Raw genomic sequence first — 451,060 nt, forward strand, 5'->3', positions numbered from 1 at the left:
CCCCCCCCCCCCCCCCCCCCCCCCCCCCCCCCCCCCCCCCCCCCCCCCCCCCCCCCCCCCCCCCCCCCCCCCCCCCCCCCCCCCCCCCCCCCCCGCACCAGACACCCCGCACGGAGGTCCGGGCCGCCGGGTGGCCGGCTAGCCGATCACCCGGCCGTTGACGACGACCCGGCGCGGTGCGGCGAGCACCCGGACGTCCGCGCGCGGGTCCTCGCCGTACACCACGAGGTCGGCGGGGGCGCCCTCGGCGAGGGCCGGGCGGCCGAGCCAGGAGCGGGCGCGCCAGGTGGTGGCGGACAGCGCGTCGAGCGCCGGGATGCCCGCCTTCGTCAGCTCCTCGACCTCGGCGGCGACCAGGCCGTGCGCGAGCGAGCCGCCCGCGTCGGTGCCGACGAAGACCGGCACGCCCGCGTCCCAGGCCGCGCGCACGGTGTCGTAGCGGCGCTCGTGCAGCCGCCGCATGTGCGCCGACCAGCGCGGGAACTTCTCCTGGCCGCCGTCCGCGAGGTGCGGGAAGGTGGCGATGTTGACGAGGGTGGGGACGATCGCGACCCCGCGCTCGGCGAACAGCGGGATGGTGTCCTCGGTGAGCCCGGTGGCGTGCTCGATGCAGTCGATGCCCGCCTCGACCAGGTCGCGCAGCGAGTCCTCGGCGAAGCAGTGCGCGGTGACCCGGGCGCCCAGCCGGTGTGCCTCGGCGATGGCCGCCTCGACCTCGGCGCGCGGCCAGGACGGCGCCAGGTCGCCGAGGTCGCGGTCGATCCAGTCGCCGACCAGCTTGACCCAGCCGTCGCCGCGCCCGGCCTCCCGGCCGACGTAGGAGACGAGTTCGGCGGGCTCGATCTCATGGGCGTAGTTGCGGATGTAGCGGCGGGTGCGGGCGATGTGCCGCCCCGCGCGGATGATCTTCGGCAGGTCCTCGCGCGCGTCGATCCAGCGCGTGTCGGACGGCGAGCCCGCGTCCCGGATCAGCAGCGTCCCGGCGTCCCGGTCGGTCAGCGCCTGCTTCTCGGCGGTGGCCTCGTCGACCGGACCGTGCCGGTCGAGCCCGACGTGGCAGTGCGCGTCGACCAGACCGGGCAGCACCCAGCCCTCGACCGTACGGGTCTCCCCCGCGGCGGCGGGCGGCCGCTCGAAGGTGATCCGCCCGTCGACGCACCAGAGTTCGTCCCGTACGTCCTCCGGTCCGACGAGCACCCGCCCCTTCACATGCAGCACCACGTGATCGCTCATACCGGCACTCTACGAGCCGCCGAACGGCCGGGGTACGGCGCGGCGCGGGGCCGGTGTCCGGACGGTACGGGGATCATCGGCGCACGCGCGGCGGCGGTACGGGGCCGACGGCGCGCTCCGGTGGCGAGGAGGTCCGGCATGACGGGGTCCGGTACGGACGGCGAGCGGCATGGCGAGCGGTCCGGCGGGCGGTACGGCGAGGCGGTGTTCCCGCCGGAGCGGGCGGGCGAGGGCGAGCGGATCGACTTCGGCGCGCTCGCCTACGACGCCTTCACCCTGGCGCGGCTGCGGGCGCTCGGGGCCGGGCCCGGCTGGCACTGTCTGGACGTCGGGGCCGGGACGGGCACGGTGGCGCGGGCGCTGCTCGACGAGGCCGGGGTGAGTTCGGTGCTCGCCGTCGACCGTGACGTACGGTTCCTGGCCGAGCGGCCCGTGCCGGGACTTGAGGCACGGCGGGCGGACGTCACGGCGCCGGACTTCGCGCCCGGCCGGTTCCGTCTGGTGCACGCCCGGTTCGTGCTGATGCATCTGCCGGAGCGGGAACGGCTGATCGCCCGGCTCGCCGAACTGGTCGAGCCGGGCGGGGTGCTGGTGCTGAGCGACGCGGTCGACCTGACGAGCGCGGCGGCCCGGCCCGGCACGCCGTACACCCGGGCGATGCGGGCGATGTGGCAGGGGCTGCGGGACACCATCGGCACCGATGTGTCCTGGGTGCCGTCGTATCCGCGGCTGCTGCGGGCGGCCGGGCTGGGCGAGGTCGGGGCGGAGCTGCATGTGCCGCCGCTGCTTCCGGGCAGTCCGATCAGCCGGTTCTGGGCGGACACCTGGGAGCGCGGCCGGGCCGCGATGTGCGCGACCGGCCTGGTGGACGAGGCGGCCGTGGACGAGGCCGTGCGCTATCTGGACGGGCCGGGGTGCGCGGACCTGTCGGCCGGGATGCTGACGGCATGGGGACGGCGGCCCGGTGTGGAGGCGGCCGGGCCGTCGTCCTGAACTGCCACCGGATCAGGGGCGCCAGTCGGCCTGCTGGTCGTGGCTCGGGGTCTTGGTGAGCTGCTTGGGCGCGGTGCCGTCGCCGCGCACCAGCCAGAGGTGTTCGGGGTCGGCGTCGTCGGAGCCGCCCCGGGTGAAGACGACCCGGGAGCCGTCCGGCGACCAGGCGGGGTACTTGTCGTTCGCGCGGGCGGCGGTGATCCGCTTGAGGCCGGAGCCGTCGGGGCGGATCACGAAGAGGTGGGCGAAGCCGCCCGCCGTCTCGACCCGGCTGAAGACGATCCATCCGGTGCGCGACCAGTCAGGCGTGGCGTCGTGAGTGACGGGCCCGGTGAACGGGGTCTGGGCGTGGGTGGCGACATTGATCCGCAGCAGCCTGCTGTAGCCGGTGGTGGCGTCGGAGCGGCTGTACGCGAGGTTCTTGCCGTCCGGCGACCAGGAGGGCCTGCCCTCGTCGGCGGCGGTGTGGGTGAGCCGGGTGGTGGGCGTGCCGTCGAGGTCGGCGACGTACAGCTCGCGCTGGGTGCCGACCGGTTTCACGTACGCGATCCGGGTGCCGTCCGGCGACCAGGCGGGCTCGGACCCGCCCTTGGCGCCGGGCAGCGGCGCCAGTCCGCCGCCGCCCGCCTTCATGGTCCAGATGCCGTCGATGGCGCCGCCGGAGCCGTACCGGACGAACGCGAGCCGCTTGCCGTCCGGCGACCAGCTGGGCATCACGTCGCTGACGGTGGGCGTGTCGGTCACCTTGACGGCGGTGCCGCCGGCCGGGGCGATCGCGTACAGGTCCTCGATGGAGGCGGTGGCGCTGTAGCGCGAGAAGACGATGGTGCGCGCGGTGGGCGGCGACACGGCGAGGACCGTCGCGGGGCCGACGGCGACGGTCGTACGGGGCGCGAGGGCGTACGAGGTGGCGCCCTGGCCCGTCGCTCCCGCGGCGGCCGCCCCGCCGAGGGCGAGCGGCGCGGTGAGCGCGAGCGCGGCGGCGCCGATGACGAGGGCGCGCCGTCCCCGCGAACGGCCTGCGGTGCTCGTGGACCTCGCGATACCCGTGGTGCCTGTGGTGCTCGTGGTGCCAGTGATTCTGCTGATGCCTGTGGTGCCGTCGTGTCTGCCGGAACCGTCCGTCATGGTGCCCACCCCGTCCTCCCGCCCCGCGGCCGGTGATTCCCGGCCACTCCGGCTCGTAACATCCCACCGGCCGGGTCCCGGGGGAAGCGCCTCGGGCCCCCGGCGCGCGGTCTGTGACATGTTCCGTACAGGGCTGTCACACGCGCCCCCGCCGTACCCCCTCGGTAGTCTTGGCCCGCATCGCCACCGACGAAGAAGGCACCGCCGTGACCGTGACACACCCGCTCCTTGACCTGGCCCCGCTGACCGCCGCCCAGTTCGCGTCGATCGAGCGCCGGGTCGCCGCGCTGCTCTCCACCGAGCAGGACGTGGTGATCACCCAGGGCGAGGCGCTGCTGCCCCTGGAGGGCTGCATCCGCAGCGGCGCCCGGCGCGGGTCGACCGCCCTGAACGTGGTCACCGGGCCGTACGGGCAGACCTTCGGCAACTGGCTGCGCGACTGCGGCGCCACCGTGATCGACCTGGCGGTGCCGTTCCACACGGCGGTCACCGCCGAGCAGGTGGCCCGGGCGTTCGAGGAGCACCCGGAGATCGACTTCGTGTCGCTGGTCCACGCGGAGGCCGCCACCGGGAACACCAACCCGGTCGCGGAGATCGGCGAGGTCGTGCGGGCGCACGGCGCGCTGTTCTACCTGGACGCGGTGGCCTCGATCGGCGCCGAGCCGGTGCTGCCGGACGCCTGGGGCGTCGACATGTGCATCATCGGCGCGCAGAAGGCGATGGGCGGCCCGGCCGGGGTGTCGGCGGTGTCGGTGAGCGCGCGGGCCTGGGAGCGGTTCGCCGCGAACCCGGACGCGCCGCGCCGCTCGTACCTCTCGCTGCTCGACTGGAAGGAGCGGTGGATCGACGGCGGGCGCCGGACGCTGCTGCACGCCCCGGCGCAGCTGGAGATGCTGGCCCTGGAGGCGTGCGTGGACCGGATCGAGGCGGAGGGCCTGGACGCCCTGATGGCGCGGCACGCGTCGGCCGCGGCGGCCACCCGGGCGGGCGCGCTCGCGCTCGGCGGCGGTCTGGAGCCGTACGTCCACGAGGCGCGGGACGCGGCCCCGGTCGCCACCACGCTGCGTTCCCCGGCCGGCGTGGACGCCGCCGGGCTGGTCGCGAAGGCGCTGGCCGCCGATCCGTCGCTGCCGCTGATCGCGGGCGGCGGGGCGCTCGCCAAGGAGATGATCCGGGTCAACCACTACGGCGTCGACGCCACCCCGGGCGCCGTCCAGTCCTCGCTGGCGGCGCTCGGCGCGGCCCTCGCGGAGACGGGCCGGACCGTGGACCTGGAGGGCGCGCGCCGCGCGGTCACGGAGGCGTGGGGCGCCTGAGCCCGCCGGGGCACCGGGGCCCGGGGGTCCCGGTGCCCCGGTCCGCGCCGCCTCAGCCCGCGATGATCTTCAGGGCGTGGTCGACGTCGGCGGTCGTGTTGTAGAGGTGGAACGAGGCCCGCAGATTGCCCGCGCGGGCCGAGAGCAGCACGCCCGCCTCGCGCAGGGCGTCCGCGCGGTCGCCGAGCCCGGGCACGCCGACGACCGTGGAGTCGTCCGCGACCGCCGGGTGGCCGAGCCCGGCGACCCCGGCCCGGAAGCGGGCGGCGAGGGCCTTGTCGTGGGCCTCGATCCGCTCGATCCCGATCTCCTCCAGGAGCGCGAGGGAACGGGCGGCGCCGTGGTACGAGAGGAACGCCGGGGGCTCGTCGAACCGGCTGGCCGACCGGGCCAGTTCGCGCACCGGTCCGTAGCTGTTGACCCACAGCTCCTCGCCGGTGACCCAGCCCGCGTGGATCGGCAGCAGCGCGTCCTGCGCCTCGGCGGTGACGGTGAGGAACGACGCGCCACGCGGGCAGAGCAGGTACTTGTAGCCGCCGGAGACGGTGAAGTCCCACTCCCCCGCGTGCAGCGGGAGCCAGCCCGCCGACTGGGTGGCGTCGAGCAGGGTGCGGGCGCCGTGGGCGGTGGCGGCGGCGCGGATCGCGGTGAGATCGGCGGTGCGGCCGTCGGCGGACTGCACGGCGGAGAAGGCGACGAGCGCGGTGTCCGGGCGCACCTCGTCGGCGAGCCGCTCCAGCGGCGCGTAGCGGATCCGCAGGTCGCCGCGGACGGTGAAGGGCGTGATGACGGAGGAGAAGTCGCCCTCGGGGAAGAGGATCTCGGCCCCGGCGGGCATGGACTGCGCCACCATGCCGACGTGGACGGAGACGGAGCTGCCGACGGCGACGCGGTCGGGGGTGACGTGGGCGAGCCGGGCGAACGCGGCCCTGGCCTCGTCGACGACGTCGAAGCTGCCCGCGCCCTCGGCGCGGCCGGCCGCGGTCTCCTCGGCGAGCCGGGTCACCGCCTCGATGGTGCGGCGCGGCAGCAGGCCGCAGGCCGAGGTGTTCAGATAGGTCCGCTGCGGGGCGAACTCGGGCCCGCCGAGGGGCGTCGAAGGGTCTGCCGGCTGATCCACAGATGTCATGGCACCAGCCTGGATTCCCCACGATCTCACGTCAATTGGCGAAGATCATGGGGAAAGCCCAAGGCATCCTTATGAGCCAGTGCGGCGGTCGGTCCGACGGAGGGGCGGCATCGGGCCGGAATCGCCGTCGGGCAGCCGCCGGTCGGCAGTCGGTCAGCCGCCGGTCGGCCCGTCCGTCAGCCGCCGGTCGGCCCGTCCGTCAGCAGTTGCCGCCGTCGATGTCGCAGGCGTCGGCGGTCCCGGCGGTGGCGGCGCCGCCGACCGGCTGGAGGGCGCGGCCCTGCCACGCCTGCTCCAGGGCCTGCGTGAAGAGCTCGGCGGGCTGGCCGCCGGACACCCCGTACTTGCGGTCGAGGACGAAGAACGGCACACCGTTGGCGCCGAGTTCGGCCGCCTCGCGCTCGTCGGCGCGCACCGCGTCCGCGTACGCCTCGGGGTCGGCGAGCACCGCGCGGACCTCGGTCTCGTCGAGTCCCGCCTCGACGGCGAGGGCGACGAGCGTGTCGTCGTCGAAGACGGACCGCTCCTCGGCGAAGTTGGCGCGGTAGGCGAGGTCGAGCAGCGCGTTCTGCACGCCGCGGTCCTTGGCCAGGTGCAGCAGGCGGTGGATGTCGAAGGTGTTGCCGTGGTCACGGCCCTCGGTGCGGTACTCCAGGCCCTCGGAGTGCGCGTTGGTGGCCACGTGCGCCTCCATGGCGCGGGCCTCGTCGAGCGTCCGCCCGTACTTGCTGGCGAGCATCTCCAGGACCGGTCCGGTCTCGCTCTTGGCGCGGTGCGGGTCGAGCTCGAAGGAGCGGTGCACGACCTCGATCTCGTCGCGGTGGGCGAAGGCCGCGAGCCCCTTCTCGAAGCGGGCCTTGCCGATGTAGCACCAGGGGCAGGCGTGGACGAACGGAGCCATACCACGCTTGACCTGCGGAAACGTGCTCGCTGGAATCTCTCCGTCCCTACGGGGCGGGCAGGAACTTCCCGCTCTCTACAGAGAGTGAGAGGAACTTGCTGGCCTCCACAGGACAGTGACGGGAACTTCTTGCTCCCCATGAGGGACTGGAGGAACTCTCCACTCCCTACAGGGCATCGGGAATTCCTTGCCCCTTACAACACCGTGAGGGCACCCACAGAGGCATCCGGGAACTCCTTGGTCCCCACAAGGGAACAGACCCCCCGGAACTCTCGGGGAGGCAGGAACCCTTCGGTCCCTACAGCGGGGGACCCGGATGACGGGGACACCTTTGGTCCCTACTACGGGTAGAGCCACACGACGCCGCAGTCTCAGGAGGTGGTCACCTTCGGCGAACGGATGACCATGGAACGCGAAGATCTTCCCACGCTGCGCGCGCTCGGGTTCGAAGACGACGAGCTTCGAGAGCTGGGGTTGTGGGAGCCCGCCACGGGCGAGCCGATCGACCTCGTAGAAATGTACTTGCGGCGGAGCAAGGAGAAAGACACCCTTGCCGCGCTCCGGCAGCAAGTCCGAGAAATGTGCCACCACACCCGAAGCGAAAACAAGCAAGTTCGGCATTTGTGGTTTGAGCAGCGGAGCGCCAGCAAAGCCAGCGTCCGGCGAGAAGAGTTCGAGAAAGCAACGGCAGCAGTAATAGCGGGCCTCTCGAAAACACTGACCGTCTACAAGACAAGCCGCCTTTCGCGACGCGGAATGGGACAGGTTGGCCTACTTCTTGACGAGTTCGACGCCAGAAAGGCCCGCATCTATGTCGTGGCTGAGCGAATCGACTCGTCCAAGTCTCGAATGATCTTAGCCATTCTTTCGGAGCAAGCGCGAGAGCAAGCAGCGGACATTTCACAATTTTCAAAGCTGAGCGTGCTCGCGAACAAGATGGAAGGAAAATGGAACGGAGGAGTAGCCCCGTACGGTCTCTACTCCCCCAAGGGATCCGGAAAACTATTCCACCTGCCGAAGGAATATCCGACCGCTCGCCGCATTGCTGTCTATCTACTCAACCGCTTGACTCCCGCCTGGATCGCGAACAAGCTCAACAGCGAGGGATTGAGGACACGACACGGCCGCAAGTGGACCGATTCGGGAATCATCAGCCTTGCCCATTCAGTCGCATGGGCCGGTTTGGTACCCAGTCGGGAAAAGATGCGCGACGAGCACGGCAACGAGTTGGACAAGTACCACCGTGGCGGAACTCCGCTACTGGACAAGGATGGCCACCCAATCTCCTGCGGACAGGGAGTCGTCACCTTTGCGGAACACGTCAAGATTAATCAGATCTTGGCTGAACGAGCCCAGCCCGGAACTTCCATCGGCGACCGGTCCCGCGGAAAGCGCGAAATCGTCGCTATCCTTACGGACCTGTTGCGCTGCGGGCACTGCAATGGCCCCATGGAAAACGGAGGAGTCAACTATCGCTGCCAAGCACGACAGCGACAGGGCGCGTCCTCATGCAAGGGACTATCCACGGGGCGTACGAGGATCGATAAAACGATCTCCGGGCTGTGGGAGACGCACATACTTAGCCTCTCCCCGGAGTCCGACGTTATCCACGCGATCGCCCGCAAGTGGCTCGACTACAAAGACCCTGCAAAGGAAAAACGGAAGCAGGAGGTCTCGGCAGCCCTGGACAGCGCGGCATCGCGCGAGCTCAAGCTCCAAAAAGAATACTTTATCGGCGGCGGGATGGATGAGTCACGCTATGAATCACTGCGAGCGGAACTCTCCACGCAGATCGATGGAATGAAAGCCGAACTAAGGGAACTTGAGAAGGAAGCTGACCTGAGCCCTCTCATGGATCCGAGGGCTCTTACACAGCTATGGGAGAACGCTGGCCCGAGTGGACAGCGCGCCCTCCTTCGAGCAGCCATAGGGAGAATCACTCTCAATCCGCCGAAGGGACGTGGCGACCGCACCCCGATTGATAAACGCATCTCCATCTCATGGGTTGACACTGCGACGGACGAGAGTCCACTAGACGCCTCGCTTGCGCACGTCGCTCGGTCTAGGGCTGCCCGGAAGGCTGCCGCCTAATCGACCAACCACCGAAGCCCCGGCGGAAGATTTCACATCGCCGGGGCTTCTCGCTGCCCAGCGAGAAGAAACGACTACGAAACCCCCATGACCTATTACAGCTTCTGGTTTTCTCTTTAAAAACTAAGAGAAAAATAGAAACCATGGCCTCACCATCCTCTTAAGTAACAAGTTTCGGATAGGAGTTCCGTGGGCTACTACGCCTGGGACAACCAGCTTTCCGACTGCGGAAACTGCGGACACAGGTTGACGGGTAGGCAGGAACGCTACTGTTCCCCATCATGCCGACAAGTCGCCTACCGCGCGAGCAAAAAGCCGACACGACAACCATTGAAGCGTTGCCCTCTGTGCGGTGAACACTTCGAAGCCACAAGCGCACGAAAGAAGTACTGCGACTACGACGACGAAGCGGAAGACGACTGCCGCACAGCACAGGACGAATTGGAGGACGCCGAGTGCGTAGCCCAGTGGCAGCGTGAGAATGCCACGTGTGGGGTGTGCGGTGAGCCCGCCAATTGGAGAGGTCGCGGGCGCCCTCGCCGCTTCTGCTCGAATCGCTGCAAGCAATTCGCCTACCGCAGACGCCGCGCGGCCTCCATACCCGCCGCGAACAATAACTAACTAAGGAGTCCTAATGAACGAAAATCTCCGACGCGCCGAATTCCTCAACGGACGCCGCGACAAGGAGCGTAGTCGCGCCGAATCCTGGAAGTGGAACGCACACATGGAGGAGTTGGCTGCTATGAAGTGTTCCCACCCAGAGATGTTTGACCGGATGGGCCCCACAGCCCTGATGAGCCTCGGTTACTACGAGCACGACAAGAAGCTGGCCGCCGAGCACGGGCGCGATGTGAACAACGGGGGCAAGTGAGTCATGGCTACAGAGATCGAGAAGGCTGCCGAGCGGGTGGCGAAGCTGCGTGCGCAGGCAGAGAAGCTGTCCGGACCGCTCGCTGATGCACAGGCACAGTTGGACGCCGCACAGGAAGCGGAATCGGTGCGCCGCGCTGAACGGGAAGAGGCGTACAACCGCAACGTCGTCGCCACGTGGCGAGACCATGCGGATGAAGCCGCGAACTCCGGCGACGATGCGCACGCGCGGTTCTTGGCGGCTCTTTCCGCTGAACCGTGGTTCGCGGCGTATGTCGAGTACCGGTCCGCCCGCTACAAGCGAGGGCACGTTCTCACGGAGGCACAGCGTGCACAGACGGCGCTGCGCGAGGCAGTGACAGTACCTGAGCAGCGTTGGTACGACGCCGCGATCCTGGACGAGATCCAGCGGACCGTAGAGAAGCAGGCGGCAGCACTCGGAGCCAAGTTCTCGGAGGATCTGGACGCGCAGCGCGAAGCCTTTGTTGCGGAACGGGGCTGACGATGGCGGTTGACGCGCTGGACCCCGGCCCGGACGGGGACTATCCGTACTTCCCTCGTGATACGCACGGACGGCCGCTCTGGTCAGACATGGGCCTGGCGCCGGAAGGGGAAACGGTGATGCCCCGCAGCGTCCAGCCAATGCGTACTCCGGCAGACCCCGGTGGCGTCCTGACCGTGGATGTCACACCACGCCTACCGGACGGCTCGCCCATCGATCCGCCTACCCTCCCGTCGAAGGGAACGACCCCCGCGTAGTGCGGGGGTCGTGTGGCAGAGCGCGGGGACTGCACCGCCCACGAGTAACCGGCCCGTCCGCGGGTCGCCGAACGGGGGTCGCAAGCGCGTGCGGTCCCCACTGTGTCCGGGTCGGTACTGCCGGCCAGGACGCACACGCCCGTCTAACCCAATCGGTAGAGGTGCGCGGTACCGGTCCGGCTCGTCTGGGACATCGGCCGCAGAGTTCCCGGTTCGACTCCGGGGGCGGGCACGTAGACAACGACGACCAGGCCGACGACGAGCGACCACAAGCCCATTGCAACCGGGCCCACGGGTAGCGGCATGATGCCCATGCGGTCGCTCACAACATCGAGGGGGCGCCATGCGCTGTATCGACTGCACAGGACCGGCGACCCATCGGGGCCGCTGCGAGACCCACCACGGGGTGTATGAGGGCCGTCCGGCGGTTCGCAGCCGACGTACACGGAGCCGACGACGAGCGGCCCGCCACGACGCTGCTGCGCGTCTGCGTGGAGTGATCGACCGTCGGGGGACCGCGTGGTGTGACTGGTGCCTTGACGACTTTTTCGCGGCGGATGTGGACGTGGACCACGTGCGGCCCCTCTCGATGGGAGGGACCGACACGGACGGCAACGTGCAAGTCTTGTGCCGGGGTTGTCACGGGCTCAAGACAGCGACGGAGTTCGGGGCCGCTCGTGCCGCGTAGAGCCTGCTGGTGCCCGTGACATGGCACCGCCCCGGTGCGGGCCTGCCGTGGCGGCTCGTACCGGGGCGGAGTGTGGTGGCTCACTCAATCTCGAAGATCACGGACTTGAACTTCACATCGGCGCCGAGCTCAGCGCCGAAGTTAATCTCCGTGGCCACGCCCTGGCAGTCCTCTTCGCTGTAGATCATGCCCAGGGTGTCGCCTACGTCGTTCTTCGCCGAGAACGCGCTGCCGGGCTTGCCCTCGACCTCGGGGATATTGATGCACACGCGCGTGCTCGGCTGTTCCAGCTGCCCGCTACTTGGGTTGGCCGAGTCGCCGTACTGGTACAGGAAGGCGCCGTCGGTGGCGTGGGCCGAGGTGGGGATGGTCGCGATGAGGGCGAGGGCGCCGAAGGCGGCGCCGACCGCATGACGAAGACGCACGGGGGGAGGTTCCTCTCTTCAGTGGCAGCCGACCAGTTGCCAGCCATCCGGAATGAGCATCTCCGGCAAACCGTCTCCATGACTCCCGGTTCGAAAGCGCTCAGACGTGATCAAGGGGCGCACCGAAGCAACGTCGCTGCTCACTGTGGGCGCTTGCGCGCTCCGCTATTTGGGCTACCCAAATAGGAGGGTGGGCCAGCCCTGAATCTGCCACGAGGTGCCACATGCCCCGTAAGCCCCGTACCCCCTGCACAATCCCCGGGTGCCCCGAGCTGACGAGCGGGGGACGCTGCCCGACGCACGAGCGCGAGGCGCAACAGCAGCGAGGCACGACGGCCGAGCGGGGCTATGACACCCGCTGGCAGCGCGTCCGGCGCCGCTACTTGTATGCGCATCCGTGGTGCGTGCTGTGCTCGCGTATCGCGACGGTGGCGGATCACTTCCCGGAGTCGCGTCGCTCGCTGGCGGCTCGGGGCGTCAGCGATCCGGATGCGTGGTCGCGTCTGCGTCCGCTGTGCACGTCGTGTCACAACCGCGAGACCGCGAGGCATCAACCGGGTGGTTGGGCTGCTGAGCGTGTCCGTCCTCGCCGGTTCTGAGTCGGCGACCAGGGGGTGACCCCCGCGCCTCGCCGAGATTGATCGGCAGGGAGGCAAAAAACTCGCATGGCTCATCAGAGCGTTTCGGTGGAGGTGAACCCCATGGCAGTACCCGGGCAAAAGCCCAAACCGCATATTCAGGCAGTCAGGGAGGGGACTTACCGCCCGGACCGCAATAGCGAGGGTGCGCGCATCGCTGTTGCCGAGCCGACCGAACCGGACTGGGACGAGCTGCTGCCGCCCGCATGACAGGCGTACGCAACGGCTGACACTACAGCCACCCAAGCCCCCGTGGTCGGCCCGTTCTGGGGTGGCCCGGGGGCTGTCGTCGTTCCGCCCGGCTTGACTGATCAGCGTTGCCGGGATAGCGCGCGGGCATACGCTTGTCGTGAGGTGAGCGCTGATGTCCACAGGGTTGGCAGACAACATCCGGAAGTACCGGCGCACGGCCGGACTGAGCCAGGAAGGGTTGGCCGAAGCGGCTGACCTTTCGCTGAGTACCGTTCGCAAGGTCGAACAAGGTGGGGACGTACAGGTTGAGACCCTGCACGCCCTCGCCCGCGCGTTGGGGATCAGCACCTCCGCGCTGTTCGCCACCGAGGCCCCGCGATCCGTGGTCGGCCCCCAAGACGACGCCAACCGGCGTCACCTCATTGAATTGCGGCGCGCGCTCATGCCACCCATCGGGCTCGCCGCCCCTCTCGCCGTCGATCCAGTGGAACCCGGGGGGCTGGACGCAACTCGTCAGAAGGTTCGGGACGCTCGCGCCCTGTACGACCAGGACCGCTATTCGTCCGTGGCCAAGTTGCTTCCCCCGCTCTTGCGTGGCTCTGAGGCCGCCGTGAACGTCCTGGACGGTGAGGAGCAGCAACACGCGGTGATCGCCCGCGCTCAAGTGCTGCTGATGACAGGCCAGTTCCTCACGCAGGTGCGGCAGTACGACATGGCTTACTACGCACTGGCGGAGGCAATCCGCCTTGCCAGGGAGAACGGGCAGACACTCACGGCGGCAACCGGTGTCGTCGGCATGTGCTGGTTGCTGCTGCGGCAGGACCGCTTTGACGAGTGTGAGCAGCTTGCAGCGCAGACGGCCGCAGCGATTGAACCCCGGCTGTCTTCAGCGTCCACCACTCACCTGGCCGTATGGGGCGAGCTGTGGCTCAGGGTGGCCGCGTCCAGCATGCGCAACAACCGTCCGGACGTAGCTACCGAGGCCCGGCGGATGGCAGCGACGGCAGCAAGCGCCATGGGGCGTGAGGACATGGGCTTTCCCGACCACTGGGGCGGGTTCGGTCCGGCAACGGTGGAAATGAAGGCGATCGAAGACCTGTCGTTGATCGGGGATGCGCGCGGGGTGCTGCGGCGCGCCGATGAGGGCCCCGTGAGCGCGGGCGGTCTGCGCACTCTCGGCGGAGTCACCCCGAACAACTGGAACCGTCACCGCCTGGACGTGGCCAAGGCGCATGTCGCATCCGGTGAACACCAGGACGCCATGGGCGAGCTGATGCAGATCAAGCAGCGCGCCGAGGGCTGGATCACTCACCAACCCATGGCGCGTTACGTCATGACCGACATTCTCAAGACCCGTAAGCGGACCCTGACCGGAGAGATGCGGAGTATGGCGGCACACCTTGGGGTCACCGGCTGAGCCACTGCGAAGCGCAGTACTTCGGCGCGCTGGTCGCCCGAACTACCTCTCACCACACGTGGATTGGCCCTTTTGTCGCTCGTACGGTCCCTATAACCACCGAGCGGACCGAGGGAGCGACGTGACGAACAGAACCGAGGGTGACCGGAAGCGACGGCAGGAACTTGCCGACGCGGCGGCGGGTTTACCGCCCCGGTTGCTCCCATGGGCCAGGGACGGCAAGACGTGCTACCTGAGCACGGACGGCGGACCGAACAGCGTCCTGTCCCGCCTCGCCGACGAGATGGAAGCCGTTCAGCTCGGGATCGGCGCGAACGTCCTGGAGTCGGCACACAAGGTCCTGTCCGACCCCAAGTCGCCCCACTCCGAGGTGAGGTACACGGCCCTGCGCCTGTCCGAGTGCCTGCAAGACGCGCTCAGGGTCGCGGAGAGCCGAGGGGACCGCATCCCGGAGCCGGACGATGAAGAGCCCGAGGACGGTCCCACGCTGCGTGCAGAGGCGTTCGGGTGATCACCAAGGGCGATGTCGGGTTGAAGGTGCAGGACAGCGCCGGACGGGTCGGCATCCTGCGCGACGTAGACCCTGAATGGGAGGACCCGGCGAAGCTCCCCAGCGAGCGCCGGAAGAGCCCCATGGCATTCGTGTGGCCCGAGGGCGGGGGCCCTGAGTGGCTGGTCCCGCCCGACGCCGTGACGCCCGTCTGAAACTCCCGACCCTCGGTGAGGCCCTGTCATCAGTGGTCCCGTCCGGCCGGGGGCCGGGCATGGTCCCCGCTTCTTCGATACTGCCGCCGATGCAGTGCCGAAAGAGCGGGGCGCACGACGGCGCGGGGACCGCTTCCCCGCCAGTCCTCCGAAGAGGAGTCATCCCATGTCCGCTGCGCTGCCCGAGTTCGAGTTCGTCAAGACGGCCGCTTGCCGCGACCCGAAGGTGAACAACTGCCCCGAGGTCGCGACCAACGTCCCCGGCATGGTCGCCTTGCGCGACAGCAACCGGCCGGACATCGTCGTCACGTACACGGCCGCCGAGTGGGCCGATCTGACGGCCGCCATCAAGGGCGGAGAGTTCGACCTGAGCGCCTGAAAGTAGGTCCCGTGAGCCAGTGCCCGCGTTGTGCCGACGAGTGCCCCACGGACCCTCAGAACGGGTTGCCATGGTGCGCGCGCTGCGGAGCGTTCTTCGGGCTCTCGCTGCCCGCCTGTCGGGGGCTGTGGTCGTGGCGGAGCGCTGCCACCCGTCAGCCGGGCCGACCCCGCGAGCACTGAGCGGGACTGTTCCTCAACCGCCCCGTCCGTGTGCCCCGTGGCGCATGGGCGGGGCTTTCGTGCGTTCATCCGCGCAGGTCAACGCCCCCGCGATAACATGTGGTTCCGTTGGTTCATGCGCAGGCGATGTCGCTCCAGATCTCGACGCGCATGGGTGGCTCTCTCCTGGACGTGAGGCGGCGGACCCGGGTGGGTCCTGGCGGATGCCTTGGCGGATGTCTTGCCTGACGGGAACGCCCCGGCGCGTCGCATTCATTCCGCCGCGGGGGCGAGTGTGAGCTGGAGCACGAGATGATCACCGGCGCGCGGGGCGACCGGGTCGGGGACCCAGCCGCGGGCCGCGTAGAAGGACTGGGCGCGGACGTTGTGCTCGTACACCTCCAGGCGGGCGCCGGTGGCCCCGGCGGCGCGCCAGGCGGTGACGCAGGCGGTGTGCAGGGCGGTGCCGACGCCGCCGCGCCAGCGGGCGGGGCGGACGTGGAGCTGGCTGAGCGTGACGACGCCGCCGGACTTCTCGTGGCCCCCGTACGCGGCGATGCCGGTGAGCGCGCCGTCCGCGTCCCAGGCGCAGAGCACCCGCCCGGCGGGGATCGCCGTGGCCCAGCCCGCCCGGGAGCGGGCCAGTTCCTCGGGGCCCTCGAACGCCTCGTCCGGGAGATGGCCGCGGTAGTAGGTGGCGCGGGCCTCGGCGTGGAGGGCGGTGACGGCGTCGAGGTCGGCGGCCGTCGCGTACTGGATACGAGGAGTGGATCCGATCATGCTCCTTCACGACGCCCGGCCGGGCCGCTCGGTTCCTCCGTGCCGTTACCGGGCGCCGCCGGCCGCCGCGCGGTAGCGGCCTGGCGCCGTGCCGTACGCGCGCTTGAACGCCTTGGCGAAGGCGAACTCCGAGGAGTAGCCGGAGCGCTGGGCGACGGTCCGCAGCGGCAGGTCGTCGGTGCGGAGCAGCGCGCCCGCGGTGGTCATCCGCCACCAGGTCAGGTACGCGAGCGGGGCGCGGCCGACGAGGGCGGTGAAGCGGCGGGCGAACGCGGCCCGGGACAGGCCGCCGAGCGCGCCGAGTTCCGCCACGGTCCAGGGGTGGGCCGGGTCGCCGTGCAGGGCTTTGAGGGCGGTGGCGACGGCGGGGTCGGCGAGGGCGGCGGACCAGCCGGTGCCGCGCTCACCCCGTTCGCCCCGCTCGCCGCGCTCGGTCAGCCACCAGGTGCGCAGCAGCAGCACGAGCAGGGTGTCGAGCAGCGCGGGCAGTATCGCGTCGGAGCCCGGCTGCGGTTCGGCGAGTTCGGCGCCGAGCAGGTCGATGGCGGCGCGCAGCCGGGGGTGGGCGCCGATCCGGGCGGGGATGTGGACGTACGGCGGGAGCTCGGTGAGCAGCGGATGGGCGCGGGCCCGGTGCAGCTGGTAGGAGCCGCACAGGAGCAGGGTGTCGGCCGCGCCGACCGGGCCCCGGTCCGGCAGGGTGGGCCAGCTGCCGTCCGGTGCGGGCACGGCGTCCACGAGCGGGGTGTCGGGCCGGTCGGCGATGCCGTGCTCGGTGCCGTGCGGGAGCAGTACGACGTCCCCCGGCGCGAGCCGCAGCGGCGGCGGCGCCGCGCCGTCGGGTCCCGGCGCGGGCAGCAGCCAGGCGGACCCTTGCAGCACCACGTGGAAGCCCGCGCCCTCGCTCGCCGGGAAGCGGATGCCCCAGGGCGCGAAGCGGACGGTGCGGGAGGAGTGCGGGCGGCCGGCCCGCATGGCGGCGACGGCGTCGCTCAGTACGTCCATGCCCCGCACCGTACCCCCGGGTCCGGTTCCGGCGGACCGGCCACGAGACGACGGGACATGTACGGGAGCGAGAAGGACATGGATCGTCTCACCGACCCCCGCCTACGGTCGTCCCCATGGCAGACGACATGCGAAGTGACATACGACGTGACATGCGAAGTGACATGACCACCAAGGCTGTTCTGTTCCACGAGATCGGCGGTCCCGAGGTCCTCACCGTCGAGGAGATCGCGCTCCCGGCGCCCGCGCCGGGCGAGGTGCGGGTGCGGGTCGAGGCGGTCGGCGTCAACCGCGCCGAGGCGCTGTTCCGGTCCGGCGGCTACTACTACGCGCCGACACTGCCGGGTTCGCGGCTCGGTTACGAGGCGGCGGGCGTCGTCGAGGAGGTCGGCGCGGGCGTCGAGGGGTACGCGCCGGGCGATCCGGTGCTGGCGGCGGCCAACTTCGACTTCGGGGTGCACGGGGTGTACGCGGAGCGGGTGGTGCTGCCGCAGGAGTATCTGGTGCGGCGGCCCACGGGGGTGGACGCGGTGGCCGGTGCGGCGGCCTGGCTGGCGTACTCGACGGCGTACGGCGGCATGGTGGAGGCAGGCGGTCTCGGCCCCGGCGACCACGTGGTGATCACCGGCGCGTCCAGCGGCGTCGGCACGGCCGCGATCCAGACCGCGCTGCGGGTGGGCGCGATCCCGATCGCCGCCACCCGCGGCCCGGACAAGCGCGCGGCACTGCTCGCCCTCGGCGCCCCGCACGTGATCGCCACGGACGAGACGGACCTGGTGGAGGAGACCCGCCGGATCACCGGCGGCCGGGGCGCCGACCTCGTCTTCGACCCGGTCGGCGGCCCCGGCTTCGCCCGCCTCGGCGGCGCGCTGCGCCCGGAGGGCACGGCGGTCCTCTACGGCTGGCTGGACCCACGGCCCGCCGAACTGCCCATGCAGTGGCCGCTGACCGTACGCGGCTACGCCAACGGAGCCCTGGTCAGGACACCCGAGGGCCGGGCCAGGGTGGCCGCCTTCCTCGGCGCGGGCCTGCGCGACGGCTCGCTGGCCCCGGTGATCGGCGCGGTCTTCGACGGCCTGGCGTCGCTGCCCGAGGCGCACCGGCTGATGGAGTCCAACAGCCACACGGGCAAGATCGTGGTGCGGGTGTGAAACCTCGCGGGTGCGCTGAGCGTCCGGTCGGTCCGGGGTCGTGTCGTGCCGAGGTGCGGCCCGGGGGCGGCGGCAGCAGCAAACCGTGTCGCCCCTTGCACCATCGAGAAATTCCGGTTTGCAAGCGAGCCCTGCTCTTGCATCAAGGACGGCATGAACAGGGATTTTCAGCCAACACCACGTCTTCTTAGGAGAGTTGACAGAGTAACTGCAAAGCATTAGCCCCTACGATCAGCCGCTTGAAAGCCTCCTGTCGTCACAGACAACGAAAGAAGGAGTGCGTTGTGCGTATCTCGGCGTCGAAGGTCGCGGTCACGGCCGCCATCAGCCTCGTTCCCCTCCTCGGTGGCGCCTCCATGGCCACTGCGGGGAGTACCGGCGCACAGGTCACAGACTGCCCCAGCGACGGTTACATCACGAGAGGCGATCGCTGCACCACACTGAGCAACGGCTACCTCTCGATCCACCTGTTCAACACCGGTGGTGGCGTAAGCGTGGTGTACCGGAAGAACGGCGGCAGCACGGTCACGGCGAAGCTGGGGTACCTCCGCAGCGGGAACACCAACTACAAGGCGCCGCAGAGCATGCCCGCCGGCCAGGAGTTCAACGCCCTGTGGTCGGGGCTCGCCAACCCGTGCTACCCGACCAACGGGCTGCTCTACTCGGGCGGCACGACCTACCAGACCCCGGCCGCCATACCGTCGCGCTGCTGATCATCTGCCTCCCGGCGCCTTGTGCGCCGCGAGGTGCCGCCTTCGTCGCCGGATCGTCAAGAGAGACCGTGAATTGCTGTACGCAGTCTTCCGCGGGCACGAACTGTTCGTCGTCCTCGCGATCGTCCTCGTCCTGGCGGTGGGCGCGTTCCGCTACCGGGCGGTACGGGTCGCCCGCGCCCCGCGTCCCGTCCTCCATGCTCTGCTGGCCGCCGCCGTCACCGGCGTCGTGGCCCTGACGCTGTGGACCACCGGCTCTCCCACCGAGCAGTCACGCGTCTGCGTCGTGAACGCCGATCTGCTCGAACCGCTCGGGACCACCCAAGGACTCCTGAACGCCGGGATGTTCGTGCCCATCGGGCTGCTCGGCGTGCTGGCCACCCGCAACATCGCCGCCACCGTGCTCGGCGGGCTGCTGCTCACCGCCGCGATCGAAACCGCCCAGGGCGCGCTGACGTTCCTCGGACGGGGCTGCGACACCAGCGACCTGCAGATGAACGCTCTTGGTGTCCTCGCCGGTGCGGCGCTCGGCTGGGGGGTCGCGGTGCTGGACGCTCGGGGTCCGGGCGGGTCGCGGACGGATGGGGCATGGCATCGTGCGACCCGGCGTTCGATCGGCTGGTCGCTGTCCTCCGCCGTGTTCCTGGGTGCGGTCTGGGTCGTCTTCATCCACCCCGAGAAGGTGGAGTACACCGTCGCCGTCACCACGGCTGACGAGTCCCAGCAGGACGCGGCACGCGCGGCGGTCACCGCCGCGTTCGGCGACCACTACGAGATCAAGCGCTTCGAGTTCGCGCGCGGCCCGCACGGCACCGGCACGGTCATCGCCACCCTCGACGAGGGCTTCGTCGAACTGTCCTGGCCCGACCGGCGGACCGTCCAGGCGAGCCTCGACATGGCGGACAGCGGCAGGCCGAGCGGCTACCCGGTGAGCGGGACGACCACCCCGACGGCCGATGCGGCCGCCGCCCGCGCGCTCGCCACCCGCTACGCCGAGGAACACGCGCCCTGGGGCCTGACGGGAGGCGCCAAGCCCGTCACCGTCCCGGTCGGCGAGCGGGCGGAACTGGGCTGGATGACGAGCTGGCGGCGGCAGAACGCCGCCGGGGTGCTCCAGCCGATGCGGCTCGACATCCAGATCGACCGCTCCGGCACGGTGACCCAGCTGATCATGCGCGACATCGCCGACCCGCGACTGCCACGGCCGCGCGTGTCCCGAACCGACGCGGTGGACGCGTTCCAGCGCGCCGCGAGCCAGGACGGTGCGGGCCGCGACGGTGCGAAGCCCGAGCGGATCGCGGCCCAGCTGGTGGCGCAGTCGGTCGAGGGCACCTGGCGGATCTGCTGGCTCGTCCACGGAGAGGTGGCCGGGACCACCTCTCCCGCCGCAACGTCCGGAGGAATAACGTCCGGAGGAATCGGGACAGCCACGATCGACGCCCTGTCCGGGGAGGTCGTCCAGTACGACGTCCAGCCGCCCGGCGCCGACCCGACCGGGGACCTCGCCCCCTGACCGGTCCGCACCCGCAGGACGCGCGGGACCCGCAGGCCCCGCCCCCCGGAACTCAACGCTGCGGTACGCCCAGCGGGTTGGCGTCGCGCAGTTCCGGCGGCAGCAGGGGCTGGGGGGTGGACTGGTAGCTGATCGGGCGGAGCCAGCGTTCGATCGCGGTGCCGCCGACCGAGGTGAAGGGGGAGGTGGTGGCGGGGTAGGGGCCGCCGTGGTGCTGGGCGTCGGCGACCGCGACGCCGGTCGGCCAGGCGTCGACGAGGATCCGGCCGGCGAGCGGGGTGAGTTCGGCGAGCAGGGAGGGCGCGTCGGGGTCGTCCGCGTCGGCGGTCTGGAGGGTGGCGGTGAGGTTGCCGGGGACCAGCGCGAGGACCGCGCTGACCTGGTCCCGCTTCGCGTAGCGGGCGACCACGGTGACCGGGCCGAAGGTCTCCTGGAGCAGGCCGTGCGGGTCGCCGTCGAGCAGGGTGTCGGCGGCGATGGTGAGGAAGCCGGGGGTGACGGTGAGCGGTTCGGCGCCCGCCGGGCGTACGGGTGCGTCGACGCCGTCCGTACGGGTGCCCTCGGCGGTCGCCGTGAGGAAGTGCTCGCGCATCCGGGGCGCCAGCATGACGCCCGGTTCGACGCCCTTGAGGGCGTCGGCGAGCGCGGCCACGAAGCGGTCGCCGCCCGGGCCCTCGGGGGCGAGCACGAAGCCGGGCTTGGTGCAGAACTGGCCCTGGCCCATGGTCATCGACGCGGCGAGCCCGGCGCCGATCTCCTCGGGCCTGGCCGCGGCGGCGGCCTCGGTGATCACCACCGGGTTGAGCGAGCCGAGTTCGCCGTGGAACGGGATGGGTACGGGCCGGGCCGCGGCGGCGTCGAACAGCGCCCGGCCGCCCCGCACCGAGCCGGTGAACCCGGCGGCGGCGACCAGCGGGTGGCGGACCAGGTCGACGCCCGCCCGGAAGCCGTGCAGCAGCACGACGACGTCCTCGGGCAGTCCGGCCTCGGCTGCCGCCCGCCGCAGCAGTCCGGCGACCAGTTCGGAGGTGGCCGGATGGCAGGGGTGGGCCTTGACGACGACCGGGCAGCCCGCGGCGAGCGCGCTCGCGGTGTCGCCGCCGGGCACCGAGAAGGCGAGCGGGAAGTTGCTGGCCGCGTAGACGGCGACGACCCCGAGCGGGATCTTCATCCGGCGCAGGTCGGGGGTGGGCGGCGTGGTGCTGGGGTCCGGTCGGGAGATCCGTACGTCGAGGAAGGCGGCCTCGTCGACGATGTCCGCGAAGTAGCGCAACTGGGCGGTGGTACGGGCGAGTTCGCCGGTCAGCCGGGCCTCGCCGAGCGCGGTCTCGGCGTCGGCGGCGGCCACGACCTCCGTCCGGGCGCCGTCGAGCAGCCCGGCGGCGGTGCGCAGCAGCCGGGCCCGGGCGGTGCGGTCGGCGAGCGCGCCGACGGTGGCGTGCGCGGCCCGGACCGCCCGGTCGACGTCGTCGGCACCGGCCTCCACGGCGACCTGCTCACGGCGCTTCCCCGTGCGGGGGTCCACGCTCCACACTGGTGCTGCTGCCTCCGCTGTCCCCACCACTGCGGTCCCGGCTGTCCCGGCTGTCCCGGCTGTCCCGGCTGTCTCGGCTGCTGCTGATTCGGCTGCCACGGCACGCCCCCTCGACCGCGTCGTTCGCTATTCTGAACGCGGTCCCTGTAGGTGAATCCGACACCGGGACTCTAGGGACGGGCGAGCCGTCTCCACAAGGGGCGCCGTCCGCCATGCGCGCACGGGGACCCCATGGAGGCTTCCGGGAGAGGGGCGAGGTCGATGACGGCCAACGACGCGGGTGGCGCACAGGTCAAGTCCGCCGTACGGACGGTGGAGTTGCTGGAGTACTTCGCCGGACGGCCCGGCATGCATTCACTGGCCGCCGTCCAGGAGGCCGTCGGCTACCCCAAGTCCAGTCTGTACATGCTGCTGCGCACCCTGGTCGAGCTGGGCTGGGTGGAGACGGACGCGACCGGCACCCGGTACGGCATCGGGGTGCGGGCGCTGCTCGTCGGCACCTCCTACATCGACGGCGACGAGGTGGTGGCCGCGGCCCGGCCGACCCTCGACCGGCTCTCCGACGACACCTCGGAGACCATCCACCTGGCCCGCCTCGACGGCACCAACGTGGTCTATCTGGCGACCCGCCAGTCCCAGCACTACCTGCGGCCGTTCACCCGGGTCGGGCGGCGGCTCCCCGCGCACTCCACCTCGCTCGGCAAGGCGCTGCTCGCCACCCACAGCGACGAGCAGGTCCGCAAGCTGCTGCCGGAGACGCTGCCCGCGCTCACCGAGCACACCATCACCGACCGCGAGCAGCTGATCGAGGAGCTGCGCGCGATCCGCGAGCAGGGCTACGCGGTGGACCGCGAGGAGAACACCCTGGGCCTGCGCTGCTTCGGCATCGCGATCCCGTACCGCACCCCGGCCCGGGACGCGATCAGCTGCTCGGTGCCGGTGGCCCGGCTGACCACGGGGCACGAACAGCTCATCAAGGACGCCCTGTTCGACGCCCGGGACCGGCTGACCCTGGCGACCCGCCGCCTGTAGCGGCCCTGGGGCCCTCCTCGGGACGGATGCGGTCTCCGCCGAGCGGCGGAGGCGGTTCGCCGTACGGCAGGAGGCGGGCCGGGCCGCCGGGGCGGCAGCGTGACGGCATGACCTCCACGCAGCGCCCCGCGGCGCCCCGCACACCGGCCCCGGTGCGGACCCCGAGAGCCCCTGCCGCCCTGCGGGCCCTCGCGATCGCCGCCTGCCTGCCGTACATCACGCTCAAGACCGTCTGGATCGCGGGCGGTCGGGCGGGCATCCCGGACGGCAGCGTGCTGCTCGACCACCCCACCCTGATGGTCGTGGCCAACGGCCTCTCGGTGGTCGCCGACGCCGCCGTGGTGGTGCTCGCGCTGCTGCTCACCCGGCCTTGGGGGCTGCGGGTACGGGCCTGGGTCCTGGTCCTGCCGCTGTGGGCGGCGACCGGGCTGCTCGCGCCGATCATGCTCGGCTATCCGGCGCAGGTGCTCGCCAAGCTGCTCCTCCCACCGCTCGCCCCATCCGGCACGTCCAGCACACCCGGCACACCCGAGGACGGCTTCCTCGACCCCTGGGTCTTCCCCGTCGTCTACGGCGGCTTCATCGTGCAGGGCCTCTGCCTCGGCGCCCTCGCCCTCCGGTACGCCAGGGACCGCTGGGCCCCGCTGTGGCGCGGGCGGCTCGGTGAGCTGCCGAGCGCCCTGACCGGGCCCGGCGTCCGGGCGGTGGCCGTGGCCGGTGGGCTGCTCGCCCTCGGGCCCGTCGCACTGCGGCTGCTGTGGGCCGCCGGCCTGACCCGGGGCCTGTCCCCCGGCCTGGTGGCGGTGTACGACTCCGATCACGCCGTGGTGGACGTGACGCGCGCGGTCCTGCTGGCCGTCGCCGCCGTGTCGACCCCGCTGCTCGTGCTCCGCCGCCCGGCCCGACTCCGGGTGCGCACCGCCGTCGCGCTGTCCTGGGTCGCGAGCGGCGGGGCGGGCTGCTGGGGCGCGTACCTGTCACTGGTGGCCCTGATGCCGCAGGACGATCCGGCGAACCGGCCGACGGCCCTGATGACCGCCGCCTACGCTGGCGAGATGATCACCGGATTCCTGCTGGCGGGCTGCCTCGCCGTGGTCCTGCGGCGCCGGAGCGGAGCCGTATGAGCAAGGTGAGCCGTACGACTGAGGTGGGGCGGATGAGGGGCGTGGGGCGGTGCGGGGCCGTGCTGTTCGGGGCGCGGGCCAGGCGGCGCTGGCTGCATCTGATCCTGGGCGGCGCCCTGTTCATGCCGTACTGGCTGGTGGGCACCCTGGTGATGAGTCCGTTCGACGGCGGCCGGTCCACCTTCTCCGGCAGCCTCGCCTTCCAACTTGGCGCGTACGGGGTCGGCTTGCCGCTGGTGGCGCTGACCGCGCTCTTCCCGCTGACCCGGCCGATGTCGGTGTCGGCGGCCCGGGCGCTGTGCGGGGTGGTGCCGGAGCGGCTGGCCGACGGTCCGGCGCGCGGGCCCGCGGCGAAGGCCCGTACGGCGGGCTGGTTCACCCTGCACCTCGGGGCGGGCGCGCTGCTCAGCGGGGCCACCCTGGCGCTGCCGCCGTTCGCGGGCGCGGTGCTCGCGCTGCCGTTCTCGGCGCGGTTGCGGGAGTCGGAGCTCGGCGCGTTCTGGCATCTGGACCAGCCGTGGCTCGCCTGGGCCGGACTCCCGCTGGGGCTCGCGATGCTGCTGGCGCTCGCGGCCGTCGCGGCGGCGGCCGGTGCGCTGCTCGCCCGGCAGGCGCCGGTGCTGCTCGGTCCTGGACCGGCCGACCGGCTCGCGGCGGCCGAGCGGCGCGCCGCCGAACTGGCCGTACGCAACCGGCTCGCCCGTGAGCTGCACGACTCGGTCGGGCACGCGCTCAGCGCGGTCACCCTGCAGGCGGGCGCGGCCCGCCGGGTCCTGGACGCGGCGGGATCGCAAGGGGGGCCGGCGGGCGGGGCGGGGTCCGATCTCGGGTTCGTACGGGAGGCGTTGGCCGCGATCGAGTCGACCACCCGCCGCACGGTCGGCGAACTCGACGCCGTGCTCGGCCTGTTGCGCACCGGCGAGGACGACGGCGAACTGGCGGCGCCCGGCCTCGACGCCCTGGAGGCGCTGGCGCGGGGCGCCGGGCCCGGGGTGACGCTGACCGTGCGCGGGGACCTCACGGGGCTTCCGGACGCGGTGTCCCGTGAGGCGTACCGGATCGTGCAGGAGGGGCTCACCAACGCCGTGCGGTACGCGCGGGGCGAGCGGGTGACGGTGCGGGTCGCCCTGTCGGAGGGCGGGGGCCGGGACGGGGGCGGGGACGGGGGCAGCGCGCTGGAGATCGTCCTGGAGAATCCGCTGTCCGCCACCGCGACGGCGCCGGTGGCCCGGCCCGACGGCGGGCGCGGGCTGCGCGGGGTGGCCGAGCGGGCCCGGCTGCTCGGCGGGACGACGGAGGCGGGCCCGGTGGACGGGCGCTGGCGGCTCGCGGCGCGGCTCCCGGTGGGAGCGGAGACATGACGTACGAGGCGTACGAGACGTACGAGACGTACGAGAACAGGGAGACGGACGTGGACACGAACACGTACAGGGACAGCAGGGACAGCAGCGACACGAGCGCGGACGGGGGCGCGGACAGGTACAGGCACGAGCACGGGGACGGGGACGGCGGATCGGCCCCGATCCGGATCGTGCTCGCCGACGACGAGCGGATGGTGCGGACGGCGCTGCGGGTGATCCTGGACGCAGAGCCGGATCTGACCGTGGTCGGCGAGGCGGCGACCGGCGCCGAGGCGGTGTCGGTGGTGCGCGCGGAGCGGCCCGACGTGGTCCTGATGGACGTCCGGATGCCGGAGATCGACGGCATCCAGGCCACCCGCCTGATCCTCGCCGATCCGGCGCCGCCGCGGGTCGTGGTGGTCACCACCTTCGAGAACGACGCCTATGTGTACGACGCCCTGCGGGTCGGTGCGGCGGGTTTCCTGCTGAAGCGGGCCGCGCCGGAGGAGCTGGTGGGCGCGGTGCGGCTGGTCGCCCGCAGCGACTCGCTGCTCTACCCGGCGGCCGTCCGGGGCCTCGCCGCCGAGCACGCCCGCCGCAACCCGGCGGCGCCGCCGCCGTGGGCGGCCCGGCTCACCGACCGGGAGGCGGAGGTGCTGCGCCGGATGGCGAAGGGGCTGACCAACGCGGAGATCGCGACGGAGCTGGGGGTGGGCCCGGCGACGGTGAAGACCCATGTGGCGGCCGTCCTCGCGAAGACGGGCGCCCGGGACCGTACCCAGGCGGTCATCGCGGCGTACGAGACGAGCTTCATCGTCCCGGCCTGAGCCCCCGACGCCCCCTCCGACGGCCCCGTCTCATGAAGGCCGGCACGAAGATCGGCACGAGGGCCAGCATGAGGGTTGGCTGAGAAACGGGACACATCCGGAACGCCAGGCACCGTTCCGCTCGTCCCGCATATGGGATGAACAAGACGATCAGGCGCGCCTCGGTCTTCTCGCTGCTCCTGGTGCTCGCCCTTCTCGGCCGGGCCACCTGGGTGCAGGCGTACGAAGGCAAGGCCCTCGCGGACAACAGCAAGAACCGGCGGAAGATCATCGCGCAGTACGCGCATCCGCTCGGGAACATCGTCGTGGCCGGGAACCCGGTCACCGGATCGAAGGAGACCAAGGGCGGCGATCTCGCGTACAAACGGTCCTACACCGACGGCGAGCTGTACGCGGCGGTGACCGGCTACAGCTCACAGGCGTACGGGGCCACCCAGCTGGAGGGGATCTACTCCGGCATCCTGGACGGCACGGACACCCGGCTGAAGAACCCGGTGGACGCGCTGACCGGCAAGCAGACCGACCCGGGCACCGTACTGACCACGATCGACCCGGCGGTGCAGAAGGCCGGGTACGAGGCGCTCGGCAACAAGAAGGGCGCGGCCGTCGCGATCGACCCGAAGACCGGGCGGATCCTCGGCATGGTGTCGACGCCGTCGTACGACCCGTCGAAGATCGCCGGGCTCACCGACGGCAAGGAGTGGCAGCGGCTCACCGAGGACGAGGACAAGCCGCTGGTGAACCGGGCACTGCGGCAGCCGCTGCCGCCGGGCTCGACGTTCAAGCTGGTGGTCGCGGCGGCGGCGCTCGAGGACGGTCTGTACGGCTCCGTCGACGAGGCGACCGACAGCCCCAACCCGTACACGCTGCCGGGCACCCGCACCGTCCTGAAGAACGAGAACGCCTCCGCGCCGTGCGAGAACGCCACGATCCGCACCGCACTGCGCTACTCGTGCAACAACGTCTTCGCGAAGATGGCCGTCGATCTCGGCCAGGACAAGATGAAGGCGATGGCGGAGAAGTTCGGCTTCAACGACAAGGAGCTGGACGTGCCGGTACGGGCGTACGCCAGCGTCTACCCGTCGAAGATGGACAAGGCGCAGACCGCGCTCACCGGCATCGGGCAGTTCGATGTGACGGCGACTCCGCTGCAGATGGCCATGGTGTCCGCGGCGATCTCCAACGACGGGCTGATGGCGAGCCCGCACATGGTGTCCCAGGTCGTGGACGCCGACGGCGACGCGCTGCAGACGTACCAGGACGGCGACACCAGGCGGATCGTTTCCTCGGACACCGCGAAGCAGCTGCGCAGCGCGATGCGGACGGTGGTCGACGAGGGCACCGGCACCAACGCGGCGATCTCCGGCAAGGAGGTCGGCGGCAAGACGGGCACCGCGCAACACGGCGAGAACAACAGCAAGACGCCGTACGCCTGGTTCACCTCGTACGCGAAGGACCCGGCCACCGGCAAGGAGGTCGCGGTGGCGGTGCTGATCGAGGACTCGGGCGCGGCCCGCTCCGAGGTCAGCGGCAACGGTCTGGCGGCGCCGGTGGCGCAGAAGATGATGAAGGCGGCGCTGAAGTAGCGGCCGGGGCGCTCCGGGACTCCGGGACTCCGGGACTCCGGGACTCCGGGGCCCGAAAGCGCGGGCGCAAGGCGCGCGGGGGCGCGGGGGCGCGGGAGCTCCGTCCGGACCGGAGCGTGAAGTGCCCTGAACCGGGGGCCGGTTGATCACCGGCCCCCGGCGCCCTGTATGCAGGTGTCCTGTTCCGCGGCGGCGCCTGCCGCTCGCTCACGCCCGCACTCCCGGAGGACCCCTCGTGCGTCTGCCCCGTTCCCTGTCCGGCTGGACCATGGCCGTCTTCGGCGTCCTCGCCGCCGCCCTCGGCGTGGTGGGGCTGGTCTCGCCCGCCGCGACGATCGGTCTGATGGGTCTGACGCCGCTGCCCGCCGGGAGCCGCGCGGAGGGCGATCACACGCTGCTGTTCCTGACGGCGTCGTCGATGGCGGCGCTGAACATGGGTGTGTACTACGTGCTCGCGGCGCTCGCCGACTGGCGGGCGTTCTTCCGCTGGACGGTGCCGTTCCGGTTCCTCACGTTCACGGTGTTCACGGTCAGTGTGCTCATCGACCGGGCGCCCGCCGGGTTCCTCGCCGTCGGCGCCTGGGAGGGTCTTGGTGCGCTCGCGACGGCGCTCGCGCTGCGCGCGGACGCCCGGCGAGCGGACCGTGAGCACGCGGCCGGTGCGCTGATATGAGGCCCGCGCGCGCCGCCACGGGGGTGGAGGCATAGGGAAGTCGGCCGATCCGGGCGGCGGGCCTTAGCCGCCAGGCTGCGGGCATGCGCGTACCCCTCTACCTCACCGCCGTCCTGGTCTCCGGCTTCGGCACCACCGCGATGTGGCTGGTGTCCGGCATCTGGGTCAAGTCGCTCACCGGCTCCGACAGTCTCGCCGCCCTGACCGCCGTCGCCCTGTGGGCGCCCGCCCTGGCCGGCCCCTGGTGCGGGCTGCTCGCCGACCGGGTGCGACGGCGCCCGCTGCTGATCGGGGTGAACCTGGCGATGGCCGCGGTGCTGCCCGTACTGCTCTGGGTGGACCGGGCGGACCGGGTCTGGCTGCTGTTCGTCGTCCTGGTCGTGTACGGGGCGCAGGGCGCCGTCCATGAGGCGGCGGAGGCGGCGCTCGCGGCGGGCGCGCTCGACCGGGAGCGGCTCGGTGACTTCAACGGGCTGCGGATGACGGCGGGCGAGGCCATGAAGCTGGTCGCCCCGCTGGTCGCGGCGGGCCTGTTCGCCCGGTACGGCGGCGGCCCGGTGGCACTGCTCGACGCGGCGACGTTCGCGGTGGCGGCGGGTGTCTTCGCGCTGCTCCGGGTCCGCGAGGAGCCCTCGGCGCGCGGCGCCCGCCCGCGCCTCGCGGACGGCGGCCGCCTTCTGTGGTCGTCGCCGGGCTTGCGTGCGCTGGTGCTCGCGGGCGGTTTCACGATGCTGCTCGCCGGGCTCAACGGGGCGGCGATCTACGCGGTGGTGGACCGTGGCCTGGGGCACGCCCCGGCGTTCGCGGGGGTGCTGTACGCGGTGCAGGGCGCGGGTTCGGTGGCGGCCGGGCTGCTGGCGGGGCCGCTGCTGCGCCGGATGCCCGAGTGGCTGCTCGCCGCGACCGGGCTGGCGTTGTTCGCGGTGGGGGCGGCGGCCCGGGCGGTGCCGTCCGACCCGGTCGCGCTCGGGGCGAGCGGGCTGATCGGGGTGGGCATGCCGTGGGTCCTGGTGGCCGTCATGACGGCGGTGCAGCGCCGGGTCCCGGCAGCCGCCGTGGGCCGTGCGGCGGGCACGGCCCACACCCTGCTCTTCGCCCCGAACGCCGTCGCGCTGGCCCTCGGCGCCGGGCTGCTCGCGTTCCTGGACGTCCGGGTACTGCTGCCGGTCCTTGGCCTCGCGGGGCTGGTGGGCGCGGGCGTGCTCGCCCTGACCCTGGGCCGTACGGGCGCACGGTCCGCCGGGGCCCCCGCCCAGGGCCCCGTCCAAGGCCCCGCCCAGGGCCCCGCCCAGGGCCCCGTCCAGGCTCCTTAGAGCGCGCTCAGTGCCTCCCCCACCGCCGTCAGGTCCGCGTCCGACGCCAGACCCGCGTGGTACAGGCGGAGTTCGGTCGCGCCGTCCTGGGCGGCCTGTTTCGCCGCGTCGGCGAGGGTGTGCGGGCTGCCGCCGAGGCCGGTGACGACCGGCAGGTTGGCGGCGAGGACGGTGTCCGCGCGCGCGTGCCGGGCGAAAGCGGCGAGGTGCGGGGCCGGGGTGACCACGCCGTCGGCGACGCCGAGGAGGTGGGCGGGGTCGGCGCCGACGTTGGCGCCGCCGCGGTACGGGACCGGGTCGGCGTGCAGCAGGACGCGGAAGCCGGGCGGGGCCGCCGCCCGTACCGCCGCCACGGCCGCCTCCTGGAAGCCGCTGGCGGTGGCGAGCCGCCAGTTCAGGGCGGCGTCCGCGAGCGGGCCGTGCCATGCGGCGGGGGCGCCGCCCCAGACCGGGGCGAGGGCGGCCCGTACCGCCGCCGCCAGCTCCTCGGGGTCCGCGCCGTGCGCCGCGTAGCCCGCCCGGCAGGCGGGGCAGAAGCACAGCGACATCAGGTACTGCGCGGTGTCGTCGAGCGGGACGCCGGCCGTCTTGTCGTGGGCGTGCAGATGGGCGAGGCCGTACCAGCCGCAGGACTCCAGCTCGGTGCCGGCCGCGCCGGGGCGGACCGCCGCCTCGGCCGCGAGTTCCACCAGGAAGTCGTGAACCTCGGGCTGGCCGATGCACGGCGCCCACGGGTAGCGGTCGCCGTACGCGTTGACCACGGAGGTGTCCGGACGCTCGGTGCCCAGGCGGGAGTTGTGCGCGAGGACGACCCAGCTGTGCACCTCGACACCGGCGGCGGTCAGGGCCTTCGCCGCCGCGCCGAAGGCGTCGCCGGGGGCCCAGTCACCGGCCGGGTACGGGGCGAGGGCCCGGTCCCGCCATCGTGCCGGGTCCCGCGGGTAGAGGACGGACGCCCATGCGGCGGTGACGATCCGGTGCCGGGGGTGGCGCGGGGTCAGCGCGCGGGTGGAGTGGTAGGCGGCGGCGAGGGTGACCCGGTCGAGGCCGAGCCCGGCGATCCGGGGCGCGGCGGCCGGGTCGCCGTTGACGTCCCAGGGGTAGAGGAACGCGCCCGCCCGCATCCGGTGCGGCCCGCTCATCCGGCGGCCTCCTCGGCGGTCCCGGCCGCGGACTCCACTGCGGACTCCTCGGCGGACTCCTCGGCGGACTCCTCGGCGAGCGCCGCCCGGCCGCGGGCGATCACCGCGGCCAGTTCCTTGAGGTGCTCGGGCTGCGGCTCGCTCAGCGGCGGCCGCACCTCTCCCACGTCCAGGCCGTTCATCCGGACCGCCGCCTTGACCAGGGACACCGCGTATCCCTTGCCCTGGGCGCGCAGTTCGACCAGCGGCCGGTAGAAGGCGTCGATCAGACGGTTGGCGGTGGTGTCGTCGCCGGTGGTGAGGGCGCGGTGGAAGGCGAGCGCGATGTCGGGGGCGAAGCAGAAGACGGCGGAGGAGTAGAGGGTGATGCCGATGCCCCGGTAGGCGAGCCCGGTGAGTTCGGCGGTCGGCAGGCCGTTGAAGTAGCGCAGGTCGAGTCCCGCGGTGCGGACGGCGCTGACGATCCGCTGCATCAGGTCGAGGTCGCCGATGCCGTCCTTGAGGCCGATCACACCGGGGGTACGGGCCAGCGCGACGGCGGTCTCCGGGGTGAGGACCGCGTTGTCGCGCTGGTAGACGATGACGTCGAGCGAGGTGGCGGCGGCGAGTTCGGTGTAGTGCCGGAGCAGCCCGGCCTGGTCGGCGACGACCAGGTACGGGGGCATGGCGAGCAGTCCGTCGGCGCCCGCGTCCTCGGCGAGCCGGGCGTAGCGGACGGCGAGCGCGGTGCCGTAGCCCGCTCCGGCGAGGACCGGCACCCGGCCGGCGGTCTCCTCGACGGCGGCGGCGACGCAGTCGCGGAACTCCTCCGGGGTGAGGGCGTGGAACTCGCCGGTGCCGCAGCAGGCGAAGACCGCGCCCGCGCCCGCGTCGAGTCCGGCGCGGACGTGGGCGCGGAAGGTGTCGAGGTCGAGGCCGCCGTCCGGGCCGAACGCGGTGACGGGGAAGAAGAGCAGGCCGTCGAGCCGGTCGGCGAGCGGGGCGGTGGGCTGTTCGGGGCTCACGGGCCCTCCCTGTCGGTCAAGATTCTGACTACTGTCCATATTCTTGAACGGACTCACGCTAAGGCAGCCCCGAAGCGGTGGTCAAGAAGCGAACTCCCTTCGGACCACGTGTTCTTGACGCTGCCCGGACGGATGCCTAGCGTGGCGCCCCGTCGCCGCATCAATCATGTATGCGAATTCGGTCTACGGACGGAGATAGTCACCGTGAACCCCGCACCCCGAACCGTCCTGCTCACCGGGGCCGCCGGTGGCGTCGGCACCCTGATGCTCGACCTGCTGCCCGCGTACGGGTACGAGCTCCGCGCGCTCGACGTGGTGCCGGTCCCCGGCGTGCCCGGGGCGGTCCGCGCCGATCTCGCCGACCGGGCGGCGCTGCGCGAGGCGGTGCGTGGCGTGGACGCCGTGATCCACCTCGCCGGGATCTCCCTGGAGGCCGGTTTCGACCAGATCGTGGCGGCCAACATCGTGGGCCTGCACCACCTCTACGAGGCCGTGCGCGAGGAGGGGGTGCCCCGGGTGGTGTTCGCGTCCTCCAACCACGCGGTCGGCTTCACGCCCCGGCCCCGGGACGGCGAGCCGCGGGTGCCGGTGGCCACCCCGCACCGGCCCGACACCTACTACGGCCTGTCCAAGGCGTTCGGCGAGGACCTGGCGCAGTTCTACTGGGACAAGCACGGCGTCGAGACGGTCTCGGTGCGCATCGGCTCCTGCTTCCCCGAGCCGCTGTCGGTGCGGATGCTGTCGATGTGGCTGAGCCCGGCCGACTGCGCCCGGCTGCTGCACGCCGCGCTGACCGCGCCCGAGGTCGGGCACACGGTGGTGTACGGCTCCTCGGCCAACACACGCGCCTTCTGGGACCTCTCCTCGGCGCGGGCGCTCGGCTACGAGCCGGTCGACGACTCCGAGGAGTACGCGGAGAAGGTCATCGCCGAGAAGGGGATCCCGGCGCCGGGCAGCGCCGACGACCTCTATCTGGGCGGGCACTTCTGTGTCGACCCGCCCCGCTGGCCGCACTGAACGCGCCCGCGCCCCCGCCGCCTTCAAGGGGCGCGCGGAATACACAGGCCCGGCCGGACTATGCGGGGGAGCCGGCCGGACCCGGGTCGACGCGTGCGTGACGCACGCGGACCTCTCGACCCTACGGGCCGACCAAGATCATCGCGAGCCGCGGAACGCGGCCGATGTCCGCAAAGCGCGACGCTTTGAACGCCCTTCAAACCCGGGACCGGACCCACCGGTTCCAGGAGCCTGACGCCGGACCCGCTCGACGCGCCCGGCCGCCCGCCGCGCCTCCCCGCCCCGACCCGACCCGACCCGCTCAGCCGCTCTCAGCCGCCGCGCAGCGTCCGTGACGGCGCCTCGCCGAACCGCGCCCGGTACTGCGCCGCGAACCGGCCCGGGTGGGTGAAGCCCCAGCGCCAGGCCACCTCGCCGACGCTCAGCCCGTCCTGGTCGCCCGCCCGCAGCTCCTCGCGCACCTTCTCCAGGCGGACCTCGCGCACGAACGCCATCGGTGACATCCCCACGTACTCCCGGAACGACTCCTGGAGCCTGCGCACGCTGACCCGGGCCAGCCCGGCCAGCTCCGTGCTGGTGAAGGGGTGCTCGGGGCGGGCCCGTACGGCGTCCATCACGCGCTTCACGGGCGCGGGCCTGACCGGGCCGCCCGGGTGGGCCAGTTCGTCCCGCCAGGGGTGGTCGGCGGCCAGCAGCAGGCCGTTCAGGAGCGCCTCCTGGAGCGGGCGGGCCACCAGCTCATGGGTGGCGAGGCCGTCCCCGGCGAGCGCGCCCGCCGCCACCTGGCGGGCGAAGGTCACCCAGCTCAGGCCCGGGCCGCTCGCGATGTCCAGGCGCGGCGCGAGGCTCAGGCGGCGGCGCGCCGGGCGGCCGAGCAGCGCCTCCAGACGGCCGTGCAGCGCGGCGGCGTCGATCTTCACCGAGAGGACCCGGCAGTCGCCGGTCCAGCGGTCGAGGAAGGTGTCCCCCGCCGGGTCGAGCAGCACCGCCTCGCCCGCCGTGGCGCGCAGCGTCCGCCCCGCCGGTCCCTGGCGCAGCTCCATGGTGCCGCCTTCAAGTGGCGCGTTCATATGGAAGGCGCCGAGTTCCCCGAAGCGCATCCGCACGTCCGCGCCGCAGCTGAGGTCGCCGATCATCAGCGGCCCCAGCCCGACCGTGTCGAAGCGCGCCGCGAAGGGACGTTCCTGCGCGTCGATCACATCCAGCCAATTGGCGTAATACCGCGCGTCGATCTCCTCGCGCGCCTCGTCCACGTCCCGCGTCCGGAAAGAGCTCCCACCCACGGGCCCAAAGAATATTCATATGACGGACGTGCCCGGCACCGGCAGGATGCCCGTCATGCCACAGCCACGGGGATTCGTCTACGCCGAGCGCGCGGACGGCACGGTCGTCATCACTCATCACGGCCGCGCCGCCGCCACGCTGCGCGGCCCACGCGCGCGCCAGTTCCTGGCCGAGGCCGAGGGGGGCGACCCGCAGCTGGTGATGGCCCGCTGGACCGGCTCGTACCGCTTCGGCAACGAGCGCACCGCGCGCGAGCACCCGCGCAACCGGGGCAACGGCTCAGGGCGCCGATAGCGCCGCCGGGCGCGGGTGGTCCCGCCGGGCCGCACCCCCGGCACCCCCCGGCGCCCCCCGGCTCCCGGCGGCGCCCCGGCCCGCCCGCCGGACCGCCCACCAGCCCGTCCACGGACCCGCTCGGGCGAACGGCCCTCACCGGGGTGGCCGAACCCGGCGCGGGTAAGGGAACGGCAAAGGGGACCCGTTCGTTACCCCGGTCATGACCGCTATGACCCCCGGCTCGAACATCCCTCTCACCGCCGCGCGCGTGGCGGTGGACGTGGCCGCCCCGGTGCGGCTCGACGTCTCGGGCCTGCTGCTCGGCGCCAACGGCAAGGTGCGCTCCGACGACGACTTCATCTTCTACAACCAGCCCGCGGGCCCCGGTGTCACCTACCGGTCCGGCGGCGGCAGCGCGCCCGACGCCATCGTGGTGGACACCGCCGCCGTCCCGGCCGGTGTCGAGAAGATCGTGGTGACCGCGAGCCCCGACGCCGCGGGCCAGACCTTCCAGGGCATCGAGCCCACCGCCACCCTGCGCGACGCCGACGGCGGCCAGGTCCTGGCCACCTTCACGCCGCCGCAGCTGGGCACCGAGACGGCCCTGGTGGTCATCGAGATCTATCTGCGCAACGGCCAGTGGAAGGCCCGCGCGGTCGGCCAGGGGTACGCGAACGGCCTCGCGGGCATCGCCACCGACTTCGGCGTCAGCGTCGACGAGGAGCCGGCCCCGGCGGCCGCCCCCGCGCCCGCCGCCCAGGCGCCCGCACCGGTCCCGCCCGCCCCCGCACCGGCCGCCGCTCCCCCGGCGCCCCCGATGCCGCCCGCGCCCCCGTCGGCTCCCCCGGCCGCGCCGCCGGTCGGCACCGGGAAGATCAACCTGGACAAGGGCCGGGTCAGCCTCCAGAAGAACCAGACGGTGTCCCTGGTCAAGGGCGGCCGCCCGCTGCTCTCGCAGGTCAAGATGGGCCTCGGCTGGGAGCCCGCGTACCGGGGCAAGGACATCGACCTCGACGCCTCCGTCATCGCCTACGGGCCGCAGCGCAACCACATCGACAGCTGCTACTTCGGCAAGCTGTCGATCGTCAACGGCGCCATCAAGCACTCCGGCGACAACCTCACCGGCGAGGGCGCGGGCGACGACGAGGTGATCGTGGTCGACCTGGGCCGGCTGCCCGCCGAGGTCAGCGGCCTGGTGTTCACCGTGAACTCGTTCTCCGGGCAGAAGTTCACCGAGGTCGCCAAGGCGTACTGCCGGCTGATCGACGCGGCCAGCGGCGAGGAGCTGGTGCGCTTCGACCTGACCACGGCGGAGCCGCAGACCGGCGTGATGATGGCGAAGCTGATCCGCCAGTTCTCCGGCGAGTGGGAGATGACGGCGATGGGCGAGTTCGTGAAGTCCCGCACGGTGCGGGGCATGGTGAAGCCCGCCGCCCAGGCCCTCTGAGGCCCCGGGCGGCCCGCCCGGGGCCCGGCGGGCCCGCCCGCTGTCAGAACAGCGAGCTGTAGGCGTTGAGGGCGGGCTGGCCGCCGAGGTGGGCGTAGAGCACGGTGGCGTCCGCGGCGATCTCGCCGCGGTCCACCAGGTCGACGAGCCCGGCCATCGACTTCCCCTCGTAGACCGGGTCGGTGACCATGCCCTCGGTCCTGGCGGCGAGCCGCATGGCGTCCAGGGTGGCCTCGTCGGGGACGCCGTACACGCCCGCGTGGTAGCGGGCGTCCAGCTCGACGTCGGCGGCGGTCAGCGGGCGTTCCAGGCCGATCAGGGCCGCCGTGCCGCGGGCGATCCGGGTGATCTGGTCATGGGTCTCGGCGGGCTTCGCCGAGGCGTCGATCCCGATCACCCGGCGGGCCCGGCCGCCCTCCTCGGCGAGCGCGGCGAAGCCCGCGACCATGCCCGCCTGGGTGGAGCCGGTCACCGAGCAGACCACCACGGTGTCGAAGAAGACGTCGAGCTCGCGCTCCTGCTCGGCCACCTCGTAGGCCCAGTTGGCGAAGCCGAGCCCGCCGAGCGGGTGGTCGGAGGCCCCGGCCGGGATGGCGTACGGGCGGCCGCCCGCCTCCTCGATCTCCCGCAGCGTCCGCTCCCAGCTCTCCTTGAAGCCGATCCCGAACCCGGCCTCGACCAGCCGCACCTCGGCGCCCGCGAGCCGGCTGAGCAGGATGTTGCCGACCTTGTCGTAGACCGGGTCCGGCCAGTCGACCCAGCTCTCCTGCACCAGCACGCAGCGCAGTCCGGCGTGCGCGGCGACGGCCGCGACCTGCCGGGTGTGGTTGGACTGCACGCCGCCGATCGAGACGAGGGTGTCGCAGCCCCGCGCGAGGGCGTCGGCGACCAGGTACTCCAGCTTGCGGGTCTTGTTCCCGCCGTACGCGATGCCGGAGTTGCAGTCCTCCCGCTTGGCCCACAGGGCGGCGCCGCCGAGGTGGGCGGAGAGCCGCAGCAGCGGGTGCGTCGGGGACGGCCCGAACAGCAGCGGGTAGCGGTCGTGGTCGACGATCGAGGGCATCCGGACTCCCGGGGTGGGTGGAGGGTGGGCCGCGGCGCGCGGGCGCGGGGCCGCGGCGGTACGGGCGGGGGGCTCGGTCGCGTACGGACGGGGGCCGAGGCGGTACGAGCGGGGGCCCGCGCGGTACGGGCGCGGGGCCGCCGGTCAGCGCGCGGAGACCGGCACGGGCACGGACGACGGCACCGGCACGGGCGGCGGGCCGGCCGCCGGGCGCGGGGCGGCGGGCCGGGGTCCGAGCGGGCCGGGCGGCGGCTGGTCCGTGGCCTCGTCCGCCAGCTCCTCCAGGGCGCGCCAGATCTCGGTGGTGACCAGGACCGCGGCCTCGGTGTCACCGGCCGCGCAGGCGTCGATCAGCCGGGCGTGCAGCTCGGCGGAGCGGCAGGTCCCGGGGTCGCCGAAGAGGTGCCGCTCGACCCGGCGGATCAGCGGGGTGTGGCGGGCGATGGTGGCGGCGAGGGCGTGGTTGCCGCTGGCGCCGACGAGCACGTCGTGGAGTTCGTCGTCGGCGCGCAGCGCGGCGTCGACGTCATGGGCGCGGACGGCCGCGTCGAAGCGGGCGTTGGCCTCGCGCATGGCCCGGACGCCTTCGGGGCCGAGCAGCGGCACGGCGGTGCGGGCGGCGAGTTCGTGCATCACCCGGACCACCGATGCGGCGTCCCTGACCACCCGGCTGACCAGCCGGGTGACCCGGGTGTAGCTCTGCGGTTTGGTCTCGACGAGACCTTCGTCGGCGAGCCGGGCCAGGGCCTCGCGCACGGGTGCGCGCGAGAGCCCGAGCCGGTCGGCGAGGTCACTGTCCTTGACCACGGAACCGGGCGGGAGGTCGCCGCGCACGATGGCGTCGCGCAGCGTCTCGTAGGCCCGGTCGCGCAGCAGGGTGCGGCCCACCGGCCGTAAGACGTCCATGGACTGACATGTTAGATGTCAGTGGGGCGGACGGACAGGGTCCGGCCGGGGGCCGGGAGTCCGGCGCCGGGTTCGGCGCCGGGTCGGCTCCGGGTTCGGCGCCGGTTCAGCGCTGGGGCTGGCGGCGCCACGGGCCGGTGACGGCGACCATGATGCCCGGGTCCTGGATGTTGGCGAAGAGGGTGTCGCCGTCGGGCGAGAAGACGACGCCGGTGAACTCGCTGTCGTTGAAGTCGTTGCGGGCGATCGGGTAGGTGCGGCCGGTCTCGGTGGCGCCGAACAGGTGCTGCACGCCCTCGCCGTCCTCGGCGATGACGAGGCCGCCGTAGGGGGACACGGTGATGTTGTCCGGGCCGTCGAAGGCGCCGTCCTCGTCGGGGGTGGCGTTGACGCCGAGCAGCACCTTCAGGGTGAGGGTGCGGCGCTTGGGGTCGTAGAACCAGACCTGGCCGTCGTGCGGGGCGCCGGGGCTCTCCTCACGGGCGTACGAGGAGACGATGTAGGTGCCGCCGTCGGCCCACCACATGCCCTCCAGCTTGCGGGCGCGGGTGACCTCGCCCTCCGCGAACTGCTTGCGGACCGAGGTGGTGCGGGCGTCGCGGTCCGGCACGTCGACCCAGTCCACGCCGTACACGGTGCCGATCCTCGTGGCGCGCGACAGGTCGTCGACGAACCGGCCGGCGGAGTCGTAGCACTTGGTGGCCTGGAGCACACCGGCGTCGGCGGCGAGCGTGGCGAGCTTGCGGCGGCCGTGCTCGAAGCCCTTCGGCGGCGTCCAGCGGTAGAGCAGCCCGTTCGGGCCGGAGGCGTCCTCGGTGAGGTAGGCGTGGCCGCGCTTGGGGTCGATGACGACGGCCTCGTGGGCGTAGCGGCCGAACGCCTTGATGGGCTTGGGCGCGCGGTTGGCGCGGCGGTCGTGCGGGTCGACCTCGAACACGTAGCCGTGGTCCAGGGTCATGCCGCCCTTGCCGGCCTTGTCCTCGGTCTCCTCGCAGGTGAGCCAGGTGCCCCAGGGGGTGCGCCCGCCCGCGCAGTTGGTGGAGGTGCCGGCGATGCCGACCCACTCGGCGACGGTGCCGTCGCGGTGCACCTCGACGACCGTGCAGCCGCCGGACGCGGCCGGGTCGTACACCAGGCCCTCGGTGAGCGGGACCGGGTGCGGCCAGTCCTTGCGGGGGCCCTTGAGCTCGTGGTTGTTGACCAGGAAGGTGGTGCCGCGGGGTCCGGCGAAGGTGGCGGTGCCGTCGTGGTTGGACGGCGTGAACTCGCCGGACTCCAGGCGGGTGACGCCGCTGTGCGTGATGACGCGGTAGGTGAAGCCCTCGGGCAGCGCGAGGATGCCGTCCGGGTCGGCGACGAGCGGGCCGTAGCCGAGCCGGTGGTGAGGGTGGTGGCCGTGCCCGTGGTGGTCGTGGCCGTGGTCGTGCCCGTGGCTGTTGCTCTCCACGTAGTCGTCCGCGGCGAGCGCCTGCGGGGCGGTGGCGAGCGCGGCGACCGTGCCGGTGAGGGCGAGTCCTGCGCCCGCGGCGGCGGACTGCTTGCTGAACTCTCTGCGGTTGAGGGTCATGACCCTTTTTCTCCCTGTCGTCACCCGGTGTCGGCGCACACGGTCGCGCCCGCGTATAAACGGGGGTTGAACGGAAAGGCGATCCTCCATGAACCTGCCCTCCCACGGCCGGAGTGTTCTCGTGAGCGGCGCGTCGCGCGGTCTCGGCCGCGCGGTGGCGCGCGCGTTCGCCGCGAACGGCGACCGGGTCGCGGTGCACTACGGCTCCCGCGCCGACGAGGCCGCGGCGACCCTGGCCGCGCTCGACGGTGACGGCCATGTCCTGGTCTCCGGCGACGTCTCCGATCCCGCGCGGGCGGCGCGGATCGTCGACGAGGCGGCGGCCGGGCTCGGCGGCCGGGTCGATGTGCTCGTCAACAACGCGGCGGTGAACCTGCCGCACCCGCCGGCCGACACGCCCTACGACGAATGGGTGACGCTGTGGCAGCGTCACGTCTCGGTGAACCTGCTCGGCACGGCGTACCTGAGTCATCTGGTGGCCGGGCGGATGATCACGGCGGGCACCCCGGGCCGGATCGTCAACATCGGTTCCCGGGGCGCCTTCAGGGGCGAGCCGGACCATCCGGCGTACGGGGCGACGAAGGCCGCCGTGCACGCGCTCGGCCAGTCCCTCGCGGTGGCGCTCGCCCCGCACGGGATCGCGGTGGCGTCGGTGGCGCCGGGCTTCTTCGCCACCGAGCGGGTGGCGCCCCGGCTCGACGGCCCCGAGGGGGCGGCGATCCGGGCGCAGAGCCCGTTCGGCCGGGTGGCCGCGCCGGAGGAGATCGCGGCGGCGGTGCTGTGGCTGGCCTCCCCCGAGGCCGAGTGGGCCTCGGGGACGGTGCTCGACCTGAACGGGGCCTCGCACCTGAGGACATGAGCGGTACGGGGTACGGGGCGGGTCCTGGCACACCGCGCCGGTACGGGCGTACGGAGCGGGGCCGGGCGTACGGGGCGGAGCCCTCAGGCGGCCCCGTACGCCGGGCCGGGCCGGTTCAGCCGCGCGAGCGGGCCTTGAACGCGGCCTTGCGGGCCTCCTTCGCGGACGGCTTGTCGCGGTGCAGGCGGCCCATCGCCTCCAGGACATCGGCGGTGGCGGGGTGCTCGACCCGCCAGACGTTGTCGAAGAAGCCGCCATGACGGCCCGTCAGACCCTCGATGAGGTCCTGGAGTTCCTCGATGTCGCCGTCCGCGTCGAGGTGCGCGGCGATGGTGTCGACGGCCAGCCAGAAGATCATCTGCTCCGGCGGCGCCGGGATGTCGGCGGCGCCGTGCTCGGCCAGCCAGACCCGGGCGAGGCCGCCGAGCTCCGGGTCGTCGAGGACCGCGCGGACGGCGGGCTCGGCCTCCGGGCCGAGCAGCGACAGGGCCTGCTGGGCGTGCAGCCGGCGCAGCGGGGCGCCGGGGTCGGCGCCCCGGGCGGCGGCGAGCAGTTCGAGCGCGGCGGCCGGGGCCGGGCGGCCCTCCAGCCAGCCGACGGTCTCGGCGCGGGCGGCGTCCTGCGGGTAGTGGGCGATGCCGTCGAGCAGCGCTTCGGCGCCCTGGTCGGCGAGTTCACCGACGGCGGGCACCACGAGTCCGGCCTCCAGCATCCGGGCCCGCACGCCGTAGAGGCCGAGCGGGGTCAGCCGGACCATGCCGTAGCGGCTGACGTCCTCCTCGTCGAACTCCTCGGTGGGCCGGGCGCCCTCGGCGCCCTCCTCGATCATCAGGGCCTCGTCGACCGGCTCGTACTCGACGAGTCCGATCGGCTCCAGGATCCGGAACTGCTCGTCGAGCCGCATCATCGCGTCGGAGACCTGCTCCAGGACGGCGTCGGTGGGCTCGCCCATGTCGTCGGGGACGACCATGGAGGCGGCGAGCGCGGGCAGCGGGACCGGCCCGCCGGACGGGCCGCCCTCGCTGACGGTCAGCAGGTAGAGGTTGCCGAGGACGCCTTCGAGGAACTCGGCCTCGCCCTCCGGGTCCCAGTCCAGGGCCTCGAAGTCGATGGTGCCGTCCTCGCCGACGAGGGCGTCCAGGTCGTCGACGTAGGGCGCGGTGGCGTCGGCGAAGACGGTCTCGAAACCGTCCAGCCAGAGGGCCAGAATGTCGGCGGGGGCGCCGCCGGTGACCAGGGCCAGGTTCTCGCCCGCGGTGACGGTGCCGGTCTCCGAGCCGGTCTCCGAACCGCCCTCGGCGCCCGCGGAGTCGCCGGAATCGTCGGGGTCGTCGGAGTCGCCGAGGTCGTCGGGGTCGTGGACGTCGACCAGACCGGTGTCGACGGCGACCCGCCATGCCTCGCTGGCGTACGCCTCGCCGTCCTCGTCGTCGGCGAGGCCGAGGACCTCGGCGGCGGCCGGGAGCTGCTCGTCGACGAGCTCGCCGCCCGCGCCGACCCGGGTCTCGGGTCCGGCCCAGCGGGCCAGCCGGACGGCGCGGACGAGGAGGGGTGCGGCCAGGGCTTCCCGTGCCAGTTCCGCGTCCGAGTGCAGTCGCACGGGGGGAAGGGTCGGGCGGTCCGATGCCATCTGGGGTGTTCTCCTCGGCGGGGGCGGGCGGTGGCTCGCGTCGTACGTCGAGCGGTCCTCAGCGTAGACGCTTCCGGGGGCCGGTCCGTCGGTTCATATGGGCGTCAGCCTTCGTACACCCGTCGAGCCTTGACAAGTCGACCGCCTCAGAAGGAGATTGACGCGCGTAGATCACTCGATCGTTCGTCCGAGACCTCCGGAGCCCTGTCATGCGTTCCTCCATACCGCGATCCGCGGCCGTCGCCGCCGTCGTCTCCGCCGCCCTCGCGGCCGGACTGATCAGCGGCACCACCGCGTCCGCCGACGAGCAGGCCGCCACGACCGCGACCGCCGCCGACGCGGTCCGGATCCACGACATCCAGGGCACCACCCGGGTGTCCCCGCTGGTCGGCAAGCAGGTCGCCGGGGTCACCGGCATCGTCACCGGCGTCCGCACCTACGGCTCGCGCGGCTTCTGGATGCAGGACCCGCAGGCGGACGCCGACCCGGCGACCAGCGAGGGCGTCTTCGTCTTCACCAGCTCGGTGCCGACCGTCGCGGTCGGCGACGCGGTGAGCGTCGACGGCACCGTGACGGAGTACGTGCCGGGCGGCCTGGCCTCCGGCAACCAGTCGCTGACCCAGCTGTCGAAGCCGGCCGTCAAGGTCCTGTCGCAGGGCAACAAGGTCCCGGCCCCGGTGACCATCTGGGCCGGTTCGGTCCCGTCCGCGTACACCCCCGAGGGCGACCCGGCGGCCGGCGGCTCCATCAACGGGCTGACCCTGCGCCCCCGCAAGTACGCCCTGGACTACTACGAGTCCCTGGAGGGCACCAACGTCCGGATCGGCTCCTCGCGCGTGGTCGGCGCCACCGACCCGTACTACGAGCTGTGGGTCACGGTGAAGCCGTTCGAGAACCTCAACCGGCGCGGCGGCACGGTCTACGGCTCGTACGACGCCCAGAACACCGGCCGGATCCAGGTGCAGCAGATGGCGCCGGTCGCGCAGCAGCCCTTCCCCAAGGCGAACGTCGGCGACTGGCTCGCGGGCGCCACGGCCGGCCCGCTGGACTTCAACCAGTTCGGCGGCTACACCCTGGTCGCCAACTCGCTGGGCAAGGTCGTCGACATGGGCCTGGACCGCGAGGTGACCCGCCGCCAGCACCGCGGCGAGCTGGCGGTCGCCACGTACAACGTGGAGAACCTGGACCCGAGCGACCCGCAGGAGAAGTTCGACGCGCTCGCCAAGGCGGTCGTCGAGAACCTGGCCTCGCCCGACGTGGTGGCCCTGGAGGAGATCCAGGACGACAACGGCGCCAAGAACGACGGCACCGTCTCGGCCGGTGCGACCCTGAAGAAGTTCACGGACGCGATCGTCGCGGCGGGCGGCCCGGCGTACCAGTGGCGTTCGATCGACCCGCAGAACAACAAGGACGGCGGCGAGCCCGGCGGCAACATCCGTCAGGTCTTCCTCTTCAACCCCGAGCGGGTCTCCTTCGTGGACCGCACGGGCGGCGACGCCACCACCGCCACCGCGGTGACCGGCACCAAGGGCGACGCGCACCTGACCCTGTCCCCCGGCCGGATCGACCCGGCGAACGCCGCCTGGGCCGACAGCCGCAAGCCGCTCGCGGGCGAGTTCGTCTTCCGCGGCCGCACGGTCTTCGTGATCGCCAACCACTTCGGCTCCAAGGGCGGCGACGAGTCGATCGTCTCGCACCACCAGCCGCCGGTCCGCTCCTCGGAGGCCAAGCGGCTGCTCCAGGCGCAGGCCGTGAACACCTTCGTCAAGAACGTGCTCGCGGTGGACAAGAAGGCGGACGTGCTGGTCGTCGGCGACATCAACGACTTCGAGTTCTCCGGCACCACGCGGGCGCTGACCGACGGCGGGGCGCTGTTCCCGGCGATGAAGTCGCTGCCGCGCAGCGAGCGCTACTCGTACGTCTACCAGGGCAACAGCCAGGTCCTCGACCAGATCCTGACCAGCCCCGGGGTGCGCCACTTCGACTACGACAGCGTCCACATCAACGCCGAGTTCGCGGACCAGAACAGCGACCACGACCCGCAGGTGCTGCGCTTCCGCCCGTAGCGCGTCCCCGCGGGGCGGGGCCAGGGGCACGGGTGTGCGAGACTGCGCGCCGTGATCCTGCGCCCCGCCACCCGTGCCGACCTGCCCGCCGTCCTCGCCCTGCTCGCCGACGAGGACGAGGTGGTGGATCCGGCCTCGGTGACCGTCACGCCCGCGTACGCGCGCGCGTTCACGGACATCGAGGCCGACCCGCGCAACGAGATCCTGGTGCTCGTCGACGGGGGGCCGGACGGGGAACTCGTCGTGGGCTGCCTCCAGGCCACGTACATCCCGGGCCTCGGCAAGGGCGGCGCCGAACGGGCCCTGCTCGAAGCGGTCCGGGTCCGGGCCGACCGGCGCGGTGGTGGTCTCGGCCGGGCCCTGCTCGACGGGGCGATCGCCAGGGCGCGCGCCCGCGGCTGCGGCCTGGTCCAGCTGACCAGCAACAAGGAACGGACCGAGGCGCACCGCTTCTACGCGTCGCTGGGGTTCGCGCGCAGCCATGACGGGTTCAAGCTGAGCCTGTAGCCCTCCGGGGACTCCTCGGGGCATAAGTCCGGCCTATGGGGTGATCGACGAGAACCGGGTAGTTGGGGACGCTCTGTCACGTCAGGGTGGAATCACCCCTGTTCACCCCGACGAAACGACGACTCCCCATGAAATCCAGGCGCATGGCCGTGCTCGCGGCCGTCTCGATCCTGACCCCGGCGACCCTGGCCGCCACCGCCACCCCCGCGCTCGCGCGCGACGCCCGCCCGTCGGCCGCCACGCCCGACACGGCCCCGGACACGACCCCCGACCCGGCGACGGCGGAGGCACGCGATCCGTCCGGGGCGTTGGTGACCGCCCGGGTGACCGGCCTCCCGCAGCGCTTCGTGGCGGGCGGCGACTGGCAGGAGTTCACGCTCACCCTGGACAACGCCGGGAGCGAGGAGATACGGGACCTGTCGGTGGGGCTGGTGTGGTACTTCGACGAGGACGACCCCGGCATCCGGACGGACCAGGTGGGGATCCAGATGCTCGTGGACGGCGCGTGGCAGGACCAGACGTTCTTTCCGGGGCAGGCGCCGCAGCTCCTCAATTCGAATCCGGTGCTCTACGGGCGCCCCTTCCCGCCCGGCACGAGCACGCTCCCGCTGCGCATGAAGTTCACCGAGGACACTCCCACGCAACTCTTCTCCTTCTCCGCGGGCGTGAACGTGGAGCACGGCGAGCAGGTGGCGTCCGACTGGGGCGACTCCGAGATCGTCCGCCCGGCCGCCCCGGACCCCGACCCGGAGCCGACGCCGGATCCGAAGCCGACGCCCGACCCGGAGTCCACGCCGGATCCGAAGCCGACCCCCGACCCCGGGTCGGACCCGGCCCCCGCCCCGGATCCGAGCCACGAGGCCGGTACGGGCGGGGGTGCCGGTGGCGGTGGCGGTGGCGGTGACACCGGACCGGCGACCGGCGGAAGCGGCGCGACGCCCGCCCCGGAAGGCGACGCGGACGGCGGCACCGGCGGGCAGTTGGCGGCGACCGGCGGCGGCATCGGCCCCTGGCCGCTCGTGGGCGGCACCGCGGTCACCCTCGGCACCGTCCTGACGCTGCTGGCCCGCGCCCGCCGCCGCGGGACCGGGGACACCCCCTAACCGAGCAGGTGCCCGCCGCCGTCCACCAGCAACACCTCACCGGTGATGTACGCGGCCCGCGCCAGGTCGTGGACGGCCTCGGCGATGTCCTCGGGGCGGCCCACCCGGCGCAGCGGCACCACCGAGGCCACATGGGCCTTGGCCGCGTCGGCGCCTTCGACGCCGTCGAACCAGGGGGTGTCGATGAAGCCGGGGGCGACCGCGTTGACCCGGACGTCCGGGCCGAGGGTCTTGGCGAGCAGCTTCGTCATGTGGTTGACGGCCGCCTTGGTGACCGCGTACGGGATGGAGCTGCCGCCGGGCCTGACCCCGGCCTGGGAGGAGATGTTCACGATGGCGCCGCGGCTCTCCCGCAGGTGCGGCACGGCGGCGGTGACGGTCTGCCAGACGCCGATGACGTTGACGTCGTACAGCTGGCGCCAGACGTCGGGCGAGGCGGCGGCGAGGTCGTCGTGCGGGATGAAGCGGGTGGTGCCCGCGCTGTTGACCAGCAGGTCGAGGCGGCCGAAGTGGCCGACGACGTCGGCGACGAGCCGCCCGGCCTGGGCCTCGTCGGAGACGTCGGCCTGGACGTAGTGGGCGCCGGGGAGCTCGGCGGCGAGCCGCTGCCCCGCCTCGACGGAGCGGGCGGAGTTGACGGCGACCCGGTACCCGGCGGCGGTGAGCCTGCGGGCGACGGCGGCTCCGATGCCGGAGGAGGAGCCGGTGACGAGGGCGACGCGCGGTGCGGTCATGTGCGGGGTCCTTCTGGTACGTGGATCTGGGGCGTCCTCCTGTCGCGCGCCACGATCATGCCACGGCCCGCCGCCCCCGGTGCGGGGCGGCGGGCCGTCGGACGGTGCCACGGACGTCAGTTGTGGCTGTGCAGGATCTCGTTCAGACCGCCCCAGGCCGCCTTGTACGGGCGGGCCTCGACGGCGCCGGAGACCGAGTTGCGGCGGAACAGGATGTTGTCGGCGCCGGACAGCTCCAGGGCCTTGACGATCTGGCCGTCGGGCAGGGTGACCCGGGTGCCGGCGGTGACGTACAGACCGGCCTCGACGACACACTCGTCGCCGAGCGCGATGCCGACGCCCGCCTCGGCGCCGACCAGGGTGCGCTGGCCGATCGAGATGATCTGCTTGCCGCCGCCCGACAGGGTGCCCATGGTGGAGGCGCCACCGCCGATGTCGGAGCCGTCGCCGACGACGACACCGGCGGAGATCCGGCCCTCGATCATCGAGGTGCCGAGGGTGCCGGCGTTGAAGTTGACGAAGCCCTCGTGCATGACGGTGGTGCCTGCGGCGAGGTGCGCGCCGAGCCGGACGCGGTCGGCGTCGGCGATGCGGACCCCGGCGGGCGCCACGTAGTCGGTCATCCGCGGGAACTTGTCGACCGAGGTGACCTGGAGGTGCAGGCCCTCCGCGCGGGCGTTGAGGCGCACCTTGTCGAGGTCGTCGACGGCGACGGGGCCGAGCGAGGTCCAGGCGACGTTGGCGAGCAGGCCGAAGATGCCGTCGAGGTTCTGGCCGTGCGGCTTCACCAGGCGGTGGCTGAGCAGGTGCAGCCGCAGGTAGGCGTCGTGGGCGTCGAGCGGCTTGTCGTCGAGCGAGGCGATGACGGTGCGCACGGCGACCACCTCGACACCGCGGCGGGCGTCCACGCCGAGGGCCTTGGCGGCGCCCTCGCCGAGGGCGTTGACGGCCTCGTCGGGGCCGAGGCGCCCGGTGCCGGCCGGGCCGGGGGCCTCGGTCAGCTCGGGGGCGGGGAACCAGGTGTCGAGAACGGTGCCGTCGCCGGCGATGGTGGCGAGGCCGGCGGCGACGGCGCCGGTGGTACGAGGAGCAGTGGTCATGACGGAAAACCTAACCGGCGGGCCCCCACCCGGGCCAACCGGTCTCAGGTGTCGGGCGTGGCCAGCACCCGGGCGAGCATCTCGCGCGCGTACCCCTCGTCGTACGCGCCGCCGGTGAGCAGCACCTGCAGGCAGACGCCGTCCATCAGGGCGATGACGGCGCGGGCGGTGGCGGGGTCGGTGCGGGCGGCGAGGACGCGGCCGACGTCGTCGGCCCATTCGGCGGCGACGGGGCGCAGGGCGGGGCGGCGCAGGGCGGCGAGGTAGAGCTCGTACTCCAGCTCGACGCCGCGGCGGTCGCCGCCGATCCAGTCGCCCATCAGCCGGGCGAGGACGGCGGCGAGGTCGCTCGCGGGGTCGGCGATGCCGGGGCTCTCGCGCAGCGCGCGGCCGAAGTTGTCGTTGGCCTTGCGCAGGGCGGCGACGAGGAGTTCGTCGAGGGAGGCGAAGTGGTACGTGGTGGAGCCGAGCGGCACATCGGCCTCGGCGGCCACGGTGCGGTGGCTCAGTCCGGCGATCCCGGCCCGGCCGACGACCCGGAGGGCGGCGTCGACGAGGCGTTCGCGGCGGTCGGGGTCGTGGCGGCGGGGGCGCGCGTGCGGGGCGGCCATCAGTGGGCGCCGCCGAGGTTGAGGACGGCGACCCCGGCGATGATGAGGACGAGTCCGGCGATCTTGGCGAGGTTCATGGACTCGCCGAGGAAGAGCGCTCCTATGGCGGCGACGGCGGCGGTGCCGACGCCGGACCAGATGGCGTAGGCGGTGCCGACCTCCAGGGTCTTGAGCGCCTTGGCGAGGAGGGCGAAGGCGACGAGGTAGCCGAGGCCGGTGACGAGCGAGGGGATCAGTTTGGAGAAGCCCTCGCTGTACTTCATCGAGGTGGTGGCGACGATCTCGGCCGCTATGGCTCCCGCGAGCAGTCCGTATCCCATGTGTACGAGTGTACGCATGCATGTGTACGCCCGTACATATCGCTGCCCGCTACCGTGTGCGCATGACATATCCCACGGGGCCGTACGGTTACGGATACGCTCCCCCGCCTCCGCCGCCCAAGCCGGGCGTCATACCGCTGGCCCCGCTGCGTTTCGGCGAGATCCTGACCGGGGCCTTCAGCACCTACGGGCGCTACTGGAAGCCGCTGATCGGCGTGGCGATCAGCGCCTACGCGGGCGCGGCGCTGCTGGTCGGCGCGCTGCTGCTCACCGGCTGGGCGCTGGTGGGCGACACGGTGCGGCGGCTCGAGGCCACCCCGTCCGGCATGGACGCGGACGCCGACGACATCACCGCCCTTGTGGTCGCCTTCGGCGTGGTCTGGCTGGCCGCCATGATCGTCATGCTGCTCAGCTCGGCCCTGGTGTACGCGGCCGTCCCGGCCGTGCTCCAGGAGGCGGTCCTCGGGCGCCCGATCGGCTTCGCCACCGCGTGGCGCCGGGCCTGGTCACGGCTCGGTTCGGTGCTCGGCACGATCCTGCTGACGGCACTGGTGACCGCGCTGCCGGTCGTGCCGTTCGTGCTCGGCTTCGTGTTCCTGTTCCTGGGCATGATCGAGAGCGCGTCGTCCTCTTCCTCGTCCGACGTGGGCGGCGGCATGGCCCTGACCGGCGGCCTGATGTTCCTCGTCATGCTCCTCGCGGTGCCGCTCGCCGCCTGGCTCTGGGTGAAGTTCAGCCTCGCCCCGACGGTCGCCGTCATCGAACAGCAGGGCCCCGTGGCGGCGATGCGCCGCTCCTCCGCCCTGGTCCGCGGCTCTTGGTGGCGGATCTTCGGCTGCACCCTGGCGGCGGCGGCGATGGCCTCCATGGTCGGCTTCTTCATCCAGCAGATCGTCTCCACGGTCGGCTCGTTCCCGCTGATGACCTACAACCCGCAGGACCAGGTGTCGGCGAGCGACCTCATCGGCATCTTCGGCGGCATGATGGCCGTCCTGCTGATCGGCCAGCTGATCACCCAGGCCGTCATCGCCCCCTTCCAGCCCCTGGTCTCCGGCCTCCTCTACGTCGACCAGCGCATCCGCCAGGAGAACCTGGCCCCGACCCTGGCCCAGACGGCGGCGACACCGTACTGACGGGGCCGCCCGGGACGCGCTCGGGCCCGGACACGCGCGGAGGGCCGCACCCACTCGGGTGCGGCCCTCCCACACGTACGGATGTCACCGGCGTACGCGACGCCCGGCGGCTCGGCTCAGACGTTGAAGCCCAGCGCCCGCAGCTGCTCGCGGCCGTCGTCGGTGATCTTGTCCGGGCCCCACGGGGGCATCCAGACCCAGTTGATCTTCAGCTCGTTGACGATGCCGTCGGTCGCGGCCTTCGCCTGGTCCTCGATCACGTCGGTCAGCGGACAGGCCGCCGACGTCAGGGTCATGTCCAGGGTCGCGATGTTCGCGTCGTCGATGTGGATCCCGTAGATCAGGCCCAGGTTGACGACGTCGATGCCCAGCTCGGGGTCGACGACGTCGTACAGGGCCTCGCGGACCTCTTCCTCGGAGGCCGGCTTCATCGTGGCCTCGATGTTCTCGGTCATGCCGACTTCCCTTCCGCCTCCGCGCCGAGCGCCTGCGCGGTCGCGTCCTTCCACGCCATCCAGCTGAGCAGCGCGCACTTCACCCGGGCCGGGTACTTCGAGACCCCGGCGAACGCGACCGCGTCCTCCAGGACCTCCTCCATCGCGTCGTCCGGCTCCAGCTGGCCCTTGGACTGCATCAGCTCCAGGAAGGTGCCCTGGATCTTCTGCGCCTCGGCCAGCTCCTTGCCGACGAGCAGCTCGTTGAGCACGGACGCCGAAGCCTGGCTGATGGAGCAGCCCTGGCCCTCGTACGACACGTCCTCGATCCGCGAGCCGTCGTACTTCACGCGGAGCGTGATCTCGTCGCCGCAGGTCGGGTTGACATGGTGCACCTCGGCGTCGCCGTCCCGAAGACCGCGCCCGTGCGGGTGCTTGTAGTGGTCCAGGATGACGTCCTGGTACATCGAATCCAGCTTCACGAGCCGTCCCCTAGCCGAAGAAGTTCCGTACGTGCTCCAGACCCGCGACGAGGGCGTCGACCTCGGCCGGGGTGGAGTACAGATAGAACGACGCTCGCGTGGTCGCGGGAATTCCGTACCGCAGGCAGACCGGACGCGCGCAGTGGTGCCCGACCCGGACCGCGATGCCCTCCTCGTCGAGGACCTGGCCCACGTCGTGCGGGTGGATGTCGCCCAGCGTGAAGGAGATCGCCGCGCCGCGGTCCTCGGCCGTGGTGGGGCCGATGATCCGCAGGTCGGGGACCTCCTGGAGGCGGCGGACGGCGTACTCGGTGATCGCGTGCTCGTGGCGCTGGATGTTCTCCATGCCGATCGCCGAGAGGTAGTCCACGGCCGCGCCGAGCCCGACCGCCTGCGCGATCGGCGGCGTGCCCGCCTCGAACTTGTGCGGCGCCGGGGCGTAGGTGGAGGAGTGCATCGAGACGGTCTCGATCATCTCGCCGCCACCGAGGAACGGCGGCAGGTCCTCCAGGAGCTCCTGGCGGCCCCACAGCACGCCGATGCCGGTCGGGCCGCACATCTTGTGGCCGGTGAAGGCCACGAAGTCGGCCTGCAGCGCCTGCACGTCGAGCACCATGTGCGGGGCGGCCTGGGAGGCGTCGATGCAGACCAGCGCACCGACCTCCTGGGCGCGCCGGATGATCGTCTCCACCGGGTTGAAGGTGCCGAGCAGGTTCGACACCAGGGTGAAGGAGACGATCTTCGTCTTCTCGGTGATGAGCTCCTCGATGTTGGACAGGTCGAGCCTGCCCTCGTCGGTGAGCCCGAACCACTTCAGCTTCGCGCCGGTGCGCTGCGCGAGCAGCTGCCACGGCACGATGTTGGAGTGGTGCTCCATCTCCGTGATGACGATCTCGGTCTCGTGGTCGACCCGGTAGGGCTCGTCGGCCCAGCCCAGCATGTTGGCCACGAGGTTGAGCGACTCGGAGGCGTTCTTGGTGAAGATCACCTCGTCGCGGCTCGGCGCGTTGATGAAGGCGGCGACCTTGTCGCGGGCGCCCTCGTACAGCGCGGTGGCCTCCTCGGCGACCGTGTAGACGCCGCGGTGGACGTTCGCGTTGTGCCGCTCGTAGTAAGCGTTGAGCGCGTCGAGGACCTGGCGCGGCTTCTGCGAGGTGGCCGCGGAGTCCAGGTACACGATCTTCTTGCCGTCGTGGACCACGCGATCCAGCAGCGGGAAGTCCTTGCGGATCGCCTCGGTGTCGAGGAGGCCGGTCAGCCCCTGATGGGCGGAAGTCACGCGGATGCGCCACCCTTCACGTACTTGTCGTAGCCCTCGTTCTCGAGCTGGTCGGCGAGCTCGGCGCCGCCGGACTCGACGATGCGGCCGTTCGCGAACACGTGCACGAAGTCGGGCTTGATGTAGCGCAGGATGCGCGTGTAGTGGGTGATCAGCAGGGTGCCGACCTCGCCGCTCTCACGGACCCGGTTGACGCCCTCGGAGACGATGCGCAGGGCGTCGACGTCGAGGCCGGAGTCGGTCTCGTCGAGGATCGCGATCTTCGGCTTGAGGAGCTCCAGCTGCAGGATCTCGTGGCGCTTCTTCTCACCGCCGGAGAAGCCCTCGTTGACGTTGCGCTCGGCGAAGGACGGGTCCATGGAGAGCTTCTCCATGGCCTCCTTGACCTCCTTGACCCAGGTGCGCAGCTTGGGGGCCTCGCCGCGGACGGCGGTGGCGGAGGTCCGCAGGAAGTTGGAGACCGAGACGCCGGGGACCTCGACCGGGTACTGCATGGCCAGGAAGACACCGGCGCGGGCGCGCTCGTCGACCGACATCTCCAGGACGTCCTCACCGTCGAGGGTGACGGTGCCGCCGGTGATCGTGTACTTCGGGTGGCCGGCCAGCGAGTACGCCAGGGTCGACTTGCCGGAGCCGTTCGGGCCCATGACGGCGTGGGTCTCGCCCTGCTTGATGGTCAGGTCGACACCCTTGAGGATCTCGCGCGAGCCGTTCTCGGCCTCGACGGAGACGTGCAGGTCGTGGATTTCAAGCGTTGCCATGGGTGACTCAGGACTCCTGGGTGACGGAGACGAGCACATCGTCCCCTTCGATCTTTACGGGGTATACGGGGACGGGGCGCGTCGCGGGAAGGCCGGAGGGCTTGCCGGTGCGGAGGTCGAAGCTGGAGCCGTGCAGCCAGCACTCGATCGCGCAGTCCTCGACCTCGCCCTCGGAGAGCGAGACGTTCGCGTGCGAGCAGATGTCGTTGATCGCGAACACCTCGCCCTCGGTGCGGACGAGGGACACCGGCGTGCCGTCGAGCTCCACCCGCTTGGGGGTGTCCTCGGCCAGCTCGCTCAGCGCACAGACGCGGACGAAGGCCATCAGACGGAAGCCTCCAGCTCCGCCTCGATCTTGGCGATGAGGCGCTCCTCGACGTCCGGCAGACCGATCTGCTGGACCAGCTCGGCGAAGAAGCCGCGGACGACGAGGCGGCGGGCCTCGGGGGCCGGGATGCCGCGGGCCATCAGGTAGAAGAGCTGCTCGTCGTCGAAGCGGCCGGTGGCGGAGGCGTGGCCCGCGCCGGTGATCTCGCCGGTCTCGATCTCCAGGTTCGGCACCGAGTCGACCCGGGCACCGTCGGTGAGGACCAGGTTCCGGTTGAGCTCGTAGGTGTCGGTGCCCTCGGCCGCGGCCTGGATGAGCACGTCACCGATCCACACCGCGTGCGCGTTCTGGCCCTGCAGCGCGCCCTTGTAGGCGACGTTGGAGGTGCAGTGCGGGGTGTTGTGGTCGACCAGGAGGCGGTGCTCGTGGTGCTGGCCGGCGTCGGTGAAGTAGAGGCCGAAGAGCTCGGCGGTGCCGCCGGTGGCGGTGTACTCCACGCGCGGGTGGAGGCGGACCAGGTCGCCGCCGAAGGTCACCACGACGGACTTGAAGGAGGCGTCGCGGCCGACCAGCGCGTTGTGCTGGGCGACGTGGACGGCCTTCTCGTCCCAGTCCTGGACGGAGACCACGGTGAGCTTGGCGCCGTCGCCGAGCACGTAGTCGACGTTGGCGGCGAGCACCGCGTCACCGCTGTGGTCGATCACCACGACGGCCTCGGCGAAGGCGCCGAGCTCGATCACCTGGTGGCCGAAGGCGACGCCGCCCTCGCCGTGCACGGCGATCCGGACCGGCTCGGTGAGCACGGTCTCCTTGGGGACGGTGACGACCGCGGCCTTCTCGAAGGCGGAGTACGCCTGGGCGGCGACCCGGTCGACCGGCTTGGCGCGGCCGAGGCGGGCGTCGTCGCGGCCGACGGTCTCCACGGTGACGCCCTCGGGGGCCTCGATCTCGACCCGGACACCCTCGCCGGTGGCGCTGGCGGTGCCGTCGTGCAGACCGGCCAGTCGCTCCAGCGGGGTGAAGCGCCACTCCTCCTCGCGCCCGTGCGGGACCGGGAAGTCTGCGACGTCGAAGGACGGCGGGGCGCTCATCCGGGTGGCGACGGTGGACTCGGCGGCCACCGCGATCGAGCCGGCGGTGGTGGAGCCCGCCGGGATGTTCTGAGCCTCAGCCATGGCTGTCGTCTTGCTCTCTTCCTGCGTCAAAGAATCAGTCGCTGCGGTACGGGTGGGGCGGCGGCGGATCAGCCGACCGAGCCCTCCATCTGCAGCTCGATCAGCCGGTTCAGCTCCAGGGCGTACTCCATCGGGAGCTCCTTGGCGATCGGCTCGACGAAGCCGCGCACGATCATCGCCATGGCCTCGAACTCGGTGAGGCCGCGGCTCATCAGGTAGAAGAGCTGGTCCTCGGAGACCTTGGAGACGGTCGCCTCGTGGCCCATGGAGACGTCGTCCTCGCGCACGTCCACGTAGGGGTACGTGTCGGAGCGGGAGATCGTGTCGACGAGCAGCGCGTCGCACAGCACGTTGGACTTGGAGCCCGGGGCGCCCTCGCCGATCTCGATGAGACCGCGGTAGGAGGTGCGGCCGCCGCCTCGCGCCACCGACTTGGAGACGATGTTGGAGGAGGTGTTCGGGGCCATGTGGACCATCTTGGCGCCGGCGTCCTGGTGCTGGCCCTCGCCCGCGAAGGCGATGGACAGGGTCTCGCCCTTGGCGTGCTCGCCCATCAGGTAGACGGCCGGGTACTTCATGGTGACCTTGGAGCCGATGTTGCCGTCGACCCACTCCATGGTGGCGCCCTCGTAGGCGACGGCGCGCTTGGTCACCAGGTTGTAGACGTTGTTCGACCAGTTCTGGATGGTCGTGTAGCGGCAGCGGCCGCCCTTCTTCACGATGATCTCGACGACCGCGGAGTGCAGCGAGTCGGACGAGTAGATCGGGGCGGTGCAGCCCTCGACGTAGTGGACGTAGGCGTCCTCGTCGACGATGATCAGCGTCCGCTCGAACTGGCCCATGTTCTCGGTGTTGATCCGGAAGTACGCCTGGAGCGGGATCTCGACCTGCACGCCCTTGGGCACGTAGATGAACGATCCGCCGGACCACACGGCCGTGTTCAGGGAGGCGAACTTGTTGTCGCCGACCGGGATGACGGTGCCGAAGTACTCCTTGAAGAGTTCCTCGTGCTCCTTCAGCGCGGTGTCGGTGTCGACGAAGATGACGCCCTGCTCCTCCAGGTCCTCGCGGATCTGGTGGTAGACGACCTCGGACTCGTACTGGGCGGCGACACCGGCGACGAGGCGCTGCTTCTCCGCCTCCGGGATGCCAAGCTTGTCGTACGTGTTCTTGATGTCCTCCGGCAGGTCCTCCCAGGACTCGGCCTGCTTCTCGGTGGACCGCACGAAGTACTTGATGTTGTCGAAGTCGATGCCGGAGAGGTCGGAGCCCCAGGTCGGCATGGGCTTCTTGCCGAACAGCTTGAGGCCCTTGAGCCGCAGCTTCAGCATCCACTCGGGCTCGTTCTTCTTCGAGGAGATGTCGCGGACGACAGCCTCGGAGAGACCTCGCGTGGCGGCGGCGCCCGCCGCGTCCGAGTCGGCCCAGCCGTACTCGTACCGACCCAGGCCCTCGAGCTCGGGGTGGCTGATCTCGGTGGTCATGCGGGGTTCCTCCCGGCGGTGCTTGCTGATGATGCGGTGGATGAAGTGGTCTGTGCGCCGCCGGGGGCGGCGTGCGGGATGAACGTCGTGCAGACGCCGTCACCATGCGCGATGGTGGCCAGTCGCTGGACGTGGGTCCCGAGGAGGCGGGAGAAGAATTCCGTCTCCGCCTCGCACAGCTGTGGATACCGCTCGGCGACATGGGCGACCGGGCAGTGGTGCTGGCAGAGCTGCTCGCCGACCGGCGCGTGGCGTGCGGTGGCAGCGTACCCGTCGGCGGTCAGCGCCTTGGCCAGGGCCTCGGTGCGCCGCTCGGGCGGGACGGACTCGACGGCCTCGCGGTAGGCGTCGCCCTGGGACTCGATGCGGTCCTTGGCGAACGCGGCGACGGCCGCCTCTCCGGCGGCCCCGCCACCGGCGCTGCGCTCGATCCAGCGCAGGGCGTCGACGGCGAGGGTGTCGTAGGACTGGTCGAAGGCGTCCCGGCCGCAGTCGGTGAGCGCGAAGATCTTCGCGGGGCGGCCCCGGGTGCGGGCGCCGTACACCCGCTTCTCGCGCGCCTCGACGACGTTGTCCCCGACGAGGGAGTCGAGATGGCGGCGGACGGCGGCCTGGGTGAGGCCGAGGCGGTCCGCCAGATCGGCGACGGTGGAGGGGCCGTGGTCCAGGATGGAGCGCGCGATCCGGTTGCGCGTGGAGCGCTCACCGGTCGCGAGTTCCTCCTGCGGAGCCTCACCGACGTTTTTCACAACGCCATTGTTGCGTAATTAATCGGGGACTGACAAGCGAGGTCCTCGGGCGCGGCGGTGCTGTGCGTCACGCAGGTAAGCCTTACCTGACCTGCGGAAACGATCATTCGTAGGACGAATCACCAGCGTTCTGACCAGCGGTTTCCGCCCGGTCGGGGCGGCCGGTGAACCAGTACGAGCAGGCCACCAGGAGCCCGCCGCCGATGATGTTGCCCGGCACCGTGAAGAGCAGATTGCGCCCCAGATCGCCGAATCCGGCCGATCCGTCGAGGATCGCGAGGGAGAAAAGGGCCATGTTCGCGACGCAGTGCTCGAAGCCCACCGCGACGAAGACCAGCACCGGCAGCCACAGCACGAACAGCTTCGCCGCGTCCCCCCGGGCCCGGTAGAACATCCAGATCGCCAGGCAGACGAGCATGTTGCAGAGCACCGCGCGCCAGAACAGCTGACCGCCCGCGAGCGCCTCCTTGCCCGCCACCAGCTCGTGCAGCATCGCCTTCGCGGACGGCGCGTTCAGCACGCCCGAGGCGTGCACCATCGCGCCGAAGAGGAACGCGCCGACGAAGTTTCCGGCCAGCGACAGCGACCAGCTGCCGACCAGATCGCGCCAGCCGGTCCTGCCGGACAGCCGGCCGATCAGCATCACCATCACATTGCTGGTGAACAGCTGCGCCCCGGCGAACATCACGATGGTCAGGGCGACCGGGAAGACCGCGCCCTCCAGGAGCTTGGCGGCGGCCGAGTGCTGGGCCACGAACGGCGAGACGGCGACGAGCAGCAGCACCTCCCCGACCCCGATGTAGGCCCCGGCGAGCATCGCCGAGACCGCGTACCGGCCGGGCCGGGCCAGGTCGTGCGCCTTGTGGGCGGCCTGTCCGACGGTTTCCTCGAGGTTCTCCGCCACACTGATCACTCTTTCGACGCTATGCCCGCGCCCGGGCGTGAGGGACGAGTAAAGGTCCCTTCTCCAGGGACCCGGGCCCCGAGCCGGGGGGACCTTCGCCCCCTCTCTAGACTTCCGGACATGCGAAACGAGTCCGTCGAGTCCGTGGTCCGGGTCCGGGGCCTGGTCAAGCGGTACGGGGCCAAGACCGCCGTCGACGGCCTCGACCTCGACGTCCGGGCGGGCACCGTGACCGCCGTCCTCGGCCCCAACGGGGCGGGCAAGACCACCACCATCGAGACCTGCGAGGGCTACCGGCGGCCGGACGCGGGCAGCGTCCGCGTCCTCGGCCTCGACCCGGTCGCCGACGCGGCGGCGCTGCGGCCCCGGATCGGCGTGATGCTCCAGTCCGGCGGCGTCTACTCCGGCGCCCGCGCCGGGGAGATGCTGCGGCACATGGCGAAGCTGCACGCCCACCCGCTGGACGTGCCCGCCCTGATCGAGCGGCTCGGCCTCGGCTCCTGCGGCCGTACGGCCTACCGGCGGCTGTCCGGCGGCCAGCAGCAGCGGCTGTCCCTCGCGATGGCCGTGGTCGGCCGCCCCGAGCTCGTCTTCCTCGACGAGCCGACCGCGGGCCTCGACCCGCAGGCCCGCCGGGCCACCTGGGAGCTGATCCGCGAGCTGCGCGCCGACGGCGTGAGCGTGGTGCTCACCACCCACCTCATGAACGAGGCGGAGGACCTGGCCGACGACGTCGCCATCGTGGACGCGGGCCGGGTCGTCGCCCAGGGCAGCCCCGAGGAGCTGTGCCGCGGCGGCGCCGAGAACACCCTGCGCTTCAGCGGCCGCGCGGGACTCGACCTCGGCTCGCTCCTGAAGGCACTGCCCGACGGCACCCAGGCCGCCGAACCCACCCCGGGCACCTACCGCCTCACCGGCACGGTCGACCCGCAGCTGCTCGCCACCGTCACCAGCTGGTGCGCGCAGCACGGGGTGATGCCGGACCGGATCTCGGTCGAACGGCACACCCTGGAAGACGTCTTTTTGGAGCTGACCGGCAAGGAGCTGCGCGGATGAGCACGGGTACGCACACGGGCTCGGGTACGGGCTCCGGCCCGGGCGGTACGTACGCGCCGCGGCCCGGGGCCGCGCCGGTCGGGCGGATGATCGCCGCGCAGGCCGCCCTGGAGACCCGGATGCTGCTGCGCAACGGCGAGCAGCTGCTGCTCACCGTGATCATCCCGGCGCTGCTGCTGGTGCTGTTCTCGACGGTCGACATCATCGACACCGGCGCGGACAAGGCCGTCGACTTCCTCGCGCCCGGTGTCCTCGCGCTCTCCGTGATGTCCACCGCCTTCACCGGGCAGGCCATCGCGACCGGCTTCGAGCGCCGCTACGGGGTGCTGAAGCGGCTCGGCGCCTCGCCGCTGCCGCGCTGGGCGCTGATGACCGCCAAGACGCTGTCGGTGCTGGTCACCGAGGTGCTCCAGGTGGCGCTCGTGACGGTGATCGCGCTGGCCCTCGGCTGGTCCCCGCACGGGAACCCGCTGTCGGTGTTCGTGCTCCTCGTGCTCGGCACGGCCGCGTTCTCCGGGCTCGGGCTGCTGATGGCCGGCACCCTCAAGGCCGAGGCGACGCTGGCCGCCGCCAATCTGGTGTTCCTGCTGCTCCTGGTGGGCGGCGGGGTGATCGTGCCGCTGGCGAAGTTCCCGGACGCGGTGCGCTCGGTGCTCGAACTGCTGCCGATCTCGGCGCTCTCCGACGGGCTGCGGGCGGTGCTCCAGGACGGCGCGGCGCTGCCGTGGGGCGACGCGCTGACCCTCGCGGTGTGGGCGGTCCTGGGGCTCGGCACGGCGGCCCGGTTCTTCCGCTGGGAGTAGCCGCCGGGAGCGGTCGGGGGCCGCTGCGCGGAGTAGCCGTACGGTGACGATTCGGGGCGACTCGCCCCGTAACCACCCCCTCGTGAAACCGTGCACAAGCCCCGTCCTACGATGGGGCCCGTGCAGACCCCCCTCGCCTTCATCGCCCAGCGCTGGACCCCGTCCCCCCGGATCCTGCGGCGCGCCGCGCTCTCCGCCGTCGTGATGAGCGTGGTCATCATCGTCACCGGTGGCGCGGTCCGGCTGACCGGCTCCGGTCTCGGCTGCGACACCTGGCCCAAGTGCACCGACGACAGCCTGATCGTCACGGCGGAGCAGGGCTTCCACGGCGCGATCGAGTTCGGCAACCGGATGCTGACCTACGTCCTGTCGGCCGCCGTCGGCTGGGCGATCATCGCCGCCCGCTCGACGAAGCCGCGCCGCCGCTCGCTGACCCGGCTCGGCTGGGCCCAGTTCTGGATCGTGATGAGCAACGCCGTGCTCGGCGGCATCACGGTGTGGATGGGCCTCAACCCGTGGACCGTGGCCGGTCACTTCCTGGCCGCGAACTCGCTGCTCACGGTGGCCGTGATCACCTGGCACCGGACCGGCGAGGGTGACGGCACCCCGAAGCCGCGGGTGCCGAAGCCGGTGCGCAAGCTGGGCTGGGCGATCACGCTCGTGTCGGCCGTGCTGATCGTGCTGGGCACCACGGTGACCGGTTCGGGCAAGCACGCGGGCGACAGCAGCGACGTGCCCCGGATGCCGTGGGACTGGACCGACGCGGCGCACGTCCACGCGGTGGCCGCCTGGGCGCTGTGCGCGCTGGCGCTCGCGATGTGGCTGGTGCTGCGGATGGTGGACGCCCCCGACGACACCCGGGACCGGGCCCGCGACCTGCTCGTGGTGCTCCTGCTCCAGGGCGCCATCGGCTACGTCCAGTACCTGACCAATGTGCCGGAGGCCCTGGTCGCCGTGCACATGCTGGGCTCCTCGCTGATGTGGATCGCGGTGCTGCGGCTCGCCCTGAGCCTGCGCGAGCGTCCGGCCGTCAGCGCCGGGATCCCGGCCCAGCCGGACGCCGAGCTGGCCACCGCCTGACCCCTTCCGCCGTACGCCGGGCCTACCCGAGGCGGTAGACCCGGCGCGCGTTGCCCGCCGCGATCAGGCCCGCGACCCGTTCCGCGTCGGTACGGGACCAGGCGCCGTCGGCGACCCACTCGCCGAGCACCCGGCCGAGCGCGCCGCGGAACACGCTCGCCGCCACCACGTGCAGCTCCGGCAGGCCGCTCGCGCCGCTGGAGAACAGCAGTTTGCCGAACGGCGCCAGCTCAAGGAACTCGGCGAGCACCGCCGCCGCCCTGGCCCCGGTGCGGGCCACCACCGGGCCGAGGTCGGCGTACACGTGCGGGAAGTGCGCGGCGAGCCGGGCCGCCTGCCGGTGGTGCGGGTACTCGTGCAGCAGCACCAGTTCGGCGCCGAGCCCGCCGGTGGCCTCCGCGAACCCGGCGAGGGTGCCCGGGTCCCGGTCCCCCACGTGCAGTTGCAGCGGCCGTCCCGCGCCGACCGCGACCCACAGCAGATGGCGCAGCAGCACCGGGTCGTCCAGCGCTCCCCCGGCCGCCCGCCGGGCCAGCCAGCGGCCGGCCGCGCCGCGCACCTCGCCGGGTGCCGGTGGCTCGGGCACCGCGGCGAGCCCGCCCCGTACCCCCGCGACCGAGGTGAAGGCGACGGCGCACTCGGCGGCCCCGAGGACGGCCTCGGTGAGGTTGCCGAGGAAGGCGTCGACGGTGCCGGAGGTGTCGGCGACGTGCTGGGCGAGGAGTTCGAGGCGGACGATCTCGTGCGCGGCGGCGCCGCCGGTGGCGGCCAGTTCGGCGGGCCCGGTCAGATCGCCGGGCAGTCCGGTGTCGACGAGGTAGGTGGCGATGCCGGAGGCGCGCAGCAGCCGCCGGCCGGTCTCCAGGACGCCGAGCTCGCGGCGCCTGGCCAGATAGCGGGCGGGCGGGCAGTGCGGTTCGAGGCCGAGCAGCGGCGGGCACCAGCGGCGGACCGCGAAGCCGGTCTGGGTGTCGAAGAAGGTGGTGCCCGCGGCGGGCAGCGCGGCGGCGGCGGCGGTCGGGGCGAGACGGGTCTCGAAGGTGCCGAGGCCGAGCTCCGTACGGAGCACCCCGTGGCAGTACTGGTCGACCAGGTTCTCGGTGGCGATCATTGCGGGGGCTCCCACGTGTGGACGGGCTTCCACCCCTCCTAACGGGTGAGCCCCGCACGAGGTTTTCGGCTCCCCGAAGCTCGTCGGCCCGGGCGTGGCGCGGGCCCGGGCGTCAGCTCGCCGCGTCAGCGCCGCCGTCAGCACCGAAGGCCCGCTGACACCCGTGTCGGCGGGCCGTGCCGGGCGCCGTACCGTCAGGCGTTCGAAGGGCCACCGATCTGGATGCCCGCCATCCGGGTCCACTCGTAGGGCCCGGTGACGACCTTCGCGGCGAACTCGCCGTCGAACTCGTCGTGCAGGGTCAGTCCGGCCTGCTCGGCGGCCCGCTGGGCGACGGCGTACGTGGGGGCCACCAGGTCGCCCCAGCCGCCGTCCGTGCCGACCAGGACGATCCGGGTGCCCGCCTGGCCGATGTGGGCGAGCTGGCCCTCGGCGCCGCCGTGCTGCCCCGCGAACGCCTTGATCTCCTTGGCGAGCTTGGCGGCCCTGCGCTCCGCCTGCCTGGCACCCCTGGTGCCGGCCGCGGTCTGCTCCGCGGTCTCCGCCGTGCCTGCGTCTGCCGTGTCTGCGTCTGCCATGGCAAGGATGCTACTCGCGGGTAGATCAACTGGCGACGGCCGGGGCACGTGGCGTGGGCCACGCACCCCGGCCGTCGCCGGGAAGACCGGGAGGACACCGGAGGACAGCGGGTGTCAGCGCAGGAACGGGTCCACCGCGACCGCCACGAACAGCAGCGACACATAGGTGATGGACCAGTGGAACAGCCGCATCTCCTTCAGCTTCGCGCCGGTGACCTCGGACTTGGCGCGGTTGAGCAGCGCGTGCGCCTCCCACAGCCACCAGCCGCCGGTGACCAGCGCCACCGAGGTGTAGAACCAGCCGGTGTAGTCCAGCGCGGTGAGCGACAGCGAGACCGCCACCATCACCCAGCTGTAGACCACGATCTGCTTGGCGACGACCTTGTTGGAGGCGAGCACCGGCAGCATCGGCACGCCCGCGCGGGCGTAGTCGTCCTTCACCTTCATCGACAGCGGCCAGTAGTGCGGCGGCGTCCAGAAGAAGATGACGAGGAAGAGGATGACCGCGGCCCAGGACATCGAGTCGGTGACCGCGGACCAGCCGATCAGCACCGGCATGCAGCCGGCGATGCCGCCCCAGACGATGTTCTGCGCGGTGCGCCGCTTGAGGATCATCGTGTAGACGACCACGTAGAACAGCAGCGCGCCGAGCGACAGCCAGGCCGACAGCCAGTTGACGAGCAGGCCGAACCAGAGGGTGGAGATCACCGCGAGGCTGAGGCCGAAGACCAGGCCCTCGCGCGGCGTCAGGACCCCGGTCACCAGCGGGCGCTGGGAGGTGCGGTCCATCAGGGCGTCGATGTCGCGGTCGATGTACATGTTCAGCGCGTTGGCGCCGCCCGCGGAGAGATAACCGCCGAAGCAGGTGGCGAGCACCAGCCACAGGTCGGGCACGCCCTGTTCGGCGAGGAACATCACCGGAACGGTCGTGATGAGCAGCAGCTCGATGATCCGCGGCTTGGTCAGCGCCACGAATGCCCTGACGCGGGCCCCGAACGGCCGATGGCCCCCCGGGCTGGGAGTCAGGACGACCCCTGCGGGTCGGGACTCGACGGCCGTCACGCACACCCCTGACAGAGAATTTCCCAGCAAGCCTCCTGGATGAGAAACAGGTGAAGGCTTGCGCGTACCACGCCACTGTAGACGTTGGCCATACGCCGGTCTTCGCGGGGGTGGGGTCGTGTTGGCGGGGGTCACCCGAGGGTGCGTCCCGAGGCGTGGACACCCGGCGTTCACCTGGCGCGCGGCCGCTCGGGAGGCGAACCGGCACGGGCGGCGGCAGTCTTGCTGTGTGCGCTCATTTGAGGGGCGTCGGCCCGAAAAGAGGCGCGTTTTTCGGGGGTAGGCTCGACAGCGCCGGGACACCCTCAGTCACCGGCTCAAGACATGTGGAGAGGAGCCCTGACTCAGGGTGAGCACTAAGCCGACCACCACAGACCTCGAGTGGACCGAACTGGACCAGCGGGCCGTGGACACCGCCCGCATCCTGGCCGCCGACGCCGTACAGAAGGTCGGCAACGGCCATCCCGGCACGGCGATGAGCCTGGCGCCCGCCGCGTACACCCTCTTCCAGAAGGTGATGCGGCACGACCCCGCCGACCCGGAGTGGGTGGGCCGCGACCGGTTCGTACTGTCCGCCGGACACTCCTCGCTGACCCTGTACACCCAGCTCTACCTGGGTGGCTTCGGTCTTGAGCTGGACGACCTGAAGGCGTTCCGCACCTGGGGCTCCAAGACCCCGGGTCACCCGGAGTACGGCCACACGGCGGGCGTGGAGACCACCACGGGCCCGCTCGGCCAGGGTGTCGCCAACGCGGTGGGCATGGCCATGGCCGCCCGCTACGAGCGCGGCCTGTTCGACCCGGAGGCGGCCCAGGGCACCTCCCCGTTCGACCACCACGTGTACGTGATCGCCGGTGACGGCTGCCTCCAGGAGGGCATCTCCGCCGAGGCGTCCTCGCTCGCGGGCCACCAGAAGCTCGGCAACCTGATCCTGCTGTGGGACGACAACCACATCTCGATCGAGGGCGACACCGAGACCGCCGTGTCCGAGGACACCGTGAAGCGGTACGAGGCGTACGGCTGGCACGTCCAGCGCGTCGAGCCCAAGGCCGACGGCGACCTGGACCCGGCCGCCCTCTACGCGGCGATCAAGGCCGCCGAGGCCGAGACCGAGCGTCCGTCGTTCATCGCGATGCGCTCGATCATCGCCTGGCCGGCCCCGAACGCGCAGAACACCGAGGCCGCGCACGGCTCGGCGCTCGGCGCCGACGAGGTCGCCGCCACCAAGCGCGTCCTCGGCTTCGACCCGGAGCAGAGCTTCGAGGTCTCCGACGAGGTCATCGGCCACACCCGCGCACTCGGCGACCGCGGCCGCGAGGCCCGCGCCGCGTGGGAGAAGTCGCTCGCCGAGTGGCGTACCGCCAACCCGGAGCGCGCCGCCACCTTCGACCGGATCCAGGCCAACGAGCTGCCGGCCGGCTGGGCCGACAAGCTGCCGGTCTTCGAGCCCGGCCAGGGTGTCGCCACCCGTGCCGCCTCCGGCAAGGTGCTGCAGGCGCTCGGCGCGGTGATCCCGGAGCTGTGGGGCGGCTCGGCCGACCTCGCGGGCTCCAACAACACCACGATCGACAAGACGTCCTCCTTCCTCCCGGAGGGCAACCCGCTGCCGGAGGCCGACCCGTACGGCCGGACCATCCACTTCGGCATCCGCGAGCACGCGATGGCCGCGGAGATGAACGGCATCGCGCTGCACGGCAACACCCGCATCTACGGCGGCACCTTCCTGGTGTTCTCCGACTACATGCGCAACGCCGTCCGGCTGTCCGCGCTGATGCACCTGCCGGTGACCTACGTGTGGACGCACGACTCGGTCGGCCTCGGCGAGGACGGCCCGACCCACCAGCCGGTGGAGCACCTGGCCGCGCTGCGCGCGATCCCGGGTCTGAACGTGGTCCGTCCGGCCGACGCCAACGAGACGGCGATCGCCTGGCGCGAGATCACCCAGCGGCACACCAAGGTGTACGGCAAGGGCGCCCCGCACGGTCTGGCGCTGACCCGCCAGGGCGTGCCGACCTACGCCCCGAACGAGGACACCGTCAAGGGCGGTTACGTGATGTTCGAGGCCGAGGGCGGCGACGCCCAGGTCCTGCTCGTCGCGACCGGCTCCGAGGTGCACCTGGCCGTCGAGGCCCGCGAGCAGCTGCAGGCCGCCGGGGTGCCCACCCGGGTGGTCTCGATGCCGTCGGTGGAGTGGTTCGAGGAGCAGGGGCAGGAGTACAAGGACTCCGTCCTGCCGCCGTCGGTCAAGGCCCGGGTGGCCGTCGAGGCCGGTATCGGTCTCACCTGGCACCGTTACGTCGGTGACGCGGGCCGTGTCGTGTCCCTTGAGCACTTCGGTGCCTCGGCGGACGCCAAGGTCCTGTTCCGCGAGTTCGGGTTCACGCCGGAGGCGATCGTCGCCGCCGCGCGGGAATCTCTCGCCGACGCCGCGCGCTGACCCGCTCACGTACGACTTTTTGGAGATGCAACTCCCATGACAGACGCTCTCAAGCGCCTCTCCGACGAAGGCGTCGCCATCTGGCTGGACGACCTCTCGCGCAAGCGGATCACGTCCGGCAACCTGGCCGAGCTCATCGACCAGAGCCATGTGGTGGGTGTGACCACCAACCCGTCCATCTTCCAGAAGGCGATCACCTCGGGTGACGGTTACGAGCAGCAGCTCGCCGACCTCGCCGCCCGCAAGGTGACCGTGGACGAGGCCATCCGCATGATCACGACGGCCGACGTGCGGGACGCCGCCGACATCCTGCGCCCGGTCTTCGACGCGACCGACGGCCAGGACGGCCGGGTGTCCATCGAGGTCGACCCGCGCCTGGCGCACCACACGGTGCCCACCATCGCCGAGGCCAAGCAGCTGGCCTGGCTGGTGGACCGCCCCAACACCCTCATCAAGATCCCGGCCACCAAGGCGGGTCTGCCGGCGATCACCGAGGTCATCGGCCTCGGCATCAGCGTCAACGTGACGCTGATCTTCTCGCTCGCGCGCTACCGCGAGGTCATGGACGCCTACCTGGCGGGCCTGGAGAAGGCCCGCGAGCGCGGCCTGGACCTCTCGAAGATCCACTCGGTGGCGTCCTTCTTCGTGTCCCGGGTGGACTCCGAGATCGACAAGCGCCTCGACGCGATCGGCACCGACGAGGCCAAGGGCCTCAAGGGCAAGGCCGCGCTGGCCAACGCCCGCCTCGCCTACCAGGCGTACGAGGAGGTCTTCGGCTCCGAGCGGTGGGCCGCCCTCGACAAGGCGCAGGCCAACAAGCAGCGTCCGCTGTGGGCCTCGACCGGCGTCAAGGACCCGGCCTACAAGGACACCCTGTACGTGGACGACCTGGTCGCCCCGGGCACGGTGAACACCATGCCGGAGGCCACCCTGGAGGCCACCGCCGACCACGGCCAGATCGTCGGCGACACCATCCACGGCACCTACGACGAGTCGCGTTCGCTGCTCGACGACGTGGCGGCGCTCGGCATCTCGTACGACGATGTCGTCCAGGTCCTGGAGGACGAGGGCGTCGAGAAGTTCGAGGCGTCCTGGAACGACCTGCTGAAGTCGACCGAGGCGGAGCTCGCCCGCCGTACACCCTCGGAGGCGTAGTCCCCTTGAGCGCAGTCACCGGAGCCAACCCGCTCCGTGACGCCGCAGACCGACGGCTCCCGCGCATCGCGGGGCCGTCGGGTCTGGTGATCTTCGGTGTCACGGGCGACCTGTCCCGCAAGAAGCTGATGCCCGCCGTCTACGACCTCGCGAACCGCGGTCTGCTGCCGCCGGGCTTCTCCCTGATCGGGTTCGCCCGCCGGGAGTGGCAGGACGAGGACTTCGCCCAGGAGGTCCACGACGCGGTCAAGCAGCACGCCCGCACCCCGTTCCGTGAGGAGGTGTGGCAGCAGCTGATCCAGGGGATGCGCTTCGTCCAGGGCGACTTCGACGACGACAACGCCTTCGAGCAGCTGAAGACCACCATCGCCGAGCTGGACAAGGCGCAGGGCACGGGCGGCAACTTCGCCTTCTACCTGTCCGTGCCGCCGAAGTTCTTCCCCCTGGTCGTCCAGCAGCTCAAGAAGCACGGTCTGGCCGAGCAGAAGAACGGCTCCTGGCGGCGTGCCGTCATCGAGAAGCCGTTCGGCCACGACCTGGTCTCCGCCAAGGAGCTCAACGAGGTCGTGCACGAGGTCTTCCCGCCCGAGGCGGTCTTCCGCATCGACCACTACCTCGGCAAGGAGACCGTCCAGAACATCCTGGCGCTCCGCTTCGCCAACACCCTCTTCGAGCCGATCTGGAACCGGTCGTACGTCGACCATGTCCAGATCACCATGGCCGAGGACATCGGCATCGGCGGCCGGGCCGGGTACTACGACGGCATCGGCGCGGCCCGTGACGTCATCCAGAACCACCTCCTGCAACTGCTCGCGCTGACCGCGATGGAGGAGCCCGCCTCCTTCGACGCCGACGCGCTGGCGGCGGAGAAGACCAAGGTGCTCGGCGCGGTGAAGCTGCCGAAGGACCTGGGCGCCTCCACGGTCCGCGGCCAGTACGCGGCCGGGTGGCAGGGCGGCGAGAAGGCCGTCGGCTACCTGGAGGAGGACGGTATCGACCCGCAGTCGAAGACCGACACCTTCGCCGCGATCAAGCTGGAGATCGACAACCGCCGCTGGGCGGGCGTCCCCTTCTACCTGCGCACCGGCAAGCGGCTCGGCCGCCGGGTCACCGAGATCGCGGTGGTCTTCCAGCGCGCCCCGCACTCCCCCTTCGACCAGACCGCGACCGAGGAGCTGGGGCAGAACGCCCTGGTCATCCGGGTGCAGCCGGACGAGGGCGTCACCGTGCGGTTCGGCTCCAAGGTGCCGGGCACGCAGATGGAGGTCCGGGACGTCTCGATGGACTTCGCGTACGGCGAGTCCTTCACCGAGTCCAGCCCCGAGGCGTACGAGCGGCTCATCCTCGACGTCCTGCTCGGCGACTCCAACCTCTTCCCGCGCGTCGAGGAGGTCGAGCTGTCCTGGCAGATCCTCGACCCGATCGAGCAGTTCTGGGACGAGCACGGCAAGCCCGCGCAGTACCAGTCCGGGACCTGGGGCCCGGTCGAGGCGGACGAGATGCTCGCACGAGACGGCAGGAGCTGGCGCCGGCCATGAAGACCGACCTGACGGACACCACGTCCTCCAAGATCAACAAGGCGCTGGTGCTCGGGCGGCGGGCCATCGGCACCCCGGCCGTCGGCATGGTGCTCACCCTCGTCATCGTCACCGACGAGGAGAACGCCTACGACGCGCTCAAGGCGGCCAACGAGGCGTCCCGCGAGCACCCCTCGCGGACCCTCGTCGTCATCAAGCGGGTCTCGCGCTCGCCGCGGGACCGCGCCAAGGCGCGGCTGGACGCCGAGGTCCGCCTCGGCGCCGACGCCAGCACCGGCGAGACGGTGGTGCTCCGGCTGTACGGCGAGGTCGTCGACCACGCCCAGTCGGTGGTGCTGCCGCTGCTGCTGCCGGACGCGCCGGTCGTCGTCTGGTGGCCGGTGAACGCGCCGACCGACCCGGCGAACGACCCGCTGGGCGCGCTCGCCCAGCGCCGGGTCACCGACACGTACGCCGCCGAGCAGCCCATCCAGGAGCTGACCGCGCGCGCGGACGCGTACACCCCGGGCGACACCGACCTGTCGTGGACCCGGATCACCCCGTGGCGTTCGATGCTGGCCGCCGCGCTCGACCAGGTCGTGTGCGAGGTCACCTCGGCGTCGGTCGAGGGCGAGGAGTTCAACCCGAGCGTCGAACTGCTCGCGATGTGGCTCGCGGACCAGCTGAAGGTGCCGGTCCGGCGGTCCGCGTCGGCGGGTCCCGGGCTCACCTCGGTGCGCATGGAGACCAGCTGCGGTCCGATCGTGCTCGACCGGCCGGACGGTTCGCTGGCGACGCTCTCCATCCACGGCCAGCCGGACCGTGCCGTGGCGCTCAAGCGCCGCGAGACGGCCGAGCTGATCGCGGAGGAGCTGCGCCGCCTCGACCCGGACGACACCTACGCCTCTGCGCTCCGCTTCGGTCTTGAGCGGCTCGACGAGGAGGCGGCCACGACGGCGCCCGAGGTCGTCGACGCGCCGGTCGAGGAGACCGTGGTGGTCGAGGAGGCCGTCGAGGTCACCGAGACCGCCGCGACCGCCGAGCGGCCCGCGAAGAAGGCTCCGGCCAAGCGGCCCGCGAAGAAGGCGACGGCGAAGTGAGCACCCCGCAGCTGGTCGTGCACCGCGACAAGGAGCTGATGGCCGAGGCCGCCGCGGCGCGCCTGATCACCCGGATCGTGGACGCCCAGGCGGCCCGCGGCTCGGCGTCGGTGGTGCTCACCGGCGGGCGCAACGGCAACGGGCTGCTCGCCGCGCTGCGGTCGGCACCCGCCCGGGACGCCGTCGACTGGGCCCGGCTCGACCTGTGGTGGGGCGACGAGCGCTTCCTGCCGGAGGGCGACCCGGAGCGCAATGTCACGCAGGCCCGCGAGGCCCTGCTCGACAGCGTCCCGGTGGACCCGGCCCGGGTGCACGCGATGCCCGCGTCGGACGGCCCGTGGGGCGCCGACGTGGACGCCGCGGCGGCGGCCTACGCGGCCGAGCTGGCCGCGGCGGCGGGTCCCGGCGACCACGGCGGGGTGCCCACCTTCGACGTGCTGATGCTGGGCGTCGGCCCGGACACCCATGTGGCGTCGCTGTTCCCCGAGCTCCCGGCGGTCCGCGAGACCGAGCGGACGGTGGTGGGCGTGCACGGCGCGCCGAAGCCGCCGCCGACCCGGGTCACCCTGACCCTCCCGGCGATCCGGGCGGCGAAGGAGGTCTGGCTGCTCGCGGCGGGCGCGGACAAGGCGAAGGCCGCGGCCATCGCCCTTTCCGGCACGGGCGAGATCCAGGCCCCGGCGGCCGGTGCCCAGGGGCGCGCGCGCACCCTGTGGCTGCTGGACGCGGCCGCGGCGGCCGAGCTGCCGCGCGCGCTGTACCCGCCCGCCTCGGCGTGAGCCCGCGCGGCTGACGGGCGGTCGTCGGAGCGGTTCCCCGCAGGCCCGGTTCACCTCTCGGTGGGCCGGGCCTTCGTCGTATCCGGCGTGTCCGGCGTGTCCGTCGTATGCGCCCCGTCCCCCGTATTCGCCCTGTCCCCCGCCGTGTCCCGCGCGGGCTCCAGGAAGGGCGCCAGGAGCCCCGGTACGGCCTCGGCGGCGAACGCGAGGCCCTGGCTCCGGCCGGTGTCGTACACGTCGTACGCGCCCTCTCCGGCGGCCGTGGTGGCGCTCAGGGTGAGCACCCCGGCCCGGCGCTGGAACCAGGACTGCTTGACCGTCCAGCCGATCACCCCGGACCGCTGGAGGGCGACCGTGGACCGGCGGACCGTACCCGAACGAGTGACCAGGTAGTCGCCGGTGATCCCGTGCCCGAGGTTGCGGTACGCGTCGAGGGCGAGCAGCACCGCGAGCGGGGTGACGACCACGGCGACGCCGCCCGCGAGGTAGAGCAGCACCGGGGTGAGCCAGGCGCCGAGCAGCGCGAGCACGGCGGCCGGGCCGAGCGCGGACCACAGCGCCCAGCGGACCCGGCGGGTGCGGGCGGCCCGCGGGTGCGGGGCCAGCGGGGCGCCGGTGGGCGGCTCCGGCTCGCGGAGCACCTGGGCGGCGACCCGGTCGGCGACCGCGCGCGGCACCGGCGGCAGCAGGTTCTTGAGGTCGGCGTGCTTGTCGTCGTCGTCCTGGGCGAGGCCGGTGGCGACGGCGTCGACCCGGGCGGCCCTGGCGAGCCGGACACCGAGCGGTTCGACCAGCTCGATGCCGCGCAGCCGGCGCTCCTCCAGGGAGACCGAGCGCGCGGTGAACAGGCCGCGGCGGACCCGCAGGGTGCCGCCGGGTTCGCGTTCCAGCCGGTAGTTCGCCCACATCTCGACCCACAGGCCGAGCGCGCCGAGCATCCCGACGAAGGTGGCGATCAGCGCCAGGTCGACGATCATCCAGGGCAGCGACACGTCCTCGAACCGGTCGCCTATCCAGTGGATCACCTTGGCCTGCGCCCCGAACCAGTCGCTGACCTGCATGACCGCCCCGGCCGCGGCGCCGCCGAGCAGCGGCGCGACGAAGGACACCGGGGCGTAGCGGATCCAGCGCGGGTCGAGGACGGCGAGGACGCCGTCGTGGGCGGGGTCCCCGGCGCCCTCGGCGGGCCGGGCGAGCAGGGTGTGCCGCAGGTGTTCGCCCTCGGCCCTGCTGACCAGGTCGAGTTCGAGGGTGGACTCGCCCTCGGTGTGCTCGCCGGTGCCGATCCTGACCTTGACCAGGCCGAGGAGGCGTTCCAGCGGGTTGGCGGTGAGGTCGACGCTGCGGATCCGGTCGCGGGCAAGCGAGCGCCGTTTCACCACGAGGAGCCCGGTGTGCAGGTCGACCCGGTCCGGTCCGATCCGGTAGCGGGTGCGGCGCAGCCGGACCCAGTCGGCGACGAACCCACCGCCGACCAGCAGGGTGGCTCCGGCGACGACCCAGGCGGCCGCCTGCCACCAGGGCCGGGAGCCGGCGGACAGGCTGAGGAAGGCGGGCAGCGCGGCGCCGCCGGCCACGCCGAGGAGCACGGCGACCCCGGCGAGCAGGGTGCGGGGCGCGAGCCGCCGCCACTCGGGCCCGGCGCCGCCGGTCGCGGTCACCCGGGTGCCGTCGGCCGCGGTCACCGGAGTGCCGTCGGGCACCGGACCGGTCATGTGGCGTCCCCGGGGGTCGCCCCGGTGATCGCGGTCAGCCGTTCGGCGAGTCCGGCGGCGAGCGTGTGGTCCAGGCCCTCGATGCGGATCGCGCCCTTGGAGGACGCGGTGGTCACGGTGACGGTGGCCAGCCTGAACGCCTGCTCCAGCGGGCCCCGTACGGTGTCGACGGTCTGGATCCGGGACATCGGGGCGATCCGCCACTCCTGCCAGAGGGCGCCGGTGCGCACGTACACGGCGTCCTCGGTGACCTCCCAGCGGTGCACCCGGAACCACCAGGCGGGGAGGAACGCGGTGCAGCCGAGCCCGATCACGGCGACCGCCCCGGCCGCCGCCAGGAGCCAGCTCCTGGCGGGTCCGATGAGCAGTCCGAGCCCGGCGAGGACCGCCACCGGCACGGCGGTGGCGATCAGGAGCTGCACCCGCCACCAGGGGACGGCCCGGCCGTCCACGGCGTGTCTCGGCGGGCGCAGCCGTACCGCGTTCTCCCCCTCCATGGCGTCTACCGTCCGCGCAGCGAGCGGTAGGCGGCGACGAGCGCGGCGGTGGAGCTGTCGAGGTCCTCGCCGCCGGTGCCCTCGACGAGGACCGGCTCGATCTTCTTGGCGAGGACCTTGCCGAGCTCGACGCCCCACTGGTCGAAGGAGTCGATGTTCCAGATGGCGCCCTGGACGAACACCTTGTGCTCGTAGAGGGCGACGAGCTGGCCGAGGACGGCCGGGGTGAGGCCGTCGGCGAGGATCGTGGTGGTGGGGTGGTTGCCGAGGAAGGTCTTGTGCGGGACCAGCTCCTCCGGCACGCCCTCGGCGCGCACCTCCTCGGGCGTCTTGCCGAAGGCGAGCGCCTGGGTCTGGGCGAAGAAGTTGGCCATCAGCAGGTCGTGCTGGGCGACGAGGCCAGGCGCCAGGTCGGGCACCGGGTTGCCGAAGCCGATGAAGTCGGCCGGGATGACCTTGGTGCCCTGGTGGATCAACTGGTAGTAGGCGTGCTGGCCGTTGGTGCCGGGGGTGCCCCAGACGACCGGGCCGGTCTGCCAGTCGACGGGCTGCCCGTCGCGGGTGACGGACTTGCCGTTGGACTCCATGTCGAGCTGCTGGAGGTAGGCGGTGAACTTCGACAGGTAGTGCGAGTACGGGAGTACGGCGTGCGACTGGGCGTCGAAGAAGCCGCCGTACCAGACGCCGAGGAGGCCGAGGAGCAGCGGCGCGTTCTCCTCCGGCGGGGCAGTGCGGAAGTGCTCGTCGACGAGGTGGAAGCCGTCGAGCATCTCGCGGAAGGCGGCCGGGCCGATGGCGATCATCAGGGAGAGGCCGATGGCGGAGTCGTACGAGTAGCGGCCGCCGACCCAGTCCCAGAACTCGAACATGTTGGCCGGGTCGATGCCGAAGCCGGTGACCTTCTCGGCGTTGGTGGAGAGCGCCACGAAGTGCTTGGCCACCGCGGTCTGGTCGGCGCCGAGTCCGGCGAGCAGCCAGTCGCGGGCGGAGGTGGCGTTGGTGATCGTCTCGATGGTGGTGAAGGTCTTCGAGGCGACGATGAACAGGGTCTCGGCGGGGTCGAGGTCGCGGACGGCCTCGTGCAGGTCGGCGCCGTCGACGTTGGAGACGAAACGGAACGTCAGATCGCGCTGCGTGTAGGAGCGCAGCACCTCGTAGGCCATGGCGGGGCCGAGGTCGGAGCCGCCGATGCCGATGTTGACGACGTTCTTGATGGGCTTGCCGGTGTGGCCGGTCCAGCTGCCCGCGCGGACCTGGTCGGCGAAGCCGGCCATCTTGTCGAGGACAGCGTGCACCTCGGGCACCACGTTCACGCCGTCGACCTCGATCACGGCGTCGCGCGGGGCGCGCAGCGCGGTGTGCAGGACGGCCCGGTCCTCGGTGTTGTTGATCTTCTCGCCGCGGAACATGGCGTCGCGCAGCTCGGCGACGCCGGTGGCGGCGGCGAGTTCGCGCAGCAGCCCCAGGGTCTCGTCGGTGATCAGGTGCTTGGCGTAGTCCAGGTGCAGGTCGCCGACCCGCAGGGTGTACGAGGTGCCCCGGCTCGGGTCGGCGGCGAACAGCTCGCGCAGGTGGGTGTCGCCCAGCTGCTCGCGGTGCTTGCCGAGGGCCGCCCACTCGGGCAGCTGGTTGAGCCTGGTGCGGCCTGCGTTCGTCATCTCGACATCGCCCATTTCTTCGTCTTGCTGGGTGTACGGCGTGTGTGTGCCCCGCTGTCCTCCAACCTAATTGATCCGCTGTACGAAAGCGTTCAAGCCCGATCGCGCTGGCCGGAGCAGGTCGCTGGGGCATCCCGCCGGGAACGCGGACGGGCCCCGGCCCGCGAAACGTGAGTTCGCGGGCCGGGGCCCGTCCGTGCTGTTCTGGCTGTTCTGCTGGTGCGTACCGTACGTGTACGAGTCGGACGTGTACGAGTCGGACGTGTACGAGTCGGACGTGTACGAGTCGGACGTGTACGAGTCAGATCTCGCCGCGGAGCTTGGCGAGCGCCTCGGCGAGGATCGCCTCGCCGTCCGCGTCGCTGCGCCGCTCCCGTACGTACGCGAGGTGCGTCTTGTAGGGCTCGGTGCGCGGCGGGTCCGGCGGGTTGTCCCGGTCCTGGCCGGCCGGGAAGCCACAGCGGGGGCAGTCCCAGGTGTCCGGGACCTGAGCGTCGCTGGCGAAGCTCGGCTGGGTCTCGTGCCCGTTCGAGCACCAGAAGGAGATGCGGAGCCGCGGTGCCGACTCGCCCCGCTCGGCCTCGCCCATCGGCCCCGCGCCGACCCGGCTTCCCCGGATCGCGTTGCCACTTGCCACGGTCGTAACTCCCTGCGTGATGGTGCCCGAAGATGCCCCAGTCTACGTAAGGCCCAACGCGCGTCCAGTGATTGGAGTTACCCGTCCAGCTTCATCAGCAGACCAAGTACGACAATGCAGGCGAACCACAGCAGACCGACGACCACGGTGATCCGGTCCAGGTTGCGCTCGGCGACCGAGGATCCACCGACGGAGGACTGCATGCCGCCACCGAACATGTCGGAGAGGCCGCCGCCCTTCCCCTTGTGCATCAGCACGAGCAGCATCATCAGCGCACTGAAGACGACCAGGGCGATCGAGAACCCCATAACCACGGCTGGACCAACTTCCTCGGACTTGTACGGACGGGGGCCGGGCAGTCAGACTGCCCGACCCCCGCAAGGGTACGACGGAACGTCGCTACCGCTCTACATCCTCACTGGTCACGGAAGCGGACGATCTTGACGAACTCGTCCGCGTCCAGCGAGGCACCGCCGACCAGGGCGCCGTCGATGTCCGGCTTGGCCATGATCTCGGCCACGTTGCCGCTCTTGACGGAGCCGCCGTACTGGATGCGCACCTTGTCGGCGAGCTCCTGTGAGTACAGCTCGGCGACCTTGCCGCGGATGGCCGCGCACACTTCCTGGGCGTCGTCGGCGCCGCAGACCTTGCCGGTGCCGATGGCCCAGACGGGCTCGTAGGCGATCACGACGGTCTCGGCCTGCTCGGCCGGGACGTCCTTGAGGCCGCCCTCGACCTGGGCGAGGGTGTGGGCGACGGCGTTGCCCGCCTCGCGCACGTCGAGCTCCTCGCCGACGCACAGGATCGGGGTCAGGCCGTGCCGGTAGGCGGCCTTCACCTTGGCGTTGCAGACCTCGTCGTTCTCGGCGTGGTACTGGCGGCGCTCGGAGTGGCCGACGGCGACGTAGGCGCACTTCAGCTTGGCGAGCATGGTGCCGGAGATCTCGCCGGTGTAGGCACCGGAGTCCTGCGCCGACAGGTCCTGGGCGCCGTACTTGATCTTCAGCTTGTCGCCGTCGACCAGGGTCTGCACGGAGCGCAGGTCGGTGAAGGGGACGAGGACGGCGACCTCGCAGGCGTCGTAGTCCTTGTCGGTCAGCGCGAAGGCGAGCTTCTGGACGTGGGCGATGGCCTCGAGGTGGTTGAGGTTCATCTTCCAGTTGCCCGCCATCAGCGGGGTACGGGTGTTGCTCATCAGGGGGTCAGTCCTCCAGTGCGGCGAGGCCGGGAAGCGTCTTGCCCTCAAGGTATTCGAGGGAGGCGCCGCCGCCGGTCGAGATGTGGCCGAACTTCGTCTCGTCGAAGCCCAGGTTGCGGACGGCCGCGGCGGAGTCGCCGCCGCCGACCACGGTGAAGCCCTTGCTGTCGAGCAGGGCCTGCGCGACGGCGGTGGTGCCGCCGGCGTAGTCGGGGTGCTCGGCGACGCCGACCGGGCCGTTCCAGAACACGGTCTCGGCGTCGGTGATCTTCGAGGCGAACAGCTCGCGGGACTTCGGGCCGATGTCCAGGCCCTCCTTGTCCGCGGGGATCTTGTCCGCGTCGACGGTCTCGAAGTCGGCCGGGGCCTTGGTCTTCAGGTCCGGGAAGTCCGCGGAGACCAGCACGTCGACCGGGAGGACCAGCTCGACGCCGGTGGCGGCGGCGCGCTCCATGTACTCCTTGACCTTCGGGATCTGGTCCTCCTGGAGGAGGGAGATGCCGACCTCGTGGCCCTGGGCCTTGAGGAAGGTGTACGCCATGCCGCCGCCGATCAGGAGGCGGTCGGCCTTGCCGAGCAGCTCGTCGATGACGGCGAGCTTGTCGGAGACCTTGGCGCCGCCGAGGACGACGGTGTAGGGGCGCTTGACGTCCTCGGTGAGCTTCTTGAGGACGCCGACCTCGGTGGCGATGAGGTAGCCCGCGGCGTGCGGGAGGCGCGCCGGGAGGTCGAAGACCGAGGCGTGCTTGCGGTGCACGGCGCCGAAGCCGTCGCCGACGTACAGGTCGGCGAGCTCGGCCAGCTGGTCCGCGAAGGCGCCGCGCTCGGCGTCGTCCTTGGCGGTCTCGCCGGGGTTGAAGCGGAGGTTCTCGATGACGGCGACCTGGCCGTCGGTGAGGCCCGCGACGGTGGCCTTGGCGGACTCGCCGACCGTGTCGGTCGCGAACGCCACGTCGGTGCCGAGCAGTTCGCCGAGCCGGGCGGCGGCCGGGGCGAGCGAGAACGCCGGGTCCGGGGCGCCCTTGGGGCGGCCGAGGTGGGAGGCGACCACGACCCGGGCGCCGGCCGCGGCGAGCGCCTTGACGGTCGGCAGCACGGCGCGGATGCGGCCGTCGTCGGTGATGGTGGTGCCGTCGAGGGGCACGTTCAGGTCGGCGCGGACGAACACCCGCTTGCCGGTGACGCCCTCGGCGAGCAGCTCGTCGATCGTCTTCATCTGTTTCTCTGACTCCCTTGGTACACGCGGTGGAGCACATGACGCAGGGCTCGTGCGGCGCTTCTTCGCGCTGCCCGAGCCCTGCTTCACATCGAAAGCCCGCCCTGGATCTTAGAGCTGACCGCCGACGAAGACGGTGAGGTCGACGAGACGGTTGGAGTAACCCCACTCGTTGTCGTACCAGCCGAGGACCTTGACCGAGTTGCCCTCCTGGACCATCGTCAGCGACGAGTCGAAGGTGCAGGAGGCCGGGTCGCTGACGATGTCCGAGGAGACGATCTCGTCCTCGGTGTAGTACAGGATGCCCTTGAGCTCGCCGTCCGCGGCCTTCTTGAACGCGGCGTTGACCTCGTCCTTGGTGACCTCGCGGGAGAGCTCGACGACCAGGTCGGTGACCGAACCGGTCGGGACCGGCACGCGGATGGCCATGCCGTCGAGCTTGCCCTTGAGCTGCGGGAGCACCAGCGCGGTCGCCTTGGCGGCACCCGTGGTGGTGGGGATGATGTTCTCCGCGGCGGCGCGGGCGCGGCGCAGGTCCTTGTGCGGGAAGTCCAGGATGCGCTGGTCGTTGGTGTACGCGTGGACCGTGGTCATGAGACCGCGGACGATGCCGAAGTTCTCGTCGAGGACCTTGGCCATCGGCGCCACACAGTTGGTGGTGCAGGACGCGTTGGAGATGACGTGGTGGTTCGCCGGGTCGTACTTGTCCTGGTTGACGCCCATGACCACGGTGATGTCCTCGTCCTTGGCCGGAGCCGAGATGAGGACCTTCTTGGCGCCACCGGCGAGGTGCTTGGCGGCGTCCTCGCGCTTGGTGAAGATGCCCGTGGACTCGATGACGATGTCGACACCCAGCTCACCCCAGGGGATGTCGGCCGGGTTGCGCTCGGAGAGCACCTTGATGGTGTGGCCGTCGACGGTGATGGTGTCGGCGGTGTGGGTCACCTCGGCCTTGAGGCGGCCCAGGATGGTGTCGTACTTCAGCAGGTGGGCCGTGGTCGCGGTGTCACCCAGGTCGTTTACGGCCACGACCTCGATGTCGGCACCCTGCTCAAGGAGCGCGCGGAAGTAGTTGCGACCGATACGGCCAAAGCCGTTGATGCCTACGCGGATCGTCACGAACCGATCTCCTCGTTAGGAACGCCGGGTTTCGACGCCCGGCGAGCTTCTCTTTTAGGGATGTCCCCGACCGCTTACGACCCTACCTCTCCGGATGGCTCCGCGTGACATCGAGTGCAGCCGTATGCGTCGCGAAACCGCCGGAAAAAGGCCGACAGCCCTTACCTACCAACGGGTAAGGGCTGCCGGGGGACCTTCGTCCTCACTACGCAGAGTGAGCGAATTCGGCGCTCTCCTGAGCGCCCGAATCAGCGTCGGAGCGAGTTCAGGGCCTTTCCGAGCACAACCGCCCGTTCCGCCGCATTCGGGACGTGCTCCAGACCGAAGCCCATGAGCACGGTGTCACGGGTGGTGACGGCCGCCTGCGAGTGGAAGAGCGCCTCCGACCGGGACCAGTCGCTCCCATTTCCAGGACTTCCGGCCGGCGGACCCGGTACGGACCATTCGCCCATTCCGGTTTCGAAGCCCTCCCGGTCGCTCGTCGCGCCCGCGTTCAGGCGCAGATCGTCGACGAACGCGCCCATCTCGCCGGTGCCCGGGTCGGAGACGTACGAAATGGACAGCTCGACGTTCTTGCCCGCGTACGGGCTGAGGTCGACGCTCGCCTGCCGCCAGCCGTTGGACGGGCCGGTGAAGGCGTGCCAGGCGCCGGTGGTGCCGGTGGCCGCGCAGTTGTCGCCCGCGAGGGTCAGGTAGTGCGCGAGGAAGGGGTGGTCCTGCAGGTAGTAGCCCTCGCCGCAGTCGGCGGGCGGCTCGCTGGAGGTGCCGCCGTTGGTGTCGGGCAGCGTGGTCCAGTCGTCCTGGCCGACCGTGTGGGCCTCCACGACCAGGTTGTCGTAGCCGGGCTCGGTGTCGTAGCTGACCTGGAAGGTCAGGTTCGGCCGGTCGGCGGCGGTGACGGCGCCGAGGTCCACGGTCCTGCTGAGCCGCCCCCAGGTGCCGTCGGTGTGGCGCAGCGCGGCGAACCGGCTGCCCTCGTACGGCTCGAAGGGCGTCCGGATGCCCGGGTAGTCGCCCGCGGCGGCGCTGCTCGCGAACTGCGGGTAGCGGTCGGCCTTGAGCGTGTCGGAGGTGATGGTGTACGCGCCCGCGTTGTCGAGCGGGTTGTCCGACGCGGCACCCAGTGCCACTCCGGTGGGGCCGAGCCGTCCCGCGCCGCTGAACGAGCTGGGTCCGGCGAGCCCGGCCCTGCGGTAGGCGCCGAGGTAGTACTGGGCGAAGTCGTTGGTCTGGGCGTTGCCGACCTCGACCAGACCGCCGGCCTTCTCACCGGCGTTGACCAGCTTGCCGCCCTCGTTGAGGAAGGCGCGCACGGCCAGCAGGGTGGCCCCTGAAGGCTGCTCGGCGCCGGTGTACCAGACGACGGTACGGAAGTGGCTCAGCACGCCGAGGGCGTCCGGGGCGCCCTGGGTGGCGACGTCCCAGACGGCCGCCTTCCGCTTGTTCGCGGCCAGCGCGCCGACATAGGCGGCGGTGTGCCGGGCGGCCGTCGTGCCGCCCTCGTCGGCGAGCACCAGCACGTCGGCGCGGGGGCGGGCGGCCACGGTGTACGTGAACGGGGCCGACGCGGTCGCCCGGCCGTTCTCGCGGGCCTTCGCGGTGTACCAGACCTCGACCTTGTCGCCGGTACGGGCGCCCTCGACCGCGGCGCGGTACTCGTCGAAGTAGAGGTTGTCGCCGCCGCCGTAGGTCTCGCCGCCGCGCCAGGCGGTCAGCGGCTCGTGGTGGGTGCGGCCGCCGTTGATCCGGTAGTTGAGGGTCTTGCCGCGCAGCGACTTGCGGGCGGTGACCGCCACTTCCTGGCGGCCGCCTCCGGCGTACGAGGTGGCGAAGGCCGCCGGGGTGAAGTCCGGGGCGTCGATGCCGACCGGGGAGACCGGCCGGTCCGGGTGGGTCGCGGACTCGGCGACGGCGAGCGCGAACGGGATGTTCTTGGCGAACTCGCCCTGGATCAGCTTCTCGTCGTCCGGGAAGTTGAAGGAGGAGGCGCAGTCGGCCGGGTTCCAGGCGTCGTTCGGGTCGACCCGGGCGGCGGTGGCGCAGGTCGACATCTCCGGGGTGAACATCTGCATCCCATTGACGTTGGCCGCGTGTCCGTCGGCCTCGCCGTTGGTGATGTAGAGCTCGGAGGAGACCTGCGAGCGGTAGCCGGGGACGGCGGGCTTCTGCGGGGTGCCCGCGAGCGCCTTGAGCGCGATGTCGTCGGGCGTGTCGGTGGCGACCTGCCAGCCCACGCCGTACAGCAGCAGCTGGGCCGCGGAGTGGTAGTTGATCGCGTACGAGAAGCCGATCCGCTTCTCGAAGGCGTCGAGCGCCCGGGTCTCCGGCTCCGACATGGCGCGCGGGCCGCGGAAGGTCTCGTCGGTCGGGTCGGGCGACGAACCCTCGTCGTCGTAGCCCCACTTGTAGCCGAAGTTGCGGTTGAGGTCGACGCCGTCGGCGGAGGTGATCCGGCCGTCGCCGTCGTTGTCCCGCAGGTTCTTGCGCCACTGGCGGTTGGCCGGGTCGGCGTGGGTGTAGTCGTAGCCGTCCGGGTTGGCGGAGAGCACGAACCACAGCTCGGTGGTGTCGACGAGCCGGGTGATCCGCGGGTCCTTGCCGTAGCCGTCGAGGTAGTGGTGCATCAGCCGCCGGGTCATCTCGGTGGTGATCCACTCACGGGCGTGCTGGTTGGACAGGTACAGGGTGGCGGGCCTGGTGCCGTCCTCGGCCTTGGCCGCGCCCTTGCTGATCTTGAGGGCGAGGATGTCCTGGCCCCGGACGGTCTTGCCGAGGGAGACGACCTTGGTGAGCCCCGGGTTGGCCCGGGCGGTCGCCTGGATCTCCTCCTTGAGGCCGCCCTTGCCGCCGTACGGGCGGAAGACGTGGTCCCCGGCCGCCTCGACCCGCCGCTCGGCCTGGGCGCTGAGGGTGTGCTCGGTCAGTGCGACACCCTGCTGCCTCAGTCGTCCGGCCTGTGTCCCGGTGAGATGGAGCTCGACCGTCACGGCCCCGCGCGCGGGCACCTGCTCGGTCAGCTCGTGGGCGTCGGTCCCGGCGTCGAGGAGCAGCGGCACCTGCTCCTTGGTGACCTGGGCCCGCCAGACGGAGACGTGCTCGGGCTCCCCGTCCTGGCCGGCGGTCCGCGCCCCGGCGGCGGGTGCCGTCGCCAGTCCCGCGACCACCAGTGATGCCGCGGCGAGGATCGCTCGCGCTCTGCGCCTCATCAGCCCCCCTTGCTCTCGTACGTCACGAATGGTGAACGGACGCCAGGCTGGTGGGGTCCCGTACCCCGCGTCAAGGGTGCCTGCGGCGGGCCGGAGAGGACCGGCCGGGGTCCGACGGGCCGTCAGGAGGGCGGCGGGGAACGGCGGATGAAACGGAACCGCCGGTACCTCGGGCGAGGCACCGGCGGTGCGCGGTACGGTCCCGGGCGCGGGGCCCGGGCGGGGTCCGTGAGGCCGTACGGGTCAGCCGACCAGGCTGTCGTCCAGCTCCTCCGTCAGGTTGGACTCGGTCCCGGGGATGCCCAGGTCCTGCGCCCGCTTGTCGGCCATGGCCAGCAGCCGCCGGATCCGTCCTGCCACCGCGTCCTTGGTGAGCGGCGGGTCGGCGAGCGCGCCCAGCTCCTCCAGGGACGCCTGCTTGTGCTCCATGCGCAGCCGGCCGGCCGCCGCGAGGTGCTCGGGCACCTCCTCGGCGAGGATCTCCAGGGCCCGCTGCACCCGGGCGCCCGCGGCGACCGCGGCGCGCGCCGAGCGGCGCAGGTTGGCGTCGTCGAAGTTGGCCAGCCGGTTGGCGGTGGCCCGCACCTCGCGGCGCATCCGGCGCTCCTCCCAGGCCAGCACCGACTCATGGGCGCCGAGCCGGGTGAGCAGCGCGCCGATCGCGTCGCCGTCGCGGACCACCACCCGGTCCACACCGCGGACCTCGCGGGCCTTGGCGGCGATGGAGAGCCGCCGGGCGGCGCCGACCAGGGCGAGCGCGGCCTCGGGTCCCGGGCAGGTGACCTCCAGGGAGGAGGACCTGCCGGGCTCGGTCAGCGAGCCGTGGGCCAGGAAGGCGCCACGCCAGGCCGCCTCCGCGTCACAGGTGGCACCGGACACCACCTGCGGGGGCAGCCCGCGGATGGGGCGGCCGCGGCCGTCCACCAGGCCGGTCTGCCGGGCCAGCTGGTCGCCGCCCGCCACCACCCGCACCACGAAGCGCGAGCCGCGGCGCAGCCCGCCAGGGGCCATCACGATCAGTTCCGAGCTGTGCCCGAAGATCTCCAGGATGTCCCGCTTCAACCGGCGGGCCGCCATCGCGGTGTCCAGCTCCGCCTCGATCACGATCCGCCCGCTCACCAGGTGCAGCCCGCCCGCGAACCGCAGGATCGACGAGACCTCTGCCTTCCTGCAGCAGGTCCGGGTGACGGGGAGCCGGGAGATCTCGTCCTTCACCGCTGCCGTCATCGCCATGGGCCGATCCTTCCATGCATCCGAAAAATACGGTCGTACGCGGCGGCCAACAGCTCCGGGTCATGCTTCGGAGCACCGTCGGGCCGGGCCACCGGCGCCAGCTCGACCGTCGCGCCGAACCGCTTGGCGGCTTCGGCGAGGGGTTCTCGCGCTGACGCGTCGGGCACGGCGACCTCGTCGGCCAGCACCACGTCCAGGGCGAGTTTAGGGGCGTGTCGGGCCAAAACCTCCAAATGACGCTGCGGGGAGAAGCCTTCGGTTTCTCCCGGTTGCGGCGCGAGGTTCAGCGAGAGCACCCGGCGGGCCTTGGTCTCGACCAGGGCGTCGAGCAGTTCGGGCACCAGCAGGTGCGGGATCACCGAGGAGAACCAGGAGCCGGGACCGAGCACCACCCAGTCCGCGTCGAGGACCGCGGCGACGGCCTCCGGCACGGCCGGCGGGTCGGGCGGCACCAGGTGCACGGACTGCACCTCGCCGGGGGTGAGCGCCACGGTGGCCTGGCCCCGTACCGTGTCGACGTCCTGCGGGCGGGCCGGGTCGTGGCCCCTGACCAGGGCCTGGAGCTCCAGCGGGACGGCGGACATGGGCAGCACCCGGCCCTGGGCGCCGAGCAGCCGGCCGACCAGGTCGAGGGCCTGCACCGGGTCGCCCAGCTGCTCCCAGAGGGCGACGATCAGCAGATTGCCGACCGCGTGGCCGTGCATCTCGCCCTCGGAGGTGAAGCGGTGCTGGATGACCCGGGCCCAGGTCTGGCCCCAGTCGTCGTCGCCGCAGAGCGCGGCGAGCGCCTTCCTGAGGTCGCCCGGGGGCAGCACGTCCAGCTCCTCCCGGAGCCGGCCGCTGGAGCCCCCGTCGTCGGCGACCGTGACCACGGCGGTCAGGTCGCCGGTGATGCGGCGCAGGGCGGCGAGGGAGGCCGAGAGGCCCATGCCGCCGCCGAGCGCGACGACCTTGGGCTGGGCACCGCGCCTGCGGAGCGTCCGTCGCACCGAGAGGGTGGACGCACGCCGGCGGTACGGCTTCACTCGCGCCCCATGTCCCGGTGGACGACGACGGTCTCGACGCCTTCGGCGGCGATGCGGGCGGCCAGCTTCTCGGCGGTGGCGACCGAACGGTGCTTGCCGCCGGTGCAGCCGACCGCGATGGTCACGTAGCGCTTGCCCTCGCGGCGGTAGCCGGCCGCGATGAGCTGGAGCAGCTCGGTGTAGCGGTCCAGGAACTCCTTGGCGCCGGGCTGGTTGTAGACGTAGTTCGCGACCTCCTCGTTGAGGCCGGTGAACGGGCGCAGCTCGGGGACCCAGTGCGGGTTCGGCAGGAAGCGCATGTCGACGACGAGGTCGGCGTCGACGGGCAGGCCGTACTTGAAGCCGAAGGACATCACGGTGGCCCGCAGCTCGGGCTCCTCCTCGCCCGCGAACTGGGCGTCCATCTTGGCGCGCAGCTCGTGCACGTTGAGGCTGGAGGTGTCGATCACCAGGTCGGCGTCGCCGCGCAGCTCGCGCAGCAGGTCGCGCTCGGCGGCGATGCCGTCGACGATCCGGCCGTCGCCCTGCAGCGGGTGCGGGCGGCGGACCGACTCGAAGCGGCGGACCAGGGCCTCGTCGGAGGACTCCAGGAAGACGATCCGGCGGGTGACCTGCTTGGCGTCGAGGTCGGCGAGGGAGTCCCTCAGGTTGTCGAAGAACTGGCGGCCGCGGACGTCGACGACGACCGCGATCCTGGCGACGTTGCCCTGGGAGCGGGCGCCGAGCTCCACCATGGTGGGGATCAGCGCGGGCGGCAGGTTGTCGACGACGAACCAGCCGAGGTCCTCCAGGCACTTGGCCGCGGTGGACCGGCCCGCGCCGGACATGCCGGAGATGATCACCAGCTCGGGGATGGCCGCTTCGGGGTTGGCCGCTTCGGCGAGGGAGTCGGCGCCGTCGTCGCCGACGGGCTCCGTCGTGCCCGTACTCATGTCTGGTGCTCCGTCTTCGTGCGGGTGCGCGTGGGTGCTCATGCGGTGGTGCCCCCGTCGTCTTCCATGATCTCTCCTGTTGCCGTGTTCACGGCGGGCGCGGCCGGGGCCGCCTGTGCGAGGGCCACCGCCACGGCCTCGGCCGTCTTGCGGCCCATGCCGGGGACCTCACAGATCTGCTCGATTGTCGCCTGCCGGAGCCGTTTGACCGAGCCGAAATGCTTGATGAGCGCTTGTTTCCGGGTGTCGCCGAGACCGGGCACGGCGTCCAACGGGCTACTGCGGATGCGCTTGTTCCGCTTGGACCGCTGGTAGCGGATGGCGAAGTCGTGAGCCGTGTCACGTACCCGCTGGAGGAGGTAGAGCCCCTCGCTGGTGCGGGGCAGCACCACCGGGTCGTCGTCGCCGGGCAGCCAGACCTCCTCCAGGCGCTTGGCGAGGCCGCAGACGGCGATGTCGTCGATGCCGAGCTCGTCGAGCGCCCGGCGGGCTGCGGCGACCTGCGGCTGTCCGCCGTCGACCACGACGAGCTGCGGCGGGTACGCGAAGCGCTTGGGGCGGCCGTCCTCGTCGCGGCCCTCTCCCCCGGGCTCGCCGGGCGCCGGGAGGTCCGGGCCTTCGCCGTCGACCCACTCGCCGGTCTTCTCCTTCTCGGCGAGGTAGCGCCTGAAGCGGCGGCTGATCACCTCGTGCATCGAGCGGACGTCGTCCTGGCCCTCGCCGTGCCAGACCTGCGTGTCTCCGACACGACCCTTGATCTGGAAGCGGCGGTACTCGCTCTTGCGGGGCAGGCCGTCCTCGAAGACCACCATGGAGGCCACCACGTCCTGGCCCTGGAGGTGGGAGATGTCGAAGCACTCGATGCGCAGCGGCGCCGAGTCCAGGTCGAGCGCCTCGGCGATCTCCTCCAGGGCCCGGGAGCGGGTGGTGAGGTCGCTGGCGCGCTTGGTCTTGTGCAGGACCAGGGACTGCTGCGCGTTGCGCGCGACGGTCTCCATGAGGTCCCGCTTGTCGCCGCGCTGCGGGACGCGCAGCGAGACCTGGGAGCCGCGCCGCTCGGCGAGCCACTGGGTGACGGCGGCCGCGTCCTCGGGGAGCGCGGGCACCAGGACCTCCTTGGGCACGGCGTCGCCGCGCTCCTCGCCGTACAGCTGCTGGAGGGCGTGCTCGACGAGCCCGGCGGTGTCGACGGCCTCGACCTTGTCGGTGACCCAGCCGCGCTGGCCGCGCACCCGGCCGCCGCGGACGTGGAAGATCTGCACGGCGGCCTCCAGCTCGTCCTCGGCGAGGGCGATGAGGTCGGCGTCGGTCGCGTCGGCGAGCACCACCGCGTTCTTCTCCATGGCCTTGCGCAGCACCTCTATGTCGTCGCGCAGCCGGGCGGCCTTCTCGTACTCCATGTCCTCGGCCGCCAGCATCATCTGCTTCTCAAGACGGCGGATGTACGTACCGGTACGGCCCGCCATGAAGTCGCAGAACTCCTCGGCGAGTTCGCGGTGCTCGGTGGCGTCGACACGGCCCACGCAGGGCGCCGAGCACTTGCCGATGTAGCCGAGCAGGCAGGGGCGGCCGGCCGAGGCCGCGTTGCGGAACACACCGGCCGAGCAGGTGCGGACCGGGAAGACCCGGAGCATCAGGTCGACGGTCTCGCGGATCGCCCACGCGTGCGCGTACGGGCCGAAGTAGCGCACGCCCTTCTTCTTGTGGCCGCGCATGACCTGGACCCGGGGGAACTCCTCGTTCAGGGTGACCGCCAGGTACGGGTAGCTCTTGTCGTCCCGGTACTTGACGTTGAACCGGGGGTCGAACTCCTTGATCCAGGAGTACTCCAGCTGCAGCGCCTCGACCTCGGTGGACACCACCGTCCACTCCACGGACGCGGCCGTGGTGACCATGGTCGCGGTGCGCGGGTGCAGGCTCGCCAGCGGCTGGAAGTAGTTCGCGAGCCGCTGCCGCAGGGACTTCGCCTTCCCGACGTAGATCACCCGGCGGTGCTCGTCGCGGAACTTGTAGACCCCCGGCGAGTCGGGGATCTGTCCCGCCTTGGGGCGGTAGCTGGAGGGGTCGGCCATGGCACCCACCCTACTGGCGGGGACCGACACTCAGGCCGTGTCCGCTCGTTGGCCGGACATGACGAACGAGGCGGGTGCGGGGCGGCTGGCGGACCGGGTGTGTGTGATCACCGGCGCGGCGAGCGGGATCGGCCGGGCGACGGCGGAGCGGTTCGTGGCGGAGGGCGCGCGGGTGGTCGCGGCGGACCTCGACGGGGCGCGGCTCGAGACCCTGGCGGCGGAGCTCGGCGGGGCCGTGCTGCCGGTGGTCGGCGACGTGTCGCGGGACGCCGACGCCCGGCGGATGATCACGACGGCGGTCGACCGGTTCGGCCGCCTCGACGTGCTGGTGGCGAACGCGGGGGTGATCCCGCTGCTCGACGTGACCGAGGCGAGCGCCGCCGATTTCGACACGGTGATGGCGGTCGACGGCCGGGGCATGTTCCTGACCTGCAAGTACGCGGTCGAGGCCATGCTCGGCGCGGGCGGCGGGGCGATCGTGTGCACCTCGTCGGTGTCGGGGGTCGCGGGGCAGGCCCGGCAGGCGGTGTACGGCCCGGCGAAGTTCGTGGCGACCGGGCTGACCAAGCACCTGGCGGTGGAGTGGGCGGCGCACGGGATCCGGGTGAACGCGGTGGCGCCCGGCACGATCGAGACCGAGCGGGTGGCCGCGGGCCGGACCGAGCCGGGCGGCCCGGAGTACCTGGCGAAGGTCGCCCTGGCGCATCCGATGGGCCGGTTCGGACGCCCCGAGGAGGTGGCCGCGGCGATCCTGTTCCTGGCGTCGGACGAGGCGTCGTTCGTGACCGGGGCGGTGCTCGCGGTGGACGGCGGCTATCTGGCCCAGTGAGGGTGGTCGGGTGGTCGGGCCGGGTCAGTGGTCGGTGAGGAGCGAGGCCGTCTCGGCGGCGTAGAGCGCGGCCGGGTCGAGGTCCATGCCGGTGAAGTGGCCCGCGAGTTCCAGCGAGAGCACCCCGTGCAGCCGGGTCCAGAAGGCGAGCGCGCGGCGCAGCGCGGCGGGCGGCGCGGGATGGTCCGCGGCCCAGGCCCGGTGCATGGCGAGGTGGGCGTCCAGGGGGTGCGCCGGTACGGCCGGCAGGCCGGGCGCGGCGGCGGCGTCGAGGATGACGGCCATGATCTCGGCGGCGACCGCGGTGGTGTCCTCGGGGGCGTGGTAGCCGGGCACGGGGGTGCCGTACACGAGGAAGTAGCGCTGCGGGTCGGCGAGCGCCCAGTCGCGCAGCGTCGTGGCGAGTCCGGCGAGGTCGGCGCCGTCGGCCGCGGCGGCGCGGAAGGCGTCGGCCAGGCCGCGGTAGGCGTCGCGGACGAGTTCGGTGATGAGTTCGTCGCGGCCCGCGAAGTAGCGGTAGAGCGCGGGGCCGCTCATGCCCATCCGCTTGGCGATGGCGTTCAGGGAGAGCGCGGACGCCCCGGCGTCGGCGATCTGCTCCCAGGCCCGTTCCTTGATCTCGGCGCGCACCTGGGTGCGGTAGCGCTCGCGGGGGGTCGTCTCGGTCGCTGCGGCGGCGGCTGCATCACTCATGAGTGAGACCCTATAACGAACACTTGACAGCGTCACCGCGACGGCGCATCCTGGTCAGCAGTTAGAGGTTCTAACTCCTGCGAATGAGTCTTTCGAGGTGTGAGATGGCATCCCTTCCCGCGTCCCCGTCCCAGGAACTCGTCGAGGTCGTCCTGCCCGGCGCGGTCGAGCCCGAGGGCCTCCAGCTGCGGCACGGCACCGTGCCCGCCGCCGGCCCCGGCCAGGTCGTCATCGCGATGGAGGCGACCGGCGTCTCCTTCGCCGAGCAGCAGATGCGCCGCGGCCGCTACTACGACCAGCCGCCGTTCCCCTTCGTGCCGGGCTACGACCTGGTCGGCACCGTCCAGGACACCGGCCCCGGCGCCGATCCCGCGCTGCGCGGCCGCCGGGTCGCCGTGCTCCTGAAGACCGGCGGCTGGGCCAGCCACGTGGCCGTCGACGCGGCCGACGTGGTGCCGGTGCCCGACGGACTCGGCGCGGCCGAGGCCGAGACCCTGGTGGTCAACGGCATCACCGCCTGGCAGATGCTGCACCGCAAGGCCCGCGTCCGGCGCGGCGGCACCGTCCTGGTGCACGGCGCCAACGGCGGCGTCGGCTCGGTCCTGGTCCAGCTCGCCCGCTCGGCGGGCGCCACCGTGATCGGCACCGCGTCGCCCCGCCACCACGACGCCCTGCGCGCGCTCGGCGTCACCCCGGTCGACTACCACGACGACGTCCCCGCGCGCGTGCGGGAACTCGCCCCCGGCGGCGTCGACGCCGTCTTCGACCACATCGGTGGCCCCGGCATCACCGGCTCCTGGCGGCTGCTCGCCCCCGGCGGCACCCTCGTCTCCTACGGCAGCGCGGCCACCCGCGACGACCAGGGCTCCAAGCAGCTGCCGGTGCTCAAGCTGCTCGGCCGGGTCTGGCTCTGGAACACCCTGCCCAACGGCCGCCACGCCTACTTCTTCAACATCTGGGCGGGCCGCGCGCTCGCCACCGGCCGGTTCCGCGCCCGGCTGCGCGCCGACCTCACCGAGGTCTTCGCCGCCGCCCGGCGCGGTGAGATCACCGGCCAGATCGCCGCCCGGCTCCCGCTCGCCCGCGCCGCCGAGGCCCTGCGCCTCGCCGAGTCCGGCACGGTCGCCGGAAAGGTCGTCCTCACCCCGTGAGGCCCCCGGAACGAACGACCCCGCCACCGGACCGCCGCCAGACTCCCGCCCGTACCCCGGAAGCCCGTACGCACAGAGACCGGTCCGGGGCCACGAGCCCCGGACCGGTTCCGGCACGGACCGGCCGCACCCGGCTCAGGCGGGGGAGGATGCGGCCGGTCCGCCGGTCAGGCCGTGGGCTCCGCCGTCCCCCGGCGACGGCGGCGCAGCGCCGCCGTGCCCATCAGCCCGAGCGCGAGCACCGCACCCGCGCCCGCCGCCGCCGAGGCGACGGTGACCTCGGGATCGGCGTGGGCCGCGGCCGACGGCGGCACGTCCGAGGCGCCGGAGGCCGGGGCGCCGGGCGCCGGTGCGGCTCCCCCGGCCTTCCCGCCGTCCCGCGCGCCGCTGTCGTAGCCGCCCGCCACGCCCTTGCGGGCGTACGCGGAGCCGGGCAGCTTGTCGCCGTACGCCTTGGCCACCCGGGTCCGGTACGCGGCGAGGGTGACGCCGTCGCGGCCGACGGCCCGTACCGCGTCCTCGTCCAGCGGCAGCACCTCGCCGCCCTTCTGCACGTACCAGGCGTCGATCTGCGGCTCCCGGAACACCGTCCCGCCGGGCCGCAGCCTGGCCCCCTGGGCGGCGAAGCGGATCTCGTCGTCGCCGGTGGCGATGTTCACCACCTGCCAGCCGCCGTCCGCGCCCCGCACCGTCCACAGCGAGGCCGTGCGGCCGTCCGCGGCCACCGCCTTGCTGGCGTGGAACTCGACCTCGGCCACCGGCGCCCCCGGCTTCCCGGCGACGAAGGCGGGCGAGAGGAGGCGCACCGGCACCGAGCCGCCCTCGATCCGCGGCACGCCCGCCGACCGGGCGAGCGCGGCGCTCTCGGCGCCCTTGCCGTCCCGGGCGAAGAACCGGGCGACCGTGTCGATGGTCTGCGGCGCGGCGGCCGCCCGCTCCGGGCTGGGCGCGCTCGGCAGCGGACCCATGCCACCGGGCCCCGCCGCGGCGGCCGGGAGCGCGCCGAGGGCGACCACCGCCGTGGCACCGAGCAGCGCGGCGAGGCCCGCGCCGCGGCCGGGTATCCGGCCGGTCCTGCCGTTCCCTGCGGTCATCGTCGTCACGCCCCGATCCGGTAGAGCGAGTGGGTCCAGGAGAACGAGCCGTTGTCGACGTACCAGGCGTGCGAGGCCCAGTTGTAGCGGTCGCTGGACGGCCAGGGATCGCCCCAGTACACCCAGCTGTTGGCGTCGTCGTACCCGTACAGGACGTGCATATGTCCGCCACCGCTCGACCACTGGATCCGGGTCTCGACCGGGCGGTCGGCGTTGATCTCGGTCTGCACGGTGGAGTAGCGCAGCCAACCGGTCACGTACGAACCCGGGTTGATGCCCGCCCAGCTCAGCCCGTCCTGGACATTGCCCAGGGTGGCCTGCGAGTTGGGGCAGTCATAGCCCTGCTGGCGGCCGAAAGCGGCGTTGCAGAACTGGTTCTGGCTGTAGGTGCGGCCGAACCAGGTGGCGATGGTGTTGCCGCCCGCGGCCCAGCACCAGTTGTTCTTCTGCTGCGCCTGCATGGTGATGTTCAGGCGCTTGTAGCCGAGGGCGGTGACGCCCTCGCGGCCGGTGTCCGGGCCGGGCGGCGCGGCGGACGCCGGGGCGACGGGGACCAGCAGCAGCGCGGCGGCGGTGCCGAGTGCCGCGAGGGACAGCCTTCTCTTGCGCATCGCGTTCCTCCCTGGTGGGGATCGTGGGGAGTTCGGAGGAGAGGGTGTGGGGGGTGATGGTGCGGGTGGGGGCGCCGAGACGGGGGGTGCCGTCGAGGCGGGGAGGGTGAGAGGGGAAGATGTGCGGAGCGCGTCCGGACGCTGCTGCGGAGCATCGAACGTTGTCCGGATCGGGTCAACACGCTTCAATGCGGGGTGACGGCGAGCTGTGAACGGTGTGACCCGGGTGTGAACGCGCGTCCCTGACCCACCTGCCCGCCCGACCGGCGGCCGTGTGCCGTGTCCTCCCTTGCCGTGAACGTTCACTGAGGAGTCCTCGTGGGCCACACCGAGGCCGATCTCGTGCAACTGCTGCACACCGGCCCGTTCCATCTGGCGCTGCGCACGGCGCTCGCGGTGCGCGGGCTGCCGCTCCAGCGGGTCCAGCACCATCTGGCGCACCGGGGCGTGAAGGTCGGCGTCACCTCGCTGAGTTACTGGCAGCAGGGGGCCCGGCGGCCGCAGCGCCCCGAGTCGATGAAGGCGGTGCGGGCGCTCGAGGAGGTGCTCCAGCTGCCCGGCAACTCCCTGATCAGGCTGCTCGACGAGGACAGCGCGGCGCGCGCCGAGGTCGACCGGCCCGCCACCCGCTCCTACCGCTCGCTGGTCGAGGCGTCGGGCGTGGTGGAGGAGCTGCTCGCCGAACTCGAATGCCCGGCGGACGGCGGTCTGCACACGGTCGGCCACCAGGAACGGGTCCGGGTCGGCCCGGGCCGCGAACTCCTCGGCCGTGACTCGCAGCAGGTGGTGCGCGCGCACCGGGACGGCGTCGACCGCTATGTCGCCATCCACCGCGGCGACCCGGGCTGCGACCCGTCCCGGGTGGAGGTCCGCGCCACCGAGAACTGCCGTACGGGCCGGGTCCGCCAGCACTCGGCGACCGGCGTCCTGGTCGCCGAGCTGCTCTTCGACACCCGGCTGCGGGCCGGGGACACCCATGTCTTCTCGTACGGGTTCGAGGACGGTACGGGTGGGGCGAGCCGGGAGTACGTGCGCGGGTTCAGCTTCGCGGGCGGGCAGTACATGCTCCAGGTCCGCTTCGACGAGGCGGCGCTGCCGGTGCGCTGCCGCCGCTTCGCGCAGGCGTCGACGGGCGCGCCGCGCGGCGGCAGGGCCGAGCTGACGCTGGGCGGCCGGCACCACGCGGTGCACACGGTGGAGCAGGGGGTGCGCCCGGGGATCCTGGGGATCGAGTGGGACTGGGCCTGACCGTCCCCCGCGCGGATCAGGCCTTCGGGCCCGCGATCAGCCGGCCGTTCTCCAGGCGGACCGGGACCTCGGGCAGCGGCACGGTCGCCGGGCCCTGGATCGCCTTGCCGGTGGTGACGTCGAAGCGGCTGCCGTGGCAGGGGCAGTTGCCCTCGTTCTTCTCGATCTTGTCGAGGACGCAGCCCGCGTGGGTGCACTGGGCGCTGAACGCCTTGTACTCGCCCTTGGCGGGGCAGTGCACCAGGAGCCGCTGCTCGCGGTAGAGCTTGGCGCCGCCGACGGGGATCTCGTCCGGGCTGCCGAGCGGGACCGGCGCGGTCGGCGTGGGCGTCTCGGCGTGACCGAGCTTGGAGTCGGTGGAGCAGGCGGCGACACCCAGCCCGGCGGCCCCGGCGAGGGCGGCACCCTTCAGTACGGTACGGCGGCTGGACTGGCCGGACATGTGCGCTCCACGGTGCTCGGATCGGGGACAGGGGCTCCCCGGTGGACCCGACCGACGATACCGGCGGGTGCGGGGCGGCCCGCGCCCGGGCCCCGGCCCGGGAGGTCGGCGCGGGCCGGGGTGCGGGCCGGGGCGCGGGCCGGGGTGCGGGGCCCCTGCCCCTGAAGGCGGGCGATGGGCTACGTTCCGGTACGTGATCGTCGTCGCCGGTGAGTCCCTGATCGACCTGGTCCCGGCCGGGACCCCCGACCCCCTCGCGCCGCTGCTGCCCCGGCCGGGCGGCGGCCCGTACAACACCGCGGTGGCCCTCGGGCGGCTCGGCGCGGACGTCGCCTTCTGCTCCCGGGTCTCGACCGACGCCTTCGGTGACGCGCTGATCGCGCGGCTGCGGGCGGCGGGGGTGGCGACCGGTCTGGTGCAGCGCGGGCCCGAGCCGACGACGCTGGCGGTCGCCTCGGTCGGTCCTGACGGCTCGGCGCGGTACGGCTTCTATGTGGAGGGCACCGCGGACCGGCTGTTCACGCTGCCGGAGCGGCTGCCCGACGGGGTACGGGCGGTGGCGTTCGGCACCTGCTCGCTGGCCCTGGAGCCGGGCGCGAGCGCGTACGAGGCGCTGCTGCGGCGCTCGGCGCGGGCGGGGCTGCTGACCCTGCTCGACCCGAACATCAGGCCCGGGCTACTGCCGGACCCGGACGGCTACCGGGCGCGGTTCGCGGGCTGGCTGCCGGCCGTGTCGCTCCTGAAGCTGTCGGAGGAGGACGCCCGGTGGCTGGGCGGCTCCCCCGCCGAGTGGCTGGCGCGCGGTCCGGCCGCGGTGGTGCTGACCCGGGGCGCGGCGGGTCTGACGGTGTTCACGCGCCGGGGCGAGGTGTCCGTCCCGGCGGTCCCGGTGGCGGTGGTGGACACCATCGGCGCGGGCGACACGGTGAACGCGGCGCTGCTGCACGGGCTGGGCGACCGGACCTCGGCGGAGCTCGGCGGGCTCGGGGCCGAGGAGTGGCGGGCGCTGCTGGGCCGGGCGGCCCGGGCGGCGGCGGTCACCTGCACCCGGGCGGGCGCGGAGCCGCCGTACCCGGCGGAGCTGGCGGGCTGAAGAGCGGGTGACACCGCGAAGGGGGCGCCCCGGCCGACGGGCGGCCGGCGGGGGCGCCCCCTTCGCGGTGACGCGGGCGGGCGGCGGGCGTCAGTCCTTGCGGGCCCGGGTGGTGGTCTTCTTCGCCGGTGCCTTCTTGGCGGTCACCGCCTTCTTGGCCGCCACGGCCTTCTTCGCGGGCGCGGCCTTCTTGGCCGGAGCCTTCTTCGCCGCGGCCTTCTTGGTGCCGCGCGCGGCCGGGACCGACGCGTCGCTGACCCGGTCGGCGCCCAGGATCTCGCGCAGGAACTTGCCGGTGTGGCTGGTGGGGACGGCGGCGACCTCCTCGGGCGTGCCCTCGGCGACGACCAGACCGCCGCCGCTGCCGCCCTCGGGACCCATGTCGACGACCCAGTCGGCGGTCTTGATGACATCCAGGTTGTGCTCGATGACGATCACCGAGTTGCCCTTGTCGACCAGGCCGGACAGGACCTTGATCAGCTTCGAGATGTCCTCGAAGTGGAGGCCGGTGGTCGGCTCGTCCAGGACGTAGACCGTACGGCCCGTGGAGCGCTTCTGGAGCTCGGAGGCGAGCTTGACGCGCTGGGCCTCGCCGCCGGACAGGGTCGGCGCGGACTGGCCGAGCCGGACGTACCCGAGACCGACCTCGGTCAGGGTGCGCAGGTGGCGGGAGATCGTCGGGACGGCCTCGAAGAAGTCCAGGGCCTCCTCGATCGGCATGTCCAGGACCTCGGCGATGGACTTGCCCTTGTAGTGGACCTCCAGGGTCTCCCGGTTGTACCGGGCGCCGTGGCAGACCTCGCACGGGACGTAGACGTCCGGGAGGAAGTTCATCTCGATCTTGATGGTGCCGTCGCCGGAGCAGTTCTCGCAGCGGCCGCCCTTGACGTTGAAGGAGAAGCGGCCGGGCAGATAGCCGCGGACCTTGGCCTCCATCGTCTCCGCGAACAGCTTGCGGACGTGGTCGAAGACGCCGGTGTAGGTCGCCGGGTTGGACCGCGGGGTGCGGCCGATCGGCGACTGGTCGACGTGCACGACCTTGTCGACGAGGTCGTCGCCGTCCACCCGGGTGTGCCGGCCGGGCACCGACTTGGCGCCGTTCAGCTCGCGCGCCAGGTGGGTGTAGAGGATGTCGTTGACCAGGGTCGACTTCCCGGATCCGGACACCCCGGTGACGGCGGTGAGCACGCCGAGCGGGAAGGACACGTCGATGTCCCGCAGGTTGTTCTCGCGGGCGCCGTGCACGGTCAGGGTGCGGCCCGGGTCGATGGGGCGGCGGATGTCCGGGGTGGGGATCGCCTTGCGGCCGGACAGGTACTGCCCGGTCATCGACTCCTGGTTGGCGAGCAGCTCCTTCAAGGGGCCGGAGTGGACCACCTTGCCGCCGTGCTCACCGGCGCCGGGGCCGATGTCGACGACCCAGTCGGCGACCTTGATGGTGTCCTCGTCGTGCTCGACGACGATCAGGGTGTTGCCCATGTCGCGGAGCCGGACGAGGGTCTCGATGAGCCGGTGGTTGTCCCGCTGGTGCAGGCCGATGGACGGCTCGTCGAGCACGTAGAGCACGCCGACCAGGCCGGAGCCGATCTGGGTGGCGAGCCGGATGCGCTGGGCCTCGCCGCCGGACAGGGTGCCCGCGGCGCGGTTGAGTGAGAGGTAGTCGAGGCCGACGTCGACCAGGAAGCGCAGCCGCTCGTTGACCTCCTTGAGGACCCGCTCGGCGATCTTCTTGTCGCGCGCGTTCAGCGTGAGGCGGCCGAGGAACTCGGCGCAGTCGCTGATCGACATCGCGGAGACCTCGGCGATGGACCGGTCCATCACGGTGACCGCGAGGACGATCGGCTTCAGCCGGGTGCCCTGGCAGGTGGGGCACGGCACCTCGCGCATGTAGCCCTCGAAGCGCTCGCGGCTGGAGTCGCTCTCGGCCTCGCTGTGCCGCCGCTTCACGAAGGAGACGGCGCCCTCGAAGGCGGGGGTGGTGTAGGAGCGCTCGCGACCGTACCGGTTGCGGTAGCGCACCTCGACCTGGGTCTTGTGGCCGTACATCAGGGCCTTCTTGGCGCGCTGCGGCAGTCCCGCGTACGGGATGTCGGTGCGGAAGCCGAGGGCCTGGGACAGCCCGCCGATCAGGCGGCCGAAGTACTCCTTGGTGTGACCGTGCGACCAGGGGTGGATGGCGCCCTCGTCGAGAGACTTCTCCTCGTCGGGGACGACCAGCTCGGGGTCGACCTCCATCCGGGTGCCGATGCCGGTGCAGTCGGGGCAGGCGCCGAACGGCGAGTTGAAGGAGAAGGAGCGCGGCTCCAGCTCCTCGAAGGAGAGGTCGTCGTACGGGCAGTAGAGGTGCTCCGAGTACATCCGCTCGCGCTCGGGGTCGTCCTCCGCGAGGTCGACGAAGTCGAGCACGACCATGCCGCCGGAGAGCCCGAGGGCGGTCTCGACGGAGTCGGTGAGGCGGCGCTTGGCGCTGTCCTTCACGGTGAGGCGGTCGACGACCACCTCGATGGTGTGCTTCTCCTGCTTCTTGAGCGTCGGCGGCTCGCTGAGCTGGATGGTCTGCCCGTCGACCCGGGCGCGGCTGTAGCCCTTGGTCTGGAGGTCGGCGAAGAGGTCGACGAACTCGCCCTTGCGCTCGCGCACCAGCGGCGAGAGCACCTGGAAGCGGCTGCCCTCGGGCAGCTCCAGGACCTTGTCGACGATGGCCTGCGGCGACTGCCGGGAGATGGGCCTGCGGCACTCGGGGCAGTGCGGCTTGCCGATGCGGGCGAACAGCAGCCGGAGGTAGTCGTAGACCTCGGTGATGGTGCCGACCGTGGAGCGCGGGTTGCGCGAGGTCGACTTCTGGTCGATGGAGACGGCCGGCGACAGGCCCTCGATGAAGTCGACGTCCGGCTTGTCCATCTGGCCGAGGAACTGGCGGGCGTACGAGGAGAGCGACTCGACGTACCGACGCTGCCCCTCGGCGAAGATCGTGTCGAACGCGAGGGAGGACTTGCCCGACCCGGACAGCCCGGTGAAGACGATGAGGGAGTCGCGGGGGAGATCGAGCGAGACGTTCTTCAGGTTGTGCTCGCGCGCGCCACGGACGATGAGACGGTCGGCCACTCCGGTCCGCACCTTTCTTGAGAGAGCGGATGTGCCTGAACACCCAACAACCAAGGATGCCGGATGCTTCCGCCGAGCTTATAGCACGTGCATTCGATTTCCGTCTTCAGGCGGCCCGCTTCACCCGAAGGAGTGGCGCGGATGCCTGTTCCGCGCCGCCCGCCGCGCTGGTCGGCGGCCCGGCCCCGGCCCCGGGGACCCGGGGTGCCTGGCCCCGGCCGCCCGGCACCCCCTAGGGTCGGCGCCATGATCGACCATGTGCGTGACCTCGCATCCGTGCGCGAGGCGACCGACCGGCTCGTCGAGACGGTCTCCTCCTGGGACAACGCGGCGCTGGCCGAGCCGTCACGGCTTCCGGGCTGGACCCGTGGCCACGTCCTGGCCCACCTCTCCCGCAACGCCGACGCCCTGGTGAACGTCCTCCAGGGCCTGCCGATGTACCGGGACGCCGAGACCCGCGACGCCGACATCGCGCGCGACGCCGCCCGCCCGCTCTCCGTCCACCTCGCCGACCTGCGCGAATCCGCCGCCCGCTTCCAGGCGCTCGGCGACGAGCCCGCCGACTGGGCCCGTACCGTCGAGCTCCGCAACGGCGTCACCGACACCGCCTCCCGGGTGCCGTTCCGGCGCTGGGTCGAGGTGGCCCTGCACCATGTCGACCTCGACGCGGGCTACGACCTCGAGGACCTCCCGGACGACTTCACGGAGCGGGAGATCGCCTTCCTCGCCGACCGCTGGTCCGGCCGCCCGGACGTCCCCCCGGTCGCCCTGTGCCTCGGTTTCGACGAGTCGAAGCCCGACTGGCACACCGGCGGCACCGAGGGCACCCCGGTGATCCTCGGCGGCACCGCGGCCGAGATCCTCGGCTGGCTCTCCGGCCGCGGTGACCAGGGCGCCCACCTCGCCGTCCTCGCCGGCCCCGGCCTGCCGGAGCTCCCGCCCCTGTAACCGCTGTTGGAGCCCTGGCCGCTCACCTCCGCGGGTGGCCAGGGCTAGGGTGAGGGCATGACGTACAGCGGAGCGGTGAAGGTCGGCGGGGCCGCCGACGTGCATGAGCTGACCGATCTGATGATCTCCAAGGTCGCGGTCGGCCCGATGGACAACAACGCGTATCTGCTGCGCTGCCGGGCCACCGGCGAGCAGCTGCTGATCGACGCGGCCAACGAGCCGCACACCCTGCTCACGCTGATCGGCGACGACGGCATCGCCGCCGTGGTGACCACCCACCGGCACGGGGACCACTGGCAGGCGCTCGCCGAGGTCGTCGAGGCGACCGGCGCCACCACGTACGCGGGCGCGTACGACGCGGAGGGCATCCCGGTCGCCACCGACGTGCGGGTGGAGGACGGCGACACGATCACCGTCGGCCGGGTCGAGCTGACCGCGCGCCGCCTGGTCGGGCACACCCCGGGCTCGATCGCGCTGGTCTACGACGACCCGCACGGCCACCCGCACGTGTTCACCGGCGACTGCCTGTTCCCCGGCGGCGTCGGCAACACGTGGAAGGACCCGGAGGCGTTCGCGAGCCTGATCGACGACGTGGAGGGCAAGCTCTTCGCCGTCCTCCCGGACGAGACCTGGGTCTACCCGGGCCACGGCAAGGACACCACCCTGGGTGACGAGCGCCCGCACCTCGCCGAGTGGCGCGAGCGCGGCTGGTGACCCGAAGGCGCCCCTGGTGACCCCGGGGGCGCCACCACGCGCCCCCGTAACCAGGGCCCCGGGCGGGTAGTTGGCGCGACATGCGCCACAGTCACGCTCAGTCGCCGCCCACGGCCGCGGCCGGGCCCCGTCCTTCGCCCTCCATGGGGCGGCTCGCCGCCGCGTCCCTGGTCGGCACCGCCATCGAGTTCTTCGACTTCTTCGTCTACGGGACGGCCGCCGCGCTCGTCCTCGGACCGCTGTTCTTCCCGACCTTCTCCCCGCTCGCGGGCACCCTCGCCGCCTTCGGCACGTTCGCGGTCGGCTTTCTCTCCCGGCCGCTCGGCTCGGTCTTCTTCGGCCACATCGGCGACCGGCACGGCCGCCGCCCGGTGCTCTTCGCCTCGCTGCTCCTGACCGGCTGCGCGACCGTCGCGGTCGGCTGCGTCCCGTCGTACGAGACGATCGGCATCGCCGCGCCCGTGCTGCTGCTCGTGCTGCGCTTCCTGCAGGGCTTCGGCCTCGGCGGCGAGTGGGGCGGCGCGGTGCTGCTGACCGCCGAGCACGCCCCTGAGGGCAAGCGGGCGCTGTGGGCGAGCTTCCCGCAGATCGGCCCGGCGGTGGGCTTCCTGCTCGCCAACGGCGTGATGCTGGCGCTGACCGCGGGCCTGAGCGACGCCGAGTTCCGCTCCTGGGGCTGGCGGGTGCCGTTCTGGGCGGCGGGTGTGCTCGCCGCGCTCGGCCTGGCGCTGCGTTCCTCGCTCGCCGAGAGCCCGCGCTTCGAGGAGCTGGCCGCCGAGGGCCGCCGGGCGAACGCGCCGCTGGCCGAGGTCTTCCGCGACCACTGGCGGCTGGTGCTGCTGACGGCGGGCGCGCTGGCCGTCGGCTACGCGGTCTTCTACACGGTCTCCACCTGGGCGCTCGCCTACGGCACCGAACGGCTCGGGGTGCCCAGCACGGTGATGCTGACCTGTGTCATGGCGGCGGTGGCGGTGAAGGGCGCGGTGACGCCGTTCGTGGCGATGCTGGGCGACCGCTACGGGCGCCGCCCGATGTGCCTGGCGGGCTGCGCGGCCTCGGCCCTGTGGATGTTCCCGATGGTGGCGCTGCTGCACACCGCGCGCCCCGCGCTGATGTTCCTCGGCTTCCTGGGCTCGCTGCTCGCGTTCATCGTGATGTTCTCGGTGGTCGCCGCGTATCTGCCGGAGCTGTACGAGCCGCGGGTGCGCTGCACCGGCGCGGCGGTCGGCTACAACCTGGCGGGGGTGCTCGGCGGGGCGCTGACGCCGATCGTGGCGACGGCCCTGTCGGAGGGCGGCTCGGGCCCGCCGTGGGGCGTGGCGGCCTATCTGACGGTGGTGGCGCTGATCAGCCTGGGCTGTTTCGCGCTGCTCCCGGAGACCCTGCCGGCCCGGGCGAAGGCCCCGGCCCCGGAGCACGCCCCCGCCTGAGCCACCGTCCCGCTCCCCCCGTCGCACACGCGGCCGCGCCCGCCGTCCGCCCCCGAGGGGGTGGACGGCGGGCGCGGTGCGTGGCGGTGCGGTGCGGTGCTGGTTCTCGGTGACGGGTTACGGCGCCTCGACGCTGTCCCGCTCGGCTGTGTCGGCGGCGGCCGCCTCGGCGGCCTCGCGCTCCGACTGCTTCTTGGAGGCGATGAGGCTGGTGATCGTGGTGATGATCAGGACACCGCAGATGACGGCCAGGGAGACCGGGATGGAGATCTCCGGGACGTGCACCCCGGACTCGTGCAGGGCGTGCAGGACGAGCTTCACGCCGATGAAGCCGAGGATCACCGACAGGCCGTAGCTGAGGTGGACCAGCTTCTTCAGCAGACCGCCGATGAGGAAGTACAGCTGGCGCAGACCCATCAGGGCGAACGCGTTGGCGGTGAAGACGATGTACGGGTCCTGGGTGAGGCCGAAGATCGCCGGGATGGAGTCGAGGGCGAACAGCACGTCGGTGGTGCCGATCGCCAGCATGACGACCATCAGCGGGGTCAGCACCCGCTTGCCGTTGTTCCGGATGAAGAGCTTGGTGCCGTGGTAGCGGTCGGCGACGCCGAACTTCTTCTCGACCGTCTTGAGGAGACGGTTCTCCTCGAAGTCGTCCTCCTCCTCGTCGGAGCGCGCCTCCTGGATGAGCTTCCAGGCGGTGTAGATGAGGAACGCGCCGAAGATGTAGAACACCCACGAGAAGCTGGCGATGATCGCGGCACCGGCGGCGATGAAGATCGCGCGCAGCACCAGGGCGATCAGCACACCCACGAGCAGCACGCGCTGCTGGAGGTGGGAGGGCACCGAGAACTTCGCCATGATCAGGACGAAGACGAAGAGGTTGTCGACGCTGAGCGACTTCTCGGTGATGAATCCGGCGAAGAACTCGCCGGACGCCTGGCTGTTGCCGAAGATCAGCAGGCCGATGCCGAACAGTGCGGCGAGCACGATCCAGACGACGGTCCAGATTCCGGCTTCCTTGATCGACACGTCGTGCGGCTTGCGCCCGATGAAGAAGTCGACCGCGATCAGGGCGCCCAGACCGAGAATGGTCAGCACCCACAGGGTCAAAGAAACGTCCACTGCGCCTCCGGCGTCGTACGGCTGTGATCAGCCTCGTCGTTGCCGGAGGTCTCTTCCACCCGGGACGTCCCGGGCCGGCGCCCCGGGATCAGATGTCCGACCTGTCCGTACTGACGGGTACGCCGCGCATGGGGAGTACTCCCCTCCGCACGAAAAAGACTACCCCAATGACCAAGGATTGGTAAAGAGATACCTAAAGTCATTCCAAAACCGCAGGTCAGTGGCCCCATTGCCGACGGGCGTCGGCGAGCTGGCCGAGCACCTGACGGAGCACTCCACTGCCCGCCGGGAAGACCGGCGGCTCGTACGTCCAGGCATGGCCGACCCAGGGGTCGGCCAGGTGGTCGTCGGGCACCGGGGTGAGCCGCATGAGGGAGCGCCACAGCGGATCGAGCACCGGACCGTACGCGGCGGCGTCGGCCCGGTCCGCGATCAGCAGCAGCTGGGTGCCGACCGCCGGGCCCTCGTCGGCGAGGTAGCGCAGCTGGGTGACCGCCCGGTCGTCGAAGCCGTGCGGGAAGTCATGGACGATCAGCAGTTCCTCGGCGGTGTCGAGGCCGGGCGGCAGATCCTCGTCGGCCCCGGCCCTGGCCGCCATCTGGAGCAGGTCGACCCGCTCGGTGAGCTGCTTCAGGACGGCCGAGACCCCGGCGGCCCCGGCGGCCGGCGGGCCCGCGAGGACGCCCGCCGCCACCAGCGGCGCGAAGGCCGCGGCGCCCGCGCCCGCCGCGTCGATCATCCGGACCCGGTAGGCGTCCGCCGGATACGCGGCGAGCAGCCGTACGACATGGGCGACGGCGGTGTCCAGGGCGAGGCGGCGCAGCTCGGCCTGGTCGAGCAGTCCGGCGGCCGGAGAGCCGCCGGGGCCGCTGTCGATCCACAGGCCGCGCGCGAGCGGCAGCCTGGCCAGGAACGGGACGCGCAGGCCGGAGCGCTCGGGCAGCTGCAGATCGCCGAGCCGGACGGCCATCGGGGGCTCCATCGGCACCCGGTAGCCCTGCCAGACCGGGCTGTCCCAGCGGGCGTAGGCGGCGGGCAGCGCGGGCTCGACCACCTCGGACTCGGCGACGAGCTGGGCCAGGTCCCGGTCCAGCGCCTCCTGGGCGCGGGCGGTGAGCTCGTCGTGCCGGGCCTTGGCGGCGGCCCTGGCGGCGTCGCCCGCACCCCCGACGCGATTGCGCGGGTCGGAAAGCAGCCGGTCAAGCTCCTGGTCGAGGCGGTTCTCGGCGAAGCGGCAGGCGCTGCGGTAGGCGGCGGTGGTCCTGGCGAGGTCCTCGAACATCCCCCAGACCTGGTTGTAGAGCCGCTCGTCCATGCTCCAGCCGGAGGCGTCCCCGGCGACGGGCACCGGGAAGCCGTCGGGCGCGGTGGCGGGTGCGGCGGCCTGGACGGGTGCGGACGCGGGCGCGGGGCGGCGGCGCGGGTGGCTGTAGTCGATCGGGCCGCCGGTGGTGCCGGGCCCGGTCGGCGGTGTGGCGGGCGGTGCCGGGTGGGCGGCCGCCGGTGTGCCGGTGGCCGGTGTGCCGGTGGCCGGTGTGGCGGCGGCCGGGTCGGCCGCCCGGGTGAGCGGTGCGGGGCGCGGGACCCGGTCGGTGTCCGGGGCGCGCGGCGGCGGTGCCGCGACCGCGCGGGCCAGGCTCTGGGCGACGGCGTCCAGGACGGCACCGGCGAGCGTGGCGGCGCCGTCGAGGCCCTGGTCGGCGAGGAGCGCGGCGAGCCCGCCCTCGTACCCCTGGCCGACGGCCCGGACCTTCCAGGCGCCCTGGCGGCGGTAGAGCTCCAGGGCGACGAGCGCGGACTCCCGGTCGAGTCCGGTGATGGTGTAGCTGGCGACCGGGACGGCGTCCCCGCCGGTGCCGGTCTCGGTGACGGTGACGACGGGTGCGGCCGAGGCGCCGAAGCGGCTCGGCCCGCCGCCCGTGGCCGGCAGGGCGAGCAGCACGGAGACCCGGTGCACCGAGTCCCGTACCGCCCCGAGGTCGAGCGCGAGCCGGTGCCGGGCGGCGGCCTGCCGGGGCACCTCGACACCGGGGACGTCGGCGGACCCCGGGTGGACCAGGGCGTCGGGTCCGGGGATCCGGCCGTGCTCGTCCCCGAGGGCGGCCGCGGCGAGGACCGGATGACCGGCCGAGACCCGGATCTCCAGGCGGGTGTGGGACAGGGGGTGGTTCTGTCCCCGGACCAGCTCGGCGGTCATCTTGCTCCGTCTGTTCGGTCGGAAGGTGTGCGGCGGCGGGCGCCGGGCTACAGCACCGGGAAGATCGACGGCATCAGCTCCTGGAAGGTGCGCCCGTTGGCCGGGTTGCCCAGGGCCGTCATCTGCCAGCCGGAGCCGCTGCGGTGGACCTTGGCCATGATCTGCGCGGTGAACGCGCCGCCGCCGTCGAGCGTGTAGCGGGCGAGCTCCTGGCCGTTGGTCTCGTCGACCAGGCGGCAGAAGGCGTTCTGCACCTCCTGGAAGGTCTGGCCGGTGAAGGAGTTCACCGTGAAGACGATCGAGTCGATGTGGACCGGGACCCGGGCGAGGTCCACCAGGATGGCCTCGTCGTCGCCGCCCTGGCCGACGCCGCCGACCAGGTTGTCACCGGTGTGCCGGACGGAGCCGTCGTCGCTCACCAGGTGGCGGAAGAAGACGACGTCGACCGGCTGCTTGTCGGCGAACAGGACGGCGGAGGCGTCCAGGTCGATCTCGCGGGTGCGCGAGCCGAACAGGCCGCGGCGGGGTGCCGCCTGCCAGCCGAGCCCCATCCGCACGGAGGTCAGGCTGCCTCCGCCCTGCTTCTCCAGGCTGATGGCCTGCCCCTTGGTCATGTTGACCGTCACGCGCTGCCCCTCTCATCGGTGTGAGCAGCACCCTACGCAGGGGCACTGACAACCTGCCCGGACCGGGCCGGTTTTGTGTCGTTGTTGCAACACACCGGCCCGCCCCGGGAACGGGACGGGCCGGTGGGGCGGCGGGGCCGGTCAGGCCATGCCCGCCTCCTTCATCTGGCGGAGCTCCTTCTTCAGTTCGGAGACCTCGTCCCGGATCCGGGCGGCGACCTCGAACTGCAGCTCGGCGGCGGCGGCCCGCATCCGCTCGGTCATCTCCTCGATGATCGAGGCGAGTTCGGTCGCGGGCCGGTCGCCGAGCTCGACGGTGGAGCCGGACTTGGCGCCCTTGCCCTTCGGCGTGTGCGCGGCGAGCGAGGGGACCGGGGCCTTGGCGCCCTTGCCCTCCTTCGCCTTGCGGTAGCCGGAGCCGAGCAGCTCCTCGGTGTCGATCTCCTCGCGCGCGATGGTCGCGACGATGTCGTTGATCTTCTTGCGCAGCGGCTGCGGGTCGATGCCGTGGGCCGTGTTGTACGCGATCTGCTTGTCGCGCCGCCGGTTGGTCTCGTCGATCGCCTGGGCCATCGCGGGCGTGATGGTGTCGGCGTACATGTGGACCTGGCCGGACACGTTGCGCGCGGCGCGGCCGATGGTCTGGATCAGCGAGGTGCCGGAGCGCAGGAAGCCCTGCTTGTCGGCGTCGAGGATGGCGACCAGGGAGACCTCGGGCAGGTCGAGGCCCTCGCGGAGCAGGTTGATGCCGACGAGCACGTCGTACTCACCGGCGCGCAGCTCGCGCAGCAGCTCGATGCGGCGCAGGGTGTCGACGTCGCTGTGCAGATAGCGGACCTGGATGCCGAGCTCCAGGAAGTAGTCCGTGAGGTCCTCGGCCATCTTCTTGGTGAGGGTGGTGACCAGGACCCGCTCGTCGCGCTCGGTGCGCAGCCGGATCTCGTGCACCAGGTCGTCGATCTGGCCCTCGGTGGGCTTGACGACGACCTCGGGGTCGACCAGGCCGGTCGGGCGGATGATCTGCTCGACGAAGCCGTCGCCTCGGGACAGCTCGTAGGTGCCGGGGGTGGCGGACAGATAGACGGTCTGGCCGATCCGCTCCTGGAACTCCTCCCACTTCAAGGGGCGGTTGTCGAGCGCGGAGGGCAGCCGGAAGCCGTGGTCGACGAGGGTCCGCTTGCGGGAGGCGTCGCCCTCGTACATGGCGCCGATCTGCGGGACGGTGACGTGCGACTCGTCGATGACCAGCAGGAAGTCCTCGGGGAAGTAGTCGAGGAGGGTGTTGGGGGGCGAGCCGGGCTCTCGGTCGTCGAAGTGCATCGAGTAGTTCTCGATGCCGGAGCAGGAGCCGATCTGGCGCATCATCTCGATGTCGTACGTGGTGCGCATCCGCAGCCGCTGGGCCTCCAGCAGCTTGCCCTGCTTCTCCAGCTCCTTCAGGCGCTGTTCCAGCTCGGCCTCGATGGCGTTGACGGCCCGCTCCATGCGCTCGGGGCCCGCGACGTAGTGGCTGGCGGGGAAGACGTACAGCTGCTCGTCGTCGCTGATGACCTCGCCGGTGAGCGGGTGCAGCGTGGACAGCGCCTCGATCTCGTCGCCGAACATCTCGATGCGGACCGCGAGCTCCTCGTACACCGGGAAGATCTCGATGGTGTCGCCGCGCACCCGGAAGGTGCCGCGGGTGAAGGCGAGGTCGTTGCGGGTGTACTGGATGTCGACGAAGCGGCGCAGCAGCCGGTCGCGGTCGATCTCGTCGCCCACCTTGAGGTCGACCATGCGGTCCACGTACTCCTGCGGGGTGCCGAGGCCGTAGATGCAGGAGACGGAGGCGACCACGATGACGTCGCGGCGGGTGAGCAGCGAGTTGGTCGCGGAGTGGCGCAGCCTCTCGACCTCCTCGTTGATGGAGGAGTCCTTCTCGATGTACGTGTCCGACTGGGGGACGTACGCCTCGGGCTGGTAGTAGTCGTAGTACGAGACGAAGTACTCCACCGCGTTGTTCGGCAGGAGCTCGCGGAACTCGTTCGCCAGCTGGGCGGCCAGGGTCTTGTTGGGCGCCATCACCAGGGTGGGGCGCTGGAGCTTCTCGATCATCCAGGCCGTCGTCGCCGACTTTCCGGTGCCGGTGGCGCCGAGCAGGACGATGTCCTTCTCTCCGGCGCGGACGCGCTTTTCGAGCTCGGCGATGGCCGCCGGCTGGTCGCCGCTCGGCTGGTAGGGACTGACGACCTCGAAGGGCGCCACCGTACGTTCGATCTTGGAAACGGGCCGCATGGAACCACCGTACGACCCGGCACTGACAACCGGGGGCCGATCGGCCGCCGGTGGGTGCTACCAGTCCTGCGAGCGGTAGGCGTGGCGCTGTGCGGAGCGGCGGCCGGAGCGGGCGGCGGGCCGGCCTGCGGACCAGTTGGCGGGCTCGCCGTGGGCGGCGGGGCCGCGGCGCGGGGCGGGCACGCCGGGGGCGCCGTGGCGGTAGCCGCCGCGCGCGCTGGGCGGCTGCCAGTCGGGCTCGCCCATGACGAGCAGCGGGTCGAACATGACCACGACGGCGGCGAGCAGCAGGAAGACGCCGGGGCCGATCAGCATGGGCAGCAGCAGCGAGGTGGCGGTGTCGCCGGCGCCGGTGCCGGGGGTGCCGTGCAGCCGGACGTCGACGCCCGCCATGGCGGTGTAGTGCATCCCGCTGACCGCGAGGCCCATGACGATGCTGGCGCCGAGGCTGGCGAGGAAGCCGTGGACGGAGACGGCGGCCCACAGGGCCGCGGTGGCGGCCACCACGGCGATGACGACGGAGAGCGCGACGGTGCGGCTGTCGTACCCGATCTGCCCGTGCAGGCGCATCCCGGCCATGCCCAGGTAGTGCATGGTGGCGACGCCGAGCCCGGTGATGGTGCCGCCGGTGACCAGGGTGAGCGTGGTGGCGCCCTTGTAGCCGACGATGAAGATGCCGATGCCGACCATGACGACGGCGACGGCGAGGCTGGCGAAGGTGATGGGCCGGTCGTAGGTGATCGGGGCCTGCCGGACGGAGAACCCCATCATCGCGATGAAGTGCATGGTCCAGATGCCGCTGCCGATCGCGGTGGCGCCGAGCGCGAGCCAGCCCGCCTTGAAGGTCTCCTGGTGCCGCAGCGACCGGGTGGTGCAGCGCAGTCCCAGGGCGCCGCCGAGGCAGGCCATGAGGAAGGCGGCCACCGGGGTGACCAGGCCGTAGCTGAATCCGTCGACCGTGCCCTGCATGAGCGTCCGTCCTCCACACCCCTGGCACCGCTGGTGCAACGTCGTCCGAAAACAGTCGGTACCGCTGAGTAGCGCTATCGGATTATGGCGTCCCTGTGGCCCGTCCGGCCACGGGGTCCGGGAATTGGCGGGACCGGTTGTCGGTGCCGGGCCGTACGGTGGCAGCCATGGGACAGGAGATGCCGGGGGCGGCCGTGGCGACGGGGCGGGTGGAGTGGGCCGTGGTGCCCAGCTCCATCGGCCCGCTGCTGCTGGCCGCGACGGACCGGGGGCTGGTGAGCGTGGTCTTCCACGCGGACGGACGGGTCCGTGAGCGGGCCCTGGAGCGGCTCGCGGCGGCGTTCGGCGGCGAGCTGGTGGAGCGCGCCGACGGCCGGCTCGCCGAGCCGATACGGCAGCTGGCGGCCTATTTCGACGGGGACCTGCGGAGCTTCGACGTCAAGCTCGACTGGACGCTGGTGACCGGATTCAACCGCCAGGTGCTGCGCGAGCTGGCCGGGTCCGTCCCGTTCGGCGCGGTCGTGGGCTACGGGGACCTGGCCCGCCGGGTGGGCCGGCCGTCGGCCGCGCAGGCGGTGGGGGCGGCGATGGGCGCCAATCCGCTGCCGGTGGTCGTGCCCTGCCACCGGGTGGTGGAGAGCGACGGCGGGATCGGCGGCTTCGGCGGCGGTCTGGAGACCAAGCGGCGGCTGCTCGCCCTGGAGGGAGTGCTGCCGGAGCCGCTGTTCTGAGCCCGGCGCACGGCCGGTGGTGCGATGCCGGTGCCCGCGCGGGCGGTACGGGCGGTGCGGCCGGTGCCGGGGTGCCCGGGCCGTGTTCCCACCTGGTGGGACGGCTGGCACTATGCGTCAGTGACCAGCACCCCTGACGCTCCTGACGCCCTGCTCTCCGGCGAGATATCCACCGGCCTCTCCGCCGCCCGGCTGCCCGCGCTGCGGCGCCGGATCCAGGCGGTGCTGATCGGCACCCAGATCCTCGGCGGGCTGGGCATCGCCACCGGTGTGGCGCTCGCCGCCGTGCTCGCCAAGGACGTCAGCGGTACGGAGGCGATGTCGGGTCTCGCGTCGACGGCCACGGTCGCCGGGCCCGCGCTGCTCGCGATGCCGCTGGCCTCGCTGATGGCCCGGCGCGGCCGGCGGGCCGGTCTGGTGCTCGCGTATCTGGTCGGCGCGGTCGGCGCCTGTGTCGCGGTGCTCGGCGCGGTGGCCGACAGCTTCCCGCTGCTGCTGCTCGGCCTGGTCGGGTTCGGCGCGGGCTCCTCGGCCAATCTCGCCGCCCGGTTCGCGGCGGCGGACCTCGCCGAGCCGGACCGGCGGGCCCGGGCCATCTCCACGGTGGTCTGGGCGACCACGGTCGGCGCGGTGCTCGGCCCGAACATCGCCGCCCCCGCCGGGGAGAGCGTCGCCGGGTTCGGCATCCCGGCCACGGCGGGACCGTTCGTCTGGGCGGCCGGGGTGTTCGTCGTCGCCGCCGTGATGGTGGCGGTGCTGCTGCGGCCCGACCCGCTGCTCACCGCCCGCGCGCTCGCCGGACCCGAGGAGGCCACGGGGGCCGCCGGGCGCTCGCTGCGGGCCGGTCTCACCGCGGTGCGGGAGTCCACCCGGGCCCGGATCGCCCTGGTGACGGTGGCGTGCTCGCACACCGCGATGGTGTCGATCATGTCGATGACCCCGGTGCACCTCACCCACCACGGCGCGGACATCCGGCTGATCGGTCTGGTGATCAGCGGCCACATCGCGGGCATGTACGCGTTCTCGCCGCTGATGGGCTGGCTCGCGGACCGGCTCGGCCGGCTGTCGGTGATCGGCCTCGCGGTGGCGCTGATCGCCACCGCGGCGCTGCTCGCCGGTACGGCGGGCCCGAGCCACGGGCAGACCGCGCTCGGCCTCTTCGTGCTCGGTCTCGGCTGGTCGGCGGGCCTGGTCTCGGGCTCCGCGCTGCTCACGGACTCCGTCCCGCAGGCGGCCCGGGCCGCCGTACAGGGCCTCTCCGACACCATCATGAACACGGCGGCCGGTCTCGGCGGCCTCGTCGCGGGACTGATCGTCTCGCAGGTGGGCTACGGCTGGCTGAACGTGGTGGGCGCCTGCCTGCTGGTGCCGATGACGCTGCTGGTGCTGCGCGGCGCGGTGCGCCGGGCCTGAACCCGGCGGCGCGGCGGCCGGGCGGAGGGCCGGGATCCGCCCTCCCGTACGCCCGTACGCCCGCCCCTCCCGTACCCCGGGGCCCCCGAGACCTCAGAGGCTGATGTGGTACGCCTTGCGCAGCGTCTCGTGGACCGTCCAGGTGGTGCGGTCGCCCTCGCGCAGCACGCACGCGTCACCGGGCCCGACCTCCAGGGTCTCGCCGCCCTCGACCTCGACGGTGGCCCGGCCGCTGACGACGACGAACAGCTCGTTCGCCTCGGTGTCGGTGACGACGCCGGGGGTGATCTGCCAGATGCCCCGGATCTGCTTGCCGTCGGCGGACTCCCACAGCACCTTGCCGGTCACCTCGGGGGTGCCGGAGACGATCTGGGCCGGGTCGAGCGGGTCGGGCTCGAGCTCGGCGTCGGGGATGTGGACGGCGAAGGAGGGCTGTGCGTAAGTCGTCATGGCCGGTGACTGTAGCGGGGTCCCGGCGCGTTCCCACCGCCGGGACGGTATGGACCCGCACCTTCCGTTTCCTGCTCCGACCAGCGGGTTCTTCGGACCGGCCGGCGCGACGGAATCCGCAGCGGGGGTTTGCCGCGCGGGCGCGCGCCGGGGTGCGCCCCGGGGCCCCCGGCGTACCGGACGCGGCACCGATTCCGTACCCGCTCCCCCACCGGGTGCGGACCGGCCGACTCCCGGCGCGCGTCGGCCGATGTACGGCGCCGAGGTTTGCGCCGCGGACGGCCGCGCCAGAGATCCAGCATGTCCACACAGGTGTCCGAAGAGGTCAGGGAAGCCCTCCACGAGGGGCGGCCCGTCGTCGCGCTCGAGTCGACGATCATCGCGCACGGCCTGCCGCGCCCCCGCAATCTGAAGGTCGCCCAGGAGCTGGAGGACCTGGTGCGGGAGGGCGGCGCGGTGCCCGCCACCATCGCGGTCCTCGACGGGGTGGCCCGGGTCGGGCTCGACCCGGCCGCACTGGCCCGGATCGCCGAGGACCCCTCGGTGCGCAAGCTGGGCCAGCGTGATCTGGCGCCCGCGCTCGCGGCCGGGGTGTCGGGCGCGACGACGGTCTCGGCGACGACGTGGCTGGCCGACGCCGTCGGCATCCGGATCTTCGCGACCGGCGGCCTCGGCGGGGTGCACCGGGAGTGGGCCGAGACCCAGGACGAGTCGGCGGACCTGCGGCTGCTCGCCCAGGTCGGCGTCACGGTGGTGTGCGCGGGCGTGAAGTCGATCCTGGACGTCCCGGCGACGTTGCAGCGCCTGGAGACGCTGGGCGTGACGGTCGTCGGCTACGGCACGGACATGTTCCCCGGTTTCTACCTGAGTTCGTCGGGCGAGGGCGTCGACTGGACGGTGCGGACCCCGGCGGGCGTGGCCGCGCTGATGCGCGCCCAGGACGAGCTGGGCGGGCCGTGCGCGGCGCTCGTGGTGGGCAACCCGGTGCCGCGCGAGCGCCAGCTGGACCCGGCGCTGCACGACCGGGTGCTGGCGGCGGGGCTGGCGGCGGCGCGCGAGAAGAGCATCACGGGGCAGGCGGTGACCCCGTTCCTGCTGGAATATCTGACGGTGCACACGGAAGGGGCGTCCCTGGAGGCGAACCTGGCGGCGGTACGGGGCAATGTGCTGCTCGCGGCACGGGTCGCCGCCGCCTACCACGGCGGCTGAGCCGTGGCCCCGGGATCGCCGGCCTCTGCGCGGGAGGCGCTGCTCGTGGTGGGTGACGTGGTCACGGACGTGGTGGCCCGGCACGCGGAGCCGCTGGCGCCCGCCACCGACACGGCGGCCCTGATCCGGACCCTGCCGGGCGGGGCGGGAGCCAATGTGGCGTGCTGGGCGGCGTGTTCGGGCGACGCGGAGGTACGGCTGCTCGCCCGGGTGGGCGTGGACGCGGCGGCCTGGCACGAGCGGGCGCTGCGGGCGGCCGGGGTGCGGCCCACCCTGGTGCCGGACCCCGAGGTGCCGACGGCGACGGTGATCGCGCTGGTCGGCGCGGACGCGGAGCGCACGTTCCTGACGGACAGCGGGGCGGCGCTGCGGCTCGCGCCGGGCGACTGGTCGCCGCGGCTGCTCGACGGGGTCGGCCGGGTGCATCTGTCCGGCTACCTGTTCTTCGCCGACCGCAGCCGCGCGACGGCCGCCGTGGTGCTGCGCGACGCGTGCGCGGCGGGCGTCCCGGTGAGCGTGGACCCGGCGTCGGCGGGTTTTCTGCGGGAGCTGGGCCCCGATCTGTTCCTGGCGGCGGCGCACGGCGCGGACTGTCTGCTGCCCAACGCCGACGAGGCGTGTCTGCTGACCGGGCTCGCCGATCCGGCGGACGCGGCCGTCGCCCTCAGCGACCGCTTCCCGCTGGTCGCGGTCACCCTGGGCCCGGCGGGCGCGGTGGTGGCATCGCGCGGCCGGCTGCTGGCGCGCGTCCCGGCCCCGGCCGCGCGCCCCGTCGACACCACCGGCGCGGGCGACGCGTTCACCGGTGCCTTCCTCACCACCCTGTTGTCCGGCGCCTCACCGGGCGCCGCGGCCCTGGCGGGCTGCCGGGCGGGCGCGGCGGCGGTGACCCGCACCGGCGGGCGGCCCTGAGCCCTGCCCGTACACCCCACGCCCACCCCGCCTAGGAGCGGAATCCCGTCCAGGCGGGCCGCCGGGGGTCGTCCGCGCGGACGGTGGTGTCGGCGGTGCCCGCCGGGTCGGTCTCCGTCGTGTACCGGGCGAAGGCCGGGAGGGTCCAGGGCTCGGCGGTGCGGCGGGCGAGCGCGGCCGGGGAGAGGTGGAGGTGGGCCGTGAGGTCGAAGGGGAACCAGTGGCCCAGCAGGAACGGGCCGTGCACGATCAGCACGCCGCCGGGCGGGAGCGGGACGGCCGGGCTGCGGGTGGCGCGGTCGGTGACCGGGTTCCAGAGGTCGGGCAGCACCCGGCCGGTGCCGTCGGGCGCGAGCGGCCCGAACACCTCGCGCCACAGCGCGCCGGTGTCGTACCAGCCGCTGTAGTACGCGTCCGGGTCCTGCTTGCCGTACTCGAAGCGCAGCGAGGCGGGCCGCAGGAAGCCGTCGGTCGCGACGGTCAGGACCGGCCGCCCGCGGCCGCGGAGGACGTCGGCGATCCGCTCGGCGAACTCCGCGCAGGGCGCGGCGGGCGCGCCGTCGACGCCGAGCTTGAGCCGGTCGCCGCCGTCCGCCGCCGCCGGGCCGGTCGCTTCGAGGCGGTCGGCCACGGCCTCGGCCAGCCGCTGCCAGCTGATCGGTTCGAATCGCATCGACGGGTCCCCTCGGTCGCTCCCCGCCCATCCTGCCGTACGGCGGTCACCGGCCCGGGTTCACCGTACGGCGGTCAGCGCTTCGCCCCGCCCGCCGCGCAGGCCGGGGCGGGCTCGTCCACCGAGAGCGGCGCGCCCTTGGGCAGCAGATAGGCCACGTGGAGCACAACCGGCTCCTGTCGTCCTTGGGCGGTTGGCGGCATCCGACGCCTGTTTCGGGCTCACTGCGCCATGGCCACCCGGCCCGTCTCGACGGCCTCGGTCAGGCCCAGTTCGCCGTCCGCGAGCGCCCGGCAGGTCGCCACGTCCGTGCGCAGCCGCACCTCGGCGTCGGCGGCCGGGCCTTCCGCGTAGCCGAACCGCCCGTCCGCCCCGGCCCGTACGTGGAACTCGCCCTCGTCCAGGGTCACCTGGACCACCTTCGCGCCGAGTCCGGCGAGCGCGTCGAGCAGCGGTACGGCGAACCAGTGGGCCCGTACGGCGTCCGTCGGCCGGGTCTCGCCGAGTTCGGGCGCGCCCCAGGCGGCGAGGGCCCGCAGCACCGGCAGCAGTTCGCGGCCGCGGTCGGTGAGCTCGTACACGTACGCCGGGACGGGTGGCGGCAGTTTGCGCCGGGTGACCAGGGCGGCGGCCTCCATGTCCTTGAGGCGGCCCGCGAGCATGTCGGTGCTGACGCCGGGCAGGTCGGCGTGCAGGTCGGTGTAGCGGCGCGGCCCGGCGAGGAGTTCGCGGACGATCAGCAGGGTCCACCGGTCGCCGACGGCGTCGAGGGCGCGGGCGGTCGCGCAGTACTGGTCGTAACTCCGGCGGCGGGCCGGACGCGGTGGGCGTGACTCACGGGGCATGCGACGCAGTCTAGACATGGTGTTGGACTTTCCAAGCTCACACTTGGTAAAACCAAGCATCAACACTTCTGGGGAGGTCGGGCACATGGAGTTCCGGCAGTCGAGCAAGCTGAACGATGTCTGCTACGAGATCCGCGGACCGGTCATCGAGCAGGCGAACGCCCTGGAGGAGGCGGGCCACAGCGTCCTGCGTCTGAACACCGGCAATCCCGCGCTGTTCGGCTTCGAGGCGCCCGAGGAGATCGTCCAGGACATGATCCGGATGCTCCCCAAGGCGCACGGCTACACCGACTCGCGCGGCATCCTGTCCGCCCGCCGCGCCGTCGCCCAGCGCTGCCAGTCGATGGGCCTGCCGGACGTCGACGTCGACGACATCTACCTCGGCAACGGCGTGTCCGAGCTGGTCTCGATGGCCGTCCAGGCCCTCCTGGAGAACGGCGACGAGGTCCTCGTACCGGCCCCGGACTACCCGCTGTGGACCGCCGTCACCACCCTCGCGGGCGGCAGGGCCGTGCACTACCTGTGCGACGAGTCCAACGGCTGGTACCCCGACCTCGACGACATGGCCGCGAAGATCACCGACCGCACCCGCGCGGTCCTGATCATCAACCCCAACAACCCGACCGGCGCGGTCTACCCGAAGGAGGTCCTGGAAGGCATCCTGGACCTCGCCCGCCGCCACGGCCTGCTGGTCTTCGCCGACGAGATCTACGACCAGATCGTCTACGACGACACCGTCCACCACCCGGTCGCCTCGCTCGCCCCCGACCTGGTCGTGCTCACCTTCGGCGGCCTCTCCAAGACCTACCGGGTGGCCGGCTTCCGCTCCGGCTGGCTGGTCGTCACCGGCCCCAAGGAGCACGCCCGGAGCTATCTGGAGGGCATGACCATGCTGGCCTCCATGCGGCTGTGCCCCAACGCGCCCGCGCAGTACGCCATCCAGGCCGCGCTCGGCGGACGGCAGTCGATCCATGAACTCACCGCCCCCGGCGGGCGGCTGCGCGAGCAGCGCGACCTCGCCTGGCAGAAGCTCAACGAGATCCCCGGTGTCAGCTGCGTCAAACCGCAGGGCGCGCTCTACGCCTTCCCGCGCCTCGACCCGGCGGTCTACCCGATCCACGACGACGAGCGTTTCGTGCTCGACCTGCTGCTCCGGGAGAAGATCCAGGTCGTCCAGGGCACCGGCTTCAACTGGCCGCGCCCGGACCACTTCCGGATCCTCACCCTGCCGTACGCGGACGACCTCGACGCCGCCATCAGCCGGATCGGGCGCTTCCTGAGCGGCTACCGGCAGTAGGCGACGGGCCGTCGGCGGTGGGCCGTCAGGGGCGGGCAGCGGTACGGGTGGCCCCTCGGCCGCCGATTCCCGTGCTGCTGCGATGATCTGACGGATCTTCCGGAGCCGCCGGAGGGCAGCGCCGAGGGGAGCGCACCGGCCATGGACGCCGCACTCATAGCCGTCATCGGAACCCTGCTGGGTGCGGTGGCCACCCACTGGTTCCAGGGCCGTGCCACCGAGCGCACGGCCTCGCTCGCCAGGACCGAGCAGCTGCGGCAGGAACGGATCGCGACCTACAGCGCCTTCGCGGGCGCCGTGGTCGACTACCGGCAGAGCCAGAACGACCGCTGGTTCCGGGCCCGGCTCGAACCGGGCTCCGAGGAGGCCGAGCAGTCCCGGCACGCCTCCTACCGGCAGCGCACCGCCGCCCGCCAGGCGCTGTTCCGGGTCCAGCTGATCTGCGACGAACCGGCCACCCGGCGGCTCGCCGAAGCCGCGTTCGAGTCGACCCACTGCATGCACGAGGCCGGGGACGACGAGGAGCGGACGCTGCGCTCGGAGGAGGCGAAGGCCGCCCTCGCCGAGTTCATCGAGGCGGCCGCGCCGAGCGTGCGCTGAGAGGCGGGCGGGTAGGAACCCGTCGTGGATCTCGTCGCCCCCGTCGTGGTCGAACCGCTCCGGCGGCGCCGCTGCTCGGAGTGCCGCCAGGGGCCGATGCAGCGGATGATCGTCGAGTTCAACGCACTGGTCTGCCTGGACTGCGCCGACCTCGGCCATCTCGTCTTCCTGCGCCGCGGTGACACCGCCCTCACCCGCCGGGCCCGGGAGGGCAGTTCGCTGTGGGCGGTGGTGGTACGGCACAACCGGCGGCGCACCCGGTACGAGCGCCAGGGCCTGCTCGTGGAGGAGGCGGCGCTCGTCCGGGCCGAGGCCGCCTGCCTGGCGGACGCCGAGGCGCGGGCCCGCCGCCGGGCCCGGGACGCGGCGCGCCGGGCCGAGCGGGACTCGGCGGTCACGGCCGCCCTGGAGGCGGAGATCCTGCGGCTGTTCCCCGGCTGCCCGGCCGAGCGCGCGACCGCGATCGCGGTGCACGCCTCGGCGAAGGGCAGCGGCCGGGTCGGCCGGACGGCGGCCGGCCGGGCCCTCGACACGGGTGCGGTCACGGCCGCGGTGCGGGCCGCCGTGCGCCATGTCGACACCGACTACGACACGCTCCTGATGACCGGGGTGCCCCGGCACCAGGCCAGGGCGCGGATCGCACCCGCCATGGAGGCGGTGCTGCGGTCCTGGCGGGCGGCCTGAGCGGCGGTCCGGTGACCTGGCGATCCCGGCGATCCCGGTGGGCGGCCAGGGCGGCGGGCGCGGTGGAGCCGGGGCGCCGTGGGCGGCGGAGGGGTCCGGTCGGATCCGGTCAGGTCGGATCCGGTCGGGTCAGCTCTGGCCGTCCGCCGAGGCGCGGCGGGCCCGCCGGTAGAGCAGCGCGCCGCCGAGGAGGAACGCGGCGCTGGCCGACGCGGCGTAGCCCATGGACTCCGCTCCGGTGCTGGCCAGGGCGACCGAGTCGGCCTGCGGCGCCGGGGCGGGCGGCAGCGTCCGGGTGCTCGGCTTGGGCGGCAGGTTGCGGACCGGGGTCGGCGGGTGCGGGGTCGGCGGCTGGGGGTGCTCGCACTCCTCCTCGGGCGTCGACTCGTTGACCGCGGTGTTGCCGATGGCGGGGTTGCCGACGCCGACGACGTTCACCGAGTTGCCGCTGACGTTGACCGGGAGGTCGATCGGCAGCTGGAGGCCGTTGCCGGAGAGCAGGCCGGGGGAACCGGCGGTCTGGCTCTGCGCGGTGGCGCCGCCGCCGTTGTGCCCGCCGCCGTGCCCACCACGGGTGCCGCCGTCGGAGGAACCGGCGCGCGGGGTGCCCGGCAGGTCCTTGTGGGACGGGCCGCCGTCGCGGACTCCGGAGTCGTGCCGGGACTCGGCGGAGCGGTTGGCACAGCTGTTGCCTGCTGCCGGGTTGAGCAGTCCGACCACGCTGACGGTGTTCCCGCAGAGGTTCGCGGGCACGTGCACCGGCAGCTGGATCGTGTTGCCCGAGCCCACGCCCGGCGAACCGGCCGCGACGCCCTGCGCGCCGGAGTCGGCGTGCGCGGCGCCCGCCGACAGCGCGAGCGCGCCACCGGTGACCAACAGTGTGGCCAGACCACTTCGGCGAATCTGCCTCATGGCTTCCTGCCTTCCGGATGTCTTCACGGGCCCTCGCCCGTACCCGAAATAACGCCATCCGGGATGCGGCCGGATCCGACGACCGTCGTCTTTCACTCCATCGAGGGAGTGTGGCGCGGCCGATCATGTCCCGACCTCGGGTGTTTCCGGCGCCTCGCCCGACCCCTCACGGGGTCCGGTGGACCCGGCGTCGACGCAGGTCACAGCGTCGAACTCCCTTTACACGGAAGAAAGTTGAGCATTCTCCCACAGGGTGGAGGGGTGATCGGGAACGGCCGGACCTCTGGGCCGTACGGGGGACGGCCGGGTGCGGCCCGGGGCGGGCCGGATGTTCGGTCAGATGTCCGACGGGGCGCCGGAGCCGGGGGCCGCCCTGGGGCCGTCGGTGCGGGTGTGGTGGATGTGACCCCGGTGGACGATGCCGACCTGGAGGGCGATGTCGAAGGACCCGTTCTCGATGGTGTTGTTGATGATGGTGGTCTGCGGCGCGGCGGACGCGCCCGGCTCGCCCGCCAGCTCGGCGAGGATGCCGCGCAACTCGGTGGCGGCCTCGGGGTCGGCGCGCAGCGTGCGGCGCATCCGGGAGCGCCATTCGGCCCTGGCCTCGTCCCGCGCCTCCGCGGTGGCGTCCTCGTCGCCGGTGCGCTCGGCCTGGAGCAGTTCCTCGCGTACGGCGTCGAGTTCGGCGCCGACGGCCGCCTCGTCACTCCCGGACCGGGCGGCGAAGAACGCGGCGACCCGGGTGCGGACCCGCTCCCAGCCGTCGCCGACCATCTGCTGGACGAGCGCGGTCGCCCCCGTCGTCGCCAGTGCCACCAACTCGGCTTCCACCGGGCCCCCTTCGCCGTGCGGACGTCTCCCCCAGCCTATCGGTCGGCTCCCCCGAGCAGGTCGGTGATCACGCCGACCGGGTCGGCGTCCGGGGTGCCGCGGGGCCACCAGTCCTCGCGGTCGGGGTCCGACTCGTAGCCGTACCAGAGGCCGTCGCGGCCGAAGCGGAGCTGTAGCGAGCGGGTGGAGAGCCGGTTGCGCCAGGGGCGGAAGGCGGGCAGGTCGGCGGCGAGCAGGGCGGGTCTGGCCCGGTCGAAGGGACCGGCGGGCGGGTCCCACGGTTCTTCGAGCACGGCGAGCCCGGTGGTGCCGCCCTGCCGCCAGGCGGCGACGGCGCGGGCCAGATCGGTGGAGGTGCGGTCCAGGGCGTGGGCGAGGTCGCGGTAGAGCGCGCGGGTGGCTGCGGTGAGCCCGGAGCCGGGGTGCGCGGCGGCCAGCCGGACGGCGTCCTGCCAGGGGGTGAGGGCGGCGACCGGGTCGTGTCCGGTGCTGAGGAAGGTGTGGGCGCGGGCGGCGGCCTCCCCGGCGAGCAGGTCGAGCGCGAGCGGGTCGGGCGCCTCGGGGTCGGCCGGGAAGACGGCGGGACGGCCCGGCCGGTCGGGGGCGGGGAACGGCGGTGGCAACGGCGGCAGGGTGTGCCCGGTGGTCGGGGCGAGCACGGTGCGGGCCGGGACGGTGGGGATCGCGGGGGCGGCGGTGGCGCCCTCGGCGGCGGAACGGGCGGCGTTGCGCCGGGTGAGCTCGGCGAGCAGCTCCTGCTCGCCGCGGCCGCGCATCAGGAAGAGGACGAACGGGTCCTCGTCGAGGAGCCGGGCCGACTGGTAGCAGAGCGCGGCGGCGTGCTTGCAGGGGAAGCCGTCGTCGGGGCAGGAGCAGTCGGGGACCAGGTCGCCGGGGGCGGGCAGCAGCCCGGTGACGGCCTCCAGGGCGTGCGGCACGTCCTTGTCGAGGAGGGCCGCGATGTGCTCGGGCCGGGCGGCGGCCTCGTCGAGGAACCGCTCCCAGTCGTCGTCGCCGAGGGTCCGCAGCCGGATCTCGGTGCGGTACGGCCGGGGGCGGCTGCCGTGCACATAGGCGGTGACCCGGCCGGGGGTGACGGTGATCGCGTCCACATGGCCGCGCTGGGCGTACGCCTTGCCGCGGGCGAGCCGGGCCGGGTCGAGGGCGGTGTCCTCCAGGGCGTCGACCCAGGCGTTGCCCCACCAGGTGGCGGCGAAGCGGCCGTCGGGGGCCTGGCGCGGGGCGAGCCGGGGGAAGCCGCGCCGCCGGTCGTCGTGCCGGGGCAGCGCGGTGGGGCGGGGGCGGGCGGGGAGGCGGCTCATCCGGGCCTCCTCAGGGACACCAGGTCGGCGAGCTCGCGGTCGGTGAGCTCGGTGAGGGCGGCCTCGCCGGAGCCGAGGACGGCGTCGGCGAGGGCCCGCTTGGCGCGCAGCATCTCGGCGATGCGGTCCTCGACGGTGCCTTCGGCGATCAGCCGGTGGACCTGGACCGGCTGGGTCTGGCCGATCCGGTAGGCGCGGTCGGTGGCCTGCTCCTCGACGGCCGGGTTCCACCAGCGGTCGTAGTGCACGACATGGCCGGCCCGGGTGAGGTTGAGGCCGGTGCCCGCGGCCTTCAGGGAGAGCAGGAAGACCGGCACCTCGCCGTCCTGGAAGCGGTCGACCATCCGCTCGCGCTCGGGCACCGGGGTGCCGCCGTGCAGGAGCTGGGTGGGGACGCCCCGGGCGGCCAGATGGGCCTCCAGGAGCCGGGCCATCGACACGTACTGGGTGAAGACCAGGACGGCGCCGTCCTCGGCGAGGATCGTGTCGAGGAGCTCGTCGAGGAGGGCGAGCTTCCCCGAGCGGCCGGCCAGCCGCACCCGGCCGGTCGCCGCGCGGGCGCCGGAGCCCGGGGCGCCTTCCTTCAGGTAGAGGGCGGGGTGGTCGCAGATCTGCTTGAGGGAGGTGAGCAGCTTCATGACGAGCCCGCGCCGGGCCATGCCCTCGGCGCCCTCGATCCGGGCCATCGTCTCGCGGACCACCGCCTCGTAGAGCGATGCCTGTTCGCGGGTGAGCGGCACGGGGTGGTCGGACTCGGTCTTGGGCGGCAGTTCGGGGACGATGCCGGGGTCGGACTTGCGGCGGCGCAGCAGGAACGGCCGGACGAGCCGGGCCAGTCGCTCGACGGCCTCCTCGTTGCCGATCTCCTCGTTGTTCTCCACGGCGCGGGCGTGCCGGGAGCGGAATGCCTTGAGCGGGCCGAGCAGGCCGGGGGTGGTCCAGTCGAGCAGCGCCCACAGCTCGGAGAGGTTGTTCTCGACGGGGGTGCCGGTGAGCGCGACGCGGGCGGGCGCGGGGACTTCGCGCAGTGCCTTGGCGGTGGCCGAGAAGGGGTTCTTCACGTGCTGGGCCTCGTCGGCGACGAGCAGGCCCCAGCGCTGGGCGGCGAGCACGGGCGTGCTGGTGCGCAGGGTGCCGTAGGTGGTGAGGACGAAGCCGCCGTCGAGTCCGGCGAGGGTGCGGTCGGGTCCGTGGAAGCGGCGGACGGGGACGCCGGGGGCGAAGCGCTGGATCTCCCGCTGCCAGTTGCCGAGCAGCGAGGCGGGGCAGACGACGAGGGTGGGGGCGGGGCGGGCGCGGCGCAGGTGGAGGGCGATGAGGGTGACGGTCTTGCCGAGTCCCATGTCGTCGGCGAGGCAGCCGCCGAGGCCGAGCGAGGTCATCAGGTCGAGCCAGGCCAGGCCGCGGAGCTGGTAGTCGCGCAGGGTGGCGTCGAGGCCGGGCGGGGGCGGCAGGTCCTCGGGTCCTGCGAGCAGCCGGTCCCGGAGGGTGGCGAGGGCGCCGACCGGGACGGCGGGGACGGTCTGTCCGTCGACCTCGGCGGTGCCGGTGAGGGCGGCGGCGAGGGCGTCGACGGGCTGGAGCAGGCCGAGTTCGCGCTTGCGGACCTTGCGGACGAGGTCGGGGTCGACGACCACCCATTGGTCGCGGAGCCGGACGACGGGGCGGTGGGCCTCGGCGAGGGCGTCCATCTCCCGGCTGGTGAGGGGGTCGCCGTCGAGCGCGACCTGCCAGTCGAAGCGGAGCAGTTCGTCGCTGTCGAAGAAGGTGGTGCCGTCGGTGGCGGAGCCGGGTGCGGGGCGGACGACGGCGGCCGCGGTGAGCGAGCGGACCAGGTCGCGGGGCCAGTGCACGGTGACCCCGGCGTCGGCGAGCCGGGTGGCGGCGGGGCCGAGGAGCTCGTACAGCTCGTCCTCGGTGACGGACAGGACGTCGGGCACGTCCCGTTCGAGCAGGCGGCCGAGGGGCGGCCAGACCCGGGCGGCGCGGCGCAGCGCGACGACGGCGTCGATGCGGGCGCGCGGTCCGAAGGGTTCGTCGCCGTCCCCGGACCAGAGGGCGGCGGCGTCGATGACGAGGGTGGGGTCGGCGAGGCTGTGCACCTGGAGCAGGGCGGCCGCGGCCTGCCGCTCCGTGCCGTCGAGGGCGTCGGACTCGGCGGCGGTGTCGAACAGCTCGAAGGCGGACAGGTCGAGCCGGAGCGAGACGCGGACCCCGGCGTCCATCCCGGCGGCGGCCTCGGCGGCCCAGGCGCGGGCGCGGGGCAGCCGGCTGGGCTCGCGGGCGGCGAACGGCGCCCCGGCCGCGTGGGGCGCGGCGGGGGTGCGGGGCAGGGTGTCGGCGACGGCGTCGAGGAAGGCGCGGACCAGTGCCTCGGGCTCGGGCAGCCGGAGCGGGCCGGTCCCGGCGACGGGCGTGGCGTGTGCCTCGGGCGGCATGGCGGCGGCGACGGCCCGCAGATGGGCGATGTCGTCGGCGTCGAGAGGTCCGGCCCGCCAGGCGTCCTGGTCGTCGGCGGTGAGGCCGGGAAGCAGCCGGCCGCGGGCGATCAGGTGCAGGGCGTGCAGGGCGGCGGCGCCCCAGCAGGCGGTCGCGGGGTGCGCGGCGGGGTGGTGGCGGGCGGCGACCAGGTGGGGCAGGGCGTCGACGACGGGCAGCAGCACGGCGGGCACGGTCCTGGCGCGGGCGCCGGTGCCGTGCCGCCGGGCGACGGTGAGCTCGCCGCGCTCGGCGGACCCCGGCAGTCCCGGGCCGCCGGGCTCGCCGGTGCGGTCGCCGGGCAGCGGCCCGCCGTCCGGTGACCAGAGCGCGACCCGGCCGTCGCGGGGCAGCTCGGCGGGCAGGAAGACCGCGGCGCAGCCGGGGAAGACACTGACCGCGGGGGTGGTCATGGCGGTGGTCACGGTGCCGCTCACGCTGTCTGTCACCTCCTGCTCCTGCTCCGGTCCCGGGACGGTCATGTCCCTGGATCTACGACCTTACGGGTGGGGTCTGACAACGGCCGGGTGCGGCGCCTCCCCCGGGCGGCCCAACAGAACATGACAGCCGGTCCGGGAGGCGGCAGGGTGGCGGGGAACCGGCTTCGGCCACCGTCGCCCGACAGACGAGGAATCCCGCCATGTCCCTTCACCGGCGTCTCGCCATCGCCACCGGGGCGAGCCTGCTCGCGCTGTCCGTCGCGGGCTGTTCCGGCCTCGGCCGCAGCGCGGTGGGCGTGCTCTCGTACGAGACCGGGCACGAGGTCGCGGTGGCGGTGACCAGTCCCTCGGTGAAGGGCTGCCACAAGCTGGCTCCGGCGGGCGCCACGAAGGTGGAGAACGGAACCCTTGTGGACGTCGTGCTGTACCGGACGCGGGACTGCCGGGGCGAGGAGCCGACGTACCTGCCGAGCAAGACGTCGAACCAGATCGCGCCGGAGGCGCTGCCCTGGCGCAGCTACACCGTCGTGCACTGACCGGCGGGGCCCGCGGTGGACACGGGCAGGGGCGTGGGTGAGGCCGCCGGGGCTTTCCGGAACCGGCGGTCCGGGTGGATCCTGGGAGGTGGACCCGAGGGGACCCGCCATCCGGGAGATGCGACGTCATGCGGACGGGCAGTGAACCGGCGACCGCGCGCAGTGCGCTGCGGCTGCGGTTCTGGCTGAGCCTGTGGGGGGTGCTGTGGGCCGTCTTCGGCACCACGGTGTTCGCCCTGCTGGGACGGCCGGGCTGGGCGACCGCCTGCGGGGTGCTGTTCCTGGTGGCGGCCGTCGACCTGACCCTGGTGAGCCGGCACATCCGGCAGGGCCCGCACTGGCAGCCGGGGCGGGACGTCCCGCCGTACGAACCGGACCACGGCGACGGGCGCGGCTGACGCCCGCCGGGCCTGGGGTCCCCGGGCGGGGCCGTCAGGGCGTCGGACGTCAGGCCGTTCCGGTGTCGAAGCGGGCCGCTTCCAGGTACTCCGGCTTCGGGTCGAGCGCGGCCGCGAGCCGGAAGTGGCGCACGGCCTGCTCGGGGCGGCCCGAGCGCTCGAAGGTCCGGGCGAGCGCGAAGTGCGCGAACGCGTTGTCCGGCTCCCGCTCCAGGACCAGACCGAACTCCAGCTCGGCGGAGCGGAGTTGGGCGGCGGCGAAGAAGGCGCGGGCGCGCAGCAGCCGGGCGGCGGTGTTCTCGGGGTGGGCGGCGATCACCGAGTCGAGGAGCTTGACCGCTCCGCGCGGGTCGCGGGCTGCCAGCAGGTGCTCGGCGGCCCGGTAGTCGATGACATGGGTCTCCGGGTTGCTCTCGGCCACGGTGACGTCCTTCCCTTCGCTCCGGCGGTTCAACAGCGGGCACGGTGACCGTATTCCACGGGCTCCGGGGACGGGGCCCTCGCGGAGGTCATCTCTACCCAGTCGGCGGCCCGTTGCGACGTGTGGCGCCCGACTCGTTTCAGCCGGTGGCCGACGCGCGCTCGCGCAGCCGCCGCCACACCTCACGCACCTGGGGCTCCAGCGCCTCCAGCGGACCGTCGTTGTCGATGATCAGGTCGGCGATGGCCCGCCGTCGGGCGCGGTCGGCCTGGGCGGCCATCCGGGCGCGGGCCTCGGTCTCGGTCATGCCGCGCAGCCGGACCAGCCGGTCGAGCTGGGTCTCGGGGGTGGCGTCGACGACCACGACCAGGTCGTAGAGCGGGGCGAGGGCGTTCTCGGTGAGCAGCGGGACGTCGTGGACGACCACGTCCCCGGCCCCGGCCTTGCCCTCGAGTTCGGCGGAGCGGGCGCCGACCAGGGGGTGGACGATCGCGTTGAGCGCGGCGAGCCTGGCGGGGTCGGCGAACACGATCGAGCCGAGCTTCGGCCGGTCGAGGGTGCCCTCGGGGGTGAGGATCTCCGGTCCGAACTCGGCGATGACGGCCACGAGTCCGGGGGTGCCGGGCTCGACGACCTCGCGGGCGATCCGGTCGGCGTCGATCAGGACCGCCCCGTACGAGACGAGCAGCCGGGACACTTCGCTCTTGCCGGCGCCGATACCGCCGGTCAGGCCCACCTTCAGCATGAGCGGCAGCTTAGATCCCGCCGCCCGGCCGCTATGCGTCGCCCTCCCGCTCGGCGAGGAAGCGCTCGAACTCGCGGCCCAGTTCGTCGGCCGACGGCAGGTCGACGGGCTCGGCCACCAGGTTGCCCCGGCTCTCGGCGCCCGCCATGGCGTCGTACTGGTGCTCAAGGCCCTGGACGAGCGCGGTCAGCTCCTCGTCGCCCTCGCCGATCTGGCGGTCGATCTCGGTCTGGGTGCGGCGGGCCTCGGTGCGCAGGGCGTGCGCGACGCCGGGGAGCACCAGGCCGGTGGCGGCGGTGACGGCTTCGAGGGCGGTGAGCGCGGCGTCCGGGTACGGGGAGCGGGCCACGTAGTGCGGGACGTGGGCGGCGACGCCGAGGGTGTCGTGGCCGGACTCGGTGAGCCGGTACTCGATGAGGGACTCGGCGCTGCCGGGCACCTGGGCCTCGTCGAAGGGGCTGCGGTGGCCGGGCATGAGGTCGGTGCGGCTGCCGTGCGGGGTGAGGCCGACGGGGCGGGTGTGCGGGACGCCCATGGGGATGCCGTGGAAGTTGACCGCGAGCCGGACGCCCAGGCGCTCGACGATCTGGCGGACGGCGGCGGCGAAGAGCTCCCACTCGACGTCCGGTTCGGGGCCGGACAGCAGCAGGAAGGGGGCGCCGGTGGCGTCCTGGACGATACGGACCTCGATGGCGGGGGTCTCGTAGGCGGCCCAGCGGTCGCGGCGGAAGGTCAGCAGCGGGCGGCGGGCGCGGTAGTCCACCAGGCGGTCGTGGTCGAAGCGGGCGACGACCTGGTGGGGCAGGGTGTCGAGCAGGCTCGTGACGATCTGCTCGCCGGTCTCACCGGCGTCGATGTAGCCGTCGAAGTGGTAGAGCATGACCAGCCCGGCCGACTCCTGGGCCAGGGCCATGTCGACGACGCCCAGACCCTTCTGGTCCCATTCGTACACATCCTGGGGATCACGCACGATTCCGCTCCTCCTCGTGTTCTCCCTGATCAACACCGGGGCGGGGACGGCCATTCCCGGCTCGGCGGATTTCCGCCGGGAGAAACGACCGAGGCCCGCCTCCCCGAAGGGAGGCGGGCCTCGACGCTAGCTACTGGAGCTCAGCGGTGAGCCGGTTTCAGCTCTGGCCGCCGGCCAGCTTCTCGCGCAGGGCGGCGAGGGCCTCGTCCGACGCCAGGGCGCCGGACGTGTCGTCCGACTCCGAGGAGTACGAACCGCCGGAGACACCGGCCGGGGCACCGGCCGGAGCGGCGGCGCCACCCTCGGCAGCGGCGGCCTCGTCGGCCTCGCGGGACTTGATGACCTGGGCCTGGTGCTGCTCGAAGCGCTGCTGCGCCTCGGCGTACTGGGTCTCCCACGCCTCGCGCTGGGTCTCGTAGCCCTCGAGCCAGTCGTTGGTCTCGGGGTCGAAGCCCTCGGGGTAGATGTAGTTGCCCTGGTCGTCGTAGGACGCGGCCATGCCGTACAGGGTCGGGTCGAACTCGACCGAGGCCGGGTCGGCACCGAAGGACTCGTTGGCCTGCTTCAGCGAGAGGCTGATGCGACGACGCTCGAGGTCGATGTCGATGACCTTGACGAAGATCTCGTCGTTGACCTGGACGACCTGCTCCGGGATCTCCACGTGGCGCTCGGCCAGCTCGGAGATGTGGACCAGACCCTCGATGCCCTCGTCCACGCGGACGAACGCACCGAACGGGACCAGCTTCGTGACCTTACCCGGAACGACCTGGCCGATCTGGTGGGTACGGGCGAACTGCTGCCACGGGTCCTCCTGGGTCGCCTTCAGCGACAGGGAGACGCGCTCGCGGTCCATGTCCACGTCGAGAACCTCGACGGTGACCTCCTGGCCGACCTCGACAACCTCGGACGGGTGGTCGATGTGCTTCCAGGAGAGCTCGGAGACGTGCACGAGGCCGTCGACGCCACCCAGGTCCACGAAGGCACCGAAGTTGACGATCGAGGACACGACGCCGGAGCGGACCTGACCCTTCTGGAGGGTCGTGAGGAAGGTCTGGCGGACCTCGGACTGGGTCTGCTCGAGCCAGGCACGGCGGGACAGGACCACGTTGTTGCGGTTCTTGTCCAGCTCGATGATCTTCGCCTCGAGCTCCTTGCCCACGTAGGGCTGGAGGTCGCGGACGCGGCGCATCTCGACCAGGGAGGCCGGGAGGAAGCCGCGGAGGCCGATGTCGAGGATGAGACCACCCTTGACGACCTCGATGACGGTACCGGTGACGATGCCGTCCTCTTCCTTGATCTTCTCGATGGTGCCCCAGGCGCGCTCGTACTGGGCACGCTTCTTCGAGAGGATCAGGCGGCCTTCCTTGTCCTCCTTCTGGAGAACCAGGGCCTCGATCTCGTCGCCGACCTTGACGACCTCGTTCGGGTCGACGTCGTGCTTGATCGAGAGCTCGCGGCTCGGGATGACACCTTCGGTCTTGTAACCGATGTCGAGCAGGACCTCGTCCCGGTCGACCTTCACGATGACGCCGTCGACGATGTCGCCGTCGTTGAAGTACTTGATCGTCTCGTCGATCGCGGCGAGGAAGGCTTCCTCGTTACCGATGTCGTTGACCGCAACCTGCGGGGTGGTGGCGGTGGTCTCGGTGCTGCTCGTCATGTGGGAAAGGGCTCCGGTACGGACATGAAGTCGTAGGTACTGCTACGCCGAGAGCCCGTATCGCAGCTGAAGAAGCCGGACAGCCAAGGAAGCGCCGCTCCCGGCGAACCGGGTGGCGCCTCGAGAACCGAGGGGACATACAACAGATGCGAGCGCGGCCTGCTCCGTCTGAGGCGCGCAGGCCCGCAGCGCAACCTTTAGCATACGGGGACGGCCGGACAGGGTCAATGCGCGAAGCGCGCACCCGGGGCGGATCACCGCATATCCGGCACAACTCATGTCCGCCCAGGCCATCCTGGCCGCGAAAGACCGCGTCACGCGATCGCGCGCGGCCCTGAGCGCAAACTACATCGGCGGGCGAGATGAACCAAGAGCACGGACACGAAGACGGATACGAAGACGGGCCCATGGCCGCCGAGGACGCCGAGGACGGTGCGGAGGCGACCCGGCGTGACGCGGGGGACGCGGAGAGCAGCCGGGCCAGCCGGGGCTGGTGGGACCGCAACGCCGACGAGTACCAGAACGACCACGGGGCGTTCCTCGGCGACGACCGGTTCGTCTGGGGTCCCGAGGGTCTGGACGAGGCGGAGGCCGGGCTGCTCGGCCCGGCCGGCTCGCTGAAGGGCCGCGACGTGCTGGAGATCGGCGCGGGCGCCGCCCAGTGCTCGCGCTGGCTGGCGGCCCAGGGCGCCCGGCCGGTGGCGCTCGACCTCTCGCACCGGCAGTTGCAGCACGCGCTGCGGATCGGCGGCGAGGTGCCGCTGGTCGAGGCGGACGCCGGGGCGCTGCCGTTCCGCGACGGCAGCTTCGACCTGGCCTGCTCGGCGTACGGGGCGGTGCCGTTCGTGGCCGATCCGGTACGGGTGTTCCGCGAGGTGCGGCGGGTGCTGCGGCCGGGCGGGCGGTGGGTGTTCTCGGTGACCCACCCGATCCGCTGGGCGTTCCCGGACGAGCCGGGGCCCGAGGGACTGTCGGTGGCCGCGTCCTACTTCGACCGGACCCCCTACGTCGAGCAGGACGAACGGGGCGAGGCGGTGTACGTCGAGCACCACCGCACGATCGGCGACCGGGTGCGGGACGTGGTGGCCGGCGGCTTCCGGCTGGTCGACCTGGTCGAGCCGGAGTGGCCGGCCTGGAACGGACAGGAGTGGGGCGGCTGGTCCCCGCTGCGGGGCAACCTGATCCCCGGCACGGCGATCTTCGTCTGCGAGCGCGCCGAGCACTGAGGACCGGGGGGTCCTGGCCCGCGGCGACCACCGCGGGCCACGTCGCGCCCGTATTAGTCGTATGAATCGGCGTGCCTGTGGACAACCGGAGGCACCGGGTCGGCCCGGCGTACGAGACTTGCCGCGTGATCCGAAACGACGCACTCGATCTGCTCCCCGTCCGCCATGCCGTCCCCGAGCTGCTGACCGCGCTCGCGGAGCGCGGCACGGCGGTGCTGCACGCCCCGCCCGGGACCGGCAAGACCACGCTGGTCCCGCTGGCCCTCGCGGGTCTTATAGGGGACGGGCCCGGGCGACGGGTGCTGGTGGCCGAGCCGCGCCGGATGGCGGTGCGGGCGGCGGCCCGCCGGATGGCCTGGCTGCTCGGTGAGGAGGTGGGCGGGTCCGTCGGCTTCTCCGTGCGCGGGGAGCGGCGGGCCGGGCCCGCGACCCGGGTCGAGGTGGTGACCACGGGCGTGCTGCTCCAGCGGCTGCAGCGCGACCCGGAGCTGCCGGGCACCGACGTGGTGCTGCTCGACGAGTGCCACGAGCGGCATCTGGACGCGGACACCGCGCTGGCGTTCCTGGCGGACGTGCGGGCCACGCTGCGGCCCGAGCTGGGGCTGATCGCCGCCTCGGCGACGAGCGACGCGACTGCCTGGGCCGAGTTGCTCACCGTCCTCGACGGCACCGGGCCCGCGCCGGTGGTACGGGCCGAGGGGACGGTCCACGGGGCGGCGGTCCACTTCGCCCCGCCGCCGGCCGGGGTGCGTCCCGCCCATGGCACCTGGGTCGATCCGGCGCTGCTGCGCCATGTCGCCGCGACCGTGCGCCATGCCCTGGCCCGGCACGAGGGCGATCTGCTGTGCTTCCTGCCCGGGGTCGGCGAGATCGCCAGGACGGCGGGGCTGCTCGCGGACGTGGCCGCCGAGGTGCTCCAGCTGCACGGCCGGGCCCCGGCGGCGGTGCAGGACGCGGTGCTGCGCGGGGCCGGGCCGGGCGGGCGGCGCCGGGTGGTGCTCACGACGTCGGTGGCGGAGTCCAGCCTGACCGTGCCCGGGGTGCGGATCGTGGTGGACTCCGGGCTGTCCCGCGAGCCGCGGATGGACCACGCGCGCGGTCTTGGCTCGCTGGCCACGGTGCCGGTGTCGGTCGCGGTGGCGACCCAGCGCACCGGCCGGGCCGGGCGTGAGGCGTTCGGCACGGTCTACCGCTGCTGGTCGGCGGTGGAGGACGCCCGGCTCGCCCGCTATCCGGCGCCCGAGATCAAGGTCGCCGACCTCACCGACTTCGCGCTGCGGGCGGCCTGTTGGGGCGATCCGACGGGCGCGGGGCTCGCGCTGCTCGACGCTCCCCCGGCGGGCGCGATGGCGGCGGCCAGGCAGGTCCTGACGGCCATCGGCGCGGTGGACGAGGCCGGCGGGGCCACCGGGCGCGGGGCGCGGATGGCACGGCTCGGGCTGCATCCGCGGCTGGGCAGGGCGCTGCTCGACGGGGCGCCCGAGGTGGGGGCTCGGCGGGCGGCGGAGGTGGTGGCGCTGCTGAGCGAGGAGCCGCCCAGGGAGTACGGGGACGATCTGGCGGCGGCCTGGCGGGAGGCGCGGCGGGGCGGGGACGGGTACGCGGCCCGGTGGAAGGCGGAGGTGCGACGGCTCGAGAGGTCGGTGGGCGAGGCGTCGGGCGAGGTGTCCGGCGACGCGCGGCCTTCGGGACCGGGATCGGCACCGGCCGGGGCGGGCGGTGGGGAGGACGGGGTGGCGGGTCTGGTGACCGCGCTCGCGTTCCCGGAGCGGGTGGCGCGGGTGCGTGAGGAGCAGGGCGGCTATCTGATGCTGTCGGGGACCGGGGCCCGGCTGGCCGACGGGTCCGGGCTGCGGTCGGCGCGCTGGCTCGCGGTGGCGGTCGCGGACCGGACCGCGCAGAGCGCGACGGCCCGGGTGCGGCTGGCGGCCGTGGTGGACGAGGAGGTGGCGAAGCGGGCCGCCGGGCATCTGTTGAGCGCGGGTGAGGAGGTGCGCTGGGAGGACGGTGACGTGGTGGCCCGGTCGGTGGAGCGGCTGGGGGCGGTGGAGCTCAGGGTCCGGCCGTTGCGGGACGACGCGGATCCGGCGCTGGTGCGGGCCGCGCTGCTCGACGGGCTGCGCCGGGAGGGCACCGGGCTGCTGCGGTGGCGGAAGGAGGCGGTGGAGCTGCGGGAGCGGCTGGCGTTCCTGCGCCGGGAGGTGGGCGGGGCCTGGCCCGATGTGGCGGAGGAGGCGCTGCTCGACCGGGCCGCCGAGTGGCTGGAGCCGGAGCTGTCGCGGGCGCGGCGGCGGGCGGATCTGGGGCGGATCGACGCGGGTGAGGGGCTGCGCAGGCTGCTGCCGTGGGCGGGCGGCGAGGCGGGGCGGCTCGACGAGCTGGCGCCGGAGCGGATCGAGGTGCCGAGCGGTTCGCGGATCCGGGTGGAGTACGGCGGGGAGCGGCCGGTGCTCGCGGTGAAGCTCCAGGAGATGTTCGGGCTTGCCGAGACGCCGCGGGTGGCCGGGGTGCCGGTGCTGGTGCACCTGCTGTCCCCGGCCGGGCGGCCGGCGGCGGTGACGTCCGATCTGGCGTCGTTCTGGCGGGAGGGCTACCGGGCGGTGCGGGCGGAGCTGCGCGGGCGGTATCCGAAGCATCCGTGGCCGGAGGATCCCTCGGTGGCGGAGCCGACCCGGCACACCAGCGCCCGGCTCAGACGGGAACGGTGACGGGCACCGGGCCGGGGTCGGGGCCCCGGTCGGGTCCGGTCGCGGTGACGGGCCGCCGGGAGCGGGCCTCCAGCCACAGGGAGAGGGCCAGGAGCACGAGGGCGAGGAGGGTGAAGGACCACGGGAGATAGGAGACGAGCATCAGGACCATGAGCCGGTTGGACTTGACCATGTCGACCACGTAGGCGATGTAGTCGTCGCGCATCTTCACATGGCCCTCGAACACGGTGAGGGTGTCCTGGCCCATCAGGGCGCGGGCGCCCCGGAGTTCCTCCTTGTGGATCTCCTCGCCGTTCACGGGGGCGCCGGTGACGGGGTCGACCCAGAACATCCGCTTGGTGGTGTACCAGCGGGTGAGGCCGGTCTTGGCGAGGACCTCGGGGGTGATGCCCTTGACCGGCATCGACTTGGGCATCGGGACCTTGGTCCAGGGGATGGTCTGCTCGAAGTAGTAGACGTCGAGGCCGTGGAAGGTGCGGGTGCCCTGGTAGTGGATGGGGGCGGAGGTGCGGGTCTGGGCGTCGAAGTACTGGTAGTCCCGCTTCTCGGTGAGGAAGGGCCACTTGAACTCGATGCCCTCGCGCCGGACCTGGTCGCCGTCGACGGATTCGCCGGTGGCGTGGACCGGGTCCTGGGTGTGGGCGTCGAAGATGTAGCGCTCGGGGACCTTGGAGACCATCTTGCCGTCGGGGCCGATGACGTAGGAGAGGGCGTCCCAGACGACGACGTCGCGGCCCGCGTCGCGTTCGATCCGCTTCGACGCCTCGACGTCGCCCTTGAGGGTCTGCACGATCGTGAGCTTCTCGACCTTCTCGGACTTGAAGGTCGTGTAGTTGAGCAGGGTCGCGGGCTTCGCCTCCAGGACGGTCTCCTGGTACTGGTTCGGCGGGATCTTCGCCAGGCGCGGGAAGGCGTACCAGCGCAGGGTGGGCGCCATGGCGAGGAAGAAGACGGCGAAGGCGAGCAGGACCAGGCTGGCTCGGCGGCGCATCGGTCGGCCCCTCACTTCTTGGGGCCGGGGTCGGCCGTGAGCAGGGGCTTGGGCGAGGTGGGTCCGTCCGGGGGCAGATCGACCACGGAGACGAGGAGGATGAACAGGAGGACGGGCACGAGCCCGATGACGGCGGCGGCAAGGGCACGCAAGGTCGGCCTCCCGGTGCTCGATCTGATAGGTCGTCAGGGCGGGGGCACCGTAGCAACGCGGCCGCGAGATGAGAACACGTTGCACTCAGAACGCGCACCGCCCCCGCGTCCGGGTGGACACGGGGGCGGTGCGCGCGAGGTCCCGGCTCGGCCGGGACCGGGGTCAGGAGCTCGGCGAGGCCGACGGTCCCGCGCCCTCGGACGGGGAGGGCGTCGGGGTGGGCTCGGGCTCCGGAGCGGTGACCGTGAAGGTGAGGGTCACGGTGCCACCGCCGACGGTGGTCAGCCGCAGCGTGAAGGTGCCGGCCTTGTCGCCCGCGAGGACGCCCGGCAGCGTGAAGGTGCCGTCGGCGCCGGTCTTCACCGTGAGGGTGCGGGCCTGGGTGCCTTCGGCGCCCTTGAACCAGGGCCCCTCGGTGGCGGGCTGGGTGCCGTCGGCCGAGCTGACGAAGGTGGCGGTGAGGGCCACTCCGGCGGCCACGGCGCCACCGTCGGTGGCCTTGACCGTCACGCCGTCGGCGAAGGCGGCGCCGGTGACGGCCGTCAGTTCCTTGCTGTCGACCCGGGTGAGGGTGTCGGCGGTGCGCTCCTTCACGGTGGCCGTGAAGTCGACGGCGGTCAGGGTGCGGCCCACGACGGTCGCGGTGACCGTGAAGGTGCCGGTGCGCTCGCCCGCCGTGAGCACCGGGGCGGCGGCCTTGCCGTCGGCTCCGGTGACGGCGGTGACCTCACGGGTGTCGCCGGTGCCGAAGCGGGCCTCGGTGTCGCCGGAGATCCGGAAGCGGACCTGGAGGCGGGCGACGGGCTTGCCCGCCTTGTCGACGGCGAGGACGCCCGGCCGGGTGGCGAAGCTGCCGCCCGCGGTGGCGGTGAGGGAGCCGGTGCCGTCCTTGGCGATCCGGGTCACCCGGGTCGCCGGGTCGGTGCTCGGCGTCGGGGTGGGCTTCGGCGTCGGCTTCGGCGTGGGGGTGGGCTTGGGCGTCGGGGTGGGCTTCGGCGTGGGCGTGGGCTTCGGCGTCGGCCTGGTCGTCGGGGTGGTGCCCGGCGTGGTGGTCCGGCCGTCGCTGCGGCCGCCCGGCAGGACGCCGGTGCCGTCGGGCACCTGGTGGGTGCCGCGCTGGTAGTACTCGAACCAGGAGAGGACCGTCCGCAGGTACTCGTTCGAGCGGTTGTAGCTGAGGACGGCCTTGTCGAGGTCGGCCTTCACCGCGAGGTTGCGGTCGTTGGCGCAGAGGTACATCCCGGCGGCCTGGGCCGCGTCGTAGATGTTGCTCGGGTCCTTCTTGCCGTCCCCGTTGGCGTCCTGGCCCCAGGTCTTCCAGGTGGACGGGATGAACTGCATCGGGCCTATCGCGCGGTCGTGCGTGGCGTCGCCGTCGTACAGACCCTGGTCGGTGTCGGAGATGTTGGCGAAGCCGACGCCGTTGAGGACCGGGCCGAGGATCAGCGAGGTGGTGGTGCCGTTGGCGTCGACGGCGCCGCCGCGGGCCTGTCCGGACTCCACCTTGCCGATGCCCGCGAGCAGTTGCCAGGGCAGGTTGCAGCCGGGGTCGGTCGAGCGTATCGACTCCTCGGCGCGCCGGTAGGCGGCGAGCACGGTCGCGGGGATGCCCGCCTCGGCGGGGCCGGTGGTGAGCAGCGGCGGGGCGACGGGCATGCCCGGCTTGTTGGGGCTGTTCAGCGGGGGCAGGTCGGTGTAGTACGGCGAGTCGCCGCTGGCCGAGCCGTCCGGGGGCGTGGCGGTGTCCCCGGCCCCGATCGGGACCTCACCGCTCGCGCCGTCGGCGGGCGGCGGTATCGGGGTGCCCGGCCCCTGCGAGGCGGCGAGCGCGGCTACCGCCGCGGCCACCACCGCTCCGCTGGTGGCTCCCCTGCGCAGCCGACGGCCCAAGTGCGGTGCCATACCCGTGGTCCCTCCCCATGTCCCGATTCCGCGCTCCCCGCGCGTTTCCGACCCGCCGACCCTATGCCACCTCGCGTCACCCCGACACCGCGCACTGACCGTGTTTCACTGTTTCGTCACCACTTGGCCGTCCAGGCTTTCTCCGCCGGACCGGAGCGAATACTGGGGTGACGACCGGACGAGGGGGACGCGTGCCATTCACACTCAGTCATGCCGCGGCGGTGCTGCCGGGCATCCGGCGCAACGGCACCGCGCGGGGCCCGCTGGTGGCGTCGGCGCTGGTGGCCGGTTCGTTCGCCCCCGACATGACGTACTTCGCGGCCTCGGTGGTGCCCGGCGCCATGCGGTTCGGGAACGTCACGCACTCCTTCCCCGGTGTCGCCACCGTCGACGTGCTCATCACCGCGACCCTGGTGGCGCTGTGGCTGCTGGTACGGGAGCCACTGGTGGCGCTGCTGCCCCGGCGCGCCCGCGGCCGGGTGTACGGGCTTGTCCGCGGGCGGCCCTGGCGGGAGCGCCACCCGGCGGGCCTGGCCTGCTGGTTCGTGGTGTCCGCGGTGATCGGTTCGCTGACCCATGTGGTGTGGGACGCGTTCACCCACCTCGACCGCTGGGGCACCCGGCTGGTGCCGGTCCTCGGCGAGGTGGTCGGCGACCTGCCGGTCTATCTGTATGTGCAGTACGGAAGTTCCGCGCTGGCGCTGCTGCTGCTCGGCTGGTGCGCGGTACGGGCGCTGCGGGCGGCGCCCGCCCGGGCGCCGCTGCCCGCCGGGTTCCGGACGCTCGACCGGCGCGGACCGCTGCTCGCGGGCTCGGTGATCGGCGCGGCCGTGGTGGCCGGGGCGGTGCAGCGGGTGCTGCGGTTCTCCGCGCTCGGCGGTCGGGTCGGCTCCCCCCTGGACATCATTCCGACGCTCTGTTTCGGCGCCGGTTCGGGGCTCTTCCTCGGCGTGCTGCTGTACGCGGCGGGGATGCGGCTGTGGCCGGCGCGTCCGGCACCCGGGCGGCCGGACGCGTCGCCGCCGGGCCGTACGGAAGCCGCGGCGGCGGACCGAACGGCCCGACGGGAACCGGAGCGCTCCCGTCCGGGATCTCGCTGATCTCGCGTTCCGGGGTGTAGCCGCGGGCCGCGGTGCCGCCGCCGAGGCGGCGGTGGACGGCGAGCGCGATGCCTTCCAGGGTGCGCACGCCGTACTTCATGGTCTCGTTGTCGTGGCTGAGCAGAGCGAGCCGGTAGTCCAGGCCGGTGCCCCGCACGATGCCGATGCTGTGCACCCGCCAGCCGTGGGTGGCGCGGGGCAGCCAGCCGTTCTTCAGGTGCACGGTCGCGCCGCGCGGTGCGCCCGCGCCGACGCCCCACGCCTGGCTGGGGATCACCTGGGCCATCAGGTCCAGGGCGGCCGGGCGGCGGGAGACGGCGGCCAGCATGGCGAGCTGGTCGCGGGCGGTGGTGCTGGTGAGGCCCCAGTACTGGTCGTGGCCGAGGACGGTGTCGGTGGCGCCGGACTCGCGCAGCACCCGGCGCAGCCGGGCCCGGGACAGGCCGTTCCACAGGTCGGTGGCGGCGGTGTTGTCGGAGCGGGTGATCATCGCCTTGAGCCGCTGGGCCTCCAGTCGGGTCGGAGCACGGCCCAGTTCGGCGGCCCGCCCGAGCACCGCTTCCATGATCAGCACTTTGGCGATGCTGGCGGAGTCGTAGGCGCGGGTGCTGGAGAGGCGGCAGCGCAGATCGCGTTTGGGGTCGTGGACGGCGACGGAGACGGTGCTGTCGCGGTCCTTGAGCGCGGCTTTGATGTCCGTGGACAGCCGGGCCGCGAGGGTGGGTTCACGGCTTGAGCTGCACAGTGCGGCGGCGTGCGCGGTGGGCGCGGGTCCGGCGGAGGCCGCGCCCGCGCCGATGAGGGCCCCGGCGAGGGCCCAGGCGCGCAGCCGGGGTCGACGACTCATGATCACGGGCATGCCCCCAGTCTCGGGACCCGCACCGGCCCGGCACCTCCCCACTGGTCCACCTGGCCCAAGCCCTTTTTTGTGGCTCGGTTCGCCTCCGGGGCGCTACAGCCGAGCTCACAGCACCGACCGTGCTCACCCCCTCGTACCTCGGGGGCTGCGCGCGCTCGGCACTGTTCCCTCGACGCGCCCCTTCGGCTCACTCGCCCGTAGGAGCGGACCCGCACCAGCAGGCACCCACAAACGGTGCGACTCGGCCCGGGGGGGGTGACTACTGGTGCGGCTGTGCCCGTACGGGCGAGTGAGCCGAAGGGCGCCGTGGGTGTCGAAAGGGAGAGCGCGCACAGGTCCCGAGGAACGAGGGACCGAGCACGGTCGACCGTCGACACCCACTCAGGCGCCCGGAGGCGAACCGAGCCACGAAAAAGGGCGAACCGAGCCACAAAAACAGCTCAGTGCGCCGCGCTGTCCCAGTTGGGGCCGACGCCGACGGAGACGTCGAGCGGGGCGCGGAGTTCGACGGCGCCCGCCATCTGTTCGCGGACGAGGGCTTCGACTTGTTCGCGTTCGCCGGGGGCGAGTTCGAGGACGATTTCGTCGTGGACCTGGAGGAGCATCCGGGAGTGGAGTCCTGCTTCGGTGAGTGCGCGGTCGACGCCGAGCATGGCGACCTTGACGATGTCGGCGGCGGTGCCCTGGATGGGGGCGTTGAGGGCCATGCGTTCGGCGGCTTCGCGGCGCTGGCGGTTGTCGCTGTTGAGGTCGGGGAGGTAGCGGCGGCGGCCGAGCATGGTTTCGGTGTAGCCGGTGGCGCGGGCTTCGTCGACGACGCGGCGGAGGTAGTCGCGGACGCCGCCGAAGCGTTCGAAGTAGGTGTCCATGAGACCGCGGGCTTCGGCGGGGTCGATGCCGAGCTGCTGGGAGAGGCCGAACGCGGACAGGCCGTAGGCCAGGCCGTACGACATGGCCTTGATCTTGCGGCGCATCTCGGCGTCGACGGCGGTCCGTTCGACGCCGAACACCTGGGAGGCGACGGTGGTGTGGAGGTCTTCGCCGGAGGCGAAGGCTTCGATGAGGCCGGTGTCCTCGGAGAGGTGGGCCATGACGCGGAGTTCGATCTGGCTGTAGTCGGCGGTCATGAGGGCTTCGAAGCCTTCGCCGACGACGAAGCCGTGGCGGATGGCGCGGCCTTCGTCGGTGCGCACCGGCACGTTCTGCAGGTTGGGGTCGGTGGAGGAGAGGCGGCCGGTGGCGGCGGTGGTCTGGCTGAAGGTGGTGTGGATGCGGCCGTCGGCGGCGACGGTCTTGATGAGGCCCTCGACGGTGGAGCGCAGCCGGGCCTGCTCGCGGTGCCGGAGCATGATCACCGGCAGTTCGTGCTCGGTCTGGCCGGCGAGCCAGGCGAGGGCGTCGGCGTCGGTGGTGTAGCCGGTCTTGGTCTTCTTGGTCTTGGGCAGGTTGAGCTCGCCGAAGAAGACTTCCTGGAGCTGCTTGGGCGAGCCGAGGTTGAACTCGTGGCCGACGGAGGCGTGGGCTTCCTTGACGGCCTGCTGGACGGCGCCCGCGAACTGCTGCTCCAGGGCTTCCAGGTGGTCGCGGTCGGCGGCGATGCCGTGGCGCTCCAGGCGGGCGAGGAGGATCGAGGTGGGCAGTTCGACGTCGTGGAGCAGTTCGCGCGCGCCGACTTCGGGGAGCCGTGCGTCGAAGGCGGTGCCGAGGTCGAGGATGGCGCGGGCCTGGCTCATCAGGGCTTCGGCCTCGGCGGTGTCGTCGGCGCCGAAGGCGAGCTGTCCGTCGGCGGCGGCGGCCGGGGCGAGTTCGCGGCCGAGGTATTCGACGGACAGGGCGTCGAGGGCGAAGGAGCGGCGGCCGGGCTTGACGAGGTAGGCGGCGAGCGCGGTGTCCATGGTGATGCCGGCGAGGGCCCAGCCCTGCTCGGGGAAGACGCGCAGCGCGTTCTTGGCGTTGTGCATGACCTTGGGGCGGGCGGGGTCGGCGAGCCACTGGGCGAACGCCTGCTCGTCGGCCGCGTCGAGCTGGGCCGGGTCGAACCAGGCGGCGGCGCCGCCGGCGGCGGCGAGGGCGATCTCGCTGACGCTGCCGGTGCCGAGCGCCCAGCTGTCGACGGTGGCGATGCCGAGCGGCCGGCCGCCGTGCTCGGTGAGCCAGCCGGTGAGCTCGCCGGGGCCGATCACGGTGAAGTCGAGGTCGACGCCGGGCGCGGGGGCGGGGGCTTCGGCCTCGGCGCTGCCGGGGTCGACGGCGAGGAGCCGCTCGCGCAGCGAGGGGTTGCGGATCTCCAGGGTGTCGAGGAAGAGGGTGAGGGCCTGCCGGTCGTAGGGCTCCCGGGCGAGGTCTTCGACGGTCCTGGGGAGTTCGACGTCGCGGACCATCTCGGTGAGGCGGCGGTTGAGCTTCACCGACTCCAGATGGTCACGGAGGTTCTGGCCTGCCTTGCCCTTGACTTCGTCGACGCGCTCGACGAGTTCGGCGAAGGAGCCGAACTGGTTGATCCACTTGGCGGCGGTCTTCTCGCCGACGCCGGGGATGCCGGGCAGGTTGTCGGACGGGTCGCCGCGCAGGGCGGCGAAGTCGGGGTACTGGTTGGGCGTGAGCCCGTACTTCTCCTGGACCTTCTCCGGGGTGAAGCGGGTCAGCTCGGAGACGCCCTTGGTCGGGTAGAGGACCGTGGTGTGGTCGCTGACGAGCTGGAAGGAGTCCCGGTCGCCGGTGACGATGAGGACGTCGAAGCCCGCGGCCTCGGCCTGGGTGACGAGGGTGGCGATGACGTCGTCGGCTTCGAAGCCGTCGACGGCGAAGCGCGGCGCGTGCATCGCGTCGAGCAGCTCGCCGATCAGCTCGACCTGGCCCTTGAACTCGTCGGGGGTCTTGGAGCGGGTCGCCTTGTACTCGGGGAACTCGTCGGAGCGCCAGGTCTTGCGGGACACGTCGAACGCGACGGCGAAGTGCGTGGGCGCCTCGTCGCGGAGCGTGTTCGCCAGCATGGACGCGAACCCGTAGATCGCGTTCGTCGGCTGCCCGGTCGCGGTGGTGAAGTTCTCCGCGGGCAGTGCGAAGAACGCCCGGTACGCCAGGGAGTGCCCGTCCATGAGGAGCAGGCGCGGGCGGTTCTCTTCGGTCATATCGGTCTTCTTCGCTGCTGTCTCGGCCACGGGACGATCCTGCCACGCGCCACCGACAATCCCGGCCACGTCGCCGCTGCCCGCCGGGAGTGACCGGTTCCGTCCGCCGGTGGTGACCGGCTGTGCCGCCGGGGGTGACCGACCGTGCGTGGTCCGTTGTCGGTGCCTCGTGACAGGATCGGAGCAGGAGGACACCCCTCGCTCCGCTCGTACGCTCAAGGGAGAGCGCGATGGTCAGCAAGCCGCCCGTCGGGGACCCGGTCCAGGACGCGCCGCGGGTCGCGGCGCCGCAGCACGCCGCGGCCGGTCTGCCCGCCGTCGCGCACACCCTGCGCATGGCGCAGGCGCAGATGGGCGTGGCGCGCACCGCGCGGACCCTGCTGAAGGTCAACCAGAAGGACGGCTTCGACTGCCCCGGCTGTGCCTGGCCGGAGGGCGACAAGCGGCATGTGGCGGAGTTCTGCGAGAACGGGGCGAAGGCGGTCGCCGAGGAGGCGACGCTGCGCCGGGTGACCCCGGAGTTCTTCGCCGCGCATCCGGTGGCCGATCTGGCGACCCGCTCGGGGTACTGGCTGGGCCAGCAGGGCCGGATCACCGAGCCGATGTATCTGCCGGAGGGTGCCGACCGCTACGAGGCGATCGGCTGGGACCGGGCGTTCGCGATCTTGGCGGAGGAGCTGACGGCGCTCGACTCCCCCGACGAGGCGCTCTTCTACACCTCGGGCCGTACCAGCAACGAGGCGGCGTTCCTGCTCCAGCTGTTCGCCCGCGAGTTCGGCACGAACAATCTGCCGGACTGCTCCAACATGTGTCACGAGTCGTCGGGTTCGGCGCTGAACGAGACGCTGGGCGTGGGCAAGGGCAGTGTGTCCCTGGAGGATCTCCACCAGGCCGATCTGATCATCGTGGCCGGGCAGAATCCGGGCACGAACCATCCGCGGATGCTGTCGGCGCTCGAGAAGGCGAAGGCGGCGGGGGCGCGGATCATCTCGGTGAACCCGCTGCCGGAGGCGGGCCTTGAGCGGTTCAAGAATCCGCAGACCCCGCAGGGGATGCTGCGCGGCGCGGCGCTGACGGATCTGTTCCTGCAGATCCGGATCGGCGGCGACCAGGCGCTGTTCCGGCTGCTGAACAAGCTGGTCCTGGAGACCCCGGGCGCGGTGGACGAGGAGTTCGTCGCGACCTACACGCACGGGTACGAGGAGTTCGCGGCGGCCGCGAAGGGCGCCGACTGGGACGAGACGCTCGCGGCGACGGGGCTCGGGCGCGCGGAGATCGAGCGGGCCCTGGAGATGGTGCTCGCTTCCGAGCGGACCATCGTGTGCTGGGCGATGGGGCTGACCCAGCACAAGCACGCGGTGCCGACGATCCGCGAGGTGGTGAATCTGCTGCTGCTGCGCGGGGCGGTGGGCAGGCCGGGTGCCGGGGTGTGCCCGGTGCGCGGGCACTCCAATGTGCAGGGCGACCGGACGATGGGGATCTTCGAGCGGCCCGCGGCGGCGTTCCTGGACGCACTGGACAAGGAGTTCGGGATCGTCTCGCCGCGTCATCACGGCTTCGACGTGGTGCGGTCGATCCAGGCGCTGCGGGACGGCACGGCGAAGGTGTTCTTCGCGATGGGCGGCAATTTCGTCGGGGCGACCCCGGACACCGAGGTGACCGAGGCGGCGATGCGCAACGCGCGCCTGACGGTGCACGTGTCGACGAAGCTGAACCGTTCGCACGCGGTGACCGGCACGCGCGCGCTGATCCTGCCGACGCTGGGCCGCACCGACAAGGACGTGCAGAAGAGCGGCAAGCAGTTCGTGACCGTCGAGGACTCGATGGGTCTGGTGCACGCCTCGCGCGGCAATCTGCCCCCGGCGGGGCCGCGGCTGCTGTCCGAGCCGGCGATCGTGGCGCGGCTCGCGCGGGCGGTGCTGGGCGCGGCCTCGGCGACGCCGTGGGAGGAGTTCGAGGCGGACTACGCGACGATCCGCGACCGCATCGCGCGGGTGATCCCGGGCTTCGCGGACTTCAACGCGCGGCTGGCGGCGAATCCGGGCGGTTTCGCGCTGCCGCACGCGCCGCGCGACGAGCGCCGGTTCCCGACGGCGACCGGCAAGGCGAACTTCACGGCGGCGCCGGTGGAGTATCCGAAGGTGCCGGAGGGGCGGCTGCTGCTGCAGACGCTGCGCTCGCACGATCAGTACAACACCACGATCTACGGTCTCGACGACCGTTACCGGGGCATCACCGGCGGGCGCCGGGTGGTCCTGGTGCATCCGGCGGACGCGGCGGCGCTCGGCTTCGCCGACGGGGTGTACGTGGACCTGGTCAGCGAGTGGACCGACGGCGTGGAGCGCCGGGCGCCCGGCTTCCGGGTGGTGCACTATCCGACCGCCCGGGGCTGCGCGGCGGCGTACTACCCGGAGACCAATGTCCTGGTGCCGCTGGAGTCGACCGCGGACATCAGCAACACCCCCGCCAGCAAGTCCGTGATCGTGCGTCTGGAACAATCCGAATCCGCCTAAGCGTTCGCTCAGGCGGACCCGAGAAGACGCCAGCCGCACGAGGACGAACGGAGCCCGGCCATGGGTGAGCAGCAGCAGGTGAAGTTCCCGCAGGAGGTCATCGACGAGTACGCCTCGCTCGGGGTCGATCTCCCGGCGCTGTTCTCGGCCGGGCATCTGGGCAACCGGATGGGCGTGCAGATCGTGGAGGCGTCGGCGGACCGGGTGGTCGGCACGATGCCGGTGGAGGGCAACACCCAGCCGTACGGGCTGCTGCACGGCGGCGCCTCGGCGGTGCTCGCGGAGACCCTGGGCTCGGTCGGCTCGATGCTGCACGGCGGGGTGTCCCGGATCGCGGTCGGCGTCGACCTGAACTGCACCCACCACCGGGGCGCGCGCAGCGGCCTGGTGACGGGGGTGGCGACGCCGGTGCACCGGGGCCGGTCCACCGCCACGTACGAGATCGTCATCACCGACGAGCAGGACCGGCGGGTCTGCACGGCGCGGCTCACCTGCATGCTGAAGGAGGTCGGCCCGCAGGACGCCGCCAAGCTCCCGGCGGCGGGCCGCCAGGACGGCACCACCGGCGCCTGACCCGCCCCCGCGCCCGCCCCGGGCGCACCCGAACCACCCGCGCGCCCCGAAGCACCCGCGCAACCGGCGCGCCCCGCGGCCCCGGACGGCACCTCCCGTCCGGGGCCGCCGCGCGTTCCGGGGCCGTCCCCAACTCCCGTACGGGCGCGCCCCCTTGCCCCGCTGCCCCGGCAGGCGTTTCATGGACGGTCCGCACCCCCGGGCACCCCGCACCCCGCCCCCCCGCCCGCCCGCGCGCCCGTCCCCGGGCACCCCGCACGCCCCCGTCGACCACCGGAGGGGCCGCCATGACCGCCGTACGACCGCGTCCCGCCCGCGGCGCACTCGCCCGCGGCACGCTCGCCCGCACCGCCCCCGCCCTCGCCGCGTTGGCCGCGCTCGTCGCGCTGACCTCCGGCTGTCAGACCGGCGGGGAGCGGGCAGCGCCGCCCGCCCCGCGCACCAGCTCGCCCGCCGACGTCTGCACCAGCCTGATCTCGTACTGGGTGCGGGAGGCCCTGGAGGGCAGCAGCTGGGCCGGGCTCGACTGGGAGCAGAAGGGGCTGTCCAACGAGCAGCTCGGCATCCATGACGAGGTGCTCGCGGCGGCGCGCGCCGAGGAGCGGCGCGCGGGGCGTCCGGCGGCCTTCGCGCTGGCCGACCGGGAGTCCCGGCGGAGGTGCGAGGCGGCGAACGGGGCGACGGGCAGTTCGGAGAACTGGCGCCCGCCCAGCGAACAGCGGGTCCCTACCAGCGGTTACCGGCCATCACCGAAGTGACTCTCCGTGATCATCACCGGAGCGGGCCCCGATGGCGGAGCGGAAGGTTCCAGTCAGCTCTATCGTCCGCTGGCGTCCTGGCGAGTGTCCGATATCCGGATACCCACCCGACCCGCACGTCAGTACCAAGATCTGCTCAAGCCCCTTAGCGGAACTGGGCGTTCTCAGCATATGAACACCGCGCTACCGACCGATGTGCCCGAGTTTGCCCACGGCCCGCACACCGCTTCCCCGTGTCGGCATAACAAGACAGTCACATCATGACCTCGGCGCTCCCGGACTTTCCCCAGCTGCGCTTAGAGTCACGGCCAGTCACCGCGCCGCCGGGCGCCTTCTCCGCAGGCCCGCTCGACCCGTACGGCCCGGCATCGAAAAACGGCACCTCTCAGCTCCACAGCTTCACGGCACCGCCTCAGCTCGAGGGGGCCGCGCCAGGGAAAGGAACCCTTTCGTGCGACAGCGTTCTCTGCTCATCCTCACGACCGTGCTCACCACGGGTGCGCTCACCCTGACCGCCTGTGGCTCGCGCGACGAGGGCGGTAAGGGCGGCGGCGACAACGCCGGCGGCACCACCGTCGTCATCGGTGTGGACGCCCCGCTGACCGGTTCGCTTTCCGCGCTCGGCCAGGGCATCAAGAACTCGGTGGACCTGGCGGTGCAGACCGCCAACAAGAACAAGGAAGTCCCCGGCGTCACCTTCAAGATCGAGGCCCTGGACGACCAGGCCACCCCGGCCACCGGCAAGGCGAACGCCACCAAGCTGGTCGGCATGAAGGACGTCCTCGGTGTCGTCGGCCCGCTGAACTCGGGTGTCTCGCAGTCCATGCAGGCGGACTTCGACAAGGCCAGCCTGACCCAGGTCTCCCCGGCCAACACCAACCCGTCGCTGTCCCAGGGCGACAACTGGGGCTCGGGCCAGAAGTCGCGTCCGTTCAAGACGTACTTCCGTACCGCCACCACCGACGTCATCCAGGGCAAGTTCGCCGCGAACTACCTGTTCAAGGACGCGGGCAAGAAGAAGGTCTTCGTCGTCAACGACAAGCAGACCTACGGTGCGGGCCTGGCGAAGATCTTCAGCGACGAGTTCAAGCGCCTCGGCGGCCAGGTCGTCGGCCAGGACTCGGTGACCGTGAAGGAGACCGACTTCTCCTCCACCGCCAACAAGATCAAGACCTCGGGCGCCGACTCGGTCTATTTCGGTGGCCAGTACCCGGAGGGCGGTCTGCTCTCCGACCAGGTCAAGAAGGCAGGCGCGAAGATCCCCACCATGGGTGGCGACGGCATCTACGACCCGGAGTTCATCAAGGCGTCCGGTGAGCCCAACGACGGCGACCTGGCCACCTCGGTCGGTTTCCCGATCGAGAAGCTCCCGACCTCGAAGAAGTTCATCGAGGACTACAAGGCGGGCGGCTACAAGGACCCGTACGCGGCCTACGGCGGCTACTCCTACGACGCCGCGTGGTCGATCATCCAGGCCGTGAAGGCCGTCGTCGCCGCGAACAGCGGCAAGCTGCCCGACGACGCCCGTGCCAAGGTCACCGAGGCCATGGCGAAGGTGTCCTTCGAGGGCGTGACCGGTTCGGTCGCCTTCGACGAGTTCGGTGACACCACCAACAAGCAGCTCACCGTCTACCAGGTCAAGAACGGCGCCTGGACCGACGTGAAGTCCGAGACCTTCAAGGACTGACGCTCCACCTCGCACCGCACCCGCACCACTTGAACCGAGCCGCGCGGGGGCGCCCAAAGCGCCCTCGCGCGGTGTCATATCCGACCCGCTCATCGGAGGCCCTGCGGTGAACGAACTGCCGCAACAGCTGGCCGACGGCCTTGCCCTCGGAGCCCTCTACGGGCTCATCGCCATCGGTTACACGATGGTCTACGGCATCGTCCAGCTCATCAACTTCGCCCATGGCGAGATCTTCATGATCGGAGGCTTCGGCGCGCTGACCGCGTACACGATCCTCCCCGACGGCACCGCGCTCGCCATCGCCATCCCGGTGATGCTGGTCGGCGGCGCGCTGGTCTCCGTGGCCGTCGCCACCGCCGCCGAGCGCTTCGCCTACCGTCCGCTGCGCAACGCGCCCAGACTCGCGCCGCTGATCACCGCGATCGGTCTGTCGATCGTGCTGCAGCAGCTGGTGTGGGGCTTCTACCCGGACGCCAAGAGCCCGGTGAAGTTCCCCGAGTTCAAGGGCGAGAGCTTCAAGATCTTCGAGGGTCTTTCGATCTCCCGCGCCGACACCTTCGTCCTGGTCGCCGCCCCGCTGTGCATGCTCGCACTGGGTCTGTTCGTGTCGAAGTCGCGCAGCGGCCGGGCCATGCAGGCCACCGCGCAGGACCCGGACACGGCGAAGCTCATGGGCATCAACACCGACCGCATCATCGTGATGGCGTTCGCCATCGGCGCCGCGTTCGCCGCGGTCGCGGCGGTCGCCGAGGGCCTCGACAAGGGTCAGATCCGCTTCGAGATGGGCTTCCTGCTCGGTCTCAAGGCGTTCACCGCGGCCGTCCTCGGCGGTATCGGCAACATCTACGGCGCCATGATCGGCGGTGTGGTCCTCGGCCTCGCCGAGACCCTGTCGATCGCCTACGTCGAGCACATCCCCGGGATGGCGCAGTTCGGCGGCGGCGCCTGGAAGGACATCTGGGTCTTCTCCCTCCTCATCCTCGTGCTGCTGTTCAGGCCACAGGGCCTGCTCGGCAAGCGCGCGACGGACAGGGCGTGATGGCGATGACCGACCTCTCCAAGAACGCCGAGAACCCCCAGAACCCCGAGAGCACCGAGAATGCGCCGGGCGCGGACGCGCCCGCCGCCAGGGGCCCGCTGCCCTGGGTGGTCCTGGCGGGCGGTGTGGGCTCCGTCGTCGCCCCGTTCCTCGCCTGGACGTGGACGAAGGACTTCCCCGGCAACCTCACGGTCGACGGCTACCCGGGCGGCCTTCAGCTGCTGACCCTGACCGGTGGTGTGCTGCTTGTCCTGTTCGCGCTGTCCGCGCTCGGGATCAAGGGCCTGGGCTGGCTCACCCCGGGCGGCTCCACCCAGGCGCTGCGTTTCCTGGCGCTCGGCACCTTCGCCACCACCTGGTACACCGTGATCGCGATCACGGTGGAGCTGGGCGGGGTGGTCAATCTGGAGCCCGGCGGGTTCATAGCCGCGGTCGTGACGCTGCTGCCGCTGGCGGCCTGGCTGGTGAAGGACGACAGCCGCAAGCCCGCGAAGGCGAAGGAGCTGCCGTCCTGGGCGGAGATCCTGGTCCTCGTCGTGGTCTTCGGCCTCGGCATGTACGCGGTGACGTTCGGCATCTCCACCGAGTACAGCGAGCTGTTCGTCGGCTATCTGCTGCTCGCCGGGTTCGTCGCGGCCGGTCTGAACAAGTCCGGTCTGATGAGCCGGGTGACGGCGATCGCGTCGAAGAACCGGCAGATCGCGGCGATCGCCGCGTTCGTGGCCGCCGCCGCGTTCCCGTTCACGCAGACCACCGACACCTTCGTCGTCATCGCGGTCAACATCCTGATCTTCGCGACGGTCGCGCTCGGCCTGAACGTGGTCGTCGGTCTGGCCGGTCTGCTCGACCTCGGTTACGTCGCCTTCCTCGGCGTCGGCGCCTACACCGCCGCCCTGGTGTCCGGCTCCACCGCCTCCGCGTTCGGCGTCCAGCTGCCGTTCCTGGCGGCGGTCGCCATCGGCGCGGCGGCCGCGCTGGTCTTCGGCGTCATCATCGGCGCCCCGACGCTGCGGCTGCACGGCGACTACCTCGCCATCGTGACGCTCGGCTTCGGTGAGATCTTCCGGATCACCGTCAACAACATGGACGGCGACAACGGCCCGCAGATCACCAACGGCCCGAACGGCATCCCGAACATCCCGGCGCTGAACCTCTTCGGCTACGACTTCGGCGAGACCCACACCATCCTGGGGGTGGAGGTCGGCACCTACGCCAACTACTACCTGCTGATGCTGCTCGTCATGGTCTTCGTCGTGCTGGTGTTCAGCCGCGCGCAGGACTCCCGCATCGGCCGGGCCTGGGTCGCGATCCGTGAGGACGAGACCGCGGCGACCGCGATGGGCATCAACGGCTTCCGCGTGAAGCTGATCGCGTTCGCGCTCGGCGCCACCCTCGCGGGCGTCGCCGGCACCGTCCAGGCCCACTTCCAGGGCACGGTCGTCCCCGAGATGTACGTGTTCGCAGGTCCCGTCGCGCCGAACTCGGCCTTCCTCCTCGCGGCCGTCATCCTCGGCGGCATGGGCACCATCCGCGGCCCGCTGGTCGGCGCGGCGCTGCTGTTCCTGATCCCCGAGAAGCTGGCCTTCCTCAAGGACTACCAGCTGCTCGCGTTCGGTCTCGCGCTCATCCTGCTCATGCGCTTCCGCCCCGAGGGCCTCATCCCGAACCGGCGCGCGAAGCTGGAGTACCACGAGCACGACGACGACGGCGCGGTCGTGGACGTACCCGAGCAGCGCACGCCTGCCACGAACACTGCGAAGGCGGGTGCGTGAACGCCATGACCACCACCACCGAAACCGCCACCGCCGCCACCGTGCTGGACGCCTCCGGTGTCACCATGCGCTTCGGCGGTCTGACCGCCGTGCGCGGGGTGGACCTGACCGTCCGCGAGGGCGAGATCGTCGGTCTGATCGGGCCCAACGGCGCGGGCAAGACCACCTTCTTCAACTGCCTGACCGGTCTGTACGTGCCCACCGAGGGCCAGGTCAGCTACAAGGGCACGGTCCTGCCGCCGAAGCCGCACCTGGTCACCCAGGCCGGCATCGCCCGTACCTTCCAGAACATCCGGCTGTTCTCCAACATGACGGTCCTGGAGAACGTCCTGGTCGGACGGCACACCCGGACCAAGGAGGGGCTGTGGTCCGCGCTGCTGCGCGGTCCCGGCTTCAAGAAGGCGGAGGCCGCCTCCCGCGCCCGCGCCATGGAGCTCCTGGAGTTCGTGGGGCTGGCGGCGAAGGCCGAGCACCTGGCCCGCAACCTCCCCTACGGCGAGCAGCGCAAGCTGGAGATCGCCCGCGCGCTGGCGAGCGACCCGGGTCTGCTGCTGCTCGACGAGCCGACGGCCGGCATGAACCAGAACGAGACCCGCACCACCGAGGAGCTGGTCTTCGCGATCCGTGACCTCGGGATCGCGGTCCTGGTCATCGAGCACGACATGAAGTTCATCTTCAACCTGTGCGACCGGGTCGCCGTCCTGGTCCAGGGCGAGAAGCTGGTCGAGGGCACGGCCGAGACCGTGCAGGGCGACGAGCGGGTCGTCGCGGCCTACCTCGGCACCCCGTACGAGGACGCGCCCGGCGCGGCGGAGGTCGCGGAGGTGGAGGCCGCCGAGGCCCACGCCGCCGAAGCCGACGCCGGTACGGCTCCGGACGCGGCCGGGGCCGCGGCGGACAGCACCACCGAAGGAGACTCCAAGTGACCGCACTCCTCGAGGTCAAGGACCTCAGGGTCGCCTACGGCAAGATCGAGGCCGTCAAGGGCATCTCCTTCTCCGTCGAGGCCGGCCAGGTCGTCAGCCTGATCGGCACCAACGGCGCGGGCAAGACCACGACCCTGCGGACCCTGTCCGGTCTGATCAAGCCGACCAGCGGCACCATCACCTTCGACGGCCAGGCGCTCGGCGGCGTCCCGGCCCACAAGGTGGTCGCGCTCGGCCTGGCCCACTCCCCCGAGGGCCGGCACATCTTCCCGAAGCTGACCATCGTCGAGAACCTGCGGCTCGGCGCCTTCCTCCGCAAGGACAAGGACGGCATCGAGAAGGACATCCAGCGCGCCTACGACCTCTTCCCGATCCTGGGCGAGCGTCGCAAGCAGGCCGCGGGCACCCTGTCCGGCGGTGAGCAGCAGATGCTCGCCATGGGCCGGGCGCTGATGTCGAAGCCGAAGCTCCTCATGCTCGACGAGCCGTCGATGGGCCTCTCCCCGATCATGATGCAGAAGATCATGGAGACCATCGCCACGCTCAAGGCCGAGGGCATGACCATCCTGCTGATCGAGCAGAACGCGCAGGCCGCGCTCTCGCTCGCCGACCAGGGCTACGTCCTGGAGGTCGGCACGATCAAACTGTCCGGCACCGGCCAGGACCTCCTCCACGACGACGAGGTCCGCAAGACCTACCTCGGCGAGGAGTAGGCACGTACGGCAGAAGGCCCGCCCCGCGGTCGCGTGGGGCGGGCCTTCTCCGTGTCCGCGTACGGGAGTCGTACGGGCGCGGTACGCGGTACGGGCGCGGGCGCTACGCCTGGCCCTTGGACTTCGCCGCCTTCTTCTCCTCGGCGTCCTCGATGACCGCCTCGGCGACCTGCTGCATCGACATCCGGCGGTCCATGGAGGTCTTCTGGATCCAGCGGAACGCGGCGGGCTCGGTCAGCCCGTACTGGGTCTGCAGGACCGACTTGGCGCGGTCGACCAGCTTGCGGGTCTCCAGGCGCTGGGAGAGGTCGGCGATCTCCTGTTCGAGGGCGCGCAGCTCGGCGAACCGGGAGACGGCCATCTCGATGGCGGGCACCACGTCGCTCTTGCTGAACGGCTTGACCAGGTACGCCATGGCGCCGGCGTCCCTGGCCCGCTCGACGAGCTCGCGCTGCGAGAAGGCGGTGAGCATGAGGACCGGGGCGATGGACTCGCCCGCGATCTTCTCGGCCGCCGAGATGCCGTCGAGGACCGGCATCTTCACGTCGAGGATCACCAGGTCGGGCCGGTGCTCTCGGGCCAGCTCGACGGCCGTGGCGCCGTCGCCCGCCTCGCCGACGACGGTGTAGCCCTCCTCCTCCAGCATCTCCTTGAGATCCAGGCGGATGAGGGCCTCGTCCTCGGCGATGACGACGCGGGTCGTCAGCGGCGGGACGTGGGCCGCTTCGGCGGCGTCGTCGGCGTCGGGCTGGGGCGACTCGGGGGCGGTCACGCGGGCTCCTCGTTCAGGGCCTCGTCCCTGGGGAACCGAGGCGAATACGGCTCCCCATGAGCGTACCCACCTCCTGTAAGGTAGGGGCACGGCGGGTGACCGCCGCCCTTCGTTTCGAAGGATGCCCCGGTAGCCCAGCGGTAGAGGCAATGGTCTCAAACACCATCTAGCGTGGGTTCGAATCCCACCCGGGGTACATTAACGCGATTTCCAAGGTCACGCTTCGGGTCACGCCCCGACCGGGTCGCCGATGTGATGCACCCGGACCATGTTGGTGGAGCCCGCCACACCGGGCGGTGAGCCCGCCGTGATGACCACGATGTCGCCCCGCTCGCAGCGCCCGATCCGCAGCAGTTCTTCGTCCACCTGGGCGACCATGGCGTCGGTGGAGTCCACGTGCGGGCCGAGGAAGGTCTCCACCCCCCAGGTCAGATTGAGCTGGGCGCGGGTGGCCGGGTCCGGGGTGAAGGCGAGCAGCGGGATCGGCGAGCGGTAGCGCGAGAGCCGCTTGACCGTGTCGCCGGACTGGGTGAAGGCGACCAGGAACTTGGCCCCGAGGAAGTCGCCGATCTCGGCGGCGGCCCGGGCCATCGCGCCGCCCTGGGTGCGGGGCTTGTTGCGCTCGGTCAGCGGCGGCAGGCCCTTGGCGAGGATGTCCTCCTCGGCGGCCTCGACGATCCGGCTCATGGTGCGCACGGTCTCGATCGGGTACTTGCCGACGCTGGTCTCGCCGGACAGCATCACGGCGTCGGTGCCGTCGATGACGGCGTTGGCGACGTCGGACGCCTCGGCGCGGGTGGGCCGGGAGTTCTCGATCATCGAGTCGAGCATCTGGGTGGCGACGATGACCGGCTTGGCGTTGCGCTTGGCGAGCTTGACGGCCCGCTTCTGCACGATCGGCACCTGCTCCAGGGGCATCTCGACGCCCAGGTCGCCGCGGGCGACCATGATCCCGTCGAAGGCGGCCACGATGCCGTCGATGTTCTCGACGGCCTGCGGCTTCTCGATCTTGGCGATGACCGGGACCCGGCGGCCCTCCTCGGCCATGATCCGGTGCACGTCCTCGACGTCACGGCCGGTGCGGACGAAGGACAGGGCGATCACGTCGGCCCCGGTGCGCAGGGCCCAGCGCAGGTCCTCGATGTCCTTCTCGGAGAGCGCGGGCACCGAGACGGCGACCCCGGGCAGGTTGAGCCCCTTGTTGTCGGAGATCATGCCGCCCTCGACGACCAGGGTGTTGACCCGGGGTCCTTCGACGGAGGTGACCTCCAGGGTCACCCGGCCGTCGTCGACGAGGATCCGCTCGCCGGTGGTGACGTCCGCCGCGAGGCCGGCGTAGGTGGTGCCGCAGCAGTGGCGGTCGCCCTCCATCGGCTCGACGGTGATGGTGAACTCGTCGCCCCGTTCAAGGAGTACCGGACCCTCGCGGAATCGGCCGAGACGGATCTTCGGGCCTTGAAGGTCGGCGAGGACGCCGACGCTGCGGCCGGCCTCCTCGGACGCCTTGCGCACGTGGTGGTAGCGCTCCTCGTGCTCGGCATAGCTGCCGTGACTGAGGTTGAATCGGGCCACGTCCATTCCGGCCTCGATCAACGCCTTGATCTGGTCGTATGTTTCGGTGGCGGGCCCAAGGGTACAAACGATTTTTGCTCGGCGCATAAGACGAGCCTAGGGCTTACCGACCGGTAGCGAAGGGGTCGGGCATGTCCACCCAACAACCTTTCCGTGAAAGGTTGTTGACAAGTCTTGAATTTGTGCGCCGGGGTGCTCCAATGAGCGGTTTACGCGCCCGGAAAGGCGTTGTCTCACAGCGTGGGCGGGCTCATCACAAAACGCGCGGCGACATCCGCCGCGACCTGCTGGAGCTGCGGTTCCAGGTCGAGCGGGGCGGGCGCGTCCGCGGCTTCCGCGGCGAAGGCCATCCGCATCCCGCCGCCCCGGGGCTGCCCGAACGGCATCGGGTCAAGACCCGTGTCGGACAGTTCGAGCAGCGCCACCAGCGAACCGCCGAGCGCCGCCGCGTACTCCCTGGCCCGGCGCACCGCCTCCCGTACGGCGAGCCGGCGCGCCTCGGCGTACGCCGGGGAGTCCGGGCGCAGCGCCCACCAGGGTCCGTCGACCTCGGTCCACTCCAGGTCGGCGAGCCGGGTGACCAGCTCGCCGAGGGCGGTGAAGTCGGTCAGCTCGGCCGACAGCCGCACCCAGCCCTGGTAGCCGCGCAGCCGTTCGCCGCGGCCGTGCTTCGCCTGCTCGGGGGTGATCGACAGGGCGCCGGTCTCCAGCTTCGAGACCGCGTCGCCGTACGACTTCACCAGGGCGACCGCCTCGGCGTTGCGGCCGGTCAGAGCGGCCAGCACGGCGTCCCGGCCGGTGCCCCTGGCCCGTACCGACACGCCGATCCGGGCCAGCTCGGGCTCGACCTCCAGGCGGCCCTCGCCGCGGACCGTCACCTGGGGGGCCTCGGGGGCGGGGAACTGCTGCTGCTGTGTCATGCGGCCACCCTCCCACCCCGCCCCCGGAAAGGCCCGGCGGTCGGAGCTGCCGGGTGAGCTCAGAGCTGTTGGATGAGCGGGGTCAGTTTGCGTTCCTGGGCCGGGATCACCGGCGCCTCGCGGGACTCCAGGCCGAAGGTGGTGAACGCGGTCCTGCGCGGCAGCGGGTACGGCTCCTTGCCGGTGACCGCGTTGAGGATCACGGCGCTGCGCCACGCGGCGAGCCCCAGGTCGGGGGCGCCGACGCCGTGGGTGTGCCGCTCGGCGTTCTGCACGTAGACCGAGCCGGTCACCGAGTCGTCGAGGACCAGCCGGTACTGGGCGTCGATCCGGGCCCGGCCGGCCGAGTCGTGGCGCAGATACGGGTCGAGCCCGGCGAGCATCCGGTCGACCGGGCGCTCCCGGTAGCCGGTGGCGAGCACGACGGCGTCGGTGGTGAGCCGGGAGCGGCTGCCCTGCTGGAGGTGTTCCAGGTGCAGTTCCACCTTGGTGGTGGCGACCCGGCCGGCGGTGCGGACCCGGACGCCGGGGGTGAGGACGGCGTCCGGCCAGCCGCCGTGCAGGGTGCGGCGGTAGAGCTCGTCGTGGATGGCGGCGACCGTCTCGGCGTCGATGCCCTTGTGCAACTGCCATTGCCGGGGCAGGAGTTCGCCGCGTACCGGTTCGGGCAGGGCGTGGAAGTAGCGGGTGTAGTCGGGGGTGAAGTGTTCGAGGCCGAGCTTGGAGTACTCCATCGGCGCGAACGCCTCGGTGCGGGACAGCCAGTGCAGCCGCTCGGCCCCGGCCGGGCGGGAGCGCAGCAGGTCGAGGAAGACCTCGGCGCCGGACTGGCCGGAGCCGATCACGGTGACGTGCCCGGCGGCGAGCAGCGCGTCGCGGTGGGTGAGGTAGTCGGCGGCGTGCAGCACCGGCACGCCGGGCGCGTCGGCGAGCGGGCGCAGCGGCTCGGGGACGTACGGCTCGGTGCCGACGCCGAGGACGACGTTGCGGGTGTACGAGCGGCCCAGCGCCTCGGCCTCGCCGTCGGCGTCGAGCTGGGTGAAGTCGACCTCGAACAGTTTGCGTTCGGGGTTCCAGCGGACGGAGTCGACCTGGTGTCCGAAGTGGAGTCCGGGGACCAGTCCGCTGACCCAGCGGCAGTAGGCGTCGTACTCGGCGCGCTGGATGTGGAACTTCTCGGCGAAGTAGAAGGGGAACAGCCGCTCGCGGCTCTTCAGGTAGTTGAGGAAGGTCCAGGGGCTGGCCGGGTCTGCGAGGGTGACCAGGTCGGCGAGGAACGGGACCTGGAGCGAGGCGCCCTCGATGAGCAGTCCGGGGTGCCAGTGGAAGGCGGGCCGCTGTTCGTAGAAGGCGGCGGCGAGGCCGCCGGGGACGCCGTCGGCGAGCGCGGCGAGCGACAGGTTGAACGGGCCGATGCCGACGCCCACCAGGTCGTGCGGGCGGTCGAGGGCGGCGGACGGGGACGCTTCGGCGGGGCTGCCGGGGGTGCCGGTCATCGGGCGGTGCTGCCTTCCACGAGGGTGATGATCTCTTCGAGGTCGCCGGGGGTGGCGTGGGGGTTGAGCAGGGTGGCCTTGAGCCAGCGCCGTCCGTCGGCCTCGGCCCGGCCGAGGACCGCGCGGCCCTGGTCGAGCAGGGTGCGGCGGATCGCGGCGACGGCCGTGTCGTCGGCGTCGTACGGCCGGAACAGGACGGTGGTGAGGGTGGGGCGGGCGTAGAGCTCCAGGCCCGGGGCCTTCTCGACCAGGTCGGCGAGGTGCTGGGCGAGTTCCATGCAGACGTCGACGAGCGCGCCGAGTCCGGTGCGGCCGAGCGCGCGCAGGGTGACGGCGGTCTTGAGGACGTCGGCGCGGCGGGTGGTGCGCAGCGAGCGGCCGAGCAGGTCGGGCAGTCCGGCCTCGGTGTCGTCGTCGGCGTTGAGGTAGGCGGCGGTGTGGCCGAGCGGGGCGAGGTCGGCGCCTTCGGGTACGGCGAGGAGTCCGGCGGCGGCCGGCTGCCAGCCCAGTTTGTGCAGGTCGACGGCGACGCTGCGGGCCCGGTCGAGGCCGTCGAGCAGGTGCCGGTGGGTGGCGCTGAACAGCAGCGGGCCGCCGTAGGCGGCGTCCACGTGGAGTTCGGCGCCGCGTGCCGCGCACAGGTCGGCGATCTGCGGCATCGGGTCGACGAGTCCGGCGTCGGTGGTGCCCGCGGTGGCCGCGAACAGCAGCGGGGGTCCGGCGAGTTCGGTGAGCGCCTGGTCGAGCGAGGCGAGGTCGACGGTGCCGTTGGGGGCGGGCACGACGACCGGTTCGGGCAGTCCGAGCAGCCAGGTGGCGCGGCGCAGCGAGTGGTGGGCGTTGGCGCCGACGACGGTCGTCACGCTGCCGTGCCGTTCCCTGGCGAGCAGCAGCGCGAGCTGGTTGGACTCGGTGCCGCCGGTGGTGACGAGCGCGTCGGGGGCGGTCGCGGCGGGGAACAGTTCGGCGGCGAGGGCGGCGGTGACCAGTGCTTCGAGCGCGGAGGCGGCGGGTGCCTGGTCCCAGGAGTCGAGGGACGGGTTGAGCACCGAGACGGCGAGGTCGGCGGCGGCGGCGTGGGCCAGCGGCGGGGTGTGCAGATGGGCCGCGCAGAGCGGGTCGGCGGGGTCGGCGGCGCCGGCCGTGAGGGCGTGGACGAGGGTACGCAGTGCCTCGTCCGGGCCCGTGCCGTGGTCCGGCAGCACCGCGCCGCCCAGCTCCTCGCGCAGCCGGTGCGCGACCGCGCCGGGCCCCCCGGCGGGCAGCGGCCCACCGCGCTCGGCGGCCCCGTCGCGCAGGGCGCCGAGCACGGTGTCGAGAAGCGGACGGAGGGCGTCGGGACCGGGGACGCCCCCGGCCAGGGGTGCGGCACGCATGGTCGACAGGGTGCCGGGGTTTCTTCCGGTGTGTCCGGAGACGGCGGGAGTGTGACCCGAACGGGGGACATGGGGCCCGGTCGGGCCCCGCGGGCGGGGCCAGGGGCGTAACGGGGGCCGGGGGCCGAGGCGTCGGGGACCCGGCCGGGGCCGTGGGCTCGCGTCACCGGCCCCGACCGACGGGCTGTCGGCTCAGACCACCTCCAGGTTGGCCATCATCCCCATGTCCTCGTGCTCCGCGTTGTGGCAGTGGAAGAGGTAGCGGCCGCGGTGGCCCTCGAAGCGGGTGAGGATCTCCACCGCCTCGCCGGGGCGCAGCGACACGGTGTCCTTGAGGCCCGCGTCGTGCGGCAGCGGGGCCTTGCCGCCGCGGCTCAGGACGCGGAAGCCGGTGAGGTGGAGATGGACCGGGTGGTGGACGTCGGCGACGAGGCGCCACAGTTCCAGGTCGCCGAGCCGGACGGTGACGTCGGTGCGGGCCGGGTCGAAGGGCAGGCCGCCGATCAGCCAGCCGTGGCCGCCGGAGTCCATCCGGCCCGCGCGGAAGGAGAAGTCGCGGACCTTGACGGCGTCCTCGCGGCGCCAGGCCGGGAGGTCGGTGGAGAGCACGGCGGGCACCCGGCTGGGATCGGCGGCCCCGCGGGCGATCCGGAAGGCCATCACCTCGCGGGTGCGGCCGGAGCCGAGCCGGTTGACGAGCCGGACCCGGCCGCCGACCGGCACCCGGGCGAAGTCCACGACCAGGTCGTAGCGTTCGGCCGGGGCGAGGGGCAGCCGCCGGTGGGTGACGGGGGCGGCGAGCAGGCCCTGGTCGGCGCCGATCTGGACCAGCGGCAGCTCGCGGCCCGCGTCGTCGACGAGGGCCAGCTCGTAGTGCCGGGCGTTGGAGGCGTTGAGGACCCGCAGCCGGTGGCGGGCGGCGTCGGCCTCGTACACCGGCCAGGGTGCGCCGTTGACCAGGATCACGTCGCCGAGCACCCCGGCGAGGTAGCGCTCGGGGACGCCGGGGCGTTCGCGCAGGGTGGGGTCGAGGGACGGGTAGGCGAGGCTGCCGTCGGCCTCGAAGGCGCGGTCGGTGATGACCAGGGGCAGTTCGCGCGGCCCTGCGGGCAGGCCGAGGGCCTCCTCGGCGGCGTCCCGCACGACGTGCAGCCCGGCCAGGCCGCGCCAGATCGCCGGGGCGGTGAAGTCCATCCGGTGGTCGTGGTACCAGAGCAGGGTGGGGCGCTGGTCGTTGGGGAAGGTGTAGTCGCGGGTCAGCTCGGTGCGCACGGCCCGCGGGTCGTGCATCGCGCTGTGGCCGCCCGCCGCTCCCCCGCCGCCCTCGCCGCCCTGGTGGCCGCCTCCGCCGTCGTGCCCGGTGTGGCCGCCGGCCGGGGCGGGATCGCGCCAGCCCCGGGGCGTGACCAGGTCGGTCGGGTAGCCGTCGGACGCGGCCGGGGTGCGGCCGCCGTGCAGATGGACGACGGTGGGCACCGGGAGTTCGTTGCGGTGGGTCACCACGACCCGGCGGCCGCGCCGGGACTCGATGGTCGGCCCGGGGAAGGTGCCGTCGTACGTCCAGAGCCGGGTGCGCACCCCGGGCAGCAGCTCAGCCGTGACCTCGCGCTGGGTGAGGGCGTAGCGGTCGGCGCCGCCGGAGGTGGCGACCGGGGCGAGCACCCGGGGCAGCGGCAGCGGCACCTGGAAGGGCGGCGGCAGCGGGACCGCGCTGGTGAGTTCGGCGCCGGTGGCCGCCGGGTGGCGGGCGAGCGCGGCGGCGGCGCCGAGGCCGCCGACGGCGAACACGCCGAGCGCGCCGCCGACCCCGAGCAGTTGACGGCGGGTCAGGTCAGACATCGGCGCGCTCCGTCCGGGGCGCACCGACCACGGGCGTGGCCGTCGGGGCGGCCGGGGTCGCGCCGCGCGGCGCCAGCGGCCGCAGCCACAGGGCCGCGAACAGCAGCGTCGCCGCCACCACGGTGAACACCCCGAGCGGGATGTGCAGCCAGAGCGCGCCCTCGGTCCCGGCGACGTACTGCGCGGACTCGGCCGCCATCAGCGCCAGCGAGGCCCAGAACGGCCAGGACCGGCGCAGCCTGGCCCAGACCACGCCCGCGACGACGAGTTGCAGCAGACACAGCGAGGTGACGAGATCGGCTCCGGTGCGGTGCATCCCGAGTCCGTCGAAGTCCCCGCTCAAGTAGACCCCGGCGAACACCGGTTGGGCGAACACCGCCACCGTGTGGACCGTTCCGACGGTCCTCAGCACCCATACGCTCGGCCGCACGGCCATCGGGCGCCCCCTCCCCTGGTTTCCAGATGCGTGAACGCCCCAGACGCTAGGGGCCGCCCGCTTATCGTGTCCAAGATCGATATTGCTATGGCGTCATGCCCCGGGAGTCATGATGGATCTCCACGCGCTCCGGCAGTTCACTGTCGTCGCCCGCCTTGAGCACCTCAGCCGGGCCGCCGACGAACTCCGCGTCGCCCAGCCCTCGTTGAGCCGGACGATCGCCCGGCTCGAAGGGGAGCTCGGGGCACCCCTGTTCGACCGGGCGGGGCGGCTGCGGCTCAATGACGCCGGGCGGGCGTTCCTGCGCCATGTGGAGCGCGCGCTCGGCGAGCTCGACGCGGGGCGGCGGGCGGTGACGGATCTCGCGGACCGGGGTTTCGGCACCGTACGGATCGCCTCGGAGACGTTCCTGACGCTGACCGGGCCGCTCGGGGCGTTCAAGCGGGCGCATCCCGCCGTGGAGGTGGCGCTGCACCAGATGGCCGCCGACGAGATGGGGCGGGCGCTGCGGGCCCAGGAGGTCGATCTGTGCGTGGCCTCGCAGCCGGTGGCCGTCGAGGGCCTGCTGGCGGACGCGCTGCTCGACGAGCCGGTGTGGCTGGTGGCGCCGCCGGAGCACCGGCTGGCCGGGCGGGACGCGGTGGCGGTGGCCGAGCTGGCCGACGAACCGTTCGTCACCACCCGCACCGGGCACTGGCAACGGCGGCTGCTCGACCGGCTGTTCGCGGCCGAGGGGCTGGCCCCGCCGCGGATCGTCTGCGAGGGCGACGAGCCGAGCGCGACCGCGATCCTGGTCGCCGCCGGGCTCGGCGTCGGCCTCATCCCGGACCTGGCGCGGCGCAGCGCGACCCGCGCGCCGGTCGCCTGGGTCCGGGTCGAGGGCCCGGCCTGCCGCCGGACCCTCACCCTGCTGCGGTACGCCGAGGCCCGCCCGGGCGGCGCCGCGCGGCTGATGCGCGCGGCGCTGACCGGGTGGGACTGGGCGGCGGGCCCGGTCTAGGGACCTGATCCCCGGGTCCCGCGGCCCGCCGCCGCGACTCAGCCGCGGACGCGCAGGGCGCGGGCCAGGTCGTCGAGCTGGTCGGCCAGCTGGCGGCGCATCGCGGGGATCATCTCGTCCTCGGCCAGGTGGCGTTCGCCGAGGGCCAGGGACTCCGCGTCGACCGCGTACGCCGGGAAGGCCGAGCGTCCGGCGACGGCGGCCATGGCGGGGCCGCGGCGGCCGGCCATGGCGATCGCGGCCGGGTAGAAGCGCGGCACGAAGTCCCGTACCAGTTCGGCCTGTTCGGGCTTCCAGAAGCCCTGGGCGGTGGCGGTGAACAGATAGTTCGACAGGTCGTCGGAGTCGAACATGGCCGCCCAGGCGGCCTCCTTGGCCGCCGCCGTGGGCAGCGCGGCGCGGCAGCGGGCGGCGCCCTCCTGGCCGGTGGCGCTGGGGTCGCGGGCCAGCTCGGTGTCGATGGCGGCCTCGTCGACGGCGCCGAGCACGGCGAGCCGGGCCAGGATCCGCCAGCGCAGCTCGGGGTCGAGCTCGGGGCCGCCGTGGACGGTGCCGTCGGACAGCCAGGTGGCGATCTTGTCCGGGGTGGTGGCGCTGTCCACGCAGGTGCGGACGGCCGTCAGACGCAGGCCCGGCGCGTCGCCGTCCTCGGTGCGGCGCAGCAGGTCGCGGGTGATCGAGCCGATGGCGGCGAGCGCGGCGGGGCGGTCGGCGGCGGCCGTGTACCGGTCGGCGATCTGGGTGCGGGCGAACGCCAGCACGCCCTGGACGACGGCGAGTTCGGTCTCCTCCGGGAGGTGGGCGACGGCCGTCTCCAGGTAGTCGGCGGGCGCCAGTTCACCGTCGCGGACCATGTCGCGCAGCGCGTTCCAGACGACCGCGCGGGTCAGCGCGTCGGGAATCCGGGACAGCGAGCGCAGCGCGGTCTCCGCGGACACCTCGTCGAAGCGCATCTTGGTGTAGGTGAGGTCGCCGTCGTTGAGCATGACGAGCGCCGGGCGGGGGCCTTCGAGCTCCAGCGGCGCGGCCTGCGGCACGTCCACCCAGACCCGCTCGCGCAGTTCGAGCCCACCGGCCGCGTCGCGGTCGAAGACGCCGACGGAGAGCCGGTGCGGGCGGTGCCCGGCGCGCTCGACGGTGAGCCGCCACCGGTTGCCCTCGCCGGCCAGGCTCGGGGTGAGGACGTCGACGCCGGTGGTGCGCAGCCACTCGTCGGCCCAGGCGTGCACGTCACGGTCGGTGGCGGCGGCCAGGTTGTCGATGAAGTCGGCGAGGCTGGCGTTGCCGAACTTGTGCCGCTTGAAGTGGATGTTGATGCCCGCGAGGAAGTCCTCCTCGCCCATCCAGGCGACGAGCTGGCGCAGTGCGGAGGCGCCCTTGGCGTACGAGATGCCGTCGAAGTTCAGCAGCGCGGACGCGGTGTCGGGGACGTCCTCGGGGGCGGGCGCGACGGGGTGGGTGGAGGGCCGCTGGTCGGCCTCGTAGCCCCAGGCCTTGCGGGTGACGCCGAAGTCGATCCAGGTGTCGGCGAAGCGGTCGCCGCACGCCTCGTTGACCGTCTGGTAGCCCATGTACTCGGCGAAGGACTCGTTCAGCCAGATGTCGTCCCACCAGCGCAGGGTGACCAGGTCGCCGAACCACATGTGGGCCATCTCGTGGGCGATGACCATGGCGCGGGTCATCCGCTCGGTGTCGGTGACGGCGGAGCGGTAGACGAACTCGTCGCGGAAGGTGACGAGTCCGGGGTTCTCCATGGCGCCCGCGTTGAACTCGGGGACGAACGCCTGGTCGTAGGAGTCGAACGGGTAGGGCTCGTCGAACTTCTCGTGGTAGCGGTCGTAGCAGGCTTTGGTGACGTCCAGGATCTCGTCGGCGTCGGCGTCCAGGTGGGGCGCGAGCGAGCGGCGGCAGTGGATGCCGAAGGGCAGTCCGGCGTGCTCGGTGCGCACCGAGTGCCAGGGGCCGGCCGCGACGCAGACCAGGTAGGTGGAGATCAGCGGGGTGGCGGCGGCGTACCAGCGGCCGTCGGCGCGCTGCTCGGTGATCGAGTTGGACAGCACGGTCCAGCCCTCGGGCGCGGCGGCGGAGACCTCGAAGACGGCCTTGAGGTCGGGCTGGTCGAAGGCGGCGAAGACGCGCTGGACGTCCTCCATGAACAGCTGGGTGTACGCGTAGGACTCGCCGTCGGTGGGGTCGGTGAAGCGGTGCATGCCCTCGCCGGTGCGCGAGTAGCGCATGGTGGCGGCGATCTCCAGGGTGTGCTCGCCCTCGGTGAGGGTGACCGGGAGGCGGTTGCCGTCCAGGGCGGCGGGGTCGAGCGGGGTGCCGTCGAGGACGGCGGAGTGCAGGACGTCCGGCTTGAGCTCGACGAAGGTGGTGGCGGCGGCGCGGGCGGTGAACCGGATGCGGCTGGTGGACTCGAAGGTCTCGGCGCCGGTGGTGAGGTCGAGGGCCACCGTGTAGTGGTGGACGTCGAGCAGCTGGGCACGGGTCTGCGCTTCGTCGCGCGTCAGTACGGACATGGGGGCCATGCTGCCCGATGGACTCCTCCCGGGGGAGGGGGGTTCACCGACAGCTCAGCCGGACGTGCCGCCGCGGCCCGGCCATCGGGGCCGGGTGGGCTCCTCGGGGCCGGGCGTCGGGTCAGGCCAGGCCCGCCCCGTCCAGGTGCGCGAAGGCGGCCGAGATCCGGGGCCGGTCGTAGCCGCTGGGGCCCATGGCGCCGCTGGAGAGCAGGGTGTGCAGCAGCAGCCTGGCCTTCTCGGGGGCCAGCGGTCCGGCCGGGATCAGGCCGCGGTGCAGCAGGTCGTGCTCGGAGCCGGGGCCCCGGTAGGTGTGCGAGAGGGTGGGGCCCGCGCCGGTCCGGGAGGCGAGCACCACCGGCATCCGTTCGGTGAGCGCGGCGAGCGGTTCGACCAGCCACGCGGGCACGTGTCCGGCGCCGAACGCGGCGACGACGAGGCCGTCGTACCGCTCGGCGATCGTCGGGAGCAGTTCGCCGCGGTCGCCGAGGGAGAGGGTGAGCAGGGCGACCTTCACGTCGGGGTCGAGGCGCAGCGGGCAGGCCCGGGCCGGGACGGCGGGGCGGAGCAGGATCCGCGGCTCGCCCTCGACGACCAGGCCGAGCGGGCCCGCGCCGGGCGAGCCGAAGGTGGTGACCGAGGTGGTGTGGGTCTTGTGGACGAAGCGGGCGGCGTGGATCTCGTCGCCGAGGACGACCACGACGCCGAGGCCGCGGGCGGCCGGGGCGGCGGCGACGGCGAGGGCGGCGGCCAGGTTGGCGGGGCCGTCGGCGCCGGGCAGGTCGGGGCGGCGCATGGCGCCGGTGACCACGATCGGCCGCTCGGTGGTGCACAGCAGGTCGAGCAGGAAGGCGGTCTCCTCCAGGGTGTCGGTGCCCTGGACGACGACCGCGCCGGAGCCGGCGGCGACGGCCGCGCGGATCTCCTCGGCGAGCGCGCCGAGGTCCTCGAAGGTCAGCGAGGAGCTGGGAAGGCGGCGGACGTCGCGCAGTTCGATCTCGGCGTCCGCGAGGGCCCCCACGGTCCCGGTGCCCGCCGGGCCCTCGCCGCCCGCCGTCCCGGTCACGCCGGGGAGCCCGGCGAGCACCTCGGCGCCGTTCATCCGGCCGACGTCACCGCCCCGCGCGGAGATGGTGCCGCCCAGGGTGAATACGGTGACGCGTGGCATCAGCGTGCTCCGTCCGCGATCGTCTCGTGGTGGCGGATGACCTCCGCGATGATGAAGTTCAGGAGCTTCTCCGCGAACGCCGGGTCCAGTCTCGCGCTCTCGGCGAGTTCCCGCAGCCGGGCGATCTGCCGGGCCTCGCGGGCCGGGTCGGCGGGCGGCAGCTGGTGGCGGGCCTTGAGGACGCCGACCTGCTGGGTGGCCTTGAAGCGCTCGGCGAGCATGTGGACCACGGCCGCGTCGATGTTGTCGATGCTCTCGCGCAGCCGGGTCAGCTCCGCCTGGACGGCCGGTTCGATGCCGCCGGTGGTACCGGCCCCGGCGGGCTCACGGGGTTCGTGGGGAGTGCTCATGATGATCGAGCCTAGCCGGATCCGGTACGCAGGGTCGGCGGGTGTTCGGGATCCGGAACGGTGTCGCTCCAGCCGCCGGGGACGGTACGGCTCTGCTGGGCGCGGAACCGGACCGGGGCGGTGCCGACCCGGCGGGTGAAGAGCCGGGAGAAGTAGGCGGGATCGTCGTAGCCGACCCGGCGGGCGACCGCGGCGACCGGCAGGTCGGTGGCGGCGAGGAGTTCCTTGGCGCGGCCGAGCCGCACGGTGAGCAGGTAGTCCTTGGGGCTGCACCCGGCGGCGCGGCGGACGGCGGCGCGCAGTTCGGCGGGGGTGAGGCCGTGCCGGGCGGCGTGTTCGGCGACCGAGAGCCGGCCGAAGGCGTCCCGGGCGAGCGCGGCGAGCAGCGGGTCGCCCGCGGTGTCCGTACCGGCCCTGGCGCGGCGCAGCGCGACCAGGAGTTCGTGGACGGCGGCGGCGGTCTCGACCTCCAGGAGCGGGTTGCCGGGGCGGGCGGCGCGGGCGATCCGGGCGACGACGGCGCGGGCGGGGGCCGCGTCGGCGAGCGGGACGACCGGCCGTTCGGGCTCGATGTAGCCGAGTTCGGTGTAGGTGGCGGTGGCGGGTCCGGTGAAATCGACGAAGGACTCGTCCCAGCCGGTGCCGGGGTCGGCGGAGTAGTGGTGCGGCACGCCGGGGGTGAGCCAGAGGACGGCGGGCGCGGTGACGGGGGTGCGGCGCCCGTCGGGGCCGCGGTACCAGCCGGAGCCCGAGCTGACGAGGACGGCGACGTGGTGGTCGAGGGTGCGCGGGCCGACGGCGGGCAGGGTGCCGTGCTGGAGTCCGACGCCGAGACAGACCAGACCGAGCCGGTGGTGGACCGGTCCTGGCGTGAGGTAGCGCATCCAGGTCTGGTACATCCCGCCCGCCTCCCCTGCTCCGAAGGTCCAAACTGCGACGATCTTTGTCCATGGACCGGTCCGCCGCCAGAGGGCGAAAGTGAGCCACATGAGCGAGTTCGTGGTGGGTGACGAGGACTTTCTCCTCGACGGGCGGCCGGTGCGGCTGCTCTCGGGGGCGCTGCACTACTTCCGGGTGCACGAGGAGCAGTGGGCGCACCGGCTCGGGATGCTGCGGGCGATGGGCCTCAACTGCGTCGAGACGTACGTGCCGTGGAACCTGTACGAGCCGGCGCCGGGCCGGTACGGGGACGTGGCGGCGCTCGGCCGGTTCCTGGACGCGGTGGCGGCGGCCGGGCTGTGGGCGGTCGTCCGGCCCGGCCCGTACATCTGCGCGGAATGGGAGAACGGCGGGCTGCCGCACTGGCTGACCGGGCCGCTGGGGCGGCGGGTGCGCACCGAGGACGCGGAGTACCTGGGGCACGTGGAGCGCTGGTTCCGGCGGCTGCTGCCGCAGGTGGTGGAGCGGCAGCTGGGGCGGGGCGGCCCGGTGCTGATGGTGCAGGTGGAGAACGAGTACGGCAGTTACGGCTCGGACGCCGGGTATCTGCGGAGGATGGCCGGGCTGCTGCGCGAGTGTGGCGTGGAGGTGCCGCTGTTCACGTCGGACGGTCCCGAGGACCACATGCTGACGGGTGGTTCGGTGCCGGGGGTGCTCGCGACGGCGAACTTCGGCTCGGGCGCCCGGGAGGCGTTCGCGACGCTGCGGCGGCACCAGCCGGCGGGGCCGCTGATGTGCATGGAGTTCTGGTGCGGCTGGTTCGACCACTGGGGCACGGAGCACGTGGGCCGGGACGCGGCGGACGCGGCGGCGACACTGCGGGAGATCCTGGAGTGCGGGGCCTCGGTCAACCTCTACATGGCGCACGGCGGCACGAGCTTCGCCGGGTGGGCGGGGGCGAACCGGGCGGGGCGGCTGCACGACGGGGTGCTGCGGCCGACGGTGACCTCGTACGACTATGACGCGCCGGTCGACGAGGCGGGGCTGCCGACGGAGAAGTTCTGGCGGTTCCGTGAGGTGCTCGCGGCGTACGCGGACGGGCCGCTGCCCGAGGTGCCGGAGCCGCCGGTGCGGATCGGGGCGCCGGTGGCGGGCGGCTTCGACGGTTCGGCGCCGCTGGACGCCGTCCTCGCGGAGCTGGGCGGCCCTGAGACGGTGACGCCGGTGCCGCCGACCTTCGAGGAACTGGACGTGGACCGGGGTCTGGTGCGCTACCGGGTGACGGTGCCGGGTCCTCGGCAGCCGTATCCGCTGTCGGTGACGGGGCTGCGGGACCGGGCGGTGGTGTACGTCGACGGGCGCCCGGCGGGTTGCCTGGACGGGGCGGAGGCGGAGCTGGCGGAGCCGGTGGCGGGCGGCGCGGTGGTCGACCTGTGGGTGGAGTCGCTGGGCCGGGTCAACTACGGGCCCCGGCTCGCCGAGCCGAAGGGGATCACCGGCGGGATCCGGCACGAGCGGCAGTATCTGCACGGGGTACGGGCCCGGGGCCTGCGCCTCGACGCGTTCACGGCGGAGGCGGTGGCGAAGCTCCCGCTGGAGGCGGTGCCGGGCGACGGGGTGCCGGGCGGTGCGGTGCCGGGCGGTGCGCGTCCGGGTCTTTCGGTGGCCCGGCTCCGGGTGGCGGCCCCCGGGGACGCCTGGCTGCGGCTGCCGGGCGGGGGGCGCGGCTTCGTCTGGGTCAACGGCTTCTGCCTGGGCCGCTACTGGAACGCGGGGCCGCAGGAGGCACTGTTCGTACCGGGCCCGGTCCTGGTGGCGGGCGAGAACGAGGTGTGGGTGCTTGAGCTGGATCCGGCGGGCGCGGCGGGCGGGGTGGAGCTGGCCTGAGGGTCCGTACGGAACGGGTGGCCGTACGGCGGGGGCCGGGCGGGCCCGGACCGGAACGGGCGGTGCCCGGGGCGGATGGGCCCCGGGCACCGCGTACCGCTTCGGTCGCCGTTACAGCGTGGCGGCCGCCGCCTTGATCTTGGCGGCGAAGGTGGACACCTCGGAGTAGACACCGGGGAAGCCGGGCCGGGCACAGCCCTCGCCCCAGCTCACGATGCCGACCTGGATCCAGGCGTTGTTGTTGTCCTTGCGGAACATCGGGCCGCCGGAGTCGCCCTGGCAGGTGTCGACGCCGCCCTGGCTGAACCCGGCACAGATCTCGTCACCGGGGACGAGGGAGCTGCCGTACGCGGTCTGGCAGTCGGCGTCCGAGACGAACGGGACGTTGGCCTTGAGCAGGTAGCGCTGCTGGCCGCCGCCCTCGCGGGCGGCGCCCCAGCCCGCCACGGTGAAGGTGCCGCTGTTGAACTGGGTGGTCTCGGCGATCTTCAGGTTCGGCACGCTGGTGACGGGCGAGGCCAGCTTGATGAGGGCCCAGTCCTTGCCCTGCCCGTTGTAGCCGGGGGCCTGGTAGACCTTGGTGGAGCGGACCTTGATGGCGCTGCTCGACTGGAGGTCCACCACGCCCATGGTGGCGGTGATGCTGGTGTTGTTGCCGGAGCCGCTGACGCAGTGGGCGGCGGTGAGGACGACCTGAGGGGTGATCAGGGAGCCGCCGCAGCCCATGGAGAGCCGGACCATCCAGGGGAACTCGCCCTGGGCGGCGCGGGTGCCGCCGACGACCGGGGCGGGCGCGGCGGAGGCGGTGGTGGGCTGGAGGCTGACCGCGGCGAGGACGACGGCGCCCGCGGCGGCGAGCTGCTGCAACGCGCGGACCAGCCTGTTCTTCTTCTGCATACGACTGCCTTCTTTCATGGGGGGTTGATCTTGATGGCATGTGCCCGTCAAGACGTGGTCCGGATTATGGACAGCGGGCGACGGGGGTCACAAGGCGGCCTTTTCGGCCAGCCGGGGCACGGCGGAAGGACGGCGCGAGGGCGGTCGTACCCTGGGTGGCGGGGGGTGGTCCGGGATGCCGCACAGCGATGAAGTCTCCCCCGTGGTCCACGGGTTCCCGCACCTCGACACGGTGCGGACGGCGATCACCGCGCTCTACCGGCGGCTCTCCCCCGACGGGGTGCACCGCTACGAGCTGAGCCTGCCCGCGTCCGACGTGCTGTTCGACGCCTCCGACGGGCTCCATCTCGGCGCCCAGCGGGTGGCCCGCGCCCTGGTCCGCCAGCTGCGGCTGCCGGAGGCCCGGATGGTGGTGAGCTTCCGGGCGATGGAGCACGCCGCCGCCGTGGAACTGGGCGCGGGCCCGGAGTACTTCGTGGAGCTGAACGAGCGGTTCGCCCGTCCGGAGCACCGGCGGGACATCGGCGCGGCGCTCGCCCACGAGATCACCCATGTGCTGCTCCACCGCCTCGGCCTCGCCCTGCCCACCACCGCCGAGAACGAGATCCTGACCGATGTGGTCACCAGCTATCTGGGTGCGGGCTGGCTGCTGCTCGACGCGTTCCGGCAGGACGGCATGTCGAGCCAGAAGCTCGGCTATCTGACGCCGGAGGAGTTCGGCTACGTCCTCGCCAAGCGGGCCGAGGTGTTCCACGAGGACCCGTCGCCGTGGTTCACCAGCGCGGTGGCGTACGAGGCGTGGGTACGGGGCCGGGAGCGGGCGGCCCTCGACCGGCGGCGGCCACCGCTGGCGGGCGCGGGCTGGGCGGCGCGGCGGCGGGCCAGGGCGGCGGGCGCGGACGTGTTCCCGTGCCCGGTGTGCGCGCAGCGGCTGCGGCTGCCGCGCGAGGCGTCCGGGCGGCCGGTGAGCGGGCGGGTCAGGCTGCGGTGCGGGGTGTGCGCGACGGTCCTGGAGTGCGCGCCGTAACCCGCCCTCCCACGCCCTTGCCGGGCGTCCTCCCGGGCAACGCGTTTGCGCCATTCGGGGGTTTCGGGTGAGGGTCGGGCGCATGAGCACGTTGTTCGAGGCGCTGTGGGACGGCGACGACGCCGTGGTCCGCGCGCTGCGGGAAGGGGCCGACCCGGAGGCCACCGACGAGGGCGAGACGGCGCTGTACCGGGCGGCCGTCGCCGACGAGCCGGGCGCGGTACGGCTGTTGCTCGCCGCCGGGGCCGACCCGGGCCGGGCGAGCGGCCCCGACCGGGGGGACCTGCCGCTGTGCGGGGCCGCCTGCGGCGGGCACACCGAGGTGGTGCGGGCGCTGCTCGCGGCGGGCGCGCGACCGGACCAGGAGGAGGGCTACGGGTTCACCGCGCTGGCCTGGGCGGTGCGGCTCGGGCACACCGCGACCGCCGAGGCGCTGCTCGCGGCGGGCGCGGTGCCCGGCAGACCGGGGCCCGACGGCCTCACCCCGCTGGCGGCGGCCGCCCGGCGCGGCTCGCCCTCGCTGGTCCGGGCGCTGCTCGGGCACGGCGCGGGCGAGGACCGGGACGCCGTCGCGGCGGCGCTCGCCGAGGCCCGGCGCTGGATCGGCGTCGACATGGCGGCGGTGCTGCGGCGCGGCCTGGTGGAGAGCGGGGGCGCCGGGGACACCTACGAGGCGGTGGTGCGGCGGGTGCCGGAGGACGGCGGGGTGACCGTGGTCGTCGAACTGCTGCGGGCGGACGGCGCGCCGACCCGCGGCGACGAACGGCAGACCGGGCACGCGGCCATCGCGACCCTCCTGGAGGGCGCGCTCGGGGAGGCCGTGACGGCCGAGGAGCTGGCCGAGCGGGCGCTGCGGCGCGGCGACCCGGCCCAGGACGACTGGACGACGGCGGTCGAGGCGCTGGCCGCCCGCGCCGACGAGGGTGTCTTCGTCACCGCCACCGGCTGGTGCGCGGGGCCCGATCCGCTGCGCCGGGCGCTCGGCGCGCAGGTCCTCGCCGCGCTGCCGGGTTTCACCGCGAGCGCGCTGCCGGTGCTGCGGCGGCTCGCGGCGGACGAGGCGCGGGCGATGGCGGGCGCCTCGCGGGAGCCCGCGGCCTCGGTCGCCGGGGCGCTGGGCGACTGCGGTGACGGCTCCGCCGTACCGGAACTGCTCGCGCTCGCCGGGCATCCGGACGACGAGGTGCGCCGCCAGGTGGCCGCCGCGCTCGCCGGGATCGTGCCGCCCGGTCATCCGGAGGCCGTCGAGGTGATCGCCGCGCTCAGCCGCGACCCGGACACCCGGGTCCGTGACTGGGCGACGCTGGCCCTCGCCGAACTCCCGGACGACACCCCCGCGGTACGGGAGGCGCTGGCCGCCCGGCTGATCGACGAGGACCCGGAGACCGCCGCCGAGGCCGCCCGCGGCCTCGCCCTGCGCCAGGACCCGCGAGCCGTCGAGCCGCTGGCCCGTGTCCTGGCGGACGCGGCCCCGGACAGCCCGGCGCGGGAGACGGCCCTGTCGGCCCTGGAGCATGTGACGGACCCGAGGATCAGGACCCGTCTGGAGTGGACGCAGCCGCGGGGGCGGTAGCGGTGTCCCTGGCCCGCCGGACCTACCCCGCAGCCCCGTACACCGGCTGGGCCGGTTCCGCCGCCGCCAGGAGCTTCAGGGTCGCCTCGCCCGCCTCCGCCGGGGTCCAGCGGGCGCCCTTGTCGACGGTGGGGCCGGGGCGCCAGCCCTCCATGACGGTGAGGCGGCCGCCCTCGGCCTCGAAGACGCGGCCGGTGACCCCGGCGGATGCGGCGGAGCCGAGCCAGACGACGAGCGGGGAGACGTCCTCCGGGAGGGCGGCGAGGGAGGCGAAGGTCTGTTCGGTCATGCGGGTGCGGGCGGCCGGGGCGATGGCGTTGGCCTGGACGCCGTAGCGTCCCATCTCGGCCGCCGCGACCAGGGTCAGGCCGACGATCGCCGCCTTCGCCGCCGCGTAGTTGCCCTGGCCGACGCTGCCGAGGAGCCCGGCGCCCGAGGTGGTGTTGACGACCCGCGCGGTCACCGGGCGGCCCGCCTTCGCCTCGGCCCGCCAGTGCGCGGCGGCGTGCCGCAGCGGCAGGAAGTGGCCCTTCACATGGACCCGCATGACCGCGTCGAAGTCGTCCTCGGCGAGGTTCACCAGCATCCGGTCGCGCAGGAAGCCCGCGTTGTTGACCAGGGTGTCCAGCCGCCCGAAGGTGTCGAGCGCGGTCCGCACCAGGGAGCCCGCGCCCTCCTCGGTGGCGATGTCGCCGCCGTGCGCGACCGCCTCGCCGCCCGCCGCGCGGATCTCCGCGACGACCGCGTCCGCCGGGGAGCCGTCGCCGCCGGGCGTCCCGTCGAGGCCGACGCCCAGGTCGTTGACGACGACCTTCGCGCCCTCCGCCGCGAACGCCAGGGCGTGGGCGCGGCCCAGGCCCCGCCCCGCGCCGGTCACGATCACCACTCGTGCGTCGCACAGACCCATCTCAGCTCTCCTTGTTGACGGTCGCGGCATCCAGGAAGGCGGGGCGCTCGCCGCCGCCGTGCACGAGCAGCGAGGCCCCGCTGACGTATCCGGCCCGGCCGGACGCGAGGAAGACGGCGGCCTCGCCGATCTCGTCGGGTTCGGCGAGCCGGCCGAGCGGCACGGTGCGGCCGACGGCCGCGACGCCGTCGGCGTCGCCGTAGTGCAGGTGGGACAGTTCGGTGCGGACCATGCCGAGGACGAGGGTGTTGACCCGTACCTCGGGGGCCCATTCGACGGCCATGCTGCGGGCCAGGTTCGCCAGGCCCGCCTTGGCCGCCCCGTAGGCGGCGGTGCCGGGCGACGGGCGGGTGCCGCTGACGCTGCCGATCATGACGACCGAGCCGTGCGCGGCCCGCAGCCGTGCGTGGGCGGCGAGCGAGACGGTCAGCGGCAGGGTCAGGTTGAGTTCGACGACCCGGGCGTGCCGCGCCGCGTCCCCCTCGCCGAGCAGCCGGTACGGCGAGCCGCCCGCGTTGTTCACCAGGACGTCGAGACGGCCGAAGCGGGCGTCGACCCGGGCCAGCAGGTCGTCGACCGCCGCCGGGTCGCGCAGGTCGGCGGGTTCGAAGACGGCGGTGCGGCCCGCCGCCGCGACCGGCTCGTCCGGGGGTCTGCGGGCGCAGACGACGACGTGCGCCCCGGCCCGCAGGAACGCCCGGGCGATGCCCGCGCCGACCCCGCGCGTTCCGCCGGTGACGACGGTGACCCTCCCGTCCAGCTCCATCGGCTGCTACCTTCCTCCCAGCGTCACCTAACAAACGTTTGGTGGAAAGGTAGCTGATCCTCCCATGGGTGTCTCCACCTCACGCCCGGACAAGGGCGTCGCCGTCGTCACCGTCGACTTCCCACCCGTCAACGCCCTGCCCGTGCGCGGCTGGTACGACCTGGCCGACGCGGTCAGGGCGGCCGGGCGCGACCCGGAGATCCGCTGCGTGGTGCTGGCCGCCGAGGGCCGGGGCTTCAACGCGGGCGTCGACATCAAGGAGCTCCAGCGCGACCCCGGGCACGGCTCGCTGGTCGCCGTGAACCGCGGCTGCGCCGAGGCGTTCGCGGCGGTCTACGACTGCGAGGTGCCGGTGGTCGCCGCCGTGCAGGGCTTCTGCCTGGGCGGCGGCATCGGTCTGGTCGGCAACGCGGACGCGATCGTCGCCGCCGACGACGCCGTCTTCGGGCTGCCCGAGCTGGACCGGGGCGCGCTCGGCGCCGCCACCCATCTGGCCCGGCTGGTCCCCCAGCACCTGATGCGCGCCCTCTACTACACCTCGCGCACCGCCACCGCGCAGGAGCTGCGCGCCCACGGCTCGGTCTGGAAGGTGGTGCCGCGCGCGGAACTCGCGGACGCCGCACGGGAGCTGGCCGCCGAGATCGCGACGAAGGACGGCACCCTGATCCGGCTCGCGAAGGCCGCCATCAACGGCATCGACCCGGTCGACGTGCGCCGCAGCTACCGCTTCGAGCAGGGCTTCACCTTCGAGGCGAATCTGGACGGGGTCGCCGACCGGGTCCGCGACACCTTCGGCACGGGAGGTACGGCATGACCGACAGGACCGGCTCGACCGGCACCGGCACCGGCACCGGCACCGGCAGCACAACCGGCGCGACCGGCGCGACCGGCACCGACAAGCGGATGAGCCCGGAGGACGTGGTCGCCCGGCTGCGCTCCGGGATGACCATCGGGATCGGCGGCTGGGGCGCGCGGCGCAAGCCGATGGCCCTGGTCAGAGCACTGCTCCGGTCCGAGATCACCGATCTCACGGTGATCTCGTACGGCGGCCCCGACGTCGGCCTGCTCGCCGCCGCCGGCCGGATCAAGCGCCTGGTCGCGCCCTTCGTGACCCTCGACTCCATCCCCCTCGAACCCCACTTCAGGGCCGCCCGCGAACGCGGCGCCTTCGCCCTCACCGAGCTCGACGAGGCCATGTTCATGTGGGGCCTGCACGCCGCCGCCAACCGGCTGCCGTTCCTGCCGGTACGGGCCGGGCTCGGCTCCGACGTGATGCGGGTCAACCCGGAGCTGCGCACGGTGACCTCCCCGTACTCCGACGGCGAGGAGTTCGTCGCGGTGCCCGCGCTGCGGATGGACGCCGCCCTGGTCCACCTCAACCGCGCCGACCGGCTCGGCAACGGGCAGTACCTGGGCCCCGACCCGTACTTCGACGACCTGTTCTGCGAGGCCGCCGACACCGCGTACCTCTCCTGCGAGCGGGTCGTCGACGGCTTCGGAGCGGACACCGTGCCGCAGACCCTGCTGGTGTCCCGGCACTCGGTCACCGGTGTCGTCGAGGTGCCGAACGGCTCCCACTTCACCTCCTGCGTGCCCGACCACGACCGCGACGAGCCGTTCCAGAAGCTCTACGCGACCACCCCCTGGCCCGAGTTCGCCGAACGCTTCCTGTCCGGCAAGAACGAGGACGACTACCAGGCCGCCGTACGCGCCTGGCACCACGAGCGGACGGAGCGGCAGCAGTGACCACCGAGACCACGGCCGGCGCCGAGGCCGCCTCCGCCGCCGGGCCCGCCACCCGGGCCGACCACTGTGTGATCGCCTGCGCCGAGGCGTGGCGCGACAACGGCGAGGTGCTGGCCAGCCCGATGGGCCTGATCCCCGCCTTCGGGGCCCGGCTCGCCAAGCGCACCTTCGCCCCCGACCTGCTGCTCACCGACGGCGAGGCGCTGCTCGTCGGCCTCGACGGGCGCCCCGAGGGCTGGCTGCCGTACCGCCGCCATCTCGCCATGGTCACCGGCGGACGGCGGCACGTGATGATGGGCGCCAGCCAGATCGACCGCTACGGCAACCAGAACATCTCCTGCATCGGCGACTGGGAGCGGCCCACCCGACAGCTCCTCGGGGTGCGTGGCGCGCCCGTCAACACCCTGAACAATCCGGTGAGTTACTGGATCCCCAAGCACTCGCCCCGGGTGTTCGTCGAGCGCGTCGACATGATCAGCGGGGTGGGGTACGACCATGCCGTCGGCCCGTACCACCGCCTGCCCCGGGTGGTCACCGACCTCGCCGTGCTCGACTTCGCGACCCCCGACCACGCCATGCGGCTCGCCTCGGTGCACCCGGGCGTCACCGTCGACGAGGTGCGGGCGGCCACCGGCTTCGCGCTCGTCGTCGACGGCGAGGTGCCCACCACCCGGGAGCCCAGCGCCGCCGAACTGCGGCTGATCCGCGAGGTCATCGACCCGAAGGGGCTGCGCCACCGCGAGGTCGCACCCCGATGAGGACCGCGCTCACCGAGCTCGTCGGCGTCGAGCACCCGATCGTGCAGACCGGCATGGGCTGGGTCGCCGGGCCCCGGCTCGTGTCCGCCACCGCCGACGCGGGCGCCCTCGGCATCCTGGCCTCCGCCACCATGACGACGGATCAGCTCCGGTCCGCCGTACGGGAGGTGAAGTCCCGCACCGACCGGCCGTTCGGGGTCAATCTGCGCGCCGACGCCGCCGACGCCCGCGACCGGGTCCGGATCATCGTCGACGAGGGCGTCCGGGTCGCCTCCTTCGCGCTCGCCCCGTCCCGCGAGCTGATCGCCGAGCTGAAGGACGCCGGGGTCGTCGTCATCCCCTCGATCGGCGCCCGGCGGCACGCCGAGAAGGTCGCCGCCTGGGGCGCGGACGCGGTCGTCGTGCAGGGCGGCGAGGGCGGCGGGCACACCGGCGAGGTGGCCACCACCGTGCTGCTCCCGCAGGTGGTGGACGCCGTGGACATCCCGGTGATCGCGGCAGGCGGCTTCCACGACGGGCGCGGCCTGATCGCCGCGCTCTCCTACGGGGCCGCCGGGATCGCCATGGGCACCCGCTTCCTGCTCACCAGCGACTCCACCGTGCCCGACCCGGTCAAGGCGAAGTACCTGGCCGCCACGGTCAAGGACGTCACCGTCACCACCGCCGTCGACGGCCTGCCGCACCGGATGCTGCGCACCGAGATGGTCGCCGCGCTCGAACGGGCCGGTTCGGTACGGGCGCTGGCGCAGGCGGTGCGGCGCGCCGCCGGGTTCCGCAGGCTCTCCGGGCTGTCCTGGACCGCGATGGTCCGCGACGGGCTCGCGATGCGCCACGGCAAGGACCTGTCCTGGAGCCAGGTCCTGCTCGCCGCCAACACCCCGATGCTCCTGCGGGCTTCCATGGTCGAGGGCCGCACCGACCTCGGCGTCATGGCCTCCGGACAGGTCGCGGGGGTGATCGAGGACGTGCCCAGCTGCGCGGAACTCGTCACCCGGATCATGTCCGAGGCCGCGCACGTGCTCCGTACCCTTCCATCCTCGTAAGGGAGTTCCCTCGATGTCTCTGTCGAGACGCGCACTGCTGGGCACCGCCGCCGCCACCGCGCTGCTCGCGGCCACCGGGCCGTCGGCCCTGGCCGCACCACGCGGCCCGCGCGCGGCCGCGGCCCCCCGCCAGATCCCGCTCCAGGGCGCGGTCAACGTCCGTGACCTGGGCGGCTACCTCACCTACGACGGGAAGCGGGTCCGCCAGGGCCTGGTCTTCCGGGGCGACCACCTGGGCAAGCTGACCGACGCCGACGTGGCGACGCTCGGCGGGCTCCGGCTGACCCGGGTGATCGACTTCCGGATCCCGCTCGAAGTGCAGTCCGACGGCGCCGACCGGCTCCCGGCCGGGGCCGCCGGGGTGGCGCGGCCGGTCACCGACAACGGGCTGTACGGGCAGCTGCTCGCGGCGATCGGCTCGCGCGACCCGGTGAAGCAGGAGGAGATGCTGGGCGGCGGCCGGGCCGCCGCCTTCATGACCGGGGTGTACCGCACCTTCGTCACCAGCGCCGCCAACCGGGAACGGATCGGCGCCACCCTGCGCGACCTGGCGGCGCCGGGCGCCGGACCGCTGCTCTACCACTGCACCTCGGGCAAGGACCGCACCGGCTGGGTCAGCTGGCTGGCGCTCAACCTGGTCGGGGTGCCGGAGCGGACGGCCACCGAGGACTACCTGGCCTCCAACACCTTCCGCGCCGCCTACGACGCCAGGGTCCGCGAGGGCCTGAAGCAGGGCGGTCTGATGCAGCACCCCGAGCTGATCATCCCGCTCCAGGAGGTCCGCCGGGAGTACCTGGACGCGGCCCTCGCCGAGCTGAACACCGGCTACGGCAGCCTCTACCGGTACGCGACGGACGGCCTGGGCCTGGACCTGCGGACGCTGGCGGCGCTGCGGGAGCGGCTGGTCGGCTGAGCGGTCGTACGGCACGCACACGGAGCGGGCCCCCGGCGCCGGGGGCCCGCTCCTCGTCCGCGCGCTTCCCGAACTCGTACCGAGAACTGCTCCGTTACAACCGCTCGATGATCGTCACGTTCGCCTGCCCGCCACCCTCGCACATCGTCTGGAGTCCGAACCGCCCGCCCGTGCGCTCCAGTTCGTGCAGCAGCGTCGTCATCAGCCGCACGCCGGTCGCGCCCAGCGGGTGGCCGAGCGCGATGGCGCCGCCGTTGACGTTGACCTTCTCCGGGTCGGCGCCGGTCTCCTTCAGCCAGGCGAGGACGACCGGGGCGAACGCCTCGTTGATCTCGACCAGGTCGATGTCGTCGAGGGTCATGCCGGCCTTCTTCAGGGCGTACGCCGTCGCCGGGATCGGCGCCGACAGCATCCGGATCGGGTCCTCGCCGCGCACCGACAGGTGGTGGATGCGGGCCCGCGGGGTGAGGCCGTGCTCGCGGACCGCGCGCTCGCCGGCGAGGAGCATCGCCGCGGCCCCGTCGGAGACCTGCGAGGAGCAGGCGGGGGTGATGGTGCCGCCCTCGACGACCGGCTGCAGACCGGCCATCTTCGCCAGGCTGGTGTCGCGGCGCGGGCCCTCGTCGACGGTGACGTCCCCGTACCCGACCGTCTCCCTCGTGAAGCGGCCCTCGTCGATCGCGCGCAGCGCCCGCTGGTGCGAGCGCAGCGCGAACTCCTCCTGGTCGCGGCGGGTGATGCCCCACTTGGCGGCGATGAGTTCGGCGCCGTGGAACTGGTTGACGGGAGCGTCGCCGTACCGGGCGCGCCAGCCCTCGGAACCGGCGTACGGGCCCTCGGTCAGGCCGAGGGGTTCGGCGGCCTGCCGGGAGGCGAAGGCGATCGGGATCATGGTCATGTTCTGGGTGCCGCCGGCGACGACCAGGTCCTGGGTGCCGGAGAGCACGCCCTGGGCGGCGAAGTGGACGGCCTGCTGCGAGGAGCCGCACTGCCGGTCGATCGTGACGCCGGGCACCTCCTCGGGCAGTCCGGCCGCCAGCCAGCTGGTGCGGGCGATGTCACCGGCCTGCGGTCCGACGGTGTCGAGGCAGCCGAAGACCACGTCCTCGACGGCCGCCGGGTCGACGCCGGAGCGCTCGACCAGCGCCTTCAGGACATGGGCGCCGAGGTCCGCCGGGTGCACGGCGCCGAGTCCGCCCTTGCGGCGGCCCACCGGGGTGCGGACCGCGTCGACGATGTATGCCTCGGCCATGACTGTTCCTCCTGTGGCTACGGGGTGCGCAGCGGGGTGCGCTAGGGGGTGCGTACGGCGATCCCGTCCAGGACCATCGACAGGTACTGGCGGGCGATCTCCTCGGGACTGTGCTGGCCGCCCGGGCGGTACCAGCTCGCGGCGACCCAGACGGTGTCGCGCACGAAGCGGTAGGTGAGGCGGATGTCGAGGTCGGCGCGGAAGGCGCCGGACCCGACGCCCCGTTCCAGGGTGCCGAGCCATGCCTTCTCGAACTTGACCTGCGAGTCGGTGAGGTAGTGGAAGCGGGGCTGGTCGGTGAGGTGACGGGCCTCCTTCTGGTAGATCGCGACGGCGGCGCGGTACCGGTCGATCTCCCGGAAGGACTCGGTGACCAGGGCCTCGATGGTCTCCCTGGGGCCGAGCCCGGCGGCGAGCACGGCGTCGTAGCCGTCCCAGAGCTCGGTCAGGAAGGTGGAGAGGATCTCGTCGAGCATCGATTCCTTGGAATCGAAGTGGTAGTAGAGGCTGCCGGCGAGCATGCCCGCCTCGTCGGCGATCTTGCGGACGGTGGTGGCGTTGTACCCCTGGGCGGCGAACACCTCGGCCGCCGTGTCGAGGAGTTCCCTGCGCCGCTCGGGCGAGGCGGTCACCTGCGTCTTCTTCTTGGTCGTTGGCACCCGTCCATTGTCGTCCCCGGCCGTCTCCGATCCCTACGGGTGCTGGCTGCTGACGGCGACCGTCTCGCCGGTCATGTACGAGGAGTAGCCGCTGGCCAGGAAGACGATCACGTTGGCGACCTCCCAGGGCTCCGCGTACCGGCCGAACGCCTCGCGCGCGGTGAGCTCGTCGAGCAGTTCGGCGGAGGTGACCTTGACCAGGTGGGGGTGCATGGCGAGGGAGGGGGCGACGGCGTTGACGCGGACGCCGAGCGGGGCGGCCTCGACGGCGGCGCAGCGGGTGAGGGCCATCACCCCGGCCTTGGCGGCGGCGTAGTGGGCCTGTCCGGCCTGGGCGCGCCAGCCGACGACGGAGGCGTTGTTGACGACGACGCCGGGGGACGGGGTGTCGCGGAAGTGGCGGAGGGCGGCGCGGACGCAGCGCATGGTGCCGGTGAGGGTGACGTCGAGGACCCGGTCCCACTGTTCGTCGGTCATGTCGGCGAGCGGCGCGGTGCCGCCGAGTCCGGCGTTGTTGACGAGGACGTCGAGGCGGCCGTGGAGGCGTACGGCGGTGGCGTAGAACGCCTGGACCTGGGCCTCGTCGGTGACGTCGCAGGGCTGGGCGGCGACGGCGTCGGCGCCGAACTCGGCGGCGAGCGCCTCCTCGGTCTCCTTGAGGCGGCGGGTGTGGGCGTCGCCGATGAGGACCCGGGCGCCCTCCTCCAGGAGGCGGCGGGCGGTGGCGCCGCCGATGCCCGCGCCCGCGGCGGCGGTGACGACGGCGGTCCGCCCGGCGAGCAGCCCGTGCCCGGGGACGTAGGCGGGCGCGGACCCGGGCGCGGGCGTGGCGCCGGGGCCGGGCGTGGTGCCGGGGGCGGGAGCGGGGCTCATGCGCGGGGCTCCTTCGGCAGGCCGAGCACCCGCTCGGCGATGATGGTGCGCTGGATCTCGCTGGACCCGGCGTAGATGGTGTCGGCGCGGGAGAACAGGAACAGCCGCTGCCAGTCGTCGAGTTCGTAGGCACCTTCGAGGTCGTACGAGCCGTCGGCGCGGGTCCCGGCCGCGGCGAGGGTGCCGGCGGCGCCCCGGATGTCCATGGCGAGTTCGCCGAGGTCGCGGTGCCAGTGCGACCAGCAGAGCTTGGCGAGCGAGGGGTCGACCCCGGCGAGCGCGTTGGCGCGCAGCGTGCGCAGTCCGGCCCAGGCGCTGACCAGGCGGGCGCGGACGAGCGGGTCGTCGACGGCGCCGTTGGCGCGGGCGAGGTCGACCAGGGCGGTGAGTTCGCGCCGGAAGCCGACCTGCTGGCCGAGGGTGGAGGCGCCGCGTTCGTAGCCGAGGGTGGCCATGGCGATCCGCCAGCCGTCGCCGGGGGCGCCGACGACGTACGAGGCGGGGGTGGTGGCGCCGTCGAAGAAGACCTCGTTGAACTCGCTGGTGCCGGTGAGCTGCACGATGGGCCGGATCTCGACGCCGGGCTGGTCGAGCGGGACGAGCAGGTAGGAGAGCCCGGCGTGCGGGCGGGCGCCGGGGGCGCGGGGTTCGGTGCGGGCGAGCACGAAGCACCACTGGGACTCGTGGGCGAGCGAGGTCCAGATCTTCTGGCCGTGCACCACCCAGTGGTCGCCGTCGAGGACCGCGCGGGTGCGGACGGCGGCGAGGTCGGAGCCCGCCTCGGGTTCGCTGTAGCCCTGGCACCAGAGTTCGTCGACGGCGCGGACGGCGGGCAGGAAGCGGGCCTTCTGCTCGTCGGTGCCGTGGTCGATGAGGGTGGGGCCGAGCAGCTGTTCGCCGATGTGGTTGACCCGGGCGGGGGCGTCGGCGAGCGCGTACTCCTCGTGGAAGGCGATCTGCTGCTCGATGCTCGCGCCGCGCCCGCCGTGCTCGACGGGCCACCCGACGCAGGTCCAGCCGTGGGCGGCGAGGTGCCGCTCCCAGGCGAGCCGTTCGGCGAACGCCTCGTGCTCCCGGCCGGGTCCGCCGAGGCCCTTCAACGCGGCGTACTCGCCGTCCAGTTGCTCCCGCAGCCAGTCGCGTATCTCGGTGCGGAACTCCTCGACGCTGCTCATGGTGCTGCTCATGCTCGTACGTTAACCTACCAAACACTTGTTAGGGAAGCGTGGAGAAGCGCACCGCGAGCGGCGCGGAACCCGGAGCGGGAAGGCGGCGGAGCCCGGATGGACCTGACCCACGACGAGGACACGGAGGCGTTCCGGGCGGAGGCCCGCGCCTGGCTTCGGGCCCATGTGCCCACGACGCCGCTGCCGTCCCTGGAGACCGCGGCGGGCTTCGCCGCGCACCGCGCCTGGGAGGCCGAACTCGCCGCCGCCCGCTGGTCGGTGGTCTCCTGGCCGGAGCGGTACGGCGGCCGGGGCGTCGACATCTTCCGCTGGCTGGTCTTCGAGGAGGAGTACTTCGCGGCGGGCGCGCCGGGCCGGGTCACGCAGAACGGCATCAACCTGCTCGCCCCCACTCTCTTCGACCACGCCACCGAGGAGCAGCGGGCCCGGGTGCTGCCGGCGATGGCGACCGGCGCGACGGTGTGGGCGCAGGCGTGGTCCGAGCCGGAGGCCGGGTCCGACCTCGCCTCGCTGACCTCGCGCGCGGTGCGCACCGCGGGCGGCTGGCTGCTGTCCGGGCAGAAGACCTGGTCCTCCCGGGCCGCGTTCGCCGACCGGGCCTTCGGGATCTTCCGCACCGACCCGGCGCCCGCCGCCGAGGGGCGGCCGCACCGGGGCCTGACCTATCTGATGTTCGACCTGCGGGCGCCGGGCGTGACGGTCCGGCCGATCGGCCGGCTCGACGGCAAGCCCGCGTTCGCCGAACTCTTCCTGGACGAGGTCTTCGTGCCGGACGAGGACGTGATCGGCGAGCCGGGGCAGGGCTGGCGGATCGCCATGTCCACCACCGGCAACGAGCGCGGGCTCACGCTCCGCTCCCCCGGCCGTTTCCTGGCCGCCGCCGACCGGCTGGTCCGGCTCTGGCGGGAGCGGGCGGAGCCCGGCGACTCGGCGCTGCGCGACCGGGTGGCGGACGCGGTGATCGGGGCCAGGGCCTATCAGCTGTTCACGGCGGCGGGCGCGTCCCGGTTCGCGGCGGGCGGCGAGATCGGCGCCGAGTCCAGCCTCAACAAGGTGTTCTGGTCGACCTACGACATCGCGCTGCACGAGACGGCGCTCGACCTGCTCGGCGCGGACGGCGAACTGTCCGACACCGAGTGGGCCGAGGGCCATGTCTTCTCGCTCGCCGGGCCGATCTACGCGGGCACCAACGAGATCCAGCGCGACATCATCGCCGAGCGGCTGCTCGGCCTCCCGAAGGGCCGCCGCTGATGCGCTTCCTGCCGACCGACGAGCAGCGCGACTTCGCCCGCTCGCTCGACGCGATGCTGACGGCCGCCGACACCCCGGCGGTGGTACGGGCCTGGGCGGCGGGCGACCGCGGACCGGGCCTGGCGGTGTGGGAACGGCTCGGCGCGGCCGGGGTGTTCGGGCTCGCGGCCTCGGAGGCGTACGAGGGGATGGGGCCGCTGCCGGTGGAACTGGCGCACGTCTTCGTGGAGCTGGGGCGACACGCGGTGCCGGGTCCGCTGGTGGAGACGGTCGCGGCGACCGTGCTGCTCGCGGAGCTCGCCGAGCGCGGCGAACCGGGCCCGGCGAAGCGGCTGCTGCCGTCCCTGGTGGAGGGCCGGACGGTGGCGACCCTCGTGCTCGACGAGGTCTCCCCGTACGCGCTCGATCCCGACGCCGCCGGGGCGGTCCTGGTGGTGACCGGCGAGGAGCTGCGGCTCGCGGCGGGCCACGGGGCCCTGCGGATCTCGGCCGATCCGGTACGGCGGCTCGGCCGCCCCGCGCCGGGCGGCGAACTGCTCGCCGCCGGGCCCGCGGTGGCCGCGGCGGCGGACCGGGCACGGGCCTGGGCTCTGCTGGCGACGGCGGGCCAGTCGCTCGGGGTGGGGCGGGCGCTGCTCGACCGTACGGTGGCGTACGCCCGGCAGCGCACCCAGTTCGGCACCCCGATCGGCGCTTTCCAGGCGGTGAAGCACCGACTGGCGGACACGTTGATCGCGCTGGAGTTCGCCGCGCCGCTGCTGTTCGGAGCGGCGGTCACCTTTGAGAGCGGTGATCTCGCGGCGGCGAAGGTGACGGCGGGCGAGGCGGCCCGTACGGCTGCCGCCACCGCGCTGCAACTGCACGGCGCCGTCGGCTACACCGAGGAGCTCGACCTCTCCCTCTGGCTGCGCAAGGCCCGCCCGCTGCGCGACGCCTGGGGCACCCCGGCCTGGTGCCGGGCCAGGGTGCTCGACGCGACGCGCGACGGGCTGGGCTGACCGTCCCCCGGCTGCGGCCCGGCCGCCCGGCCGGGTCTCAGCCGCCGGTCGCGTCGCGCTCGGCCTGGCTGCGCTCGACACAGAACTCGTTGCCCTCGGGGTCCTGGAGGACCACCCAGCCGGTGCCGTCCGGGCGGCGCTGGTCGTCGAAGAGCGTCGCGCCGAGGGCGATCACGCGCTCCACCTCGGCGTCGCGGGTGCGGTCCTGCGGCTGGACGTCGAGGTGGACGCGGTTCTTGACGGTCTTCTTGTCCGGGACCTGGATGAAGAGCAGACCACCGCCGGGGATCTCCACCAGCGCCTCCGGGTCGCCCGGGTTGTCGTCGTCGGAGAGCTGGGAGTCGAGGACCTGGGCCCAGAAACCGGCCAGGGCGTAGGCGTCGGAACAGTCGATCGTGATGTGGCGCACAAGAGAGCTCATGCGGCCACTATCGCGGGCGCCGGGACGCCAAGACAGTGATTTTCCCTGCGGGCCGAGGCGTGTCACGGCCGGGGCAGGTCAGGGCCGTTCGCGGCGCCGGGCGGCCAGCTCCTCGACGTCCGCGAGCATCGCGTCGGCGAGATCCCGCTCGGCGGCGTAGTGCCGCTCGGCCCAGGTGAGGGTGAGCGTCGGGTACGCCCATGCCTCGTCCGCGCGCGCCCGTTCGGCGTCGGCGGCGGCCCGCAGCCGCATGGTCTCGGCGTACTCCCGCTGGGCGGCCAGGATCTCCCGGATCCGCTCGGGCTCCAGGAGGTGGCCGAGCCACATCCGCAGCATCGGCCCGTGCTTGAGCACCGGCGGGTCGAGCGGGGCGGTGGCGGCCCAGTCGCGGACGGCGGCCAGACCCGCGTCGGTGATCCGGTAGACCCGCTTGTCACGGCTGCCGGTCTCCGGCGCGACCAGCCGCGAGCTGGCGTACCCGGCCGTCTCCAGGCGCTTGAGCTCGCCGTAGATCTGACTGAACGACGGGCTCCAGTAGAAGAACCCGAGCGACTGGTCGGACCACTTCTTCAGGTCGTAGCCGGACAGCTCCCGCCCGAAGGAGAGCAGGCCGAGCACCGCCCAGCTGGTCGCGGGCAGTCCGGGCCGCTCCCCGGCGCCGCCGCCCTTGGTGTCATCCGCCACGCCCGCAGTCTACGACCGGCCGTCCGCCCCCTTCCCGGGCTCCCCTATGCCTGCTAGAAGTATTTCTATTCGAAATAGCATCAGAGACAGCCCCGGAGCGAAGGAGCTCACGTGAAGTTCTCGATGATCTTCGAGGCCCAGCTGGCCGACCCCACCCCCGAACGCGAGCACCAGGTCATCCACGACTGCGTCGAACAGGCCGTCCTCGCCGAGGAGATGGGCTTCGACCGGATCTGGGCGGTCGAGCACCACTCCCTCACCCAGTACGCCCACATGAGCGCCTCCGAGATCTTCCTGACCTGGGTCGCCGCCCGCACCCGGACCATCCGGATCGGGCACGGCGTGGTGACCATGCCCTTCGGCTACCAGCACCCGGTGCGGGTGGCCGAACGGGTCGCGATGCTCGACGTGCTGTCCGGCGGACGGCTCGACGTGGGCGCCGGGCGCGGCGCGACCCGGCAGGAGATGCGGATGTTCGGGGTGGCGCCCGAGGACACCACGCCGCAGACCGAGGAGGCGCTGCGGATCCTCGCGGCGGCCTGGCGGAAGCCGGAGCTGGAGTGGCACGGCTCGCTCGACATCGGCCCCGGCGCGGTCCTGCCCCGCCCGGCGCAGACCCCGCACCCGCCGCTCTTCATGGCCTGCTCGAAGCACGAGACCCTGCGGACGGCCGCCGAACTCGGCATCGGCGCCCTGGTGATGGGCTTCGCGGGCGCCGACGACGTGCGCGCCATGCGGACGGTGTACGACGAGGCGATCGCCGCCCGGGACGGCTCCCGGTTCGTGTCCACCGAGGTCAACGACCACTTCTCGGCGCTGTGCCCGACGATCGTCCTGGACGACGCGGCCCGCGCGCTCCGGCTCGGCACCCGGGGCCAGCGCTTCTTCGCCGAGTCCATCGCCCACTGGTACGGCGGCGGCCCCGCGCCCACCGGCTACGCGGAGGACGAGGACCACGTCGGCGCGCTCGCCCGGGAGCGGGACGCGCTGGTCGCCCGGCTGCACGAGGCCGACATCCCGGCCCGCCCGGTCGACACCGGCACCTACAACGCCGACCACGCCTACGGCGACGCGGCCACCGCGATCGCGTATGTGGAGCGGCTGCGCCGGATCGGCGTCGACGAGGTGATGTGCCTGATCCAGATGGGCACGGTGCCGCAGGAGGTCTGCCTGGAGACCATCCGCCAGTGGGGCGAGACGGTCATCCCGCACTTCCGCGCCTCGGCGGACGCCACGTGACCGGCGGGCCGGCGGGCCTCGACGGCAAGGTGGTCATCGTGACGGGCGCGGCGCGCGGCCAGGGCGCGGCGGAGGCCCGGCTGCTCGCGGCGGCCGGGGCGCGGGTGGTGGTCACCGATGTGCGGGAGGCGGAGGGCCGGGCGGTCGCGGCCGGACTCGGGCCGGAGAGCGCTGTGTTCGTACGGCACGACGTGACCTCGGCGGACGACTGGGCGACGGTGACGGACACCGCGACGACCGCGTACGGGCGCCTGGACGGCCTGGTCAACAACGCGGCCCTGTGGCGCACCGCGCCGGTGGACCGGGAGACGTACGACAACTTCGAACTGCTGCTCCGGGTCAATCTGCTCGGACCGTTCCTGGGCATCCAGGCGGTGCTGCCCGCGCTGCGGGCGGCGGGCGGCGGCGCGGTGGTGAACGTGTCCTCGACGGCCGGACTCACCGGTCTGCCGGGCCACGCGGCCTACGGGGCGGGCAAGTTCGGGCTGCGCGGCCTCAGCCGTTCGGCGGCCCGCGACCTCGCCCCGTACGGCGTCCGGGTCAACACCGTGCACCCGGGCGCGATCGACACCCCGATGACGGCGGCGGTGGCGGCGAAGGACTGGTCGCATGTGCCGCTGGGCCGGATGGGGCGCCCGGGGGAGGCCGCCGAGCTGGTCGCGTTCCTGCTGTCGGACGCGGCGTCGTACGTGACGGGCGCGGAGTTCACCGTGGACGGAGGCCTCACCGCATGACCGACGACCCGCTCACTCCCACCGCGCGGGCGCTGTGCGACGCGATGACGGCGGTGTTCCCGGCGCCGGGCGCGAGCCCCGCCGAATTCCGGGCGGCGACCCGGTCCGCCGCACCGGATCCCGAACTCCTTCCCTTTTCACGGGACTTCGAGGTGGACGGGGTACCGGTCCGGAGCTACCCGGGCGACGGCGACCTGGTGATCGTGTTCGCGCACGGCGGCGGCTGGGTGCTGTGCGACCTGGACACCCATGACCGGCTGTGCCGCGCGCTGGCCGCCCGTACCGGCGCGACGGTCGTCTCCGTCGACTACCGGCGGGCCCCCGAACACCGCTTCCCGGCCGCCGAGGACGACGTCGACACCGTGGTCCGCTGGGCGGCGGCCCACCCCGGGCGCCGTCTGGTCCTCGCCGGGGACTCCGCGGGCGGCAACCTGGCGGCGGCGTGCGCGCTGCGCGCCCGCGACCGGGGCGGGCCCGCGCTCGCCGGACAGCTGCTCGTCTACCCGGTCCTCGACCACCGCCTGGCGGGCCCGTCGGCCACCGCGTACGCCGAGGGGTTCTTCCACACCACCGCCCACACCCGCTGGTACTGGCGGCAGTACCTGGGCCCGGACGGCGACCCGGCCGCCGCCTCCCCCGCCCTCGCCCCCGACCTCACCGCCCTGCCCCCCACCCTGATCCTGCTCGCCGACTGCGACCCGCTCCGCGACGAGGGCCTGGCCTACGCCCGGCGCCTGTCGGCATCCGGCGTCCCGGCCCAGGTCCAGCTGCACACCGGCATGTTCCACGGCTTCCTCGGCGGCCTCGGCCTGCTGCCGGAGGCGGAGCACGCGCTGGACGGCGCGGCGGCCTGGCTGAACCGGCTGAGGAGGTGATCCCGCAAGCGGGGAACGACGTCCCGGAGAGTCTGGAATCATGACGTCCTCGGGGGCCGTACAACGGAGTTGGGGGTGTGCGTGAGCACGCAGCGGGGAGCGACCCAGGACACCGCGCAGGTGACGACCGGTACCCGAAGGGCCCTGCTCATCGGAGTCCGGGACACCGCCGCGCTGGCCCGGAACCCGCGACTCGCCGCTCAGTACAAACCCTTGGTCTGCGTCGAGGGTGACGTCCGGCGCATCGAAGAGTCGCTCTCCGCCTCGGAGTACCAGGTGACCTCGCTCCATCCCGGTCACCCGGTGGAGGAACACCGCGACACCTCCCGGGACATGATCCGGCAGACCGTGGAGGACTTCTTCGCCACGTGTTCCCCCGGCGACACGGCTCTGCTCTATGTCTCGAGTCACGGCGTGGCGATCGACGGCCGCGAATACCTCGTCCCCTCGTCCGCCCGCCACCACCCCGACGGCAGCCTGAACCCCCGGTCACTGATCGAGACCACCGTCACCGACCTCCTGTACGGGATTCCCCCGGAGGTGACGGTCGTGGTCTGTCTGGACATCTGCCGGACCGACGTGCCCGGCGCGGCGCCCAAGCTGGACAAGCCTCTCGTCGGCGACGAGTACGAGAACGTCGTCTGGCTGCGCGCCGCCGGACAGGGGCAGGCGGCCTTCGCCGACCCGGAGAAGGGCAGCTACTTCGGACTCGCCCTGTCCGAGGCGCTGTCCGCCTCCCGGCCGCCGAAGACCCTGGGCAAGATCCACTCGTTCGTGCGGGACCGCATCGTACGGCTCACCGACCGGCTCGACGGACCGTCACCGGCGGTCGAGCTCCTCGCCCCCGAAGGGCGCGAGTCGTGGGCACGGGAACTCGTCCTCTGCGAAGGCTCGGAGGAGACCGTGCGCTGGGCGAAGATCGTCGGCGACTCCGCTCTGTGGCGCCACACCTCCGGCACCGAAGCCTGCCACGAGCAGGTGAAGCACGCGCTCGGTGAACTGGCGGCCGAGGTCGCCCGGAGCCGCATCGACACCGAGGCTCCGCTCAGCACCCCCTGGCATGATCCCGACTACCCCGAGCGGGTCGTCCGGATACTGGACCGGCTCGTGGCCGACGCACGGCTCGAACCGCACGAGCGGCTGTCCCCGGCCGAGACGGCCGCCCTGCTCGCGGCGCCGCTCCTGCACGAAGGAGTCGTCGCCATCGCTCTGAGCGAGCTGGCCCGACTGCGGCCCGACCGGCTCGACCACTGGGACACCGTTCGAGGTGCGGACCCGACGCGGGCCGAGGACCGGGAGGCGTGCGAGGGCGCCGCCGACATCTGCCGGGCACACTCCCGGGTGAGGCAGGCGGCCGAGACCTTGCGGCGGCGCAAGCTGACCGACGCCGCCACCGCCGCCGATCACTGGCTGCGCCACCGTTTCATCGCGGAGTGGGACCCGCTGTGGGAACGCGACGGCGACTACCCGGCCGTCGACGCCTTGGTGCGGATGGTGGTCAGGGCGGTCTCGGCCGGATCGGAGGGCGCCTGCCCCCGCCCCTCCGACGTCGACCAGGCCGTCCGGCGGGTACTGCCCCATATGACGGTCACCCCGGGCTCCACCCCGCGCATCGACGACTCCGACGACCCGGGCTGGAGCCGGGTGGAGCGCCCCGTACCCGGCAACAGCTGGCGCAACAAGGAGCTCGCCTACCTGCTGTGGCTGGCCGCGCTGCTCGCCGCCGACCCACGCCGGATGTCCAGCGTGCTCGTCGACCACCTGGGGGCGCACCACCCGCTCGCCCCCTCCGACGTGATCACCGCCGCGGCCGCTTCGGGCTGGGAGGAGACCACCCGCGGTGGCCTCACGGTCTACGCGCTCCGCCTCAGCTGCCCGCACCCCGCGCTGCACGCCGCTCTCGAGCAGCTGGCCGCGACGGCCGACGGTTCCGTGACCGGTCTCCACCGGAAGTGGCACGAGGCGGGCAGCGCGGCGCCCGATCTCCTGCGGGGCGTGCCTTACCAGGTGACCACGGAGTTCCTGAAGCCCGCCGACCGCCGGTACACCAAGCCGCTGGAGCGCGTCCGTCTCGCCGAGGACGAGATCCGCCCGCTGCTCATGGGCACCCAGCTGTACGGCGACCGGATGCTCGCGGTGCGCGAGCTGTACCAGAACGCGCTGGACGCCTGCCGCTACCGGCAGTTGCGCATGCTCTACGGGCAGAAGCGAGGGCGCTATCACGGCACGGGGACGATGCCGGAGATCCGGTTCGTCCAGGCGTACGACGAGGGCCGCCCGTACATCGAGTGTGGTGACGACGGTGCCGGGATGAGCAGGGAGAAGCTCACCTCGATGTTCGCCCGCGCCGGGAAGCGGTACGAACAGGACCCCGACTACGTCCAGGAACGGCGCAACTGGAGACGGGCCGGCCTGCTGCCCGCGGCGTTCAACAGCCGTTTCGGAATCGGCGTGTTCAGCTACTTCATGCTGGCCGAGGAGGTCACGGTCAGTACCACCGCGATCGACCAGCACGGCAACCCGGACCGAGCGGTCCCCCCGCTCCAGGCGACCATCCAGTCGGGCTCCGGACTGCTGCAGATCCGTGAGGGCGACGACGGTCCACAGCTCGGCGGCTCGACCATTCGGCTCTATCTGAGCGCGGAGGACGACGGGAAGGATCCGCCGTCGGTGGTGGAGACCCTGCGCCGGCTGCTCTGGGTCAGCGCCTTCCGGGTGTCGGCGATCGAGTACGGCCCGGACGGCGAGCGGATCCGATCCGAGATCTGGGAGCCGGAGCGGCTCCAGGCACCCGCGGCGCGCACCGCGGAGTGGCCCGAGAAGCCGGTGGACGCGGGAGACGGCAGCTGGATCGTCCAGGGGCAAGGTCAGCTGCTCCTGGACGGCATCGTCGTGGAGGACGCCCCGAAGGTCCACGGGTACGTGTTCAACCTGCGGGAGAGGCATCGGCCCGTGCCGAGCGTGAACCGCAACTCCCTGCTCGAGTACGACGAGACGGGGGTTCGGAGGGAGCTCCTCGCCTCCGTCCCACGGGCCAGTGAGACGCTCGATGCGATGTCGATGGACTGGCTGTGGTCGCTGGCAGGATCCGCGCCGCAGTTGCTGGTGAAGTTGTTCGACCACGCGCCGCAGGACGCGTGCGGGCTCATGGACCACCACAGCTCCGAGCTCACCCTCACCTCCGCTCGGGTGCCGCTGCGCAAGGCCGGCGTCCTCTCCCTCGACTCCGGCAATTCCGCCAACGGTGTGTCCTCGTCCGTCTGGCCGTACGGCGGGACGGCAGGACGCAGGCTGCTGGACAGATGGCGCGCGACGGTCCTCGGCTTCGCCTCCCCCGCCACACCCCCGTTCGCGCCGGAAGGCTATCCGGAACCCATCGGCCTGGACGCCCTGCTGTTCGCCCAGGGCGCCCTGCAGACACCGTGGACGGCTCCGCTGACCGCAGCGGCCCAGGTGGAGATCCCGCTGGCCGAGAGCCTCCGTGCGCTGCGCCGCTACGCGATCGTGGGCGTTCACGTCCCCAGCGTGCGAAGCATCACGGAGCTGCGCGAGTTCGGCACGCCGACCCGACGGCTCGCTGCTCTCTACGTGGCGTACGACAACGCGTTCAAGGGGAGCTCCGCGCCTGCCGCCCACGCCCCCTTGCTCTTCGTGGCGGCCCTTCACGACATGCCGGCCGCTGACCTCCTCGACGACGTGGACCGGCTCGTTCACCTCGGCATCGAGATCCCGGACCCGAGCATGCTGCGCTCGGCCGACCTGAGCATGAAGCTCCTGCCCTCCGAGATCCAGCTCCTCTGCGTGCAGTCCGCCGAGCTCGGGATCTGGCTCCACGGCACGGTGCAGCCTGCGGAACTGCTCGCGCGTGTGCCCGTGCCCGCCCAGCGTCGTGCGCTGGTGGAACGGCTCGGCCAGCTGGAACCGCTCGGCTTCGTCCTCTCCGATGCCGTCACCGAGGCGACGGCCGACCACCGCGGGCTGAGCTCGTACCAGCAGAAACTGGTCTCGCGTGACGCCGACGGGGTCGGACCGTGGCTCCCCGCCGGGGCGCTCACCATGTGGCAGCTCCTCGACCGGGCGTCCAGGACCGATCAGTCGCTGGAGAAGGTGGCGGCAGACATCAACGCGATCACCGCCGTCACCGGTGTCTCCGCTCCGGATGTCCCCGTGGCATGCCGTACCTGGGTGCCGCCGAGCTGGATCGAACGCCCGGAAACCGGCGCGTTCTCCCTTCCCCGGCTCAGTCCCCGCACGATCTTCCGCAGCGCCTGGCGGCTGATGTTCGGCGCCCACAGGGCTGAGGTTCGCCCGACACCGGACGAACTGCGCCGCACGCTGGCGCTGCTCGGCGAGTGCGTCACCCTGCCTGCCCCGGCCGAGCTGATCGTGGCCCAGTTCGAACGCACTCCTTCCGCCCTGGTGGCCCTGCTGGAGGAGGTCTTCCCCGGCTGGCCGAACGCCGAGGACCCCTGGGGTTTCGCAGCCGGGGACGTCGGTTTCCCCCTGCTCCTGAGGCTCGCCTCCCGGCGCAGGAGCTCTCTCGGTGTCGTCGCCGACGAACTGACCGACGCCGATCCGCAGCTCCCGCTGAGTCTGCCCGACCTCACCGACGAGGCACGTGGGCTCCGGCCCGAGTCGGCCGAGACCGACCACCTCGTCCACGAAGGACCCGACTCCAGGTACGAGTTCAAAAGCCGGCTCGCCATCAAGGACGTGCTGGCCCACTCGAAGGCCCGTTCGTGCACGCTGGCCGAGTCCGCCCGCGCACTCGACGCGTACCGGTGCGTCGGTGCTCCCGCCTTCCCCGGACCCGTCGACGGCCCCCTCGCCACCCTCCGGGCCACGGACTTCGATCTCGCCGCCTTCGACCACAGCCTGCTCGGTGAGGAATCCCTCGGCCCGCTCGAACTCGTCCTCGTCGCCGGGCGTTTCGGCTGGACACTCGGTGCCGCGTACGACCGGTACGCACCCTTCGCCTCGCTCGGTCTACGCGTCACCACGCCTGAACCCGAGGGAGCCGAGCGAGACATCGTTCCTGGCTGGGCCGATGTCATCGCGCTCACGGAGGAGTTGACCGGACGGCTGCCCCGGATCCAGGGAACCGTCACCACCGAGCACATCGTGCTCTGCGCCGAGGAGACCGAGCGGTCCGAGGGGGAGGCCCTCGATCTGCTGCGGCCCTACGCCCGCCTGTTCGAGCTCCAGCTTCCCGCAGCATCCGGAGGACCACACCCATGAGCTCTGCCGTCCCCTACGTGTCACAGGATCTGCCGAAGGACCCGCCCGTCACCACCTTCCTCTGGCAGGTCTCGTCGAACCCGACCCGTGTCCGGGCCACCGGCGAATGCCCCGCGTGCCGGTGCGTCACGACCCGGGTCTGGGAGGAGTACCAGCACGTGCCCAAGGGGCCCGCCGCGGACGGGTGGAAGGAATTCGCCACCGGAAAGCCCCGGTACGCGCGCTGCCGGTGCACCACCTGGCACACGGGCAGGCCCGCCGACGCCGACGACGGCTGCGGCGCCTCCTTCTATGTCGCGCTGCCGCCGCAGGGGCTGTCGCTGTGAGCGCTCATGAGTACACGGCGAAGCAGATGCGTGAGGCCGACGAGCGGATCCAGGCCATGGTGGAGCCGCCCGAGCAGTTGCGGGTGGCCCGGCAGCAGGCCGAGGGGTACCGGAACTACCTCGCCTCCATCACCGGACTGCTCACCGTGGTGTTCGTGCTCAAGGGCCAGGAGAACCTGAGCAAGATGACCACCGGGCCTCGGTGGTGGGTGGTCGGACTGCTCGCGGCGGGCTTCCTGCTGCTGCTCGTGGCGTCCTGGATCATGGTCTCGGCCGTGCACGAGCGACCCGGGCGAAGGTGGGTCTCCGACGCGGAGCTGCTCCTCAGGTACGAGGAGGCCCGGGCGGCGACCGTACGCCGGATGACGGGCTGGGCCCGCTGGATGGGCCTGGTCGGGGTCGCCGCGGTGTCCGCCGCGTCCCTGGTCACCTGGATCTTCCCCGGCAAGAGCTGACGAACGTCCCCGCCGGACCACCCCGCACGCGCCGCGGCGCCCACCCAGTCGTCCGATCCTCTGCACGCCGCTCTCGCACCGCTCGGCCGCGGACGGCCTCCCGGGCTTCGACCGGCTGCGCCGGACTCCGTCCGGCGATCCGGCTCACCGCCCCGGCCGATCCGGCCCCGGCTAGCTTGGGCGCATGACGAGCCTCGACCACCCGCGCCTGTCCGGCCTCGGACGCAACCCGGCGGCCCCGCAGGACGTGCTGGTGCGGCTGGCCGCGCACCCGGCCGGGCGGCACGGCATGGCGCAGCGTCACGGACAGCTGGCGGACGCCGTGGCCGAGGCGCTGCTGACGCACGGCGGCGGTGACTCCGCGGTGCGCCTGCACGGGGACCGGGTCTCCGCGCGGATGCGCCGGAGGATCGCCGGGCATCCCGATCCGGCGGTCCGTGACGCGTTCGCGGACTCCGTCCGCGGCATGGTGGAACTCGGTGTCCCGGTCGGGCTCGACCACCTGGAGGAGGTCCACGGCAGACCACGGGCGGAGCTCGTCCGGGACCCGGACCCGGAGCTGCGCGTCGCGGTCACGCTCGCCTGGACCGACCGGCCGCTCACCGTGCAGCGGGACCTGCTCGCCGACCCCGATCCACGGGTCCGCTCGGCCGCCACCCAGCGGGAGCGTCCGGGCATCCCGCCGGAGTGGCGGGAGCGCTGCCTCGCCGACCCCGCCACGCGCGCCCACGCGGCCGCCCATGTCCCGCTCACCGCCGAGCAGTTCGAGCGGCTGCTGTGCGGCGGTGACGAACGGGTCCTGCACGCCGTCGCCGGGAACCCGCACCTTTCCGCGGAGCTGACCGCCAGGCTGCTGGACGTCGAAGACCCGGAGGTGCGGCTCGCGGTGGCGCGGAGCCGACACGCCGACGCCGTGACCAGGGACCGGCTGTACGGACTCGTGGCGGCGGAGCGGGCGGCGGGGAGCGTCGCCGCCCAGGTGGCGCTGGACTGGTCCTTCGCCGAACCCACCTGGCTGCGCAAGGCGCCCCTCGCCGACCGGCTGGCCTTCCTGGACTGCCCGTACCCGGTGTTCCGACGGGTCCTCGCCGCCTGCCCCGACCTGCCCGAGGATGCCTGGCGCCGACTGGACGACGACCCCGATCCGAAGGTCCGCCGAACCGCCGCCCGCAGACCCGACGCACCGCCGCGGGTCCTGGAACGGCTGGCCCGCACCGACGACGACAGCTCCTCCCCCACCGAGCCGCCGCTCGTCGACCACCCGCGCTTTCCCCGGCACCTGCTGCGCACCTTCGCCGACGACCCGAACCCCCGGGTGCGCCACCTCGCGCTGCGGGACGCGGAACTGCCGGTGCTGGTGCTGCGGCGGCTCGCCGCCGACGACGACGCCTTCGTACGCCGCGGGGCCGCCCGGCACCCCCGCGTCACGGCCGAACTCCTCGAAGCGCTGCTCGCGGACCCGGACCCGGAGGTCGCGGACGAGGCGGCGGCCAACCCGGCGCTGCGGCGGGACGGGATGGAGCGGATCCTCACGGAAGCGGGTCTCTGACAGGGCACGGCCGACACCGGCCTACCCCCGCACGCGCCGCGGCGCCCACCCAGTCGTCCGGTCGGGGACATTCGGGGGGCGCCGCGCTCAGTTCCGCACGTCGTTGTGCGGGACGTCTTTGAGGGCCCGGGTCAGACCGTCAGGGAACGGTCCGTCGGGCGGATGGGGGCCGGGAGGGAGCTGGCGCCCGTCAGGTAGCGGTCCACGCCGCGGGCGGCCGAGCGGCCTTCCGCGATGGCCCACACGATCAGGGACTGACCACGTCCGGCGTCACCGGCGACGAAAACGCCATCGACATTGGTGGCGAACTCTCCGTCACGGGCGATGTTACCCCGCTCGTCGAGGTCGAGACCAAACTGCGCCACCAGACCGTTCGCCACGTCCGTGCCGGTGAAGCCCATCGCGAGGGTCACCAGCTGCGCGGGGATCCGGCGCTCGGTGCCCGGCTTCTGGGTCAGCTTGCCGTCGACGAACTCGACCTCGATGAGGTGCAGGAACTGGACGTTGCCGTCCTCGTCGCCCTCGAAGTGGGTGGTGGAGACGGAGTAGACCCGCTCACCGCCCTCCTCGTGCGCCGACGTCACCTTGTACAGCATCGGGAAGGTCGGCCACGGCTGGTTCGGCGCCCGGTCCTCGCCCGGCCTGGGCATGATCTCCAGCTGGGTGACCGAGGCCGCGCCCTGGCGGTGCGCCGTACCGACGCAGTCCGCGCCGGTGTCGCCGCCGCCGATGACCACGACGTGCTTGCCCTCGGCGGTGATCGGCGGGGCGACGAAGTCGCCCTCCTGCACCTTGTTGGCGAGCGGCAGGTACTCCATCGCCTGGTACACCCCGGCCAGCTCGCGGCCCGGCACCGGCAGGTCGCGCGCGGTGGTGGCACCGGCGGCGACCACGACCGCGTCGAAGCGCTTGCGCAGGTCGCCCGCGGTGATGTCCTGGCCGACCTCGATGCCGGTGCGGAACTTGGTGCCCTCCGCGCGCATCTGCTCGATGCGGCGGTTGATGTGCACCTTCTCCATCTTGAACTCGGGGATGCCGTAGCGCAGCAGACCGCCGATGCGGTCGGCCCGCTCGTACACCACCACGGTGTGCCCGGCCCGGGTCAGCTGCTGGGCGGCGGCGAGACCCGCCGGGCCCGAGCCGATCACGGCGACGGTCTTGCCGGACAGGCGCTCGGGGGCCTGCGGCGCGACGGAGCCGTTGTCCCACGCCTGGTCGATGATCGAGACCTCGACGTTCTTGATGGTGACGGCCGGCTGGTTGATGCCGAGCACGCACGCCGCCTCGCAGGGCGCGGGGCACAGCCGCCCGGTGAACTCCGGGAAGTTGTTGGTGGCGTGCAGCCGCTCCGACGCCGCCGTCCAGTCCTCGCGGTAGGCGTAGTCGTTCCACTCGGGGATCAGGTTCCCGAGCGGGCAGCCGTTGTGGCAGAACGGGATGCCGCAGTCCATGCAGCGGCCGGCCTGCTTGCTGATGATCGGCAGCAGCGAACCGGGGACGTAGACCTCGTTCCAGTCCTTGACGCGCTCGGCGGCGGGGCGGGTCTTCGCGACCTCGCGCCCGGTGGTGAGGAAGCCCTTAGGGTCAGCCATGGGTCGCCGCCTCCATCATCTTCTCGGTGGTCTCGGCCTCGGAGAGACCGGCGAGCTCAGCGGCGTCCTTGGCGGCGAGCACTGCCTTGTACGTGGTGGGGATGATCTTGCTGAAGCGGCCCGCCGCCTGCTCCCAGTCGGCCAGCAGCTTCTCGGCGACCGTGGAGCCGGTCTCCTCCTGGTGGCGGCGCACGACATCGTGCAGCCAGGCGGCGTCGGTGTCCGACAGCTCCTCGACGGCGCCGAGGTTGCCGGAGTTGACGTTGTCCCGGTCGAGGTCGATCACGTACGCGACACCGCCGGACATGCCCGCCGCGAAGTTGCGGCCGGTCTCGCCGAGGACGACCGCGCTGCCGCCGGTCATGTACTCGCAGCCGTGGTCGCCGACGCCCTCGGAGACCACCAGGGCCCCGGAGTTGCGGACGCAGAAGCGCTCGCCGGTGCGGCCGCGCAGGAAGAGTTCGCCGCCGGTGGCGCCGTACCCGATGGTGTTGCCCGCGATGGTGGAGTACTCGGCGAGGTGCTCGGCGCCGCGGTCGGGGCGGACCACGATCCGGCCGCCGGACAGGCCCTTGCCGACGTAGTCGTTGGCGTCGCCCTCCAGGCGGAGGGTGACACCGGCCGGCAGGAAGGCGCCGAAGGACTGGCCCGCGGAGCCGGTGAAGGTGATGTCGATGGTGTCGGCCGGGAGGCCGGCGCCGCCGAACTTCTTCGTCACCTGGTGGCCGAGCATGGTGCCGACCGTCCGGTTGATGTTGCGGATCGCGATCTGCGCGCGGACCGGCTGGGCGGTCGCGGCGGACTCGGCGTTCAGGGCCTCGGCGGCGAGCTGGATCAGCTCGTTGTCGAGGGCCTTCTCCAGGCCGTGGTCCTGCTCGACCAGGGCGTGGCGGACCGCGCCGGACGCCAGCTCGGGCACGTGGAACAGCGGGGCCAGGTCGAGGCCCTGGGCCTTCCAGTGCGAGACGGCGCGGCTGGTGTCGAGGAGCTCGGCGTGGCCGACGGCCTCCTCGATGGTGCGGAAGCCCAGCTCGGCGAGGATCTCGCGGACCTCCTCGGCGATGAACTCGAAGAAGTTGACGACGAACTCGGGCTTGCCGGAGAACCGGTCGCGCAGCACCGGGTTCTGGGTGGCGATGCCGACCGGGCAGGTGTCGAGGTGGCAGACGCGCATCATCACGCAGCCGGAGACGACCAGCGGGGCGGTGGCGAAGCCGAACTCCTCGGCGCCGAGCAGCGCGGCGATGACGACGTCACGGCCGGTCTTCAGCTGGCCGTCGGTCTGCACCACGATCCGGTCGCGCAGCCCGTTGAGCAGCAGGGTCTGCTGGGTCTCGGCGAGGCCGAGCTCCCAGGGGCCGCCCGCGTGCTTGAGCGAGGTGAGCGGCGAGGCGCCCGTACCGCCGTCGTGACCGGAGATGAGGACGACGTCCGCGTGCGCCTTGGAGACACCGGCGGCGACCGTGCCCACGCCGACCTCGGACACCAGCTTCACGTGGATGCGGGCGGCCGGGTTGGCGTTCTTGAGGTCGTGGATCAGCTGAGCCAGGTCCTCGATGGAGTAGATGTCGTGGTGCGGCGGCGGCGAGATGAGGCCGACGCCCGGGGTGGAGTGCCGGGTCTTGGCGACCCACGGGTAGACCTTGTGGCCGGGCAGCTGGCCGCCCTCGCCGGGCTTGGCGCCCTGCGCCATCTTGATCTGGATGTCGTCCGCGTTGACCAGGTACTCGCTGGTGACGCCGAAGCGGCCGGAGGCGACCTGCTTGATCGCGGAGCGGCGCGCCGGGTCGTACAGGCGGTCCGGGTCCTCGCCGCCCTCACCGGTGTTGGACTTGGCGCCCAGCTGGTTCATGGCGATGGCGAGGGTCTCGTGGGCCTCGCGGGAGATGGAGCCGTACGACATGGCGCCGGTGGAGAAGCGCTTGACGATCGCGGAGACCGGCTCGACCTCGTCGATCGGGATCGACGGGCGGTCGGAGGCGAAGCCGAACAGGCCACGCAGCGTCATCAGCCGCTCGGACTGCTCGTCGACGCGCGAGGTGTACTGCTTGAAGATGTCGTAGCGCTTGCCGCGGGTGGCGTGCTGGAGCCGGAAGACGGTCTCCGGGTCGAACAGGTGCGGCTCGCCCTCGCGGCGCCACTGGTACTCGCCGCCGATGTCCAGGGCGCGGTGCGCCGAGGGGATGCCGGTGACGGGGTACGCCTTGGCGTGCCGGGCGGCGACCTCCTGGGCGACGATGTCGAGCCCGGCGCCGCCGATCTTGGTGGCGGTGCCGTTGAAGTACTGCTCGACGAAGGCGGGGTCGAGGCCGACGGCCTCGAAGACCTGGGCGCCGCGGTAGGAGGCGACGGTGGAGATGCCCATCTTCGACATGACCTTGAGGACGCCCTTGCCGAGGGCGTAGATCAGGTTGCGGATGGCCTGCTCGGGCTCGATGCCGTCGATGAAGGTGCCGGCCCTGACCAGGTCCTCGACGGACTCCATGGCGAGGTACGGGTTGACCGCGGCGGCGCCGTAGCCGATGAGCAGGGCGACGTGGTGGACCTCGCGGACGTCACCGGCCTCGACGAGCAGACCCACCTTGGTGCGCTGCTTGGTGCGGATGAGGTGGTGGTGGACGGCGGCGGTGAGCAGCAGCGACGGGATCGGCGCGTGCTCGGCGTCGGAGTGCCGGTCGGAGAGCACGATGAGCCGGGCGCCGCCCTCGATGGCGGCGTCGGCCTCGGCGCGGATGTCCTCGATGCGGGCGGCGAGCGCCTCGCCGCCGCCGGAGACCCGGTAGAGGCCGGAGAGGGTGACGGCCTTCATGCCGGGCATGTCGCCGTCGGCGTTGATGTGGATGAGCTTGGCCAGCTCGTCGTTGTCGATCACCGGGAAGGGCAGGGTGACCGAGCGACAGGAGGCCGAGGTGGGGTCGAGCAGGTTGCTGCCGGGGCCGAGGGAGGAGCGCAGCGAGGTGACGAGCTCCTCGCGGATGGCGTCCAGCGGCGGGTTGGTGACCTGCGCGAAGAGCTGGGTGAAGTAGTCGAAGAGCAGCCGCGGCCGGGCGGACAGGGCCGCGATCGGCGAGTCGGTGCCCATGGAGCCGATCGGCTCGGCGGCGGTGCGGGCCATCGGGGCGAGGAGGACGCGGAGCTCCTCCTCGGTGTAGCCGAAGGTCTGCTGGCGCCGGGTGACCGAGGCGTGGGTGTGCACGATGTGCTCGCGCTCGGGGAGGTCGGAGAGCTCGATCTCGCCGGTCTCCAGCCATTCGGCGTACGGCTGCTCGGCGGCGAGGCCCGCCTTGATCTCGTCGTCCTCGATGATCCGGTGCTCGGCGGTGTCGACGAGGAACATCTTGCCGGGCTGGAGGCGGCCCTTGCGGACGACCTTGGCGGGGTCGATGTCGAGGACGCCGACCTCGGAGGAGAGCACGACGAGGCCGTCGTCGGTGACCCAGTAGCGGCCGGGGCGCAGACCGTTGCGGTCGAGGACCGCGCCGACCTGGACGCCGTCGGTGAAGGTGACGCAGGCCGGGCCGTCCCAGGGCTCCATCAGGGTGGAGTGGTACTGGTAGAAGGCGCGCCGGGCCGGGTCCATCGACTCGTGGTTCTCCCACGCCTCGGGGACCATCATCAGGACCGCGTGCGGCAGCGAGCGCCCGCCGAGGTGCAGCAGCTCCAGGACCTCGTCGAAGGAGGCGGAGTCGGAGGCGTCGGGGGTGCAGACCGGGAAGATCCGCTCGATGCCGCGGCCGTCCTGGCCCTGGCCGAAGACGTCCCCGGCGAGCTGGGCCTCGCGGGCGGTCATCCAGTTGCGGTTGCCCTTGACCGTGTTGATCTCGCCGTTGTGGGCGACGAAGCGGTACGGGTGGGCGAGCGGCCAGCTCGGGAAGGTGTTGGTGGAGAACCGGGAGTGGATCAGCGCGACGGTGGTGGCGAAGCGGCGGTCCGACAGGTCCGGGAAGAAGGGCTCCAGCTGGCCGGTGGTCAGCATGCCCTTGTAGACGATGGTGCGGGCGGAGAGCGACGGGAAGTAGGTCCCGGCCTCGCGCTCGGCGCGCTTGCGCAGGACGAAGGCCCGGCGGTCGAGCGCGATGCCGTGGTCTTCGCCGCCTCCGGCGACGAAGAGCTGGCGGAAGACCGGCATGGTGGCGCGGGCGGAGGCGCCGAGCAGCTCGGGGGCGACGGGGACCTCGCGCCAGCCGAGGACGGTCAGGCCCTCCTCGGCGGCGAGCGTCTCGATCTTCTCGACGGCCTGTGCGGGGCCGTCGGCAGGCAGGAAGGCGATGCCGACGGCATATGCACCGGCGGCGGGGAGCTCGAACCCGGCGACCTCGCGGAGGAACGCGTCCGGGACCTGGAGCAGGATGCCGGCGCCGTCTCCCGAGTCGGGCTCGGAGCCGGTGGCGCCGCGGTGCTCGAGATTGCGCAGTACGGTCAGCGCCTGCTCGACCAGCTCGTGGCTGGCAACACCGGTGAGGGTGGCCACGAACCCGACACCACAGGCGTCGTGTTCGTTACGGGGGTCGTACATCCCCTGCGGGGCGGGGCGACCGTCCATGGGCGACCAGGCGTCGGAACGCATCGGCTCTCCCGTCGTCGTCGTGGCATATGCAACAGCCGAGGGACGACGTTGGCCCTCCGCGAAATTTCGTGCAGGTTACATGATGGCTGGCTTCTCGCGAAGTGGATAGCTCATTCCAGCATGCGGACACCGCCGAGGTGGGGGCGGTGGCGTGTGGTTCAGCTGTGAGGCACGGAAACAACGCCGTTTCCGTGGGGACAGGCCGTGGAATTCCGGGGCTCTCCGGGATGGCTCCGGGGATCATCGGTGATCCTCGGGGGCCTTTCGGGGGTGAACCGGCGACCCGTCGCAGAGCGGGCCTCATTGCCCGCGGCGCTTACGCCTCATGCCCGCCGGACGAGGGTTCGAAACCGTCCGGTAACCGGGTAGTTATGTGGTGCCGCGCATAGCATCGCATCCACCGGGGGCATCCGCCCAGGGAGATTCGTCACAGAGACACGGGCCGCAGGTCACGGGTAAGGGCATGCCGAAAGGCCCCCGCGGGACGGCGGGGGCCTTGGCGTCGGTACGGGAAGCTTCGGTACGAGCGACTGCGGTACGAGGTGCTTTCGTACGAGGTGCTTTCGTACGGGCTACAGCGGTACGGCTACAGCGCGGCGCCGAACAGCATGCCGAGGCCGTACGTGACGGCCGCCGCCGCGCCGCCCAGGAGGAGCTGGCGGGCGCCGCTGAAGAACCAGCCGCGGGCGGTGACCCGGGCGACCAGCGCGCCGCAGCCGAAGAGGCCGACGAGCGCGGCGATCACGGCCGGCCAGAGCGCGGTGGCGCCGAGCAGGTAGGGCAGCAGGGGCAGCAGCGCGCCGAGCGCGAAGGACGCGAACGAGGACACCGCGGCGACCATCGGCGACGGCAGGTCGTCGGGGTCGATGCCGAGCTCCTCGCGGGCGTGGATCTCGAGCGCCTGCTCCGGGTCGCGGGACAGCTGCATGGCGACCTCGCGGGCGAGCGCGGGCTCGACGCCCCGGGAGACGTAGAGCGCGGCCAGCTCCTCCATCTCGTCGACCGGGTGCTTGCGCAACTGACGGCGCTCGACGTCCAGTTCCGCCTGGACCAGCTCACGCTGCGAGGCGACCGAGGTGTATTCGCCCGCGGCCATCGAGAAGGCACCGGCGGCGAGTCCGGCCAGGCCGGTGATGACGACGGTCTGCGAGGAGACCGCGCCACCGGCGACGCCGGTCATCAGGGCGAGGTTGGAGACCAGTCCGTCCATCGCGCCGAACACCGCCGGGCGCAGCCAGCCGCCGTTGACGTCGCGGTGGGTGTGGTTGTCGCGGTGCGCCTCGTGGAGCGGTGCGACGGCTTCGATGATGGACATGCTTCTCCCCTGTGTCTGTTGCGGGTTCGGCAGTCCCGCCCCCTTCCGACGCCTTCGAAAATACGCCCGATGTAAGGGGCGCGCCAGCAAGGTAGGCCGTACTTACTAAGGCTGACCTTGGAAAGGAAGCCCTTACCGAGCGGACACCGACTGGACATCGGAGGGCTTTCTGACATGGCGTCACCCGAGTGACAGAAACGTTTCGGTGAGGGTTCGGCGGGCTCGCGTGGCAGTGATGCGGAAGGGGGCGGGGGCATGGGAGCAGGGGCACGGGAGAAAGAGGCGCGGGATGATCGGGGCGACGACCGGGGAGCCGGTCACCTCTGGGCACGAGTCCGGGCACGAGATCCGCGAGCGGGCGCGGGGCGCGCTGCTCGGGCTCGCGGTGGGCGACGCGCTGGGCGCGCCCGCCGAGAATCTGCGGCCCTCGGAGATCCGGCGCCGCTGGGGCCGGATCGAGGGCTTCGTGACGGACCGCCCCGCGGGCACGGACGACACCGAGTACGCCATCTTCTCCGGGCTGTTGCTGGCCCGGCACGGTTCGGCACTGACCGTGGCGCACGTGGAGCGGGCCTGGCACCGCTGGATCGCCGATCTCGACGAAGGGCCCTTCCGGGGCGCGGGGTTCTCGGAGCGGGGCACCCTGGAGAACCTGCGGCGCGGGCTCGCGGCGCCGATCTCGGCGCAGCACCGGCACGCGTGGAGCGACGGCCTCGCGATGCGGGCGGCGCCGTTCGGGGTGTTCGCGGCGGGGCGGCCGGCGGAGGCGGCGCGGCTGGTCGCGATCGACGGCAGCGTCAGTCACGAGGGCGAGGGCATCTACGGCGGCCAGGCGGTGGCGGCGGGGGTCGCGGCGGCGATGGGCGGCGCGTCGGTCACCTCGGTGATCGCGGCCGCCCTCTCGGTGGTCCCGATGGACTCCTGGACCGCCCGCTCGATGCGCCGCGCGGTGGTGGCGGCCCGCCGGGTCGTCCCCGACCCGCTGGAACGCGAACGGGCGGTGCGCTCGGCCGTCGTCATCGGCGGCTATCCGTGGACCGACCTGGCACCGGAGGCGGTCGCGCTTGCCTTCGGCGCGTTCGCCGCGGCCCGCGGCGACTTCCGCGTCTCGGTCCTCACGGCGGTCAACATGGGCCGCGACGCGGACACCACGGCGGCGGTCGCCGGGGCCCTCGCGGGCGCCCTCGGCGGCCTGGCCGCCATCCCCGAGGAGTGGGCGCGGGTCATCCCGCCGGTCGCGGGCAGCTGCCTCCCCACCATGCGCGGCCATCACGTCCTGGACATCGCCGATCTGCTGACCCCCGATCCGGAGGAGGAGTCCCGATGAGCGCGGACCTGAGCGCGGACCTGAGCGCGGACCTGACGACGATCGCCCCGGAGCGGGGCGAGGACCCCGGCGGGGTCCCGCCGGGCGGGCGCCCGGCGGAGCCGGTGGCCGGGGTGCGGCGGCGGCCCGTGCTCGGCTCGCGGAACCGGACCCGGACCGGGGCCCGGGCCGCTGCCCGGCCAGGGGCGGCGGAGCGGATCGAGGGGCTGCTGCTCGGGCTGGCCGCCGGGGACGCCGCCGGGTGGCCCGCGGCGCGGCACCGGGCGGCCAGGATGCCGGAGTGGACGCGGCGGCTGACCCGGGAGCTGGACACCTTCGCCGAGGACAACGCGACGACCACGCTGCCCGTACCGATCGCGCTGAACCAGCCGCCGGAGCCGCTGCGGCTGGGGCCGTCGGACGACGCCGAGTGGGCGGTGTTCACCGCCGAGACGCTGCTGGCCGCGGCCGGGCCGCTGTTCCGGACGCTCGCCGACCCGGACCGGCGGCTGCGGGCGGCGGTGGACCTGGCGTGGCACTCGCTCGCCAGCCAGATCGGCGCCGCCGCCGACCGCGCCCCCGAGGTCGAATCCGCCGTCCTGCCGCTGCGCGCCCGGATCTCGGTACGGGCCGGGCTCGGCAATCTGGCCAACGGCCTGCGCCCGCCCGCCACCGGCCACGACAACCCGCACTACTTCGACGACGCCGCCTGCGTCCGGGCCGCCGTGCTGGCGCTCGCGCACCCCGGTGACCCGCTGGCGGCCGCCGCGCTCGCCGAGTTCGACGCCCGGTACACCCAGGACGGCGACGGTGTGCACGGCGCCCGGGCGACGGCCGCGGCGGTCGCCGTCGCGCTGGGCGGCGGGGACCCGGAGGCCGCGGTGGCGGCGGCCGTCGACCAGCTGCCGCCCGCCACCGAGATCGGCCGCAACGCCCGCCACGCGGTGAAGCTGGCCCGCACCGCGACGACCGCCTTCGAACTGGTCCCGCTCCTGGAGCACCAGATCGTGGACCACGTCTACAGCTACGGCATCGCCGCCGCCGAGACCGTGCCGGTCGCCCTCGCCCTGACCCTCGCCGCCCGGGGCGAGATGACGGCGGCGGTACCGGCCGCCGCCTGTCTCTCCCGGGTCGCCGACTCCGCCCCCGCGCTCGCCGGGGCACTCACCGGCGCGCTGGGCGGCGGGGGTTCGGTCCCGGCCACCTGGCGGGACGCCTGCCGGACCCTCGCGGGCTGCGCGCTGCCCCGGCTCGCGGGCACCGATCTGGTCGAACTCGCCGGACTCCTCGCGACCACTGCCACGGAACCGGCCACCCCGGGTGGACAATTCCGGCATGACCCCCCATCTGGATGACCGCGTCACCGGCGCCCTCGTCGGAGCGGCCGTGGGCGACGCCCTCGGCGGTCCCGTCGAGGGCTACACCCCCGAGCAGATCCTGGAACGTCACGGCGGCCGTGTCACCGGCGTCGTCGGGCCCTGGAACGGCGGCTCCTGGCGCACCGCCCGCCCCATCGCGCCGTACCACAAGGGCGACGGGCACGTCACCGACGACACCTTGATGACGCACGCCCTGGTCCGGGTGTACGAGCGGGTGCGCGGCCATCTCGACGCGTACGCGGTCGCCGACCACCTCGTCCCGGAGCTCATGGACCGCCCGGTCTGGATCCCCGAACTGGAGGCGGAGGCGCTGCCGCTGCAGCGGGTGTTCCTGGCCGAGAAGTGGATCGTCGCCCGGCTGCACTACGGTCACGCGGACCCGCGCGAGGCGGGCAACGGGAACATCGTCAACTGCGGTGCGGCCATGTACATGGCCCCGGTCGGCCTGGTCAACGCGGCGAACCCGGCCGCCGCCTACGCCGAGGCCGTCGACGTCGCGGGCGCCCACCAGTCCTCGTACGGGCGGGAGGCGGCCGGGGTGTTCGCGGCGGCCGTGGCGGCGGCCTGTGTGCCGGGCGCGACGGCCCGCTCGGTCGTCGACACGGCGCTCGGCCTCGCCAAGGACGGCACCCGGGCCGCCATCGCGGCGGTCGCCGAAGTCGCCGAGGCGCACCGGGACTTCGAGACGGCGCTCGCCCCGCTGCGGCGGGCGGTCGCCCCGTACGACTCGGTCGGCCCCGACTACCGCTCCCCCGGCCTGGACGCCCGCCGCCCGTCCCGGCTGCACGCCATCGAGGAGCTGCCGATCGCGCTCGGCATGCTGCTGGTCGGCGAGGGCGACTACCGCCGTTCGGTGCTCGGCGGGGTCAACTACGGCCGGGACTGCGACTCCATCGCGACGATGGCGGGCGCGATCGCGGGCGCGCTGCACGGCGAGGCCGCCGTACCGGCGGAGTGGGTGAAGCGGGTCGCCGAGGCCAGTCGGCTCGATCTGCACGCCCCGGCGACCGCCCTCGCCGCCGTGGTCCGCGAGGTGTTCGCCCGGGACGCGGCCGCCCACCGGGTGCACGCCGCCGCCTTCGCCGCCCTGACGGACCCGGTCCGGTGAGCGGCGCGCCCGTGGCGGGCCGGCCGGTCGGCGGCGGGCCCATGGGCGGTGGGCCGGTGAGCGACGCACCCGGGGGCAACGCGCCCGTGAGCGGCGGACCGGTCGGCGGTGGGCCGGTGCGGCTCACCTGGGTGCAGCCCGAGGACCTGGTGGGCCATGAGCTGCGGCAGGCCGCCGAGGACGGCCGGGACGCCGACCGCGTCCGCGCCCTCGCCGACCGCTGGCAGGCGGCCGGTGGGAGCCCCGCCCCGGCCGCCGCCGGTGCCTCGCCCGACCCGCGCCCCGCGCTGCGCCCGCTCGCCGAGCAGATCCTCGACGCCCTCGCCCTGCTCCCCGCCGCGCGGGCCGCCGACGAGCCGACGGACCTGGCCGCGATCGTCGCCGCCTGCCCCGACTGGCCCGCCCCACGCCCCCGGACCCCGGGCGGACCCGCGCTGCTCGACCGGCTGCACGCCGGATGGCTCGGCCGGGCCGCCGGCTGCCTGCTCGGCAAACCGGTCGAGAAACTGCCGCTGCCCGCGATCCGCGCCCTCGCCCGGGCCACCGGCAACTGGCCGCTCGCCGACTGGTTCACCGCCCGTGGCGTGCCGCCAGGACTCCTCGCCGCGCACCCCTGGAACCGCCGCTCCGCCAGCACCTCCCTCGCCGAGAACATCGACGGCATGCCCGAGGACGACGACCTCAACTTCCCGCTGCTCGGCCTGCTCCTGCTGCGCCGCCACGGCCGCGGCTTCACCACCGCCGACGTGGCCCGGCTGTGGCTGGACGAACTGCCCGCCGGACGGACCTTCACCGCCGAACGGATCGCCTACCGCAACCTCCTCGACGGCGTCGAACCCCCGCTGACCGCCGCCCGCCGCAACCCCTTCCGGGAGTGGATCGGCGCCCAGATCCGGGCCGACGCGCACGGCTGGACCCACCCCGGCGACCCCGACGGCGCCGCCCGCCAGGCCCACCGGGACGCGGTCCTCAGCCACACCGGCAACGGCGTGTACGGCGCCCTGTTCGTCGCCGCCGCGCTGGCCGAGGCCGCGTCCGGCACCGCCGACGTGCACCGGGCGCTCGCCGCCGGACTCGCCGTCGTCCCCCCGCGCTCCCGGCTCGCCGAAGCCGTCCGTCTCGGCATCGCCACCGCCCGCGCCCAGCCCGACTTCGACCGGGTCGCGGACCTGCTGCACGCCGAACTCGGCGGATACCACTGGGTGCACGCCGTGCCCAACGCCGCGCTGCTCGCCGCCGCCCTCACCCACGCCGACGGCGACTTCACCCGCTCCATCGGCGCCGCCGTCTCCGGCGGCTGGGACACCGACTCCAACGGCGCCACCGCGGGCTCGCTGGCCGGACTCCTCGCCGGGCACCCCGACCGCCTGCCCGAAGCCTGGACCTCCCCCCTCAAGAACCGGCTCGCGACCTCGGTGCCGTCCTTCGACGGCGTCGGCTTCGACACCCTGGCCGCCCTGACCCACACGGAGGCAGTACGCCCATGACCACCCCCAGCAGCATCGTGGTGCTCGGCAGCACCAACATGGACCTCGTCGCCTATGTGGCCAAGGCGCCCGCCCGCGGCGAGACCGTCACCGGCCGCGAGTTCCGCACCGTGCCCGGCGGCAAGGGCGCCAACCAGGCCGTCGCCGCCGCCCGGGCGGGCGCCGAGGTCTGGCTGATCGGCGCGGTCGGCGCCGACGACTTCGGCGTACGGATGCGGGCCGCGCTCGAACACAGCGGTGTCGACACCGATCTGCTGCGCACCGTCGAGGGACCCTCCGGCACCGCCCACATCGTCGTCGACGACGAGGGCGGCAACGCGATCGTCGTGGTCCCCGGCGCCAACGGCACCGTCACCTCCCTCAGCCACGGCGACGAGGCCCTGATCGGCACCGCCGACGCGCTGCTCCTCCAGCTCGAACTCCCCCTCCCCGTCGTCGTCGACGGCGCCCGCGCCGCCCGCGCGCGCGGCGTCCGCACCGTGCTCACCCCCTCCCCCGCGCAGGCGCTGCCGCCCGAACTGCTGGACGCCACCGACCTGCTGGTGCCCAACGAGCACGAGGCCGCCGCGCTCACCGGGCTCACCGACCCGCGGGCCGCCGCCCGCGCGCTGCTCGACCAGGTGCCCGAGGTGGTCATCACCCTCGGCGCCGCCGGCTGCCTGTACGCGGCCCGCGGCGCCGAACCGCTGGCCGTGCCCGCGCCCCGGGTGCGGGCCGTGGACACCACCGCGGCGGGCGACACCTTCGCGGGCGTCCTCGCCGTGGCGCTCACCGAGGGCAGGCCCGTGCCGGACGCCCTGGCCTGGGCGTCGGCGGCGGCCTCGCTCTCCGTGCAGCACGAGGGCGCGTCCACCTCCATGCCGTACCGCGCGGCCATCGAGGCGGCCCTCGCATGACCCCGAGCCACGCCCCGGCTCCGGCCCCGGCCCCCAGCCCGGCCGCCGACGCCGCCGCGCCGACGCCCGGCACCCCGCCCGGTGCCCCACCCCTCCGAGGACTGCGCGTCCTCGACCTCGCCACCCTCTTCGCCGGACCGCTCGCCGCCATGCTGCTCGGCGACTTCGGCGCCGACGTCGTCAAGATCGAGCACCCGCGCAAGCCCGACCCGTCCCGCGGCCACGGCCCCGCCAAGGACGGCACCGGCCTGTGGTGGAAGGTCCTCGGCCGCAACAAGCGGACCATGACGCTCGACCTGTCCACCCCCGGCGGCCGGGACACCCTGCTCCGGCTCGCCGCCGACGCCGACGTGATCGTGGAGAACTTCCGCCCCGGCACCCTGGAACGCTGGAGCCTCGGCTGGGAGGAACTCTCCACCGTCAACCCGCGCCTGGTGCTGGCCCGGGTCACCGGCTTCGGCCAGTTCGGCCCGTACGCCCACCGGCCCGGCTTCGGCACCCTCGCCGAGGCCATGAGCGGCTTCGCCGCCATCACCGGCGAACCCGACGGGCCGCCGACGCTGCCGCCCTTCGGCCTCGCCGACTCGATCGCCGCCCTCACCACCGCGTACGCCGTGATGACCGCGCTCCACACCCGCCACACCACCGGCCACGGCCAGGTCGTCGACCTCGCCATCATCGAACCGATGCTCTCCGTCATCGGACCCCACCTCCTCTGGTACGACCAGCTCGGCTACGTCCAGCCGCGCACCGGCAACCGGTCCCGCAACAACGCGCCGCGCAACACCTACCGGACCTCCGACGGCTCCTGGGTCGCCGTCTCCACCTCCGCCCAGTCGATCGCCGAACGCGTCCTGCGCCTGGTCGGCCGCCCGGAGCTGATCGACGAACCCTGGTTCGCCGACGGCACCGGCCGCGCCGCCCACGCCGACCTCCTCGACGAGGCGGTCGGCTCCTGGATCGCCCGGCACACCCGGGACGAGGCCATGGCCGCGTTCGAGAAGGCGGAGGCCGCCATCGCCCCCGTCTACGACGTCCGCGACGTGCTCGACGACCCCCAGTTCCAGGCGCTCGGCACCGTCACCGAGGTCCCGGACCCCGAACTCGGGCCGATCCGGATGCAGAACGTGCTCTTCCGGCTCTCCGGGACGCCCGGCGCGATCCGCTGGACCGGCCGCCCGCACGGCGCCGACACCACCGCCCTCCTCACCGAGCTCGGCCTCACCCGCGCCGAGATCGACCGCCTGCGCGCCGAAGGAGCCGTATGACCCTCACCCACCGCACCAACGGTCCCGCCGCACTCCGGCCGGCCCCGCTCACCTGGCTCTACGCCCCCGGCGACCGCCCCGACGTGGTCGGCAAGGCCCTCGGCTCCGGCGCCGACGTCGTCATCGTCGACCTGGAGGACGCGGTGGCCCCGGACCGGCGCGGCTACGCCCTCGCCGCCACCCGGGAACTGCTCGCCGACCCCCAGCCCGTACCGGTCCACGTACGCGTGCACGCACCCCGTGACATCCCATCCCTGGTCTCCCTCCCCGGACTCGTCGCTCTCCGTGTTCCCAAGGTGACACACCCCACTGACATCGCCCGGATCGTGGAGATCTCCGCGGGCCTCCCGCTGTTCCCGCTCCTGGAGAACGCGCTCGCCGTCGAGCACGCCTACGCCATCGCCACCGCCCACCCGTCGGTGCACGGCATCTCGCTCGGCGAGGCCGACCTCGCCGCCGACCTGGGGGTACGCGACGACCGCGGCCTCGACTGGCCGCGCAGCCGGGTCGTGGTCGCCGCCCGGGCCGCCGCCCTGCCGCCCCCGGTCCAGTCCGTGCACGCCGACGTCCGCGACCTCGACGCCCTCGCCGCGAGCTGCGCGCGGGGCCGGGCCATGGGCTTCCTCGGCCGGACCGCGATCCACCCCCGCCAGCTCCCGGTGATCGAACGGGCCTACCTCCCCACCCCCGACGAGATCGCGGCGGCGGAGGAGGTCGTCAAGGCCGCCGAGGCCGACGAGGGCGCCCTCGCGCTGCCCGACGGCCGGTTCGTCGACGCGGCCGTCGTCACCGGCGCCCGCCGGGTCCTGGCCCTCGCCGCACGCCGACGCTGAGCCCCGCCGGGAACGGCAAAGGGCGGAGGGCCGCCGGAACCTTCGTTCCGGCGGCCCTCCGCCACACTGCCCGCGCGTACGACCCTGAGGTCAGCGACCGCCCGCGCCCGCGCCGTTCCCGGCGCCGTCCTTGTCCTTGATGTCCTCGACGGCCTTGCGCTCGACGACCTCGTCCGCCGGGTCGGCCTTCGCGAGGTCGACGCTCTCGTCGGCGTCGGACTTCGCGGCGTCGGCCTTCTCCGCGTCGGCATCCGGCGTCGCGTCGACCGCGTCGGCCGCGTCGGCCTTCTTCGCCTCCACGATCTCCTCGCGGCCCGGGCGCACCTTCGCCGAGATCACGATGTACGTGACGGCGAGCACGAAGACGATGATCGCGGTCCACACGTTGAGCCGCAGGCCGAGGATGTGGTGGGCCTCGTCGACCCGCATGTACTCGATCCAGGCGCGGCCCGCGCAGTAGGCGGCGACGTACAGCGCGAAGGCACGGCCGTGGCCGAGCTTGAAGCGGCGGTCGGCCCAGATGACCAGGAGCGCGACGCCGACGCACCACAGCGACTCGTAGAGGAAGGTCGGGTGGTAGACGCCCTCGACGCGGTTGGCGCCCGCGCTGATCTTGAGGCCCCAGGGCAGGTCGGTCGGCTTGCCGTACAGCTCCTGGTTGAACCAGTTGCCCCAGCGGCCGATGGCCTGGGCGAGCGCGATGCCGGGGGCGATGGCGTCCGCGTACGCCGGGAGCGGGATGCCGCGGCGGCGGCAGCCGATCCAGGCGCCGACGGCACCGAGGGCGATGGCGCCCCAGATGCCGAGGCCGCCCTCCCAGATCTTGAAGGCGTCGACCCAGTCCTCACCGTCGCTGAAGTACAGCTGGTAGTCGGTGATCACGTGGTAGAGCCGGCCGCCGACGAGGCCGAAGGGCACCGCCCAGACGGCAATGTCGGCGACGGTGCCGGCGGTGCCGCCCCGGGCGATCCAGCGCTTGTTGCCGAGCCAGACGGCGACGAAGACACCGATGATGATGCAGAACGCGTAGCCGCGCAGCGGGATCGGTCCGAGATTGATCACGCCGGTCGACGGGCTGGGAATGTAGGCAAGGTCCATGGCAGGTCCGACGCTACCTTGCCGGGCGGGCCATCAGGCAGCCAGCCCGGCAACTTCTCCGTAACGCCGCTTCCACCGGACACGCCCTAAGGCTTGGCGGGGGAACCGGCGGCCGGGGAGGCGGTGCCCGCCTTCTTGCCCTTGTTGGCCTCGGCGACCCACTTCTTCAGGTTGTCCGGGGAGATCTGCTCGCTGCCCTTCTGCGGGAAGATCGATTCTCCGTTGAGCAGCACGGACGGGGTCCCGTTGAAGTCGCTCTTGCGGAAGGCGTCGTTCGACTTCTTCACCCAGCCGTCATGGGTGCCGTCCTCGACGCAGGCGCGGAAGGCGGGCGTGTCGAGCCCGGGGACCTTCGCGGCGAGTTCGAGCAGCTTGTCGTTCTTCCCGTAGGCGTCGTCCGTCTCGGGCGGCTGGTTGGTGTAGAGCACGTCGTGGTACGCGGTGAACTTCCCGGCGTCCTGGGCGCAGGCCGCCGCGTTCGCCGCGCGCAGCGAGCCGCTGCCGCCGAGGTTGCCGTCGATGAGGGTGGCGAGGTGGTACTCCGCCTTGACGGCGCCCGCCGCCTCCAGCTCATGGATGGTGGTCCGGAAGGCGCCCTCGAACTGGGCGCAGGCGGGGCACCTGAAGTCCTCCCAGACGGCGAGGGTGGACGGGGCGTCCGGGCGGCCCTGGGGGATGGCGGGCTTGTCGCCGGTGATCGCCCCGGTGGGGTCGACGACCGGGCCCGCCTTGTCCGAGCTGTCCTTGCCGCCCGCGTTGGCCGCGATCACGCCGACGACCGCGGCCAGGCCGAGGACGCCGACCACCGCCGCCGACACGATCAGGACGCGCCGCTGCTTCTCGCGGGCCTTGTCGCGCTCGCGCTGCTGTTGGAGGCGCTCCCGCGCGCTCCTACCGTCTTGGTTCTTCTCGCTCACGCCCACCAGAACGAACCGGGGAGGCACGCGCGTGCCTCCCCGGTCCCGAATCCACCCGTATGGGTTACTTCGTACGCTACTTCTTGCGACGCACACCCTCGGCGAGTTCGGCCGCCAGTTCCCGCACGGCGCGCAGCCCCGCGGCCTGGTCGCCGTCGGCGTCCAGGATCCGCTGGACGAAGGCGGAGCCGACGATGACGCCGTCGGCGAAGCCCGCGACCTCCTCGGCCTGGGTGGCGTTGGAGACGCCGAGGCCGACGCAGACCGGCAGGTCGGAGGTGGCGCGGGTGCGCCGGACCAGTTCCTCGGCCTGGGCGCCGACGGAGGCGCGGGTGCCGGTGACGCCCATCAGGGAGGCGGCGTAGACGAAGCCGGAGCCGGCCGCCGTGATGGTGGCGAGCCGCTCGTCCTTGCTGCTGGGCGCGACGACGAAGACGGTGGCGAGGCCGTGCCGGTGCGCGGCCTCGCGCCATTCGTCGGACTCCTGGACCGGCAGGTCGGGCAGGATGCAGCCCGCGCCGCCCGCTTCGGCGAGCTCGGCGGTGAAGCGCTCGACGCCGTACCGGTCGATGGGGTTCCAGTAGGTCATCACGAGGACCGGCTTCCCGGTGGCCTCGTACGCCTCCTTGACCGTCCGCATCACGTGGGCGATCTTGAGGCCGCCGCGCAGCGCGATGTCGTCGGCGGTCTGGATGACCGGGCCGTCGAGGACCGGGTCGCTGTGCGGCAGGCCGACCTCGACGACGTCGGCACCGCCGTCGAAGACGGCCTTGATCGCCTCGATGCCGCCGTCGACGGTCGGGAAGCCGGCCGGGAGGTACGCGATGAGCGCGGCCCGGTCCTCGGCCTTCGCCTTGGCGAGGGTGTCGCTGAGCAGCTGGATGTTGCCGGTCCCGGTCACTTGTCGTCCCCCTCGGTCCCGTTCGCGGACCCGTTCTCGGACCCGTTGCCGGATCCGTTCCCGGCGCCGTTGTCGTACAGCCCGAAGTAGCGGGCGGCGGTGTCCATGTCCTTGTCGCCGCGGCCGGACAGGTTGATCACGATCAGCCCGTCGGGGCCGAGCTCCTTGCCGACGTCGAGCGCCCCGGCGAGGGCGTGCGCCGACTCGATGGCCGGGATGATGCCCTCGGTGCGGGAGAGCAGCCGCAGCGCCTGCATGGCCGCGTCGTCGGTGACGGCCCGGTACTCGCCGCGGCCGCTGTCCTTGAGGAAGGAGTGCTCGGGGCCGATGCCGGGGTAGTCGAGTCCGGCCGAGATCGAGTACGGCTCGGTGATCTGGCCCTCCTCGTCCTGGAGGACGTAGCTGCGCGAGCCGTGCAGGATGCCGGGCTCGCCCGCGGTGAGGGTGGCGGCGTGCTCGCCGGTCTCGACGCCGTGACCGGCCGGTTCGCAGCCGATCAGGCGGACCGAGGCGTCCGGGATGAAGGCGTGGAACAGGCCGATGGCGTTGGATCCGCCGCCGACGCAGGCGACGGCCGCGTCGGGCAGCCGTCCGGCGCGCTCCAGGATCTGGCGGCGGGCCTCGACGCCGATCACCCGGTGGAAGTCGCGGACCATGGCGGGGAACGGGTGCGGGCCCGCGACGGTGCCGAACAGGTAGTGGGTGCGGTCGACGTTGGCGACCCAGTCGCGGAACGCCTCGTTGATGGCGTCCTTCAGGGTGCGGCTGCCGGACTTCACGGCGATGACCTCGGCGCCGAGCATCCGCATCCGGGCGACGTTGAGGGCCTGGCGCTGGGTGTCGATCTCGCCCATGTAGATGGTGCAGTCGAGGCCGAAGAGGGCGCAGGCGGTGGCCGTGGCGACGCCGTGCTGTCCGGCGCCGGTCTCGGCGATGACGCGGGTCTTGCCCATCCGCTTGGTGAGCAGGGCCTGCCCGAGCACGTTGTTGATCTTGTGCGAGCCGGTGTGGTTCAGGTCCTCCCGCTTCAGGAAGACCCGGGCGCCCCCGGCGTGCTCGGCGAACCGGGGCACCTCGGTGAGGGCGCTGGGGCGGCCGGTGTAGTTGACCATGAGGTCGTTGAGCTCACGGGCGAACTCGGGGTCGTGCTTGGCCTTGTCGTACTCGACGGCGACCTCGTCGACGGCGGCGACGAGCGCCTCCGGGATGAACTTGCCGCCGTAGGCGCCGAAGTAGCCCTCGGGCGTGGGGGTCAGACCCTCCGGGTCCGGGATGAAGAACTCGCTGGACATGCGGTTGCTCCTCGGCGGGGCGGTGCGCCCCGCGGGTACGTGGTGGACGGTGCCTGTCACGTGGCGCGCGCACGCCGAGGCGTCCGACGGCCACCGCGGCGCCGTACACGCCGTCACGCACGGCGGAGGATCACCGGACGGAGGCGGGGGCGGGGAGGCGGTGGGTCAGGGCCGGGTGCGCGCGGTGGCGGGGCGCCATCGCATGCCGTTGACCTGACCCGGCTCGTCGCCGATCACGTACCGGACCCGCCGTCCGTGCACCCGCCGCGCCGGTGCCCGGCAGCCGCGCGGCCGGCAGCCCCGCGCGAGCGGGGCGTGGCGCCGGTCGGCGGGGCAGGGGAGCGGGCGGCGGAGCGGCATCGGTGGGTCAGCTCCGCCCGTGGCGGAGGGCCGGGTGGGCGCCCGCGGCGACCAGGTCGGCCACGGCGGCCTTGGGGTCGCGGCCGGTGACCAGGGACTCGCCGACCAGGACCGCGTCGGCGCCGGCGTTGGCGTACGCGATCAGGTCGTGCGGGCCGCGGACGCCGGACTCGGCGATCTTGACGATGCCGGCCGGGATCTCCGGGGCGACCCGCTCGAAGGTGGAGCGGTCCACCTTGAGGGTCTTCAGGTCGCGGGCGTTGACGCCGATGATGCGGGCGCCCGCGTCGACGGCCCGCTCGACCTCGTCCTCGTCGTGCACCTCGACCAGCGGCGTGAGGCCGATGGACTCGGCGCGCTCGATCAGGGACACGAGGGCCTCCTGCTCGAGCGCCGCGACGATCAGCAGCGCGAGGTCGGCGCCGTAGGCGCGGGCCTCCCAGAGCTGGTACGCGGTGACGATGAAGTCCTTGCGCAGGACCGGGATGTCGACCCGGGAGCGGACCGCTTCCAGGTCGGCGAGCGAGCCGCCGAAGCGGCGCTGCTCGGTCAGTACGGAGATGACGGCGGCGCCGCCCGCCTCGTAGTCGGCGGCGAGACCCGCCGGGTCGGCGATGGCGGCGAGCGCGCCCTTGGACGGGCTGGAGCGCTTGACCTCGCAGATCACCGTGACGCCGTCGCCGCGCAGTGCGGCGACCCCGTCCTTGGCCTGCGGTGCCTTCGCGGCGCGCTCCTTCAGCTCGTCGAGGGAGACCCGCGCCTGCCGCTCTGCGAGGTCGGCGCGCACGCCGTCGATGATCTCGTCGAGCACACTCACGCGAGAGGCCCCCTTCCGGGATTCGGGATGCGATGAACGTCGATGAACACGGTTCAGCCAAGGTCGATGGTATCCGCAGGTGGGCCCCTGACCCGCATCGGTTCGACACGCGTCCCACCTGCTGGGACCTCAGGGCGCCAGCGCGGCGCCGAACGGCAGGTTCCGTACGAGGGTGAACAGGACCAGAACGGCGCCGATCCCCCACCACCAGACGGGGGCGATCGCGAGCCGCATGGACCGGCCGCGGGCGGCGCGAATCAGCCACAGGACCATGACGACGGCGAAGACGCCGTAGCCGACGACGGCCAGGGCGTTCGCGCCGAGCGCGGCGCCGAGGTCGCCGTGGACGACGGCGTGGGCGCTGCGCAGCCCGCCGCAGCCCGGGCAGTAGATCCCGGTGAAGCGGAGCAGCGGGCAGACCGGGTAGTGGCCGGGTTCGTTGGGGTCGACGGTGCCGACGTACGCGAAGGCCGCGGCGACCCCGGCGAGGGTGCCGAGCGGCGCGAGCAGCCGCCGGACGGGCGGTCTCGCGGCCGGCGGCGGGGGCGGCGGCCCCCAGGGGCCGGGGGCGGCGGGCTCGGTCACGGCTGCCGCCGTCGGGTCGGGATCCACCCGAGGATTGTCGCCCGTACGGCGCGAAGGCGCAGCCCCGTGCGTCGGGACTGCGCCTTCCGGGTGAGCGGATGCGGTCGTGGGCGGCCTTTCGGGGCCGTCAGGACCGTCGCGACCGTCGCGCCGGGATCGCCGCCGTGATCAGGCGGCGGTCCGCTCGAGGGCGCTGCGCGTGGCGGTCTCGCGGGCGGCGGCGACGGCCGCCGTCTCCTTCGGCATGCCCATGCCCGCGATCTTCATCGCGCCGCCGACGACACCGCCGAGGACGATGACGCCCATACCCGCCCAGAAACCGGGCACGTTGGCCGCCACCATGAAGACTCCGGCGATGCAGAAGCCGATGAAGGAGATGATGACACCGGTCCAGGCGGCCGGGGTGTGTCCGTGGGCGCTGCCCGCCATGAGTTGCTCCTCGTTGATGTTGCGCGGTGGTGACGCCTCATTCTTCCGCACATGACCGCGCGACGGTGACTCGGGGGGTCCCGGACGATCACGCGTCGCGCGCGGCCCCCCGATCGGGGGCCGTCGAGGGGCGGGGTCAGGCGCCGCGGGTGGGGTCCTCGCCGCGGTCCAGGGCCTTCCACAGGTCCTCGGGGCGGTCGGGGTCCACGGCCGCCTGGCGACGGGCCGCGCGGGGGGTGCCGGAGCGCTCGTAGCGGCCGCCCATGGCGGGCCAGGACTTCCCGAAGCGGAGCGCGAACAGTCCGGCGGCCAGGATGAGCGCCGCGCCGACGGCCGTCACGTACGGCCAGGCGGTGTGGCTGAGGCCGACGGCCGCGGCGGCGGTGTTCCCGCTCATCCGGGCGGCCTCGGCGTTCAGCGCCGAGGCGTCGGAGGCGCCGAGCACGGCGGCCAGCGCGGCGCCCGCGCCGCTCAGCGCGAGCAGCGCGGAGACCATGGTGCGGCCGGTCCTGCGCACCGCGAACACGGCGACGAGGGCGGCCAGGCCGACGATCGCGAGGGCGGTCGGGACACCGGTGACGGCGCCGCCGTCGGCCTCGACCGGCACGCTGCCGCCCGCCACCGACGCGGTGCCCTCGGCCCACTTCTGGCCCGCGGAGAGCAGTACGACGGTCGCGCCGAGGGCGCCGAGCAGCAGGGCCGCGCCCAGACTGCGGCGGGCGCCGGAGGAAGCGGCGCCGCCCGGTCGGGCGGCTCGGGGCTGGGGTACGGGTACGGCACTCACGTACCCCACTATCCCCTACCGGCTCGGGAACCGTTCATCCGGTCGAGTGATCCCTGTTCACGATTCGGCCTCATCCGCCCGGCCGGGGTGCCGCCCCGTGCCGTCGCGGCCGGGGAGGGGATCACGACCGGGGCGCGGTCATCCGGTTGGCGGTGTGTACGGCGCGGAGCACGGCCGCCGCCTTGTTGCGGCACTCGGCGTCCTCGGCCGCCGGGTCCGAGTCGGCCACGATCCCGGCGCCCGCCTGCACGTACGCCGTGCCGTCGCGCAGCAGCGCCGTACGGATCGCGATGGCCGTGTCGGAGTCGCCCGCGAAGTCGAGATAGCCGACGCAGCCGCCGTACAGACCCCGCCGGGACGGTTCGAGCTCCTCGATGATCTGCATCGCGCGCGGCTTCGGCGCGCCGGAGAGGGTGCCGGCGGGGAAGCAGGCGGTCAGCACGTCGAAGGCGGTACGGCCTTCGGCGACCCGGCCGGTGACCGTCGACACGATGTGCATGACGTGCGAGTACCGCTCGATCGACATGAAGTCGACGACCTCGACGGAGCCCGGCTCGCAGACCCGGCCCAGATCGTTGCGGCCGAGGTCGACCAGCATCAGGTGCTCGGCGCGCTCCTTCGGGTCGGCGAGCAGCTCCTCCGCGAGGTCGTGGTCCTCCTGCGGGGTGGCGCCCCGGTGCCGGGTCCCGGCGATCGGGTGCAGCATCGCGCGGCCGTCCTCGACCTTGACCAGCGCCTCCGGCGAGGAGCCGACCACGTCGAAGCCGTTCTCGAACCGGAACAGATACATGTACGGGGACGGGTTGGTGGCCCGCAGCACCCGGTACACGTCGAGCGCGGACGCGGTGCACGGGGTCTCGAACCGCTGCGAGGGCACCACCTGGAACGCCTCGCCCGCCCGGATCCGCTCCTTCACGTCCTCGACGGCGTCCTGGAAGGCGGGGCCGCCCCAGAGCGCGGTGTACTCGGGCAGCTCGGACTGCGGCAGGGCGGCCGGGGCGGCGGGGACCGCGCGGGCCAGATCGGCCTCCATGGCGTCGAGCCGGGCGACGGCGCCCGCGTACGCCTCGTCGACGCCGGTCTCCAGGTCGTTGTGGTTGATCGCGTTCGCGATCAGCAGCACCGTGCCGTCCCAGTGGTCGAGGACGGCGAGGTCGCTGGTGAGCAGCATGGTGAGCTCGGGCAGCTTCAGGTCGTCGCGGCCGTGCTCGCCGATCCGCTCCAGGCGGCGGACGATGTCGTAGCCGAGGTAGCCGACCATGCCGCCGGTGAACGGCGGCATCCCGCCCGCGAGGTCGCTGGGCGTGTTCGGCGTGTGCAGGGTCTCGACGGTCGCCTTCAGGGCGGCGAGCGGGTCGCCGTCCACCGGCACGCCGACCGGCGGGGTGCCCAGCCAGTGGGCCTGCCCGTCCTGGACGGTGAGGGTGCACTCGCTGCGCACCCCGATGAACGAGTACCGCGACCAGCTGCGGCCTCCCCCACCACCTACGGTGTGGGAGGTACCCCCACCGGCCGACTCGAGCAGGAAGGTGCCGGGGCGTTCGGCGGCGAGCTTCCGGTAGAGCCCGACCGGCGTGTCGCCGTCCGCGAGGAGCCGGCGGCTGACGGGGATGACGCGGCGGTCGGCCGCCAGCTTGCGGAAGGTCTCGAGATCCATGGCGCCAGACCCTACTCGGCCGCGAGCAGCACGTCGGCGTCGAAGCAGGTCCTGGCCCCGGTGTGGCAGGCGGCGCCCTCCTGGTCGACCCGGACCAGGAGGGTGTCCGCGTCGCAGTCGAGCGCGACGGACTTCACGTGCTGGACGTGCCCCGAGGTGTCGCCCTTGACCCAGTACTCCTGGCGGCTGCGCGACCAGTAGGTGCAGCGGCCGGTGGTGAGGGTGCGGTGCAGCGCCTCGTCGTCCATCCAGCCCATCATCAGCACCTCGCCGGTGTCGTACTGCTGGGCGATGGCGGGGACGAGACCGTCGGCGCTGCGCTTGAGGCGGGCGGCGATCGCGGGGTCGAGGGAGCTGGAGGTCCGGGGCATGCTGCTCATGGGGCCATTGTGCCGCGATCCGGGGTACCGGCCGGGCGGCCGTCCGCCTGATGGGCGGGCCCGCGCGGGACTCCGGACGTAGGCTTGCCGCCATGTCGACCCATGCGAAGCGCGAACGGCTGCTCCTGGCGGACCTGTTGGAGGCGGCAGGGCCCGAGGCGCCCACCCTGTGCGAGGGCTGGACCTGCCGCGACCTCGCCGCGCACGTGGTCGTGCGGGAGCGCCGCCCGGAGGCGGCGGGCGGGCTGCTGCTGGGCGTGCTCAAGTCCCGGCTCGACCAGGCCATGGCCGAGTACACCGCGAAGCCGTACGAGGAACTGATCCAGCTGATCAGGACCGGGCCGCCGCGCATGTCGCCGTACCGCCTGAAGCAGATCGACGAGGCGGCGAACGCGGTCGAGTTCTACGTCCACGCCGAGGACGTCCGCCGGGCACAGGAGGACTGGGCCCCGCGCCCCCTGGACCCGGTCTTCTCGGACGCCCTCTGGTCCCGCTTGGAGAAACTGGCCCGGCTGACCGGCCGCCGCTCCCCGGTGGGCCTGGTGCTGCGCCGCCCGAACGGCCAGACGGCGGTGGCGCACAAGGGCACGCCGGTGGTGACGGTCACGGGCGAGCCGGGTGAGCTGACGCTGTTCGTGTTCGGCCGCCAGGAGGCGGCGCAGGTGGAGCTGGACGGCGAGAAGTCGGCGCTGGAGCAGGTGACGACGGCGAAGCTGGGGATGTGAGCGGGGGCCGGCCGGGTCAGCGGGTTCCTCGCGCGGGCCGGTCGGGCGGTGCGGGCAGTTCGGCGCGCCGCAGCGCGGGCACCGCGAGCGTGTAGAGCCCGCACAGCGCGCAGACCGCCGCGCTCACCGCGTACACCGGCCCGAGGCCCCACACCCCGATCGCCGCTCCGGTGAGCGGGAAGGTGAGCGGCGCGACGCCGAGCGAGCAGAACGCGGCGACGGCGGAGACCCGGCCCAGGTAGGCGGGGTCGCACGCGGTCTGGACGAGCGCGTTGCAGAGCGCGCCGGAGAGTCCGGCGAGCAGGCCGATGGAGAGCGCGACGGCGGTGGCGACGGGCAGCCGGCCGGTGGTGGCGAGGGCGCCGATGGAGACGGCGCCGAGCAGCATGGTCACCCCGCAGACGGCGCCCGCGCGGGGGACGCGGCCGCGGACGGTGAGCAGCAGGGAGGCCGCGCCCGCGCCCGTACCGAATCCGGCGAGCACCCAGCCGATGCCGGCGGCGCCCCAGCCGCGCTGGTCGGCGAGGAGGGCGAGGCCGACGTTGAGGGGTCCGGCGAAGCCGAGGTCGCTGAGCAGGACGACGACCATGAGGTGGCCGACGATCCGGTTGCGGCGCAGGTGGCGGAGTCCGTCGACGAGCTCGGCGAACGCCCCGCCACCACCCTGGCCCGCGGTTTCCGCCTTGGGCGGCGGCGGTCCGAGCCGGAGCGCGCACAGCAGCGGTACGGAGAGGGCGAAGAGCAGTCCCGCGACGCCGAAGGCGGTGGCCGGGCCGCCGACGGCCACCGCGAGACCGCCGAGCGGGGCACCGAGGACGGCGCCGGAGCGCTGGGCGAGGCCGCGCAGGCCCTGGATCCTGGCGAGCTGGTCGGGGGCGGCGATGCGCGGCGGCAGCGCGCCGACGGCGGGCAGGAACAGGGCGTCGACGACGCCGAAGAGCAGGGCGACGGCGGCGAGCGCCCAGAGTCCCGGCGAGGCGAGGAACAGGGTCGCGGCCAGGCCGAGGACGAGCAGGGCGCGTACGGCGTCGGAGCCGATGACGACCCGGCGCGGGCCGAGCCGGTCGGCGAGCACTCCCCCGGCCAGCATGAACAGGGCCCGGGGCACGGCGCCGACGGCGAGGACGAGGCCGGCCTGGCCGGGGGTGCCGGAGCGGACGGCGGACCAGGAGAGGGCCAGGTAGTAGACGCTGTCGCCGAGGGTGGAGGCGGTGAACGCGCCGGTCCAGCGCAGCACGTTGGGGTCGCGATGGGCGGGGCGGGCGGCGAAGGCCGGCGCGGCGGCCCGGACATCGGTCGTCGTGGTCGTCGTGGTCATCCGGCTCAGCCCCGGTACGGGAATCCGTGCAGGTGGATCGCGACCTTCTCGCGGCCCTCGGTGTCGCCGGCCGCCTCGGCGGCCCGCGCGGCCCGGTCGTACCGGGTGAGCAGGGCGTCCAGCTCCACGCCGAGCGAGGCGAGTTCGGACGCCGTGAGCCGGGGCAGCCACTCGGAGCTGATGACCGCCGAGCGCCACTCGTCGGACCAGGTCAGCCGCTCGTCGAGGAAGCGGCGGTGGAGCGCGGCGCGCTGCTCGCCGATGACCCGGCCGAGGGCGTCGGACGCGGCGACGAGTTCGGGGGCGTCGCGGACGTCCTCGTCGTGGATGCTGAACCCGTACGAGCTGGGCCGCCACCAGCGTTCGCGGCCGTCCGTCGGCCTGCCGTCCGCCGTCGGGCCCCCGGCCTGCTCGATCAGGCCGTGCTCGGCGAGTTTGCGCAGGTGGTAGCTGACCAGCGAGACGGCCTCGTCGACCTGCTCGGCGAGCTGGGAGGCGGTCGCGGTGCGGGCCACGAACAGGGCGCGGTAGAGGCGGGTGCGCAGCGGGTGCGAGAGGGCCTTGAGGGTGCCGAGGTCGGTGATGCGGCGGTTCTCCTGCGAGGTCATGCCTCGACCCTAGATGCGAAAGAAATCTTGCGCAATGAAAGTTGCGCAAATATTGCTGTGCATACGGAGAAAGAGAACGGGCCCCCGAGGGGGCCCGTTCGCGAGGTTCGCGAGGTTCGCGAGGTTCGCGAACGGACTCAGCGGACCTGGTGACCCGCCTCCCGCAGCGTCTGCTTGACCTCGCCGATCCGCAGATCGCCGAAGTGGAACACGGACGCCGCGAGCACCGCGTCCGCGCCCGCCGCGATGGCGGGCGGGAAGTCGGCGAGCCGCCCCGCGCCGCCGGAGGCGATCACCGGCACCGTGACGTGCTCGCGCACCGCCGCGATCATCTCGGTGTCGTAGCCGTCCTTGGTGCCGTCGGCGTCCATCGAGTTGAGCAGGATCTCCCCCGCGCCCAGCTCGGCGGCCCGGTGCGCCCACTCGACGGCGTCGATGCCGGTGCCCTGGCGGCCGCCGTGCGTCGTCACCTCGAAGGAGCCGGAGGCCGTACGCCGTGCGTCGACCGACAGGACGAGCACCTGGCGCCCGAAGCGCTCGGCGATCTCCTGGATCAGCTCGGGGCGGGCGATGGCGGCGGTGTTGACGCCCACCTTGTCCGCACCGGCCCGCAGCAGCTTGTCGACGTCGTCGGCCGACCGCACCCCGCCGCCCACGGTGAGCGGGATGAACACCTGCTCGGCGGTGCGGCGCACCACGTCGTAGGTGGTCTCGCGGTTGCCGGAGGAGGCGGTGATGTCGAGGAAGGTGAGCTCGTCGGCGCCCTCGGCGTCGTACAGCTTGGCCATCTCGACGGGGTCGCCCGCGTCCCGCAGGTTCTGGAAGTTGACCCCCTTGACCACCCGGCCGTTGTCCACGTCCAGGCAGGGGATCACGCGTACGGCGAGGCTCATGCGTCGCCCCCGGCCGAGGTCTCCGGGCGGTACGCCTCGATCTCGACCTCGACGACCAGGCGCGGGTCCACGAACCCGGACACGATGATCATCGAGGCGGCCGGGCGGACGGCGTCGAACAGCTCCTTGTGGGCGCGACCGACCTCCTCCACGTCCCGGGCGTGGGTGAGGTACATCCGGGTGCGAACCACGTGCTCCGCGCCGAGGCCCAGCTGCGCCAGGGCGCCGAAGGCCACGTTGAACGCGTTGACCGCCTGCTCGTACGGGCCGCCGTCGGCGATCTGGCCGTCGACGACCGAGGTGCAGCCGGCCACCAGGACCAGGCCGTTGGGCAGCTCGACCGCGCGGGAGTAGCCGAACTGCTCCTCCCAGGGGGCGCCGGTCACCACCTTGCGCACGGAACCGGTCATACGGCGGCCACCGCCTCGATCGCCTCTTCCAGGGTGAACGCCTTCGCGTACAGCGCCTTGCCGACGATGGCGCCCTCGACGCCGGTGGGCACGAGCCCGGCCAGCGCCCGCAGGTCGTCGAGCGAGGAGACGCCGCCGGAGGCGACGACCGGCTTGTCGGTGGCGGCGCAGACGTTCTTCAGGAGCTCCAGGTTGGGGCCCGCGAGGGTGCCGTCCTTGGCGATGTCGGTGACGACGTAGCGGGCGCAGCCCTCGGCGTCGAGCCGGGCGAGCGTCTCGTACAGGTCGCCGCCGTCGCGGGTCCAGCCGCGGCCGCGCAGCGTGGTGCCGCGCACGTCGAGGCCGACGGCGATCTGGTCGCCGTGCTCGGCGATGACCTTGGCGACCCACTCGGGGGTCTCCAGGGCGGCGGTGCCGAGGTTGACCCGGGTGCAGCCGGTGGCGAGGGCCGCGGCGAGCGTGGCGTCGTCGCGGATGCCGCCGGACAGCTCGACCTTGATGTCCATGGCGCGGGTGACCTCGGCGACGAGGGCGCGGTTGTCGCCGGTGCCGAAGGCGGCGTCGAGGTCGACCAGGTGGAGCCATTCGGCGCCGGAGCGCTGCCAGGCGAGGGCGGCCTCCAGCGGGGAGCCGTAGGAGGTCTCGGTGCCGGACTCGCCGTGCACCAGGCGGACCGCCTGGCCGTCGCGGACGTCGACGGCCGGGAGGAGTTCGAGCGTGCGGGACATCTAGAGCGTTCCGATCCAGTTGGTGAGGAGCTGGGCGCCGGCGTCGCCGGACTTCTCGGGGTGGAACTGGGTGGCCCACAGGGCACCGTTCTCCACCGCGGCGACGAACGGCTCACCGTGCGTCGTCCAGCTGACCTTCGGGGCGCGGATGTTGGGGTTGCCGACCTCGAGGCTCCACTCGCGCACACCGTAGGAGTGCACGAAGTAGTAGCGGGTGTCGGCGTCGAGGCCCGCGAACAGTTCGGTGTCGGCGGGGGCGTCGACGGTGTTCCAGCCCATGTGCGGGACGACGGGCGCGTCGAGCGGCCCGACCGTGCCGGGCCACTCGTCGAGTCCTTCGGTCTCGACGCCGTGCTCGATGCCGTGGGCGAAGAGGATCTGCATGCCGACGCAGATGCCCATGACCGGGCGGCCGCCGGACAGCCTGCGGCCGACGATCCAGTCGCCGCGGGCCTCCTTGAGGCCGCGCATGCAGGCGGCGAAGGCGCCGACGCCGGGGACGAGGAGTCCGTCGGCGTTCATGGCCGTGTCGTAGTCGCGGGTGATCTCGACGTCGGCGCCGACCCGGGCGAGGGCCCGCTCGGCGGAACGCACGTTGCCGAAGCCGTAGTCGAAGACGACGACCTTCTTGCCGCCTCGGGTGCCGGGGCTGCTCATGACCAGACGTCCAGTCGCAGCACACCGGCGGACAGGCACATCACGGCGCCGATGGCGAGCAGCACGATCAGGCTCTTCGGCATCTTCTGCTTGGCGAAGGAGTAGATGCCGCCGAGCAGGAACAGGCCGACGACGATGAGGATGGTGGAGAGGCCGTTCACGGTCAGAGGGCGCCCTTCGTGGAGGGGAGGATGCCGGCCGCGCGCGGGTCGCGCTCGGCGGCGTAGCGCAGGGCGCGGGCGAGGGCCTTGAACTGGCACTCGACGATGTGGTGGGCGTTGCGCCCGTACGGCACGTGGACGTGCAGCGCGATCTGCGCCTGGGCCACGAACGACTCCAGTATGTGCCGGGTCATGGTGGTGTCGTACGCGCCGATCATCGGCGCCATGTTCTCGGGCTCGGTGTGCACGAGGTAGGGGCGGCCGGAGAGGTCGACGGTGACCTGGGCGATCGACTCGTCGAGCGGCACGGTGCAGTTGCCGAAGCGGTAGATGCCGACCTTGTCGCCGAGGGCCTGCTTGAAGGCGGCGCCGAGGGCGAGGGCGGTGTCCTCGATGGTGTGGTGCGAGTCGATGTGGAGGTCGCCGTCGGTCTTCACGGTGAGGTCGAACAGACCGTGCCGGCCGAGCTGGTCGAGCATGTGGTCGTAGAAGCCGACCCCGGTCGACACGTCGACCTTTCCGGTGCCGTCGAGGTCGATCTCGACGACGACGGACGTCTCCTTGGTGGTGCGTTCCACGCGGCCTACGCGGCTCATGCGCTCTGCTCCTTCTTCAACTCACGAACCGCGTCGAGGAACGCGTCGTTCTCTTCGGGGGTTCCGGCGGTGACCCGCAGCCAGCCGGGTACGCCGTTGTCCCGGACCAGGACGCCCCGGTCGAGGATCTTCCGCCAGGCCCGGTGGGAGCCCTCGGCTCCGTCGAAGTGCCCGAACTGGACGAAGTTGGCGTCGGACTCGGTGACCTCGTAGCCGAGCGCGCGCAGCTCGGTGACGAGCCGGTCCCGCTCGGTCTTGAGCTGTTCGACGTACCCGAGGAGGGTGTCGGTGTGCTCCAGGGCGGCGAGCGCGGTGGCCTGGGTGACGGCCGAGAGGTGGTACGGCAGTCTCACCAGCTGGACGGCGTCGACCACGGCCGGGTGCGCGGCGAGGTAGCCGAGGCGCAGTCCCGCGGCGCCGAACGCCTTGGACATGGTCCGGGAGACCACCAGGTTCGGGCGGCCCTCGATGAGCGGGAGCAGCGAGGGCCGGTGGCTGAACTCGACGTACGCCTCGTCCACCACGACCAGCGAGGGCTTGGCGGCCTGCGCGGCCTCGTACAGGGCGAGGACGGTGGCGGCCTCGACGGCCGTGCCGGTGGGGTTGTTGGGCGAGGTGATGAAGACGACGTCCGGCGCGTGCTCGGCGATGGCCTGCCGGGCCGCGTCGACGTCGATGGTGAAGTCGTCGTTGCGGGGTCCGGAGATCCAGCCGGTGCCGGTGCCGCGGGCGATCAGGGCGTGCATCGAGTACGAGGGCTCGAAGCCGATCGCGGTGCGGCCGGGTCCGCCGAAGGTCTGCAGGAGCTGCTGGAGCACCTCGTTGGAGCCGTTGGCGGCCCAGACGTTGGCGGTGGTGACCGGGTGGTGGGCGGTCCTGGTGAGGTACGCGGCGAGCTCGGTGCGCAGTTCGACGGCGTCCCGGTCGGGGTAGCGGTTGAGGCCGCGGGCGGCCTCGGCGACCCGCTCCGCGATCCGGGCCACCAGGGGCTCGGGCAGCGGGTAGGGGTTCTCGTTGGTGTTCAGCTGGACGGGCACGTCGAGCTGGGGCGCGCCGTAGGGGGACTTGCCCCTGAGCTCGTCGCGGACGGGGAGTTCGTCCCAGGGGGACCGGTCGGGGGTGCCGACGGAGTCGTTCGAGGTCACTTGCTCTCCGGAACCTTCCATCCGAACCGTGCCTTGATCGCGGCGCCGTGCGCGGGCAGGTCCTCCGCCTCGGCGAGGGTCACCACGTGGTGGGCGACCTCGGCGAGGGCGTCGCGGCTGTAGTCGACGATGTGGACGCCGCGGAGGAAGGACTGCACGGACAGGCCGGAGGAGTGGCAGGCGCAGCCACCGGTGGGCAGCACGTGGTTGGAGCCCGCGCAGTAGTCGCCGAGGGAGACCGGCGACCAGGGGCCGACGAAGATCGCGCCCGCGTTGCGGACCCGGTCGGCGACGGCGGCGGCGTCGGCGGTCTGGATCTCCAGGTGCTCGGCGCCGTAGGCGTCGACGACCTTGAGGCCCTCGTCGAGTCCTTCGACCAGGACGATCGCGGACTGACGGCCTTCGAGCGCGGGCACGATCCGGTCGTCGACGTGCTTGGAGGCGGCGACCTGGGTCTTCAGCTCGGCCTCGACGGCCTCGGCGAGCGCGGCCGACGCGGTGACGAGCACGGAGGCGGCCATCGGGTCGTGCTCGGCCTGGCTGATCAGGTCGGCGGCGACGTGCACCGGGTCGGCGGTGTCGTCGGCGAGGACGGCGATCTCGGTGGGGCCGGCCTCGGCGTCGATGCCGATGCGGCCCTTGAGGAGGCGCTTGGCGGCGGCGACGTAGATGTTGCCGGGCCCGGTGACCAGGTTGACCGGCGCGCAGCCGGGGACACCGTCGGTCCCGTCGGTGCCGTCCGTGCCTTCGGTGCCGTACGCGAACATGGCGATGGCCTGGGCGCCACCGGCGGCGTAGACCTCGTCGACGCCGAGCAGGGCGCAGGCGGCCAGGATGGTCGGGTGCGGCAGCCCGCCGAAGTCCTTCTGCGGCGGGGAGGCGACGGCGACGCCCTCGACCCCGGCCTCCTGGGCGGGGACGACGTTCATCACGACGGAGGACGGGTAGACCGAGCGGCCGCCCGGCACGTAGAGCCCGACGCGCTCGACCGGGATCCACTTCTCGGTGACGGTGCCGCCGGGGACGACCTGGGTGGTGTGGGTGGTGCGGCGCTGGGCGCGGTGCACGAGCCGGGCGCGCCGGATGGACTCCTCGAGGGCGGCCCGGACGGCCGGGTCGAGCTCGTCGAGGGCGCGGGCGATCGCGTCGGCCGGGACCCGCAGGCCGGAGACGCGGACGCCGTCGAATTTCTCCCCGTAGTCGATCACCGCTGCGGCGCCATGATGCCGTACGTCCTCGCAGATCGGCCGCACCTTCTCCAGGGCGGCTTCCACGTCGAACTCGGCACGGGGCAGCAGGTCGCGCAGGGCGGCACCCTCGGGGAGGGCCGCGCCGCGCAGATCGATTCGAGAGATCACGGGTCAATTCTCGCAGACGCCCCACAGCGCCGGACGCCCGTATCACTGGCTGATACAGGCCACTCTGGCGTCTTGTCGCCACCCCTGACCGTTAGCGTTCACCCCGTCACACAGCGGGAAGAACGGCTGTGCGAATCGGGGAAGCGGAAGTGCGGGAAGCGAGGGGGCGGCAGTGACCGAGCCGCGCGAGGACGGCGGGATGCCCGAAGGTCTGACCAGGCCGGAGCGGGCGATGTGGCGGGCGTTCCGGGTGGGCGGGACATGCGATCTGCGGGAGGGGGCACCGGAACGGGACGATCCGTTCGCGCTGCGCTCGGTGTGGGGCGCGGAGCGCAGCGTCCGGGCGGAGATCGTGGCGCTGCTGCTGCTCGACGGGCCGCCCGCGGTGTCCGGGCGCGTCGCGGCGCTGAAGCTGCGCGGGGCGCGGATCACCGGGGAGCTGAATCTGGCCGGCGGTTCGATAGGGCCGTACGTGGAGCTGAGCGGCTGCCGGTTCGACGGCGAGGTGATACTCCCGGAGGCCCGGTTCGGCACGCTGCGCATGGTGGAGTGCGCGCTGCCGCGCCTGGAGGCGGCGCGGCTGCACACCGAGGGCGATCTGCATCTGCCGCGCTGCCGGGTGGAGCGGGGCATCCGGCTGACGGACGCGCAGATCGGCACCGATCTGCTGATCAACCAGATCCGGGTGTGGCCGGACCGGCGCGGCCGGGCGATCACCGCCGACGGCATGGTGGTGGCGCAGGACCTGCAGGCCGAGCTGATCGAGACGTACGGGGAGCTGAGCCTGCGCGGCGCCAAGGTCGGGGTGTCCCTGAGTCTGCGCGGCAGCGTGCTGCGCGGCGCCCAGCAGCGCCGCGCGCTGAACGCGCCGCAGCTCACCGTGGAGCGCACGCTGTATCTGAACGCGGCCTGGGTGTACGAGAGTTCGGGCAACGCGACGGCGACCCCGCCGTACGGGGTGACGCCCGCGCAGGGCGCCCGGCGCAAACCGGTGGAGTGCCACGGCGGGGTGCGGCTCGACGACGGCAGGTTCGGCGACTCGGTGGACCTGCACCACGCCCGTTTCGTGCTCGACGGCTCGCGCCGCGAGGAGCTGTCGCTGCGCCGGATCGTCACCCCCGAGCTGCGTTTCAACGGGGAGCGCCCGGAGGAGGGCCGGGTGGTCCTGAACGGCGCGAAGGTGGTGACCCTGATCGACCTGTCCGGCAGCTGGCCGGGCCCGGGCGGACTCGCGATGAGCGGATTCGTGTACGAGACGCTGGTGCCGTACGGGCACTTCCCGCTGGCCCGGCGCCTGGAGTGGGTCGCGGCGGCCACCCCGGAGTACGCGCCGGAGCCGTACGAGCGGCTCGCGACCGTGCTGCGCAACAGCGGCGAGGACGCCGACGCGCGCGAGGTGCTGCTCGCCAAGCAGCGGCGGCGCCGGGAGGCGCTGCCGCTGGCCGGGAAGCTGTGGGGCTGGGTGCAGGACCTCACGGTGGCGTACGGCTACCGGCCCGGCCGGGCCGCGCTGTGGATGGTGGTGCTTTGGGCGGCGGGCGCGGTGCTGTTCTCGCGGCACCAGGCGGTGCCGCTGAAACCGGGCGAGGCGCCGACCTGGAACCCGACGCTGTACGCGCTCGATCTGCTGCTTCCGGTGATCGATCTCGGTCAGGTCGGGTTCTGGCGGCTCGAAGGCGTCTGGCTGTGGGCGTCGACCGCGCTGATCCTGCTCGGCTGGGTGCTGGCGACGACGGTGGCGGCCGGGGCCTCCCGGCTGCTGCGGCGCGGCTGACCGGACGGTCAGGACGGTCAGGACGGGCCCCCGGGAGCGGATCCGCGCGCGGATTGATCCCGGGGGCCGCGCCGCCCGTTGAGAGGGGTGGGGAGGTGTGGGGGGCGTGCGCGCCGGAGTCGGCGCGGGCACCCTTCCACCCCTTTCTTTACGCTGTCTTGACCCTCGTCGATACAACCTTCCCGCCGCCACCAAAGCTTCACAGTCCCCCACTGGCGCGGCCCTCACCTGCGGTTTTCAATGTTTCGCACCATGTCACTGCTCCGCGCCCTGATCGGCACCACCCGTCTGGTCCGGCACGCCCCGCGGCTGACCGCCGCCCTCGTGCCGGACGACGCCGTGCTGCTCGACGCGCCGGACGGACGGCTGGCACCGGCCCTGGTCGCCGCCGCGCTCGGCGACCCCGAACCGGCCGCCAAACTGCTCGCCGGCACCCGGGACGCCGCCGAGTGGGAGGACCGGGACCGCTATGTCACCCGGCTGAGCGCCTTCGCGTACGGCCGGGACGGCTGGCTCGGCCACTGGCTCGCGGGCAGCCCGCACGACCCGGACGCGCTGCTCGTCAAAGCGCAGCTGGAGGTGCGCAGGGCCTGGCACTCCCCGGCCAGGGCGGAACGGCTGCGTGAACTGGGGCCGCTGATCGAGAGCGCGGCCGCGGCCGCGCCGCGCGACCCGGTGCCCTGGCGGCTCGCCCTGGACCACGCGCGCGGCACCCACGCCCGGCACAGCGGCTTCGAGGCCCTGTGGGAGCAGGCGGTGCGCCGCGCCCCGCACCACTACGGCAGCCATGTGGCGGCCCTGAAGTACCTGTCGGCCCAGTGCTGCGAACGCCAGGACCAGGCCCCGCGCGACTCCGGCCGCTCCGGCGGCCCGCACCCCGAGTGCTTCGACTTCGCCGAACAGGCCGCCGAGGACGCCCTGCCCGGTTCGCTGGTGCAGGCCCTGCCGGTACGGGCCGCGTTCGCCCAGCTGCTCGCCGGGCCCGAGCCGGGACACGGGGTACGGGCCGAGCGGCTCGACGCGGCGGCCGACCGGGCGCTCGCCCTGTCGGCCGAGTACCCGGCGGGCGATCCCTGGCCCGCCGAGGTGCGCAATCTGCTGGTGCGGGTGCTTGTGGCGCGGGGCCGCTGGGCGGACGCCGTCGCCGAGTTCGGCCGGATCGGCCCGCAGGCGACCAGCTTCCCCTGGTCGGTGGGCGCCGAGGACCCGCTGGGCGGCTTCCTGCAGGCCCGCGCCCTCGCCGTACGGGAAGTCGCACGGCGCACCCCGCTGCGCGCCCGCCCCCAGGCCGGGCCCCCGGCTCCGGCCGGGCCGGGGCCCGTCGGGGGGCCGGACCACGGGTCCGCCGGGGGGTCCGGCGGGGCGCCGGGGACCGGCCCGGCGGGGGCCGCGGCGGGCGATGCGGGACGGGCCGCCCGGGGCGGTCCCGGCGGCCATTACGCTTGACCGCTGTGACCACCGCCCGTCTGCCTCTGTTCCCCCTGAACACGGTGCTGTTCCCGGGGCTCGTGCTGCCGCTGAACGTCTTCGAGGAGCGTTATCGCGCCATGATGCGCGAACTGCTCCGCACGGACGAGTCCGAGCCGCGGCGCTTCGCCGTCGTGGCCATCCGCGACGGCCGTGAGGTCGCGCCGACCGCACCCGGCCTGCCCGACCAGACGGCGCTGCCCGAGAAGGGCCCGTCGGCCGGTTTCGGCCCCGACCCGATCCAGGCGTTCCACCGGGTCGGCTGCGTGGCCGACGCGGCGTCGATCCGGCAGCGGGCGGACGGCGGCTACGAGGTGATGGTGACCGGCACCACCCGGGTGAAGCTGCTGTCGGTGGACGCGACCGGCCCCTATCTGACCGCCGAGACCGAGGAGATCCCGGAGGCGCCGGGCGAGGAGGAGGAAGCCCTCGCCGAGGGCGTGCTGCGGGCCTTCCGCTCGTACCAGAAGCGGCTCGCCGGCGCCCGCGAACGCTCCCTGACCACCACCGAGCTGCCCGACGACCCGTCGGTGGTGTCCTACCTGGTCGCCGCGGCCGCCGTCCTCGACACCCCGTCCAAGCAGCGCCTGCTGCAGGCCCCCGACACGGCGACCCGGCTGCGCGAGGAGCTGGCGCTGCTGCGCGCCGAGACGGCGGTCCTCCGGCACCTGCCGTCGCTGCCCGCGGTGGAGCTCACCCGCGCGCCGACCAGCCCGAACTGACCCTGCGACCCTGGAAGCCCGGCATGGCGAAGAAGCAGAAGAAGAACACGGGCGGCACCGGCGGCACCCCGGCGACGGTGGCCCTCGCAGCCGCCGGTACGGCGTACACCCTGCACGCCTACGAGCACGACCCGGCGACTCCGTCGTACGGCGAGGAAGCCGCGGAAGCCCTCGGGGTGTCCCCCGACCGGGTGTTCAAGACGCTGGTCGCCGACGTCGACGGAGAACTCACCGTCGCGGTGGTCCCGGTGGCGGGCCAGCTCGATCTGAAGGCACTCGCGGCGGCGGTCGGCGGCAAACGCGCGGCCATGGCGGACCCGGCGGCGGCCGAACGCACCACCGGCTACGTACGCGGCGGCATCTCCCCCCTGGGCCAGCGCAAGCGCCTGCGCACGGTCCTGGACGCGTCGGCGTCCGGCCACCCGACGATCTGCATCTCGGCGGGCCGCCGCGGCCTGGAGGTCGAACTGTCCCCGGACGACCTGGCCGACCTGACGAACGCCGTCCTCGCCCCCATCGGCCGGGGGTAGCCCCCCCTTTTTTTGGGAAGCTCGGTTCGCCTCCGGGCGCCTCAGCGTGTGTCGACGGTCGACCGTGCTCGGTCCCTCGTACCTCGGGACCTGTGCGCGCTCTCCCTTTCGACACCCACGGCGCCCTTCGGCTCACTCGCCCAACCAGCGGGCGCGCACCAGCAGGCACCCCCGGGGCCGAGTCGCACCGTTTGTGGGTGCCTGCGGGTGCGGGCCCGCCAGCCCCATCAGCTGGTCGTGTTGGGCGTCGGCGGCCACGGCCCCAGGTCGTCCGGTTCCGGGTCGCGCGGGCCGAAGAGGGCGGTCAGCGCCAGGTGGACGATCATCGCGGCGATCGGCCAGGCCAGCATGGCCGCGAGCCGCATCTTGAGTTCGAGGGGCGCGTCGAAGACGACTCCGGGGCCGACGGCCTTGGCGTGGGCGACCACGTCGCGGGCCGGGCCGAGCCAGACGCCGACGCCCCAGCCGAGGAGCGAGCCGAGGACGCCGCCGACCGCGAGGGCGATGACGAGGGCGACGCCGCCGTGGCGGTGGAAGAGGAAGACGAGGAGCGCGGCGACGGCGCCGAAGGCGAGCGCGAGCAGCACGAAGGTGCCGTCCATGCCGATCGCCGATTCGCCCTCGCTGTCCTTGAGGAAGACCGCTTTGCCGTCGGAGAACAGCGTCACTCGCGGTGCGAGCCACAGCCACAGCAGTCCGAGCACGGCCCCGGCGAGCACCGACGCGGCGACGACCACGGCGGACTGGCGCAGTTCGGTCGCGGTGCTGGGGGCGGCGGGCCCCGCGGGCGGTGCGTCGTCGGGTGCGGGCCAGGCGGAGTCGTGCGGCGGCTGGTGCGGCGGCGGAGTGAGAGGTGCGGTCACCACGCCATCGTGCCAGGTGCGGCTGTGCGCCGCCTCAGCGGATCAGCACTCGGTGCCCGGGCGGCTCCCGACGGCTCAGCGGACCGCGGCCTTCCGGTAGGCCCAGGTCGCCACGGCCAGCGAGACGACGCCGACCGCGCCGCAGATGCCGAGGTCGAGCGCGACCGCCGCCCAGTCGGGACGGTCGTCGAAGGTACGGGCCAGGGCCTCCACGCCGTACGTGGACGGGAGCAGGTCCCGGGCCAGGCCGATCGGGCCCGGCAGCCGCTCGGCGGGCAGCACGCCGAGCAGCAGCGCCGCCGACATGCCGAGCTGGCCGAGCAGGGTGGCGAGCTCGGGGCGGGGGGCGAGCAGGCCGAGCGCGGCGCCGAGCCCGGCGAGTGCCGCCCCGGACAGCGGCACGACGGCGACCAGGATCCACAGGTGGGTCACCGGGAGGCCGAACAGCACGCAGCCGGTGACGGCGGTGACGAGTGTCCCGGGCACGGTGAAGGAGGCGTACGCGCCGGCCGCGCCGAGCACGACGGCGGCGGGCGGCACGGGCAGGGTGGCGTAGTGGTCGAGGCCGCCGGAGGCGCGGAGCTGGCCGAAGTACTGGGCGAGCAGGTTGAGCGCGACGAAGGCGACGACGAGCACGGCGGAGCCGGCGACCACGGCTCTGGCCTCGCTGCCGCCGTCGACGACTCCGCGCATCAGGATCATGATCCCGACGGACTGGAAGGTGGCGACGAACAGCAGCGGGATCCGGGCCACCCGGGCCCGGGAGAGCTGGGCCCGGTAGACCGCGCCGAGCGCCGGGAGCAGCCTGGCGGCCGGGGCGAGCGGAGCGGGCGCGGTCCCGTCCCCGTAGCCGTCCGTGTGGACGTTCTCGTGGGCGTCGGCGGCATCGTCGGCGGTCGGAGCGGTGGCCCGGGCGGCCGTGTCCACGGTCCGGGGCTCGGCAGGAAGGGTGCTCAACTCGTCCAGCTCCTGACGGTCCGGGTCGGTGGGACAGTGGCTGCGGGGGCCACAGGGGCTGCGGGGGTCATGCCTTCACCAGTCCCTTGGCGGTCTCGCCGCCGAGCGCCAGGTACACGTCCTCCAGGCTCGGCGTGGCCAGGGTGAAGTCGTCCAGGGCGGCGAAGGCGGCGCCGCCGGTGACGGCGGCGACCGCCGCCCTGGCCTCGTCGGGGGCGAGCCGGAGCACCCAGCGGCGTCCGGACGCCTCGGCGGAGGCGCTCAGGGCGGCGACCTCGGGGACGTCGAGGGGGGCGCTTTCGCGCCAGACCAGTTCGACCCGTACCTCGCCCGCGACGCGTTCCTTGAGTCCGGCGGGGGTGTCGCAGGCGATGACCCGGCCGCGGTCGAGGACGGCGACCCGGTCGAGCACGGTCTCGGCCTCGATGACGTTGTGGGTGACGAGCAGCACGGTGGTGCCGTGTTCGGCGCGGCGGCGGTCGACGGCGGACCAGACGGCGCGCCGGGCGACCGGGTCCATGCCGGTGGTGGGTTCGTCGAGGACGAGCACGGGCCGCTCGCCGACGAGGGCGGCGGCGAAGCAGGCGAGGCGCCGCTGGCCGCCGGAGAGCTTCTTGAGCGGGCGGTCGGCGAGCGTTTCGAGGCCGAGCTCGCCGAGCACGGCGTCGCGCTCGGCGCGGGCCTCGCGGCGGCCGAGGCCGCGCAGCAGCCCGGTGGTCTCGGCGGCGAGCGCGACGGTCAGCTCGTCGAGCGCGGTGGATTCCTGGCCGAGGTGGGCGAGCAGCCGGGCGGCGCGTTCGGGGTGCCGGACCAGGTCGTGGCCGAGCAGCCGCACGCTGCCGGAGTCGGGGCGCATCAGGCCGGTGAGCTGGCGGACCAGGGTGGACTTCCCGGCGCCGTTGGGGCCGAGCAGTCCGAAGATCTCGCCGCCGCGGACATCGAGGCTGATCCCGTCGGTGGCCCGGACCTCGGGGGTCGCGGGCGCGCCTCGTCTGCCGCGTGCGGCGGGGTAGGTCTTGACCAGATCCCGCACCGCGCACACCGTACTCACGAGGGAGGAGCCTACGGGGTCCCGCGGCTCTCCTCGGGCGCGGGGGCGTGTTGCGCGGCGGCGTGGACGTCGATCTCGCGCCAGAATCCGGCCCTGATCGCATAGCGGTCGTGCTCGTCGATCTGGTCGTCCTTGTGGGCGAGCAGACCGAAGCGGGCCGCGTAGCGGAGGAGTTCGCCGTCGATGCGGTGCGGGATCCGCGGGTACATGGTGGCGAGTTTCGGTACGTGGACGGGTTCGGGCAGCCGGTCGAGCCAGCGGCGGGCGAAGACCTGGCCGACCTCGTAGGGGTCGCCGCCGACGGTGGTGATGTCCTCCTCGCGGTCGGCCCAGCGCTGCTCGGCGCTGGTGAGCTGGGCGAGGGTGGGCAGCGAGGCGGTCTCGGCGGGTTCGCCGAGCGGCGCGGGCGGCCGGTCGATCCAGCCCTTGTCGGAGGACCAGCGCAGGGTGGCGGCCGGGGCGGCGGGCGGTGGGGTGGGGCCGCGCAGGGCGGCCAGGTCCTTGGGGGTGGGGACGGTCCTGCCGCCGGCCGGTGCGGGGACGGCGGTGCCGTCGGCGCCGGTGTGGTCGCCGAGGGTGCGGTCGGCGAGGGTGGCGTCGCCGTGGCGGCCGTCGAGCAGGCCGGGGGCGCTCAGGCCGCCGTCGAGCAGGGTGCCGTCGGGGTGGGTCGCGGGGGCCGGGTCGCCGGGTGCGGGGTTCCGGTCGGGTCCGCCGCCGGCGCCGGGGCCTGCGGGGCCGTGGTGGCCCGGGTGGCCGGTGTGGTGGGCGCCGTTGTGGGGCGATCCGTTGTGCGCGCCGTGCACCCCGTGGCCGCCGTGGCCGCCGTTGTGGGCGGCGGCCCGTTCGGCGGAGGCGGCGAGGGCGGACTCGGGGAGCGGCGCGGCGAGGATGGCGGCGATCTCGGGGCGCGGCACGGGTGGCGTGGAGCAGAGGCCGCCGAGTTCCTTGGCGCGTACGGCCCGGGTGATCCAGGCCCGGTCGAGGACCCGTCGTTCGTCGGCCTCGGCGACCAGGTCCTCGGACTGGTTGTAGTCGCCGTCGGCGGCCTGGACGGCCCACAGGTGCATGGCGACGCCGTGTTCCTTGGCGGACATCAGTCCGGGCAGCAGGTCGCCGTCGCCGGTGACGAGCACGATGTCGGAGCAGGCGCGGTTGCGGGAGAGCTCGGTGAGCTCGGTGTGCATGGCCGCGTCGACGCCCTTCTGGGCCCAGCGGCCGTCGCTGCGGGTCAGGGCGCCGAGCCGGACGGTGACCCGGGGCATGACGCGCAGGCGGCGGTGCTCGGGCTGCGGGACGCGGTCGGGGGCGCCGTCGAACCAGTAGATCCGCAGCAGCGGCTGTGCGGTGTCGGCTTCCGCGCGCTCGCGCAGCTGCTGGATGAGCGCGGCGTGGTCGACGGTGATCCGGGAGCGGGCCGGTTCTCCGGCGAGGAGGCTGGCGGCGGCGCCCAGCAGATAGCCGGCGTCGACCAGGACGACGCATCGGTCCACGTGTTCCACCCTCTTTCGGAAAGCTCTTCGAGAAGCTTCGGGAAGCCGTGCGGGAACCTTGGGATCGGAAGGTGCTCCGGAGTTTCTCCGAGTCTGCCCGACCCGCGTGCGGTTGACGTCCGGAACTGGATCATCGGCGTGGCGGATCTCACGCAGGGGTGGCCGGAGGCCGCGTTTACCGTCCGTAATGATCCAAAATGCGGTGCTTCCTGGCGTGTGTGAGTCTGACAGCGGCCCTGGCCCCCAGACCCCCTTGAGGAGGCATCATCACCATGGCCAAGAACCGCAAGCAGGATCGCAGTCAGCAGCGCGGCTCCCAGGCAGAGCGTGGCCAGCAGCAGGCCCAGAGCTCGTCGATGGAGGCGCAGGCGGAGCAGCGGATGAGCCAGGTCACTCCCGGCGACATGGCCCGCAAGGGTCGGCAGAAGCGTTTCGGCCACAACTGACGGCCGGGAGCCGGGAGCCGGGGAACGGCGGCCGTGTGCCGACCGCCCGGCGGTACGGCAAAGGGGCGCGCCCGTGACGACGGGCGCGCCCCTTGCGCGTACGGTCCACCGCTGCCCTGGCCTCGGCTTCCCTGGCCTCGGTCGGCCGAGTCGGTTCAGCCGGCCAGGCAGGACGGGCCGAGCAGCACCTTCAGGTCGCCGAAGAGGGCGGGGTCGGCGGTGACCCGGTGCCGGTCGAGCCGGAGCACGGTGGTGGAGCGCGGGCCCTGGAGCTTGATGCGGACCTCGGTGTTGCCCTTGTGGTGCTGGAGGATCTCGCCGAGGCGGCTGATCATCGGCGGGGTGACCTTGACGGTGGGGATGGTGAGGATCACCGGCGCGTTGGTGCCCGCGTTGGAGAGGTCGGGGACCATCAGTTCCATGGCGACCAGGCGGGGCACGTCCTCGCGCTTGTCGAGGCGGCCCTTGACGAAGACGACGGCGTCCTCGACGAGCTGGGTGGAGACCAGCTGGTAGGTGGCCGGGAAGAACATGCACTCGATGGAACCGGCCAGGTCCTCGACGGTGGCGATGGCCCAGGCGTTGCCCTGCTTGGTCATCTTCCGCTGGAGGCCGGAGATGATGCCGCCGATGGTGACGACGGCGCCGTCGGCGTGCTCGCCGCCGGTGAGCTGGGAGATTCCGGCGTCGGTCTTGTCGGACAGGACGTGTTCGAGGCCGAAGAGCGGGTGGTCGGAGACGTACAGGCCGAGCATCTCGCGCTCCTGGGCCAGCAGGTACGCCTTCTCCCACTCGACGTCGCCGAACTCGACGTCGAGTCCGAAGCCCGGCTCGTCGGAGCCTTCGTCACCCATGCCGCCGAACAGGTCGAACTGTCCCTCGGCCTCCTTGCGCTTGACCGCCACGACGGTGTCGATCATCGGCTCGTGCTGGGCGACCAGGCCCTTGCGGGTGTGGCCCATGGTGTCGAAGGCGCCGGCCTTGATCAGCGACTCGACGGTGCGCTTGTTGCAGACCACGGCCTCGACCTTGTCGAGGAAGTCGGGGAAGGAGCTGTACTTCCCCTTGCTCTTGCGGGTCCTGATGACCGACTCGACGACGTTGGCGCCGACGTTGCGGACGGCGGTGAGGCCGAAGAGGATCACGTCGTCGCCCTGGGCGGCGAAGTTCGACTCGGACTCGTTGACGTTCGGCGGGAGCACCTTGATGCCCATCCGGCGGCACTCGTTCAGGTAGACGGCGGACTTGTCCTTGTCGTCCTTGACCGAGGTGAGCAGGCCCGCCATGTACTCGGCGGGGTAGTTCGCCTTGAGGTAGGCGGTCCAGTAGGAGACCAGGCCGTACGCGGCGGAGTGGGCCTTGTTGAAGGCGTAGCCGGCGAACGGGACCAGGACGTCCCAGAGGGCCTTGATGGCCTCGTCGCTGAAGCCCTTGCTCTTGGCTCCGGCCTCGAAGATGACGAAGTTCTTGGCCAGCTCCTCGGGCTTCTTCTTGCCCATCACGCGGCGGAGGATGTCGGCCTCGCCGAGCGAGTACCCGGCGATGATCTGGGCGGCCTTCTGCACCTGCTCCTGGTAGACGATCAGGCCGTAGGTGACCGCGAGCACCTCTTCGAGCGGCTTCTCCAGCTCGGGGTGGATCGGGGTGATCTCCTGCTGCTTGTTCTTGCGCAGGGCGTAGTTCGTGTGCGAGTTCATGCCCATCGGGCCCGGGCGGTAGAGCGCGGACACGGCGGAGATGTCTTCGAAGTTGTCCGGCTTCATCAGCCGGAGCAGGGAGCGCATGGGGCCGCCGTCGAACTGGAAGACGCCGAGGGTCTCGCCGCGCTGGAGGAGTTCGAAGGTCTTGGCGTCGTCGAGCGGCAGGGCCAGGAGGTCGAGCTCGATCCCCTTGTTGGCCTTCACCATCTTGACGGCGTCGTCCATGATCGTGAGGTTGCGCAGGCCGAGGAAGTCCATCTTCAGCAGGCCGAGCGACTCGCACTGCGGGTAGTCCCACTGCGTGATGGTGACGCCGTCGGTGTGCCGCACCCAGACGGGGGCGTGGTCGACGATGGGCTCGCTGGACATGATCACGCCGGCGGCGTGCACGCCCATCTGCCGGACCAGGCCCTCGACGCCCTTGGCGGTGTCGATGACCTTCTTGACGTCCGGCTCGTTCTCGTACATCGCCCGGATCTCGCCCGCCTCGCTGTAGCGCGGGTGGGAGGGGTTGGTGATGCCGTCGAGGTCGATGCCCTTGCCGAGGACGTCGGCGGGCATGGCCTTGGTGAGCCGGTCGCCCATGGCGTACGGGTAGCCGAGGACGCGGGCGGAGTCCTTGATCGCGTTCTTGGCCTTGATCTTGCCGTAGGTGCCGATCATGGCGACCTTGTCGGCGCCGTACTTCTCGGTCACGTACCGGATCACCTCGACGCGCCGGCGCTCGTCGAAGTCGATGTCGACATCGGGCATCGAGATGCGCTCGGGGTTGAGGAAGCGCTCGAAGATCAGCCCGTGCGGGATGGGGTCGAGGTCGGTGATGCCCATGGCGTACGCGACGATCGAACCGGCCGCGGAGCCTCGGCCGGGGCCGACCGCGATGCCCTGGCTCTTGGCCCACATGATGAAGTCGGCGACGACGAGGAAGTAGCCGGGGAAGCCCATCGAGATGATGGTGTCCATCTCGTACTCGACCTGCTTCATGCGGTCGTCGGGGATGCCGCCGGGGAAGCGCCGGTGCATGCCCTTCATGGTCTCCGCGCGGAACCAGGTGACCTCGGTGTAGCCGTCCGGGATGTCGAACTTCGGCATGAGGTTCTTCTCGACGAACATGCCGTCGGTGTCGATCTGCTCGGCCACCAGGAGGGTGTTGGCGCAGCCCTCCTGCCAGGCGTCCGAGGAGTCGATGGCGTACATCTCGTCGGTCGACTTCAGGTAGTAGCCGGTGCCGTCGAACTTGAAGCGGTCGGGGTCCGAGAGGTTCTTGCCGGTCTGGATGCACAGCAGGGCGTCGTGGGCGGCGGCCTCGTGCGCGTACGTGTAGTGCGAGTCGTTGGTGACCAGCGGCGGGATGCCGAGCTTCTTGCCGATCTCCAGGAGTCCGTCGCGGACCCGGCGCTCGATCTCGATGCCGTGGTCCATCAGCTCCAGGAAGTAGCGGTCCTTGCCGAAGATGTCCTGGTACTCGGAGGCGGCCTTCAGGGCCTCGTCGAACTGGCCGAGGCGCAGCCGGGTCTGCAGCTCGCCGGAGGGGCAGCCGGTGGAGGCGATCAGGCCCTCCGACCACTGGGAGATGGTCTCCTTGTCCATCCGGGGCCACTTCTGCAGCCAGCCCTCCTGGTAGGCGTCGGAGGACAGCTTGAAGAGGTTGTGCAGGCCGGTGGCGTTGGCCGCCCAGATGGTCTTGTGGGTGTAGCCGCCGGAGCCGGAGACGTCGTCGCGCTTCTGGTGGGGCTGGCCCCACTGGATCTTCCGCTTGGTGCGGCGGGACTCGGGGGCGACGTACGCCTCGATGCCGATGATGGGGGTGACCCCGGACTTCTTCGCGGTGTGGAAGAAGTCGTAGGCCCCGTGGAGGTTGCCGTGGTCGGACATGGCGATGTGGGTCATGCCCATGTCGTTGCACGCGTTGAACATGTCCTTCAGCCGCGCGGCACCGTCCAGCAGCGAGTACTGGGTGTGGACGTGGAGGTGCGTGAAGGGCGGCTTGGTCACGGGGGATGCCTCCGATGAATTCCTGGGGGGACAGCGTCGAAGTCTACGTCGGCCGACTGACAGCCGACGGGCACTCGCCGGTACGGTCACGCGTTGGGGCAGGGAGAAACCTTGTCCCATTTGTCGCGGACTCCGTCGTGAGCCGTCGTGCACCAGGAGGCACCTTCGATGTCGGTCCCCCAGCCCACCGCCACCGAGCGCGGTGAGCAGATACTCACCGTCTTCGACACCGCCTTCGGCGAGCTGCTCGCCGCCGATCCGGCCGCCTTCAGGGTCAAGTTCCGGAAGATGGCCGCGTCCGCCTTCGCGTTCTACCGGGGCACCGCCTGCCTCTTCTACCAGGACCTGGAGCGGGAGGCGCACGGCGGCCCGTACCTGGACGAGCGGACCGGCCGGGTGTGGATCCACGGCGATCTGCACGCGGAGAACTTCGGCACCTACATGGATGCCAACGGGCGGCTGATCTTCAACGTCAACGACTTCGACGAGGCGTACGTCGGCCCCTTCACCTGGGACCTGAAGCGGCTCGCCGCCTCGCTCGCGCTGCTCGGCTACACCAAGGCGCTCGGCGACGACCGGATCAGCAGTCTGGTGCGGGTCTACGCGTCCGCGTACCGGGAGCGGATCCACGCGCTCGCCACCGGGGCCAAGGGCGACGAGGTGCCGGGTTTCACCCTGGAGACCGCCGACGGGGCGCTGCTCGGGGCGCTGCGCGAGGCGCGGTCGATGACCCGGTTCGGGCTGCTCGACTCGATGACGGAGATACGGGACTTCGAGCGGCGTTTCGCGCCGGGCGGCGGGGCGATCGAGCTGGACGCGGCGACCCGCTACAAGGTGCTCGCGGCCTTCGACGGCTATCTGGAGACGCTCCCCGAGGCGTCCCTCGTCCGCCCGGACTCGTACCGGGTGAAGGACGTGGTGGGGCGGCGCGGGATCGGCATCGGCTCGGCCGGGCTGCCCTCGTACAACATCCTCCTGGAGGGCCACAGCGACGCCCTGGAGAACGATGTCGTCATCTATATGAAGCAGGCGCAGACCCCGGCGGTCTCCCGGCACGTGAAGGACGCGGCGGTACGGGAGTACTTCCGGCACGAGGGGCACCGCACGGTGATCTCGCAGCGGGCGCTGCAGGCGCACGCCGACCCGTGGCTCGGCTGGACCGAGCTGGACGGCGCGGGGCAGCTGGTGGCGGAGGTGTCGCCGTACGCGGTGGACCTGGACTGGTCGGACATCGACGACCCCGAGGACATCGAGGCGACCGTCGCGGACCTGGGCCGGGCGACGGCGACCATGCACGCGGCGGCGGACGACTCCAGCGACCAGTCGCTGGTGCCGTTCTCGACGGAGCGGGCGATCGACGCGGCCATCGCGGCGGACGAGGCGGGCTTCGCGGAGCTGCTCGTGGACTTCGCGCACGAGTACGGCGCACGCGCGCGGGCCGATCACCAGATCTTCGTGGACCTGTTCCGCAACGGCCGGATCCCGGGACTGTAGGAGACCGGCCGGGGCGGCCGGGGCCGGTGGGGCGTCTCACAGCGGGGGCTTAGGGGCGTCCTACACCCCGGCATGGGAGACTTCCACGGCGATGGACATGGCAGGAATCCAGCTGAGAGCCCTTCGGGCGGCGTTCTTCACGGCACTGGCCGTGACGCTGTCCGTGGCCTCGCACGTCCTGCTCTCCGGGGTGCCGCTGCCGCTCGGCACGGTCGTCCCGGTCGCCGTCGCCGTGTTCGCTCTCGCCTTCGCGCTCGCCGGGCGCGAGCGCGGTTTCGGCCCGATAGCCGGGCTCCTGGTCCCGCTCGAGCTGGCCGCCGACACCGTGTTCACCAGCGGTCAGGCGGCCTGTTACGGGGCCGCGGGCGGCCCGGTGGCCGGGTCGCTGCGCGCGGTCGGCTTCGATGTGGACGGGCTGTGCGGCGGCGCCGTCGGCGGTCCGCTGCCGGGCGTCGCCCGGCCGGGCACCGGGGCGGCCGCCGCCCTGCTCGACTCCCCCGGGCCCGCCGTGCCGTGGCTGCTGCTCGCGGCCCATGTGGCGGTCGGGCTGCTCGCGGCCGGCTGGCTGCACGGCGGTGAGCGGGCGCTCGCCCGGCTGCTGCGGGCGGCCGTCGCCTTCGCGTTCCGGCCGCTGCTCGTGGTGGCGGCCTTCCTGCGCGCCGCGGGACCGCGCCCGGCGCGCGCCGGGCTCCCGGTGGACCGGCCGCACCGGTCCCGTACCCGGCTCTTCGCGCATTCCGTGGGACGGCGGGGACCGCCGCGCGGTACGCGCCCGAGGCGTCCGGCCGCGACCGGCGCCCTCGTCACCGCCTCCGCCCTCGCCCTCGTCTGAGCGGCCGCGGGAGCCCTCATGGCTCCGCGCGGCTCCGAGCGGCACGGGCCGGCCCCCACCCTTCCTTTCTTCTTTCCGAGTCACGGAGATCGCATCACCATGAGCAAGCGCAACAGCCAGGCGAACAAGGCCGCCGCCCGCGACCGGCTGCGGATCGAGCGCGAGAAGCAGGCCAAGAAGGACAAGGTCCGCCGCCAGGTGATCGTCGGCGCCTCGGTGGTCGGCATCCTCGCCGTCGCCGGTGGCATCAGCTTCGCCGTCGTCCAGGCCAACAAGCCGTCCGCGTGGGAGGCCGCCGCGGACGCCAAGACCGTCACCGCCCCGAAGAACACCGAGGGCACCGACGGCACCACCGTCGTCGTCGGCAAGCCCGAGGCGAAGAAGACCCTGGAGATCTACGAGGACTCGCGCTGCCCGGTCTGCGCGACCTTCGAGCAGGGCGTCGGCGCCACCGTCGACAAGGACGTCACCGACGGCAAGTACAAGCTGAAGTACATCGGTGCCACCTTCATCGACAACTCCGACCAGGGCGAGGGCTCCAAGAACGCCCTGTCCGCGCTCGGCGCGGCCCTGGACGTCAGCCCCGAGGCGTTCCTGAAGTACAAGTCCGCGCTGTACTCGACGACGTTCCACCCGGACGAGCGGGACGACAAGTTCGCCAAGGACTCCTTCCTCCTGGAGGTGGCGGACTCGGTGCCCGCCCTGAAGGGCAACGCGCAGTTCAAGAAGAACGTGGAGGACGGCACCTTCGACGCCTGGGCGATGAAGATGTCGAAGACCTTCGACGAGAGCGGAGTGCGGGGCACCCCGACCCTGAAGATGGACGGCAAGACGCTGACCGCCGAGGGCAGCGAGAACCCGCCGCTGACGGTGGACCAGTTCAACGCGGCCCTGGCGAAGGTCATGAAGGGCTGACCCTTCCCCGATGTTCACCGCACGCCCCCGGAACGGCTTGTTCCGGGGGCGTCGGCGCGCGCGGTCCCGCCCGGGGAGAAACGGTTCACGAAGAGTGGGCGAACATTCGTGCACCCCTCTGTCCGACGGCCGTACCAGTCAGTAATCTGACGGCCCGTGACCCCACGTGACCTCACCTCCGCCCCCACCCGCCGCACCGTGGTGAAGGCCGCCGCCGTGACCGCGGTGGCCGCGCCCGCGCTGGCCGCCGCCGCCTCACCCGCGCTCGCGGACGCCGGGGCCGTCGCCCCCGCCTTCCTGCACGGCGTCGCCTCCGGCGACCCGCTGCCCGACGGCGTCCTGCTCTGGACGCGCGTCACCCCCACCCCCGACGCCCTGCCCGGCTCCGGCCTCGGCCCCGACCTCACGGTCGGCTGGGAGCTGGCCGAGGACCGCGGCTTCGCCCGTACGGTCGCCAGTGGCGCGACCCTCGCGACCGCCGAAGCCGACCACACCGTCAAGGTCGACGTCCGCGGCCTGCGCCCGGCCACCGCCTACTGGTTCCGCTTCACCGCGGACGGCGCCGTCTCCCCCGCCGGGCGCACCCGCACCGCGCCCGCCGTCGACGCGGCCGCCCCCGGCATCCGGTTCGGCGTGGTCTCCTGCGCCAACTGGGAGGCCGGGTACTTCTCCGCCTACCGCCACCTCGCCGGGCGCGCCGACCTGGACGCGGTGCTGCACCTGGGCGACTACATCTACGAGTACGGCGCCGGGGCCTACCCGGAGGCCAAGTACGGCGTGCGGCGGCACCAGCCCGCCCACGAGATCGTCTCGCTCGCCGACTACCGGCTGCGGCACGCCACCTACAAGTCGGACGCCGACCTCCAGGCGATGCACGCGGCGCACCCGATCGTGGCGATCTGGGACGACCACGAGTTCGCCAACGATGCCTGGTCGGGCGGTGCCGAGAACCACACCGAGGGCGCCGAGGGCCGCTGGGCGGACCGGGTCGCGGCGGCCAAGCGGGCCTACTTCGAGTGGATGCCGGTGCGCGCCTCCACCGAGGGCACGGTCTACCGGCGGCTGCGCTTCGGCAAGCTGGCCGATCTGCATCTGCTGGACCTGCGCTCGTTCCGCTCGCAGCAGGCGGGCGTGGGCAGCGGCAAGGTGGACGACCCGGCGCGCTCCATCACCGGGCGGGCGCAGCTGGACTGGCTGAAGTCGGGTCTGGTGGCCTCGGACGCGGCCTGGCAGCTGGTGGGCACCTCGGTGATGATCTCGCCGGTGGCCTTCGGGGCGCTCCCGGCCGAGCTGCTGAGCCCGCTGGCCGAGCTGCTCGGGCTGCCGAAGGAGGGGCTCGCGGTCAACGTCGACCAGTGGGACGGCTACACCGACGACCGCAAGGAGCTGCTCGGGCACCTGCGGGACCGGGGCATCCGCAACACCGTCTTCCTGACCGGTGACATCCACATGGCCTGGGCCAACGACGTGCCGGTGAAGGCGGCGACGTACCCGCTGTCGGCCTCGGCGGCGACGGAGTTCGTGGTGACGTCGGTGACCTCGGACAACCTGGACGACCTGCTGCACGTGGCGCCGGGCACCGTGTCGGTGCTGGCCGCGGGCGCGGTCAAGGCCGCCAACCGGCATGTGAAGTGGGTGGACATGGACCACCACGGGTACGGGGTGCTGGACGTGACGGCCGAGCGTTCGCAGATGGACTACTACACCGTCTCGGACCGCGCGGACCGGAACGCGACGGCGGCCTGGGCCCGTTCGTACCGCACGCTGAACGGAACGCAGCGGGTCGAGCGGGTGTACCAGCCGGTGCGCTGACGGCAACAGCCGGTCTCCGCACCGGCTGTTTCCAGCCATGATCCGGCCGTGTTGCGCCGTGTTAACGGAAGATCACATGGCTACGGCGGGTGGCGAGTTCGGGCGATCGAATCCGGACACACCACCCGCCTTCGCTGTTTCTTCTGTGACGTTCTCGTCTCAAACTTCGGGGGCCACAGAAGTTTTTCGCACCGATGACCCGAATTGCCCACTGAATGATTGGGCTTGATCAACCCTCAACCGCTTCTGGCATGGACGCGTAATCTCCGGGCCGTGGCGAGGAAGTACCTCTCCACACACCCCCACAAGGAGTCACCCGTGCGTGCTCTTGCCCGTATATCTCCGCGTATGTCACGTCGGCTGATCGGCACCGCCGCCATGGCCGGAACCCTGGCCCTGGCCCCGCTCTCCGCCCCGGCCGCCGCGCCGTCCACGACCACCCTGGCCTCGGCCGAGAAGTGCGCCGACGACGCCGGTGCCGTCTCCGCCGCCCGCAAGGCCAAGGGCGGGGCCACCAAGGCCGAGCCCAACGAGCTCTCCGCCGCCAAGGCCAAGGCGATGGACGCGGACCTGGCGAAGAGAGTCGCCGCCGACCAGAAGGCCGGCCGCGGCGCGGCCCCGGCCGCCGGCGCGGTGGCGACCACCATCCCGGTCTACTTCCACGTCATCCACAGCGGCACCACGGGCAAGCTCACCGCCACCGACATCAGCAAGCAGATCGCCGTCCTCAACGCCGCCTACGGCGGCCAGGGCACCGGCAACGTCAACACCGGCTTCCAGTTCTCGCTGGCCGGGACCGACTACACGGACAACGCCACCTGGTACAACCTGTCCGACGGCACCACCGCCGAGAAGAACATGAAGACGACGCTGCGCAAGGGCGGCAAGAACGCCCTCAACATCTACTCGGCCAACCTCGGCGGCGGTCTGCTCGGCTGGGCGACCTTCCCGTCCGACTACGCGTCCAGCCCGAAGATGGACGGCGTCGTCATCCTGGACGCCTCGCTCCCGGGCGGCTCCGCCGCCAACTACAACGAGGGCGACACCGGCACCCACGAGGTCGGCCACTGGATGGGGCTCTACCACACCTTCCAGGGCGGCTGCTCGGGCAGCGGCGACTCGGTCAGCGACACCCCGGCCGAGAAGAGCCCGGCGTACGAGTGCCCGACCGGCCGTGACACCTGCACCAACAAGGCCGGTGTGGACCCGATCCACAACTTCATGGACTACACGTACGACTCCTGCATGTACCAGTTCACCTCGGGCCAGGTGACCCGGATGACCAGCGCCTGGACCGCGTACCGCGGCTGACGGACGACGCCCGGCTTCCTCGGCGGTCCGGCCTCGCGCGCCCCGCGGGTCCTACAGGCTGTCGAGGAAGCCGAGCGCCACCGTCCAGGTGCGCTCCGCCGCCTCCGGGTCGTGGTCCGGCAGCGTCTCGTCGGTGTAGAGGTGCCCGGCGCCCCGGTAGCGGTAGACCTCCACGTCGGCACCGGCCTTGCGCATCTGCAGGTACCAGGCGGACAGCCAGTCGTCCGTCTCGAACGGGTCGGGCTCGGCCACGTGCAGCTGCACCGGCAGCTCGTCCACCGCGGCCGACTCGGCGATGTCCGAGGTGCCGTGGAACAGCAGCAGACCGCGGGCCTTGTCGTCGCCGAGCGCCAGGGTCTGCGCCACCGAGGCGCCGAAGGACAGGCCCATGTAGACCAGCCCGCGCTCGGAGTACGGGGCGGCCGCCAGGACCGCGCGCCGCAGCAGCTCGTCCTTGCCGATCTCGTCCCGCAGCTCGATGCCCTCCTCGACGGTGGCGACCGTCCGCCCGCCGAACAGGTCCGGGGTCCAGACCTGGTGGCCGGCGGCCCGCAGCCGTTCGGCGGCGGTCTCCACGGACGGGGTGAGCCCGTGGACCGAGTGGAAGAGCATGATGTCCATGCCCACCATCCTGCCACCGTCCCGGCCCGCCCCCGCCCGGCGCCTCGTCCCCGCCCGGGGCCGCCTCCCGGCTCGGCGCCGCGCCCCGGCTCAGCGCATCGAGCGCACGTCCAGCTGACGCAGCACCCGGTCGACCACCTCGGGGTCGGCGCCCGGCTCGCTGCGGGCCGACAGGACCGCGTGCCGGGCGGCCGACATCATCTCCTTCTGGATCCGCTGCACCGACTTCACCCGCTCGACCCGCTGGGTGAACGCGGCCCGCCGCTCGTCGTCGACCAGATCCGGGCTGATCCGGGCGCCGATGTCGAAGGCCCCGCGCTGGAGCCGCTCGGTCACCTCCTCGGGCAGCTCCTCCACCTCCTCGATCTCCTTCAGCCGGTGCTTGGCGGCCTTCGCCGCCCGGATCGCGAGGTCCCGCTCGAAGGCCCGCTCGGCGTCCGCGTCGGCCCGCACCCCGAGCCGCTTCACCAGCCAGGGCAGGGTGAGCCCCTGCACCACCAGGGTCGCGATGATCACGCAGAAGGCGATGAAGACCAGCTCGTCGCGGCCGGGGAACGGCGAGCCGTCGTCCGTCTCCAGCGGGATGGCGAGGGCCAGCGCCACCGACGCCACCCCGCGCATCCCGGACCACCACATGACGACCGTCTCCCGCCAGCTCACCGGGATCTCCTCGGCGACGTCCCGGCGGTCGTGCAGCCGTTTCGCCAGCCAGGTCGCCGGGAGCAGCCAGACCAGCCGGACCCCGACCACCACCCCGACGACGGCCGCGCCCCAGCCGAGCATCTCCGCACCGCGGCCCTCGGCGACGCCGAAGACATGCACCAGTTCGAGCCCGATCAGGCCGAAGGCGATGCCGGTGACCAGGGTGTCGACGATCTGCCAGAAGGTCTGCCCGGCGAGCCGCCCCATCACGTCGTCGGCGTCGCTGGCGTACTCGGCCAGGAACAGCGCCGTGACCAGCACCGCGAGCACGCCGGAACCCATCAGCTCCTCGGCCAGCACGTACGACACGAAGGGGACGAGCAGGGTGAGGCCGGTCTGCAGAGTGGCGTCGCCGAGGAAGCCCATCAGCTTGTTGGTGGCCCAGCCGAGGGCGAGCCCGACCGCCACCGCGACGACGGCGGAGAGCACGAGTTCGCCGAGCGCCTCGGGCCAGGAGAAGCTGCCGCTCACCACGGCGGCGATGGCCACGTGGTAGAGCACGATCGCGGTGACGTCGTTGAACAGGCCCTCGCCCTCCAGGATCGACACCAGCCGCCTGGGCAGCCCGAGCGAGCCCGCCACGGCGGTCGCCGCGACCGGGTCGGGCGGCGCCACCAGGGCGCCGAGCGCCAGCGCCGCGGCCAGCGGCAGGCCGGGGACCAGGGCGTTCGCCACCGCGCCGACGGCGGCCGTGGTGACGAACACGAGGGCGACCGCGAGCAGGAAGATCGGCCGCCGGTTGGCCGCGAACTGGCGCCAGGAGGTGCGCTGCACGGAGGCGTAGAGCAGCGGCGGCAGCACCAGCGGCAGGATGTACTCGGGCGGGATCTCGACGTTCGGCACGAACGGCAGGAACGCGAGCACGATCCCGACCAGGGTCATCAGGACCGGGGCGGGGAGCCCGAGCCGGTCCCCGAGGGGGACGGTGAGCAGCGCGCCGAGCAGCAGCAGGAAGAGCAGGGCCAATTGATCCACGGCCCTACCCTGTCACGTACGCCCTATTTGTCCGCGACTGCCCCTGTCTCAGAGCGCGCGGCGCATCGCCCGGTGCGGGATGCCCGCGTCGGGGAACTCGGGGCCGTACGCCTCGTACCCCAGCCGCTCGTAGAAGCCGAGCGCCTGCGTCTGGGCGTGCAGGTCGACGGCGGCGAGGCCGCGGGCGCGGGCCGCGTCCTCGACGGCCCGGACCAGCGCGGCGCCGACCCCGAGGCCGCGGGCGGCCTTGGCGACGGCGAGCCGGCCGAGCGAGCCGACCGTGGCGTCGGCGCCGGTCTTCCCGGTCGCGTCGGAGCCGTGCAGCAGCCGCCCGGTGCCGAGCGGCACGCCGTCGGCGCGGATGGCGAGGACGTGCACGGCGGTGGTGTCGTAGCTGTCGTACTCCAGCTCGGCCGGGACGCCCTGCTCGTCGACGAAGACCTCACGGCGGACCGCGAAGCAGGCGTCGCGGTCGGCCTCGCCCGCGATCTCGCGGACCTCGTACGCGGTGGTCACGCGTTCGGTGGTCACGCGTTCGGTGGTCACGCGGTCGGTGGTCACCGGCTCTCCGCCTCGATGCGCTCCAGCGCGATCCGCAGGTCGTCCGGGTAGGTGGAGGAGAACTCGACCCACTGCCCGTCGCCGGGGTGCTCGAAACCGAGCCGGACGGCGTGCAGCCACTGCCGGGTGAGCCCGAGCCGCTTGGCCATGGTCGGGTCGGCGCCGTAGGTGAGGTCGCCGACGCAGGGGTGGCGGTGGGCCGACATGTGCACCCGGATCTGGTGGGTGCGGCCGGTCTCCAGCTTGATGTCGAGCAGCGAGGCCGCGCGGTACGCCTCGATCAGGTCGTAGTGGGTCACCGACGGCTTGCCCTCGGCGGTCACGGCCCACTTGTAGTCGTGGTTCGGGTGCCGGCCGATGGGAGCGTCGATGGTGCCGCTCAGCGGGTCCGGGTGGCCCTGCACGAGGGCGTGGTAGCGCTTGTCGACCACGCGCTCCTTGAACTGGCGCTTCAGCGAGGTGTACGCGTACTCCGACTTCGCCACCACCATCAGGCCCGAGGTGCCGACGTCGAGCCGGTGCACGATGCCCTGGCGCTCGGCGGCGCCGGAGGTGGAGATCCGGTACCCGGCGGCGGCCAGGCCGCCGATCACGGTGGTGCCGGTCCAGCCGGGGCTGGGGTGGGCGGCCACGCCCACCGGCTTCATGATCACGACGATGTCGTCGTCGTCGTGGATGATCTCCATGCCCTCGACCGGCTCGGCGACGATCTGCACCGGGGCGGGCGCGCCGGGCATCTCGACCTCGAGCCACGCGCCACCGCTGACCCGCTCGGACTTGCCGACGACGGTGCCGTCGACCTGGACCTTGCCTGCGGCGGCCAGCTCGGCCGCCTTCGAACGGGAGAACCCGAACATACGGGCGATGGCGGCGTCGACGCGCTCGCCCTCCAGGCCATCGGGAACGGGCAGGGTGCGGATCTCGGGACTCGTGCTCACCGTTCGAGTATGCCTTGTCGGCGCGAGGTACCCGTCCTCGCGCCCTTCGTACCCGCCTCCCCGGCGCCGGTCAGTCCTTGTGGACGGTGCCGTCCGGGTCCAGGCCGCGGAAGGACAGCAGCACGATGAGGATGCCGCCGCAGACGATCGCGGAGTCCGCCAGGTTGAAGACGGCGAAGTGCGCGGGCGCGATGAAGTCGACCACGGCGCCCTCGAAGACGCCCGGCGAGCGGAAGATGCGGTCGGTGAGGTTGCCGAGCGCGCCGCCGAGCAGCAGGCCGAGCGCGATGGCCCAGGGCAGGCTGTAGAGCTTGCGGGCCAGCCGGATGATCACCACGATGACGGCGGCCGCGATCACCGTGAAGATGATCGTGAACGCCTCCCCCATGCCGAAGGCGGCACCGGGGTTGCGGATGGCCTCGAAGCGCAGCACGTCGCCGATCACCTTGATCGGCTCGTGGCCCTCCAGCTCGGCCACCACCAGCATCTTGCTGCCGAGGTCGAGGAGGTAGGCGAGGACCGCCACCACGAAGAGCGCGAGGATCCGGCGCTTGCCCCGCGGCGCCTGCCGCTCCTCGGCGTGCTCCTCGGGGTGCTCCTCGGGAGCGGCCGACTCCTCGGGCCCTGCTGAATCCGGCGTACCGATGACGCTCTCCGCCTCTGCCACGTGAGTCCCTCAACCTAGGTACCTGATCTGCACCGAGGGTACGGCACGAGGGTCCGCCGACGTCAGCCCCGCCGCTCCTGCTTCTGCTTGTCCTCGACGCACAGCGTGGCCCGTGGGAACGCCTGCATCCTGGCCTTCCCGATCGGCTTCCCGCACACCTCGCACAGGCCGTAGGTGCCCGCGTCGAGCCGCTCCAGGGCGTGCTCGGACTGCTCCAGCATCTCCCGGGCGTTCGCCGCCAGGGACAGCTCGTGCTCGCGGGTGATGTTCTTGGTGCCGGTGTCGGCCTGGTCGTCGCCCGCGCCGTCGCCGGAGTCGCGCATCAGACCGGTCAGCTCCTCCTGGGAGTGGACCAGCTCGCTGCGCAGCCGCAGCACCTCGGCCTGGAGCTCGCTGCGGGCCTCGGCGACCTCCTCCGGGGTCCACGGGTCCTCGCCGGGCCGTACGGCGAGCTCGCCGGTACGGGCCTGCGGCACGGCGGCCCCGCCCCCGCCGGTCGGGACGCCCACCGCGGTCTTCTTCGCTGCCACCGTGCCGGCTCCTGTCTTCTTGGCGGGCGCCGCCTTCTTCGCGGTCGCCTTCTTCGCGGTCGCCTTCTTGGCCGCCGCCTTCTTGGCGGGTGCCTTCTTCGCGGCGGGCGCCCCGGCCGCCTTTTCCGTCGCCTTCTTGGCCGCGGTCCTCTTCGCGGGCACCTTCTCGGCCGCCGCCTTCTTGGCGGACGCCTTTTTCGCGGGTGCCCCGGCGGTGGCCGGGGCCGCCTTCCTCGTGGCCGTCGTCTTCCTCGCGGCGGTCTTCTTCGCCACCATGTCGCGGCCCCTTCACATTTTGTGATCTTGCTCGCGAATCGTGCTGGGACGATAAATCGGCCCCGGACCCGCGGCAACGGGGCACGCCGCCCGTACGGCCCACCCCGTCGCCCGATGGGGCGAGCCTGCCTCCGTTGTGCCCAGCTCCCCGGCCGGTTATCCGTGCCACCCCTCCCCCACTTGGGCGCGCCCGAACGCCGCACCGGCCCGTGTGGCCATTCGGGTCACCGCGGGGCGCACGCCGGGGCGCCCGGCGGGGCCGGGAAATCTGGTCGGCCGACCCGGCCCCCGGCCCGTACACTGGGCGGAGCGAAAGGCTTGGATGGGGACGAGTAGCTTCGTACGCAGCCATGAGCGACCCGGGGACGGTGCGAGCCCGGGGGCGAGCGCGAGGTGAAGGATCACCCCGGAGCCGTCGGAAGAAAGCCGTGGTCCGCCACGGCGACTAGACCCGGCGTCGCGACCCCAATGAGGGGGCTCGGGGCAGCACGCCCAGGGCCAAGGAGGGTGGTACCGCGGGAGCGCTGCTCTCGTCCCTCCGGACGGAACGAGGCACATCCGCCGGAGGAAGATCGATGTCTTCGCAGTACCGCCAGGTACCCGCCCAGGTAGACCTGCCCGCGCTCGAGCACGCCGTGCTCGACTTCTGGCGCGACAACAAGGTCTTCGCCAAGACGCTTGAGCAGTCCGAGGGACGCCCCGAGTGGGTGTTCTACGAGGGCCCGCCGACCGCCAACGGCATGCCCGGCGCCCACCACATCGAGGCCCGCGTCTTCAAGGACGTGTTCCCCCGCTTCCGCACCATGCGCGGCTACCACGTGGCCCGCAAGGCGGGCTGGGACTGCCACGGCCTGCCGGTCGAGCTGGCCGTCGAGAAGGAGCTCGGCTTCTCCGGCAAGAAGGACATCGAGGCGTACGGCATCGCCGAGTTCAACGACAAGTGCCGCGAGTCCGTGACCCGGCACACCGACGCCTTCGCCGAGCTGACCACCCGGATGGGCTACTGGGTCGACCTGGACGACGCGTACCGGACCATGGACCCCGCGTACATCGAGTCGGTCTGGTGGTCGCTCAAGCAGATCTTCGACAAGGACCTCCTGGTCCAGGACCACCGGGTCGCGCCCTGGTGCCCGCGCTGCGGCACCGGCCTGTCCGACCACGAGCTGGCCCAGGGCTACGAGACGGTCGTCGACCCCTCGGTCTACGTCCGCTTCCCGCTGACCTCGGGCCCGCTGGCCGGCCGCGCCGCGCTGCTCGTCTGGACCACCACCCCGTGGACCCTGGTGTCCAACACGGCCGTCGCCGCCCACCCGGAGGTGACCTACGTGGTCGCCACCGACGGCGACGAGCAGCTCGTGGTGGCCGAGCCGCTGCTCGACAAGGCGCTCGGCGAGGGCTGGGTGACCACCGGCGAGACCTTCACCGGCAAGGACATGGAGCGCTGGACCTACGAGCGCCCGTTCGACCTCATCGAGTTCCCGGCGCCCGCCCACTACGTCGTCAACGCCGAGTACGTGACGACCGAGGACGGCACAGGTCTGGTCCACCAGTCCCCCGCCTTCGGTGAGGACGACCTCAAGGTCTGCCGCGCCTACGGCCTGCCGGTGGTCAACCCGGTCCGCCCCGACGGCACCTTCGAGGAGGACGTGCCGCTGGTCGGCGGCGTCTTCTTCAAGAAGGCCGACGAGGCGCTGACCGCCGACCTCGACGCCCGCGGCCGGCTCTTCAAGCACATCGCGTACGAGCACAGCTACCCGCACTGCTGGCGCTGCCACACCGCGCTGCTCTACTACGCGCAGCCGTCCTGGTACATCCGCACCACCGCCGTCAAGGACGCGATGCTGCGGGAGAACGAGAAGACCAACTGGTTCCCCGACTCGGTCAAGCAGGGCCGGTTCGGCGACTGGCTGAACAACAACGTCGACTGGGCGCTGTCCCGCAACCGCTACTGGGGCACCCCGCTGCCCATCTGGCGCTGCGAGGAGAACCACCTCACCTGCGTCGGCTCGCGCGCCGAGCTGTCCGAGCTGACCGGCACCGACCAGTCCGGCCTCGACCCGCACCGCCCGTACATCGACGCGGTCACCTTCGCCTGCCCGGCGGACGGCTGCGGCCGCACCGCGACCCGGGTGCCCGAGGTCATCGACGCCTGGTACGACTCCGGCTCGATGCCGTTCGCGCAGTACGGCTACCCGTACCAGAACAAGGAACTGTTCGAGTCCCGCTACCCGGCGCAGTTCATCTCCGAGGCCATCGACCAGACCCGCGGCTGGTTCTACACGATGATGGCCGTCGGCACCCTGGTCTTCGACAGGTCCTCGTACGAGAACGTGGTCTGCCTCGGCCACATCCTCGCCGAGGACGGCCGCAAGATGTCCAAGCACCTGGGCAACATCCTGCAGCCCATCCCGCTGATGGACCAGCACGGCGCCGACGCCGTGCGCTGGTTCATGGCTGCGGGCGGCTCGCCGTGGGCGGCCCGCCGGGTCGGCCACGGCACCATCCAGGAAGTGGTCCGCAAGACCCTCCTCACCTACTGGAACACGGTCGCCTTCCAGGCCCTCTACGCCCGCACCTCCGGCTGGGCCCCGTCCGCGGCCGACCCGGCCCCGGCGGACCGCCCGGTCCTCGACCGCTGGCTGCTGTCCGAGCTGAACACGCTGGTCGCCGAGGCGACCGAGGCGATGGAGGCGTACGACACCCAGCGCACCGGCAAGCTCCTGTCGGCGTTCGTCGACGACCTGTCGAACTGGTACGTGCGCCGCTCCCGCCGCCGCTTCTGGCAGGGCGACAAGGCCGCGCTGCGCACCCTGCACGAGGTCGTCGAGACCGTCACCCGGCTGATGGCCCCGCTCACCCCGTTCATCACCGAGCGGGTCTGGCAGGACCTGGTCGCGCCGGTCACCCCCGGCGCCCCGGAGTCGGTGCACCTGTCGACCTGGCCGGAGTCCGACGCGGCGCTGGTCGACCCGACGCTCTCGCAGCAGATGCTGCTCGTGCGCCGGCTCGTCGAGCTCGGCCGGGCCACCCGCGCCGAGTCCGGCGTGAAGACCCGTCAGCCGCTGTCCCGCGCGCTGATCGCGGTCGCGGGCTTCGCGGAGCTCTCCGACGACCTGCGGGCGCAGATCACCGAGGAGCTGAACGTGGCCTCGCTCGCCTCGCTCTCCGAGGTCGGCGGCTCGCTGGTCGACACCACGGCCAAGGCCAACTTCCGGGCCCTCGGCAAGCGGTTCGGCAAGGGCGTCCAGGACGTGGCGAAGGCGGTGGCCGCGGCCGACGCCGCCGCCCTGTCGCTGGCGCTGCGTTCCGGCGAGGCCCCCCTGGAGGTCGGCGGCGAGACCATCACCGTCACCCCGGAGGAGATCATCATCACCGAGACGCCCCGCGAGGGCTGGTCGGTGGCCTCCGACTCCGGCGCCACGGTCGCCCTCGACCTGGAGATCACCCCGGAGCTGCGGCGGGCCGGGCTCGCCCGGGACGCGATCCGGCTGATCCAGGAGGCCCGCAAGAACAGCGGCCTGGACGTCGCCGACCGGATCGCGCTGCGCTGGACCTCCACCGACCCGGAGACCACCGAGGCCCTGACCGCGCACGCGGCGCTCATCGCGGACGAGGTCCTGGCGACCGACCACGCGAGCGGCGCGGCCGACGACAGCTACGGCGCCCCGTTCGAGGACGAGGGCCTGGCCCTCACCTTCCGCCTCCGCAAGGCGTAAGCACGGCACAGCGCCTGAGCACGGCATACGGCGAAGGGCCCGCACCCCATGGGGTGCGGGCCCTTTCCCGTACCGCGCCCACGTGCCCGACGCCCGTGTCCGGGTACGCCAAAGGGCCGGGTCCTGGGAGATCCCAGGCCCGGCCCTTTTGGTCTGCCGCCGACGGCTACGCGCTCAGCGCGCGGTCCGGCCGCCTCAGTTGTCGTCCTCGTCGATCAGGAAGCCGCGCATCGGCGCCGGGGCCTGCTGCATCGGCTGCGGGGCCTGCGGGCGGACCGGAGCCATCGGCTGGGTCATCGCCGGGGACATCTGCTGCTGACCGCCGTAGGACGGGGCGCCGCCCATGGTGCCGTTGCCACCGTAGGACGGGGCGCCCGCACCGGCCGAGGCCATCGACGGGGACGGCGGCAGCGACGCGGCGGCCGGGGTCCGCGGCGGGGCCAGCGAGTCGTCCGCCTGGGTCTCCAGCTGACGCAGCTGCGACTCCAGGTAGGACTTCAGACGGGTCCGGTACTCACGCTCGAAGCCTCGCAGGTCCTCGACCTTGCGCTCGAGGGTGGCGCGGGCGGACTCCAGCGAGCCCATCGCCACGCGGTGCTTCTCCTGCGCGTCCCGCTCCAGGGCGTCGGCCTTGGCGCGGGCGTCCCGCTCCAGGCCCTCGGCGCGCGAGCGCGCCTCGCCGACGATCTTGTTGGCCTCGGAACGGGCCTCCGCGATCGCCTGGTCGGCGGTCTGCTGGGCCAGCGAGAGGACACGGGCGGCGCTGTCGCCACCGGGGGCCTGCGGGGCCGGCTGCATCTGCTGCTGCGGGTGACCCATCGGGCCGCCCTGCATCTGCTGCTGCGGGTGGCCCATGGGGCCGCCCTGCATCGGACCGCCCTGCATCGGGCCGGGACCCATCGGGCCGCCCTGCATGGGGCCCGCGGGAAGCTGCGGGGCACCGGACGGCAGCTGCGGCGGGCCCATCTGGGGGCCGCCCTGCTGGACCGGCGGACCGGATATGGCGGCGGGCACGGGGGCGCCGGGACCGACGGGACGATCCTGCGGCTCCGGCGGCTTGCGCATGCCCTGCTGCTGGTTCTGCGCGGCGGCCCGGGTCGCGGCGGCCAGCTTGGCGCGCAGGTCCTCGTTCTCGCGGAGCAGTCGGGTCAGTTCGGCTTCGACCTCGTCGAGGAAGGCATCGACCTCGTCCTCGTCATAACCTTCTCGAAGCCGGACGGTCGTGAACTGCTTGTTCCGCACGTCCTCGGGGGTCAGCGGCATCTCTTCTTCACCTCTACGTAGTCGTCGGCAGTCGGCAAGACCGTATCGTCCACAGTTCCCTCCACCCTCACCTCGCGAGGTTGCTCACGACGGAGATCAGGATGTAGACGACGATCATCAGAACGAAGAAGGACAGGTCGAGTGCCACGCCCCCGAGGCGCAGCGGCGGGATGAGCCGCCGCAGAAGCTTGAGCGGTGGATCGGTCACAGTGTAGGTGGCCTCCAGGACCACCACCATCGCCTTGCCGGGTTGCCATGACCGGGCGAACTGGAAGACGTAGTCCATGACCAGCCGGATGATCAGGAGGACGAGGAAGCACATCAGCGCGATGTAGACCACCTGCAATGCGATGCCCATTCCCGCGCTTCCCTCTCCCCTGGCTCTCTCGTGCTCTCACTTGTCCGGCCGCTCCCGCGGCCGGCCGTTCTCGGTCTCGTGTTCTCAGCTCTGGTTGAAGAATCCGCCCTCTGCGATGCGGGCCTTGTCCTCCGCCGTGACATCGACGTTAGCAGGAGACAGCAGGAAGACCTTCTGCGTCACGCGCTCAATGCTGCCATGGAGCCCGAACACGAGCCCGGCGGCAAAGTCGACAAGTCGCTTTGCGTCGGTGTCGTCCATCTCGGTGAGGTTCATGATCACCGGGGTGCCCTCGCGGAAGTGTTCCCCGATGGTACGGGCCTCGTTGTAGGTCCGCGGGTGCAGCGTGGTGATGCGGTACGGCTCCCGCTCGGACACGACCTTGGGCATGATCACCGGTGCGTTCTTCTCCAGGCTCGGACGTTCGGGTGTGATGGATGCCACGGGGGCAATTCGGGCCGGACGTCCGCTCTCGGCGGGTACCGGTACAGAATGGGACACCGGTTCACGGGGAGCGGGCGGCGCCACCACACGCACCGGTTCCTCCCGCTCGACCTGCCGCGGGGGTTGGTGGTGGTGCCGGTTGCGCTCGGGTTCCGGCTCCAGCTCGGGTTCGAAGTCGTCGTCGGGATCGAATCCCCGGCCGTCGTAGCCATCGTCCTCCACGAGGCCGAGGTAGACCGCCATCTTGCGCATCGCGCCGGCCATTCTCTGCATCCTCCGCTCTGTGGTGGATCGCCCTTACCGATTTCGCAGTGTCACCAAGTGCCCGCGATCCACGGGTCCGTCCGCCTTTCCGGCGGATTGACCATATTTTCTGCTGTGGTCCGACTTGCTTCGCGACGTTACCCGAGCTTCGGTCGGACGCCGAGCACCGCCGTACCGATGCGCACATGTGTCGCTCCGGCCGCCACGGCGTCCTCGAGGTCCGCACTCATCCCTGCTGACACCATGTTCGCAGTTGGACGAGTGACGCGCAGGTGAGTCGACAAATCCATCAGCCGCTCGAAGGCGGCCCGTTGCCGTCCCGCGTACGGACCGGCGAGCGGTGCCACGGTCATCAGGCCGGCCATCCGCAGGCCGGGCGCGGCGTCGAGCGCCGCGGCCAACTCCTCGATCCCGTCGGGCGCCACCCCGCCGCGGTCGCCGCGCTCGCCGGACCCGGCGTCGAGGGCGACCTGGACCAGGCAGTCGAGGGTCCGCTCCGTCTTCTCGGCGGTGGCGGAGAGAGCGGAGACGAGCCGCAGCCGGTCGACCGACTGCACCACATCGGCATAACCCACCACGGAACGGACCTTGTTGGTCTGCAACTGACCGACGAAGTGCCAGCTGAGGTCGAGATCCGCGCAGGCGGCGGCCTTGGGGGCGGCGTCCTGGTCCCGGTTCTCCGCGACGTGCCGCACCCCGAGCTCGTGCAGCAGTCGCACATCGCTCGCGGGATAGGTCTTGGTGACCACGATCAGGGTCACCTCGTCACGGGCCCGCCCGGCGGCGGCGCACGCGGCGGCGATGCGCTCCTCCACCTGGGCGAGGTTGGCGGCCAGTTCCGTCTTGCGGTCCGTCATATCTCTTCCCAACTCGACCAGATCTCAAGAAAGCCAGACATATCCCGCGAGTCGCCCCGTGGTGCGATCGCGGCGGTACGAGTAGTGGTCCGCGGACTCCAGGGTGCAGACCCCGGCGGCCGACACGTCGGTGACGCCGAGCCGGGCGAGCTGCGCGAGGACCCCGGCGGTGACGTCCACGGCGGGGGTGCCCCAGGAGGTCTCGGCGTACGCGTCCGGTTCGGCCGCGGCCACCTCGGCGCGCATCGCGGCGGGCACCTCGTAACAACGCCCGCAGACGGCGGGGCCGGTGCGGGCCGTGATCCGGGCCGGATCGGCGCCGCGCGCCACCATCGCCCGTACCGTCGCGGGGACCACCCCGGCCACCATGCCCGGGCGCCCGGCGTGGGCGGCGGCCGCCACCCCGGCGACCGGGTCGGCGAGCAGGACCGGGACGCAGTCCGCGGTGAGCACGGCGAGGGCGAGGCCGCGCCGGGTGGTGACGATCGCGTCGACGGACGGGATGCCGTCGCTCGCCCAGGGTCCTTCGACCTCGGCCACATCGGCGCCGTGCACCTGGTTCATCCAGACCACGGCCGCCGGGTCGAGCCCCAGCGCCCCGGCGGCCAGCGCCCGGTTGGCCAGGACGGCGGCCGGGTCGTCGCCGACCGCGCCGCCGAGATTGAGCCGGTCGTACGGAACGGCGCTCACCCCGCCCCACCGGTCGGTGAAGGCGAAGTGCGCGCCGCTCGTGTCGTAACGCTGCCCTATCACTTCAAGAAGTCCGGAACATCCAGCTCTTCGGCCTGGGTGTCCGGGTACGGGCGGGCCGGCGGGACCACCGGCGGGGCGACCGGCGGCAGCGAGGTCTCGACCGCCGACGGCGCGGGCTCGGCCGGGGCCTGCTCCTCGCGCGGGGTCACCGTGCCGAGTCCGCCGAGCGGACGGGCGGGCTCGGCGCGGGGCGCCGGAGCCGGCTCCTCGCGCTTGGCGCCGACCGAGCCGATGACGTTGTCCCGGCGGGCGGGCGGCTGGCCGCCGTCGAACCCGGCCGCGATGACCGTGACCCGGACCTCGTCGCCGAGGGCGTCGTCGATGACCGCGCCGAAGATGATGTTCGCCTCCGGGTGGGCGGCCTCGCTCACCAGCTGGGCGGCCTCGTTGATCTCGAAGAGACCGAGGTCGCTGCCGCCGGAGATGGAGAGCAGCACGCCGCGGGCGCCGTCGATGGAGGCCTCCAGGAGCGGCGAGGAGATCGCCATCTCCGCGGCGGCCACCGCGCGGTCGTCGCCGCGGGCGGAACCGATGCCCATCAGGGCGGAACCGGCCTCGGACATGACCGACTTGACGTCGGCGAAGTCGAGGTTGATCAGACCCGGGGTGGTGATGAGGTCCGTGATGCCCTGGACGCCGCTGAGCAGCACCTGGTCGGCCGACTTGAAGGCGTCGAGCACCGAGACCTGGCGGTCCGAGATCGAGAGCAGCCGGTCGTTCGGGATGACGATGAGGGTGTCGACCTCTTCGCGGAGCTCGGCGATGCCGTCCTCCGCCTGGTTGGCGCGACGGCGGCCCTCGAAGGTGAACGGCCGGGTGACCACACCGATCGTCAGGGCGCCGAGCGAGCGCGCGATGTTGGCGACGACGGGTGCGCCGCCGGTGCCGGTGCCGCCGCCCTCGCCGGCGGTCACGAAGACCATGTCGGCCCCCTTGAGGACCTCCTCGATCTCCTCGCGGTGGTCCTCTGCCGCCTTGCGGCCGACTGCCGGGTTCGCCCCGGCGCCGAGGCCGCGGGTGAGTTCACGGCCGACGTCGAGCTTGACGTCGGCGTCGCTCATCAACAGCGCCTGAGCGTCGGTGTTGATGGCGATGAACTCGACGCCCTTGAGACCGACCTCGATCATTCGGTTGATGGCATTGACACCACCGCCGCCGACACCGATGACCTTGATGACTGCGAGGTAGTTCTGCGGTGCTGCCACGTCGAAGGCCTCTCGCCTCGAGTTACGTGTCGCCGCTTCGCGTTGGTGGGCGCCGCGACGACGGATGCCGATTGGGACGGTCCATGACGCCGACCCAAACCCTAACGTTGAAGTTTAGGGTTACCAGTGTCTCTGTTCGCTGGACTCTTCCGAACAGGACACTAAGTCGACAAGTGGCGCACGTTCAACGAACACGCCGAACCTCCCGTTTTTCTTTTCACCCTATGTGATCACCCGTAGCGCTGGCCAACCAGGGGTCTGGCCAGCACGAATGAGCGTCAACTTCCTGATGACGCAGGCGCCGTGGGGGCACTTACATCGAAGTGCCCCGCTTTGGGAGTCGCCTTCATCAGGGCACCGAGAACCCGGGCCTTGACCGGCCCGTCCTCACCGCTGCCCCAGAAGACACTTCGCCCCTTGCCGAGTTCCAGAGTGATGGAGTCGAAGGACGTGATCCGGACGACACGGACGTCCTGGGCGATTTTCTCCGGGAGTTCGCCCGTCACGCCTACCGCGGTGCCGAGCAGCCGGTCCCGGTCGAAGCGGCGCAGGCTGGGCGAGGCGGCCACGTCGAGGACCAGCCGGGGAACACCGCGGGGCGGCGTGGCGACGGTCGCGAACCGCGCCGCCGTCGCGTCCACTTCGTCATATTTTCCGGCGTTCGCCACCACCAGGACCGGTCGCCGTTCGGTCACCTTCAGACCGATCCCGTGCGGCCAGGAACGCACCACGTCCACCGAGTCGATCCGCGGGAGTTCCGCCCGCAGCCGGTCCGCGATGGCGTCCGTGTCGACCGAGACGAGCGGCGCCCCGACGGGAACCGCCGCGACCCGCTCGACCTGCTCGGGGGTGAGCACCGCGGTGCCCGAGGTGCTCACCCGCTCGACCCTGAACCAACTGGAGCCGTACAGCGCCCAGACGCCGCCCGCCAGCAGGACGACGGCGCCGAACCCGATCAGCAGCCCCCGCGGCCCGGGCACCCGAAATCTCCGGCCGCCCGGCCGCGACGCACCCTCGCCCTTACCTGCGGACACGACCCACCTCTATTTCTGCCTCGCTCGGCGGGGCGCTTGAGCGGCCGCCGACGGTCGATCGTGCTCGGCCGCTCGGCGCCTAGCGGCGCGAGGCGATGGCCTCGCGCACCATGCCCACGAGCAGTTCGTCGGCGTCCCGGCGGCCGAACTCGGAGGCGGCACGGGACATCTCGTACAGCCGGTGCGGATCGGCCAGTACGGGCAGCACGTTGGTCTGCACCCACTGCGGCGACAGCTCCGCGTCGTCGACGAGGAGTCCACCGCCGGCCTTGACCACCGGCTGGGCGTTCAGCCGCTGTTCGCCGTTGCCGATGGGCAGCGGGACGTAGGCGGCCGGCAGTCCGACGGCGGAGAGCTCGGCGACGGTCATCGCGCCCGCGCGGCAGAGCATCATGTCGGCCGCGGCGTACGCGAGGTCCATCCGGTCCACGTACGGTACCGGCACGTACGGCGGCATCCCGGGCATGTTGTCGACACGCGGCAGTTCGTTCTTCGGGCCGACCGCGTGCAGGATCTGGATGCCGGAGCGCTGGAGCACCGGGGCGATCTGCTGGACGACCTCGTTGAGCCGCCGGGCGCCCTGGGAGCCGCCGGAGACCAGCAGGGTCGGCAGGTTCGGGTCGAGCCCGAACGCGGCGCGCGCCTCGGGGCGGACCCGGGCCCGGTCGAGGGTGGCGATGGAGTGCCGCAGCGGGATGCCGATGTAGCGGGAGTTGCGCAGCTTGGAGTCCGGGGTGGCGACGGCGACCGCCGCCGCGTACCGGGAGCCGATCTTGTTGGCCAGGCCGGGGCGGGCGTTCGCCTCGTGGATCACGATCGGCACGCCGAGCCGCTTGGCGGCCAGATAGCCGGGCAGCGCGACATAGCCGCCGAAGCCGACCACGCAGTCCGCCTTGGTGCGCTCCAGGACCTGCTCGGCGGCCTTGATGGTGCCGCGCAGCCGTCCGGGGACGGTGATCAGCTCAGGGGTGGGCTTGCGGGGCAGCGGGACGGCCGGGATGAGCGCCAGCTCGTACCCGCGCTCGGGGACCAGCCGGGTCTCCAGACCGCGCTCCGTGCCCAGGGCCGTGATCCCCACGCTGGGGTCCTGCCTGCGCAGGGCGTCCGCGAGGGCGAGCGCGGGCTCGATGTGGCCGGCGGTTCCCCCGCCGGCGAGGACGACATGCACCGAAATTCACCGCTCTCCGGACGGACGCTTCTTGACGCGCCGTCGCATCGACTTCCATCTCCCCCCGGCCCGCTTGCCCCAGCCGGGGCGACGCAGGTTCAGGGCCGCTCGCGCGGCGGGTTCCTGGCGCGCGAAGGCGATCAGGAGCCCGACGGCGAACATGGTCGGCAGCAGGGCCGATCCTCCGTAGGAGAACAGCGGGAGCGGGACTCCGGCGATCGGCAGCAGACCGAGCACCGCACCGATGTTGATCACGGCCTGCGCCGTGATCCAGGTGGTCACGCCTCCCGCGGCATACCTGACGAAGGGGTCCTCCGTACGTCCGGCCACGCGGATACCCGCATAGCCTAGAGCCGCGAACAGGGCCAGCACCGACAGCGTCCCCGCCAGACCCAGTTCCTCCCCGGTGACGGCGAAGATGAAGTCGGTGTGCGCTTCCGGGAGTTGGCCCCATTTTTCCACACTCGCACCGAGACCGGAACCGAACCATCCGCCGGACGCGAGCGCGTAGATCCCGTGCGCGGCCTGCCAGCACGGGTCTCCCGCGCCGCCCGGGTCGGTGGCGCCGAGGCAGCCGAAGCGTTCCAGCCGGTGCGGGCTGGTCTTGATGAGCACCGCGCCGATCACGCCCGCGACGGCCAGCACCCCGACGAACAGCCGGGTGGGCGCGCCCGCGGTCCACAGCAGGCCGAAGAGGATCGCGGTGAGGATGATCGCGGTGCCCATGTCACCGCCCAGCATGATCAGGCCGAGCAGCAGAAACGTTCCGGGTACCAGCGGGACCAGCATGTGCTTCCACTGCGTGAGCAGTTTCATGTCCTGTTTGCGGGCCAGCAGATCGGCCCCCCACAGGATCAGCGCCAGTTTGCCGAACTCGCTGGGCTGGAGCATGAAGGGCCCGCCCAGGGAGATCCAGTTCTGGTTGCCGCCGACCGCCACTCCTATCCCGGGCACCTGGACGAGCACCATCAGGAAGATGGCGCCGACCAGGATCGGGTAGGCGAGCGCCCGGTGCAGTTTCACCGGCATCCGGGAGGCGATGAGCAGCAGTCCGCCGCCGAGCAGTGCCGCGAAGAACTGCTTGCGGAAGAAGTACGAGGGCGCCAGGTCGTAGCGCAGCGCGGTGATCATCGACGCGGAGTAGACCATCACCAGGCCGAGCGCGGTGATCAGCAGCCCGGCGCCGACGATCACGTAGTACGCGGTGAGCGGCCGGTCCCAGGCCCTGCGGGCCTGTTCGTAGAGCCCGCGCACCCCGCCCGTACGGCGCTTGCGGGGCGGCGCGGGCGGGCGTCCGGCGCCGCGGGCTGCGGCGGGTCGGCGCGGCCCGGCGGTTCTGCTCGGCATGGTCGCTGTCCCCTCCAGTCGGATCCGGCCCGGCCGGACCTGTGCACCGGTCAGGTCAGGCGTCGCCGTCGGCGGCGGCGAGGGCGCGTACGGCGTCCGCGAACGCTTCGCCCCGCTTGTTGTAGTTGGCGAACATGTCCATCGACGCACAGGCCGGGGCCAGCAGGACGGTGTCCCCCGGCCGGGCGAGCGCGGTCGCCTCCCGGACCGCCGCGGACATCGCCCCAGTGTCGGTCCGGTCGAGGTCCACCACCGGGACCTCGGGGGCGTGTCGCGCCAGGGCTTCGCGGATCAGCGCCCGGTCCTGGCCGATCAGCACCACCCCGCGCAGCCGCTTCGCGGACGCCTGGACCAGCTCGTCGAAGGTGGCGCCCTTGGCGAGGCCGCCGGCGATCCAGACGATCGGGTCGTAGGCGGCCAACGACGCCTCGGCGGCGTGGGTGTTGGTGGCCTTGGAGTCGTCGACGTACCCGACGCCCTGGATCTCCTCGACCAGCTCGATCCGGTGCGGGTCGGGCCGGAAGGCCCGCAGCCCGTCCCGTACGGCCTGCGGCTCCACGCCGAAGGCGCGGGCCAGGGCCGCGGCGGCGAGCGCGTTGGCGATGTTGTGCGGGGCGGGCGGGTTCACGTCGGTGACCTCGGCCAGCTCCTGCGCGTTCTGCTGACGGTTGGGCACGAAGGCCCGGTCGACGAGGAGGCCCTCGACGACGCCGAGCTGCGAGGGTCCGGGGGCGCCGAGGGTGAAGCCGATGGCCCGGCAGCCCTCCTCGACGTCGGCCTCGCGGACCAGGTCCTCGGTGGCCCGGTCGGCCACGTTGTACACGCAGGCGACCTGGTTGCCCTCGTAGATCCGGCCCTTGTCGGCGGCGTACGCCGTCATCGAGCCGTGCCAGTCGAGGTGGTCGGGCGCCAGGTTGAGCACGGCGGCCGAGTGGGCGCGCAGCGAGGGCGCCCAGTGCAGCTGGTAGCTGGAGAGCTCGACGGCGAGCACGTCGTACGGCTCGTCGCCGAGGACGGCGTCGAGCAGCGAGACCCCGATGTTGCCGACGGCGGCGGTGCGCAGCCCGGCGGCGGTGAGGATCGAGGCGAGCATCCGTACGGTCGTGGTCTTGCCGTTGGTGCCGGTGACCGCGAGCCACGGGGCCGGCGGCCTGCCGTCCCGGGGCTCGCGCAGCCGCCAGGCCAGCTCGACGTCGCCCCAGATCTCCACGCCCGCCGCGGCGGCGGCCAGGAACAGGGGCTTGTCGGGCTGCCAGCCGGGCGCGGTGACGACGAGCTCGGTGCCGGCCGGCAGGGTCGCCCCGTCGCCGAGGCGGACGGTGATGCCGTCCGCCGTCAGCCCGGCGGCCTGCGCCCGGGAGCGCTCGTCGTCGCCGTCGTTGACGACCGTGACGACCGCGCCCCTGGCGTGCAGGGCGCGGGCGGCGGGGACGCCGCTCACGCCGAGCCCGGCGACGGTGACGCGCTTGCCCTGCCAGTCCAGCTGTTCGCTCACTTTTGGGATGCCCATCCGGCGTAGAAGAGGCCAAGGCCGACGATCACGTAGATGCCCTGGATGATCCAGAACCGGACGACGACAAGGACCTCGGACCACCCCTTGAGTTCGAAGTGGTGCTGGAGGGGTGCCATCCGGAAGACCCGCTTGCCGGTCATCTTGAACGAGCCGACCTGGATGACCACGGACATGGTGATCATCACGAAGAGGCCGCCGAGGACGGCGAGCAGCAGCTCCGTGCGGGAGCAGATGGCGAGACCGGCGAGGGCGCCGCCGAGCGCCAGCGAGCCGGTGTCGCCCATGAAGATCTTGGCGGGCGAGGTGTTCCACCACAGGAAGCCGAAGCAGGCGCCCATCAGGGCGGAGGCGACCACGGCGAGGTCGAGCGGGTCGCGCACCTCGAAGCAGGCGTTCGGGTTGGTCAGGGTCGTGGCGTTGGCGCACGACTCCTGGAACTGCCACAGCCCGATGAAGGTGTAGGCGCCGAAGACCATCACCGACGCGCCGGTGGCCAGGCCGTCCAGACCGTCCGTCAGGTTCACGCCGTTGGACATGGCCAGGATCATGAACAGCGCCCAGACCACGAACAGGACCGGGCCGATGGACCAGCCGAAGTCCGTGATGAAGGAGAGCTTGTCCGAGGCCGGGGTGTTCCCGCGCAGGTCCGCGAACTGCAGCGAGAGCACCGCGAAGGCGATGCCGACGATCAGCTGTCCGGCCATCTTCGCCTTGGCCCGCAGGCCCAGCGACCGCTGCTTGACGATCTTGATGTAGTCGTCGAGGAAGCCGACCAGGCCCATGCCGGCCATCAGGAACAGCACCAGGACGCCCGAGTAGGTGGGGTCCTCACCGGTGATGACCTTGGCGAGCGCGTACGCGATGATCGTGGCCAGGATGAAGGAGATGCCGCCCATGGTGGGCGTGCCCTTCTTCCCGGCGTGGCCGCGCGGGCCGTCGTCGCGGATGAACTGGCCGTATCCCTTGCGGGCGAGCAGCTTGATGAGCAGCGGGGTGCCGATCAGGGTCAGGAAGAGCCCGATGGCCCCCGCGAAGAGGATCTGCCTCATCGCCCGGCACCCTCACCCTCGGCGGTGTTCTCGAGCAGTGCCAGGGCGACCCGCTCCAGACCCACCGACCTGGAAGCCTTCACCAGGACGATGTCTCCCGGGCGCAGCTCACTGCGCAACAGGTCGACCGCCGCCTGCGCGTCGGACACGTGCACCGACTCCTCACCCCACGAACCCTCGTTATAGGCGCCCAGTTGCAGCCAGGACGCTTCCCTGTCCCCGACCGCGACGAGCTTGCTGACGTTGAGCCGGACGGCGAGCCGTCCGACCGCGTCGTGCTCGGCGAGCGACTCGTCGCCGAGCTCGGCCATCTTGCCGAGCACCGCCCACGTACGGGAGCCCCTGGACTGTGCAGACCTGCCCATGGCCGCGAGCGCGCGCAGCGCGGCTCGCATGGACTCGGGGTTCGCGTTGTAGGCGTCGTTGACGATCGTCACGCCGTCCGGACGCTCGGTGACCTCCATGCGCCAGCGCGACAGGGTGCCTGCCTCGGAGAGCGCGGTGGCGATCTCCTCGGCGGCCATGCCCAGCTCATGGGCGACGGCGGCCGCGGCGAGCGCGTTCGACACGTGGTGCTCACCGTACAGGCGCAAGGTCACGTCGCTGCACCCGGTGGGTGTGTGAAGCCGGAATGAGGGCTGTCCGCTCTCGGTGAGCCGGACGTTCTCGGCCCGTACGTCCGCTTCCTCCGTCTCGCCGAACAGCGTGACGCGGGCCTTGGTGCGGCTCGCCATCGCGCGGACCAGCGGGTCGTCGGCGTTGAGCACGGCGATGCCGCCCTCGGCCTCGGCCGGCAGCGCCTCGACGAGCTCGCCCTTGGCCTGGGCGATCTGCTCGCGGCCGCCGAACTCGCCGATGTGGGCGGTGCCGACGTTGAGGACGAGGCCGATCCGGGGCGGGGTGAGGCCGGTGAGGTAGCGGATGTGGCCGATTCCGCGCGCCCCCATCTCCAGGACGAGGTGGCGGGTGCCGGGTCCCGCGGTGAGCGCGGTGAGCGGCAGGCCGATCTCGTTGTTGAGCGAGCCCGGCGTCCACACGGTCGGCGCGTGCCGCTGCAGGACCTGGGCGATCAGGTCCTTGGTGGAGGTCTTCCCGGCCGAGCCGGTGAGCGCCACGACATCGGTGCCGAGGCGTCCGACGACCGCGCGGGCGAGGGTCCCGAGGGCCGTCTGGACGTCGTCGACGACGATCGCGGGCACGCCGACGGGGCGGGCGGCGAGGACCGCCACGGCGCCCGCCTCGACCGCGCGGACCGCGTAGTCGTGGCCGTCGACGTGCTCACCGGCGAAGGCCGCGAACAGGCCGCCGGGCTCGATCGCGCGGGAGTCGATGACGACCGGCGCGGTGACCAGGACGGCCGGATCCGGTATGTCGTGCGGCCGCCCGCCGACGATTTCGGCGATCTCGGCGAGGGAGAGGGCGATCACTGCTTCATCCCTGACTGTTCGGGTGAGGGTTGGCGTCCTGGCCGCTCCGGCGGCGGAGAATCGCCTCGCGCAGGACCTGACGGTCATCGAAGGGGCGGACCGCCCCGGCGGTCTCCTGGCCCTGCTCGTGGCCCTTTCCGGCGACGAGCACGGTGTCGCCGGGTGCGGCGCGGTCCACGGCGGCGGCGATGGCGGCGGCCCGGTCGGCGTCGACCAGGACGGTGCCGCGCTGCTCCCTGGGGACCTGGGCGGCGCCCGCGAGCATCGCGGTGAGGATCGCGAGCGGGTCCTCGGAGCGGGGGTTGTCGGAGGTGAGCACGGCGGTGTCGGCGAGCCGGGCGGCGGCGGCGCCCATCGGGCCGCGCTTGGTGGTGTCGCGGTCGCCGCCGCAGCCGATGACGATGTGCAGCCGGCCGCGGGTGACCTCGCGCAGGGAGCGCAGCACGGACTCGACGGCGTCGGTCTTGTGCGCGTAGTCGACGACGGCGAGGAAGTCCTGGCCCGCGTCGACCTTCTCCAGGCGGCCGGGGACGCCGGGCACGGCGGCGACGCCGTCGGCGGCGGTCCGCGGGTCGATCCCGGCGGTGGCCAGGGTGGCGATCGCGGCGAGCGTGTTGGCCACGTTGAACGGGCCCGGCAGCGGCGCGGTGGCCGGGATCCGGGTGCCGTCGGGGGCGACCGCGGTGAAGGTGGAGTCGGCGGCGCCGGAGACGACGTCCTCGGCGCGCCAGTCGGCGGCCGGGTCGCCGGTGGCGGAGAAGGTGACGACGGGGACGCCGGACTCGGCGGCGAGCCTGCGGCCGTAGGCGTCGTCGAGGTTGACCACGCCGCGCCTGCTGCGCTCGGGGGTGAAGAGCCTGGCCTTGGCCTGGAAGTAGTCCTCCATGTCGGAGTGGAACTCCATGTGCTCCGGGCTCAGGTTGTTGAAGACGGCGACGTCGAAGACGCAGCCGTCGACCCGGCCGAGCACCAGGGCGTGGCTGGAGACCTCCATGGCGACCGCGTCGACGCCGCGTTCGCGCATGACCGCGAACAGCGCCTGCAGGTCGGTGGCCTCGGGGGTGGTGCGCTCGGACTTGATGCGTTCGTCGCCGATCCGCATCTCGACGGTGCCGACGAGTCCGGTGTGCAGCTTGGCGCCGCGCAGGCCGCCCTCGACGAGGTAGGCCGTGGTGGTCTTGCCGGAGGTGCCGGTGATGCCGATCTGGAGCAGGTCGGTGCCGGGCCGGCCGTAGATCTCGGCGGCGAGCTCGCCCATCCGGCCGCGCGGGTCGTCGGTCACCAGGACCGGCAGGCCGGTCGCGGCGGCGCGGTCGGCGCCCGCCGGGTCGGTGAGGACGGCGGCGGCGCCGAGTCCGGCGGCCTGGGCGACGAAGTCGGCGCCGTGCGCGCGGGCGCCGGGCAGCGCCGCGTACACGTCCCCGGGCCGCACCGCCCGCGAGTCGTGGGTGATGCCCGAGACCGCGACGCCCTCGGCGCCGGGGAGCTCGGTGCCCAGCCGTGCGGCCAGCTCGCCCAGGGGTGTCGGGCGGAGCCGCTCCGGGCGGGGCGGGGTGGTTCGGGACTGATCAGCGTGTGGCACGGCGGTGAGCGTACCGGGCGCACCCTGCGCAGGGCTAAATCGGGCCACGGCGTCGCCGGAGTTCGATTTCCGGTTCCCGGACGGTGGGGTGATCGTTGTCACTGGTGCTCCCGGGGTGTCACGGCGTGGCGCGGGGCGTCACGGCGTGTCACGGCTTGAAGGTGACGGGCAGGCGGGCGGGCGGGCGTCCGGTGGGCGGGACGTGGAGGGTCTTGAGCGCGAACTCCATGACCTTCTTGTAGATGGGGCCGCAGATCTGGCCGCCGAAGTAGCTGCCCTTGGTGGGGTTCTGGATGGCGCAGTAGACGGCCACCCGGGGTTCGTCGGCGGGGGCGAACCCGGCGAAGGAGGCGGTGTAGCCCTTGTAGATGCCGAGTTCGGGGTCGACCCGGTTGGCGGTGCCGGTCTTGCCCGCGACCCGGTAGCCGGGGATCGCGGCCTTGTTGCCGGTGCCCTCCTCGTCGTCGACGACGGACTCCAGCATCTGGGCGAGGGTCTTGGCGGTCTTCTCGCTGACCACCCGGCTCTGCTCGGGCGTGGGCGCGGCGGTGAAGCGGCCGTCGGGGCCGCGGGTGCCGCGGACCAGGGTCGGCTCGATCCTGACCCCGCCGTTGGCGATGGTGGAGTAGACGGACGCGGCCTGCATGGCGCTGAGCGAGAGGCCCTGGCCGAACGGGATCGTGTACTGCTGCGAGGTCGACCAGTCCTGGGGTTTGGCGAGGATGCCGGGGGTCTCGCCGGGGTAGTCGAGGCCGGTGGGGCTGCCGACGCCGAACTTGCGCAGCTGGTCGTAGAGCGCCTTGTTGGCCTCGGCCTGGGTCTTGCCCAGCTGTCCGGTGGCGAGGATGGTGCCGATGTTGCTGGACTTGGCGAGGACGCCGTTGAGCGTCAGGTACCAGGTGGGGTGGTCGATGTCGTCCTTGAACAGCCGGTCGCCGCGGTGCAGCCGGTTGGGGACGGTGACCCGGGTGTCGGGGGCGGCCACGCCGTGTTCGAGCACGGCGGCCATCGACATGACCTTGCTGGTGGAGCCGGGCTCGTAGGCGTCCTGGAGGGCCGCGTTCCCCATGGCGGTGGCGTTGGCCTGGCTGAGGTCGTTGGGGTCGAAGCCGGGGGCGTTGGCCATGGCGAGCACCTCGCCGGTGCGGGTGTCCTGGACGACGACGTAGCCGCGGTCGGCCTTGGACTTGCGCACCTGGTCGGTGATGGCCTGCTGGGCGGCCCACTGGATGTCCCGGTCGATGGTCAGCTCGATGTCGGAGCCGGGCACGGCGGGGGTGCCCTGGGAGCCCGCGGTGGGCACCCGGCGGCCGCCGGACTGGGCGTAGCGGATCTTGCCGTCCTTGCCGGCGAGTTCCTTGTCGAGCATGGACTCCACGCCGCCGGCGCCGCGGCCCTCGGCGTTGACGTAGCCCAGTATCCCGGCGGCGAGTTCGTTGTTGGGGTACACGCGTTTGGTGCTGGGCTCGCTGAGCACGCCGCCGAGCAGGTTGACGCCGTTGCCGCCGTTGACGGGCTTGGCCTTCTGCTCGTAGACCTTCTTGAGGTCCTTGATCTGGTTCCAGACCTGCGGGGTCTGCTTGCGGGCGAGCAGGGTGTAGCGGGACTTGGGGGTGCGCAGCTTCTTGGCGAGTTCGGCGGGTTCCTTGCCGAGGATCGGCGCGAGGAGCGCGGCGGCCTGCTCGGGGGCGTCCTTGGTCCTGGCGTCCTCGGGCGTGAACAGCTTGGGGTCGGCGGTGATGTCGTACGCGTCGACGCTGGCGGCGAGCGCGACCCCGTTGCGGTCGGTGATCTCACCGCGGTCGGCGGAGAGCGTGTACTCCTGGTAGCGGTGCTTCTCGGCCTTGGCGGCGTACGCGCTGGCGTCGACGGCCTGCACCTGGAGCAGCCGCACCACGAAGGCCAGCATGACCAGGGTGAGGCCGAGCGAGACGAGCCGCAGCCGGGGCTTGGGGCTGCCGAGCCGGATGGTGCGGGCCCGGGCGGCGGGCCGGGCGGCCGGGCGGCGGGGCGGCGCGGGGCGCGGTGCGGGCCGTCCGCCGGACCCGGCGGCGGGCCGGGGCCGGGTGGGGCGGGCCGGGCCGGGGACGCGGCGGCGCGGGGGCTCCTTGGGGGGCACGGGTCACCTGCCGGAGGTCGTGGGGGCGGTCGCGGGGGCGCCGGTGCCGGTGGTGGCGGTGGCGGGTTTTCCGGTGGCGGGGGGCGGCACGGGCGGTTTCGCGGCTCCGGTGGCGCCCGCGGGCGGGACGACCGGCGGCGCGATGGTGCGCGGCGGCGCCGCGGGGGTGGTGCGGGGCGTGGGCTTGGGGGCGGCGGCCTCGGTGGGCGCGCCGCGGACCTTGCCGTCCGGGTCGAGGAAGGCGGGGGTGCCGCCGGGCACCATGCCGAGCTGGCGGGCCCGCCGCTCCAGGGCGTCGGGGGCGGCGCTGTCGTCGACGTCGCGCTGCAGCGCCTGCTCCTCGTCGGTGAGCTCGGTGGTGCGCTTCTTGAGCTCGCTGAGCTGGAAGGAGCCCTGGTTGAGGGCGGAGTTGAGGAGCAGCAGGGTGATCAGGCCGCCGCCGAGCAGCAGCACCACCAGGAGGACGAAGGGGGTACGGGCGGCGGTGCTCGGTCCTGACGGCATCAGCCTGCCGAGCCGTGCCGCCCGCCCCTTGAGGGGCCCCTGTGCCGTCATCGCCCGTCGCCTTTCTTCCGGTCCCGCCGGTCCCGCCGGTCCCGCCGCGCCGCCGCGCCGCCGCGCGCGCCCGGCTCACGCGGGCTCGTCCGCCCGGATCCGCTGTGCTCCGCGAAGACGCGCGGGGGCCGCCCTGCGGTTCTCGGCGACCTCCTCCTCGGTGGGCAGTTCGGCGCCTCGGGTGAGCAGCTTCAGACGGGGCTGGTAGCGCTCCGGGACGACGGGCAGGCCGGGCGGCGCGGTGTTCGCGGCGCCCGCCGCGAACACCTGCTTGACCAGCCGGTCCTCCAGGGAGTGGTACGAGAGGACGGCGATCCGGCCGTTCACGGCGAGCGCCTTCACGGCGGCGGGGATCGCGTTCTCCAGGACCGACAGTTCGCCGTTGACCTCGATGCGCAGGGCCTGGAAGGTGCGCTTGGCGGGGTTGCCGCCGGTGCGCTTGGCGGCCTGCGGCAGGGAGTCGCGGATCAGTTCGACGAGCCGTGCGCTGTGGTCGAACGGTTCCTTCTCGCGTTCGCGGACGATCGCCGAGACGATCCGCTTGGCCTGCTTCTCCTCGCCGTACGCGCGCAGGATGCGGACCAGGTCGCCGGCCGGGTAGGTGTTGAGGACCTCGGCGGCGCTGATCCCGGTGGTCTGGTCCATGCGCATGTCGAGCGGGGCGTCCTGGGCGTAGGCGAAGCCGCGGTCGGCCTCGTCCAGCTGCATCGAGGAGACGCCCAGGTCGAACAGGACGCCGTCGACGTACGGGACGCCGAGCCGGTCCAGGACCTCGGGCAGCTCGTCGTAGACCGCGTGCACCAGGGTGGCGCGCTCGCCGTAGGGGGCGAGCCGCTCGCCGGAGAGGCGCAGGGCCTCCTTGTCGCGGTCGAGGGCGATCAGCCGTGCCTCGGGGAAGCGCTGGAGCAGGGCCTCGCTGTGGCCGCCGAGGCCGAGGGTGCAGTCGACGACGACGGCGCCGGGGTGCTCCAGGGCGGGGGCCAACAGGTCGAGGCACCGCTGCAGCATCACCGGGACATGTCGGTCGTTGCTCAAAGCGCCCTCTCAGATCCGGCGGGAACAGGTACCGCCGGCGAGCGGAAGGGGCCGAGCCGTGGGTACCGCCGCGTGTTACGGGGGAGAATCGGCGGAAATCGCGCGATGTCTCCGTGAACTTCGCGCCACTTTAGTCCAACGGACCCCTCGGTCAACCAACCGGCTGGCGCGTCGCGCGACGGGGACGGGGCGGTCGGAGGATTCGCGCCGTTCACCCGGACGGCCCCGCTCGAGAACGGCTGTGGGTTCGCTCACAACAAGGTTCATTGACGCTCTTTGTCCGCTCTCACAGCAGGCTTGAGCACCCGTTGACCACTACCGTCGTCGGTATGTCGACCTCTGCGCACCCCTCCGCCGACGCGATAACCACCGCGAGCACCGAAAACGGTGCGGACAACGGCGAGAACACCGTCATCGACCGGCTCGTCCAGGCCAACACGCGGTACGCCGCCGACTTCGCCGACCCCGGGATGGACGCCCGGCCCGTGCGGCACGTCGCCGTGGTGGCCTGCATGGACGCCCGGCTCGACCTGCACGCCGCGCTCGGTCTCGAACTCGGCGACTGCCACACCATCCGCAACGCGGGCGGTGTGGTCACCGACGACGTGATCCGTTCGCTCACCATCAGCCAGCGCGCGCTCGGCACCCGCAGCGTGATGCTGGTGCACCACACCGGCTGCGGCCTGGAGTCGCTCACCGAGGACTTCCGGCACGAGATCGAGGACGAGGTCGGCCAGCGTCCGGCGTGGGCGGTGGAGGCGTTCCGCGATGTCGACCAGGACGTCCGGCAGTCCATGCAGCGGGTGCGCACCTCCCCGTTCCTGCTGCACAACGACGACGTGCGGGGCTTCGTCTTCGACGTGACGACGGGTCTGCTGCGCGAGATCGACCCGGCCTGACCGGATTCCCGGCCCGACTTTCCAGCCCGACGCAAGCCCGCAAACACGGGCAATTCACCCTGAGTTATCCACAGGCCGAGGGCAGCCAAGTGACACGAGCCCGCCACGGCAACAAGAATGCGTGGATGACACCCCCCGGCCACCGTGCCGGGGGCAGGTGTCGGTGCTGCGAAAGGGCCGAGGAGGGCCGGGGTGACCACCTATGACGACCGAGCGAGCCTCACAGATCTGACCACCACAGCGGAGCGCGTCCGCGGGTCGGTGGAGAGCGTGATCGAGGGCAAGCCCGAGGTCGTACGGCTCGCGCTGACCGTGCTGCTCGCCGAGGGACATCTCCTCATCGAGGACGTCCCGGGCGTGGGCAAGACGATGCTGGCCAAGACACTGGCGCGGTCCATCGACTGCTCGGTGCGGCGCATCCAGTTCACGCCCGACCTGCTGCCCTCGGACATCACGGGCGTGTCGATCTTCGACCAGCAGGCCCGCGAGTTCGAGTTCAAGCCGGGCGCGATCTTCGCCCAGATCGTGATCGGCGACGAGATCAACCGGGCCTCGCCCAAGACCCAGTCCGCCCTCCTGGAGTCCATGGAGGAGCGCCAGGTCACGGTCGACGGCCAGACCTACGAGCTGCCCAGCCCCTTCATGGTCGTCGCCACCCAGAACCCGGTGGAGATGGAGGGCACCTACCCGCTGCCCGAGGCGCAGCGCGACCGCTTCATGGCCCGGGTGTCCATGGGCTACCCGAGCCCCGAGGCCGAGCTGAAGATGCTCGACGCGCACGGCTCGGTCTCCCCGCTGGACGACCTCCAGCCGGTGGCCCACGCCCACGAGATCCTGAAGCTGGTCGAGGCGGTCCGCGCGGTGCACGTCGCCGAGGCCGTCCGGCGGTACGCGGTGGACCTCGTCGCCGCCACCCGCAGCCACCCCGACCTGCGGCTCGGCGCCTCCCCGCGGGCCACCCTGCACCTGCTGCGGGCCGCCAAGGCGTCCGCCGCCCTCAGCGGCCGGGAGTACGTGCTGCCCGACGACCTCCAGGCGCTCGCCGCCCCGGTCCTCGCGCACCGGCTGCTGCCCACCGCGCAGGCCCAGCTCAACCGGCGCACCGCCGAGCAGGTCGTCCACGACATCCTGCAGCGCACCCCCGTCCCGGCCGCCGCGCCCACGCCGCCCTCGCAGGCGCCCGGCCCCTACTACGGCCAGCAGCAGCCCGGCGCCCGGCGGGTGTGATGAGCAGCGCCGCCCCGCACCCGCGGGCCGCGGGGGCACCGGACGACGACGGCGACCGGGGCAGCCTGCGGGCCGCCCTGGCCGGCCTCACCACCCGCGGCCGGTCCTTCCTCGCCGCCGGGGTCGCCGCCGCCGTCTGCGCGTTCGTACTCGGCCAGACCGACCTGCTGCGGGTCGGTCTGCTGATCGCCGTGCTGCCGCTGGTCTGCGTCGTCGTGCTGCACCGCACCCGGCACCGGGTCGCCGCCGGACGGCGGCTCAGCCCGCAGCGGGTCGAGACCGCCACCGAGGCCCGGGTCCACCTCCGGATGGACAACGTGTCCCGGCTGCCCACCGGCCTGCTGATGCTCCAGGACCACGTGCCGTACATGCTGGGCCCCCGGCCCCGCTTCGTGCTCGACCGGGTCGAGCCCGGCGGCCGCCGCGAGGTGTCCTACCGGGTCCGCTCCGACCTGCGCGGCCGGTTCCCGCTCGGCCCGCTCCAGCTGCGGCTCACCGACCCGTTCGGGATGTGCGAACTGACCCGCTCCTTCAGCGCGTACGACACCCTCATCGTCGTCCCGCGCACCGAGCCGCTGCCCGCCGTCACCCTCACCGGCGGTTCCTCCGGGTACGGCGAGGGGCAGCAGCGGGCGCTCGCGCTCGCCGGTGACGACGACATCATCCCGCGCGCCTACCGGCACGGCGACGACCTGCGCCGGGTCCACTGGCGCTCCACCGCGCGCTACGGCGAGCTGATGGTGCGCCGCGAGGAGCAGCCGCAGCGGGCCCGCTGCACGGTGCTGCTCGACACCCGCGAGACCGGCTACGAGGGCGGCGGCCCCGACTCCGCCTGGGAGTGGGCCGTCTCCGGCGCCGCCTCCGTGCTCACCCACATGCTGGAGCGCGGCTACGCGGTCCGGCTGCTCACCGACACCGGCAGCACCGTGCCCGGCGAGGGCGCCGAGGGCTTCGCGGGCGGCGGCCACGACACCGCCGAGGCCGCCGGACTCCTGATGGACACCCTGGCCGTCGTCGACCACTCCGAGGGCGCCGGGCTCTCCCGCGCATCCGACGTGCTGCGCGGCGGCCACGAGGGGCTGCTCGTCGCCTTCCTCGGCGACCTCGACGAGGAGCAGGCGGCGCTGGTGGCCCGGATGCGCCACCGCGGCGGCGGCGCCGTCGCCTTCCTGCTCGACTCCGGCACCTGGCTGACCGGCGGCGCCGTCGCCGGTGCGGTCGACGACCGGCTGCGGGTGCTGCGCGAGGCGGGCTGGCAGGCGTTCGCGGTACGGCCGGGCGCCCGGCTCGGCGAACTCTGGCAGCACGCGGGCGGAGCGGGCGCGCAGCCCGCCGCCGACACCTACGGAGGTTGGTCATGAGCGGGCGCGCGCGGCTGACGCTCGCGGCCTGGGTGGCGACGCTGACCGCGTCGATCTCGCTGACCCAGCTGGTCAGGCCGTTCACCTGGATCCTCACCGCGGCGCTGCTGCTCGCCCTGCAGAGCGCCGTCGGCACGGCGACCCGGCGGGTGCCGCTGGCCCGGCCGCTGACCATCACCGCCCAGGCGGTGCTCACCCTGCTGCTCCTGACCGTGGTCTTCGTCCGCGACCAGGCGCTGCTCGGGGTGCTGCCGGGCCCGCAGGCGTTCACCGCGTTCGGTGAGCTGTTCCAGGCGGGCGTGCAGGACGTCGGCACCTACGCCCCGCCGGCGCCGAACACCCCCGGCATCCGGCTGCTCCTGGTCACCGGGGTCGCGGTGATCGGACTCCTGGTGGACGCGCTCGCGGTCACCTTCCGCAACGCGGCCCCGGCGGGCCTGCCGCTGCTCGCGCTCTACTCGGTCGCCGCCGGTCTGTCCGGCGGCGACGCCGGCATCGTCTGCTTCCTGCTCGCGGGCACCGGCTATCTGCTGCTGCTCCTCGCCGAGGGCCGGGACCGGCTGTCCGCCTGGGGCCGGGTGTTCGGCGGCGCGCGGCCCGGCCGCCCCGCCTCCCCGCTGGCCGACGACCGGGGCGTGTCCGCCCCGGCCCGCACCGGCGTGCGGATCGGCGCGGTCTCGCTCGCGGTCGCGCTGATCGTGCCCGTGCTGCCGCCAGGACTGACCGGCGGTCTGTTCGGCGACTCCGGCGAGGGCCCGGGCCAGGGCGGCAAGGGCGGCACGATCTCCGCCGTGAACCCGCTGGTGTCGCTGCAGAACGACCTGCGCCAGCCGGAGGACCGCGAGGTGCTCCGCTACCGCACCAACGTCACCGACGTCAGCAACCTCTATCTGCGGCTCGTCTCCCTCGACCAGTTCGACGGCACCGCCTGGAAGTCCTCGGTGCGCCCCATCGAGGACGTGCCCGAGCAACTGCCCTGGCCCGACGGCCTCGCGCAGGACGTCCGGGTCACCGAGATCACCACCAACCTGGTCGCCTCCGGCGCGTACGAGCAGAAGTGGCTGCCGATGCCGTACCCGGCGTCCCGGGTCTCCATCAGCGGCAGCTGGCGGTACGAGCCGGCCGGCCGGATGCTGGTCGGCGACAACGGGCAGACCACCCGCGGCTCGCGCTACTCGGTCACCAGCCTGGACGTGCGGCCCACCGCCGAGCAGCTGGCGAACGCCCCGGCCGCCCCCGACAAGCTGCGCCGGGAGTACACCCGGGTGCCGGCCTCGCTGCCGCCCGACGTGAAGTCGACGGCGCTGCGGGTCACCCAGGGCGCGGGCAACGACTACGAGCGGGCGGTACGGCTGCAGGACTGGTTCGCGCGGGACGGCGGCTTCCGCTACGACGTGAACGTGGAGTCGGGCACCGGCGTCGGCGCGATCTCCCGCTTCCTGAAGGACAAGGAGGGCTTCTGCGTCCACTTCTCCTTCTCGATGGCGGCGATGGCCCGTTCGCTCGGCATCCCGGCGCGGGTCGCGGTCGGCTTCATGCCGGGCACCCCGCAGCCCGACGGCGCCGTGTCGGTGGGCATCCGGGACGCCCACGCGTGGCCCGAGCTGTACTTCGAGGGGGCGGGCTGGGTCCGCTTCGAGCCGACGCCGTCGCGCGGCTCGGTCCCGTCGTACGCCCGCGCGCAGGCGGTGGGCGGCGGGGCGACCCCGTCGACGGTGCCCTCGGCCGGTGCCTCGGCGCAGCCCTCGGCGGTGCCCAGCGCCTCGGAGAGCTGCACCCCGCAGGAGCGCAGGCTCGGCGGCTGCGGGCGCGACCCCGAGGAGCAGCGGGCCGGGCAGGACGGCGCGGGCGGCATCCCGCTGTGGCCGTATCTGCCGATCGGGCTCGGCGTGCTGGTGCTCGCCGGGCTGCTCCTGGCGCCCTGGCTGTGGCGGACCCGGGTGCGGGCCAGAAGGCTCGGCCCGGCGCCCGACCCGGTGGCCCGGGTGCTCGCGGTCTGGCAGGAGATCAACGACACCGCCTGGGACCACGGGGTGCTCCCCGACGAGTCCCGCACCCCGCGCCGGACGGCGGCCCGGCTGGTCGCCCAAGGCGAGCTGCCGCAGGACGCGGCGGACGCGGTGCACCGGGTGGCCCGCGCGGTGGAGGAGGCGCTCTACGCGCCGAGCCCCCGCCCGGCCACCGGCCTGACCGACCAGGCCGGGCTGATCCGCGCGGCCTTCGCGGCCGGTGCGGGCCGCCGGGCCCGGCTGCGGGCCCTGCTGCTGCCCCGCTCGGCCGTACGGGTGAGGTGGGCCGCCGGGGAGCGCTGGACGGCACTGCGGTCGGCCTGGTCCGCCCGCACCCGGGCGACGCTGCGGACGCTGTCCCGGAAGCCCTCCTAGCCGACCCCCGGTCTCGTGGGCCTCGGACCTGCGGGTCCGGGGGCCCACGGGACCGGCCCGCAGCGCACGGCACGGCACCGCGCACGTCATGACATGACAGCGGGCCCGCACCTCATCGGTGCGGGCCCGCTGTCGTGTCACTGTCGGGGGTCGGCGGTCCTAGTGGTGGCCGCCCTGCTGCTCATCGCGGCGGCGCTGCCACCGCTCTTCGATGCGGGTCATCATCGAGCGCTTCTGACGCGCCTGATGGCCGCCTCCTGCGGCCCCCCGCACCTGCTGCTCACCCGGCTTGGGCGCCTTGCGCCATCCGGTGACCGCCATCACGGCGCAGCCCAGCATGACGAGGAATCCCGCCACGCTGATCCACCACTGCTGGGCCACCACTCCGGCCATGAGGAGCGCGATACCCACCAGGAAGCCGGCGACCGCTTGGTAGACCCGTCGCCGGGTGTACGTACGCAGTCCGCTTCCCTCGAGCGCTGTCGCGAACTTGGGATCTTCGGCGTACAGCGCTCGCTCCATCTGCTCGAGCATGCGCTGCTCGTGCTCCGAGAGCGGCACGGAGTCCTCCTCGTCGTCGGTCGCGGGGGCGACCGGTTTGCGGCCCTTTCAGGATAGGCAGGGAATCGCCCCCGTGAAACCCGCCCTCAATGCCAAATCGCCGATCCGGGCCGCCATGCGGATCGGATGCTGAGGCGTTGATTCCCCAGCACCTTGGCCGTCATGCCGGATGGTGTCCCTCGATCATACGGGGACATGGGTCGGTTCGGGCTGGCTGTGGCGTACTCCATCCGCGACTGCGTCGCTGCTCAGCGCCCACGGCGGCGGTCCGGGCCGCCGGGCGCCGGGCGCCGCCGTGCGGGTGGCGGACCCGGGGCCGGGCGCGCGGCGGGTCAGCCGTGCTTGCGGCCGAGCACGTGGAGCTGGGTGGCGATGGCGTGGAAGGACGCCAGCTCGGCCGCCGCCGCCTCCAGCTTGAGCAGCGCCTCGGCGGCGCCGGGCTCGGTGTCGACGAGGACCCCGGGCACCAGGTCGGCGAAGATCCGCACCCCGTGCACGGAGCCGACGTCGAGGCCCGCGTCGGCGGCGAGCCCGGTGAGCTGGTCGGCGGTGAACCGGCGGGGCACCGGGTCACCGGCGCCCCAGCGGCCGTCCGGGTCGCCGAGCGCGTGCCGGGCCTCGGTGAAGTGTCCGGCCAGCGCGCGGGCGAGGACCGCCCCGCCGAGCCCGGCGGCGAGCAGGCTGAGGCTGCCGCCGGGACGCAGCGCGGCGGCCGCGTTGCGGACGCCTTCGGCCGGGTCGTCCACGTACTCCAGGACGCCGTGGCACAGCACGCTGTCGAACGCCTCGCGGCCGACGACGTCGAACAGGCCGCGGATGTCACCCTGGACGCCCTGGACGCGGTCGGCGACGCCCGCCTCGGCGGCCCGCCGCTCCAGCGCGAACAGCGCGTTGGGGCTGGGGTCGACCACGGTCACCCGGTGGCCCAGCCGGGCCACCGGGACGGCGAAGTTGCCGGAGCCGCCGCCCGTGTCGAGGACGTCGAGGCTGTCCTTCCCCAGGTCCGCCGCCCGGCGGTCCAGGGCGTCCTTGAGGACGTCCCAGACGACGGCGGTGCGCAGGGAGGATCGCGACGGGCGCGAGGTCGCCTCTCGACCGGAGACACGGGAAGGGTCCGACACGGTTGCTGACTCCTCGGTGACGGGGACGAACGCTCCCCACCCTATGGCCTCGGGCTCCCTCCCCCGGTCATCCGGCGGCCTCCTCGGGCCCGGGCTGGCGGGGCAGCACCGGCTGGAGCACGAGCAGCCGCTCGATCAGGCGCAGGAACATGGCGGCGTCCCTGATCAGGTCGTCGGCGTCGCGGCGGCTCGCGGCACCGGCGATGCCCGCCTCGGCGCGGGCCCGCCGGTCGGCTCCGGCGGCGAACAGGGCGCTCCACTCGTCGAGTTCGGGGGCTATCTCGGGCAGCACCTCCCAGGTGCTGCGGATCCGGGCGCGCTTGCGGGGGTCCCGCTCGGGCCTGCCGCGGGCGGCGAGCACGGCGGCGGCGGTGCGCAGGGCGGCGAGATGGGCGGTCGCGTAGCGCTCGTTGGGCTCCTGGAGCGCGGCGGCCTCGTCGAGTCCGGCCCTGGCCTTGGCGAGCAGGTCGAGAGCGGCGGGCGGCGCGGAGGAGCGCCGCAGGACCGGGTGGATGTCGGACGCGGGTCCGAGCTGGGCGGGGGCGGCGGGGCGGCGCGCGGTGGAGCGCCGGTGTGCGGCTGCGGCGGAGTGGCCGGCCATGACGAGCCTCCTGTCGTCGGGTGACGGCGCTGTGGCCGTATGTGTTCATCGTGCCCGGCCCCACTGACAATCAGGCTGACCTGGGCTTTTGCCAGTTCGGCGACTCAGCGGTAACTTTTTGAACTGACCGGTCAGTTCAAAAGACGGCCGGGACTGCCGAAGAGACGTTCCAAATCGAGGGGGGATCGTGGACGCGAACCCGGACCAGCCGCACGGCGCCGCCGTCGTCGCGGACGGATTCGGCCTGAAGGGCCCGCGCGGCTGGGCGTTCCGCGACATCGGCTTCTCGGCCGCGGCCGGATCCCTGGTGGCGATCGAGGGCCCGTCCGGCACCGGCCGCACCTGTCTGCTGCTCGCCCTCACCGGGCGGATGAAGACCCACGAGGGCCACGCCAAGGTCGCCGGGCTCAAGCTGCCCCGGAAGATGGCCGCCGTACGCCGGATCAGCGCGCTCGGCCCGGTGCCGGGCGTCAGCGATCTCGACCCGGCGCTGACCGTCGCCGAGCACCTGCGCGAGCGGGCCCTGCTCCAGCGCCGCTACGACGGCGCCGTCAAGGCCCTGTTGCGGCCGCCGGGCGAGCGCCGGGCGGCCGCCCGGGCCCGGATCGACGAGGCCCTGGCGGGCGCCGGACTCGACGTCGGCACGCTGCCCAAGGGCGACCGGACCGCCGTGCGGGACCTGGAGCGCCTGGAGGCGCTGCGGCTCTCGCTCGCCCTCGCCCTGATCGGACGGCCCCGGCTGATCGCCCTGGACGACGCCGACTTGAAGCTGTCCGACGCGGACCGCGCCGAGGCGTGGGCCCTGCTCCGGTCGATCGCCGCCGCCGGGACCACCGTGCTCGCGGTGTGCAGCGAGGCACCGGCCGACGTCCAGCGGGTCTCCACGGCCCAGGCCCGCACCGGCCGCACGACCGCCGAGGACTCGGCGGCAGCCGCGACCGGCACGGACGGCACCGTCACGGACGGCACCACGGTCACGGACGGCACCACCGTCACGAACGACACGACCGAGAACACGACCGAGAAGGGGGAGGCCGATGCGTTCGCCGAGGCTGGCCGCGCTTGAGCTGAGGCGGTTCGGCAGGGGGAAGCTGCCGCGCGCCGCACTGGTCGCGATCCTGCTCCTGCCGCTGCTCTACGGCGCGCTGTACCTGTGGTCGTTCTGGGACCCGTACAGCAGGCTCGACAAGATCCCCGTCGCCCTGGTGAACGAGGACAAGGGCGCCACCGCCGAGGGCAAGAAGATCACCGCGGGCGCCGACATCACCGAGAACCTGCGCGAGAGCGCGGTGTTCGACTGGCACGAGGTCAGTGACGAGCAGGCCCGCGCGGGCGTCGAGGACGGCACGTACTACCTGTCCCTGACCATGCCCACCGACTTCAGCGAGCGGATCGCCTCCAGCTCCGGCGCCTCCCCCGAGACCGGCGCCCTGAAGGTCCGCACGAACGACGCCAACAACTACATCGTCGGCCAGATCTCCCGCACGGTGTTCTCCGAGGTGCGCACCGCCGCCTCCACCAAGTCCTCCCGCACCTTCCTCGACAAGATCTTCATCTCCTTCTCCGGGCTGCACGACGCCACCGCCGAGGCGGCCAAGGGCGCGGGCGACCTGAAGGACGGCGTCGACAAGGCCAAGTCGGGCTCCAAGAGCCTGGCCGACGGCCTGAAGGACGCCAAGCAGGGCAGCGGCGAGCTGGCCTCGGGCATCAAGAAGCTCGACAAGGGCGCCAAGGACCTGGAGGCGGGCTCCCGCAAGGTCGCCGACGGCACCCAGCGGCTCGCCGACAAGGTGAACGGCACCGCCGAGAAGGTCCGGCCGTTCCTCGCCGACAACGGCAAGTCGATCCGGGACACCGCCAAGCTGGTGTCCGATTCGGCGACCGCCGTCCGGCACAACCTGGACGACCTGGTGCGCCGCGCGCCGGTCGCCCGGCAGGCCGCCCACCTCGCCGACGACAAGCTCGCCGAGCTGTACAAGAAGCGCTGCACCGCCCTCCCGGCGCCGGACGCCCAGGAGTGCGCCGCGCTCAAGGAGGCGTCGGTCACGGCGGACGACGTGGCCACGATCGCCGATGACCTGCACGAGCTGACCAAGGACAACAAGGGCGACCTGAAGACCCTGGACGCCCGGCTCGCCACGCTCAAGAAGGACGCCGACGAGCTCGCCCGGCGCGCGCCGCGCCTCGACGAGGACGTCGAGGGCGCCATCAAGAAGATCAACCAGCTCAACACGGGCGCCCACCAGGTCGCCCAGGGCGCCGACCGGCTGCACACCGGCCTGACCAGCGCCCGCAGCGGCTCGGCCGGGCTGGACACCGGTGTCGGCAAGCTCAAGAAGGGCGCGGGCGAGCTCGACGGCGGTCTGTTCAAGCTGGCCGACGGCTCGGGCGAACTCGCCACCGGGCTGAGCGACGGCGTCAAGAAGATCCCGGACTACGACAAGGAGGACCGGGACCGCCGCACCGAGGTGATGGCCGATCCGGTCAAGCTGGCCGCCCAGTCGATGCACAAGGCGCCCAACTACGGCACCGGCTTCGCCCCGTACTTCATCCCGCTGTCCCTCTGGGTCGGCGCGATGGTGGCGTACATGATCATCCAGCCGCTGAACCGGCGCGCGCTGGCCGCCGGTGCCTCGGCCTGGCGGATCGCGCTCGCGGGCTGGCTGCCGGTCGCCGCGATCGGTGTCCTTCAAGTGGCGGCACTGATGTCGGTGCTGCACTGGGGACTCGGCCTGCAGATGACCAGGGCCGCCGGGACGGTGGGCTTCCTCGCCCTGGTGACCTGTTGCTTCGCCGCCATCATCCAGTGGCTGAACGCCCGCTTCGGCGCGGCGGGCCGGATCCTGGTGCTCGCGGTCCTGATGCTCCAGCTGACCTCGGCCGGCGGCACCTACCCGGTGCAGACCAGCCCCGGCTTCTTCAACGCCATCCACCCCTACCTGCCGATGACGTACGTGGTCGAGGCGCTGCGGCGGCTCATCACCGGCGGCGGCATCGGACCGGTGTGGCAGGCGGTCGCCGTCCTCACCGCGTTCACGGTGGGCGCGCTCGCGCTGACCGCGCTCTCCGCCCGTCAGAAGCAGGTGTGGACGCTCGACCGGCTCCACCCCGAACTGTCTCTGTGAGAATCGAGCCATGGACAGCAGCAGCACCAGACGCCAGGCGACCCGCGCCAAGCTGTACGAGGCGGCCGTCACCCTGATCGCCGAGCAGGGCTTCTCGGCGACCACGGTCGACGAGATCGCCGAGCGGGCGGGGGTCGCCAAGGGCACGGTCTACTACAACTTCAAGAGCAAGACCGAGCTCTTCGAGGAGCTGCTGCGGCACGGCGTCTCGCTCCTGACGGCCTCCCTGAAGGAGGCCGCCGAGGAGACGGCGGGACGCGGCGGCAGCCGGGTCGAGGCCCTTGACGCGATGATCCGGGCGGGCCTGGTCTTCATCGACCGCTACCCGGCCTTCACCCAGCTGTACGTGGCCGAGCTCTGGCGCACCGGACGGGCCTGGAACTCCACCCTCCTGGTGGTCCGTCAGGAGGCCGTCGCGGTCGTCGAGAACGTGCTGCGGGAGGGTGTCGCGGCGGGCGAGCTGAACGAGGAGATCGACGTCCAGCTCACGGCGGCGGCGCTGGTCGGGATGGTGCTGGTCGCCGCGCTCGACTGGCAGGCGTTCCAGAGCGAGCGCTCCCTGGACGACGTCCACGCGGCGCTGTCCCGGCTGCTGCACGGGCGGGTCGGCGGCCGCTAGCCGCGCGACGCGACGCGCCCGGGCGGAAGGGCAGAAGGACAACGAAGCAGAACGACGAAGGACGCCGTCCCGTCGAAGCTCGATCCCCCCGAGCCTCGCCGGAACGGCGTCCTTCATGCCTCTCCCCCGTGCACGCGTGCGCGCACCCCCGAAGAGCGGCCTCCCCCGTGATTCCCCCGTGTTCCCCCGTTGTCTCCCCCGTGCCGGCCGGTGCGCGGCCCCGCTCCGCGGCCCCGTGTCCGCGGTGTCGGAGCCGCGCCCCTTCCGTGTGCTCCACTCTCCCTTCCGCGCAGGTCACGGCCCATCCGCATCCCTACTCATCTCGTCGCCTAGGTACGGATACTCAGAGCTGGTTACGATCGCGGACGTGTCCGTACTCCCCCTGGTCTTCACGAGCGGCTGGGCGAGCGGGATCAACGCGTACGCGGTGGTCCTGCTGCTCGGCGTCTTCGGCGCCACCGGGCTCACCGACGAGGTGCCCGAGGCGCTGCAACGGCCCGACGTCCTGATCGCCGCGGGCGTGCTGTTCCTGTGCGAGGCGGTGGCGGACAAGATCCCGTACGTCGACTCGGTGTGGGACTCCGTCCACACGGTGATCCGGCCGGTCAGCGGCGCGGTGGTGGCGGCGCTGCTCGCCGGGCAGTCCGGTTCGCTGCCGGAGCTGGCGGCGGGCGCGGTCGGCGGGTCGACCGCGCTGCTGAGCCACTTCGTCAAGGCCGGCACCCGGATGGCGATCAACACCTCGCCCGAGCCGTTCTCCAACATCGCCGTGTCCACGGCGGAGGACCTGGGCGTCGCCGGGCTCGTCAGCTTCGCCATGTTCCATCCGGTGGCGGCGGCGAGCATCGCCGCCACGCTGCTCGTCCTCGGCCTGGTGATACTGGCGTTCCTCGCCCACCGGATCCGGCGGTTCTGGCGCCGCCGGGCGCAGCGCCGGGAGGAGAAGCGGATCGCCGGGGCGGCGGGCCGGCCACCGTCGGGCTGACCGGTCCGGTGGCCTCCCGGGGCGTTGTCGGTGGCGGCCGGTAGGGTCCCTGGCATGGCACGGATTGTGGTGATCGGCGCGGGTCTCGGCGCCATGGCGGCCGGCGCGCGGCTCGCCGTGGCGGGCCACCGGGTGACGGTGTACGAGAGCGGGAGCACGTACGGCGGCGGGGTGCGCCGCTATGCGCGCGACGGCTTCGGTTTCGACACCGGGCCCGGCCTGCTGCATCTGCCCGCGGTCTACCGGGACCTGTTCGTGAAGACCGGCAAGCAGCCTCTTGAGGAGTGCGTGCGGCTCACCCAGGTCGATCCGGCGAGCCGCCATCTGTTCGCCGACGGCACCACCGTCGACCTGCCCAACGCCTCCCGGGCCGGCACCGTCGCCGCCCTCGACGCGGCGCTCGGCGCGGGCGCGGGGGCGCGCTGGGGCGACTTCCTGACCCGGGCCCGCGAGGCGTGGGACCGCACCCGTCGCCCGCTCCTGGAGGAGCCGCAGCCCGCCGACCCGGCCCCGCTCGCCAAGGACCCGTACCCGGCCCTGAAGGCGGGCCTGCTGCGCCGTCCGACCACCACGCTCGCCCAGGTCGGCGCCCGTGAGCTGGCCGACCCGCGGCTCGCCGCGCTGCTCGACGGCTACGCGTGGAGCTACGGCGTCGACCCGGCCACCGCCCCCGCTTCGGCCGCCGTCCTGCCGTACCTGGAGCAGACCTTCGGCAGCTGGTACGTGGGCGGCGGCATCCGGGCGCTCGCCGATGCGGTGTACGAGCGGTGCCTGCAGCGGCGGGTCGAGTTCGTCTTCGACACCGAGGTCACCGACGTCCTGGTGGAGGGCGGCCGGGCGGCCGGTCTGGCCCTCGCGGGCGGCACCCGGGTGACCGCCGACCACGTGGTCGCGGGCGCGCCGGTGCCGATGCTCTACCTGGAGCGGATCGTCGGCCGGGAGCGGCAGGACGAGTGGCCGCGCCACCAGCGGCCCGGCACCGGCCGGGTGACGCTCTGTCTGGCGCTGCGCGGCGCCCGCGAGTCCGGCGCGGTGCACCGGACGGTGGCGCACGCCGCCGACGGGCTGCCGATGGTGACGGTGCTGCGGCCCGACGACCCGGAGCTGCGTCCTGACGCGGCCCACGAGTCGGTGACGGTGACGGCCACCACGGAGATCCTGCCGGACTGGACCGCGTTCGCCGGGCGGATGCTGGAGCGGGCCGAGGCGGTGATACCGGGCCTTCGCGAGCGGCTGCTCTGGCAGGAGCTGCGCACCCCGGACGACACCCTCCTGGAGACGGGCGCGGCCGAGGTCCCGGCGCCCGCGCTGGGCGGCGCGGGCGGCCGCTGGCTGCCCGCGCCGAACGTGTCGCCGCTGCCCGGCCTGTACTTCACCGGCGGCTGGTCGCACCCGGGCGGCGGGCTGGCGCACGCCGGGATGTCGGGCGCCCTGGTCGCCGGACTGATCGTGGAGGGCGCGGACTTCCGCGGCTCGCAGTAGACGGCCGCCGGGCGGCCCCGTCCGGCGCCGGACGACTCCTAGTAGCGGTACTGCTGCTGGTCCTCGCCGTAGCCGTACTGGCCCTGCTGGCCCGACTGGCCGTGCTGGTCCTGGTAGGGCTGCTCGGTGTCGCGCTGCTGCGGCACCCAGACGCCGCCGGGCGGGGTGTCGTAGGTGTACGACGGGGCGTACGGGTCGGCGTACGGCTGCTGCTGCGGATAGGCGTCGTAGTGCTGGTTGTCGCCGTACTGCTGGCCGATGTACGGGTCGGAGTAGGCCGCGTAGCTGGGCTGGCCGCCGGTGCCGTAGTCGTAGGCCGCGGCGTGCTGGTGGTCGTAGCCGGTGGCGTACGGGTCGGCGTACGGCTGCTGTTCCGGGTGCTGGTCCTGGTGGCCCTGGTGCTGCGGCTGCTGCTCGTAGCCGTACACGCCGTACTGGCCGGTGTCCTCCGGCATCGGCTCCGGCTCGTACACGGCGTTGCCGGCCGCGCCGGGACCGTGGCCGCCGTGCTCCGGGTGGCCGTCCGCGTGACTGCCGGGGTGGGCGTCGACGTCGCCGTCCTCCGGCTCGTACGACAGGTCGCTGACCTCCAGGGTGGGCCCGGCCTTCGCCGGGTCCGCCGCGCCGCCGCCCCTGCGGCGGCGGCTGGCGCCGGGGCGCCCGCCGATCGCCCAGCCGGTGGAGAAGCCGCGCCGGAAGGAGAGCGTCACATAGGTCTGGCCGACCGCGAACGTGACCGCGCCGATCACGATCACGACCACCGAGGGCATCAGGACCCCGATGACCACCCCGAGGAAACCGCTGAAGGCGAGCAGCCGCCAGCGCAGCCGCGCCTTGTACTGCAGAAGCACCTCACCGAGGAGCCACAACGCCACGACACCGAACGCGATGTAGAGGACCGTCCACCACATGCCCGCCCCTCTCCTGCGGCCTCCGCCGCGGGTCGGGGCGGGTAGGGCCGGTCAGGACTGCTGGTGCAGTCCGAGATTCTCGTAGATCTCGAGCGTCGCCCTGGAGTTGTTCAGCGTGATGAAGTGCAGTCCGGGGACACCCTCGGAAAGCAGCCGCGCGCAGAACTCCGTCGCGAAGTCGATGCCAATGGAGCGTACAGCGGCCGGATCGTCCTTGACCGCGTGGATCCGCTCTTTCACATTGTCAGGAAAGACGGCGTTGCTCAGCATCGGCAGCCGGTCGAGGGTCTTGGCGCTGATCACGGGCATGACCTCGGGGATGATCGGGGTCTCGCAGCCCGCCTTCTGCACGCTGTCGCGCAGCCGCAGATACGCCTCGGGGTCGAAGAACATCTGGGTGATCGCGTAGTCGGCACCGGCCCGGCACTTGTCCACGAAGTGGCGGACGTCGGTGTCCCAGTCGGCGGAGCGCGGGTGCATCTCGGGGAACGCGGCGACGCCCACGCAGAAGTCGCCGGATTCCTTGATCAGCCGCACGAGGTCGGCCGCGTAGTGGACGCCCTCCGGATGGGGGACCCACTCGCCGAGCGGGTCGCCCGGCGGGTCGCCGCGCACGGCGAGCATGTTGCGGATGCCGACGTCGGCGTACTTGCCGAGGATGTTGCGCAGCTCGGCGATGGAGTGGTCGACGGCCGTGAGGTGGGCGACCGGGGTGAGGGTGGTGTCGGAGGCGATCTTCTGGGTGGCCTTCACCGTGCCACCGCGGGTGGAGCCGCCCGCGCCGTACGTCACGGAGACGAAGCTCGGCGCGACCGCCTCGATCCGGCGCATCGCGTTCCAGAGGCTCTGCTCGCTCTTCTCGGTCCGGGGGGCGAAGAACTCGAAGGAGTACGAGGTGCCACCGGAGGCGAGGATGTCGCGGACCGTGCGAGCGCGGTCCGAGCGGACGGAAGCGGTACCAAGGGCCATACCGGCAGGTTAGACGGGGTCCGGGGACGGGTGAAGCCGAGTCCGCGTTGTGGACACCTTTTCCGGACATCGGGACGGCGGCCCCCGGTCCCCGGGGTCACCGACCCCAGGCCCCCCGGTCCCCTGCCCCGGCTCAGCCGGTGGTGGCGCGCTCGCGGACCCGCTTGGCCAGGGACGCGGCGGCGGCGGCCGGGTCGGCGGCCTCGGTGAGGGCGCGGACCACGACGATCCGGCGGGCGCCCGCGTCGAGCACCTCGTCCAGGTTGGTCTCGTCGATGCCGCCGATGGCGAACCAGGGGCGGTCCTGGGCCAGGCCGGCCGCGTACCGCACCAGGTCGAGGCCGGGGGCGTACCGGCCGGGCTTGGTGGGGGTGGGCCAGCAGGGGCCGGTGCAGAAGTAGTCGACGCCGGGCTCGGCGGCGGCCGCGGCCACCTCGTCCTCGGCGTGGCAGGAGCGTCCGATCAGCGGCTCGTCGCCGAGGATCGCGCGGGCGGCGGGCACCGGCAGGTCGCCCTGGCCGAGGTGGAGCACGTCGGCGCCGATGGCGTGGCCGACGTCGGCCCGGTCGTTGACCGCGAGCAGGGTGCCGTGGCGACGGCAGGCGTCGGCGAACACGGCGAGGTGGTCCAGCTCCTCACCGGCCTCCATGCCCTTGTCGCGGAGCTGGACGATGTCGACGCCGGAGGAGAGCACGGCGTCGAGGAAGGCGGGCAGGTCGCCCTGGCGCTTGCGGGCGTCGGTGCACAGATAGAGCCTGGCGTCGGCAAGGCGCTCACGGACCGTGGACATGCGGATCCCCCCTCGGGTGGTGCCGGGCGCCGGGCACCACCGGACGGGGGTCCCGTCCGGCGGCGCGCCGACGCCCGCTGGTGGTGTCTTCGCTGCGGTTGTCCGCCCCTGGGGTCAGGGGTCAGACGGCGAGCGCCTGGGCGCGGCGCTTCACCTCCGTGCCGCGATTCTCGCCGAGGGCCTGCACGGGGGTGCCGGGCAGGGTCGGGTCCGGAGTGAACAGCCACTCCAGCATCTCTTCGTCGCTGAAGCCGTCGTCCCGCAGCAGGGTCAGGGTGCCGACGAGGCCCTTGACCACCTTGCCGCTCTGGATGAAGGCGGCCGGCACCTGGAGCACGCTCCGCTCGCCGCGTCGGACGGCGATGAGCTGGCCCTCCTTGACCAGCTGCCGCACGCGCGTCACCTCCACGTCCATCATTTCGGCGATGTCGGGGAGGAAGAGCCAGGCGGGGACGAGTGCATCGGTCTTTGCGTCAATCTCGGTCACAGGACAAGCGTGCCATCCCGGACTGACAGCCGGTAGTCGGGCCCTACCGGACTGCTGCCTTCAGGGGTACGGAGGGGTCCGCGGCCCTGGCCGGGTCGACCGGGGTGCGCTGCTCGATGAGCCTGCGGCCCTGGGCGAGGTCGCGCGGGCGGCCGACGGCCAGCAGGGCGACCGGCACGTCCGCGCGCAGCCACAGCACGGACCAGGACGGTTCGGCCGGGTCGCCGCGCCACAGCAGGGTGTCGGCGGCGGCGTGGTGTCCGGCGTACTGGACGAAGCGGCCGAACTGCTCGGACCAGAAGTAGGGCACCGGGTCGTACGGCTGGTGGGCCGCGCCCAGGATGTCGGCGGCGACCGTGCGGGGGCCCTGGAGGGCGTTGTCCCAGTGGTGCACGAGCAGCCGGGTGCCGTAGCGGGCGGAGGGGAAGGAGGCGCAGTCGCCGACCGCGTACACGTCGGGCAGCGAGGTGCGCAGCCGGTCGTCGGCGGTGAGGGCGCCGCTCGGGTCGAGGGCGGCGCCGGAGTCCGCGAGCCAGCCGGTGGCGGGGCGGGCGCCGATGCCGACGACGACGGCGTCGGCTGGCAGTTCCTCGGTGGCGGCGGCGGGGTCGGCGGCGTCGCTGACGACGACCCGTCCCGGCTCGACGCGCTCCACGCGCGCGTGCAGCCGGAGTTCGGCGCCGCTCTCGGCGTACCAGGCGGCCATCGGTGCGGTGACCTCGGCGGGCAACGCCCCGGCGAGCGGCCGGTCGGCGGCCTCGACGACGGTGACGGCGCAGCCCGCGGCGCGGGCGGCGGTGGCGAACTCGGCGCCGATCCAGCCCGCGCCGACCACCACGACGGCGTGCCCGCTCTCCAGGACCGGGGCGAGCCGGACGGCGTCGTCCAGGGTGCGCAGCAGGTGGGTGCCGGGGACGCCGTCGGCGCCGGGCAGGGTGACCGGGTGGGCGCCGGTGGCGACGACGAGGGTGTCGTACGGGACGGGTCCGGCCTCGGTGTCGATCTGGTGGTCGGCGGCGCGCAGTCCGGTGACCTCGACGCCGAGCCGCAGTTCGATGCCGAGGGCGGCGAAGTCGACGTCGAAGGCGGAGTCCTCGGCCTTGCCGAGGAGGATCGCCTTGGAGAGCGGCGGCCGGTCGTAGGGCTGGTGGGGTTCGGCGCCGATGAGGGTGACGGGCCCGGTGAAGCCCTGGTCGCGCAGGGCGACGGCGGTCTGGACGCCGGCCATTCCGGCGCCGACGATCACCACCCCGGGTCCGGCGGGACCGCTCGGTCCGCTCGCGTCCTCGGCCCGCGCTCCGGCCGCTTCCTCTGCCCTCGTCTGCTCGTTCACCCGTCCACCTTACGCATCTGACGATCCGTCAGGAATATCGGGGCGGGGCCGGGACAGGCCCAGGACGGGACCGGGGCAGGGGGTGCGCCCTGTGACCGGCGCGGGGGCACGGGCTAGTCTGGCGGCCGTAGAGCACTCGCGGGAGCCCGGACGCACCGGGCTGAGAGGGAGGCTGGCCGGCCTCCGACCGTACGAACCTGATCCGGGTCATGCCGGCGAAGGGAGGGGCTGGACGCCCATGTCGCGTACCTCCGACTCATCCCACCCCAGCGGTGGGCCGCACACGGCCGACGTCCTCGTCATCGGGGGCGGCATCATCGGTCTGGTGACCGCCTGGCGGGCGGCGCAGCGCGGGCTGCGGGTCGCGCTCGCCGATCCGGCGCCGGGCGGCGGCGCCGCCCGGGTGGCGGCGGGCATGCTCGCCGCCGTCACCGAACTCCACTACGGCGAGGAGACCCTGCTCGGGCTCAACCTCGCCTCCGCCCGCCGCTATCCCGACTTCGTCGCGGAGCTGACGGCGGCCACCGGCCAGGACGTCGGCTACCGCGCCTGCGGCACCCTCGCGGTGGCGCTCGACGCCGACGACCGGGCCCATCTGCGCGAGCTGCACGCCCTGCAGACCCGCTGCGGGCTGACCTCGGAATGGCTGGGCGGCCGGGACTGCCGCCGTCTGGAGCCGATGCTGGCCCCGGGCGTCCGGGGCGGGCTGCGGGTCGACGGCGACCACCAGGTCGACCCGCGGCGGCTCGCCGACGCGCTGGTCACCGCCTGCGAGCGGGCCGGGGTGGTGTTCCACCGCGCCCTCGCCGCCCGCCTCACGGTGGTACGGGACCGGGCCACCGGCGCGGTCCTCGGCGACGGCACCGTGCTCACCGCCGCCCAGGTGGTGCTGGCCGCGGGCAGTCTCAGCGGGCGGCTCGACGGCGTGCCGCCCGAGGTGCTGCCGCCGGTCCGCCCGGTGAAGGGCCAGGTCCTGCGGCTGCGGGTGCCGCCCGCGTACGCGCCGTTCCTGTCCCGCACGGTGCGCGCGGTGGTCCGTGGCAGCCAGGTCTACCTGGTGCCGCGCGCCGACGGCGAACTGGTCGTCGGCGCCACCAGCGAGGAGCTCGGCTGGGACACCACGGTGACCGCGGGCGGGGTGTACGAGCTGCTGCGCGACGCCCATGAGCTGGTGCCGGGCATCACCGAGCTGCCGCTCACCGAGACCCGGGCCGGGCTGCGTCCCGGCTCGCCCGACAACGCGCCGCTGCTCGGCCCGACCGCGCTGCCGGGGCTCCAGCTCGCCACCGGCCACTACCGCAACGGGGTGCTGCTCACCCCGGTCACCGGCGACGTGATGGCCGAGGCGCTGACCACCGGGGCGCTGCCGGACGAGGCCCGCCCCTTCACCGCCCGCCGCTTCGCCACCGCGCCGCCCAAGCCCGTGACCGCGGCCGCCACCACCCACCCCACCGCACACCTGGAGCACGCGTGACCACGCCCGTGAACGACTCCTCGAACGCCTCCGTGACCGACTCCGTGACCGTGTCCGTGAACGGCGAGGCCCGGGTCCTGACCGGCCCGGTCCTGCTCGACGCCCTCGTCGCCACCCTCACCGCCGCGCCCTCCGGGGTCGCCGCCGCCGTCAACGAGACGGTCGTCCCGCGCGGCCGCTGGGCCACCACCCGGCTCGGCGACGGCGACCGGGTCGAGGTCCTGACCGCCGTGCAGGGAGGCTGACCGCGATGTCCGACGACCTGTTCACGCTCGGCGGCCGGGAGTTCTCGTCCCGGCTGATCATGGGCACCGGCGGTGCCCCGAGCCTCGACACCCTGGAACGCGCCCTGGTCGCCAGCGGCACCGAGCTGACCACCGTCGCCATGCGGCGCCTGGACCCCGGGGTGCGGGGCTCGGTGCTGTCCGTGCTCACCCGGCTCGGCATCCAGGTGCTGCCCAACACCGCGGGCTGCTTCACCGCGGGCGAGGCGGTGCTCACCGCCCGGCTCGCCCGTGAGGCACTCGGCACCGACTGGATCAAGCTGGAGGTCATCGCGGACGAGCGGACCCTGCTGCCGGACGGCGTGGAGCTGCTCGACGCGGCCGAGACCCTGGTCGACGACGGCTTCGTGGTGCTGCCGTACACCAACGACGACCCGGTGCTCGCCCGGAAGCTGGAGGACGTCGGCTGCGCGGCGATCATGCCGCTCGGCTCCCCCATCGGCTCCGGGCTCGGCATCCGCAACCCGCACAACTTCCAGCTGATCACCGAGCGGGCCGGGGTCCCGGTGATCCTGGACGCGGGCGCCGGGACCGCGTCGGACGCGGCCCTCGCGATGGAGTTGGGCTGCGCGGCGGTGATGCTGGCGTCCGCGGTGACCCGGGCGCAGGAGCCGGTCCTGATGGCCGAGGCGATGCGGCACGCGGTCGAGGCGGGCAGGCTCGCCCACCGGGCCGGCCGGATCCCGCGCCGCCACTTCGCCGAGGCGTCGTCCCCGGCCGAGGGCCTGGCCCGGCTCGACCCGGAGCGCCCGGCGTTCTGACCCCGCCCCAAGGGTGCCGGGCTCCCCCGGAGCGGCGTCGGTCACAACCGCGCTGCAGTCCCCGGCGACGGGAAAGGAGGCCGTGCCACGGCTCGTAGACTCGTCGCCGTGGACACGACCCTTCAGGACCCCCTCGTCGGGCGGCTGCTCGACGGCCGCTACCGCGTCGACGCGCGCATCGCCGTCGGCGGGATGGCCACGGTCTACCGGGCCGTGGACACCCGGCTCGACCGGGTGCTCGCGCTCAAGGTGATGCACCCGGACCTCGCCACGGACGCGGCCTTCGTGGAGCGGTTCATGCGCGAGGCGAAGTCCGTCGCCCGGCTCGCCCACCCCAATGTGGTCGGCGTCTTCGACCAGGGCGCCGAGGGCGCGTACGTGTACCTGGCGATGGAGTACGTCGCCGGGTGCACCCTGCGCGACGTGCTGCGCGAGCGGGGCGCGCTGCGGCCCCGGGCCGCGCTCGACATCCTGGAGCCGGTGCTCGCGGCGCTCGGCGCGGCCCACCGGGCCGGGTTCGTGCACCGCGACATGAAGCCGGAGAACGTCCTGATAGGGGACGACGGCCGGGTGAAGGTCGCCGACTTCGGCCTGGTCAGGGCGGTCGGCTCGGCCACCGACACGACCGGCGCGGTGCTCGGCACCGTCTCCTACCTGGCGCCGGAGCAGATCGAGCACGGCACCGCCGACACCCGCGCCGATGTGTACGCGTGCGGGGTGGTCCTGTACGAGATGCTGACCGGCGCCAAATCGCACTCCGGCGACACCCCCGCCCAGGTGCTCTACCAGCACCTCAACACCGACGTACCGGCGCCGTCCGCCGCCTTCCCCGGGCTCGCCCTGGACCTCGACGAGCTGGTGGCGAGCGCCACGGCCCGCAACCCCGACGTCCGGCCGTACGACGCCGTCGCGCTGCTGGCGCGGACCCGGGCGGCCCGCGCGGCCCTCGACGACGCCCAGCTCGACGCCGTACCACCGCGGGCGCTCGCCCACGACGAGCCCGCGGCCACGACGGGTGCCGGGGCCGGGGCGGAGGACCGGACCTCGGTGATCCCGCGGGTCCAGCCGCTGCCGGTGGAGCACACCAGCCTGCTCCCGGCGCCCGAACCGGCCCCGCCGGGCGGCCCCGGGAGGGCGGCCCGGCGCACCGGCCGCTTCCCGCTGTCGCGCGGCCCGCTCCTGATCGTCGTCGCCGTGCTGCTCGCGCTCGGCGTGGGCACCGGCGTCTGGTACATCAATTCCGGCCAGTTCACCCGGGTCCCGGCGGTCCTCGGCCAGACCGAGGAGCAGGCCACCAAGCGGCTCGCCGACGCCGGGATCGACGTGGGCACCACCGAGCGCGCGTTCAGCGACGTGTACGAGCGCGGCACTGTGATGGCCGTCGACCCGGGGCCCGGCGAGCGGATCCGCGGCAACAGCGCGGTGACCCTCACGCTGTCCCGGGGCCCGGAGATCGTGAAGGTGCCGAACCTCAAGGGGGTGCCGCTCGCCGAGGCGAAGAAGACCCTGACGGACGAGGGACTCGCCCCCGGGGTGATCACCTACGCGTTCGACACCACGGTCGCCCAGGGCGAGGTGGTCCGCTCCGACCCGGAGCCGGGCACCGAGCGCGCCCCCGACTCGGCGGTGGCGCTCACCGTCAGCAAGGGCGAGCCGATCGAGGTGCCGGACGTCCGGGGCCAGTCGGTGGCGGAGGCGACGGCCGAGCTCCAGGACGCCGGTCTGAAGGTGACGGTCGCGCCGGAGCGGATCCACTCGCCGGAGGACGCCGACGCGGTCGCCGCCCAGTCGCTCGCCGAGGGCAGCCGCGCCGCGAAGGGCGACACGGTCACCCTGACGGTGTCGAAGGGGCCGCGCATGGTCGAGGTCCCGGACGTCGTCGGCAAGAAGACGGACGAGGCGAAGGACGAGCTGGAGTCGGCGGGCTTCGAGGTGAAGGTCGAGAAGACCTTCCCGTTCCTCGGCGACACCGTCTCCGGACAGTCGGTGGACGGCGGCGCGACGGCCGCCGAGGGCTCCACCGTGACCATCACGATCAAGGGACTGTAGGGCTCATATGCGCAACCCCGTCGGCGGTCACGTCCCCGTGGCCGGCGGTCTCGCCACCGTCGGACTCGGGTACGCCCGGGAGCTCGGCGCCGAGGCGGTGCAGGTCTTCGTGGCCAATCCGCGCGGCTGGGCGACCCCGGCCGGCAACCCCGAGCAGGACGAGCTGTTCCGGGCGGGCTGCGCCGACGCGGGCCTGTCGGCCTGGGTGCACGCCCCGTACCTGATCAACTTCGGCTCGCACACCGAGGCCACCGCGGAGAAGTCGGTGGAGTCGATGCGGCACTCGCTGCGCCGGGCCCGCGCGATCGGCGCCGGGGGTGTGGTGGTGCACACCGGTTCGGCGACCGGCGGACGGCCGCGCGCGGAGGCTTTGGCGCAGGTCAGGGAGCTGCTGCTGCCGCTGCTCGACGAGCTGACCCACCCGGACGACCCGGATGTGCTGATCGAGTCGACGGCCGGGCAGGGCTTCTCGCTCTGCTCGCGCGCGGAGGACTTCGGCCCGTACTTCGACGCCCTGGACCGGCATCCGAAGCTGGGCGTCTGCCTGGACACCTGTCACATCTTCGCGGCGGGCCACGACCTGACCGGCCCGTACGGGGCCGGTCAGACGCTGGACCAGCTGGTGTCGGTGATCGGCGAGGGGCGGCTGAAGCTGATCCACGCCAACGACTCGAAGGACGTGGTGGGCGCGAGGAAGGACCGGCACGCGAACATCGGCGTCGGCCACATCGGCGAGGACGGCTTCCGCAGGCTGCTGAGCCATCCGGCGACGGACGGCCTACCGTTGATCATCGAGACGCCCGGCGGCGACCAGGGGCACAAGGCGGATGTGGAGCTGCTGAAGAAACTGCGTGGCCCGCTCTCGCGTTAGGGAATACCCTAGGGGGGTATACGGTTCCCGAGGTGGAAGGAACCGCTACCCGAACCAGGGGGCACCCATGCAGCACGAGCACCACGAGCAGCACGCCCACCACGAGGGCCACGCAGCACCCGAGAACCACCAGGGTCACCAGACCCACGAGAGCCACGGCCACGAGGGTCACGAGCACCACGGTCACGCGGCCCACTCCCACGGTCCCGCCTCCTGGGCCATGGCCGCCCGGGCGACCCTGCACTGCCTCACCGGCTGCGCCATCGGCGAGGTGCTCGGCATGATCATCGGCACCTGGCTGGGCTGGGGCAATGTGCCGACCATGGTCCTGGCGATCGTCCTGGCGTTCTTCTTCGGCTACGCGCTCACCCTGCGCGGCATCCTGAAGGCCGGGGTCGACTTCTCCACCGCGTTCAAGATCGCGCTGGCCGCCGACACCCTGTCCATCGCCGTCATGGAGCTCATCGACAACGGCGTGATCGCGCTCTGGCCGGGCACCATGGACGCCCACCTCGACCAGCCGCTGTTCTGGATCGTGCTGGCGATCTCGCTCGCCGTCGCGTTCGTGGTGACCACCCCGGTCAACAAGTGGATGATCGGCCGCGGCAAGGGCCACGCCGTCGTCCACCAGTTCCACTGACCCCTTGAGGTCCTAGAGCTCGGGGCCGTCGCCCGGCTCCTCCTGGTACGAGTACCGCTGCTCCGACCACGGGTCACCGAGGTTGTGGTAGCCGCGCTCCTCCCAGAAGCCACGCCGGTCGGCGGCCATGTACTCCACCCCGCGGACCCACTTGGGCCCCTTCCAGGCGTAGAGGTGCGGCACCACGAGCCGCAGCGGGAAGCCGTGCTCGGCGGTCAGCAGCTCGCCGTCCTTGTGGGTGGCGAAGATGCTCCGCTCGGAGGCGAAGTCGTCGAGGCGCATGTTGGCGCTGTAGCCGTACTCGGCCCAGACCATCACATGGGTCACCTCGGGCGCGGGCGGCGCCAGCTCCAGGAGCGTACGGGCGGGGACCCCGCCCCATTCGGCGCCGATCATGCTGAACTTCGTCACACAGTGCAGATCGGCCACGACGGTGGCGAACGGCAGCGCCGAGAACTCCTCGTGGTTCCAGCAGCGCTTGTCGCCGTCGGCGGTCGCGCCGAAGATCCGGAACTCCCAGCGCTCGGGCTTGAAACGGGGCACCGGGCCGTAGTGGGTCACCGGCCAGCCGCGCTGGAGCCGCTGGCCCGGCGGCAGTTCCGACGAGACCGCCACTCCTGCCTCCTGGCGTGCTCCACCCTCCGGCTGACCCATGTTCTCCATGGTGACAGACCACGAGGGATGGTCATGACCAGCCATGCGCCGACAACCCGGGGATATTCTGACGTTTGGGACAACTGTCAGTAAGCCTGCACTTACTGGACGCCACCCTTTCGTGCTGAAAGGATGCGGCCATCCTGCCCAGTGGCGGCACCGACATGCGTTGGAAGGATCCTGAAGCGATGCAGGGCGACCCCGAGGTCCTCGAGTTCCTCAACGAGCAGCTCACCGGTGAGCTGACGGCGATCAACCAGTACTGGCTGCACTACCGCATCCAGGACAACAAGGGCTGGACCAAGCTCGCCAAGTACACCCGCGAAGAGTCCATCGACGAGATGAAGCACGCGGACAAGCTGACCGAGCGCATTCTGATGCTCGACGGCCTGCCCAACTACCAGCGGCTCTTCCACGTCCGGGTCGGGCAGACGGTCAAGGAGATGTTCGAGGCCGACCGGCAGGTCGAGGTCGAGGCGATCGACCGGCTGCGGCGCGGGATCGAGGTCATGCGGGCCAAGGGGGACATCACCTCGGCGAACCTGTTCGAGGAGATCCTCGCCGACGAGGAGCACCACATCGACTACCTCGACACCCAGCTGGAGCTGATCGAGCAGCTGGGTGAGGCGCTGTACTGCTCCACCCTCATCGAGCAGCCCAGCTGACGAGCGGGCCGAGGGCCCGGCCGGGCGACCGGCGGATCCCGGCCGGCGGGGTGCTACGCGGCCTCGCCGAGCTCCAGCTCGGTGCCGGGCTCGAACTCCACGAGGCCGTCGGGCTCCGGCACCTCGGCGGTCAGGGCGGGCTTGCCCTGGTCGAGCAGTTCCCGGCGGGGGCAGTTGCCGCGGCCGAGAATGGCCTGAATGCGCCGGACACAGCCGCCGCAGTCGGTTCCGGCCTTGCAGGCGGACGCTATCTGGCGGGGCGTGCAGGCGCCGTTCGCCGCGTGCTCCTTGACCTGCTTCTCCGTGACTGCGAAACAAGAACAGACGTACACGCGGTTCACCTCCCGCCGAGATCGATAAGGCTAACCTAACCTTACCCGGCGGCCCGGGAGCGCAAAAGCCTTCTCTACGACGATGGGGCGCGGATCACAAGGATCCGCGCCCCATCGTCGTAGGAAGCCACTTACTGATCGCGGTACATCTCGGCCACGAGGAACGCCAGGTCCAGCGACTGGCTGCGGTTGAGCCGCGGGTCGCAGGCCGTCTCGTAGCGCTGGTGCAGGTCGTCGACGAAGATCTCGTCGCCGCCGCCCACGCACTCGGTGACGTCGTCACCGGTGAGCTCGACGTGAATGCCGCCCGGGTGGGTGCCGAGCTCCTTGTGGACCTCGAAGAAGCCCTTGACCTCGTCGAGCACGTCGTCGAAGCGGCGGGTCTTGTGGCCCGAGGCCGCCTCGAACGTGTTGCCGTGCATCGGGTCGGTCACCCAGGCGACGGTGGCGCCGGAGGCGGTGACCTTCTCGACCAGCTCGGGGAGCTTGTCGCGGACCTTGTCGGCGCCCATCCGGACGATGAAGGTCAGCCGGCCGGGCTCGCGGTCCGGGTCCAGACGCTCGATGTAGGTGAGCGCCTCCTCCGGGGTGGTGGTCGGGCCCAGCTTGATGCCGATCGGGTTCGCGATCCGGGCCGCGAACTCGATGTGGGCGTGGTCGAGCTGCCGGGTGCGCTCGCCGACCCAGACCATGTGGCCGGAGGTGTCGTAGAGCTTGCCGGTGCGCGAGTCGGTACGGGTCAGCGCGCCCTCGTAGTCGAGCAGCAGCGCCTCGTGCGAGGCGTAGAACTCGACCGCGCGGAACTCGGCCGGGTCGGTGCCGCACGCCTTCATGAAGTTCAGCGCGTTGTCGATCTCGCGGGCCAGCTGCTCGTAGCGCTGTCCGGAGGGCGAGGAGCGCACGAAGTCCTGGTTCCAGGCGTGCACCTGGCGCAGGTCCGCGTAGCCACCGGTGGTGAAGGCGCGGACCAGGTTCAGGGTGGAGGCGGAGGCGTGGTACATCCGCTTGAGGCGCTCGGGGTCCGGGATCCGGGACTTCTCGTCGAAGGCGAAGCCGTTGACCGAGTCGCCGCGGTAGGTCGGCAGGGTGACGCCGTCGCGGGTCTCGGTGCCCTTGGAGCGGGGCTTGGAGTACTGGCCGGCGATGCGGCCGACCTTCACCACCGGCACAGAGGCCGCGTAGGTGAGGACGGCGCTCATCTGGAGCAGCGTCTTCAGCTTGGCCCGGATGTGGTCGGCGGAGACGGCGTCGAAGGCCTCGGCGCAGTCGCCGCCCTGGAGCAGGAACGCCTCGCCACGGGCGACGGCTCCCATCCGGGCGCGCAGCTGGTCGCACTCGCCGGCGAAGACGAGCGGGGGATACGACTCGAGGTCCGCGATCACATCGCGCAGAGCCTCGGCATCGGGGTACTCGGGCTGCTGCGCCGCGGGCAGGTCTCGCCAGGTCGCCTGGGCGACGGCGTGGGTATCAGCGTTCACGGTCACGCCCCCACCCTACGGGGTCGTCGCCCCGTCTCGTCCGCATGCCCAGTCGGTGAGACACGGGCGCACACCTCGGACATCCGCCCGACACCTTCCGTGGACCTGTTCGTTGATCGCCGCTGGTACGTTCCGGCGCTTGCGATGAGAGAGGACCAAGGGGTGGGTGTGAAACGCGGACACCGCAGGGACCGCAAGAAGAGCAGACTTCTGTACGGAACGATCGGGGGCGTCGTCGCGGTCGCCACCCTCGGCACCCTGGCGGTCGCCGCGCCGGGCGTGTTCGGCACGGCGGACCCGAAGAACGGCGCCGACGTGTCGCTGCAGTCGGCGTTCGCCGACGCCTCGCGCGCGTACGACGTGCCGCAGAGCGTGCTGATGGCGGTCGCGTACCGGCAGACCCGCTGGGAGTCGCACGACGGCGAGCCGAGCACCACCGGCGCGTACAACGTCATGGGTCTGACGAAGGTCGACGACCGTGACGTCGAGCAGCCGGACGACAAGGAGCGGCTCGCGCACCTCAACGAGAGCGGCCGCCCGGAGATCGAGCGGACCTTCCAGCCCGCCCGGGTCCTGAAGCTGCTGCCGAAGGAGACCGTCGACACCGACGACCCGCGGCTGCACACCCTGGACAAGGCCGCCGAGCTGACCGGGACCCCGGCCGAGAAGCTGAAGGACGACCCGGCCGAGAGCGTGCGGGCCGGTGCGGCGCTGCTCGCCGCGTACCAGCGCGAGGCGACCGGCGAGACGCTGCCGGACGACCCGGGTGCCTGGTACCCGGCGGTGGCCCGCTACAGCCAGGCCCCGGACCGCAAGGGCGCCGAGCTGTTCGCCCGCCGGGTCTTCGACTCGATCAGGACCGGTGAGCGGGCGCTGACCGCCGACGGCGAGCAGGTGGTGCTCCCGGCCGACCCCGGGGTGACGCCGGAGAAGCCCGCGCAGCTGCCGCTGGCGGCGAGCTTCGCGAGCACCGCCTCCCTGTCGCCCGAGTGCCCGGCCGGTCTGAGCTGCAACTTCGTGCCGTCGAGGACGGGGGCGGGCGGCGAGCGGAACTACACGACCGCCAACCGCGGCACGGCCGGCGGGGTCGCGATCCGGCAGATCGTCATCCATGACACCGAGGGCGGCTACCAGGGTTCGCTCGACACCCTGACCAACCCGGCCGTGAAGGCGAGTGCCCACTATCTGGTGAGGGCCTCGGACGGCCTGGTCACCCAGATGGTGCAGAACAAGGACCTGGCCTGGCACGCGGGCAACTGGTCGCTCAACATGCACGCGATCGGCGTGGAGCACGAGGGCTACGCGATCAAGGAGGGCTCCTGGTACACCGAGCCCCAATACGAGTCGACCGCGGCCCTGGTGAAGTTCCTGGCCGGGAAGTACGGCGTCCCGCTGGACCGCGAGCACGTCATCGGCCACGACGAGGTGCCGGTGCAGCTGAACGGCTACGCGAGCCAGACCCACTGGGACCCGGGCCCGTACTGGGACTGGAACCACTTCATGGGCCTGATGGGCGCGCCGACCGGTGACCGCGGGGCCGGCGGCCCGCTGCGGGCCGGGCAGCTGGTGAAGGTGGTGCCGCCGTTCACCACGGCCAACCAGCCCAAGCTCACCTACAACGGCGGCACGGCCGTCGGGGCGCGTCCGGCGAACTTCGGCTACCTCTACACGGAGCCGTCGACGTCGTCCGCGACGCTGACCGACCCGTACTTCAGCTCGCTCTCCACCGAGGGCTCGAACTGGGCGAACAAGGTCCGCGCGGGCGGCACCTATGTGGTCGCCGAGGCGCGCGCCGACTGGACGGCGGTCTGGTACGGCGGCAAGAAGGCGTGGTTCGTCAACCCGGGCGGCCAGTACACGGCGCCGGTGACCAAGACGCCGACGCAGGTACGGGCCAAGGCCGGGGTGACCGTGAAGGTCTACGGCCGGGCGTTCCCGGAGAAGGCGGCCTACACGGCGGCCGGGCTGACCGCGCCGACCGACGACCCCGACTACCTCTCGAAGTACGCGCTGCCCGCCGGGCAGGCGTACCCGAAGGCCGGTCCGGCCGTGCCCGGCGACGACTGGTTCGGCTCCGCGCAGAAGAACGTGGTGGGCGCGACGAGCTATCTGCCGATCCGCTACAACCACCGGCTCGCCTGGGTGAAGGCGTCCGAGGTCGAGGAGGTCGCCGGGGTCGCCCCGGTGTCCGGGTCGAACCGCTACGACGTGATCGCCCGGGACGCCTCGGGCGTGCTGTGGCAGTACCAGGGCAGCGGCAGCGCCACCGCCCCGTTCCTGACCCGCTACCGGGTCGGCTCCGGCTGGGGCGGCTACGACACGGTGTCGCCGATGACGGCGCTGCGCGCGGACGGGGTCGGCGACCTGGTGGCCCGCGAGGGCAACGGGACGCTCTGGTACTACCAGGGCAGCGGCAACGCGTCCGCGCCGTACAGGCCGCGCCTGAAGGTGGGCACCGGCTGGAACGCGTACGACCGGCTGCTCGGCGTCCGCGATGTGACCGGGGACGGCAAGGCGGATCTGATCGCCCGCGAGAAGTCGGGGGCGCTGTGGCTCTACAAGGGCACCGGCAACCCGGCGGCGGCCTTCGCCGCGCGCACCCGGATAGGCGGCGGCTGGCAGGTCTACGACCGTCTGGTCAGCGTCGGTGACGCGACCGGTGACGGCAAGGCGGACCTGCTGGCCCGGGAGCCCTCCGGCACCCTGTGGCTGTACAAGGGCAGCGGCAGCGCGACCGCCCCGTACGCCACCCGGGTCCGGGTCGGCACGGGCTGGCAGACGTACGACACGCTGGTGGGTCCGAGCGATCTGAACGCCGACGGCAAGGGCGATCTGATCGCCCGGGACAAGTCCGGCGCCCTCTGGTTCTACCGGGGCACCGGCAGCGCGACCACGCCGTACGCCACCCGCACCCTGATCGGCGGGGGCTGGCAGATCTACCACTCGATCGCCTGACCGGGTCGTAGCTCCATCGGGTGTCGATCGGCGGCTCCGCCGTTCGTCGCCCCGGTCCACGGAGTGGAACGGGGCGACGAACGGGCCGGGAGGCGTTAGAGTGCCCGCATGTTCGCGCATTCGACCCAGCTGAACCAGAACTGGTGGTGGACCGCTCATCCGGCGGCCCACTGACTGCGCGTACACAGAAACCACGCGAAGGCCGCCCGAGGGGCGGCCTTTCTCGTACCCCGAGGCCGTTCCTCTCCGCACTCCCCGGAAGGAACCCGCCCGTCATGAACGCCCGCGACACCCAGCACACCCCCGCCGCCCCCGCCGCCCGGCCGTTCGACCTCGCCCGGCTGCTCGACGACGACTGCCCGCCGTTCGCGCTGCTGCGCCGCCGCACCCCGGGCCGCGACCATGACACCGTCGAGGTGCTGATCGGCCCGGTGCACGAGGCCGGGCGGCTCGCCGAACTGCCGGTCGGTGAACGGCCGACGCTCGCCCTGGTGCCGTTCCGGCAGATCCGCGAGCGCGGCTTCGACGTCCGCGACGACGGCACCCCGCTCGCCGTGCTCGTCGCCGACGAGACCCATGAACTGCCGCTCGCCGACGCGCTCGACCGGCTCCCGGCGCACGCCGTGAAGGTCGAGGGCGGCGGCTTCGACGTCTCCGACGAGGAGTACGGGCGGATCGTGCGGCGGGTGATCGACGAGGAGATCGGCAGCGGCGAGGGCGCCAACTTCGTGATCCGGCGCACCTACCGGGGTGACATCCCCGGCTTCGGCCGGGCCGACGCGCTCGCCCTGTTCCGGCGACTCCTTGCGGGCGAGCGGGGCGCGTACTGGACGTACGTGGTGCACACCGGCGACCGCACCCTGGTCGGCGCCAGCCCCGAGGTGCACGTCCGGATGTCCGGCGGCACCGTCGTGATGAACCCGATCAGCGGCACCTACCGCTATCCGGCGGGCGGCACGCCGACCGCCGACGACCTGCTCGCCTTCCTCGCCGACCGCAAGGAGACCGAGGAGCTGTCGATGGTCGTCGACGAGGAACTGAAGATGATGTGCACGGTCGGCGACCAGGGCGGGGTGGTGGTCGGGCCGCGGCTGAAGGAGATGGCGCACCTCGCCCACACGGAGTACGAGCTGCGCGGCAGGTCCTCGCTGGACGTGCGCGAGGTGCTGCGCGAGACGATGTTCGCGGCGACGGTCACCGGCTCGCCGCTGCAGAACGCCTGCCGGGTGATCGAGCGGTACGAGCCGGCCGGTCCCGACGGAGCGGGCCGCGGCTACTACGCGGGCGCGCTCGCGCTGCTCGGCGTCGACGCGAACGGCGCGCAGACCCTGGACTCCCCCATCCTGATCAGGACCGCCGACATCTCCCCCGAGGGACGGCTCAAGGTGCCGGTCGGCGCGACCCTGGTGCGGCACTCCGATCCGGCGGGCGAGGTCGCCGAGACCCACGCCAAGGCGGCCGGGGTGCTCACCGCGCTCGGTGTACGGGAGGGGCGCCCGGCGGCGGAGAGCGGCCCGGCGGTGCCGCGGCTCGCGGACGACTCGCGAGTGCGGGCGGCGCTCGACTCCCGGCGGGCCGGGCTCGCGCCGTTCTGGCTGAAGATGCAGGTGCGGTCGGCCGAACTGACCGGGCATGCCCTGGTGATCGACGCCGAGGACACCTTCACCGCGATGCTGGCGCACCTGCTGCGCTCCTCGGGCCTCGACGTGTCGGTGCTGCGCTACGACGAGCCGGGGCTGCGGGAGCTGGCGCTCGCGCACGAGGGCCCGGTGGTGCTCGGGCCGGGCCCCGGCGACCCGCGGGACGCGGCCGACCCGAAGATGCGCTTCCTGCGCGGGCTCACCACCGAGCTGCTGCGCGAGCACCGGCACGGACTGCTCGGGGTGTGCCTCGGCCATGAGCTGATCGCGGCCGAACTGGGCCTGGAGATCGTCCGCAAGCGCGTCCCGTTCCAGGGCGCGCAGGTGCGGATCGACCTGTTCGGGCAGGAGCGCACGGTCGGCTTCTACAACAGCTTCACGGCGCGCTGCGACGACCGGACGGCGACCGAACTGGCGCTGCACCGGATCGAGGTGAGCCGGGACCCGGCCAACGACGAGGTGCACGCGCTGCGCGGGCCCGGGTTCGCCGCCGTGCAGTTCCACCCGGAGTCGGTGCTGACCCTGGACGGGGCGGCGGTGACGGCGGCGCTGCTGGCGGGCGTGCTGGTCTGAACGGCCGGACGGGGGCCGGGCCGCCCGGCGCCTGACGGCGGCTCAGGACCGCGGGACCAGGACGTTCTCGTCGCGCCGCTTGGCGGTGAAGTTGAGGACGTTCTGGACCGTGGTGTCGATGATCTGGCCGACGGCGTCGACCGTGTAGTACGCCTGGTGGGAGGTGACGACCACGTTGGGGAAGGTCACGAGCCGGGCCAGGGTGTCGTCCTCGACGACCTCAAGGGACTTGTCGAGGAAGAAGAGCCCGGCCTCCGCCTCGTACACGTCGAGCCCCACCCCGGCGAACCGCCCGGCGCGCAGCTCGCGGACCAGCGCGTCGGTGTCGACGAGGCCGCCGCGGCTGGAGTTGACGAGGATCACGTCGTCCTTCATCACGGCGAGGGCGGCCGAGTCGATGATGTGCTGGGTGGCCGGGAGCAGCGGCACGTGCAGGCTGATCACGTCGGACTCGGCGAACAGCCGCTCCTTGTCGACATAGGTCATGCCGAGGTCGAGGCAGGCCGGGTTCTCGGCGACGTCCCAGCCGAGCAGCCGCATCCCGAAGCCGTTCGCGATCCGGGCGAACGCCTCGCCGATCTTGCCGGTGCCGAGCACGCCCGCGGTACGGCCCCGCATGTCACGGCCCATCAGCCCGTCGAGCCGGAAGTCGAAGTCGCGGGTCCGGTTGGAGGCGCGGACGATCCGCCGGTTCACCGCCATGGCGAGGGTCCAGGCGAACTCGGCGACCGAGTACGGCGAGTAGTACGAGACCCTTGCGACGGTCAGGCCGAGGCGCTCAGCGACGTCGAGGTCGATGTTGTTGAAGCCGGTGGAGCGCTGGGCGATCAGCTGGGTGCCGCCGGCCGCGAGGGTCTGCAGCACCCGGTGGTTCAGGTTGGCGTTGACGCTGGTGGAGACGATCTCGTAGCCGGCGGCGATCGGGGCGGTGTCCTCGGTGAGGAAGACGTCCAGGCAGCGCACCTCGTGGTGGCCCGCGAACGCCTTCTCGATGAGCGGCTTCTCGTCCGCCTGCACGCCGAATGCCAGGATCTCCACGGGGTCCTCCGAGTTCGCGCCGCTATGTCGCATTTCGCTGCCTACGGGGCGAATATACGGGCCCGTCGCCGGACGGGCCCGCTCAGTGCCCGCGCAGCGCACCCGGAGTCGTCGGGTCGTCGGGCTCAGGCGTCGTCGAGCCCCCGCTCGATGGCGTAGCGGACCAGCTCGACCCGGTTGTGCAGCTGGAGCTTGCCGAGGGTGTTCTGGACGTGGTTCTGGACCGTGCGGTGCGAGATCACCAGCCGTTCGGCGATCTGCTTGTAGCTGAGGCCCTTGGCGACGAGCCGCAGCACCTCGGTCTCCCGGTCGGTGAGCTGCGGGGCCTTCGGCTCGTCGGTGCCGGACGCCGGGGCGGGCTCGGCGGCCAGCCTGCGGTACTCGCCGAGCACCAGACCGGCCAGGCCAGGGGTGAAGACGGGGTCGCCGACGGCGGTCCTGCGCACCGCGTCGATCAGCTCCTCGGTGCTGGCCGACTTCAGCAGATAGCCGGTGGCGCCGGACTTCACCGCCTCCAGGACGTCGGCGTGCTCGCCGCTCGCCGACAGCACCAGGACCCGCAGGCCCGGGTCGGCGCCGACCAGCTCCTTGCAGACCTGGACGCCCGGCTTCAGCGGCAGGTTGAGGTCCAGGACCAGCACGTCGGGGGCGGCCGCGGCGGCCCGCCGTACCGCCTGCTCGCCGTCCCCGGCGGTGGCGACCACGTCGAGGCCGCCCGCCTCGGCCAGGTCGCGGGCGACCGCGTCCCGCCACATCGGGTGGTCGTCGACCACCATCACCCGGATCGCCCGGTCCTGTCCCGCGGCCGCCCGGTCCGCCGTCGTCCGGTCCATGGTCCGCTCCCCCGCCGTCTGCCGTTCGCTCATGTCGTTGCCGCCTTCCCCCGCCGTTCCCGCGGCGCGCGCGGGACCTTCAGTTCCACTTCGGTGCCCTGTCCCGGCACCGAGACCAGCTCGGCGCTGCCGCCGAGATCCCGCAGTCTGCCCCGGATGGACAGCGCGACGCCCATCCGGCCCTCCCCCTCGGCCTGCGCGAGCCTGCCCTCGGGGATGCCGGGGCCGTCGTCCCGTACGGTGACGATCACCTCGTCGCCCCAGTCCTCCACCAGGATCCACGCCCGCGCGCCCGCGCCCGCGTGCACCCGGACGTTGTCCAGGGCGGCGCCCACGGCGGCGGCCAGCTCACGGGCCGCCTGGCCCGGCAGGACCACCGGCGCGCCCGGGTCGGCGAGGGTGACCAGCGATCCGGCGCGCGGCGCGAGCAGCGCCCGCAGGTCGACCGGGGCGTCCGCCGTCTCCTCGTCGGGCACCTCCACCACCCGCACCACCGCGCCCTCCGACTCGTCCTCGGAGACGTGCGAGGGCCGGGTGAGACCGCCGGCCACCAGGGTGCGAAGCGCGACCTCCTGCTCGCCCGCCATCCGGCCGAGCTCGGCCGCCTCGCCGCCGAGCGCGGTGCCGCGCCGCTGCACCATGGCGAGGACCTGGAGCACGCTGTCGTGGATGTCCCGGGCCAGCCGCTCCCGCTCCCGGGTGGCGGCCTCGATCTCCAGGGCCCGGGCGAGGGTGCGCTCGGAGGCCCGGGCGACCTCGACCACGTACCCGATGGCGATCGACGCCACCCACACCAACAGCACGTTGTGCAGGGTGTCCCGGCTGGGGTCGCCGCGCTCGATGATGTTGGCGACGGCGACCAGCGAGGACGCCACCCCGGCCCAGCGCCAGCCGCCCTTGATGGCGAAGGCGAGGACGGCGCCCGCCGTCCATATGGACGGCAGGGTGGGGCTGTCGACGGTCTGCGCCTGCGGGTCGGCGAGCGGGGTGAGCAGGATGCCGGTGAGCGCCACGGTGAGGTCGGCGACCAGGAAGCGCTTGGTGCAGCTGGCGGCGTTCGCGACCTTGGGGAGGGTGGCGAGGGTCCACACGGCGAGCACCGCGAGGAACGTGACGGCGATCCACGGCCGGTCCCAGCGCTCCCGGCCGAAGGCGGCGAGCAGCAGCGCGTACACCATGGTGATCACGCGGTAGGCGGTCAGGGCACGCCACAGCGGCTGCTCCACCGACATGCGCACGACACGCTCACGCCTGGCCATCGTCCCCACCCCCGGGGCGCCCGCTCCCCACGAAGGGTCAGGCGCCGGACTCTTCCCGCGCCGCGATCTCGGCCTTGACGGCCTCCTTGGCGGCCTTCTCGGCGTCCGCGAGCTGCCGCTTGGCGGCGGTCGCGTAGATGTCCACGTACTCCTGCCCGGACAGCTTCATGATCTCGTACATGACCTCGTCGGTCACCGAGCGCAGGATGAAGCGGTCGCCCTCCATGCCCTGGTAGCGGCTGAAGTCGAGCGGCTTGCCGATCCGGATGCCCGGACGCATCAGCTTGGGCAGCACCTTGCCGGGCGGCTGGATCTTCTCGGTGTCGATCATCGCGACCGGGATCACCGGCGCGCCGGTGGCGAGCGCCACGCGCGCGAGGCCGCCGGGCTTGCCCCGGTAGAGCCGCCCGTCGGGCGACCGGGTGCCCTCGGGGTAGATGCCGAACAGGCCGCCGCCCTCGATGACCTCGATGCCCGCCCTGATCGCCGCCTCGCCCGCGCCGCGGGCGCCGGAGCGGTCGACCGGGAGCTGTCCGACGCCCTTGAAGAACGCGGCCGTCATCCTGCCCTTGACGCCGGGAGTGGTGAAGTACTCGGCCTTCGCGATGAAGGTGACCTTGCGGTCGAGGACGGCCGGCAGGAAGAAGGAGTCGGAGAACGACAGGTGGTTGCTCGCGAGGATGGCCGGCCCCTCGGCGGGAACGTTCTCCAAGCCCTCCACCCAGGGCCTGAAGGCGAGCTTCAGGGACCCGCCGAGGGAGAACTTCATTGCGCCGTAGATCAACTCGCCATGCCTTCCGTGGTGCCGTCACGACGACTTTATCCCGTACCGACCCGGCCGGAGCCGCCTGCCGTGCCGCTCGCCCGCGCCATCGTGCGAACGGCCCTGGTCGGTGTCGGTCCGGTCGCGTACGGTGAAAGCCTTCCCCTTCCCGAAGCCGCTCCGGCCGCCGCGCGGCGCACCCGGAGTCGAACCCGAACAGGAGACCCCGTGCCGGTCCTTCCTGGAGCCGAGCCGTACCGCCATGAGGGCGGAGAGGTCGGCGTGCTCCTCTGTCACGGATTCACCGGTTCCCCGCAGTCGCTGCGTCCCTGGGCCGAGTATCTGGCCGGGCGCGGGCTGACGGTCTCGCTGCCGCTGCTGCCGGGCCACGGCACCCGCTGGCAGGACATGCAGCTCACCAGCTGGCAGGACTGGTACGCGGAGGTCGACCGCGAGCTGCGCGAGCTGACCGCGCGGTGCGCCAAGGTCTTCGTGATGGGCCTGTCGATGGGCGGCGCCCTGACCCTGCGGCTCGCGGCCCGGCACGGTGACGCGGTCAGCGGCATCGTGGTGGTCAACCCGGGCAACAAGGTGCACGGCCTCGCGGCGTACGCGCTGCCGGTCGTGCGGCACCTGGTGCCCAGCACCAAGGGCATCGCCAGCGACATCGCCAAGGAGGGCGTGGCGGAGGTCGGCTACGACCGGGTGCCGCTGCACGCGGCGCACTCGCTGCGGCGCTTCTTCCAGCTGGTCGACGGGGAGCTGCCGCAGGTCACCCAGCCGATGGTGCTGCTGCACAGCCCCGAGGACCATGTGGTGCCGCCGGTCGACTCGGCGCGGATCCTGAGCCGGGTGTCGTCCACGGACGTCAAGGAGATCCTGCTGGAACAGAGCTACCACGTGGCGACGTTGGACCATGACGCGGAGCGCATTTTCGAGGAGAGCTGGGCGTTCGTGTCCCGGCTCGCTCCGGACCTGGTCGGCGAGAAGGGAAGCGCGAGCGGTGGCTGAGCAGCAGGACGGGGAGCGCGAGCCGCAGCCCATCGACGAGGAGGCGGCGTGGGCCGCGATCGTCGCGGGGTACGGCGAGGAGCCCGCTGATCCCCCGGGCGCGCGCCCGTTCCGGCGCCCGGTGGAGGATCTGGCACTGCCGGAGCCGGAGGAGTCCGCGGGCGGCGGCACGGCGGTGCGGCCGGTGACGGGGCCCGGGCCCGGGCCCGGCACCGAGAAGCCCGACAAGTTCCGCAAGCCGGAGCGCGCGGAGGCGGCGGACGAGGCGGAGGGTACGGAGCCGGGGAGCGGTCCGGACGCCCCCGCCGGGCCCGTGCCGCTCGGTTCGTCGATCGTCTTCGCCCCGGGCGTCGGCGTCTCCGGCCCCCGCGACTACTCCCTCGCGGACCCCGACGAGCCCACGGCCACCACCGGCTCCGGCAGGTCCGGCGACGACGAGGGCCACTTCGTCCCCCCGGAGCCCCCACCGCTCCCGGAGGCCGACGCCACCACCAAGTTCGCCTGGCTCGGCGTGGTCGGCGGCCCGATCCTGCTGCTGCTCGCGGTGCTGCTCCAGTGGGACATGACCTGGTGGCTCACCACCCTGTGCGTGGGCGGCTTCCTGGGCGGCTTCGCCACCCTGTTCGCCCGCATGAAGCACGACGACGAGGACGACGACGGCTTCGACGACCCGGGCCGGGGCGCGGTGGTGTAGCCGCGACTATCTGATCGCGGGCACACGGACCACCGCCAACACAGGCAGGTGGTCCGTCGCCGTTTCCAGGTCCCTGCGGTCGAGGTCCGGGGGGACTCCGCAGGAGAGGACCTCGATGCCCGGGGTGGTCAGGATCGCGTCGATGCGGCGGTCGGGGGCGGTGGCCGGGAAGGTGTGTTCGGTGCCCCAGGGGGCGGCCTCCCAGCCGTCGGTGAGGTCCTTGGTGAGACGGGTCCAGGCGGGGCCGCCGGGGCGTTCGTTGAGGTCGCCCGCGACCAGGGTGTACGGGGTGCCCAGCGCGGCCACCCGGTCCAGGACCAGGCCCGCCTGGGCGGTGCGCTCCTCGGTGGCCAGGCTCAGATGGCAGCTGATCAGGCCGAGCCTGGCGCCGCCGAGGCGGACCACGGCGGTCGCGAGGCCGCGCCGGTGCCGCCCGGGGGTGAGCGGGAGCAGCACGTCCTCGGTGCGTTCCACGGTGGCCCGCAGCGAGCAGAGCAGCAGCGGCCCCGCGGCGGTCGCGCCGCCCGACAGCATCACCAGTTCGCTCTTCGCGGCGAGCCGCGCCGCGTGCTTGCGCCAGCGGAAGAAGCGCGGTGCTTCCTGCACGCACACCACGTCGGGCGCGCACGCCCTGATCACCCGGGCCAGGGCGTCCTCGTCGTCGCGCATCGACCGCACGTTGTAGGAGAGGACCCGGACCACGGCCGAACCGTCCGGCTCGGTAGCGGAGTGGGGCAGCTCACTGGTGGTCGCCATGCGCCCCACGATAGGCGCGGTGCCCGCCGCGCCCCGGAGGGCACGACGGGCACCGGTACGCCGGGGCGGAGGTTCAGCCCTGACGGAGGATCAGCCTTGGTGGCGGCTCGGCCCTGCCGGGCGCTCAGCCCTGCCGGGCGAGGTCCGCCGCGCCGACCAGGCCCGCCTTGTTGCCGAGCTGCGCCGCGAGGACCTGGGCGTGCGGCCGCCACTGGCCGCCGATCAGCCAGCGCCGGAACGACTTGCGGATCGGGTCGAGGACCAGCTCGCCCTCGTCGGAGACGCCACCGCCGACGATGAACGCCGACGGGTCGAACAGCGACGCCAGGTCGGCGAGTCCGGCACCGGCCCAGCGGGCCAGCTCGCGGAACGAGTCGACGGCCACCGGGTCACCGGCCCGCGCGGCCTGGCTGACGTGCTTGCCCTGGACGCCCTCGGGGGTGCCGTCGCCGAGGCTCAGCAGCACGGTGGCGTTCTCCGGGGTGGCCGCGGCGCGCTGGCGCGCGTACCGGACGAGCGCCCGGCCCGACGCGTACTGCTCCCAGCAGCCCTGGCTGCCGCAGCCGCACAGCAGACCGTCCGGGACGACCCGGATGTGTCCGAACTCGGCGGCCACGCCGAAGCGGCCGCGGCGCAGCTTGTTGCCGATGATGATGCCGCCGCCGAGGCCGGTGCCGAGGGTGATGCAGATGACGTCCTCGTGACCCTGCCCGGCGCCGAACCGGTACTCGCCCCAGGCGGCCGCGTTGGCGTCGTTCTCGACGACGACGGGGAGGCCGACGCGCTGCTCGACCTTGTCCTTCAGCGGCTCGTGCCGCCAGTCGATGTTGGGCGCGAAGAGGACGGTGGCGCGCTTGTCGTCGACGTAACCGGCGGCGCCGATGCCGACGGCCTCGATCTGGTACCCCTTGCCGGCCTCGGAGACCGCCGCGCAGATCGCGTCGACGATGCCCTGGGGCGTCGGCGGCGTGGGCACGGTGTGCGTGTCGAGGATCGTGCCGTCCTCGTCCACCACACCGGCCGCGATCTTCGTGCCGCCGATGTCGACGCCGATGGTGAGTCCCATGTGTCCCTCAGTTTTCGGTCGAGCCCCGCTACGGCCCACCGTACCCGAGGAGGGCACTGTTCTTGATCGGCCGGGGACGGCTCCCGGACCGGTTCCGGGCCGGTCCCGGGCCGGTTCCGTACGGCTTCCGGACCGGTTTCCCGCTCAGTCCAGGTCGATGGTCTGGCCGGGTCCGGGACCTTCGTCCTCGCCCGGCTCCTCCGGCTTCCCCGGCTGCCCCGGCTCACGGGCCGCCCCGTCGTCCCGGCCCGCCATGTCCTCGGCGGACTGGCCGGTCGCGCGGCGGGTGTCGCCGCGGGTCCAGCGGGCCTCCTGGCCCTGGACGGCGGAGCGGTAGGCGGCGAGGAGTTCGTTCCCGGCGGCGGCGAGGTGGTCGAAGACCTCGGGGTTGCGCTCGATGACGGGCTCGACGATCGCCTTCGCCTGGTTGACGACCTGGTGCACGGTGGCCGCCGCCTGGGCGCCCGCGACGGAGCCGCCGAGGGTGCCGCCCAGCTTGTCGGCCACGGCCTCGAAGAGCTTGCGGAACTCCTCGGCGGCCGAGCCGGGCTCCTGGCCGCCGTGCCGGGCCCGCCGCCGGTCCCGCTCCGCCTTCAGGTCCTCCGCGCAGGCGTCGGCCCAGGCGTCCCCATCGCTCATGGCGTACTCCTCGTCGCTCCTACCGTCGACGGTACACGTCCGGCCGACGGCTCAGGGGGTGCCCGTCGGCCACAGTCCGGGGTCCGGGGCGAAGCGGATGCGCAGTTCGTCGTCGACCAGGCCCGCGCCGGTCACCGTGCAGCGGCGGAGCGCCGGCGGCAGCGGCACCGCCCGGCGGAAGGGTCCGGCGGCGAGCAGCAGTTCGTCGCCGCGGCGGACCAGCGAGAGGCCGTCCTTGACGGCGCCGGGCAGCGGCACGTGCCAGACGAGCAGGCCGTCGTCGGCGAGCCGGTCCTCGACGTGCCAGGCGGGTGCGGCGGCGGGTGCGGCCGGTTCCGGTACGGCGAGCAGCACCAGGTCCTCGGGGCCGCGCGGGTCGCGGCCGAGGTGGGGCAGTTCGCGCAGGGCGGGGTGGTCGGCGCGGAGGCCGGCGAGGTTCCGGTGGCGTTCGGCGGCGAGGGCGGCGAACCACGGGTCGGGCGAGTCGGCGGGCAGCACCCGGTTGGCGACGACGCCGTCGAGGGCGAGGCCGTGCAGCGCGAGGCCGAGGCGGGCGGTGCGCAGGGCGTCGGGGGCGCCGGGTCCCGGCTCGACGACGAGCCGTACGGAGGTGCCGGGGGATTCGACGACCGCCTGGACGGCGGCCAGCTCCGTCTCCCAGCGCTCGGTCGCGCCGTACAGCCACTGGGCGGGCGCCGGTACCCCGGCGAGCTGGGCGAGCATCGGGCGCAGCGCGCGGGCGGCCTGCCGCTCGGGCGGCAGCAGGCGGCGCAGGTAGCGGCGCAGCTGGGCGGGGAGGGCGAGCAGCGCGAGGGCTTCGCGGACCGGCGGGAGTTCGACGAGGACCAGGTCCCAGTCGCCCGCGGCGGCGGCGCGGAGCGCGCGGAGCAGGGCGACCTGGCCGCTGCCGGGGAGTTCGGTCAGTTCGGCGTCCTCGAAGGGCGCGGCGCCGAGCAGGTCGAGGACGGTCGCCGAGCGGGCCTGGAGGGCGAGGAACTCGCGCCGGAAGTCGGCGGCGGGGTCGGGCACGAGGAGGTGCGGGCGGCCGTCCCCGGCGCCCGGTCCGGTCGCCGGGGCGAAGGTGCCGGCCGGGGCGAGCGCCTCGGCGTCCGCCGACACGAGCAGCACCCGGCGGCCCGCCCTGGCCTCGGCGAGCGCGGTGCCGACGGTCACGGTGGTCCGTCCGGCGCCGCCGGTCCCGGTGACAAGAATGATCCGCATACGGCGACGGTACCGGCGTGCCGGTGCCCGGCCGTCGGCGGTCCGGTCCGACGGCCTTGCCCGCCCGGATGCCCGCGGGCCTCCTCGTCGGCCTGCTCGTCGGCCTGCGCGGCCTACTTGTCGGACTCGACCCGCTTCTTCAGACCGGCGAGCGCGCGGTCGATGATGACCTTCTCGGCCTTGCGCTTGATCATGCCGAGCATCGGGATCTTGACGTCGACGGTCAGCTGGTAGGTGACCTCGGTGCCCGTGCCGCCGGGGGCGGCGGCGAGCCGGTAGGAGCCGTCGAGGGAGCGCAGCATCTGGGACTTGACCAGGGTCCAGCTGACCTCGTTGTCGCCGGTCCAGGTGTACGCGAGGGTGTGGTCGTCCTTGATGGCGCCCGCGTCGAGCACCAGCCGGACCTTCTCGGCGCGCCCGGCCTGGTCGGCCTCCAGGACCTCGGCCTCCTTCACCTCGCCCGTCCACTCGGGGTAGCGGGCGAAGTCGGCGATCACGCTCATGACCTCGGCCGGGGCCGCCTCGATGGTGATGCTCGAGCTGGTGTGTTCCGCCATCGCGGTGGCTCCTCGTTTGGACGCGATCCGTATCTGCGTGTCTGCCCGAAGGCAAGGCTCTTGAAGGCTATCGCGCCGCCGTCACCGGCCCGTCACCACTCCAGGCGCCACGGCCGTCCGGTCGAGGCGAAGTGGCCGACGTTCACGCACTCGGTGGCGCCGATCCGCATCCGGCGGGCGAGCGGCTGGTGGACGTGGCCGAAGAGGTGGTAGCGGGGGCGGGTGCGGTGGAGGGCGTCGAGCAGGGCGCGGCTGCCGCGTTCGAAGCGGCGGGCGACGGTGTCGTAGGTGAGCTCGGGGACGTCCGGCGGGATGTGCGAGCAGAGCACGTCGACCTCGCCGAGGGCCTCGACCTTGGCCGCGTACTCCTCGTCGGAGATCTCGTACGGGGTGCGCATGGGGGTGCGCAGGCCGCCGCCGACGAAGCCGAAGACGAGGCCGCCGAGCTCGATCCGCTCGCCGTCGAGGACGGTGGTGCCGGGGCGTGCGTACTCGGGCCAGAGGCCGGGGATGTCGACGTTGCCGTAGGTGGCGTACGTGGGGGTGGGGAAGGCGCCGAACAGTTCGGCGTACTGGCGGCGCACGGCGGACTCGATGGCGGTGGCCCGGTCGATGCCGAGCTCGCCCCAGAGGCGGCGGCCGAGCTCGCGGGCCTCGTCGAAGCGGCGGGCGGTGCGCAGCTCGACGAGCCGGTCGGCGTTCTCGGCGCCGAACAGGTCGGGGAAGATGCCCCGGTTGTGGTCGGCGTAGTCGAGGAAGAGGACCAGGTCCCCGAGGCATATCAGGGCGTCGGCGCCGTCCCCCGCCCGGGCGAGGTCTCGGGCGTTTCCGTGCACGTCGCTCACCACATGGATCCTCATGGCGGTCAGCGTAGACGCGCGGACACTCGCGGTCCCCGACCTGCGGTTACTTCCGAGTCGGGAAACCGGTGGATTACTGTGCGACCAGGACGGCCACGCGTGTGTGACGCACGGAACATCTGACCAGGACCCCCTATCGGGAACCGCGTACTGATGGGTAACGTCCGGGCAGTCCAGTCGTGCTCAGCCCCCACCTCTGAGCACCTGCCCGATCATGGACCGCACCGGTGCGTTCACACAGAGCCGTGGCGCCGGCGCCCGATGAGGAGCAGCAGTCTTGCGCGAGTTCAGCCTTCCGGCCCTGTACGAGGTCCCCGCGGACGGCAACCTGACGGATCTCATCCGCCGCAACGCCTCCCAGCATCCAGACGTCGCCGTGATGGGCCGCAAGGTCCCCGGCGGCTGGGCCGACGTCACCGCCAAGGAGTTCCTGGCCGAGGTGCGCGGGGCCGCGAAGGGCCTGATCGCCGCCGGGGTCGAGCCGGGCGACCGGGTCGCGCTGCTGTCCCGCACCCGCTACGAGTGGGTGCTCCTCGACTTCGCGATCTGGAGCGCGGGCGCGGTCACCGTGCCGGTGTACGAGACCAGCTCGCCGGAGCAGATCCAGTGGATCCTCGGTGACGCGGGCGTCTCCCTGGCGCTGGTCGAGACGGCCGCCCACGAAGCGTCGGTCGAGTCGGTGCGGGGGCAGCTGCCCGGCCTGCGGACGGTCCTGCAGATCGACGGCGACGCGGTCGCGCGGCTGACCGCGGACGGCGCGGACGTCTCCGACGAGCTGCTCGACCAGCGGATGTCCAGCGCGAACGCGGACGACCCGGCGACCATCGTCTACACCTCGGGCACCACCGGCCGCCCCAAGGGCTGTGTGCTGACCCACCGCGCCTTCTTCGCGGAGTGCGGCAACGTGGTGGAGCGGCTGAAGCCGCTGTTCCGCACCGGCGAGTGCTCGGTCCTGCTGTTCCTGCCCGCCGCGCACGTCTTCGGCCGGCTGGTCGAGGTCGCCTCGGTGATGGCGCCGATCAAGCTGGGGCTGCTGCCCGACATCAAGAACCTCACCGACGAGCTGGCGTCCTTCCGGCCGACGCTGATCCTCGGCGTGCCGCGGGTCTTCGAGAAGGTCTACAACTCGGCCAGGGCCAAGGCGCAGGCCGACGGCAAGGGCAAGATCTTCGACAAGGCGGCGCACACCGCGATCGCCTACAGCCGCGCGCTGAGCAGCCCGCAGGGCCCGTCCTTCGGGCTGCGGCTGAAGCACAAGATCTTCGACAAGCTGGTCTACAGCAAGCTGCGGGCGGTGCTCGGCGGGCGCGGCGAGTACGCGATCTCCGGCGGCGCGCCGCTGGGCGAGCGGCTCGGGCACTTCTTCCGGGGCATCGGCTTCACCGTCCTGGAGGGCTACGGCCTCACCGAGTCGTGCGCCGCGACCGCGTTCAACCCGTGGGACCGGCCGAAGATCGGCACGGTCGGCCAGCCGCTGCCCGGTTCGGTGGTGCGGATCGCCGACGACGGCGAGGTGCTGCTGCACGGCGAGCACATCTTCTCCGGCTACTGGAACAACGAGGCGGCGACGGCCGAGGCGCTGGCGGACGGCTGGTTCCACACCGGCGACATCGGCACCCTCGACGAGGACGGCTACCTCGCGATCACCGGCCGGAAGAAGGAGATCCTGGTCACGGCGGGCGGCAAGAACGTCGCCCCGGCCGTCATCGAGGACCGGATCCGGGCGCACGCGCTGATCGCCGAGTGCATGGTGGTCGGCGACGGGCGGCCGTTCGTGGGCGCCCTCGTCACCCTCGACGAGGAGTTCCTGGGCCGCTGGGCGAGCGAGCACGGCAAGCCCGCCGGGGCGACGGCGGTGATGCTTCGGGACGACCCGGAGCTGCTCGCGGAGATCCAGCGGGCGATCGACGACGGCAACGCGGCGGTCTCGAAGGCGGAGTCGGTGCGGAAGTTCCGTATCCTGTCCGCGCAGTTCACCGAGGAGGCGGGGCACATCACCCCGTCGCTGAAGCTGAAGCGCAACGTGGTGGCGAAGGACTTCGCCGACGAGATCGAGGCCATCTACCGCGCCTGACCCCGTCGGCCGGAACACACGCCCCTGGCGGACCCGTGAACCGGGCCCGCCGGGGGCGTTCGCACGCCTCACCCTGATCCGGGTCCGATCCCGAACCGGGTCCGACTCCCGAACCGGGTCCGATCCCGATCCTGAACCTGAACCTGAAACGACGGAAGGAAGCCATGCGGCTCAACCGACGCGGCCCCGCGGTCCTGGGCGCGGCCCTGCTGTCCCTCGTCGCCCTCACCGGCTGCGGCGGTGACAGCTGGGGCGAGAAGGCCGGGCTCCCGGCGGCCGGGGACATCGCGGCGATCGAGAAGATCGTCGCCGCCCACACCACCTGCAGCGATCTGCGCACCGGCACGGCGGGCGGCCGGCTCGCCGAGGAGACCCGGGACCCGGCCTGGGCGGTGCGCGAGCGGGCGGTCTGCGGCGACGACGCCAGGGACACGGTGACCCTGCTGTCCATAGCGGACATGGCCAAGTTCCAGCGCGCGAACAAGGCGGCGGCGGCCCGCGGCAAGGGCGTCCAGGTGTTCCTGGGCCAGGACTTCGCACTGGCGGCCGCGGACCCGCGCACGGCGAAGGCGCTCCTCGAGGCGGACGTGCTGCTGTTCGCCTGCGACAAGGACTTCAAGGTCCCGGACGGCTACCGGAACGAGGAACTGCTGGTGGACGGCTGCGCCCTGACGGACTACCTGCCCGGTTAGGCCGTGTCCTAGAGCAGTTCCTTCAGCCGCTCCGCGAGCAGGTCCCAGCGCCACCGCTCCTCGACCCAGCGGCGGCCCCGCTCCCCCATCCGGGCCCGCAGCTCCGGGTCGAGCAGCAGGGTCGCGATCCGGTCGGCGGCGGCCTCGGGGCTTCCGCCGGGGACGACCCAGCCGGTCTCGCCGTCCAGGACGGCGTCCGGGGCGCCGCCGGAGTCGCCCGCGACGACCGGCAGGCCGGTGGCGGACGCCTCCAGGTAGACGATGCCGAGGCCCTCGACGTCCAGGCCGCCGCGCCGGGTGCGGCACGGCATCGCGAAGACGTCGCCCGCCCCGTAGTGCGCGGGCAGCTCCGACCAGGGCACGGCACCGGTGAAACGCACCGAACCGGCCACCCCGGTGCGGTCGGCGAGCTTGCGCAGCTCCTGCTCGTACGGGCCGCCGCCGACGATCAGCAGGACCGCGTCCGGCACCCGGCGCAGGATCTCCGGCAGGGCGAGGATCAGGGTGTCCTGGCCCTTGCGCGGCACGAGCCGGGAGACGCACACCACGACCGGCCGGTCGCTCAGACCGAGCCGGGCGCGGATCTCGGCGCCGCCCGAGTCGGGGTGGAAGGTCTTCTCGTCGACGCCCGGCGGCAGCTGGGTCATCCGGGCCGCCGCGGCCGGGGTGAGCGCGGACGCGATCCGCGAGCGGGTGTACTCGCCGAGGTAGGTGAGGGTGTCCGTGCCCTCGCCGATCCGCCGCAGCAGCTGCCGGGCGGCGGGCAGCTGGGCCCAGCCCGCCTCGTGGCCGTGGGTGGTGGCGACCAGGCGGCGCGCCCCGGCGCGGCGCAGCGCGGGGCCCATCAGGCCGAGCGGGGCCGCCGCGCCGAACCAGACGGATTGGCAGCCGTGCTCCCGCAGCAGCGCCGTCGCGCGCGCGGTGACCCGGGGCGTCGGCAGCAGCATGGTGGTGCGGTCGCGCACGACCGTGAAAGGCTGTTCCGCGTCGAACGCGGCCGTCGCCTCGATCCCCTCGCGGCTGCGCTTCCAGGTGGAGGCGTAGACCACCAGCTGGTCGGGATCCAGGCGCAGCGCCATGTTGTGCAGGAAAGCCTGGATTCCGCCCGGACGTGGCGGAAAGTCGTTGGTTACGATCAGGGTCTTGTGCATCGTGGCCGACAGTACCGCGATCGCATCCCCGGCCCGGCACCACCATCCGCCGCCGCGGCGGACCGACAGGACAGGAACAGGACAGGTATGACGGGCGCAGTGGGTACGGCCGCCACGACCATCCGGCGCGCCGGACTGCGGGAGGGACTGAACAGACCGCTGTTGCTGTGGGGTCTCACCCGGGTGTTGATCCTGCTCTGTGTGTTCAAGATCGTGGTGATCCCCGGTCCCGATGTCACCAGTGACGTCGAGGAGATCTACCAGGGCTGGTACGAGGTCCTGAAGACCGGCACGTTCCCGCTGGACGACGTCACCTGGCAGTACCCGCCGGCCGCCGCGCTGGCCATCCTGGCGCCCGCCGCGCTGCCGTTCCTCGGCTACTCGGCCGCCTTCTTCGTGATCGCGCTGCTCTGTGACGCGCTGGTGTTCGGGCTGCTGATGTACGCGGGGCGGCGGCCGGGCCGGTCGATGCGGGGGGCCTGGCTGTGGCTGGCCGGGGTGCCGCTGCTCGGGCCGACCGCGTACTCCCGGTACGACCTGATGGTGACGGCGGTGGCGGTGGCGGCGCTGCTCGCGGCGGTGCGCAGCCCCGTGGTGATGGGGGCGCTCGCCGGGTTCGGCGCGACCCTGAAGGTGTGGCCGGTGCTGCTCCTGGTGGGTGCGGCGCGCGGCCGGGCGGCGTTCCGTTCGGTGGCCGCGGCGGCGGGTTCGGCGGCGGCGGTGCTGCTGATGTGCGCGCTCGCGGCGCCGGGTTCGCTGGCGTTCCTGGGCTTCCAGCGGGACCGGGGCACGGAGATCGAGTCGCTGGGCGCGATGGTCTTCCACATCGCGATCCACTTCGGCTGGCCGGGCGAGGCCCGGATGAACTACGGCGCGATCGAATTCCTCGGCCCGGGGGTGGCGACGGTGTCGACGGTGTCGATGCTGCTGTCGGTGGCCGGGTTCGGCTGGCTGCTCGTGTGGTGGTGGCGGTGCCGCCGCCGTACCTCGGCGACCACGGCCGACGCGGCGTTCGTGGCGCTGCTGCTGTTCACCACGACGAGCCGGGTGATCAGCCCGCAGTACATGATCTGGCTGGTGGGCCTGGCGGCGGTGTGTCTGGTCTACCGGGCGACCGGGATGCGCAAGCCCGCGCATCTGGTGCTGTGGGCGACGGCGGTGACCCAGTTCGAGTTCCCGGTGTGGTTCTCGCACGTCGGTGACAGCGACCCGCTGGGCATCGCGCTGCTGTTCCTGCGCAACGGGCTGCTGATCGCGGCCACCGTCTCGGCCTGCCGCATCCTGTGGCGGCAGACGGTCACCGAGCCGCGGCTGGCCGCCGAGGCGGCGGCCCGGCTGCCGATCCCGGCTCAGCCGGACGCGGTCCGCACCCCGGCCCCGGTGTCGGCCGGAGCCGGCGCCGCCACCACGAGCACGGCCACCCCGGCCTGAGCCCGCACCCGCCGGACGCCCGCCCCTGAAGGCAGCGGTTAACCGAGCCGCTCCCCCAGGTACGCCCGCCACCGCGCCGTGAACTCCTCGGGCGTGGTGTCCAGGACGTCCTTCAGCGCCTTCTCCACCGCTCCGTCGCGCTGCGGGTGGGCGCCCACCGCGCGGTAGAAGTCGGTCAGTTCGGTCTCGCCCCACTCGTCGGCGATCAGCTCGCAGGCCAGCCAGCCGCTCTCGTAGGCGCGGGCCATCGCGTCCGCGTCGCCGCCGAAGGTGAACGCCTTGTCGTCGGGGAGGGCGGCGGGGGTGTCACCGGCCCGGACCGCGCGGGCGAGTTCCGGGGCGGCCTGGGTCGCGGTGCGGCCGGTGCCGCGGTAGGCGGCCCAGTCGGCGAAGCCCTCGGACAGCCAGACCGGGGTGGCCGCGGTGGTGCGGGTGCGGGTGGCGACATGGGTGGTCTCGTGGGTGAGGACGAAGCCGCGGCCGAAGTCGCCGAGCACCCCGTACGCCTCGGGGTTCACGATCACCCGGTCCGCCGGGGCGTTCGGGCCGCCGCCCACCTCGCCGGTGGTGACGGCGGCGATGCCCTTGTACGAGGCGGCGGGCGCCCCGAGCAGCGCGCCCATGGCGTCCACCGACGCGGGCACGATCACCACGACCCGGCCCGCCCAGTGCTCGGGCCAGGCCGCGTCGACGGCGGGTACCGCCCGGTCGGCGGCGTCGGCGATCTCGGTGAGCCGTTCCCGGCTCTGGCCGACGCCGAGGACCAGGCTGCGGCGGCCGGTGACGGTGGTCACCTCGCCCTGCTGCCAGAGCTGCTCGGGGCCGCCGTCGGCCGGGCGGTCCCCGGCGACGTACCAGCGGCCGTCCCGCTCGACCAGGTCGAGGACCCGGCTGCTGGTGGCGGGCCCTGAGTCGTAGCCCTCGATGCGGTAGCCGAGTTCGGCGGTGGCGGTGGCCCGGCCCGTACCGACCGGGTCGACCCGGGTGACCCGGTAGCTCCAGCCGCCGAGCGGGATCTTCCCGAGCCGGGCGAACTCGGTGCGGGCGGCGGGCACCAGGGCCGGGTCGAGCGAGGCCAGGTAACCGGCCTCGTCACGGTCGAGCAGCGCCCGGGCGTGACTGTCCAGGAGCTGCTGCACCTGGCCCTGCGCGGGCCCCGAGGGGCCGGGGGCGGTGCAGCCGGTGAGCACGAGCAGAGCGGCGAGCAGCATTCCACTCGCGCCGCGCGCCGCCGTACTTCCCAGACCTGCCATCCTCCCGATCGTACAAAGGAAGCGCGCTCCGGGGGCGGCGGGCGGGGTCAGACCCGGGTCACCGTCACGTTCGACATCATGTTCACCGGGTCGTAGCGGACCCGGGCGCCCGGGTAGGGGGCGTGGATGACCTGGCCGTTGCCCGCGTAGATCGCCACATGGCTGGCGTCGCCGCGGTAGGTGACCAGATCGCCGGGCTGGGCCTGGGAGAGCGGGATCCGGCGGCCCGCGTTGCGCTGGGCCTGCGAGGTGCGCGGCAGCGCGATCCCGGCCTTGCGGTACGACCAGACCATCAGGCCCGAGCAGTCGAAGGCGGACGGTCCGGTCGCGCCCCACACATAAGGGCTGCCGATCACGCTGCGGGCGGCCATCACCGCGGCGGCGGCGCGCGAGGGGCCGAGGTCGGCGAGCGGCGGGAGTTCCTCGTCGAAGGCGGCGCGGCCGGACCGGGAGGCCCGCTCGAAGCCCTCGCGCTCGTCGACGGAGAGCGAGGCGAGCACCCGGCGGGCCTCGGCGAGCTTGTGCTCGACGGTGCGCTTGTGGCGGGCCACCTCGGTGCGGCTGCGGTCCAGTTCGACGAGGGCCCGGCCGGCCTCGGCGCGCTGCTGGGACAGGGCGCGCAGTTCGCGGCGGAGTTCGCCGAGTGCGGCACCCTGCCGGGCGGTGACCCGGTCGAGCACGGAGGCCCGTTCGAGATAGCTGTCCGGGTTCGAGGAGAGCAGCAGGGCGAGCGCCGGGTCCATGCCGCCGGAGCGGTACTGGGCGCCCGCGACCGAACCGAGCGCGCCGCGCATCAGGTTGATCCGTTCCTGGGCGCGGGCCAGCGAGTCCTGGGCCAGCGAGACGGTGCGGCGCAGCGCGTCGGCCTTCTCGTCGGCCTGGTTGTAGCCCTCGGTGGCGCGCTCGGCCTCCTCGAAGAGCCGGTCGACGGTGGCCCTGGTCGCCTCCGGTCCGGTGCCGCCGGGGTCGGCGTGCGCGGGGACGGCGCCGAGTGCCGTGGCCGCGGTGGCCGCGGCGGCGGTGAGGACGGTGACCCTGGCGGGTCGGCGGTGGGACGCCACGGACAGCGCTCCTCGGCTCGGCGGACTCGACGGACTGGCGCGGCAGACAGTAGCCGGTGATCACTCCAGGTCCAACGAAGCCGTCGGGCACACAAAGTGACGCCCCGCCGGAGACCACAGGTCACCGGCGGGGCGTCACGTCAGTTCGGGATCCGACGAACCACCCGTTCGGAGGGCGGGCGCGTCGCGTCGGGCGTCCGGGGCGGGTGCGTCAGATGCGCACGCCGAACTGGAAGGTGCCCATGTAGTTCATCGACTCGTAGCGGACCACGGCGCCGGGCTTGGGCGAGTGCAGGATGGTGTTGTTGCCCGCGTACAGACCCACGTGCGACAGGCCGTTGAAGAAGACCAGGTCGCCCGGCTTGAGCTGGCTGCGGCCGATCTTCACGCCGTCGTTCTGCTGGGTGTAGGTGGTGCGGGTGAGGTCGACGCCGGCCTGGCGGTAGGCCCACATCGTCAGACCGGAGCAGTCGTACGAGTTGGGGCCCTCGGCGCCGGAGACGTACGGCTTGCCGAGCTGGGTGGCGGCGGCGCTCAGGGCGGCGGCGCCGCGCTGCGAGGCGGGCACCTCGTTGCCGAGGTTCACCCGCTCACCGGCGGCGCGGCTGGCCCGCTGCTCGTCCTGCTGGAGCTTGGCGCGCTCGGCGGCGGTCAGCGTGTTGAGCAGCTTGCGCGCCTCGGCGAGCTTGCCCTGGAACTTCTTCTTCTTGTCGCCGAGGGTCTTGCGGACGTCCTCGAGGTCGGCGAGCTTCGTCGTCGCCTCGGCCCGCTGCTGAGCGAGGGTGCGCTGCTTGGCCTGGATGGACGTGAGCACGTCGGCCTGCTTGGCGCCGAGCTGGTCGATCGCGGACGCCTTGTCGAGATAGGTGTCCGGGTCGGCGGAGAGGAAGAGCTGGAGCGCCGGGTCGATGCCGCCGGAGCGGTACTGCGCGGTGGCGACCGAACCGATCTGGCCGCGCAGGGTGTTGAGCTCCTGCTGGCCGCGGGCGACCTTGTCCTGGAGGGCGCCGATCTCCTTCTGGAGCTTCTCGCGGCGCTCGTCGGCCTGGTTGAACTGCTCCGTGGCCTCTTCGGCCTCGTGGTTGAGCTTGTCGACCTTCGACTTGACCTCGTCGATCTTCGGCTTCGGGGCCGCCTGTGCACCGGACTGGGCGGAGAGCGCGACGGCCGCTGCGGCGGTCGCGGTGAGCACGGTCACACGGGTGCGGCTCGGCTGCTTGGGACGACGGTGGGACGCCACGGGGGCAGTCTCCTTCTTCCTCGAGCCGCCCAACCGGTCTTCGGCAGGCGGGACCAACGCCGCCATCCGGGATGGATGATCAACCGTGCGAAGGTTCGAGCCCCGACCTTAGTGACCATCTTGTGATCAGTTCAAATCCCAATGGTCAAAATCTCACTCACGACACAACTTATTTACCGACATCGCACGCGCAGTAGTGGTCAGTTGACCCTGCGCGGAGAAGGAAACGGGCTTAACGGACAAGCCTGACGAGTCGTGACGAGACATGGCGAGACGTGGCGAGTACCGCCGGAACCGCTAGGAAAGCCGCGAAAGCCGCTTGAGCAGCAGCGCCGACGCGACCGGCCGCGCACCGGACTTGGCGACCCCGTCGGCCACCTCACGGTCGCTGGACACCACGACCACCGGCCGCCCGTGCGGCTCGGCGCGCACCAGCTGCCGGATCAACTCGTCGGCCGTGACACCCGGCTTGGAGAACAGCACCCGCACCCCGCGCGGCGGCGCGAGCAGCACCGGCGCCGCCAGCTCCGCCCCGTCGAACACACAGGTGACCTCGGCGCCCGACCGGGCCGCGAGCGCGGAGAGCCCGCCGAGCAGCCGCAGCCGCTGCTTCTCCAGCGGCATGGTCGGATAGCCGGTCTTCGTCACGTTGTAGCCGTCCACCACCAGGTGCGCCTGGGGCAGTTCGAGCAGCTGGTCCAGGAGCGCCGGGTCGGTCTCCGACAGCGCGCGGGCCGCGATGTCCTTCGGCGACATCCGCCCCGGCTCCACCGCGTCCACCAGATCCGCCGGGTGCATCGCGGCCGGGGGCAGCGCGAGTTCCCTGCGCAGCCCCTGCGCCGCGTCGAGCACGGTGTCGAGCAGCAGCCGCAGCCGCATGTCCTCGACCGAACGCCCCTCGCGGGACGCCCTGCGGCTGCCTTCGAGGGCGGCCTCGACCTCACCGAGCCGGGCCTTCAGCCGCCGGGTCTCGCTCTCCGCCGCCGACACCTGGGCGGCGGACTCGGTCCGCGCGGTGTCCATCTCGGCCTGGATCCGGCGCAGCGCCGCCTCGCCGCGCTTCACGTCGCTCTGCGCGCTGCGCAGCTTGCGGTGAAGCGATTCGGCTTCCTTGCGGGCGGCCTCCAGGTCGCGCCGCAGCTGCTCGGTCTCGGACCTGGCCCGGTCCTTGGCGGCGCCGACCTCCTCGCGCAGCCGCTCCAGTTCGCGGCGGCCCGCCTCGTCGGCGCGCTCGGCGTCGGCCCGCTCGGCCTCCTCGCCCGCGGCGGCGACCAGCTTGCCCCAGCCGGCCGGGCGCAGCACATAGGCGGCCGCGGCGACGTCGACCGGGTCGGCGGCGGCGGGCGGCGCGCCGGACTCGACGGACCCGGCCAGCTCCGGCTGGGTCTCCTTGAACCGCTCGCCGATCCGCTGCCGGAACAGCGGGTCGCTCTCCAGGGCGGCGGCCATCGCGTTCCCGGCGAACTTGGCCCGCCGGGAGGCGGTGAAGCGGGCGTACTGGCGCAGCGGGGCGGGCAGCTCAGCGACGGTCAGGCCGCCGAAGGCGTCCGCGACAAGCGCGACCACCTTGCGCCGTACGGCCTCGGGCAGCGGTCGGTCGAGCGCCTCGGCGGCATCGTCGCCCGCCGAGCCCGCCGGCTCATCACCGTGCGCGGGCTGCGCCACGATCCGTCACCCTCTTCCTGTCTCGCCCTCGCCGGGCCGCTCCTCAGGAAGCGGCGCCGGGCCTGTCCACCAATTCGATCTGGTCCACCGCGTTGCACCAACGGCAGCGGACCGACTCGATGGTCTCACTGACCACCTCGCGCTCCTCGACCTTGGGCTCTCCGGCGAGGTCCAGATGGACGTACTCCACGACCTTGGACGAGCGCGTCACGTCGAAGCGGGTCAGATTGCCGCAGAGGGTGCAGCGCCAGCGGGTCTCGGCGGTCGGCAGGGGAACCGTCGTCATCGTGCCGTCCTCTTTCCGTACGAGGAATTACGGGCCCGCGGTGCGCCGTCGAACTGCGGGAGTACTGCCCGTAACCCTACGGCCTCACGGGTACCCCGGGGCACGGCGAGGCACTCTGTCCAGGTGGGGCCGGGTACGCCATGATCTGTCCATGATCGACTGGCGGGGCGCGGCCCTCGGCGCCTGGCGCGGCGCCCGCAACGGGCCGACCATGACGTACGGCCTCATCGCCGCCTGCGTGCTGTTCTTCGCGGCCAGTCCGGTGTCCGGTCTGAACCCCGGCTTCGGCACCGGCGACCAGCTGCTCGCCGCGCAGGGCGCCTACTTCCAGCGCTGGGGCGTGATCCCGGCCGAGCTGATACGGGGCGAGCCGCGCGCCCTGCTCACCCCGCTGACCGCGCTGTTCGTGCACGGCAGCTGGCTGCACCTGCTCGGGAACATGCTGTTCCTGTACGTGTTCGGCGCGATGACCGAGGAGCGGATGGGGCCCTTCGCGTTCGGCCTGTTCTATCTGGGCGTCGGCTACGTGGCGCTGCTCGGGTACGCGGCGGCGCACGCGGACAGCGAGCAGACCCTGGTGGGGGCGTCGGGCGCGATCTCCGGGGTGCTCGGCGCGTTCCTCTATCTCTTCCCGCGCGCCCGGGTGACGAGCCTGTTCCCCTTCCTCTTCTTCCTGCCGCTGCGGTTCCCCGCCTGGATCGTGCTGATCTTCTGGTTCGTGCTCCAGTGGCTGGCGGCGCGCGCGGCCGGGGCGGGCCCCGGGGTCGCCTACCTGGCGCACGTCATCGGCTTCGCGGCCGGCTTCCTCTACGCGTGGGCCCGCTACAGACGGGGGGTTAGAGTGAAGCCACCAGCCGCGGCCACCGAGGGAGAAAGCCAGCCGTGATCACCGCGATCGTGCTCATCAAGACCAGCGTGGACCGCATCCCCGAGATCGCCGAGGCCATCGCCGCGATCGATTCGGTCAGCGAGGTCTTCTCGGTCACCGGCACCTACGACCTGATCGCCATGGTCCGGGTGGGCCGCCACGACGACCTGGCCGACATCATCCCCGGCCAGATCTCCAAGATCCCCGGCGTCGAGGGCACCGACACCCATGTCGCCTTCCGCGCCTACTCGCAGCACGAGCTGGATGCGGCCTTCGCCATCGGCCTGGAGTCCTGACCGCTCTCTCGGCGAATTCCGGCGGATTTCGGCGACTTTCGGCAACGGTGAAGCCGGCCTCTCCCCCGCGGGAGGCCGGCTTCACCCGTACGGGGGACTCTCAGCCGCGGTCCGGGACGCAGCGGCCGTCCTCGGTGCGGTACTTCCACTGGGCGCCGTCGCGGACCAGCTCCTTGACCGCGCCGACGAACCGCTCGACGTGCTCGTCGGGGGTGCCCGCGCCGAAGCTGACCCGGATGGCGTTCAGGCTGCGCTCGCCGGGGGCGGCCTCGGGGGCGCCGCACTCGCCCGGGTCCTGCGGGTCGCTGCCGAGCAGGGTGCGGACCAGCGGGTGGGCGCAGAACAGTCCGTCGCGGACGCCGATGCCGTACTCGGCGGAGAGCGCGGCGGCGAAGTGGGAGCTGTTCCAGCCCTCCACCACGAAGGAGATGACGCCGACGCGGGGCGCGTCGTCGCCGAACAGCGACAGCACCCGCACCTCGGGGACGTCGGCGAGACCGGCGCGGACGGTGTCGATCAGGTGCCGCTCGCGGGCCACCAGGCGGTCGAAGCCCGCCTCGGTGAGCGCCTTGCAGGCGCTCGCGACGGCGTAGACGCCGATCACGTTGGGCGAACCGGCCTCGTGGCGGGCGGCGGTGGTGTGCCACTCCACGTCGACGCCGCCGTCGGCGCGGCGGGCCACGGTGCGGGAGGCGCCGCCGCCCGCGAGGTAGGGCTCGGCGGTCTGGAGCCAGTCGGCGCGTCCGGCGAGGACGCCGGAGCCGAACGGCGCGTACAGCTTGTGGCCGGAGAACGCGACCCAGTCGACGTCGAGTTCGCGCACGGAGACCGGGTGGTGCGGGGCGAGCTGGGCGGCGTCCAGGACGATCCGGGCGCCGTGCGCGTGGGCGGCGGCGGCGAGTTCGCGCACCGGCCACAGTTCGCCGGTGACGTTGGAGGCGCCGGTCACGCAGACCAGGGCGGGGCCGTAGGGGTCGCGGTCGGCGAGCGCCCGCTCCAGGGTGGCGACGGCCTCGTCGGGGGTGCGGGGCGCGTTGAGGTAGGTGACGTTCGCGTCCTGCCAGGGCAGCAGCGAGGCGTGGTGCTCGGTCTCGAAGACGAAGACCTGGCAGTCGGCGGGCACCACCCGGGCGAGCAGGTTGAGCGAGTCGGTGGTGGAGCGGGTGAAGACGACCTGGTCGCCGGGGCGGCAGTCGAGGAACTCGGCGACGGTGGCGCGGCTGTTCTCGAACAGGTCGGTGGAGAGCTGCGAGAGGTACCCGGCGCCGCGGTGGACGCTGCCGTAGTACGGGGCGTAGGCGGCCACGTCGTCCCAGACGCGCTGGAGCGCGGGGGCGCTGGCGGCGTAGTCGAGGGCCGCGTAGCTGACCTCGCCGCCGGTGACGAGCGGGACGGTGACATCGCGGCCGAGGACCGGCAGCGGGGCGTCGCAGCAGGGGTCGCCGTCGGTGGCGGCGGCACCGGCGGCGGTGGCGGAGGAAGCGGCGGTGACGGTGGCGGCGGCGGTGTTCGGGTACGCGGACATAACGGTGTCTCCCGGCAGAAAAGGGGCGCGAAAAGGCGTGATGATCCCGTGGAGCGGCAGCGCACAAGGGGGTGCCGCGGACGGGTGAAGGGGGTGGAGAAGGGGCCGGAAGGGCCCTAACGCATTCGCTTGCTCACGAGACAACACTCCCTAGAGGACCAAGGACCCCAGGGTGACGCGCAGGGGTCCGCGCTTGCCACAGGCTTCTGCACATGCGGCCTGGTCTTCACCCGGGGCACCCCGCCACGGACGGAGGGTTGCCGGACAGCCAGCCGGGGCTTTGTCGCTGTCACTCATGACCTGGTCAAGAACTTATGCCAGACGATCACGACGACGCAACCCCGTCCCGGCATCCGGGACGGGGTCGTCATCGTGCGTTCACATGCCGTCAGGCGTTGCTGGCCGCGATCCACCGGTCCAGGCTGGCCCGGGCCGCGCCCGAGTCGATGGCGGCGGCGGCCCGGTCGATACCGGCCCGCAGCTGCTCCGCCAGGGTGCCCTGGCCCGGTTCGAGCGCGGTCAGCGCCGCCGCCGCGTTCAGCAGCACCGCGTCCCTGACCGGCCCGGTCTCCCCCGCGAGCAGCCGCCGGGCCACGTCCGCGTTGTACGACGGGTCGCCACCGCGCAGCGCGTCCAGGGTGACCGGGGTGATGCCGACGTCCCGGGGGTCGAACCGCTCCTCGCGGACCGTGCCGCCGCCCACCACCCACACCCGGGAGGTGCCGGTGGTGGTCAGCTCGTCAAGGCCGTCGTCGCCGCGGAACACCAGCGCCGAGTTGCCGCGCGCGGCGAGCACCCCGGCGACGATCGGCGCCATCCGGGGATCGGCCACGCCGACCGCCTGGGCGCGCACCTGGGCCGGGTTGGTCAGCGGGCCGAGCACGTTGAAGGTGGTGCGGATGCCGAGCTGGCCGCGGGCCGCGGCGACGTGCCGCAGCGAGGGGTGGAACCGTACGGCGAAGCAGATGGTGATGCCCGCCTCCTCGGCGACCTCGGCGACCCGGCGCGGGGTCAGGTCGAGGTTGATGCCGAGCTTCTCCAGGACGTCGGACGAGCCGGAGGCGGAGGACGCGGCCCGGTTGCCGTGCTTGACGACCTTGGTGCCGGTGCCGGCCACCACGATCGACGCCATGGTGGAGATGTTCACCGTCTTGGCGCCGTCGCCGCCGGTGCCGACGATGTCGACGGCCGGGCCCGGCACCTCGATGACGTTGGCGTGCGCGTACATCGTGCGGACCAGACCGGTGATCTCCTCGACCGTCTCGCCCTTGGCGCGCAGCGCCACCATGAACCCGGCGATCTGCGCGTCGGTCGCCTCGCCGCGCATGATGAGGTCCATCGCCCAGGCGGTGTCGTCGGCGGACAGGTTCCGTCCTTCGAGAAGGCCGTTCAGCAGGGCGGGCCAGGAGCGGCCCGCCGCTGAATCGCTCCCAGCGGGGTGCACAGCGCTCATGACAGCTCCTGATCGGTTCCACGGATTCGGGTGCTCCCACCCTATCGACCCCCGGGTACGGCAAAGAGCCCCGTCCATCGAATGGACGGGGCTCCCGCTGTGGCGACCTTGCTCGGTGAGCCGGTCAGAGGACCGGTGGATCAGTGGTGGCCGTGGCCGCTCTCGATCTCCCGGTACTCCTCGGCGGTGGGCTTGGCGACCTGGTTGTCGTCGCCGTAGTAACCCCGGTTGAGCTTGATCCGGAGCTTCTGCAGGGGGCCGACCTTGCGCTCGACACCGTTCTCGTCGACCGTCGCGGGCAGCTCGGCCGGCGCGTACTGCTCGTGCGCGGTGAGCTTGTAGCGCTCGCCCTGGCTGAGCGGCTGGTGGACCTCGACGAACTCACCGTGCGGCAGGCGCTTGATGATGCCGGACTCGCGCCCGTGCAGCACCTTCTCCTTGTCCCGGCGCTGCAGGCCGAGGCAGATCCGCTTGGTGACGATGAACGCGATGACCGGACCGACGAAGAAGAAGATCCGCACGAACCAGGTGATCGAGTTGATCGACAGGTGGAAGTGGGTCGCCCAGAGGTCGTTTCCACCACCCACGAGCATGATCATGTACGCGGTGATCCAGGCGACACCGAAACCGGTGCGGGTCGGAGCGTTGCGCGGGCGCTGCGCGATGTGGTGCTCGCGCTTGTCGCCGGTGATCCAGGACTCGATGAACGGGTAGACACCGATCGCGCCGAGCACCAGCGGGAAGATCACCAGCGGGATGAACACGCCCAGGACCAGGGTGTGGCCCCACAGGTTGATCTCCCAGCCCGGCATGACACGGATCAGACCCTCGGCGAAGCCCATGTACCAGTCGGGCTGGGCGCCGGTCGACACCTGGTCCGGACGGTACGGGCCGAGCGCCCAGATCGGGTTGATCGAGGCGATCGCCGCGATGATCGCGATGACACCGAAGACCAGGAAGAAGAAGCCTCCGGCCTTCGCCATGTACACCGGCAGCAGCGGCATGCCGACGACGTTCTTGTTCGTCCGGCCGGGGCCCTCGAACTGCGTGTGCTTGTGGACGAACACCAGGATGAGGTGCGCGACCACCAGGCCGAGCATGATGCCCGGGAGCAGCAGCACGTGCGCCGAGTAGAACCGGGCGACGAAGTCGCCGCCGGGGAACTCGCCGCCGAACAGGAACATCGACAGGTACGTGCCGACGATCGGCACGGACAGGATCGCGCCCTGCATGAAGCGCACACCGGTGCCGGAGAGCAGGTCGTCCGGGAGCGAGTAACCGGTGAAGCCGGTGAACATGCCCAGGAAGAACAGCAGGAAGCCGAACAGCCAGTTGATCTCACGCGGCTTGCGGAACGCGCCGGTGAAGAACACGCGCATCATGTGCACGAACATGCCGGCGAGGAAGATCAGCGCCGCCCAGTGGTGGATCTGCCGGATCAGCAGACCACCGCGCACCTCGAACGAGATGTGCATGGTCGAGTTGAACGCCTCGGACATGAGCTGTCCCTGGAGCGGGACGTACGGGCCCGCGTACTCCACCTCGTTCATCGACGGGTGGAAGAACATCGTCAGATAGACGCCCGTCAGGATGATGATGAGGAAGCTGTAGAGGCAGACCTCGCCCAGCATGAAGGACCAGTGGTCCGGGAAGATCTTCCGCATGTTGGCCTTGGCCAGCGTGTAGATCCCCAGGCGTCCGTCGGCCCAGTCGGCGACCCGCTCACCGGCGGGCGCCTTCTTCTGCGTATTGGTCACAGTGCTCATCCGCGCTCCCAGAAGGCAGGACCGACCGGCTCTTCGAAGTCGCCGTGCGCCTCGAGGAAGCCCTTGTCGTTCACGCCGATCCGCAGCTGCGGGAGGGCGTGCCCGGCCGGGCCGAAGATGACGCGGGCGCCGTCGGCCAGGTCGAAGGTGGACTGGTGGCACGGGCAGAGCACGTGGTGCGTCTGCTGCTCGTACAGCGAGATCGGGCAGCCGACGTGGGTGCAGATCTTCGAGAACGCCACGATGCCGTCGTGCGACCACTCGAGCTCGCGCTTGTCCTTGATGTCGTCCGGCTGGATCCGGACGATCATCAGGGCGGCCTTGGCGATCTCGGTCTGGAAGTGGTGGTCGTGCTCCTCCAGGCCCTCGGGCTTGGCGAAGGTCAGCGAACCGACCGCGACGTCCTCGGGACGCAGCGGCTCGTTGGTGTTCATGTTGATCAGCAGCTTGCCCTTGGCCCACAGGGTGGACCGGAGCTTCTTCTCGGGCAGCGGACCCATGTCGCGCATCAGCACCACGCCGGAGAGCGGCACCAGGGCCAGCGCGCCGAACAGGGTGTTGCGGATCAGCTTGCGGCGGCCGAAGCCGGACTCGGCGGCACCGGCCGCGAAGTCCGCCATGACCTTCGCCTTGACCTCGGGCGTCGCCTCCATCGGGTGGCGCTCGTCCGCGATCTCGACGTCGGACATCAGGGTGCGGGCCCAGTGGACCGCGCCCGCGCCGATGAAGAACAGGGCGAGGCCCAGCGTCCAGCCCAGGGCGAAGTTGAGCGCGGACACCCGGCCGAACGGCCAGATGTACACGATCTTGTCGACCGGGAAGATCACGTACGAGGCGATGAAGCCGACCGTGGCCAGCATCGACAGCGTGAACATGAACGCGACCGCACGCTCGGACCGGCGGGCGGCCCGCTCGTCGATGTCCTGGATGCGCGGCTTGTGGGGCGGCAGGCCCGGGTCGGCGAACGGGTCGTCGGCGACCTTCACCGCGCCGTGCGCGGTGTCCTGCGCGGAGGGCAGGTTCTCTTCTGGATTCTCTTGGGTACTCATGACTTCTTGGCCTTAGCGGTGTGGGCCGCGACCCAGACGGCAACTGCGATCAGCGCGCCCAGACCGAAGATCCACGCGAACAGACCCTCGCTGACGGGGCCGAGGCCACCGAGCTTGAGACCACCCGGGTTGTCGGCCTTGTCGCTGTTCACAGCCTGGACGTAGGCGATGATGTCCTTCTTCTGCTTCTCCGGCATGGTCGTGTCGGGGAAGGAGGGCATGTTCTGCGGGCCCGTCTGCATGGCCTCGTAGAGGTGCTTCGGGTCCACGCCCTCAAGGCTCGGGGCGTACTTGCCGTAGGTCAGCGCGCCGCCCTCGCCGGTGAAGTTGTGGCACTGGGCACAGTTGGAGCGGAACAGCTCGCCACCCTTGGCGATGTCGGCGCCCTCAGGGCTGTACTGGCCTTCCTTCGGCGTGATCGGGCCGGCGCCGAGAGAGGCCACGTACGCCGCGAGCTGATCGATCTCAGCCTGCGAGTAGATGACCTTCTTCTTCGGGACCTGGGCGCCCGGCTGCTGCGCGGGCATCCGGCCGGTGCCGACCTGGAAGTCCACGGCCGCCGAACCGACGCCGACCAGGGACGGGCCGTCAGAGGTGCCCTGACCGCCGGTTCCGTGGCAGCTGGCGCAGCCGACGGAGTAGAGCTTCTTGCCCTCCTCGATGGCGAGGGACTGGGCGGATTCATCGGCCTTCGCCGTGCCCGCGGGCGCGAACGCGGCGTACAGCCCCCCAGTTGCCGCCAGCGCAAGAAGGAGGACGACGACCGCCGCCAGCGGATGGCGTCGTCGTGCGGAGAGCTTTTTCACGGATTACCCCGGTGTCAGGATCTTCTGCGTCGATGCTTGCTGGATGTGTCGGTCCGCCCGGAGGCGGAGCCCGATTACTTGATCAAGTAGATCGTGGCGAAGAGGCCGATCCAGACGACATCGACGAAGTGCCAGTAGTAGGACACGACGATGGCGGCGGTTGCCTGCTCGTGAGTGAACCTCTTGGCGGCGTACGTGCGGCCGAGGACCAACAGGAAGGCGATGAGACCGCCCGTCACGTGCAGGCCGTGGAAGCCGGTGGTCAGGTAGAACACCGTGCCGTACGGGTCGGAGGACAGCGAGAGGCCGTCCTCCTTCACCAGCTCGGTGTACTCGAAGACCTGGCCGCCGATGAAGATCGCGCCCATCACGAAGGTGATGATGAACCACGACCGGAGCTTCTTCACGTCGCCCCGCTCGGCGGCGAAGACGCCGAGCTGGCAGGTGAGCGAGGAGAGCACCAGGATCGTGGTGTTCGTCGCGGAGAACGGAAGGTTGAGGGCGTCTGCCTTTTCCGTCCAGAACTCCGCGCCCATCACGGATCGCAGGGTGAAGTACATCGCGAAGAGGGCCGCGAAGAACATCAGCTCGGAGCTCAACCAGATGATGGTTCCGACGCTGGTGAGGTTCGGTCGATTGACCGACGGGTGCGCGTGCCCGGTATCTACTGTCGTTACTGTCGCCACGACCGACATTATGTCGGTCGCTTATCCCGCCCTCACTCCGGGGGGTGCCGTTCGGAGTGTCCGGGGCGCGAGTCCTGCCCGAACGGCCCATCCGGACGGCCCTCCGACACCCTTCGAACAGGTGTTGAACGGGTGTTGACGGGGTGTGGACCGGAGTAGCATCCCGCGCAACGACCGACCACCTTCACGGCCTTCCCGGAGGAACGATGCAGTCGAGCGCCACGGTCCTGGTCTACAGCGACGACGCGAACACCCGCGCCCAGGTCCGCCTGGCGGCCGGCCGCAGGCCCGCCGCCGATGTTCCCCCGGTCGAGTTCGTGGAGTGCGCGACGCTGCCGGCGGTGCTCGACGCGCTTCAGGCGGGCGGCATCGACGTCTGCGTGCTCGACGGCGAGGCGGTCCCGGCGGGCGGCATGGGCGTATGCCGCCAGATCAAGGACGAGATCTTCCGCTGCCCGCCGGTCCTGCTGCTCATCGGCCGCCCCCAGGACGCCTGGCTGGCCACCTGGAGCCGCGCGGACGCCGCGATCACCCTCCCGGTGGACCCGGTGGACTTCGCGGCGTCCCTGGCGGCCCTGCTGCGCTCCCGCCTCGCGGTGGACGCGTAGGACCCGGGGCCCGCCCGGATGCCCGAGCCGCACCCGTGGGTGCCTGCTGGTGCGGCTGTGCTCGTACGAACCGGGCCACATCAAAGAGACGGCCTGAGATTCGCCTTGGCGTCCTCGGTGGCGGACGGGTCCGTTCCGTCCGCCACCAGGGCGCTGCCGCGGCGCCACTTGTCCCAGGACAGGTTCCAGTCGCCGAAGCCGTTGCCGAAGGTGTCCATCATCTCGCCATAGCTGTTGACGACCTTGACGATGTCACCCGGTCGGACGTTCTCGTAGAACCAGGCGGCGTTGCCGGTGGACATGCCGGTGCAGCCGTGGCTGACGTTCTCTACGCCCTGGGAGCCGACCGACCAGGGCGCGGCGTGCACGTACTCGCCGCTCCAGGTGACCCGGGTGGCGTAGTAGACCGGCAGGTCGTACGAGTCGGAGCTGCCCTCGGAGATGCCGATGCTGGTGCCGCGCATCCGGACGTAGTACTCCTTGCCGAGCACCACTTTGATGCCGTTCCGGGTGGAGAAGCCCGGTTTTCCGGTGGTCACCGGAATGGTGTTGATCACTTCTCCGTTGCGCTTCACGGTCATCTCGTGGCCCGCCGCGTCCGTCAGCGCCTCGACCCGGTCGCCGATGGTCAGCCGGAGCGGCTTGGACGGGCCGCCGTACAGCTTGTCGCCGACCTTGAGGCCGTCCAGGTTGGCGGCCACCGAGACGGCCGTGCCGGCGGGCCAGTACTCCTTCGGCCGGAAGTGCAGGTTCTTGTCGTCGACCCAGTACCAGCCGCCGTCCACCGCGGGCGTGGAGCGGACCTTGAGCGCCCGTTCGACGACGGCACGGGCCGTCCTGTCCTTGACCGGCATGCTGAGTTCGGCGGTGATCGGCTGCCCGACGCCGTACTTGCCCGCCTCCGGGCCGAACTCGACGGTCAGGGCCCGTTTGGCCGGGGCCGTCTCGAACGTGAACGTACGGGTCCCTGGCGCCCCGTCGTCGTCCTCGGTGGCCACCCGGACGGTGTACCGGGCACCGGCCGCGAGCGCGGCCGTGGAGCGCCATCTGCGGCCGTCGGCGGTGAGCTCGCCCGCCAGGTGGTGGCCCGCCGCGTCGGTGGCGACGACGTCGGTGATCCGGCCGTCGTCGCCCTTGGCGGTGACTTCGAGGGGCTTCTCCGGGTCGGCCTTCTTGCCGCCGAGGGGCGCGTTGAAGGCGATCTGGTCCGCCGCGTCGTAGGGCCTCGCCGACAGCGGATGGTCCCCGCCGCCCGCGCACGCCGTGGCGCCGGCGGTGACGGTGAGGGCCAGAAGGGTGCAGCTCAGAACAGTCCGAATGCGCGGCGTGTCGTTCATGACTTCACGCTAAGAACAATCCTCGCGGGTGGCGCGCCGGACATGGCAAACGAGGGGCCCGGTCACTTTCTCGTACGTACGAGCGAAGTGACCGGGCCCCTCGGGGTGTTACCGGGTACTGCGGACGGAGCTACTGGTTCTGGTTCTCACCGCGGTAGAACTCGAAGACCCAGCCCCAGATGCCGACCAGGATCAGCGGCGCGGAGAAGTACAGCAGCCACCAGCCCATCGCGATCGCGAGGAAGGCGAGCGCACCGCCGATGGCCAGCGAGAGCGGCTGCCAGCTGTGGGGGGCGAAGAAGCCCACCTCGCCGGCCTCGTCCGCGACGTCGGCCTCCTTGTTGTCCTGCGCCATGGCGTCGACCCGCTTGGCCGTGAAGGCCAGGTAGTAGCCGATCATGATGCACAGGCCGAACGCGAGGAACAGCGCCGTCGTACCGACCGGCTCCTTCGACCACACGCCATAGACGATCGCCATGGCGAGGACGAAGACGCTCAGCCAGATGAACATCTTGCCCTGGATCTTCACTTGCCGGTCTCCTTGCCGCCGGTGAGGGCCGCCGCCTCGTGACCCTTGTTCTCGAGCTGGTCGAGAGCAGCGATCTCGGGGTGGTGCAGATCGAACGCCGGGGATTCGGAACGGATCCGCGGCAGGGTGAGGAAGTTGTGCCGCGGCGGCGGGCAGGACGTCGCCCACTCGAGCGAACGGCCGTAGCCCCACGGGTCGTCGACCTCGACCTTCTTGCCGTACTTGGCCGTCTTCCAGATGTTGTAGAAGAAGGGCAGGATCGACAGACCGAGGAGGAACGAGGAGATCGTCGAGATCGTGTTCAGCATGGTGAAGCCGTCCGCGTCCAGGTAGTCCGCGTAACGCCGCGGCATGCCCTCCGCGCCCAGCCAGTGCTGCACCAGGAACGTGCCGTGGAAGCCCACGAACAGCGTCCAGAAGGTGATCTTGCCGAGCCGCTCGTCCAGCATCTTGCCGGTGAACTTCGGCCACCAGAAGTGGAAGCCGGAGAACATCGCGAACACCACGGTGCCGAAGACGACGTAGTGGAAGTGCGCGACCACGAAGTACGAGTCGGAGACGTGGAAGTCCATCGGGGGCGAGGCCAGGATGACGCCGGTCAGACCACCGAAGGTGAAGGTGATCAGGAAGCCGACGGCCCAGAGCATCGGTGTCTCGAAGGACAGCGAGCCCTTCCACATCGTGCCGATCCAGTTGAAGAACTTCACGCCGGTCGGTACGGCGATGAGGAACGTCATGAAGGAGAAGAACGGCAGGAGCACGCCACCGGTGACGTACATGTGGTGCGCCCACACGGTCACGGACAGACCGGCGATCGAGATGGTCGCGGCCACCAGGCCGATGTAGCCGAACATCGGCTTGCGGCTGAAGACCGGGATGACCTCGGAGATGATGCCGAAGAACGGTAGCGCGATGATGTACACCTCTGGGTGTCCGAAGAACCAGAAGAGGTGTTGCCAGAGCAAGGCGCCGCCGTTGGCGGCGTCGAACACATGCGCACCGAACTTGCGGTCCGCCTCCAGAGCGAACAGCGCGGCGGCCAGGACCGGGAAGGCCAGCAGGACCAGCACACCGGTCAGCAGGACGTTCCAGGTGAAGATCGGCATCCGGAACATCGTCATGCCGGGAGCGCGCATGCAGATGATCGTGGTGATGAAGTTGACCGAGCCGAGGATCGTGCCGAAGCCGGAGAAGGCCAGACCCATGATCCACATGTCGGCGCCGACGCCCGGCGAGCGGACCGCGTCCGACAGCGGGGAGTAGGCGAACCAGCCGAAGTCGGCCGCACCCTGCGGGGTGAGGAAGCCGGCCACCGCGATGATCGAGCCGAACAGGTAGAGCCAGTAGGCGAACATGTTCAGCCGCGGGAACGCCACGTCGGGCGCGCCGATCTGCAGCGGCATGATCCAGTTCGCGAAACCGGCGAACAGCGGCGTCGCGAACATCAGCAGCATGATCGTGCCGTGCATCGTGAACGCCTGGTTGAACTGCTCGTTCGACATGATCTGCGTACCCGGACGGGCCAGCTCGGCGCGCATGAAGAGCGCCATCAGGCCGCCGATGCAGAAGAACGCGAACGACGTGACCAGGTACATCGTGCCGATGGTCTTGTGGTCGGTGGTGGTCAGCCACTTCACCACGACATTGCCGGGCTGCTTGCGGCGTACCGGGAGCTCGTTCTCGTACGAGTCCTCAGCCGCGGCCGCACCCTGGGGTTCGTTGAGGATGCTCACAGTTGGTTCTTCTCCGCGTTCCTGGCCGGGTCCGTCTGCTCAATGCCCGACGGGATGTAGCCGGACTGCCCGTTCTCCGCCAGCTCCTTCAGGTGCTGCTGGTAGCGCTCCGGGGAGACCACCTTGACGTTGAACAGCATCCGGGAGTGGTCCACGCCGCAGAGCTCGGCGCACTTGCCGAGGAAGGTGCCTTCCCTGGTCGGCGTGACCTCGAACGAGTTGGTGTGGCCCGGGATGACGTCCTGCTTCATGAGGAAGGGGACCACCCAGAAGGAGTGGATGACGTCACGCGAGGTCAGCACGAAGCGGACCTTCTCGCCCTTCGGCAGCCACAGGGTCGGGCCCGGGTTGCCGGTCTGCGGGTTCCGGGTACCGGGGATGCCGGCGTCGTAGACGCCGCCCGCGTCGGCCGGGAACGCGTCACGGAACTTGTCCGGGATCGCCGCGAGGTTCTTGTCCTTCTTCGCGTCGCCGGTCACACCGGGAACGTTCTCGATGTAGTTGAAGCCCCAGCTCCACTGGTAGCCGACCACGTTGACCGTGTGGGCCGGCTTCGGGGAGAGCTCGAGGAGCTTCGACTCGTCGCGCGCGGTGAAGTAGAAGAGCACCGAGACGATGATCAGGGGGGTGACCGTGTACAGCGCCTCGATCGGCATGTTGTACCGGGTCTGCGGAGGAACCTCGACCTTGGTGCGGCTGCGCCGGTGGAAGATGGTGGCCCACAGGATGAGGCCCCACACCAGTACGCCGGTGGCGAGCGCGGCCGCCCACGATCCCTGCCAGAGGGAGAGGATCCGCGGAGCCTCTTCCGTCACCGGGGTGGGCATGCCAAGGCGGGGGAAGTCTTCCCAGTTGTACGAGCAGCCCGTGGCTGTCGCCAGGATCAGGCCCGCAGTCAGCACCTGCGGCAGCTTCCGCCGCATCGGGCGCCGCGGCATGGGGGTGCCTCCCACGCCCTGCGGGCCGTGGGGGAGGTCGGAGCCGTTGGGACTCACGTAGCGCCTTCCCGAGAGTCTCGGCCCGCGTAGGTCGGCTGCCACGGCCGTCCGTCTCGCTGGTCGGTCGCCGCCCCGGCCGCGGGCAGGGGTTTGGATGTTTATGCGGACCAAACCCTACTGGACGCTATTTGGGGTCGCGCGGGGAGGGTGCCCAACGCGCCGTCCGAGTCCCCGAAGGGGTGGACGCGACCCTTCCGCGGGGGGTCCGACGAGGGCCGATCGGCGGTGCGGGCGGGGGTTCTGACGGGGCCTTACCCGGCCGGGGTTAGCGTGGGCGGATGCCGTACTTCGACACCGCCTCGGCGGCTCCGTTGCACCCCGTCGCCCGTCAGGCGCTGCTTGCCGCCCTGGACGAGGGCTGGGCCGACCCGGCCCGGCTCTACCGGGAGGGGCGGCGGGCCCGGATGCTGCTCGACGCGGCCCGGGAGGCCGCCGCGGAGGCGGTGGGCTGCCGCCCCGACGAACTGGTCTTCACTCCTTCGGGGACGCGCGCGGTTCACGCGGGAATCTCCGGGGCGCTCGCGGGCCGTCGGCGTGTCGGGGACCGGCTCGTGGTGTCGGCCGTCGAACACTCCTCCGTACTGCATGCCGGCGAAGTCCACGCGGCGGCCGGTGGAACCCTGACCGAGGTGCCGGTGGACCGGTCGGGGGCGGTCGACCCGGCGGCGTACGCGGCGGCGCTCGGCCCGGACACCGCGCTGGCCTGTCTGCAGTCGGCCAACCACGAGGTGGGCACCGAGCAGCCGGTGGCCGAGGTGGCGGCGGCCTGCCGGGCGGCCGGGGTGCCGCTCCTGGTGGACGCGGCCCAGTCGCTCGGCTGGGGCCCGGTCGACGCGGACTGGTCGCTGCTCGCGGCCAGCGCCCACAAGTGGGGCGGGCCCGCCGGGGTGGGGCTGCTCGCGGTGCGCAAGGGAGTGCGGTTCGCCCCCCAAGGCCCGCCGGACGAACGGGAGTCGGGCCGCGCGCCGGGCTTCGAGAACCTGCCCGCGATCGTGGCGGCGGCGGCCTCGCTGCGCGCCGTACGGGCGGAGGCGGCGGCCGAGGCGGCGCGGCTGCGGGCGCTGGTCGACCGGATCAGGGCGCGGGTGCCGGAGCTGGTGCCGGACGTGGAGGTGGTGGGCGATCCGCTGCGGCGGCTGCCGCACCTGGTCACCTTCTCCTGTCTCTATGTCGATGGCGAGACCCTGCTGTCCGAGCTGGACCGGGAGGGTTTCTCCGTTTCGTCCGGTTCGTCGTGCACCAGTTCCACCCTGACGCCCAGCCATGTGCTGCGCGCCATGGGGGTGCTGAGCGAGGGCAACGTCCGGGTGTCGCTGCCCACCGGCACCACCGAGGACGAGGTCGACACCTTCCTGACCGCGCTGCCCCGGGTGGTGGCGGCGGTACGGGACCGGCTCGGCGCCCCGGCCGCCGGGCCCGCACCGGCCGCGGGTCCCGCGGCCCTGGTGCTCGACACCCTGGGCCGGCGCTGCCCGATCCCGGTGATCGAGCTGGCCAAGGTGATCGGCACGGTCCCGGTCGGCGGCACCGTCACCGTCCTGTCCGACGACGAGGCGGCCCGCTTGGACATCCCGGCCTGGTGCGAGATGCGCGGCCAGGAGTACCTGGGCGAGGAGCCGGGCCCGACGGGCGGCACCGCCTACGCGGTGCGCCGGGTGGCGTAGCCCGTACCGCGTCCGAGGCGGCCGGCCCGGCCGGGACGCGCGGGAGCCCCGGGGCGCACGGTGGGTGCGGGCCCCGGGGCTCCGGCGGTGGATTCAGGACAGATGCGCCTGGACCTCGGCGGCGGCGGTGTCGCCGTACGCCTTGGTGAAGCGGTCCATGAAGTTGGTGCGGCGCAGGGTGTACTCCTGGGTGCCGAGGGTCTCGATCACCAGGGTGGCGAGCATGCAGCCGACCTGGGCGGCGCGCTCCAGGCCGACGCCCCAGGCCAGGCCGGTCAGGAAGCCCGCGCGGAAGGCGTCGCCGACGCCGGTCGGGTCGACCTTGGCCTCCTCCTCGGCGCAGCCGACCTCGATCGGGTCCTCGCCGACCCGCTCGATGCGCACGCCGCGCGAGCCGAGGGTGGTGACCCGGTGGCCGACCCGGCCCAGGATCTCCTCCTCGGTCCAGCCGGTCTTCGACTCGATGAGGCCCTTCTCGTACTCGTTGGAGAAGAGGAACGCGGCGCCGTCGAGCAGGGTGCGGATCTCCTCGCCGTCCATGCGGGCGATCTGCTGCGAGAAGTCGGCCGCGAACGGGATGCCGCGGTCCCGGCACTCCTCGGTGTGGCGCAGCATCGCCTCGGGGTCGTCGGCGCCGATCAGGACCAGGTCGAGGCCGCCCACGCGGTCGGCGACGGCCTTGAGCTCGATCAGCCGGGCCTCGCTCATGGCGCCGGTGTAGAAGGAGCCGATCTGGTTGTGGTCCTTGTCCGTGGTGCACACGAAGCGGGCGGTGTGCAGGACCTCGGAGATGCGCACGGACGCGGTGTCGACGCCGTGCCGGTCGAGCCAGGCGCGGTACTCGTCGAAGTCGTACCCGGCGGCGCCCACCAGGACCGGGCGGCCGCCGAGCTGCCCCATGCCGAAGCAGATGTTCGGGCCGACGCCACCCCGCCGGATGTCGAGGTTGTCGACCAGGAACGACAGCGAGACCGTGTGCAGCTGGTCCGCCACGAGCTGGTCGGCGAACCGGCCCGGGAAGGTCATGAGGTGGTCGGTGGCGATGGAGCCGGTGACTGCGATACGCACGGCTGGGCTCTCCTGGCGGGGATGGTTGGGGTTGACGGTTCACGCTACCGGCTGGCCGGGCCGAAGCCGAACAGTGGAAACTACCTCAGAGTAGGGCTTTTCTCCGAACCCGGACCGTGCGTACGGTGCGGCCATGACCCAGTACCCCGCTCCTCGTGAGCACCAGGAGTCCGAATTCAGCCTTGCGGAGCTGTGCGGTGACGGCGCACGGATGGCACCGCACTGGGTGATCCCGGCCGCCCCGGCGACCCGGCCGGTCCCGCCGGCCGCGATCCACGGGGTACGGGTGCCCGCCGCGTCCGCCCGGCTGATCGCGGCCACCGCCGAGTACGGGGCCTGAGCCCCCCCGGAACCGGATCGGTGGCGCTCCCGTCCCAGAGGTGTCTTCCGCAGGGACACCACGGTCGAAGGAGCGCGCGGTGAGCAGCAGTACGGAGAACCGGCCCAGGAAACGCGGTCCGCTGGTCGTCGCCTCGGTGGCGGCGGGCGTGCTGGTGGTCGGCGGCGGGGTGTACTACGCGGCCACCGCGTTCGGTGACGGCGACGGCACCGGTGACGCGAAGTCGATGTCGGCCGCTCCCGAACCGCCGCCGCTGCGTCTGGACGGTACGAGCGGCACAGGCGGCGGCGCGGGTGACGGCGGCCCGGGGATCGCCCCGGGCGAGCCGGATCCGGGCGGCGGCCCCGACGGTGGCCCGAACGGCACCGTCTACCGGACCAAGGGCCCACTCCCCCAAGGGCCCTCCTCGGCCGCGGTCCACCGGCCGGAGGGCCGGGTCACCTCCGCGGAGGTGACCCGGCTGGCCGAGGCACTGGGCATCCCCGGCGCCCCGGCCCTGGTCGGTGACGTGTGGCGGCTGACCCCTGAGAAGGACAGTGCGGGGCTTCGGCTCGATGTGTCGGCCAAGGCGCCGGGCAGCTGGACGCTCAGCCGGTACGACGGCCTCCCGATCGGCGACTCCTGCCTCAAGGGCAAGGCGTGCCCGCCGCCGGGCGAGGCGAAGCCGCCGACGGGCGGCGGGTCGCCGCTGAGCGAGGCGGCGGCGAAGGCGGCCGCGGCACCGATCCTGAAGGCGATCGGGCAGGACGACGCCAAGCTGGACGCGAGCGGGATCTCGAACGGCTCGGTGCGGGTGGTGAACGCCGATCCGGTGGTCGACGGGCTGCCCACGTACGGCTGGTCGACGTCGCTGCACATCGGTTCGGACGGTGCCGTGACGGCGGGCGGCGGACGGCTGAAGGACCCGGTGAAGGGCGCCGTCTATCCGGTGGTGGACGCGAAGAAGGCGCTCGCGGACCTCAACGAGGCGTCGAAGGGCACCGGCCGGATCGGCGACGGCTCGTGCGGCACGCCCGCGCCGGGCGGCACCGCGCCGCAGTGCGCGACGATCGCGCGGCCCGCGCCGCCGCGGGAGGTGACGGTGACCGGGGCGCGGTTCGGGCTGGCCGCGCGGTACGTGGCCGGCGAGCAGGTGCTCGTGCCGTCGTGGCTGTTCGACGCGAAGGGCGAGCCGGGCACCCGCCCGTTCACGGTGGCCCGCACGGCGGTCGACGCCCGCTACCTGGCCCCGCCGGCCGAGGCCACCCCCTCCCCCGCCCCGACCCCCTCCGCCGACCAGGGCGCGGCGCCCCGCGCGGTGACCGCGTACGGCGTGGACCCGGGCGGCCGGAAGCTGTCGGTGACCTTCTGGGGCGGTGTGTGCAGCAACTTCACGGTGAAGGCGGACGAGACCGCGGGCGCGGTGACCGTCCGGGTCGAGGAGACCCCGAAGGAGCCGGGCCGGGTCTGCGTCATGCTCGCCCAGGAGGTGACCGTCACGACGACCCTGCGGAGCCCGCTGGGCGACCGCGCGGTGGTGGACGGCGCGAGCGGGCAGCGGATCCCGCAGAAGTAGGCCCGACAACCCGCGAGGGCGGTACCTCCCGGCTTCCGGGGAGGTACCGCCCTCGCGTGCGTACGGGGTGAGGCTTAGCTGAAGCTGTCGCCGCAGGCGCAGGAGCCCGTGGCGTTGGGGTTGTCGATCGTGAAGCCCTGCTTCTCGATGGTGTCGACGAAGTCGATCGAGGCGCCGCCGAGGTAGGGGGCGCTCATGCGGTCGGTGACGACCTTGACGCCGTCGAAGTCCTTGACGACGTCGCCGTCGAGCGAGCGCTCGTCGAAGAACAGCTGGTACCGCAGGCCGGAGCAGCCACCGGGCTGAACGGCGACGCGCAGCGCCAGGTCGTCACGGCCTTCCTGGTCGAGCAGGGCCTTGACCTTGGCCGCGGCGGCGTCGGTCACGATGATGCCGTCGGTGACGGTGGTGGTCTCGTCCGATACGGACATCTACATCTCTCCCGGGTTGTACGGAGACTGCTTGCCGACGTTGCAACCGGCGGGGCCGCTGGTTCATTCCGGCCTGGGCGTGTCTTTGCCTCTTTTCATGCTCGCACACCCTGTCCAGCGGTGCGGAGCTCGAATTCGTCACATCGACACTATGGCCATCGTCAAACTGACATTAACCGGTTATGATAGATAGCGTCATTTAGACGAAAAGGTGTTTCGAAGTCTCACCGCTGAAGTAGAAAGGGTGCGTGACGTGACCACCGCCCAGCCCTTGGACGTCCAGCCGACGCCGCTCGCCCTGCTCCTGCTCGGCCGGGAGGCCGACCCGAAGAGCGAGCGCGGCGTGGAGTGCCCCGGCGACCTGCCCTCCCCGTCCGACCCCGACCTGGTGGCCCGCGCCCGCGCCGCCAAGGAGAAGCTGGGGGACAAGGTCTTCGTCCTCGGGCACCACTACCAGCGCGACGAGGTCATCCAGTTCGCCGACGTCACCGGCGACTCCTTCAAGCTCGCCCGCGACGCCGCCGCCAAGCCGGAGGCCGAGTACATCGTCTTCTGCGGTGTGCACTTCATGGCCGAGTCGGCGGACATCCTGACCGGCGACGACCAGAAGGTCGTCCTGCCGGACCTGGCCGCGGGCTGCTCGATGGCCGACATGGCCACCGCCGAGCAGGTCGCCGAGTGCTGGGACGTGCTGACCGAGGCCGGGATCGCCGAGCAGGTCGTGCCCGTCTCGTACATGAATTCGTCCGCCGACATCAAGGCGTTCACCGGCAAGCACGGCGGCACCATCTGTACCTCCTCCAACGCCGAGAAGGCCCTGAACTGGGCCTTCGAGCAGGGCGAGAAGGTGCTCTTCCTGCCGGACCAGCACCTCGGCCGCAACACCGCCGTCCGCGACCTCGGCCTGTCCCCCGACGACTGCGTCCTCTACAACCCGCACAAGCCGAACGGCGGCCTGACCGTCAAGCAGCTGCGCGACGCGAAGATGATCCTGTGGCGCGGGCACTGCTCGGTGCACGGCCGGTTCAGCCTGGAGTCCGTCGAGGACGTGCGCGCCCGGATCCCCGGCGTCAACGTCCTGGTGCACCCCGAGTGCAAGCACGAGGTGGTCGCCGCCGCGGACCACGTCGGCTCCACCGAATACATCATCAAGGCCCTGGAGGCGGCCCCGGCCGGTTCCAAGTGGGCCATCGGCACCGAGCTCAACCTGGTGCGCCGGCTCGCCAACCGCTTCGCCGCCGAGGACAAGGAGATCGTCTTCCTCGACAAGACGGTCTGCTTCTGCTCGACCATGAACCGGATCGACCTGCCGCACCTAGTGTGGACCCTGGAGTCGCTGGCCGAGGGCAACCTGGTCAACCAGATCCAGGTGGACCGGGAGACCGAGGCGTTCGCCAAGCTCGCCCTGGAGCGGATGCTGGCCCTGCCGTAACCGCCGTCACCGCCGGAACGATTCACCGAGCTCGTTCCCGTACGCACCGAGGGGCGCCCCGCACGAAGCGGAGCGCCCCTCGGGCGTGCGACGGGCCTGCCGTACGGGTCAGACGCCCGCCGGCTCCTCCTTGGCCTGCGGCGGGACCTGGGCGCCGCCCGAGCCCTCGCCGCCGTCCTTCGCCGCCCGCTTCGCCGCCTTGCGGCCCGCGCGGCGCTCCTTGCGGAGCTCCACCATCGCGTACAGCGTCGGCACGAGCAGCAGGGTCAGCAGCGTCGAGCTGATCAGACCGCCGATCACGACCACGGCCAGCGGCTGCGCGATGAAGCCGCCCTCACCGGTGACCCCGAGGGCCATCGGCAGCAGCGCGAAGATCGTCGCCAGGGCCGTCATCAGGATCGGGCGGAGCCGGTGCCGGCCGCCCTCGATGACGGCCTCGACCACGCCGAGGCCCTGCGCCCGGTACTGGTTGATCAGGTCGATCAGGACGATCGCGTTCGTCACCACGATGCCGATCAGCATCAGCATGCCGATCATCGCCGGGACGCCCATCGGGGTGCCCGTGGCGATCAGCAGACCGATCGCGCCGGTCGCCGCGAACGGGATCGACACCAGCAGGATCAGCGGCTGGATCAGCGACCGGAAGGTCGCCACGAGCAGCATGAAGACGATCGCGACGGCCGCCAGCATGGCCAGGCCCAGCTTCACGAACGCGTTGCTCTGGTCCTCCGACACACCGCCGATGGTCGCGGTCGCGCCCTCCGGCAGGTCGAGCGCCGTCAGCTTGCTCTGCAGGTCGGCGCTGACCGCGCCGGTGTTGTCCCCGGTCGGGGTCGCCGTGATCGTCGCCGAACGGGCGCCGTCGATCCGGGTCTTGGAGACCGGGCCCGCCACCAGCTCGACGGTCGCCACGTCACCCAGCTTCAGCGGGCCGACCGGCAGCGCCTTCAGCTCGGCCAGCGTGGTCGCGGGCTTCGCCGAGGTGAGCACCACATCGCGCTCGGTGTCGTCGAGGATCGCCTTCGCGGACGGGGTGCCGTGCACCGCCTGCGCCACGATCATCGCCAGCGAGGCGTCGTCGAGACCCGCGTCGGCGGCCTTGTCGTTGGCCTTCACCGAGACCCGCGGCACCGACTGGGACAGGTCGCTCTGCACGTCGGTGACGTTCTTCAGACCGGCCACGGCCTTCCTGACCTGGTCGGCGGCCTTCGCCAGGACGTCCGAGTCGGCGGCCTTGACGACCACCTTCAGGTCCTGGTTGCTGAAGGCGTCGCCCGCCGCGATCGTGGTGTCGCCGATGCCGTCGAGCTTGCCGAGCGCCGCGTCGATGGCGTCCTTGGTCTTCTCGTACGGGGCGTCGTCCTCCAGGGTCACCTGGTAGGACGCCTGGTTGGTGCCGGTGCCGCCGCCGAACGCCGCCATGAAGCCGGACGAACCGATGGTGACCTGGTAGTCCTTGACGCCCTCGGCGTCGGCGATGACCTTCTCGACCTTCTTCGCGGCCTCGTCGGTCGCCGCCAGGCTGGTGCCCGGCGGCAGCTCCTGCTTGACGCTGAGCAGCTTCTGCTCGCCCTGGTCGAAGAAGTTGGTCTTCAGCAGACCGCCCATGCCGAACGTGACGAGCAGGACGACGAGCGCGATCGCCACACTGGTGAGGCGGCGCCGGGTCGCGAACCGCAGCACCGGCACGTACGCGCGCTGCAGCCTGCTGCGGTTCTCCTTCTCCTCGGCGAGCCTGCGGGCCTCGTCCGGGTCCTCCGAGGTGCCCTTCGGGGCGCGCAGGAACCAGTACGAGAGCACCGGCACCACGGTCAGCGACACCAGCAGCGACGCGAGCAGCGCGGCCGTCACGGTCAGCGAGAAGGAACCGAACAGCTCGCCGACGATGCCGCCGACCAGACCGATCGGCAGGAAGACGGCGACGGTGGTGAGCGTCGAGGACGTGACCGCGCCCGCCACCTCCTTGACCGCCGTGACGATCGCGGCCTGCCGCTCCTCGCCGTACCCGAGGTGCCGCTTGATGTTCTCCAGGACCACGATCGAGTCGTCGACGACCCGGCCGATGGCGATGGTGAGCGCGCCCAGGGTGAGCATGTTCAGGGACAGGTCACGGGTCCACAGCACGATCAGCGCGAGGACCACCGACAGCGGGATCGACACCGCGGTCACCAGGGTGGAGCGCACCGAGGCCAGGAACAGCAGGATCACCAGGACGGCCATGACCAGACCGAGGGCGCCCTCGGTGGTGAGGCCGGAGATGGACTTGGCGACGGCCGGGCCCTGGTCGGAGACGACCGTCAGCTGGGCGCCGGCGCCCAGGTCCTGACGCAGCTTCGGCAGCTTGTCCTGCACCGCGTCCGAGATGTCGACGGCGCTGCCGTCCTTGTCCATGGTGGCCATCACGGCCAGGCTGGGCTTGCCGTCGGTACGGGTGATCGACACCCGGCGGGCCTCGTCCTGCCGGACCGTGGCCACGTCACCGAGCCGGACCGCCTTGCCCTGCTCGGGCTTGATCCGCAGGTCCTGGATCTGCTTCAGCGAGGTGTAGCCGCCGCCGACCTGCACGGTCCTGGTCATGCCGCCCTCGGTGAAGGCACCGGCCGGCATGGTGCCGCCGCCGTTCTTCAGCGCCTCCGCCAGCTTCAGGGTGCTCAGGCCCGCCGCGGCGAGCTTCTTCTCGTCCGGGGTGACCGAGACCTGGAGGTCCTGGACGCCGTCGATGGTGACCTGGCCGACGCCCTCGATGTCCTTCAGGACCGGGACGACGGTGCGCTCCAGCTCGTCGGCGAGCGCCTGCGGGTCCTTGTCCGAGGACGCCGCCAGGACCACCGTCGGGATGTCGTCGGTCGAACCGGCGACCACCTGCGGCTCGACCGTGCTCGGCAGCTGCGCCCGGGACCGGTTCACCGCCTGCTGGACGTCGGCGACCAGCTGCTTGGTGCCCTCGTCGCCGTAGTCGAAGCTGGCCATGATGACCGCGCTGCCCTCGGCGGCGGTCGAGGTGATCCCCTTGATGCCGTCGACGGCCTTGAGGGAGTTCTCCAGCGGCTCGACGACCTGCTTCTCCACCACGTCGGGCGAGGCGCCCTGGTACGGGGCGATGACCGAGACCACCGGGAACTCGATCGACGGCAGCAGCTGCTGCTTCAACTGCGGGATCGCGATGGCCCCGAAGAGCAGCGCGATGAGCGACATCAGCCCTATCAGGGCCCGTTGCGACAGGCTGAATCTGGACAGCCAGGACATGGTGGGGACTCTCTTCTGTGGCGTACTCGGCGTACTCGGCAGACTCGGCGGACTCGTCGTGCTTGTCGTGCGTGTCGTGCTCGTCGTGCTCGACCGGCGTCCGGGCTCCCCCCCAGGGGTGCCCCGGATACACCTTCAGCCATGGGGAGGGCCCGATCCTCGGCCCCCGGGCCCAAATCCGTCCGCCGCGCATACCGCGTCTGGAGTACGCCGCGCCCCGGGGTCACTCCACCCTTGGACGTACCAGCCCCGACTCGTACGCCACCACCACCAGCTGCGCCCGGTCGCGCGCGCCGAGTTTCGCCATGGTCCGGTTCACATGGGTCTTCACGGTGAGCGGGCTGACGTCGAGCCGGTCGGCGATCTCGTCGTTCGGATGCCCGCCCGCCACCAGGACCAGGACCTCGCGCTCGCGGGCGGTGAGCGCCGACAGCCGCTCCGAGTAGCCGCGGCCGCCCGCGCCGTCCGGGTCCGCGCCGCCGCCCTGCGCCAGGAAGCTCGCGATCAGGCCCTTGGTCGCGACCGGCGACAGCAGCGCCTCGCCCGCGTGCGCGATCCGGATCGCACCGAGCAGTTCCTCGGGCTCGGCGCCCTTGCCGAGGAAGCCCGAGGCCCCGGCGCGCAGCGACTGCACCACGTACTCGTCGACCTCGAAGGTCGTCAGCATGACGATCCTGACGTTCGAGAGCTCCGGGTCCGCGGTGATCAGCCGGGTCGCGGCGAGCCCGTCGGTGCCGGGCATCCGGATGTCCATCAGGACGACATCGGCCCGCTCGGAGCGGGCGAGCGCGACCGCCTGGGCGCCGTCGGCGGCCTCGCCGACCACCTCCATGTCCGGTTCCGAGTTCACCAGGACCTTGAACGCGCTGCGCAGCAGCGCCTGGTCGTCGGCCAGCAGCACCCGGATGGTCATGCGTCCTCCCCGCGGATCGGCCGGTCCGCCCCGCGGTCGGCCGGCACCGGCAGTATCGCCTGCACCCGGAAACCGCCCCCGTAGCGGGGTGCGGCGGTGAGCGTGCCGCCGAGCGCGGTCACCCGCTCCCGCATCCCGAGCAGCCCGTGCCCGCCCAGGCCACCGGTCCCGCCGTCGGACCCGCCGTCGGCGACCACCGCCGGAACCGTCCCCGACCCGTCGTCGAGGACGGTGATCTCCACCGTGCGGCCCACCCGGATCACACTCACCTCGGCCCGCGCGTCCGGGCCCGCGTGCTTACGCACATTGGTCAGCGACTCCTGGATGATCCGGTACGCGGCGAGGTCGACGGCCGCGGGCAGCGCGGCGGCGCTCCCGGTGCGGGCCAGCTCCACCGGCAGACCGGCGTTGCGGAAGGTGACCAGCAGATCCTCCAGGACGGCGAGCCCGGACACCGGTTCGGTGGGTGCCTCGGGATCACCGGACTGCCGCAGCAGCCCGACCGTGGCCCGCAGCTCGTCGAGCGCCGACCGGGACGCCGTACGGACGTGCGCGAGGGCCTCCTTCGCCTGGTCGGGACGCTTGTCCATGACGTGCGCGGCGACCCCGGCCTGCACATTGACCAAGGCGATGTGATGGGCGACGACATCGTGCAGGTCCCGGGCGATCCGCAGCCGCTCCTCGGCGACCCGCCGCCTGGCCTCCTCCTCCCGGCTGCGTTCGGCCCGCTCGGCCCGCTCCCGGATGGCGTCCACGAACGCCCGGCGGCTGCGCACCGCGTCACCGGCCGCGGCGGCCATCCCGGTCCAGGCGAAGGCACCCAGGTTCTCCTGCGCGTACCAGGGGGTGGGTCCGAAGACCATGGCGGCGAAGGTGACCGCCGCCATGGTGGCGAGGCCGAGCCGCCAGGTGGTGGGCCGGTCGGTGCGGGAGGCGACCGTGTAGAGGGCGACGACGGCGCTCATGGTGATCGGCACCGGCCGTTCGTCGCCGACCAGCTCGATCAGCGAAAGACCGGTGGTGACCGCGAGCACCGGGATCGGGCGGCGGCGCCGGAACACCAGGGCCGCGGCCCCCAGCAGCATCAGGACCACCCCGCCGGGCGTCGGCACCCGCGCGCCGAAGCTCGGCCCGCCGGCGTCGCCGTGCGGGTCGGTGAAGGAGCCGAAGACCATGCACCCGAACACGGCCACGGCGAGGCCCGCGTCGAACGCGAGCGGATGGGTGCGCAGCCAGCGCCCGGTCCGCGCGAGCAGGCTGCGATCGGAGCGGTCGGTCGTCACAGCGGAGAACGGTACGGGGTGCGGGCGCCCGGGACCGAGTCGATCAGCGCCCGTCCCGGCAGCGGGCGCGGTGTCAGCCGGGGATCAGGCCGTCGTCCGAGAGCATGTCCCTGACCTCGTCCAGCGTCGCGTCCGGAGCCGGCAGGATCAGCTCCGACGGCTCCAGGGCGTCGTCCGGAAGCGGCGCGCCGAGCCGCCGTACCGCGTCGAGCAAGGCCCCCAGCGTGCGCCGGAAGCCCTCCTCGTCGCCCGACTCCATCTCGGCGAGCAGCTCGTCGTCGAGCTTGTTCAGCTCCACGAAGTGGCTGTCGGCCAGCTTCCACTGGCCCTCCCCCATGATCCGTACGATCATGACGCGCGTCCTTTACGGGGCTCGGGACTACTGCTGTCGGGACTGCGGCTCTCGGGACTACTGCTTGTCGAAGCGGGGGTGGGACTGCTGGCCCTGCGCCTGCGCGGAGCCGTCACCGCCCTCGATGGCCTGCTGCTGCGCCGACGGGCCGCCCGCCAGCTCGGCCTTCATCCGCTGGAGCTCCAGCTCCACATCGGTGCCGCCGGACAGCCGGTCCAGCTCCGCCTGGATGTCGTCCTTCGCCAGACCCGACTGGTCGTCGAGCGCGCCCGAGGCGAGCAGCTCGTCGATCGCCCCGGCCCGCGCCTGGAGTTGCGCCGTCTTGTCCTCGGCCCGCTGGATCGCCAGACCGACGTCGCTCATCTCCTCCGAGATGCCGGAGAACGACTCCGCGATCCGGGTCTGCGCCTGGGCCGCCGTGTACGTGGCCTTGATCGTCTCCTTCTTGGTGCGGAAGGCGTCGACCTTGGCCTGCAGCCGCTGCGCCGCGAGGGTGAGCTTCTCCTCCTCGCCCTGGAGCGTCTGGTGCTGCACCTCCAGATCGCTGACCTGCTGCTGCAGCGCGGCCCTGCGGGACAGCGCCTCGCGCGCCAGGTCCTCACGGCCGAGCGCCAGCGCCTTGCGGCCCTGGTCCTCCAGCTTCGAGGACTGGCCCTGCAGCTGGTTCAGCTGGAGTTCGAGGCGCTTGCGGGAGGTCGCCACGTCGGCGACGCCACGACGCACCTTCTGCAGCAGCTCCAGCTGCTTCTGGTAGGAGTAATCGAGGGTCTCGCGCGGATCCTCGGCCCGGTCGAGGGCCTTGTTTGCCTTCGCGCGGAAGATCATCCCCATACGCTTCATGACACCGCTCATGGGCTTCGCGCGCCCCCTTCTGACGGACTCGGCTCAAGGACTCCAACAAGAACCACAGTACGGTTCTTCTCTCCATTACCGCACTGTTCGGGCCCTGATGTGCTCCTCCCCAAGGACGAGTGGTGACCCTCCGGCATCCCGCCCAGGGAGTAGGGAGATCTCCGGGTCACCGCCCCTTCCACCGGCGAAGACGCGGGCCGTTAGCGGATCGTTCCCGCCCACGCTGGGTCCCACACCCCGCAGCACGTACCCTGGCCTTGTGTTCCGTAGCCGTTCGAAGGATGAGAAGGCCCCCACCGACAAGGTGACGGCGGACCTCTCCAAGCAGCCCCGCGACCCCGAGGCCCCCAAGGGCCGCCCGACCCCGAAGCGGAGTGACGCACAGACCCAGCGCCGCCGCGCGCAGTCCGCGCCCGTGGACCGCAAGGACGCGGCCAAGCGCCAGCGCGAGGCGCGCCGCTCCGACCTGGCCCGTCAGCGCGAGGCGCTGAACAGCGGCGACGAGCGCTACCTGCCGCCCCGTGACAAGGGCCCGGTGCGCCGCTTCGTCCGCGACTTCGTGGACTCGCGCTTCACCATCGCCGAGTTCTTCCTGCCGATGGCCGTGATCATCCTGGTGCTCTCGCTGTTCGGCAACGCCAACCGTGGCCTGCAGAACATCGCGCTGCTGCTCTGGGCCGGTGTGATCGCCATGATCGTCATCGACTCGATCGGCATCTGGCTGCGGCTGCGCAAGCAGCTCGCGGAGCGCTTCCCGAACGAGCCGAAGCGCGGCGCCGTCGCGTACGGCCTCATGCGCACCCTCCAGATGCGCCGACTGCGACTGCCGAAGCCGCAGGTCAAGCGCGGAGAGCGGCCCTGAGCGGGGACCTCTCGGCCGCGACTGCGGGCGAGCTGCTGCCCGTGGTCGGCCACTGGCCCGTCGTGCCCGGCGGGCTGCGCGACACCATCCGCCAGGAGCTGATCGCCCGCCAGCTCGACGAGCAGATAGCCGGCCGCTACCCGGTGGGGCAGCGGCTGCGCATCCTCGACGCGGGCATGGGCCAGGGCACCCAGGCTCTCCGGCTGGCCCGGGCCGGACACACCGTGACCGGCCTCGAAGCCGACCCCGAGCTGCTGAAGGCGGCCCGCGAATCGCTCGCCACCGAACCGGCGGGCATCCGTGAGCGGGTCCGGCTGCTCCAGGGCGACGGCCGCGAGACCGGTGTGCACTTCCTGCCCGGCAGCTTCGACGTGGTCCTCTGCCACGGCGTCCTGATGTACGCCGACGAGCCCGACGCCCTGCTCGCCGGCCTCGCCCGGATGCTGGCCCCCGGCGGCCTGCTCTCCCTCGTCGTGCGCAACGCCGAGGCCCTCGCCATGCGGCCCGGGCTGGCCGGCGACTGGACGGGCGCGCTCAGCGGCTTCGATTCGGACGTCTACACCGACCGCAACGGGGTGAAGGTCCGGGCCGACCGGCTCGACGCCCTCACCACCACCCTCGCCGGGATCGCCGCCCCGCTGCACGCCTGGTACGGCGTGCGGGTCTTCACCGACGGCATCCCCGGCGACGTGGGCCTGCCCGCCGCCGACGAGCTGGAGCGGCTGCTCGCCGCCGAGGACCGGGCCGGGCGGATCGAGCCCTACCGGCGGATCGCCGGACTGCTGCATCTGTGCGGGGTACGGGGCTGAGCCCTGCGGCACGGGCCCGCGCCGCGTGCCGGGCTCCGGCCCCGTACCGCACCCCCTGATCGGGTGCCTCCACCGAGGCGTGCGGGGCGCCCGGCGCCGAGACTGCGGTCATGAGACGTCTCCTGCTCCCCCTCGCCGCCGGGGCCTGCGCCACCCTGCTCGTCGGCGGCTGCTCCGGCGGCTCCGCGCCCCAGGCCCAGCGGTCCACCCAGGCCGCCGCCCCGTTCGTCTCCAACCAGCTCCAGGACGACTACCAGGCCGTCATCAAGAACGTGCTGCCCTCCGTCGTCCAGATCGACGCCTCGCAGAGCCTCGGCTCCGGCGTCGTCTACGACGACAACGGCCACATCGTCACCAACGCGCACGTCGTCGGCCAGGAACGCACCTTCAAGGTGACCGCGGCGACCGGCGGCCAGCCCGTCGCCGCCAAGCTGGTCGCCGCCTATCCCGAGCAGGACCTCGCCGTCATCAAGCTGGACAGCGTGCCGTCCGGCCTCAAGGCCGCGAAGCTCGGCGACTCCAGCAAGGTCGACATGGGCCAGATCGTCCTCGCCATGGGCTCCCCGCTCGGCCTGTCCGGCAGCGTCACCCAGGGCATCGTCTCGGCGACCGGCCGCACCGTCAGCGAGGGCCGCACCGGCGGCGGCACCGGCGCGACCATCGGCAACATGGTGCAGACCTCCGCCGCGATCAACCCCGGCAACAGCGGGGGCGCCCTCGTCAACCTCGACAGCGAGGTGATCGGCATCCCGACGCTCGCCGCGACCGACCCCGAGCTGGGCGGGGGCTCGGCGCCCGGCATCGGGTTCGCGATCCCCGCGTCGATGGTGCGGACCGTGGCCGACCAGATCATCACCACCGGGAAGGTGACGGACTCCGGGCGGGCGGCGCTGAACATCACCGGGCGGACGGTGCTCGACGACGCGTACGAGCCGGCCGGGGTGGCGATCGTGGAGGCGACGGCGGGTGGGGCGGCGGCGAAGGCGGGGCTGCGGGCGGGGGATGTGATCACACGGCTGGCGGACGATCCGATCACGACGATCACGTCGCTGTCGGAGTCGTTGGCGGAGCGGAAGCCGGGGGACGAGGTGTCGGTGGTCTTCACGCGCGGTTCGCGCGAGGAGAAGACGGAGGCGACGCTGGGCGAGATCTGAGGGGGCGCGGGTGGGGGCGCGGGTGGTGGGTGGGGGCGCGGGTGCGGGTGGTGGGTGGGTGCGCGTGGGCCGTTCCGGGGGTCGTGTCCGGGACTGCATGATTTACGGCGCGGAACCGCCCCACAGTCCTTGACCTGACTCTTCCCGCGCCACAAATCACGCTTTACGTCCCGAACACGACCCCCTGCACGTCCCCCGCTCCCCGCAGCCACCCTCCGCGCGCCGGGGGAGGGGGAAGGGGGTGGGCCACGTCGTCACCCTCCACGCGCCGGGGGCGTCACCGGCGGGAGGGAGTGGGGGGTGTGCAGGGAGGTGGGTCCGGGACGTAAAGCGTGATTTGTGGGGCGGCGGGAGGGGCGGTGAGGACTGTAGGGCGGTTGGCCGCGCCGTAAATCATGCAGTCCCGGACCCACCTCCCGGAACACCCCCCGCTCCCGCACCCACCGCGCAACGCGGCAACCGCAGCGCGCCCTAGCCCTCCGCGTCCAGCTGCATCGGGCCGTAGATCTTCGTGCCGTCCTCCGAGAGCGTCACCTGTGTGGTCCCCCCGTCAAGGAGTTCCCGCCAGTTCTCGCCGAGCCAGGACTCCGCGTCCCCCTGCGTCGTGAACTCCTCCGGCGTCACCGCCGGAGCCACCTCGGTGCCGTCGGACTTCTCGAACCGCCACGTCCATGCCATGTCCGCCTCCGGATGATCGGTTTCCTGCCCGCAGCGTAGCCGGGCGCGCACCCCTCGCGGGGGCGCGGGAGGATCTAGGGGTGGAACTGACTCTGCTCGGCACCGGTGCCCCCCTCGGACTCCCCCGGCCCGGCTGCCCCTGCGCGGTGTGCGCGGTGTCCCGTGGGGAGCGGGCGCGGGCGGCGACCTCGTTGTTGGTGGACGGGGCGCTGCTGCTCGACCTGACGCCGGGTGCGGCGCTCGCGGCGGCCCGGTCGGGCCACTCGTTGGTGGGGGTGCGGCAGGTGTTGCTGACGCATCCGCACGACGGGCCCGCGGTGGAGCTGCCCGCGGGGCTGCCGGCGGCGGGGCGGGTGCCGGACGGCCGGGAGTTGACGCTGATCAGCGGGCACACGGTGCGGGCGGTGCCGATGGACGCGCCGGGGACCGGGTACGAGGTGGTGTCGGCGGAGGGTGAGCGGTTGCTGTATCTGCCGCCGGGCGGGGCTCCGGCGGGGCTGCCGGACGGGGGGCGGCCGCCGTACGACATGGTGCTGCTGGATGTGACGGGGCGGCCGGACGCGCTCGCGCGGTTGCGGGCGGCGGGGGCGGTGGGCGCGGGGACGGATGTGGTGGCGGTGCATCTGGATCATGACGCGCCGGCGGGGGCGGAGCTGGACCGGCGGCTGGCGGCGGCGGGGGCGCGGGCGGTGCCGGACGGGACGACGTTGTACGTGGGTGAGTATCACGCGGTGCCGGATGTGCCGCTGCGGACGCTGGTGACGGGTGGGGCGCGGTCGGGGAAGTCGGTGGAGGCGGAGCGGCGGCTTGAGACGTTCCCCGACGTGCTGTACGTGGCGACGGGCGGGGTGCGCGGGGGCGACGAGGAGTGGGCGGACCGGGTGCGGCTGCACCGGGAGCGGCGGCCGGGGTCGTGGCGTACGGCGGAGACGACGGATCTGGTGCCGTTGCTGGCGGCGGAGGGGCCGCCGGTGCTGGTGGACTGTCTGTCGTTGTGGCTGACGGACGCGATGGACGCGGTGGGGGCGTGGGACGACGAGGTGTGGGGGTCGGGGGGCCGGGAGGCGTTGGCGGAGCGGGTGGCGGCGTTGGTGGCGGCGGTGCGGGCGACGCGGCGGCGGGTGGTGGCGGTGACGAACGAGGTGGGTTCGGGGGTGGTGCCGGCGACGGCGTCGGGGCGGCGGTTCCGGGACGAGCTGGGGCGGTTGAACGCGGCGTTCGCGGCGGAGTGCGAGGAAGTGCTTCTGGTGGTGGCGGGGCAGGCGTTGGTGCTGCGCGGGTAGGGTGCGAGCGACCGATGTGTGCGTGCCCACCAGCGTTTGATGCCTAGGCGGAAGCAACCTTGAACCTCGACGACTTCTCCGATCTGATCGAGCGCCCCGACGGGGGGATACGGCGTGACGCCGAGGAGCGCAGGGAGCGGCTGACTGTCCGCCCGGGTGCGCTGGGGCGGCTCGACGAGCTGGGTGAGTGGCTGGCGGCGGCGCAGGGTGCCGTGCCGGTGCGGCCGGTGGTGGCGCCGAAGGTGGTGCTGTTCGCGGGTGACCACGGGGTGGCGTCGCTCGGGGTGTCCGGGCGGGCGGCCGGTGGTGGTCATGAGCTGGTGCGGGCGGTGCTCGACGGGGTGAGCCCGGTGGCGGTGCTGGCGCGGGCGCAGGACGTGCCGGTGCGGGTGGTGGACGCGGGTCTCGACTGTGATCCGGGGCTGTTGCCTGCGGAGGTGTCGCGGCGGCGGGTGCGGCGGGGTTCGGGCCGGATCGACGTGGAGGACGCGCTGACGGCCGATGAGGCGTTGGCGGCGTTGGAGCTGGGGATCGCGGTCGCCGACGAGGAGGCGGATTCGGGCACCGATCTGGTGGTGCTCGGTGATCTGAGCGTGGGTGGTACGACTCCGGCGGCGGTGCTGATCGCGGCGCTGTGCGGGACGGACGCGTCGGTGGTGACGGGTCGGGGCGGCGCGGGGATCGACGATCTGGCGTGGATGCGCAAGTGTGCGGCGGTGCGGGACGCGCTGCGGCGGGCCCGGCCCGCGCTGGGTGATCAGCTGGAGCTGCTGGCGGCGGTGGGCGGCGCGGATCTGGCGGCGACGACGGGTTTCCTGTTGCAGGCGTCGGTGCGGCGGCTGCCGGTGCTGCTCGACGGTGTGGTGGGTGCGGCGTGTGCGCTGGTGGCGCAGCGGGCCGCGTTCCGGGCGCCGGACTGGTGGCTGGCGGGTCAGGTGAGCGGGGAGCCGGCGCAGGCGAAGGCTTTGGACCGGATGGCGCTCAACCCTTTGCTGGATCACGGCGTCACTGTGGGCGAGGGAACCGGGGCGTTGCTCGCGCTTCCTCTCGTCCGGGCCGCCGCCGCGTTGGCGGCGGAGCTGCCCGAGCGGCCGGAGCCGACCATTCCGGCCGAGGGGGCGGCCGCTTCGGCCGTGGACGGGGAGAGCTGAGCCGCTAGGGCCTGTCTGGTGGATCGGGCCCTGGCATGGCGTCGGGTGCTTCGGCCGGTCCGCCACGCGGGCGCGGTCGCATCCGGCGGGCAGCCATGCGAAGCGATGCCCCATATGATCGCTTTTCATGGGAGAGGTCCGTTTGTCCAGCGAGGGAGTGCCCCAGAGCACGGTCCGGTCGCGGCGGAGCGCCGCGTTCGCCGTCTGGTATCTGCGGGTCGTCACGTTCATCAACTTCCTGAGCGCCGTCTGGGTGTCGTTCGGCCAGGACCTGCGCAGGCACAACGAGGACGACTACTTCACCCCGTACCTGCTGACGGCGGGTTTCGCGTCGGGTGTGTTCACGCTGTTCCTGGCGATCACCATGCGCCGCCGCAAGCGGGCGGCGTGGATCCTGAACTTCGTGCTCAGCGGCCTTTTCCTGCTGCTGTTCGCGCTGGTGATGCTGTTCCCGGAGATCCGGGCGCATGCGCAGAACTGGGTGTCGCTGGTCCTGACGGCCGCGTTCGTGCTGGCGCTGCTGCTCGGCCGCAAGGAGTTCTACGCGAAGGGTGACCGCTCCAACCCGCTGGCGGCGGTCGTCGCGGCGGTCGGCGGGCTGCTCGTCACCTCGCTGCTCGCGGCGGCCCTGGTCACCTGGACGAACACCTCGACGGGGCACTCGACCTTCCTGGAGCGCTGGCGGTACGGCGTGATGCGCCTGGTCACGCTGGCGGCGGACGACTCCCGCTTCCCGGGCATCGCCACGCCGGGCTGGGTGGACGTCGTGATCAACGTGATGTCGACGGCGCTGCTGTTCGCGGTGCTGTTCGCCGCGTTCAAGTCGCGGCGCGCGGTGGACCCGCTGACCGAGGACGACGAGGACAAGCTGCGGACGCTGCTCGACAAGCACGGCGACCGGGACTCGCTCGGCTACTTCTCGCTGCGCCGGGAGAAGAGCGTGGTGTGGTCGCCGAGCGAGAAGGCGGCGGTGGTCTACCGGGTGGTCGGCGGCGTGTCGCTGGCGTCGGGCGACCCGATCGGCGACCCGGAGGCGTGGCCGGGGGCGATCGACCCGTGGCTGGCGGAGGCCCGTGAGCACGGCTGGATCCCGGCGGTGATGGGCGCGAGCGAGGAGGCCGGGACGATCTACGCCCGGCACGGTCTCGACGCCCTGGAGCTGGGCGACGAGGCGATCGTGGAGACCGACGAGTTCACCATCGACGGGCGGGCCATGCGGACCGTGCGGCAGGCGTTCAACCGGGTGAAGCGGGCCGGGTACGAGGTGCGGATCCGGCGGCACGAGGACATTCCGGCCGACGAGATGGACGAGCTGCTGCGCAAGGCCGACGACTGGCGCGACGGCGCCACCGAGCGCGGTTTCTCGATGGCGCTGGGCCGCCTCGGCGATCCGCGCGACGGGCGCTGCGTGATGCTGGAGTGCTCGGACGCGGCCGGTGAGCTGCGGGCGGTGCTCTCCTTCGTGCCGTGGGGCCCGAAGGGGCTCTCGCTCGACCTGATGCGCCGTGACCGGGACTCCGAGAACGGCCTGATGGAGTTCATGGTCATCGAGCTGCTGCAGCGCGCGAAGGAGATCGGGATCACTCAGGTCTCGCTGAACTTCGCGATGTTCCGGTCCGTCTTCGAACGCGGCTCGAAGCTCGGGGCGGGGCCCGTGCTGCGGATGTGGCGTTCGCTGCTCAGTTTCTTCTCCCGCTGGTGGCAGATCGAGTCGCTGTACCGCGCCAACGCCAAGTACCGACCGATCTGGGAGCCCCGATTCATGCTCTTCGAGAAGAGCGCCGACCTGCTGCGGATCGGCCTCGCCGCCGGCCGCGCCGAGGGCTTCCTGGAGGCCCCGGGACTGCCGAAGTGGCTGCACCGCAAGCACCTGGAGGGCCGGCGTTGAGCGGGACCCTGAAGGGGTTCGCGCGACGCGAGTGGGGTCCACTGTTCGGCACCGTACGGTCGGCGCTGGCCGCCCGGCGCTGGCGGGCGATCCCGATGACCCTGGCCGCGGTGTGCCTGACCGCCGTCTTCCAGATCGTGCAGAACCAGGACTGGGGCTACCAGCTGGTCCAGGACATCGGCTCGGTGCGGGCCGAGGACCCGCTGGGCCCGGCCCTGCTGCGTACCCCGCTGTCGTTGTTCGTCCCCGCGCTCGACCTGCCGGTATGGGGCGCGCTGGCGCAGATCCTGCTGGTGTTCGGGATCGCCGAGATCTGTCTCGGCCGGTGGCGGACGCTGGGCCTGGCGTATCTGGCGACGCTGGCCGGGACGCTGTACGCCCGGGTCGGCATCGCGCTCGGCCCGGACAACCCCCTCGGGCTGCCCGCCTCGGACGCGCGGGTGGTGGACACCGGCCCGTCGGCGGCGGTGGTCGGCCTCGCGGTGTACGTGTGCTGGCGCTACCGGGCCCGCTGGACCGGCGCCCTGGTGGTCGTCGCGATGGTGGTCGAGGTGCTGATCAAGAACAACCTGGCGGGCAAGGAGCACCTGGCGGCGATCGCCGCGGTGCTGCTCGTGATCGCCGTCCAGGAGTGGCGGGAGCGCCGGGCCGGTCAGCGCGGCGGCGTCGGGCCGCGGCCCGGGACCCGTTCCTGGAAGCCGCCGATCAGGTCCTGAGCCTTGCGCCGCACCCGTACCCAGCGCTTGTCGTGCCGGTAGGTACGGATCCGGGACCGGGCCCTGGCCCGGTGCCGGTGGGTGTAGAGGCGGCGGGCCCACCAGGAGCCGGGGCGGGCAAGCCGGACGGCGCCGACGATGGCGACGAACGGCACCAGGGTGCCGATCACGGCCATCCGGAACTTGCCCTTCATGAGGGCGACGAGCACGAACAGGAAGTTGACCGCGAGGGTCAGGATGAACGAGACCCGGTCCTGGCGCTCCTCCGACGACAGGTCGTCGACGCCGAGCGGCGAGAACCCGGCGAGGGTGAGCAGCACGAGGGCGGCGGTGAGGACGACGACCTCGACGCTCTGGCGGCCCGCGTCGGTCCAGTAGACGTCGTCGAGGTGCAGGATCAGCGCGAACTCGTCGAGGACGAGCCCGGCGCCGATGCCGAACACCACGGCGAAGACGGCGGCGCCCGGTCCGTGCCGTCCGCTGCCGACGGCGCCGAAGCCGCCGAGGACGGTGAGGACGACGCCCGGCACCACATGGTGGATGTGCAGGCCGCCGGAGGAGACGTTGCGGAACGGGCCCTTGCCCGCCCGGATCAGCCGGGTGATCGTCCGGGTGACCAGAAAGGTCAGCACGAAGGAGGTCAGGGCCAGGAACATCGGGAGCTTCCCGGGTTCGAGAATGTTGCGCGAGAACCAGTGACCCATGCCACCCTCTGCCGATCGGTCCGGTTTCCGAAGGATCTGACGGTATGAACAATTTAGCGTCCGCTCCGTGGCACTACCCTTCCGCGGATGGACGGCCTGCGTTTCGCCTTCGGCACCCTCACGGTGCTCCCCGCCCGCATCACCCGCTGGGACCGTGACGCGGCCCGCGCCGGGATGCTCTGCGCCCCGCTCGCGGGCCTGGTCGTCGGCCTGTTCGCGGCCGCGGTCGGCGGAGTGTTCCTGCTGCTCGGCGCGGGCCCGCTGCTGGCCGCCGTCCTGACCGTCGCCGTGCCCGCCGCGCTCACCCGGGGCCTCCACCTGGACGGCCTCGCCGACACCGCGGACGGCCTCGGCAGCGCGAAGCCCGCGGCGGACGCGCTGCGCATCATGAAGCAGTCGGACATCGGTCCGTTCGGGGTCATCACCCTGGCCGTGGCACTGCTCGCCCAGGTGGCGGCGCTCGCGGAGCTGTACGGGGAGGGCTGGGCGTACGGCACGGTCGGCGCCGCCCTGTCGGCGACCGTGGCCCGCCTCGCCCTCACCCTCGCCTCCCGCGAGGGCGTCCCGGCGGCCCGCCCGGAGGGCCTCGGCGCGATCGTCGCGTCCACCGTCCCGCGCCGCGCCGCCGCCCTCACCACCCTCCCGGTCCTCGCCCTGGCCGCGGCGGCGGGCGCGCTGACCTCCCCGTGGGACGCGCTGCGGCTGCCGCTGGTGCTGGTGGCGGCCCTTGGGGTGGCGGAGCTGGTGCTGCGGCGGTGTGTGCGGCGGTTCGGCGGGGTGACGGGGGATGTGTTCGGGGCGGTGGAGGAGGTGGCGGTGACGGTGGCGTTGGTGGGGCTGACGCTGGGGTGAGGGCGCGGTGCCGGGCCCGGACCGCCGCCCCGGCCGGCCGGAGGCCGTTTCGTGACCGGCCACGGGGCAACCAACCGCCCCCCTCACCTGTCATGTACGCATGATCACCTCTCGCTTAGCGACCGTCGTCGGCGCGCTCGCCGTCTCGGCCCTGGCCCTCACCGCGTGCACCGGCGGCGGTACCGCCGCCCCGGCACCGACGGCGTCCAGGCACCCCGTGTTCGACCAGCGGCTCGACCGTCAGTTGCTCCACGCGGTGCGCCAGACCCAGCGGGCCCGCACCACGGCCTTCACACAGCGGCTGACCTTCACCTCGGCCAAGGGCGACGCGGTGCAGACGATGAGCGGCCGGATGGACTTCGACGGGCGCCGCGGGCAGACCACGGTGGCCTGGCGGACCCCGCCCGCCCTGGCCAAGCCGACCCGGGACGCCCTGGTCGGCAGCACCGCGGTCAACGGCTCCGGCGCCGCCTCGGGCTCCTACCTCGTCGACAGCCGGCAGATCCACTACCGGGCCGCGTCCGCCGGCTACTGGATCCGCTACACCTCGGCCGACACCCTGGACGGCGAGGCGAGCGATCCGCTGGAGCACCTGCGCGGTGTCGAGGCGCCCATCGGGGGCACGCTCCTGGAATCCCTCGGCTCCGCGACGGCGACCGGTCGGACCGACTCCCCCACGGGCCACGAGTACCGGGCCGGGCTGCCGCTGACCTCGCTGCCCGCACTGTTCCCCAAGGACCTCCGGCCGCACTTGGACGTGGCCGCGCTCAGCTCCGTCCACGGCAAGCCCGTGCCGCTCACCGTCTCCGTGGACGGCCAGGGCCGGATCACCCGGGCCCGGGCCGAGCTGACCCCGGTGCTCAGGAAGGACGGCCCGCTCGGCGGCTTCACCGGCCTGACCGTGGAACTGAACCTCACCGGCCCCGGCCAGTCCCCGCCGACGACCGCCCCCGACGGCCCGGTCCGCACGGCCGCCGGGGACGTGGCGCCGCTCCGGGACGTCCGGGACGGCGGCTGCGTGGACTTCGCGACCGGCCAGCGGCTGGCGTACATCGTCGTACGGGTGTCCTGCGCCGGCCGGCACGACGCCCGCGTGCTCGCCCAGATCCCGCTGCGGGCCGGTGCGGACGCCGCCGAGACCCAGCGGCGGGCGGACATCGCCTGCGCGCTGGCCCGCGACACGGTCCGGCCCGGCTGGCTCCCGAAGGGCGCGCCCGTGTGGGCCTGGTGGACGAGCGAAGGGCAGGGCGGGTCCGGCAAGGACCGGGTGACCTGTTACAGCGGCACCCGCTGACCCGGCACCCGGACCGACCCGTCCTGGCCCGGCCCCCTCACCCCACCGCGTACGGCAGCGTCCCCCACGGATGCGCCCCCGCCCCCGGCACCACACAGTGCACCGGCGTCCTCGGCAGGACCTCGGGCGGCGCCCCGTACACCAGGTGGCAGTAGTGGTCCGCGACCGGCAGGTCGAGGGCCCGGTAGGCGTCCCAGGGGCCCTCGAAGGTGACCAGGAGGTCGGCGAGGGCCTCGTAGCCGGGGGCCGGGTGGGTGCCGTGGTTGAAGACCAGGGTGCGGGCGCCGGAGGCGCGGGCCGCGACGGTGAGGCGGCGGTAGTGGGGCAGCGCCTCGGGGGCGGTCGGGACCTGGTCGAGGAAGGCGCCGTCCGCGCCGTACCAGTCGCGGTGGCGGACCAGGTCGGCGACCACCTCGGCGTGCGGGCGGCGGCCGTAGTCGGTGTCCGCGTAGCCGAGCACCCGCGTCCCGGCCGCCCGCAGCCGCGCGGCGACCGCCGTGAACGCCGGGTCGGCGGCGTGGCCCGCGCCGCTCGCCGGGTTGAGGACCACCCCGTACAGGCCGGGGGCGGCCGCGACGACGGCGGCCCACTCGGCGGGGCGGTCGGCGGGATGCTCGTAGAACGGCACGAGCAGCGAAGGGTTCACGGTCACATCCCTAGGCGCGGTGGGCGGTCGGGCGGGCGAGCAGCACGCGGGTGAGAACGCACAGCACGGCCGCCGCCGCGCCCGCGGCGAGCGGTCCGGCGGCCGGGGCGAGGGCCTGGGCGGCGGCGGCCAGCAGGCAGACGGCCGCCGCGCTCGCGACCGCGCCGAACGACTGCAGCAGCAGCCCCAGCCACAGCACCGCCCCGATCAGCAGCAGCGAGGCGACCCGGGGCGCGGTGACGGCGGCCGCGCCCGGCCAGAGCAGGGCGGCGGTGACGGTGAGGGCGAGCAGCACCGCGAGGTAGCCGCCGAGACACCGGGCGAGGGTGCCGGTGACGGCGCGCCGGAAGTCGCGGGCGGTGGTCAGCAGCCGCAGCCGGGCCGTACCGGCGGCCCGGAAGCGGTGAAGGAGCCATTCGGCCGGGCCCATGGAGAGGGTGAGCGCGATGATCGCGTCGGCGCCCGCGTACAGCACGAGCAGTCCGCTGCCCAGGCCGAACAGGCCGTACGGGACCGAGCGGGCGAGCGGCGGTCCGCCGCGGCCCCGGGCGGACCCGCCGGGCCGCAGCGCGGCGGCGGCGGTCACGGTGGTGGCGGTGAGGGAGAGCAGGAGCAGCGCGATCCGCAGGGCGTCGGGCAGGTCGAGGCGGAAGGCGGGGACGGCGCCCGCGAGCGGCGTGAGCGCGGCGAGCAGGGCGCGTTCGCGGCCGAGGACGAGCAGGACGGTGGCCGCGCCGAGGTAGAGGGCCTGTCCGGCGCCGAAGAGCACGGCGGGCAGCTCGCCGGGGCCCGCGGCGGCCGTGGCGACGGCGGCTCCGGCGACGGCGCCGGCCGGGGCTCCGGCGGACAGCGCCCAGACGGCGGCCCGCCGGTCGCCGAGGCCGAGCCAGGTGTAGGCGCGGTGGGCGAGGGCCTGGTTCCACACCCAGCCGGTGACCGCCCCGGCGAACAGCGGCACGGTGCCGGGCGGCAGCCCGTACCGGCCGGGTCCGGTGGCGAGCAGCGGGGCGCCGAGGACGTAGCCGAGGCCGGGCAGGGCGAACAGCAGGCCGCGCAGCAGGCAGCCGGGCAGTCCGGTGTGCCAGGGTCCGGCGGCGGGCGGCGCGGGTGCGGGGTGGCGGCGTTCGGTGCGGGCGTAGAGGTCCTCGGCGAGGGCGAAGGAGTCCTGGCGGCCGTAGGTGCGGCGGATGTGGTCGTCGGTCATGCCGTCGGATTCGAGGATCGCGGCTATCTCGTCGGGGTGGACGGCGGTTGCCGCGAGGGTGTCGAGCCGGTCGGCGAGTTCGTCGAGGGGGTCGGCGGCGAGCACCGCTCCCCCGCCGTCGGGTGTGCGGGGTCCGGTGCGCTGCCGGGGGACGGCCGGGAGGGTGTCGCCGGTCGCCGCGCCGGGTCTGAGCCAGAGCGAGCCGCTCATGCCGGGACACCTCCGCCCACCAGGGTGCGGCCCGGGACGGCGGCGGCCGGTCCGCGGGGCGCGGGCCCGGCGGGCGTGGGCCGTTCGGGTCCGGGCCGGGTGCCGAGTTCGAGGTAGATGCGGCGGAAGCCGTCGACCGAGCGGTGCAGGGTGAACCGGTCGACGACCCGCTGCCGGGCCCGGCGGGCCAGTTCGGCGCGCCGGGCGTGGTCGCGGAGGAGTTCGGTGGTGGCGGCGGCCATCATGGCGGGTTCGCGGGGCGGGACGACGAGGCCGGTGTCGCCGACGGCCTCGCGGACGCCGCCGACGTCGGTGGAGACGGTGGCCCGGCCGCAGGACATGGCCTCGATGAGGGAGAACGGGAAGCCCTCGCTGATCGAGGAGAGCATCACCACGTTCCCGGCGGCGTAGGCCCCGGCGACGTCGGTGGTGCGGCCCTCGAAGGTGACGCCGTCGGCGACGCCGAGTTCGGCGGCGAGCTTCTCCAGCCGGGTGCGGTGGTCCTCGTTGCCCGCCGGGACGGGGCCGAAGAGCCGCAGCCTGAGCTCGGGGAGTTCGGCGCGGCAGATGGCGTACGCCCGGATCAGGGTGGCCAGGTCCTTGATGGGGTCGACCCGGCCGACCCAGCTGAGGGTGGGGGTCTCGGGTTCGGGTCCGGCCCACGGGAAGGCGGCGGGGTCGACGCCGTTGTAGACGGTGCGGATGCGGTCGGCGGGGGCGCCGCCGCGCTCCTCCCAGCGCCGGTTGTACTGGTTGCAGGGGGTGATGAGGTCGGCCTTGCGGTAGCCGAGGGTGTTCAGCTCCCGGTAGAAGCCGAGGAGCAGGGCCTTGACCGGGAAGCGCTGGGCCTCGGTGCGGTAGCCGAGGTAGCGCTCGCGCAGGTAGATGCCGTGTTCGGTGAGCAGGAAGGGTGCTCCTTCGAAGTGCTGGGCGGCGAGCGCGGGCAGCGTGGCGAGGCCGCTGGAGACGGCGTGCGCGACCCGGTCGCCGGGTATCCGGGCGGCGAGCGGGCGCAGCGCGTGTTCGAGGAGGTCGGTGGCGGTGAGGGCGTCGTGGACGGTGGGGTGGGCGGCGAGGGTCGGCAGGTGGGGCATGGTCCAGATCCACATCAGGGAGCGCAGCGCCTCCTCGGAGCGGAGCGCTGCGGTGAGTCCGCCGGTGCGGGCGAGCGCGGCGAGGGCGTAGAGCGCCTCGCCGAAGTCGCAGTGGGCGCCGGGGTCGAGGATGGCGAGCAGGAAGCGTTCGTAGTGGTCGAGGAAGTCGCGGCGGGCCCGGCCGCGCGGGGCGGCCCTGGCCCGTTCGGGGGCGGGGCCCCAGAGCGGGAAGGCGGTGTGGGCGGTGAGGTTGGGCGGCAGCTCCCAGGTGACGGGTTCCCGGCCGTTGCCGGTGAGCGCGAGGACGTGGAAGTCGACCTCGGGCATGCCCCGGATCAGCTGGTCGCACCAGGTGCTGACGCCGCCGTGGACGTGTGGATAGGTGCCTTCGGTGAGCATGGTGACGTGACGGCCACTGCCCGGCATGTGCGTGTCCCCCCGGATACGTGGATGCGGTGCGTGCGGTGCGGTGCGGTACGCGCGGCGCGCGCGGTGCGTGCGGTGCGTGCGGTGCGTGCGGTGCTGACGGGTGATCGGTGCTGAAGGGTGATCGGTGGTCAGCCGGTGGCGGGGAGCTTGACGGTGACGGCGCTCTGGAGGAGTTCGGGCGTGGTCCAGGCGGACCGGGTGCCCGCGTAGGCGGTGCCGAACGCGGCGGTGCCGAGCAGGAGTTGCTTGCGGCTGCCCTCGGGCGCGGTGAGCGGCACGGCGACGCCGGAGGGGGCCTTGACGGTGACGGTGGTGCCGATCCGGTAGGCGGTGACCTGTCCGGCGTCGAGCGCGCGGTCCCAGTCGGCGCGGCGGGCGAGTTCGGTGCCGACGTCCTTCTGACGGGGGTTCACCAGCGGGGTGTTGTCGGCGTAGAGGGCGCGGTAGTCGCCGAGGATCGTGTCGAGGACGGGGTAGAGGAGGCGTTCCTCGGCCAGGTTGGACTGGTGGACGTAGTGCGGCCTGGGGTCGTTGCCGAGGACGTGGCCGAGGGCGGTGCGGGCTTCCTGGGGCACGATGTGGGCGGCGTAGCCGGTGGCCGGGTCGAGCGCGCGGGGCAGGCAGGTGGAGGTGGGGTTGTTCTCGCAGATGCCGCTGCCGCCGTCGGCGCGCGAGGTGTAGATCCAGTTGTACTCGTCGGTCATCTCGGCGGCGGTGCCCACGTTGTAGTAGACGTTCATGGGATGCCGGGGGACGGTCTGCGCGGCGCCCGAGCCGGTGCCGACGGTGCGCTGGGCGGGTTCGCGCGAGTTGTCGCTGGCGGTCCATTTCACGCCGTTCTCGGCGAGGGCGGCGGCCAGGTTGGGGTTGTCGACGGGCTGCTGGGGCAGCGTCTTCAGACCGGAGTGCTCGCCGGTGACGAGTTCGGTGCGGTCGACGGCGATGCCCTTGCCGACGGCCCAGTTGACGTTGTCGCGGATCTGGGCGGAGATCTCGGACCTGCTGGTCCACTTCACGGCGCCCTTGGTGTCCTTGGCGCAGGTCCAGGGGACGGTGGTGGCGTCCTGGACGCAGCCGAGGAAGGGGTGGGTGTAGGTGTGGTTGATCCAGCGGTACTGCGCCCGGTCGGCGATGAGCCGGGCGGCGAGCGGGTCGGTGCCGCCGCCGTTCTCGGTCCTCCACTGCTCGCCCTGGCCGCCGTTGTAGACCATGTCCAGCTGGAAGCCGGAGGTCTTCTGCCAGGCGGCGGCGTAGGCGGCGTCGGCGGCGGTCATCCGGATGGGGCGCTCGCTCTCGCCGTCGCCGCCGACGCAGTCGAGGTCGCCGGGGGTGCAGTTGCGGGCGGTGTCCCAGCGGGCGTCGGGGGCGAACACGTCGTCGACGTGGACGGAGAGGTAGTTGCGGGACTGGCCGAGGTGGACGCCCTGGGTGAGCCATTCGACGATGCCGCGGGCCAGCGCGCGGAACTGCCGCTGGTACGGGTTGTAGGCGAAGGTCACGACGAGTTCGCGGCGCCCGTCGTGGGCGTACTCGCCGATGAGGCTGGCCCGGCCGCCGTCGGCGGTGGGCAGGTCGAGGTAGCTGGTGTAGCCGGGGCGGGGGCGGCCCGCGTAGCCGTAGCTCTCGGAGATCGCGGGGTCGTTGTCCTCGAAGACGAGCGGGCCGCGCAGATCGCGGAAGGGCCCGGCCTGTCCGGCGGGGGTGACCCGGGCGGCGACGCCGTCGAGGACGCCGGACCAGCCGCCCTCCGAGGTGTAGTCGAGACCGACGCCGGGGTGGGCCCAGGTGTAGGCGTCGACCTGCGGGATGCCGAAGGTCTTCTCGTACGCGACGAGCGCGGCCTGTTCGGCGGAGTCGGGTCCGAACACGGCCTCGTGGGGCAGCACCACGCCCTGGTACTTGGCGCGCGGGCGGCCGGTGGCGCTGTCGGCGGGGTCGCTGAGGTAGCCGGCGGTGAGCACGGGCCGGTTCGGGTCGGCGAGGTCGAGCCTGCGGTACGGGATGCCGGAGCCGTCGAGCTCGGCGGTGACGGCCTGGACGGCGCTGCCGCCGTCGTCGACGACGAGGACCGTCAGATCGACCCGGGGCGCGACCGGTTCGGCGGCACCGGCCCGCGCGGACGGCACGACGGTGGCGAGCAGTCCGGCGGCGGCGAGCGTGGCGAGGCGGGCGCCCGCGGTGGTACGGGCCCGGGGCGTCCGGGAGCGGGCGGCGCGGGTGGTGGCGGCGTGCCCGGTGGCGTGTCCGGTGGCGTGTCCGGTGGCGTGTCCGGTGGCGTGTCCGGTGGCGGCTCCGCCCGTACCGGATCGGGACATGCGGGATCGGCTGGAATCCATCGGTGGGTCCCCCCTCGGCGGGCCCGCCCGAGGGGCCGGGCCCGTGGAGATGTGCAGATGAGGCGGAGGACGGTGGGTCGTCCCCGCACGATTGAGGCGAGTGTGAAACGCGACGGTCGGGCCCGGCCCGCAAACCCGAAAGAGACACCACGGATGAGTGAATCAGCGCCGCCGTGAGCGAAAGCGGTGAGCGAGCGTAGGCTCGTTACCGGCGCTCACAGGGCCGAAATACGATGCGGCGGGCACGGTCGGCCCATCCCTCGACCGCCACAGAACTCAACGGAAGCGAGAATTCACCACCGTGACTGCTCTCACTCTCAGCACTGCCGGAGCGGCGACGCTGCGCGCCGACGTCGTCGTCGTCGGTGTCGCCAAGTCCGGAAAGACGCTGGTCGTCGCCCCGGGCGCCGAGGTCGTCGACCAGGCGGTCGACGGGGGCCTGGTCGCCGTCCTGGAGACGCTGGGCGCCACCGGCGCGGAGGGTGAGGCGACCAAGCTGCCCTCCCCCGCGGGTCTGAAGGCCCCCGTCATCCTCGCGGTCGGCCTCGGCACCGCGCCCGAGGACGGCCAGGAGTACGACACCGAGGTGCTGCGCAAGGCCGCCGGTACCGCCGCCCGCGCGCTGCTCGGCGCGAAGAAGGCCGCGTTCGCGCTGCCCGTGGCCACCCCCGAGGCCGTCGTCGCGGTCGGCGAGGGCGCGCTGCTCGGCGCGTACACCTACACCGCGTACCAGGAGAACGGCCTGGGCGGCAAGAAGCCGCTCGGCGAGGCCGCCCTGCTCGGCGCCAAGCCGCGCGACAAGGCGCACAAGGCCGCCGCCGAGCGCGCCATCGCGGTCGCCGAGGAGATGAACCGGGCCCGCGACCTGATCAACCAGCCGCCGAACGACCTGACCCCGGCCGCGTTCGCCACCGCCGTGCAGGCGGCCGGCAAGGAGCACGGCCTCAAGGTCCAGGTCCTCGACGAGAAGGCGCTCGTCAAGGGCGGCTTCGGCGGCATCCTGGGCGTCGGCATCGGCTCGGTGAACCCGCCGCGGCTGGTCCGCGTCGCCTACACCCACCCCAAGGCGGAGAAGACCCTCGCCCTGGTCGGCAAGGGCATCACCTACGACTCGGGCGGCATCTCGCTGAAGCCGGCCGGCCACAACGAGACGATGAAGTGCGACATGAGCGGCGCCGCCGCCGTGTTCGCCACCGTCGTCGCCGCGGCCCGCCTCGGCCTCGCCGTCAACGTCACCGGCTGGCTCGCCCTGGCCGAGAACATGCCGTCCGGCTCCGCCACCCGCCCGGGCGACGTGCTCCGCATGTACAGCGGCAAGACGGTCGAGGTGCTCAACACCGACGCCGAGGGCCGTCTCGTCATGGCCGACGCGCTCACCAAGGCGTCCGAGGAGCAGCCCGACGCGCTCATCGACGTGGCCACCCTCACCGGTGCCATGGTCCTGGCGCTCGGCAACCGCACCTTCGGCATCATGGCCAACGACGACGCCTACCGCACCGCGATCCACGAGACCGCGGACGAGGTCGGCGAGCAGTCCTGGCCGATGCCGCTCCCCGCGGACCTGCGCAAGGGCATGGACTCCCCCACCGCCGACCTGTCCAACATGGGCGAGCGGATGGGCGGCGGCCTGGTCGCCGGTCTGTTCCTGAAGGAGTTCGTCGGCGAGGGCATCACCTGGGCCCACCTCGACATCGCGGGCCCGGCCTTCCACGAGGGCGCGCCCTACGGCTACACCCCGAAGGGCGGCACCGGCTCGGCCGTCCGCACCCTGGTCCGCCTCGCGGAGCGGCACGCCGACGGCGAGATCTGAGCCTTTTGAGGCTCGGCTCACCTCCGGGGTGCTGAAGACGCTGTCGACGGTCGACCGTGCTCGGCCGCTCGTACCTCGCGGCCTGCGCGCGCTCTCCCTTTCGACAGCGCCCGCACCCCTTCGGTTCGCTCGCCCTACGGGTGGGCGAACCGAACCGGGGCCCGACCACTCACCAGCGAACAGCCCCCGGATCACCGATCCGGGGGCTGTTCGCTCGCGACGAAATCCGTCGCGATCAGGCCGCCGGGGCCCCGCCGGTTACCCGGCCGTACGGTCGATCGGGCGTCTCAGAGCCCGGCCCCGCGTCCCGCCTTCCGGCAACAAGTGCGAAGATGGGCCTCGGCAGGACAGGGCCCCCACCACAGGGCCGACACATATGCGGCCGGACACCGAGCCGCCGCCCGGTCACCGAAGACCGGCGACGAGCGCACATGCATGGAGGACGTGACGTGGCGAACGACGCCAGCACCGTTTTCGACCTAGTGATCCTCGGCGGCGGTAGCGGCGGTTACGCCGCGGCGCTGCGCGGAGCGCAGCTGGGCCTGGACGTCGCACTGATCGAGAAGAACAAGCTCGGCGGCACCTGCCTGCACAACGGCTGCATCCCCACGAAGGCCCTGCTCCACGCCGGCGAGGTCGCCGACCAGGCGCGCGAGGCGGAGCAGTTCGGTGTCAAGGCCACCTTCGAGGGCATCGACATCAAGGCCGTGCACAAGTACAAGGACGATGTGATCTCGGGACTCTACAAGGGTCTGCAGGGTCTCGTCGCCTCCCGCAAGGTCACCTACATCGAGGGCACGGGGCACCTGTCCTCCCCGACCTCCGTCGACGTCGACGGCCGCCGGGTCGAGGGCCGCCACGTCCTCCTCGCCACCGGTTCCGTGCCGAAGTCCCTGCCCGGCCTGGAGATCGACGGCAACCGGATCATCACCTCGGACCACGCGCTCACCCTGGACCGGGTGCCGGAGTCCGCGATCATCCTGGGCGGCGGCGTCATCGGCGTCGAGTTCGCCTCGGCGTGGAAGTCCTTCGGCACCGACGTCACCGTCATCGAGGGCATGAAGCACCTCGTGCCGGTCGAGGACGAGAACAGCTCCAAGCTGCTCGAGCGTGCCTTCCGCAAGCGTGGCATCAAGTTCAACCTCGGCACCTTCTTCCAGTCGGCCGAGTACACCGCGAACGGTGTGAAGGTCACCCTGGCGGACGGCAAGACCTTCGAGGCCGAGGTGCTGCTCGTCGCCATCGGCCGCGGCCCGGTCTCCGCCGGTCTCGGCTACGAGGCGCAGGGTGTCGCGATGGACCGCGGCTACGTCCTGGTCGACGAGTACATGCGTACCAACGTGCCGACGATCTCCGCGGTCGGCGACCTGGTCCCGACCCTCCAGCTCGCGCACGTCGGCTTCGCCGAGGGCATCCTGGTGGCGGAGCGGCTGGCCGGTCTGAAGACCGTCCCGATCGACTACGACGGCGTGCCGCGGGTGACGTACTGCCACCCCGAGGTCGCCTCCGTCGGCATCACCGAGGCCAAGGCCAAGGAGATCTACGGCGCGGACAAGGTCGTCGCCCTGAAGTACAACCTCGCGGGCAACGGCAAGAGCAAGATCCTGAAGACCGCGGGCGAGATCAAGCTCGTCCAGGTCAAGGACGGTGCCGTGGTCGGCGTCCACATGGTCGGTGACCGCATGGGCGAGCAGGTCGGCGAGGCGCAGCTGATCTACAACTGGGAGGCGCTGCCGGCCGAGGTCGCGCAGCTCATCCACGCCCACCCGACGCAGAACGAGGCGCTCGGCGAGGCCCACCTGGCCCTGGCCGGCAAGCCTCTGCACTCCCACGACTGACGCTCATCCCGTCATACGGGCGCGACGACCAACTTCCGCAATTCGTTAGGAGCAACTGAAACCATGTCGGTTTCCGTAACCCTGCCGGCGCTCGGCGAGAGCGTCACCGAGGGCACCGTCACCCGCTGGCTCAAGGCCGAGGGTGAGCGTGTCGAGGCCGACGAGCCGCTGCTCGAGGTCTCGACCGACAAGGTCGACACCGAGATCCCCGCCCCCGCCTCGGGCATCCTGGCCTCCATCAAGGTCGCCGAGGACGAGACGGTCGAGGTCGGCGCCGAGCTGGCCATCATCGACGACGGCACGGGCGCCCCCGCGGCCGCTCCGGCGCCCGCCGCCGAGGCCGCTCCGGCTCCGGCCGCCGCCCCGGCCCCGGTCGCCGAGGCCCCGGCCGCCCCGGCCCCGGTCGCCGAGGCCCCGGCCGCCCCGGCGGGCGGTGCCTCCGGCACCGACGTCGTGCTGCCCGCGCTCGGTGAGTCCGTCACCGAGGGCACCGTGACCCGCTGGCTGAAGTCGGTCGGCGAGACCGTCGAGGCCGACGAGCCGCTGCTCGAGGTGTCCACGGACAAGGTCGACACCGAGATCCCCGCCCCCGCCTCCGGCGTTCTCCTGGAGATCGTGGTCGGCGAGGACGAGACCGCCGAGGTCGGCGCCAAGCTCGCCGTCATCGGTGCCGCAGGTGCCGCCCCGGCCGCCGCTCCGGCTCCGGCCGCCCCGGCCCCGGCTCCGGTCGCTGCCCCGGCCCCGGTGGCCGCTCCCGCCCCGGCTCCGGCTCCGGCGCCCGCCCCGGTGGCCCCGGCCGCTCCGGCGCCCGCTCCGGTGGCCGCTCCGGCCCCCGTGGCCGCCGCTCCGGCTCCGGTCGCCCCGGCCGCTCCGGCCGAGGACGGCGCGTACGTGACCCCGCTGGTCCGCAAGCTCGCCACCGAGAACGGTGTCGACCTGGCGGCCGTGCAGGGCTCCGGCGTCGGTGGCCGGATCCGCAAGCAGGACGTGCTCGCCGCCGCCGAGGCCAAGAAGGCCGCCGCCGCTCCGGCGCCGGTCGCCGCCGCCCCGGCCGCGTCCGCGCCGAAGGCCCCGGCCCTCGAGGTCTCCCCGCTGCGCGGTCAGACCGTCAAGATGACCCGCATGCGCAAGGTCATCGGCGACAACATGATGAAGGCGCTGCACGGCCAGGCGCAGCTGTCGTCGGTCGTCGAGGTCGACATCACCAAGCTGATGAAGCTGCGCGCCCGGGCCAAGGACGCGTTCGCGGCCCGTGAGGGCGTCAAGCTGTCCCCGATGCCGTTCTTCGTGAAGGCGGCGGCCCAGGCGCTGAAGGCCCACCCGGTCATCAACGCCCGGATCAACGAGGACGAGGGCACGATCACCTACTTCGACTCCGAGAACATCGGTATCGCGGTGGACTCCGAGAAGGGCCTGATGACCCCGGTCATCAAGGGTGCGGGCGACCTGAACATCGCCGGCATCTCCAAGGCCACGGCCGACCTGGCCGGCAAGGTCCGGGCGAGCAAGATCACCCCGGACGAGCTGGCGGGCGCGACGTTCACGATCTCCAACACGGGTTCGCGTGGCGCGCTCTTCGACACGATCATCGTTCCGCCGAACCAGGTCGCCATCCTGGGCATCGGTGCCACGGTGAAGCGTCCGGCGGTCATCGAGACCGCCGAGGGCACGGTCATCGGCGTGCGCGACATGACCTACCTGACGCTGTCCTACGACCACCGTCTGGTGGACGGCGCGGACGCGGCCCGCTACCTGAGCGCCGTGAAGGCGATCCTGGAGGCCGGCGAGTTCGAGGTCGACCTCGGCCTGTGACGGCACTGGTCCGCGAGGCAACGTAACAAGCCTCACCTGCGGCGCCCCCGCCCGGATGTGTTTCCGGGCGGGGGCGCCGCCGTATTGTCTAAGGGGGTGCCCGGTGGATGAGGGCCGGGTAGGCCGCGGCGTCCGGTGCGGTGCGTCGCAAGGCGCCGGAGCGTCTCGATAGCGGAGCTATCGGGGCGGTTCGGCAACGCGGCGAGGTGCCGTGCCGGGCGTTGCGGCCCCGGCCCTGATCCACCGGGCACCCCCTAGGTGTCAACAGTCTCCGAAGGAGCGGCCTCCATGACCATGCCCGTCGTCCATTCGCTGCGCGAGCAGATCCGCGAGCACATCGTGGAGGGCATCGTCAGCGGGCGCTGGAAGCCGGGCGAGCGGATCGTGGAGCGGCGGATCGCGACGGAGCTGGAGGTGTCGCAGACCCCGGTCCGTGAGGCGCTGCGGGAGCTGGAGTCGCTGCGGCTGATCGAGTCGGCGCCGAACAAGGGCGTCCGGGTGCGCAATCTCACGGCGGCGGACCTGGAGGAGAGCTATCCGGTCCGGGCGGGCCTTGAGCAGATCGCGGCGGAGCTGGCGGCCGGGCGGCTGGCGGTGGACACGACGGCCCTGGAGCCGCACGTGGCGGCGCTGTACGACGCGGACGCGGCCTCGGACGGTACGGCGCAGGTGCGGCACACGGTGGCGTTCCACCGGGAGCTGGTGAAGGCGGCCGGGAACAGCGTGCTGCTGCACACCTGGGAGGGCCTGGGCATCGAGGTGTTCACGGCGCTGTCGATCCGCTGGCTGGGCACGGTGCAGAAGTCGTACGCGGAGGAGCACCAGGAGCTGGTGGAGGCGTTCCGCCGGTCGGACCCGAACATCGGGGCGCTGGTGAAGGCGCATGTCCTGGGGTGCGCGCCGCGGGCGTGAGACACCGTTGCGGGCGGCCTTGCGGGGCGAGGTTTCCGGGTGAGCGGGTCCGTTCGAACGGGCCCGCTCATTCGTGCGTACGGGGCCTCAGAACAGCGTCCGACCAGGGCGAATCCTTCGAAAACAAGGCACCCGGTGCCCATTTTCGCGGCACCCTGTGCCGACTTTGCCGTTCAGAGGGAGTTTTTCCCTTCAACACTTTGATCGATCATCGATCGTCGGCTTACAGTCTTCGGCGGGCCGTCACCCGGCCCGCCGCCCTGTCCTGCCAGACAAGGCCCCCTTTATCTCCACCCCCCTCCTGTCCGGAAGGCGGCGATCATGACCGATCCCGTAGGCAAGATTCCGAGCGAGCTCGACCAGCTCCCGGACCGTGACACCGAGGAGACCGCCGAATGGGCGGCCTCCCTCGACGCCGTCACCAAGGCCGCCGGCCCGCACCGGGCCGCCTACCTGATGCGCCGCACGCTCCAGCACGCCGAGGGCGCCGGACTCGTCCTGCCCAAGCTGCTGGAGACGGACTACCTCAACACCATCCCCACCTCCGCCGAGCCCGTCATCGACGGCGACGAGGAGATGGAGCGCAGGATCACCGCGTGGAACCGCTGGAACGCGGCCGCGATGGTCACCCGCGGCTCCAAGCACGGGGTCGGCGGCCACATCGCCACCTTCGCGTCGGCGGCCTGGCTCTACGAGACCGGCTTCAACCACTTCTTCAAGGGCAAGGAGTCGGGCGCCGCCGAGGGCTCCGGCGACCAGCTCTACATCCAGGGCCACGCCTCCCCCGGCATCTACGCCCGCGCCTTCCTCGACGGCCGCCTCACCGAGGCGCAGCTCGACCACTTCCGCCAGGAGTCCGGCGGCGACGGCCTGCCGTCCTACCCGCACCCGCGCCGGCTGCCCTGGCTGTGGGAGTTCCCCACCGTCTCCATGGGCCTCGGCCCGCTCTCCGCGATCTACCAGGCGCGGTTCAACCGCTACCTGACCAACCGCGGCATCAAGGACGTCTCCTCCTCGCACGTGTGGGCGTTCCTCGGTGACGGCGAGATGGACGAGCCCGAGTCGACCGCGGCACTCGCCCTGGCGGCCCGCGAGGGCCTGGACAACCTGACCTTCGTCATCAACTGCAACCTGCAGCGCCTCGACGGTCCGGTCCGCGCCAACTTCAAGATCGTGCAGGAGCTGGAGGCCCAGTTCCGCGGCGCCGGCTGGAACGTCGTCAAGAGCCTGTGGGGCAACGCCTGGGACGAGCTGTTCGCGCTCGACACCACCGGCGCCCTGGTCCGCCGCCTCCGCGAGGTGCCGGACGCGCAGGTCCAGACGTACCAGACCCGCGACGCCGCCTACATCCGCCAGGACTTCTTCGGCAAGGACCCGGCGCTCGTCGCGATGGGGCAGCTGCTCTCCGACGACAAGATCCTGGAGTGCTTCCACCTGTCGCGCGGTGGCCACGAGCCGCGCAAGGTCTACGCCGCCTACAAGGCCGCCCTGGAGTTCAAGGGCGCGCCGACGGTGATCCTGGCGCAGACCGTGAAGGGCTTCACCCTGGGCGAGGGCTTCGCGTCGAAGAACGCGAACCACCAGATGAAGAAGCTCACCACCGACGAGTTCAAGAACATGCGGGACCTGCTGGAGCTGCCGATCTCGGACGCGCAGTTCGTCGACGGCCAGGTGCCCTACGGCCACCCGGGCGCCGATGCCCCCGAGGTCCGCTACCTGCAGGAGCGCCGCGCGGCCCTCGGCGGCCCCGCCCCGGCCCGCCGGGTGCACCCGCTGGCGCCGCTCCCGGCCCCGGCCGACAAGGCGTTCGCCGCGTTCGACAAGGGCTCCGGCTCGCAGTCGATCGCCACCACGATGGCGTTCGTGCGGCTGGTGAAGGACCTGGTACGGGACAAGGAGACCGGCAAGCGCTGGGTGCCGATCGTCCCCGACGAGGCCCGCACCTTCGGCATGGAGTCGCTGTTCCCGTCGCTCGGCATCTACTCGCCGAAGGGCCAGACGTACGAGCCGGTCGACCGCGACCAGCTGATGTACTACAAGGAAGCCGTCAACGGGCAGATCCTGAACGAGGGCATCACCGAGGCCGGTTCGATGGCCGACTTCATCGCCGCCTCCACGTCGTACGCGACGCACGGCGAGGCGATGATCCCGTTCTACATCTTCTACTCGATGTTCGGCTGGCAGCGCACCGCCGACCAGATGTGGCAGCTCGGCGACCAGCTCGGCCGCGGCTTCCTGGTCGGTGCCACCGCCGGACGCACCACGCTGACCGGTGAGGGCCTGCAGCACGCCGACGGTCACTCGCCGGTCATCGCGGCCACCAACCCGGCCGCCCTGACGTACGACCCGGCGTTCGCGTACGAGGTCGCGGCGATCGTCAAGGAGGGTCTGCGCCGGATGTACGGCGAGGCCGCCGCGGACGAGGACCAGAACGTCTTCTACTACCTGACGGTCTACAACGAGCCGATGCCGCAGCCGGCCAAGCCGGGCCACGCGGGCGTCGACGAGGGCATCGTCAAGGGCCTCTACCGCTTCAACACAGCCGAGTCGGCCGGTCTGGAACTGCCCGCGAACGCCTCGCGGATCCAGCTGCTCGCCTCCGGCACGGCCATCCACTGGGCCCTGGAGGCGCAGCGGGTGCTCGCCGCCGAGTGGGGCGTGGCCGCCGACGTGTGGTCCGCCACCTCGTGGACCGAGCTGCGCCGGGACGCCCTGGACGCCGACGCGGCGCTGCTGCGCGGCGAGGAGCGGGTGCCGTTCGTCCGCAAGGCCCTGGAGGGTGTGGACTCGCCGGTGCTGGCGGTGTCCGACTACATGCGCCAGGTCCCGGACCAGATCGCGCAGTGGATCGAGCAGGACTACACCTCGCTGGGCGCCGACGGCTTCGGCCTGTCGGACACCCGCGCGGCGGCCCGCCGCCACTTCGGTGTCGACGCGCAGTCGATCGTGGTCGCGGCACTCGCGCAGCTCGCCCGCCGCGGCGAGGTGCAGGCGACCTCGGTCAAGGAGGCGCGGGAGCGCTACGGCCTGTAAGGCCGGCCCCTGGCCACCCGGCCGCTCGCGTGACCGAAGGGCCGTTCCTCCCGGTGGGAGGGGCGGCCCTTCGGCGTGTACGGGGCGGGGCCTTCGCGGTGTACGGGGCGGGCACGAGCACCGGTACGGGCCGGGGCCGGGGCTACTGCTGGGACGGGATCTCCGGGCGGTCGGGGAGGCCGGGCCGCCCGGGGGCCACCGGGTCCGCGGGGCCCGCGGCGGAGAGCGCGTTGCCGAGTGCGGTCAACTGGCCGAGGATCCGGACGCGTTGTTCGCCGAGGACGTCCACCGGCTGGTACCGGCTGTCGGCCAGGATCGCGTCGATCTCGGCGCGCACCCGGGCCAGGTCGGTCAGCCCGCCGGTCGAGCGGGCCCGGGCCGCGGCCTCGATCTCCTCGGCGAGGAGCTGGGCGTCCGCGACGGTCTTGCGGGCCCGGCGCTCGGCGTCCCCGCGCAGCTTCTCGGCCTCCAGGCGCAGTTGCTCGGCCCGGTGCTCGATCTCGGCGAGCCGCTTCTCCGCCTTCGCCTGGCGTTCGGTCAGGTCCCGTTCGGCCTGCTCGCGGCGGCGTGCCAGGGTGGTCTCGAACTCCTTGGCGGCCTGGGCCGCCCTGTCCCGGGTCTCCTCCCAGATCTTCTCGGCCTCGGCGCGGCTCGTCTCGGCGTGCTTCAGCGCCACCACGCGGATCTTGGCGATGTCCTGCTCGGCCTCCTGGCGCAGGGCGGCGATCTCGGCGGTCGCCGCCGCGCGGAGGGCCGCCGCGTCTGGGACGTCGGGTGCGGGTGCCGCCGGGACCGCCGGGGCGCCGGTGAACGGGGCGAGCAGGCTCAGCGTCTCGGCCGCCGTGGCGGGCCGGGCGGCGGGGTCCCGGGCGAGCAGTCTCATCACCAGCTCGCCGAGGTCTCCGGGGACGCCGGGGTCGAGGTGGTGCGGCGGCACGACCTCGCCGTTCATCTTCTGGTGGACCAGGCCCAGCAGGTTGTCGGCGGTGAACGGGGCCCGGCCGGTGAGCGTGAAGTAGAGCAGACAGCCCAGCGAGTACAGGTCGGTGCGGTGGTCGACGTCGCGCTCGCCGCGGGCCTGTTCGGGCGACATGTAGAGCAGGGTGCCGATGGCGACGCCGGTGCCGGTCAGGCCGCCGACCTGGAGGGTGTCGCCGAGGAACTTGGCGATGCCGAAGTCGAGCACCTTCAGCTCGCCGTCGTCGGTGAACATCACGTTGTCCGGCTTGATGTCGCGGTGGACGATCCGGCGCCGGTGCGCCGCGTCCAGGGCGGCGGCGACCTGCCGTGCCCAGTCGGCGGCCGTCCGCCAGTCGGGCCGCCGCTGGTGGACGGCCTCGCCGAGGGTGCGGCCGGACAGCCGCTCCATCACCATGTAGAGCGCCCGCTCGCCGTCCAGGTCGGCGTAGCCCCAGTCGTGGGCGATGACGGTATGGCGGCCGGGCAGACCGGCCACCGAGTGGATCTCGCGGCGGAACCGCAGGAAGGTCTCGTCCTCGCCCATCCGCGGCAGTGCCGTGACGAGTTTGACGGCCACGTCACGCTGCCTCCTGCGGTCGTTCGCGCTCCACACCTGCCCCATGCCGCCCCGGCCGAGCGGCTCCTGAAGCTCGTACCGCCCGTCCAGTACTGTCCCCCGCCGCATCGCGCTCCCCTGTGCTCGGTCCGGTCCCCAGGGCCCCAGTATCGGTGGCAGCCTTGCCTCATGCGTGCCGCCCGCCTGATCAGACTGGTCCTCCTGTTGCAGTCCCGTCCCTCGATGACCGCCGCCGAGCTGGCGGCGGAGCTCGAGGTGTCCGAACGGACCATCACCCGGGACGCGCTGGCCCTGTCGGAGGCCGGGGTCCCGGTCTACGCGGACCGGGGGCGGGCGGGCGGCTACCGGCTGGTGGGCGGCTACCGGACCCGGCTGACCGGGCTCGCCCGGGGCGAGGTGGAGGCACTGTTCCTGTCCGGGCTGCCCGGGGCGCTGCGCGAGATGGGGCTGGCCGACGCGGCGTCGGCGGCGCGCCTGAAGGTGTCGGCGGCGCTGCTGCCGTCACTCAGGGACGCGCCGGAGGCGGCGGGGCGGCGGTTCCACCTGGACGCGCCCGCCTGGTTCCAGGAACCGCCGACGCCGGAGCTGCTGGCGCCGGTCGCGGACGCGGTGTGGGGCGACCTGCCGGTGCGGGCCGTCTACCGGCGCGGGGAGCGGACCGTGACGCGGGACCTGGAGCCGTACGGGCTCGTCATGAAGGCGGGCGTCTGGTACGTGTGCGCCCGTTCCGGATCCTCGTACCGCACCTATCGGGTGGACCGGTTCACCGAGGTCACGGTGGGCGAGGAGCCGTTCGAGCGGGATCCGGACTTCGAGCTCGCGGCGTTCTGGACCGCGCGCTCTGCCGAGTTCGCCCGCTCGCTGCTGCGGGCCGAGGTGGTGCTGCGGCTCACCGGGGAGGGTGCGCGGCGGCTGCCGTACGTGACGGACCGGGCCGCCGCGCACGAGGCGGTGGCGGCCGGGACGCCGGAGCCGGACGGGCGGCTGCGGGTGGTGCTGCCGGTGGAGAGCGAGGAGGTGGCCTTCGGGCAGCTCCTGGGTCTCGGCCCGGAGGCGGAGGTGCTGGCCCCGGCCGCGCTGCGCGAGCGGTTCGCGGCGGCGGCCAGGGCGCTGGCGGGCCGCTACGCCTGAGGCCCGGGGATCCAAGAGCCCGGATCCAAGAGCCATGAGCTTGGATCCGGGATTCTGGATCCGGGATTCTGGATCCGAGAGCTTGGATCCGGGATTCTGGATCCGGGATTCTGGATCCGAGAGCCTGGATCCGAGAGCCTGGATCCGAGAGCCTGGATCCGAGAGCCTGGATCCGAGAGCCTGGATCCGAGAGCCTGGATCCGAGATTCTGGATCCGAGAGCCTGGATCCGAGAGCCTGGATTCTGGATCCAGGCGGGACCCGGACCCGGACCCGGACCCGGACCCTCCCCGGTACCGGTCAGCGGAAGTCGTCGGGCGAGACCTCCGGGTCGGTCTCCTTCGCCACCAGGAACGCCCAGCAGTCCGGCCGGGAGCCGTCCGCGTCGGTGAAACCGTACTCCTTGGCCAGGGTGCCGCTGTCGAGGGACGCGCCGTTCCAGCGGGCGCGGTCCGGGTCGGCGGCGAGCGCGGCGACGGCGCGGCCGACGAGCACCGGGGACTCGGAGATGCCGAAGTCGGGGAGGTCCTTGGTGGCGTCCCGCCAGTTCGCCTCGGTGACGCCGAAATGGCCGAGCATCTGCTCGCTGCGCAGCCAGCCGGGGGTGACGCAGACGGCGGTGCCGCCGGAGTCGGCGAGTTCCTTCGCGAGGCCGAAGGCCATCCGTACGGGCGCGTTCTTGGCGAGGTCGTAGAAGAGGTTCTCCCGGTAGTGGACGCTGTTGTACGCCCGGGTGCCGTCGGTGACCTCGACGACCAGGCCCCCGGGGTGGCGGGTGAGCAGCGGCAGCGCGGTGTGGGTGGTGACGAGGTGGGTCTTCACGCCGAGTTCGAGCATGCGCAGGCCGTCGGTGAGGCCGATCTCCCAGGTCTTCTTGCCGAAGGAGCCACCGATGAGGTGCTCACCGCCCCAGACGTCGTTGACGAGCACGTCGAGCCGGCCGCGCTCGCGGTCGATGCGGTCGACGAGGGCGCGGACCTGCTCGGGCTCCAGATGGTCGGTGGGCACGGCGATGCCCTCGCCGCCGGCCGCCGTGACCAGTTCGGCGGTCTCCTCGATGGTCTCGGTGGCGCGGCCGACCTCGCTGACCCGGGTGCGGGTGGTGCGTCCGGTGACGTAGACGGTGGCACCGGCGGTGCCGAGCTGGACGGCCATGGCGCGGCCCGCGCCCCGGGTGGCTCCGGCGACCAGGGCGATCCGACCGGCGAGCGGGCGATCGGCCGGGGCCTGCGGGGCGGGGGTGGTGGGAGTGCTGGGAGTCGTCATGGATCCACCGTGACAGCAAAGTACGACATCTTCTGTCCGGATTGATTTCAGCCGATTCCGGGTGCAGCGCCCGTCGTGACCCACGATGCTTGTCCCGTGATGGACGAGACGGAGTTCTGGGAGATCATCGACTCCACCCGGGAGCGCGCCGAGGGCGACCCGGAGGAGCACGCCGACCTGCTCGTGGAACGGCTCAGCCAGCTCGACCCGGACTCCGTGCTGGACTTCGCCCGCCATTTCGAGGCCCGCTACAACCGCGCGTACAGCTGGGAGCTGTGGGGTGCGGCGGCGGTGCTGCTCGAAGGGGCGGGGGACGACTCCTTCGACTACTTCCGGTGCTGGCTGATCGGTCAGGGCCGGGAGGTGTTCGAGGGCGCGCTGCACGAGGCGGACGCGCTGGCGGAGCTCCTGGAGGACTTCGACGACGAGATCGACGGGGACGGCGAGGAGCTGGGCTTCGCGGCGGACGAGGCGTACGAACGGCTGACCGGGGCGGAGACGCCGGATCTGGGCATCCCGCCGCAGGGCGCGGAGCCGTTGGGCACCCCGTTCGACGTGGACGACGACGTGGTGCTCGCGGCCCGCTTCCCGCGGCTGTGGGCCCGGTTCGGCCCTGGCTGAGGACTGCGGAGGGGGTCGGACGCCAGGACCGGACCGGGCGCCGGGGGCCGGGAGCCGAGCGGCGGTGTCAGCCGCCGAGCTGGAGCTCGGGGTTGCGCCGTTCGAGGATCATGTCGGTGCGCGGCTGGAGGGCCGGGAACAGCTGCTCCGGCTGCGGGATCGCCCAGTACGCGCCTTCGGCGACCATCCGGAACACCCGCTCGGCGTGCTCCTCGGCGGTGAGCCCGTGTTCGTCGGCGAGCTTCTGCAGCTGCTCGTTGAACGCGGCGATCTCCGGGGGCGCGGTCTCGCCGGGGCGGGCCGCCTTGAAGATCTCGCTCTTGACCGAGCCGGGCGTCACCACGGACACCTGGACGGGCGCGCCCTTCATCAGCATCTCGTAGTGCAGCGACTCGCTGAGCGCGAGGACGCCGAACTTGGTGACGCTGTACGGGGCCATCAGCGGGCTCGGCAGCAGGCCGCCGACCGACGACACATTGACCACCCAGGACCGCTCGCCGCGTGCGGCGCGCTCCAGGAAGCGTGGCACGAAGGTGCGCAGGCCGTTGACGTAGCCGCCGATGTTGACCTTGAGCATGGCGTCCCAGCGCTCGGCGGGGATCTCCCAGGAGTAGCCCATGGCCATGATCCCGGCGTTGTTGACCAGCAGGTCGACGGTGCCGAAGCGGGTGTACGCGGTGTCGGCGAGGGCCTCGACGGAGGCGGGGTCGGCGACGTCGGTGACGACGGCCTCGACCTCGGCGCCGGTGGCCCGCAGTTCGTCGGCGAACGCGGCGAGGCGGTCGGCGGCGATGTCGGCGAGGACCAGCTTCATGCCGATCTCGGCGGCGTGCCGGGCGAGCCCGGCGCCGATCCCGGAGGAGGCGCCGGTGATCACGGCGACCCGGCCGCCGAAGACCTCGGCGGCGAGGGCGTGCTGCGGGGCGGCCATCAGAAGTGGGTCCCGCCGTCGATGCGGACCTCGGTGCCGGTGATGAAGCGGCCGTCGTCGGAGGCGAGCATCGCGACGACACCGGCGACGGTCTCGGGGCCCGCGAAGCCCTGGCCGAGGGCGGGGGCGAGCTTCATGAACAGCGACATGTCGGCGTCGGCGGGCAGGCCGGGGCCGGTCGACTGCTTGCTGGCGCCGGAGCCGTCGGTCATGCCGGAGGAGATGGAGCCGGGCTGCACGGCGGTGAAGCGGATGCCCTGCTTGGCGTACTCGGCGGCGAGCGCGTGGGTCATGGACTGGATGCCGCCCTTGCTGGCCGCGTAGGCCGCCATGTAGGGGTGGGCGAACAGCGCGGAGGTGGAGGAGAAGTTGACGACGGCGGAGCCGTTGCCCGCCAGGAGCGCCGGGATCGCCTCGCGGATCATCAGGAAGGTGCCGGTCAGGTTGATCCGGACGACCTGCTCGAAGGCGTCGAGGGTGGTCTCGTGGGTGTGCGAGGAGCGCAGGATGCCGGCCGCGTTGACCAGCACGTCGAGGCCTCCGAGCGCGGTGACGGCGGCGGCGACGCCCTCGCGTACGGAGGTCTCGTCGCCGATGTTCACGACGAGGGTGGTGAGGCGGTCGGCGGCGTCGCCGGCCTTGGCGACCGTGTCCTTGAGGCCGTCCTCGCTGATGTCGGCGGCGACGACGCGCCCGCCCTCGGCCAGCATGCGCAGGACGGTGGCCTGGCCGATGCCGGAGCCGCCGCCGGTGACGAGTGCGCGGCGTCCCTCGTAACGGGTCAGCTGGTTCATGACGACAACCTCTCGATCTCAAGATTTCCGAATCGGTTGCCACCGTACGCCCAAGTGGCACGTTTTGCCACACCTGCACGATGTGCACTCTTGGCAGTCGCGAGCGTACGCTGGGTGGGGTGAGCACCCAGCGCCCTTCCCCCGCCACCGGCCCGACCGCCACGCCGTCCCTGACGGAGCGCCGCAAGGCCGCCACCCAGCTCGACATCGCCCGGGCCGCGGCCGAACTGTTCACCGAACGCGGGCCCGACGACACCACGGCCGAGGACATCGCCGTCCGGGCCGGGGTCGCGCTGCGCACCTTCTACCGCTACTTCCGCTCCAAGCAGGACGCCGTCGCCCCGCTGCTCGCGGGCGGCGCCGACCGCTGGCGGGCCGCGCTGGCCGCGACCGCACCGGGCACCGCGCTGCCCGCCGCCCTGGAGCACTCGATCGCCGAGTCGCTCGCGGCGGCGGGCGCCGAGGCCGAGGAGGGCCTGCGCTGGACCCGCGGCCTGCTCCGGGCCGCCGCGCACGACCCGGCCCTGCGGGCCGTCTGGTACCGGGTCAACCAGGAGTCCGAGGACCGGCTCCGGGAGGTCGTCGCCACGCTCGCGGGCCCCGGCGCGGACCCCCTCGAACTGCGGCTCGCCGCGGCGGCGGCCACCGACGCCATCCGGATCGCCCTGGAGACCTGGTCGGAGACGGACGCGCCGCCGCACGGCCCCGGCTCGCCCGCGGAGCTCGCGGTGCGCTGCCTGCGGGAGCTGATGGGCGGGATGCGGCTGCTCGCGCGGGGGTGAGGGGCGCGGCGGGGCCGGGGCCGTACCGCCTTCGTACCGGGTCCGTACGGGGGCCTCGCGGTCAGACCGGGCGGCCCATCATGACGTCGTCCACGAACGCCCCGTCGAGCAGGAACTCCCCCGGCAGCACGCCCTCCACCACGAAGCCCTCGGACAGGTAGAGCGCCCGGGCCGGGGCGTTGTGGCCCAGCACCCGCAGGGTGAGCCGGCTGGCGCCCTGTTCGCGGGCGCGGTCCCGGGCGGCGCGCAGCAGCGCGCGGGCCACGCCCCGGCCGCGGGCGGCGTCGGCGACGGCCAGGCCCTGGATCTGCCGGACGTGGGCGTTGGCGGGCAGCGGCGTGGGCCTGGCGAGCCGGATGTAGCCGACGAGCGCGCCGGGGCAGGCCGCCACGCCGTCGGAACCGCCGGGGCCGACAGGACCGCCGGTCTCATCGGTCTCGACGGTCTCGGCGACCAGGTACTCGTGGGGCGGGTGCCGGTCGTCGAAGAAGCGCGCGTCGGGGCGCGGGCGGGGCTGCACCGCGTGCAGCCAGGACCAGGTGGCGTGGTCGAGCGAGGCGAGCGCGGGCTCGTCGGCCGACACCGCTTCGCGTATGCGGGTCTCGGGCACGATCATGCGGGGCACTGTGTCACACCCCGGCCCGCACCGGGCAGGATGGGCCCATGCAGCTCTCCCCGCACGCCTCGTCCCGCAAGCGCGTCGCAGTCACCGGCGCGTCCGGTCTGATCGGCTCCGCCCTGGTGCGGTCACTGCGCGCCGACGGCCATGAGGTGCTGCGCCTTGTGCGACGCCCGGCCGCGACCGCCGACGAGGTGGAATGGGACCCGGCCCGGCTCCACGTCGACACGGCCGGTCTGGTCGGGGTCGACGCGGTGGTCCACCTGGCGGGCGTGGGCGTCGGCGAACGGCGCTGGACCGAGGCGTTCAAGAAGGAGATCCGGGACAGCCGGGTGCTCGGCACCCGGGCGATCGCCGAGGCCGTCGCCTCGCTCGCCACCCCGCCGGAGGTCCTCGTCTGCGGCAGCGCCCTCGGCTACTACGGCGACACCGGCTCCCGCGCGGTCGACGAGAGCGCACCCGCGGGCGAGGGCTTCCTGCCGTCGGTGTGCGTGGACTGGGAGGCCGCGGCGGCGCCCGCCGAGGCGGCCGGGATCCGGGTGACGTACGGCAGGACCGGTCTGGTGGTGGCCCGCGAGGGCGGCGCCTGGGGACGGCTCTTCCCGCTGTTCCGGGCCGGACTCGGCGGCCGGATGGGCGACGGCCGCCAGTACTGGTCGTTCATCTCGCTGCACGACGAGGTGGCGGCGCTGCGGCACATGATGGACACCCCCGCGCTGTCCGGCCCGGTGAACCTGACCGGGCCCGAGCCGGTGACGAACCGTGAGGTGACGGCGGCGATGGGCCGGGTGCTGCACCGCCCCGCCGTCGTCCATGTGCCGGGCCCGGCGCTGCGGCTGGTGCTCGGGGAGTTCGCGCAGGACGTGCTCGGCAGTCAGCGGGTGCTGCCGGGGCGGCTGCTGGAGACCGGCTTCGACTTCGCGTTCCCGACGATCGACGAGGCGGTACGGGCCGCCGCCCACTGAGCCGCCCCCCCCCCTGAGCCGCCCCACCGAGCCGCCCCACCGAGCCGCCCGAGCGGCCGTACCGCCCGGCTGTCCACCCGTACCGGCCACGCGCCACCCATCCGGCCGTTCGTTCGTCCCGTGTTCACGCGCCGTCGGGCGGGACACGGGTCCGCCCGCCACCCCGCCGTGCTCCCCCGTGCTGCGTGCACCCCGTCGCGCGCGGCTCCCCACCGCCCGCGCGCTGCCTAGTCTCGTTGCGAACTAGGGCATTCCGGAGGCCGGTTGGGGGCATAGGCACCCCACAAGCCGGGCCGACCTGGGGAGGGGCACGTGCTCAACAACGCGGACGTCGTCGTCGTGGGAGCCGGGATCGCCGGACTCGCGACCGCTCATCGGCTGACCGAGGCCGGGCTCTCGGTCACCGTCCTGGAGGCCGCGCCGCAGGTCGGCGGCCGGCTGACGACCGACATCGTCGACGGCTTCCGGCTCGACCGGGTCGGGCCGCTGTTCACCAGCCCGGAGGTCGCCGGGGTGCCGGTGCGCCCGTTCGCCCCGGGCGTCCTGGTGCACAGCGACGGCCGGTACGCCCGCTGGGGCGCGCCGCACACCCCGTGGGGCGGCGCGGGCCTCCGGGGCCTGGGGGCCCGCGGCGGCCAGGGCGGGCTGGGAGGGCTGGGAGGCCGGGGTGGTCTCGGGGGCCTCGGAGGCTTGGGGGGCGCACGGGGCATGGCACGCGCCCTCGCGGGCGCCCCGCGAAATCCGGCCGTCTCGCTGGATCAGGCCCGGCTCGGCGCCTCGCTGGTCCGGCTGGCCACCACGCCCACCCAGCGGCTGCTGACCCGCACCGAGCGGACGGCGCGCGAGGCCCTCTCGGCCCGGCTGCCCGCCCGTACGGTGCAGGGGGTGCTGCGTCCGCTGCTCGCCGCGCTGCTCGGCGACCCGGACCTGAGCACGTCGAGCCGCCGTGCGGACCTGGCGCTCCGGTCCTTCGCGCGGGGCAGGCTGGGCGTCCCCGAGGGCGGTTCGGGCGCGCTGGTGGAGCGGCTCGCGGCGGCGCTGCCCGCGGGCTCGGTGCGTACCGGCGTACGGGTCGTGGAGGCGTCGATCTCACGGGTGACGACCGCCGAGCACGGGGTGTTCGGCTGTCGGTCGGTGGTGGTGGCGACCGGCGGGCGGACGGCGGCCGAGCTGCTGCCGGGTCTGCGGGTGCCGGAGCACCACGCGGTGACGGTGCTCCACCACACCGCGCCGGTCGCGCCCGCCGCCGATCCGGTGCTGCTCCTGGAGTCGGACCCCGGTGGTCCGGTGGCGCACACGGCGGTGCTGAGCGCGGTGGACCCGGCGCGGGCGCCGGGCGGCCGGACGCTGATCACCTCGACGGTCCTCGGGCCGCCGCCGGACGACGCCGACCGGCGGGTGCGCAAGCACCTGGCGACGCTGTACGGGGTGTCGACGGACGACTGGGAGCTGCTGGCGCTGCGGCACACGCCGGACGCGTTCCCGGTGATGCGGCCGCCGTTCGACCCGGAGCGGCCGGTGCGGGTGCTGTCCGGGCTCTATGTGTGCGGTGACCACCGGGCGACCGGCACCCCGTTCGGCGCGCTGACCTCGGCCGGGCGGGCCGCCGCCGCGCTCCTTGCCGATCTGGGGATCCGCCCGGCGGCGGCCGGGGAGCCGGGCGCGGCGCGGGCGGCGTAGCGCGCGGCCCGGGTCCCTGGCGGGGCGGGTCAGCCGAGGGCGGCGACCCGGTCGCGGTAGGTGCGGACGGCGGGGGCGTCCCGGTAGGGCTCCAGGCGGCGTTCGAAGTCCCTGACGTACTCGACCGCGCGGGCCGACCGCATCTCGGACGCCTGCTGGGCGGCTTCGGCGCCGAGGGCGCACGCCTGGTCGAGTTCGCCGAGGGCGAGCCGCGCGGAGGCGAGGACGATCCGGCAGAACAGCCGGCTGCGGGCGTAGCCGGGCGCCCGCAGCTGGAGGGCGCGCTCGGCGTGCTGGGCGGCGGCCCGGTACTGCTGGAGGTCGCGGTGGCAGTGCCCGAACTCGTCGGCGAGCTGGGCCTCGTCGAAGGCCCGCGCCCAGTACGGCACCTCGTCGCCGGGCCGGGCGGCCTCCAGGGCCCGTTCGGCGCGGGCGAGGGCGCCGCCGCAGGCCCGGGACTCGCCGAGGACGGCGTGGCCGCGGGCCTCGACGGAGTGCAGCAGCGCCTGTACGACGGGCGGGGCGGCGGCGCCGACGCCCTGCTGGGCGACCCGGGCGAGCTGGACGGCCTCGCGGCCGTGGCCGAGGTAGACGGCCTGGTGGCTCATGGTGATGAGGACGTACGAGCCGTAGGCCCGGTCCCCGGCGGCCTGGGCGAGCCGCAGCGCCTGCACGAAGTAGCGCTGGGCGAGGCCGTGGGCGGCGATGTCGTACGAGGTCCACCCGGCGAGCCGGGTGAGGTCGGCGGCGGCGCCGAACAGGCGGCGGCCGACGCTCTCGCCGTACGTGCCGCGGAGCATCGGCTCGGCCTCGTGCTCCAGGTAGCGGACCAGGGCCTGGCGGGCGTGGCCGCCGCCGTAGGCGTGGTCGAGGGTGCGGAAGAGTTCGGCGACGGAGCGCAGGGCCGCGATGTCGCCGCCGGAGACCCGCTGGCCGGGACCCCGGTCGGTGCCGCGCTGGCGGGGCACCGAGAACCGGCCCTGGACCGGCACCCGGGGATCGGCGCCGCCGAATCCGGCCCCGAGCCCCGCGCCGATGCCCGCCGCGAGACCCGCGCCGGGTGCCTTGGGGCCGAGCGGCGGGGCGCCGGGCTCGCCGCGGGCCACCCGCTCGTCGGCCCGGCCGATCAGCCAGTCCCGGCTGGGCACGACGAGCCCGGCCGGGGTGAAGGCGATCTTGCGCAGCTCGGCGTGGCTGCCGGAGTCCTTGCGCCACAGCCCGCTGACGATGTCGACGGCCTCCTCGGGGGTGGCGGCGAACTCCAGGCCCGCGTAGACCGGCGCGCACGCGTCGAGCCCGAGGTCCTGCGCGGAGAGCCGTCGTCCGAGCCGCCGGGTGAACACCTCGGCGATCAGCGCGGGTGTGGTGCCCCGCGGCTGCTGGCCGCGCAGCCACCGGGTCACCGAGGTCTTGTCGTACCGCAGGTCGAGACCGTGCTCGAGGCCGAGCTGGTCCACCCGTCTGGCCAGCCCCGCGTTCGAGAACCCGGCTTCCGCGATGAGCGCGGCGAGCTGGCGGTTCGGGATGCGCTGCGAGGGTCGTTCCGTCATCAGCTGTGCGGTCTCCTGCCTTCCGGGCCCGGGGTGACAGCCCGTCATGGACCCTCCTGGCCCTCATGGAACGGCGTGAATTTAGCGGCAGTCATCGCCCATACCGCCACCTTCGCCCCACATTCATCCGATCGTGTGAGAAACCGGGAGTGTGGTTGTCGCAGCGCACTGACCTGCAATGCCCCCACCCGAACAACTGTCACATCTAGATAGGTCAATAGCTGCCTGCTTGGTGGGAGGCGGGACACGGGATTATGCGAACACGCGCATAGTCGCGTTCACGCATGGACGGCCCCGGGGGCCTCTCCGTACGGTCATGGTCATCGGGCCCAGCGGGGGCCTGGAACCGAGGGGCCCCACATGACACGTGAGGAACTGACCCGGCTCACAGGCAACGGAAACGGCGAGTGCGGACAGGGCGACTGCCCGAACGTCTACCGGACGTCGTCCGGCTCGTTCGTCGTGCAGGGCGACGTATCCGCAGCCTTCACCCCGCCCACCGGCGAGGGGCTCGTAGAGATCCCCGAGGCAGTGCTCAGGGAGGCGTTCCGTGCTCTTGGATGGTGAGGAGTGGGCATCCAAGTTCAAGACGTTCCAGACGGAAGCCTGGAGGCTTGAGACGCTGCCGCAGTACCTCGTACCGCAGGAAGCGGAAGAGTTCGCAGCCTTCAAGGCCGGGGCCCGGTTCCCCGGCCCGTATGAGGACTCGTGGACGGAGATGGTCCGCACCCGCAGCGTGGGACGCGTGCACATCCTGACCCGGCCGCTGAGCGACTACCTGCGGTTCGAGTTCGAGCGGTACTACCAGCACCAGGCCCCGGCAGGGGAAGACATCCGGATTCTCGACGTGACAGACCGGCCGAACCCGCTGCCGGACGTTCAAGACTTCTGGATGTTCGACCGCTCCACGGTCGTACTCATGCACTACCGGCCGGACGGCAGGCAGATCGGCCGCGAACTGTACGAGGGCGACCCTGCCCCGTTCATCGAGTACCAGCGCACCGCCGTAGAGGCGTCTGTGCCGTTCCTGGAGTACGTCAGCAGGTGAGTGCCGAGCCTGAGGAGCTAGGGCAGTCCGGCGAGGAGCTAGCGGCCCTTCTCAAGGCGGTACGCAAGCGGTCCGGGCTCTCAGGGGTCCGGGCCGCTGCCCGCTGCGACATGTCTCGGTCCAAGGTCAGCCGTATCGAGAACGGCAAGGTACGCCCGTCCCTCGTGGACGTGGAACAGCTCCTGCGAGCCTGTGAGGCTCCCCCGGCTCTGGTCACTCAGGTCATGACCCTGGCCCGGCTGGCGAACACGGAGTGGCAGGGCGCCCGTGGAATGCGCCGCAAGGGCCTGGACAAGAAGCAACTTGAGCTCGCCGGCCTTGAGGCATCGTCAGCTCAGTTCCGATTCTTCCTGCTGTCGATGATCACGGGCCTTGTCTCGACGCCGGAGTACATCCGGGCGAGCCTCGCCCGCATCCCTGGCGACCACTCCAAGACGATCGCCCGGAAGCTCGAACGGCAACAGGTGCTCTACGACCGCTCGAAGCGGTTCACATTCGTTCTCACCGAGCAAGCCGTCCGGTGGCCCCTCGTCGGACCGGATGCGTTGGCCGTACAGATCGACCACCTAGCCTCGCTCACCCACCTGCCGAACGTCAGGCTGGGCGTCATCCCCATAACGGTGCCTACCGGGCCCGCCCCACTGAACACCTTCACCGTCTACGACGACCGGATAGCGACCGTCGAGCTGTCGTCCGGGGTGATGGTCTTCCGCGACCCTCGGGATGTGATGAGCCACCTTGAGGAGTTCGCCCACCTTGAGGACCGGGCGCTGTTCGGGGACGACGCCCGCGCCTTCCTCCAGGGCTGCTCAGCGGCCCTCAGATGATCTTTAGTCCACATCGCGCATGAACCGCCCACACCGCCCTGACCGGGTTGAGGATGACCGCAGACCAAAGGCGACGAGGGGACTGCTCCACCCTTCCGGGTGGAGGCTCGTAGAGAAGTCAACCGAAGGGAACGCACCCACGTCGGGTGAGCACGGTGGCGGTACCGGCTCCGGAAGCGGCGGGAGTCAGCAGGACGACGGCAGCAGCGGACGCGGGCACGGCGGCGGCGGTTCGGAGACGAGCGGCGGGAACTCCTCCGACGGCTCCGGGCCCGCGAAGTAGGCGGCCTGTGGACACGCGCACGAAGGAGGCGGGCCCGACGCGGCTCGCCTCCGCGCTCGTACGGTCGGGCGCACTCGAAACGGACTGGATCCCCACCTACAAGGCCGTACCCCGCGACATGTTCGTCCCCGACCGGGTGTGGCCCGGCATCGCGGACGGCACCCGCCAGAACGCGTTGGTGGACCGTGCGAACGATCCGGACGCATGGCTTGAGGCCGTGTACTCCGACATCCCCCTGACGACACAGTGGGACGGCGGGGAGCACCAGGGGAACGGGCTTGGGACTACGCCGACAAGTTCCAGCTCCCAGCCGCACATGGTCTTCTCGATGCTCTCCGACCTGAACGTCCGCGACGGTCACCGGGTCCTTGAGATCGGTACCGGCACCGGCTGGAACGCCGCCCTTCTCGCACACCGGCTCGGCTCCAAGAACGTGACGTCGGTCGAGTTCGACCGAGCCGTTGCGGACGGCGCCCGGCAGAACCTCAAGGACACCGGACTCACCCCGCTGCTCGTCGTCGGGGACGGGCGCAACGGGTTCGCGGGCAACGCCCCGTACAACCGGATCATTGCCACCTGCTCCGTCGGTGAGATCCCTCCCGCGTGGATCGAACAGACCGTTCCCGGCGGTTTGATCGTCGCCCCGTGGGGGCCGCTGTACGGCGGGGAGGGCATCGCGTGCCTCACCGTGCAGGAGAACGGATCGGCCAGAGGCATGTTCACCCGCTCCAGCGCGTTCATGAGGCTCCGGCAGCAGCGTCCCGACTTCCCGCCCCATGACTTCTACCTCAAGGGTCGGGAGTGGCCCGCCGACGGCGCCAGGAGCAAGACCAAGCTCTCACCCGCCGCCGTCGAAGGCTGGCAAGAACAGTTCGCCATCGGTACCCGGGTGCCGGACGTCTTCTGGACCGTCGAGCGGTACGACGACGGCTCGTACACACTGTGGACGTACAGCCTCGACGGCGAATCGTGGGCATCCACCGACTACGAGCCGGACGCCGACACGTCCGACGTCGTACAGGCCGGTCCCCGGAACCTGTGGGACGAGACGGAGAACGCCTACGAGTGGTGGGTGGACAACGAGCGGCCCGGGTTCGAGCGGTTCGGGCTCACGGTCACCGGCCACGGCGAGCACCGCGTGTGGCTCGACACGGAGAGCTGAGACAAGCCGTAGCCAGCAAGGGCCACCCCGTTCGAGCCGCCGACCGGCCGTCGCACAGGCACTCTCCTGGTGTCCGGGAACAGGCCGCAGCCGTAGGGGCAGGTTGTCGCGATGCCCTGACCGGAGGGCCCGGTCAGGGCATCGGGGACCACCGGCGGGAGCCGGGGCGGGGTCAGGCGGCGGGGGTCTCCTGGGAGCGCTGGGAGAGGGTGGCGGCGACCGCGCCGAGCAGGGCGACGAGGGCGATGCCGAAGGCCATGTACTGGGCCGCGCGGACCATGTCCGGGGAGCCGAGGTTGACCAGGATCCCGGCGAGGGCGGAGGCGACCGCGTTGGCGATCAGCTGGGAGGTGGAGATGCCCGCCGCGGCCTGGCGGCCCTCCTCCTCGGTGCTCGCCGAGGACATCGCCGCCATCGACATGTGCGGGAAGACCATGCCGATCCCGGCGCCGCCGAGGAGCAGCGCGAGGGCCCAGAGCAGGACCCGGCCGCCGGAGGCGTCGGCGCTCTGCAGGGCGCCGTACGCGGCGAGTCCGGCGGTGAGGACGAGCAGCCCGGAGCCGACCACGGCGCGGCGGACCCGGTCGGAGGCGACCTTGACCGAGAAGAGCGAGGCGGTGGTCCAGCCGACCGAGATGACCGCGCCGAAGAACCCGGCGACGAGCGGGGTGAGGCCGCCGAGCCGCTGGCCGAACAGCGGGGTGAACATCTCGGTCATGGCGGCGGCGGTCATCGCGCCGATCGCCAGGTAGACCCACTTGAGCGGGTTGCCATTCCGGTAGGTGCGGGCGGGCAGCACGCTGACGGTGCCGCGGCGCTCGGAGACGACGAAGGCGAGCAGCAGCACCAGGCCGGCGCCGACGCCGACGGCCGTACCGGCGCCCTTGGGGGCGACCGAGGCCAGCGAGAAGGCCATCGCGGTCAGCGTGAGCAGGATCAGCGAGCGCCAGGGCAGCGGGTCGGCGGTTCCCGGGGCGTCCGTGTCGCGGTGCGGCATGGCCCGGCGGGCCACCAGGGCGAGCAGCAGCGGCAGCAGGACCATGGCGCCGAAGGCGGCCCGCCAGACGCCGAGCTCGGCGAAGACGCCGCCGAGCGAGGGCCCGGCGATGTTGCCGACCGCCCACATCGAGCTGACGAGTCCGGCGGCCACCGCCCACAGGTGGGCCGGGAGCGAGCCGCGGATCATCGCGTAGCCGAAGCCCGCGAGGAGTCCGCCGCCGAAGCCCTGGACGACCCGTCCGGCGACGATGAACTCCATGCCGGGCGCGACGGTGTTGATCAGCGAGCCGAGCGCGAAGATCGCGAAGGCGGCTGTGTAGGCGGTGCGGGCACCCCAGCGGGTGAGGGTGCGGGCCACCAGCATCGAGGAGACGACGGAGGCGATCAGGAAGCCGGTGGTCACCCAGGCGTAGAAGCGTTCGCCGCCGGTCTCCCGGACCACCGAGGGCATCAGGGAGGCGGTGACGTACTCGTTGGTGGCGTAGAGGGCGACACCGCTGGCGAGCACCAGGGCGGCGGCGCGGTGGCGGCGGCCGAGCAGGTCGCTCCAGGTGCCGGCGGGGGCGGTCTCGGGAGCGGTCGCGGAGGCGGTCTCGGGGGCGGTCAGGGGAGCGGTCTCGGGGGTGTTTCCGGGGGCGGGCGTCGTTCCCGCGTCCGGCGTCGTCGCCGGGGTCTTCGTCGTCTCGGTGATCATGTGAACAACGGTAGAAGCTCAACCTGGGTTGAGGTCCATGGGGCGATCGGCCCCTCTCCCGCGGGCCGGTGGACCTAGGACCTGCGACCCGGTCCTGGTGGGCTCGGCGGAGGCCGGACGTAGGCCGGGGGCGGCACCGGACCGGGGGCGGGGCTCCGCACCTGCCGGAGGGGCCGCGCGGGCTCCGCCGTACAGTGGCATGGGCGCGTATGACGCATGTGGTGCCGAGCCGGCTCCCGCCCCGGGACGATCCCCGGAACCCGGCCGCGGCACCCAGGAGGAGGCATGGCCGTGAGTGAGCTGCGATTCGTCCGCTTGGGCTTCGGCGAGGACGCCGTCGAGTACCGGGCCGCCTGGGACAAGCAGCGCGAGGTGCACGCCGCCCGGTTCGCCGACGAGACCGAGGACACCTGTCTGCTCCTCGAGCACCCGCCGGTCTACACCGCGGGCCGCCGCACCGAGGAGAGCGAGCGCCCGCTGGACGGCACGCCGGTCGTCGACGTCGACCGCGGCGGCAAGATCACCTGGCACGGACCCGGCCAGCTGGTCGGCTACCCGATCCTGAAGCTGCCCCGCCCGGTCGACGTGGTCGCCCACGTCCGCCGCCTGGAGGACGCGCTGATCCGTACCGCCGCCGAGTTCGGCGTCGAGACCAGCCGGGTCGAGGGCCGCAGCGGTGTCTGGGTGCTCGGCGACCCGGTCGAGCAGCGCCCGGCGCTCGGCGGGCTCTCCCTCGACTTCGACCCGCGGCTCACCGACAGCGAGTTCGACCCGCGGCTGAACGGCCCCGAGTACGCCCCCTCCAACGCGGGCCAGCGCCGCGAGGACCGCAAGCTCGCCGCCATCGGCATCCGGGTCGCCAAGGGCGTCACCATGCACGGCTTCGCGCTGAACGTGAACCCGGACAACACCTGGTTCGACCGGATCATCCCGTGCGGCATCCGGGACGCGGGCGTCGCCTCGCTCGCCGACGAGCTGGGCCGCGACGTGACCATCGAGGAGGTGCTGCCGGTGGTGGAGAAGCACCTGCGGGACGTCCTGGAGAACGCGGACCCTCGGCCGCGCGAGATCGAGCGCGCGGCGGAGCCGGCCCCGGCCTCGGTCCCGGCCCCGGCCCCGGCCCCGGCCTGATCGACGTACGCCCCCCCGCACGAACAACCCCGAGGAATGCCGAGCTCGGGCCATGGGTTGGCCAGAGCGTTAAGGCATGGGAAGCAACGGGCGTACCCTGGTGTGCGCCGAAGAATCGAAGCTAACAGGAGCCGATGTGTCCGCAGTCGCACCCGACGGACGCAAGATGCTGCGCCTCGAGGTCCGGAACGCCCAGACCCCGATCGAGCGCAAGCCCGAGTGGATCAAGACCCGGGCGAAGATGGGGCCCGAGTACACGAAGATGCAGGGCCTCGTGAAGAGCGAGGGCCTGCACACGGTCTGCCAGGAGGCGGGCTGTCCCAACATCTTCGAGTGCTGGGAGGACCGTGAGGCGACCTTCCTCATCGGCGGCGACCAGTGCACCCGGCGCTGCGACTTCTGCCAGATCGACACCGGCAAGCCGGAGGCCCTGGACCGCGACGAGCCGCGCCGGGTCGGCGAGTCCGTCGTCACCATGGACCTGAACTACGCCACCATCACCGGCGTCGCCCGCGACGACCTGGCGGACGGCGGTGCCTGGCTGTACGCCGAGACGGTCCGCCAGATCCACCAGCAGACCGCGGAGCGCGCCGAGGGCCGCACCAAGGTGGAGCTGCTCGCGCCCGACTTCAACGCGGTGCCCGAGCTGCTCGCCGAGGTCTTCGCGTCCCGCCCCGAGGTCTTCGCGCACAACGTCGAGACGGTGCCGCGGATCTTCAAGCGGATCCGCCCCGGCTTCCGCTACGAGCGCTCGCTCGACGTGATCACCAAGGCGCGGGACTACGGTCTGGTCACGAAGTCGAACCTGATCCTCGGCATGGGCGAGACCCGCGAGGAGATCAGCGAGGCGCTGCAGGAGCTGCACGACGCGGGCTGCGAGCTGATCACCATCACCCAGTACCTGCGCCCCTCGGTGCGCCACCACCCCGTCGAGCGCTGGGTGAAGCCGCAGGAGTTCGTGGAGCTGAAGGAGGAGGCCGACGAGATCGGCTTCTCCGGTGTGATGTCGGGCCCGCTGGTCCGCTCCTCGTACCGGGCCGGTCGCCTCTACCAGCAGGCGATCGAGCGGCGCGGCGCGGGCGCCGTGGACGCGGCGCAGGCCGTCTGAGCGGGTTTCCCGGCAGGTGTACGGGTCAGGCGCGGCCGTCCGGAAGGGCGGCCGCGCTTTTCCCTTGCTCCCGCTCGTCCCGCTCTGGCGGCACCGTTTCTTGACGCGCCCCGGGTCAACGTTTCATCAGTGTTTGACCGTCGGGTCACGCCCTGGTAACACCGATCTGTGAGTCTGTTCTCACCGCAGCTCTCACCGCAGCTCTCACCGCAGCTCTCACCCCCGATCGCACCCCCGATCGCACCCCCCCGCCATCGAGTCGCCGTCGAGCGCTTATGGAGGCACCCACCCATGCAGGCCGCAGCCTCGCAGTCCACGCACGTCCGCGCCCGCGCCCTCCCGTCCGTCACGGACGCGCTGAAGGCCGTCGAAGCGCTCCTCCTCGCCGGCGGGCAGCGCACCGCGCGCCGCAACGCCTGGACGTCCGTCCTGGACGACCGCCGTCGCGCCAAGGACCGGGTCGAGGCCCAGCATGTGCTGGAGGCGGTGTCGGGGCGCGCATCCCGGGCGACGTAAACTTCTGGACATGGCGAGGACGGCAAACACGGGCGGCGCTGACGCCGCGAACCCAGGGCGACTGAAGCAGATCGCCCTCACGTACAAGATGACCCGGAAGGCCGACCCGAAGGTCGGTCTCGTCGTCGCGGGCGTGGGCATCGTCGTACTCGGTGTCTTCCTCGCGATCGGCTTCCTGCTCGGTCACCCCGTCTACCTGGGCATCCTCGGCTTCGTGCTGGCGTTCCTGGCGATGGCGATCATCTTCGGCCGACGCGCCGAGAAGGCGGCCTTCGGCCAGATGGAGGGCCAGCCCGGCGCCGCCGCGGCGGTGCTGCAGAACATCGGGCGCGGCTGGACGGTGACCCCCGCGGTCGCCATGAACCGCAGCCAGGACGTCGTGCACCGGGCCGTCGGCAAGCAGGGCATCGTGCTCGTCGGGGAGGGCAACCCGAACCGGGTGAAGTCCCTGCTCGCGGCCGAGAAGAAGAAGATGGCCCGGATCGTGGTGGACGTGCCGGTCACCGACATCGTCGTCGGCAACGACGAGGACGCCGGCCAGGTGCCGCTCAAGAAGGTCCGTACGAAGATGCTCAAGCTGCCCCGGCTGCTGTCCGGCGGGCAGGTGACCGCCGCCAACGACCGGCTGCGGGCCATGGGCGACCTGATGAGCAACATGCCGCTCCCGAAGGGTCCGATGCCGAAGGGCATGCGGATGCCGAAGGGCGGCGGCGGAAAGGCGCGCTGAGCGCCCGCTTCCCGACATCCGACGAACGAGGGCGCCCCGGACCGCAGCGGTCCGGGGCGCCCTCTCTTCTTTTCTTCGCCCGTCGTATACGAGGACCCAGCCGTACGAGGACTCAGGGGTACGAGGAGCCGTACGGGGACTCAGGTGTACGGGATGGGGTACGGGGCCGGGATCAGAGGCGGACCTGGACGGCGCCGGAGAACCGGTCGTGCAGGCCGCGGCCGTCGCGGTCCCAGATCAGCGCCGGGATCGCCAGGCAGACCAGGGCGCTGCGCAGCAGGACGCGCAGGACGCCGAGGCGGCCGCCGCGGACGGCGACCACGCGCAGGCCGAAGAGGCGCTTGCCCGGGGTGAAGCCGAGGGTGCCGACGGTGAGGGCGCTCAGCGCGAAGAGGATGACCAGCGCCCAGTTGCCGGTGGCCTGGTTGTAGCCGTCGGTGATGAGGCCGTATGCGATCAGCAGGCACAGGGCCCAGTCGACCGCGAGGGCGCCGAGGCGGCGGCCGGGGCGGGCGATCGAGCCGGGGCCGTCCTCGGGCAGACCGAGCTGCTGCCCGCGGTAGCCGAAGTCCACGCCCGCGTCTTCGGCCGCGGCGCGCGGGCCGGAGAGCCATGATCCGAGTGCTTGCCTGTTGTCCACCCGACCACGGTACTGCGACCGTTTTCGATCACTTCGGGCCGGGTGGGTGTGCGGGGCAGCCCGGCGGTTCGGCCGGAGCCGCACCGCCGGGCCGGTTAACTTCGACGAAACAAATGGGTCACGCTTGAGAAATCCCGTCTGCCTATGGTCGGGTCCTGCGTGTGCCACCGCACTGGCCGCACGACCAAGAGCTGCAAGCCCGCCCCTCCCCGGGCCGGGAGTAGGAGGAGTTGGATGTTCCAGAACGCCGACGAGGCCAAGAAGTTCATTCAGGACAACGACGTCAAGATGGTCGACGTCCGGTTCTGCGACCTTCCGGGTGTGATGCAGCACTTCACGATCCCGGCGACGGCGTTCGACCCGTCCGAGGAGCTGGCCTTCGACGGTTCGTCGATCCGCGGCTTCCAGGCGATCCACGAGTCGGACATGGCGCTGCGCGCCGACCTGTCGACGGCCCGTCTGGACCCGTTCCGCCGCGACAAGACGCTGAACATCAACTTCTTCATCCACGACCCGATCACGGGCGAGCAGTACAGCCGTGACCCGCGCAACATCGCGAAGAAGGCGGAGGCGTACCTGGCCTCCACCGGCATCGCCGACACCGCGTACTTCGGCCCCGAGGCCGAGTTCTACGTGTTCGACTCGGTGCGCTTCGAGACCTCGGCGAACCAGGGCTTCTACCACATCGACTCCGAGGCCGGCGCCTGGAACACCGGTGCGGAGGAGAACAACCGCGGTTACAAGGTCCGCTACAAGGGCGGCTACTTCCCGGCCCCGCCGGTCGACCACTTCGCCGACCTGCGTTCGGAGATCTCCCTGGAGCTGGAGAACGTCGGCCTGAAGGTCGAGCGCCAGCACCACGAGGTCGGCACCGCCGGCCAGGCCGAGATCAACTACAAGTTCAACACGCTGCTCGCCGCGGCCGACGACCTGATGCTCTTCAAGTACATCGTGAAGAACGTCGCCTGGCGCAACGGCAAGACCGCGACCTTCATGCCGAAGCCGATCTTCGGCGACAACGGCTCGGGCATGCACGTGCACCAATCGCTGTGGACCGGCGGCGAGCCGCTGTTCTACGACGAGCAGGGCTACGCGGGCCTGTCGGACACCGCCCGCTACTACATCGGCGGCATCCTCAAGCACGCCCCGTCGCTGCTGGCCTTCACCAACCCGACGGTGAACTCGTACCACCGCCTGGTGCCGGGCTTCGAGGCCCCGGTCAACATGGTGTACTCGCAGCGCAACCGCTCCGCCGCGATGCGCATCCCGATCACGGGCTCGAACCCGAAGGCCAAGCGCGTCGAGTTCCGCGCGCCCGACCCGTCCTCGAACCCGTACCTCGCCTTCTCGGCGCTGCTCCTCGCGGGCCTCGACGGCATCAAGAACAAGATCGAGCCGGCCGAGCCGATCGACAAGGACCTGTACGAGCTGGCTCCCGAGGAGCACGCGAACGTCCAGCAGGTCCCGACCAACCTGGAGGCCGTCCTCCACGCGCTCGAGGACGACAACGAGTACCTGCAGGCCGGTGGCGTCTTCACGTCCGACCTGATCGAGACCTGGATCGACTACAAGCGCACCCACGAGATCGCCCCGATCCAGCTGCGCCCGCACCCGCACGAGTTCGAGCTGTACTTCGACCTCTAAAGACGGGGAGGTGGGGACCTCGGCGGCACCAGCGGCTGCCATGTCCTCACCGCTTCCTTCGAGCACCGGCACAGAGCCCTGACTCTCCCTTCACGGGAGCTCTTCAGGGCTCTTCGCTTGTCTCGCTCAACCGCTCAGATGGCAGCAGGCGCCTTCTTGTACCAGTCGGTGATCACCTTGGTCAGGTGAGCGATGTTCTGCTGGCGCATGATCGGCGCAGACGCCTCGGGCTCGAAGTTCGTCTTCGCCGTCGTGGTTCGCCAGATGCTGTGCTCGGTGACCGGAACGGCCATATGGCGGTCGAGCCGCTTGAAGTACTCCTGGATGTCGCCGTCCTCCACCCCTTCCTCCCTGAGGTTGCGGTAGACGCCTCCGAGGACACGGAGCATGCCGACAGAACCGAGCAGCGAGGACTCGCGGAGCTGCATCGCCAGAGTGGGCGGCACCGGAGGCTCGTTCCGATGCTTCTTCGACAGTGAGGGGTGATAGTTGTCGACGTCCTCCTCGGTGATCGCCGCCAGGTCGGTGAAGGCCGTGGAGATCACGTCCAGGAAGCCACGGACGCTTTCGATCACCTCGTTGTCGGTGAGGGACTCGACCTTCTTGTTCGCACGCCCGCCGTGGCTCCCGATGACGGCGCGGGTGATGTCGGCCACGTGCTTGGCACCCATCAGGTTGCGGTTGGCCATGGTCATGCGGTCCCGCTCGATGTCGATCTTCCCCACGAAGAGGGGATGGGCGACGATGTCGGTGAGCGTGCGGTTGGCGATGCGTGAGGTGTCGAAACGGGCCCGGACGGCGCCAGAGATGCCCTTGGCGTTGTCAGCGACGTCGACGAACATCTGCTGGCCCCGGACGCCGTCGCCCTCGACGTAGATGTCGACGCCGATGAACTCCTCCTTGAGCCGCTGCAGCCGGCGAATCAGCGCCTCGCGCTCCTCCTGGAGCTTGTGCTTCTTGGCCTCGTTGGCCCGGACCGCCTCACGGTCGACACGGGCGATCTCGTTGCTGATGCGCTGCTTCTCCAGATGGACCCCGAGCACCCGGTGCTGACCGTCGATCGTGATCAGCCGTCCGATGCCGCCGATCGCCCACGGGACGGTCAGGTAGCCGACTGTCCCGTCCTCGCTGATCGGTTCGAAGCGGCAGCCGCCGGTGTCCCGGATGAGGAGCGCCGGCGCCACCCAGCCGGGGTTGTCGGCGAGGTAGTGGCCGAAGCCCTTGGCGTGGTTGGAGTCGACCCGACGGTTGTCCGGGTCGGCCTTGGCCGGATCCGGGATCGCGAGGATGACCGGGAGCTCGGCGAGCGGGATCCGGGTCGTGTAGACCGTGCGGCCACCCTGCATGCTTCGCAGGCCCAGGTACGTGGACTCCTCGCGGGTCAGCGACAGGCGGGTGGAGTCGATGCTGATACTCAAACCTTTCAACGTCCTTTCCAGACGCTCACGTTGTTGCGCGCGTGCGAGCGGCGCAAGTGCGGCGACATTATCGGATAGGCATCAATACCGTTTCGGAATGGCATAGTTGGCTCATTTCATTCGAAAAGGGCCAAGCAAAGGACACCGGACGCGGACGGATGCGGAACGGATGCGTGGCGGACCGGCCTTCTACATCCCAGGTCACGGAGCAGACGGTTCGTTCTCCCCCTCGCCCGCCAGCGGAAGCACGTACTCCCCCACCAACCGGGCCAGATGCAGCGGCAACGGCCGGGCGAGTGGCGGATAGTCGTCGTGCAGCCTGAGCTGATGAGCGAGTGTCGCCCAGTCGACGGGGCGGTCGGGCAGCTCGTCGGTCCGACCGAGGGCAGCCAAATCATCCGCCGTGCGGAGGCCGAGAACCGTCAGCTCCAGGTGGACCGGATTCCAGGCGGTCTTGCCGGGGTAGGTCGCACCGGCCGGAACCGCGGGAAGCAGCTTCCGAAGTCCCCGGGGCGACACCGCGGTCGGCGGGACATCGGTCGTGCTGGCGAACACCCGATTGCCCGGTGCGTCCGTGCTCCACACACCCTGGGAGAAGCCCGCCTTGCCGGTACCGTCGTGTGCGTACCACTCGGGCACCTCCTCCCGCCCGTTGCCGTCCCGAAGGAGTACGACCCTCAGGTCGGTCCCGTACAGGGACACGCGCTGCGCCGTCCCCTCGCCGAACGAGAGCATGTCGGGACGGAGCGCACCGTTGCGCAGGTCCGGCCATCCCTGGCGGAGGTTGTTCGACTGTGCGAGCAACAGCGTCGGGCGGTCACGCAGCTGGAACAGCACGGTCCTGATCTGCTGCTCCACGCTCGGCTGCTCCTGCACGTGACTCTCGGGTTGCTGGATCTGCGCGAGCAGGAGGTCGGCGTACGGAACCCACGCGGATCGGTCGGCGTCCCAGCCCTCGACCGTACGTGCACTGTCGCCGTCGCAGTCCCCGGCCTCGGGGCGGACCCGGACGGCGACCAGCCGGCGTACCGAGCACCGGGTCGGTCCCTTGCGGGTGTACCTCACCAGCCACAGGGCCGCGTACTGCAGGTCCGGTGGAATGACATCGCCGACCCGGTGGCTGGGCGGGCTGACGGCTCCGAGCTGGCGGAAGAGGTCGAGCCAGGCCGCGCGGGCCCGATGGGGCAGGTTCTCCGTCGCCCCGTCGGGAGGGTTCACGAACTGCGTGATCCGCTTCGCTCGGGCGTAGGCCACGCGAAGGGCATGCTTGGGATCGGAATCCTGCGCGGAGAAACGCTCTCTGGCGGCGATCTCCACGATGGCTGCGCCCCGCGCGCCGTCGGGTACGCCGAGGTGACCGGTCAGCTCGGCGCAGCGAGCCTCCACGGCCTCGGCGAACCGGACGCCACGCGAACGTTTGCGGTCCGTGGCGACACTCAGGGGTGATGCCATGGCTCCCGCAGGCCGCACCGTGACCCTGACGTCGATGTCCGGCGCCTTCCACTCCCACCGCTCGCCTTCGGCATGAGGTGTCCGTACCGGGTCGGGCAGCCCGGTCAGCTCCATCAGTGCGGTGCACAGCGCCTCGCACGTCTCCGGAGACTGCCAGCGGACGTCTACATCGAGCGGTCGGCCCGCCAGCGCGTCGGCCAGCGCCGTCGCACGACCGGACACCTTGAGGGCTTCACGAGCCGCCTCGTTCCGCAAGGCCGTACGGGCGGCAAGCACGGGCGCGTTCCGGCGGGTGGCCCGGGTCAGGTCCGGCACCCTGCGCAGTTCCGGACTGAGGTTCGTCTCGACCCAGGTATCGAAGACAGCACGCTCCTGCGGCATCAGCCCCGGGGCGACACCGTGCGGACCGAGGCCCGGCTTGTACACGATTCCTGCACTGATGCCGCCGGATCCGTCGATCCACTTCTCCGGCGCTTCGAACACCTCGGAGGGCTCCGGATACGCGTGCACGATGTCCAGTTCGGGGAGGTCGAGAAGCGGGCTGCGCGCCCGCCAGACCAGCCCGCCCCGCTCACGGTCGAAGGCCAGCGCGTTCTCGACCAGCCGATGTCCGCGGTCCGGCCCCTCGGGCCATGGCAGCGGGGCGTCCAGCAGGACGCTCGTGCCGGCGAGCTCCCGTCGTGGCACGTCGAAGCGGGTCGCCCACCGGCGGATGCTGGACGAGACGTGGACCCGGAAGCGCGCCGCGAACGGCACGGTCTGCACCGTGATCCTGAGCAGCGCGGAGTGGTACCAGGTCCTGCCCTTGTACGTCTGCCGCAAGGGCGGCCAGGAGACCAGCTCCGTACCCTGATCGGCCGTGACCACGCGAAACGCGAGCTCACGCCCGGCCGCCCGGAGCGGGGACTGCGCCAACTTGAACGCGATCCATTCGGGCAACAGGCTGTACAGCCCAGGATCAGGCTCGGCGGTTCCGCCGGGCGAGATCTCGGTGCGCGCCAGGTCGACGGTCTCACGTTCCCAGCCGGGCAGCCGGCCGACGAGGGAGTGGATCTCGTCGAACAGGTCGTCCGCCGTCCCAGGTCCGTCGTCGCCGTCGGCGGGCACCAGGCCCGCAGCCCAGACGGACAGCAACGGGGCGATGACCTCGTGCGGCACCGGTTCACGGGCGTAGAGCCAAGGGGCCTGCGCGTCGGTCCCGGTTCCGCGCCCGGTCGCGACGACGCCCGGGGCCATGGCACGGAGCAGGGCGTTGAGCCTGCGGGTCGGCAGCCGCAGCGGCCGGTCCTTCCTGGTGCGGGTCCGTGCGTGGAGGCTCAGCAGTTCCTGATGCAGTTCGTGGCCGAGCCGCATCACATGAAGGTCCTCCGTCCACGGCCCGTGGTCGGGGCACGGCTCGTAGGCAGCGGTGCGAATCACTCGGTACATGTCGTGTCTCCAAGTCCCGGAACGGCGGGTGGCACGGGCTGGTCGGGCGGCGCGGGTGCAGAGGGCCGAAGACATCGGTTCAGCATCTGCCACAGCGGTCCGTAGAGGGCCCGGACGATGGAGCGGTCGCGTTCGCGGTGATCCGATCCGGCGTCGAAGTAGGGTGCCAGCACGTCCACGATGCTGTGCAGCAGGCTCGACTCGGGTGTATCGGGTGCCGGCGGTTCGGCTGCCTGGTTCGGCGCGAACGCCGCGTCGACGAACACCACCCGCGCAGGCACACCTCCGCGCACCAGCCGGCCGATGACCTGCCAGATCAGCACCAGCATGTCCCAGGTGACCTGCTCCCGGTCCTCGCCGAGCCGGCTCCAGGCCATCGAGCGCTGGAGCACTGTGGACCATCTGCTCCGGGCCTGTGCGCGTACGGTCTCCGCCCCTTCCTCCAAGGTGTCTCCGCTGCGGACCCAGCGAGCGAAGGCGCCGCTCTCCTGAGCTCGGACGATCCAGTCGTTGATGGCGTGGACGGCCAGGCCGAGATCGTCGGGGCGCGGGTTGGGCCGGGCAAGGAAGTACACCGTGCCGATCGCGGCCTCTTCCGAAGCATTCAGAATGTTGTGCCCGCGCTCGACGGCCAGCAGGGGCGCCACGAGCACATCGGCTCCACAGTCCTTCAAGTGCTCGACATCGCCACGGCGCAGGGTCCTCGCCGACGAGGCACCGGTCTCGTCGTCGAGCGCCTCGTCGTCGGAGACGAGGCGCAGGACCTTGTCCCGCCAGCGCGGGTTGAGGTGGTGCAAGGTGTCCGCAACGATGCGGGCTTCTTCGTAGCTGCCCACCAGAAGAAGGATGTGACGCCGCTCGGGAGGCAGCTCGAGGAGTTCCCGTTCCAGGGGGCCGCCGTGCTCCTCGAGCTCCCAGCTCGCGCCCAGCCATTCGACCATGCGGCACAGGACGTCCGGTCGTTCGCCCACCGGCGTCCCCGAGACGCGGAGAGCGGCCTCTCCAGGTTTGATGAGTTCGAGGCGCATCTCGCTCTCGTTGCCGATGCGTTCGACCGCCTCGGGCTGCGGGTGGATGATCATCCCCACGTCGACCGGAATGTGGTAGCGACTCGATCTGCCGGCCCAGCTGCTTCCCGACATGAGGAGAACATGGGCACCGGGGCGGCCGTCGACGGCTGCCAGGTCGGGCATCGTGCGGAGCAGCTCCCGTCCCACCCCGCTGCAACGGAAGAAGGTCAGTTCACCGCTGCGGACGCCGCCTTCGTCCGGTCCTTCGACCTTGAACTGGAAGCCGAGCAGGTTGCCCATGGGCGCTTCGGGCACCATGGGGGCGTAGTCGTCGGGCCGTCGGTACATCGTGTTGAACGCGAGGTTGAGGGCCGCCTCGACCCGCGGCCACATGGTGTTGATCAGTGCCAGCTTCGGTTCCAGTGCACAGAGCAGCAGGGTGAATTCGAACCGGGTGACGAGCTCGTCGTGCCAGTCCGCGGGATGCTGCGGCTTCCTGGGTTTCCGCGGGGCCCGTCTCCCCTGGCCGCGCCGTACCTTCACCTCCGACTCCCACTGGGCCAGCGCCTTCTCGTACGCCTTCATGGCATCCGCGAACTCGGTCTGCTTCGCCTCCATCAACGGAGACATGTCGAAGGTGTCATCCATCAGTTCCGCTGCATGACCATGGGTCATCTCGGGGTTGGCGGTATGCAGAAGTTCGGTCAGGAGCCGGGTGAGCTCGGTGAACGTCTCGTCGGTCAACCGCGGGCGGTCGCCGAAGGGGTTGTCGCGGAACGCGTCGAGCTTGCGGCCCAACCGCTCACGTGCCGGGCCGGCCGCATCGATCTTCTCCGGTGACGCGGGCAGCGGGTACCGCTCGTCGAGCAGTCCGAGTTGCAGGATCCATGCACTGAAGTAGCCGGTTCTCACCCAGTTGCGCAGCGCGTGGTCGGCCACGAGCATCGCGTACAGCCGGTCGGTGGCGGCGGCGACCGTGTTGAGGGCGGCGGTGAACACCTCCACGTCGCGGTCGGAGAGCTGGATCCGCCCCGCGACCGACAGTTCGCGGGTCTTGTGACCGGTCAGCTTGTCGATGAACCCGTCCTCGTCACCTCCTGCAAGCAGCACGGCCGGGGCGAACGCCTGGTCCAGCTGCATCTGCACGCGATCCGCCTCGTCGACGACGATCAGGTCGCTGCGCCTGCAGGCCAGTTCGAGGTAGCGGAGCCGCTCGCCGTTCTGCGGACGCGGCGGCGACGAGTCGAGGAGACTCGCCATGGTCGCGACCCAGATGTCGGCCGACACCAGTTCACGGGACGCATGGTGGCGACCGCACGAGCCCCAGAAAGGGCAGCTGCGGCTGTGCTTCTGCCAACGCTCGTGGCGACTGCTCTCGTCCGTCGTCGACCAGGCAGGAGGGCGCAGCCGTGCGCACGGCGCCTCGCCGAACTGCAGTGGTGCGGCGCCTGAGCTCTCATGGCGCAAGCCGTTGATGACGCATGCTGTGCTCAGGTGGGCGAACCCGGGATCCGTGTGCGCCAGGAGCCGGTGCTCGCCCCGGCCCGCCAGTCGTCGGTGCAGTCGCTGCGCATGCCGCTCCTTGCCCGCGGCACCGAGGACCGGCGCAGCGGCGCCGTCGGTGTAGGTGTTGTAGAGCTCCACCAGTTTGAGCACCTCGGCGACGTCGTTGACGACCACGGTGACGCGCTTGCGGTGCCGGACGGCCAGGTGCACGGTGACGATGTCACGCAGGGTGCTCTTGCCCGAACCTACGATGCCGAGCAGGTGCTGGATGCGGTCGATCGTGAACGTGTCGGACTCGACGAAGCCCTCGGACGTTCCGACGGTGAGCACGAGCTGGTCGAGTCGGCGTGTCCAACTCCGGTGCGCGGTGGCGTCCATCTCCGCCGCGGTCTGCCGGAGCTCCTCCATCGTGAAGCGCAGCGGTTCCCCGTTGCCGGGCGGCAGCCGGTCGATGTCGTGGGCCAGGGGCGGGGCGACCGGGAGGTCCGGAAGTTCGACGACGGCGAGGGTTCTGCTCACCGGGAAGGCGTGTGGTCCGGGGCCGGCCGGCCGCATCGGGTCACCCGCGAACGGTGGGGCGCAGCGGAGCAGTTCGTCGTACGCCTCCCAGCGTCCTGGGGCGACCGTGAGCGGCCGTTCTTCGGGGGCCTGGTCCGGGTCCGGCACGTCGAAGCCGCGCAGCGCCGGGTCGAACCGCTGGTATCCGAGGAGCGCCTCGCGCCAGGCCCGGCGGCGGCGCAGCGGCCACATGGTGTAGCGGCCGGCCCGGAGCATCGCCTCGTCGTCCGCTGATCGCGTGACACCACCGGCTACGGCGAACCCATAGCCGCTGAAGAGGACCCAGGCCTGGGCGGCCGGCGCTCCTGGCATGAGGCGTTGCTGGAGACGCAGTCCGATCTCGGTCTGGCAGAGTGGTTCGAGTGCCGGTTTCCGGACGGCCGGCCCCGCGTGTGCCGACAGTTGCTGCAGTACTCCGTCGCTCAGATGACGGGCGAAGCTACGCATCGGTGAGAGTGCTTCCTTCCGCTCGTGTTCCGGTTCGCGTCCGTTCCGCCCGGGCCTGACGCACCAGTTCCTCAGGCTTGGTGAGGACGATCCGCCCGGGTGCCGTGATGCGGCTGACGGCAGCCTCGAACTCCGCGCGGTACCCGGGGGTGTCCCACGCTCGTCCGGGGACCACGACGAGCAGCCGCTCCTCTGCCAGGTGGCCGAGCAGTGCTTCGGCCTTGTACGCAAGGAGTACGGGCTGCCGCCGATCGGCGACCAGCATCGTCCGCGCGGTCAGTCTCTCCCCGGTGAGCCGGTGGACGCCCGGTCCCCGTGACAGCGGGACGGCGCGGATGCCGGCCTGTTCCAGTTGCTCGAGCACCGCCTTCTCCGTGGGGCGCGGAATCACCACGAAGGCGCGCAGGCTCTGGGCGAGGACCAGAGCCTGGGCCGGATCGGTGACGACCCTCGGTTCGACGTCGGTGGGGCAGATCTCGCGTTCGCAGCGGTACCCGCCCGATGGACTCGTCGGCGTGGTCAGCGCGGGCAGGCCGCAGGTGCCGCACAACAGCAGTGTGCGGTCGACGACCAGGTGGTCAGGGGCGGGCCGGTACAGGTGTCTGACCTGGTGCCACACCGTGGTGTCCCACCGTGCGCCTCTCGTCATGCGGTCTCGTTGCACCACGCTCGGGTGGTCTCCGACGAACGTCAGGCAACGGCGGCGGAGTCCCGGTGTCCCGGCCCGTGCCGCCAGCTGGGCGACGAGGTCATCGGCCTCTTGTTCCACCGTTCCCTGTGGTCCGCGCGATGCCCATTCGAGGCAGGTCCTGGTCGGCATCCACCGCTGTGGATCGATCAACGGCTGTGCAAAGCCGTTGCCGTGCCCGGAGGGCAGGCCGAGGACGCTCGGGACGGCATCGGGGTCGGTGCACCATGCCATGAGGTCCGGCAGGCCCTTGGGGGGTTCATGGCCCGACCTCAGGCAGCGCAGCGTCAGGCGGTCCAGGATCAGTTGGGCGTCATGCGGATAGGGAAGGGCGAGCGAGCCCAGTTTCTTGTGGAACCCCAGCTCGCAGACGACCCGTGCCAGTTCTGCGTACATGTCGGCGGCGTCGTAGGCCACTTCGGGCCGGTGGGGGTGATGCGGACGTCTGCCTTTCATGCTGCCTCGTTCTTCCTGTGCCCGGCGGTGCACCATCGCGCCACCTCGCACCGGGTGCAGTTCGCCGTCGGGTTCGGGGTGTAGTCGCTGTCGACGTGCCAGGCGGTCGTGAGCTCCTGGAGCACCTTGCCTGCGGTCTCCACGTTCCGGGACGAGAACGGGTCGATGGTCCTCAGGTCGGCGCCACCGGGACTCAGCACTTCCAGTTCGATCCGAGCGCGGGCAGCGGTGCCACCGAGGTGCCCGCGGGAGAGCAGAGCCACCGCCAGGGCAAGCTGCGGGTAGGTCACGAGCGGATCGTCGAGGTGGCGTCGCGCGGTGGCGGACGTCTTGGTCTCCCGCCACACCCAGGAGTCGCCGTCGCGGTACACGAGGTCGGGTGAGGCGATGACGATGACGTCCGCGTCGGAGTCGTGGCGCACGATCCTGGGTTCGGTCCTGATGTCGCTGCGGTTCACCACGTACGGCATCGGACACACGGCCGCGTGGCGGCGCAGCAGCGTGCGGCCGAGTTCCCGTTCTTCGGCCGGCAGCTCGTAGCCGTCGGGAACCCACTGCGCGGGAACATCGGCCGGGCACGGGCGGATGGCTCCTGAGCCATGACGCCATGCCAGGTAGGCGTGGACGGCGCGGCCGCGTTCCGCCGACGGGTGCCGCTCGATGCCGTCCGCCGTGGGAAGGTGCAGCCGGCGCATGTGGTCGCGTGCGGGGCATTCCCGGTAACTGCGGCCGTTGGTCACCGACCAGGTCCGTCGTGTCCTGCCCTTGGCGGGCAGACCGAGCACGCCAGGGGCGCGTCTCAGGGCAGGACAGTCGCTGATGTAGGCGCACGACGAGCAGGCGGGTCCCGGCCGGTACTCCTGGCTGTCCAGGATGTCTTCCAGTGCCTGGGAACCATGGGCGCGGTAGCGGGCGACCGCTTCGTGCCTCGTCCCGTCGAAGAGGACCCGGGTCGCGCCGTCGAGGAGCGCGAACTCCACCACGCGCACGCGCGTCGGCAAGGGACCCGGGGCTCCTTCCGCGAGGACCAGGGCCGCCGCCGCGATGTACCCGTCGTCGGGTCGGGGCTCCCGCAGCCTGTTCACCGGAACACGGAGTTCGCGGAGGTCTCCCGACGCCGAGACCAGGCACCGTCCCCATACCTTGATGCGGTACTCATGCGCTCCGCGGTGATCCGGCTTCGGCGGCTGGTACCGATAGCTCCAGTTCTCGGGCAGGTCGGACAGTCCCTCGTCCTCATGGAGCGGGAACGCGTTGCGGTACATGGTCCGCGCGTGCTTCGTCCACTCCCGCAGCCCGTCGTGCTGCGGTCGCCCCCAGGACGTGAACTCGGCTGCGGCAGGGTCCTTCCGTTCGGCGTCGAGAGCGCGCATGAGCGGGGCGAAGGTGAAGTCCTCCAGCCGTTCCTTGGCGCGACCCGCGGGGCGCACGGAAGCAAAACCGCGCGCTTTCAGTGCATTCGCCGCTGGGCAGCTCAGATCGGTGGTCTTGAACGCCCCCAGGCTGACGGAGACGACAGCGCTTTTCCGATTCATACCATCCGGCGCCATCCAGGTGCCTAGCATGGTGTGCGTCCTTTCTGTGAGAGGGCACCGCACCGTGCGGGCCGACCGGCAAAGGAGTTCCAGCTGAATATCGAGAAATCTCAGGTACTCAACCGGTTCGAGCTGCTCGACCAGATCGGCGAAGGCAGTCAAGGGCAGCTCTACATCGGGCGGGACACGAACGATGACAGCCTGGTGGCCGTCAAGCTCCAGCGACCCCGCACGTTCGAGTCCACCAGAACCTTCGGGGAGGTCGGCGAGGAACTCGAGAAAGAGGCCGAAACAGCACAAGCCCTGGCGGGGATCCAGGGGGTTCCCGAGCGCATCGCCTCGGGTGTGTTCAAGGGGCGGTACGGAGATCAGCGATGCTTCGTCATGGAACTCGTGAATGGCACTCCTCTCTACGATGTGCTGATGGAATTCAGGCCGGTTCCGCTGATGTCGGCCGTCGCCATCACGGGTCAGCTGTGCGAGATTCTTGACAGAGTGCATGAGAAGGGCTGGTTGCACTGCGATGTGAAGCCCGAGAATGTCATGTTGGAGCCCGACGGGAGCGTCCGGATCCTCGATCTCGGGCTCGCCGGCCGGATCGGGGAACGTCCCGATTGGCCGAAGGGATCGCCCGGCTACGCACCCCCCGAGCAGTACGAGAAAGGAGCCCTGACGGAAACGGCTGATATTTTCGCTCTCGGCTGCCTTCTCCTCGAAATGACCGTGATGCATCTCCCCTATGCGGGTACGCTCGCGCGTCCGGGTACCGACTGGCCCGTTCTGCCCCCGGACAGGCTGCGTCTTGTGCCGCCCGAAATCCGCTCGCTCGTTCTGCGGATGGTCGACCTGGAGCCGCTGAACCGGCCTGCCCGGATGCGCGAGGTCTTCGCCGGCCTCCGCCCGCTCCTCCCCCCGGCCGGTCAGAAGCCCCCGGACAAGCGGATGAGCCCTGACCCCACCGCGTACTACCGTGCCGGCAGAGCGACCCTCTGAGGACTCTGCTTCTCCACCCGCGCACAGCCGCCTCAGCGGAGCGACTCCAGGTCGGCCATGGCGATGCGCAGCTGCTCGGCATCGCCGAGCAGCTCCCGGAGGATCACCTCCCTCTCCAGGACACCGATCGCCTCGACGCGGCGTCCCGCACTTTTGAGAATGTCGGCGCGACGCCGCAGCACCATCGCCTCCTTCGACCGGTAGTCGAGCCCCCGGTACAAGGCAGTGGCCCGCTCATACGCGTCCAGCGCGGGTTCCCGCTCGGCTCGCGCGACTCGGATCTTGCCCTGAGTCGTCAGAATGTTGGCCGTCAGGTTCCGGTCACCGGCCGGTTCAGCCAGCTCCAACGCATCCGCGCACATCGCCAGCGCTGCGTCGTACTGCCCGTCGTCGCAGCGGAGCGTGCCGAGTCCGTTGAGGGCGGCCGCTTCCCCTCTCCTGTTCTCTGCCGCCTTGAACAGCGCCATGGCCCGTACGTAGTGCTCCTCGGACTCCGTCGCCTGCTGAAGACGACGGAGCACAATCGCAAGTCCGAGCAGGGACCGGGCCAGCCCGAGCCGACTCCCGTCGCTCGTATCCTGCTCGTCCAGGTCCACCGCCGCCCTCAGCTGTTCCGCCGCCTCGGCGTATCTCCCTTCGTTGTTCTGGCAGCCTGCGACCATCCGGTGGTACATCGCCCGGGCTCCGATGTCCTCGATCTCGTCCGTCGCCGACCGGACTGCCCACAGCAGTCGTTCTGCCGTCGCGTACCTGTTGCGGCGCCACAGGTAGGTCACGAGAGCCATGGCCATGAGCCAGGCGCTCCTGGTCATGCCCTCTCGCATGGCCAGCTCCGTGACCTCCACCGACGTCTCGTACTCGGCATCGAGCACGCTCATCGCCTTGTGTTCGTCGGGCGGGGGCTGCACATGGCACCCGTCCGGCTCGGGGATGGGAAGCCTGCGTTCGGGGTCGAGGATCTGGTCGCAGGCCCACACCTGGTGGAGCTGGTGAGCGACGATCGCCTCGCAGGTGCGGGCTTCGAGGAACGGCACGGCCGGATCGCCGGGTTCCGGCCGCATGTGGTGGCGGGCATGGACCCGGATCAGGTCGTGGAGCCGGTAGCGCCCCGAGGTCGGCATCTCGATCAGGTGCGCCGCGAGAAGCTCTTCCAGTGGGCGGACGGCCTGCCCTCCGCCTGCGACTCTGCCCAGATCGACCGCGGCGGACCAGCTGATGGTCGGCCCGGGGTGGACGGCGAGCTGCCGCAGGAGGGTGCGCGCAGGCGAGGTCAGATGGCCGACGGAGTTGTCGAGCGCCAGCCGCACGGAGAGTTCGGCTTCCTGGAGGTGGAGTTCGTCCAGTCTGCTCCGTTCCTCACCGAGATGCCGGACCATGGCCGCGATCGCTTCCTCGGGCAGGCCCCGGATGCGTTCCGCTGTGACCGAGAGCGCCAGCGGAAGTCCTCCGCAATGGGCCACGAGTTCGCCGATCAGACGGGAGAGCGCGGGATCCACCGATTCCTCCAGCAGGGCCCGTGACGACTCGGCGTCGAGAAGGCCCACCGCCTCGACGGCCGCCCCGAGCCGGGTCCGCATGCCTTTCATGGCGTTGCGGCTCGTCACGATCACCGTGCACGCCCCGGGCCCGGGCAGCAGTTCTCTGATCTGCTCGACATCCACCGCATCGTCGAGAAGGACCAGGACGGAGCGTTGCGACAGTGCGGTGCGAAGAGCCTTGGCCTTGCCTTCGAGCGTGGTGGCCTTCGTCCTGATCGAGAAGGAGGCCAGGAACTCGTCGATGATCTCTTCGGGAGCTGCGGGCTCCACGCCGCCGCCGACGAAGCCTCGAAGCGCGGCATAGAGGTGACCGCCGGGGTGGTGCGGCGCGAGACGGTGTGCCAGTTCCAGGGCCAGGGCGCTCTTCCCCACCCCGGGCATGCCCGAGAGGAGCACCACACAGGCACGTCCGTCGGCCCGCCGGGCGAGGAGCTCCCGTTCCAGGCCCCTGAGCTGGGCGTCCCGGCCAACGAGGTTGCGGCCCGGCAGTGGGAGCTGCCGGGGTGTCGCGGCCGCTTTGGGCGCCCGGGGACGCCCCGATGAGGCCGGTCGCAGTGACGCGATGAGGTCGTTGAGCTCGGGGCTCTTGACGTCGTTCTCGGTCCGCCAGGTCCGGATCATGTCCAGCAGCTGCTTGCGGGAGATGCCGATGCCCTGGGAAGCGCGCAGATGGTGGAAGAAGACCATCTCGTTGCGGTCCCTCGTCCGTCGGACCTCGTCGGTCTTCTTGAACAGCCAGTCGAACTCACGAGCGTCGGCGGCAACGCAGAAGCCGAAAAGCGCGGCGCCGAACCACTCCTGGTCTAGTTCGGCCCGGCGCAGCCGGAACGCAGCCCCTTCAAGTCCGGTCAGCGCCCGCCCTTCCGGCCATTCCTCCCAGGCTGCAACAACGTGTTCGAAACAGGTGTGCGGATCCTTTTTGGTCGCCTTCGCCCGGCCGACAGCCATCCGATACCGATGGAGGTCGACCCGCTCCGGAGGAATAGAAATCGAACAGAAGTCCTGTGTGCGCGAAGACACGTACTCGGCGCCCACCATTTTCCTCAGCTCCCTGAGCGCAACATGCAGCCGGTTGCGCGGCACATCCTCTCCGGGCCACAGGAAACCCATCACCTCGTCCGCACCGGCGAGGCCCTCAGGGCTGGTGACCAGAGCGGCGAACAGACGAACCGACTGCAGACCGATGCCATGGCTCCGACCTGCGACATCAATTCCGACCCGCCCCAGCACTCGCCCCTCCGGCACGTCGCTTCCCACCGCAGACCTCCTCTCGTCACCGATGCCGGCCCTTCGCCTCATCCGTCCTCAGATCAACGCACATGGAGGAACCGCGCTCCCCGCCCTTTCCTGTTCTCGGCTCATATCGGCCTCATTTCCGCCTCAGATCGCTCCCCCGCCGGTCCGGGCTCTTCGGGCACGATGCGGTCAACCCGCTCGGCCGGCGGATCGATCCCGATGCGCCTCCGGCCGTAAGCGCCGCTTACGCCGTCCCCCACGAAAGGAAAGAGCCTGTGAACAACCGTTACTCGAATCGCCGTTCGGCGATGCGACGTTCGTCCTCGTACCCGCCCAGCAAGGCCCGCCGCCGTCCGCCGGAGGGACAGGTCGAGCCGGAGACGCCGCCGGCCGTCTCCTCGGAGAAGCCGGCCGCCCAGCAGCCCTGAGCCCTCGCCGGGAGGGCATCCACCACGCCCTGATGCCCTCCCGGCACTCCGTCTCCGCTTCGTGCCATGGCAAGGCCACCCATCGGTGGGGCTGCACAAAGTTGAGACGCATGGGATCAAAGTCCGAATTGCCCAGATCGATTCACGGGAGCAGGAACATGGCATTCCCCTACCCGAGTGGAGTTTTCGCGGCGATCGCGGGTCACTGCGACTCGCTCCTCGCCGTCGATGACCTGGCCTTCGCCGTGGATGTGGTGGGCCGTGGGCCGACGAGCCTCACCCCGATCGAGGCGCGGGAAGCGCTCCGCGCCGACGCCGACGCCCCCACCTCGGCAGCCGTATGGGAGGTGGCCATCCGGCGTGCCCAGCAGGACGAGGCCGACGGCCGGTGGCGGCTGCTCCTGCTCTGGCTCGTGCTGCCGCGACTGACGGGCACCGCCCATCGGGTGGCAACGCGTCTGCGTGCCGACCGTGCCGACGTCGAGAGCGAGCTCGTCCTCGGCATCCTCGAAGCCGTGGACACAGTGGACCCCGCATTCCCCGGCGCCGTCGACGCCCTCCTCGCCGCCGCCCGCAGCCGCGCGTGGGCGTACGGCCGTTCCTTGCGCCGGCTGGTGCCGGTCGCGGACATCGAGGCCGTGACCACTCCGCCGAGGGACGACGGGCCCGTCGAGCAGGTGCCGCCCGGCCGTCCGGCACCTCCCGCGGACGCAACACCCCATCGCCCCATGCCCGTCAGCGATCTGGAAGGCGAACGGATCGGCGCACTCGCCGCCGAACTGAAGCTCATCAAGATCGCCCGACAGGCGCAGCGCGGCAGGTGGCGGCACATCGGCACGGTGTCCCTGCGGCCCCGGGGAAGGCGCCGATGAGCCACGCGCGACGAGGGGCTCCCGAGACCCTCACCTTCCCCGAGGTCTTCCAGCTCCCCATCACCACCAACGTGCACACGGCCGCCAAGGCGCTCGGCATCTGCACCAGCACGGCCTACCGGCTCATCCGCAAGGGAACGTTTCCCTGCCCCGTGATGCGCGTGGGATGGCAGTACCGCATCCCCACGACATCGCTGATGCGCGCCCTCGGCATCGAGGAACAGCCGGTCTACCTGGACGAGTCGGAGGAGGGACCCACCCCGATCGAACCTCCGTTCTGACCCATGGGGCTGTATCGCCCGGCGCCACCGGGTGACACAGCCCCATGGCTGTGCGACAAACGGACGAACGCGTGCCAAACATTCGGCCATACCCCCGAGTATCGCTTTACTCTCCGCAACTGATCGATAGCGTGTCGTCGTCGCGACCGCCACACCCGGAGCACTGGGCTCCGCTGGGACTAGTGGCGCGATGAAGGAATTCCGAACGTGACTCAGGCGGCTTACGCCCCTGCAGAGACGCTCCGACTCCAGCCGTACACCGACCACTGCCGTGTCATCGCCGAAGAGGGCGCACACGTGGTCATCGGCGTCTCCCCGGGGAACAGCTATTTCACCGCCCAGCGACTGCGCGAGCTGACGCGCTGGGGGTTGGATCGATTCGACCAGGTCGATCTCGTCTACACCGATCTGCATGTCGCGGACATGTACGAGTCGTTGGGCTACGGGCCCGACGAGGCGCGGCGGAAGGCCGTGAAGAATCTGCGCGGGGTACGCGCGAAGGTCGCCGCCGCGGTGGCCGCCGAGGATCCCGGTGGGGGGCGGGTGCGGGCCCGGGGGATGTCGGAGTTCACCGAGGTGCCCGCGTACCGGGAGCTGCACAGGACCGTGCTCGCCGCGGTCGAGGACGATCCCGTCGTACGGGCCACCTGCGACGCGCTGACCGGGATCTTCCTGGCCGGGAAGCTGGCGCCGGGGCAGGAGACCGACGAGCGGCAGCGGGCGGTGTGCCGGGCGTACATCTGCGCCGAGGTGCCGCTGTTCCTGGACACCCCCGCGATCCTCGGGGTGCCGTCCTCGCTCAACTGCTACCACCAGGCCCTGCCGTTGGCCGATCTGCTGTACGCCCGCGGGTCCGGCCTCCGGGCATCGCGCAACCAGGGGCACGGCATCCTCACCCCCGCTTCGACCCTGCCCCTGCCCCACCATGTCGAGGGAGACGCCGCATGAGCGGGACGAATCTGCTGACCACCGCCCCGGCCGACGCCACCTTGTCGGAGCCGATCGCCTTCCCCTTCGACTGGGACGGCACCCGGCTGCCCGCCGAGCTCGCCGGGCTGCGGGACACCCCGGTCCGCAAGGTGCGCACCATCGCCGGGGCGGACGCCTGGCTGGTCTCCTCGTACGAGCTGTGCCGCCAGGTCCTGGAGGACGAGCGGTTCAGCCTGAAGGACACCTCCGCGCCCGGCGCGCCCCGGCAGTACGCGCTGACGATCCCGCCGCACGTCGTCAACAACATGGGCAACATCACCGGCGCCGGGCTGCGCAAGGCCGTGATGAAGGCGATCAACCCCAAGGCGCCGGGGCTTGAGGAGTGGCTGCGGGCCCGGGCCGGGGAGCTGGTCGACGCGCTGGTCGCGGAGGGCGCGCCCGCCGACCTGCGGAGCGCGTACGCCGATCCGTTCTCGTCGGGGCTGCACTGCCGGATGCTCGGCATCCCCGAGGAGGACGGGCCCCGGCTGCTGCGCAGCCTGGACGTGGCCTTCATGAACGCGCCGCGCGAGATCGAGGCGGCCCGGCTGCACTGGGACCGGGACATCGCCTACATGACGGAGCGGCTGGACGATCCGGCGACCGGCGGGCTGATGGCCGAGCTGGCGGCGCTGCGCGAGGACCCCGAGTACGCGCATCTGACCGACGAGATGCTGGCGACGGTCGGGGTGACGCTGTTCGGCGCCGGGGTGATCTCGACCGCGGGCTTCCTGGCGATGGCCCTGGTGTCGGTGCTGACCCGGCCGGACGTGCGGGAGGCGCTGGCCGGGGGCCGGGGCGTGGCCGGGGCCATGGACGAGCTGCTGCGGGTCAATCTGTCGATCGGCGACGGGCTGCCCCGGCTGGCCATGGCGGACGTACGGCTCGGTGACGTGGAGGTGCGGGCGGGCGAGCTGGTGCTCGTGCTCGTCGAGGGCGCCAACCACGACCCGGGGCACTTCCCCGACCCGCACACCTTCCGGCCCGGCCGGGAGAACGCCGCCGACCATCTGTCCTTCGGCGGCGGCCGGCACTACTGCCCGGCGACGGCGCTCGGCAAGCGGCATGCCGAGATCGCCCTGGAGGCCGTGCTCGAACGGCTCCCCGGGCTGCGGCTCGCGGTGCCGGTGGAGCAGTTGGTGTGGCGCACCAACTTCATGAAGCGGCTGCCCGAGCGGCTGCCCGTCGCCTGGTAGCGCGCACGCGCGCCGGAGCGCGGCGGCGGGAGCACCTTCGGGTGCCCCCGGCGCCGCGCGGCGGGTCAGCGGCTGTAGCGGATCAGGGCGCGGACCATGTGGCAGGTCGTGTCGGACGGCGGGTGGATGCCGAGCTGGGCGGCGGTGGTCCGTATCCTCGCGTTGGTCGCCCGCGAGGGCAGATAGACCCCCGCGTCGAGCAGCGCGATGGCGAGCCGCATCGCCTTCAGCCGGCGGTTGTGCGTGACGTACCACTCGCGGGGGCGGCCCGCCGGGAGCGGCTTCTTCTGGAGCGGCTTCCAGGGTTCGAGGGACGGTGTCCGGATCATGGCGACAGCCATGGGCGACCTCCTGGCGAACGTGGGGTGCGGGCCCTCCCCGGGACCCTCACCTTCACCCCCGATTTTACTGCCGACCACTGACAATCGTCCCTGGCCAGACGTCTTTTGAGGGGCGCGGAGAGGGGCCTTCGCGGGTACGTTGGGGGCATGGAGATCTGGATCAATCCCGCCTGTTCCAAGTGCCGCGGCGCCCTCACGCTCCTCGACGCCGAGGGCGCCGACTACACGGTGCGGCGCTATCTGGAGGACGTGCCGTCGCCGGACGAGATCCGCGCGGTGCTCGGGCGGCTCGGGCTCGAACCGTGGGACATCACGCGGACCCAGGAGGCCGCCGCGAAGGAGCTGGGTCTGAAGGACTGGCCCCGGGACGCGGCGCACCGGGACCGGTGGGTGGCGGCGCTCGCCGAGCACCCGAAGCTGATCCAGCGGCCGATCATCACGGCCGAGGACGGCAGCGCGGTGGTGGCCCGCTCCGAGGAGGCGGTACGGGACGCCCTGTCCCGCTGACCGCCGCCCCTTCACACCCCTTAGACCGGCACCACCGCCGCGACCTGCTCCTCCGCCTCGGCCAGGATCTCGGTGAGCCGCGCCCCGAACCGTACGTCGCAGGGGTGCGGGCGCCCGGTCCTGATCGCCGCGAGGAGCGCGTCGACCGCCGACCCGAACGCGCCGAGCGCGCCGTCCCAGCCGGGCATGACCGCCCGGCCGTGCTCGCCGTGCAGCGCGAGCGCCGCCTCGGCCGCCGCGGGCGGGGCGCTCAGCGTCAGGGTGGCGGTGCTGCTCGCGCCGGAGGTGTGCCGCAGCACCAGGTGCCGGGTGTCGGCGGGGCCCGCGACACAGGTCACCTCGGTGACATCGCCGAGGACCGGCAGATAGACGGACAGCACGTGCGGGCCCACGTCCCACAGGCCGCCCTTCTCGCGGCGCCAGGGCGAGGCGGCGTACGCGCTGTCCGAACCGGGCGCGAACAGCGAGCCGAGCCAGTGCGCCTCGCCCAGGAACCAGCCGCCCCGCGCCGTCTGCTCGTCGATCCAGCGGGCCGTCGGCCCGGCGAACCGCAGCGTGCAGAAGACGACCGAGGCGACCCCGGCGGCGGTCACCGCGTCGGCCGTGGCGCGGGCGGTGGCCGCCGAGGTCGCCACCGGCTTGTCGAGGATCACATGGCAGCCGGCCGCCGCCGCCCGCGCGACCAGCGGTGCCTGTACGTCCGGCGGCAGCGCCACCGCCACCGCGTCGCTCGCCGCGAACAGCGCGTCCACATCGGCGTACGCCGTCGTTCCGGACGCGGCGGCGAGGGCCTCGGCGGCCTCCGGGCGTCTGCCCCACACCCCGCTGAACTCGACCTCCGGGTGCGCCGCGAGCGCGGGCGCGTGGGTGCGCCCGGCCCAGGGTCCGGTGCCGAGGAGACCGATACGGGGCTTCGCGCCCGGGAGCTTCGTCATGCCCCCAGTCTGCCGCGCCCGGGCCGCGTACGGTCCAGCCCGCCCGGTCCCGTATGCCCGGTCCCGTATGCCCCGGATCACCGCACCGCGCCCCGCCGAAACGCAGGAAGGCTGAGTAACACGGGGTTCACAAACGGGCAACCGACGGGAAATCCCGTGTTGCGAAGCTGCGCAGCAGACAGACCACGCCATCGCACCTCTCGCAGCGTGGAGGAACCCAGCACGCCGAAGGGTGAGACCCGTGACGTTCAAGGCCGAGTACATCTGGATCGACGGCACCGAGCCGACCGCCAAGCTCCGCTCCAAGACGAAGATCATCACCGGTCCGGTGCCGGCCCTGGAGGAGCTGCCGATCTGGGGCTTCGACGGCTCCAGCACCAACCAGGCCAAGGGTCACGCCTCGGACCGCGTGCTGCGGCCGGTCTTCAGCTGCCCGGACCCGATCCGCGGCGGCGACGACATCCTGGTGCTGTGCGAGGTCCTCAACACGGACATGACGCCGCACGAGTCCAACACCCGCGCCGCGCTGGCCGCGACCTACGCCACGTACGCCGCGCAGGAGCCGATCTTCGGCATCGAGCAGGAGTACACGTTCTTCGAGGGCACCCGCCCGCTCGGCTTCCCGGCCAACGGCTTCCCGGCGCCGCAGGGCGGCTACTACTGCGGTGTCGGCGCCGACGAGATCCACGGCCGCCCGATCGTCGAGGCGCACCTGGAGAACTGTCTGACCGCCGGTCTCGGCATCTCCGGCATCAACGCCGAGGTCATGCCGGGCCAGTGGGAGTTCCAGGTCGGCCCGCTGGCGCCGCTGGAGGTCGCCGACCAGCTGTGGGTGGCCCGCTGGCTGCTCTACCGCACGGCCGAGGACTTCGACGTGTCCGCGACGCTCGACCCGAAGCCGGTGAAGGGCGACTGGAACGGCGCGGGCGCGCACACCAACTTCTCCACCAAGGCGATGCGCGAGGGCTACGACGCGATCATCACCGCGTGCGAGTCGCTCGGCGAGGGCTCGAAGCCGCTCGACCACGTGAAGAACTACGGCGCGGGCATCGACGACCGCCTCACTGGTCTGCACGAGACCGCACCGTGGGACCAGTACTCCTACGGCGTCTCCGACCGCGGCGCCTCGGTCCGCATCCCGTGGCAGGTCGAGCAGGACGGCAAGGGCTACATCGAGGACCGCCGTCCGAACGCCAACGTCGACCCGTACACGGTGACCCGCCTCATCGTGGACACCTGCTGCGCGGCCCTGGAGCGGGCCGGTCAGGTCTGAGTCGGGGTCATGTCCTGACATCCGCTTCCTGAAGCATCCGCTTCCCGAAGCGTGGGAAAGGGCGCCCGCCGGTTCTCCGGCGGGCGCCCTTTTCGCGACGGCCGGGCGCGGTTCACGTCCTGGGGGATGCCCCGCACCATTCCCCCCTGGTTTAATGGGGATATGGCCAGCATGCAGAACGACACCGCGAAGGGTCGCCCCGACCTCGAGCCGTTCTGGCCTTCCCGCCAGCACCACGACTTCGACCGGTGCTGTCGGCGCGTGAGGAACGCGCCGGCCCTCTAACGCCCCGACCGGAACGGATTTCCGGTCGCCCGGCCTTCGGCCGCCGCGCAAGACGTACGACGACGCCCTACCGTCCGTCCCCCACGCGCGCGAAAGAGCTGATCCGCCATGGCACTTGCCCCTTCTCCCGTCCCCTCCCCGGTCGCCTCCGCCGGATCCGCCGCCACGCTCGGCCGGCCACGGCTGCGCGCCGTCGCCCCCGACGAGGTCGCGGGACTCGCCGGTCTGTCCGGGCTCGCCCGGGTCGCCGACTTCCTGCCGCCGGGCGCGACCCTGCTGCCCGCTCCCCCGCACGCCCTTCCGGCGCTGCCCGGCCGGCCGCCGATGGTCGGCTATCTGGTGCTGCTCCCGGCCGACCAGCAGCCCGCCGCCGGTGCGGCGGCGGGCGCCGTCGAGCAGGGTCCGGTGGCCGTCGACGACGTCCAGCGGATCGCCCGGGTCGACGGGCGGGCGCTCGACCTGACATATCTGGAGTTCGAGCTGCTCGCCCATCTCGTCGCCCACCCGCACCGGGTGCACACCCGGGACCAGCTGGTCACCACGGTGTGGGGGTACGGGCACGTGGGTGACGGCCGGACGGTCGACGTCCATGTGGCGCGGCTGCGCCGCAAGCTGGGCGCCGAGCACCGCCACACGATCCAGACCGTGCGGCGGGTCGGCTACAAGTACACGCCCTGATCAGGCCGTTCGGCCCGAGCCCGCGCCCGATCCCGAGCCCGGGCGCGTCCGTCGCGCCCGCAGCCCGGCCCACAGACCGAGGGCGAGGTCGACGGCGAGGAACGCCACCAGGCTGAGGCCGAGCAGCGGCACGAACCAGCCCACCAGGGCCGTTCCCGCGAGCAGCGGGAGCAGCAGGGGGGCGGGCAGCCGCCGCCAGGTCCCGCGCGCGGTCGGGCGCCGGGACGGGCGGCGCTGCCACCACATCCGGTAGCCCCAGACGATCAGCAGGATCAGCGCGAGCGCGAGGGCGGCGAGCGCCAGCTGGTTGAACAGGCCGAGGAACACGCCCATGTGGGCGTCGATGCCGATCCTCGTGAGCTTCGCGAGCAGCGGGTAGTCCGCGAAGCGCAGCTCGTCGAGGACGGCGCCGTCGGCCGGGTTCACGGCGACCGAGTCCAGCTCGACCGGGAAGGTGGTGTCGGTCTCCTTCACCAGGTAGCCGGTGCCCTCGGCGGGCAGCACGACCGACAGCGACGGGCTGTCGATCCCGGCGGCGCGGGCCGCCGCGACGGCCGCGTCGATGCCGATGTCGGCGGCGGCGGCTGGACCGGGGCCGGTGGCCGGGGCGGGGGCCGGGTGGCCGGGGCCGTGGCCCGCGTGCTCGTCCGCGCCGCCCGCCGGGCCGGGGGTGATGTCCGCCGCGAGCGCCGGGGTCCCGCCGCCGAGCCGGTCCTGGACGACGCCGATGTTCTCGCCCGCGTACCGCGACCAGGTCAGTCCGGTCGCCGACAGGGCGACCAGACCGGTCACCGCCCACAGGCCGACCGAGCCGTGCCAGGAGAGGGTACGGCGGCGGGACCTGGCCCCGCGTTCCGGCAGGAGCAGGTCGCGGCGCCGCTTGCGCCGTCGGCCGACCCACAGCGCGAGTCCGCCGAGCGCGACCACCCACAGCCAGCTGGCGGCGAGTTCGCTGTAGTGCCGGCCGACCGCGCCGAGGTGCAGGTCCACGTGCAGGCCGGAGATCCAGGTGCGCAGCGGGAGCGCGCCGGAGCTGCCGTAGCTGGGCAGCTGTCCGCGCACCTCGGCGGTGTACGGGTCGACGAAGACGCCCATCGAGGTGCCTTCGGGGGCGGCCGGGTCGGCCATCAGGACCCGGGTGGTGGCGCCGGGTTCGGCGCCGGGCCAGACGGCGGTGACGGTGCCGTCCGGGTTGGCGGCGCGGGCCGCGTCGACCTGCCGGGCGAGCGGCAGCGTCCGGGCCCCGTCGGGCACCGGGACGGTCAGCTCGTGCGCGTACACGAACTTCTCGGCCGGTACGGAGAGGGCGTAGAGCAGTCCGCTGGCGGCGGCGACGAGCAGGAAGGGCGCGACGAGCACGCCCGCGAAGAAGTGCAGGCGGAGCAGGAGCGGGCGCAGTGCGGCCCAGCCGCCGGGGCGGCGCGCGGCCAAGGGCCCTGGCGGGGTGTCGGATGTGGCGGAGGTATCGGGGGTCGCGGGGGCGTCCGGGATTGTTTCCGGGCGCGCGCGATCGTCGACGGTCATGACGGTCCTCGGACTCTGAGCTGAGGTCGGATGTCGGATGCCCCGTCCCGCCGGGCGGCCTGGGTCGGCGACCTGGGTCGGGCGACGGCACGGGGAGGCGACCCCCGGTTCAGACGGTGCGGATTCCGAGGGCCGTGGCGCGGGGTGCGGCGGGCCGGGGCGGGCCGCGCCGGGAGACCGTGTGTGCGAGGACGACGCCGTGCGGACGGCGGTGCGGGCGGCCGGGGCGGACCGGGCGGCGCGGCGGCAGAGCCGGGACGAGGACCCGTACGGCGGCGAGCAGCAGCCGCAGCGGGGTGCGGGCGCGGGCGCCGACGGTCCTGGCGAGGGTGAAGAGCGCGGCCTCGCCGCGGGCCAGCCAGAGTCCGCAGACGAGCGCGGCGAGGAGGTGGGCGGCGAGCATCCCGGGGCCGGAGCCGCCGGAGCCCGCGACGGACCCGGCGCCCGCCCCGTGCGCACTCTGGGACAGGTGCGCCAGGTGGGACATGTAGGCGAGGTGCTCGGCGGGGGCCATGGCGGCCATGTCCGCCAGCGACGCCGCCTCCGGCATCGCGGCCATGGCCTCGCCGGGGGTGGCCGCGGCCGCGCCGTGCGGGCCGTGCTCGCCCGCGCCGAGGATCAGGTGCAGGGCGCCCTGGACGGCGGCGAGTCCGGTGGCCATGACCACCGGGCCCCGGCGGCGTCCGGCGCAGGCCCAGGCGAGGGCGCAGGTGGCGGCGAAGGCGGTGAGGAGCGAGCTGGCCGGAATCGTATGGGCAGACATGGAGGAATGCCCCACAGCGGCCAAAGTGACGCACACCGCCGCGAACAGTGCGGCCCGGAGGGCGCGCAGCGGCGACCGGGGGTGCGTCATCGTGCCGCCATGCTGTCACCCCGCCGCCGTGACCAGCACCCCGGGTCCCCCCGGGGGCGCCCGGCGGCCGGAACCCAGCTGATCGTTCACGACAGCCATCGGCTACGGTCATAGGAAAGTACGATGAGTCCGCTTCGTACGGTTCCGGAGGAGTCGTCCTATGCCCGCCCTTCCCGCCGCCACCGTCGCCAACCTGCGTGACCTCGGCAGTCTTCCGCTCGGCGACGGCCGCAGCGTCCGCGAGGGCCTGCTGTTCCGGTCCGGTCAGCTGGACCGGCTGGATCCGGCCGATCCGGTGGTGGCCGGGCTCGGCATCCGTACCGTCGTCGACTTCCGGACCGCCGCCGAGCGCGCCGACCGGCCCGACCGCCTCCCGGACGGCGCGTCCGGCCTGGTCGCGGACGTGCTCGCGGACTTCCTGGCGAGCAGCGGGCTGCCGCCCGCCGCACAGCTGAAGGACCTGATGTCCGACCCGGCGCTGGCCGAGAAGCACCTCGGCGGCGGCAAGGCGCAGGCCGCGTTCGCGGGCACCTACCGGGCCTTCGTGAACACCGAGTCGGCGCGCGCCTCGTACCGCGCCTTCCTCACCGAGCTGGGCGACCCGGCGGCCGGGCCGCTGCTGTTCCACTGCACGGCGGGCAAGGACCGCACCGGCTGGGCGGCGACGATCGTCCTCACGCTGCTCGGCGCGGACGACGAGACGGTGATGGCGGAGTACCTGTCGGTCAACCCGGGGGTGCGCGCGGCGTTCGCCCCGATGATCGAGGGCTTCACCGCGCAGGGCGGCGACCCGGACCTGGCGCTCGCGCTGATCGGCGTGGTGCCGGAGTACCTTCAGGCGGCGCTCGACGAGGTCAAGGAGCGGCACGGCTCGATGGAGGCGTACGTACGGGACGGGCTCGGCGTCCCGGACGAGGTCGTCCAGGTGGTCCGTGAGCGGCTGACGGTGCACGCGGCCTGACGGGGCCTGACGCGGCCCGAGCCCCGGGGTCGGGAAGGGGCACGGGGCGCGGGCTCCCCCGGTGCGCCCCCGGCGCGCGTCGGATGGACCCGTTCGGGGGACCCGGCCGTGGTGACCATCGCAAGAATCGCTCGTTCTGCTGAACGTGAGCACCCAGGAACTCGCCCCCTCCCACGACCCGGACTCCTCCGGTCCCGACTCCCCCGCCGGTCCGCCCGCCGCCTCCCCCGTCGACGTCGAACAGGCCGAGGCCGCGCTCGTCGAGCACTATCCGCGGCTGGTGCGGATCGCCTATCTGGTGCTGCCGCCGTCGCTCGGCCGCAACCGCCGGGTGCTCACCGCGCACGCGCTGGTGCAGCGCTCGCTGCCGCGGCGGCGCACCACGACCGGTGCCGGGAGCGCCGGGGGCGTGGTGCCCGGCGCCCGGCGCACCGACGAGGACGCCGTCGACCCGGGCTACGCGTACGTACGGGGCGAGGTGCTGCGCCAGGCCCTGATCGCCGGGCTGCCGCTGCGCCGCCGGGCCCTGCCGCGCCGGGCGCAGTTCCCGCCGCTGCTGCCGCAGGTGTGGGGGCTCCGGCTGTTCCCGCGCGCGGGCGGCGCCGACGAACTCGCCCTGGACCAGCGGCTCTCCGCGCTCTCCGGGCCCGGCCGGGCGGCGTACGTGCTGCGCGGTCTTGAGCGGCAGGGCGATCCCGAGGTGCTGCGGGTGCTCGCGGCGGCCGGGGCCGAGGACCCGGCGGCGGCGCTCGCCGAGGCGGACTCGGTGGCGGCGGCCGACGGCGCCGTCGGCGGGGCCGCGCTCCTGGAGTCGCCGGAGTTCGACCCGTGCTCGCTGCAGGCCAGGCCGACCGATCTGATGCGGCGCCGTCAGCACGCCAAGGCGGCGCTCGCGGCGGCCGCGGCGGTGGCGGTGTGCGGGGCGCTGCTCGGGCTGCCGGGCGACGGCTGGGGCAGAAACGGTGCTGCGGCCCCGTCGTACGCGCGCAATCCGGCGGCCGAGGCAGCGCTCGACCCGGCCGGGGTGAAGCGGGTCGGCGCGGTCGACTGGCGGTACTCGACGCGCACCGACCTGTCCGTGTGGCCCGCGCGCGGCGGTCTGACCGGGGACACCGGACTGCTGCGCAGGGCGCTCGCGGTGTGGGCGCGGCCGGGCCCCGACGTCCACGCGTCGGCGACGCCCGGCACCCCGCCGGGGCCGCCGATGGGTTCGCCGCAGCTGCTGTTCGCGGGCGAGGTCGACGCGGTCCGGGTGGTGCTCTACTACGACGGCCTGCGGGTGGTGCGGTACGCGGAGCCGGTCGGTGACGCCGACGGCGCGGCCCTCGACTTCGCGCGCACCGACGGGGCGGACGCGGTGGGTTCGGCGGCGCTCGTGGTGTCCCGGTCGTCCGGCGGCAACGTGCGCTATCTGACGGCGCCGTGGGTGACCGAGGCGGCGGTCGTGGACCTGCTGCTCCCGGCGAAGCCGGCCCGGGTGCTCACCCGGGACGCGGCCGGGGTGACGGAGCCGATCCCGTCCCCGGTGACGGCCGCCGGTGCCTGTACGCGCTGGAGCACGCTGCGGGTGCGGGACGGCTCGGGCGTCCGGTTCCTGACCGACCTGGGCGAGCTGGCCCCGGCCCGGCTGACCGCGGGTCCGCCCGCCGCGCCCGCCGACCCGGAGGCCCCGGCCGCGCGGGAGCAATGGGCGCGGGCCGCCTGCCAGTTGACGGCGGTCCGGTCGCACGGGGTGCGGTCGGTGAACCTCTGGGCGTACGCGACGCAGCCGTTGCCGGAGGGCGCGGGCGCGGCGGAGTGGAGCTGCGCGCGGGCCGAGACCTGGCGGGGCGGCGGCAGCCGGAGCCTGGCCCTGTTCCGGGCGCCGGGCGCGACCGGGACGGCGGCGCTCGCGGCCCGCTCCGAGGGCTCGGCGGCGTGCGGGGTGCGGGACCCGAGGGTGCTGGCGGGCGTGGTGTGGCAGGCGCGCGGCGGGCAGTGGTACGTGCTGGCCGCCGGGTCGCCGGACTTCGCTTCGCTCGCGCTGACCGGCGGGGTGACGGGGCGGGCCGAGGGTCCGCTGCTCGCGGTGAAGGCGGCGCCGGGCAGCCGGGCCGATCTCGCGGGGACGCTGCGCGACGGCCGCCGGGTGAACTCGCTGCGCTAGCGGGCGGCCTCAAGGCGAACGCGGCCGGTCACGCGGACCGGGGGCCGGGGTCGTACGGTGGGGAAATCCTCCCGTACGACCCCTGTTCCTTCGGCTTACCGCTCAGTACATTGACGGCATGTCTAATACGCACCCCGCGGCGGTGGCGTCGGAGCACATCGAGCTGAAGGCTCGGAAGGTCTCCTTCGACTGGGAGCAGACACCGCTTCACTGGGTCCCCGGGGACCCGTTCACCACGCACACCATCAACGTGCTGCACCTGCTGCTCCCGGCCGGGGAGCGCTGGTTCGTGCACGTGTACAAGCAGGTGCTGCCGTACATCACCGACGAGCGGCTGCGGGAAGACGTCATCGGCTTCATCGGGCAGGAGGCCGTGCACTCCCAGGCGCACGACGACGTGCTGCCGCATCTGAAGAAGCTGGGCCTCGACCCCACCCCGTACACCGCGCAGGTCGACTGGTTCTTCGAGAAGCTGCTCGGCGACCGGACGCTGCCGCCGGGGCGGCCGCGCCGGTGGTGGCTGATGGAGCGGGTGGCGCTGATCGCCGCGATCGAGCACTACACCGCCTTCCTCGGCAACTGGGTGCTCAACGCCGAGGAGCTGGACCGGGTCGGCGCCGACCCGGTGATGCTGGACCTGCTGCGCTGGCACGGCGCGGAGGAGGTCGAGCACCGCTCGGTGGCGTTCGAGCTGTTCCTGCACCTCGACGGCGGCTACCGGCGGCGGGCCCGCACCTGGGCGGCGGCGTTCTCGGCGCTGGTGTTCCTGTGGCAGCGCGGGGTGCGGTTCTTCATGGAGAACGACCCCACGCTCATCGAAGGCAAGCCCAGCATCGGACAGTTCGTCCGCAAGGGCCGCGAGGGTGTGCTGCCGTCGACGCCCGACATGCTGCGCTCCATCCCGCGCTATCTGAGCCGGGCCTACCACCCCACCCAGGAGGGCGACACCGCCCAGGCGGTGGCCTATCTCGCCGCCTCCCCCGGCGCCAACGGAGGCCGCGTCTGATGCCGCCGGTCCCCCGTCTCCGTACCGTCGTCCTCGTCGCCGGGGCCGCGCTGCTCGCCAAGCGGGCGCTGCGCCGCCGGATCGAGGAGTCGCCGCTGTGGCCGCTGCCCGCGCTCGACGAGCCGGTGTCCGGCCGCGGCCGCCTCGCCACGGTGACCCGCCGGGTCGTCGTCGCCGGGCGCACCGAGCCCGCCGACGGCGTGGTCCAACTCCGCCTCGAAGGCAGCGGGTTGCCCGGCTGGCAACCCGGCGCGCACATCGATCTGGTGCTGCCGTCCGGCACCGTGCGGCAGTACTCGCTGTGCGGGGACCCGGCCGAGTCCGGCGTCTACACCGTCGCCACCCGGCTGATCGGGGCGGCGGACGGCGGCCGGGGCGGCTCGCGCGAGGTCCATGAACAGCTCCAGGTGGGCACCGAGATCGAGATCCGGGGGCCGCGCAACCGGTTCCCGCTCGCCGACGCACCCTCGTACGTGTTCGTCGCCGGGGGCATCGGGATCACGCCGATCCTGCCGATGCTCCGCGCGGCGCGGGCGGCGGGCACCGACTGGCGGCTGCTGTACTGCGGGCGCAGCCGGGCCACCATGCCGTACCTGGACGAGGTGGAGCGGCTGGGCGAGGGGCGGACGACGGTGGTCGCCGAGGACACCGACGGGCGGCCCGACCTGGGCTTCCTGGCCGGGCTCCCGGCGGAGACGGTCGTGCACTGCTGCGGGCCCGAGGGTCTGATGGCGGCGGTGTCGGCGGCGCTCCCGGCGGGCCGCACCCCGCGTCTCGAACGCTTCTCGGCCGCGCCGACGGCGGGCGGGACGCCCTTCGAGGTGGAGTTGCGGCGCTCCGGGCGCACGGTGCCGGTGGCGGCCGACCAGACGGTCCTGGCGGCGGTGCGCGAGGCGGTGCCGGGGGTCCTGTACTCCTGTCAGCAGGGGTTCTGCGGCACCTGCCGGCAGCAGGTGCTCGGCGGGGAGATCGACCACCGGGACGAGCTCCTGAGCGACGCCGAGCGGGCCGACTCGATGCTGATCTGTGTGTCGCGGTGCGCGGGCGAGCGGCTGGTGCTCGACCTCTGAGCCGCCCGCGAAAGGGGTCAGGGCAGCATCCAGTCGAGGCCGAGGGCGGCGAGCAGGCCGGCCACCAGGAGCCAGGTGGCGAGCCGGGTGCGGCCGTTGCGGGAGAGCTCGATCACGATGCCGCAGATGATCATGGCGAGTCCGTAGACGCCGACGACGAGCACCGAGGTGTGCGCGGCGAGCCGGAACACCAGGACGGCGCCCATCACCACGAGCAGGACCGAGCCCACCACGATCCGGAGCAGCCGGGCCTGCCGGGGGGTGAGCCCGGTCCGCTCCTCGTCGGTCCCGTCCGGCCCGATGTCGGACGTGGCCGGGGTGTCGTGCTCGGAAGCCTGCTCAGAAGCGCTCATGTGCCGGGAGCGTAACGGACTCCCGTTAGGCTGTTCGCATGACGACCGGAGTGCGCCGCAGGATGGGCGTCGAGGAGCGCAAGCGGCAGTTGATCGGGGTGGCCCTCGAACTGTTCAGCCGCCGCTCCCCCGACGAGGTCTCGATCGACGAGATCGCCGCCGCCGCGGGCATCTCCCGGCCGCTCGTCTACCACTACTTCCCCGGCAAGCAGTCGCTGTACGAGGCGGCGCTGCGGCGCGCGGCGGACGAGCTGGCGGCGCGGTTCGTCGAGCCGCCGAAGGGGCCGCTCGGGGCCCGACTGCTGCGCGTGATGGGGCGGTTCTTCGATTTCGTGGAGAAGCACGGCCCGGGGTTCTCGGCGCTGATGCGGGGCGGCCCGGCGGTCGGTTCGTCGACGACGAACGCGATGATCGACGAGGTGCGGCAGGCGGCGTACGAGCAGATCCTGGCGCATCTGGAGGTCGTGGAGCCGTCGGCGCGGCTCGAACTCGTGGTGCGGTCCTGGGTGTCGCTCGCGGAGTCGACGGCGCTGCTGTGGCTGGACGGTCGGCGGGTGCCGCGCGCGGAGCTCGAACTCCAGCTGGTGCACGACTTCGCCGCGCTCGCGGCGGTCAGCGCCGCGTACGACGAGGAGATGGCGGCGATCCTGCTGCGGATCCTGGCGGACGAGCCGGCCGACGGGCCGTTCGGCGATCTGGTCGGCCGGCTCGCCGCGCTGCTGCCCGCGGCGGCAGGCCCGGCGGTGGTTCCGGCGGTGGAGCTGCCGGATCAGCGGCGCTTGGCGTAGGACGCGTCCAGGTCGCGGACCTCGACGGTGAGGGTGACGCCCTCGTCGTCCTTGAGGTGCGCGGGGAGCAGCGCGAGCACGGCGGCCGACAGGCGGGCCTTCGCCTCGGCGGCGCGGCCGGGGAGCAGCGCGATGTCGACGTGGACCAGGCTGGTGGCGCCGGTGCCGTCGCCGGTCACGGTCTCCTCGATCTCGCGGAAGCTGGTGACGCAGCCGGTGAGGGGCGCGTCGACGGTCTCGACGACGAGCGGGTGCAGGGCGAGCGCGAAGCCGCGCCGGTCGAGGGGCGCGGAGTAGTCGACGTTGATGTGCGGCATGGGGCTGCTCGCTCCTGGTGGTCGGGCGTGGGGCGGATGTCGGCGTCCAGCTTGGCCGGGCGTCCGAGGGTCGCACAAGGGGCCGTCCGCCGAGCGGACGGCCCCTCCTGGTGCGTCCGGTTCAGCCGCGTGCGGCGGAGCGCGCGGTGAAGACGGCGACCGTGCGGGCGGGGACGGTGAAGGTGCCCGGTCCTGTGGCGTACGAGGCGGACTTCACCACCGGGTCGGCGCCGGTCGCCTGCACGGGGTGCAGCCGGTAGCCGTGTCCGGCGAGCGCCGGGACGGTCTGCGCCTGGGTGTGCGGGGTGGCGTTGAGGACGACGACGAGGTCGCCGAGGCGCATGGTGAGCACGCCGGGGGTCTCGTCGGGTCCGGACAGCGGGAAGGACAGGGTGTCCTGGACCTGCCGTGCGGTGGCGAGCGAGAAGGCGGGTTCGGTGGTGCGGATGCGTTGCAGGTCGCGGTAGGCGGCGGAGGTCGCGTCGGTCTCGGCGCAGCCCGCGCGCAAGGCGGGGTTCGCGAGCAGCGGGGTGGCGTAGGGCCACTTGGTCCGGTTGTCGGCGGCGGGCGGCAGTCCGCGCCCGAAGCCGTTACCGGCGCCGTCGGCCTTCGCGCAGTCCCAGTGGATGGCGTTGAACCAGTCGCCGCTGTCGTACGAGTTGCGGTCGAGGGACTTGGAGCGGAGCAGGTCGCTGCCCGCCTGGGACAGGGCGGGGCCCTGCGAGAGGGTGGCGGTGGCGAGGGCGACGACCTGCGCCCGCGCCCGGTCGGCGGGGCTGGTGGACGGTGGGAGCTTGAAGGCGAGGGCGTCGTACAGGGTCTCGTTGTCGTGGGCGTCGGCGTAGGCGAGGGCGTCGCCGGGGGCGGCGGCGTAGCCGGCCGGTGAGCCGTTGTAGTCGACGTCGGCGCCGGTGACGGTACGGCCGGAGGTGTCGGTGAAGCGGTAGCCCGCGAGGTTGCCGGTGAGGCCGACCTTGATCAGGTCCTGGTAGTGGAGCAGCCGGGCCTTCTGCTGGTCGGGGGTGCCGTTGGCGGGTGAGCCGTTGGGGTCGGTGAAGAGGCCGGAGGCGAAGCCCTGGACGCGGGGGTCCTCGTCGAAGGGGCCGCCGCCGCGGACGGCGTCGCGGGCCCGGTCGGAGAAGGTGGCGATGCCGGTCCCTGCCATGTTCTTCTGGGTGGCCTGGACGAAGCGGGCGTCGTCGGCGATCTCGCCGAAGTTCCAGCCCTCGCCGTACAGGACGATCGCCTTGCCGTCGACGCCGTCGCGGGCGACGGTGAGCGCGTCGAGTGCCTTGCGCACGGCGAGGATGTTGGCCTTGGGGTGGTGGCCCATGAGGTCGAAGCGGAAGCCGTCGACCTTGTACTGCTTGGCCCAGGTGACGACGGAGTCGACGACCAGTCTGCCCATCATGGCGTTCTCGGGCGCGGTGTTGGCGCAGCAGGTGGAGGTGGCGACGGAGCCGTCGGCCTGGAGCCGCTGGTAGTAGCCGGGCACGATCCGGTCGAGGACGGACCTGTCGGACTGTCCGGCGGCGACGGTGTGGTTGTAGACGACGTCCATGACGGTGCGCAGGCCCTGGCCGTTGAGGGCCTGGACCATCCGCCGGAACTCGACGGTGCGGCGGGTGCCTTCGGGGTCGGTGGCGTACGAGCCTTCCGGCACGGTGTAGTGCAGCGGGTCGTAGCCCCAGTTGTAGGCGTCCTTGGCCGCGGCCGCGGTCACGCACGCCTGCTGTTCGGCGGAGTCGGGCGCGTACACCTTCAACTCGCAGGCGGGCTGGGTCTGTTCGGACTTCTTCTCGGGGATGGTGCCGATGTCGAAGGCCGGGAGCAGGTGGACGTAGGAGGTGCCGGAGCGGGCGAGTGCCGCCAGGTGCTTCGAGCCCGCGCTGCCGAGGTCGGTGAAGGCGAGGTAGCCGCCGCGGTGGGCGGGGTTCGCGGTGGGGTCGGCGATCGAGAAGTCGCGGATGTGCAGCTCCTGGATCTGGGCGTCGCGCAGCGGCACGGCGGCGGGCTTGCGCAGTGCGCGCCAGCCGGGCGGGGCGAGCGTCGGGTCGGCGAGGTCGACGGCGAGGCTGCGGGCCGAGTCGGTGGTGAGGGCGGTGGAGTAGGGGTCGGTGACCCGGTTCTCGACGAGCCGTTGGACGGTGGGCGCCCAGACGTTCACCACGTACCGGTACGGCTTGCCGGTCCACGCCTTCGGGCCGGTGACCGACCAGACGCCGGAGGTGTCGTCGCGGCGCATCGGGACCGTACGGCCGTCGAGTTCGAGGGCGACGGAGTGGGCGGTCGGTGCCCAGACGGCGAGGGTGGGGCGGCCGCCCCGGAACACCGGGCCGAGCGCGGTGCGGCTCGCGGCCGTGGCGTACAGGTCGTCGAGGACGCCCGCGGTCTGCACACCGGTGGCGGCGAGCAGCGCCCCGTTCGCGGCCCGCTGGGTGGCGAGGAGCTGTCCGCGCAGCGAGTCCCGGATCCGGTCGGCGTCGCGCGGGTCGACGGTGAACGCCGGATGGTCCTTCAGGTGCGGGTACGTCGCCTTCTGGGCGTCGGTGAGGGCGCCGGGGCGGAGCCGGAGCCAGCGGCCCTCGTCGCTGAGGGCGCCGTCGGTGACGGTGATCCCGCCCCGGGCGGTGCCGGGCGCGTACACCAGCTGCTGGCTGGTGGCGTCGGTGGCCTTCACCTTCCAGACGACGGTGGTGCGGTCGATCCACTGGGCCTCGGCCTTGCCGAGGTCGAGGTCGGGCGCGGCGCCGGTGGTCGGCAGGAGGTAGCCGGGCTGTCCGCCGAGCAGCCAGACCTCGTGGCCGTAGGTGGCGAGGTCGAGGGACTGGTCGGTGGGCAGGTCCTTCTGGTCGCCCTTGTGGAGGATGTAGGAGAGCGTGGTGGCGTCCTCGGCGAGCGGCACCTCGTAGACGGCGCCGTACGCGTCGAAGCGGGCGGGCATGAGCGGCTTGGACCAGTCGGTGGGCTGGGCGGCGCCGGTCCACAGGTGCAGGCCCCAGCCGTCGTACGCCCCGTCCGGGCGCTGGTGGTGCAGGACCACCTTGCGCTTGTCCTGCGGCACCGGGGCCGGGTTCGTGTCGGACTGGCCGTCGGCGCCCTGGGTGATCCAGACCTCGCCGGTGCGGGCGAGGACGACGCTGCGCCGCGGCCCGTCGGCGGCGCCGTTCTTCTCGACGGTGTACGGGACGGTGGCGGCGCCCTCGGGGACCTTGACCCAGGCGAACGCGCCGTGCGCGTCGCGCCCGGTGAACGCGGCCTCCTGGCCCGCGGCCTTCAGGGTCCAGCCGTCGTAGTCGCCGTCGGCGCGCTGGTAGTGGACGACGGCGTAGGGCCGCTGGACGGCGACGGGCTTCTCGGGCGCCGGGGGCGCGCCGGCCGTGCTGGTGGCGAGGGCGCTGGCGGTGCGTCCCGTCGGGTCGACGGCGACGGCCTTGTAGCGCAGGGCGGTGCCGGCGGGGGCGGTCACGTGCTGGGTGACCTGGTAGGGGGCGTGGTCGGCGGTGCCGAGGGTCTGCCAGCGTCCGTCGCCGGTCTGGGCGGCGAACACGACCCGGTTGAGGCCGCCGCCGGTGACGTCGGCGGTAAGCTCGACGGTGCCGGTGGCTCCGGCGGCGGGGGCCTTGAGGGTGACGGCCGGAGCGGTCGCCGGGGCGGGCAGCGGCCGGTCCGCCTTCAGGACGAGGGAGGAGAGCGCCGGGACGGTGACGGCGACGGCGCCGTTCTCGGCGGTGACGGCGCCCGTCGCCCCGTACAGGAGGCGGAAGGCGGCGGACTCGACCGGGACGCGGACGGTCCTGGGGGTGGTGGCGCTGTTGGTGGCGACCAGGTACTCGGTCTTCTCCTTGGCGTCGGTGCGGGAGAAGGCGTAGACGGAGCCCTCGGCGTACCGCTCCTGCTGGACGCCGTCGCGCAGCGCGGGGTGTGCCTTGGTGAGCTTCGACAGGGCGGCGATGGACCGGTAGAGCGGGTGCCCGGTGTCGTACGCGTCGGTGGCGTGGGTGCGGTCGGTGCCGAGCTGGTCGTCGTCGAGGTAGTCGGCGGTCTTCGAGGCGAACAGGGTCTGGCGGGCGTCCTTGTCGCCGCCCGCGCCGGTGAAGCCCTGCTCGTCGCCGTAGTAGACGACCGGGTTGCCGCGCGAGAGGAACATCAGCTCGTTGGCGAGCCGGGCCCGGCGGAGGAGTTCGGTGTCGTCGGCGCCGGGGTGGTCCTGCTTGAGGAAGGTCCCGATCCGGCCCATGTCGTGGTTGCCGAGGAAGGTGACCTGCTCGTAGGCGTTGGCCTTGTCGGTGGTGTAGCGGAAGTCCTCGGCGAACACCTTGGCGAGCTTGTCGGCCCCGGCGTCCTGCGAGGCGAAGGCGCGGGCGGCGTCCTGGAAGGGGAAGTCGAGGGTGGCGTCGAGCCTGCCGCGGGTCACGTAGGGGCTGGTGACGGCGGGGTCGGCGGAGTAGACCTCGCCGAACATGAAGAAGTCGGGGCGGCCCTGCTTCTCGGCGTAGGCGTCGAGGGCGGTGGCCCACTGGGTCCAGAAGTCCAGGTTGACGTGCTTGACGGTGTCGATGCGGAAACCGTCGATCCGGAAGTCGTGGACCCACTTCTCGTAGATCTTCTTCATGCCCTCGACGACCTCGGGCCGTTCGGTCCACAGGTCGTCGAGCCCGACGAAGTCGCCGTACTCGGCGGACTCGCCGGCCCAGGTCGAGTCGCCCCGGTTGTGGTACATCGTGGGGTCGTCGAGCCAGGCCGGGACCTTGCCGCCGGTCCCGGCCCGTACGACCGGGGTGTACGGGAAGGAGTCGGCGTCCACCTTCGCGCGTCCGGCGGTGTCCGTACGGTCGTCGAACGGGCGCCCGGTGGCGTCGAGGTACGGGTAGGCGCCCTTGGGGCGGTAGCCGTAGGTCTTCTCGGCGTAGTCGACGGTGTCGGCGGTGTGGTTGGTGATGACGTCGAAGAAGACCTTCATGCCCTTGGCGTGGGCGGCGGCGATCAGCCGCCTGAGGTCGTCGTTGGTGCCGAAGTGCGGGTCGACCTGGGTGAAGTCGGTGATCCAGTAGCCGTGGTACCCGGCGCTGGCGTCCTTGCCCTCGCCCTGCACCGGCCGGTTCTTGAAGATCGGCGCCAGCCAGATGGCGGTGGTGCCGAGGCCCTTGATGTAGTCGAGCCGCCGGGTCAGGCCCTTGAGGTCGCCGCCCTGGTAGAAGCCCTTGTCGGTGGGGTCGAAGCCGGTGGCGGTGCGGGAGCCGGTGAGGCCGCCGCGGTCGTTGCCGGGGTCGCCGTTGGCGAAGCGGTCCGGGAGCACGAAGTAGAACTGCTCGCGGGTGAGGTCGTGCCGGGCGGGGGTGGCGGCGAGCGCCCGGTCGGAGGGCGGGGCGGGCGGGCGCGGCGCGGCGGTGGTGGCGGCCGTGGCGGCGCCGGTGGCGGAGGCGGGCAGGACGGGCACGAGGGCCGCGCACAGGGCGGCGGCCACGACGGCCGCCGTTCTCTTGCGTGTCACGAGGGTGCTCCCGGGCAGGGGGACGGCGGCGTCAGTTGCGGAAGGTGTCGTTCAGGACGGTCTGGCCGGTGCCGGGGACGGTCGCGGTGCGGTTGGCGCCGGACTCCCAGGTCACGTTGCCCGCCGCGTCCTTGCGGAGGTACTTGTACTCGAAGGCGGTTCCGGCGGGCAGCGCGACGGTCAGCTGCCAGACCGGGTACGTGGCCGGGTCGAGCTTGACGGCGGCGGCGGGGGCCCAGTTGCCGAGCTCGGGCCGGTTGCCGGTGACGTAGATGTTCTGGCCGGTGCTGGTGGTGGCGTCGACGGCGAACGCGGCGCCGGAGGTGGCGGGTTGCTGGGTGCCGCAGTCGCGGGCGCCGGTGTGCAGGGCGAGCGCGGTGTTCGCGCCGAGGGCGGCGGTGAACTGGCCCGCCGCGTTCACCGTGACCGGCTTGCCGGTCTGCACGTCGCAGTAGCTCCCGGCGGCGAGCGAGGTCTGGAAGGTGCGGGTGAGCGCCGAACCCTCGTGGTTGATCGCCACGTACGCCTTGGTGCCGCGGCCGAACGCGATGGCGTTGCCGCCGTTGTCCCACCAGTCGGTGACGGCCTGGCCGCGCGCGGTGTTGCGGAAGGCGACCATGGAGGAGATCTCGCGCCAGGCGTGCTGGCACTTCCAGCCGTCGCTGTAACAGGCGTTCACCTGGTGGTTGTTCGGGGCGCCCGCGTCCTTGTCGGACCACTCGTAGCCGGAGTGGACGTCGGGGGCGCCGTAGGGCCAGGCGAGCATGAAGACGGAGGCGAGGGTGTAGTTCGCGCCGTCCTTGTAGTTCAGGGTGTCGCCGCCGCGCTCGGTGTCGTGGTTGTCGACGAAGACGGCGGACTGGCCGGACGGCATGTATCCCCACGCCTCGCCGAAGTTCTTCAGATAGGCCAGCTTCTCGTTCTGCAGCACCCGCTTGAGGTCGCGGGCGTAGCGGAACTCCTGGACGTCGCCGTTGCCGAGGTACTCGCTGGGCGAGACGGCCTCCCCGGCGCCGAAGATGGCCTCCTGCTTCCAGTAGGCGGAAGGATTCGTCAGCCGGGACTTGATGTTGGCGAGGTCGGCGGCCGGCATGTGCTTGGCGGCGTCGACGCGGAAGCCGTCGACGCCGAGCGACAGCAGGTCGTTGAGGTAGCCCGCGATCCGGCCGCGCACCCGGTCCTCGCCGGTGTCCAGGTCGGGCAGGCCGACGAGTTCGCAGTTCTGGACGTTGGCGCGGTCCTGGTAGTTGCCGCCGATGGTGGTGCGGCAGTCGTCCATGTCGGCGCCCGAGTAGAGGCCCGGGTAGTCGTACTTGGAGAAGGCGGTGCCGCCGGTGCCGGTGCCGGAGGAGTTCGCCATGTGGTTGACGACGGAGTCGGCGACGACCTTCACCCCGGCGGCGTGACAGGTGTCGATCATCGCCTTGAAGGCGGCGCGGTCGCCGAGCGGTCCGGCGATCTTGTAGCTGACGGGCTGGTACGCGGTCCACCACTGCGGGCCCTGGATGCGCTCCTGGGGCGGTGAGACCTGTACGTAGCCGTACCCGGCGGGGCCGAGCTGTTCGGTGCAGGCGCGGGCCACGGAGCCGAAGTTCCACTCGAACATCACCGCGGTGACGTCCTTGGTGCCGGGCGGTGCGGCCTCGGCGGCGGGGGCTCCCGTGACGGCCAGGGCGGCTCCCGCCACGAGGGCGAGAGCCGCGGCCACGGTCTTTCTGGCCATGAATCCTCCTGTACGACGTCCCTGTCGTAAGAGCGGCTCGCGAGTCCGGCTCGCACATGCGGCTCGCGAGCGGTTCGCAAGAAGTTGCCGAAAATGACAGCAACTCTTTTCAGCCGCGACCGTAGGGGCGTACAGGTGTGCGGTCAACCCTTCCCGCACGAGGAACGCAAAGGATTACGCAAGGAGTTGCGAAGCGGCACGGGACCCCGCACGGGGCCGCGGCGCCACCGCCGGGGACGGCGGCTGCGCGGTCGAGCCGCGCACCACCAGCTCCGGCTGGAAGACGAACTCGGTGCGCTGCACCGGATTCCCCTCGATCTCCTCCAGGAGCGCGCCGACGGCCGCCGTCGCCATCGCCTGCACCGGCTGGCGCACGGTGGTCAGCGGCGGGTCGGTGAACGCGATCAGCGGCGAGTCGTCGAAGCCGACCACCGAGACCTCGCCGGGCACGTCGAGGCCCCGGGCCCGGGCCGCCCTGACCACGCCGAGCGCCATCAGGTCGGAGCCGCACACGATGCCGGTGCAGCCCTCGGCGAGCAGCTGGTCGGCGGCGGCGTGGCCGCCCTCGACGCCGAACAGGGTGGGCCGCACGAGGCGTTCGGCCTCGGCCCGTTCGACGCCGAGCAGCCGGACCAGCTCGGCGGTGAAGCCCTCGGCCTTGCGGCGCGAGGGCACGTAGCGGGTCGGGCCGATGGCCAGTCCGATCCGCTGGTGGCCGAGTTCCACGAGGTGGCGTACGGCCGTCCGGGCCGCGGCCCGGTCGTCGGGCGACACGAAGTTGGCGTCGATGTGCTCGTTGAAGCCGTTGATGAGGACGAACGGCACCCCGCGCTGGGCGAGCCGGGTGTAGCGGGCCGGGTCGGCGGTGGCGTCCGCGTGCAGCCCGGACAGGAACACGATGCCCGCGACCCCGCGCTCCACCAACTGCTCGACCAGCTCGTCCTCGGTGGCGCCGCCGGGCATCTGGGTGCACAGCACCGGCGTGTAGCCGTGCCCGGCCAGCACCTGTTCGATGACCTGGGCGAACGCCGGGAAGATCGGGTTGGTCAGCTCGGGCACCACGAGCCCGATCAGTCCCGCGCTGCGCCGCTTGAGCCGTACCGGCCGTTCGTAGCCCAGCACGTCGAGCGCGGCGAGCACCTTGTGCCGGGTGGCCCCGGCGACGCCCGCCTTGCCGTTGAGGACCCGGCTGACGGTGGCCTCGCTGACCCCGGACTGGGCCGCGATGTCCGCGAGCCGCGGGGCGCCCCCTCCGGCGCCCCGCGACAGGGGGATCGTCACACCGCCCACCACACCGTGGTGTCCGCGGGCAGGGCGACGACATCGGAGCCGGCGGCGGTGGCGGTGGCGGTGGCGGTGGCGGTGGCGGTGGCGGTGGCGATGTCGTCGCCGACCGGGCCGCTGGCGAGGAGGAACCGGCCGGGCAGCGGGACGGAGATGGCCCGGCCGGTGGTGTTGGCGGTGCAGACGAAGCCGTCGCGCCGGAAGGCGAGCAGCCCCTCGGGGGCGTCCAGCCAGCTGACGGTCTCGCCCGCGCCGAGCCCGGGCCGCTCCCGGCGGACGGCGAGCGCCGCCCGGTACAGCTCCAGGGTGGAGCCGGGCACCCCGGTCTGCGCCTCGACGCTGAGCTCGCCCCAGCCGGCGGGCTGCGGCAGCCAGGAGCCGCCCGTACCGAAGCCGTACGAGGAGCCCTCGGCCGACCACGGGATCGGCACCCGGCAGCCGTCGCGGAAGCCGTCCTGGCCGGTGGCCCGGAAGAACGACGGGTCCTGGCGCACCTCGTCGGGCAGGTCGGTGACGTCGGGCAGGCCGAGCTCCTCGCCCTGGTAGAGGTAGGCGGAGCCGGGCAGCGCCAGCATCAGCAGGGTCGCGGCGCGGGCCCGGCGCAGACCGAGCGGCCGGTCGCCGGGGGTGCGCAGCTGGGTGCCGAGGCCGGGCGGGTTGGCGAACCGGGTGGCGTGCCGGGTGACGTCGTGGTTGGACAGCACCCAGGTGGTGGGGGCGCCGACCGGGCGCATCGCGGCGAGCGAGTCGTCGATCACCCGGCGCAGCTCCTCGGCGTCCCAATGGGTGCCCAGGTACTGGAAGTTGAACGCCTGGTGCATCTCGTCGGGGCGCACGTAGTGGGCGGTGCGCTCGACGGTGGGGGTCCACGCCTCGGCGACCAGGACGCGGGCTCCGTCGTACTCGGCGAGGACCTGGCGCCAGGAGCGGTAGATCTCGTGGACGCCGTCCTGGTCGAAGAAGGGCATGACGTCGTTGCCGAGCAGCTTGAGCTGGTCGTGGGCGCCGATGTCGGGCAGGCCCTCGGCCTTGACCAGGCCGTGGGCGACGTCGACCCGGAAGCCGTCGACGCCCATGTCGAGCCAGAACCGCAGGATGGAGCGGAACTCGTCGCGTACGGCGGGGTGTTCCCAGTTGAAGTCGGGCTGCTCGGGCGCGAACAGGTGGAGGTACCAGTCGCCGGGGGTGCCGTCCGGGTTCGCGCTGCGGGTCCAGGCGGGGCCGCCGAAGATGGACTCCCAGTCGTTGGGCGGGAGTTCGCCGTCGGCGCCGTTTCCGGCCCGGAAGTGGTAGCGGTCGCGCAGCGGGGAGCCGGGGCCCTCGCGCAGCGCGCGCTGGAACCACTCGTGCTGGTCGGAGGAGTGGTTGGGGACCAGGTCGACGATGATCCGCAGGCCGAGCGCGTGGGCCTCGCGGATGACGGCGTCGGCGTCGTGCAGGGTGCCGAACATGGGGTCGATCGCCCGGTAGTCGGCGACGTCGTACCCGGCGTCGGCCTGCGGGGAGGCGTAGAACGGGGAGAGCCAGACGGCGTCGACGCCGAGTTCCTTGAGGTACGGCAGCCGGCTGCGGACGCCCGCCAGGTCGCCCATGCCGTCACCGTTGCCGTCGGCGAAGCTGCGCGGGTAGACCTGGTAGATCACCGCGTCTCTCCACCAGCCCGACTGCGTGCCGGTGGCGGTTGCGGCGTCGGCGGGGGCGGCGAGGTGCTGGGTCATGTCTTCCTTGCGTCGTAAGGAACGTGCGGACACGTGGGGACGGGCGGGCCCGCGGAGTGGGCGCGGGCACCGGCGGGCGGGCACGGACGGGCGCGTGCGGCGGGTCAGCCCTTGACGGCACCGGCGGACATGCCGGTCACCAGATGGCGTTGGGCGAACAGGAACACCACCGCGGCGGGGATGGCGATCAGCACGGAGGCCGCGCTCATCGGGCCCCACTGGGCGCCGTACTGGTTGACGAACTTCTGCAGTCCGCCCGCGAGGGTGAGGTTCTCGTCGCCGACCATGAAGGCGGAGGCGTACGCCACCTCGCTCCAGGCGGTGATGAAGGAGTAGAAGGCGGTGACCGCGATGCCCGGCTTGGCCAGCGGCAGGATCAGCCGCCAGAAGGTGCCGAACGGGGTGAGGCCGTCGACGTGTCCCGACTCGTCGATCTCGCGCGGGATGGTGTCGAAGAAGCCCTTCATCATCCAGGCGCAGAACGGCACGGCGATGGTGAGGTACGTGATGACCAGGCCGGCCGCGCTGTTGAGCAGGCCGAGCGACGCCATGATGTTGTAGATCGGCACGATGAGGACGGCGACCGGGAACATCTGGGTGATCAGCAGCGTCCACATCAGTCCGCGCTTGCCGGGGAACCGGAAGCGGCTGACGGCGTAGCCGGTGGTGGCGGCGACGAAGACGCCGATCAGGGTGGTGAGCGCGGCGACCAGCAGCGAGTTGCCGAACCAGCTGAGGAACGGGGTGTCGTTCAGCAGGTTCGTGTAGTTCTCGACCGTCGGTTCCTTCACGAAGTCCGTGGTGGTGGCGTACTTCGCGGGCTTGAGCGAGGTCAGCAGCACCCACAGGACCGGGAACACGGCGATGACGGCGGCGACGACCAGGGTCGCGTGCAGCGCGACCGAGGCGAGCGGTGAACGGCGGCCGCGGCGCGGGGCGTTGGCCTGCCCCTTGGCCTTGCCCTTGCCCTTGGCCGCGGTGTTCGCGCGCGGGGCGGCGGAGCCCGTGGCTCCGGCGCCGGAGCCGGAGCCGGTGGTGGGGGTCGCGGTGGTCACCAGACATCTCCCTGCTTGCGGAGGACCCGCCGGTAGACCGCGGCGAAGGCCATCAGGAGGATCAGGATCAGCACGCCCCAGGTGGAGGACTGCGCGTAGTCGCGCGGGCTGATCTCGAAGGAGAACTTGTACGCCTGGGTCACCAGGATCTGGGTGGCCTCACCGGGTCCGCCGCGGGTCAGCAGGAAGATCACCGGGAACATGTTGAAGGTCCAGATGGTGCTGAGCAGGATCACCGTGGTGGAGACCGAGCGCAGTCCGGGCATCGTGATGTGCCGGAACCGCTGGAGGGCGCCCGCGCCGTCCATCTCGGCGGCCTCGTACAGCTCGCCGGGGATCGACTGGAGCCCGCCGAGCAGGGCGACCATCATGAAGGGCACGCCGAGCCAGACGTTGACGGCGATGACGGAGAACTTGGCCCAGGTCGGGTCGTTGAGCCACGGCACCGCGTCGATGCCGCCGCCCGCCAGGATCTTGTTGAGCAGGCCGTTGTCCTCGTTGTAGAGGAAGCGCCAGGCGAAGACGGAGACGAAGCCGGGCACCGCCCAGGGCAGGATGAGCAGCATCCGGTAGACGGAGCGGCCGGCGATCCTGCGGTTGAGCAGGTTGGCGAGGCCGAGGCCGAGGGCGAAGGTGACCGACACACAGCCGACCGTCCACACCAGGGTCCAGCCGAGGGTGCCGAGGAACTGGCCGCCGGTGAGGGCGTCCACGTAGTTGTCCACGCCGACGAACTCGTACGTCGCCGGGATGTGGTTGACGCCGATGGAACGCTCGACGTTGCGCTCGTTGGCATCGGTGAGCGACAGCCAGATCCCGCGTACCAGCGGGTATCCGATGATCACTCCGATCACCAGCACCACCGGGGCGACCATCGCCCAGGCGTACCAGTGGGTGGCGAGCGAACGCCGCAGCGTGCCCCGCCGGTTGCCAGTTCCGCGGCTCCGGCCGCGGGCGGTGTCCCCGCCCGCGGCCTTCGCCGGCGACTGGCTGCTGGTGCTGCTGGTGTCCAGAGCCATCAGCCGGTCAGCCTTCCTTCCCGCGTCCTCGTCCTGCGCCTGCGCCCGCCGCTCCGGGTCCTGTTACTTCCAGTCCTTCAGGAGCTTGCGGTAGGCGTCGCCCGCCGCCTTCGCCCCGTCCTCGGGGGAGGTCTGGTTCGTCAGGACCTTGGTGTACTCGGTGACCAGCGGCGCGAACAGGCTGCCGGTCTCGGGGATCCAGGGGCGCTCGACGGCCTTGTCGACGACCGGCTTGAAGAAGGTGATCATCTCGTTGGTCGCCACCTCCGTCTTGCCGTAGACCGAGGTACGGGTCGGCAGCAGGCTCAGGTCCTTGGCGACCTGCGCCTGGACCTCGGGCGAGCTCATGTACTCGACGAAGGCGTAGGAGGCGTCCATGTTCTTGGAGCCCGCGTAGACGGCGAGGTTGTGGCCGCCCTGCGGGGCGCCCTGACCGGCCGAACCGGCCGGGACCGGGGCGATGCCCAGGTTCGCCTTGTCGGCGAACTCCTTGCCGGTGTAGGTGTCGGCGACGGCCCACGGACCGTTGATCATCATGGCGACCTGACCGTCCTTGAAGGCGGTCTGCATGTTGTTCCAGCCGTCGGTGGCGTCGGTCTTGGCGGCGCCGGAGTCGACCAGGTCCTTGACGACCTTCAGCGCCTTGACGCCCGCCGGGTTGTCGACGGTGACGGTCTTGGTGTCGGCGTTGACCAGGTCGCCGCCCTCGCCGTACAGGAAGGAGAGGTACCAGTAGGCGTCGTCGCCGCGCAGGTAGAGGCCGGTCTTGCCGGTCTTCTGCTTGATCTTGGCGGAGACGGTCTTGAGCTCGTCGACGGTCTTGGGGACCTCGACGCCGGCGTCCTTGAAGATCTTCTTGTTGTAGAAGATGCCCATGGAGTCGATGACCTGCGGCACGGCGTAGGTCTTGCCGTTGTACTTGGTGGACGCGGCCGCCTGCTTGAGGAAGTCGTCCTGGTCCTTCAGGGCGGCGGTGCCGTCGAGCGGGGCGAGGTAGCCGAGGTTCGCGAAGTCCGGGGTCCAGGCGACCTCGGAGCGGATCACGTCGGGGGCACCCGCGCCGGACTGGGCGGCGTTCTTGAACTTGTTCTGCGCGTCGCCGAACGGCACGTTCACGTACTTGACGGTGACCTTGGGGTGCTTCTTGGTGAAGTCCTCGGCCAGCTTCTTGAAGACCTTGTCCTCGGAGCCGACCGTCGAGGTGTCCCACCAGGTCACGGTGCCGGAGAGCTCGCCCGAGCCCTTCGAGCCGCCGCCGCCAGAACCGCTGTCGCTTCCGCACGCCGCCAGGGTCACGCCCAGGGCGGCGACCAGCGCGGTGGCCGCTATGCCACGCCGCATGTGAACTCCTTCAGATGTCCCGGCTGGACGAGGGTCTGGAACACCTTCAGGACAAGGGTCAGGAACCTTCTCAGTGCGACCGCTCCCTCGCGGCGCGCCGGGTTGCCAGGAACGTAACAGGGATGAAAACGCGCCGAAAGACCTTGCTGGAAATTTCTGCAAGATGCGGTGATCGTTACATCCACGTGTCCCGAAGGTTGCCGTCAGGGCGCTTGACAGGGGTTTCCGGGGGCGACCGGGGGCGCTCGGCGGGCCCCGGTCGCCTTGCGTACCCGCTGGAATCCCGCATTCCGCCGCAAGATCTTGCGCAAGGGGCGCGCGGGAGGGTTTGCGGGTGGCCCGTGGGTGGGTCCGTGGGTGGGTCCGTGGGTGAGTTGCAAGGACGCCTGCAAGAACGTTGCAAGGGGCGCGGGCGCGCTGGGCACGGTGCTCACGGCGGGCGCGGTCGGCGAGGGGCCGCAGCGGGGCCGCGTTCGGTGGGCAATCCGATCCGTGACCGGTACAGTCCACTCTCATGACCGCGCGGCTCGCCGACATCGCAGCCCAGGCGGGGGTCAGTGAAGCCACAGTCAGCCGCGTGCTCAACGGCAAGCCCGGTGTGGCCGCGGCCACCCGTGAATCCGTGCTCGCCGCACTCGACGTGCTCGGCTACGAGCGTCCGGTACGGCTGCGCCAGCGCAGCGCGGGCCTGGTCGGACTGATAACCCCCGAACTGGACAACCCGATCTTCCCCGCGCTCGCGCAGGTCATCGGGCAGGCCCTCACCCGGCAGGGATACACCCCGGTGCTCGCCACCCAGACCCCCGGCGGGTCCACCGAGGACGAGCTCACCGACATGCTGGTGGAGCGGGGCGTCTCCGGGATCATCTTCGTGTCCGGACTGCACGCGGACACCACCGCCGACACCACCCGCTACGACCAGCTGCGCGGCAAGGGCGTCCCGTACGTCCTCATCAACGGTTTCTCCCCCAAGGTGCAGGCCCCGTTCGTCTCCCCCGACGACCGGGCCGCGATGGTCCTGGCCGTGACGCACCTGGTGGCGCTCGGGCACACCCGGATCGGCCTCGCGGTCGGCCCGCGGCGCTTCGTGCCGGTGCTGCGCAAGATCGAGGGCTTCCGCAAGGGGATGCGGGAGCGGCTCGGGCTCGGCCCCGAGGAGACCGACGAGCTGGTCCAGCACTCCCTGTACACGCTTGAGGGCGGACAGGCCGCGGCGACCGCGCTCATCGAGCGCGGCTGCACCGCGATCGTCTGCGCCAGCGACATGATGGCGCTCGGCGCGATCAGGGCGGCCCGGGAGCGGGGCCTTCGGGTGCCGCAGGACGTCTCGGTGGTCGGTTTCGACGACTCCCCGCTCATAGCTTTCACCGATCCGCCGCTGACCACCATCCGGCAGCCGGTGCAGGCGATGGGACAGGCGTCGGTACGGGCGCTCCTGGAGGAGATCGGGGGCACCCCGGCGCCGCACAGCGAGTTCGTGTTCATGCCGGAGCTGGTGGTCCGCGGCTCGACGGCGTCGGCCCCGCCGTCCGCCTCCCCCGCCGACTAGGGGACCCTGGGACTGTCCCCATGGCGGAGGTCATTCCTAGGTCGGACAGGGTGCGCCCGTTACCCGTCGGAGGGATGATCTGTCGAGGGGACGGCATCTGGCAGACTCTCTCCCTATGGGTGAAACGACCGTGAAGACCTCGGAAAGCCGGACGACCCCGTCGTCACCCATGGTGGCCGGCGGCTGGTTCTCGCGTGCCCTGCGCGCGCGTACGCCGCGTCGCCCCCGGATCTGGTTCGAGATCCTGCTGATCGCGGTGAGCTACTGGCTGTACTCGCTGATCCGCAACGCGGTGCCGGAGCAGAAGACGCAGGCGCTCAAGAACGCGGACTGGATCTGGCAGACCGAGCACTCGCTGGGCCTCGCCTTCGAGCAGAGCGTCAACCACGCCGTGAACTCGGTGACCTGGCTGATCGTCTCGATGAACTACTACTACGCCACCCTGCACTTCATCGTGACGATCGGTGTCCTTGTGTGGCTGTACCGCTGGCAGCCGGGCCGTTACGCGGCGTTCCGCACGGTGCTCTTCGCGACGACGGGCGTGGCCCTGGTCGGCTACTACCTGTACCCGCTGGCCCCGCCCCGGCTCATGAACGGCCAGCACTTCATCGACACGGTGCTCGTCCACCACACCTGGGGCTCGATGGCCTCGGGCAACCTCAAGCACATGTCGAACCAGTACGCGGCGATGCCGTCGATGCACATCGGCTGGTCCCTGTGGTGCGGCGTGACCATCTTCCTGCTGGCCAAGGCCCCCTGGGCCCGCATCCTGGGCCTGCTCTACCCGACGGCGACCCTGATCGTCATCGTGGCGACCGCCAACCACTTCTGGATGGACGCGCTGGGCGGCATGATCTGCCTGGCCTTCGGCTTCACGGTCTCCTTCCTCTGGTACGGCTCCCGCCCCCACAAGCTCCCGAAGCTGGTGCCGGTGGCACAGCCGGTGGCGCAGGGGGGCCCGGCCGGTTCTCCGGGCGACGAGCCCGCCCCGGCGGCCGGAACGCCTGCCGGAACGGCAGCCAGGGACGCGGACCACCAGCGGGTCGGCTCCGGCAACTGACCCACTGGGCGGGCGGGCGTCACGGGCGGCCGTGGACGTGCCGTCCCGGATGCCCGGCGAACAGCGCGCAGGCGCCTTGCCTGGGTGTACGGCCGCGCGCGGCGCAGTCGCGCAGCTCGATCAGCTCCACATCCTCCCCGACTGCCGCAGCGCCGCCTGCCCAACGAGCCCAGAGCGCCGGTCCCGGCAGCAGGGAGTCGAGGACGGCGAAGTGCTGCCCGCGCGGGTGCTCGTCGAGCGCGCAGTGGACCACCCTGTCGAGCGCGGGATCGCCGAGGCGCCGTACGGCGGCGTCCAGTAACCGCAGGGGCAGCCGCAGGGACGCGGCACATCGAGGGCCAAGACAGCGCGGGCACGCGCAGGCGGGGTAGCGGCCGGGGTCGGACAGGAGCGGGGCGAGCGCGTCCACGGCGACGGAGGTGACCGGCCCCCAGGTCTGCCCGGAGTCGCGGGAGACGCGCAGGGTCATCCGGGGAGGGTGATCGGGCGGAGCGCTGTCCTGACGAGGCATGAGTAGACCCCTCTACAGATCCTGAAGTCCTACACTCATGTACATGAGTGGACTTACGCAGAGTGCCCGGGCGCGCACACACGCGTCAAGTCGCCGCAAGGGTGAACCTGCCGCCGTCCACGGCGAGTTGTCGCCGCCGTCAGTCCGTCGCCGGAATGCGGTAGCTGAGCACGAACTGGTCCGCGGCCATGAGCGTGTCGCAGACCTCGACCACCCGCCCCGTCGTGGTGACCGCCTCGCGCACGAGGTGGATGACGGGCGCGCCGGGGTTGAGGGCGAGTTCGGAGGCTTCGGCACGGGCCGCCGAGCGGGCCCGAAGCGTTTCGACGAACTCGGCGAAGACGTGGCCGGAGTCCTCAAGGCGGGCGTAGATGCCGCCGGGGCCGGGGTTCTCGGCAAAGAGTTCGGGGATGTCCCGGACCACGTCCCAGGGCAGGTACGAGGTGGCCGTCTCGACCGGCACGCCGTTGCGGAAGTACAGCCGCCGCCTGGCGAGCACCTGGCTCCCGGCGTCCACGCCGAGCCGTTCGGCGATCTCCACGGGCGCC

Annotated in this window: 393 protein-coding genes, 1 tRNA gene, 1 pseudogene and 2 riboswitches (1 of these 397 cut by a window edge); of the genes and pseudogenes, 175 read left to right on the plus strand and 220 right to left on the minus strand. The window is 72.5% G+C overall.

Annotation, left to right across the window (positions count from 1 at the left end):
* Nucleotides 1–138 precede the first annotated feature (138 nt).
* Nucleotides 139–1,233 carry an amidohydrolase family protein gene (locus ACIPXM_RS09375; RefSeq protein WP_401653719.1) on the minus strand — a complete coding sequence of 365 codons (1,095 nt, stop codon included), beginning with the start codon at nt 1,231–1,233 and terminating at the stop codon, nt 139–141.
* Between the two features lie 138 nt (nt 1,234–1,371).
* On the opposite strand from ACIPXM_RS09375, the gene ACIPXM_RS09380 reads away from it, so the two are divergent.
* Entirely contained in the window at nt 1,372–2,226 is an 855-nt protein-coding gene (locus tag ACIPXM_RS09380; RefSeq protein ID WP_401653721.1) for a class I SAM-dependent methyltransferase, read from the plus strand.
* Nucleotides 2,227–2,238: 12 nt separating this feature from the next.
* Here the strand turns inward: ACIPXM_RS09380 and ACIPXM_RS09385 are convergent, their stop codons facing one another.
* On the minus strand, nt 2,239–3,354 hold the full coding sequence (locus ACIPXM_RS09385; RefSeq protein WP_401653723.1) for an LpqB family beta-propeller domain-containing protein: 1,116 nt from the start codon (nt 3,352–3,354) through the stop codon (nt 2,239–2,241).
* A 212-nt stretch (nt 3,355–3,566) separates the two neighbouring features.
* Between ACIPXM_RS09385 and ACIPXM_RS09390 the strand changes: the two genes are divergently transcribed.
* Complete coding sequence (locus tag ACIPXM_RS09390; RefSeq protein WP_401654776.1) at nt 3,567–4,670, plus strand: pyridoxal-phosphate-dependent aminotransferase family protein; 1,104 nt, start codon at nt 3,567–3,569, stop codon at nt 4,668–4,670.
* 52 nt (nt 4,671–4,722) lie between these two features.
* Here the strand turns inward: ACIPXM_RS09390 and ACIPXM_RS09395 are convergent, their stop codons facing one another.
* The gene (locus ACIPXM_RS09395; protein ID WP_401653726.1) at nt 4,723–5,799 is read right to left on the minus strand and encodes an aminotransferase class V-fold PLP-dependent enzyme; all 1,077 of its coding nucleotides are present in this window, start codon (nt 5,797–5,799) and stop codon (nt 4,723–4,725) included.
* 199 nt (nt 5,800–5,998) lie between these two features.
* The gene (locus ACIPXM_RS09400) at nt 5,999–6,700 is read right to left on the minus strand and encodes a DsbA family oxidoreductase (RefSeq protein ID WP_401653728.1); all 702 of its coding nucleotides are present in this window, start codon (nt 6,698–6,700) and stop codon (nt 5,999–6,001) included.
* Nucleotides 6,701–7,078: 378 nt separating this feature from the next.
* Here ACIPXM_RS09400 and ACIPXM_RS09405 point away from each other — a divergent pair, with 378 nt between their 5' ends.
* From ACIPXM_RS09405 to ACIPXM_RS09415, 3 genes are all read left to right on the plus strand, one after another.
* The gene (locus tag ACIPXM_RS09405) at nt 7,079–8,791 is read left to right on the plus strand and encodes a recombinase family protein (RefSeq protein ID WP_401653730.1); all 1,713 of its coding nucleotides are present in this window, start codon (nt 7,079–7,081) and stop codon (nt 8,789–8,791) included.
* An 874-nt stretch (nt 8,792–9,665) separates the two neighbouring features.
* The gene (locus tag ACIPXM_RS09410; RefSeq protein ID WP_401653732.1) at nt 9,666–10,163 is read left to right on the plus strand and encodes a hypothetical protein; all 498 of its coding nucleotides are present in this window, start codon (nt 9,666–9,668) and stop codon (nt 10,161–10,163) included.
* 600 nt (nt 10,164–10,763) lie between these two features.
* Nucleotides 10,764–11,108 (plus strand): HNH endonuclease, encoded by a 345-nt coding sequence (locus ACIPXM_RS09415; protein ID WP_401653734.1) that lies wholly within the window; start codon nt 10,764–10,766, stop codon nt 11,106–11,108.
* A gap of 80 nt (nt 11,109–11,188) precedes the next feature.
* On the opposite strand, the gene ACIPXM_RS09420 is transcribed toward ACIPXM_RS09415, so the two are convergent.
* Complete coding sequence (locus tag ACIPXM_RS09420; protein ID WP_401653737.1) at nt 11,189–11,533, minus strand: hypothetical protein; 345 nt, start codon at nt 11,531–11,533, stop codon at nt 11,189–11,191.
* Nucleotides 11,534–12,198: 665 nt separating this feature from the next.
* Between ACIPXM_RS09420 and ACIPXM_RS09425 the strand changes: the two genes are divergently transcribed.
* The 5 genes from ACIPXM_RS09425 (at nt 12,199) to ACIPXM_RS09445 (ending at nt 14,864) form a co-directional block, all read left to right on the plus strand.
* On the plus strand, nt 12,199–12,381 hold the full coding sequence (locus tag ACIPXM_RS09425) for a hypothetical protein (RefSeq protein WP_401653739.1): 183 nt from the start codon (nt 12,199–12,201) through the stop codon (nt 12,379–12,381).
* Between the two features lie 154 nt (nt 12,382–12,535).
* Nucleotides 12,536–13,780, plus strand: a complete 1,245-nt coding sequence (locus tag ACIPXM_RS09430; RefSeq protein ID WP_401653740.1) for a helix-turn-helix domain-containing protein — start codon at nt 12,536–12,538, stop codon at nt 13,778–13,780.
* A gap of 121 nt (nt 13,781–13,901) precedes the next feature.
* Nucleotides 13,902–14,291, plus strand: coding sequence for a hypothetical protein (locus tag ACIPXM_RS09435; protein WP_401653742.1), 390 nt, complete (start codon nt 13,902–13,904; stop codon nt 14,289–14,291).
* The gene (locus tag ACIPXM_RS09440; RefSeq protein WP_401653744.1) at nt 14,288–14,485 is read left to right on the plus strand and encodes a hypothetical protein; all 198 of its coding nucleotides are present in this window, start codon (nt 14,288–14,290) and stop codon (nt 14,483–14,485) included. The genes ACIPXM_RS09435 and ACIPXM_RS09440 overlap by 4 nt, the downstream gene beginning before the upstream one ends.
* A gap of 166 nt (nt 14,486–14,651) precedes the next feature.
* Complete coding sequence (locus tag ACIPXM_RS09445) at nt 14,652–14,864, plus strand: DUF397 domain-containing protein (protein WP_401653746.1); 213 nt, start codon at nt 14,652–14,654, stop codon at nt 14,862–14,864.
* Between the two features lie 434 nt (nt 14,865–15,298).
* Here ACIPXM_RS09445 and ACIPXM_RS09450 read toward each other — a convergent pair whose 3' ends face one another.
* Together ACIPXM_RS09450 and ACIPXM_RS09455 are read right to left on the minus strand one after the other, a co-directional pair.
* Complete coding sequence (locus ACIPXM_RS09450; protein WP_401653748.1) at nt 15,299–15,805, minus strand: GNAT family N-acetyltransferase; 507 nt, start codon at nt 15,803–15,805, stop codon at nt 15,299–15,301.
* 45 nt (nt 15,806–15,850) lie between these two features.
* Nucleotides 15,851–16,810, minus strand: a complete 960-nt coding sequence (locus tag ACIPXM_RS09455) for an AraC family transcriptional regulator (RefSeq protein ID WP_401653750.1) — start codon at nt 16,808–16,810, stop codon at nt 15,851–15,853.
* Between the two features lie 164 nt (nt 16,811–16,974).
* On the opposite strand from ACIPXM_RS09455, the gene ACIPXM_RS09460 reads away from it, so the two are divergent.
* The 3 genes from ACIPXM_RS09460 to ACIPXM_RS09470 all read left to right on the plus strand — a co-directional run bounded on the left by ACIPXM_RS09460 (nt 16,975) and on the right by ACIPXM_RS09470 (nt 20,187).
* Nucleotides 16,975–17,961, plus strand: a complete 987-nt coding sequence (locus ACIPXM_RS09460) for a zinc-dependent alcohol dehydrogenase family protein (RefSeq protein ID WP_401653752.1) — start codon at nt 16,975–16,977, stop codon at nt 17,959–17,961.
* Between the two features lie 494 nt (nt 17,962–18,455).
* A complete protein-coding gene (locus ACIPXM_RS09465) occupies nt 18,456–18,674 on the plus strand; it encodes a hypothetical protein (protein ID WP_401653754.1) in 219 nt (72 codons plus the stop codon).
* A gap of 73 nt (nt 18,675–18,747) precedes the next feature.
* Nucleotides 18,748–20,187: a VanZ family protein gene (locus ACIPXM_RS09470; RefSeq protein WP_401653756.1), complete on the plus strand. Its 1,440-nt coding sequence runs from the start codon at nt 18,748–18,750 to the stop codon at nt 20,185–20,187.
* Nucleotides 20,188–20,239: 52 nt separating this feature from the next.
* Here ACIPXM_RS09470 and ACIPXM_RS09475 read toward each other — a convergent pair whose 3' ends face one another.
* Entirely contained in the window at nt 20,240–21,721 is a 1,482-nt protein-coding gene (locus tag ACIPXM_RS09475; protein WP_401653758.1) for an aldehyde dehydrogenase (NADP(+)), read from the minus strand.
* A gap of 261 nt (nt 21,722–21,982) precedes the next feature.
* On the opposite strand from ACIPXM_RS09475, the gene ACIPXM_RS09480 reads away from it, so the two are divergent.
* The 7 genes from ACIPXM_RS09480 (at nt 21,983) to ACIPXM_RS09510 (ending at nt 29,616) form a co-directional block, all read left to right on the plus strand.
* On the plus strand, nt 21,983–22,753 hold the full coding sequence (locus tag ACIPXM_RS09480; RefSeq protein WP_401653760.1) for an IclR family transcriptional regulator: 771 nt from the start codon (nt 21,983–21,985) through the stop codon (nt 22,751–22,753).
* Between the two features lie 107 nt (nt 22,754–22,860).
* The gene (locus tag ACIPXM_RS09485; RefSeq protein ID WP_401653762.1) at nt 22,861–23,877 is read left to right on the plus strand and encodes a hypothetical protein; all 1,017 of its coding nucleotides are present in this window, start codon (nt 22,861–22,863) and stop codon (nt 23,875–23,877) included.
* A 32-nt stretch (nt 23,878–23,909) separates the two neighbouring features.
* On the plus strand, nt 23,910–25,238 hold the full coding sequence (locus tag ACIPXM_RS09490; RefSeq protein ID WP_401653764.1) for a sensor histidine kinase: 1,329 nt from the start codon (nt 23,910–23,912) through the stop codon (nt 25,236–25,238).
* A 161-nt stretch (nt 25,239–25,399) separates the two neighbouring features.
* Nucleotides 25,400–26,044: a response regulator gene (locus ACIPXM_RS09495; RefSeq protein WP_401654777.1), complete on the plus strand. Its 645-nt coding sequence runs from the start codon at nt 25,400–25,402 to the stop codon at nt 26,042–26,044.
* 137 nt (nt 26,045–26,181) lie between these two features.
* Nucleotides 26,182–27,630: a peptidoglycan D,D-transpeptidase FtsI family protein gene (locus ACIPXM_RS09500; protein ID WP_401653766.1), complete on the plus strand. Its 1,449-nt coding sequence runs from the start codon at nt 26,182–26,184 to the stop codon at nt 27,628–27,630.
* A gap of 268 nt (nt 27,631–27,898) precedes the next feature.
* Nucleotides 27,899–28,303 (plus strand): hypothetical protein, encoded by a 405-nt coding sequence (locus ACIPXM_RS09505; protein WP_401654778.1) that lies wholly within the window; start codon nt 27,899–27,901, stop codon nt 28,301–28,303.
* 83 nt (nt 28,304–28,386) lie between these two features.
* Nucleotides 28,387–29,616, plus strand: a complete 1,230-nt coding sequence (locus tag ACIPXM_RS09510; protein WP_401653768.1) for an MFS transporter — start codon at nt 28,387–28,389, stop codon at nt 29,614–29,616.
* Here ACIPXM_RS09510 and ACIPXM_RS09515 read toward each other — a convergent pair.
* Both ACIPXM_RS09515 and ACIPXM_RS09520 read right to left on the minus strand, forming a co-directional pair.
* Nucleotides 29,613–30,740 (minus strand): hypothetical protein, encoded by a 1,128-nt coding sequence (locus ACIPXM_RS09515; protein WP_401654779.1) that lies wholly within the window; start codon nt 30,738–30,740, stop codon nt 29,613–29,615. The genes ACIPXM_RS09510 and ACIPXM_RS09515 overlap by 4 nt on opposite strands.
* 14 nt (nt 30,741–30,754) lie before the next feature.
* Complete coding sequence (locus ACIPXM_RS09520; protein ID WP_401653770.1) at nt 30,755–31,801, minus strand: 5-dehydro-4-deoxyglucarate dehydratase; 1,047 nt, start codon at nt 31,799–31,801, stop codon at nt 30,755–30,757.
* A 165-nt stretch (nt 31,802–31,966) separates the two neighbouring features.
* Here ACIPXM_RS09520 and ACIPXM_RS09525 point away from each other — a divergent pair, with 165 nt between their 5' ends.
* Nucleotides 31,967–32,779: an NAD-dependent epimerase/dehydratase family protein gene (locus ACIPXM_RS09525; RefSeq protein ID WP_401653772.1), complete on the plus strand. Its 813-nt coding sequence runs from the start codon at nt 31,967–31,969 to the stop codon at nt 32,777–32,779.
* Nucleotides 32,780–33,090: 311 nt separating this feature from the next.
* Here the strand turns inward: ACIPXM_RS09525 and ACIPXM_RS09530 are convergent, their stop codons facing one another.
* A complete protein-coding gene (locus ACIPXM_RS09530) occupies nt 33,091–34,062 on the minus strand; it encodes an AraC family transcriptional regulator (protein WP_401653774.1) in 972 nt (323 codons plus the stop codon).
* Between the two features lie 55 nt (nt 34,063–34,117).
* Here ACIPXM_RS09530 and ACIPXM_RS09535 point away from each other — a divergent pair, with 55 nt between their 5' ends.
* Nucleotides 34,118–34,357, plus strand: coding sequence for a hypothetical protein (locus tag ACIPXM_RS09535; RefSeq protein WP_401653776.1), 240 nt, complete (start codon nt 34,118–34,120; stop codon nt 34,355–34,357).
* A gap of 211 nt (nt 34,358–34,568) precedes the next feature.
* Nucleotides 34,569–35,786 carry a TerD family protein gene (locus tag ACIPXM_RS09540; RefSeq protein ID WP_401654780.1) on the plus strand — a complete coding sequence of 406 codons (1,218 nt, stop codon included), beginning with the start codon at nt 34,569–34,571 and terminating at the stop codon, nt 35,784–35,786.
* A 43-nt stretch (nt 35,787–35,829) separates the two neighbouring features.
* On the opposite strand, the gene ACIPXM_RS09545 is transcribed toward ACIPXM_RS09540, so the two are convergent.
* The 3 genes from ACIPXM_RS09545 to ACIPXM_RS09555 form a co-directional block, all read right to left on the minus strand.
* Nucleotides 35,830–36,849: a 1-aminocyclopropane-1-carboxylate deaminase gene (locus ACIPXM_RS09545; protein ID WP_401653778.1), complete on the minus strand. Its 1,020-nt coding sequence runs from the start codon at nt 36,847–36,849 to the stop codon at nt 35,830–35,832.
* 144 nt (nt 36,850–36,993) lie between these two features.
* Entirely contained in the window at nt 36,994–37,755 is a 762-nt protein-coding gene (locus ACIPXM_RS09550) for a GntR family transcriptional regulator (protein ID WP_401653780.1), read from the minus strand.
* A 106-nt stretch (nt 37,756–37,861) separates the two neighbouring features.
* Nucleotides 37,862–39,322, minus strand: coding sequence for an alkaline phosphatase PhoX (locus ACIPXM_RS09555; RefSeq protein WP_401653782.1), 1,461 nt, complete (start codon nt 39,320–39,322; stop codon nt 37,862–37,864).
* Nucleotides 39,323–39,410: 88 nt separating this feature from the next.
* Between ACIPXM_RS09555 and ACIPXM_RS09560 the strand changes: the two genes are divergently transcribed.
* Entirely contained in the window at nt 39,411–40,181 is a 771-nt protein-coding gene (locus tag ACIPXM_RS09560) for an SDR family NAD(P)-dependent oxidoreductase (protein WP_401653784.1), read from the plus strand.
* Between the two features lie 115 nt (nt 40,182–40,296).
* On the opposite strand, the gene ACIPXM_RS09565 is transcribed toward ACIPXM_RS09560, so the two are convergent.
* The gene (locus ACIPXM_RS09565; RefSeq protein WP_401653786.1) at nt 40,297–41,811 is read right to left on the minus strand and encodes a hypothetical protein; all 1,515 of its coding nucleotides are present in this window, start codon (nt 41,809–41,811) and stop codon (nt 40,297–40,299) included.
* Between the two features lie 209 nt (nt 41,812–42,020).
* On the opposite strand from ACIPXM_RS09565, the gene ACIPXM_RS09570 reads away from it, so the two are divergent.
* The 3 genes from ACIPXM_RS09570 to ACIPXM_RS09580 all read left to right on the plus strand — a co-directional run bounded on the left by ACIPXM_RS09570 (nt 42,021) and on the right by ACIPXM_RS09580 (nt 45,487).
* Complete coding sequence (locus ACIPXM_RS09570; protein ID WP_401653788.1) at nt 42,021–43,877, plus strand: endonuclease/exonuclease/phosphatase family protein; 1,857 nt, start codon at nt 42,021–42,023, stop codon at nt 43,875–43,877.
* A 51-nt stretch (nt 43,878–43,928) separates the two neighbouring features.
* Nucleotides 43,929–44,384 (plus strand): GNAT family N-acetyltransferase, encoded by a 456-nt coding sequence (locus tag ACIPXM_RS09575; protein ID WP_401653790.1) that lies wholly within the window; start codon nt 43,929–43,931, stop codon nt 44,382–44,384.
* Nucleotides 44,385–44,512: 128 nt separating this feature from the next.
* Nucleotides 44,513–45,487: a hypothetical protein gene (locus ACIPXM_RS09580; protein WP_401653792.1), complete on the plus strand. Its 975-nt coding sequence runs from the start codon at nt 44,513–44,515 to the stop codon at nt 45,485–45,487.
* On the opposite strand, the gene ACIPXM_RS09585 is transcribed toward ACIPXM_RS09580, so the two are convergent.
* From ACIPXM_RS09585 to ACIPXM_RS09600, 4 genes are all read right to left on the minus strand, one after another.
* A complete protein-coding gene (locus ACIPXM_RS09585) occupies nt 45,484–46,221 on the minus strand; it encodes an SDR family NAD(P)-dependent oxidoreductase (RefSeq protein WP_401653794.1) in 738 nt (245 codons plus the stop codon). The two genes, ACIPXM_RS09580 and ACIPXM_RS09585, sit on opposite strands and share 4 nt — an antisense overlap.
* 116 nt (nt 46,222–46,337) lie before the next feature.
* Nucleotides 46,338–47,321, minus strand: coding sequence for a 2,3,4,5-tetrahydropyridine-2,6-dicarboxylate N-succinyltransferase (gene dapD, locus ACIPXM_RS09590; protein ID WP_401653796.1), 984 nt, complete (start codon nt 47,319–47,321; stop codon nt 46,338–46,340).
* Between the two features lie 44 nt (nt 47,322–47,365).
* Entirely contained in the window at nt 47,366–47,932 is a 567-nt protein-coding gene (locus ACIPXM_RS09595) for a TetR/AcrR family transcriptional regulator (protein ID WP_401653798.1), read from the minus strand.
* Nucleotides 47,932–48,252, minus strand: coding sequence for a DMT family transporter (locus ACIPXM_RS09600; protein ID WP_401653800.1), 321 nt, complete (start codon nt 48,250–48,252; stop codon nt 47,932–47,934). Before ACIPXM_RS09600 ends, ACIPXM_RS09595 begins: the two co-directional genes overlap by 1 nt.
* A 62-nt stretch (nt 48,253–48,314) precedes the next feature.
* Between ACIPXM_RS09600 and ACIPXM_RS09605 the strand changes: the two genes are divergently transcribed.
* On the plus strand, nt 48,315–49,385 hold the full coding sequence (locus ACIPXM_RS09605) for an oxidoreductase (RefSeq protein ID WP_401653802.1): 1,071 nt from the start codon (nt 48,315–48,317) through the stop codon (nt 49,383–49,385).
* Between the two features lie 116 nt (nt 49,386–49,501).
* Here ACIPXM_RS09605 and ACIPXM_RS09610 read toward each other — a convergent pair whose 3' ends face one another.
* The 9 genes from ACIPXM_RS09610 to ACIPXM_RS09650 form a co-directional block, all read right to left on the minus strand.
* Complete coding sequence (locus tag ACIPXM_RS09610; protein WP_401653804.1) at nt 49,502–49,840, minus strand: metal-sulfur cluster assembly factor; 339 nt, start codon at nt 49,838–49,840, stop codon at nt 49,502–49,504.
* Nucleotides 49,837–50,301: a Fe-S cluster assembly sulfur transfer protein SufU gene (gene sufU, locus ACIPXM_RS09615; RefSeq protein WP_401653806.1), complete on the minus strand. Its 465-nt coding sequence runs from the start codon at nt 50,299–50,301 to the stop codon at nt 49,837–49,839. Before sufU ends, ACIPXM_RS09610 begins: the two co-directional genes overlap by 4 nt.
* Nucleotides 50,302–50,311: 10 nt before the next feature.
* Nucleotides 50,312–51,580, minus strand: a complete 1,269-nt coding sequence (locus ACIPXM_RS09620; RefSeq protein WP_401653808.1) for a cysteine desulfurase — start codon at nt 51,578–51,580, stop codon at nt 50,312–50,314.
* Entirely contained in the window at nt 51,577–52,341 is a 765-nt protein-coding gene (gene sufC / locus ACIPXM_RS09625; RefSeq protein ID WP_401653810.1) for a Fe-S cluster assembly ATPase SufC, read from the minus strand. Before sufC ends, ACIPXM_RS09620 begins: the two co-directional genes overlap by 4 nt.
* Before the next feature lie 7 nt (nt 52,342–52,348).
* Nucleotides 52,349–52,666 (minus strand): bifunctional 3-phenylpropionate/cinnamic acid dioxygenase ferredoxin subunit, encoded by a 318-nt coding sequence (locus ACIPXM_RS09630; protein WP_401653812.1) that lies wholly within the window; start codon nt 52,664–52,666, stop codon nt 52,349–52,351.
* A complete protein-coding gene (gene sufD / locus ACIPXM_RS09635; RefSeq protein WP_401653814.1) occupies nt 52,666–53,844 on the minus strand; it encodes a Fe-S cluster assembly protein SufD in 1,179 nt (392 codons plus the stop codon). Before sufD ends, ACIPXM_RS09630 begins: the two co-directional genes overlap by 1 nt.
* Nucleotides 53,845–53,912: 68 nt before the next feature.
* A complete protein-coding gene (gene sufB, locus ACIPXM_RS09640; protein ID WP_401653816.1) occupies nt 53,913–55,328 on the minus strand; it encodes a Fe-S cluster assembly protein SufB in 1,416 nt (471 codons plus the stop codon).
* Nucleotides 55,325–56,077 carry a helix-turn-helix transcriptional regulator gene (locus ACIPXM_RS09645; protein ID WP_401653818.1) on the minus strand — a complete coding sequence of 251 codons (753 nt, stop codon included), beginning with the start codon at nt 56,075–56,077 and terminating at the stop codon, nt 55,325–55,327. The genes sufB and ACIPXM_RS09645 overlap by 4 nt, the downstream gene beginning before the upstream one ends.
* Nucleotides 56,078–56,180: 103 nt before the next feature.
* Nucleotides 56,181–56,981, minus strand: coding sequence for a formate/nitrite transporter family protein (locus ACIPXM_RS09650; protein WP_401653820.1), 801 nt, complete (start codon nt 56,979–56,981; stop codon nt 56,181–56,183).
* 120 nt (nt 56,982–57,101) lie between these two features.
* On the opposite strand from ACIPXM_RS09650, the gene ACIPXM_RS09655 reads away from it, so the two are divergent.
* From ACIPXM_RS09655 to ACIPXM_RS09665, 3 genes are all read left to right on the plus strand, one after another.
* Entirely contained in the window at nt 57,102–58,037 is a 936-nt protein-coding gene (locus ACIPXM_RS09655; RefSeq protein ID WP_401653822.1) for an ABC transporter ATP-binding protein, read from the plus strand.
* Nucleotides 58,034–58,840, plus strand: a complete 807-nt coding sequence (locus ACIPXM_RS09660; RefSeq protein WP_401653824.1) for an ABC transporter permease — start codon at nt 58,034–58,036, stop codon at nt 58,838–58,840. Before ACIPXM_RS09655 ends, ACIPXM_RS09660 begins: the two co-directional genes overlap by 4 nt.
* A 111-nt stretch (nt 58,841–58,951) precedes the next feature.
* Nucleotides 58,952–59,920 carry a heme A synthase gene (locus tag ACIPXM_RS09665; RefSeq protein WP_401653826.1) on the plus strand — a complete coding sequence of 323 codons (969 nt, stop codon included), beginning with the start codon at nt 58,952–58,954 and terminating at the stop codon, nt 59,918–59,920.
* 22 nt (nt 59,921–59,942) lie between these two features.
* On the opposite strand, the gene ACIPXM_RS09670 is transcribed toward ACIPXM_RS09665, so the two are convergent.
* The 3 genes from ACIPXM_RS09670 to ACIPXM_RS09680 form a co-directional block, all read right to left on the minus strand.
* Nucleotides 59,943–61,031 carry an amidohydrolase gene (locus tag ACIPXM_RS09670; RefSeq protein ID WP_401653829.1) on the minus strand — a complete coding sequence of 363 codons (1,089 nt, stop codon included), beginning with the start codon at nt 61,029–61,031 and terminating at the stop codon, nt 59,943–59,945.
* 194 nt (nt 61,032–61,225) lie between these two features.
* Nucleotides 61,226–61,609 (minus strand): hypothetical protein, encoded by a 384-nt coding sequence (locus tag ACIPXM_RS09675; protein WP_401653831.1) that lies wholly within the window; start codon nt 61,607–61,609, stop codon nt 61,226–61,228.
* Nucleotides 61,610–61,723: 114 nt separating this feature from the next.
* The gene (locus ACIPXM_RS09680; protein ID WP_401653833.1) at nt 61,724–62,671 is read right to left on the minus strand and encodes a heme o synthase; all 948 of its coding nucleotides are present in this window, start codon (nt 62,669–62,671) and stop codon (nt 61,724–61,726) included.
* 349 nt (nt 62,672–63,020) lie between these two features.
* Here ACIPXM_RS09680 and tkt point away from each other — a divergent pair, with 349 nt between their 5' ends.
* From tkt to pgl, 5 genes are read left to right on the plus strand one after another with little or no spacing between them, the layout of a single operon-like run.
* Nucleotides 63,021–65,108, plus strand: a complete 2,088-nt coding sequence (gene tkt, locus ACIPXM_RS09685; protein ID WP_401653835.1) for a transketolase — start codon at nt 63,021–63,023, stop codon at nt 65,106–65,108.
* A 36-nt stretch (nt 65,109–65,144) separates the two neighbouring features.
* Nucleotides 65,145–66,263, plus strand: coding sequence for a transaldolase (tal, locus tag ACIPXM_RS09690; protein WP_401653837.1), 1,119 nt, complete (start codon nt 65,145–65,147; stop codon nt 66,261–66,263).
* A gap of 5 nt (nt 66,264–66,268) precedes the next feature.
* Nucleotides 66,269–67,801, plus strand: coding sequence for a glucose-6-phosphate dehydrogenase (gene zwf, locus ACIPXM_RS09695; protein WP_401653839.1), 1,533 nt, complete (start codon nt 66,269–66,271; stop codon nt 67,799–67,801).
* Entirely contained in the window at nt 67,798–68,880 is a 1,083-nt protein-coding gene (opcA, locus tag ACIPXM_RS09700; protein WP_401653841.1) for a glucose-6-phosphate dehydrogenase assembly protein OpcA, read from the plus strand. The genes zwf and opcA overlap by 4 nt, the downstream gene beginning before the upstream one ends.
* Nucleotides 68,877–69,659: a 6-phosphogluconolactonase gene (gene pgl, locus ACIPXM_RS09705; RefSeq protein ID WP_401653842.1), complete on the plus strand. Its 783-nt coding sequence runs from the start codon at nt 68,877–68,879 to the stop codon at nt 69,657–69,659. The genes opcA and pgl overlap by 4 nt, the downstream gene beginning before the upstream one ends.
* 50 nt (nt 69,660–69,709) lie before the next feature.
* On the opposite strand, the gene ACIPXM_RS09710 is transcribed toward pgl, so the two are convergent.
* The 13 genes from ACIPXM_RS09710 to uvrC all read right to left on the minus strand — a co-directional run bounded on the left by ACIPXM_RS09710 (nt 69,710) and on the right by uvrC (nt 86,167).
* The gene (locus ACIPXM_RS09710; protein WP_401653844.1) at nt 69,710–71,374 is read right to left on the minus strand and encodes a PH domain-containing protein; all 1,665 of its coding nucleotides are present in this window, start codon (nt 71,372–71,374) and stop codon (nt 69,710–69,712) included.
* The gene (locus ACIPXM_RS09715) at nt 71,371–71,871 is read right to left on the minus strand and encodes a PH domain-containing protein (RefSeq protein ID WP_401653846.1); all 501 of its coding nucleotides are present in this window, start codon (nt 71,869–71,871) and stop codon (nt 71,371–71,373) included. Before ACIPXM_RS09715 ends, ACIPXM_RS09710 begins: the two co-directional genes overlap by 4 nt.
* Nucleotides 71,872–71,876: 5 nt before the next feature.
* Nucleotides 71,877–73,529: a glucose-6-phosphate isomerase gene (gene pgi / locus ACIPXM_RS09720; protein ID WP_401653848.1), complete on the minus strand. Its 1,653-nt coding sequence runs from the start codon at nt 73,527–73,529 to the stop codon at nt 71,877–71,879.
* A 301-nt stretch (nt 73,530–73,830) separates the two neighbouring features.
* Nucleotides 73,831–74,166: an RNA polymerase-binding protein RbpA gene (locus ACIPXM_RS09725; protein ID WP_003957010.1), complete on the minus strand. Its 336-nt coding sequence runs from the start codon at nt 74,164–74,166 to the stop codon at nt 73,831–73,833.
* 77 nt (nt 74,167–74,243) lie between these two features.
* Nucleotides 74,244–74,474: a preprotein translocase subunit SecG gene (gene secG, locus ACIPXM_RS09730; RefSeq protein ID WP_401654781.1), complete on the minus strand. Its 231-nt coding sequence runs from the start codon at nt 74,472–74,474 to the stop codon at nt 74,244–74,246.
* 107 nt (nt 74,475–74,581) lie between these two features.
* On the minus strand, nt 74,582–75,361 hold the full coding sequence (gene tpiA, locus ACIPXM_RS09735) for a triose-phosphate isomerase (protein ID WP_401653849.1): 780 nt from the start codon (nt 75,359–75,361) through the stop codon (nt 74,582–74,584).
* Nucleotides 75,362–75,368: 7 nt separating this feature from the next.
* Entirely contained in the window at nt 75,369–76,580 is a 1,212-nt protein-coding gene (locus tag ACIPXM_RS09740) for a phosphoglycerate kinase (RefSeq protein WP_401653851.1), read from the minus strand.
* A 111-nt stretch (nt 76,581–76,691) separates the two neighbouring features.
* A complete protein-coding gene (gene gap / locus ACIPXM_RS09745) occupies nt 76,692–77,699 on the minus strand; it encodes a type I glyceraldehyde-3-phosphate dehydrogenase (RefSeq protein ID WP_401653853.1) in 1,008 nt (335 codons plus the stop codon).
* 248 nt (nt 77,700–77,947) lie between these two features.
* Nucleotides 77,948–80,905 (minus strand): M14 family zinc carboxypeptidase, encoded by a 2,958-nt coding sequence (locus ACIPXM_RS09750; RefSeq protein WP_401653855.1) that lies wholly within the window; start codon nt 80,903–80,905, stop codon nt 77,948–77,950.
* A 243-nt stretch (nt 80,906–81,148) separates the two neighbouring features.
* Nucleotides 81,149–82,138 carry a DNA-binding protein WhiA gene (gene whiA, locus ACIPXM_RS09755; protein ID WP_017238652.1) on the minus strand — a complete coding sequence of 330 codons (990 nt, stop codon included), beginning with the start codon at nt 82,136–82,138 and terminating at the stop codon, nt 81,149–81,151.
* The gene (yvcK, locus tag ACIPXM_RS09760) at nt 82,129–83,163 is read right to left on the minus strand and encodes a uridine diphosphate-N-acetylglucosamine-binding protein YvcK (protein WP_401653857.1); all 1,035 of its coding nucleotides are present in this window, start codon (nt 83,161–83,163) and stop codon (nt 82,129–82,131) included. The genes whiA and yvcK overlap by 10 nt, the downstream gene beginning before the upstream one ends.
* On the minus strand, nt 83,160–84,095 hold the full coding sequence (rapZ, locus tag ACIPXM_RS09765) for an RNase adapter RapZ (protein WP_401653858.1): 936 nt from the start codon (nt 84,093–84,095) through the stop codon (nt 83,160–83,162). The genes yvcK and rapZ overlap by 4 nt, the downstream gene beginning before the upstream one ends.
* Before the next feature lie 38 nt (nt 84,096–84,133).
* Nucleotides 84,134–86,167 carry an excinuclease ABC subunit UvrC gene (gene uvrC, locus ACIPXM_RS09770; protein WP_401653861.1) on the minus strand — a complete coding sequence of 678 codons (2,034 nt, stop codon included), beginning with the start codon at nt 86,165–86,167 and terminating at the stop codon, nt 84,134–84,136.
* A gap of 37 nt (nt 86,168–86,204) precedes the next feature.
* Here uvrC and ACIPXM_RS09775 point away from each other — a divergent pair, with 37 nt between their 5' ends.
* The gene (locus tag ACIPXM_RS09775; RefSeq protein ID WP_401653863.1) at nt 86,205–86,996 is read left to right on the plus strand and encodes an SDR family NAD(P)-dependent oxidoreductase; all 792 of its coding nucleotides are present in this window, start codon (nt 86,205–86,207) and stop codon (nt 86,994–86,996) included.
* Nucleotides 86,997–87,020: 24 nt separating this feature from the next.
* On the opposite strand, the gene ACIPXM_RS09780 is transcribed toward ACIPXM_RS09775, so the two are convergent.
* A complete protein-coding gene (locus tag ACIPXM_RS09780) occupies nt 87,021–87,689 on the minus strand; it encodes a TetR/AcrR family transcriptional regulator (RefSeq protein ID WP_401653865.1) in 669 nt (222 codons plus the stop codon).
* A gap of 104 nt (nt 87,690–87,793) precedes the next feature.
* Here ACIPXM_RS09780 and ACIPXM_RS09785 point away from each other — a divergent pair, with 104 nt between their 5' ends.
* Nucleotides 87,794–88,840, plus strand: a complete 1,047-nt coding sequence (locus ACIPXM_RS09785) for a medium chain dehydrogenase/reductase family protein (protein WP_401653867.1) — start codon at nt 87,794–87,796, stop codon at nt 88,838–88,840.
* 167 nt (nt 88,841–89,007) lie between these two features.
* Here ACIPXM_RS09785 and ACIPXM_RS09790 read toward each other — a convergent pair whose 3' ends face one another.
* Both ACIPXM_RS09790 and ACIPXM_RS09795 read right to left on the minus strand, forming a co-directional pair.
* Nucleotides 89,008–89,934, minus strand: a complete 927-nt coding sequence (locus tag ACIPXM_RS09790) for a hypothetical protein (protein WP_401654782.1) — start codon at nt 89,932–89,934, stop codon at nt 89,008–89,010.
* A 5-nt stretch (nt 89,935–89,939) separates the two neighbouring features.
* Entirely contained in the window at nt 89,940–90,545 is a 606-nt protein-coding gene (locus ACIPXM_RS09795) for a papain-like cysteine protease family protein (RefSeq protein ID WP_401653869.1), read from the minus strand.
* Nucleotides 90,546–90,863: 318 nt separating this feature from the next.
* Between ACIPXM_RS09795 and ACIPXM_RS09800 the strand changes: the two genes are divergently transcribed.
* Entirely contained in the window at nt 90,864–91,793 is a 930-nt protein-coding gene (locus tag ACIPXM_RS09800; RefSeq protein WP_401653871.1) for a hypothetical protein, read from the plus strand.
* A gap of 16 nt (nt 91,794–91,809) precedes the next feature.
* Here the strand turns inward: ACIPXM_RS09800 and ACIPXM_RS09805 are convergent, their stop codons facing one another.
* A complete protein-coding gene (locus ACIPXM_RS09805) occupies nt 91,810–92,235 on the minus strand; it encodes a Rieske (2Fe-2S) protein (protein WP_401653873.1) in 426 nt (141 codons plus the stop codon).
* A gap of 193 nt (nt 92,236–92,428) precedes the next feature.
* Between ACIPXM_RS09805 and ACIPXM_RS09810 the strand changes: the two genes are divergently transcribed.
* Nucleotides 92,429–93,328 (plus strand): carbohydrate kinase, encoded by a 900-nt coding sequence (locus ACIPXM_RS09810; protein WP_401653875.1) that lies wholly within the window; start codon nt 92,429–92,431, stop codon nt 93,326–93,328.
* Nucleotides 93,329–93,418: 90 nt separating this feature from the next.
* Here ACIPXM_RS09810 and uvrA read toward each other — a convergent pair whose 3' ends face one another.
* Entirely contained in the window at nt 93,419–96,433 is a 3,015-nt protein-coding gene (uvrA, locus tag ACIPXM_RS09815; RefSeq protein WP_401653877.1) for an excinuclease ABC subunit UvrA, read from the minus strand.
* A 246-nt stretch (nt 96,434–96,679) separates the two neighbouring features.
* Here uvrA and ACIPXM_RS09820 point away from each other — a divergent pair, with 246 nt between their 5' ends.
* From ACIPXM_RS09820 to ACIPXM_RS09830, 3 genes are all read left to right on the plus strand, one after another.
* The gene (locus tag ACIPXM_RS09820; protein WP_401653880.1) at nt 96,680–97,381 is read left to right on the plus strand and encodes a maleylpyruvate isomerase family mycothiol-dependent enzyme; all 702 of its coding nucleotides are present in this window, start codon (nt 96,680–96,682) and stop codon (nt 97,379–97,381) included.
* A gap of 57 nt (nt 97,382–97,438) precedes the next feature.
* Complete coding sequence (locus ACIPXM_RS09825) at nt 97,439–98,095, plus strand: MBL fold metallo-hydrolase (RefSeq protein ID WP_401653882.1); 657 nt, start codon at nt 97,439–97,441, stop codon at nt 98,093–98,095.
* Between the two features lie 143 nt (nt 98,096–98,238).
* The gene (locus ACIPXM_RS09830) at nt 98,239–99,525 is read left to right on the plus strand and encodes an MFS transporter (protein ID WP_401654784.1); all 1,287 of its coding nucleotides are present in this window, start codon (nt 98,239–98,241) and stop codon (nt 99,523–99,525) included.
* A 117-nt stretch (nt 99,526–99,642) separates the two neighbouring features.
* Here the strand turns inward: ACIPXM_RS09830 and ACIPXM_RS09835 are convergent, their stop codons facing one another.
* The 5 genes from ACIPXM_RS09835 to ACIPXM_RS09855 all read right to left on the minus strand — a co-directional run bounded on the left by ACIPXM_RS09835 (nt 99,643) and on the right by ACIPXM_RS09855 (nt 106,716).
* Nucleotides 99,643–100,650 carry a TerC family protein gene (locus tag ACIPXM_RS09835; RefSeq protein WP_401653884.1) on the minus strand — a complete coding sequence of 336 codons (1,008 nt, stop codon included), beginning with the start codon at nt 100,648–100,650 and terminating at the stop codon, nt 99,643–99,645.
* 217 nt (nt 100,651–100,867) lie between these two features.
* On the minus strand, nt 100,868–102,847 hold the full coding sequence (locus tag ACIPXM_RS09840) for a TerD family protein (RefSeq protein WP_401653886.1): 1,980 nt from the start codon (nt 102,845–102,847) through the stop codon (nt 100,868–100,870).
* Between the two features lie 47 nt (nt 102,848–102,894).
* On the minus strand, nt 102,895–103,473 hold the full coding sequence (locus ACIPXM_RS09845; protein WP_401653888.1) for a TerD family protein: 579 nt from the start codon (nt 103,471–103,473) through the stop codon (nt 102,895–102,897).
* A 141-nt stretch (nt 103,474–103,614) separates the two neighbouring features.
* The gene (gene uvrB, locus ACIPXM_RS09850; protein ID WP_401653891.1) at nt 103,615–105,747 is read right to left on the minus strand and encodes an excinuclease ABC subunit UvrB; all 2,133 of its coding nucleotides are present in this window, start codon (nt 105,745–105,747) and stop codon (nt 103,615–103,617) included.
* Between the two features lie 57 nt (nt 105,748–105,804).
* Nucleotides 105,805–106,716, minus strand: a complete 912-nt coding sequence (locus ACIPXM_RS09855; RefSeq protein WP_401653893.1) for an MHYT domain-containing protein — start codon at nt 106,714–106,716, stop codon at nt 105,805–105,807.
* Nucleotides 106,717–106,883: 167 nt separating this feature from the next.
* On the opposite strand from ACIPXM_RS09855, the gene ACIPXM_RS09860 reads away from it, so the two are divergent.
* Both ACIPXM_RS09860 and ACIPXM_RS09865 read left to right on the plus strand, forming a co-directional pair.
* Nucleotides 106,884–107,447 carry a methylated-DNA--[protein]-cysteine S-methyltransferase gene (locus ACIPXM_RS09860; protein ID WP_401653895.1) on the plus strand — a complete coding sequence of 188 codons (564 nt, stop codon included), beginning with the start codon at nt 106,884–106,886 and terminating at the stop codon, nt 107,445–107,447.
* A 120-nt stretch (nt 107,448–107,567) separates the two neighbouring features.
* Entirely contained in the window at nt 107,568–108,860 is a 1,293-nt protein-coding gene (locus ACIPXM_RS09865) for an MFS transporter (protein ID WP_401653896.1), read from the plus strand.
* A gap of 93 nt (nt 108,861–108,953) precedes the next feature.
* Here ACIPXM_RS09865 and ACIPXM_RS09870 read toward each other — a convergent pair whose 3' ends face one another.
* On the minus strand, nt 108,954–109,310 hold the full coding sequence (locus ACIPXM_RS09870; RefSeq protein WP_401653897.1) for a cupin domain-containing protein: 357 nt from the start codon (nt 109,308–109,310) through the stop codon (nt 108,954–108,956).
* A 300-nt stretch (nt 109,311–109,610) separates the two neighbouring features.
* Here ACIPXM_RS09870 and ACIPXM_RS09875 point away from each other — a divergent pair, with 300 nt between their 5' ends.
* Both ACIPXM_RS09875 and ACIPXM_RS09880 read left to right on the plus strand, forming a co-directional pair.
* The gene (locus ACIPXM_RS09875; protein ID WP_401653899.1) at nt 109,611–110,519 is read left to right on the plus strand and encodes a pseudouridine-5'-phosphate glycosidase; all 909 of its coding nucleotides are present in this window, start codon (nt 109,611–109,613) and stop codon (nt 110,517–110,519) included.
* Between the two features lie 45 nt (nt 110,520–110,564).
* The gene (locus ACIPXM_RS09880; RefSeq protein ID WP_401653901.1) at nt 110,565–111,431 is read left to right on the plus strand and encodes a carbohydrate kinase family protein; all 867 of its coding nucleotides are present in this window, start codon (nt 110,565–110,567) and stop codon (nt 111,429–111,431) included.
* A 31-nt stretch (nt 111,432–111,462) separates the two neighbouring features.
* On the opposite strand, the gene ACIPXM_RS09885 is transcribed toward ACIPXM_RS09880, so the two are convergent.
* Both ACIPXM_RS09885 and ACIPXM_RS09890 read right to left on the minus strand, forming a co-directional pair.
* Nucleotides 111,463–112,104, minus strand: coding sequence for a uridine kinase (locus ACIPXM_RS09885; protein ID WP_401653904.1), 642 nt, complete (start codon nt 112,102–112,104; stop codon nt 111,463–111,465).
* A 221-nt stretch (nt 112,105–112,325) separates the two neighbouring features.
* A complete protein-coding gene (locus ACIPXM_RS09890; RefSeq protein WP_401653906.1) occupies nt 112,326–112,949 on the minus strand; it encodes a winged helix-turn-helix transcriptional regulator in 624 nt (207 codons plus the stop codon).
* An 85-nt stretch (nt 112,950–113,034) separates the two neighbouring features.
* On the opposite strand from ACIPXM_RS09890, the gene ACIPXM_RS09895 reads away from it, so the two are divergent.
* The 3 genes from ACIPXM_RS09895 to ACIPXM_RS09905 all read left to right on the plus strand — a co-directional run bounded on the left by ACIPXM_RS09895 (nt 113,035) and on the right by ACIPXM_RS09905 (nt 115,530).
* Complete coding sequence (locus ACIPXM_RS09895) at nt 113,035–114,246, plus strand: pyridoxal phosphate-dependent aminotransferase (protein ID WP_401653908.1); 1,212 nt, start codon at nt 113,035–113,037, stop codon at nt 114,244–114,246.
* 141 nt (nt 114,247–114,387) lie between these two features.
* Entirely contained in the window at nt 114,388–114,846 is a 459-nt protein-coding gene (locus ACIPXM_RS09900; RefSeq protein WP_401653910.1) for a hypothetical protein, read from the plus strand.
* A 24-nt stretch (nt 114,847–114,870) separates the two neighbouring features.
* Nucleotides 114,871–115,530, plus strand: coding sequence for a DUF2293 domain-containing protein (locus ACIPXM_RS09905; RefSeq protein ID WP_401653912.1), 660 nt, complete (start codon nt 114,871–114,873; stop codon nt 115,528–115,530).
* A 129-nt stretch (nt 115,531–115,659) separates the two neighbouring features.
* Here ACIPXM_RS09905 and ACIPXM_RS09910 read toward each other — a convergent pair whose 3' ends face one another.
* From ACIPXM_RS09910 to ACIPXM_RS09925, 4 genes are all read right to left on the minus strand, one after another.
* Nucleotides 115,660–116,442: a chaplin gene (locus tag ACIPXM_RS09910; RefSeq protein ID WP_401653914.1), complete on the minus strand. Its 783-nt coding sequence runs from the start codon at nt 116,440–116,442 to the stop codon at nt 115,660–115,662.
* Between the two features lie 336 nt (nt 116,443–116,778).
* A complete protein-coding gene (locus tag ACIPXM_RS09915; RefSeq protein WP_401653916.1) occupies nt 116,779–117,273 on the minus strand; it encodes a hypothetical protein in 495 nt (164 codons plus the stop codon).
* A gap of 35 nt (nt 117,274–117,308) precedes the next feature.
* Nucleotides 117,309–118,595, minus strand: coding sequence for an SWIM zinc finger family protein (locus tag ACIPXM_RS09920; RefSeq protein WP_401653918.1), 1,287 nt, complete (start codon nt 118,593–118,595; stop codon nt 117,309–117,311).
* Nucleotides 118,592–121,486: a DEAD/DEAH box helicase gene (locus tag ACIPXM_RS09925; RefSeq protein WP_401654785.1), complete on the minus strand. Its 2,895-nt coding sequence runs from the start codon at nt 121,484–121,486 to the stop codon at nt 118,592–118,594. Before ACIPXM_RS09925 ends, ACIPXM_RS09920 begins: the two co-directional genes overlap by 4 nt.
* A 227-nt stretch (nt 121,487–121,713) precedes the next feature.
* On the opposite strand from ACIPXM_RS09925, the gene ACIPXM_RS09930 reads away from it, so the two are divergent.
* Together ACIPXM_RS09930 and ACIPXM_RS09935 are read left to right on the plus strand one after the other, a co-directional pair.
* Nucleotides 121,714–122,049, plus strand: coding sequence for a hypothetical protein (locus ACIPXM_RS09930; protein WP_401653920.1), 336 nt, complete (start codon nt 121,714–121,716; stop codon nt 122,047–122,049).
* Nucleotides 122,050–122,177: 128 nt separating this feature from the next.
* Nucleotides 122,178–122,447 carry a DUF6343 family protein gene (locus tag ACIPXM_RS09935; protein ID WP_401653922.1) on the plus strand — a complete coding sequence of 90 codons (270 nt, stop codon included), beginning with the start codon at nt 122,178–122,180 and terminating at the stop codon, nt 122,445–122,447.
* A gap of 49 nt (nt 122,448–122,496) precedes the next feature.
* Here ACIPXM_RS09935 and ACIPXM_RS09940 read toward each other — a convergent pair whose 3' ends face one another.
* The 4 genes from ACIPXM_RS09940 to rpsA form a co-directional block, all read right to left on the minus strand.
* Nucleotides 122,497–122,868 carry a tetratricopeptide repeat protein gene (locus ACIPXM_RS09940; protein ID WP_401653924.1) on the minus strand — a complete coding sequence of 124 codons (372 nt, stop codon included), beginning with the start codon at nt 122,866–122,868 and terminating at the stop codon, nt 122,497–122,499.
* A 139-nt stretch (nt 122,869–123,007) separates the two neighbouring features.
* Nucleotides 123,008–123,613: a dephospho-CoA kinase gene (gene coaE / locus ACIPXM_RS09945; protein WP_401653925.1), complete on the minus strand. Its 606-nt coding sequence runs from the start codon at nt 123,611–123,613 to the stop codon at nt 123,008–123,010.
* A 31-nt stretch (nt 123,614–123,644) separates the two neighbouring features.
* Nucleotides 123,645–124,583 carry a PAC2 family protein gene (locus ACIPXM_RS09950; RefSeq protein ID WP_401653928.1) on the minus strand — a complete coding sequence of 313 codons (939 nt, stop codon included), beginning with the start codon at nt 124,581–124,583 and terminating at the stop codon, nt 123,645–123,647.
* Nucleotides 124,584–124,740: 157 nt separating this feature from the next.
* On the minus strand, nt 124,741–126,243 hold the full coding sequence (gene rpsA, locus ACIPXM_RS09955) for a 30S ribosomal protein S1 (RefSeq protein WP_132915486.1): 1,503 nt from the start codon (nt 126,241–126,243) through the stop codon (nt 124,741–124,743).
* A 407-nt stretch (nt 126,244–126,650) separates the two neighbouring features.
* Here rpsA and ACIPXM_RS09960 point away from each other — a divergent pair, with 407 nt between their 5' ends.
* Complete coding sequence (locus ACIPXM_RS09960; RefSeq protein ID WP_401653931.1) at nt 126,651–127,469, plus strand: class I SAM-dependent methyltransferase; 819 nt, start codon at nt 126,651–126,653, stop codon at nt 127,467–127,469.
* A gap of 125 nt (nt 127,470–127,594) precedes the next feature.
* Nucleotides 127,595–130,177, plus strand: coding sequence for an ATP-dependent helicase HrpB (hrpB, locus tag ACIPXM_RS09965; protein WP_401653934.1), 2,583 nt, complete (start codon nt 127,595–127,597; stop codon nt 130,175–130,177).
* On the opposite strand, the gene ACIPXM_RS09970 is transcribed toward hrpB, so the two are convergent.
* The 3 genes from ACIPXM_RS09970 to ACIPXM_RS09980 all read right to left on the minus strand — a co-directional run bounded on the left by ACIPXM_RS09970 (nt 130,161) and on the right by ACIPXM_RS09980 (nt 133,223).
* Complete coding sequence (locus ACIPXM_RS09970) at nt 130,161–131,168, minus strand: DUF3068 domain-containing protein (protein WP_401653937.1); 1,008 nt, start codon at nt 131,166–131,168, stop codon at nt 130,161–130,163. The two genes, hrpB and ACIPXM_RS09970, sit on opposite strands and share 17 nt — an antisense overlap.
* 11 nt (nt 131,169–131,179) lie before the next feature.
* Nucleotides 131,180–131,320, minus strand: coding sequence for an SPW_0924 family protein (locus ACIPXM_RS09975; RefSeq protein WP_401653939.1), 141 nt, complete (start codon nt 131,318–131,320; stop codon nt 131,180–131,182).
* A gap of 163 nt (nt 131,321–131,483) precedes the next feature.
* The gene (locus ACIPXM_RS09980; RefSeq protein ID WP_401653941.1) at nt 131,484–133,223 is read right to left on the minus strand and encodes a lytic murein transglycosylase; all 1,740 of its coding nucleotides are present in this window, start codon (nt 133,221–133,223) and stop codon (nt 131,484–131,486) included.
* A gap of 191 nt (nt 133,224–133,414) precedes the next feature.
* Here ACIPXM_RS09980 and ACIPXM_RS09985 point away from each other — a divergent pair, with 191 nt between their 5' ends.
* Complete coding sequence (locus tag ACIPXM_RS09985; protein ID WP_401653943.1) at nt 133,415–134,323, plus strand: DUF4184 family protein; 909 nt, start codon at nt 133,415–133,417, stop codon at nt 134,321–134,323.
* Between the two features lie 136 nt (nt 134,324–134,459).
* On the opposite strand, the pseudogene ACIPXM_RS09990 reads toward ACIPXM_RS09985, so the two are convergent.
* Together ACIPXM_RS09990 and polA are read right to left on the minus strand one after the other, a co-directional pair.
* Nucleotides 134,460–135,182, minus strand: a pseudogene (locus tag ACIPXM_RS09990) (serine hydrolase); the annotation flags it as partial.
* A gap of 440 nt (nt 135,183–135,622) precedes the next feature.
* Nucleotides 135,623–138,343, minus strand: a complete 2,721-nt coding sequence (gene polA / locus ACIPXM_RS09995; protein ID WP_401653945.1) for a DNA polymerase I — start codon at nt 138,341–138,343, stop codon at nt 135,623–135,625.
* Nucleotides 138,344–138,543: 200 nt separating this feature from the next.
* Here polA and ACIPXM_RS10000 point away from each other — a divergent pair, with 200 nt between their 5' ends.
* The 8 genes from ACIPXM_RS10000 (at nt 138,544) to ACIPXM_RS10035 (ending at nt 148,294) form a co-directional block, all read left to right on the plus strand.
* Nucleotides 138,544–140,826, plus strand: a complete 2,283-nt coding sequence (locus ACIPXM_RS10000; RefSeq protein WP_401653947.1) for an FdhF/YdeP family oxidoreductase — start codon at nt 138,544–138,546, stop codon at nt 140,824–140,826.
* 60 nt (nt 140,827–140,886) lie between these two features.
* A complete protein-coding gene (locus ACIPXM_RS10005) occupies nt 140,887–141,399 on the plus strand; it encodes a PaaI family thioesterase (RefSeq protein WP_401653949.1) in 513 nt (170 codons plus the stop codon).
* 287 nt (nt 141,400–141,686) lie between these two features.
* On the plus strand, nt 141,687–142,157 hold the full coding sequence (locus tag ACIPXM_RS10010) for a hypothetical protein (protein ID WP_401653951.1): 471 nt from the start codon (nt 141,687–141,689) through the stop codon (nt 142,155–142,157).
* Nucleotides 142,158–142,608: 451 nt separating this feature from the next.
* Nucleotides 142,609–143,844 carry a branched-chain amino acid ABC transporter substrate-binding protein gene (locus tag ACIPXM_RS10015; protein ID WP_401653953.1) on the plus strand — a complete coding sequence of 412 codons (1,236 nt, stop codon included), beginning with the start codon at nt 142,609–142,611 and terminating at the stop codon, nt 143,842–143,844.
* A 106-nt stretch (nt 143,845–143,950) separates the two neighbouring features.
* A complete protein-coding gene (locus ACIPXM_RS10020) occupies nt 143,951–144,883 on the plus strand; it encodes a branched-chain amino acid ABC transporter permease (protein ID WP_401653955.1) in 933 nt (310 codons plus the stop codon).
* A gap of 5 nt (nt 144,884–144,888) precedes the next feature.
* Entirely contained in the window at nt 144,889–146,655 is a 1,767-nt protein-coding gene (locus ACIPXM_RS10025) for a branched-chain amino acid ABC transporter permease (protein ID WP_401654786.1), read from the plus strand.
* A 5-nt stretch (nt 146,656–146,660) separates the two neighbouring features.
* Nucleotides 146,661–147,581: an ABC transporter ATP-binding protein gene (locus ACIPXM_RS10030; protein WP_401654787.1), complete on the plus strand. Its 921-nt coding sequence runs from the start codon at nt 146,661–146,663 to the stop codon at nt 147,579–147,581.
* Entirely contained in the window at nt 147,578–148,294 is a 717-nt protein-coding gene (locus ACIPXM_RS10035) for an ABC transporter ATP-binding protein (RefSeq protein WP_401653956.1), read from the plus strand. The genes ACIPXM_RS10030 and ACIPXM_RS10035 overlap by 4 nt, the downstream gene beginning before the upstream one ends.
* A gap of 103 nt (nt 148,295–148,397) precedes the next feature.
* Here ACIPXM_RS10035 and ACIPXM_RS10040 read toward each other — a convergent pair whose 3' ends face one another.
* Nucleotides 148,398–149,066, minus strand: a complete 669-nt coding sequence (locus ACIPXM_RS10040; RefSeq protein WP_401653958.1) for an ANTAR domain-containing response regulator — start codon at nt 149,064–149,066, stop codon at nt 148,398–148,400.
* A gap of 123 nt (nt 149,067–149,189) precedes the next feature.
* Between ACIPXM_RS10040 and ACIPXM_RS10045 the strand changes: the two genes are divergently transcribed.
* Nucleotides 149,190–149,262, plus strand: a tRNA-Leu gene (locus ACIPXM_RS10045).
* 32 nt (nt 149,263–149,294) lie between these two features.
* On the opposite strand, the gene pyk is transcribed toward ACIPXM_RS10045, so the two are convergent.
* From pyk to ACIPXM_RS10075, 6 genes are all read right to left on the minus strand, one after another.
* Nucleotides 149,295–150,725: a pyruvate kinase gene (pyk, locus tag ACIPXM_RS10050; RefSeq protein WP_401653960.1), complete on the minus strand. Its 1,431-nt coding sequence runs from the start codon at nt 150,723–150,725 to the stop codon at nt 149,295–149,297.
* Between the two features lie 146 nt (nt 150,726–150,871).
* Nucleotides 150,872–151,558, minus strand: coding sequence for an SIMPL domain-containing protein (locus ACIPXM_RS10055; RefSeq protein ID WP_401653962.1), 687 nt, complete (start codon nt 151,556–151,558; stop codon nt 150,872–150,874).
* 59 nt (nt 151,559–151,617) lie between these two features.
* The gene (locus tag ACIPXM_RS10060; protein ID WP_401653964.1) at nt 151,618–153,054 is read right to left on the minus strand and encodes a lysine N(6)-hydroxylase/L-ornithine N(5)-oxygenase family protein; all 1,437 of its coding nucleotides are present in this window, start codon (nt 153,052–153,054) and stop codon (nt 151,618–151,620) included.
* Entirely contained in the window at nt 153,051–154,430 is a 1,380-nt protein-coding gene (locus ACIPXM_RS10065) for a pyridoxal phosphate-dependent decarboxylase family protein (RefSeq protein ID WP_401653966.1), read from the minus strand. Before ACIPXM_RS10065 ends, ACIPXM_RS10060 begins: the two co-directional genes overlap by 4 nt.
* A 192-nt stretch (nt 154,431–154,622) precedes the next feature.
* The gene (locus ACIPXM_RS10070; protein ID WP_401653968.1) at nt 154,623–156,269 is read right to left on the minus strand and encodes a multicopper oxidase family protein; all 1,647 of its coding nucleotides are present in this window, start codon (nt 156,267–156,269) and stop codon (nt 154,623–154,625) included.
* Nucleotides 156,262–156,705 (minus strand): hypothetical protein, encoded by a 444-nt coding sequence (locus ACIPXM_RS10075; protein ID WP_401653970.1) that lies wholly within the window; start codon nt 156,703–156,705, stop codon nt 156,262–156,264. The genes ACIPXM_RS10070 and ACIPXM_RS10075 overlap by 8 nt, the downstream gene beginning before the upstream one ends.
* Before the next feature lie 109 nt (nt 156,706–156,814).
* Between ACIPXM_RS10075 and ACIPXM_RS10080 the strand changes: the two genes are divergently transcribed.
* Nucleotides 156,815–157,705: a LysR family transcriptional regulator gene (locus tag ACIPXM_RS10080; RefSeq protein ID WP_401653972.1), complete on the plus strand. Its 891-nt coding sequence runs from the start codon at nt 156,815–156,817 to the stop codon at nt 157,703–157,705.
* A 38-nt stretch (nt 157,706–157,743) separates the two neighbouring features.
* On the opposite strand, the gene pepN is transcribed toward ACIPXM_RS10080, so the two are convergent.
* The 4 genes from pepN to ACIPXM_RS10100 all read right to left on the minus strand — a co-directional run bounded on the left by pepN (nt 157,744) and on the right by ACIPXM_RS10100 (nt 162,644).
* Nucleotides 157,744–160,227: an aminopeptidase N gene (gene pepN / locus ACIPXM_RS10085; protein WP_401653974.1), complete on the minus strand. Its 2,484-nt coding sequence runs from the start codon at nt 160,225–160,227 to the stop codon at nt 157,744–157,746.
* A gap of 121 nt (nt 160,228–160,348) precedes the next feature.
* Complete coding sequence (locus tag ACIPXM_RS10090) at nt 160,349–161,395, minus strand: asparaginase (protein WP_401653976.1); 1,047 nt, start codon at nt 161,393–161,395, stop codon at nt 160,349–160,351.
* A complete protein-coding gene (locus ACIPXM_RS10095) occupies nt 161,395–161,745 on the minus strand; it encodes a chorismate mutase (RefSeq protein ID WP_401653978.1) in 351 nt (116 codons plus the stop codon). The genes ACIPXM_RS10090 and ACIPXM_RS10095 overlap by 1 nt, the downstream gene beginning before the upstream one ends.
* 11 nt (nt 161,746–161,756) lie before the next feature.
* Nucleotides 161,757–162,644: a helix-turn-helix domain-containing protein gene (locus ACIPXM_RS10100; RefSeq protein ID WP_401653980.1), complete on the minus strand. Its 888-nt coding sequence runs from the start codon at nt 162,642–162,644 to the stop codon at nt 161,757–161,759.
* Nucleotides 162,645–162,732: 88 nt separating this feature from the next.
* On the opposite strand from ACIPXM_RS10100, the gene ACIPXM_RS10105 reads away from it, so the two are divergent.
* Complete coding sequence (locus tag ACIPXM_RS10105) at nt 162,733–164,511, plus strand: beta-galactosidase family protein (protein WP_401653982.1); 1,779 nt, start codon at nt 162,733–162,735, stop codon at nt 164,509–164,511.
* A gap of 111 nt (nt 164,512–164,622) precedes the next feature.
* On the opposite strand, the gene ACIPXM_RS10110 is transcribed toward ACIPXM_RS10105, so the two are convergent.
* Nucleotides 164,623–165,408 (minus strand): S1 family peptidase, encoded by a 786-nt coding sequence (locus ACIPXM_RS10110; RefSeq protein ID WP_401653984.1) that lies wholly within the window; start codon nt 165,406–165,408, stop codon nt 164,623–164,625.
* Nucleotides 165,409–165,583: 175 nt separating this feature from the next.
* Between ACIPXM_RS10110 and ACIPXM_RS10115 the strand changes: the two genes are divergently transcribed.
* Both ACIPXM_RS10115 and ACIPXM_RS10120 read left to right on the plus strand, forming a co-directional pair.
* Nucleotides 165,584–166,435: a hypothetical protein gene (locus tag ACIPXM_RS10115; RefSeq protein WP_401653987.1), complete on the plus strand. Its 852-nt coding sequence runs from the start codon at nt 165,584–165,586 to the stop codon at nt 166,433–166,435.
* Between the two features lie 82 nt (nt 166,436–166,517).
* On the plus strand, nt 166,518–168,008 hold the full coding sequence (locus ACIPXM_RS10120; protein ID WP_401653988.1) for an ankyrin repeat domain-containing protein: 1,491 nt from the start codon (nt 166,518–166,520) through the stop codon (nt 168,006–168,008).
* Nucleotides 168,009–168,030: 22 nt separating this feature from the next.
* Here the strand turns inward: ACIPXM_RS10120 and ACIPXM_RS10125 are convergent, their stop codons facing one another.
* Together ACIPXM_RS10125 and ACIPXM_RS10130 are read right to left on the minus strand one after the other, a co-directional pair.
* Nucleotides 168,031–168,915 (minus strand): SDR family oxidoreductase, encoded by an 885-nt coding sequence (locus ACIPXM_RS10125; RefSeq protein WP_401653990.1) that lies wholly within the window; start codon nt 168,913–168,915, stop codon nt 168,031–168,033.
* Nucleotide 168,916: 1 nt separating this feature from the next.
* Nucleotides 168,917–169,681 (minus strand): SDR family oxidoreductase, encoded by a 765-nt coding sequence (locus ACIPXM_RS10130; protein WP_401653992.1) that lies wholly within the window; start codon nt 169,679–169,681, stop codon nt 168,917–168,919.
* Between the two features lie 64 nt (nt 169,682–169,745).
* Here ACIPXM_RS10130 and ACIPXM_RS10135 point away from each other — a divergent pair, with 64 nt between their 5' ends.
* The 5 genes from ACIPXM_RS10135 (at nt 169,746) to ACIPXM_RS10155 (ending at nt 174,141) form a co-directional block, all read left to right on the plus strand.
* A complete protein-coding gene (locus tag ACIPXM_RS10135) occupies nt 169,746–170,495 on the plus strand; it encodes an enoyl-CoA hydratase family protein (protein WP_401653994.1) in 750 nt (249 codons plus the stop codon).
* 89 nt (nt 170,496–170,584) lie between these two features.
* Nucleotides 170,585–171,427, plus strand: a complete 843-nt coding sequence (locus ACIPXM_RS10140; RefSeq protein ID WP_401654788.1) for a CoA transferase subunit A — start codon at nt 170,585–170,587, stop codon at nt 171,425–171,427.
* Nucleotides 171,424–172,185, plus strand: coding sequence for a CoA-transferase subunit beta (locus ACIPXM_RS10145; RefSeq protein ID WP_401653996.1), 762 nt, complete (start codon nt 171,424–171,426; stop codon nt 172,183–172,185). Before ACIPXM_RS10140 ends, ACIPXM_RS10145 begins: the two co-directional genes overlap by 4 nt.
* Nucleotides 172,182–173,228 carry an NAD(P)H-dependent flavin oxidoreductase gene (locus tag ACIPXM_RS10150; RefSeq protein ID WP_401653998.1) on the plus strand — a complete coding sequence of 349 codons (1,047 nt, stop codon included), beginning with the start codon at nt 172,182–172,184 and terminating at the stop codon, nt 173,226–173,228. The genes ACIPXM_RS10145 and ACIPXM_RS10150 overlap by 4 nt, the downstream gene beginning before the upstream one ends.
* A gap of 13 nt (nt 173,229–173,241) precedes the next feature.
* Nucleotides 173,242–174,141: a tyrosine-protein phosphatase gene (locus ACIPXM_RS10155; protein WP_401654000.1), complete on the plus strand. Its 900-nt coding sequence runs from the start codon at nt 173,242–173,244 to the stop codon at nt 174,139–174,141.
* Between the two features lie 94 nt (nt 174,142–174,235).
* Here ACIPXM_RS10155 and ACIPXM_RS10160 read toward each other — a convergent pair whose 3' ends face one another.
* From ACIPXM_RS10160 to ACIPXM_RS10175, 4 genes are read right to left on the minus strand one after another with little or no spacing between them, the layout of a single operon-like run.
* On the minus strand, nt 174,236–175,393 hold the full coding sequence (locus tag ACIPXM_RS10160; RefSeq protein WP_401654002.1) for an acetyl-CoA C-acetyltransferase: 1,158 nt from the start codon (nt 175,391–175,393) through the stop codon (nt 174,236–174,238).
* 41 nt (nt 175,394–175,434) lie between these two features.
* The gene (locus tag ACIPXM_RS10165; RefSeq protein ID WP_401654004.1) at nt 175,435–176,052 is read right to left on the minus strand and encodes a TetR/AcrR family transcriptional regulator; all 618 of its coding nucleotides are present in this window, start codon (nt 176,050–176,052) and stop codon (nt 175,435–175,437) included.
* A gap of 33 nt (nt 176,053–176,085) precedes the next feature.
* Complete coding sequence (locus tag ACIPXM_RS10170) at nt 176,086–176,925, minus strand: SDR family oxidoreductase (RefSeq protein WP_401654006.1); 840 nt, start codon at nt 176,923–176,925, stop codon at nt 176,086–176,088.
* Nucleotides 176,922–178,100 carry an acyl-CoA dehydrogenase family protein gene (locus tag ACIPXM_RS10175; RefSeq protein WP_401654789.1) on the minus strand — a complete coding sequence of 393 codons (1,179 nt, stop codon included), beginning with the start codon at nt 178,098–178,100 and terminating at the stop codon, nt 176,922–176,924. The genes ACIPXM_RS10170 and ACIPXM_RS10175 overlap by 4 nt, the downstream gene beginning before the upstream one ends.
* Nucleotides 178,101–178,208: 108 nt before the next feature.
* Between ACIPXM_RS10175 and ACIPXM_RS10180 the strand changes: the two genes are divergently transcribed.
* Together ACIPXM_RS10180 and ACIPXM_RS10185 are read left to right on the plus strand one after the other, a co-directional pair.
* Nucleotides 178,209–179,363 carry an acyl-CoA dehydrogenase family protein gene (locus tag ACIPXM_RS10180; RefSeq protein ID WP_401654008.1) on the plus strand — a complete coding sequence of 385 codons (1,155 nt, stop codon included), beginning with the start codon at nt 178,209–178,211 and terminating at the stop codon, nt 179,361–179,363.
* Nucleotides 179,363–180,361 (plus strand): acyl-CoA dehydrogenase family protein, encoded by a 999-nt coding sequence (locus ACIPXM_RS10185; protein ID WP_401654010.1) that lies wholly within the window; start codon nt 179,363–179,365, stop codon nt 180,359–180,361. The genes ACIPXM_RS10180 and ACIPXM_RS10185 overlap by 1 nt, the downstream gene beginning before the upstream one ends.
* Before the next feature lie 37 nt (nt 180,362–180,398).
* On the opposite strand, the gene ACIPXM_RS10190 is transcribed toward ACIPXM_RS10185, so the two are convergent.
* Both ACIPXM_RS10190 and ACIPXM_RS10195 read right to left on the minus strand, forming a co-directional pair.
* Complete coding sequence (locus ACIPXM_RS10190) at nt 180,399–180,782, minus strand: VOC family protein (protein WP_401654012.1); 384 nt, start codon at nt 180,780–180,782, stop codon at nt 180,399–180,401.
* A 78-nt stretch (nt 180,783–180,860) separates the two neighbouring features.
* Nucleotides 180,861–181,466, minus strand: coding sequence for a PadR family transcriptional regulator (locus ACIPXM_RS10195; protein WP_401654014.1), 606 nt, complete (start codon nt 181,464–181,466; stop codon nt 180,861–180,863).
* A 111-nt stretch (nt 181,467–181,577) separates the two neighbouring features.
* Here ACIPXM_RS10195 and ACIPXM_RS10200 point away from each other — a divergent pair, with 111 nt between their 5' ends.
* From ACIPXM_RS10200 to ACIPXM_RS10230, 7 genes are all read left to right on the plus strand, one after another.
* On the plus strand, nt 181,578–182,705 hold the full coding sequence (locus tag ACIPXM_RS10200; RefSeq protein ID WP_401654016.1) for an LLM class flavin-dependent oxidoreductase: 1,128 nt from the start codon (nt 181,578–181,580) through the stop codon (nt 182,703–182,705).
* Nucleotides 182,702–183,439 (plus strand): glucose 1-dehydrogenase, encoded by a 738-nt coding sequence (locus ACIPXM_RS10205; protein ID WP_401654018.1) that lies wholly within the window; start codon nt 182,702–182,704, stop codon nt 183,437–183,439. Before ACIPXM_RS10200 ends, ACIPXM_RS10205 begins: the two co-directional genes overlap by 4 nt.
* Nucleotides 183,436–184,314: an alpha/beta hydrolase gene (locus tag ACIPXM_RS10210; protein WP_401654020.1), complete on the plus strand. Its 879-nt coding sequence runs from the start codon at nt 183,436–183,438 to the stop codon at nt 184,312–184,314. The genes ACIPXM_RS10205 and ACIPXM_RS10210 overlap by 4 nt, the downstream gene beginning before the upstream one ends.
* A gap of 81 nt (nt 184,315–184,395) precedes the next feature.
* The gene (locus ACIPXM_RS10215; protein WP_401654022.1) at nt 184,396–189,552 is read left to right on the plus strand and encodes a caspase family protein; all 5,157 of its coding nucleotides are present in this window, start codon (nt 184,396–184,398) and stop codon (nt 189,550–189,552) included.
* Nucleotides 189,549–189,878, plus strand: a complete 330-nt coding sequence (locus ACIPXM_RS10220; protein WP_401654024.1) for a hypothetical protein — start codon at nt 189,549–189,551, stop codon at nt 189,876–189,878. Before ACIPXM_RS10215 ends, ACIPXM_RS10220 begins: the two co-directional genes overlap by 4 nt.
* Nucleotides 189,875–190,333, plus strand: coding sequence for a hypothetical protein (locus ACIPXM_RS10225; protein ID WP_401654026.1), 459 nt, complete (start codon nt 189,875–189,877; stop codon nt 190,331–190,333). The genes ACIPXM_RS10220 and ACIPXM_RS10225 overlap by 4 nt, the downstream gene beginning before the upstream one ends.
* Nucleotides 190,334–190,517: 184 nt before the next feature.
* Nucleotides 190,518–191,882 (plus strand): hypothetical protein, encoded by a 1,365-nt coding sequence (locus ACIPXM_RS10230; protein ID WP_401654028.1) that lies wholly within the window; start codon nt 190,518–190,520, stop codon nt 191,880–191,882.
* A gap of 131 nt (nt 191,883–192,013) precedes the next feature.
* Here the strand turns inward: ACIPXM_RS10230 and ACIPXM_RS10235 are convergent, their stop codons facing one another.
* From ACIPXM_RS10235 to ACIPXM_RS10245, 3 genes are all read right to left on the minus strand, one after another.
* Nucleotides 192,014–193,474: a glutamate synthase subunit beta gene (locus ACIPXM_RS10235; protein WP_401654030.1), complete on the minus strand. Its 1,461-nt coding sequence runs from the start codon at nt 193,472–193,474 to the stop codon at nt 192,014–192,016.
* Complete coding sequence (gene gltB, locus ACIPXM_RS10240) at nt 193,467–198,041, minus strand: glutamate synthase large subunit (RefSeq protein ID WP_401654032.1); 4,575 nt, start codon at nt 198,039–198,041, stop codon at nt 193,467–193,469. Before gltB ends, ACIPXM_RS10235 begins: the two co-directional genes overlap by 8 nt.
* Nucleotides 198,042–198,627: 586 nt before the next feature.
* Complete coding sequence (locus tag ACIPXM_RS10245) at nt 198,628–199,356, minus strand: VIT1/CCC1 transporter family protein (RefSeq protein WP_401654034.1); 729 nt, start codon at nt 199,354–199,356, stop codon at nt 198,628–198,630.
* Between the two features lie 289 nt (nt 199,357–199,645).
* Between ACIPXM_RS10245 and ACIPXM_RS10250 the strand changes: the two genes are divergently transcribed.
* Genes ACIPXM_RS10250 through ACIPXM_RS10280 form a run of 7 tightly spaced genes read left to right on the plus strand, consistent with a single transcriptional unit; the run spans nt 199,646 to nt 207,633 of the window.
* Complete coding sequence (locus ACIPXM_RS10250) at nt 199,646–200,683, plus strand: ADP-ribosylglycohydrolase family protein (RefSeq protein ID WP_401654036.1); 1,038 nt, start codon at nt 199,646–199,648, stop codon at nt 200,681–200,683.
* Entirely contained in the window at nt 200,680–202,017 is a 1,338-nt protein-coding gene (locus ACIPXM_RS10255; RefSeq protein ID WP_401654038.1) for an ADP-ribosylglycohydrolase family protein, read from the plus strand. Before ACIPXM_RS10250 ends, ACIPXM_RS10255 begins: the two co-directional genes overlap by 4 nt.
* Nucleotides 201,998–203,149: an ADP-ribosylglycohydrolase family protein gene (locus ACIPXM_RS10260; protein ID WP_401654040.1), complete on the plus strand. Its 1,152-nt coding sequence runs from the start codon at nt 201,998–202,000 to the stop codon at nt 203,147–203,149. The genes ACIPXM_RS10255 and ACIPXM_RS10260 overlap by 20 nt, the downstream gene beginning before the upstream one ends.
* A gap of 56 nt (nt 203,150–203,205) precedes the next feature.
* Nucleotides 203,206–204,636 carry an ADP-ribosylglycohydrolase family protein gene (locus ACIPXM_RS10265; protein WP_401654042.1) on the plus strand — a complete coding sequence of 477 codons (1,431 nt, stop codon included), beginning with the start codon at nt 203,206–203,208 and terminating at the stop codon, nt 204,634–204,636.
* Complete coding sequence (rbsK, locus tag ACIPXM_RS10270) at nt 204,633–205,532, plus strand: ribokinase (RefSeq protein ID WP_401654044.1); 900 nt, start codon at nt 204,633–204,635, stop codon at nt 205,530–205,532. Before ACIPXM_RS10265 ends, rbsK begins: the two co-directional genes overlap by 4 nt.
* Nucleotides 205,529–206,800, plus strand: a complete 1,272-nt coding sequence (locus ACIPXM_RS10275) for a CaiB/BaiF CoA transferase family protein (RefSeq protein ID WP_401654046.1) — start codon at nt 205,529–205,531, stop codon at nt 206,798–206,800. Before rbsK ends, ACIPXM_RS10275 begins: the two co-directional genes overlap by 4 nt.
* The gene (locus ACIPXM_RS10280; protein WP_401654048.1) at nt 206,797–207,633 is read left to right on the plus strand and encodes an HpcH/HpaI aldolase/citrate lyase family protein; all 837 of its coding nucleotides are present in this window, start codon (nt 206,797–206,799) and stop codon (nt 207,631–207,633) included. The genes ACIPXM_RS10275 and ACIPXM_RS10280 overlap by 4 nt, the downstream gene beginning before the upstream one ends.
* Nucleotides 207,634–207,723: 90 nt before the next feature.
* On the opposite strand, the gene lgt is transcribed toward ACIPXM_RS10280, so the two are convergent.
* From lgt to hisI, 11 genes are all read right to left on the minus strand, one after another.
* Nucleotides 207,724–208,731, minus strand: coding sequence for a prolipoprotein diacylglyceryl transferase (gene lgt, locus ACIPXM_RS10285; protein ID WP_401654050.1), 1,008 nt, complete (start codon nt 208,729–208,731; stop codon nt 207,724–207,726).
* An 86-nt stretch (nt 208,732–208,817) separates the two neighbouring features.
* Entirely contained in the window at nt 208,818–209,648 is an 831-nt protein-coding gene (locus ACIPXM_RS10290) for a thioredoxin domain-containing protein (RefSeq protein ID WP_401654053.1), read from the minus strand.
* Nucleotides 209,649–209,724: 76 nt separating this feature from the next.
* The gene (gene trpA / locus ACIPXM_RS10295; RefSeq protein WP_401654055.1) at nt 209,725–210,549 is read right to left on the minus strand and encodes a tryptophan synthase subunit alpha; all 825 of its coding nucleotides are present in this window, start codon (nt 210,547–210,549) and stop codon (nt 209,725–209,727) included.
* The gene (gene trpB / locus ACIPXM_RS10300) at nt 210,546–211,841 is read right to left on the minus strand and encodes a tryptophan synthase subunit beta (RefSeq protein WP_401654057.1); all 1,296 of its coding nucleotides are present in this window, start codon (nt 211,839–211,841) and stop codon (nt 210,546–210,548) included. The genes trpA and trpB overlap by 4 nt, the downstream gene beginning before the upstream one ends.
* 165 nt (nt 211,842–212,006) lie before the next feature.
* Nucleotides 212,007–212,201 carry a tryptophan biosynthesis modulator TrpM gene (trpM, locus tag ACIPXM_RS10305; protein ID WP_401654059.1) on the minus strand — a complete coding sequence of 65 codons (195 nt, stop codon included), beginning with the start codon at nt 212,199–212,201 and terminating at the stop codon, nt 212,007–212,009.
* Between the two features lie 7 nt (nt 212,202–212,208).
* Nucleotides 212,209–213,018, minus strand: a complete 810-nt coding sequence (gene trpC / locus ACIPXM_RS10310; protein WP_401654061.1) for an indole-3-glycerol phosphate synthase TrpC — start codon at nt 213,016–213,018, stop codon at nt 212,209–212,211.
* A 129-nt stretch (nt 213,019–213,147) separates the two neighbouring features.
* The gene (locus ACIPXM_RS10315) at nt 213,148–213,630 is read right to left on the minus strand and encodes a DUF2752 domain-containing protein (protein ID WP_401654063.1); all 483 of its coding nucleotides are present in this window, start codon (nt 213,628–213,630) and stop codon (nt 213,148–213,150) included.
* 141 nt (nt 213,631–213,771) lie between these two features.
* Complete coding sequence (locus ACIPXM_RS10320; protein WP_401654065.1) at nt 213,772–214,032, minus strand: HGxxPAAW family protein; 261 nt, start codon at nt 214,030–214,032, stop codon at nt 213,772–213,774.
* Nucleotides 214,033–214,168: 136 nt separating this feature from the next.
* Nucleotides 214,169–214,825 carry a TIGR02234 family membrane protein gene (locus ACIPXM_RS10325; protein ID WP_401654067.1) on the minus strand — a complete coding sequence of 219 codons (657 nt, stop codon included), beginning with the start codon at nt 214,823–214,825 and terminating at the stop codon, nt 214,169–214,171.
* 112 nt (nt 214,826–214,937) lie between these two features.
* Nucleotides 214,938–216,473 (minus strand): anthranilate synthase component I, encoded by a 1,536-nt coding sequence (locus tag ACIPXM_RS10330; RefSeq protein WP_401654069.1) that lies wholly within the window; start codon nt 216,471–216,473, stop codon nt 214,938–214,940.
* An 11-nt stretch (nt 216,474–216,484) separates the two neighbouring features.
* Nucleotides 216,485–216,853, minus strand: coding sequence for a phosphoribosyl-AMP cyclohydrolase (gene hisI, locus ACIPXM_RS10335; RefSeq protein WP_401654071.1), 369 nt, complete (start codon nt 216,851–216,853; stop codon nt 216,485–216,487).
* A 92-nt stretch (nt 216,854–216,945) separates the two neighbouring features.
* On the opposite strand from hisI, the gene ACIPXM_RS10340 reads away from it, so the two are divergent.
* The gene (locus ACIPXM_RS10340) at nt 216,946–217,578 is read left to right on the plus strand and encodes a TIGR03085 family metal-binding protein (protein ID WP_401654073.1); all 633 of its coding nucleotides are present in this window, start codon (nt 216,946–216,948) and stop codon (nt 217,576–217,578) included.
* A 16-nt stretch (nt 217,579–217,594) separates the two neighbouring features.
* Here the strand turns inward: ACIPXM_RS10340 and ACIPXM_RS10345 are convergent, their stop codons facing one another.
* The 10 genes from ACIPXM_RS10345 to hisD form a co-directional block, all read right to left on the minus strand.
* Nucleotides 217,595–218,896 carry an MFS transporter gene (locus ACIPXM_RS10345; RefSeq protein ID WP_401654075.1) on the minus strand — a complete coding sequence of 434 codons (1,302 nt, stop codon included), beginning with the start codon at nt 218,894–218,896 and terminating at the stop codon, nt 217,595–217,597.
* Between the two features lie 5 nt (nt 218,897–218,901).
* Complete coding sequence (locus ACIPXM_RS10350) at nt 218,902–219,504, minus strand: helix-turn-helix domain-containing protein (protein ID WP_401654077.1); 603 nt, start codon at nt 219,502–219,504, stop codon at nt 218,902–218,904.
* Nucleotides 219,505–219,641: 137 nt separating this feature from the next.
* Entirely contained in the window at nt 219,642–220,397 is a 756-nt protein-coding gene (gene hisF, locus ACIPXM_RS10355) for an imidazole glycerol phosphate synthase subunit HisF (protein WP_401654079.1), read from the minus strand.
* Nucleotides 220,394–220,807: a RidA family protein gene (locus ACIPXM_RS10360; protein WP_401654082.1), complete on the minus strand. Its 414-nt coding sequence runs from the start codon at nt 220,805–220,807 to the stop codon at nt 220,394–220,396. Before ACIPXM_RS10360 ends, hisF begins: the two co-directional genes overlap by 4 nt.
* Nucleotides 220,804–221,535, minus strand: a complete 732-nt coding sequence (gene priA / locus ACIPXM_RS10365) for a bifunctional 1-(5-phosphoribosyl)-5-((5-phosphoribosylamino)methylideneamino)imidazole-4-carboxamide isomerase/phosphoribosylanthranilate isomerase PriA (RefSeq protein WP_401654084.1) — start codon at nt 221,533–221,535, stop codon at nt 220,804–220,806. The genes ACIPXM_RS10360 and priA overlap by 4 nt, the downstream gene beginning before the upstream one ends.
* Complete coding sequence (hisH, locus tag ACIPXM_RS10370; protein WP_401654086.1) at nt 221,536–222,192, minus strand: imidazole glycerol phosphate synthase subunit HisH; 657 nt, start codon at nt 222,190–222,192, stop codon at nt 221,536–221,538.
* Nucleotides 222,189–222,353 carry a hypothetical protein gene (locus tag ACIPXM_RS10375; RefSeq protein WP_401654088.1) on the minus strand — a complete coding sequence of 55 codons (165 nt, stop codon included), beginning with the start codon at nt 222,351–222,353 and terminating at the stop codon, nt 222,189–222,191. Before ACIPXM_RS10375 ends, hisH begins: the two co-directional genes overlap by 4 nt.
* A gap of 2 nt (nt 222,354–222,355) precedes the next feature.
* Entirely contained in the window at nt 222,356–222,949 is a 594-nt protein-coding gene (gene hisB / locus ACIPXM_RS10380; protein WP_401654090.1) for an imidazoleglycerol-phosphate dehydratase HisB, read from the minus strand.
* Complete coding sequence (locus tag ACIPXM_RS10385; RefSeq protein ID WP_401654092.1) at nt 222,946–224,094, minus strand: histidinol-phosphate transaminase; 1,149 nt, start codon at nt 224,092–224,094, stop codon at nt 222,946–222,948. The genes hisB and ACIPXM_RS10385 overlap by 4 nt, the downstream gene beginning before the upstream one ends.
* Nucleotides 224,091–225,452, minus strand: a complete 1,362-nt coding sequence (gene hisD, locus ACIPXM_RS10390; protein WP_401654094.1) for a histidinol dehydrogenase — start codon at nt 225,450–225,452, stop codon at nt 224,091–224,093. Before hisD ends, ACIPXM_RS10385 begins: the two co-directional genes overlap by 4 nt.
* 172 nt (nt 225,453–225,624) lie before the next feature.
* On the opposite strand from hisD, the gene ACIPXM_RS10395 reads away from it, so the two are divergent.
* From ACIPXM_RS10395 to ybaK, 4 genes are all read left to right on the plus strand, one after another.
* On the plus strand, nt 225,625–227,226 hold the full coding sequence (locus ACIPXM_RS10395; protein ID WP_401654096.1) for an oxidoreductase: 1,602 nt from the start codon (nt 225,625–225,627) through the stop codon (nt 227,224–227,226).
* Between the two features lie 240 nt (nt 227,227–227,466).
* A complete protein-coding gene (locus tag ACIPXM_RS10400; protein WP_401654098.1) occupies nt 227,467–228,672 on the plus strand; it encodes a hypothetical protein in 1,206 nt (401 codons plus the stop codon).
* 5 nt (nt 228,673–228,677) lie between these two features.
* The gene (locus ACIPXM_RS10405; RefSeq protein WP_401654100.1) at nt 228,678–229,415 is read left to right on the plus strand and encodes an LON peptidase substrate-binding domain-containing protein; all 738 of its coding nucleotides are present in this window, start codon (nt 228,678–228,680) and stop codon (nt 229,413–229,415) included.
* A gap of 23 nt (nt 229,416–229,438) precedes the next feature.
* A complete protein-coding gene (gene ybaK / locus ACIPXM_RS10410) occupies nt 229,439–229,945 on the plus strand; it encodes a Cys-tRNA(Pro) deacylase (RefSeq protein ID WP_401654102.1) in 507 nt (168 codons plus the stop codon).
* Nucleotides 229,946–230,172: 227 nt separating this feature from the next.
* On the opposite strand, the gene ACIPXM_RS10415 is transcribed toward ybaK, so the two are convergent.
* From ACIPXM_RS10415 to ACIPXM_RS10430, 4 genes are all read right to left on the minus strand, one after another.
* Nucleotides 230,173–230,808, minus strand: coding sequence for a DUF2567 domain-containing protein (locus tag ACIPXM_RS10415; protein ID WP_401654104.1), 636 nt, complete (start codon nt 230,806–230,808; stop codon nt 230,173–230,175).
* 75 nt (nt 230,809–230,883) lie between these two features.
* Nucleotides 230,884–231,765: an ABC transporter permease gene (locus tag ACIPXM_RS10420; protein ID WP_401654106.1), complete on the minus strand. Its 882-nt coding sequence runs from the start codon at nt 231,763–231,765 to the stop codon at nt 230,884–230,886.
* 67 nt (nt 231,766–231,832) lie between these two features.
* Nucleotides 231,833–232,807: an ABC transporter ATP-binding protein gene (locus tag ACIPXM_RS10425; protein WP_401654790.1), complete on the minus strand. Its 975-nt coding sequence runs from the start codon at nt 232,805–232,807 to the stop codon at nt 231,833–231,835.
* Nucleotides 232,808–232,827: 20 nt separating this feature from the next.
* Nucleotides 232,828–234,315, minus strand: a complete 1,488-nt coding sequence (locus ACIPXM_RS10430; protein ID WP_401654108.1) for an NYN domain-containing protein — start codon at nt 234,313–234,315, stop codon at nt 232,828–232,830.
* 263 nt (nt 234,316–234,578) lie between these two features.
* On the opposite strand from ACIPXM_RS10430, the gene ACIPXM_RS10435 reads away from it, so the two are divergent.
* The gene (locus ACIPXM_RS10435) at nt 234,579–234,752 is read left to right on the plus strand and encodes a hypothetical protein (protein ID WP_401654110.1); all 174 of its coding nucleotides are present in this window, start codon (nt 234,579–234,581) and stop codon (nt 234,750–234,752) included.
* A 155-nt stretch (nt 234,753–234,907) separates the two neighbouring features.
* Here ACIPXM_RS10435 and dnaE read toward each other — a convergent pair whose 3' ends face one another.
* Nucleotides 234,908–238,447 carry a DNA polymerase III subunit alpha gene (dnaE, locus tag ACIPXM_RS10440; protein WP_401654112.1) on the minus strand — a complete coding sequence of 1,180 codons (3,540 nt, stop codon included), beginning with the start codon at nt 238,445–238,447 and terminating at the stop codon, nt 234,908–234,910.
* Nucleotides 238,448–238,615: 168 nt separating this feature from the next.
* Here dnaE and ACIPXM_RS10445 point away from each other — a divergent pair, with 168 nt between their 5' ends.
* The 5 genes from ACIPXM_RS10445 to ACIPXM_RS10465 all read left to right on the plus strand — a co-directional run bounded on the left by ACIPXM_RS10445 (nt 238,616) and on the right by ACIPXM_RS10465 (nt 244,811).
* Nucleotides 238,616–239,941 carry a DUF2252 domain-containing protein gene (locus ACIPXM_RS10445; RefSeq protein ID WP_401654114.1) on the plus strand — a complete coding sequence of 442 codons (1,326 nt, stop codon included), beginning with the start codon at nt 238,616–238,618 and terminating at the stop codon, nt 239,939–239,941.
* 91 nt (nt 239,942–240,032) lie between these two features.
* Complete coding sequence (locus tag ACIPXM_RS10450; protein ID WP_401654116.1) at nt 240,033–240,773, plus strand: hypothetical protein; 741 nt, start codon at nt 240,033–240,035, stop codon at nt 240,771–240,773.
* 99 nt (nt 240,774–240,872) lie between these two features.
* Nucleotides 240,873–241,688 carry a thioredoxin domain-containing protein gene (locus ACIPXM_RS10455; RefSeq protein ID WP_401654118.1) on the plus strand — a complete coding sequence of 272 codons (816 nt, stop codon included), beginning with the start codon at nt 240,873–240,875 and terminating at the stop codon, nt 241,686–241,688.
* 156 nt (nt 241,689–241,844) lie between these two features.
* Nucleotides 241,845–243,500, plus strand: a complete 1,656-nt coding sequence (locus tag ACIPXM_RS10460; protein WP_401654120.1) for an alkaline phosphatase D family protein — start codon at nt 241,845–241,847, stop codon at nt 243,498–243,500.
* Between the two features lie 348 nt (nt 243,501–243,848).
* Nucleotides 243,849–244,811 carry a zinc metalloprotease gene (locus ACIPXM_RS10465; RefSeq protein ID WP_401654122.1) on the plus strand — a complete coding sequence of 321 codons (963 nt, stop codon included), beginning with the start codon at nt 243,849–243,851 and terminating at the stop codon, nt 244,809–244,811.
* Between the two features lie 51 nt (nt 244,812–244,862).
* Here ACIPXM_RS10465 and ACIPXM_RS10470 read toward each other — a convergent pair whose 3' ends face one another.
* The 6 genes from ACIPXM_RS10470 to ACIPXM_RS10495 form a co-directional block, all read right to left on the minus strand.
* Nucleotides 244,863–245,432, minus strand: a complete 570-nt coding sequence (locus ACIPXM_RS10470; RefSeq protein ID WP_401654124.1) for a dienelactone hydrolase family protein — start codon at nt 245,430–245,432, stop codon at nt 244,863–244,865.
* Between the two features lie 90 nt (nt 245,433–245,522).
* A complete protein-coding gene (locus tag ACIPXM_RS10475) occupies nt 245,523–247,109 on the minus strand; it encodes a Na+/H+ antiporter (protein WP_401654126.1) in 1,587 nt (528 codons plus the stop codon).
* Between the two features lie 48 nt (nt 247,110–247,157).
* A complete protein-coding gene (locus ACIPXM_RS10480; protein WP_401654791.1) occupies nt 247,158–247,625 on the minus strand; it encodes a GNAT family N-acetyltransferase in 468 nt (155 codons plus the stop codon).
* 41 nt (nt 247,626–247,666) lie between these two features.
* A complete protein-coding gene (locus ACIPXM_RS10485) occupies nt 247,667–248,608 on the minus strand; it encodes an RluA family pseudouridine synthase (protein WP_401654128.1) in 942 nt (313 codons plus the stop codon).
* 70 nt (nt 248,609–248,678) lie between these two features.
* Nucleotides 248,679–249,275 carry a signal peptidase II gene (gene lspA, locus ACIPXM_RS10490; RefSeq protein WP_401654130.1) on the minus strand — a complete coding sequence of 199 codons (597 nt, stop codon included), beginning with the start codon at nt 249,273–249,275 and terminating at the stop codon, nt 248,679–248,681.
* Between the two features lie 62 nt (nt 249,276–249,337).
* Nucleotides 249,338–250,081, minus strand: a complete 744-nt coding sequence (locus ACIPXM_RS10495) for a TraR/DksA family transcriptional regulator (RefSeq protein WP_401654132.1) — start codon at nt 250,079–250,081, stop codon at nt 249,338–249,340.
* Between the two features lie 575 nt (nt 250,082–250,656).
* Between ACIPXM_RS10495 and ileS the strand changes: the two genes are divergently transcribed.
* Complete coding sequence (gene ileS / locus ACIPXM_RS10500; RefSeq protein WP_401654134.1) at nt 250,657–253,797, plus strand: isoleucine--tRNA ligase; 3,141 nt, start codon at nt 250,657–250,659, stop codon at nt 253,795–253,797.
* A gap of 195 nt (nt 253,798–253,992) precedes the next feature.
* On the opposite strand, the gene ACIPXM_RS10505 is transcribed toward ileS, so the two are convergent.
* From ACIPXM_RS10505 to rsmH, 16 genes are all read right to left on the minus strand, one after another.
* Complete coding sequence (locus tag ACIPXM_RS10505) at nt 253,993–255,060, minus strand: DivIVA domain-containing protein (protein ID WP_401654135.1); 1,068 nt, start codon at nt 255,058–255,060, stop codon at nt 253,993–253,995.
* A 67-nt stretch (nt 255,061–255,127) separates the two neighbouring features.
* Entirely contained in the window at nt 255,128–255,418 is a 291-nt protein-coding gene (locus ACIPXM_RS10510) for a YggT family protein (protein WP_401654137.1), read from the minus strand.
* Between the two features lie 84 nt (nt 255,419–255,502).
* On the minus strand, nt 255,503–256,126 hold the full coding sequence (locus tag ACIPXM_RS10515) for a cell division protein SepF (RefSeq protein WP_401654139.1): 624 nt from the start codon (nt 256,124–256,126) through the stop codon (nt 255,503–255,505).
* Between the two features lie 137 nt (nt 256,127–256,263).
* Complete coding sequence (locus ACIPXM_RS10520) at nt 256,264–256,983, minus strand: YggS family pyridoxal phosphate-dependent enzyme (protein ID WP_401654141.1); 720 nt, start codon at nt 256,981–256,983, stop codon at nt 256,264–256,266.
* A 24-nt stretch (nt 256,984–257,007) separates the two neighbouring features.
* Nucleotides 257,008–257,736, minus strand: a complete 729-nt coding sequence (gene pgeF / locus ACIPXM_RS10525) for a peptidoglycan editing factor PgeF (RefSeq protein WP_401654143.1) — start codon at nt 257,734–257,736, stop codon at nt 257,008–257,010.
* Complete coding sequence (gene ftsZ / locus ACIPXM_RS10530) at nt 257,733–258,941, minus strand: cell division protein FtsZ (protein ID WP_401654145.1); 1,209 nt, start codon at nt 258,939–258,941, stop codon at nt 257,733–257,735. Before ftsZ ends, pgeF begins: the two co-directional genes overlap by 4 nt.
* A gap of 278 nt (nt 258,942–259,219) precedes the next feature.
* Nucleotides 259,220–259,975 (minus strand): cell division protein FtsQ/DivIB, encoded by a 756-nt coding sequence (locus ACIPXM_RS10535; protein ID WP_401654147.1) that lies wholly within the window; start codon nt 259,973–259,975, stop codon nt 259,220–259,222.
* Between the two features lie 79 nt (nt 259,976–260,054).
* Nucleotides 260,055–261,143, minus strand: a complete 1,089-nt coding sequence (gene murG, locus ACIPXM_RS10540; protein WP_401654149.1) for an undecaprenyldiphospho-muramoylpentapeptide beta-N-acetylglucosaminyltransferase — start codon at nt 261,141–261,143, stop codon at nt 260,055–260,057.
* Between the two features lie 6 nt (nt 261,144–261,149).
* Nucleotides 261,150–262,490, minus strand: coding sequence for a putative lipid II flippase FtsW (gene ftsW / locus ACIPXM_RS10545; RefSeq protein WP_401654151.1), 1,341 nt, complete (start codon nt 262,488–262,490; stop codon nt 261,150–261,152).
* A 55-nt stretch (nt 262,491–262,545) separates the two neighbouring features.
* A complete protein-coding gene (gene murD, locus ACIPXM_RS10550) occupies nt 262,546–264,000 on the minus strand; it encodes a UDP-N-acetylmuramoyl-L-alanine--D-glutamate ligase (protein WP_401654153.1) in 1,455 nt (484 codons plus the stop codon).
* Nucleotides 263,982–265,052: a phospho-N-acetylmuramoyl-pentapeptide-transferase gene (mraY, locus tag ACIPXM_RS10555; RefSeq protein ID WP_401654155.1), complete on the minus strand. Its 1,071-nt coding sequence runs from the start codon at nt 265,050–265,052 to the stop codon at nt 263,982–263,984. The genes murD and mraY overlap by 19 nt, the downstream gene beginning before the upstream one ends.
* Complete coding sequence (gene murF, locus ACIPXM_RS10560) at nt 265,049–266,479, minus strand: UDP-N-acetylmuramoyl-tripeptide--D-alanyl-D-alanine ligase (protein ID WP_401654157.1); 1,431 nt, start codon at nt 266,477–266,479, stop codon at nt 265,049–265,051. Before murF ends, mraY begins: the two co-directional genes overlap by 4 nt.
* A gap of 4 nt (nt 266,480–266,483) precedes the next feature.
* Complete coding sequence (locus ACIPXM_RS10565) at nt 266,484–268,163, minus strand: UDP-N-acetylmuramoyl-L-alanyl-D-glutamate--2,6-diaminopimelate ligase (RefSeq protein WP_401654159.1); 1,680 nt, start codon at nt 268,161–268,163, stop codon at nt 266,484–266,486.
* A gap of 46 nt (nt 268,164–268,209) precedes the next feature.
* Entirely contained in the window at nt 268,210–270,180 is a 1,971-nt protein-coding gene (locus tag ACIPXM_RS10570; RefSeq protein WP_401654161.1) for a peptidoglycan D,D-transpeptidase FtsI family protein, read from the minus strand.
* 3 nt (nt 270,181–270,183) lie between these two features.
* Nucleotides 270,184–270,735 (minus strand): septum formation initiator, encoded by a 552-nt coding sequence (locus tag ACIPXM_RS10575; RefSeq protein ID WP_401654163.1) that lies wholly within the window; start codon nt 270,733–270,735, stop codon nt 270,184–270,186.
* A gap of 75 nt (nt 270,736–270,810) precedes the next feature.
* Nucleotides 270,811–271,770 carry a 16S rRNA (cytosine(1402)-N(4))-methyltransferase RsmH gene (gene rsmH / locus ACIPXM_RS10580; protein ID WP_401654165.1) on the minus strand — a complete coding sequence of 320 codons (960 nt, stop codon included), beginning with the start codon at nt 271,768–271,770 and terminating at the stop codon, nt 270,811–270,813.
* 329 nt (nt 271,771–272,099) lie between these two features.
* Between rsmH and ACIPXM_RS10585 the strand changes: the two genes are divergently transcribed.
* From ACIPXM_RS10585 to ACIPXM_RS10600, 4 genes are all read left to right on the plus strand, one after another.
* A complete protein-coding gene (locus tag ACIPXM_RS10585) occupies nt 272,100–272,669 on the plus strand; it encodes a beta-class carbonic anhydrase (protein ID WP_401654167.1) in 570 nt (189 codons plus the stop codon).
* 192 nt (nt 272,670–272,861) lie between these two features.
* Nucleotides 272,862–273,896, plus strand: coding sequence for an AAA family ATPase (locus ACIPXM_RS10590; RefSeq protein ID WP_401654169.1), 1,035 nt, complete (start codon nt 272,862–272,864; stop codon nt 273,894–273,896).
* Nucleotides 273,896–275,257, plus strand: coding sequence for a DUF58 domain-containing protein (locus ACIPXM_RS10595; protein ID WP_401654171.1), 1,362 nt, complete (start codon nt 273,896–273,898; stop codon nt 275,255–275,257). Before ACIPXM_RS10590 ends, ACIPXM_RS10595 begins: the two co-directional genes overlap by 1 nt.
* A complete protein-coding gene (locus tag ACIPXM_RS10600) occupies nt 275,254–277,641 on the plus strand; it encodes a DUF3488 and DUF4129 domain-containing transglutaminase family protein (RefSeq protein ID WP_401654174.1) in 2,388 nt (795 codons plus the stop codon). The genes ACIPXM_RS10595 and ACIPXM_RS10600 overlap by 4 nt, the downstream gene beginning before the upstream one ends.
* A gap of 159 nt (nt 277,642–277,800) precedes the next feature.
* On the opposite strand, the gene ACIPXM_RS10605 is transcribed toward ACIPXM_RS10600, so the two are convergent.
* The 3 genes from ACIPXM_RS10605 to ACIPXM_RS10615 all read right to left on the minus strand — a co-directional run bounded on the left by ACIPXM_RS10605 (nt 277,801) and on the right by ACIPXM_RS10615 (nt 279,924).
* Nucleotides 277,801–278,202 carry a DUF3040 domain-containing protein gene (locus ACIPXM_RS10605; protein WP_401654176.1) on the minus strand — a complete coding sequence of 134 codons (402 nt, stop codon included), beginning with the start codon at nt 278,200–278,202 and terminating at the stop codon, nt 277,801–277,803.
* Nucleotides 278,203–278,534: 332 nt separating this feature from the next.
* Nucleotides 278,535–279,323, minus strand: a complete 789-nt coding sequence (locus tag ACIPXM_RS10610) for a methyltransferase (protein ID WP_401654179.1) — start codon at nt 279,321–279,323, stop codon at nt 278,535–278,537.
* Nucleotides 279,324–279,390: 67 nt separating this feature from the next.
* Nucleotides 279,391–279,924, minus strand: coding sequence for an SAV_6107 family HEPN domain-containing protein (locus ACIPXM_RS10615; protein ID WP_401654181.1), 534 nt, complete (start codon nt 279,922–279,924; stop codon nt 279,391–279,393).
* Between the two features lie 187 nt (nt 279,925–280,111).
* Between ACIPXM_RS10615 and ACIPXM_RS10620 the strand changes: the two genes are divergently transcribed.
* The 5 genes from ACIPXM_RS10620 to ACIPXM_RS10640 all read left to right on the plus strand — a co-directional run bounded on the left by ACIPXM_RS10620 (nt 280,112) and on the right by ACIPXM_RS10640 (nt 286,135).
* Nucleotides 280,112–280,990 carry an ATP-binding cassette domain-containing protein gene (locus ACIPXM_RS10620; protein WP_401654183.1) on the plus strand — a complete coding sequence of 293 codons (879 nt, stop codon included), beginning with the start codon at nt 280,112–280,114 and terminating at the stop codon, nt 280,988–280,990.
* Nucleotides 280,962–283,049 carry a YhgE/Pip family protein gene (locus ACIPXM_RS10625; protein WP_401654185.1) on the plus strand — a complete coding sequence of 696 codons (2,088 nt, stop codon included), beginning with the start codon at nt 280,962–280,964 and terminating at the stop codon, nt 283,047–283,049. The genes ACIPXM_RS10620 and ACIPXM_RS10625 overlap by 29 nt, the downstream gene beginning before the upstream one ends.
* Nucleotides 283,050–283,059: 10 nt before the next feature.
* A complete protein-coding gene (locus ACIPXM_RS10630; RefSeq protein WP_401654187.1) occupies nt 283,060–283,668 on the plus strand; it encodes a TetR/AcrR family transcriptional regulator in 609 nt (202 codons plus the stop codon).
* Between the two features lie 367 nt (nt 283,669–284,035).
* On the plus strand, nt 284,036–284,653 hold the full coding sequence (locus ACIPXM_RS10635; RefSeq protein WP_401654189.1) for a DUF4126 domain-containing protein: 618 nt from the start codon (nt 284,036–284,038) through the stop codon (nt 284,651–284,653).
* A gap of 54 nt (nt 284,654–284,707) precedes the next feature.
* The gene (locus tag ACIPXM_RS10640; RefSeq protein ID WP_401654191.1) at nt 284,708–286,135 is read left to right on the plus strand and encodes a phytoene desaturase family protein; all 1,428 of its coding nucleotides are present in this window, start codon (nt 284,708–284,710) and stop codon (nt 286,133–286,135) included.
* 38 nt (nt 286,136–286,173) lie between these two features.
* On the opposite strand, the gene ACIPXM_RS10645 is transcribed toward ACIPXM_RS10640, so the two are convergent.
* From ACIPXM_RS10645 to ACIPXM_RS10665, 5 genes are all read right to left on the minus strand, one after another.
* Nucleotides 286,174–287,046, minus strand: a complete 873-nt coding sequence (locus ACIPXM_RS10645) for a hypothetical protein (protein ID WP_401654193.1) — start codon at nt 287,044–287,046, stop codon at nt 286,174–286,176.
* Nucleotides 287,047–287,097: 51 nt separating this feature from the next.
* Nucleotides 287,098–288,015, minus strand: a complete 918-nt coding sequence (gene metF, locus ACIPXM_RS10650) for a methylenetetrahydrofolate reductase [NAD(P)H] (RefSeq protein ID WP_401654195.1) — start codon at nt 288,013–288,015, stop codon at nt 287,098–287,100.
* A gap of 133 nt (nt 288,016–288,148) precedes the next feature.
* Nucleotides 288,149–288,805 carry a thiamine phosphate synthase gene (gene thiE / locus ACIPXM_RS10655; RefSeq protein ID WP_401654197.1) on the minus strand — a complete coding sequence of 219 codons (657 nt, stop codon included), beginning with the start codon at nt 288,803–288,805 and terminating at the stop codon, nt 288,149–288,151.
* A gap of 121 nt (nt 288,806–288,926) precedes the next feature.
* Entirely contained in the window at nt 288,927–289,292 is a 366-nt protein-coding gene (locus ACIPXM_RS10660) for an Rv2175c family DNA-binding protein (RefSeq protein ID WP_401654200.1), read from the minus strand.
* 43 nt (nt 289,293–289,335) lie between these two features.
* Nucleotides 289,336–290,541, minus strand: coding sequence for an NAD(P)/FAD-dependent oxidoreductase (locus tag ACIPXM_RS10665; protein ID WP_401654792.1), 1,206 nt, complete (start codon nt 290,539–290,541; stop codon nt 289,336–289,338).
* A gap of 212 nt (nt 290,542–290,753) precedes the next feature.
* Nucleotides 290,754–290,866, plus strand: a riboswitch (TPP riboswitch).
* Here ACIPXM_RS10665 and thiO point away from each other — a divergent pair.
* The 6 genes from thiO (at nt 290,864) to ACIPXM_RS10695 (ending at nt 296,704) form a co-directional block, all read left to right on the plus strand.
* Nucleotides 290,864–292,099, plus strand: a complete 1,236-nt coding sequence (gene thiO / locus ACIPXM_RS10670; RefSeq protein ID WP_401654202.1) for a glycine oxidase ThiO — start codon at nt 290,864–290,866, stop codon at nt 292,097–292,099. It overlaps the preceding riboswitch by 3 nt.
* A complete protein-coding gene (thiS, locus tag ACIPXM_RS10675) occupies nt 292,096–292,344 on the plus strand; it encodes a sulfur carrier protein ThiS (protein ID WP_401654204.1) in 249 nt (82 codons plus the stop codon). Before thiO ends, thiS begins: the two co-directional genes overlap by 4 nt.
* Before the next feature lie 5 nt (nt 292,345–292,349).
* Complete coding sequence (locus ACIPXM_RS10680; protein ID WP_401654206.1) at nt 292,350–293,144, plus strand: thiazole synthase; 795 nt, start codon at nt 292,350–292,352, stop codon at nt 293,142–293,144.
* A gap of 108 nt (nt 293,145–293,252) precedes the next feature.
* Nucleotides 293,253–295,193, plus strand: a complete 1,941-nt coding sequence (gene pknB, locus ACIPXM_RS10685; protein ID WP_401654208.1) for a Stk1 family PASTA domain-containing Ser/Thr kinase — start codon at nt 293,253–293,255, stop codon at nt 295,191–295,193.
* A gap of 7 nt (nt 295,194–295,200) precedes the next feature.
* Nucleotides 295,201–296,064, plus strand: coding sequence for a deoxyribonuclease IV (locus tag ACIPXM_RS10690; protein ID WP_401654210.1), 864 nt, complete (start codon nt 295,201–295,203; stop codon nt 296,062–296,064).
* A gap of 67 nt (nt 296,065–296,131) precedes the next feature.
* Nucleotides 296,132–296,704 (plus strand): DUF4396 domain-containing protein, encoded by a 573-nt coding sequence (locus ACIPXM_RS10695; RefSeq protein WP_401654212.1) that lies wholly within the window; start codon nt 296,132–296,134, stop codon nt 296,702–296,704.
* Nucleotides 296,705–296,716: 12 nt separating this feature from the next.
* Here ACIPXM_RS10695 and ACIPXM_RS10700 read toward each other — a convergent pair whose 3' ends face one another.
* Nucleotides 296,717–297,358: a sulfite oxidase-like oxidoreductase gene (locus ACIPXM_RS10700; protein ID WP_401654214.1), complete on the minus strand. Its 642-nt coding sequence runs from the start codon at nt 297,356–297,358 to the stop codon at nt 296,717–296,719.
* Between the two features lie 188 nt (nt 297,359–297,546).
* Between ACIPXM_RS10700 and bfr the strand changes: the two genes are divergently transcribed.
* A complete protein-coding gene (gene bfr, locus ACIPXM_RS10705) occupies nt 297,547–298,023 on the plus strand; it encodes a bacterioferritin (RefSeq protein WP_401654216.1) in 477 nt (158 codons plus the stop codon).
* 53 nt (nt 298,024–298,076) lie between these two features.
* Here bfr and ACIPXM_RS10710 read toward each other — a convergent pair whose 3' ends face one another.
* Nucleotides 298,077–298,364: a bacterioferritin-associated ferredoxin gene (locus tag ACIPXM_RS10710; RefSeq protein WP_401654219.1), complete on the minus strand. Its 288-nt coding sequence runs from the start codon at nt 298,362–298,364 to the stop codon at nt 298,077–298,079.
* A gap of 122 nt (nt 298,365–298,486) precedes the next feature.
* Nucleotides 298,487–299,839 (minus strand): class II 3-deoxy-7-phosphoheptulonate synthase, encoded by a 1,353-nt coding sequence (locus ACIPXM_RS10715; RefSeq protein ID WP_401654221.1) that lies wholly within the window; start codon nt 299,837–299,839, stop codon nt 298,487–298,489.
* A 162-nt stretch (nt 299,840–300,001) separates the two neighbouring features.
* Between ACIPXM_RS10715 and ACIPXM_RS10720 the strand changes: the two genes are divergently transcribed.
* The 3 genes from ACIPXM_RS10720 (at nt 300,002) to ACIPXM_RS10730 (ending at nt 305,001) form a co-directional block, all read left to right on the plus strand.
* On the plus strand, nt 300,002–302,788 hold the full coding sequence (locus tag ACIPXM_RS10720) for an N-acetylmuramoyl-L-alanine amidase (protein WP_401654223.1): 2,787 nt from the start codon (nt 300,002–300,004) through the stop codon (nt 302,786–302,788).
* 108 nt (nt 302,789–302,896) lie between these two features.
* A complete protein-coding gene (locus tag ACIPXM_RS10725; RefSeq protein WP_401654793.1) occupies nt 302,897–302,962 on the plus strand; it encodes a trp operon leader peptide in 66 nt (21 codons plus the stop codon).
* A gap of 101 nt (nt 302,963–303,063) precedes the next feature.
* The gene (locus ACIPXM_RS10730) at nt 303,064–305,001 is read left to right on the plus strand and encodes an anthranilate synthase family protein (protein ID WP_401654226.1); all 1,938 of its coding nucleotides are present in this window, start codon (nt 303,064–303,066) and stop codon (nt 304,999–305,001) included.
* 42 nt (nt 305,002–305,043) lie between these two features.
* On the opposite strand, the gene ACIPXM_RS10735 is transcribed toward ACIPXM_RS10730, so the two are convergent.
* The 4 genes from ACIPXM_RS10735 to ACIPXM_RS10750 all read right to left on the minus strand — a co-directional run bounded on the left by ACIPXM_RS10735 (nt 305,044) and on the right by ACIPXM_RS10750 (nt 308,915).
* A complete protein-coding gene (locus tag ACIPXM_RS10735; protein WP_401654228.1) occupies nt 305,044–306,039 on the minus strand; it encodes a 2-hydroxyacid dehydrogenase in 996 nt (331 codons plus the stop codon).
* Between the two features lie 125 nt (nt 306,040–306,164).
* Nucleotides 306,165–306,872 carry a response regulator gene (locus tag ACIPXM_RS10740; protein WP_401654794.1) on the minus strand — a complete coding sequence of 236 codons (708 nt, stop codon included), beginning with the start codon at nt 306,870–306,872 and terminating at the stop codon, nt 306,165–306,167.
* Between the two features lie 29 nt (nt 306,873–306,901).
* Nucleotides 306,902–308,131 carry a MacS family sensor histidine kinase gene (gene macS, locus ACIPXM_RS10745; protein WP_401654230.1) on the minus strand — a complete coding sequence of 410 codons (1,230 nt, stop codon included), beginning with the start codon at nt 308,129–308,131 and terminating at the stop codon, nt 306,902–306,904.
* Nucleotides 308,132–308,168: 37 nt separating this feature from the next.
* Complete coding sequence (locus ACIPXM_RS10750; protein ID WP_401654232.1) at nt 308,169–308,915, minus strand: lysophospholipid acyltransferase family protein; 747 nt, start codon at nt 308,913–308,915, stop codon at nt 308,169–308,171.
* A gap of 207 nt (nt 308,916–309,122) precedes the next feature.
* Here ACIPXM_RS10750 and ACIPXM_RS10755 point away from each other — a divergent pair, with 207 nt between their 5' ends.
* Together ACIPXM_RS10755 and ACIPXM_RS10760 are read left to right on the plus strand one after the other, a co-directional pair.
* Nucleotides 309,123–309,905 carry an alpha/beta hydrolase gene (locus ACIPXM_RS10755; RefSeq protein ID WP_401654234.1) on the plus strand — a complete coding sequence of 261 codons (783 nt, stop codon included), beginning with the start codon at nt 309,123–309,125 and terminating at the stop codon, nt 309,903–309,905.
* Entirely contained in the window at nt 309,898–310,599 is a 702-nt protein-coding gene (locus ACIPXM_RS10760; protein ID WP_401654235.1) for a hypothetical protein, read from the plus strand. Before ACIPXM_RS10755 ends, ACIPXM_RS10760 begins: the two co-directional genes overlap by 8 nt.
* A 6-nt stretch (nt 310,600–310,605) precedes the next feature.
* Here the strand turns inward: ACIPXM_RS10760 and ACIPXM_RS10765 are convergent, their stop codons facing one another.
* The 6 genes from ACIPXM_RS10765 to ACIPXM_RS10790 all read right to left on the minus strand — a co-directional run bounded on the left by ACIPXM_RS10765 (nt 310,606) and on the right by ACIPXM_RS10790 (nt 315,698).
* Nucleotides 310,606–311,355, minus strand: a complete 750-nt coding sequence (locus tag ACIPXM_RS10765) for an endonuclease/exonuclease/phosphatase family protein (protein WP_401654238.1) — start codon at nt 311,353–311,355, stop codon at nt 310,606–310,608.
* 124 nt (nt 311,356–311,479) lie between these two features.
* Entirely contained in the window at nt 311,480–312,421 is a 942-nt protein-coding gene (locus ACIPXM_RS10770) for an ROK family glucokinase (protein ID WP_401654240.1), read from the minus strand.
* Nucleotides 312,422–312,565: 144 nt separating this feature from the next.
* A complete protein-coding gene (locus ACIPXM_RS10775) occupies nt 312,566–313,060 on the minus strand; it encodes a DUF5304 domain-containing protein (protein WP_401654242.1) in 495 nt (164 codons plus the stop codon).
* A 51-nt stretch (nt 313,061–313,111) separates the two neighbouring features.
* Nucleotides 313,112–314,281 (minus strand): ArsA-related P-loop ATPase, encoded by a 1,170-nt coding sequence (locus ACIPXM_RS10780; protein ID WP_401654244.1) that lies wholly within the window; start codon nt 314,279–314,281, stop codon nt 313,112–313,114.
* Between the two features lie 113 nt (nt 314,282–314,394).
* Nucleotides 314,395–314,838: an SRPBCC family protein gene (locus ACIPXM_RS10785; RefSeq protein ID WP_401654246.1), complete on the minus strand. Its 444-nt coding sequence runs from the start codon at nt 314,836–314,838 to the stop codon at nt 314,395–314,397.
* Nucleotides 314,839–314,930: 92 nt separating this feature from the next.
* A complete protein-coding gene (locus ACIPXM_RS10790; RefSeq protein ID WP_401654249.1) occupies nt 314,931–315,698 on the minus strand; it encodes a metallophosphoesterase in 768 nt (255 codons plus the stop codon).
* 277 nt (nt 315,699–315,975) lie between these two features.
* Between ACIPXM_RS10790 and ACIPXM_RS10795 the strand changes: the two genes are divergently transcribed.
* Both ACIPXM_RS10795 and ACIPXM_RS10800 read left to right on the plus strand, forming a co-directional pair.
* Nucleotides 315,976–317,772: an AMP-dependent synthetase/ligase gene (locus tag ACIPXM_RS10795; protein WP_401654251.1), complete on the plus strand. Its 1,797-nt coding sequence runs from the start codon at nt 315,976–315,978 to the stop codon at nt 317,770–317,772.
* Between the two features lie 164 nt (nt 317,773–317,936).
* Nucleotides 317,937–318,464 carry a hypothetical protein gene (locus tag ACIPXM_RS10800; RefSeq protein WP_401654253.1) on the plus strand — a complete coding sequence of 176 codons (528 nt, stop codon included), beginning with the start codon at nt 317,937–317,939 and terminating at the stop codon, nt 318,462–318,464.
* 8 nt (nt 318,465–318,472) lie between these two features.
* Here the strand turns inward: ACIPXM_RS10800 and ACIPXM_RS10805 are convergent, their stop codons facing one another.
* Nucleotides 318,473–319,615 (minus strand): glycosyltransferase family 4 protein, encoded by a 1,143-nt coding sequence (locus ACIPXM_RS10805; RefSeq protein WP_401654255.1) that lies wholly within the window; start codon nt 319,613–319,615, stop codon nt 318,473–318,475.
* 87 nt (nt 319,616–319,702) lie between these two features.
* Between ACIPXM_RS10805 and ACIPXM_RS10810 the strand changes: the two genes are divergently transcribed.
* Entirely contained in the window at nt 319,703–321,046 is a 1,344-nt protein-coding gene (locus ACIPXM_RS10810) for a glycosyltransferase 87 family protein (RefSeq protein ID WP_401654257.1), read from the plus strand.
* A 38-nt stretch (nt 321,047–321,084) separates the two neighbouring features.
* Here ACIPXM_RS10810 and ACIPXM_RS10815 read toward each other — a convergent pair whose 3' ends face one another.
* The 5 genes from ACIPXM_RS10815 to ACIPXM_RS10835 form a co-directional block, all read right to left on the minus strand.
* Nucleotides 321,085–322,299 (minus strand): hypothetical protein, encoded by a 1,215-nt coding sequence (locus tag ACIPXM_RS10815; RefSeq protein WP_401654259.1) that lies wholly within the window; start codon nt 322,297–322,299, stop codon nt 321,085–321,087.
* Nucleotides 322,300–322,346: 47 nt separating this feature from the next.
* Nucleotides 322,347–323,360, minus strand: a complete 1,014-nt coding sequence (locus ACIPXM_RS10820) for an NlpC/P60 family protein (protein ID WP_401654261.1) — start codon at nt 323,358–323,360, stop codon at nt 322,347–322,349.
* Nucleotides 323,361–323,571: 211 nt separating this feature from the next.
* Entirely contained in the window at nt 323,572–324,600 is a 1,029-nt protein-coding gene (locus ACIPXM_RS10825) for an NlpC/P60 family protein (RefSeq protein WP_401654263.1), read from the minus strand.
* A 297-nt stretch (nt 324,601–324,897) separates the two neighbouring features.
* Complete coding sequence (locus tag ACIPXM_RS10830) at nt 324,898–326,265, minus strand: NYN domain-containing protein (protein WP_401654265.1); 1,368 nt, start codon at nt 326,263–326,265, stop codon at nt 324,898–324,900.
* Nucleotides 326,266–326,308: 43 nt separating this feature from the next.
* A complete protein-coding gene (locus tag ACIPXM_RS10835) occupies nt 326,309–326,551 on the minus strand; it encodes a hypothetical protein (RefSeq protein ID WP_128976779.1) in 243 nt (80 codons plus the stop codon).
* 151 nt (nt 326,552–326,702) lie between these two features.
* Between ACIPXM_RS10835 and ACIPXM_RS10840 the strand changes: the two genes are divergently transcribed.
* Together ACIPXM_RS10840 and ACIPXM_RS10845 are read left to right on the plus strand one after the other, a co-directional pair.
* Nucleotides 326,703–327,437: a rhomboid family intramembrane serine protease gene (locus ACIPXM_RS10840; RefSeq protein WP_401654267.1), complete on the plus strand. Its 735-nt coding sequence runs from the start codon at nt 326,703–326,705 to the stop codon at nt 327,435–327,437.
* On the plus strand, nt 327,434–327,715 hold the full coding sequence (locus ACIPXM_RS10845; protein ID WP_401654269.1) for an Lrp/AsnC family transcriptional regulator: 282 nt from the start codon (nt 327,434–327,436) through the stop codon (nt 327,713–327,715). The genes ACIPXM_RS10840 and ACIPXM_RS10845 overlap by 4 nt, the downstream gene beginning before the upstream one ends.
* Nucleotides 327,716–327,815: 100 nt before the next feature.
* On the opposite strand, the gene ACIPXM_RS10850 is transcribed toward ACIPXM_RS10845, so the two are convergent.
* The 6 genes from ACIPXM_RS10850 to ACIPXM_RS10875 form a co-directional block, all read right to left on the minus strand.
* Nucleotides 327,816–329,240: an aminotransferase class V-fold PLP-dependent enzyme gene (locus ACIPXM_RS10850; protein ID WP_401654271.1), complete on the minus strand. Its 1,425-nt coding sequence runs from the start codon at nt 329,238–329,240 to the stop codon at nt 327,816–327,818.
* 184 nt (nt 329,241–329,424) lie between these two features.
* Nucleotides 329,425–329,541: riboswitch (SAM riboswitch) on the minus strand.
* A gap of 87 nt (nt 329,542–329,628) precedes the next feature.
* Entirely contained in the window at nt 329,629–330,693 is a 1,065-nt protein-coding gene (gene trpD / locus ACIPXM_RS10855; protein ID WP_401654273.1) for an anthranilate phosphoribosyltransferase, read from the minus strand.
* A gap of 140 nt (nt 330,694–330,833) precedes the next feature.
* On the minus strand, nt 330,834–332,459 hold the full coding sequence (locus ACIPXM_RS10860; protein WP_401654275.1) for a cytochrome bc complex cytochrome b subunit: 1,626 nt from the start codon (nt 332,457–332,459) through the stop codon (nt 330,834–330,836).
* Complete coding sequence (locus tag ACIPXM_RS10865) at nt 332,456–333,508, minus strand: Rieske 2Fe-2S domain-containing protein (RefSeq protein WP_401654278.1); 1,053 nt, start codon at nt 333,506–333,508, stop codon at nt 332,456–332,458. The genes ACIPXM_RS10860 and ACIPXM_RS10865 overlap by 4 nt, the downstream gene beginning before the upstream one ends.
* Nucleotides 333,505–334,314 (minus strand): c-type cytochrome, encoded by an 810-nt coding sequence (locus tag ACIPXM_RS10870; protein WP_401654280.1) that lies wholly within the window; start codon nt 334,312–334,314, stop codon nt 333,505–333,507. Before ACIPXM_RS10870 ends, ACIPXM_RS10865 begins: the two co-directional genes overlap by 4 nt.
* Before the next feature lie 74 nt (nt 334,315–334,388).
* Nucleotides 334,389–335,009, minus strand: a complete 621-nt coding sequence (locus tag ACIPXM_RS10875) for a heme-copper oxidase subunit III (RefSeq protein ID WP_401654282.1) — start codon at nt 335,007–335,009, stop codon at nt 334,389–334,391.
* 197 nt (nt 335,010–335,206) lie between these two features.
* Here ACIPXM_RS10875 and ACIPXM_RS10880 point away from each other — a divergent pair, with 197 nt between their 5' ends.
* Complete coding sequence (locus ACIPXM_RS10880) at nt 335,207–335,608, plus strand: hypothetical protein (RefSeq protein WP_401654284.1); 402 nt, start codon at nt 335,207–335,209, stop codon at nt 335,606–335,608.
* 80 nt (nt 335,609–335,688) lie between these two features.
* On the opposite strand, the gene ACIPXM_RS10885 is transcribed toward ACIPXM_RS10880, so the two are convergent.
* From ACIPXM_RS10885 to coxB, 4 genes are all read right to left on the minus strand, one after another.
* Complete coding sequence (locus tag ACIPXM_RS10885; RefSeq protein WP_401654286.1) at nt 335,689–336,945, minus strand: Ig-like domain-containing protein; 1,257 nt, start codon at nt 336,943–336,945, stop codon at nt 335,689–335,691.
* A 130-nt stretch (nt 336,946–337,075) separates the two neighbouring features.
* A complete protein-coding gene (locus tag ACIPXM_RS10890) occupies nt 337,076–337,474 on the minus strand; it encodes a cytochrome c oxidase subunit 4 (protein ID WP_401654288.1) in 399 nt (132 codons plus the stop codon).
* Nucleotides 337,471–339,207: a cytochrome c oxidase subunit I gene (gene ctaD / locus ACIPXM_RS10895; RefSeq protein WP_401654290.1), complete on the minus strand. Its 1,737-nt coding sequence runs from the start codon at nt 339,205–339,207 to the stop codon at nt 337,471–337,473. The genes ACIPXM_RS10890 and ctaD overlap by 4 nt, the downstream gene beginning before the upstream one ends.
* Nucleotides 339,204–340,202 (minus strand): cytochrome c oxidase subunit II, encoded by a 999-nt coding sequence (gene coxB / locus ACIPXM_RS10900; RefSeq protein ID WP_401654292.1) that lies wholly within the window; start codon nt 340,200–340,202, stop codon nt 339,204–339,206. The genes ctaD and coxB overlap by 4 nt, the downstream gene beginning before the upstream one ends.
* A gap of 281 nt (nt 340,203–340,483) precedes the next feature.
* On the opposite strand from coxB, the gene ACIPXM_RS10905 reads away from it, so the two are divergent.
* Nucleotides 340,484–341,869, plus strand: a complete 1,386-nt coding sequence (locus ACIPXM_RS10905) for a cysteine desulfurase/sulfurtransferase TusA family protein (protein ID WP_401654294.1) — start codon at nt 340,484–340,486, stop codon at nt 341,867–341,869.
* Between the two features lie 93 nt (nt 341,870–341,962).
* On the opposite strand, the gene ACIPXM_RS10910 is transcribed toward ACIPXM_RS10905, so the two are convergent.
* A complete protein-coding gene (locus tag ACIPXM_RS10910) occupies nt 341,963–342,937 on the minus strand; it encodes a carbohydrate kinase family protein (protein ID WP_401654296.1) in 975 nt (324 codons plus the stop codon).
* Between the two features lie 133 nt (nt 342,938–343,070).
* Here ACIPXM_RS10910 and ACIPXM_RS10915 point away from each other — a divergent pair, with 133 nt between their 5' ends.
* On the plus strand, nt 343,071–343,277 hold the full coding sequence (locus tag ACIPXM_RS10915) for a hypothetical protein (RefSeq protein ID WP_401654298.1): 207 nt from the start codon (nt 343,071–343,073) through the stop codon (nt 343,275–343,277).
* A gap of 79 nt (nt 343,278–343,356) precedes the next feature.
* Nucleotides 343,357–344,832, plus strand: coding sequence for a hypothetical protein (locus ACIPXM_RS10920; RefSeq protein WP_401654299.1), 1,476 nt, complete (start codon nt 343,357–343,359; stop codon nt 344,830–344,832).
* Nucleotides 344,833–344,906: 74 nt separating this feature from the next.
* Here ACIPXM_RS10920 and erpA read toward each other — a convergent pair whose 3' ends face one another.
* A complete protein-coding gene (gene erpA / locus ACIPXM_RS10925; RefSeq protein ID WP_401654301.1) occupies nt 344,907–345,263 on the minus strand; it encodes an iron-sulfur cluster insertion protein ErpA in 357 nt (118 codons plus the stop codon).
* Nucleotides 345,264–345,507: 244 nt separating this feature from the next.
* On the opposite strand from erpA, the gene nadA reads away from it, so the two are divergent.
* The gene (gene nadA / locus ACIPXM_RS10930) at nt 345,508–346,695 is read left to right on the plus strand and encodes a quinolinate synthase NadA (protein ID WP_401654303.1); all 1,188 of its coding nucleotides are present in this window, start codon (nt 345,508–345,510) and stop codon (nt 346,693–346,695) included.
* A gap of 108 nt (nt 346,696–346,803) precedes the next feature.
* On the opposite strand, the gene ACIPXM_RS10935 is transcribed toward nadA, so the two are convergent.
* From ACIPXM_RS10935 to ACIPXM_RS10955, 5 genes are all read right to left on the minus strand, one after another.
* A complete protein-coding gene (locus ACIPXM_RS10935) occupies nt 346,804–349,941 on the minus strand; it encodes an efflux RND transporter permease subunit (RefSeq protein WP_401654305.1) in 3,138 nt (1,045 codons plus the stop codon).
* A 223-nt stretch (nt 349,942–350,164) separates the two neighbouring features.
* Complete coding sequence (locus ACIPXM_RS10940) at nt 350,165–350,854, minus strand: response regulator (protein WP_401654307.1); 690 nt, start codon at nt 350,852–350,854, stop codon at nt 350,165–350,167.
* Entirely contained in the window at nt 350,851–352,137 is a 1,287-nt protein-coding gene (locus ACIPXM_RS10945; protein ID WP_401654309.1) for a sensor histidine kinase, read from the minus strand. Before ACIPXM_RS10945 ends, ACIPXM_RS10940 begins: the two co-directional genes overlap by 4 nt.
* 73 nt (nt 352,138–352,210) lie before the next feature.
* Nucleotides 352,211–352,489 (minus strand): hypothetical protein, encoded by a 279-nt coding sequence (locus ACIPXM_RS10950; protein ID WP_401654311.1) that lies wholly within the window; start codon nt 352,487–352,489, stop codon nt 352,211–352,213.
* A gap of 57 nt (nt 352,490–352,546) precedes the next feature.
* Entirely contained in the window at nt 352,547–353,341 is a 795-nt protein-coding gene (locus tag ACIPXM_RS10955; protein WP_401654313.1) for a PspA/IM30 family protein, read from the minus strand.
* Nucleotides 353,342–353,600: 259 nt separating this feature from the next.
* Between ACIPXM_RS10955 and ACIPXM_RS10960 the strand changes: the two genes are divergently transcribed.
* The 3 genes from ACIPXM_RS10960 (at nt 353,601) to ACIPXM_RS10970 (ending at nt 356,166) form a co-directional block, all read left to right on the plus strand.
* A complete protein-coding gene (locus tag ACIPXM_RS10960) occupies nt 353,601–354,203 on the plus strand; it encodes a DUF3043 domain-containing protein (protein ID WP_401654315.1) in 603 nt (200 codons plus the stop codon).
* A 41-nt stretch (nt 354,204–354,244) separates the two neighbouring features.
* Complete coding sequence (locus tag ACIPXM_RS10965) at nt 354,245–355,012, plus strand: class I SAM-dependent methyltransferase (RefSeq protein ID WP_401654317.1); 768 nt, start codon at nt 354,245–354,247, stop codon at nt 355,010–355,012.
* 110 nt (nt 355,013–355,122) lie between these two features.
* Nucleotides 355,123–356,166 carry a S1C family serine protease gene (locus ACIPXM_RS10970; protein WP_401654319.1) on the plus strand — a complete coding sequence of 348 codons (1,044 nt, stop codon included), beginning with the start codon at nt 355,123–355,125 and terminating at the stop codon, nt 356,164–356,166.
* Between the two features lie 471 nt (nt 356,167–356,637).
* On the opposite strand, the gene ACIPXM_RS10975 is transcribed toward ACIPXM_RS10970, so the two are convergent.
* Nucleotides 356,638–356,844: a hypothetical protein gene (locus tag ACIPXM_RS10975; protein WP_401654321.1), complete on the minus strand. Its 207-nt coding sequence runs from the start codon at nt 356,842–356,844 to the stop codon at nt 356,638–356,640.
* Between the two features lie 80 nt (nt 356,845–356,924).
* On the opposite strand from ACIPXM_RS10975, the gene ACIPXM_RS10980 reads away from it, so the two are divergent.
* From ACIPXM_RS10980 to ACIPXM_RS10995, 4 genes are all read left to right on the plus strand, one after another.
* A complete protein-coding gene (locus tag ACIPXM_RS10980) occupies nt 356,925–358,127 on the plus strand; it encodes a bifunctional adenosylcobinamide kinase/adenosylcobinamide-phosphate guanylyltransferase (RefSeq protein ID WP_401654323.1) in 1,203 nt (400 codons plus the stop codon).
* 59 nt (nt 358,128–358,186) lie between these two features.
* Entirely contained in the window at nt 358,187–359,278 is a 1,092-nt protein-coding gene (gene cobT / locus ACIPXM_RS10985; RefSeq protein WP_401654325.1) for a nicotinate-nucleotide--dimethylbenzimidazole phosphoribosyltransferase, read from the plus strand.
* 127 nt (nt 359,279–359,405) lie between these two features.
* On the plus strand, nt 359,406–361,166 hold the full coding sequence (locus ACIPXM_RS10990; RefSeq protein WP_401654327.1) for a phosphatidylglycerol lysyltransferase domain-containing protein: 1,761 nt from the start codon (nt 359,406–359,408) through the stop codon (nt 361,164–361,166).
* A complete protein-coding gene (locus ACIPXM_RS10995) occupies nt 361,163–361,882 on the plus strand; it encodes a hypothetical protein (RefSeq protein WP_401654329.1) in 720 nt (239 codons plus the stop codon). Before ACIPXM_RS10990 ends, ACIPXM_RS10995 begins: the two co-directional genes overlap by 4 nt.
* Here ACIPXM_RS10995 and ACIPXM_RS11000 read toward each other — a convergent pair.
* Nucleotides 361,819–362,586 carry a hypothetical protein gene (locus ACIPXM_RS11000; protein ID WP_401654331.1) on the minus strand — a complete coding sequence of 256 codons (768 nt, stop codon included), beginning with the start codon at nt 362,584–362,586 and terminating at the stop codon, nt 361,819–361,821. The two genes, ACIPXM_RS10995 and ACIPXM_RS11000, sit on opposite strands and share 64 nt — an antisense overlap.
* A gap of 87 nt (nt 362,587–362,673) precedes the next feature.
* On the opposite strand from ACIPXM_RS11000, the gene ACIPXM_RS11005 reads away from it, so the two are divergent.
* Both ACIPXM_RS11005 and ACIPXM_RS11010 read left to right on the plus strand, forming a co-directional pair.
* Entirely contained in the window at nt 362,674–363,438 is a 765-nt protein-coding gene (locus tag ACIPXM_RS11005; protein ID WP_401654333.1) for an adenosylcobinamide-GDP ribazoletransferase, read from the plus strand.
* A gap of 100 nt (nt 363,439–363,538) precedes the next feature.
* Nucleotides 363,539–364,732, plus strand: a complete 1,194-nt coding sequence (locus ACIPXM_RS11010) for a hypothetical protein (protein ID WP_401654335.1) — start codon at nt 363,539–363,541, stop codon at nt 364,730–364,732.
* A 37-nt stretch (nt 364,733–364,769) separates the two neighbouring features.
* Here ACIPXM_RS11010 and ACIPXM_RS11015 read toward each other — a convergent pair whose 3' ends face one another.
* The 4 genes from ACIPXM_RS11015 to ACIPXM_RS11030 form a co-directional block, all read right to left on the minus strand.
* Complete coding sequence (locus tag ACIPXM_RS11015) at nt 364,770–365,378, minus strand: spherulation-specific family 4 protein (RefSeq protein ID WP_401654337.1); 609 nt, start codon at nt 365,376–365,378, stop codon at nt 364,770–364,772.
* A 10-nt stretch (nt 365,379–365,388) separates the two neighbouring features.
* Nucleotides 365,389–366,792, minus strand: a complete 1,404-nt coding sequence (locus tag ACIPXM_RS11020) for a hypothetical protein (RefSeq protein ID WP_401654339.1) — start codon at nt 366,790–366,792, stop codon at nt 365,389–365,391.
* Nucleotides 366,789–368,312, minus strand: a complete 1,524-nt coding sequence (gene pelF, locus ACIPXM_RS11025; RefSeq protein WP_401654341.1) for a GT4 family glycosyltransferase PelF — start codon at nt 368,310–368,312, stop codon at nt 366,789–366,791. The genes ACIPXM_RS11020 and pelF overlap by 4 nt, the downstream gene beginning before the upstream one ends.
* A 131-nt stretch (nt 368,313–368,443) precedes the next feature.
* Complete coding sequence (locus ACIPXM_RS11030; RefSeq protein WP_401654343.1) at nt 368,444–370,651, minus strand: hypothetical protein; 2,208 nt, start codon at nt 370,649–370,651, stop codon at nt 368,444–368,446.
* A gap of 301 nt (nt 370,652–370,952) precedes the next feature.
* Here ACIPXM_RS11030 and ACIPXM_RS11035 point away from each other — a divergent pair, with 301 nt between their 5' ends.
* From ACIPXM_RS11035 to aceE, 5 genes are all read left to right on the plus strand, one after another.
* Complete coding sequence (locus ACIPXM_RS11035) at nt 370,953–372,461, plus strand: leucyl aminopeptidase (RefSeq protein ID WP_401654345.1); 1,509 nt, start codon at nt 370,953–370,955, stop codon at nt 372,459–372,461.
* 449 nt (nt 372,462–372,910) lie between these two features.
* Entirely contained in the window at nt 372,911–374,299 is a 1,389-nt protein-coding gene (gene lpdA, locus ACIPXM_RS11040) for a dihydrolipoyl dehydrogenase (RefSeq protein WP_401654347.1), read from the plus strand.
* Nucleotides 374,300–374,362: 63 nt separating this feature from the next.
* Nucleotides 374,363–376,111 carry a 2-oxoglutarate dehydrogenase, E2 component, dihydrolipoamide succinyltransferase gene (gene sucB / locus ACIPXM_RS11045; protein WP_401654349.1) on the plus strand — a complete coding sequence of 583 codons (1,749 nt, stop codon included), beginning with the start codon at nt 374,363–374,365 and terminating at the stop codon, nt 376,109–376,111.
* A 288-nt stretch (nt 376,112–376,399) separates the two neighbouring features.
* Nucleotides 376,400–377,023 carry a GntR family transcriptional regulator gene (locus ACIPXM_RS11050; protein ID WP_401654351.1) on the plus strand — a complete coding sequence of 208 codons (624 nt, stop codon included), beginning with the start codon at nt 376,400–376,402 and terminating at the stop codon, nt 377,021–377,023.
* Nucleotides 377,024–377,344: 321 nt separating this feature from the next.
* Nucleotides 377,345–380,056 (plus strand): pyruvate dehydrogenase (acetyl-transferring), homodimeric type, encoded by a 2,712-nt coding sequence (gene aceE / locus ACIPXM_RS11055; protein ID WP_401654353.1) that lies wholly within the window; start codon nt 377,345–377,347, stop codon nt 380,054–380,056.
* 142 nt (nt 380,057–380,198) lie between these two features.
* Here aceE and ACIPXM_RS11060 read toward each other — a convergent pair whose 3' ends face one another.
* Nucleotides 380,199–381,701 carry a protein kinase gene (locus ACIPXM_RS11060; protein WP_401654355.1) on the minus strand — a complete coding sequence of 501 codons (1,503 nt, stop codon included), beginning with the start codon at nt 381,699–381,701 and terminating at the stop codon, nt 380,199–380,201.
* A 60-nt stretch (nt 381,702–381,761) separates the two neighbouring features.
* Between ACIPXM_RS11060 and ACIPXM_RS11065 the strand changes: the two genes are divergently transcribed.
* Complete coding sequence (locus ACIPXM_RS11065) at nt 381,762–382,724, plus strand: helix-turn-helix transcriptional regulator (protein WP_401654357.1); 963 nt, start codon at nt 381,762–381,764, stop codon at nt 382,722–382,724.
* A gap of 299 nt (nt 382,725–383,023) precedes the next feature.
* Here the strand turns inward: ACIPXM_RS11065 and ACIPXM_RS11070 are convergent, their stop codons facing one another.
* The gene (locus tag ACIPXM_RS11070; protein ID WP_401654359.1) at nt 383,024–383,989 is read right to left on the minus strand and encodes an SDR family oxidoreductase; all 966 of its coding nucleotides are present in this window, start codon (nt 383,987–383,989) and stop codon (nt 383,024–383,026) included.
* Nucleotides 383,990–384,088: 99 nt separating this feature from the next.
* Here ACIPXM_RS11070 and ACIPXM_RS11075 point away from each other — a divergent pair, with 99 nt between their 5' ends.
* Complete coding sequence (locus ACIPXM_RS11075; RefSeq protein WP_401654796.1) at nt 384,089–384,610, plus strand: DUF4240 domain-containing protein; 522 nt, start codon at nt 384,089–384,091, stop codon at nt 384,608–384,610.
* A gap of 67 nt (nt 384,611–384,677) precedes the next feature.
* Here the strand turns inward: ACIPXM_RS11075 and ACIPXM_RS11080 are convergent, their stop codons facing one another.
* Both ACIPXM_RS11080 and ACIPXM_RS11085 read right to left on the minus strand, forming a co-directional pair.
* Complete coding sequence (locus ACIPXM_RS11080) at nt 384,678–385,541, minus strand: SDR family NAD(P)-dependent oxidoreductase (protein ID WP_401654361.1); 864 nt, start codon at nt 385,539–385,541, stop codon at nt 384,678–384,680.
* On the minus strand, nt 385,541–386,335 hold the full coding sequence (locus ACIPXM_RS11085) for an SDR family NAD(P)-dependent oxidoreductase (protein ID WP_401654363.1): 795 nt from the start codon (nt 386,333–386,335) through the stop codon (nt 385,541–385,543). Before ACIPXM_RS11085 ends, ACIPXM_RS11080 begins: the two co-directional genes overlap by 1 nt.
* 80 nt (nt 386,336–386,415) lie before the next feature.
* Here ACIPXM_RS11085 and ACIPXM_RS11090 point away from each other — a divergent pair, with 80 nt between their 5' ends.
* Nucleotides 386,416–387,117 (plus strand): TetR/AcrR family transcriptional regulator, encoded by a 702-nt coding sequence (locus ACIPXM_RS11090; protein WP_401654366.1) that lies wholly within the window; start codon nt 386,416–386,418, stop codon nt 387,115–387,117.
* A 61-nt stretch (nt 387,118–387,178) separates the two neighbouring features.
* On the opposite strand, the gene ACIPXM_RS11095 is transcribed toward ACIPXM_RS11090, so the two are convergent.
* Nucleotides 387,179–387,733, minus strand: coding sequence for a GNAT family N-acetyltransferase (locus ACIPXM_RS11095; RefSeq protein ID WP_401654368.1), 555 nt, complete (start codon nt 387,731–387,733; stop codon nt 387,179–387,181).
* 47 nt (nt 387,734–387,780) lie between these two features.
* Here ACIPXM_RS11095 and ACIPXM_RS11100 point away from each other — a divergent pair, with 47 nt between their 5' ends.
* Nucleotides 387,781–388,701 (plus strand): TIGR01777 family oxidoreductase, encoded by a 921-nt coding sequence (locus ACIPXM_RS11100; protein ID WP_401654370.1) that lies wholly within the window; start codon nt 387,781–387,783, stop codon nt 388,699–388,701.
* Between the two features lie 312 nt (nt 388,702–389,013).
* Nucleotides 389,014–390,381 carry a protoporphyrinogen/coproporphyrinogen oxidase gene (locus ACIPXM_RS11105; RefSeq protein ID WP_401654372.1) on the plus strand — a complete coding sequence of 456 codons (1,368 nt, stop codon included), beginning with the start codon at nt 389,014–389,016 and terminating at the stop codon, nt 390,379–390,381.
* A gap of 29 nt (nt 390,382–390,410) precedes the next feature.
* Here ACIPXM_RS11105 and ACIPXM_RS11110 read toward each other — a convergent pair whose 3' ends face one another.
* Nucleotides 390,411–391,931: a regulator gene (locus tag ACIPXM_RS11110; protein ID WP_401654374.1), complete on the minus strand. Its 1,521-nt coding sequence runs from the start codon at nt 391,929–391,931 to the stop codon at nt 390,411–390,413.
* Between the two features lie 360 nt (nt 391,932–392,291).
* Here ACIPXM_RS11110 and ACIPXM_RS11115 point away from each other — a divergent pair, with 360 nt between their 5' ends.
* The 4 genes from ACIPXM_RS11115 (at nt 392,292) to ACIPXM_RS11130 (ending at nt 395,251) form a co-directional block, all read left to right on the plus strand.
* Entirely contained in the window at nt 392,292–392,498 is a 207-nt protein-coding gene (locus ACIPXM_RS11115; RefSeq protein WP_401654376.1) for a hypothetical protein, read from the plus strand.
* On the plus strand, nt 392,482–392,979 hold the full coding sequence (locus ACIPXM_RS11120; RefSeq protein WP_401654378.1) for a DUF6879 family protein: 498 nt from the start codon (nt 392,482–392,484) through the stop codon (nt 392,977–392,979). The genes ACIPXM_RS11115 and ACIPXM_RS11120 overlap by 17 nt, the downstream gene beginning before the upstream one ends.
* Nucleotides 392,976–393,806, plus strand: coding sequence for a helix-turn-helix domain-containing protein (locus ACIPXM_RS11125; protein WP_401654380.1), 831 nt, complete (start codon nt 392,976–392,978; stop codon nt 393,804–393,806). Before ACIPXM_RS11120 ends, ACIPXM_RS11125 begins: the two co-directional genes overlap by 4 nt.
* Before the next feature lie 290 nt (nt 393,807–394,096).
* Nucleotides 394,097–395,251, plus strand: a complete 1,155-nt coding sequence (locus tag ACIPXM_RS11130) for a methyltransferase domain-containing protein (protein WP_401654382.1) — start codon at nt 394,097–394,099, stop codon at nt 395,249–395,251.
* A 172-nt stretch (nt 395,252–395,423) separates the two neighbouring features.
* Here the strand turns inward: ACIPXM_RS11130 and ACIPXM_RS11135 are convergent, their stop codons facing one another.
* A complete protein-coding gene (locus ACIPXM_RS11135) occupies nt 395,424–396,944 on the minus strand; it encodes an MFS transporter (protein WP_401654384.1) in 1,521 nt (506 codons plus the stop codon).
* Between the two features lie 291 nt (nt 396,945–397,235).
* On the opposite strand from ACIPXM_RS11135, the gene lipB reads away from it, so the two are divergent.
* From lipB to ACIPXM_RS11155, 4 genes are all read left to right on the plus strand, one after another.
* On the plus strand, nt 397,236–398,075 hold the full coding sequence (gene lipB / locus ACIPXM_RS11140; RefSeq protein WP_401654386.1) for a lipoyl(octanoyl) transferase LipB: 840 nt from the start codon (nt 397,236–397,238) through the stop codon (nt 398,073–398,075).
* 136 nt (nt 398,076–398,211) lie between these two features.
* The gene (lipA, locus tag ACIPXM_RS11145) at nt 398,212–399,183 is read left to right on the plus strand and encodes a lipoyl synthase (RefSeq protein ID WP_401654389.1); all 972 of its coding nucleotides are present in this window, start codon (nt 398,212–398,214) and stop codon (nt 399,181–399,183) included.
* 291 nt (nt 399,184–399,474) lie between these two features.
* Nucleotides 399,475–399,699, plus strand: a complete 225-nt coding sequence (locus ACIPXM_RS11150) for a hypothetical protein (protein ID WP_401654391.1) — start codon at nt 399,475–399,477, stop codon at nt 399,697–399,699.
* Between the two features lie 10 nt (nt 399,700–399,709).
* Nucleotides 399,710–400,426, plus strand: a complete 717-nt coding sequence (locus ACIPXM_RS11155) for a DUF4191 domain-containing protein (protein ID WP_401654393.1) — start codon at nt 399,710–399,712, stop codon at nt 400,424–400,426.
* A 172-nt stretch (nt 400,427–400,598) separates the two neighbouring features.
* On the opposite strand, the gene ACIPXM_RS11160 is transcribed toward ACIPXM_RS11155, so the two are convergent.
* Nucleotides 400,599–401,066: an RDD family protein gene (locus tag ACIPXM_RS11160; RefSeq protein ID WP_401654395.1), complete on the minus strand. Its 468-nt coding sequence runs from the start codon at nt 401,064–401,066 to the stop codon at nt 400,599–400,601.
* 234 nt (nt 401,067–401,300) lie between these two features.
* Between ACIPXM_RS11160 and glnA the strand changes: the two genes are divergently transcribed.
* Complete coding sequence (gene glnA, locus ACIPXM_RS11165; protein WP_401654397.1) at nt 401,301–402,710, plus strand: type I glutamate--ammonia ligase; 1,410 nt, start codon at nt 401,301–401,303, stop codon at nt 402,708–402,710.
* Between the two features lie 134 nt (nt 402,711–402,844).
* Here the strand turns inward: glnA and ACIPXM_RS11170 are convergent, their stop codons facing one another.
* The 5 genes from ACIPXM_RS11170 to ACIPXM_RS11190 all read right to left on the minus strand — a co-directional run bounded on the left by ACIPXM_RS11170 (nt 402,845) and on the right by ACIPXM_RS11190 (nt 413,238).
* The gene (locus tag ACIPXM_RS11170) at nt 402,845–404,128 is read right to left on the minus strand and encodes a DNA sulfur modification protein DndB (protein WP_401654399.1); all 1,284 of its coding nucleotides are present in this window, start codon (nt 404,126–404,128) and stop codon (nt 402,845–402,847) included.
* 201 nt (nt 404,129–404,329) lie between these two features.
* On the minus strand, nt 404,330–407,008 hold the full coding sequence (locus ACIPXM_RS11175) for a pPIWI_RE module domain-containing protein (RefSeq protein ID WP_401654797.1): 2,679 nt from the start codon (nt 407,006–407,008) through the stop codon (nt 404,330–404,332).
* Nucleotides 406,996–410,529 carry a hypothetical protein gene (locus ACIPXM_RS11180; protein ID WP_401654401.1) on the minus strand — a complete coding sequence of 1,178 codons (3,534 nt, stop codon included), beginning with the start codon at nt 410,527–410,529 and terminating at the stop codon, nt 406,996–406,998. The genes ACIPXM_RS11175 and ACIPXM_RS11180 overlap by 13 nt, the downstream gene beginning before the upstream one ends.
* Nucleotides 410,522–411,634, minus strand: a complete 1,113-nt coding sequence (locus tag ACIPXM_RS11185; protein WP_401654403.1) for a hypothetical protein — start codon at nt 411,632–411,634, stop codon at nt 410,522–410,524. The genes ACIPXM_RS11180 and ACIPXM_RS11185 overlap by 8 nt, the downstream gene beginning before the upstream one ends.
* Nucleotides 411,635–411,669: 35 nt before the next feature.
* Nucleotides 411,670–413,238, minus strand: a complete 1,569-nt coding sequence (locus tag ACIPXM_RS11190; protein WP_401654405.1) for a PD-(D/E)XK nuclease family protein — start codon at nt 413,236–413,238, stop codon at nt 411,670–411,672.
* Between the two features lie 3 nt (nt 413,239–413,241).
* Between ACIPXM_RS11190 and ACIPXM_RS11195 the strand changes: the two genes are divergently transcribed.
* Nucleotides 413,242–414,201 (plus strand): serine/threonine-protein kinase, encoded by a 960-nt coding sequence (locus tag ACIPXM_RS11195; RefSeq protein WP_401654407.1) that lies wholly within the window; start codon nt 413,242–413,244, stop codon nt 414,199–414,201.
* A gap of 32 nt (nt 414,202–414,233) precedes the next feature.
* On the opposite strand, the gene ACIPXM_RS11200 is transcribed toward ACIPXM_RS11195, so the two are convergent.
* Nucleotides 414,234–416,996 (minus strand): AfsR/SARP family transcriptional regulator, encoded by a 2,763-nt coding sequence (locus ACIPXM_RS11200; protein WP_401654409.1) that lies wholly within the window; start codon nt 416,994–416,996, stop codon nt 414,234–414,236.
* A 565-nt stretch (nt 416,997–417,561) separates the two neighbouring features.
* Between ACIPXM_RS11200 and ACIPXM_RS11205 the strand changes: the two genes are divergently transcribed.
* The 4 genes from ACIPXM_RS11205 (at nt 417,562) to ACIPXM_RS11220 (ending at nt 420,721) form a co-directional block, all read left to right on the plus strand.
* Nucleotides 417,562–418,275 (plus strand): hypothetical protein, encoded by a 714-nt coding sequence (locus ACIPXM_RS11205; RefSeq protein WP_401654411.1) that lies wholly within the window; start codon nt 417,562–417,564, stop codon nt 418,273–418,275.
* Entirely contained in the window at nt 418,272–418,556 is a 285-nt protein-coding gene (locus ACIPXM_RS11210; protein WP_401654413.1) for a helix-turn-helix domain-containing protein, read from the plus strand. The genes ACIPXM_RS11205 and ACIPXM_RS11210 overlap by 4 nt, the downstream gene beginning before the upstream one ends.
* 207 nt (nt 418,557–418,763) lie before the next feature.
* Nucleotides 418,764–419,504 carry a tRNA-dependent cyclodipeptide synthase gene (locus tag ACIPXM_RS11215; RefSeq protein WP_401654415.1) on the plus strand — a complete coding sequence of 247 codons (741 nt, stop codon included), beginning with the start codon at nt 418,764–418,766 and terminating at the stop codon, nt 419,502–419,504.
* Nucleotides 419,501–420,721, plus strand: a complete 1,221-nt coding sequence (locus ACIPXM_RS11220) for a cytochrome P450 (protein ID WP_401654418.1) — start codon at nt 419,501–419,503, stop codon at nt 420,719–420,721. The genes ACIPXM_RS11215 and ACIPXM_RS11220 overlap by 4 nt, the downstream gene beginning before the upstream one ends.
* A 65-nt stretch (nt 420,722–420,786) precedes the next feature.
* Here the strand turns inward: ACIPXM_RS11220 and ACIPXM_RS11225 are convergent, their stop codons facing one another.
* Nucleotides 420,787–421,062 carry a hypothetical protein gene (locus tag ACIPXM_RS11225; RefSeq protein WP_401654420.1) on the minus strand — a complete coding sequence of 92 codons (276 nt, stop codon included), beginning with the start codon at nt 421,060–421,062 and terminating at the stop codon, nt 420,787–420,789.
* 147 nt (nt 421,063–421,209) lie between these two features.
* On the opposite strand from ACIPXM_RS11225, the gene ACIPXM_RS11230 reads away from it, so the two are divergent.
* The gene (locus ACIPXM_RS11230; protein ID WP_401654422.1) at nt 421,210–421,569 is read left to right on the plus strand and encodes an arsenate reductase family protein; all 360 of its coding nucleotides are present in this window, start codon (nt 421,210–421,212) and stop codon (nt 421,567–421,569) included.
* A gap of 20 nt (nt 421,570–421,589) precedes the next feature.
* On the opposite strand, the gene ACIPXM_RS11235 is transcribed toward ACIPXM_RS11230, so the two are convergent.
* Entirely contained in the window at nt 421,590–422,504 is a 915-nt protein-coding gene (locus tag ACIPXM_RS11235; RefSeq protein WP_401654424.1) for a Gfo/Idh/MocA family protein, read from the minus strand.
* Between the two features lie 241 nt (nt 422,505–422,745).
* Here ACIPXM_RS11235 and glnII point away from each other — a divergent pair, with 241 nt between their 5' ends.
* A complete protein-coding gene (gene glnII, locus ACIPXM_RS11240) occupies nt 422,746–423,777 on the plus strand; it encodes a glutamine synthetase (protein WP_401654426.1) in 1,032 nt (343 codons plus the stop codon).
* Between the two features lie 393 nt (nt 423,778–424,170).
* A complete protein-coding gene (locus ACIPXM_RS11245) occupies nt 424,171–424,740 on the plus strand; it encodes a winged helix-turn-helix domain-containing protein (protein WP_401654429.1) in 570 nt (189 codons plus the stop codon).
* On the opposite strand, the gene ACIPXM_RS11250 is transcribed toward ACIPXM_RS11245, so the two are convergent.
* Both ACIPXM_RS11250 and ACIPXM_RS11255 read right to left on the minus strand, forming a co-directional pair.
* Complete coding sequence (locus tag ACIPXM_RS11250) at nt 424,741–426,264, minus strand: PepSY-associated TM helix domain-containing protein (RefSeq protein ID WP_401654431.1); 1,524 nt, start codon at nt 426,262–426,264, stop codon at nt 424,741–424,743. It abuts the gene before it with no gap.
* A gap of 109 nt (nt 426,265–426,373) precedes the next feature.
* Nucleotides 426,374–427,027, minus strand: a complete 654-nt coding sequence (locus tag ACIPXM_RS11255; protein WP_401654433.1) for a hypothetical protein — start codon at nt 427,025–427,027, stop codon at nt 426,374–426,376.
* Between the two features lie 250 nt (nt 427,028–427,277).
* Between ACIPXM_RS11255 and ACIPXM_RS11260 the strand changes: the two genes are divergently transcribed.
* The 4 genes from ACIPXM_RS11260 to ACIPXM_RS11275 all read left to right on the plus strand — a co-directional run bounded on the left by ACIPXM_RS11260 (nt 427,278) and on the right by ACIPXM_RS11275 (nt 432,300).
* The gene (locus ACIPXM_RS11260; RefSeq protein ID WP_401654435.1) at nt 427,278–428,078 is read left to right on the plus strand and encodes a tyrosine-protein phosphatase; all 801 of its coding nucleotides are present in this window, start codon (nt 427,278–427,280) and stop codon (nt 428,076–428,078) included.
* Nucleotides 428,079–428,223: 145 nt separating this feature from the next.
* Nucleotides 428,224–430,224: a hypothetical protein gene (locus ACIPXM_RS11265; protein ID WP_401654437.1), complete on the plus strand. Its 2,001-nt coding sequence runs from the start codon at nt 428,224–428,226 to the stop codon at nt 430,222–430,224.
* 118 nt (nt 430,225–430,342) lie between these two features.
* Entirely contained in the window at nt 430,343–431,230 is an 888-nt protein-coding gene (locus ACIPXM_RS11270; RefSeq protein WP_401654439.1) for a metal-dependent hydrolase, read from the plus strand.
* A complete protein-coding gene (locus ACIPXM_RS11275; RefSeq protein ID WP_401654441.1) occupies nt 431,230–432,300 on the plus strand; it encodes a PDR/VanB family oxidoreductase in 1,071 nt (356 codons plus the stop codon). The genes ACIPXM_RS11270 and ACIPXM_RS11275 overlap by 1 nt, the downstream gene beginning before the upstream one ends.
* 17 nt (nt 432,301–432,317) lie before the next feature.
* Here the strand turns inward: ACIPXM_RS11275 and ACIPXM_RS11280 are convergent, their stop codons facing one another.
* Nucleotides 432,318–432,653: a hypothetical protein gene (locus ACIPXM_RS11280; protein ID WP_401654443.1), complete on the minus strand. Its 336-nt coding sequence runs from the start codon at nt 432,651–432,653 to the stop codon at nt 432,318–432,320.
* Nucleotides 432,654–432,691: 38 nt separating this feature from the next.
* On the opposite strand from ACIPXM_RS11280, the gene ACIPXM_RS11285 reads away from it, so the two are divergent.
* Nucleotides 432,692–433,441 (plus strand): TetR/AcrR family transcriptional regulator, encoded by a 750-nt coding sequence (locus ACIPXM_RS11285; protein ID WP_401654445.1) that lies wholly within the window; start codon nt 432,692–432,694, stop codon nt 433,439–433,441.
* On the opposite strand, the gene ACIPXM_RS11290 is transcribed toward ACIPXM_RS11285, so the two are convergent.
* The 8 genes from ACIPXM_RS11290 to ACIPXM_RS11325 form a co-directional block, all read right to left on the minus strand.
* Nucleotides 433,423–433,758: a 5-carboxymethyl-2-hydroxymuconate Delta-isomerase gene (locus ACIPXM_RS11290; protein WP_401654447.1), complete on the minus strand. Its 336-nt coding sequence runs from the start codon at nt 433,756–433,758 to the stop codon at nt 433,423–433,425. The two genes, ACIPXM_RS11285 and ACIPXM_RS11290, sit on opposite strands and share 19 nt — an antisense overlap.
* A 121-nt stretch (nt 433,759–433,879) precedes the next feature.
* Nucleotides 433,880–439,252: a pullulanase-type alpha-1,6-glucosidase gene (pulA, locus tag ACIPXM_RS11295; RefSeq protein WP_401654449.1), complete on the minus strand. Its 5,373-nt coding sequence runs from the start codon at nt 439,250–439,252 to the stop codon at nt 433,880–433,882.
* 31 nt (nt 439,253–439,283) lie between these two features.
* The gene (locus ACIPXM_RS11300) at nt 439,284–440,975 is read right to left on the minus strand and encodes a carbohydrate-binding module family 20 domain-containing protein (RefSeq protein WP_401654451.1); all 1,692 of its coding nucleotides are present in this window, start codon (nt 440,973–440,975) and stop codon (nt 439,284–439,286) included.
* A gap of 174 nt (nt 440,976–441,149) precedes the next feature.
* On the minus strand, nt 441,150–442,265 hold the full coding sequence (locus tag ACIPXM_RS11305) for a LacI family DNA-binding transcriptional regulator (protein ID WP_401654454.1): 1,116 nt from the start codon (nt 442,263–442,265) through the stop codon (nt 441,150–441,152).
* Nucleotides 442,253–443,977, minus strand: a complete 1,725-nt coding sequence (locus ACIPXM_RS11310; RefSeq protein WP_401654456.1) for a glycoside hydrolase family 13 protein — start codon at nt 443,975–443,977, stop codon at nt 442,253–442,255. Before ACIPXM_RS11310 ends, ACIPXM_RS11305 begins: the two co-directional genes overlap by 13 nt.
* Before the next feature lie 104 nt (nt 443,978–444,081).
* Nucleotides 444,082–444,873 carry a sugar ABC transporter permease gene (locus tag ACIPXM_RS11315; RefSeq protein WP_401654798.1) on the minus strand — a complete coding sequence of 264 codons (792 nt, stop codon included), beginning with the start codon at nt 444,871–444,873 and terminating at the stop codon, nt 444,082–444,084.
* A gap of 155 nt (nt 444,874–445,028) precedes the next feature.
* Nucleotides 445,029–446,051, minus strand: coding sequence for a carbohydrate ABC transporter permease (locus ACIPXM_RS11320; RefSeq protein WP_401654458.1), 1,023 nt, complete (start codon nt 446,049–446,051; stop codon nt 445,029–445,031).
* A gap of 63 nt (nt 446,052–446,114) precedes the next feature.
* Complete coding sequence (locus ACIPXM_RS11325; protein WP_401654460.1) at nt 446,115–447,392, minus strand: extracellular solute-binding protein; 1,278 nt, start codon at nt 447,390–447,392, stop codon at nt 446,115–446,117.
* 514 nt (nt 447,393–447,906) lie between these two features.
* Between ACIPXM_RS11325 and ACIPXM_RS11330 the strand changes: the two genes are divergently transcribed.
* Together ACIPXM_RS11330 and ACIPXM_RS11335 are read left to right on the plus strand one after the other, a co-directional pair.
* A complete protein-coding gene (locus tag ACIPXM_RS11330; RefSeq protein WP_401654462.1) occupies nt 447,907–448,941 on the plus strand; it encodes a LacI family DNA-binding transcriptional regulator in 1,035 nt (344 codons plus the stop codon).
* Nucleotides 448,942–449,056: 115 nt separating this feature from the next.
* Nucleotides 449,057–450,001, plus strand: a complete 945-nt coding sequence (locus ACIPXM_RS11335) for a phosphatase PAP2 family protein (protein WP_401654464.1) — start codon at nt 449,057–449,059, stop codon at nt 449,999–450,001.
* Between the two features lie 19 nt (nt 450,002–450,020).
* Here ACIPXM_RS11335 and ACIPXM_RS11340 read toward each other — a convergent pair whose 3' ends face one another.
* The gene (locus ACIPXM_RS11340; protein WP_401654466.1) at nt 450,021–450,470 is read right to left on the minus strand and encodes a hypothetical protein; all 450 of its coding nucleotides are present in this window, start codon (nt 450,468–450,470) and stop codon (nt 450,021–450,023) included.
* Between the two features lie 181 nt (nt 450,471–450,651).
* Nucleotides 450,652–451,060, minus strand: the 3' portion of a protein-coding gene (locus ACIPXM_RS11345) for a GntR family transcriptional regulator (RefSeq protein ID WP_401654469.1). 341 nt of this gene lie beyond the right edge of the window; only the last 409 of its 750 coding nucleotides appear in the window; the start codon falls outside the window, past its right edge — the gene reads right to left on this strand; its stop codon occupies nt 450,652–450,654.

The organism is Streptomyces sp. NPDC090025 (assembly GCF_044748125.1).
GTDB lineage: Bacteria > Actinomycetota > Actinomycetes > Streptomycetales > Streptomycetaceae > Streptomyces.

What these genes read in the sequence shown, in the direction of transcription:
- ACIPXM_RS09710 (WP_401653844.1), bottom strand. Translation starts at nt 71,374, where the DNA reads ATGACCGGTCCGGTGCCCGACGGCACTCCGGTGACCGCGGCCGACGGC.
- aceE (WP_401654353.1), top strand. Translation starts at nt 377,345, where the DNA reads ATGACCGATCCCGTAGGCAAGATTCCGAGCGAGCTCGACCAGCTCCCG.
- hisI (WP_401654071.1), bottom strand. Translation starts at nt 216,853, where the DNA reads ATGAGCAGCATGCCCCGGACCTCCAGCTCCCTCGACCCCGCGATCGCC.
- ACIPXM_RS11225 (WP_401654420.1), bottom strand. Translation starts at nt 421,062, where the DNA reads ATGGCTGTCGCCATGATCCGGACACCGTCCCTCGAACCCTGGAAGCCG.
- ACIPXM_RS09970 (WP_401653937.1), bottom strand. Translation starts at nt 131,168, where the DNA reads ATGCGCCGCCGAGCCAGCCTGGTCCTGCTCGCCTTCGCCGTCTTCTTC.
- ACIPXM_RS09790 (WP_401654782.1), bottom strand. Translation starts at nt 89,934, where the DNA reads ATGACCGCAGGGAACGGCAGGACCGGCCGGATACCCGGCCGCGGCGCG.
- ACIPXM_RS10585 (WP_401654167.1), top strand. Translation starts at nt 272,100, where the DNA reads ATGTCGACCTCTGCGCACCCCTCCGCCGACGCGATAACCACCGCGAGC.
- erpA (WP_401654301.1), bottom strand. Translation starts at nt 345,263, where the DNA reads ATGTCCGTATCGGACGAGACCACCACCGTCACCGACGGCATCATCGTG.
- ACIPXM_RS11260 (WP_401654435.1), top strand. Translation starts at nt 427,278, where the DNA reads ATGCCCGCCCTTCCCGCCGCCACCGTCGCCAACCTGCGTGACCTCGGC.
- ACIPXM_RS11100 (WP_401654370.1), top strand. Translation starts at nt 387,781, where the DNA reads ATGCAGCTCTCCCCGCACGCCTCGTCCCGCAAGCGCGTCGCAGTCACC.
- ACIPXM_RS09805 (WP_401653873.1), bottom strand. Translation starts at nt 92,235, where the DNA reads ATGTCCGGCCAGTCCAGCCGCCGTACCGTACTGAAGGGTGCCGCCCTC.
- ACIPXM_RS11085 (WP_401654363.1), bottom strand. Translation starts at nt 386,335, where the DNA reads ATGAACCAGCTGACCCGTTACGAGGGACGCCGCGCACTCGTCACCGGC.
- bfr (WP_401654216.1), top strand. Translation starts at nt 297,547, where the DNA reads ATGCAGGGCGACCCCGAGGTCCTCGAGTTCCTCAACGAGCAGCTCACC.
- tal (WP_401653837.1), top strand. Translation starts at nt 65,145, where the DNA reads ATGACAGACGCTCTCAAGCGCCTCTCCGACGAAGGCGTCGCCATCTGG.
- trpB (WP_401654057.1), bottom strand. Translation starts at nt 211,841, where the DNA reads ATGTCCAGCGAGTTCTTCATCCCGGACCCGGAGGGTCTGACCCCCACG.
- ACIPXM_RS11220 (WP_401654418.1), top strand. Translation starts at nt 419,501, where the DNA reads ATGAGCGGGACGAATCTGCTGACCACCGCCCCGGCCGACGCCACCTTG.
- ACIPXM_RS09560 (WP_401653784.1), top strand. Translation starts at nt 39,411, where the DNA reads ATGAACCTGCCCTCCCACGGCCGGAGTGTTCTCGTGAGCGGCGCGTCG.
- ACIPXM_RS09380 (WP_401653721.1), top strand. Translation starts at nt 1,372, where the DNA reads ATGACGGGGTCCGGTACGGACGGCGAGCGGCATGGCGAGCGGTCCGGC.
- sufD (WP_401653814.1), bottom strand. Translation starts at nt 53,844, where the DNA reads ATGGCTGAGGCTCAGAACATCCCGGCGGGCTCCACCACCGCCGGCTCG.
- ACIPXM_RS10155 (WP_401654000.1), top strand. Translation starts at nt 173,242, where the DNA reads ATGTCTCTGTCGAGACGCGCACTGCTGGGCACCGCCGCCGCCACCGCG.
- ACIPXM_RS10940 (WP_401654307.1), bottom strand. Translation starts at nt 350,854, where the DNA reads ATGACCATCCGGGTGCTGCTGGCCGACGACCAGGCGCTGCTGCGCAGC.
- ACIPXM_RS09450 (WP_401653748.1), bottom strand. Translation starts at nt 15,805, where the DNA reads ATGATCGGATCCACTCCTCGTATCCAGTACGCGACGGCCGCCGACCTC.
- ACIPXM_RS09455 (WP_401653750.1), bottom strand. Translation starts at nt 16,810, where the DNA reads ATGGACGTACTGAGCGACGCCGTCGCCGCCATGCGGGCCGGCCGCCCG.
- rbsK (WP_401654044.1), top strand. Translation starts at nt 204,633, where the DNA reads ATGACCACCCCCAGCAGCATCGTGGTGCTCGGCAGCACCAACATGGAC.
- ACIPXM_RS11155 (WP_401654393.1), top strand. Translation starts at nt 399,710, where the DNA reads ATGGCGAGGACGGCAAACACGGGCGGCGCTGACGCCGCGAACCCAGGG.
- ACIPXM_RS10180 (WP_401654008.1), top strand. Translation starts at nt 178,209, where the DNA reads ATGGACCTGACCCACGACGAGGACACGGAGGCGTTCCGGGCGGAGGCC.
- ACIPXM_RS10000 (WP_401653947.1), top strand. Translation starts at nt 138,544, where the DNA reads ATGGTCAGCAAGCCGCCCGTCGGGGACCCGGTCCAGGACGCGCCGCGG.
- ACIPXM_RS09715 (WP_401653846.1), bottom strand. Translation starts at nt 71,871, where the DNA reads ATGGAGGGGGAGAACGCGGTACGGCTGCGCCCGCCGAGACACGCCGTG.
- ACIPXM_RS09505 (WP_401654778.1), top strand. Translation starts at nt 27,899, where the DNA reads ATGGCCGTCTTCGGCGTCCTCGCCGCCGCCCTCGGCGTGGTGGGGCTG.
- ACIPXM_RS11250 (WP_401654431.1), bottom strand. Translation starts at nt 426,264, where the DNA reads ATGACCGTCGACGATCGCGCGCGCCCGGAAACAATCCCGGACGCCCCC.
- sufB (WP_401653816.1), bottom strand. Translation starts at nt 55,328, where the DNA reads ATGACCACCGAGATCAGCCACCCCGAGCTCGAGGGCCTGGGTCGGTAC.
- ACIPXM_RS09510 (WP_401653768.1), top strand. Translation starts at nt 28,387, where the DNA reads ATGCGCGTACCCCTCTACCTCACCGCCGTCCTGGTCTCCGGCTTCGGC.
- hisB (WP_401654090.1), bottom strand. Translation starts at nt 222,949, where the DNA reads ATGAGCCGCGTAGGCCGCGTGGAACGCACCACCAAGGAGACGTCCGTC.
- ACIPXM_RS10235 (WP_401654030.1), bottom strand. Translation starts at nt 193,474, where the DNA reads ATGGCTGACCCTAAGGGCTTCCTCACCACCGGGCGCGAGGTCGCGAAG.
- ACIPXM_RS10640 (WP_401654191.1), top strand. Translation starts at nt 284,708, where the DNA reads ATGGCACGGATTGTGGTGATCGGCGCGGGTCTCGGCGCCATGGCGGCC.
- mraY (WP_401654155.1), bottom strand. Translation starts at nt 265,052, where the DNA reads ATGAGGCAGATCCTCTTCGCGGGGGCCATCGGGCTCTTCCTGACCCTG.
- ACIPXM_RS10950 (WP_401654311.1), bottom strand. Translation starts at nt 352,489, where the DNA reads ATGATCGTACGGATCATGGGGGAGGGCCAGTGGAAGCTGGCCGACAGC.
- hisH (WP_401654086.1), bottom strand. Translation starts at nt 222,192, where the DNA reads ATGAGCAGCCCCGGCACCCGAGGCGGCAAGAAGGTCGTCGTCTTCGAC.
- ACIPXM_RS10775 (WP_401654242.1), bottom strand. Translation starts at nt 313,060, where the DNA reads ATGAGCGATGGGGACGCCTGGGCCGACGCCTGCGCGGAGGACCTGAAG.
- ACIPXM_RS09900 (WP_401653910.1), top strand. Translation starts at nt 114,388, where the DNA reads ATGGACGCCGCACTCATAGCCGTCATCGGAACCCTGCTGGGTGCGGTG.
- ACIPXM_RS10175 (WP_401654789.1), bottom strand. Translation starts at nt 178,100, where the DNA reads ATGAGCAGCGTCGAGGAGTTCCGCACCGAGATACGCGACTGGCTGCGG.
- ACIPXM_RS10740 (WP_401654794.1), bottom strand. Translation starts at nt 306,872, where the DNA reads ATGGACCGGACGACGGCGGACCGGGCGGCCGCGGGACAGGACCGGGCG.
- ACIPXM_RS11005 (WP_401654333.1), top strand. Translation starts at nt 362,674, where the DNA reads ATGGACGGCCTGCGTTTCGCCTTCGGCACCCTCACGGTGCTCCCCGCC.
- ACIPXM_RS09870 (WP_401653897.1), bottom strand. Translation starts at nt 109,310, where the DNA reads ATGACGACTTACGCACAGCCCTCCTTCGCCGTCCACATCCCCGACGCC.
- ACIPXM_RS10510 (WP_401654137.1), bottom strand. Translation starts at nt 255,418, where the DNA reads ATGGGCATCGCATTGCAGGTGGTCTACATCGCGCTGATGTGCTTCCTC.
- ACIPXM_RS10110 (WP_401653984.1), bottom strand. Translation starts at nt 165,408, where the DNA reads ATGCAGAAGAAGAACAGGCTGGTCCGCGCGTTGCAGCAGCTCGCCGCC.
- thiE (WP_401654197.1), bottom strand. Translation starts at nt 288,805, where the DNA reads ATGTCCACGGTCCGTGAGCGCCTTGCCGACGCCAGGCTCTATCTGTGC.
- ACIPXM_RS10080 (WP_401653972.1), top strand. Translation starts at nt 156,815, where the DNA reads ATGATGGATCTCCACGCGCTCCGGCAGTTCACTGTCGTCGCCCGCCTT.
- ACIPXM_RS10805 (WP_401654255.1), bottom strand. Translation starts at nt 319,615, where the DNA reads ATGCACAAGACCCTGATCGTAACCAACGACTTTCCGCCACGTCCGGGC.
- ACIPXM_RS11340 (WP_401654466.1), bottom strand. Translation starts at nt 450,470, where the DNA reads ATGACCCTGCGCGTCTCCCGCGACTCCGGGCAGACCTGGGGGCCGGTC.
- ACIPXM_RS11320 (WP_401654458.1), bottom strand. Translation starts at nt 446,051, where the DNA reads ATGGCTCTGGACACCAGCAGCACCAGCAGCCAGTCGCCGGCGAAGGCC.
- ACIPXM_RS09840 (WP_401653886.1), bottom strand. Translation starts at nt 102,847, where the DNA reads ATGACCGCCGAGCTGGTCCGGGGACAGAACCACCCCCTGTCCCACACC.
- ACIPXM_RS10700 (WP_401654214.1), bottom strand. Translation starts at nt 297,358, where the DNA reads ATGGGTCAGCCGGAGGGTGGAGCACGCCAGGAGGCAGGAGTGGCGGTC.
- whiA (WP_017238652.1), bottom strand. Translation starts at nt 82,138, where the DNA reads ATGGCGATGACGGCAGCGGTGAAGGACGAGATCTCCCGGCTCCCCGTC.
- ACIPXM_RS10275 (WP_401654046.1), top strand. Translation starts at nt 205,529, where the DNA reads ATGACCCCGAGCCACGCCCCGGCTCCGGCCCCGGCCCCCAGCCCGGCC.
- ACIPXM_RS11235 (WP_401654424.1), bottom strand. Translation starts at nt 422,504, where the DNA reads ATGACGAAGCTCCCGGGCGCGAAGCCCCGTATCGGTCTCCTCGGCACC.
- ACIPXM_RS09445 (WP_401653746.1), top strand. Translation starts at nt 14,652, where the DNA reads ATGTCCGCTGCGCTGCCCGAGTTCGAGTTCGTCAAGACGGCCGCTTGC.
- ACIPXM_RS09550 (WP_401653780.1), bottom strand. Translation starts at nt 37,755, where the DNA reads ATGGACGTCTTACGGCCGGTGGGCCGCACCCTGCTGCGCGACCGGGCC.
- ACIPXM_RS10575 (WP_401654163.1), bottom strand. Translation starts at nt 270,735, where the DNA reads ATGACGGCACAGGGGCCCCTCAAGGGGCGGGCGGCACGGCTCGGCAGG.
- sufC (WP_401653810.1), bottom strand. Translation starts at nt 52,341, where the DNA reads ATGGCAACGCTTGAAATCCACGACCTGCACGTCTCCGTCGAGGCCGAG.
- ACIPXM_RS10865 (WP_401654278.1), bottom strand. Translation starts at nt 333,508, where the DNA reads ATGAGTACCCAAGAGAATCCAGAAGAGAACCTGCCCTCCGCGCAGGAC.
- murD (WP_401654153.1), bottom strand. Translation starts at nt 264,000, where the DNA reads ATGGGCATCCCAAAAGTGAGCGAACAGCTGGACTGGCAGGGCAAGCGC.
- ACIPXM_RS11020 (WP_401654339.1), bottom strand. Translation starts at nt 366,792, where the DNA reads ATGAGCGGCTCGCTCTGGCTCAGACCCGGCGCGGCGACCGGCGACACC.
- pgi (WP_401653848.1), bottom strand. Translation starts at nt 73,529, where the DNA reads ATGACGAACGCAGGCCGCACCAGGCTCAACCAGCTGCCCGAGTGGGCG.
- ACIPXM_RS10245 (WP_401654034.1), bottom strand. Translation starts at nt 199,356, where the DNA reads ATGTCCATCATCGAAGCCGTCGCACCGCTCCACGAGGCGCACCGCGAC.
- ACIPXM_RS09670 (WP_401653829.1), bottom strand. Translation starts at nt 61,031, where the DNA reads ATGATCGCCACCGAGAACCTGGTCGACCAGTACTGCCACGGGGTGCTC.
- ACIPXM_RS09935 (WP_401653922.1), top strand. Translation starts at nt 122,178, where the DNA reads ATGCGGACGGGCAGTGAACCGGCGACCGCGCGCAGTGCGCTGCGGCTG.
- ACIPXM_RS09410 (WP_401653732.1), top strand. Translation starts at nt 9,666, where the DNA reads ATGGCTACAGAGATCGAGAAGGCTGCCGAGCGGGTGGCGAAGCTGCGT.
- ACIPXM_RS10905 (WP_401654294.1), top strand. Translation starts at nt 340,484, where the DNA reads ATGCCGTACTTCGACACCGCCTCGGCGGCTCCGTTGCACCCCGTCGCC.
- ACIPXM_RS10105 (WP_401653982.1), top strand. Translation starts at nt 162,733, where the DNA reads ATGAGCGAGTTCGTGGTGGGTGACGAGGACTTTCTCCTCGACGGGCGG.
- ACIPXM_RS10470 (WP_401654124.1), bottom strand. Translation starts at nt 245,432, where the DNA reads ATGGACATCATGCTCTTCCACTCGGTCCACGGGCTCACCCCGTCCGTG.
- ACIPXM_RS11210 (WP_401654413.1), top strand. Translation starts at nt 418,272, where the DNA reads ATGAGCCACGCGCGACGAGGGGCTCCCGAGACCCTCACCTTCCCCGAG.
- hisF (WP_401654079.1), bottom strand. Translation starts at nt 220,397, where the DNA reads ATGAGCCTCGCCGTACGCGTGATCCCCTGCCTGGACGTGGACAACGGC.
- ACIPXM_RS11230 (WP_401654422.1), top strand. Translation starts at nt 421,210, where the DNA reads ATGGAGATCTGGATCAATCCCGCCTGTTCCAAGTGCCGCGGCGCCCTC.
- ACIPXM_RS09895 (WP_401653908.1), top strand. Translation starts at nt 113,035, where the DNA reads ATGGAGTTCCGGCAGTCGAGCAAGCTGAACGATGTCTGCTACGAGATC.
- ACIPXM_RS09910 (WP_401653914.1), bottom strand. Translation starts at nt 116,442, where the DNA reads ATGAGGCAGATTCGCCGAAGTGGTCTGGCCACACTGTTGGTCACCGGT.
- ACIPXM_RS09555 (WP_401653782.1), bottom strand. Translation starts at nt 39,322, where the DNA reads ATGACCCTCAACCGCAGAGAGTTCAGCAAGCAGTCCGCCGCCGCGGGC.
- ACIPXM_RS09395 (WP_401653726.1), bottom strand. Translation starts at nt 5,799, where the DNA reads ATGACATCTGTGGATCAGCCGGCAGACCCTTCGACGCCCCTCGGCGGG.
- ACIPXM_RS10360 (WP_401654082.1), bottom strand. Translation starts at nt 220,807, where the DNA reads ATGACCGGTTCCGTGCGCAAGGTGGTGACCGGCGCCCCCTGGGAGGAG.
- ACIPXM_RS10645 (WP_401654193.1), bottom strand. Translation starts at nt 287,046, where the DNA reads ATGTGGTGGACGGTCCTCTACATCGCGTTCGGTGTCGTGGCGTTGTGG.
- ACIPXM_RS09400 (WP_401653728.1), bottom strand. Translation starts at nt 6,700, where the DNA reads ATGGCTCCGTTCGTCCACGCCTGCCCCTGGTGCTACATCGGCAAGGCC.
- ACIPXM_RS10185 (WP_401654010.1), top strand. Translation starts at nt 179,363, where the DNA reads ATGCGCTTCCTGCCGACCGACGAGCAGCGCGACTTCGCCCGCTCGCTC.
- ACIPXM_RS10340 (WP_401654073.1), top strand. Translation starts at nt 216,946, where the DNA reads ATGTCGACCCATGCGAAGCGCGAACGGCTGCTCCTGGCGGACCTGTTG.
- ACIPXM_RS10320 (WP_401654065.1), bottom strand. Translation starts at nt 214,032, where the DNA reads ATGGCGGGCAGCGCCCACGGACACACCCCGGCCGCCTGGACCGGTGTC.
- ileS (WP_401654134.1), top strand. Translation starts at nt 250,657, where the DNA reads ATGTCTTCGCAGTACCGCCAGGTACCCGCCCAGGTAGACCTGCCCGCG.
- ACIPXM_RS09600 (WP_401653800.1), bottom strand. Translation starts at nt 48,252, where the DNA reads ATGGGATACGGACTGCTCGCGGGAGCCATAGCGGCCGAGATCGTCGCC.
- ACIPXM_RS10210 (WP_401654020.1), top strand. Translation starts at nt 183,436, where the DNA reads ATGACCGACGACCCGCTCACTCCCACCGCGCGGGCGCTGTGCGACGCG.
- ACIPXM_RS09385 (WP_401653723.1), bottom strand. Translation starts at nt 3,354, where the DNA reads ATGACGGACGGTTCCGGCAGACACGACGGCACCACAGGCATCAGCAGA.
- ACIPXM_RS11010 (WP_401654335.1), top strand. Translation starts at nt 363,539, where the DNA reads ATGATCACCTCTCGCTTAGCGACCGTCGTCGGCGCGCTCGCCGTCTCG.
- ACIPXM_RS11075 (WP_401654796.1), top strand. Translation starts at nt 384,089, where the DNA reads ATGGACGAGACGGAGTTCTGGGAGATCATCGACTCCACCCGGGAGCGC.
- ACIPXM_RS10280 (WP_401654048.1), top strand. Translation starts at nt 206,797, where the DNA reads ATGACCCTCACCCACCGCACCAACGGTCCCGCCGCACTCCGGCCGGCC.
- ACIPXM_RS09860 (WP_401653895.1), top strand. Translation starts at nt 106,884, where the DNA reads ATGGGACAGGAGATGCCGGGGGCGGCCGTGGCGACGGGGCGGGTGGAG.
- ACIPXM_RS11070 (WP_401654359.1), bottom strand. Translation starts at nt 383,989, where the DNA reads ATGACGACTCCCAGCACTCCCACCACCCCCGCCCCGCAGGCCCCGGCC.
- ACIPXM_RS10815 (WP_401654259.1), bottom strand. Translation starts at nt 322,299, where the DNA reads ATGGCAGGTCTGGGAAGTACGGCGGCGCGCGGCGCGAGTGGAATGCTG.
- ACIPXM_RS11255 (WP_401654433.1), bottom strand. Translation starts at nt 427,027, where the DNA reads ATGTCTGCCCATACGATTCCGGCCAGCTCGCTCCTCACCGCCTTCGCC.
- ACIPXM_RS09655 (WP_401653822.1), top strand. Translation starts at nt 57,102, where the DNA reads ATGCGAAACGAGTCCGTCGAGTCCGTGGTCCGGGTCCGGGGCCTGGTC.
- uvrC (WP_401653861.1), bottom strand. Translation starts at nt 86,167, where the DNA reads ATGGCCGACCCCTCCAGCTACCGCCCCAAGGCGGGACAGATCCCCGAC.
- ACIPXM_RS10880 (WP_401654284.1), top strand. Translation starts at nt 335,207, where the DNA reads ATGCAGTCGAGCGCCACGGTCCTGGTCTACAGCGACGACGCGAACACC.
- ACIPXM_RS10095 (WP_401653978.1), bottom strand. Translation starts at nt 161,745, where the DNA reads ATGAGCACTCCCCACGAACCCCGTGAGCCCGCCGGGGCCGGTACCACC.
- ACIPXM_RS11180 (WP_401654401.1), bottom strand. Translation starts at nt 410,529, where the DNA reads ATGCGTAGCTTCGCCCGTCATCTGAGCGACGGAGTACTGCAGCAACTG.
- ACIPXM_RS09430 (WP_401653740.1), top strand. Translation starts at nt 12,536, where the DNA reads ATGTCCACAGGGTTGGCAGACAACATCCGGAAGTACCGGCGCACGGCC.
- ACIPXM_RS10595 (WP_401654171.1), top strand. Translation starts at nt 273,896, where the DNA reads ATGAGCAGCGCCGCCCCGCACCCGCGGGCCGCGGGGGCACCGGACGAC.
- ACIPXM_RS09980 (WP_401653941.1), bottom strand. Translation starts at nt 133,223, where the DNA reads ATGGCACCGCACTTGGGCCGTCGGCTGCGCAGGGGAGCCACCAGCGGA.
- ACIPXM_RS11000 (WP_401654331.1), bottom strand. Translation starts at nt 362,586, where the DNA reads ATGGGTCACTGGTTCTCGCGCAACATTCTCGAACCCGGGAAGCTCCCG.
- ACIPXM_RS10860 (WP_401654275.1), bottom strand. Translation starts at nt 332,459, where the DNA reads ATGAGCACTGTGACCAATACGCAGAAGAAGGCGCCCGCCGGTGAGCGG.
- ACIPXM_RS09960 (WP_401653931.1), top strand. Translation starts at nt 126,651, where the DNA reads ATGGCCGCCGAGGACGCCGAGGACGGTGCGGAGGCGACCCGGCGTGAC.
- ybaK (WP_401654102.1), top strand. Translation starts at nt 229,439, where the DNA reads ATGGCGAAGAAGCAGAAGAAGAACACGGGCGGCACCGGCGGCACCCCG.
- ACIPXM_RS09820 (WP_401653880.1), top strand. Translation starts at nt 96,680, where the DNA reads ATGATCGACCATGTGCGTGACCTCGCATCCGTGCGCGAGGCGACCGAC.
- ACIPXM_RS10190 (WP_401654012.1), bottom strand. Translation starts at nt 180,782, where the DNA reads ATGAGCTCTCTTGTGCGCCACATCACGATCGACTGTTCCGACGCCTAC.
- ACIPXM_RS11245 (WP_401654429.1), top strand. Translation starts at nt 424,171, where the DNA reads ATGGCACTTGCCCCTTCTCCCGTCCCCTCCCCGGTCGCCTCCGCCGGA.
- trpD (WP_401654273.1), bottom strand. Translation starts at nt 330,693, where the DNA reads ATGAGCGCTGTGCACCCCGCTGGGAGCGATTCAGCGGCGGGCCGCTCC.
- ACIPXM_RS10065 (WP_401653966.1), bottom strand. Translation starts at nt 154,430, where the DNA reads ATGCGTGCCGCACCCCTGGCCGGGGGCGTCCCCGGTCCCGACGCCCTC.
- gltB (WP_401654032.1), bottom strand. Translation starts at nt 198,041, where the DNA reads ATGCGTTCCGACGCCTGGTCGCCCATGGACGGTCGCCCCGCCCCGCAG.
- ACIPXM_RS10600 (WP_401654174.1), top strand. Translation starts at nt 275,254, where the DNA reads ATGAGCGGGCGCGCGCGGCTGACGCTCGCGGCCTGGGTGGCGACGCTG.
- ACIPXM_RS10850 (WP_401654271.1), bottom strand. Translation starts at nt 329,240, where the DNA reads ATGTCCGCGTACCCGAACACCGCCGCCGCCACCGTCACCGCCGCTTCC.
- pelF (WP_401654341.1), bottom strand. Translation starts at nt 368,312, where the DNA reads ATGCCGGGCAGTGGCCGTCACGTCACCATGCTCACCGAAGGCACCTAT.
- ACIPXM_RS09595 (WP_401653798.1), bottom strand. Translation starts at nt 47,932, where the DNA reads ATGGCCGCCCCGCACGCGCGCCCCCGCCGCCACGACCCCGACCGCCGC.
- ACIPXM_RS09825 (WP_401653882.1), top strand. Translation starts at nt 97,439, where the DNA reads ATGACGTACAGCGGAGCGGTGAAGGTCGGCGGGGCCGCCGACGTGCAT.
- ACIPXM_RS09570 (WP_401653788.1), top strand. Translation starts at nt 42,021, where the DNA reads ATGCGTTCCTCCATACCGCGATCCGCGGCCGTCGCCGCCGTCGTCTCC.
- ACIPXM_RS09925 (WP_401654785.1), bottom strand. Translation starts at nt 121,486, where the DNA reads ATGACCACCCCCGCGGTCAGTGTCTTCCCCGGCTGCGCCGCGGTCTTC.
- ACIPXM_RS10935 (WP_401654305.1), bottom strand. Translation starts at nt 349,941, where the DNA reads ATGTCCTGGCTGTCCAGATTCAGCCTGTCGCAACGGGCCCTGATAGGG.
- ACIPXM_RS10435 (WP_401654110.1), top strand. Translation starts at nt 234,579, where the DNA reads ATGGCCAAGAACCGCAAGCAGGATCGCAGTCAGCAGCGCGGCTCCCAG.
- ACIPXM_RS10630 (WP_401654187.1), top strand. Translation starts at nt 283,060, where the DNA reads ATGGACAGCAGCAGCACCAGACGCCAGGCGACCCGCGCCAAGCTGTAC.
- ACIPXM_RS10765 (WP_401654238.1), bottom strand. Translation starts at nt 311,355, where the DNA reads ATGGCGACCACCAGTGAGCTGCCCCACTCCGCTACCGAGCCGGACGGT.
- ACIPXM_RS11290 (WP_401654447.1), bottom strand. Translation starts at nt 433,758, where the DNA reads ATGCCGCACATCAACGTCGACTACTCCGCGCCCCTCGACCGGCGCGGC.
- ACIPXM_RS11330 (WP_401654462.1), top strand. Translation starts at nt 447,907, where the DNA reads ATGACCGCGCGGCTCGCCGACATCGCAGCCCAGGCGGGGGTCAGTGAA.
- ACIPXM_RS11115 (WP_401654376.1), top strand. Translation starts at nt 392,292, where the DNA reads ATGACACGTGAGGAACTGACCCGGCTCACAGGCAACGGAAACGGCGAG.
- ACIPXM_RS09500 (WP_401653766.1), top strand. Translation starts at nt 26,182, where the DNA reads ATGAACAAGACGATCAGGCGCGCCTCGGTCTTCTCGCTGCTCCTGGTG.
- ACIPXM_RS10120 (WP_401653988.1), top strand. Translation starts at nt 166,518, where the DNA reads ATGAGCACGTTGTTCGAGGCGCTGTGGGACGGCGACGACGCCGTGGTC.
- ACIPXM_RS09785 (WP_401653867.1), top strand. Translation starts at nt 87,794, where the DNA reads ATGGCATCCCTTCCCGCGTCCCCGTCCCAGGAACTCGTCGAGGTCGTC.
- ACIPXM_RS10690 (WP_401654210.1), top strand. Translation starts at nt 295,201, where the DNA reads ATGCGCAACCCCGTCGGCGGTCACGTCCCCGTGGCCGGCGGTCTCGCC.
- ACIPXM_RS10135 (WP_401653994.1), top strand. Translation starts at nt 169,746, where the DNA reads ATGGGTGTCTCCACCTCACGCCCGGACAAGGGCGTCGCCGTCGTCACC.
- ACIPXM_RS10345 (WP_401654075.1), bottom strand. Translation starts at nt 218,896, where the DNA reads ATGACCACGACGACCACGACGACCGATGTCCGGGCCGCCGCGCCGGCC.
- ACIPXM_RS10160 (WP_401654002.1), bottom strand. Translation starts at nt 175,393, where the DNA reads ATGGCCGAGGCATACATCGTCGACGCGGTCCGCACCCCGGTGGGCCGC.
- ACIPXM_RS10915 (WP_401654298.1), top strand. Translation starts at nt 343,071, where the DNA reads ATGACCCAGTACCCCGCTCCTCGTGAGCACCAGGAGTCCGAATTCAGC.
- dapD (WP_401653796.1), bottom strand. Translation starts at nt 47,321, where the DNA reads ATGACCACTGCTCCTCGTACCACCGGCGCCGTCGCCGCCGGCCTCGCC.
- metF (WP_401654195.1), bottom strand. Translation starts at nt 288,015, where the DNA reads ATGGCCCTTGGTACCGCTTCCGTCCGCTCGGACCGCGCTCGCACGGTC.
- glnA (WP_401654397.1), top strand. Translation starts at nt 401,301, where the DNA reads ATGTTCCAGAACGCCGACGAGGCCAAGAAGTTCATTCAGGACAACGAC.
- ACIPXM_RS10350 (WP_401654077.1), bottom strand. Translation starts at nt 219,504, where the DNA reads ATGACCTCGCAGGAGAACCGCCGCATCACCGACCTCGGCACCCTCAAG.
- ACIPXM_RS11030 (WP_401654343.1), bottom strand. Translation starts at nt 370,651, where the DNA reads ATGGATTCCAGCCGATCCCGCATGTCCCGATCCGGTACGGGCGGAGCC.
- ACIPXM_RS09485 (WP_401653762.1), top strand. Translation starts at nt 22,861, where the DNA reads ATGACCTCCACGCAGCGCCCCGCGGCGCCCCGCACACCGGCCCCGGTG.
- ACIPXM_RS09565 (WP_401653786.1), bottom strand. Translation starts at nt 41,811, where the DNA reads ATGGCATCGGACCGCCCGACCCTTCCCCCCGTGCGACTGCACTCGGAC.
- ACIPXM_RS10770 (WP_401654240.1), bottom strand. Translation starts at nt 312,421, where the DNA reads ATGGGACTCACCATCGGCGTCGACATCGGCGGCACGAAGATCGCGGCC.
- ACIPXM_RS11080 (WP_401654361.1), bottom strand. Translation starts at nt 385,541, where the DNA reads ATGGCCGCCCCGCAGCACGCCCTCGCCGCCGAGGTCTTCGGCGGCCGG.
- ACIPXM_RS09535 (WP_401653776.1), top strand. Translation starts at nt 34,118, where the DNA reads ATGCCACAGCCACGGGGATTCGTCTACGCCGAGCGCGCGGACGGCACG.
- ACIPXM_RS09415 (WP_401653734.1), top strand. Translation starts at nt 10,764, where the DNA reads ATGCGCTGTATCGACTGCACAGGACCGGCGACCCATCGGGGCCGCTGC.
- ACIPXM_RS09605 (WP_401653802.1), top strand. Translation starts at nt 48,315, where the DNA reads ATGACATATCCCACGGGGCCGTACGGTTACGGATACGCTCCCCCGCCT.
- ACIPXM_RS10695 (WP_401654212.1), top strand. Translation starts at nt 296,132, where the DNA reads ATGCAGCACGAGCACCACGAGCAGCACGCCCACCACGAGGGCCACGCA.
- ACIPXM_RS10100 (WP_401653980.1), bottom strand. Translation starts at nt 162,644, where the DNA reads ATGTACCAGACCTGGATGCGCTACCTCACGCCAGGACCGGTCCACCAC.
- ACIPXM_RS10115 (WP_401653987.1), top strand. Translation starts at nt 165,584, where the DNA reads ATGCCGCACAGCGATGAAGTCTCCCCCGTGGTCCACGGGTTCCCGCAC.
- ACIPXM_RS10450 (WP_401654116.1), top strand. Translation starts at nt 240,033, where the DNA reads ATGGACATGGCAGGAATCCAGCTGAGAGCCCTTCGGGCGGCGTTCTTC.
- ACIPXM_RS11275 (WP_401654441.1), top strand. Translation starts at nt 431,230, where the DNA reads ATGCCGCCGGTCCCCCGTCTCCGTACCGTCGTCCTCGTCGCCGGGGCC.
- ACIPXM_RS10005 (WP_401653949.1), top strand. Translation starts at nt 140,887, where the DNA reads ATGGGTGAGCAGCAGCAGGTGAAGTTCCCGCAGGAGGTCATCGACGAG.
- ACIPXM_RS11175 (WP_401654797.1), bottom strand. Translation starts at nt 407,008, where the DNA reads ATGTACCGAGTGATTCGCACCGCTGCCTACGAGCCGTGCCCCGACCAC.
- ACIPXM_RS11150 (WP_401654391.1), top strand. Translation starts at nt 399,475, where the DNA reads ATGCAGGCCGCAGCCTCGCAGTCCACGCACGTCCGCGCCCGCGCCCTC.
- ACIPXM_RS10955 (WP_401654313.1), bottom strand. Translation starts at nt 353,341, where the DNA reads ATGAGCGGTGTCATGAAGCGTATGGGGATGATCTTCCGCGCGAAGGCA.
- ACIPXM_RS10230 (WP_401654028.1), top strand. Translation starts at nt 190,518, where the DNA reads ATGACGAGCCTCGACCACCCGCGCCTGTCCGGCCTCGGACGCAACCCG.
- ACIPXM_RS10140 (WP_401654788.1), top strand. Translation starts at nt 170,585, where the DNA reads ATGAGCCCGGAGGACGTGGTCGCCCGGCTGCGCTCCGGGATGACCATC.
- ACIPXM_RS09425 (WP_401653739.1), top strand. Translation starts at nt 12,199, where the DNA reads ATGGCTCATCAGAGCGTTTCGGTGGAGGTGAACCCCATGGCAGTACCC.
- ACIPXM_RS10970 (WP_401654319.1), top strand. Translation starts at nt 355,123, where the DNA reads ATGAGACGTCTCCTGCTCCCCCTCGCCGCCGGGGCCTGCGCCACCCTG.
- pepN (WP_401653974.1), bottom strand. Translation starts at nt 160,227, where the DNA reads ATGTCCGTACTGACGCGCGACGAAGCGCAGACCCGTGCCCAGCTGCTC.
- ACIPXM_RS11060 (WP_401654355.1), bottom strand. Translation starts at nt 381,701, where the DNA reads ATGCGGCGGGGGACAGTACTGGACGGGCGGTACGAGCTTCAGGAGCCG.
- ACIPXM_RS11310 (WP_401654456.1), bottom strand. Translation starts at nt 443,977, where the DNA reads ATGACCCAGCACCTCGCCGCCCCCGCCGACGCCGCAACCGCCACCGGC.
- ACIPXM_RS09780 (WP_401653865.1), bottom strand. Translation starts at nt 87,689, where the DNA reads ATGAGTGATGCAGCCGCCGCCGCAGCGACCGAGACGACCCCCCGCGAG.
- ACIPXM_RS09795 (WP_401653869.1), bottom strand. Translation starts at nt 90,545, where the DNA reads ATGCGCAAGAGAAGGCTGTCCCTCGCGGCACTCGGCACCGCCGCCGCG.
- ACIPXM_RS11205 (WP_401654411.1), top strand. Translation starts at nt 417,562, where the DNA reads ATGGCATTCCCCTACCCGAGTGGAGTTTTCGCGGCGATCGCGGGTCAC.
- ACIPXM_RS10875 (WP_401654282.1), bottom strand. Translation starts at nt 335,009, where the DNA reads ATGTCGGTCGTGGCGACAGTAACGACAGTAGATACCGGGCACGCGCAC.
- priA (WP_401654084.1), bottom strand. Translation starts at nt 221,535, where the DNA reads ATGTCCCGCACGCTCGAACTCCTCCCGGCCGTCGACGTCCGCGACGGC.
- ACIPXM_RS11065 (WP_401654357.1), top strand. Translation starts at nt 381,762, where the DNA reads ATGCGTGCCGCCCGCCTGATCAGACTGGTCCTCCTGTTGCAGTCCCGT.
- ACIPXM_RS10975 (WP_401654321.1), bottom strand. Translation starts at nt 356,844, where the DNA reads ATGGCATGGACGTGGCGGTTCGAGAAGTCCGACGGCACCGAGGTGGCT.
- ACIPXM_RS09630 (WP_401653812.1), bottom strand. Translation starts at nt 52,666, where the DNA reads ATGGCCTTCGTCCGCGTCTGTGCGCTGAGCGAGCTGGCCGAGGACACC.
- ACIPXM_RS10255 (WP_401654038.1), top strand. Translation starts at nt 200,680, where the DNA reads ATGAGCGCGGACCTGAGCGCGGACCTGAGCGCGGACCTGACGACGATC.
- ACIPXM_RS11110 (WP_401654374.1), bottom strand. Translation starts at nt 391,931, where the DNA reads ATGACGGAACGACCCTCGCAGCGCATCCCGAACCGCCAGCTCGCCGCG.
- ACIPXM_RS11135 (WP_401654384.1), bottom strand. Translation starts at nt 396,944, where the DNA reads ATGATCACCGAGACGACGAAGACCCCGGCGACGACGCCGGACGCGGGA.
- ACIPXM_RS10400 (WP_401654098.1), top strand. Translation starts at nt 227,467, where the DNA reads ATGTTTCGCACCATGTCACTGCTCCGCGCCCTGATCGGCACCACCCGT.
- ACIPXM_RS10840 (WP_401654267.1), top strand. Translation starts at nt 326,703, where the DNA reads ATGATCGACTGGCGGGGCGCGGCCCTCGGCGCCTGGCGCGGCGCCCGC.
- ACIPXM_RS10495 (WP_401654132.1), bottom strand. Translation starts at nt 250,081, where the DNA reads ATGGTGGCGAAGAAGACCGCCGCGAGGAAGACGACGGCCACGAGGAAG.
- secG (WP_401654781.1), bottom strand. Translation starts at nt 74,474, where the DNA reads ATGGGGTTCTCGATCGCCCTGGTCGTCTTCAGTGCGCTGATGATGCTG.
- ACIPXM_RS10810 (WP_401654257.1), top strand. Translation starts at nt 319,703, where the DNA reads ATGACGGGCGCAGTGGGTACGGCCGCCACGACCATCCGGCGCGCCGGA.
- ACIPXM_RS10075 (WP_401653970.1), bottom strand. Translation starts at nt 156,705, where the DNA reads ATGGCCGTGCGGCCGAGCGTATGGGTGCTGAGGACCGTCGGAACGGTC.
- uvrB (WP_401653891.1), bottom strand. Translation starts at nt 105,747, where the DNA reads ATGCGGCCCGTTTCCAAGATCGAACGTACGGTGGCGCCCTTCGAGGTC.
- ACIPXM_RS10250 (WP_401654036.1), top strand. Translation starts at nt 199,646, where the DNA reads ATGATCGGGGCGACGACCGGGGAGCCGGTCACCTCTGGGCACGAGTCC.
- thiO (WP_401654202.1), top strand. Translation starts at nt 290,864, where the DNA reads ATGTCGCGTACCTCCGACTCATCCCACCCCAGCGGTGGGCCGCACACG.
- ACIPXM_RS09610 (WP_401653804.1), bottom strand. Translation starts at nt 49,840, where the DNA reads ATGACCGAGAACATCGAGGCCACGATGAAGCCGGCCTCCGAGGAAGAG.
- ACIPXM_RS10060 (WP_401653964.1), bottom strand. Translation starts at nt 153,054, where the DNA reads ATGACCGGCACCCCCGGCAGCCCCGCCGAAGCGTCCCCGTCCGCCGCC.
- ACIPXM_RS10465 (WP_401654122.1), top strand. Translation starts at nt 243,849, where the DNA reads ATGTCACGTCGGCTGATCGGCACCGCCGCCATGGCCGGAACCCTGGCC.
- ACIPXM_RS10730 (WP_401654226.1), top strand. Translation starts at nt 303,064, where the DNA reads ATGAACGCCCGCGACACCCAGCACACCCCCGCCGCCCCCGCCGCCCGG.
- ACIPXM_RS10070 (WP_401653968.1), bottom strand. Translation starts at nt 156,269, where the DNA reads ATGTCTGACCTGACCCGCCGTCAACTGCTCGGGGTCGGCGGCGCGCTC.
- ACIPXM_RS10150 (WP_401653998.1), top strand. Translation starts at nt 172,182, where the DNA reads ATGAGGACCGCGCTCACCGAGCTCGTCGGCGTCGAGCACCCGATCGTG.
- ACIPXM_RS09890 (WP_401653906.1), bottom strand. Translation starts at nt 112,949, where the DNA reads ATGCCCCGTGAGTCACGCCCACCGCGTCCGGCCCGCCGCCGGAGTTAC.
- ACIPXM_RS11270 (WP_401654439.1), top strand. Translation starts at nt 430,343, where the DNA reads ATGTCTAATACGCACCCCGCGGCGGTGGCGTCGGAGCACATCGAGCTG.
- ACIPXM_RS09545 (WP_401653778.1), bottom strand. Translation starts at nt 36,849, where the DNA reads ATGCCCTCGATCGTCGACCACGACCGCTACCCGCTGCTGTTCGGGCCG.
- ACIPXM_RS10785 (WP_401654246.1), bottom strand. Translation starts at nt 314,838, where the DNA reads ATGGCGGAACACACCAGCTCGAGCATCACCATCGAGGCGGCCCCGGCC.
- ACIPXM_RS10625 (WP_401654185.1), top strand. Translation starts at nt 280,962, where the DNA reads ATGCGTTCGCCGAGGCTGGCCGCGCTTGAGCTGAGGCGGTTCGGCAGG.
- ACIPXM_RS10445 (WP_401654114.1), top strand. Translation starts at nt 238,616, where the DNA reads ATGTCGGTCCCCCAGCCCACCGCCACCGAGCGCGGTGAGCAGATACTC.
- ACIPXM_RS10220 (WP_401654024.1), top strand. Translation starts at nt 189,549, where the DNA reads ATGAGCTCTGCCGTCCCCTACGTGTCACAGGATCTGCCGAAGGACCCG.
- ACIPXM_RS09490 (WP_401653764.1), top strand. Translation starts at nt 23,910, where the DNA reads ATGAGGGGCGTGGGGCGGTGCGGGGCCGTGCTGTTCGGGGCGCGGGCC.
- ACIPXM_RS09580 (WP_401653792.1), top strand. Translation starts at nt 44,513, where the DNA reads ATGAAATCCAGGCGCATGGCCGTGCTCGCGGCCGTCTCGATCCTGACC.
- ACIPXM_RS10090 (WP_401653976.1), bottom strand. Translation starts at nt 161,395, where the DNA reads ATGCCACGCGTCACCGTATTCACCCTGGGCGGCACCATCTCCGCGCGG.
- ACIPXM_RS09885 (WP_401653904.1), bottom strand. Translation starts at nt 112,104, where the DNA reads ATGCGATTCGAACCGATCAGCTGGCAGCGGCTGGCCGAGGCCGTGGCC.
- macS (WP_401654230.1), bottom strand. Translation starts at nt 308,131, where the DNA reads ATGGCCAGGCGTGAGCGTGTCGTGCGCATGTCGGTGGAGCAGCCGCTG.
- lgt (WP_401654050.1), bottom strand. Translation starts at nt 208,731, where the DNA reads ATGGACCTTGCCTACATTCCCAGCCCGTCGACCGGCGTGATCAATCTC.
- rpsA (WP_132915486.1), bottom strand. Translation starts at nt 126,243, where the DNA reads ATGACGAGCAGCACCGAGACCACCGCCACCACCCCGCAGGTTGCGGTC.
- ftsW (WP_401654151.1), bottom strand. Translation starts at nt 262,490, where the DNA reads ATGCCGAGCAGAACCGCCGGGCCGCGCCGACCCGCCGCAGCCCGCGGC.
- ACIPXM_RS09930 (WP_401653920.1), top strand. Translation starts at nt 121,714, where the DNA reads ATGTCCCTTCACCGGCGTCTCGCCATCGCCACCGGGGCGAGCCTGCTC.
- ACIPXM_RS09920 (WP_401653918.1), bottom strand. Translation starts at nt 118,595, where the DNA reads ATGAGCCGCCTCCCCGCCCGCCCCCGCCCCACCGCGCTGCCCCGGCAC.
- ACIPXM_RS09540 (WP_401654780.1), top strand. Translation starts at nt 34,569, where the DNA reads ATGACCCCCGGCTCGAACATCCCTCTCACCGCCGCGCGCGTGGCGGTG.
- ACIPXM_RS10025 (WP_401654786.1), top strand. Translation starts at nt 144,889, where the DNA reads ATGACCGACCTCTCCAAGAACGCCGAGAACCCCCAGAACCCCGAGAGC.
- ACIPXM_RS10130 (WP_401653992.1), bottom strand. Translation starts at nt 169,681, where the DNA reads ATGGAGCTGGACGGGAGGGTCACCGTCGTCACCGGCGGAACGCGCGGG.
- ACIPXM_RS09460 (WP_401653752.1), top strand. Translation starts at nt 16,975, where the DNA reads ATGACCACCAAGGCTGTTCTGTTCCACGAGATCGGCGGTCCCGAGGTC.
- ACIPXM_RS10260 (WP_401654040.1), top strand. Translation starts at nt 201,998, where the DNA reads ATGACCCCCCATCTGGATGACCGCGTCACCGGCGCCCTCGTCGGAGCG.
- ACIPXM_RS10990 (WP_401654327.1), top strand. Translation starts at nt 359,406, where the DNA reads ATGGGAGAGGTCCGTTTGTCCAGCGAGGGAGTGCCCCAGAGCACGGTC.
- ACIPXM_RS10800 (WP_401654253.1), top strand. Translation starts at nt 317,937, where the DNA reads ATGCGGCTCAACCGACGCGGCCCCGCGGTCCTGGGCGCGGCCCTGCTG.
- ACIPXM_RS11190 (WP_401654405.1), bottom strand. Translation starts at nt 413,238, where the DNA reads ATGCTAGGCACCTGGATGGCGCCGGATGGTATGAATCGGAAAAGCGCT.
- ACIPXM_RS10790 (WP_401654249.1), bottom strand. Translation starts at nt 315,698, where the DNA reads ATGAGGATCCATGTGGTGAGCGACGTGCACGGAAACGCCCGAGACCTC.
- ACIPXM_RS09375 (WP_401653719.1), bottom strand. Translation starts at nt 1,233, where the DNA reads ATGAGCGATCACGTGGTGCTGCATGTGAAGGGGCGGGTGCTCGTCGGA.
- ACIPXM_RS10170 (WP_401654006.1), bottom strand. Translation starts at nt 176,925, where the DNA reads ATGAGCCCCGCTCCCGCCCCCGGCACCACGCCCGGCCCCGGCGCCACG.
- ACIPXM_RS09675 (WP_401653831.1), bottom strand. Translation starts at nt 61,609, where the DNA reads ATGGCAGACGCAGACACGGCAGACGCAGGCACGGCGGAGACCGCGGAG.
- rapZ (WP_401653858.1), bottom strand. Translation starts at nt 84,095, where the DNA reads ATGAGTACGGGCACGACGGAGCCCGTCGGCGACGACGGCGCCGACTCC.
- ACIPXM_RS09750 (WP_401653855.1), bottom strand. Translation starts at nt 80,905, where the DNA reads ATGAGGCGCAGAGCGCGAGCGATCCTCGCCGCGGCATCACTGGTGGTC.
- ACIPXM_RS10505 (WP_401654135.1), bottom strand. Translation starts at nt 255,060, where the DNA reads ATGCCGCTGACCCCCGAGGACGTGCGGAACAAGCAGTTCACGACCGTC.
- ACIPXM_RS10455 (WP_401654118.1), top strand. Translation starts at nt 240,873, where the DNA reads ATGAGCAAGCGCAACAGCCAGGCGAACAAGGCCGCCGCCCGCGACCGG.
- ACIPXM_RS09740 (WP_401653851.1), bottom strand. Translation starts at nt 76,580, where the DNA reads ATGAAGACGATCGACGAGCTGCTCGCCGAGGGCGTCACCGGCAAGCGG.
- ACIPXM_RS11050 (WP_401654351.1), top strand. Translation starts at nt 376,400, where the DNA reads ATGACCATGCCCGTCGTCCATTCGCTGCGCGAGCAGATCCGCGAGCAC.
- ACIPXM_RS11300 (WP_401654451.1), bottom strand. Translation starts at nt 440,975, where the DNA reads ATGGCCAGAAAGACCGTGGCCGCGGCTCTCGCCCTCGTGGCGGGAGCC.
- trpM (WP_401654059.1), bottom strand. Translation starts at nt 212,201, where the DNA reads ATGCCGCTCCGCCGCCCGCTCCCCTGCCCCGCCGACCGGCGCCACGCC.
- ACIPXM_RS09480 (WP_401653760.1), top strand. Translation starts at nt 21,983, where the DNA reads ATGACGGCCAACGACGCGGGTGGCGCACAGGTCAAGTCCGCCGTACGG.
- ACIPXM_RS10780 (WP_401654244.1), bottom strand. Translation starts at nt 314,281, where the DNA reads ATGCGGATCATTCTTGTCACCGGGACCGGCGGCGCCGGACGGACCACC.
- ACIPXM_RS11325 (WP_401654460.1), bottom strand. Translation starts at nt 447,392, where the DNA reads ATGCGGCGTGGCATAGCGGCCACCGCGCTGGTCGCCGCCCTGGGCGTG.
- ACIPXM_RS10680 (WP_401654206.1), top strand. Translation starts at nt 292,350, where the DNA reads ATGTCCGACGACCTGTTCACGCTCGGCGGCCGGGAGTTCTCGTCCCGG.
- ACIPXM_RS09660 (WP_401653824.1), top strand. Translation starts at nt 58,034, where the DNA reads ATGAGCACGGGTACGCACACGGGCTCGGGTACGGGCTCCGGCCCGGGC.
- ACIPXM_RS11090 (WP_401654366.1), top strand. Translation starts at nt 386,416, where the DNA reads ATGTGCACTCTTGGCAGTCGCGAGCGTACGCTGGGTGGGGTGAGCACC.
- ACIPXM_RS09875 (WP_401653899.1), top strand. Translation starts at nt 109,611, where the DNA reads ATGTCCACACAGGTGTCCGAAGAGGTCAGGGAAGCCCTCCACGAGGGG.
- ACIPXM_RS10515 (WP_401654139.1), bottom strand. Translation starts at nt 256,126, where the DNA reads ATGGCCGGCGCGATGCGCAAGATGGCGGTCTACCTCGGCCTCGTGGAG.
- ACIPXM_RS09585 (WP_401653794.1), bottom strand. Translation starts at nt 46,221, where the DNA reads ATGACCGCACCGCGCGTCGCCCTCGTCACCGGCTCCTCCTCCGGCATC.
- ACIPXM_RS10835 (WP_128976779.1), bottom strand. Translation starts at nt 326,551, where the DNA reads ATGACGACGGTTCCCCTGCCGACCGCCGAGACCCGCTGGCGCTGCACC.
- ACIPXM_RS09830 (WP_401654784.1), top strand. Translation starts at nt 98,239, where the DNA reads ATGGGGCGGCTCGCCGCCGCGTCCCTGGTCGGCACCGCCATCGAGTTC.
- ACIPXM_RS10010 (WP_401653951.1), top strand. Translation starts at nt 141,687, where the DNA reads ATGACCGCCGTACGACCGCGTCCCGCCCGCGGCGCACTCGCCCGCGGC.
- ACIPXM_RS10520 (WP_401654141.1), bottom strand. Translation starts at nt 256,983, where the DNA reads ATGACGGACCGCAAGACGGAACTGGCCGCCAACCTCGCCCAGGTGGAG.
- ACIPXM_RS11280 (WP_401654443.1), bottom strand. Translation starts at nt 432,653, where the DNA reads ATGAGCGCTTCTGAGCAGGCTTCCGAGCACGACACCCCGGCCACGTCC.
- ACIPXM_RS09665 (WP_401653826.1), top strand. Translation starts at nt 58,952, where the DNA reads ATGGGGCCCGTGCAGACCCCCCTCGCCTTCATCGCCCAGCGCTGGACC.
- ACIPXM_RS10030 (WP_401654787.1), top strand. Translation starts at nt 146,661, where the DNA reads ATGACCACCACCACCGAAACCGCCACCGCCGCCACCGTGCTGGACGCC.
- ACIPXM_RS11095 (WP_401654368.1), bottom strand. Translation starts at nt 387,733, where the DNA reads ATGATCGTGCCCGAGACCCGCATACGCGAAGCGGTGTCGGCCGACGAG.
- pyk (WP_401653960.1), bottom strand. Translation starts at nt 150,725, where the DNA reads ATGCGCCGAGCAAAAATCGTTTGTACCCTTGGGCCCGCCACCGAAACA.
- ACIPXM_RS09515 (WP_401654779.1), bottom strand. Translation starts at nt 30,740, where the DNA reads ATGCGGGCGGGCGCGTTCCTCTACCCCTGGGACGTCAACGGCGACCCG.
- ACIPXM_RS11335 (WP_401654464.1), top strand. Translation starts at nt 449,057, where the DNA reads ATGGGTGAAACGACCGTGAAGACCTCGGAAAGCCGGACGACCCCGTCG.
- tpiA (WP_401653849.1), bottom strand. Translation starts at nt 75,361, where the DNA reads ATGAGCAACACCCGTACCCCGCTGATGGCGGGCAACTGGAAGATGAAC.
- ACIPXM_RS11285 (WP_401654445.1), top strand. Translation starts at nt 432,692, where the DNA reads ATGACGACCGGAGTGCGCCGCAGGATGGGCGTCGAGGAGCGCAAGCGG.
- ACIPXM_RS10055 (WP_401653962.1), bottom strand. Translation starts at nt 151,558, where the DNA reads ATGACACAGCAGCAGCAGTTCCCCGCCCCCGAGGCCCCCCAGGTGACG.
- ACIPXM_RS10330 (WP_401654069.1), bottom strand. Translation starts at nt 216,473, where the DNA reads ATGGATCTCGAGACCTTCCGCAAGCTGGCGGCCGACCGCCGCGTCATC.
- ACIPXM_RS09855 (WP_401653893.1), bottom strand. Translation starts at nt 106,716, where the DNA reads ATGCAGGGCACGGTCGACGGATTCAGCTACGGCCTGGTCACCCCGGTG.
- ACIPXM_RS09520 (WP_401653770.1), bottom strand. Translation starts at nt 31,801, where the DNA reads ATGGACAGTAGTCAGAATCTTGACCGACAGGGAGGGCCCGTGAGCCCC.
- sucB (WP_401654349.1), top strand. Translation starts at nt 374,363, where the DNA reads ATGTCGGTTTCCGTAACCCTGCCGGCGCTCGGCGAGAGCGTCACCGAG.
- coaE (WP_401653925.1), bottom strand. Translation starts at nt 123,613, where the DNA reads ATGCTGAAGGTGGGCCTGACCGGCGGTATCGGCGCCGGCAAGAGCGAA.
- opcA (WP_401653841.1), top strand. Translation starts at nt 67,798, where the DNA reads ATGAAGACCGACCTGACGGACACCACGTCCTCCAAGATCAACAAGGCG.
- ACIPXM_RS10885 (WP_401654286.1), bottom strand. Translation starts at nt 336,945, where the DNA reads ATGAACGACACGCCGCGCATTCGGACTGTTCTGAGCTGCACCCTTCTG.
- ACIPXM_RS10125 (WP_401653990.1), bottom strand. Translation starts at nt 168,915, where the DNA reads ATGGGTCTGTGCGACGCACGAGTGGTGATCGTGACCGGCGCGGGGCGG.
- ACIPXM_RS10615 (WP_401654181.1), bottom strand. Translation starts at nt 279,924, where the DNA reads ATGGCCGGCCACTCCGCCGCAGCCGCACACCGGCGCTCCACCGCGCGC.